The organism is Paenibacillus beijingensis (assembly GCF_000961095.1).
Classification (GTDB): domain Bacteria; phylum Bacillota; class Bacilli; order Paenibacillales; family Paenibacillaceae; genus Paenibacillus_O; species Paenibacillus_O beijingensis.
The window spans coordinates 1,779,387-2,240,759 of sequence record NZ_CP011058.1; the positions used below are offsets into that span (position 1 = coordinate 1,779,387).

The 461,373-nt window shown below is 53.1% G+C and carries 392 protein-coding genes, 9 pseudogenes, 4 riboswitches and 1 other annotated feature (2 of these 406 running past the window's edge); of the genes and pseudogenes, 136 read left to right on the top strand and 265 right to left on the bottom strand.

What is annotated here, in order from left to right; all coding sequences use genetic code 11:
- The 10 genes from VN24_RS08015 to VN24_RS08060 all read right to left on the bottom strand — a co-directional run.
- On the bottom strand, positions 1-1,756 hold the 5' portion of the coding sequence (locus VN24_RS08015; RefSeq protein ID WP_045669959.1) for a hypothetical protein. The gene continues 791 nt to the left of window position 1, outside the view; the window shows 1,756 of its 2,547 coding nt (coding positions 1-1,756); its start codon is at positions 1,754-1,756; its stop codon lies beyond the left edge, outside the window.
- Between the two features lie 248 nt (positions 1,757-2,004).
- Positions 2,005-4,848, bottom strand: a complete 2,844-nt coding sequence (locus tag VN24_RS08020; RefSeq protein ID WP_045669960.1) for an S-layer homology domain-containing protein — start codon at positions 4,846-4,848, stop codon at positions 2,005-2,007.
- Positions 4,849-5,297: 449 nt separating this feature from the next.
- Positions 5,298-5,603 carry an S-layer homology domain-containing protein gene (locus VN24_RS08025; RefSeq protein WP_045669961.1) on the bottom strand — a complete coding sequence of 102 codons (306 nt, stop codon included), beginning with the start codon at positions 5,601-5,603 and terminating at the stop codon, positions 5,298-5,300.
- On the bottom strand, positions 5,600-9,346 hold the full coding sequence (locus VN24_RS08030) for an S-layer homology domain-containing protein (RefSeq protein WP_045669962.1): 3,747 nt from the start codon (positions 9,344-9,346) through the stop codon (positions 5,600-5,602). Before VN24_RS08030 ends, VN24_RS08025 begins: the two co-directional genes overlap by 4 nt.
- A gap of 536 nt (positions 9,347-9,882) precedes the next feature.
- Positions 9,883-10,707 carry an alpha/beta hydrolase gene (locus VN24_RS08035; protein ID WP_045669963.1) on the bottom strand — a complete coding sequence of 275 codons (825 nt, stop codon included), beginning with the start codon at positions 10,705-10,707 and terminating at the stop codon, positions 9,883-9,885.
- A gap of 106 nt (positions 10,708-10,813) precedes the next feature.
- A complete protein-coding gene (locus VN24_RS08040) occupies positions 10,814-12,088 on the bottom strand; it encodes an ABC transporter substrate-binding protein (protein WP_052702851.1) in 1,275 nt (424 codons plus the stop codon).
- 103 nt (positions 12,089-12,191) lie between these two features.
- Positions 12,192-13,022, bottom strand: coding sequence for a carbohydrate ABC transporter permease (locus tag VN24_RS08045; RefSeq protein ID WP_045669964.1), 831 nt, complete (start codon positions 13,020-13,022; stop codon positions 12,192-12,194).
- Positions 13,022-13,903 (bottom strand): carbohydrate ABC transporter permease, encoded by an 882-nt coding sequence (locus VN24_RS08050; RefSeq protein ID WP_045669965.1) that lies wholly within the window; start codon positions 13,901-13,903, stop codon positions 13,022-13,024. Before VN24_RS08050 ends, VN24_RS08045 begins: the two co-directional genes overlap by 1 nt.
- Positions 13,904-13,982: 79 nt before the next feature.
- Positions 13,983-14,327, bottom strand: a complete 345-nt coding sequence (locus tag VN24_RS08055; protein ID WP_045669966.1) for a cupin domain-containing protein — start codon at positions 14,325-14,327, stop codon at positions 13,983-13,985.
- 3 nt (positions 14,328-14,330) lie between these two features.
- Positions 14,331-15,002: a DUF2848 family protein gene (locus tag VN24_RS08060; RefSeq protein WP_052702852.1), complete on the bottom strand. Its 672-nt coding sequence runs from the start codon at positions 15,000-15,002 to the stop codon at positions 14,331-14,333.
- Between the two features lie 270 nt (positions 15,003-15,272).
- Between VN24_RS08060 and VN24_RS08065 the strand changes: the two genes are divergently transcribed.
- On the top strand, positions 15,273-16,496 hold the full coding sequence (locus VN24_RS08065) for an IS110 family RNA-guided transposase (RefSeq protein WP_045669882.1): 1,224 nt from the start codon (positions 15,273-15,275) through the stop codon (positions 16,494-16,496).
- Between the two features lie 113 nt (positions 16,497-16,609).
- Here VN24_RS08065 and VN24_RS08070 read toward each other — a convergent pair whose 3' ends face one another.
- The 20 genes from VN24_RS08070 to VN24_RS08165 all read right to left on the bottom strand — a co-directional run bounded on the left by VN24_RS08070 (position 16,610) and on the right by VN24_RS08165 (position 37,550).
- Positions 16,610-17,383 (bottom strand): carbon-nitrogen family hydrolase, encoded by a 774-nt coding sequence (locus tag VN24_RS08070; protein ID WP_045669968.1) that lies wholly within the window; start codon positions 17,381-17,383, stop codon positions 16,610-16,612.
- Between the two features lie 39 nt (positions 17,384-17,422).
- Positions 17,423-17,878: a PNPOx family protein gene (locus VN24_RS08075; RefSeq protein WP_045669969.1), complete on the bottom strand. Its 456-nt coding sequence runs from the start codon at positions 17,876-17,878 to the stop codon at positions 17,423-17,425.
- A 3-nt stretch (positions 17,879-17,881) separates the two neighbouring features.
- A complete protein-coding gene (locus tag VN24_RS08080) occupies positions 17,882-19,336 on the bottom strand; it encodes a 4-hydroxyphenylacetate 3-hydroxylase family protein (RefSeq protein ID WP_045669970.1) in 1,455 nt (484 codons plus the stop codon).
- 252 nt (positions 19,337-19,588) lie between these two features.
- Positions 19,589-20,251 (bottom strand): GntR family transcriptional regulator, encoded by a 663-nt coding sequence (locus VN24_RS08085; RefSeq protein ID WP_045669971.1) that lies wholly within the window; start codon positions 20,249-20,251, stop codon positions 19,589-19,591.
- A 588-nt stretch (positions 20,252-20,839) separates the two neighbouring features.
- Positions 20,840-21,916, bottom strand: a complete 1,077-nt coding sequence (locus VN24_RS08090; protein ID WP_045673109.1) for an MraY family glycosyltransferase — start codon at positions 21,914-21,916, stop codon at positions 20,840-20,842.
- Between the two features lie 161 nt (positions 21,917-22,077).
- The gene (locus VN24_RS08095; RefSeq protein ID WP_045669972.1) at positions 22,078-22,878 is read right to left on the bottom strand and encodes a WecB/TagA/CpsF family glycosyltransferase; all 801 of its coding nucleotides are present in this window, start codon (positions 22,876-22,878) and stop codon (positions 22,078-22,080) included.
- 11 nt (positions 22,879-22,889) lie between these two features.
- Positions 22,890-24,152: a polysaccharide pyruvyl transferase CsaB gene (gene csaB / locus VN24_RS08100; RefSeq protein WP_045669973.1), complete on the bottom strand. Its 1,263-nt coding sequence runs from the start codon at positions 24,150-24,152 to the stop codon at positions 22,890-22,892.
- The gene (locus VN24_RS08105; RefSeq protein ID WP_045669974.1) at positions 24,122-26,275 is read right to left on the bottom strand and encodes a DUF5693 family protein; all 2,154 of its coding nucleotides are present in this window, start codon (positions 26,273-26,275) and stop codon (positions 24,122-24,124) included. Before VN24_RS08105 ends, csaB begins: the two co-directional genes overlap by 31 nt.
- 12 nt (positions 26,276-26,287) lie before the next feature.
- A complete protein-coding gene (locus tag VN24_RS08110; protein ID WP_045669975.1) occupies positions 26,288-27,994 on the bottom strand; it encodes a phospho-sugar mutase in 1,707 nt (568 codons plus the stop codon).
- A 158-nt stretch (positions 27,995-28,152) separates the two neighbouring features.
- Positions 28,153-28,590 (bottom strand): 3-hydroxyacyl-ACP dehydratase FabZ, encoded by a 438-nt coding sequence (gene fabZ, locus VN24_RS08115; RefSeq protein ID WP_045669976.1) that lies wholly within the window; start codon positions 28,588-28,590, stop codon positions 28,153-28,155.
- A gap of 204 nt (positions 28,591-28,794) precedes the next feature.
- Positions 28,795-29,313 carry a CDP-alcohol phosphatidyltransferase family protein gene (locus VN24_RS08120; protein WP_045669977.1) on the bottom strand — a complete coding sequence of 173 codons (519 nt, stop codon included), beginning with the start codon at positions 29,311-29,313 and terminating at the stop codon, positions 28,795-28,797.
- 131 nt (positions 29,314-29,444) lie between these two features.
- The gene (locus VN24_RS08125; RefSeq protein WP_045669978.1) at positions 29,445-29,687 is read right to left on the bottom strand and encodes a hypothetical protein; all 243 of its coding nucleotides are present in this window, start codon (positions 29,685-29,687) and stop codon (positions 29,445-29,447) included.
- 792 nt (positions 29,688-30,479) lie between these two features.
- A complete protein-coding gene (locus VN24_RS08130; RefSeq protein WP_045669979.1) occupies positions 30,480-30,830 on the bottom strand; it encodes a DNA-directed RNA polymerase subunit beta in 351 nt (116 codons plus the stop codon).
- A 17-nt stretch (positions 30,831-30,847) separates the two neighbouring features.
- Positions 30,848-31,699, bottom strand: coding sequence for a flagellar hook-basal body protein (locus VN24_RS08135; RefSeq protein ID WP_045669980.1), 852 nt, complete (start codon positions 31,697-31,699; stop codon positions 30,848-30,850).
- 46 nt (positions 31,700-31,745) lie between these two features.
- Complete coding sequence (locus VN24_RS08140) at positions 31,746-32,603, bottom strand: flagellar hook-basal body protein (protein ID WP_045669981.1); 858 nt, start codon at positions 32,601-32,603, stop codon at positions 31,746-31,748.
- A gap of 186 nt (positions 32,604-32,789) precedes the next feature.
- The gene (gene mreB / locus VN24_RS08145; RefSeq protein WP_045669982.1) at positions 32,790-33,794 is read right to left on the bottom strand and encodes a rod shape-determining protein MreB; all 1,005 of its coding nucleotides are present in this window, start codon (positions 33,792-33,794) and stop codon (positions 32,790-32,792) included.
- Positions 33,795-33,893: 99 nt separating this feature from the next.
- Complete coding sequence (gene spoIIID, locus VN24_RS08150; protein ID WP_045669983.1) at positions 33,894-34,178, bottom strand: sporulation transcriptional regulator SpoIIID; 285 nt, start codon at positions 34,176-34,178, stop codon at positions 33,894-33,896.
- Between the two features lie 181 nt (positions 34,179-34,359).
- Positions 34,360-35,091: a M23 family metallopeptidase gene (locus tag VN24_RS08155; protein ID WP_045669984.1), complete on the bottom strand. Its 732-nt coding sequence runs from the start codon at positions 35,089-35,091 to the stop codon at positions 34,360-34,362.
- Between the two features lie 114 nt (positions 35,092-35,205).
- Positions 35,206-36,630 (bottom strand): stage II sporulation protein D, encoded by a 1,425-nt coding sequence (gene spoIID, locus VN24_RS26245; protein ID WP_052702853.1) that lies wholly within the window; start codon positions 36,628-36,630, stop codon positions 35,206-35,208.
- A 479-nt stretch (positions 36,631-37,109) separates the two neighbouring features.
- Positions 37,110-37,550 (bottom strand): Lrp/AsnC family transcriptional regulator, encoded by a 441-nt coding sequence (locus VN24_RS08165; protein WP_045669985.1) that lies wholly within the window; start codon positions 37,548-37,550, stop codon positions 37,110-37,112.
- A 184-nt stretch (positions 37,551-37,734) separates the two neighbouring features.
- Between VN24_RS08165 and VN24_RS08170 the strand changes: the two are divergent.
- A pseudogene (locus VN24_RS08170) lies at positions 37,735-38,296 on the top strand (SDR family oxidoreductase).
- 140 nt (positions 38,297-38,436) lie between these two features.
- On the opposite strand, the gene murA reads toward VN24_RS08170, so the two are convergent.
- The 11 genes from murA to VN24_RS08220 all read right to left on the bottom strand — a co-directional run bounded on the left by murA (position 38,437) and on the right by VN24_RS08220 (position 60,746).
- The gene (murA, locus tag VN24_RS08175; RefSeq protein WP_045669986.1) at positions 38,437-39,870 is read right to left on the bottom strand and encodes a UDP-N-acetylglucosamine 1-carboxyvinyltransferase; all 1,434 of its coding nucleotides are present in this window, start codon (positions 39,868-39,870) and stop codon (positions 38,437-38,439) included.
- A gap of 307 nt (positions 39,871-40,177) precedes the next feature.
- Positions 40,178-40,429, bottom strand: a complete 252-nt coding sequence (locus tag VN24_RS08180; RefSeq protein WP_045669987.1) for a DUF1146 domain-containing protein — start codon at positions 40,427-40,429, stop codon at positions 40,178-40,180.
- A 52-nt stretch (positions 40,430-40,481) separates the two neighbouring features.
- On the bottom strand, positions 40,482-43,748 hold the full coding sequence (locus VN24_RS08185; protein WP_052702854.1) for a S8 family serine peptidase: 3,267 nt from the start codon (positions 43,746-43,748) through the stop codon (positions 40,482-40,484).
- A gap of 436 nt (positions 43,749-44,184) precedes the next feature.
- Entirely contained in the window at positions 44,185-44,877 is a 693-nt protein-coding gene (locus VN24_RS08190; protein WP_052702855.1) for a proton-conducting transporter transmembrane domain-containing protein, read from the bottom strand.
- Between the two features lie 3 nt (positions 44,878-44,880).
- On the bottom strand, positions 44,881-46,503 hold the full coding sequence (locus VN24_RS08195; protein WP_045669988.1) for a complex I subunit 4 family protein: 1,623 nt from the start codon (positions 46,501-46,503) through the stop codon (positions 44,881-44,883).
- The gene (locus tag VN24_RS08200) at positions 46,503-48,074 is read right to left on the bottom strand and encodes an NADH-quinone oxidoreductase subunit 5 family protein (protein ID WP_052702856.1); all 1,572 of its coding nucleotides are present in this window, start codon (positions 48,072-48,074) and stop codon (positions 46,503-46,505) included. Before VN24_RS08200 ends, VN24_RS08195 begins: the two co-directional genes overlap by 1 nt.
- Positions 48,075-48,091: 17 nt before the next feature.
- Positions 48,092-48,532, bottom strand: a complete 441-nt coding sequence (locus VN24_RS26250; protein ID WP_052702857.1) for a NuoL/Nad5 family protein — start codon at positions 48,530-48,532, stop codon at positions 48,092-48,094.
- 417 nt (positions 48,533-48,949) lie between these two features.
- Positions 48,950-50,149 (bottom strand): HupE/UreJ family protein, encoded by a 1,200-nt coding sequence (locus tag VN24_RS08205; RefSeq protein WP_045669989.1) that lies wholly within the window; start codon positions 50,147-50,149, stop codon positions 48,950-48,952.
- A gap of 108 nt (positions 50,150-50,257) precedes the next feature.
- On the bottom strand, positions 50,258-57,064 hold the full coding sequence (locus tag VN24_RS08210; RefSeq protein WP_052702858.1) for an S-layer homology domain-containing protein: 6,807 nt from the start codon (positions 57,062-57,064) through the stop codon (positions 50,258-50,260).
- Positions 57,065-57,645: 581 nt separating this feature from the next.
- Complete coding sequence (locus VN24_RS08215; RefSeq protein ID WP_045669990.1) at positions 57,646-58,443, bottom strand: tyrosine-protein phosphatase; 798 nt, start codon at positions 58,441-58,443, stop codon at positions 57,646-57,648.
- A 200-nt stretch (positions 58,444-58,643) separates the two neighbouring features.
- A complete protein-coding gene (locus VN24_RS08220; RefSeq protein ID WP_052702859.1) occupies positions 58,644-60,746 on the bottom strand; it encodes a copper amine oxidase in 2,103 nt (700 codons plus the stop codon).
- 298 nt (positions 60,747-61,044) lie between these two features.
- On the opposite strand from VN24_RS08220, the gene VN24_RS08225 reads away from it, so the two are divergent.
- Together VN24_RS08225 and VN24_RS28700 are read left to right on the top strand one after the other, a co-directional pair.
- Positions 61,045-61,758, top strand: a complete 714-nt coding sequence (locus VN24_RS08225; RefSeq protein WP_045669991.1) for a response regulator transcription factor — start codon at positions 61,045-61,047, stop codon at positions 61,756-61,758.
- A gap of 478 nt (positions 61,759-62,236) precedes the next feature.
- Positions 62,237-63,817: pseudogene (locus tag VN24_RS28700) on the top strand (sensor histidine kinase); the annotation flags it as partial.
- Positions 63,818-63,937: 120 nt separating this feature from the next.
- Here the strand turns inward: VN24_RS28700 and VN24_RS28120 are convergent.
- From VN24_RS28120 to VN24_RS08290, 13 genes are all read right to left on the bottom strand, one after another.
- Positions 63,938-64,339 (bottom strand): F0F1 ATP synthase subunit epsilon, encoded by a 402-nt coding sequence (locus VN24_RS28120; RefSeq protein ID WP_238590864.1) that lies wholly within the window; start codon positions 64,337-64,339, stop codon positions 63,938-63,940.
- A 24-nt stretch (positions 64,340-64,363) separates the two neighbouring features.
- A complete protein-coding gene (gene atpD, locus VN24_RS08235; RefSeq protein ID WP_045669993.1) occupies positions 64,364-65,767 on the bottom strand; it encodes a F0F1 ATP synthase subunit beta in 1,404 nt (467 codons plus the stop codon).
- Between the two features lie 26 nt (positions 65,768-65,793).
- Complete coding sequence (gene atpG / locus VN24_RS08240; protein ID WP_045669994.1) at positions 65,794-66,681, bottom strand: ATP synthase F1 subunit gamma; 888 nt, start codon at positions 66,679-66,681, stop codon at positions 65,794-65,796.
- A gap of 91 nt (positions 66,682-66,772) precedes the next feature.
- Positions 66,773-68,287, bottom strand: a complete 1,515-nt coding sequence (gene atpA / locus VN24_RS08245) for a F0F1 ATP synthase subunit alpha (protein ID WP_045669995.1) — start codon at positions 68,285-68,287, stop codon at positions 66,773-66,775.
- 24 nt (positions 68,288-68,311) lie between these two features.
- Positions 68,312-68,851, bottom strand: coding sequence for a F0F1 ATP synthase subunit delta (locus VN24_RS08250; protein ID WP_045669996.1), 540 nt, complete (start codon positions 68,849-68,851; stop codon positions 68,312-68,314).
- A complete protein-coding gene (atpF, locus tag VN24_RS08255) occupies positions 68,848-69,330 on the bottom strand; it encodes a F0F1 ATP synthase subunit B (protein WP_045669997.1) in 483 nt (160 codons plus the stop codon). The genes VN24_RS08250 and atpF overlap by 4 nt, the downstream gene beginning before the upstream one ends.
- A gap of 84 nt (positions 69,331-69,414) precedes the next feature.
- Positions 69,415-69,627 (bottom strand): F0F1 ATP synthase subunit C, encoded by a 213-nt coding sequence (atpE, locus tag VN24_RS08260; protein ID WP_045669998.1) that lies wholly within the window; start codon positions 69,625-69,627, stop codon positions 69,415-69,417.
- A 112-nt stretch (positions 69,628-69,739) separates the two neighbouring features.
- Positions 69,740-70,495: a F0F1 ATP synthase subunit A gene (gene atpB, locus VN24_RS08265; protein WP_045669999.1), complete on the bottom strand. Its 756-nt coding sequence runs from the start codon at positions 70,493-70,495 to the stop codon at positions 69,740-69,742.
- A gap of 8 nt (positions 70,496-70,503) precedes the next feature.
- Positions 70,504-70,884, bottom strand: coding sequence for an ATP synthase subunit I (locus tag VN24_RS08270; protein WP_045670000.1), 381 nt, complete (start codon positions 70,882-70,884; stop codon positions 70,504-70,506).
- Positions 70,877-71,086, bottom strand: coding sequence for a hypothetical protein (locus VN24_RS08275; RefSeq protein ID WP_045670001.1), 210 nt, complete (start codon positions 71,084-71,086; stop codon positions 70,877-70,879). The genes VN24_RS08270 and VN24_RS08275 overlap by 8 nt, the downstream gene beginning before the upstream one ends.
- 191 nt (positions 71,087-71,277) lie before the next feature.
- Complete coding sequence (gene wecB / locus VN24_RS08280; protein ID WP_045670002.1) at positions 71,278-72,426, bottom strand: non-hydrolyzing UDP-N-acetylglucosamine 2-epimerase; 1,149 nt, start codon at positions 72,424-72,426, stop codon at positions 71,278-71,280.
- 73 nt (positions 72,427-72,499) lie between these two features.
- Positions 72,500-73,129 (bottom strand): uracil phosphoribosyltransferase, encoded by a 630-nt coding sequence (upp, locus tag VN24_RS08285; RefSeq protein ID WP_045670003.1) that lies wholly within the window; start codon positions 73,127-73,129, stop codon positions 72,500-72,502.
- Positions 73,130-73,249: 120 nt separating this feature from the next.
- Positions 73,250-73,471, bottom strand: coding sequence for a YczF family membrane protein (locus tag VN24_RS08290; protein ID WP_045670004.1), 222 nt, complete (start codon positions 73,469-73,471; stop codon positions 73,250-73,252).
- 87 nt (positions 73,472-73,558) lie between these two features.
- Here VN24_RS08290 and VN24_RS08295 point away from each other — a divergent pair, with 87 nt between their 5' ends.
- The 3 genes from VN24_RS08295 to VN24_RS08305 are packed head-to-tail and all read left to right on the top strand — an operon-like array spanning position 73,559 to position 77,677.
- Complete coding sequence (locus tag VN24_RS08295) at positions 73,559-75,136, top strand: spore germination protein (RefSeq protein WP_045670005.1); 1,578 nt, start codon at positions 73,559-73,561, stop codon at positions 75,134-75,136.
- Complete coding sequence (locus tag VN24_RS08300; RefSeq protein ID WP_052702860.1) at positions 75,123-76,349, top strand: Ger(x)C family spore germination protein; 1,227 nt, start codon at positions 75,123-75,125, stop codon at positions 76,347-76,349. Before VN24_RS08295 ends, VN24_RS08300 begins: the two co-directional genes overlap by 14 nt.
- 20 nt (positions 76,350-76,369) lie before the next feature.
- Complete coding sequence (locus VN24_RS08305; RefSeq protein WP_052702861.1) at positions 76,370-77,677, top strand: GerAB/ArcD/ProY family transporter; 1,308 nt, start codon at positions 76,370-76,372, stop codon at positions 77,675-77,677.
- A 906-nt stretch (positions 77,678-78,583) separates the two neighbouring features.
- Here VN24_RS08305 and VN24_RS08310 read toward each other — a convergent pair.
- From VN24_RS08310 to spoIIR, 7 genes are all read right to left on the bottom strand, one after another.
- Complete coding sequence (locus VN24_RS08310) at positions 78,584-79,831, bottom strand: serine hydroxymethyltransferase (protein ID WP_045670007.1); 1,248 nt, start codon at positions 79,829-79,831, stop codon at positions 78,584-78,586.
- Positions 79,832-79,886: 55 nt separating this feature from the next.
- Positions 79,887-80,507, bottom strand: a complete 621-nt coding sequence (locus VN24_RS08315; RefSeq protein WP_045670008.1) for a TIGR01440 family protein — start codon at positions 80,505-80,507, stop codon at positions 79,887-79,889.
- Between the two features lie 42 nt (positions 80,508-80,549).
- Positions 80,550-81,008 carry a ribose 5-phosphate isomerase B gene (gene rpiB / locus VN24_RS08320; RefSeq protein ID WP_045670009.1) on the bottom strand — a complete coding sequence of 153 codons (459 nt, stop codon included), beginning with the start codon at positions 81,006-81,008 and terminating at the stop codon, positions 80,550-80,552.
- Between the two features lie 114 nt (positions 81,009-81,122).
- Positions 81,123-81,204, bottom strand: a riboswitch (ZMP/ZTP riboswitch).
- A gap of 145 nt (positions 81,205-81,349) precedes the next feature.
- A complete protein-coding gene (locus tag VN24_RS08330) occupies positions 81,350-81,949 on the bottom strand; it encodes an arsenate reductase/protein-tyrosine-phosphatase family protein (protein ID WP_148505213.1) in 600 nt (199 codons plus the stop codon).
- A gap of 58 nt (positions 81,950-82,007) precedes the next feature.
- Positions 82,008-82,568 (bottom strand): manganese efflux pump MntP, encoded by a 561-nt coding sequence (locus VN24_RS08335; RefSeq protein WP_045670012.1) that lies wholly within the window; start codon positions 82,566-82,568, stop codon positions 82,008-82,010.
- 73 nt (positions 82,569-82,641) lie between these two features.
- Positions 82,642-83,925 (bottom strand): L-threonylcarbamoyladenylate synthase, encoded by a 1,284-nt coding sequence (locus VN24_RS08340; protein ID WP_045670013.1) that lies wholly within the window; start codon positions 83,923-83,925, stop codon positions 82,642-82,644.
- A gap of 171 nt (positions 83,926-84,096) precedes the next feature.
- Positions 84,097-84,960, bottom strand: coding sequence for a stage II sporulation protein R (gene spoIIR, locus VN24_RS08345; RefSeq protein ID WP_052702862.1), 864 nt, complete (start codon positions 84,958-84,960; stop codon positions 84,097-84,099).
- Between the two features lie 217 nt (positions 84,961-85,177).
- Between spoIIR and VN24_RS08350 the strand changes: the two genes are divergently transcribed.
- Positions 85,178-86,401, top strand: a complete 1,224-nt coding sequence (locus VN24_RS08350) for a chromate transporter (protein WP_045670014.1) — start codon at positions 85,178-85,180, stop codon at positions 86,399-86,401.
- A 78-nt stretch (positions 86,402-86,479) separates the two neighbouring features.
- Here VN24_RS08350 and prmC read toward each other — a convergent pair whose 3' ends face one another.
- From prmC to VN24_RS08370, 4 genes are all read right to left on the bottom strand, one after another.
- A complete protein-coding gene (prmC, locus tag VN24_RS08355; RefSeq protein WP_045670015.1) occupies positions 86,480-87,502 on the bottom strand; it encodes a peptide chain release factor N(5)-glutamine methyltransferase in 1,023 nt (340 codons plus the stop codon).
- A gap of 76 nt (positions 87,503-87,578) precedes the next feature.
- Positions 87,579-88,658, bottom strand: a complete 1,080-nt coding sequence (prfA, locus tag VN24_RS08360) for a peptide chain release factor 1 (protein WP_045670016.1) — start codon at positions 88,656-88,658, stop codon at positions 87,579-87,581.
- A gap of 1,250 nt (positions 88,659-89,908) precedes the next feature.
- Positions 89,909-91,009 (bottom strand): redox-regulated ATPase YchF, encoded by a 1,101-nt coding sequence (ychF, locus tag VN24_RS08365; protein ID WP_045670017.1) that lies wholly within the window; start codon positions 91,007-91,009, stop codon positions 89,909-89,911.
- 177 nt (positions 91,010-91,186) lie between these two features.
- The gene (locus VN24_RS08370) at positions 91,187-92,245 is read right to left on the bottom strand and encodes a DUF6612 family protein (RefSeq protein WP_045670018.1); all 1,059 of its coding nucleotides are present in this window, start codon (positions 92,243-92,245) and stop codon (positions 91,187-91,189) included.
- Positions 92,246-92,351: 106 nt separating this feature from the next.
- Between VN24_RS08370 and VN24_RS27810 the strand changes: the two genes are divergently transcribed.
- Positions 92,352-92,528, top strand: coding sequence for a hypothetical protein (locus VN24_RS27810; protein WP_169751043.1), 177 nt, complete (start codon positions 92,352-92,354; stop codon positions 92,526-92,528).
- A 157-nt stretch (positions 92,529-92,685) separates the two neighbouring features.
- Positions 92,686-92,785: riboswitch (purine riboswitch) on the top strand.
- Positions 92,786-92,874: 89 nt separating this feature from the next.
- Positions 92,875-94,212 carry a 5'-deoxyadenosine deaminase gene (locus tag VN24_RS08375; protein ID WP_045670019.1) on the top strand — a complete coding sequence of 446 codons (1,338 nt, stop codon included), beginning with the start codon at positions 92,875-92,877 and terminating at the stop codon, positions 94,210-94,212.
- A gap of 112 nt (positions 94,213-94,324) precedes the next feature.
- On the opposite strand, the gene trxA is transcribed toward VN24_RS08375, so the two are convergent.
- The 4 genes from trxA to VN24_RS08395 form a co-directional block, all read right to left on the bottom strand.
- Positions 94,325-94,636, bottom strand: coding sequence for a thioredoxin (gene trxA, locus VN24_RS08380; protein ID WP_045670020.1), 312 nt, complete (start codon positions 94,634-94,636; stop codon positions 94,325-94,327).
- Positions 94,637-94,694: 58 nt separating this feature from the next.
- On the bottom strand, positions 94,695-95,120 hold the full coding sequence (locus VN24_RS08385) for an RrF2 family transcriptional regulator (RefSeq protein ID WP_045670021.1): 426 nt from the start codon (positions 95,118-95,120) through the stop codon (positions 94,695-94,697).
- A 157-nt stretch (positions 95,121-95,277) separates the two neighbouring features.
- On the bottom strand, positions 95,278-96,057 hold the full coding sequence (locus VN24_RS08390) for an aldo/keto reductase (protein WP_082084199.1): 780 nt from the start codon (positions 96,055-96,057) through the stop codon (positions 95,278-95,280).
- A 170-nt stretch (positions 96,058-96,227) separates the two neighbouring features.
- A complete protein-coding gene (locus VN24_RS08395) occupies positions 96,228-97,103 on the bottom strand; it encodes a DUF72 domain-containing protein (protein WP_045670022.1) in 876 nt (291 codons plus the stop codon).
- Positions 97,104-97,227: 124 nt separating this feature from the next.
- Here VN24_RS08395 and VN24_RS08400 point away from each other — a divergent pair, with 124 nt between their 5' ends.
- Complete coding sequence (locus VN24_RS08400) at positions 97,228-97,863, top strand: DsbA family oxidoreductase (RefSeq protein ID WP_045670023.1); 636 nt, start codon at positions 97,228-97,230, stop codon at positions 97,861-97,863.
- Between the two features lie 125 nt (positions 97,864-97,988).
- Here the strand turns inward: VN24_RS08400 and VN24_RS08405 are convergent, their stop codons facing one another.
- From VN24_RS08405 to VN24_RS08480, 16 genes are all read right to left on the bottom strand, one after another.
- Positions 97,989-98,708 (bottom strand): serine/threonine-protein kinase, encoded by a 720-nt coding sequence (locus VN24_RS08405; protein ID WP_045670024.1) that lies wholly within the window; start codon positions 98,706-98,708, stop codon positions 97,989-97,991.
- Positions 98,709-99,096: 388 nt separating this feature from the next.
- Positions 99,097-100,023 carry a glycosyltransferase family 2 protein gene (locus VN24_RS08410; RefSeq protein ID WP_045670025.1) on the bottom strand — a complete coding sequence of 309 codons (927 nt, stop codon included), beginning with the start codon at positions 100,021-100,023 and terminating at the stop codon, positions 99,097-99,099.
- Positions 100,013-101,422 (bottom strand): undecaprenyl-phosphate glucose phosphotransferase, encoded by a 1,410-nt coding sequence (locus VN24_RS08415; RefSeq protein ID WP_045670026.1) that lies wholly within the window; start codon positions 101,420-101,422, stop codon positions 100,013-100,015. The genes VN24_RS08410 and VN24_RS08415 overlap by 11 nt, the downstream gene beginning before the upstream one ends.
- Positions 101,423-102,075: 653 nt before the next feature.
- Entirely contained in the window at positions 102,076-103,083 is a 1,008-nt protein-coding gene (locus VN24_RS08420; RefSeq protein ID WP_045670027.1) for a glycosyltransferase family 2 protein, read from the bottom strand.
- Positions 103,084-103,328: 245 nt separating this feature from the next.
- Positions 103,329-104,186 carry a dTDP-4-dehydrorhamnose reductase gene (gene rfbD, locus VN24_RS08425; protein ID WP_045670028.1) on the bottom strand — a complete coding sequence of 286 codons (858 nt, stop codon included), beginning with the start codon at positions 104,184-104,186 and terminating at the stop codon, positions 103,329-103,331.
- Complete coding sequence (rfbB, locus tag VN24_RS08430) at positions 104,186-105,226, bottom strand: dTDP-glucose 4,6-dehydratase (protein ID WP_045670029.1); 1,041 nt, start codon at positions 105,224-105,226, stop codon at positions 104,186-104,188. Before rfbB ends, rfbD begins: the two co-directional genes overlap by 1 nt.
- A 235-nt stretch (positions 105,227-105,461) precedes the next feature.
- The gene (gene rfbC, locus VN24_RS08435) at positions 105,462-106,019 is read right to left on the bottom strand and encodes a dTDP-4-dehydrorhamnose 3,5-epimerase (protein WP_045670030.1); all 558 of its coding nucleotides are present in this window, start codon (positions 106,017-106,019) and stop codon (positions 105,462-105,464) included.
- 57 nt (positions 106,020-106,076) lie between these two features.
- A complete protein-coding gene (locus tag VN24_RS08440) occupies positions 106,077-106,820 on the bottom strand; it encodes a sugar phosphate nucleotidyltransferase (RefSeq protein ID WP_045670031.1) in 744 nt (247 codons plus the stop codon).
- Positions 106,821-106,824: 4 nt separating this feature from the next.
- Positions 106,825-107,811: a glycosyltransferase family 2 protein gene (locus VN24_RS08445; RefSeq protein WP_052702863.1), complete on the bottom strand. Its 987-nt coding sequence runs from the start codon at positions 107,809-107,811 to the stop codon at positions 106,825-106,827.
- Positions 107,784-109,166: a sugar phosphate nucleotidyltransferase gene (locus tag VN24_RS08450; RefSeq protein WP_045670032.1), complete on the bottom strand. Its 1,383-nt coding sequence runs from the start codon at positions 109,164-109,166 to the stop codon at positions 107,784-107,786. Before VN24_RS08450 ends, VN24_RS08445 begins: the two co-directional genes overlap by 28 nt.
- A gap of 14 nt (positions 109,167-109,180) precedes the next feature.
- Positions 109,181-110,401 (bottom strand): glycosyltransferase family 2 protein, encoded by a 1,221-nt coding sequence (locus VN24_RS08455; protein WP_045670033.1) that lies wholly within the window; start codon positions 110,399-110,401, stop codon positions 109,181-109,183.
- Positions 110,385-111,569 (bottom strand): glycosyltransferase family 4 protein, encoded by a 1,185-nt coding sequence (locus VN24_RS08460; protein ID WP_045670034.1) that lies wholly within the window; start codon positions 111,567-111,569, stop codon positions 110,385-110,387. Before VN24_RS08460 ends, VN24_RS08455 begins: the two co-directional genes overlap by 17 nt.
- An 8-nt stretch (positions 111,570-111,577) precedes the next feature.
- The gene (locus VN24_RS08465) at positions 111,578-113,128 is read right to left on the bottom strand and encodes a coiled-coil domain-containing protein (RefSeq protein WP_045670035.1); all 1,551 of its coding nucleotides are present in this window, start codon (positions 113,126-113,128) and stop codon (positions 111,578-111,580) included.
- Positions 113,125-114,063: a class I SAM-dependent methyltransferase gene (locus VN24_RS08470; protein ID WP_045670036.1), complete on the bottom strand. Its 939-nt coding sequence runs from the start codon at positions 114,061-114,063 to the stop codon at positions 113,125-113,127. The genes VN24_RS08465 and VN24_RS08470 overlap by 4 nt, the downstream gene beginning before the upstream one ends.
- 19 nt (positions 114,064-114,082) lie before the next feature.
- Positions 114,083-115,357 (bottom strand): ABC transporter ATP-binding protein, encoded by a 1,275-nt coding sequence (locus VN24_RS08475; RefSeq protein ID WP_045670037.1) that lies wholly within the window; start codon positions 115,355-115,357, stop codon positions 114,083-114,085.
- A 15-nt stretch (positions 115,358-115,372) separates the two neighbouring features.
- On the bottom strand, positions 115,373-116,164 hold the full coding sequence (locus VN24_RS08480) for an ABC transporter permease (protein WP_045670038.1): 792 nt from the start codon (positions 116,162-116,164) through the stop codon (positions 115,373-115,375).
- A 280-nt stretch (positions 116,165-116,444) separates the two neighbouring features.
- Between VN24_RS08480 and VN24_RS08485 the strand changes: the two genes are divergently transcribed.
- The 4 genes from VN24_RS08485 to VN24_RS08500 all read left to right on the top strand — a co-directional run bounded on the left by VN24_RS08485 (position 116,445) and on the right by VN24_RS08500 (position 124,148).
- Entirely contained in the window at positions 116,445-117,599 is a 1,155-nt protein-coding gene (locus VN24_RS08485; RefSeq protein ID WP_045670039.1) for a glycosyltransferase, read from the top strand.
- A 31-nt stretch (positions 117,600-117,630) separates the two neighbouring features.
- On the top strand, positions 117,631-119,688 hold the full coding sequence (locus tag VN24_RS08490) for a hypothetical protein (RefSeq protein WP_045670040.1): 2,058 nt from the start codon (positions 117,631-117,633) through the stop codon (positions 119,686-119,688).
- Positions 119,689-120,071: 383 nt separating this feature from the next.
- Positions 120,072-122,435, top strand: a complete 2,364-nt coding sequence (locus VN24_RS08495; protein WP_045670041.1) for an O-antigen ligase family protein — start codon at positions 120,072-120,074, stop codon at positions 122,433-122,435.
- Between the two features lie 147 nt (positions 122,436-122,582).
- Complete coding sequence (locus VN24_RS08500; protein ID WP_045670042.1) at positions 122,583-124,148, top strand: S-layer homology domain-containing protein; 1,566 nt, start codon at positions 122,583-122,585, stop codon at positions 124,146-124,148.
- Positions 124,149-124,491: 343 nt separating this feature from the next.
- On the opposite strand, the gene VN24_RS08510 is transcribed toward VN24_RS08500, so the two are convergent.
- The 6 genes from VN24_RS08510 to VN24_RS08540 form a co-directional block, all read right to left on the bottom strand.
- The gene (locus VN24_RS08510; protein WP_045670044.1) at positions 124,492-126,153 is read right to left on the bottom strand and encodes a glutamine--tRNA ligase/YqeY domain fusion protein; all 1,662 of its coding nucleotides are present in this window, start codon (positions 126,151-126,153) and stop codon (positions 124,492-124,494) included.
- A gap of 319 nt (positions 126,154-126,472) precedes the next feature.
- Positions 126,473-126,982, bottom strand: coding sequence for a glutathione peroxidase (locus tag VN24_RS08520; protein WP_045670046.1), 510 nt, complete (start codon positions 126,980-126,982; stop codon positions 126,473-126,475).
- 32 nt (positions 126,983-127,014) lie between these two features.
- Complete coding sequence (locus VN24_RS08525; RefSeq protein WP_045670047.1) at positions 127,015-127,521, bottom strand: CcdC family protein; 507 nt, start codon at positions 127,519-127,521, stop codon at positions 127,015-127,017.
- A 285-nt stretch (positions 127,522-127,806) separates the two neighbouring features.
- On the bottom strand, positions 127,807-128,337 hold the full coding sequence (locus tag VN24_RS08530; protein ID WP_045670048.1) for a type 1 glutamine amidotransferase domain-containing protein: 531 nt from the start codon (positions 128,335-128,337) through the stop codon (positions 127,807-127,809).
- A 91-nt stretch (positions 128,338-128,428) separates the two neighbouring features.
- Positions 128,429-129,748 (bottom strand): MFS transporter, encoded by a 1,320-nt coding sequence (locus tag VN24_RS08535; RefSeq protein WP_238590865.1) that lies wholly within the window; start codon positions 129,746-129,748, stop codon positions 128,429-128,431.
- Positions 129,749-129,760: 12 nt separating this feature from the next.
- The gene (locus tag VN24_RS08540) at positions 129,761-130,207 is read right to left on the bottom strand and encodes a MarR family winged helix-turn-helix transcriptional regulator (protein WP_045670049.1); all 447 of its coding nucleotides are present in this window, start codon (positions 130,205-130,207) and stop codon (positions 129,761-129,763) included.
- Between the two features lie 214 nt (positions 130,208-130,421).
- Here VN24_RS08540 and VN24_RS08545 point away from each other — a divergent pair, with 214 nt between their 5' ends.
- Complete coding sequence (locus VN24_RS08545; RefSeq protein WP_045670050.1) at positions 130,422-131,606, top strand: stalk domain-containing protein; 1,185 nt, start codon at positions 130,422-130,424, stop codon at positions 131,604-131,606.
- 84 nt (positions 131,607-131,690) lie between these two features.
- On the opposite strand, the gene VN24_RS08550 is transcribed toward VN24_RS08545, so the two are convergent.
- The 3 genes from VN24_RS08550 to cls (VN24_RS08560) form a co-directional block, all read right to left on the bottom strand.
- Positions 131,691-131,879: a DUF2188 domain-containing protein gene (locus tag VN24_RS08550; protein WP_045670051.1), complete on the bottom strand. Its 189-nt coding sequence runs from the start codon at positions 131,877-131,879 to the stop codon at positions 131,691-131,693.
- 69 nt (positions 131,880-131,948) lie between these two features.
- On the bottom strand, positions 131,949-132,482 hold the full coding sequence (locus tag VN24_RS08555) for a general stress protein (protein WP_045670052.1): 534 nt from the start codon (positions 132,480-132,482) through the stop codon (positions 131,949-131,951).
- 156 nt (positions 132,483-132,638) lie between these two features.
- The gene (cls, locus tag VN24_RS08560; protein ID WP_045670053.1) at positions 132,639-134,087 is read right to left on the bottom strand and encodes a cardiolipin synthase; all 1,449 of its coding nucleotides are present in this window, start codon (positions 134,085-134,087) and stop codon (positions 132,639-132,641) included.
- Positions 134,088-134,297: 210 nt separating this feature from the next.
- Here cls (VN24_RS08560) and rpiA point away from each other — a divergent pair, with 210 nt between their 5' ends.
- The 4 genes from rpiA (at position 134,298) to VN24_RS08580 (ending at position 139,254) form a co-directional block, all read left to right on the top strand.
- Entirely contained in the window at positions 134,298-135,008 is a 711-nt protein-coding gene (gene rpiA / locus VN24_RS08565; protein WP_045670054.1) for a ribose-5-phosphate isomerase RpiA, read from the top strand.
- A 702-nt stretch (positions 135,009-135,710) separates the two neighbouring features.
- Complete coding sequence (locus tag VN24_RS08570; protein WP_045670055.1) at positions 135,711-136,664, top strand: L-lactate dehydrogenase; 954 nt, start codon at positions 135,711-135,713, stop codon at positions 136,662-136,664.
- Positions 136,665-136,946: 282 nt separating this feature from the next.
- Positions 136,947-138,263: a deoxyguanosinetriphosphate triphosphohydrolase family protein gene (locus VN24_RS08575; protein ID WP_045670056.1), complete on the top strand. Its 1,317-nt coding sequence runs from the start codon at positions 136,947-136,949 to the stop codon at positions 138,261-138,263.
- Positions 138,264-138,339: 76 nt separating this feature from the next.
- Complete coding sequence (locus VN24_RS08580) at positions 138,340-139,254, top strand: DMT family transporter (RefSeq protein ID WP_045670057.1); 915 nt, start codon at positions 138,340-138,342, stop codon at positions 139,252-139,254.
- 48 nt (positions 139,255-139,302) lie between these two features.
- On the opposite strand, the gene VN24_RS08585 is transcribed toward VN24_RS08580, so the two are convergent.
- Positions 139,303-139,728 (bottom strand): DUF4158 domain-containing protein, encoded by a 426-nt coding sequence (locus VN24_RS08585; protein ID WP_082083681.1) that lies wholly within the window; start codon positions 139,726-139,728, stop codon positions 139,303-139,305.
- Positions 139,729-140,003: 275 nt separating this feature from the next.
- Between VN24_RS08585 and VN24_RS08595 the strand changes: the two genes are divergently transcribed.
- From VN24_RS08595 to VN24_RS08605, 3 genes are read left to right on the top strand one after another with little or no spacing between them, the layout of a single operon-like run.
- Complete coding sequence (locus VN24_RS08595; protein ID WP_045670060.1) at positions 140,004-140,471, top strand: MarR family winged helix-turn-helix transcriptional regulator; 468 nt, start codon at positions 140,004-140,006, stop codon at positions 140,469-140,471.
- Positions 140,468-140,779 carry a luciferase domain-containing protein gene (locus VN24_RS08600; RefSeq protein ID WP_045670061.1) on the top strand — a complete coding sequence of 104 codons (312 nt, stop codon included), beginning with the start codon at positions 140,468-140,470 and terminating at the stop codon, positions 140,777-140,779. The genes VN24_RS08595 and VN24_RS08600 overlap by 4 nt, the downstream gene beginning before the upstream one ends.
- Positions 140,780-140,805: 26 nt before the next feature.
- Positions 140,806-141,684 (top strand): haloalkane dehalogenase, encoded by an 879-nt coding sequence (locus VN24_RS08605; RefSeq protein ID WP_045670062.1) that lies wholly within the window; start codon positions 140,806-140,808, stop codon positions 141,682-141,684.
- 42 nt (positions 141,685-141,726) lie between these two features.
- On the opposite strand, the pseudogene VN24_RS26840 reads toward VN24_RS08605, so the two are convergent.
- The 3 genes and pseudogenes from VN24_RS26840 to VN24_RS08615 all read right to left on the bottom strand — a co-directional run.
- Positions 141,727-141,804, bottom strand: a pseudogene (locus VN24_RS26840) (NAD(P)H-dependent oxidoreductase); the annotation flags it as partial.
- A gap of 183 nt (positions 141,805-141,987) precedes the next feature.
- Entirely contained in the window at positions 141,988-143,400 is a 1,413-nt protein-coding gene (locus tag VN24_RS08610; protein ID WP_045670063.1) for an 8-oxoguanine deaminase, read from the bottom strand.
- A gap of 58 nt (positions 143,401-143,458) precedes the next feature.
- Positions 143,459-143,557, bottom strand: a riboswitch (purine riboswitch).
- A gap of 56 nt (positions 143,558-143,613) precedes the next feature.
- The gene (locus VN24_RS08615; protein WP_045670064.1) at positions 143,614-144,855 is read right to left on the bottom strand and encodes an MFS transporter; all 1,242 of its coding nucleotides are present in this window, start codon (positions 144,853-144,855) and stop codon (positions 143,614-143,616) included.
- A gap of 363 nt (positions 144,856-145,218) precedes the next feature.
- Between VN24_RS08615 and VN24_RS08620 the strand changes: the two genes are divergently transcribed.
- The 3 genes from VN24_RS08620 (at position 145,219) to VN24_RS08630 (ending at position 149,236) form a co-directional block, all read left to right on the top strand.
- Positions 145,219-147,072 carry an ABC transporter ATP-binding protein gene (locus tag VN24_RS08620; RefSeq protein WP_082083682.1) on the top strand — a complete coding sequence of 618 codons (1,854 nt, stop codon included), beginning with the start codon at positions 145,219-145,221 and terminating at the stop codon, positions 147,070-147,072.
- A 68-nt stretch (positions 147,073-147,140) separates the two neighbouring features.
- Positions 147,141-148,394 (top strand): MFS transporter, encoded by a 1,254-nt coding sequence (locus VN24_RS08625; protein ID WP_420798611.1) that lies wholly within the window; start codon positions 147,141-147,143, stop codon positions 148,392-148,394.
- A gap of 149 nt (positions 148,395-148,543) precedes the next feature.
- Entirely contained in the window at positions 148,544-149,236 is a 693-nt protein-coding gene (locus tag VN24_RS08630; RefSeq protein ID WP_045673122.1) for an aspartate/glutamate racemase family protein, read from the top strand.
- A 105-nt stretch (positions 149,237-149,341) separates the two neighbouring features.
- Here VN24_RS08630 and fur read toward each other — a convergent pair whose 3' ends face one another.
- The 10 genes from fur to VN24_RS08685 form a co-directional block, all read right to left on the bottom strand.
- Positions 149,342-149,809 (bottom strand): ferric iron uptake transcriptional regulator, encoded by a 468-nt coding sequence (fur, locus tag VN24_RS08635; protein ID WP_045673123.1) that lies wholly within the window; start codon positions 149,807-149,809, stop codon positions 149,342-149,344.
- 674 nt (positions 149,810-150,483) lie between these two features.
- Positions 150,484-151,539, bottom strand: coding sequence for an oxidoreductase (locus VN24_RS08645; RefSeq protein ID WP_045670066.1), 1,056 nt, complete (start codon positions 151,537-151,539; stop codon positions 150,484-150,486).
- 244 nt (positions 151,540-151,783) lie between these two features.
- On the bottom strand, positions 151,784-152,596 hold the full coding sequence (locus VN24_RS08650) for a winged helix-turn-helix domain-containing protein (RefSeq protein WP_045670067.1): 813 nt from the start codon (positions 152,594-152,596) through the stop codon (positions 151,784-151,786).
- A gap of 214 nt (positions 152,597-152,810) precedes the next feature.
- Complete coding sequence (locus VN24_RS08655) at positions 152,811-153,743, bottom strand: FTR1 family iron permease (RefSeq protein ID WP_045673124.1); 933 nt, start codon at positions 153,741-153,743, stop codon at positions 152,811-152,813.
- A gap of 119 nt (positions 153,744-153,862) precedes the next feature.
- Positions 153,863-154,633 (bottom strand): hypothetical protein, encoded by a 771-nt coding sequence (locus VN24_RS27915; protein ID WP_045670068.1) that lies wholly within the window; start codon positions 154,631-154,633, stop codon positions 153,863-153,865.
- Positions 154,634-154,672: 39 nt separating this feature from the next.
- Positions 154,673-154,921, bottom strand: a complete 249-nt coding sequence (locus tag VN24_RS08665) for a hypothetical protein (RefSeq protein WP_045670069.1) — start codon at positions 154,919-154,921, stop codon at positions 154,673-154,675.
- Positions 154,909-156,615, bottom strand: coding sequence for a glycosyltransferase family 39 protein (locus tag VN24_RS26255; protein WP_052702864.1), 1,707 nt, complete (start codon positions 156,613-156,615; stop codon positions 154,909-154,911). Before VN24_RS26255 ends, VN24_RS08665 begins: the two co-directional genes overlap by 13 nt.
- A 258-nt stretch (positions 156,616-156,873) precedes the next feature.
- Complete coding sequence (locus tag VN24_RS08675) at positions 156,874-157,638, bottom strand: glycosyltransferase family 2 protein (protein WP_045673126.1); 765 nt, start codon at positions 157,636-157,638, stop codon at positions 156,874-156,876.
- A 243-nt stretch (positions 157,639-157,881) separates the two neighbouring features.
- Entirely contained in the window at positions 157,882-159,435 is a 1,554-nt protein-coding gene (locus VN24_RS08680) for an alkaline phosphatase family protein (RefSeq protein ID WP_082083684.1), read from the bottom strand.
- Positions 159,436-159,770: 335 nt separating this feature from the next.
- On the bottom strand, positions 159,771-161,687 hold the full coding sequence (locus tag VN24_RS08685; protein ID WP_082083685.1) for an ABC transporter ATP-binding protein: 1,917 nt from the start codon (positions 161,685-161,687) through the stop codon (positions 159,771-159,773).
- Between the two features lie 216 nt (positions 161,688-161,903).
- Here VN24_RS08685 and VN24_RS08690 point away from each other — a divergent pair, with 216 nt between their 5' ends.
- The 3 genes from VN24_RS08690 to VN24_RS08700 all read left to right on the top strand — a co-directional run bounded on the left by VN24_RS08690 (position 161,904) and on the right by VN24_RS08700 (position 167,780).
- Positions 161,904-166,670, top strand: coding sequence for a DEAD/DEAH box helicase (locus VN24_RS08690; protein WP_045670070.1), 4,767 nt, complete (start codon positions 161,904-161,906; stop codon positions 166,668-166,670).
- 25 nt (positions 166,671-166,695) lie between these two features.
- Positions 166,696-166,911 carry a hypothetical protein gene (locus tag VN24_RS08695; RefSeq protein ID WP_045670071.1) on the top strand — a complete coding sequence of 72 codons (216 nt, stop codon included), beginning with the start codon at positions 166,696-166,698 and terminating at the stop codon, positions 166,909-166,911.
- A gap of 92 nt (positions 166,912-167,003) precedes the next feature.
- Positions 167,004-167,780 (top strand): hypothetical protein, encoded by a 777-nt coding sequence (locus VN24_RS08700; protein WP_045670072.1) that lies wholly within the window; start codon positions 167,004-167,006, stop codon positions 167,778-167,780.
- An 83-nt stretch (positions 167,781-167,863) separates the two neighbouring features.
- On the opposite strand, the pseudogene VN24_RS08705 reads toward VN24_RS08700, so the two are convergent.
- The 3 genes and pseudogenes from VN24_RS08705 to VN24_RS08715 form a co-directional block, all read right to left on the bottom strand.
- Positions 167,864-169,481, bottom strand: a pseudogene (locus VN24_RS08705) (alkaline phosphatase family protein).
- Positions 169,482-169,626: 145 nt separating this feature from the next.
- A complete protein-coding gene (locus VN24_RS08710) occupies positions 169,627-171,240 on the bottom strand; it encodes a 2-hydroxyglutaryl-CoA dehydratase (protein ID WP_045670073.1) in 1,614 nt (537 codons plus the stop codon).
- 94 nt (positions 171,241-171,334) lie between these two features.
- Positions 171,335-174,778: a BadF/BadG/BcrA/BcrD ATPase family protein gene (locus VN24_RS08715; RefSeq protein ID WP_045670074.1), complete on the bottom strand. Its 3,444-nt coding sequence runs from the start codon at positions 174,776-174,778 to the stop codon at positions 171,335-171,337.
- A gap of 117 nt (positions 174,779-174,895) precedes the next feature.
- On the opposite strand from VN24_RS08715, the gene cls (VN24_RS08720) reads away from it, so the two are divergent.
- The gene (gene cls, locus VN24_RS08720) at positions 174,896-176,308 is read left to right on the top strand and encodes a cardiolipin synthase (protein WP_045670075.1); all 1,413 of its coding nucleotides are present in this window, start codon (positions 174,896-174,898) and stop codon (positions 176,306-176,308) included.
- A 485-nt stretch (positions 176,309-176,793) separates the two neighbouring features.
- On the opposite strand, the gene VN24_RS08725 is transcribed toward cls (VN24_RS08720), so the two are convergent.
- Together VN24_RS08725 and VN24_RS08730 are read right to left on the bottom strand one after the other, a co-directional pair.
- Positions 176,794-178,743, bottom strand: a complete 1,950-nt coding sequence (locus VN24_RS08725) for an ABC transporter ATP-binding protein (RefSeq protein WP_045670076.1) — start codon at positions 178,741-178,743, stop codon at positions 176,794-176,796.
- Complete coding sequence (locus VN24_RS08730; RefSeq protein ID WP_045670077.1) at positions 178,740-180,497, bottom strand: ABC transporter ATP-binding protein; 1,758 nt, start codon at positions 180,495-180,497, stop codon at positions 178,740-178,742. Before VN24_RS08730 ends, VN24_RS08725 begins: the two co-directional genes overlap by 4 nt.
- Before the next feature lie 340 nt (positions 180,498-180,837).
- Here VN24_RS08730 and VN24_RS08735 point away from each other — a divergent pair, with 340 nt between their 5' ends.
- A complete protein-coding gene (locus VN24_RS08735) occupies positions 180,838-181,524 on the top strand; it encodes a GntR family transcriptional regulator (protein WP_045670078.1) in 687 nt (228 codons plus the stop codon).
- A 222-nt stretch (positions 181,525-181,746) separates the two neighbouring features.
- The gene (locus tag VN24_RS08740) at positions 181,747-183,207 is read left to right on the top strand and encodes an NCS1 family nucleobase:cation symporter-1 (protein ID WP_045670079.1); all 1,461 of its coding nucleotides are present in this window, start codon (positions 181,747-181,749) and stop codon (positions 183,205-183,207) included.
- A gap of 109 nt (positions 183,208-183,316) precedes the next feature.
- Here the strand turns inward: VN24_RS08740 and VN24_RS08745 are convergent, their stop codons facing one another.
- Both VN24_RS08745 and VN24_RS08750 read right to left on the bottom strand, forming a co-directional pair.
- The gene (locus tag VN24_RS08745) at positions 183,317-183,775 is read right to left on the bottom strand and encodes a hypothetical protein (protein WP_045670080.1); all 459 of its coding nucleotides are present in this window, start codon (positions 183,773-183,775) and stop codon (positions 183,317-183,319) included.
- Positions 183,776-184,377: 602 nt separating this feature from the next.
- Positions 184,378-185,412 carry a Leu/Phe/Val dehydrogenase gene (locus VN24_RS08750; RefSeq protein WP_045670081.1) on the bottom strand — a complete coding sequence of 345 codons (1,035 nt, stop codon included), beginning with the start codon at positions 185,410-185,412 and terminating at the stop codon, positions 184,378-184,380.
- A gap of 386 nt (positions 185,413-185,798) precedes the next feature.
- On the opposite strand from VN24_RS08750, the gene VN24_RS28125 reads away from it, so the two are divergent.
- Complete coding sequence (locus VN24_RS28125) at positions 185,799-185,927, top strand: sporulation protein YjcZ (protein ID WP_082083687.1); 129 nt, start codon at positions 185,799-185,801, stop codon at positions 185,925-185,927.
- A gap of 509 nt (positions 185,928-186,436) precedes the next feature.
- On the opposite strand, the gene VN24_RS08755 is transcribed toward VN24_RS28125, so the two are convergent.
- From VN24_RS08755 to VN24_RS08790, 8 genes are all read right to left on the bottom strand, one after another.
- Positions 186,437-187,288 carry an MFS transporter gene (locus tag VN24_RS08755; protein WP_045670082.1) on the bottom strand — a complete coding sequence of 284 codons (852 nt, stop codon included), beginning with the start codon at positions 187,286-187,288 and terminating at the stop codon, positions 186,437-186,439.
- Positions 187,289-187,444: 156 nt separating this feature from the next.
- Positions 187,445-188,626 (bottom strand): NAD(P)/FAD-dependent oxidoreductase, encoded by a 1,182-nt coding sequence (locus VN24_RS08760; RefSeq protein ID WP_045670083.1) that lies wholly within the window; start codon positions 188,624-188,626, stop codon positions 187,445-187,447.
- 15 nt (positions 188,627-188,641) lie between these two features.
- The gene (locus VN24_RS08765) at positions 188,642-189,070 is read right to left on the bottom strand and encodes a DUF1641 domain-containing protein (RefSeq protein ID WP_045670084.1); all 429 of its coding nucleotides are present in this window, start codon (positions 189,068-189,070) and stop codon (positions 188,642-188,644) included.
- 413 nt (positions 189,071-189,483) lie between these two features.
- Positions 189,484-189,930, bottom strand: a complete 447-nt coding sequence (locus tag VN24_RS08770) for a hypothetical protein (RefSeq protein WP_045670085.1) — start codon at positions 189,928-189,930, stop codon at positions 189,484-189,486.
- Positions 189,931-189,985: 55 nt separating this feature from the next.
- Entirely contained in the window at positions 189,986-191,182 is a 1,197-nt protein-coding gene (locus VN24_RS08775) for a ParM/StbA family protein (protein WP_045670086.1), read from the bottom strand.
- Between the two features lie 364 nt (positions 191,183-191,546).
- Positions 191,547-192,743 (bottom strand): MFS transporter, encoded by a 1,197-nt coding sequence (locus tag VN24_RS08780; RefSeq protein ID WP_045670087.1) that lies wholly within the window; start codon positions 192,741-192,743, stop codon positions 191,547-191,549.
- A gap of 86 nt (positions 192,744-192,829) precedes the next feature.
- Positions 192,830-193,120 (bottom strand): ArsR/SmtB family transcription factor, encoded by a 291-nt coding sequence (locus VN24_RS08785; RefSeq protein WP_045670088.1) that lies wholly within the window; start codon positions 193,118-193,120, stop codon positions 192,830-192,832.
- A gap of 92 nt (positions 193,121-193,212) precedes the next feature.
- On the bottom strand, positions 193,213-194,664 hold the full coding sequence (locus VN24_RS08790; RefSeq protein WP_045670089.1) for a phytoene desaturase family protein: 1,452 nt from the start codon (positions 194,662-194,664) through the stop codon (positions 193,213-193,215).
- Positions 194,665-194,939: 275 nt separating this feature from the next.
- Between VN24_RS08790 and VN24_RS08795 the strand changes: the two genes are divergently transcribed.
- A complete protein-coding gene (locus VN24_RS08795; RefSeq protein ID WP_045670090.1) occupies positions 194,940-195,659 on the top strand; it encodes a 3-ketoacyl-ACP reductase in 720 nt (239 codons plus the stop codon).
- A 443-nt stretch (positions 195,660-196,102) separates the two neighbouring features.
- Here the strand turns inward: VN24_RS08795 and VN24_RS08800 are convergent, their stop codons facing one another.
- The 5 genes from VN24_RS08800 to VN24_RS08820 form a co-directional block, all read right to left on the bottom strand.
- The gene (locus tag VN24_RS08800; protein ID WP_045670091.1) at positions 196,103-198,496 is read right to left on the bottom strand and encodes an ATP-dependent DNA helicase; all 2,394 of its coding nucleotides are present in this window, start codon (positions 198,494-198,496) and stop codon (positions 196,103-196,105) included.
- 90 nt (positions 198,497-198,586) lie between these two features.
- Entirely contained in the window at positions 198,587-200,290 is a 1,704-nt protein-coding gene (locus VN24_RS08805; RefSeq protein WP_045670092.1) for a glycerol-3-phosphate dehydrogenase/oxidase, read from the bottom strand.
- Between the two features lie 278 nt (positions 200,291-200,568).
- Entirely contained in the window at positions 200,569-202,059 is a 1,491-nt protein-coding gene (glpK, locus tag VN24_RS08810) for a glycerol kinase GlpK (RefSeq protein ID WP_045670093.1), read from the bottom strand.
- Between the two features lie 218 nt (positions 202,060-202,277).
- Positions 202,278-202,862, bottom strand: a complete 585-nt coding sequence (locus VN24_RS08815) for a glycerol-3-phosphate responsive antiterminator (RefSeq protein ID WP_045670094.1) — start codon at positions 202,860-202,862, stop codon at positions 202,278-202,280.
- Positions 202,863-203,061: 199 nt separating this feature from the next.
- Positions 203,062-203,985, bottom strand: coding sequence for a hypothetical protein (locus tag VN24_RS08820; RefSeq protein WP_052702866.1), 924 nt, complete (start codon positions 203,983-203,985; stop codon positions 203,062-203,064).
- 542 nt (positions 203,986-204,527) lie between these two features.
- On the opposite strand from VN24_RS08820, the gene VN24_RS08825 reads away from it, so the two are divergent.
- Together VN24_RS08825 and VN24_RS08830 are read left to right on the top strand one after the other, a co-directional pair.
- Positions 204,528-205,037, top strand: coding sequence for a cupin domain-containing protein (locus VN24_RS08825; protein ID WP_045670095.1), 510 nt, complete (start codon positions 204,528-204,530; stop codon positions 205,035-205,037).
- Between the two features lie 262 nt (positions 205,038-205,299).
- On the top strand, positions 205,300-206,769 hold the full coding sequence (locus VN24_RS08830; protein ID WP_045670096.1) for an alpha-amylase: 1,470 nt from the start codon (positions 205,300-205,302) through the stop codon (positions 206,767-206,769).
- 76 nt (positions 206,770-206,845) lie between these two features.
- On the opposite strand, the gene VN24_RS08835 is transcribed toward VN24_RS08830, so the two are convergent.
- The 3 genes from VN24_RS08835 to VN24_RS08850 form a co-directional block, all read right to left on the bottom strand.
- Positions 206,846-208,612, bottom strand: a complete 1,767-nt coding sequence (locus tag VN24_RS08835; protein ID WP_045670097.1) for a sensor histidine kinase — start codon at positions 208,610-208,612, stop codon at positions 206,846-206,848.
- Between the two features lie 250 nt (positions 208,613-208,862).
- Positions 208,863-209,684, bottom strand: a complete 822-nt coding sequence (locus VN24_RS08845) for a hypothetical protein (protein WP_045670099.1) — start codon at positions 209,682-209,684, stop codon at positions 208,863-208,865.
- 361 nt (positions 209,685-210,045) lie between these two features.
- Positions 210,046-212,598: a tetratricopeptide repeat protein gene (locus VN24_RS08850; RefSeq protein ID WP_045670100.1), complete on the bottom strand. Its 2,553-nt coding sequence runs from the start codon at positions 212,596-212,598 to the stop codon at positions 210,046-210,048.
- A 336-nt stretch (positions 212,599-212,934) separates the two neighbouring features.
- On the opposite strand from VN24_RS08850, the gene VN24_RS08855 reads away from it, so the two are divergent.
- A complete protein-coding gene (locus tag VN24_RS08855) occupies positions 212,935-214,053 on the top strand; it encodes an NAD(P)-dependent alcohol dehydrogenase (RefSeq protein ID WP_045670101.1) in 1,119 nt (372 codons plus the stop codon).
- A 67-nt stretch (positions 214,054-214,120) separates the two neighbouring features.
- Here VN24_RS08855 and VN24_RS08860 read toward each other — a convergent pair whose 3' ends face one another.
- The 3 genes from VN24_RS08860 to VN24_RS08870 all read right to left on the bottom strand — a co-directional run bounded on the left by VN24_RS08860 (position 214,121) and on the right by VN24_RS08870 (position 216,144).
- Positions 214,121-214,522, bottom strand: a complete 402-nt coding sequence (locus VN24_RS08860) for a DoxX family protein (protein ID WP_045670102.1) — start codon at positions 214,520-214,522, stop codon at positions 214,121-214,123.
- A 357-nt stretch (positions 214,523-214,879) separates the two neighbouring features.
- On the bottom strand, positions 214,880-215,728 hold the full coding sequence (locus VN24_RS08865) for a M56 family metallopeptidase (protein WP_045670103.1): 849 nt from the start codon (positions 215,726-215,728) through the stop codon (positions 214,880-214,882).
- A gap of 2 nt (positions 215,729-215,730) precedes the next feature.
- Entirely contained in the window at positions 215,731-216,144 is a 414-nt protein-coding gene (locus tag VN24_RS08870; RefSeq protein ID WP_045670104.1) for a BlaI/MecI/CopY family transcriptional regulator, read from the bottom strand.
- A gap of 156 nt (positions 216,145-216,300) precedes the next feature.
- Here VN24_RS08870 and VN24_RS08875 point away from each other — a divergent pair, with 156 nt between their 5' ends.
- Positions 216,301-217,020: a M50 family metallopeptidase gene (locus tag VN24_RS08875; protein ID WP_045670105.1), complete on the top strand. Its 720-nt coding sequence runs from the start codon at positions 216,301-216,303 to the stop codon at positions 217,018-217,020.
- Here the strand turns inward: VN24_RS08875 and VN24_RS08880 are convergent.
- Positions 217,017-218,093 carry a DNA alkylation repair protein gene (locus tag VN24_RS08880; protein WP_045670106.1) on the bottom strand — a complete coding sequence of 359 codons (1,077 nt, stop codon included), beginning with the start codon at positions 218,091-218,093 and terminating at the stop codon, positions 217,017-217,019. The two genes, VN24_RS08875 and VN24_RS08880, sit on opposite strands and share 4 nt — an antisense overlap.
- 200 nt (positions 218,094-218,293) lie before the next feature.
- Between VN24_RS08880 and VN24_RS08885 the strand changes: the two genes are divergently transcribed.
- Positions 218,294-219,448, top strand: a complete 1,155-nt coding sequence (locus tag VN24_RS08885) for an aminotransferase A (protein ID WP_045670107.1) — start codon at positions 218,294-218,296, stop codon at positions 219,446-219,448.
- Between the two features lie 271 nt (positions 219,449-219,719).
- Here VN24_RS08885 and VN24_RS08890 read toward each other — a convergent pair whose 3' ends face one another.
- Positions 219,720-220,859: an N-acetyldiaminopimelate deacetylase gene (locus VN24_RS08890; protein ID WP_045670108.1), complete on the bottom strand. Its 1,140-nt coding sequence runs from the start codon at positions 220,857-220,859 to the stop codon at positions 219,720-219,722.
- Positions 220,860-220,968: 109 nt separating this feature from the next.
- The gene (dapD, locus tag VN24_RS08895; RefSeq protein WP_045670109.1) at positions 220,969-221,682 is read right to left on the bottom strand and encodes a 2,3,4,5-tetrahydropyridine-2,6-dicarboxylate N-acetyltransferase; all 714 of its coding nucleotides are present in this window, start codon (positions 221,680-221,682) and stop codon (positions 220,969-220,971) included.
- Between the two features lie 344 nt (positions 221,683-222,026).
- Between dapD and VN24_RS08900 the strand changes: the two genes are divergently transcribed.
- The 3 genes from VN24_RS08900 (at position 222,027) to VN24_RS08910 (ending at position 224,077) form a co-directional block, all read left to right on the top strand.
- The gene (locus tag VN24_RS08900) at positions 222,027-222,425 is read left to right on the top strand and encodes a DoxX family protein (protein WP_045670110.1); all 399 of its coding nucleotides are present in this window, start codon (positions 222,027-222,029) and stop codon (positions 222,423-222,425) included.
- 26 nt (positions 222,426-222,451) lie between these two features.
- Positions 222,452-223,399 carry a ring-cleaving dioxygenase gene (locus tag VN24_RS08905; RefSeq protein WP_045670111.1) on the top strand — a complete coding sequence of 316 codons (948 nt, stop codon included), beginning with the start codon at positions 222,452-222,454 and terminating at the stop codon, positions 223,397-223,399.
- Between the two features lie 117 nt (positions 223,400-223,516).
- Positions 223,517-224,077, top strand: a complete 561-nt coding sequence (locus tag VN24_RS08910; RefSeq protein ID WP_045670112.1) for an NADPH-dependent FMN reductase — start codon at positions 223,517-223,519, stop codon at positions 224,075-224,077.
- A 1-nt stretch (position 224,078) separates the two neighbouring features.
- Here VN24_RS08910 and VN24_RS08915 read toward each other — a convergent pair whose 3' ends face one another.
- On the bottom strand, positions 224,079-225,287 hold the full coding sequence (locus VN24_RS08915) for a low temperature requirement protein A (RefSeq protein ID WP_045670113.1): 1,209 nt from the start codon (positions 225,285-225,287) through the stop codon (positions 224,079-224,081).
- A 237-nt stretch (positions 225,288-225,524) separates the two neighbouring features.
- Between VN24_RS08915 and thrC the strand changes: the two genes are divergently transcribed.
- Complete coding sequence (thrC, locus tag VN24_RS08920) at positions 225,525-226,913, top strand: threonine synthase (protein WP_045670114.1); 1,389 nt, start codon at positions 225,525-225,527, stop codon at positions 226,911-226,913.
- A gap of 39 nt (positions 226,914-226,952) precedes the next feature.
- Here thrC and VN24_RS28430 read toward each other — a convergent pair whose 3' ends face one another.
- The 3 genes from VN24_RS28430 to VN24_RS08935 form a co-directional block, all read right to left on the bottom strand.
- A complete protein-coding gene (locus tag VN24_RS28430; RefSeq protein WP_274520429.1) occupies positions 226,953-227,087 on the bottom strand; it encodes a hypothetical protein in 135 nt (44 codons plus the stop codon).
- A 445-nt stretch (positions 227,088-227,532) separates the two neighbouring features.
- Entirely contained in the window at positions 227,533-229,593 is a 2,061-nt protein-coding gene (locus VN24_RS08930; protein WP_045670116.1) for an AAA family ATPase, read from the bottom strand.
- Between the two features lie 180 nt (positions 229,594-229,773).
- Positions 229,774-230,070, bottom strand: a complete 297-nt coding sequence (locus VN24_RS08935; RefSeq protein WP_045670117.1) for an MGMT family protein — start codon at positions 230,068-230,070, stop codon at positions 229,774-229,776.
- Positions 230,071-230,794: 724 nt separating this feature from the next.
- Between VN24_RS08935 and VN24_RS08940 the strand changes: the two genes are divergently transcribed.
- The 4 genes from VN24_RS08940 (at position 230,795) to VN24_RS08955 (ending at position 236,905) form a co-directional block, all read left to right on the top strand.
- Entirely contained in the window at positions 230,795-232,540 is a 1,746-nt protein-coding gene (locus tag VN24_RS08940) for an ABC transporter ATP-binding protein (protein ID WP_045670118.1), read from the top strand.
- Positions 232,541-232,783: 243 nt separating this feature from the next.
- A complete protein-coding gene (locus VN24_RS08945) occupies positions 232,784-234,853 on the top strand; it encodes an ABC transporter ATP-binding protein (protein ID WP_045670119.1) in 2,070 nt (689 codons plus the stop codon).
- Between the two features lie 72 nt (positions 234,854-234,925).
- Positions 234,926-235,351 (top strand): GNAT family N-acetyltransferase, encoded by a 426-nt coding sequence (locus tag VN24_RS08950; RefSeq protein ID WP_045670120.1) that lies wholly within the window; start codon positions 234,926-234,928, stop codon positions 235,349-235,351.
- Between the two features lie 351 nt (positions 235,352-235,702).
- On the top strand, positions 235,703-236,905 hold the full coding sequence (locus VN24_RS08955) for an MFS transporter (protein WP_045670121.1): 1,203 nt from the start codon (positions 235,703-235,705) through the stop codon (positions 236,903-236,905).
- Positions 236,906-236,967: 62 nt separating this feature from the next.
- On the opposite strand, the gene VN24_RS08960 is transcribed toward VN24_RS08955, so the two are convergent.
- The gene (locus VN24_RS08960) at positions 236,968-237,396 is read right to left on the bottom strand and encodes an SRPBCC domain-containing protein (RefSeq protein WP_045670122.1); all 429 of its coding nucleotides are present in this window, start codon (positions 237,394-237,396) and stop codon (positions 236,968-236,970) included.
- A gap of 307 nt (positions 237,397-237,703) precedes the next feature.
- Here VN24_RS08960 and VN24_RS08965 point away from each other — a divergent pair, with 307 nt between their 5' ends.
- The 3 genes from VN24_RS08965 (at position 237,704) to VN24_RS27670 (ending at position 239,197) form a co-directional block, all read left to right on the top strand.
- Positions 237,704-238,168 carry a 2-thiouracil desulfurase family protein gene (locus tag VN24_RS08965; protein WP_045670123.1) on the top strand — a complete coding sequence of 155 codons (465 nt, stop codon included), beginning with the start codon at positions 237,704-237,706 and terminating at the stop codon, positions 238,166-238,168.
- Positions 238,169-238,293: 125 nt separating this feature from the next.
- Positions 238,294-238,950: a phosphatase PAP2 family protein gene (locus VN24_RS08970; RefSeq protein ID WP_045670124.1), complete on the top strand. Its 657-nt coding sequence runs from the start codon at positions 238,294-238,296 to the stop codon at positions 238,948-238,950.
- A gap of 82 nt (positions 238,951-239,032) precedes the next feature.
- Entirely contained in the window at positions 239,033-239,197 is a 165-nt protein-coding gene (locus tag VN24_RS27670) for a hypothetical protein (RefSeq protein WP_158453663.1), read from the top strand.
- Positions 239,198-239,542: 345 nt separating this feature from the next.
- Here VN24_RS27670 and VN24_RS08975 read toward each other — a convergent pair whose 3' ends face one another.
- Positions 239,543-240,451 (bottom strand): DMT family transporter, encoded by a 909-nt coding sequence (locus tag VN24_RS08975; RefSeq protein ID WP_045670125.1) that lies wholly within the window; start codon positions 240,449-240,451, stop codon positions 239,543-239,545.
- Between the two features lie 132 nt (positions 240,452-240,583).
- Between VN24_RS08975 and VN24_RS08980 the strand changes: the two genes are divergently transcribed.
- Complete coding sequence (locus tag VN24_RS08980; RefSeq protein ID WP_045670126.1) at positions 240,584-241,960, top strand: aminotransferase-like domain-containing protein; 1,377 nt, start codon at positions 240,584-240,586, stop codon at positions 241,958-241,960.
- A gap of 202 nt (positions 241,961-242,162) precedes the next feature.
- Here VN24_RS08980 and VN24_RS08985 read toward each other — a convergent pair whose 3' ends face one another.
- The 3 genes from VN24_RS08985 to VN24_RS08995 are packed head-to-tail and all read right to left on the bottom strand — an operon-like array spanning position 242,163 to position 246,412.
- Positions 242,163-244,169 carry an ABC transporter ATP-binding protein gene (locus tag VN24_RS08985; protein WP_045670127.1) on the bottom strand — a complete coding sequence of 669 codons (2,007 nt, stop codon included), beginning with the start codon at positions 244,167-244,169 and terminating at the stop codon, positions 242,163-242,165.
- On the bottom strand, positions 244,166-245,890 hold the full coding sequence (locus VN24_RS08990) for an ABC transporter ATP-binding protein (protein ID WP_045670128.1): 1,725 nt from the start codon (positions 245,888-245,890) through the stop codon (positions 244,166-244,168). The genes VN24_RS08985 and VN24_RS08990 overlap by 4 nt, the downstream gene beginning before the upstream one ends.
- Before the next feature lie 15 nt (positions 245,891-245,905).
- Positions 245,906-246,412 (bottom strand): MarR family winged helix-turn-helix transcriptional regulator, encoded by a 507-nt coding sequence (locus VN24_RS08995; RefSeq protein ID WP_052702868.1) that lies wholly within the window; start codon positions 246,410-246,412, stop codon positions 245,906-245,908.
- 431 nt (positions 246,413-246,843) lie between these two features.
- Here VN24_RS08995 and serS point away from each other — a divergent pair, with 431 nt between their 5' ends.
- A complete protein-coding gene (gene serS / locus VN24_RS09000; protein WP_045670129.1) occupies positions 246,844-248,121 on the top strand; it encodes a serine--tRNA ligase in 1,278 nt (425 codons plus the stop codon).
- An 85-nt stretch (positions 248,122-248,206) separates the two neighbouring features.
- On the top strand, positions 248,207-249,445 hold the full coding sequence (gene pepT, locus VN24_RS09005) for a peptidase T (protein WP_045670130.1): 1,239 nt from the start codon (positions 248,207-248,209) through the stop codon (positions 249,443-249,445).
- A gap of 119 nt (positions 249,446-249,564) precedes the next feature.
- On the opposite strand, the gene VN24_RS09010 is transcribed toward pepT, so the two are convergent.
- The 5 genes from VN24_RS09010 to VN24_RS09030 form a co-directional block, all read right to left on the bottom strand.
- Positions 249,565-250,251: a hypothetical protein gene (locus VN24_RS09010; RefSeq protein WP_045670131.1), complete on the bottom strand. Its 687-nt coding sequence runs from the start codon at positions 250,249-250,251 to the stop codon at positions 249,565-249,567.
- A gap of 23 nt (positions 250,252-250,274) precedes the next feature.
- Entirely contained in the window at positions 250,275-251,225 is a 951-nt protein-coding gene (locus tag VN24_RS09015) for an FAD:protein FMN transferase (protein ID WP_052702869.1), read from the bottom strand.
- A gap of 2 nt (positions 251,226-251,227) precedes the next feature.
- Positions 251,228-251,941: a DUF2271 domain-containing protein gene (locus tag VN24_RS09020; protein WP_045670132.1), complete on the bottom strand. Its 714-nt coding sequence runs from the start codon at positions 251,939-251,941 to the stop codon at positions 251,228-251,230.
- 192 nt (positions 251,942-252,133) lie between these two features.
- Entirely contained in the window at positions 252,134-253,258 is a 1,125-nt protein-coding gene (locus tag VN24_RS09025) for a glycosyltransferase (protein WP_045670133.1), read from the bottom strand.
- Positions 253,255-254,079 (bottom strand): DUF6492 family protein, encoded by an 825-nt coding sequence (locus VN24_RS09030; protein ID WP_045670134.1) that lies wholly within the window; start codon positions 254,077-254,079, stop codon positions 253,255-253,257. Before VN24_RS09030 ends, VN24_RS09025 begins: the two co-directional genes overlap by 4 nt.
- A gap of 194 nt (positions 254,080-254,273) precedes the next feature.
- Here VN24_RS09030 and VN24_RS09035 point away from each other — a divergent pair, with 194 nt between their 5' ends.
- Positions 254,274-255,326: a 2,3-butanediol dehydrogenase gene (locus VN24_RS09035; protein WP_045670135.1), complete on the top strand. Its 1,053-nt coding sequence runs from the start codon at positions 254,274-254,276 to the stop codon at positions 255,324-255,326.
- Positions 255,327-255,523: 197 nt separating this feature from the next.
- Here the strand turns inward: VN24_RS09035 and VN24_RS09040 are convergent, their stop codons facing one another.
- A complete protein-coding gene (locus VN24_RS09040; RefSeq protein ID WP_045670136.1) occupies positions 255,524-256,183 on the bottom strand; it encodes a TetR/AcrR family transcriptional regulator in 660 nt (219 codons plus the stop codon).
- Between the two features lie 293 nt (positions 256,184-256,476).
- On the opposite strand from VN24_RS09040, the gene VN24_RS09045 reads away from it, so the two are divergent.
- Genes VN24_RS09045 through VN24_RS09055 form a run of 3 tightly spaced genes read left to right on the top strand, consistent with a single transcriptional unit; the run spans position 256,477 to position 259,508 of the window.
- Complete coding sequence (locus VN24_RS09045; protein WP_045670137.1) at positions 256,477-257,319, top strand: SDR family NAD(P)-dependent oxidoreductase; 843 nt, start codon at positions 256,477-256,479, stop codon at positions 257,317-257,319.
- Positions 257,316-258,332: a zinc-dependent alcohol dehydrogenase family protein gene (locus VN24_RS09050; protein ID WP_045670138.1), complete on the top strand. Its 1,017-nt coding sequence runs from the start codon at positions 257,316-257,318 to the stop codon at positions 258,330-258,332. The genes VN24_RS09045 and VN24_RS09050 overlap by 4 nt, the downstream gene beginning before the upstream one ends.
- A 33-nt stretch (positions 258,333-258,365) precedes the next feature.
- The gene (locus tag VN24_RS09055; RefSeq protein ID WP_052702870.1) at positions 258,366-259,508 is read left to right on the top strand and encodes an SMP-30/gluconolactonase/LRE family protein; all 1,143 of its coding nucleotides are present in this window, start codon (positions 258,366-258,368) and stop codon (positions 259,506-259,508) included.
- A 76-nt stretch (positions 259,509-259,584) separates the two neighbouring features.
- On the opposite strand, the gene VN24_RS27675 is transcribed toward VN24_RS09055, so the two are convergent.
- From VN24_RS27675 to VN24_RS09065, 3 genes are read right to left on the bottom strand one after another with little or no spacing between them, the layout of a single operon-like run.
- Complete coding sequence (locus VN24_RS27675; RefSeq protein WP_158453664.1) at positions 259,585-259,731, bottom strand: hypothetical protein; 147 nt, start codon at positions 259,729-259,731, stop codon at positions 259,585-259,587.
- A gap of 24 nt (positions 259,732-259,755) precedes the next feature.
- Positions 259,756-260,154 (bottom strand): carboxymuconolactone decarboxylase family protein, encoded by a 399-nt coding sequence (locus VN24_RS09060; RefSeq protein WP_045670139.1) that lies wholly within the window; start codon positions 260,152-260,154, stop codon positions 259,756-259,758.
- A gap of 3 nt (positions 260,155-260,157) precedes the next feature.
- On the bottom strand, positions 260,158-261,324 hold the full coding sequence (locus tag VN24_RS09065; RefSeq protein WP_045673133.1) for an MFS transporter: 1,167 nt from the start codon (positions 261,322-261,324) through the stop codon (positions 260,158-260,160).
- 244 nt (positions 261,325-261,568) lie between these two features.
- Between VN24_RS09065 and VN24_RS09070 the strand changes: the two genes are divergently transcribed.
- Positions 261,569-262,408, top strand: coding sequence for a helix-turn-helix transcriptional regulator (locus VN24_RS09070; RefSeq protein ID WP_045670140.1), 840 nt, complete (start codon positions 261,569-261,571; stop codon positions 262,406-262,408).
- Between the two features lie 120 nt (positions 262,409-262,528).
- Here VN24_RS09070 and VN24_RS09075 read toward each other — a convergent pair whose 3' ends face one another.
- The 17 genes from VN24_RS09075 to bioA form a co-directional block, all read right to left on the bottom strand.
- Positions 262,529-263,086, bottom strand: a complete 558-nt coding sequence (locus VN24_RS09075; protein ID WP_045670141.1) for a DinB family protein — start codon at positions 263,084-263,086, stop codon at positions 262,529-262,531.
- A gap of 65 nt (positions 263,087-263,151) precedes the next feature.
- Positions 263,152-264,096, bottom strand: coding sequence for a helix-turn-helix transcriptional regulator (locus VN24_RS09080; RefSeq protein WP_045670142.1), 945 nt, complete (start codon positions 264,094-264,096; stop codon positions 263,152-263,154).
- A 1-nt stretch (position 264,097) separates the two neighbouring features.
- Positions 264,098-264,391, bottom strand: a complete 294-nt coding sequence (locus tag VN24_RS09085; RefSeq protein WP_045670143.1) for a YciI family protein — start codon at positions 264,389-264,391, stop codon at positions 264,098-264,100.
- Between the two features lie 22 nt (positions 264,392-264,413).
- Positions 264,414-265,514 (bottom strand): alpha/beta fold hydrolase, encoded by a 1,101-nt coding sequence (locus tag VN24_RS09090; protein ID WP_052702871.1) that lies wholly within the window; start codon positions 265,512-265,514, stop codon positions 264,414-264,416.
- The gene (locus VN24_RS26260) at positions 265,515-266,144 is read right to left on the bottom strand and encodes a TetR/AcrR family transcriptional regulator (protein WP_052702872.1); all 630 of its coding nucleotides are present in this window, start codon (positions 266,142-266,144) and stop codon (positions 265,515-265,517) included.
- Between the two features lie 109 nt (positions 266,145-266,253).
- A complete protein-coding gene (locus VN24_RS09100) occupies positions 266,254-267,588 on the bottom strand; it encodes an MATE family efflux transporter (RefSeq protein WP_045670144.1) in 1,335 nt (444 codons plus the stop codon).
- Positions 267,589-267,646: 58 nt separating this feature from the next.
- Complete coding sequence (locus VN24_RS09105; protein ID WP_045670145.1) at positions 267,647-268,411, bottom strand: ABC transporter ATP-binding protein; 765 nt, start codon at positions 268,409-268,411, stop codon at positions 267,647-267,649.
- Positions 268,408-269,205, bottom strand: a complete 798-nt coding sequence (locus tag VN24_RS09110) for an ABC transporter ATP-binding protein (protein WP_045670146.1) — start codon at positions 269,203-269,205, stop codon at positions 268,408-268,410. The genes VN24_RS09105 and VN24_RS09110 overlap by 4 nt, the downstream gene beginning before the upstream one ends.
- Positions 269,202-269,981 (bottom strand): nickel transporter permease, encoded by a 780-nt coding sequence (gene nikC, locus VN24_RS09115; RefSeq protein ID WP_420798627.1) that lies wholly within the window; start codon positions 269,979-269,981, stop codon positions 269,202-269,204. Before nikC ends, VN24_RS09110 begins: the two co-directional genes overlap by 4 nt.
- Positions 269,982-270,037: 56 nt before the next feature.
- Positions 270,038-270,991, bottom strand: coding sequence for a nickel ABC transporter permease (gene nikB, locus VN24_RS09120; protein WP_045670148.1), 954 nt, complete (start codon positions 270,989-270,991; stop codon positions 270,038-270,040).
- Entirely contained in the window at positions 270,992-272,524 is a 1,533-nt protein-coding gene (gene nikA, locus VN24_RS09125) for a nickel ABC transporter substrate-binding protein (RefSeq protein ID WP_045670149.1), read from the bottom strand.
- Between the two features lie 424 nt (positions 272,525-272,948).
- The gene (locus tag VN24_RS09130) at positions 272,949-273,935 is read right to left on the bottom strand and encodes a malonyl-ACP O-methyltransferase (RefSeq protein ID WP_045670150.1); all 987 of its coding nucleotides are present in this window, start codon (positions 273,933-273,935) and stop codon (positions 272,949-272,951) included.
- Positions 273,936-273,964: 29 nt separating this feature from the next.
- Positions 273,965-274,834: an alpha/beta hydrolase gene (locus tag VN24_RS09135; protein WP_045670151.1), complete on the bottom strand. Its 870-nt coding sequence runs from the start codon at positions 274,832-274,834 to the stop codon at positions 273,965-273,967.
- Complete coding sequence (gene bioF / locus VN24_RS09140) at positions 274,831-276,018, bottom strand: 8-amino-7-oxononanoate synthase (RefSeq protein WP_045670152.1); 1,188 nt, start codon at positions 276,016-276,018, stop codon at positions 274,831-274,833. Before bioF ends, VN24_RS09135 begins: the two co-directional genes overlap by 4 nt.
- A gap of 6 nt (positions 276,019-276,024) precedes the next feature.
- Positions 276,025-277,023: a biotin synthase BioB gene (gene bioB, locus VN24_RS09145; protein ID WP_045670153.1), complete on the bottom strand. Its 999-nt coding sequence runs from the start codon at positions 277,021-277,023 to the stop codon at positions 276,025-276,027.
- A gap of 134 nt (positions 277,024-277,157) precedes the next feature.
- Complete coding sequence (gene bioD, locus VN24_RS09150; protein WP_082083691.1) at positions 277,158-278,084, bottom strand: dethiobiotin synthase; 927 nt, start codon at positions 278,082-278,084, stop codon at positions 277,158-277,160.
- A complete protein-coding gene (gene bioA / locus VN24_RS09155) occupies positions 278,084-279,415 on the bottom strand; it encodes an adenosylmethionine--8-amino-7-oxononanoate transaminase (RefSeq protein ID WP_045673137.1) in 1,332 nt (443 codons plus the stop codon). The genes bioD and bioA overlap by 1 nt, the downstream gene beginning before the upstream one ends.
- A gap of 432 nt (positions 279,416-279,847) precedes the next feature.
- Between bioA and VN24_RS09160 the strand changes: the two genes are divergently transcribed.
- Positions 279,848-280,231 carry a hypothetical protein gene (locus tag VN24_RS09160; RefSeq protein WP_052702873.1) on the top strand — a complete coding sequence of 128 codons (384 nt, stop codon included), beginning with the start codon at positions 279,848-279,850 and terminating at the stop codon, positions 280,229-280,231.
- Positions 280,232-280,237: 6 nt separating this feature from the next.
- Here VN24_RS09160 and VN24_RS26855 read toward each other — a convergent pair.
- Positions 280,238-280,391 (bottom strand): annotated as a pseudogene (locus VN24_RS26855) (AAA family ATPase); the annotation flags it as partial.
- Positions 280,392-280,555: 164 nt separating this feature from the next.
- Positions 280,556-281,331 (bottom strand): annotated as a pseudogene (locus VN24_RS09170) (PhzF family phenazine biosynthesis protein).
- Between the two features lie 168 nt (positions 281,332-281,499).
- On the opposite strand from VN24_RS09170, the gene pdxR reads away from it, so the two are divergent.
- The gene (gene pdxR, locus VN24_RS09175) at positions 281,500-282,978 is read left to right on the top strand and encodes a MocR-like pyridoxine biosynthesis transcription factor PdxR (protein WP_045670155.1); all 1,479 of its coding nucleotides are present in this window, start codon (positions 281,500-281,502) and stop codon (positions 282,976-282,978) included.
- Positions 282,979-283,093: 115 nt separating this feature from the next.
- Here pdxR and VN24_RS09180 read toward each other — a convergent pair whose 3' ends face one another.
- From VN24_RS09180 to VN24_RS09190, 3 genes are read right to left on the bottom strand one after another with little or no spacing between them, the layout of a single operon-like run.
- Positions 283,094-283,942 carry a MetQ/NlpA family ABC transporter substrate-binding protein gene (locus VN24_RS09180; RefSeq protein ID WP_045670156.1) on the bottom strand — a complete coding sequence of 283 codons (849 nt, stop codon included), beginning with the start codon at positions 283,940-283,942 and terminating at the stop codon, positions 283,094-283,096.
- A 46-nt stretch (positions 283,943-283,988) separates the two neighbouring features.
- Complete coding sequence (locus VN24_RS09185) at positions 283,989-284,618, bottom strand: methionine ABC transporter permease (RefSeq protein WP_045673139.1); 630 nt, start codon at positions 284,616-284,618, stop codon at positions 283,989-283,991.
- Positions 284,619-284,640: 22 nt separating this feature from the next.
- Complete coding sequence (locus tag VN24_RS09190; protein WP_045670157.1) at positions 284,641-285,657, bottom strand: methionine ABC transporter ATP-binding protein; 1,017 nt, start codon at positions 285,655-285,657, stop codon at positions 284,641-284,643.
- 305 nt (positions 285,658-285,962) lie between these two features.
- Between VN24_RS09190 and VN24_RS09195 the strand changes: the two genes are divergently transcribed.
- Together VN24_RS09195 and VN24_RS09200 are read left to right on the top strand one after the other, a co-directional pair.
- Positions 285,963-286,586, top strand: coding sequence for an acetate uptake transporter (locus tag VN24_RS09195; protein ID WP_045670158.1), 624 nt, complete (start codon positions 285,963-285,965; stop codon positions 286,584-286,586).
- Positions 286,587-286,920: 334 nt separating this feature from the next.
- A complete protein-coding gene (locus tag VN24_RS09200) occupies positions 286,921-287,949 on the top strand; it encodes a zinc-binding alcohol dehydrogenase family protein (RefSeq protein ID WP_148505216.1) in 1,029 nt (342 codons plus the stop codon).
- A 59-nt stretch (positions 287,950-288,008) separates the two neighbouring features.
- On the opposite strand, the gene VN24_RS09205 is transcribed toward VN24_RS09200, so the two are convergent.
- Positions 288,009-289,151, bottom strand: a complete 1,143-nt coding sequence (locus VN24_RS09205; RefSeq protein WP_045670160.1) for a sensor histidine kinase — start codon at positions 289,149-289,151, stop codon at positions 288,009-288,011.
- Between the two features lie 208 nt (positions 289,152-289,359).
- Positions 289,360-290,529 (bottom strand): MBL fold metallo-hydrolase, encoded by a 1,170-nt coding sequence (locus tag VN24_RS09210; protein ID WP_338012229.1) that lies wholly within the window; start codon positions 290,527-290,529, stop codon positions 289,360-289,362.
- A 165-nt stretch (positions 290,530-290,694) separates the two neighbouring features.
- Between VN24_RS09210 and VN24_RS09215 the strand changes: the two genes are divergently transcribed.
- A complete protein-coding gene (locus VN24_RS09215; RefSeq protein WP_045670161.1) occupies positions 290,695-291,567 on the top strand; it encodes a MurR/RpiR family transcriptional regulator in 873 nt (290 codons plus the stop codon).
- A 185-nt stretch (positions 291,568-291,752) separates the two neighbouring features.
- On the top strand, positions 291,753-292,694 hold the full coding sequence (locus VN24_RS09220; RefSeq protein ID WP_045670162.1) for an ROK family protein: 942 nt from the start codon (positions 291,753-291,755) through the stop codon (positions 292,692-292,694).
- Positions 292,695-292,892: 198 nt separating this feature from the next.
- Here VN24_RS09220 and VN24_RS09225 read toward each other — a convergent pair whose 3' ends face one another.
- The 5 genes from VN24_RS09225 to VN24_RS09245 form a co-directional block, all read right to left on the bottom strand.
- On the bottom strand, positions 292,893-293,651 hold the full coding sequence (locus tag VN24_RS09225) for a GNAT family N-acetyltransferase (protein WP_238590866.1): 759 nt from the start codon (positions 293,649-293,651) through the stop codon (positions 292,893-292,895).
- 557 nt (positions 293,652-294,208) lie between these two features.
- Positions 294,209-294,448, bottom strand: a binding site (T-box leader).
- A 101-nt stretch (positions 294,449-294,549) separates the two neighbouring features.
- Positions 294,550-295,572: a formylglycine-generating enzyme family protein gene (locus VN24_RS09230; protein ID WP_045670164.1), complete on the bottom strand. Its 1,023-nt coding sequence runs from the start codon at positions 295,570-295,572 to the stop codon at positions 294,550-294,552.
- A 45-nt stretch (positions 295,573-295,617) separates the two neighbouring features.
- Entirely contained in the window at positions 295,618-295,827 is a 210-nt protein-coding gene (locus VN24_RS09235) for a hypothetical protein (protein WP_045670165.1), read from the bottom strand.
- 17 nt (positions 295,828-295,844) lie between these two features.
- The gene (locus VN24_RS09240) at positions 295,845-296,597 is read right to left on the bottom strand and encodes an ABC transporter permease (RefSeq protein WP_045670166.1); all 753 of its coding nucleotides are present in this window, start codon (positions 296,595-296,597) and stop codon (positions 295,845-295,847) included.
- Positions 296,594-297,340: an ABC transporter ATP-binding protein gene (locus VN24_RS09245; protein WP_045670167.1), complete on the bottom strand. Its 747-nt coding sequence runs from the start codon at positions 297,338-297,340 to the stop codon at positions 296,594-296,596. The genes VN24_RS09240 and VN24_RS09245 overlap by 4 nt, the downstream gene beginning before the upstream one ends.
- A gap of 282 nt (positions 297,341-297,622) precedes the next feature.
- On the opposite strand from VN24_RS09245, the gene VN24_RS09250 reads away from it, so the two are divergent.
- Both VN24_RS09250 and VN24_RS09255 read left to right on the top strand, forming a co-directional pair.
- Positions 297,623-298,456 carry a MerR family transcriptional regulator gene (locus VN24_RS09250; protein ID WP_045670168.1) on the top strand — a complete coding sequence of 278 codons (834 nt, stop codon included), beginning with the start codon at positions 297,623-297,625 and terminating at the stop codon, positions 298,454-298,456.
- 190 nt (positions 298,457-298,646) lie between these two features.
- Positions 298,647-299,411, top strand: coding sequence for an SDR family oxidoreductase (locus VN24_RS09255; RefSeq protein WP_045670169.1), 765 nt, complete (start codon positions 298,647-298,649; stop codon positions 299,409-299,411).
- 179 nt (positions 299,412-299,590) lie between these two features.
- Here VN24_RS09255 and VN24_RS09260 read toward each other — a convergent pair whose 3' ends face one another.
- Entirely contained in the window at positions 299,591-301,138 is a 1,548-nt protein-coding gene (locus tag VN24_RS09260) for a DUF5050 domain-containing protein (protein WP_045670170.1), read from the bottom strand.
- A gap of 954 nt (positions 301,139-302,092) precedes the next feature.
- Complete coding sequence (locus tag VN24_RS09270; protein ID WP_045670172.1) at positions 302,093-303,604, bottom strand: MDR family MFS transporter; 1,512 nt, start codon at positions 303,602-303,604, stop codon at positions 302,093-302,095.
- A gap of 202 nt (positions 303,605-303,806) precedes the next feature.
- Between VN24_RS09270 and VN24_RS09275 the strand changes: the two genes are divergently transcribed.
- Complete coding sequence (locus tag VN24_RS09275; RefSeq protein WP_202967416.1) at positions 303,807-304,490, top strand: TetR/AcrR family transcriptional regulator; 684 nt, start codon at positions 303,807-303,809, stop codon at positions 304,488-304,490.
- 69 nt (positions 304,491-304,559) lie between these two features.
- On the opposite strand, the gene VN24_RS09280 is transcribed toward VN24_RS09275, so the two are convergent.
- Positions 304,560-305,513, bottom strand: coding sequence for an aldo/keto reductase (locus VN24_RS09280; protein ID WP_045670174.1), 954 nt, complete (start codon positions 305,511-305,513; stop codon positions 304,560-304,562).
- 98 nt (positions 305,514-305,611) lie between these two features.
- Positions 305,612-307,948, bottom strand: coding sequence for a helix-turn-helix domain-containing protein (locus tag VN24_RS09285; RefSeq protein ID WP_045670175.1), 2,337 nt, complete (start codon positions 307,946-307,948; stop codon positions 305,612-305,614).
- 254 nt (positions 307,949-308,202) lie between these two features.
- Here VN24_RS09285 and VN24_RS09290 point away from each other — a divergent pair, with 254 nt between their 5' ends.
- The 7 genes from VN24_RS09290 to VN24_RS09320 all read left to right on the top strand — a co-directional run bounded on the left by VN24_RS09290 (position 308,203) and on the right by VN24_RS09320 (position 316,350).
- Entirely contained in the window at positions 308,203-309,171 is a 969-nt protein-coding gene (locus VN24_RS09290; protein WP_238590868.1) for an ABC transporter permease, read from the top strand.
- 23 nt (positions 309,172-309,194) lie between these two features.
- A complete protein-coding gene (locus VN24_RS09295) occupies positions 309,195-310,067 on the top strand; it encodes a carbohydrate ABC transporter permease (protein ID WP_045670176.1) in 873 nt (290 codons plus the stop codon).
- 103 nt (positions 310,068-310,170) lie between these two features.
- Complete coding sequence (locus VN24_RS09300) at positions 310,171-311,733, top strand: extracellular solute-binding protein (RefSeq protein WP_045670177.1); 1,563 nt, start codon at positions 310,171-310,173, stop codon at positions 311,731-311,733.
- A gap of 208 nt (positions 311,734-311,941) precedes the next feature.
- Entirely contained in the window at positions 311,942-313,177 is a 1,236-nt protein-coding gene (locus VN24_RS09305; protein WP_045670178.1) for a M24 family metallopeptidase, read from the top strand.
- 112 nt (positions 313,178-313,289) lie between these two features.
- Positions 313,290-314,375: a sugar phosphate isomerase/epimerase family protein gene (locus tag VN24_RS09310; protein WP_045670179.1), complete on the top strand. Its 1,086-nt coding sequence runs from the start codon at positions 313,290-313,292 to the stop codon at positions 314,373-314,375.
- A complete protein-coding gene (locus VN24_RS09315) occupies positions 314,368-315,330 on the top strand; it encodes a sugar phosphate isomerase/epimerase family protein (RefSeq protein ID WP_045670180.1) in 963 nt (320 codons plus the stop codon). The genes VN24_RS09310 and VN24_RS09315 overlap by 8 nt, the downstream gene beginning before the upstream one ends.
- 171 nt (positions 315,331-315,501) lie before the next feature.
- Positions 315,502-316,350, top strand: coding sequence for a PIG-L deacetylase family protein (locus VN24_RS09320; protein ID WP_045670181.1), 849 nt, complete (start codon positions 315,502-315,504; stop codon positions 316,348-316,350).
- Positions 316,351-316,454: 104 nt separating this feature from the next.
- Here VN24_RS09320 and VN24_RS09325 read toward each other — a convergent pair whose 3' ends face one another.
- Both VN24_RS09325 and VN24_RS09330 read right to left on the bottom strand, forming a co-directional pair.
- Positions 316,455-317,411, bottom strand: a complete 957-nt coding sequence (locus VN24_RS09325; protein WP_052702874.1) for a phosphotransferase family protein — start codon at positions 317,409-317,411, stop codon at positions 316,455-316,457.
- A gap of 103 nt (positions 317,412-317,514) precedes the next feature.
- Positions 317,515-318,441, bottom strand: coding sequence for an MFS transporter (locus VN24_RS09330; RefSeq protein ID WP_045670182.1), 927 nt, complete (start codon positions 318,439-318,441; stop codon positions 317,515-317,517).
- Positions 318,442-318,799: 358 nt separating this feature from the next.
- Here VN24_RS09330 and VN24_RS09335 point away from each other — a divergent pair, with 358 nt between their 5' ends.
- Complete coding sequence (locus VN24_RS09335) at positions 318,800-319,309, top strand: Crp/Fnr family transcriptional regulator (protein WP_045670183.1); 510 nt, start codon at positions 318,800-318,802, stop codon at positions 319,307-319,309.
- A 44-nt stretch (positions 319,310-319,353) separates the two neighbouring features.
- Here the strand turns inward: VN24_RS09335 and hmpA are convergent, their stop codons facing one another.
- The 6 genes from hmpA to VN24_RS09365 form a co-directional block, all read right to left on the bottom strand.
- Positions 319,354-320,583, bottom strand: coding sequence for an NO-inducible flavohemoprotein (hmpA, locus tag VN24_RS09340; RefSeq protein WP_045670184.1), 1,230 nt, complete (start codon positions 320,581-320,583; stop codon positions 319,354-319,356).
- Between the two features lie 143 nt (positions 320,584-320,726).
- Positions 320,727-321,689: a GNAT family N-acetyltransferase gene (locus VN24_RS09345; protein WP_045670185.1), complete on the bottom strand. Its 963-nt coding sequence runs from the start codon at positions 321,687-321,689 to the stop codon at positions 320,727-320,729.
- A gap of 143 nt (positions 321,690-321,832) precedes the next feature.
- Positions 321,833-322,672, bottom strand: coding sequence for a MurR/RpiR family transcriptional regulator (locus tag VN24_RS09350; protein WP_045670186.1), 840 nt, complete (start codon positions 322,670-322,672; stop codon positions 321,833-321,835).
- A 247-nt stretch (positions 322,673-322,919) separates the two neighbouring features.
- Positions 322,920-323,774 carry a transporter substrate-binding domain-containing protein gene (locus VN24_RS09355; protein ID WP_045670187.1) on the bottom strand — a complete coding sequence of 285 codons (855 nt, stop codon included), beginning with the start codon at positions 323,772-323,774 and terminating at the stop codon, positions 322,920-322,922.
- A 115-nt stretch (positions 323,775-323,889) separates the two neighbouring features.
- Positions 323,890-325,863, bottom strand: a complete 1,974-nt coding sequence (locus VN24_RS09360) for a methyl-accepting chemotaxis protein (protein ID WP_045670188.1) — start codon at positions 325,861-325,863, stop codon at positions 323,890-323,892.
- 280 nt (positions 325,864-326,143) lie between these two features.
- A complete protein-coding gene (locus tag VN24_RS09365; RefSeq protein ID WP_045670189.1) occupies positions 326,144-327,844 on the bottom strand; it encodes a DUF4091 domain-containing protein in 1,701 nt (566 codons plus the stop codon).
- A gap of 142 nt (positions 327,845-327,986) precedes the next feature.
- Between VN24_RS09365 and VN24_RS09370 the strand changes: the two genes are divergently transcribed.
- Positions 327,987-328,892, top strand: coding sequence for a helix-turn-helix domain-containing protein (locus tag VN24_RS09370; RefSeq protein ID WP_045670190.1), 906 nt, complete (start codon positions 327,987-327,989; stop codon positions 328,890-328,892).
- 315 nt (positions 328,893-329,207) lie between these two features.
- On the opposite strand, the gene VN24_RS09375 is transcribed toward VN24_RS09370, so the two are convergent.
- The 9 genes from VN24_RS09375 to VN24_RS09415 all read right to left on the bottom strand — a co-directional run bounded on the left by VN24_RS09375 (position 329,208) and on the right by VN24_RS09415 (position 337,285).
- Complete coding sequence (locus VN24_RS09375) at positions 329,208-329,933, bottom strand: MgtC/SapB family protein (RefSeq protein WP_045670191.1); 726 nt, start codon at positions 329,931-329,933, stop codon at positions 329,208-329,210.
- Positions 329,934-329,939: 6 nt separating this feature from the next.
- Positions 329,940-330,941, bottom strand: a complete 1,002-nt coding sequence (locus tag VN24_RS09380; protein ID WP_045670192.1) for a PHP domain-containing protein — start codon at positions 330,939-330,941, stop codon at positions 329,940-329,942.
- Positions 330,938-331,723, bottom strand: a complete 786-nt coding sequence (locus VN24_RS09385; RefSeq protein ID WP_045670193.1) for a DeoR/GlpR family DNA-binding transcription regulator — start codon at positions 331,721-331,723, stop codon at positions 330,938-330,940. The genes VN24_RS09380 and VN24_RS09385 overlap by 4 nt, the downstream gene beginning before the upstream one ends.
- A gap of 13 nt (positions 331,724-331,736) precedes the next feature.
- Positions 331,737-332,771, bottom strand: coding sequence for an ABC transporter ATP-binding protein (locus VN24_RS09390; RefSeq protein ID WP_045670194.1), 1,035 nt, complete (start codon positions 332,769-332,771; stop codon positions 331,737-331,739).
- Positions 332,768-333,607: an ABC transporter permease gene (locus tag VN24_RS09395; RefSeq protein WP_052702875.1), complete on the bottom strand. Its 840-nt coding sequence runs from the start codon at positions 333,605-333,607 to the stop codon at positions 332,768-332,770. The genes VN24_RS09390 and VN24_RS09395 overlap by 4 nt, the downstream gene beginning before the upstream one ends.
- On the bottom strand, positions 333,604-334,461 hold the full coding sequence (locus VN24_RS09400) for an ABC transporter permease (protein ID WP_238590869.1): 858 nt from the start codon (positions 334,459-334,461) through the stop codon (positions 333,604-333,606). The genes VN24_RS09395 and VN24_RS09400 overlap by 4 nt, the downstream gene beginning before the upstream one ends.
- Positions 334,428-335,567 carry an ABC transporter substrate-binding protein gene (locus tag VN24_RS09405; RefSeq protein ID WP_045670195.1) on the bottom strand — a complete coding sequence of 380 codons (1,140 nt, stop codon included), beginning with the start codon at positions 335,565-335,567 and terminating at the stop codon, positions 334,428-334,430. The genes VN24_RS09400 and VN24_RS09405 overlap by 34 nt, the downstream gene beginning before the upstream one ends.
- A 29-nt stretch (positions 335,568-335,596) precedes the next feature.
- A complete protein-coding gene (locus VN24_RS09410; protein ID WP_193790105.1) occupies positions 335,597-336,436 on the bottom strand; it encodes an alkaline phosphatase family protein in 840 nt (279 codons plus the stop codon).
- 297 nt (positions 336,437-336,733) lie between these two features.
- Positions 336,734-337,285 (bottom strand): NAD(P)H-dependent oxidoreductase, encoded by a 552-nt coding sequence (locus VN24_RS09415; protein WP_045670197.1) that lies wholly within the window; start codon positions 337,283-337,285, stop codon positions 336,734-336,736.
- 273 nt (positions 337,286-337,558) lie between these two features.
- On the opposite strand from VN24_RS09415, the gene VN24_RS09420 reads away from it, so the two are divergent.
- The 13 genes from VN24_RS09420 to VN24_RS09480 all read left to right on the top strand — a co-directional run bounded on the left by VN24_RS09420 (position 337,559) and on the right by VN24_RS09480 (position 351,363).
- Positions 337,559-337,900: a winged helix-turn-helix transcriptional regulator gene (locus tag VN24_RS09420; RefSeq protein ID WP_045670198.1), complete on the top strand. Its 342-nt coding sequence runs from the start codon at positions 337,559-337,561 to the stop codon at positions 337,898-337,900.
- A gap of 201 nt (positions 337,901-338,101) precedes the next feature.
- The gene (locus tag VN24_RS09425; RefSeq protein ID WP_045670199.1) at positions 338,102-338,815 is read left to right on the top strand and encodes an SDR family oxidoreductase; all 714 of its coding nucleotides are present in this window, start codon (positions 338,102-338,104) and stop codon (positions 338,813-338,815) included.
- Between the two features lie 109 nt (positions 338,816-338,924).
- Positions 338,925-339,518, top strand: a complete 594-nt coding sequence (locus VN24_RS09430) for a glycerol-3-phosphate responsive antiterminator (protein WP_052702876.1) — start codon at positions 338,925-338,927, stop codon at positions 339,516-339,518.
- A 139-nt stretch (positions 339,519-339,657) separates the two neighbouring features.
- Complete coding sequence (locus VN24_RS09435) at positions 339,658-341,025, top strand: alkaline phosphatase family protein (RefSeq protein ID WP_045670201.1); 1,368 nt, start codon at positions 339,658-339,660, stop codon at positions 341,023-341,025.
- On the top strand, positions 340,997-341,926 hold the full coding sequence (locus tag VN24_RS09440) for a carbohydrate ABC transporter permease (RefSeq protein WP_238590870.1): 930 nt from the start codon (positions 340,997-340,999) through the stop codon (positions 341,924-341,926). The genes VN24_RS09435 and VN24_RS09440 overlap by 29 nt, the downstream gene beginning before the upstream one ends.
- 16 nt (positions 341,927-341,942) lie before the next feature.
- The gene (locus tag VN24_RS09445; protein WP_238590871.1) at positions 341,943-342,779 is read left to right on the top strand and encodes a carbohydrate ABC transporter permease; all 837 of its coding nucleotides are present in this window, start codon (positions 341,943-341,945) and stop codon (positions 342,777-342,779) included.
- A 34-nt stretch (positions 342,780-342,813) separates the two neighbouring features.
- The gene (locus tag VN24_RS09450; RefSeq protein ID WP_045670203.1) at positions 342,814-344,118 is read left to right on the top strand and encodes an ABC transporter substrate-binding protein; all 1,305 of its coding nucleotides are present in this window, start codon (positions 342,814-342,816) and stop codon (positions 344,116-344,118) included.
- 17 nt (positions 344,119-344,135) lie between these two features.
- A complete protein-coding gene (locus VN24_RS09455) occupies positions 344,136-344,978 on the top strand; it encodes an HAD-IIA family hydrolase (RefSeq protein ID WP_045670204.1) in 843 nt (280 codons plus the stop codon).
- A gap of 256 nt (positions 344,979-345,234) precedes the next feature.
- Positions 345,235-346,305, top strand: a complete 1,071-nt coding sequence (locus VN24_RS09460; protein WP_045670205.1) for an LLM class flavin-dependent oxidoreductase — start codon at positions 345,235-345,237, stop codon at positions 346,303-346,305.
- A 14-nt stretch (positions 346,306-346,319) separates the two neighbouring features.
- Positions 346,320-347,825 carry a 4-hydroxyphenylacetate 3-hydroxylase family protein gene (locus tag VN24_RS09465; RefSeq protein ID WP_045670206.1) on the top strand — a complete coding sequence of 502 codons (1,506 nt, stop codon included), beginning with the start codon at positions 346,320-346,322 and terminating at the stop codon, positions 347,823-347,825.
- Positions 347,779-349,239: a 4-hydroxyphenylacetate 3-hydroxylase family protein gene (locus VN24_RS09470; protein ID WP_045670207.1), complete on the top strand. Its 1,461-nt coding sequence runs from the start codon at positions 347,779-347,781 to the stop codon at positions 349,237-349,239. Before VN24_RS09465 ends, VN24_RS09470 begins: the two co-directional genes overlap by 47 nt.
- Entirely contained in the window at positions 349,236-350,336 is a 1,101-nt protein-coding gene (locus tag VN24_RS09475) for an LLM class flavin-dependent oxidoreductase (RefSeq protein ID WP_045670208.1), read from the top strand. Before VN24_RS09470 ends, VN24_RS09475 begins: the two co-directional genes overlap by 4 nt.
- 34 nt (positions 350,337-350,370) lie before the next feature.
- The gene (locus VN24_RS09480; RefSeq protein ID WP_238590872.1) at positions 350,371-351,363 is read left to right on the top strand and encodes a MetQ/NlpA family ABC transporter substrate-binding protein; all 993 of its coding nucleotides are present in this window, start codon (positions 350,371-350,373) and stop codon (positions 351,361-351,363) included.
- A gap of 294 nt (positions 351,364-351,657) precedes the next feature.
- On the opposite strand, the gene VN24_RS09485 is transcribed toward VN24_RS09480, so the two are convergent.
- From VN24_RS09485 to gabT, 3 genes are all read right to left on the bottom strand, one after another.
- Positions 351,658-351,975, bottom strand: coding sequence for a hypothetical protein (locus VN24_RS09485; protein ID WP_045670209.1), 318 nt, complete (start codon positions 351,973-351,975; stop codon positions 351,658-351,660).
- A 167-nt stretch (positions 351,976-352,142) separates the two neighbouring features.
- Entirely contained in the window at positions 352,143-353,570 is a 1,428-nt protein-coding gene (locus VN24_RS09490) for an aldehyde dehydrogenase family protein (protein ID WP_045670210.1), read from the bottom strand.
- A gap of 10 nt (positions 353,571-353,580) precedes the next feature.
- Positions 353,581-354,936, bottom strand: coding sequence for a 4-aminobutyrate--2-oxoglutarate transaminase (gene gabT, locus VN24_RS09495; RefSeq protein ID WP_045670211.1), 1,356 nt, complete (start codon positions 354,934-354,936; stop codon positions 353,581-353,583).
- Between the two features lie 199 nt (positions 354,937-355,135).
- Between gabT and VN24_RS09500 the strand changes: the two genes are divergently transcribed.
- Together VN24_RS09500 and VN24_RS09505 are read left to right on the top strand one after the other, a co-directional pair.
- Entirely contained in the window at positions 355,136-356,749 is a 1,614-nt protein-coding gene (locus VN24_RS09500) for a PucR family transcriptional regulator (protein WP_045670212.1), read from the top strand.
- Between the two features lie 262 nt (positions 356,750-357,011).
- Positions 357,012-357,728 carry a maleate cis-trans isomerase family protein gene (locus tag VN24_RS09505; protein WP_045670213.1) on the top strand — a complete coding sequence of 239 codons (717 nt, stop codon included), beginning with the start codon at positions 357,012-357,014 and terminating at the stop codon, positions 357,726-357,728.
- A 27-nt stretch (positions 357,729-357,755) separates the two neighbouring features.
- Here VN24_RS09505 and VN24_RS09510 read toward each other — a convergent pair whose 3' ends face one another.
- Entirely contained in the window at positions 357,756-358,763 is a 1,008-nt protein-coding gene (locus VN24_RS09510) for a LysR family transcriptional regulator (protein ID WP_045670214.1), read from the bottom strand.
- Between the two features lie 273 nt (positions 358,764-359,036).
- Between VN24_RS09510 and VN24_RS09515 the strand changes: the two genes are divergently transcribed.
- From VN24_RS09515 to VN24_RS09560, 10 genes are all read left to right on the top strand, one after another.
- Positions 359,037-360,473, top strand: coding sequence for an amidase (locus tag VN24_RS09515; protein WP_045670215.1), 1,437 nt, complete (start codon positions 359,037-359,039; stop codon positions 360,471-360,473).
- A 57-nt stretch (positions 360,474-360,530) separates the two neighbouring features.
- Complete coding sequence (locus VN24_RS09520; RefSeq protein ID WP_148505355.1) at positions 360,531-361,541, top strand: ABC transporter permease; 1,011 nt, start codon at positions 360,531-360,533, stop codon at positions 361,539-361,541.
- A 54-nt stretch (positions 361,542-361,595) separates the two neighbouring features.
- Positions 361,596-362,480 (top strand): ABC transporter permease, encoded by an 885-nt coding sequence (locus VN24_RS09525; protein ID WP_045673147.1) that lies wholly within the window; start codon positions 361,596-361,598, stop codon positions 362,478-362,480.
- Between the two features lie 39 nt (positions 362,481-362,519).
- Complete coding sequence (locus VN24_RS09530) at positions 362,520-364,115, top strand: ABC transporter substrate-binding protein (protein ID WP_045670217.1); 1,596 nt, start codon at positions 362,520-362,522, stop codon at positions 364,113-364,115.
- Positions 364,116-364,159: 44 nt separating this feature from the next.
- Positions 364,160-365,137, top strand: a complete 978-nt coding sequence (locus VN24_RS09535; protein ID WP_045670218.1) for an ABC transporter ATP-binding protein — start codon at positions 364,160-364,162, stop codon at positions 365,135-365,137.
- On the top strand, positions 365,134-366,096 hold the full coding sequence (locus tag VN24_RS09540) for an ABC transporter ATP-binding protein (protein WP_045670219.1): 963 nt from the start codon (positions 365,134-365,136) through the stop codon (positions 366,094-366,096). Before VN24_RS09535 ends, VN24_RS09540 begins: the two co-directional genes overlap by 4 nt.
- Before the next feature lie 26 nt (positions 366,097-366,122).
- Complete coding sequence (locus tag VN24_RS09545; protein ID WP_045670220.1) at positions 366,123-367,487, top strand: dihydroorotase; 1,365 nt, start codon at positions 366,123-366,125, stop codon at positions 367,485-367,487.
- Positions 367,488-367,543: 56 nt separating this feature from the next.
- Positions 367,544-368,428, top strand: a complete 885-nt coding sequence (locus VN24_RS09550; protein WP_045670221.1) for a dihydrodipicolinate synthase family protein — start codon at positions 367,544-367,546, stop codon at positions 368,426-368,428.
- 64 nt (positions 368,429-368,492) lie between these two features.
- Positions 368,493-369,281, top strand: coding sequence for an SDR family oxidoreductase (locus VN24_RS09555; protein ID WP_045670222.1), 789 nt, complete (start codon positions 368,493-368,495; stop codon positions 369,279-369,281).
- A 15-nt stretch (positions 369,282-369,296) separates the two neighbouring features.
- A complete protein-coding gene (locus tag VN24_RS09560) occupies positions 369,297-369,686 on the top strand; it encodes a VOC family protein (protein WP_045670223.1) in 390 nt (129 codons plus the stop codon).
- A 184-nt stretch (positions 369,687-369,870) separates the two neighbouring features.
- Here VN24_RS09560 and VN24_RS09565 read toward each other — a convergent pair whose 3' ends face one another.
- The gene (locus VN24_RS09565) at positions 369,871-370,254 is read right to left on the bottom strand and encodes a winged helix-turn-helix transcriptional regulator (RefSeq protein ID WP_045670224.1); all 384 of its coding nucleotides are present in this window, start codon (positions 370,252-370,254) and stop codon (positions 369,871-369,873) included.
- 142 nt (positions 370,255-370,396) lie between these two features.
- Between VN24_RS09565 and VN24_RS09570 the strand changes: the two genes are divergently transcribed.
- Positions 370,397-370,918 (top strand): DJ-1/PfpI family protein, encoded by a 522-nt coding sequence (locus VN24_RS09570; RefSeq protein ID WP_045670225.1) that lies wholly within the window; start codon positions 370,397-370,399, stop codon positions 370,916-370,918.
- Between the two features lie 215 nt (positions 370,919-371,133).
- Here VN24_RS09570 and VN24_RS09575 read toward each other — a convergent pair whose 3' ends face one another.
- The 8 genes from VN24_RS09575 to VN24_RS09610 all read right to left on the bottom strand — a co-directional run bounded on the left by VN24_RS09575 (position 371,134) and on the right by VN24_RS09610 (position 379,913).
- Positions 371,134-371,763 carry a glycoside hydrolase family 125 protein gene (locus VN24_RS09575; RefSeq protein WP_045670226.1) on the bottom strand — a complete coding sequence of 210 codons (630 nt, stop codon included), beginning with the start codon at positions 371,761-371,763 and terminating at the stop codon, positions 371,134-371,136.
- Positions 371,760-373,109, bottom strand: a complete 1,350-nt coding sequence (locus tag VN24_RS09580; RefSeq protein WP_045670227.1) for a hypothetical protein — start codon at positions 373,107-373,109, stop codon at positions 371,760-371,762. The genes VN24_RS09575 and VN24_RS09580 overlap by 4 nt, the downstream gene beginning before the upstream one ends.
- Positions 373,110-373,137: 28 nt before the next feature.
- Positions 373,138-373,950 (bottom strand): carbon-nitrogen hydrolase family protein, encoded by an 813-nt coding sequence (locus VN24_RS09585; RefSeq protein WP_045673148.1) that lies wholly within the window; start codon positions 373,948-373,950, stop codon positions 373,138-373,140.
- A gap of 29 nt (positions 373,951-373,979) precedes the next feature.
- Entirely contained in the window at positions 373,980-374,813 is an 834-nt protein-coding gene (locus VN24_RS09590; RefSeq protein ID WP_045670228.1) for a carbohydrate ABC transporter permease, read from the bottom strand.
- Positions 374,814-374,819: 6 nt separating this feature from the next.
- On the bottom strand, positions 374,820-375,749 hold the full coding sequence (locus VN24_RS09595) for a carbohydrate ABC transporter permease (protein ID WP_045670229.1): 930 nt from the start codon (positions 375,747-375,749) through the stop codon (positions 374,820-374,822).
- 54 nt (positions 375,750-375,803) lie between these two features.
- Positions 375,804-377,162: an extracellular solute-binding protein gene (locus tag VN24_RS09600; protein WP_045670230.1), complete on the bottom strand. Its 1,359-nt coding sequence runs from the start codon at positions 377,160-377,162 to the stop codon at positions 375,804-375,806.
- A 246-nt stretch (positions 377,163-377,408) separates the two neighbouring features.
- On the bottom strand, positions 377,409-378,431 hold the full coding sequence (locus VN24_RS09605; RefSeq protein WP_052702879.1) for a LacI family DNA-binding transcriptional regulator: 1,023 nt from the start codon (positions 378,429-378,431) through the stop codon (positions 377,409-377,411).
- A gap of 222 nt (positions 378,432-378,653) precedes the next feature.
- Complete coding sequence (locus tag VN24_RS09610) at positions 378,654-379,913, bottom strand: M20/M25/M40 family metallo-hydrolase (protein WP_045670231.1); 1,260 nt, start codon at positions 379,911-379,913, stop codon at positions 378,654-378,656.
- A gap of 171 nt (positions 379,914-380,084) precedes the next feature.
- Here VN24_RS09610 and VN24_RS09615 point away from each other — a divergent pair, with 171 nt between their 5' ends.
- Positions 380,085-380,993, top strand: a complete 909-nt coding sequence (locus tag VN24_RS09615; protein WP_045670232.1) for a DMT family transporter — start codon at positions 380,085-380,087, stop codon at positions 380,991-380,993.
- A 191-nt stretch (positions 380,994-381,184) separates the two neighbouring features.
- Here the strand turns inward: VN24_RS09615 and VN24_RS09620 are convergent, their stop codons facing one another.
- From VN24_RS09620 to VN24_RS09655, 8 genes are all read right to left on the bottom strand, one after another.
- A complete protein-coding gene (locus tag VN24_RS09620) occupies positions 381,185-381,889 on the bottom strand; it encodes an ABC transporter ATP-binding protein (RefSeq protein WP_045670233.1) in 705 nt (234 codons plus the stop codon).
- Positions 381,886-382,668, bottom strand: a complete 783-nt coding sequence (locus tag VN24_RS09625) for an ABC transporter ATP-binding protein (RefSeq protein ID WP_045670234.1) — start codon at positions 382,666-382,668, stop codon at positions 381,886-381,888. The genes VN24_RS09620 and VN24_RS09625 overlap by 4 nt, the downstream gene beginning before the upstream one ends.
- Complete coding sequence (locus VN24_RS09630) at positions 382,665-383,957, bottom strand: branched-chain amino acid ABC transporter permease (protein WP_045670235.1); 1,293 nt, start codon at positions 383,955-383,957, stop codon at positions 382,665-382,667. Before VN24_RS09630 ends, VN24_RS09625 begins: the two co-directional genes overlap by 4 nt.
- 10 nt (positions 383,958-383,967) lie before the next feature.
- On the bottom strand, positions 383,968-384,954 hold the full coding sequence (locus tag VN24_RS09635; RefSeq protein ID WP_045670236.1) for a branched-chain amino acid ABC transporter permease: 987 nt from the start codon (positions 384,952-384,954) through the stop codon (positions 383,968-383,970).
- An 89-nt stretch (positions 384,955-385,043) separates the two neighbouring features.
- Positions 385,044-386,255, bottom strand: coding sequence for a branched-chain amino acid ABC transporter substrate-binding protein (locus VN24_RS09640; RefSeq protein ID WP_045673150.1), 1,212 nt, complete (start codon positions 386,253-386,255; stop codon positions 385,044-385,046).
- A gap of 316 nt (positions 386,256-386,571) precedes the next feature.
- A riboswitch (glycine riboswitch) is annotated at positions 386,572-386,669 on the bottom strand.
- 292 nt (positions 386,670-386,961) lie between these two features.
- Positions 386,962-387,222 carry an HPr family phosphocarrier protein gene (locus VN24_RS09645; protein WP_045670237.1) on the bottom strand — a complete coding sequence of 87 codons (261 nt, stop codon included), beginning with the start codon at positions 387,220-387,222 and terminating at the stop codon, positions 386,962-386,964.
- Between the two features lie 20 nt (positions 387,223-387,242).
- Complete coding sequence (locus VN24_RS09650) at positions 387,243-388,670, bottom strand: MFS transporter (RefSeq protein ID WP_082083699.1); 1,428 nt, start codon at positions 388,668-388,670, stop codon at positions 387,243-387,245.
- Positions 388,667-388,894, bottom strand: coding sequence for a hypothetical protein (locus VN24_RS09655; protein ID WP_045670238.1), 228 nt, complete (start codon positions 388,892-388,894; stop codon positions 388,667-388,669). Before VN24_RS09655 ends, VN24_RS09650 begins: the two co-directional genes overlap by 4 nt.
- A 256-nt stretch (positions 388,895-389,150) precedes the next feature.
- Between VN24_RS09655 and VN24_RS09660 the strand changes: the two genes are divergently transcribed.
- Positions 389,151-390,149, top strand: coding sequence for a LacI family DNA-binding transcriptional regulator (locus VN24_RS09660; protein ID WP_082084206.1), 999 nt, complete (start codon positions 389,151-389,153; stop codon positions 390,147-390,149).
- A gap of 12 nt (positions 390,150-390,161) precedes the next feature.
- Here VN24_RS09660 and VN24_RS09665 read toward each other — a convergent pair whose 3' ends face one another.
- Positions 390,162-390,713 carry a PadR family transcriptional regulator gene (locus VN24_RS09665; RefSeq protein WP_045670239.1) on the bottom strand — a complete coding sequence of 184 codons (552 nt, stop codon included), beginning with the start codon at positions 390,711-390,713 and terminating at the stop codon, positions 390,162-390,164.
- 212 nt (positions 390,714-390,925) lie between these two features.
- On the opposite strand from VN24_RS09665, the gene VN24_RS09670 reads away from it, so the two are divergent.
- The 4 genes from VN24_RS09670 to VN24_RS09685 all read left to right on the top strand — a co-directional run bounded on the left by VN24_RS09670 (position 390,926) and on the right by VN24_RS09685 (position 393,968).
- A complete protein-coding gene (locus VN24_RS09670) occupies positions 390,926-391,669 on the top strand; it encodes a sulfite exporter TauE/SafE family protein (protein WP_045670240.1) in 744 nt (247 codons plus the stop codon).
- 95 nt (positions 391,670-391,764) lie between these two features.
- Positions 391,765-392,310 (top strand): phosphoribosyltransferase family protein, encoded by a 546-nt coding sequence (locus tag VN24_RS09675; protein ID WP_045670241.1) that lies wholly within the window; start codon positions 391,765-391,767, stop codon positions 392,308-392,310.
- Positions 392,311-392,604: 294 nt separating this feature from the next.
- Positions 392,605-393,342, top strand: coding sequence for an MBL fold metallo-hydrolase (locus tag VN24_RS09680; protein ID WP_045670242.1), 738 nt, complete (start codon positions 392,605-392,607; stop codon positions 393,340-393,342).
- A gap of 44 nt (positions 393,343-393,386) precedes the next feature.
- A complete protein-coding gene (locus tag VN24_RS09685) occupies positions 393,387-393,968 on the top strand; it encodes a CGNR zinc finger domain-containing protein (RefSeq protein ID WP_045670243.1) in 582 nt (193 codons plus the stop codon).
- Between the two features lie 284 nt (positions 393,969-394,252).
- On the opposite strand, the gene VN24_RS09690 is transcribed toward VN24_RS09685, so the two are convergent.
- Together VN24_RS09690 and VN24_RS09695 are read right to left on the bottom strand one after the other, a co-directional pair.
- Positions 394,253-395,233, bottom strand: coding sequence for an aldo/keto reductase (locus VN24_RS09690; protein WP_045670244.1), 981 nt, complete (start codon positions 395,231-395,233; stop codon positions 394,253-394,255).
- 77 nt (positions 395,234-395,310) lie between these two features.
- Positions 395,311-396,360 (bottom strand): NAD(P)/FAD-dependent oxidoreductase, encoded by a 1,050-nt coding sequence (locus VN24_RS09695; protein ID WP_045670245.1) that lies wholly within the window; start codon positions 396,358-396,360, stop codon positions 395,311-395,313.
- A gap of 172 nt (positions 396,361-396,532) precedes the next feature.
- Here VN24_RS09695 and VN24_RS09700 point away from each other — a divergent pair, with 172 nt between their 5' ends.
- From VN24_RS09700 to VN24_RS09710, 3 genes are all read left to right on the top strand, one after another.
- A complete protein-coding gene (locus VN24_RS09700) occupies positions 396,533-396,919 on the top strand; it encodes a MerR family transcriptional regulator (protein WP_045670246.1) in 387 nt (128 codons plus the stop codon).
- 78 nt (positions 396,920-396,997) lie between these two features.
- Entirely contained in the window at positions 396,998-398,209 is a 1,212-nt protein-coding gene (locus VN24_RS09705) for an MFS transporter (protein WP_052702880.1), read from the top strand.
- A 16-nt stretch (positions 398,210-398,225) separates the two neighbouring features.
- Complete coding sequence (locus VN24_RS09710; protein ID WP_045670247.1) at positions 398,226-398,960, top strand: SDR family oxidoreductase; 735 nt, start codon at positions 398,226-398,228, stop codon at positions 398,958-398,960.
- A gap of 217 nt (positions 398,961-399,177) precedes the next feature.
- Here VN24_RS09710 and VN24_RS09715 read toward each other — a convergent pair whose 3' ends face one another.
- Positions 399,178-400,305, bottom strand: coding sequence for a PepSY-associated TM helix domain-containing protein (locus tag VN24_RS09715; protein WP_045670248.1), 1,128 nt, complete (start codon positions 400,303-400,305; stop codon positions 399,178-399,180).
- Between the two features lie 336 nt (positions 400,306-400,641).
- Positions 400,642-400,962 (bottom strand): annotated as a pseudogene (locus VN24_RS09720) (carbohydrate ABC transporter permease); the annotation flags it as partial.
- A gap of 179 nt (positions 400,963-401,141) precedes the next feature.
- Here VN24_RS09720 and VN24_RS28130 point away from each other — a divergent pair.
- The 4 genes and pseudogenes from VN24_RS28130 (at position 401,142) to VN24_RS09740 (ending at position 403,751) form a co-directional block, all read left to right on the top strand.
- Positions 401,142-401,312, top strand: coding sequence for a hypothetical protein (locus VN24_RS28130; RefSeq protein ID WP_238590874.1), 171 nt, complete (start codon positions 401,142-401,144; stop codon positions 401,310-401,312).
- Between the two features lie 10 nt (positions 401,313-401,322).
- Positions 401,323-402,081, top strand: a pseudogene (locus VN24_RS09730) (GntR family transcriptional regulator).
- Between the two features lie 211 nt (positions 402,082-402,292).
- Entirely contained in the window at positions 402,293-403,225 is a 933-nt protein-coding gene (locus VN24_RS09735) for a sigma-70 family RNA polymerase sigma factor (protein WP_238590875.1), read from the top strand.
- A gap of 82 nt (positions 403,226-403,307) precedes the next feature.
- The gene (locus VN24_RS09740; RefSeq protein WP_045670249.1) at positions 403,308-403,751 is read left to right on the top strand and encodes a VOC family protein; all 444 of its coding nucleotides are present in this window, start codon (positions 403,308-403,310) and stop codon (positions 403,749-403,751) included.
- 84 nt (positions 403,752-403,835) lie between these two features.
- Here the strand turns inward: VN24_RS09740 and VN24_RS26265 are convergent, their stop codons facing one another.
- Positions 403,836-404,477, bottom strand: a complete 642-nt coding sequence (locus tag VN24_RS26265; protein WP_052702881.1) for a TetR/AcrR family transcriptional regulator — start codon at positions 404,475-404,477, stop codon at positions 403,836-403,838.
- Positions 404,478-404,635: 158 nt separating this feature from the next.
- On the opposite strand from VN24_RS26265, the gene VN24_RS09750 reads away from it, so the two are divergent.
- The gene (locus VN24_RS09750; protein ID WP_045670250.1) at positions 404,636-405,355 is read left to right on the top strand and encodes an MBL fold metallo-hydrolase; all 720 of its coding nucleotides are present in this window, start codon (positions 404,636-404,638) and stop codon (positions 405,353-405,355) included.
- 12 nt (positions 405,356-405,367) lie between these two features.
- On the opposite strand, the gene VN24_RS09755 is transcribed toward VN24_RS09750, so the two are convergent.
- A complete protein-coding gene (locus VN24_RS09755; RefSeq protein WP_045670251.1) occupies positions 405,368-406,315 on the bottom strand; it encodes an SDR family NAD(P)-dependent oxidoreductase in 948 nt (315 codons plus the stop codon).
- 123 nt (positions 406,316-406,438) lie between these two features.
- On the opposite strand from VN24_RS09755, the gene VN24_RS09760 reads away from it, so the two are divergent.
- Positions 406,439-407,056 (top strand): TetR/AcrR family transcriptional regulator, encoded by a 618-nt coding sequence (locus VN24_RS09760; RefSeq protein ID WP_045670252.1) that lies wholly within the window; start codon positions 406,439-406,441, stop codon positions 407,054-407,056.
- A gap of 526 nt (positions 407,057-407,582) precedes the next feature.
- On the opposite strand, the gene VN24_RS09765 is transcribed toward VN24_RS09760, so the two are convergent.
- Positions 407,583-408,578, bottom strand: coding sequence for an HD-GYP domain-containing protein (locus VN24_RS09765; RefSeq protein WP_045670253.1), 996 nt, complete (start codon positions 408,576-408,578; stop codon positions 407,583-407,585).
- Positions 408,579-408,800: 222 nt separating this feature from the next.
- Between VN24_RS09765 and VN24_RS09770 the strand changes: the two genes are divergently transcribed.
- Together VN24_RS09770 and VN24_RS09775 are read left to right on the top strand one after the other, a co-directional pair.
- Positions 408,801-410,012, top strand: coding sequence for a DUF4872 domain-containing protein (locus VN24_RS09770; protein WP_045670254.1), 1,212 nt, complete (start codon positions 408,801-408,803; stop codon positions 410,010-410,012).
- A 58-nt stretch (positions 410,013-410,070) separates the two neighbouring features.
- A complete protein-coding gene (locus VN24_RS09775) occupies positions 410,071-410,496 on the top strand; it encodes a DUF1801 domain-containing protein (RefSeq protein ID WP_045670255.1) in 426 nt (141 codons plus the stop codon).
- A 195-nt stretch (positions 410,497-410,691) separates the two neighbouring features.
- On the opposite strand, the gene VN24_RS09780 is transcribed toward VN24_RS09775, so the two are convergent.
- Both VN24_RS09780 and VN24_RS09785 read right to left on the bottom strand, forming a co-directional pair.
- A complete protein-coding gene (locus tag VN24_RS09780) occupies positions 410,692-412,362 on the bottom strand; it encodes an L-lactate permease (protein ID WP_045670256.1) in 1,671 nt (556 codons plus the stop codon).
- Between the two features lie 60 nt (positions 412,363-412,422).
- Positions 412,423-413,376, bottom strand: a complete 954-nt coding sequence (locus tag VN24_RS09785) for an L-lactate dehydrogenase (protein WP_045670257.1) — start codon at positions 413,374-413,376, stop codon at positions 412,423-412,425.
- Between the two features lie 195 nt (positions 413,377-413,571).
- Between VN24_RS09785 and VN24_RS09790 the strand changes: the two genes are divergently transcribed.
- The 6 genes from VN24_RS09790 to rsgA all read left to right on the top strand — a co-directional run bounded on the left by VN24_RS09790 (position 413,572) and on the right by rsgA (position 419,195).
- Positions 413,572-413,853: a DUF2277 domain-containing protein gene (locus VN24_RS09790; protein ID WP_045670258.1), complete on the top strand. Its 282-nt coding sequence runs from the start codon at positions 413,572-413,574 to the stop codon at positions 413,851-413,853.
- 20 nt (positions 413,854-413,873) lie between these two features.
- The gene (locus VN24_RS09795; protein ID WP_045670259.1) at positions 413,874-414,680 is read left to right on the top strand and encodes a helix-turn-helix transcriptional regulator; all 807 of its coding nucleotides are present in this window, start codon (positions 413,874-413,876) and stop codon (positions 414,678-414,680) included.
- A 95-nt stretch (positions 414,681-414,775) separates the two neighbouring features.
- On the top strand, positions 414,776-415,750 hold the full coding sequence (locus VN24_RS09800) for an ABC transporter substrate-binding protein (RefSeq protein ID WP_045670260.1): 975 nt from the start codon (positions 414,776-414,778) through the stop codon (positions 415,748-415,750).
- Between the two features lie 5 nt (positions 415,751-415,755).
- The gene (locus tag VN24_RS09805) at positions 415,756-416,781 is read left to right on the top strand and encodes a FecCD family ABC transporter permease (protein ID WP_045670261.1); all 1,026 of its coding nucleotides are present in this window, start codon (positions 415,756-415,758) and stop codon (positions 416,779-416,781) included.
- Entirely contained in the window at positions 416,778-417,755 is a 978-nt protein-coding gene (locus VN24_RS09810; RefSeq protein ID WP_045670262.1) for a FecCD family ABC transporter permease, read from the top strand. Before VN24_RS09805 ends, VN24_RS09810 begins: the two co-directional genes overlap by 4 nt.
- 372 nt (positions 417,756-418,127) lie before the next feature.
- Positions 418,128-419,195 carry a ribosome small subunit-dependent GTPase A gene (rsgA, locus tag VN24_RS09820; RefSeq protein ID WP_045670264.1) on the top strand — a complete coding sequence of 356 codons (1,068 nt, stop codon included), beginning with the start codon at positions 418,128-418,130 and terminating at the stop codon, positions 419,193-419,195.
- Positions 419,196-419,253: 58 nt separating this feature from the next.
- Here the strand turns inward: rsgA and VN24_RS09825 are convergent, their stop codons facing one another.
- On the bottom strand, positions 419,254-419,592 hold the full coding sequence (locus VN24_RS09825; protein WP_045670265.1) for a zinc ribbon domain-containing protein YjdM: 339 nt from the start codon (positions 419,590-419,592) through the stop codon (positions 419,254-419,256).
- Between the two features lie 219 nt (positions 419,593-419,811).
- A complete protein-coding gene (locus VN24_RS09830; RefSeq protein ID WP_045670266.1) occupies positions 419,812-420,141 on the bottom strand; it encodes a DHCW motif cupin fold protein in 330 nt (109 codons plus the stop codon).
- A gap of 265 nt (positions 420,142-420,406) precedes the next feature.
- Between VN24_RS09830 and VN24_RS09835 the strand changes: the two genes are divergently transcribed.
- The 4 genes from VN24_RS09835 to VN24_RS09855 all read left to right on the top strand — a co-directional run bounded on the left by VN24_RS09835 (position 420,407) and on the right by VN24_RS09855 (position 426,044).
- Positions 420,407-421,996, top strand: coding sequence for a PucR family transcriptional regulator (locus tag VN24_RS09835; RefSeq protein ID WP_045670267.1), 1,590 nt, complete (start codon positions 420,407-420,409; stop codon positions 421,994-421,996).
- Between the two features lie 175 nt (positions 421,997-422,171).
- Entirely contained in the window at positions 422,172-423,242 is a 1,071-nt protein-coding gene (locus VN24_RS09840; protein ID WP_045670268.1) for an ABC transporter substrate-binding protein, read from the top strand.
- Between the two features lie 3 nt (positions 423,243-423,245).
- Complete coding sequence (gene codA, locus VN24_RS09845; RefSeq protein WP_045670269.1) at positions 423,246-424,574, top strand: cytosine deaminase; 1,329 nt, start codon at positions 423,246-423,248, stop codon at positions 424,572-424,574.
- A 489-nt stretch (positions 424,575-425,063) separates the two neighbouring features.
- Positions 425,064-426,044: a right-handed parallel beta-helix repeat-containing protein gene (locus VN24_RS09855; RefSeq protein ID WP_045670271.1), complete on the top strand. Its 981-nt coding sequence runs from the start codon at positions 425,064-425,066 to the stop codon at positions 426,042-426,044.
- A gap of 157 nt (positions 426,045-426,201) precedes the next feature.
- On the opposite strand, the gene VN24_RS09860 is transcribed toward VN24_RS09855, so the two are convergent.
- The 3 genes from VN24_RS09860 to VN24_RS09870 form a co-directional block, all read right to left on the bottom strand.
- Positions 426,202-427,437 (bottom strand): DUF418 domain-containing protein, encoded by a 1,236-nt coding sequence (locus tag VN24_RS09860; RefSeq protein ID WP_045670272.1) that lies wholly within the window; start codon positions 427,435-427,437, stop codon positions 426,202-426,204.
- A gap of 136 nt (positions 427,438-427,573) precedes the next feature.
- The gene (locus VN24_RS09865; protein ID WP_045670273.1) at positions 427,574-429,562 is read right to left on the bottom strand and encodes a helix-turn-helix domain-containing protein; all 1,989 of its coding nucleotides are present in this window, start codon (positions 429,560-429,562) and stop codon (positions 427,574-427,576) included.
- 90 nt (positions 429,563-429,652) lie between these two features.
- Entirely contained in the window at positions 429,653-430,555 is a 903-nt protein-coding gene (locus VN24_RS09870; RefSeq protein WP_045670274.1) for an aldo/keto reductase, read from the bottom strand.
- Between the two features lie 281 nt (positions 430,556-430,836).
- Between VN24_RS09870 and VN24_RS09875 the strand changes: the two genes are divergently transcribed.
- The gene (locus VN24_RS09875) at positions 430,837-432,039 is read left to right on the top strand and encodes an MFS transporter (RefSeq protein ID WP_045670275.1); all 1,203 of its coding nucleotides are present in this window, start codon (positions 430,837-430,839) and stop codon (positions 432,037-432,039) included.
- Between the two features lie 182 nt (positions 432,040-432,221).
- On the opposite strand, the gene VN24_RS09880 is transcribed toward VN24_RS09875, so the two are convergent.
- Together VN24_RS09880 and VN24_RS09885 are read right to left on the bottom strand one after the other, a co-directional pair.
- Entirely contained in the window at positions 432,222-432,686 is a 465-nt protein-coding gene (locus tag VN24_RS09880; protein WP_045670276.1) for a hypothetical protein, read from the bottom strand.
- A 20-nt stretch (positions 432,687-432,706) separates the two neighbouring features.
- Positions 432,707-433,192 carry a GyrI-like domain-containing protein gene (locus VN24_RS09885; protein WP_045670277.1) on the bottom strand — a complete coding sequence of 162 codons (486 nt, stop codon included), beginning with the start codon at positions 433,190-433,192 and terminating at the stop codon, positions 432,707-432,709.
- Between the two features lie 103 nt (positions 433,193-433,295).
- On the opposite strand from VN24_RS09885, the gene VN24_RS09890 reads away from it, so the two are divergent.
- Complete coding sequence (locus tag VN24_RS09890; RefSeq protein WP_045670278.1) at positions 433,296-434,258, top strand: helix-turn-helix transcriptional regulator; 963 nt, start codon at positions 433,296-433,298, stop codon at positions 434,256-434,258.
- A gap of 56 nt (positions 434,259-434,314) precedes the next feature.
- A pseudogene (locus VN24_RS09895) lies at positions 434,315-434,545 on the top strand (DUF4386 family protein); the annotation flags it as partial.
- Between the two features lie 74 nt (positions 434,546-434,619).
- On the opposite strand, the gene VN24_RS09900 reads toward VN24_RS09895, so the two are convergent.
- The 4 genes from VN24_RS09900 to VN24_RS09915 all read right to left on the bottom strand — a co-directional run bounded on the left by VN24_RS09900 (position 434,620) and on the right by VN24_RS09915 (position 438,496).
- Positions 434,620-434,844, bottom strand: coding sequence for an SDR family oxidoreductase (locus VN24_RS09900; RefSeq protein WP_052702883.1), 225 nt, complete (start codon positions 434,842-434,844; stop codon positions 434,620-434,622).
- 31 nt (positions 434,845-434,875) lie between these two features.
- The gene (locus tag VN24_RS09905) at positions 434,876-435,754 is read right to left on the bottom strand and encodes a choline/ethanolamine kinase family protein (RefSeq protein ID WP_238590922.1); all 879 of its coding nucleotides are present in this window, start codon (positions 435,752-435,754) and stop codon (positions 434,876-434,878) included.
- Positions 435,755-436,023: 269 nt separating this feature from the next.
- A complete protein-coding gene (locus VN24_RS09910) occupies positions 436,024-437,106 on the bottom strand; it encodes an alanine/ornithine racemase family PLP-dependent enzyme (RefSeq protein WP_045670280.1) in 1,083 nt (360 codons plus the stop codon).
- Positions 437,090-438,496 (bottom strand): UDP-N-acetylmuramoyl-tripeptide--D-alanyl-D-alanine ligase, encoded by a 1,407-nt coding sequence (locus tag VN24_RS09915; protein ID WP_238590876.1) that lies wholly within the window; start codon positions 438,494-438,496, stop codon positions 437,090-437,092. Before VN24_RS09915 ends, VN24_RS09910 begins: the two co-directional genes overlap by 17 nt.
- Before the next feature lie 155 nt (positions 438,497-438,651).
- On the opposite strand from VN24_RS09915, the gene VN24_RS09920 reads away from it, so the two are divergent.
- Positions 438,652-440,895, top strand: a complete 2,244-nt coding sequence (locus tag VN24_RS09920) for a YheC/YheD family endospore coat-associated protein (protein ID WP_045670282.1) — start codon at positions 438,652-438,654, stop codon at positions 440,893-440,895.
- 16 nt (positions 440,896-440,911) lie between these two features.
- A complete protein-coding gene (locus tag VN24_RS09925) occupies positions 440,912-442,240 on the top strand; it encodes a YheC/YheD family endospore coat-associated protein (RefSeq protein WP_045670283.1) in 1,329 nt (442 codons plus the stop codon).
- Positions 442,241-442,286: 46 nt separating this feature from the next.
- On the opposite strand, the gene VN24_RS09930 is transcribed toward VN24_RS09925, so the two are convergent.
- The 6 genes from VN24_RS09930 to VN24_RS09955 all read right to left on the bottom strand — a co-directional run bounded on the left by VN24_RS09930 (position 442,287) and on the right by VN24_RS09955 (position 448,283).
- Complete coding sequence (locus VN24_RS09930) at positions 442,287-442,913, bottom strand: response regulator transcription factor (RefSeq protein WP_238590877.1); 627 nt, start codon at positions 442,911-442,913, stop codon at positions 442,287-442,289.
- Complete coding sequence (locus VN24_RS09935) at positions 442,891-445,104, bottom strand: sensor histidine kinase (protein ID WP_045670285.1); 2,214 nt, start codon at positions 445,102-445,104, stop codon at positions 442,891-442,893. Before VN24_RS09935 ends, VN24_RS09930 begins: the two co-directional genes overlap by 23 nt.
- A 25-nt stretch (positions 445,105-445,129) precedes the next feature.
- Positions 445,130-445,939, bottom strand: coding sequence for a hypothetical protein (locus VN24_RS09940; RefSeq protein ID WP_045670286.1), 810 nt, complete (start codon positions 445,937-445,939; stop codon positions 445,130-445,132).
- 121 nt (positions 445,940-446,060) lie between these two features.
- Positions 446,061-447,047, bottom strand: coding sequence for a hypothetical protein (locus tag VN24_RS09945; RefSeq protein ID WP_045670287.1), 987 nt, complete (start codon positions 447,045-447,047; stop codon positions 446,061-446,063).
- A 10-nt stretch (positions 447,048-447,057) separates the two neighbouring features.
- Positions 447,058-447,810: an RNA polymerase sigma factor gene (locus VN24_RS09950; protein ID WP_052702885.1), complete on the bottom strand. Its 753-nt coding sequence runs from the start codon at positions 447,808-447,810 to the stop codon at positions 447,058-447,060.
- 23 nt (positions 447,811-447,833) lie between these two features.
- The gene (locus tag VN24_RS09955; protein WP_045670288.1) at positions 447,834-448,283 is read right to left on the bottom strand and encodes a VOC family protein; all 450 of its coding nucleotides are present in this window, start codon (positions 448,281-448,283) and stop codon (positions 447,834-447,836) included.
- Positions 448,284-448,437: 154 nt separating this feature from the next.
- Here VN24_RS09955 and VN24_RS09960 point away from each other — a divergent pair, with 154 nt between their 5' ends.
- On the top strand, positions 448,438-449,142 hold the full coding sequence (locus tag VN24_RS09960; RefSeq protein WP_045670289.1) for a DUF4386 domain-containing protein: 705 nt from the start codon (positions 448,438-448,440) through the stop codon (positions 449,140-449,142).
- A gap of 30 nt (positions 449,143-449,172) precedes the next feature.
- On the opposite strand, the gene VN24_RS09965 is transcribed toward VN24_RS09960, so the two are convergent.
- From VN24_RS09965 to VN24_RS09980, 6 genes are all read right to left on the bottom strand, one after another.
- Complete coding sequence (locus VN24_RS09965; protein ID WP_045670290.1) at positions 449,173-449,745, bottom strand: Crp/Fnr family transcriptional regulator; 573 nt, start codon at positions 449,743-449,745, stop codon at positions 449,173-449,175.
- A 195-nt stretch (positions 449,746-449,940) separates the two neighbouring features.
- On the bottom strand, positions 449,941-450,840 hold the full coding sequence (locus VN24_RS28135) for a TIR domain-containing protein (RefSeq protein ID WP_238590878.1): 900 nt from the start codon (positions 450,838-450,840) through the stop codon (positions 449,941-449,943).
- 149 nt (positions 450,841-450,989) lie between these two features.
- A complete protein-coding gene (locus VN24_RS28140) occupies positions 450,990-451,421 on the bottom strand; it encodes an AAA family ATPase (protein ID WP_238590879.1) in 432 nt (143 codons plus the stop codon).
- A gap of 80 nt (positions 451,422-451,501) precedes the next feature.
- The gene (rlmH, locus tag VN24_RS09975; protein WP_045670291.1) at positions 451,502-451,981 is read right to left on the bottom strand and encodes a 23S rRNA (pseudouridine(1915)-N(3))-methyltransferase RlmH; all 480 of its coding nucleotides are present in this window, start codon (positions 451,979-451,981) and stop codon (positions 451,502-451,504) included.
- Positions 451,982-451,996: 15 nt separating this feature from the next.
- Positions 451,997-452,164: a CxxH/CxxC protein gene (locus tag VN24_RS26865; protein WP_082083705.1), complete on the bottom strand. Its 168-nt coding sequence runs from the start codon at positions 452,162-452,164 to the stop codon at positions 451,997-451,999.
- 398 nt (positions 452,165-452,562) lie between these two features.
- Positions 452,563-454,164 (bottom strand): S1C family serine protease, encoded by a 1,602-nt coding sequence (locus VN24_RS09980; RefSeq protein ID WP_045670292.1) that lies wholly within the window; start codon positions 454,162-454,164, stop codon positions 452,563-452,565.
- A 294-nt stretch (positions 454,165-454,458) separates the two neighbouring features.
- Here VN24_RS09980 and VN24_RS09985 point away from each other — a divergent pair, with 294 nt between their 5' ends.
- Positions 454,459-454,749, top strand: a complete 291-nt coding sequence (locus VN24_RS09985; RefSeq protein WP_045670293.1) for a hypothetical protein — start codon at positions 454,459-454,461, stop codon at positions 454,747-454,749.
- Here the strand turns inward: VN24_RS09985 and VN24_RS09990 are convergent.
- The 6 genes from VN24_RS09990 to VN24_RS10015 form a co-directional block, all read right to left on the bottom strand.
- Positions 454,673-455,479 (bottom strand): MBL fold metallo-hydrolase, encoded by an 807-nt coding sequence (locus VN24_RS09990; RefSeq protein ID WP_045670294.1) that lies wholly within the window; start codon positions 455,477-455,479, stop codon positions 454,673-454,675. The genes VN24_RS09985 and VN24_RS09990 overlap by 77 nt on opposite strands.
- Positions 455,480-455,559: 80 nt before the next feature.
- Positions 455,560-456,318: a two-component system regulatory protein YycI gene (gene yycI, locus VN24_RS09995; RefSeq protein WP_045670295.1), complete on the bottom strand. Its 759-nt coding sequence runs from the start codon at positions 456,316-456,318 to the stop codon at positions 455,560-455,562.
- Positions 456,319-456,584: 266 nt separating this feature from the next.
- Entirely contained in the window at positions 456,585-458,135 is a 1,551-nt protein-coding gene (locus VN24_RS10000; protein ID WP_052702886.1) for a YycH family regulatory protein, read from the bottom strand.
- On the bottom strand, positions 458,135-459,982 hold the full coding sequence (gene walK / locus VN24_RS10005; protein WP_045670296.1) for a cell wall metabolism sensor histidine kinase WalK: 1,848 nt from the start codon (positions 459,980-459,982) through the stop codon (positions 458,135-458,137). The genes VN24_RS10000 and walK overlap by 1 nt, the downstream gene beginning before the upstream one ends.
- Positions 459,979-460,725: a response regulator YycF gene (gene yycF, locus VN24_RS10010; RefSeq protein WP_045673161.1), complete on the bottom strand. Its 747-nt coding sequence runs from the start codon at positions 460,723-460,725 to the stop codon at positions 459,979-459,981. The genes walK and yycF overlap by 4 nt, the downstream gene beginning before the upstream one ends.
- 145 nt (positions 460,726-460,870) lie before the next feature.
- Positions 460,871-461,373, bottom strand: the final stretch of a protein-coding gene (locus VN24_RS10015) for a M23 family metallopeptidase (RefSeq protein ID WP_052702887.1). It continues 1,018 nt past the right edge of the window; only the last 503 of its 1,521 coding nucleotides appear in the window; its start codon lies off the right edge, out of view — the gene reads right to left on this strand; the stop codon is at positions 460,871-460,873.

Below are 461,373 nucleotides of genomic sequence, written 5' to 3' on the forward strand. Positions count from 1 at the left end.
AAAAATTGTTGAACGTCTCCCCTTGAAAAACAGCCGTCCGATGAATGGTGATGGCCGCCCGTTTCCCGATGCCGTTTATGATGTATGGCGAATCAACCGGTTTTACAGGAATACTGCTCAGCTGTTGCGCGGAGAATTGATACAGCTGCTTGCCTGCTTTGTCCTGAACCGGTTCCGTGCTGACAAACGTGATCCGGTCAACGGACGTCGTAAACGGAATTGACGTATAAACAACCGCATTGTAAGAAGCCCCTGGTGCGATCGTAATCGAGTCATCCAAAGCGGCCGCTTTTTGCTCCGTGCCGATTTTCACGCCGTTCACCATAAAATATCCGCCGAGTGACGGCACCTGCTTCGTCATGTTGCTGTTGTTCGTAATGGTCAGGTTCGCGACAAGCATGTCACTGTCGCCAAGCGGAGAGCGCTGGACCGAATCAAGCTTAATGCTGTAATCATTATAAGAGAATGCGCCGCCTACGCTTCCCTGCTGGGATGAGGTCTGGAGCATATAATTCGCAACGATATAAGAGGGTTCTTTATCGGTTGCGGCTGTTTTCACGACGAGCTGGGCAGATTCGAGCTGAACGGATGACGGAATATTACCCGTCAGCGATACCGGTTTTTCAATGTTCGGGAGCAGCGTCGCATTCTCTTCTTTCGTAAAGGTGAGAGGATAACTGATCCCCGATTTGGTCATTAGATAGTATTCCAGAACCGGATTCGCGATGGATGCCGTGCCGGTATTGGTCAGACTAAAATCCAATGAGACTTGATTGCTGCCGCTTCCTTGCGTGACAAAAGCTTGGCCGGCTTCTGTCGCTACCGGACTGCCGGTCATATATACCGTTCTCGCTTGTCCGGCCGCTACCGGCGGAGCCGGTGTCGTAGAAGGCAAAGCAAATACACCGGAAGGCAGCATCACTTTAGATGCTTCATCGTTTAAAGCGACGATAAAAGAGAGCGGTTTGCCCGCTACGGCTGCCGGCAGCGCGGCATGCGCCGTCACGATTTTCCGTTCTTTTGGCTGCAAAATCGTTTGGTCGAAGCTTGGTGCCGTTACGGTATATACGGATAAACTGTCCGTTTGAATGAACAGCTTCATTTTGGACAAATCGCTTGCCTGCAGGCCGACATTCTCAAGCAAAAAGTTCACCGTTAAATATGCGCTGTTCGCATCTTTCGTGACAAAAGCCTGTTTCACGGCGCCTTTAAGCTTGTTATTGTTATACAGCATGACAGATCCGTTGTAAGCGGCTATCTTGTCAGAGACGCCCGCCGGATATGAAACGGTGCCCAATTTACGCTCGTAGTTGGCAGCTGAAAAATCCCACTTCACTACCTCAAACATTAAATCGTTGATGCGGGTACCGTTATCGACAACGGCATAATAAGTTATGTATTGCGTTGATTTTGGAGCAATCGTCTTTTTCGTCTTATCGGCTTCGATCACACTTGTTTGAAACGTTTTGCCCGACTTTGTTTTCACTCTCAGCCAATAATCGATCATATCCAGCTGGGAGGCGCCGTTATTCGTAATTGCAACGGAGAAGGCAAGCACTTTCCCGCTGCCCTGCATCAGAAAGTGCGCATCGCGGATATTCAAATAGCTGCTGGCGTTAAGCTTCACGATCTGCCCGGACAAGCTGATCTTGCTGACGGCGGCTGCAGCGTGCGGAGCAGGAAGAATACCGCCCTGCAAAAGAAAGGAAGATGCTACTATCGTTGCAGCTCCTAGTTTAAACCACTTATAACCCACATTCATTCCTCCTGATTATCTATGTAATCTATTAGACGTTTAATGGAAGAACTTTGTTTCGTTTTCCATAAACAAATATGAATTCTGGTGAAAAAGTAATAGAACCAAATTACCACATTTGTTTAGCTAGAACTAGAATAACGGAGGAAATGAATGGAGGATGAACGGGATGAGAAAAAGAAGTAGAAAAAAGCCTGCCGGATTTCCGGCAGGCTTTTAGTAAAGCTGTAATTCAGATATTAGTGCAATTACTCAACAACGATGGTAGTCGTAGCAGTTACACCGTTAGTCGTTACATAAGTCAGCGTTGCAGTTCCTTTAGCTACGCCAGTAACTTCCAGGCTGCCAAGGGTCGTGCTTGCAACTTTAGTATCGCTGGAAGTCAGAAGACCGTTGTTGGAAATTACAACTCCATATTGGTCTTTTACTTCAACGGATACCGTTACTTTGCCATTCGGAGCAACCGTGTACTCTTCTTTACCGAAGGTAACAGTTTTAGCAACCGGTGCATCCGTGGATACCGTTACTTCTTGCTCAGCAACTTTGCTGGATCCGACATAAGCGGATACCGTAGCTTTACCAGCTTTAACGCCGGCAACGCTGGTTGCGGAAGCCGTTTTGATGATCGACTCGTCGGAGCTGGTTACGAAGTCAGGCGCGGATTTAGCCAGAGCCACTTCAGTTCCAGTGGACGTTTTGCCAACCAGTTCAACACCTTTGATGTAGCCGCCAGTTGCGCCGCCGTCTTTACCATAGATCGTTCCGATCGATTTAATACCGTACGATTTAACATCAGCGGAGTCAACAACCGTTACCGTGAACTCGTAAGAGGAGTTGGCAACACCATTCAGCGAAACCGTTACTTTCGAAGATCCGGCTTTACCTTGGGCAACCAGTTTGCCACCTTCGTAAGTCACGATGGACGTATCCGCAGGTACTACAGAGTAAGTAACGTCAGTTACGGAAGATACGGCTTTCGTACGGCCATAGGTGTCAACAAAAGTGATGTTGTCCCCATCGAACGCATTGGATGCGCCATCTTCATACGTTGTTGCAACGTCTTTAATGCCGTTAACCATTTTAGGATCTGCTTTCGGGTTAACCGTCAGCGTCAGGCTACCAACTTGCGCACCGTTCACATAAGCGTAGATGTAAGCGGTCGTTGCAGCTGTAACCGAAGCTTTATCGAAAGTAAATACCAGTTGACCTTTTGCATTAACTTTCTTTGTAAAAGGAACGCTGGAGGTGATGTTGAGTTCATCCGTTCCAGTTCCGAGTTTCAGGTCTTTGCCTGCAAGCGGAGCGTTGAAGTTGTCAACTGCTGCGAAAGGAATTACTACTTCCTCACCAGCTGCAACCAGAACACCCGGGTTGCTCAGTTGAAGCTTGCTTACAATAGACGGACCGGCGATTTGAACCGTCGTCGAAGCAGTTGCGCCTGTAGCAAGGTTCAGAGCGTTGATAACCAGAGTAGCGGATTTAGCCACATCAATAGTGAGTACGCCGTCTTTATCAACGGCATAGTTGCTGACTACGCCTTGTTGGCTCAGCATGAATGTGATGCCGCCGATCACGAAACTGTTTGCACCAGCAGCAACAGCTGTTTTCGAAGTTTCAGGCAGTTTGATTTTCGTGCCGTATTGGTCGGTCAGTTCAATCGGAAGAATCAAACCGGTTTCTCCAGCGGAGATGCGGGTTTTGTCTTTCAACGGAGCAACCGTACCCAGTTTGATGGAAGTTGCCGCGCTGCCGGACACCACTTTGAACGATTTGGAAGCTGTCAGTCCGCTGGTATGCGATGCCGTTACAACGATCGTATCGTCGACTTTAGCTACACTGTCGGAAGACAGATCGTACGTGCCGTAAGTGTCTTTCGTAACCGTTTTGCTTTGAGTAGCGTTGTAAACCGTTACGTCCAGGCTCGGGTTTGCGATTTCTTTACCGAACTGGTTGTAAAGTTTAACGGCCGGATCTTGTTTGATTGCTTTTTGCAGAGAAGTAGTCGTAATTTCGACTTTAGCTGCTTTCTCGTCGGCAACGGTAACTTTAACGGCTGCAAAGCCTTTAACCGTTACGTCATACTCGCCTGCAGGCAGGAAGTTGGTGCTCAGAGCAACCGACTTGCTGTCGTCAGCCCATTTCGCAGTCAGCGTGTAAGGAACGAGACCGTTCTTCACGTCGAAAGTCAGAGCGGATTTCTCGCCGGCGCTCAGAGCGCGGTTGAACGAAATCGTGATTTCGCCTTTGTTTGTTTGCTCTGCTTTGGAAATTGATGCAGCTGCGAGAGTTGCCTCAACTTCGTAAGTTTTACCGTTGTAGTCAACGGAAACTTTCGTTGCTTGACCTGCTACGAGAGCCGTATCGAGCGTTTTCTTAACAACTTGGTTGTCAGAGAACGTAACTTCGATGTTTTTCTCGTCAACAACGTTTACGGATTTAACCGTTACAGCTTGGCTAGCGTTTGCGATTTCGTAAGCTGCGTTAACAACCAGCTCGCGAGTTGCGCCTACTTTGTAGGAAGCAGCCGGAGCGATGAAACCAGCTTCGATAGCTGCTGCTACGTAGCCTTTCGCCCAAGGAGCAACCGTACCGGAAACCGTAGCGTTTTCGTCTACTTCCAGACCTGCAGTCAGAACGAGCGTTTTAGCAACTTGCTCGATCGTAACGTTTTGGGAAGGTCCGAACAGGTTGTTGCCAAGGCCGTTCACGAGACCGGCTTTGGTAGCTGCGCCTATGTAACCTTTTGCCCAGTGGTTAGCCGAAACGTCTTTGTAGTTTGCGGCAGAAGGATCTTCAGCCAGACCGCTCAGCAGATCCAGAACTTTCGTGAATTCTGCGCGAGTGATGTTTTTGTTAAGGCCGGAAGTTCCGTCCGGATATCCGGATACGATGCCCGCTGCTTTCAGAGCATCAAATTTTTGTTGGGAAGTAAGGTCGCTAGCTGCAAATGCTGCACTTGCGAACATGGAAGTTACAAGCGCGCCTGTTACGACCAGAGATAAACTTTTCTTCATAACCTTTTTTTCTCCTCCTTGGAATTGCATCGGTTCTTGAGAGTGTTTGTGGGAAAATTCATTGCTCGTTTTCCTCATATGATGTGTCACCCCCTTCCCAGAGTTGAGCGTTTATTTGTATAAAATGATGTCTGCATCCATGCTTAGCTCTTTTGTAAGAACATGTCGCAGAAACTCGTAAATAAAGGTAGAAAAAAATGGTAGAAGGTCAAACCACTATAACATTATACAATGGCATACCATCACCGTAAAGAGGGATTTGAGAATATGTTCCAAACCGGCAGGGAGACCTTAAACCGGTCTGTTCTTCCCGTCTCTTTGCGACTCCATGTATATAAACGCAGGCGCCGCGAAAAAGTTGCGATTCGCTCAAAAAATTTTTTTAGTTTTTTTTATTGCCCGAAACAGCATGTATTCCTTGAAGATTCTATTATATTGGAACACATTAAATATAGCTTGTTTAACCGAATTCCGTCGACGCGAAACTTTTTCAATTTGCGGAACGTGTCGAAATGTGCTGTGAGATTCTAGTTGATGTTCGGCAGCCGTTTCATGCTTACAAGCACTTTTCCGAGAATGATCGAAGCGTCCGAGCGAAGCAGATTCGCCTGCGGCTCGAAGACGTTGCCTTTTTTCGGATCGTTCACGTCGACCGGAGACCCCTTGATAAAACCTTTTTGGGCGATCGCCAGCACCGATGCCTTGGCATAGTAACTGATCTTGTCATAGTCCTTGAATTGCTTCTGCAGTTGGGCGTCGATCTTGACCGGATCGGTTTGCAGCTTAAGCTCCATCGCCCGCGCGAGAATGACCGCCGCTTCTTCGCGGGTCAAATTTTTGTCCGGTTCGAAGACGCGGGGCGAAGTCCCCGGATAAACCCGTCGCGCGCCGCAGTTTCAATATATTTGAAATCCCAAAACGGCGTCGAGACGTTGCTCGTCACATCGTCAAACTGCGGCGTGCCGGTATTGTAATTGAGCGGCGTCTGCAGCGCCTTCACGATCATCGTTGCAAATTCGCCGCGGTTAATATACAGATTGGCGCCGAACTCATCTGCCCCCGCTGCGTTCATAATGCCTTTGGCGTACAAAGCTTCCAAATAATTACGGGCATAAGGGTGCGACGTAATGTCCGTATACGAATATTTAAGCTGGCCGACGACGTAATACCCGAATTCGGAGAACGGCACGGTCACCGTATTTTTCTTCGTGTCGACGATGCCGCCGGCATTCACCCATTCCGGTTTCTTCGGATCGAAACGGAATACGGTAATGATCGTCCCGTTGCCGTCTACGATTTTCGGATCGTAGGAAAGCGTCAGCGTCCCCCGTTTCGATACGATCATTTCCCTGTCTTCGGGCCGGTCGGCATAAGACGGAACGCCCGACGCCGGGAACTGGTACGGATCGATGCCGTACTTCAGCGGATCGTTCACCGTTCCCGTTGCCGGGTTGTCGGCAAGGCCCGCGTCGATCCAAAACACATTGCTTGCTTTCGAAAAATGGTCGGAGAACGTTCCGCTGAACATGTTTCCGAGGCTGGCCAAGATGAGATCGAAGTTGGCCGGCTGCGCTTCGAACTCATGCCTGTCGACGACGCCGTCCTCGGGATTGGCGATGCCGAACAACAGCTGATGTCCCGTAAACACTTGGTTCTTAAGCTCTTGCGGGACATTATAATCTTTGCGAATCAGGGTCGTCCCTTTCGGGAACGAAAGCTGAACCGAGCTGTCAAACACTTTATGCGCGTTTTTCATCGGTTCCATATACGCCGCACCTGGAATATTGGTTGGCGCATAGGTGACGGTTATCGTATCCGATGTGCTGTCGTTCGCATTCTGGATCGTAAATTTAAGCTTGTTTTCGCCGGCCTTCAGCCCCGAAACGACCGCTTTATACGCCGTCCGGTAGTCGATGACGCCGTCGTTGTCGGCATCAAAATCCGTTTTTTCCGCGACTACCTTATTGACGACGACGGATGTGGCATTCGGCGCATCGATAACGATTTCCGCATAGTTCTGATTGACAATCCGCTTGGACGTCAGCGGCCGAAGCACTTTGTATGGCAGCGCGGTTGGATCCACTTCAAGCCGGTAGCCGGCGCGGGCGCCCGCTTCGCCGTTGTTATAAACATAGAAGTTGTAGACGCTGGAGCTGCCGTCCGTGCTCAAATCCTGATTGTCCAAAATAAACGAGAACGTCTGCGTTTTAACGTCATACATCACCGTCAGCTTCTCCACTTTTTTCACCGGCTCAGGATTTACAAGCGCGATATCCGGAGCGGCCGGATTGGAGCTGTCGATAATTTTCAGCTGATTGTTCAGCGTCCACACGATCGGCGTTTTAAGCGTTGTGCCCTCGATTTTCAAGATATAGTCGGCGGGGTTCGTAATTTTACCCCATTCCGCATCGGCCGAGCTTTGATCGGTAATTGTGCCGAAGTCCAGAAAATCGAAGGTTCCGTAAATGTTCATCTTCGGTTCTTTGGTTGTGAACACGCTGCCCGATTTCGGGAAGTTCGGATCGTTAGCCAGCGGCTTGCTGCCGAAATCGGTGCTGTACGGATAGACCGTATCCGATTGCGCCGGGATGACCGGAATGTTGAGCTGGTTCAAATAAATGCTGATCGTGTTTTCATAAGTGTTTTTCGAGCCTTTATAAACGAAACGCAGCTTGTATTCTCCGCCGCCTGCTTTGAGAAAGTCAATCGCATCCTTAACGGCGCCCGTATTGATATCTCCCGTCAGCTTGAAACGCGTCGGATCTGACGGATAGGCTGTGTCCTGCTCGATCGCAAACTGGGTGTTGTTAATATAAAAGAACATCGTCTGCGGCTGGCCTGACGCCGCTGCATAGCGGATTTCGGACGTGTCGTTCAAATTGCTCAGCTTCGCCTTGAAGCTGCTTAGCGTCCCCGTAACGATGTCGCTCATCGCCGAGGCGTTGGTCGAATCAAAATTAATCGACATGCCGTCGTACACGGAGGTGTACTGCAGGAAAGGGCCGAACAGCATATTAAAGGTGACCGACCCGGTGCTGCCGCCGGAGCCGTTCAGCTGAAAGGTCACCGTTTGCGTCCCTTCGAACGGCAGTTTGGTGAACACATAAATTTTGCGTTCAAAAATCCGGTTGACGCCGTCAACCGACTTCGTAATGAACTCGGATTTTGCTTCCGTCCCCGTATATCCGGTCGTTACGGTCGTTCCGGACGCGTTTTTGATTCCCGTTACCGCAATCGTAGATGGAGAACCCGAGGAGTTGCCGATCAGCACTTCCATCGCCAGCGGGGAATCGTAAATATTTTGACCTTCGAGCGGCTGGCTCGCAATTGTTGCATCGCTTAGCGTCTTATAGCCGGGCAAATAATTGATTTGATCGATATACGGCTGGTTCGAATCTTTAAGCGTAAACGCCAGTCCGTTCACGCCTTCCGTATTTTTGGTCACTTCGTTGAAAGCTTTCAAATCCAGCGAGTAGCGATGATCATAAGTAAGCGCGCTGGTGATATTGTTTACAGTCCTGGTGAAATCGTAAATGAAAAAAGCATCCGTATCAGCCGGGCTTCCATTAGCCGCACTGTTCGTCTGGAACGTACCGCTCAACGCATCCAGCTGATAGGTTACCGTAATAGGAGTACCAGGGTCCGGATGCGGCTTCATGGAACCGCCGTCCATCTGATAGTTGTTCGGCACGATGACGGTACCGGTGAAAGACAGATTGGAAGTGCTGCCGGCATTCCCGGTCGAAAAATTGGGTGATTTCTCCAGCGCGGCACTCGTGTTATTTTGCGTATCGTTAATGTTTACATCATAAAACGTGACCTCACCGTTATAAAAGGCAATGTCGCGCGTCGTCACGATCGACTGGTTGTTGTTCGTCACCGTAATTTCAACCTGGTTTTTGCCTTTCTTCACCGTGAGCGGCGACAGCGTAAACTGGTAATTGTTCGTGCTGCTGACGCTGTAGGAACGGCTGCTTCCGTTCACGCTGACCGTTACTTTGCTCGCATTGGGCGCGTTGCCGGTAATGGCGATATCGGCGCTCGTTCTTCCGTTGGTAGCGCTCGAATGAACGACGGTCGTTACATTTTCATTCATGTCGAACGATTGTCCGTTCAGCTTGGCGGCGAGGTTGTAAAAAACCGGACCGTCATGATAGGTAATATAAATGGAATTGGTTACTTCCGCCCCGTTGTACAATCCTTTGAACGTAATGCGGTTAAGACCGGAAAAAAGCTCCAAGTTGCTGACTGTAAGCGTATATCCGTTCAGGTAGATCCCGCCGGTAACGCCTTCCTTCTTGGACCCGATCTGATCATCTGTTGGAGATGACGTCCCCCCATTGTTGACGATCTGATAAATGCTGTACGAAATCGATGAAGCGCCGATGTTGCTGACCGAACCGGTCAACGTCACGCGCCCGTCCGTCGTGACGCGGGGCTGCGTCGAATCGCTGCTTTCACTTGGAAATGTAAAGTAACCCGCAGCAGCCGCTTCGACGGAAGAGCTGTTATAGGCCGGCAGGAACTGAATGACTAACGTCAAGAGCAGAAACAAAATACCATATCGTTTTAACACGGTTAGCCCCCTCCAAAATGTTAACTGAACATTTTATCGGCTTGGAGCTGGAAAAAGTTTAGGAGCGGAGGGAAAAAGGAGCGCTGCACGGGACTGTTTGCCCGCAACAGAAAGCTTAACAACGCTAAAATATTAAAGCGCATGGACTTTCTGTTCGGCATGAAAAGCTACCTCTTACGTAGGGTCATTCATCGTGGAAATGGCTTCGAATAGGAGCTTTTCTTATCTTCCGATCGCCACCGTCCCCGGATTCTGGGATTCAGTAAACCCTTAGCAGGGTTAGAATCCGGGGCAAAAGCAAGCCTATGCTTCCGAAGCAGCTTTCTGGCGAAAGCTTGTAGCTTACGCTTCTCCAGATTCAAACAGTCCCGCTCCGCTATCCTTTTTCAATGTGGAAGGGCAGATAGGGCTGGGCGAGAAAATTGCTAACGGGCAAATGTTAGATTAACATTTTTTCACCTGCATCAGTAAGTGCTAAGCCATTCTGTTTGTCTCGAATAAACAACTTAACCTGTAAAGACTGAAAATTTGCTCTATTATCGTTTGACTGGAAGCCAATCTAGTACTCTTTGAATTTGGGTGTCCCAATATTTCCAATCATGATCTCCAGGACCTTCTTCGTAAGTTATATCAAGCCCAATATTTTGTGTGAAATCTTTAAAATCTTTATTAACCTCATAAACATAATCTTCTGTTCCACTGCATTGATAGAGTTTAGGAATCTCTGTATTGGATTCTTTGACTCTTTGTGCAAGGTATTTCAGATCGTGCTCCGTTCCGCTCAAGTCTCCCCTATCTCCAAATGCATTCATAGCAACTTGATGCAAAGGCAGCAGAGTAGGACTTCCTTTGTGCGTTTTTTGAGCTAAGCTGTTAGCGACCTTATATAAATTAAGTGCCCCGGATAGGCTTGCAGCAGCAGCGTATTTTTCCGGGTTGCTGAGGGCAAGCTTGAATGCTCCGTATCCCCCCATTGATAATCCGGCAACAAAATTTTCTTCTCGCTTGCTGGAAAGAGGAAACAACATTCTCGCTAACTGTGGCAGCTCTTCGCTAATATAACTATAATAAGGTTTACCATAAGCCATATTCGTATAAAAACTGTGATCTGCTGCCGGCATCACAATCGCGATTTTTTTTGCCTCAGCATATCTTTCAATCGAGGTATTTCTCAACCAGGCACTATGGTCATCCGACAAGCCATGGAGCAAATATAAAGTAGGATACTTCTTCCCTTCTTCAAAATATTGCTCAAGTCTCCCAAAATTTTCATCATCCATTGTCGGAGTAGGAATATAGACGAACATAGAAGTTTGCAACATTAATTTTCTAGAAAAAAACTTACATTCCATTAAAGCCAAAAAAACCACACTCCATTCGTATTAATAACTTTTTATGCTTTAACAGAAATAGGATAAAAATATTAAGGGAGAGCATCTCTCCCCTTAACAATATTATTGTTATGATTTATCTCCAGTTTTTAAACAATGTTTCAATTTCCTCTAAAGTTTGAGTAGAGTTAGATTTGTTTGCAACAAACTTCTGTAATACATGGCCGATATCGGTTGCTATAGGAAAGTAGTCCCAAAATGCCACTGGCACCACTTTTCCTTGTTCAAGATAAGATAATAAATCCATATTGATGGGACCAACGAATTGCTCTACCGGCTTGATCGTTTTCATGGCTGGAACTTGATGAAAACCTTCAACGAGAGTTTTCTTCCCTATATCTGAGGTCACAAGGAAATTCAAGAACTTTTTGGCAATTTCTTTATTCGGAGATTTGTTGTATACCGCTAGTGAATAAATTTGCATATTTAATTTATCATTTACTTTAATGTCATCCATAAATGGGTATGGCATTATTCCCATTTTTAATCCAGGATTTGATTTATTAACACTGTCTTGAATCCAATTCCCTTGTAAAGCCATCGCAGCCTTTCCATTTACCAGATCATTTGCCTGCGTAGTTCCATCAGTTGTTAAATCTTTATGGTTTCCATGTTCAACTGAAAAACGTAAAACATCAAGCATCCCTTCAAATAAGGGGTTACCAACAAGATGTGCCTTGCCATTCCTAAGGTCTTCAATAAACTGAACGGGATTATCTACTCTAGCTATAGCATTATTAAAAAAATGTGCTCCTAACTGAAATAATGGTTCTCCATAAGAGTTAACAAACGGCTGGGTTCCAGTATCCTCGAGCTTTTGTGTAACAGCTTTTAGCTCTGTGAACGTCTTCGGTGTTGCTGTGATGCCTGCTTTTTCAAAGAGTTCTTTATTATAAACGAGCCCAGCCCCTTCAATAATATAGGGCATCCCTAACAGCTTGCCGTCCCTCGTGACAAATCCTTTCGTACCTTCATATAAATCACCTACCCACGGTTGGTCGGACAAATCCTCATAAAAGTCCTTCCAGACATCTACATTCCAGTTATTGAAAATATCAGGCATATCACCGGCAGCGTATCTTGCTTTCAAAGTTGGATCAAAGTCGATTGAATTAACATACGAGAACTCAACTTTAACTCCAGGGTTCTGTTTCTCAAATTCCCTGGCTATATCTTTGTATCCTTCAAGGTTCTTATACTCAACCACTCTAATTGTTACTTCTTTTTGTTTATTGGATCCATCACCATTCGATGCTTGATCTGTTTTTGATTGATTTCCACTAGAAGAACATGCCGACAGTAATGTTCCCAGTATTATTACCGTACAACCAACCGACCAAATCTGTTTCATCCTTAACCCTCCAGTAATTTTTTGGGATTGTGATTGCTTATGAGAACAAACCCCTAATACGGAACGATTTGGCATTTATTAGGTGATTGTTTGTTCAACTCGTTTACCCTTTTACAGAGCCGGCTGTAATACCCTCAATGATATAACGTTGTAGGAACAAGAAGAATAATAACAGGGGGGCAGAGGTCATGACTAATGCAGCCAATGCTGTATTCCAAGCTTGTTCATGGTCACCGAAAAAGGTGCTAACAGCAAGTTGTACAGTACCGTAACCCGGTTTTTGCAGCATAATGTTTGGAAGCAGAAAATCGTTCCATATCGTAAACGAATTAATCAAAATAACTGTAACGACCATTGGCTTCAGTAAAGGAAATACAATTTTCCAAAATACTCGGTACGGACCGCAACCGTCTATTCGTGCCGATTCCTCAAGCTCAATTGGAATGGATTTAAGAAATCCATGAAATAATATTACAGCAAAAGAAACTCCGAGCCCCCAATATACAACAATGATTCCTTGAATATTGTTCATTAAATGAAACCATTTCGCGACCTTGATCAAAGGGATCATGACCGCTTGAAACGGAACTGCCATTGAAGCTATAGACAATCCAAAAAAGAAATTATTCGTCCGAGTTCCATGTCGCGCGATTCGGTAGGAGCCCATTGCTGAAATCAAAGCAATCCCAATTGACCCTAGCAATGTGATAACAATCGTATTTCGAAATGCAAGCGGAAGATCGATAGATTTCCAAGCAGCAGAAAAGTTTCCCCATTCGAAAATAGTTGGAAGGCTTGCCGCGTTCCGGGTAATTTCGGCAAAAGTTTTGAGTGAATTGCTTAATACTAGATAAAAGGGAGAAAGAAATACGACAAGCAATAGCAATAGAATTAGTTCAATGAGGAACAGCTTGCGGAAATAAGTGGCATGCATCACACTTGCACCTCCCGCTTCTTCGTCAAATACACTTGGATGATTGAAATAATCATGACAATAAAGAAGAAAACGATTGCTTTTGCAGCCCCCAAGCCCATGTTATTTTTTGCAAATGCTTCAGTATATATGTTCATTGCGATTGATTCAGTAGAAAGAAAAGGCCCTCCTTTTGTAAGGGCATAGTTTAAATCAAATGATTTGAAAGCAGCGACTGTAGATATAAAAATACAAACTGTAATAGATGGCATGATCATCGGAAAAATTACATCGCGAAGAATCTGTGGGGTTTTAGCTCCGTCAATCGTAGCTGCCTCGATCAAATCTCGCGGTACATTTGCCAAACCGGAAATATAATAAACCATAATATAACCGACTGCCTGCCAGACAAACACAATAACTAGCGCCCAAAAAGCGGTTGTTTCATTGCCCAGCCATGGTAGATTAAAAAAAGCAATGCCACTATATTCACCTATAGTAGAGAACCCCTGAGAATATATGAAAAGCCAAATGAAACCAAGTATTATTCCGCCAATTACGTTAGGCATAAAAAATAATGTGCGCAGTACATTTCTGCTCTTTAAAGGTTTAGATACAAAATATGCTATTATGAACCCAATGACGTTGCATAGAATAACCGACACAAATGTAAAACGAATCGTAAACCAGAGTGAATGTAAGAACTGTGTATCATTAGTGAATATAAATTTATAGTTATCTATGCCAACCCAAGGCATTTTATCTGACAAACCATTCCAATTCGTAAATGAATAATAAATACCAAAAGTAAAAGGAATGGCTGTGATCAAAGTGAATAAAATAACAAAAGGACCCATAAATACAATTTGTTGCATAATACTTGTTGACCAAACTCTATTCATCACAATACACCTCACCTTACCCATGATCGCCGTCTGTACATTGGCGGAACCGCTATCGCTGACAGAAACATGTTGGTGATTATTTGGAATAATAGCGAACTTCAAACGTTTTGCAGCCATTTGGCGCCACCCAAGGACCATGCTTCATGCCGGGCGGACGGCAAGCCACCATACCCGCAGTAAACTCCTGATTCAGTGTCAGGTCGATGATTGAGCCTTCAATGATGTACAGTTCCTCCCAAAAATCATGAATCTGTACCCCGTTAGGAGTCGTATCGGTTCCTGGCGCAAAGATGAGGATACGTGTCGCGACACCCGATTCCGGATCTTTGGCGATTACTCTTTCAGATAAACCTTCCACCTTGCTGAAAGGTACCTCCGCAAATTGACGATAATCGGTAAATTCCAGTTCCTGTTTTCCCATTTCTTATTCCTCCTCAGCGTTTTTTAAAAGTTTCATTTGATATTTAAGCTCGAGCTTGCGGCCTGCCTTACGATCTATCAGTTCAGCCCGGAAAGAGCCTCCAAACACAAATCCTCCGTGAAGCGGCAGTGTTCCGCAATAAAGCGCCATGTCGGAATCTGCATAGCCTCTGTCTTTTACAATTCGCATCAACTGTTCCGGATGCAGAAACTCGCCTAACTTTCCGGATTGATATAATTGCTCACCGCCATCGATCTGTACCCAGCTTTTTATTTCAATTTCATCCCAGCGGTCAATAAACGAATCAAGCAGCCAGAGCTCTTTAGTAACCGTTTTGGCGCAAACTTGTTTTGATTTTTGGATCGATACCGCCTCCAGCACCCGATCCGTATGGTCGCTGCCAAGCCCTGCGTACCAACTTCCATCCATGTGGAGCAATACGACTTCAGCTTCACCGCTGCTGTCGTTTTGAACAACCGTGATTTCACTCGAGGTAAGAAGCAGTTCCGGGGAAAGATCATACAGCATTGGAACCTGTGGCGGGGCGGGAATACCCAATTCTTTTAATTCCGCAATATGTTTCTTGACAGAATCTTGATCTTTGCCTGTATAACCGGCAATAACTAACCGTTTTGGCGTCCAGTTCATCACGGTCTCATCGCATATAAATTCCATATTTATGTACATCCTTTCTCGTTAGCCATCCATGCCCCTCTCGGGGCACCACAGAGTAATGAAAATTTTGGTGCGGCGTTCTATACTATTCTTACGGCTGGTGAGGAAGGTCGTTAAGCTATGGTGTCGCGAACCCATCCGTTAGTCTGACTACGACGATCACGGTGCACCACGGTATGTCGCTCCTTTTGGGAAGCACGCGGGGTAGAGTAATCCTTTCTGGTTGTTGCACCAGTCCTCAATTTCAATTGCCGTAGAAAGGTGAATGTTATGGATGTCCTCATCGAGCGCGCTTGCGGTTTGGATGTTCACAAGAAGTCCATTACCGCTTGCGTCATGACTCCCGAAGGAAAGGAGATTAAGACCTTTCGTACGCATACGGTGTTCCTGCTGGATTTAATCGACTGGATCAAGCAGCATCGCTGTACGCACGTGGCCATGGAGAGTACCGGTGTTTACTGGAAACCAATCGTCAACCTGCTTGAAGCCGAGGAGATTCAATTCCTCGTCGTAAACGCACAGCACATTAAAGCTGTTCCCGGCAGGAAGACGGATGTGAAAGATGCCGAGTGGATCTGTAACCTTCTGCGTCATGGACTGCTCAAACCCAGCTACATTCCGGACCGTAACCAACGCGAACTCCGCGAATTAGTCCGTTACCGTCGCAGCCTGATTCAGGAACGCTCTCGTGAACATAACCGGGTTCAGAAGGTCCTTGAAGGCGCCAACATTAAGCTCGCTGCTGTTGTCTCCGACATTATGGGCGTGAGCAGCCGCGATATGATGGGGGCCATGATCGAGGGAGAAGAAGATCCCGAAAAGCTGGCAGCTTTCGCGCGACGAACTCTGAAGAAAAAGAAGGAAGAGTTGGAATTGGCCTTACGCGGCAACATGAGTGCCCACCAACGGATCATGCTGAAAACGATGCTCACACACGTCGATTTTCTGAATGAGCAGATTCTCGAACTGGATACGGAGGTAGCCAAACGGCTCGACCCTTTTCAGCAAGACATTGAACGTCTAGATACCATTCCAGGGATCGGCCGACGAACCGCAGAACAAATCCTTGCCGAAGTTGGGACTGATGTCGGTTCGCGCTTCCCATCCGCCCCTAATCTCTGTTCATGGGCGGGCCTAGTTCCAGGGCAGAATGAAAGTGCCGGAAAACGAAAATCCTCAAAAACTCGCAAAGGCAACAAATATCTCCGAGCGGCACTGATTGAAGTCGCCCATTCCGTATGCAGATCCGACAACTACCTAGGAGCACAGTACAGACGCATTGCCGCCCGAAAAGGCAGACACCGAGCAGCCGTAGCCGTCGCGCACTCCATCATGACCATTGTTTATTACGTTCTTACACGAAAAGAAGATTACAAAGATTTAGGAAGTCATTATTTTGAACAGCGACAACAAGAAGCGATCGTGAGACAAGCCGTACGAAAGCTTGAGAATCTTGGTTTTCAGGTAGCCCTCTTTAATTCGGAGGCCTCTTAGCGTTTCAATGTCTCAAAATTGCGAAGAAGCACAGTTTTTAAAAACCATAAAAGCTGGGCTTAGTTTCGTGCTGCCATTTTTGGGTCTGAGCTAATAGTAATTTTCGGGGTAGCCTATAACACACGATGTTTCAAGCTCGGGAACGTTTCTCTTATTCGGGATACCTCGGACGGATCGATTTCCGATTTTACGATGGTTTCTTGTTCTCCGCCTGACGCCAACGTAATGCCCCACGGATCAACTATGGAACTGTGTCCGCCGAGTAGAACATTCCGGGTTGTTCCTACACAATTACATGAAATAAGAAAGCTTTGATTTTCCAAAGCGCGCGTAGCATTAAACAGCTTCCAATGCTCAAGACGCTGATGCGGCCAAGCCGAGGTAACAAGGAACATCTCCGCTCCCAAGTCAACCTGCTGACGGTAAAGTTCAGGAAACCGAAGATCATAACACGTTGTCAATCCGACCTTCCCGAATTCAGTATCGATTACTTTCGCGCCATCCCCCCTTGTCAGAAGTTCACCTTCTTTTGAACCGTAGCGGAATAAATGCGTTTTATGATAAGTGCCTGCCAGCTTGCCTTGACGATCAAACAGAATGCTTGTGTTGTAATAGTTTCCGTCCTTCTCTTCGACAAAGCTTCCCGCAAATAAATAGACCCCGTGGCGTCTCGCAGTTTCAGAAAATAAGGTAACGAAGGGACCTGTGATCGGCTCCGCCTCTTCTGTATACTTATCAAACGAAAAGTAACCGGTCGCCCATATTTCCGGCAGCAGGATCAGATCCGCGTCTTGAGCAGCCTGATCCACCAGCCCGGCAGCACGTTCAATTCGCTGTTCTTTACTCTCCTGATCCTTAATTTCCAATTGAATGGATGCAATCTTCATAACTCTCTGTCCCCCCCTTTTTGAGATCATGGATAAGCGTTAAGCAAGATTAATCAGTGCGTTCTTCATTTCGTCATCCAGCTTCTTAATCAATTCAGCTTTGTATGTTTTGACAAATGCCGGCTGGGCAACAATTTTGCCGCCGTAGAAGATGATGTCTCGAATCTCCTTTACGTCCACTTCCAACAGCGCCATTTTTAACGTAAGATCTTCTGTTTTAGCGACCTTCACAACTGCATTCCCTTTAATGGAATACACCGTCTCATGGGAAATAAAATTCAAAACCAATTTGGGATCCTCTTTCAATATCCGTACAAAGTCGGATTTGGCGTCGATTGCAAAACGAACCGTTTTCGGACCTACTGCATAGACCCATGAAAGAGCCGTCGAAAATAGATCCCCGTTTTCTTTATTCACTACATTTAGGAGCACAATATTCTGGCCTTGTAACTCGGATCTCATTCCGGCTGTAAGCTCGGTCGTCAATTTGGACATGTCCTATACCTCCTTTAATAATGCTTTCGGCACGGTATAGCTCCCCAAAAAACGATCGACCATCTCAAGAGGTTCATGATAACCATAATTACGGTATGCGTGCCCCCTTACGACAAATGGAGCTCCGTTGTAAAACATTTCATATTGTTGGTGACGTCCAGCGAACTCTGAACCGATGATGTCCCATGCCAATCGGTACAATTGAATTCTTGCCTCTGAATCGACGCCGGAAGCACGTATATATTGGCGGATGTCATCTTTGGTTTCTGGATTGACCATCTCATGATAGGAGGAAGGCAACTGCAGCACGCCTCCACCGACAAGCTCGCGCAGAATTTTAATTACACCTGCATAAATTTGATCTTGCATGCCAACTATGCCATACAAAAAACGCGCATTAGGACGTGCTGTACCATTCTTATCCACTGTACACTCATACTCACTTGCAAGCAGCATGCCCTCAACCGTCGCAGCCAATGAAGCCAGTTCACCTAACCGTTCCTGTACCTGCGGGAACTTGTCAGTCCCCCCCATTGCGGTAATCTTTCGGGCTACTCCGATCGTAAATTTCAATTTTGTACTCAGTCGAATTTGCGCCTGATTGTTCCCCAGCACATGAGCCGGTGTCTCATGGAACTGCGCCCTCGTTGCTTCAATGTTTTTATATGTGAATACATGCTTCCACGGTATGAATACATCGTCGAATACAACAAGCGAATCACTTTCGTCAAATTGAGTGGAAAGAGGATAATCAAATATACTTTCCTTGCCTGTTGCATAGGTAGGACGCGGGTATAGCTTTAAACCGGGCGTATCTATCGGCAGGACAAAGGATATAGCATAATCCTCATCGCCCGGTCTGAGCGGCGTAATACAGCTAACAAATAAATAGTTTGAAACTGCAGCGCTCGTCCCGAGCATTTGCGATCCACGTACGACAATGCCGTCTTTCCTCTCTTCAAGAACACCTACCGGTAAATATTTTTCTTCCTGTTCATGTGCGGCCTTGCTGCGATCCACCTGCGGAGGAATGATGACATAGGTTACAAACAAGTCTTCATCGCGAGCGTACTGATAAAAGTCCAATACGTTCTGCCGGTATTCACCGAATACATCAGGATAACTTGCGAATCCGGCCAAAAAAGCGGCGACATGATCCGGGCTGCGTCCTGCGAACCCGCAAGTCGCATCCGCCCACTTGGCAATCGCTCGGCGGCGAACTGCCAAATCTTCGCGGCTACGGGGAATCATGAACACTTTATTGGCGGTTGTCCCGTCCTCTGTCGTATAAATCATGTCATTGGAAGGATCAGCAGCCAAATCGTACAATCTCGCAAAAGACTCTGAAATGCCTCTGAAAGCGGGATGTGACGTGACATCCTGGACTTTTTCACCATTCACATAGATACATCTGTTATCTTTCAAAGAGTTCAAATATTGTTTGCCATTACGAACCATCGCTGATCATCCCTTCATTTCATTTGCACTTAGTATGTTGTGTTGTGTATACATAAAACTTCAAAAAAAATGTTTGAATGATTTATGTTAGATTAGCTAACTCGATTCTATGCGTTAGGTTCTTATTAGTCAATAGTTTTTTTAATTTTGAATAAATATCGCAGTTTTCCTGACATGAAAGAAAAAATACTATAAATATAAAAATTGTAATCGCTTTCTTTTTTTGGTTATTATCATTTATCATCCTAATATTTAAATTATTAAAGATTGTTTTGTCTTATTTAAATGTAAAATCATCGCTTCACCGGATTTTTCTTCGTCTCTGCTCTCCATACAAGAAATAATAGTCAAATGCTCCTCTAACACCTCGTTCATCCGGTTACTTTTTTTAATCGCCCTCAGCCCTATAAGCTGTGACAAATTGTGAAGATTCAGCAGCACTTGCTCAATTAATTCGAAATCGACAAATTTAACAAAGGAAATATGAAATAATTGGTCAAGTTTAATAAACGCGATGTCATCGTTGGCTAACATAGCTTCTTTTTGCTGCTTACAAATATTTTTCAGTATCTTCAATTGTTCCGATGTAATGATTTCGGCCAGTTTACGGATCATTTTCGTTTCAATTGAAGTACGAAGCAAAAATATTTGCTCGATTTCGCTTTCCGTCACTTTGCGAACTGTCATTCCTTTGCGCGGAATTGAAACGATCAAGCCTTCTTTAATTAAATCCTGCAAAGCTTCCCTAACAGGTGTTCTCGATGTGTTCAGTAGTTCCGCCAACTTCACCTCAGTAAATATTTCTTCCGACGAAATATAGCCGCTCAAAATAACGTGCTTAATTTCATTGTAAGCCATTTCCTTTGTTGTGGAAGGTTTATCGATAGGTTTTAAATTAAACTTGGTTGAAGCCATATCAATCCATACCTTTCTAGTTTATGATTTATGTATACATAATACGCAACTTATCAAATAACGTCAACACAATATAAAGGAGTTTTTTTACAATAGAGCGGGCTTCAACTTTCGGCTATCTAAAGGTTTTTGACAAACCACATATCCCTCACCTCATTTAAAAAGATTAAACGAAATGTTGAACATATTACTTACATCTTCTCCTAGCCGAGGGATGCCGGGTTATTTCTTTCCTAACGGCTGCCACAGCCTCTAAGTTTAATGAAAATGACCCTTTTTAAGTTCTAACGGAGATGAGCGCAGCTATTGGTTGCAGGAATAGCCCTATTTGGGCGGGAACGATCAGATAAGGTCTCTCATAACCGTTACATTTTGCAAAAGGGTATTTTGAGCACAATAACGTCTTTGCCAGCCGTTACCTCCCGAAGGTCATTCATCCATTCCGTACGCGCAGGCTGAACCTGCGACCCCATCGTTGCCAACGATCCGCTCTATCCACAATTGTTAGATTCGCATAACTTCCTACTACAACGAAAAAAGCTCCATTCCCCCTCGGAAGGAGAAACAGAGCCTGTATGAATAGATATTTTATTTGGAACGGGACTGCGCCACCATCTTCACCTTGATCCGTGCGAAGAAATTCAGCAGCGGGCGGCGGGTCTTGTCCACAATCCCGATCAGCTCCGCGCCGATCTGCAGCGCGAACATGAGCAGGCTGATGACGACGAACGTTACCCAGCTGGCCGCATGGAATTGGACGAAGATCGACTGCACGATCGCGCAGCCTCCGAAGAAAGCGGCAACGCCGTAAATGATCAGAACGGTGCGTCTGTGGCTGAAGCCGAGCTCGCGCAGACAATGATGCAGATGGCCTTTGTCCGGCGCAAAGATCGGGCGTTTGTTAATCCAGCGGCGCACAATCGCGAAGAACGTGTCCGACAGCGGAACGCCGATAATAAGCAGCGGTGTCACGAACGATACGATCGTAACCTGCTTGAAGCCGATCATGGACAGCGTCGCCAAACTGAACCCGAGAAACAGCGAGCCGGAGTCCCCCATGAAAATTTTGGCCGGGTGAAAGTTGAACACCAGGAAGCCCAATATGCCGCCGAGCAGAAGGCTGCTCATCAGTATAATCGGTTCAAAGCCCATAAAGCTTGCCATGACGAGAATCGTACCGATCGCAATGCCGGATACGCCTGCGGCCAAGCCGTCGAGGCCGTCGATCAAGTTAATGGCGTTCGTTACGCCGACAATCCAGAATATCGTGAGCGGAATACTGACCCAATCGGCAACGGGCTGCATCGATTGACCGAAAGGAATGTTGAGCAGATCGATCTTGACGCCGAAGACGAAGACGACGACGCACGCAGCGGCGATTTGTCCGAGCAGCTTCACTTTGGCCGACAGCTCAAAGCGGTCATCCAATGCCCCGATCAGCACGATAATCGTGCCGCCGACGAGCACGCTTTTGATCAAATTCATATCGTAATGACTCAACAAACCGCTGGGAATGAACGGAAGAACCAGCAAAAATGAGCCGATAAAAGCGATATAAATGGCCAATCCACCGAGACGCGGCATAATTCGGGTATGAACTTTCCGGGCATTCGGCTTGTCGATTGCCCCAATACGGAATGCAAATTTTTTCACTAGCGGCGTCATCGTAATCGCCAAACCAAGGGCTACTGCGAATCCTATGACGTAAATGAAAATCGAGCTCACTGGTCTCCATCTCCCCTTTTCTCTACCGGAATGAATTATACTCCGATTGAAAAAGAAACTCCAACGTCGTTTTCCGGCGATTTCAACGGTTTTTGGGCATATTACGGTTTCGGAGTGCGTTTTGTAACGTTTTCTTTCTCGCGCATCACTTTCACGGCGAATTTCGGCAAAACAAGCATTCTTTTATAACGCGACGGCTGCTGCAGCAGCCGGTAAAACCACTCCAGCCGCAGCTTTTGGAATACGACCGGCGCCCGCTTCAGCTTGCCGGCGATAATGTCGAAGCTGCCGCCCACGCCCATCAGCAGTGGAACGCCAAGCTCGTGCTTGTAACGCGCCAGCCACGGCTCCTGTTTGTCGGCCGAGCGGGCCACAAACAGCATGTCGGGCGCTGCCGCGCGGATTGCGGCGACGACTTCTTCGTCCTCGGAGGCGCCGAAGAAGCCGTCGCGGACACCCGCGATCCGGATGCCCGGAAATTTGGCCTGTAAATTTCGCGCCGCCTCTTCAATGACTTCCTGCGTCGTGCCGAGCAAATACGCCGACCAGCCGCGGCTCTCGCCTTCCCGTAGAAGACGGTGCATCAGGTCGAAGCCGGGCACCCGCTCGGCTACCGGCTCGCCGACATAACCGGCGGCCCAGACAACGCCCGCGCCGTCCGGCACGATGAGATCGGCCTGCTGCATCATGTTCATATAGGCCGGATTTTCAAGCGCCGACATCACCATGATCGGATTGGCCGTAATCACTTGCGTCGGCTGCCGACGTTCAATGACGTCCGTCAAATAGCGGACCGTTTCATTCATTCCCATTTTGGAAAATTCGACGCCGAAGATCGGCACGGTCGAAAAGGGCTCAGCCGCAGCAGCTGAACTGCGGACTGTAGATACATTTGTTTCCATATAAGGCTAAGTCACCTCGTTGTTCTATGACGCAAATACTGTACGATTTGTTGCGCGGGTCTGCGCGCTTCCCGCTTCAGCTCCGCAATGGCCGGTGCGTGCACCGCCCGCCACTCTTCGCCGGAATCGAGCAGCCGCTCGGCCGCATCCGCGAACGGCTCGGCCGCGAGCGACTCCGTTGTGCCGGCCGGCCGCTCGCCAAGCCGCTGCAGAAAGGCATCGATCTTCGGATCGTACGATAAACCGATCATCGGAACGGATTGATTGGCCGCGTAGATGAGGGCATGCAGCCGCATGCCGAACAGCAAATCGCAGCGGCTGACCTCCGCCAGCATTTGGCGGGGGTCGTGTCCCGGCGCGGCGAGCTCGGAGCAGCCGCCGGCGCCGAGGGCTTCAAGCCGTTCCATCACTTGGCGCGATGCTTCCGCATCGCCCGGGCTGTGGAACGGCAGGAACCGCAGGCGCACCGCGCGGCGGCGTGCCAGCGCGGCGAGCGCCTCCGCGGCGCGGGCCAGGTCGGCCCCGTCCTTGCGCCAATGGCGCAGGGACACGCCGACCAGCGGCACCGCCGCCGGCCGCGCATCCGGCGCAGCCGCGCCCGCGGCCCGCGCGCCGGGGCCGCCCGGCTGCGCGCCGCCGCCCGCCGCCGGAGCTTCGCTCCCGGCGGCTGCGCCGCTTTCCGCCGCGCCGGCATCGCCGCGCGGCGCGGCTCCTGCCGCTGCCGCCTCATCCGGCAGCGGCAGCCCCATGACCGGATCGGGAACGATCTCGATCCGGTCCGCCGGGACGCCGATCCGCCCAAGCAGCTGGGCGGACTCGGCGTCCCGCACCGAAACATACGCGCTGCGCCGCATCACATGGCGGATCAGCGGATCCATCCGGCGGCTGTTCACCGGGCCGACGCCCTGCGAGTACACAAACGTCGGCTTGCCGAGCAGCTGCGCCAGCTTCATGACGCCGGTATAATACGGGATCGTCATGCCGCCCGTCGCATCCTGCAGCAGGCTGCCCCCGCCGCTGATGAGCCCGTCGCAGCTGCGGATTGCCCCCAGCAGCTCGGCCGGACGCATCCGGTGGGCGGCCTCCACCCCGTACATCCGGCTCGTCCAGTCCGGGTCCGATGAGAGCACGACCGGCTCAATCCGGATGCCCTGCTCCCGGCCTTCCTCTTCCAGCGCCAGCAAAATCGACTTCAACACCGCTTCGTCGCCGCTGTTGCGGAATCCGTAATAACCGGAGATCGCTATGCGCCGGACTTCGGAACGTGCTTCCATAACGATCGCCTCCATACCGCCTCCGCAAGCTGCCAAATTCCGATCAGCACGATGCCGATGACGGCACCGAATCCAAGTCCGAGCAGAATGCGGATGAGCGAAATGTGCAGCGGCGTATGAATATGGGCAAACGTATCAACCATCGACAGCTGCCCGATCGAACCTACGATAAGCAATACCCAGGCCGCCCGATATCGAAGCGCAAGGAACAATCCGAGCAGAAATACTGGATGCGCGAGCAAAAATTCTTTCGTCCGCGGCCGTACGCCGAACGTCTGCTCAAGCGCGTTCCGGAACATCAGCTCCAGTGCGGAAGCGGTGCCCGCGTTGCCCGTACGCGACAAATAGTACAAGCCCGCCACGCCGAGAATGCCGGCGGCCGCAACCCAGAGCACCGTAATGTTCATCGCAAGCAGCTTGCGCAGATTGACCCAGGCGGACTGCCCGGTGAACAAAATAATATAAAGCGCAACCAGCGCAATCGGCGCCAGATGCAGCAGGCTTACGCCGCGGAACTGCTGAAGGACAAGACTGTACGTAATGTTGTTCAGCAGACCGAACACAAACGGAATCCCGATCATCGAAATAAGGGCTGTGACGATGAACAGCATGATCGCCATCAGCATTCTGCGGCCGGGGGAAAGCCCCGGGAAAATCCATTTCAGCCCGATTTGCTTGCGCATGGAAGGCGCATTTGCCGCGGCGGCGTCCGCTTCTGCCGCGCCGCCTTCGCCGCGCGCCGCCCAGTCTCCGGCGCCCACATAACGGCGCGGGCCGTCGGTATGGGCGCGCACCCGGTTCATCGCCCAAATAAGGCCGAGCGTCGGCGCGCTGATGCCTGCCCCAAGCGCCAATCCCTGCTCCAGGATCGACGTCGACAGCACATACAGGGCGGCGCTGCCGAGCAGCCCGAGCGCAAATGCGGCGAGCAGCAGGTTCTCGAAGAAGGCGCCGACGAGCAGAGCAATGAGACTGACCGCCCCCAGGCACACAACCATTTTCGCATATTTGTTCCAGCCCGGCGCAGACCGTTCAAACGGCTCCGCCTGACCGGCCGGGAAGCCGAACGAGCTGAGCTTCTGGACGGCCCCGTCCGGCCCGCCGATCGCCTTGTACAAATTATCAAGCGGATCGACAATCCCGCCCTTATCCAAACTGGCGGATGGAGCGCCGTTTAAATAAAACATCCGGATGCTGCGGTCTTTCGCGGCCAGCAGGAAACGGTCGACAATCGCATCCGGCTTCATCGCGGCGGCGTCTCTGTCCGAAAGCGAATACAGCCTCGTAACGTTATAATGCGTCAGATAAGCGAGCGTATTCAAACCTTGCTGAGGTTTTTTCAAGCCTTCGATCGCCGTGATGCCGATTCCGTATTTATTGAGAAGCTCTCCGAATCCATAAAGGCTTCTGAGGTCCGCGTTGTCGTTAAATCCTTTCACCGCATCCCCGTCGAACAGAATACGGCTGACGCCGAGCGATTTGAACTCCGCCAGCATCGCATCCGTGTCCGCCTGGTTATAAGGGCGGATCCGGTCGGATAGGCGCGGCAAAATGCGGAACCCCTGCTCATGCAGCGTCTGCAAAGCCAGCGGATCCGGCGGCATCGTTTTGAGGACGGCATTCTGAAAAGGCGTTTCCAGCACAAGCCCTTTTTGTCCGGCGTACGTCCATGCGCGATAAGCGATTCCGCTTGCACTGAACGTCCGCTCGATAAGCGGCTGCAGCGCGGCTTGCTCGGCATCGCCCGCGAACAGCAGGTAAGTAAACTGCTGACCGGCCGGGAGCGGGCGGTTCTGCATCAGCGCCGCTTCGCGCTCGTCGTAAAGCGTCAGGCGCCCCGCGGTTTCCAGTTCGTCGAGCCGGCTCTCATACACCGACATCGTCCCGATGCCGGCCTGCTTCATCCGCTCCAGCTGCTTGGCCATAAACTCGGCGGGCTGCGCCTGATACGATGCGATTTGCACCAGATCTGAATAATCGAACACATACTCGATTTGCTTCGATGTTTTTTCCATCTGCCACCGCGTCGCTCCCAGCGGGATCGCGGCGATGACGCCGATCAGCGTCAACGCCCACAACCACCGTTTCGCAGCGCGGTTCCATTGCTGCCATGAATGAAGCACTTACACCTCTCCTTATGCTAGGTTGTCCACCTGTTCCATTACCGTATTGGTCAAGCTCGCAAGCGATGTCTTCGCTTCTTCCGGCGAACCCCCGCGTACCGCAAAATACACTTTAATTTTCGGTTCCGTCCCCGATGGGCGCAGGCAGAACCAGGAACCGTCCTCCAGCATAAATTTCAGCACGTTTTCTTTCGGCAGTCCGTCCAGCCCGAGGCTGTAATCGAGCACTTTCTCCACTTTCACGCCGGATATGTCGGCAGGAGGCTGGGAGCGGAAATGCTCCATAATGGCGCCGATCTTCTGAACGCCGTCGAATCCTTTCAGCGTGCGCGATTCCAATCCTTCCAGATACGTGCCGAACTTCTCGTACAGCTCCAGCAGCACATCGTACAGCGTTTTTCCTTGATTTTTATAATAAGCGGCCGCTTCGCAAATGAGCAGCGAGGCCACAACCGCATCTTTGTCGCGGGCGTACGTGCCGGTCAAATAACCGTAGCTCTCCTCGTAGCCGAACAGGAAGGAGTGCGAGCCCGTACGCTCGAATTCCGTCATTTTTTCCCCGATATATTTAAAGCCCGTCAACGTATTAAACACGGTTGCCCCGTAGGAAAGGGCAATGTCGGCTCCCATCTCGCTGGTGACGATCGTCTTGATGACGGCGCCGTTCGCCGGCAGTTCCCCGCGCTCCTTCAGCTGGCTCAGCACATAGTTGACCATTAAAGCGCCGGACTGGTTGCCCGACAGCACGACATATTTTCCTTCGTTGTCTTTCACGACGGCTCCCATACGGTCGCAGTCGGGATCGGTGCCGATAATAATGTCCGCTCCGGTCTCCTGGCCCAGCTTGATCGCCAGCGTGAACGCTTCGCGCTCCTCGGGATTCGGCGATTTGACGGTGGAAAAATATCCGTCCGGCTGTTCCTGCTCCGCCACGATTTGAACGTTGTCGAATCCGACATGCGCGAGCACGTTGCGGACGGGGAGGTTGCCTGCTCCGTGCAGCGGCGTATAGATGACGTTGACGCGTTTGCCGAGCCCTTCCTTCAGCAGCTTGCTGTTCTGGCTCTGGGCCGCCACCGTTTCCACGAACTTCCGGTCTTCCTCCTCCCCGAGCCAGCGCAGCAAACCTTGCGCCTCCGCTTCCTCGCGCGTCATGCGCTTTACCTCTCCGAAGCTGCTTACATTTTGAATCGACGCAATGACCTGCTCGGCTTCGTGCGGCACCAGCTGGCATCCGTCCGCTCCGTAAACTTTGTAGCCGTTATATTCCGGCGGATTGTGGCTGGCCGTAATGACGATGCCGCCGGTAGCGTTCACCAGCCGTACCGAATACGAAAGCTGTGGAGTCGGGCGCAGCGAAGGGAACAGATAGGTTGTCACTCCGTTTGCAGCGAGCACCAGCGCCGCATCGAGCGCAAATTCCGGGGAATTGTTGCGGGAATCATGCGCGATGACAACCGAAGGAGTGCCGGATTGGGTGAGCAGCCAGGCGGCAAGCCCTTGCGTCGCCTTTCCGACCGTATATGCGTTCATCCGGTTCGTGCCCGCGCCCATTACGCCGCGAAGCCCGCCGGTTCCGAATTCCAGATCACGGTAAAAACGGTCTTCGATTTCCTTATCCTGTCCCGCGATGCCGCGAAGCTCCTCCTTCGTCTCATTATCGATCAGCGCATCTGACAGCCAAGCCTCGTAACGTTCTTTAGCGTTTGTTTGCGACATGGTCTAATTCCTCGCCTTCATTATGATGGGGTAGGTGCTGAATATAGAATTATCAGAGCTGCTCCGCCCGGAGCCTGCAAAAGCTTTCGGGCGCTGCACTTGGTTGTGCACATCATCGCTTGCTTGTTATGTACTTGAAATTGGACACGAATCGGGCTTTAAGACTGCGCCGGGTTCGTGAGCGCAAACATAATCTCGCCTTCGGCCACCACTTTTTCGCCTACACGAGCCGTAGCCCGGCCTTTGCCGACGATGCCTTTCAGACGCGTAATCTCCACTTCCAGCAGAAGCGTATCGCCCGGCAGTACCTGACCCCGGAAGCGGAAGTTGTCGATGCCGGCGAACATGGCCAGCTTGCCCCGGTTTTCCTCCACTTTCAGAATCGCGACGGCACCCACCTGTGCGAGCGCTTCCGTAATGAGAACGCCGGGCATGACCGGGAACTCCGGAAAATGTCCTTGAAAAAAAGGTTCGTTCATCGTCACGTTTTTCAGACCGACCGCTCTTTTTCCGTCCTCCACCTCTAAAATACGATCGATGAGCAAAAAAGGCTGCCGGTGTGGAATAATCTTCATAATCTCTTGAATATCGAGCATGTCACAACTCCTTAAATTGGACGGCATTCGCCATCTTCATTTATATGGTTCACCGGAATTCCGCCGTATAAATTAACGGAATCCAAGTTAAACTATAACTGTCCTTCGCGAACCTGCAGGTCGCGAAGGTTAAGATAAGGGACAGCGCCAGCCGGACCGAAAGCGCCGGCGGACTGTCCTTTTTTCCATTTCGTTCGCTCATGGTTATGCCTTGTCGCTCTGTTCGTTGCCTTTCCGGTGCGCCAGCAAATAGACGAATGACGAAACATACGAGCTTGCGACAGCCGCCCACAAAAGCGCCGTTCCGTAAGGCGCCCGGAAAAAGATGAGCATGATCGCAGCATAATACAGCGCCGTCGTCGCTTTGCCGAGCCGGTTGGCGGGAGTCGGCATTCTTCCCCGAAAGTGAAAAAAGGCGGCGATCGCAATCATCGTCAGATCCCGGACAAACATGAGAACAGCCGCGCTCCAAGGGATCATCTCCGTCCACATTAAGGACAAGACGACTGTAATCAGCATCAGTTTATCGGCAAGCGGATCCAGCAAAATGCCGATTCGGGTGATCTGTCCTCTCTTACGGGCAATATAGCCGTCAAGAATATCGGTCAGCCCCGCAGCAGTCATAATGAGGAAAGAAGAAATCAACTGCCCGTTCATAAATACGACAACGTAAACGGGTATTAAAAGAAACCGAATCGAAGTAAGCAAGTTCGGCAGATTCATTCGTTCTTCCTCTCTCCCCCTTATCCTGCTGCTGCAAAGTTTCTCACGTTATTATACCTCTACCCTATGAAAAAAAAAACTCCGCCCTCTTTCGGGATCCCCCAAATCAGGAAGCATTTAGGCGATATGTTTTAAAAAAAATTTTTCGGCTTCTCTTCATTATTTCCTTTTTGGAGCCGTGACAGCTCATCCGCCGCTGCGCCGCCTAAGCTGAACGTCACGCTTGGTGAGGAGCTGGAGCTCGGACTGCTCGGCATGAACGGCAGCTCCGGCACGGATTTGAGCGAAGACGCGGCATGAACCAGCTCCGACGCTGCGGTTGCCTCCGCCGATAAAGGAACCGTCACGCTGGCCGGTGCCGGGACCGCCGTCATTAAAGGAACTTACCGGGGACAGTCCGCTACGATTACCTTAACCGTACAATCCCCGTATGAATCGCTCATCCAGCTCGCTCCCCGCTCCAGCCTAACGCTGAAGCTGAAAGAGCAACCGCCGTCATCAAAGCCGTATTCAACGGCAAGACGGTCAGCATGCGCGTCACAGTGAAAGGTTAATCGACCATCAAAAGGGACTTTCCCAGAAGTAGGTTTTTATCGTATCAATGAAGTCCTTCAGCTTCAAAAAGTAAAACGAACCGATCAAGGGGCGATCCTTGGCCGGTTCGTTTTTTGGTCTACTTCCTGTTTTTTGTAACGCGCTTCGTCCAAACCCGAATTTCCTTCGTATAAATAGCTTTCAGTGGATAGCCATTGCAATTTATCGCTCTTTGACGCCGCCCCCCATCTCTCGTTCACCTCCGACTCCGCTTTGTCAGCGAAAACTATTCAGGAATTGTTTCTTTGCCCGAAAACTTTCTGCAAGAAAGCTCAGCTGAAGTAAGTGCTTGATCCGCGCTTTTATTGACGAGGAGATGCTGCTTCAGGCGGCAAGCGCTCCTCTCGCGCAGCCGCGTCTGTTCCACCCCTATGAAAAAGGAGAGCGGAGTGAGCGGTCGTTCTGGAGAAGCGGCAGCGTTCGCCTTTGTCCGTGGATTTCTACCTTTAGATCGGTTCTAAAATTAAGAAATCCAACGGACAACAGCGATCGGAAGCCTAACCAGCCGCGCAGCGGCGATCTTTTCACCGGTATCTAAAAAAGCCGACACCCCATGGCGGGTATCAGCTTTTTTAGGAATCGGAAAAAATCAGATCGAACATATGCTTCCAAGTCGAAACCTCGAACACTTCGGACGGATTACCTTTACCGAGATAGATATAGCCGACGTACATTCCGGCAAACAAGCCCAAAATCCATAGAAGCGGAACAATGCTTTTCTTGACGAACCAGAGCACCGTAAACCTGCGCCGTTTCTTTGCGGACTGCCTTTCTTTCGACCGGACGCCGCCCGTCTGCGGGGCAGTATCAGGCTCCTTATTCCCGGACCGGGCGCGGGATGCGCTCCTGCCGTAATCCCGCTCTTCCTCCGCTCTTAACACGTCACGGCCGGAGAGCCGGACTCCTTCCGATTTATTGCTCATTATTCATCATCCTATCTTTAGGAACCGCGCATATTGTTGGCAAGCGACTGCATCGTATCGCTTGACGAGATCGCCCGGGCGACCAATTGATAAGCGCGCTGTACATTCATTAAATCCGTCATCTCTTGCGTCAGATCGACGTTGGACTGCTCCAAAAATCCTTGCCGGACCGTGATGCCGTCCGCAGCGTCCGGACCGAAATCCCGCAAAATATCGCCGCGATTCACACCGGCGGGAACGTTGAACAAATTGTTCGCGGTCGGAGACAGTTCCTCCGGCCGGACTGGTTCCACCAGCTTCAAACGTCCAAGCGGCAGCCTATCTCCCGCAGCGTTCACGCCTGTTATGACCCCTTCGGAATCGATCGCAAGCCGATAGCCGTCCGGGATTGCAACCGGACCTTCAACGGGCTGTCCCGTTGCGGCATCCGTACCCGTTACCGCCATTACCGGATAACCTTCCTGGGTTCCCAGTATCGTAACACCGTTTTCGTTCTTCGTCAATTCAAAAGCGCCGTTTCTAGTGTACGCTCTGCCGCCTGCAAGGTCCGTTGCGACCTCGAACAGCGCTCTCCCGCCGATCGCCACATCGGTAGCCATGCCGGTCTCCTTGAACGTTCCCTGCGTCATATCGGGGCCTGTCTGCACAAAACGGGAACCCCATCCCCTCCCGTACCCGAGCGGAGACATCCGGCCGTCCTGCCGGAATTCTTCGGGCTGCTGTTTGAAGCTGGTTAGCAGATCTTCAAAGGTGGAGTCTTTGCGTTTATAACCGACCGTATTCACATTGGCAATATTGTCGGCAATAAGGTCAAGCTTCTTCTGCAAACCGCCCATCGATACCGATGCCGTAATGATCGAGCTGTTCAAATCCGTTCCTCTCCCCGCTTGTTCCGTTTCGATATGTCAACAACCGCTACACTCTGCCGACGGAATTGACCGCTTTGTCTAGGCTCTGGTCGTAGTATTGAACCACTTTCTGATTCGCTTCGTATGCACGGAGCGCCGTCATCAAATCGACCATCGACTGTGCGGCATCGACATTCGACCGTTCAATATACCCTTGCTGCACGTCGGCCCCTTCGCCGGCCGTTACCGGTCTTGCCGGGGCGTCGCCTTCCAGCCGGAATTTGCCGTCTCCTTCGCGAACGAGATCGTTCGGATTATCGATGCGGCTGATGAGCAAAGCTTGGCCGGTATCGACCGTTCCGTTATAGAACCGGTTTCCCGGTCCGAGCTTCAGATCGGCGGCATTCGTTCCGACGGCAAATCGGAGCGGCTGACCGCCGCCTCCAATAACCTCCGCTCCGTCCGCGGTAACGAGGTAACCGTCCTCGTTCAGCGAGAACTGCCCTCCGCGCGTATAGCGGGCTTCGCCGTCCGCATTCCGCAACGTGAAATAAGCCTGCGGCTCGAATGTCACCGTTCCGTCCTGCGCAACCGATTTGCCCGAACCGTCGAACGTAACGCCGGGCACCTGAATATGGGATACGATCGCAAAATCGAGCGGCTTATCCGTCTTCATCAGATCGCCCTGGCGCTGAATCGGAACGCTTTCCTCGGCCATGACGCCGCTGGCCAAACGCCCGACCGCTGCGGGCGGCTCGTTCTCCACTCCCGTTAACGAAAGCAGCATTTCCGGAAAGGACCGGGTGAGTGCAGCGGACTGCTTGTACCCCGGCGTATTGATGTTGGCGATGTTGTTCGTCACGGTGTCGTGAACGCGCTGCTGGGCGACCATGCCCGCCGCCGCCGTATATAGGCCTCTAAGCATATGAAGTACCTCCGGTTAACCGTCATTGTACTTTTAATTATCGGCAAATGGACGGCCGGCTTGAAGATGTCCACCCTAAGCCGAAAGACCTAAGTTACGCCTCGGCACGCTCCCCCAAGCGCCCTACCCGCGTAATTTCTGTTTGTTGTCGGTCTTTCGGCCTGTTAAGGCTTGTCCGCAAGAAAGCTAAAAGCGGATCTTGCTGTGGGCCCTTTTATCCAGGTTGTCCAGCATGACGCCTGTCCCTTTCACAACGCAGTGCATCGCATCTTCCGCCACCAGCACCGGAACTTTAAGCTGTTCCGCCAGCAGCAGGTCCAGACCGTCGAGCAGCGCGCCCCCGCCCGTTAAAATAACGCCGCGGTCGACGATGTCCGCCGACAGCTCCGGCGGCGTCTGTTCCAGCACCGATTTGGCGGCGGCGATAATGGACTCCACCGAATCCGACAGCGCTTCGCGGATTTCATCGGAGTGAATGGAGATCGTCTGCGGAAGTCCCGTCACCATATCCCGACCGCGAATGTCGACCGATTCCTTGCGTCCGCCGTCGTATACCGTTCCGATCCGGATTTTGATTTCCTCGCTTGTCCGCTCTCCGATCAGCAGCTTGTACTTGCTCTTGATATATTTCATAATATCGGAATCGAACTTGTCCCCCGCGATCTTAATGGAAGAGGAGGTTACGACATCGCCCATAGACAGGACGGCCACATCCGTCGTTCCCCCGCCGATATCCACCACCATATTTCCGCTCGGTTGGTAAATGTCCATTCCGGCTCCGATCGCGGCCGCTTTCGGCTCCTCTTCCATATACACTTCCCGCGCACCGCTTCGCTCCGCCGCTTCCCGAATCGCCTTCTGTTCGACAGAGGTGATGTTTGTCGGAGCGCAGATCAAAATGCGCGGCCGGCTGTACCAGCTGCGTCCCCCGATCCGGTCAATGAACGCTTTAAGCATAATTTCCGTAATTTCAAAATCCGCTATGACCCCATCGCGAAGAGGCCGGATGGCAACAATATTGCCTGGTGTCCGTCCGACCATCCGGTAGGCCTCATTTCCTACTGCCAATACACGCTTCGTGTCACTTTCAATGGCGACTACCGAAGGCTCATCCAGTACGACGCCCCTCCCTTTCACGTGAATGGAGACATTAGCCGTTCCCAAGTCGATCCCGATATCCTTGCTTAACATTAGACTTCAAGTCCCCCAAGCGAGTAATGTAGGCAAACCCCTAACCCCTATTATTCGCCAACAATCTTCATATCCCTCTCGTTCAATGGAAAATTATTTTTACCTTTTTCCGGCCGCGATCACTTCACGTTTTTTCGTACTTTTCTTATATTTGATTTTGGTTGCCTCTCCTCCCCTTAAATGGCGAATCGACTTATGGTACTCGAGAATGTGCTTGACCTGATCCGCCAGATCGGGGTTGATTTCCGGCAGCCGCTCGGTTAAATCTTTATGCACCGTACTTTTGGAAACGCCGAACTCTTTGGCGATCGTCCGGACCGTATGCTTCGTTTCTACAATGCAACGGCCGATCTTAATGGTCCGCTCTTTGATGTAATCGTGCACGTTCCCGCCTCCCTGCTCGAGATAGTTTGGTACATTATATGAGGGGAGCAGGTATATATTCTTTATGGCCAAGCGTGACGAGCCCGAATGTTGCAATAATTTTCAAAAATAGCCGTTTGCTTAACCGGCGCAGCGCAAAAAGGGAAGGCCTTTGGCCCTCCCTTTCGTTGTTTACCTCATGTTATTCTTTGATCAGATCGCTCGGATTGACCGGTACTCCGTTTTGCAGCGTCGTATAGCGCAAATGGTTGCCGAGATCTTTGCCCGCTTCGCTGCGGCCGGATTTGGCGATGACCGTACCCTGCGCCACCTCGTCGCCTACTTTAACCTGAACATCGCTCAAGCTTTGGTATACGGTGACAAGACCGTCCGCGCTCGTAATTTCAACTTCGTTGCCGCTTGTCGGATGGTTGTCCACCAGCGTAACTTTGCCTGCAGCCGATGCCAGAACATCGAACGGAAGTCCGTCCGGGCTGGTAATATCGATGCCGGTGCTCGCTACAAACGTGTTGCCTTCCTGTACCATTGCAGCCTGACGTTCTTCTTCAGATGCACTCGCGTCATAAAACGGAGTGAGCACCTTCATGTCCTTGAAGCTCGCGACCGGCCATTGCAGCGATTCTGTAATCGTTGCCGCCGGTTCGGCCGCTTTCTCTCCGCCCGTCTTCGTATCGCTTCCTTGGCTGACCTCAGCAGGGCTCGCGCTCTCGGTTGTCGAAGTCTTCTGATCCGCTCCCTGGTAGATCCACATTAAGGTTACGATAATTGCTGCCGCGGCGATGAACACTGCTGGAGATACCCATTTTTTCGACAGCGTCCTTTTCAATCCGCTAGACTTGACGGCAGCCCTTCCTCCCAGAACTGTTTTGGGAGTTTCTTCTTTGCCTTGCTTCGATTGATTCGTTTCATTCATTTGCTATCACCTCACTAGCCATTGTTGCCAGATTCGCTAGGTTTATACGTGAGGTGAAAACTGCTATCGTAAAATTTGCAAGAGTCGCATCGCGGCTCTCCGCATGCTCGCTTTTCAGCTTTTGAACGCAGGCAGCTTGAGCGCCTTCTCAACCCGCGTTCCGCTGTAATAATGAGCTAGAATTTGAGAGGCTGCGCTGCCCTCCCGCGCCATGCCGTCCGCCCCCCATTGGCTCATGCCGACGCCGTGCCCGTAGCCGTAGGTCGTAATATGAATCGAGGACCTGTCAATCTTCCAGGTGAACTGAGAGGAAGCAAGACCAAGCTTCTCGCGAACCTCGCGGCCGGACAGTCTCTCGTCGCCGACTGCAATCTCTTTAATCCGGTGCCCTGCCGTCGTTTCCAGCACACGGATGGCCGGCCGGGCGGCGACGCTTGCTCCCAGCTTCCGGTAAAATTCGGAGAGGCTGAGCGTAACCGTCTCTTTATATGACGGCGAAATTTCGGGGTCCCAAGGGCTGGCGACGCTGCGCAGATAGGGTACTTTATGGTTCCAATAGTCTTCCGAATTTTCCGTATACCCGTTGCTGGTGGAGAAAAAAAGCGCCTGGATCGGCTGTCCGCCGTAAGTGATAATCTGCCCTCTCGTCTGCCGGACTGCATCGTTCAGCTTCTTCAAATTCGTCCGGCGTGTCTCTGCGGGCCACCGCTTCATTAAGGCGGCAACCGGCACATATACCTGATGAATCGTCGTATCGGTCACATCCGCATTGTCTACCGGCATGTCGCTCGTTTCGTGCAATGCCAGCCGTCTGACAATATACGTCCGCGCCGCGATGGCCTGCGCCTTCAGCGCCTCAAGCTCGAATGTAACCGGCATCTCTCCTGCAACGACTCCCCGTACGTACAGCTCCAGCGGCACTTTCTCGATCCGCTTCTCTTTGGTCAGATAGATGCGGATTTGCGTCTTGTCCAGCTCGCTTATTGTCGTTTTGGCGTCGGCACGTGCTGCCGCAGCCGGGTTGCTTGAGGCTGCGGGTACGGAGCTGCCGGGAGCTTGCGGGGCCGGGTTGCCTGAGGCTGCCGCAGCGGACCCCGTCCGGCCGGCGCTTCGTGCCTCCGCCTTGCCGGCATTCCCCGAAGACGCCGATCCCGGTCCGGCGCTTTGCATTGCGCCCTCTTGGCTCCCCGCAGCCGGTGGACCGCCGTCCGATTCGTTTGCAGCGCCGCCATTCCCGGCGTTTCCGCCCATTACGGCGGAAGGGGCAAGCGTCCCGGCCTGCAAATAAGGATGGTCCGCGACCGGAGGATCGTGCCGATGCCATTTATTGACGATCAGGCCGGGCAGCAGTATCGCCGTCAAGGTCAAGGCACTGATTAAAGCGAGGGACGTGCGAACGGAGGGTTCGGGCTTTCGCTGCGGTTTTGTGTCCGCCGGAATCGTATGGGAGGCGCGGACTGTGCGGGTCAAGCGGGCGGTGCGGTTTGTGCGGGCAGCCCGGGAGCGCAGCGCTCTAACTGCAGGCAGCATTCGTTTCATCGCTCGTCTATCCTTCCTTTCCGGGTAAGAATCTCTCAGGGACGGGACAAGTTTCTTTATAGTCTATGAGGGAGATTCGCTAGGATAGAACGCGGCCGATAAAAAGAAGGGGCTGTCCCATAAGCAGGATTTTAGTCGTATCAATCAGGCTCTTCAGCTTAAAAGCGAAAAACGAACCGATCAAGGGGATATCCTTGGCCGGTTCGTTCGTTTTTACCACATAGGAAAGTTTAATTTCGATAAAGCATGAAGTCGAAATGAACTTTCCTATTGGCGAATAAACCTACCTTTAATCGCGGTCGCACATCTTCGAAAGACCTCGATAAAGGTTTATCTCATCGCTCTGAACGAAGGGTGATTTTTGAGAAACAAGCGTTCGTACATCTTTTTTCTTTTTATTTTTCAACTCCGTTAAAATTCCTGCGAAACTACTTTTTTTGTCGACCTCATTCTATCGCAGCCCTCAAATGTCAAGAAGATCAAAACGTCATTTTATCTTCAAAAGCGGTTTTGAGAACGATGAGCGGAGTAGCAAGACCAAACTGCATTAATGAATCAAGAAAGCTGCCCAGCGATTCCATGGAGTCGAGCATCACTTTCATCAAATAATTGGAATCCCCGCTTACCCGGTAAAGATCCGTAACCTCCGGAGACATTTCGCAAAAACGTATGAAATCGTCACACTGCGTTGTTTTAAACAGCACAAAAGACTGGATCCCTTTATTTAATTTGGCAGGGTCGAATTTGGCTCTGTACGCGGCGATTACACCTTGATCCTCGAGCTTGTGAATCCGCTCCTTTACGGCCGGCTGTGTCATTGCAATGCTCCGCCCTATTTCGGAAACCGAAATACGGGCATTCTCAAACAGCATGCTCATAATTTTCTGATCGATTTCGTCTACCTTCAAGGTTGGCTTCAAGAAAGACTCCTCCAAACTTTATTTTTATAATAAAATATCTATTTTTATCTATAAATTATAAGCATAATCGACATTTTGTTTTTAATTATACCTTCGTTTTTCGCCAAAATTCAATATAATGGATGTCAAGCCATTCATGACGCGGCTGCGAACCCAAATCCGGCAGAAAGAAAGGTTGAGGAACATGGGGAATCTGGAAGGAAAAATTGCATTCGTGACAGGCGCAAGCAGGGGAATCGGACGTGCGATTGCAAGCCGGTTGGCTCAACAACGCGGGTATAGGTACGCAAGGTACCATCGAAGATACGACGGAGGCGATGTTCGACGAAATTGTCGCGGTCAATATGAAAGCTCCCTTTTTTATTATTCAGCAAGCTTTGCCGCGTATTCGGGATGAAGGACGCATTATTAACATCTCGTCAGCCGAAACGCGAATCGCACTTCCCGGTTCCATTGCTTACGGAATGACCAAAGGGGCGCTTAATACGCTGACTCTTCCTTTGGCCAAGCATTTGGGGACTCGGGGCATTACCCTAAATACAATCCTCCCGGGCTATACGGAAACCGATCTCAACGCTGAGCTGCTGAAAAAGCCGGAAATCCGAAATTTCGCCATCGGCTTGACCTCCTTAAACCGTTTGGGGCATGTAAGCGATATTGCCGATGCAGCCGTATTCTTCGCTTCGCCCGACAGCCGCTGGGTCACCGCCCAAGTCATTGACGTGTCCGGAGGCTTGAGGCTTTAAGGCAGCCAACATATTTTTCAGAGAAGCGCTGATTCCACAAAAAAAGAGCCTCGTTCACGTGACGGGACTCCTCTCATCTTATACACGGCGGATGCACCCGAGCCGGATGCATCCTTTGTCATGTTATGCGGTTGCTTCGCTTAAACCCAGGTGGCCTGGATCTTCGCTACGGGCACTTCTTTCTCCCGCTTGTAGTTGTGGTCCGATTCCGATGCCGCAGCAGCCGCTCCTACCGGAACGTCCTCGGAAGCATGCTCCTCGGCGGGAGACATGGTGGCCAGCGTTACGGTTTCCACCGGCGCTTCCTCGATATCTTCCTCTTCCACCCGTACGATATCGGCTCCGAGGGCGGCCAGCTTGCCGGCAATGTCGACGTAACCGCGGTCCACATGGTGCAGGCCGGTAACTTCCGTTTCGCCTTCGGCCGCTAAGCCCGCGCAGATCAGGGCGGCGCCCGCGCGCAAATCCGTCGCGCATACTTTGGCGCCGAGCAGCTTGGATGAGCCGCTCACAACGGCGGTACGCCCTTCCACTTTAATGTGGGCGTTCATTTTCTTGAACTCCTCCACATGCATGAAACGATTTTCGAACACCGTTTCGGTCACCACGCTCGTTCCTTCGGACACTAGCTGCAGCGCCATCATTTGCGATTGCATATCGGTCGGAAATCCGGGATACGGGAGCGTCTTGACATCGACGCTGCGCATCGATGCGGCGGCTTGCACGCGCAGTCCGTTATCCTCTTCCGTAATCCGGACGCCCATCTCCTGCAGCTTCGCGATAACCGGGCCCAGATGGTCGCCGATCGCGCCTTCGACAAATACGTCCCCGCCCGTGATCGCCGCCGCAATCATAAACGTTCCCGCTTCGACGCGGTCCGGAATGACCGAGTGCGTCACGCCGGTGAGCTTATCGACGCCTTCAATCCGGATCACGCCGGTTCCGGCTCCGCGGATTTTGGCGCCCATCGCGTTCAAGTAATTCGCCAAATCGACGATTTCCGGCTCTTTAGCCGCATTGTCGATCGTCGTTGTGCCTTCCGCCATCGAAGCGGCCATCATAATGTTCTCCGTTGCGCCTACGCTCGCCACGTCCAAATAAATTTTGGCGCCTCTCAATTTGCCCGGAGCTTTTGCTTCGATAAATCCGTTGCCGAGCGTAATGTCCGCGCCCATCGCTTCAAAGCCCTTCAAGTGCTGGTCGATCGGACGCGTGCCGATTGCGCAGCCCCCCGGCAGTGAAATACGAACCCGGCCTAGGCGGGCGAGCAGCGGTCCCATTACGAGGAACGATGCGCGCATTTTGCGCACCCATTCGTACGGCGCTTCGCAAGAAATCAGCTCTGAAGCCGACACGGTCATTTTCTCGCCTTCATAAGAAGCTTTGGCACCCAGTGTTTCGATCACTTGTTTAATGGTAAGTACATCGTCGAGGAGGGGAACGTCGCAGATGACGCTTTCTCCTTCCGTTGCAAGTAAAGAGGCTGCCAATATGGGAAGCACGGCATTTTTGGCTCCATGCACGCGCACCGTTCCCTTCAGCTTTCTGCCTCCGCGGACGATTATTTTGCTCATCTTTAGAATTCCCTCCGCACGCTGCAAATTCAATCGCGCTTTATTATCGGAAAATTGGTTGTCGTAATGAAGTTGAAATTGCCTGTTTGTTGTCGAATAAAGGCATGCCTGCCGCATTTCCAAAGTTCATCTTAACACTCGTCTACAGGAATCGACAAGAACTAATTTTGCGGCCATTTCATCAAAAATGAGTGAAGAATAAGTAAAGATCATCCAGCACCTGTGCGAACACGCTTATACTTATTCGCCCGCCGCCGCCGTTTTCGTTCCGTTCTTTTGAACTTATTGTTATCATTCGGGCGGAAGCTTATTCGGCAAGCAATTTGAGCGTACTCGTCCAGCCCCAGTAGTCAAGAATAAACCCGGCAAACAGGTGACCGAGAACGACAGCCACGAGCAGCAGCAGAATGCGTGCCTTGGGGCTTTTCGGATTGCGCACAAAGGTTTCAAGCTTCACTTCCTGCAGAACGTACCAGGCGAGCAAAATGCTTATAATTACGATAATAATCGAAAAAAGCCCGTTTAAGCCTGCAGCAGTCCATATTCGATCGGTATTCATTAATAACCTCGTTCTCCCTCTTGCAAACGCTAATTATCTCAGCATTTCTCATTTATGTTAAAGCCCTGTACAGCAGTGCGGCGAACTCCGCACGCGTCGCATTCCTCTCCGGCGCAAACATGCCGTCCGCATCGCCTTTGACCCAACCCCGGCGCTGCAGCGCCGTCAATGCGGGCGCCGCCCAGTGCGAAGACGGCAAATCGCGGTACACCGTTTTAGCCTCCCCGGAATTATCCGGCCGCAACGCTCCGTTCATCATCACGACCATCTCAGCTCGGGAAAGCGGCTGATCCGGAGCGAAGCTTCCGTCCGGATAGCCTTTGATCCAACCGGCACCCGCGGCTCTGCCGATCGCCTCGTAAGCCCAATACCCGTTATCCACATCTTTAAATCGGGAAAATCCGACGGAAGCGTTCGTCACCGCCTTCATCAGCATCGCCGCCGCCTCAGCCCGAGTAATGGAGCGGCCAGGCTCAAAGCGGTAATTCCCCGTTCCTCCCATCCAACCTTTTGCCGTCATGCTTGCAATCGCATCCTGGGCCCAATGGCCGGCAATATCGCGGTAACCGGCAACAGTCGTTTCCGCCGTTACCGACAGATGATACAAACTGGAAGTGAAAGGATGAACCGATGTTAATTTCACATAGTACAATCCTTCCGGCAGCAGCTTGTCGAACGACAACCCGTTCCCGGCGGCCGATGTCTGTACGGCAAGAAGACGCTGCTGCTGTTTGTCGTACAGCTCCAATCTGACTTGTCTTTCCTTGGGCACGCCTGTCAGCGCCAGATGAGCCAAATTCGTTCCGTTCAACTGAATTTGGAACCAATCCGCATCGTCAGCCCGCTCGAATGAGCCGGCATAGTCCGCTCCGGCCTGCATCACTGTCGCTTCGGACGCTTTGTCGTTCGGCTCGCCAGGGTCTTCCGGCGCCAACTGGAGTCCGAGCGTATACATGCCGGCAACAGGACTCGCGCTGAGTGAAGAAGCGTCATGAACCCTTATGTAGTACGTACCGGCGGTAACATGCATGAGCGGCGTCTGTTCCGTTTCACCTTCTCCGTTCTTGTCGTATTCGGTCATATCCGCTCCCTCCTTACGGATGGCAAGAGCGGGATCGATTCGCATCGTATCGGAGGACAGCGTCAGCTTTACGGCGGCGCTGCCGCTGAAACGGACCGCATACCAGTCGCGGTCGCCGGTCTTATGGAACGTGCCTGTAATCGTTCCCGATTGAGGCAGCAGCGGGAATGCCTCCGGCTGCTGATCGTTCGTCTCGTAAGCGTCCGCTTCCATACGGAATAAAGGCGTCAGCAAATAAGGCAGATCATCTTTGCCGCTGTCTCCCGCCAGCTGCAGCCCGAACCGGTTTATTCCTTTTTTAACGTTCCATTCCAGATTCTGGCTGCTTTGCTTTAAGGAGTGCGTGACCGCTTTGCCGCTTCCGTCATCCATCGTTACCGTTACGGCTGGAGTTGCTGCCGCTGCTGAAGAAAGCTTTTGCAAGCGGATCGTGACGATGCCGTCATAAGGCGCATTTACGGCATACCAGTCCCGATCCTGCATTCCTCCGAGCGTCCCGGAGAGCGTCTTGCCCAGCGGCATTGCCGCCGCTGTTTGCCTGCTTTCACTGGGCTCATGGGGGTCTGCCCGGTAAGGCTCGGTCAGCGCCCGGTCCGCCTGCAGCAGCCCGAAGCCGCTTGCGTCATCAACTCCCGGTTCCCCGATATCCTTGGCCGTTTGCTTCAGCAGCGCCCGCACCTCGTAAGGCTTCAGATCCGGATATTGGGCCCAGACAAGCGCCGCCGCTGCCGCTGCCTGCGGCGCCGCCATCGAGGTGCCTTCCTCGTGATGGTATCCTCCGCCCAGAGCGGTCGTGTAAACATCCCAGGATGCCGACAGATCGATTTCCGGCCCTTTGTTGGTACGGGGGTCGGGCTTTCCTGACGGAGTCGCGCCGCCGACGGCAAGCACGGTCGGATACGCTGCCGGATATTCGACGGCCGCTTTCGCTCCGTACAGCCCGCCGTCGTTGCCGCTTGCGGCAATCAGCAGCGCACCGGAGCTTTCGGCGTACTGCGCGATGTCCCGCATATACGGGGAATAACGGTACAGCCCGACCGACAGCACGATGATCCGGGCGCCTTTGTTGACCGCCTGCACAATGCCTTCGCCGAGCGAGCTCTCATCGCCGTAACCGCTCTTATCGAGCGCTTTGACCGGCATCAGCTTCGCTTTCCACAGCATGCCGCTTACGCCGAAGCCGTTGTTTCCTGCCGCCGCGATAATGCCCGCCACACTTGTACCGTGCCCGTTGTCGTCCTCCGGCGGCCGGCCCGGGGCAATCACGTTGACGCCGGGAACGAGATTCGGCTTCAAATCGGGATGTTCGAGATCCGCACCCGTATCGACAACGGCAATCGTCAAGTTTGTCTGCTCGCGGACCGTCCGCCAAGCGGCGGCGGCTCCAATCTGCTCCAGATAGCGCTGCTGCGGATAGCCGGGATCGTTCGGCCCGACAGGGGCCGTCTCGCCGGCAGCGTTCGTATTAGCCGGAGCCGCTTTCGCTCCGGCGGCAGAGCTGTTTGCAGGCATCGCGGAGCTGCCGCCTGACGGAAGAGCCGCAGGGGCGGCCGCTCCCGGCATGCCGGCCTTAGAATCGGCTGCAGGCTCCAAAGTCGAGGCGCCCGACGGGGCCGCTTCAGCGGTGGCACCTCCTGCGGAGTCTCCCTTAGGGGCGACCGCGGACACGTCTGCAGAATTCGAGGCGATGCCGCCCGGCGGGACAGCCGGTTGGCTCGCCGCTTCAGCTGCTTCTGATTCGCCAGCCGCAAGCGCCGACGCAGAACGGCTTCCCGCAGCAGCGGCAGAGAAAGCCGCTCCGGCCGGCGGGCCCGACTCGGCGCCGGCAGCGACCGCAAGCACCCGTACCGGTTCGTTCGGGTGCACATATTCGACGCCGGGCGTCGCGCGCAGCCGCTTCAGCCACGCGGCTGTGTCCGTGCCCGCGGCCGCGGGCACGACAACGTCCACCGCCGCTTCGCTCTGGCGGCGGAGCACGGCCGTCCCCCGCAGCGGCTTCGCCAGCGCGGGGTCGCGCCATTTCAGGAGCCAGCTGCGCGGCTCCTGAAACCGGCCGCCGGCAGCGCCGGCGGCAGCCGCGGGCGCATATGCCCCGTCCGCGGCAGCATCGCGCGCAGCCGGAGCGAGCGCGCCGCCAAGCGTCAGCGCCGCCAGCAGCAGCGCCGCCAAGCAGCGGTATGTTGGCAGCCGGAACAGGCGGCGCGTTTTTCTTCTATATAAACATATCCATAATTTCAATATTCATGATACCCCTTAACAGTCTATTTAAAAAAGGTTCGACCTAAAGGTGCCTCGGCATTTTTCGCGATCCGAATCCGAATCTCCATTCTGACTCGTTCCCATTGTTCGCGGATCTCATTGTTTTGTTACCCGCTCCTATACAAATTCGCCCGTAAAGGGGCGGTTTCCTTTATTAACATTCAATAAGGGACTTACGTCCTAGTAGGTCAAATCGAGCAAAATAAGCTGAATAACGTCAACTGCTTCCGTTAGCATCCAGAACAACCCGTAATGGTGACGGTTTTTCAGGTTCGTTCGACTAGTCAAACGCCGGGAGCCGACGATGTTCGCCGGCAGCGCAAAAAAGCACTCGAATATGCTTCATTCAAGTGCTTTCCTGCAGGCTATGAGATCGCATCCGGCACAAATGACAACCGCTCTGCAGCGGCTGCTTTCAGAAGATCAAAGTGTCCGCCCGGCTTCCGAACAGGACGCTCAGCCATCCGATGATGCGATGGGGGATAATGCCGAGCACGACGGTGCCCGCCGCGCACAGCCAGATGACCAAGCCGGTGAACAACGGAATCCGCACCGGGGCTTCCTCATCGGCGGCATGCATATACATCTCGGTTACGATGCCAAAATACGACCTGCACGCGATTACTCCGCTGACGGCCGCGACCGCAGCGAGCCAGTACGCGCCCGCCGCGGCCGCATCCATCATGACGAGCCATCTTGCGGCGAACCCTGCCGTTAGCGGCATCCCCGCAAGCGACAGCAGAAACAGCAGCAGCGCCGCAGCCGTCCACGGGGCGCGGTGGTACATTCCCGCCAGCGACTTCACCGTGACGACCGTTCGTTCATCCCGTCCGGCGGCGGAAATGGCGGCAACCATTCCGCCCGCTGCCAGCAAGTAAGCGGCGAGAACAATCGGCCACTCCCCGAAGTGGCCCGCCTTCGCAGGCTGCAAAGCGTGACCGACCGGGATCAGCAAGTAACCGGCGTGGATCAGCGCCCCAAGCAGCAGCAGCATGTGCAGCCGCTGTTCGCGCAGCGCCGCCAGCGTTCCGGCCCCCATTGCGGCGGCTGCGGCCGCAAAGACGGCAGGATGCCAGTTGACGGCGGATATCGACTCTAATGCGGCCATCGTTTACCCCTCCACCTTCGCATTTACCTGATCCAGCAGCCCGTCGAACGCGTGCTGCATCACATCCGTTACCGTTGACGGATATAGGCCGAGCAGCACGACGAGCGCCAGCAGCGCAATCATCGGGACGGCTTCAATGAACCGTGCGTCCTTTAGGGCCGCATTTTTTTCAGCTACCGCACCGTAGCTTACGCTCGTCACTCCGCGCAGCATGCAGACGGCGCAGACAATAATACCTGCAACAGCTGCAGCCGCCGCACCCTTCATGACGCCGAACAGTCCGAGCAGCGGCAGCAGCTTTCCGGGAAAGCCCGCCAATCCCGGTACGCCGGCATATGCCAGCGCGGCCGCGAGCAAAATGCCGCACATGAACGGCAGCGGACGGGCCAGACCGCCAAGCTCGGACAGCTGCACGGTTCCGGTTCTCTCCTGCAAGCCGGCGGCAATGAGAAACAGAAGCGTCATAATAAGCCCTTGCGACACGAGCTGAAATACCGCCCCCTGCAGGCCGATTTCATCCATCGAGGCGATGCCGAGCAGCACCAATCCGGTCTGGCTGAAAGAGGCGTATGCAAGCAGCCTTCGCAAATCGCGCTGGATGAGCGCGAGCAGCCCGCCGTAGAACAGCTGCACGATGCCGGCGAAGGCAACCCATGTCCCTGCCTGTCCCAACTGCTCCGGAAACAGCGCCACTCCGTAGCGAAGCAAGCCGTAACCGCCAACCTGCAGCAGCGCGCCCGACAGCAGCATCGCAGCCGGAGACGCGGCTTCCTCATGCGCCTTTATCATCCAGGAATGAAATGGAAAAACAGGCATGCTTAGCCCGAATCCAGCCAGCACGAGCAAAAAAATCGTCCATCGGAGCGGCTCCGTCAGCTGCAACGGCTGGGGCACACCGGACATTCCGTCCGAAAAATTGGCATACGGGCCGGAAGCGGACAGATGCCCGGCGATGACATCATAACTGCCGCTGTAGGTCAGCTGGGTACCTTGTTCCGTTTGTTCGATTGACAAACCCGCGGCCGCAACCATTAACGTAAACGCCAGCAGCAGCAGCGCCGATCCCGCGCCGTTTGCCAGCAAATAGCGGCGTGCCGACCTCTCGCGGTTCGCGGAGCCCCAAATTCCGATCAGAAAAAACATCGCTGCCGCCGTAATTTCCAGAAAAACGATAAACAAAATGACATCCCGCGCCAGCAGCGCGCCGAACAGTCCGCTTTCTACGATAAGAAACGAGCTGTAAAACGTTTTAACCCGTTTTTTGATATAAATCGAACCGAGCGCGGCGGACGCTGCAACGACCGCAGTGAGCAGGACGAGCGGCAGCGACAGGCCGTCTATCGCAAGATGATACTGAAGATCGAGCGCAAAAGAGGCCGCCGAAGTAAACGTGTCATAAGGAAGCGGAATGCGGATCCATACCGCCTGCTCCCTGAAAGGGGCGCTGCCGGGAAGCAGGCTGTAGTTTCCATATATCCACGCGGCGAGCAGAAGCGGCGGAAAAGCGGCGGCAATTCCAACAAGCTGCACATAGCGGCTTAAGGCACGCGGCATAAGCAGCACGGCAGCGGCTCCAAGCAGCGGCAGGACGACAATTAGCGTTAAAAAGGGCCACTCGGGGGACATTACCAGAACCTCCTTCCGGCAAGAGCGGCCGCAATCATAATGAACGCGATAACCGCCAGAAATCCGTAAACGGGACCTCTGCGCCCGAGCAGGCGGTGAAGCAGCCCTCCAGCAGCGAAAGCACTTTCCGCCGTCAAAGCGCCCGCGCCTTCGACTGCCATGGAGTCGAACCGGTGCAGCAGCCGTCCAAGCCCCAGCAGCGGGCGCACGATAACGATTCTGATCGCTGCATCGATATAAAACCCTTGCTCCAGCATTGGAACAACCCAAGCCGCGCGTGATGGTATCTCATCCCTGCGCAGCCGCACAGTGCCCTTCATATAGATGAGCCATCCTAAATAAATGCCGAGCGCCGATGCCGCAACCGAGACGATCATCGCGTTTACGCCGCCGTGAGGCGCTTCGTATACTCCGCTCAGCCAAGTGCCGAGCCTGCCGCTCCACGGCGTTTCCAGCAGGCCGACCGGTAGGATCAGCAGCGCCAGCGCCGCCAGCGGCAGCTTCATCGCGGCCGGAAAGCCCGGCTTACCCGGAGCGGAACCGGCGGCGGAGGCCGCTGACGGCAGCGCCGGAGTTTTGACCGAATGTGCCGGCGGCTTGGCCGGCTGCGCCGGAGACTTGATTGGCTGTACCGGCGGCTTGGCCGTGGCGGGAGCCTGCGGAACCGCCGGTACGGAACCCTGCAGAGCCGCTGATTCCCGCATCGGGCCGGCAAACACAACAAAATACAAGCGCGTCAAATAGAGCGCCGTGCAAAATGCGGCGCCGGTTCCGGCCAAAAACAAAGGCGTGCTCGCATCCATCGCCACAGACGCAATCGCGTCCCTCGACCAAAAGCCGGCAAGCGGCGGAATCCCCGCCATTGCCAGCCCCCCGATTCCGAATGTCCAGGCGGTCACCGGCATGCGCCGCCCGAGGCCGCCCATTTCATAAATATCGGCGGTCTTCGCGGCGCTGATCACATTGCCTGCCGCGAGCAGCAGCAGCGGCTTGAACAAGGCATGGGTCAGCAAATAGAAGATGGCCCCCGTCTGTGCGCCCAGCCCAAGCGCCATCAACATATGCCCCATTTGGCTAATTGTCGAATAAGCCAGAACGCGCCGGATATCCCGCTGAACCGCTGCAACGATTGCGGCAAGCAGCGCCGATATTCCGCCTACCCATGAGAGCGTAACCATAGCCCCATGAGAGTCTTCCAGCAGCGGCATCATACGGACAAGCAGGTATACGCCGAGTGCCGGCATGCCCACTCCTTGAATGAGCGCAATAGCCGCCAGCGGCGTCCGCGCCGCATCAGGAAGCCATCCGTGAAAGGGAAACTGCGCCGTTATCCCGGCGGCCGCCAATATAAGGAGCAGCCCAATCGCGGTCGTTATGGCCGGTGCCGCAGCTTCTCCGCCGTTCTGGAACACATTTTGAATATTCACAAAGTCGAGCGTCCGGTCGGGCATATAAAGGAACAGCAGCGCTAATGCGGCAAGCAGTGCCGAGTCTCCGACACGGGCGATAATAAACGCTTTTAACGCCGCCTTTTTCGACTCCTCACTTGCATACCAAAATCCGATCAGCAAAAACGTCCCGATTCCCGCTACTGCCCAAAAAAATAAAATGTCAGCGCATTATCCGCGATTGCCAGACCCGTCGTCGCGAATTGAAGCAGCGCCATATAGCCGTAAAAAACGGTAATCCGCTCATCCTGCTGCATCGATCCGGCCGCATAAATGCTGACGAGAAGTCCGACGGCCGTAATAATGACCAGCATAAGCGACGTCAGATTGGTCACCTCATACCCCACACGGAGCGGTTCATTGCCGATGCGCATCCATTCAAAGCGTCCGTTATAATTCTCCGCAGTACCGTTCAACCGGCCGCCCAGTACGGCAAGCGCCATTATAAAAGAAGCAAGCGAAAACAAACCGCCTATCCACGCGCTTCCGCGTCTGAGGCTTCTGCCAAGTGCAGTCAGCAGCGCGAAAGCCGCCAGGTGGAATGCGGGAACGAGCCAGGCCGCCTGCGGCAGGATTTCCATCCGATACGTCTCCTCCTTGAATGTTAACTGTCAAGTCAATTATGCCCGCTGCGGGGTGCGCCAAACCGGTTCATCCATGCAAAAAAGCCGAGCTTGCGGCAAGCGGCGGCCAACAAATTTCCGTATGTAGAGGGCTTATCCGATTCCGGACCGCAAAGTTCATGCTTATCATGACGCAGTCAACCTCGCTTTCGGATGGATTGGGGTGCGCAGCCAAAGCCCGCGCGCATTGCCCGAAATTCTTTCCAATTATAGCAAAAGGGTCCCGCTTCGTCTATGACGCTTATCGCGAAAGGCAGCACAAACGGCCCGCCCCTCTGCCATGCAGAGAGACGGGCCGCCCGAGGCGTGCTTACCCGGCAGGCTGCCGTACCAAACAAGCCCATTCTAAAGTATCCCCAAACCGTGCGGACGGTCTTATCTGAACAAACCGATCCGCTCGATAAACCAAATCAATCCGAAGCAGCCGATAATGCCGGAACCGTAGTTGACCCAGTTCATTTTTACCGGTATCCGGCTTAAAGCCCAGAGCAGCGGCAGGCACACCGCCACGACGGCCAACTGGCCGATTTCGACGCCAAGGTTGAACGAGAACAGAGGAAGCGCCATATTTCCGGACAGCGTGCCTCTTAACACCTCGGCGAATCCGAAGCCGTGCACGAGACCGAACAATAAGGTGACGATCCAGCGCCGGCTCTCCTTTTTTCGCCAAATATTTTCAACCGCGACGTAAACAATGCTGAGCGCAATGAGCGGCTCGACGATTTTCGGAGAAAGGTAGGCGACTTCCAGCGAAGACAATACGAGCGTAATGCAATGGCCGACGGTAAATGCCGAAATCAGCTTGACGATTTCCCATGATTTGCGATTGGAAGCGAGCAGCAGACCGAGCATAAACAGCATATGGTCGATTCCGGCCCAAATGTGCTCCATTCCCATCACGGTGTAGTCGAGCAGCGTTTGCAAAGGTACGGAAGACGCCGTTTGCAACGGTGAAGCCGTCTGTCCCGACGAGGAAAAAGACGACGGCCGCTCCGCACGATCGTTTTGATTTTCAGCCGCCGAAGCGGACGGTCCTTGGATTTGCACAATATAGTTCTGGCTTCCGAGCATTTGCTGGATCGTCTGTCCGCCGACATCAATCGTCGCGTAGTTGATGTGATTCGGGTCGGCGCCGCTGTACCAAAGAAAGTTATACTGGACAAGATACATTTTCACAGGCGACGGAAATTGATAGAAGATGTCGATCCCGATCATCTCCATGCTGGCCCTTTTCTCATGTTTGGCTCCATTGACGACGCCTGCGGCAAGCTTCCCGTTCCCGGTCACGATCAAATTGTCGTCCACCAGGTAGGCAATTTCTTTCAGTGAGGCGGACAGCTCGCTGTCGCTTAACTTTCCGTCTCCATCCTTATCGGCCGGTAAAATTTTCATCAGGTCATGTTCCGCAAAAGAAAGATGATACTGAAGCGTATCCGTTCCCACCTCGATGTCGGAGTAAGCATAAGGAGTCGCATGCGCCCCTGCTGCGCCCGGCAAAGTGAACAACAGTACGGCTGCAGCAGCCGCTAATGTAAAAATAAGATGAACGCCTTTTTTCAAAAATCCAATCCGCATAGGGAAGTTTCACTCTTCTTTCTCATCAGACATTTCATATGCAGGTCCTTCACGGCAGTAAAGAACCTCCAGAACCGTCGTATAACCCGGAACTGGAGGTTTCTTTATTTAAGCTTTCGTGTTCAACAGCCCGTAAATCATTTTGGCAATTTCGGCGCGCGTCACTTGATCTTTCGGATCGAAACGATTGCCTTCCTTGCCGCTCACAAGTCCGAGCGATTGTCCCGCTCCGATCGCTTGTAGCGCCCAGGAGGAAGCGTCCTTCATGTCCGCGAACGGTACGGAACCGGTTGTATGTGGAGCTTTCGCTCCGGTCTTCGCCTCATATGCGCGGATCAGAATGACCATCGCTTCTTCCCGTGTTATGTTGCTTTGCGGACGGTAGCTGCCGCCTTCACCTTTGATCAGGCCGAGCTCAGCCGCTTTGGCCACATAACCAGCGAAATAGGCGCCCGCTGGTACATCCTTGAAGTTCGATGCGCCCTGCGGCTTGTCGTAACCGAGCGCCCTGACGGCCAATATCGCGAAGTCGGCGCGGGTTACCGCCTGATTCGGCGCATACCTCGTGTCGTCCAGCCCGGTCACAATATGCTTGGCCGCAAGCTTCTGCACGTAGCTGTTCGCCCAGTTTCCTTTCATGTCGGCAAAATTTTTCCGGTATTCCAGCAGCGTGAAGGTGGAGAAATGGCCCGTCGTAAACACAAGCTCATTGCCCTCGAACGATCCTCCGACATATTCGAGCTTCCCGTTGTTCAAATAGTAGACTCCCGCGTATTCCTTATCGATTCCGGAAAGCTGATCGGCGGAAAGCGTCTGGCGGATCGTAACCGGTTTGGCTAACGTATGAATTGCCGTTTCTTTATTGCCTTGAATCAGCGTTAGGTTCAAATTGTAGATACGTCCGGTTGAACGATAGCCGCTGTCATTTGCGATTAATCCCGAAATCTCGTTCTGTCCGGTTCCGTTTGGTCTCGTATCAATGCTTAGCACGATCGAGTCGGAACTGCTGAGGCCGTTCGGCAAAGCGCCGGCCGGCATTTCGATCGTAGCCTGCGGCGTAACGATTTTGAGCGTAACGCCGCTTTGCTGCGCCTGGCTGATTCCTTCTCCGTTCAGCTGCAAAGTAGCGTTCGCTCCGCCGCCTGCTGCAGCGTTCAGCTTGATTTCAACCTGACCCGACACAGCTTGCGCAACAGCCGCCTTCAAGTCGGCGCCACCGAGCGCGAACGTTCCGTCTGTCCGGGACGTGACCGTTAATGCATTGCCTGTACGAACCGTTCCGGAACTGTCTCCCGAAGCGGAAGAGCTCGGATTGCTCGGGCTCGGATTCCCCGGGCTCGGATTCCCCGGGCTCGGATTCCCCGGATTGGGATTCTCCGGATTCGGGTTCTCCGGATTCGGATTCCCTGGATTCGGATTCCCTGGATTCGGATTCTCCGGATTCGGATTCCCTGGATTCGGATTCCCTGGATTCGGGTTCCCCGGGCTCGGATTCCCCGGATTCGGATTCTCCGGACCCGGATTCCCCGGATTCGGGTTCCCCGGATTGATCTCGCCCGTCGCAAAGCCCCAAATATCGGACAACGTGATGCCGCTGTAATCGTCATGAGCGAGAGCGAACCACTCATAATATTTGTTTGATTCGAGACCGCTCCACATTGCCGATGCCTGCTGTCCGCTCGGCACGTTTTCGGCCTGGCCGATAAACTGGTCGGTGTATACTCTAGCGCCGAAATAGTCCGTTTCCACCCGTTTGAGCATCGGATTCAAGTCCACATTCATATCGTACTCGTCTTTGTCCGGAAATTCCTTCGGATCGTAAAAGTTATAATCGTTCAAATAAGGCGAATACGACTTCATATGAATCTTGTTCGTCTGCGGATCGAATTGCATCAGGCGGATATAACCCAGACCGCCTTCCGGCGCGCCTTGATAATCGGCCAGCATCTGGTACACTTCGCGGTCCGGCACGCCGTCTCCATCGTCATCGATTTTGTCGATCAGCGTCTCGGCGTCGTGGTAATGTCCGCTCAGCGCCGCAATGACGTTTTTATTCGGCTTCACAACGCGCTCAAAAACCTTTTCCGCAATCGGAGCCCGATTGTTGGACACCAGCATATATTCATGGAAGCACAAGATCGCTTTGCGGTCCGGGTGCTCGGAAACGACTTTCTGCATCCAATCGATATCTTCATTGTTGATGCCCCAGCCCATATAAACAATGATGAAATCGGTACCTCCTGCAGAGATCAAGTCGTAGTGGCCCCGGTTATTTTTGTACGAGCCTCCAAAAGTCGGCTGATCCTTAAAGCGGTGGTCGCCGTAGTGCTTGTAATAGTTCGTGTAATCGCCGGTTTGATGGCTCACATCGTGGTTGCCCGCCAGCACGCCGTAAGGAATTTTGGCGTCTTCCAGCGTTTTCATCGCTTTATTGGCATTGTCCCATTGATATTCCTCTTCGGCGTTGTCGACAATATCGCCGGTATGAATGACATATTTAATATTCAGCTCCTGCTGATGGTCGGCAATCCACTGCGTGTTCCCTTCATAAATCCACGGGTAGCTCGCAGAATAATATTGGGTGTCGGACATCCATACAAATGTATATTCGTATGGGTCCTCCTTCGCAGGAGGGTCGCCCTGGTTCGAAGCAATTTGATCCTGAACCATGACATGAATGGTGCCGTTTGAATTAAAGTCTCCGGCATTAACCATTGCCTTCAGCGTGAAATCCGAAACTCCCGCCACAATCGTGTCGAGCATTTGCCATTGCCCGCTTGCAGGCTGCCACGCGTATAGGCTGACCTGACGCTCATTGAGCGATTTTCCTTGCCAGGTGATGTCCACAATGTCCGTCTCCTTCACCGAGCTGTCCAGCTTGATGTCGAAGCGGTGGTATGGGAACTTCGTCGTTGAATCATTCTTTAGATATTGGCCGTCGGCAGCGCTAATTTGTTGATAATCACTTGCATTCATCTCCGTCTCGCCGTCCGTCTGAATCTGCTTCGGAGGCTCAATGTCCGATTGACCCTGGAAGCCGGTAAAACCGGTCTTGCTGTTCGCATCATATTTAAATCCTTTGAAAAACGAGACATCCAGCGCATCATTCGTCGGATCTTTTACTTTTACCGAAAGGTTGACGCTGGAATCCGTCACGGCAGCGCCGTTCCACGGACTTACCAGCTCGGGGCTGTCCGGATTCTCGTTCGGCACGTTAAACTTGATCGTTTTCTCCGCCGTATTGCCGACCTTATCCTTTGCCGTAATAACGAGAGTGTGCTCGCCGCCGGCAAGCGCGCCTGAAGAAGTCGCATATGGAAGCGTGATCTCCGCGCCGTCAAGCGTAACGGTAGTCGAAGCAACACCGGCCAAGGCGTCGGTAATCGCCGCATCGATCGTGAATTCTCCGCGATAGGTCTCGCCTTCCGTCACAGTTGCATTAACAGTAGGAGCGGTGTTGTCGACGATTACTTTCGCCGTTACTTTGCTGTTGTCAGCTGCTGTAAGCTCAACCGTATGTTCCCCGTCCGCAGCCTCATTCGTGCTCCAGTTGTAAGCTTTGGAATGGAGCCGATCGGCCGGAATGTTGAAATTAAACTCGAAATACCGGTTCGTGTCTCCCGAATCGCCGATTTTCAGCACTTTCAGCTGCTCTGCGTAAAGCGGGTCGTAAATAACGGTTCCGTCGGTAAGGACAAGCCGCACGTTGCGGACTTTGAAATCGTCCTTGTTTTCCTCCGGACGTTCATCGAACGGTCCGGTTTTGGTGCCGGCGCGGATGGCGATCAGGTTCGAGCCTTCTTTCAGGCGGTCGGCCTCGATCGGATAGGAAAGCGTCGTATACGTGGTGATCGGATCCATGAACGTATACAAAATCTCTTGACCCATCGTAACCGCGTTTTTGAAGTAATAATTGACGTCATTGGCCTCGAAAGCGAAGTAAGCTTCGTTTTCGAGCGCGTGATACGTATCATCGATCAACATGCCGTCGATCTTCAGCTGCAGCGTATCCGGTCCGGCATTTTCCGCCGTTCCTTTAAGGACGCTGGTGCCCGACAGAACGTCGCCGTCCTTCACGTTTAAGCGAAGCGGAGCGCGGCTGCCGCCTTCCTTAATGGAGACGCGCGTCACCGGAGACGTGACCGTATGCGTGCCGTCGGACGCTTCGAAATAATAGTCGATATATTTCTTGCCGAGCAGATCCGGTATTGTCAGCAGCTGATGGTACATCGTATCGTTGAAATCCGGAGTCAAATTCCGTTTCGTATATACGGTATTCAGATCCGATTTGTAATAGGCGGACACCGATAAAATCCGCTTGTCGTCCTTTACGTCCGCAAGCAATTCAAGCTTGTCGGACTGGCTTACTTCCGTTTTGCCCGTATGGTCGGCGATTGTAGGCTCCACGCTGTCTTCCGGCAAATGGATCGGCTGCGAAGGCAGCTGTTCCGCCTCCACCGTTCCCGGAGTGGCATTTTTCGTGCCGACGCTGTATTTCAGCATCGTCGCGATTCCGTCGGACGGATACTTGTAATAGATGCCTTTGCCGGCTGCTACCTCTTTAATGACCTTTCCGTCAAGGGAAACCGATTGAACCGATCCGTCATAGTAAGCGGACACGATGTCCTCGTGCGTATTCGTTCCGACGGCGACGCCGCGCTTGGATCCGTTCGCCATGCCGTCCGCGTAAACTTTAACGATATCTTTATTTTCGACAAGATTCGTATTGTAGGCCGCATTGAAATCGGCAACGCTTTGACCGGAGTTGCCGCTGTTGATGACCCAGAACACCATCGTTTTTCCGGCTTCGATTTGCAAATCCTCGCGGTCGGACGCCCAAATCACGTCGGCAGCCGTACCAGAATCCGGATAACGGTAGTAAATTTTATAGTCTTTGAATTGAATCGTTTGATCGGTATTGTTATAAACCTCGATAAACTCCCCGTCGTCCGAAGTTATCACGTTATTGCTGTCGGGAACAAGCTCGGTAATGAGCATCGGCGGAGCTTTCGTTTCGTCCGGCGTTACGTCGAGCGCAACGTTATACAAGTCGGTCTTTACGTTATTGTTCTTGTCTTTGGCAGCAATGTAGTACTGCAGCCCCGGCTCGCGGAATGCGCTTTTCGGCACGACCCCTTGATAAGAATTGCCGTCTGTCGTCATAGGCACAAAGCTGAAAAACTGCTGGGAGCTTGTTTTGTAATAGACCGACGCCGTCACGGTATCGTCCGCCGCCATTTCAGGATCGGTGATCGCAGCCGTTAACGTGAGGTCCGCATTTTTCGATGCCTGCGGAACCGGCGTGTGGTTGATGACAAGTGTTGGGTTCGGTACCTTTGGCACAACTTGCGCTTCATCCACGGAGCCTGGAGTCGCTGGAATCGTACCCGGGTTGTCCATCATCGTCATATCATGACCCGTTCCGGCCGGATATTGATAAAAGATGCCCTTATTCGGTTCGGTTTGGCTATCGTTCTGATAAGAAGCTTTCACGATCTCTTTGCCGCTGCTGCTCTTAATGAGCAAGTCGCGCGGACCGCCATTTGCCATGCCTCCGCCGCTCACGCGGAAAAGATTCGTATTCTCGACAAGTGAAGTGTTGAAATTGTTGTTGAAATCCTGTTCCGTTGCACCTAGATTTGCGTTGTTAATAACCCAAAGTACGATCGGTTCATGAGCCGGAATCGTTACGTCTCCCGTATACTGAACCGGCCATAACGTGTCGGTGCTGCCGTTACGGTAATAAAGCGAGAAGTCTTTGAAGTTCACCGGATCGTTCGTGTTATTGTAAACTTCAATAAACTCGTAACCGTCTGTTGCAGGGGAATAGTTCGGTACGTTCGAACTGTCGGGCACAAGCTCGGTAATGAGCAGCGAAAGCTCTGCCGGTTCAACGGCTGTTTTCCGGATTGGTACGGTATATATATTCGTATTGACCGTTGAATAGCTGCCGTCAAGCGCCTGAATATAATATTGCAGCGAATTCCCTGCGGCAAGCGCCAGGTGTGGGATCGATCCAATGAACGTGCTGCCGTCCGCTGGATTCATCGCTGTAAAAGCATAGTCCATTTGGATGTCCGTTTTGTAATATACGGAGGCCGTGACCGTATAAGTGCTGCCCGTGACCGTAGCGGCAATCGCAACATCCTGATTGTCGGGCGCCTCTGCGGCAGGCGTATGCCCAATCTGCAGATCGGATTGCTGAGGCGGCGCGATGTAATCCGAAGGATGCAACGGGATCTGCGAAGCATCCAACGTTCCCGGCGTAGCTGCCGAAAGGCCGGCCGCCATCGCTCCCGTCGTGATCATCGACATGGCCGTGCTTCCATCAACCGAATAGGAGTAAAAAATTCCTTTATCCTTCTGCGTCTGTTCGTCGGTTTGGTAAGAAGCCGAAACGACAATATTCCCCGAGCTGTCTTTAAAGATTAGGTCTCTCGCACTGCCGTTGGCCATACCGCCGCCGCCGCTCACGCGGAACAGGTCGACATTTTCCTGAAGGCTCGTGCCGTAGTTGGCGTTGAATGCCTCAGCCGTTTGGCTCGTATTGTTGCTGTTCATGACCCACAGGACGATCGATTGCTGCGGCGCAACAAAAACTTCCCCTCCTGAGACAGCAGTCCAAACGTTATCGGTCGTACCGTAATGGTAGACTAATTGATAGTCTTTCAGGTTTACAGGCTGGCTGGAATTGTTGTACACTTCGATAAACTCGAAGGCGTCTGTTGCGGGGGAAAAGTTCGGCACGTTCGAGCTGTCGGGAACAAGCTCGGTAATGAGAAGCTCCGGTACTTTCGTGTAATCAATTTGTGGAGCATCCGCGTTGGCTACCTTTAAGCCAGGTACGAGCAAGCTGAATAACAAGCAGCTTACCGTGCACATCAGCACCCAACGTTTCCAAATTTTCAATTTCAACTCGTTGCACACCCCTCTATTATTCTTCCAATTGTGCAAACCATTACAAATTGGCACTTCAAACATAGTAGTTAAAAAATGTAATTGGTATGTTAACCCATTATTAAGAAATTGTTGAGATGTGGGGAATATTGGATAACTTATGAAAAATGAGAAAACCACTCGTATGGCTTACGAACCGAGTCATCGTTATTTGTGCATATTGAACCTCTTCCAAGCTCTAACGAATCGTAGAGCCACTATTCGATTCATATCGACTCGTTTGGGTTGTTTTTTGATGAAATAATGTTTTTAGGGTTCGTTATCGCTCAAGAAGTCGAATGATTCCTGAAATAACGGTTTTACGATTCTTTAGGTCCGTTTCAGAAGTCGCTCGCTGACGTTCACTGCTCGAAGACTCACCCAACGTCAGAGGTTGACCAAACCCCGTGGCCATAACAAAAATGAGGCGGGAGACCCGCTCTCGCCCGAAAATTTTTAAATTCTATGATCTAAAAAAAAGAGTCTTGCTGAAACGAAACCGTTTCGGCAAGACTCTTTTTCATTTAATCGCATAGACTATGACGGTTTAAATCACTTTTTTACCCGCCGCCCCGCTGCAGCCAGCCGCGCAGACGGCCCCAGCCGCTCTGGCCTGCTGCCGTATCGGCTGCAGGCTGCGCGGGAAGCAGTTCCTCGTCGCGCAGCAGCCGGGCCGCATTGCCTCTATAATAAGCGGCCTGATTGTCCCCCATTCGTTCCGAGATTTGCTCATACGCTTCCTTTAAGCGGAAACCGCGCCATTTCAATTGGTGGGCGTCCGATGACACCAAATGAATGAGACCGTTACGGCATAGCGACCAGGCCGCCTTCTCGATGCCGCGCCCGAATCCGCCCAGCAGCGAATGCGTCGTCACTTGCCCGTAAGCTCCGATGTCGATCAGTTCCTGAAGTTTGTCAGGCGAACGAACGACCTCCGCATTCCGCTCGGGGTGCGCGATGACCGGCCGCAGGTTCATCAGATTGAGCTCATAAATGAGGTCGCCCATCTGCTTCGGTATTTCGCCGCTTGGCATTTCCAGCAGCAGGTATGAAGTGCCCGCCAGCGTCGCCAGCTCCCGTTTCTCCAAATTAGCCAGCAGCTCCTTGTGAACCCGGATTTCCTGTCCCTTATGAATCCGAATCGCGATACCGGCTTCCTGCAGCCGCGCATTAAGCTGCTGCACATGCCCCAGTACCTCTTCGTGCGGATTCCAGAACTTGCCGTCCTCATGATGCGGCGTGGCGATGATATCCGTAATTCCTTCGGCCGCCGCCGCTCGCGCCAGCGCTTCCGCCTGCTCCCAATCCTCCGCCCCGTCATCCACGCCGGGCAAAATATGCGTATGCATGTCGATCATAACGAGCACCTGCTTTCTGCTGCGTTGTGATATTTCTTTCCATCATCATACCATATGGAGCGTGCGGCGGTGTAGCGGTTCGTTCAGGTTAAGGCTAAGGCAATATATACAATTTCCGGATTCATCCAATGCAACAAGGGCACCCCTGCAACATGAGGGGGCGCCCTGGATCGGAATCGAATTATGCCACTGATTTCGTTTTACTTATCGTTCTTATCGTACGGCGATTTCGGCAAATCGAGCGTAGGGGTTTCGTTGAAGAAATTGAACGGTTTGAGCATAGTCGATACCCACTCCGTCGACATCATCGGCCACTCTTCGGCACGCGGAATATGGGTTGTTCCTGTCGTCACCCACACGACGTCGTCGGCCTGATAAATGCTGCGGTTTTGTTCCGTCCATGCTCCAAGACCGGTATCGACCGGATTCTGGTTCACATACTTGCCTTCCGGATAGATTTCCTGCTGACTGAAAGGCGTTACCCACAGGTGGTTTTTCGCAAAACCGACACGCTTAGAGATGTAGTCGTCATCTGCGGCCAGCAAGTCTTCCGCAAACGGATGCGTTCCGCCGGCGTTCGCAATAATTTGGTAGCCTGTCCAGTATCCTTGGCTGTTTTCTTTCGTTTGGTTCGTAATGAGCACAATTTTGTCCGCTTTGAATTTCTGTTTGGCATCCTGCTCGGTTTTGTATACTTTTTCATCCAGTACAATTTCGCTCGTGCGGCGTTTGTTTTCGACCGGTACGGTTTTCGGCTGAAGCTCGAGCACGGAGTTTTTGATGCCGTCAATGTCCATATCCAGACGGAAATTGTAAATGTGCTGGTGATAAGTACCGATTATATGCTCATCCAGAAGTGTTCCGTTGCGCGTATCCACGCTCTTGCTGTCGTGGTAGTGGTCTTTGCCGGTGTCATGAATGTTCGTCCGTTTCGTCGCCTTGACCGCTTCCAGACCCGCTGCGCCGGCATTAATTTTAATATTGCCGTTCTGCTGGAATACCCAATCTATAATATAGTCATAGTTGCCGATGGTCGAAATATAGCGAAGGACAAGCTCCATGCGCGCTCTGCTCTCCACTTTATCGCCTGAAGCATGCGTCCAGTCCATATCGGCATACCGCTCGAACATGCCCATCACTTTCGGAGACGTGTACGGCTTGCCTAAATCGTCATTCAGAATAGCGTCAATAAACGTCACATTGTCCGGCGTATCTGCACCTTTCACGAGCGGCCGGCCCAGTTTGCCCATTCCGTAGGAGCCCGAGTCCATATACGCCCGGAAGTACCAGCTGTCCGATGGATCGCCGTACGGAACCGTCATACCGCCGAATGATCCGCTGTACATTATTTTGCGGACCTTGCCATGATCGTTATAGGTCAAAGTCGAGATAATCGGGCCGACCCGCGGATCGAAGCGAAGATGAAACTTGAAGTTCTGCCAACTGATTTCGTTTCCGTTAATGCTGTAATTGACGCCTTTCGGCTGCGAAATGTAAATCGGCTTGGCCGGCTGCCGCATATTGCCCGGATCACCCTTGACATAGCCGTGATCTTCCATCGGAACCGGGATAACGCCTGACTCATCGACTTTGTCCACTTTTTTGGCTCCGAGATCGACGGTCACGATCAAACCTTCAATCGGGTGGGCATAATGGTTGTTATCCTTCGTCATCAAGTAAAAGCTCAGCTTCATCAGCCGCTTGCTGGGATGCGTGTCTTCGTCCCCGTAATATCCGGCTTCTAATTGGTCGACCTTCACCTTGCTTAAGTCGGTAATTCCCCGTTTAATCAGAGCGGCCCGAAATTCCTTGCTTTCCATCGTAAGCTTCTCGGCCAGTTCGTACTCCTCGTCCGTATACATCGGCTGGCCTTGCTTGACTTCCTTCCACGCCAGCAGTTTTTTGCTGTTGAGATCGACACTACCTTCAAATACTTGGCGCCCCTGGACAACAACAAATTCCGCTTGACGGGACAGCCGGTTTTTCTTGTTTTTCTTCTGTTCCGCACTCAAATCGTTCCAGGCCCAGACTTTAGACTTCTCCGGCTCCTTGACTTTAATTTCGGTAAAACGCATATCTGCTTTCAGCTTGCCGGAGCCTTTCACTATCCATGCTGCGGAATTCAATTCATCTGCAGTCAGCGGGTTAAGCGGATGATAAGGGACGGTATTAACCTGGGCGAAGCTGGCTGCGGCTACGCCTCCGAATAGTGTTTCAGAGGAACCGGCGTTCCATCCGATACCGGTCGTAGTAAGCAATACGGCAGCGGCAAACAAAGTTTTTACCGCTTTTTTTCTTTTCATATCGATTCCTCCAATGTATAAAATAGATTGAGGGCTGCGTCAGCTATGTTCACCCAAGCGCAAGCCTCGCAACAACCATGTAACTCATTGTAGTTGTCAAAGGTAAAGATTCCGCTCAGATCAGGTAAAAATAGAGCAAAAATCAAATAAACTCGGCCATTGTTTTGATCTTCCCAAACTTCAATACCATATGCGTTATATTTTTATGACATATTTCTTGTCATTTCGATTGGGCACTTATATATTAGATAACAGTACATAGAACTGAATTTATTAGTGGAAATGAGGTGACCAATGAATGGCCGGTGAAATGATCCTCATCGTAGATGACGAAATGGAAATTGGCGGATTATTGGGGATGTATTTGCAAAAGGAAGGTTACCGCTACCATGTCAGCATGAACGGCGCCCAGGCGCTTCAATTCGTGGAAGAGCTTGAACCGGATTTAATCGTGCTGGATGTCTTTCTTCCCGATTTGGATGGTTATGAACTGTGCCGGCAGCTGCGGACGATGACAACGGCACCGATTATGTTTCTCTCCTGCAGGGATACCGAGCTCGACAAAGTGGTCGGCTTAAGTGTCGGCGGAGACGATTATCTCAGCAAACCGTTCAGTCCGCCTGAGCTTGTCGCACGAATCAAAGCCCATTTAAGACGCAGTCAAATGCAGTTGCATCGACTGACTGTCAAATCCAAGTCGATTCTCTCTTCGAAATCGCTACAAGTCCATTTGGACTCGCATGAGGTTTATGTGGATGGGGAAAAAATCGAGCTCTCCGCCAAGGAATATCAGCTGCTGTCATATTTCATGCTTAACTCGAAACAGGTATTGTCCTTCGATCAGCTGCTGCTCAACATTTGGGGTATGGAGAACGAAGTGGAGACGAAGACGCTCCAGGTTCATGTCGGCAATCTGCGTAAAAAAATCGAAAAGGATCCCGCCAAACCGCAACGACTCGTTACTGTAAGGGGGACGGGGTACAAGTTCAATGAAGCAGCCCGTACGATTTAAGCTGCCGCGGCCGAAAACGTTTGCCATGCAGCTGCTGCTGCTGATTCTGATGGCATCCATCATTCCGCTGCTCGGCATCGGTGTCATGGTATGGCATACGACCCGCCTTCAGTTCAACGCCTTTTCGGTAAACGAAACGCAGATGCTGGAATCCAATTTCACCCATGTGTACAGCACCTATCTCGAAGAACAGGTCAATTCCATCGATTTGGAAATGCAAAAGGTCGAAATTGTCGTCCAGCTGGCCCGATCATTAGCGGAACACGTTTTCTCCGCTTCCGGTTCCATAACCCCGCTGACTATGGTGTACGACCGGAGCAAAAACGTTTACCGTGAAGCCGAGAACGATAACCAAGGTTCGGTTGTCATACCAGGAGCGGATAAACCCGATCTCGGGCAGTTGGAGGACCTCGCCAGGAGCAAGGCACTGTTCCCGATCTTCAAGCAAGAAGTGGACCGCAATCGCAATATTGCTGTCATGTACTACATTCATCCGAAATCGGGGAGCTATGATTACCCTTTGTACAGCGCACTCAACGCGGTACAGCAAAACCCGCGGCCGCTGACCTCCTACTCCTTTTATACCGATGCATTATCAATCGGGGTTCATGATAACCGGGTTGCCTGGACGGAACCTTATTACGATATGACTACGCCTCTTGGATGGATGTTTACGGCAACCGCACCCGTCTTTGACAACGAAGACCGGCTAAGAGGAATTGTCGCCGCTGATGTGACGATCGACAAGTTCGTCCAGAATATGATGGATACGCGCTTCAAAAGCAAAAAAGCGTATGCTTTTCTGCTCGACCGGAAAGGCGGTCTGATCGCTGTTCAATCCCAGGGCCGCAACGAGATTGGCGTCGTTCTGCAGGATGGTTTTCAGCCGCCTGCGCGAAACGGCAGGACGGTTACGGTTGGCGGCGTGGACAAGCTTCTGTTCGGCAAAACGATTCCGTCCACCGGTTGGCTGCTCGGCTATGTCATTCCAAGGGATGAGCTGCTGCAGCCGGTAACGGCTTCTTCCGAAAAGCTGATGGCCGCCACCAGTTCCGATCTGCTGCAGCAGATTTCGCTGTTATCGGTTGTCGCGATTTTGATCAGTGTCGTGATTTCGATTTTTCTGTGGTCCCGCATTTCATTGCCGTTAAAGAAGCTCAGCCACGCATTCGCGGATATCGGCAAAGGCAATTTTGCGGAGCTGCAAAATGACGGGGCGCAGGAATTTACGTCTCTGCTCCAGGCTTTTAACCGGATGTCTGCCAAAATAAAGGAACTGATCGAGGAGCAGACTCTTCTCAACGGGGAGCTCGAACGGAAAGTCGAGCACCGGACCGTGCAATTGAAAGAAATTAACGAGGAGCTTCAATTACGGGTCAATGAGCTGCTGCGAATGGAGAAATGGCGCAATAATCTGTATATGAATATATCACACGATATTAAAACGCCCTTAACGCTCGTGAATGGATATATCGATGCGATACTAGACGGCACCATCGCCGCCTCTCATGCTACGGATTATTTGCGGAGAGTGCAGGACCGGATACTTGCGATCAACCGGCTCGTCAAAAACTTGAATGACTTGGGACAGCTTGAAACGGGTCAAATCCAGCCAAAGCTCCGACCTATCAATGCCGATGAATTTTTTGTCCGCTATTTACATGAATGGCAATCATCGCTGGGGCTGGAGAACCGGAGGCTGATGGTTACGATCTGCGATCGGCTTGGCCCCCTTTATGCCGATCCGGATATGCTGATGCGGGTGATCGATAATTTATTGGACAACGCACGCAAATATTCCCCGGAAGGTTCGGAAATCCGCACTGACGTACGACGAGTCGCAAATGATGTCGTATTCAGCGTCGCGAACAGCGGGATCGGAATTCCAACCACATCGCTGCCCTATGTATTCGATTCCTTCTATCGCGTCGACAAATCGCGCAACAGCAAAATATCCGGCAGCGGGCTCGGCCTGTCGATAGCGCGCGAAATCGTCACTCTTCATAGAGGAAAAATATGGATTGACCCTAGTCCGCACGGGGGCTCTATGTTCTCGGTTTCTATTCCGGTCTCGCATGAAATAAAGAATTACAAGCGTCAACGCGTTAATGAAAAAAAGAAGCTTCCAATCCCGCTTCAAAAGCGGTCGATCGGAAGCTTCTTTTCCTTAAGCGCTACCTTATTGCTGCTCCTTGACGTAAATACGGTTATTCGCGCGCTGCAGCGCAAGCTCGGCGCGGCGAACATCGATGTCATGCTGCTTGCCTTCCAGGCGCTGCTCGGCGCGCTGCTTGGCAAGCACAGCACGGTCAAGATCGATATCTGCCGCCAGCTCCGCGCTTTCGGCCAAGATAACGACCTTATCCTTGCGCACTTCAACGAAACCGCCGCTAACGGCGATGATGTCTTCCTTGCCGCTCTTCTTGACACGGACAGGAGCGATCTTCAGCGGCGTAACGAGCGGGATATGGTTTGGCAGTATGCCAAGCTCCCCCTCTGAACCTTTGACGATCACCATGTTCACATCTTCGGCGTACACTTTACGCTCCGGCGTCACAACTTCCAGTAAAAGAGTGCTCATGTGGATACCTCCCGCCTTTCGCTATTACAGCGTTTTGGCTTTCTCCACCGCTTCTTCAATCGTACCGACGTACATGAACGCCGCTTCCGGCAGCTCATCGTGCTTGCCGTCCAGGATTTCTTTGAAGCTGCGGACCGTTTCTTTAACCGGCACGTACTTGCCTTTGATGCCCGTAAACTGTTCCGCAACGTGGAACGGCTGGGACAGGAAACGTTCGATTTTCCGTGCGCGGGCAACGGTCAGTTTGTCGTCCTCGGTCAGCTCGTCCATACCGAGAATCGCAATAATATCTTGAAGCTCTTTGTAGCGCTGCAAAATTTTCTTTACGCTTTGAGCGACATTGTAGTGCTCTTCGCCGAGAATTTCCGGAGCCAAAATCCGCGAGGACGAAGCCAGCGGGTCAACGGCAGGGAAAATGCCTTTCTCGGAAATTTTACGCTCCAGGTTTGTCGTTGCGTCCAAGTGGGCGAACGTCGTAGCCGGAGCCGGGTCGGTGTAGTCATCCGCAGGCACGTAGATCGCCTGAATGGACGTAACGGAACCTTTTTTCGTCGATGTGATGCGCTCTTGAAGCTGACCCATCTCGGTTGCCAGCGTCGGCTGGTAACCTACCGCCGAAGGCATACGGCCGAGAAGAGCCGATACTTCGGAGCCCGCTTGCGTGAAGCGGAAGATGTTGTCGATGAACAGAAGCACATCGCGGCCTTCTTCATCGCGGAAATATTCCGCCATCGTCAGACCGGTCAGGGCAACGCGCTGGCGCGCACCCGGCGGCTCGTTCATCTGTCCGAACACCATCGCGGTTTTCGGCAGTACGCCGGAATCTTTCATCTCGTGGTACAGGTCGTTCCCTTCACGGGTACGCTCGCCAACGCCGGCGAATACGGAAATACCGCCGTGCTCTTGGGCGATGTTGTTGATCAGTTCCTGAATCGTTACCGTTTTGCCTACGCCGGCGCCGCCGAACAGGCCGATTTTACCGCCTTTGGCATAAGGAGCAAGCAGGTCGATAACTTTAATGCCCGTTTCGAGAATTTCCGCCTGCGTCGACAATTCGTCGAATTGAGGCGCTTGACGGTGAATCGGCAGGTTCACTTCCGAAACCGCGATTCCCGCATTGTCGATCGGTTCGCCCAGCACGTTGAATACCCGTCCCAGCGTCGGCGCGCCGACCGGAATCGTAATCGGAGCTCCGGTATCGAGAGCTTCCGCGCCGCGAACAAGACCGTCGGTGGAGCTCATTGCTACGGCACGCACCGTATTGTCGCCGAGATGGACCGCAACTTCGAGCGTCAGGTTGACATCAAATCCGCCCTCTTGCCCTTTGTAGTCGATCTTGATCGCGTTCAAAATGTCCGGCAGTTGGCCGCGTTCGAATTCAACATCGACAACGGGGCCCATGACGGAAATAACGCGTCCTTTATTCATGGTTTTCCCTCCTGGTTCCTTCATGTTTAGCTTTGAGCGTTCGCGCCTGCGACAATTTCCGATATTTCCTGGGTAATCGCCGCCTGACGGGCGCGGTTATACGTAAGCGTAAGCTGAGAAATCATTTTGGTGGCATTTTTTGTCGCATTGCCCATCGCTGTCATCCGGGCGCCGAATTCGCTCGCCTTTCCGTCCAGCAGCGCGCTGTAAATGAGCGTTTCGGCATATTTCGGCAGCAAAATTTCGAGTACGCCTTCCGCCGAAGGCTCATATTCGTATTCGGCAATTGCAGATGCGCCGGTTGGCGAGGCAGCCTCATTCAGGCCGGCCGTTTCATCCAGCGGAAGCAGACGCTTTTCGACAGGAATCTGCGTAATTGCATTGACAAATTCGTTATAGTAAAGGTAAAGCTCGTCGTACGCTTCGTTCTCAAACATCTGCACGGCCGTTTTCGCGATCGACTTAATATCCGCGAAAGTAGGCGAATCCGGCAGACCCGTAACTTCTTCTGCAATCGGCATGCTGCGGCGCTGGAAATAATCCCGCCCTTTGCGGCCGATAACAAACAGCACGTACTCGTCGCTTGACTTATGCTTCTCGCGAATCGTCTGCGTCACTTTGCGGAGCACGTTGGCGTTGTAGCCGCCGGCCAATCCGCGGTCCGAGGTGATGACCAGATAGCCGGTTTTGCGGATCGGACGCGATTCCAGCATCGGATGCTTGACGCCCTTGGTGCCGGCCGCGATGTTCGCCACGACTTCTTTCAGCTTGTCGGCATACGGACGGGCCGCTTCGGCAGCCTGCTGAGCCCGGCGGAGACGGGATGCCGCCACCATTTCCATCGCCTTCGTGATCTGCTTCGTATTCTGCTTGCTCTTGATTTCACGCTTAATATCGCGCATGTTTGTTGCCATTCTTGTTCACCCGCCTTTGTTGCCCGGTTCGGACCTGGTAATTGTAGCAGGACCGCCGGCCTCTAAACGAGAGACCGGACGGCATTATATGTTACACCGATGCGGAAAAACTTTTCTTGAATTGGCCGATAGCCGCTACAAGAGCGTTCTCATTGTCAGCCGTAATGTCTTTCGTGTCGCGGATCGACTGCCCGATTTCCGGATGGTTGGAATCGAGGAAAGTGAGCAGTTCTTTCTCGAAGCGGGTGACGTCGGCAACCGGAATGTCGTCCAGATGGCCTTTGACCGCCGAGTAAATGCTGATAACCTGCTTCTCGACCGGCAGCGGCTGGTTGACGCCCTGCTTCAAAATTTCCATCGTGCGCGCGCCGCGGTTCAGGCGGACAAGCGTCGATTTGTCAAGGTCGGAGCCGAACTGCGAGAATGCCTGCAGTTCGCGGTAAGCGGCGAGGTCGAGGCGGAGCGTGCCCGCAACTTTCTTCATCGCTTTAATTTGAGCGGAGCCCCCTACGCGGGAGACGGAAATACCGACGTTGATTGCCGGACGTTGACCCGCATTGAACAGGTCTGCTTCCAGGAAGATCTGTCCGTCCGTAATCGAAATGACGTTTGTCGGAATGTAAGCGGAGACGTCGGAAGCCTGCGTTTCAATGAACGGCAGCGCGGTCAGAGATCCGCCGCCATTCTCGTCGCTCAGCTTTGCCGCGCGTTCCAGCAAACGGGAGTGCAGATAGAATACGTCGCCCGGATAAGCTTCCCGGCCCGGAGGACGGCGGAGCAGCAGCGACAATTCGCGGTAAGCGGCAGCCTGTTTGGACAGGTCGTCGTAAATGATCAGGACGTGCTCGCCTTTGTACATAAAGTATTCGCCCATCGCGCAGCCTGCATAAGGAGCCAGGAACAGGAGGGGAGCCGGCTCGGAAGCCGAAGCGGTGACGACGATCGTGTAGTCCAGCGCGCCGTTGCGGCGCAGCGTTTCCACAACGTTGGCAACCGTCGACTGCTTTTGGCCGATCGCAACGTAAATACATTTTACGCCGTTGCCTTTTTGGTTGATGATCGTGTCGATCGCAATCGCCGTTTTACCCGTTTGGCGGTCGCCGATGATGAGCTCGCGCTGGCCGCGGCCGATCGGAACCATTGCGTCGATCGCTTTAATGCCCGTTTGCATCGGCTCATGAACCGATTTACGGTCGATAACGCCCGGCGCCGGGGATTCTACCGGACGGGATTGGGTCGTGTTGATCGGGCCTTTGCCGTCGAGCGGCTGACCGAGGGAGTTGACGACGCGGCCAAGAAGTTCTTCGCCGACCGGAACTTCCATAATGCGGCCGGTCCGTTTCACTTGGTCGCCTTCGCGGATGTCCGTGTAAGGGCCGAGGATAACGACACCGACGTTGCTTTCTTCGAGGTTGAGGGCCATGCCCACTACGCCGTTTTGGAATTCCAGCAGTTCGCCCTGCATGGCGTTCTCAAGGCCGTGGACGCGCGCGATACCGTCGCTAACTTGAATAACCGTACCGACTTCAACCACTTGAATTTCGGATTTATATTGTTCAATCTGCTGCTTAATCAGCGTGCTGATTTCATCAGGTCTGATACTCAACTTCTTCACCCCTGTCTACAGTGCTTAAGAATTCATCGTTTTGCGCAGACGTTCCAGCTTGCCTGCAAGACTGCCGTCATACAGACGGTCGCCGATCCGAACCTGAATGCCGCCGAGAAGCGACGGATCCACCACTTGCTCCGCAGCAATCTGCTTGCCGCTTGCGCTGCCGAACCGCGCCTCGATCTTCGCCAGCTCTTCCGCCGTGAGCGGCTGAGCCGTAAACACCGTGGCATGCGAACGGCCGGTCGCTTCTCCGGCCACTTTCCGGAATGCTTCGTATACGTCGTGAATGATATCCGAGCGGCCTCTCGAAATGAGAAGCGCGATCGTGTTGGAGACGATTGAGGACACCCGGTCGGCAAAAGCTCCTTTGATCAGCTCGATTTTCTTGGAGACGTCGATATTCGGGAATGTCAGGAACCGTTCAATTTCCTGATCCTGCTTCAATGTATCTACGACCAGCTTCAGCTGCTCCTCAACTTCCGCAACGAGGTTGTGCTGGAGCGCGATTTCAAACAGCGCTTTTGCATAGCGTTTCGCTACGACCGCATCCCGGCTCATTTGCTTCCAACCTCGTTCAGGTATTTATCAACCAGCTGCTCCTGGGATTTTTCGTCGATTTGCTTTTCGATGATTTTGGAGGCAATCATAACGGACATGCCGCTGACCTGTCCCCGCAGCGATGCGATCGCTTTGTTTTTCTCGCTTTCGATATCCTTCAGAGCGTCTTCCTTCAGACGGCTTGCTTCGGCTTTCGCGGTTTGAACGATGTCCTCCGCTTGCTTCGAACTCGTCTTCTTCGACTGCTCGATAATATCGTAAGCTTCCTTGCGGGCCTGCTCCATCGCTTTGCGCTGCTCCTCGAGCTGCACCTCCGCTTGTTGACGGGCCGTTTCCGCCGCATTCATTTGCTCCAGAACAAGCTCGCGGCGTTTTTCCATAATGCCGAACAACGGACCAAATGCATATTTATTCAACAGCCAATACAGAATCAAGAACGCCAAGATAGCGTACACAAACGATTCCCAATGCCAAGACATACGCGCACTCCTTTCTGACCGCAGTATCCATAATTAAAACGAAGGCGTGGAGGGCTAAAGGCCTTCCCCGCCGCATCAAGCCTATTAACTAAAGAACGCCAGAAAACCGATAACAACGCCGATAATCGGAACAACCTCGACGATACCAACACCGATAAACATCGTCGTTTGCAGTCTGCCTTGAAGCTCCGGTTGACGGGAGATGCCTTCAACCGTTTTGCTTACGATCAAACCGTTACCGATACCTGCGCCAAGTGCGCCCAAACCGACTGCCAAAGCTGCTGCCAATATTTCCATTGATAAAATCCTCCTCGAATTTTGAATTCTGATCTGATTTTTGTATAGCTTAACCTCAATTGTTGCGGCCTTATTTATTCGGCTATTCGCACATCGAGTCTAAAACGAAAGATTAATGTTCCTCGTGTATGGTCGCTTGCGAAATGTACACCATCGTGAGGATCGTAAACAGGAATGCCTGAATGGCACCGACAAAAATACTGAAGCCCTGCCATGCAATCATGAACGGAGTTCCAGCTATACCCAGCATCAAGATGGTCGCGATAAGCACCTCGCCCGCAAAGATGTTTGCGAACAGACGCAAAGCAAGCGTCAGCGGTTTGGAAAGCTCCTTGATGAGGTTAAGAGGGAAGAAGAACCAGAACGGTTCGAAATAGTGTTTCAGGTAATGCTTGCGGTTCAGCTTCAGTCCCAGGAAATGAATGAGCACGAAGACGATTACCGCCAGTCCGGACGTTACGGAAAGATCGGCCGTCGGCGATTTCCACCAGGCGAGCTCCGCATGCCCTCCGTGTTCCTCCAACATTTCCTTCGTAATGCCGAGCGCCTCGTTGGCGTGATGGGTTTCCGTCACGATACCGAACGGCAGCCCCAGCAAGTTAGAGATGAAGATGAACATAATGAGCGTCATCCCGAGAGCGACGTATGGCCTGACCTTGTTAAGCGGCATTGTGCTCGCAATGGTCGTTTGCACAAATTCCACGACCCATTCCATGAAATTTTGCAGTTTGGACGGATTATCGACCGATAGGTTGCGAACCGCCAGTTTCGCCAACACAAACGTGATGATCACCGAGATCGTGATGGCCGTGAAAGTCGAGATGTCGATCTGCAATCCGCCGATGTGCAGCACCGGAAATTCATGCATTGAATGTATCACCCCTTTCCGTTGGAATGTCGTTTGTTCACTACAAAGCCGGATGCCAAAATAACAAAGGGCATAATGAAGCAGGCGGACAACGTAAACGGCAGGCTAAAATATTCCGGATTCTTGTAAGCGATCATCACTGCAAGCAGTACGGTCGCCAGTCGTCCGGCCATGCCAAGCCCCATCTTCCGCGCGCCTTGTCCGGCTGCAACCTGTCCGACCCACTCCACTCTCCTGCGCAGCAAAAGCGCATTCAAAGAGCCAGCCGCCATGCCAAGAACAAGACCGGCAGCGATGGTGCGACCTTCAGGAATAACAGCCCATGCAAGCAGGCATGCGGATACAATAAACAATGCGATCCGCAAGGCCGTCTTCATGATGTCATTCATCGGCTTCCTCCAAAAATTTCTTGATAATCAGGATAGCAGAAAGAATGCCGACAGCCAGACCGATGAGAACGCCGCCGAATCGGCTGCCGGCATATGAACCGATCCAGTAGCCGATAACGGTACAAACGCCAACGTCAACGCCAAGTGCCCCTACAAGAGCCGCAGCGATCCAAGGATTGTCCTTTTTTCCATTTCGACTCATGGCATGTACCCCTTGTCAATCCTTATCTAGTTTATCGAAGCCGGACAAGGTTTGTCAATTCAAAATCCCCCAAACATTATGTGAACAAACAGCCGAAAACCCTTGATAATTCAAGCATTCCGCCTTTTCAAAACCGTACAGTACAACTGTATGCTGTAAGCTTCCTGCATTTGCGCGAAAGCGTTAGCAAACTATGAACGTTGTGTGAACGGATCCGGCCTTTCGTCGGCTCTTCCAAAATGATGCAAAATCGCCTGTACAATCCGCTTGGAAGCTTGTCCGTCCCCGTACGGGTTGGCCGCCTTGCTCATCCGGTCATACGTTTCCCGGTCCGTCAGCAGCTTGCGCGCGCTGTCGTACACGCGCTGCTCGTCCGTTCCGACCAGCTCCAGCGTTCCCGCATCGATGCCTTCGGGACGTTCCGTCGTATCCCGCAGCACGAGCGTCGGCACGCCGAACGAAGGCGCTTCCTCCTGCAGCCCGCCCGAATCCGTCATAATCATATGCGCATGCGGGTAAAAATTGTGGAATTCGAACACGTCGAGCGGCTCGATCAGCTTGATGCGCGGATGGTCCCCGAGTATTTCATTCGCAGGTTCCCGCACGGCCGGATTGGGGTGTACCGCATAGACGAATGCGACATCCTCGAACTCGTCGGCAATCCGCTTGACCGCGCGGAAGATGTTCCGGTGCGGCTCCCCGAGCGCTTCGCGCCGGTGGGCGGTCATCAGAATCATCCGCTTGCCCTTCGCCCAATCGATGACCGGGTGCGAGAACGACGGGTCCACCGTATACTGGAACACGTCGGTGGCGGTGTTGCCGGTTACATAAATCGCCGTCTCCGGCTTGTTCTCCTTGCGCAGGTTGCCCGCCGACCATTCCGTCGGGGCGAAATGCGCATCGGACAGCACGCCCGCAAGCTGCCGGTTCATCTCTTCGGGATAAGGCGACATTTTGTTCCATGTCCGCAGGCCCGCTTCCACATGCCCGACCTGGATCTGCTGCAGAAAAGCGGCATAGCTGGCAAGAAACGTCGTCTGCGTGTCGCCATGGACAAGCACGATGTCCGGCTTCGCCTCGCGCAGCACCGGGTCAAGCCCTTCCAACACGCGCACGGTCGTTTCCGTCAGCGTCTGCCTCTCTTTCATGACATTCAAATCGTAATGAGGCTGAATATGGAAAAAATCGAGCACCTGGTCCAGCATCTGGCGGTGCTGGGCGGTTACGCATACGATCGATTCGATCTGCTCGGGATGCTTCTGCAGCTCCAGCACGAGCGGAGCCATCTTGACCGCTTCCGGACGGGTGCCGAAAATTGTCATCACTTTTATTTTATTCATACGGATCACTCCTAATCAGTCCAAAAAATCATTGCATCGTTTGCGCCGGCTCTGTCGCCGGCACGCGCCTATCCTACTTCGTGCCGAACATCCGGTCGCCGGCGTCTCCCAGCCCGGGCACGATGTAGCCATGGTCGTTCAGCTTCTCGTCAAGCGCCGCCACATAGATGTCCACGTCCGGGTGCGCAGCCTGCACCGCTGCGACCCCTTCCGGCGCGGCAATGAGGCACATCAGCTTGACCTGGGTGCAGTCCCTGTTCTTCAAAGCGGCGATCGCCGCGTTGGCGGACCCCCCGGTTGCGAGCATCGGATCGACGACGATCAGCAGCCGGTCCGGCGCATCGGTAGGCAGATTTATGTAATATTCGACAGGCTGCAGCGTTTCGGGATCGCGGAAGAGGCCGATGTGGCCGACTTTGGCCGCCGGAATCAGCTTCAAAATTCCGTCCACCATGCCCAGACCCGCACGCAGCACGGGGATAATGCCCAGCATCCGGCCGGACAGCACTTTCGCTTCCGTTTCGGCTACCGGCGTATGAACCGTTATCGTGTCAAGCGGCATATCGCGTGTAATTTCAAATGCCATCAATGTGGAGACTTCGTCGACCAGCTCGCGGAAGTCTTTCGTGTTCGTTTCTTTGTCGCGAATAAAAGTCAGCTTATGTTGAATAAGCGGATGGTCGCAAATGACCAGTTTGCCCATAAAGATATTGCCCTCCCTGAAGTGACCTTTTGTTTACAATGCGGCCACAATCCAATCTATTATAGCACTCCCCAACCCGGTGTGCACGAGGCATCTCTTAAAGCGCCGCACCGTCTGCAGCTAACCGCCTCCGTTTTCCTTTTTGTACGCATTCCATGACCTTAGGATCCACAAAAAAATGAGCGTAAGCACGGCCGCCGTTTGCGACGCGGGCGCGATCCGAAAAGGTTCGCTGATATGAAAAGGCTCGCTGCCAAGCGATAATCCGAGCATCATGTCGATGACGACGATCATTCCGGCAACAAGCAGGCACAGAAGGGCGGAGCATGCTGCGATTTTCATCCCGAAATCCCCTTTCGAATTGGGCTTTGGTACGTATAATACCCTAATCGGTTACAAATGATAAGCAAAAATTGGATGAGGCGGAACATGATGACATCGAATTCGAAACGAGCCCTCCCCACCTTTCAACACGATTTGCATATGAACCTGGCGGAAGTGAAGAAGAAGCTTGGCGAAAGCCCCGATCTGGTCATCCGCGAATTTGTGATCGGAACCGATACGCCTCTTCCGGCGGCGGTCATTTATTTGGACGGCATGGCGGATAAAAAGCTGATCAGCGACAGTGTGATGCGCCCGCTGATGACCGGTACCAGGGAGAGCCTTCCGGATCGCGACGCGTCGCCCGAACAATGGTTCCGCTACATCAAATGCCGCATGCTCTGGACAGGGGATGTGGAGATGATCCGGGATTGGAACGAGCTGATCCGCGCCGTCTTGTCCGGGAATGCCGCAGTGCTTGTCGACGGCTGGAACGCGGCCTTCGGCTGCGGCACCGGCGGCGGGAAAAACCGCTCCATCTCCGAACCGACAACCGAAGTCGTCGTCCGCGGACCGAAGGACAGCTTCACAGAGTCTTTGGAAATCAACCTGACGCTTGTACGCCGGCGGGTCAGAAGCCCGGATCTGCAAATCGAGCCGGCGACCGTCGGCAAATTGACGCAAACGAATGTCGCGATCATGTATATCAAGGGGATCGTGAAGGAAGACGTGGTGCGGGAAGTGAGGCGGCGGATCGGTGCCATCGACATCGATGCCGTTCTCGAGTCCGGATATATTGAAGAATTGATTCAGGATCATACGATGACGCCGTTTCCGACCCTTTACAACACGGAACGGCCGGATGCGGTAGCGGGAAATATACTGGAAGGGCGCGTCGCCATATTTGTGGACGGAACGCCGTTCGTCTTAATCGCTCCGACGATCATCGCCCAGTTTTTCCAATCGCCCGAGGACTACTTCAGCCGCTTTGACATCGGCTCCGCGGTGAGGCTGCTCCGGTACGCGGCATTCATCGTCGCATTGATCGGGCCTTCGATTTACATCGCGTTAATGACGTTTCATCAGGAAATGATTCCGACGCCGCTGCTCATCAGCATCGCGGCCCAGCGGGAAGGCGTTCCTTTCCCCTCATTTATCGAAATCCTTTTGATGGAAGTGAGCTTTGAGGTGATCCGCGAAGCCGGGGTGCGCATGCCGCGGGCCGTCGGCCAGGCCGTTTCAATCGTCGGCGCGCTTATTTTGGGACAGGCGGCCGTTCAGGCAGGCATGATTTCCGCGATGACCGTCATCGTCGTCGCCACCACAGGCATCGCCAGCTTCGCGTTTCCGAAATACAGCTTTTCCAACGCCGCCCGGCTGCTGCGGTTTATCTTTATCGTGCTCGCCGCGGTGTTCGGCTTCCTCGGCATAACGCTCGGCATGATTATGCTTATCGCCCATCTGGCCAGCCTGCGCTCTTTCGGCGTCCCTTATTTGGCTCCCTTTGCGCCGTTCGTTCCGGGAGATCAGAAAGATACGGTGCTGCGGCTTCCACTGCTGAAGATGATCACGCGCCCGAAGCTGATCAGTTCAACCAATAAAACCCGGATCGGGCCGGATTCTGTACCTTCGCCGCAAACGTCAGGGAGCAGCGGAGGGAGGAGGGATGCGGATGAAACGGAATAAAATGCTGCTTATCGTGGTGTGCCTCGGCCTGATGCAGCTGTCAGGCTGCTGGAACAGTAGGGAGCTGAACACCCTCGCCATCGTCTCGGCGCTCGGGATTGATCAAGGAGCGGGCGATAACCAGTACCGCCTTTCGTTTCAAGTGATCAACCCTTCCACCGTTTCCAGCGGACAGACCGGCGGCACAGGCGGAAACAGGGCGCCCGTGACGATTGTCACGGAGACGGGAAACAGCCTGTTTGAAATTATCCGCAAAGCGTCGGTGAAAGCGCCGCGGCGGCTGTTCTTTGCCCATACGCGGATTATCGTATTCGGCGAAGCTGCGGCAAGACGGGGCGTCAAACAGCAGCTGGATTATTTGACCCGGAACAACGAAATGCGGCTGACGCCGCAATTGTTCATTGCCCGGGGCACAAGCGCCGAGAGCATCCTCCGCACGGTCACCCCGATCGAGAAAATTCCCGCAAATACGGTCCGAGGCGAAATCAAGATGGCGGAAAGAACATGGTCCGAAGTCGCAAAAACAGATATCGACGACGCCATAGAATCGTTTCAGGGCGAAGGATCGGAGCCGACAATACCCGGGATTGAAACAATTGGCGATTCAAAGAACAGCGATAAAATCGACTCCGCCCAGCAAACCGATCCGAAAAGCAATACGGCGCTGAAAGGGCTGGCCATGTTCAAAGAAGGAAAGATGGTTAGGTGGCTGGACGGTCCGGATGCGCGCGGCACGTTATGGCTCAAAAACAAAATAAGAGCGACGGCTGTCGCTTTGGATTGCGAAAGGATCAAAAACGGCCTGGCGGTTGAGATCATCCGTTCCAAAACAAAATTGAAAGCGGACATCAAGCACGGTCAGCCAAGTTTTCAAATTGATGTGGAGGTAATGAGTCACGTGAGAGAGGTCCAGTGTCAGCTCGATATCAGCGATCCGAAGGTGCTTGAACAGCTGAATACCCGGCTGGAGGACAAAATCAAAGCGGAGCTGCATGCGGCGTTGAACGCGGCACTCGAACAAAAAAGCGATATTTTCGGTTTCGGCGAACTGATCGGCCGGAAGTACCCGAAGCAATGGGCGACGATGAAAAACGATTGGGACGACCGATTTGCCAAAAGCGAATTCAACATTCATGTCACAGTTTCCACTCGGGAATCGGGAATGCAGATCCAGCCGTTTTTGCTGCCCGAAAAAAACAACTCGCGTTCTTAACGAAAGGAGCGGTGCGATTGATGAAGGAAAAAGCAAAAATCGGCGCCTACCAGCTGTTTTGTCTGCTTGTCACCTTCGAGCTCGGCACAGCGCTTGTCGTTCCGCTGGGGGTGGAAGCGAAGCAGGGCGCATGGCTTGCGATTTTGCTCGGAATGGCCGGCGGGCTGTTGCTTTTTGCGCTGTACGTTTATTTATTCCGGCAACATCCGGATATGCCGCTGACGGCCATGATCCAGCTTCTTCTCGGCAAATTCATCGGTTGGCCGGTCGCTTTGCTGTACGTCGTCTTTTTTATTTACGCCGGATCGCGGGATCTTCGCGATGTCGCGAGCCTGCTGATCTCGGCCAACTACAGCATGACCCCGATGATGGTCATCAGCACGCTCATTTTGTTTGCCGTGGCGTATGTCATCGATAAAGGAATCGAGGTGCTGGCAAGAACGGCAGAGATTATGTTCGCCTCGCTGGCCGCCTTTGGCGTTCTGGAGCTGCTGCTCGTTCTATTTTCCGATATTATCGATCTTCATGCGCTGCAGCCGGTTCTCGGCGAAGGCTGGATGCCGGTGCTGAAGCAAGTTGTATCGCAAACGGTGATGTTCCCTTACGGCGAAGCGGTATGCTTTTTGATGATATTCCCCTATTTGAATAAAAGCGGCCAAGCTTTGAAAACGACGATGACGGCCGCATTATTCGGCGGACTCGTATTTACGCTGACCGCTCTCATCGAGCTTGCTGTTCTTGGCGTTAATCTTACGTCCCGCTCCACCTTCCCCCTGCTTACCGCGATCAGCAAAGTCAGCATCGGCGAATTTATTCAGCGTACGGACGCGATTGCGGTGTTTTCGCTGATTGTGACTGATTTTATGAAACTCGCCGTCTTTTATTATGCCGCCGCGCTCGGGGCTGCTCAGTTGTTCAGCGTCCGCAGCTACCGCGTCATGACGCTGCCGATCGGCCTGATCATCATGCTCGCATCGCTTGCCATTGCCAGCACGTTTTCCGAGCATTTTAAAGAGGGCGGGCTCGTGCTCAAGACGGTTTACCCCGTTTACGCACTTTTCATTCCGCTGCTGCTGGCGCTTATCGCCTCGATACGCAGCCTCCGGAATCCGGCGCGGAAATCTCCGGAGCCGCAGCAGCGGCGGCAGACGCAGGCCGCCCAACAGGGGCAGCCGGCACCCCCATCTCCGCAGGCTCAACAGGCGCAGCAAGATCCCCCATCTTCGCAGACTCAACAGGAGCAGCAGGCCCAACAGGGGCAGCAAGCCCCCCTATCTTCGCAGACTCAACAGGCGCAGCTGTACATGCAGTCTCCGCACGCGGAGTAAGCGCGGTTAGCTTACTGACTCTCTATGCGGAGCAGCCATTGCTTGCCCTACCGTCACCTACTCGGAGTAGACTCAGCCAGCACTTCTGTCTCCCCTCATGCGGGGAAGCTCTGCCATTAGCGCTAGCCTAACGATTTCCCACGCGGGAAAGGTTCGGCCATCCCCACATCTTTACACACGGCAAAAGGCAAGGCTGACCGTAAGTAGGTTTAGTCGTATTTCAAGCCTTCTGCTTCAAGCGTAACGAACCGATCAAGGGGCTGTCGATTAATTGTGGACAATATTAATGTGAACGGACACATGCAGACAATGTATATGATTTTTCGGATACATATACAAAATCAGGGCTCAAATCACGTTTTGTATATGAAATTTCGAATATAATCTACTGATTCCGGTGTGTGTGCCGCTCATTATGTATGATTTTTTGCATACATTTTGTGGTCTCCCGTAGATTTCCGAAGTTATGAACAGTTAATCGACAGACTCCGATCAAGGGGCTAATCTTGGTCGGTTCGTTCGTTATTATCGCTCTGCACGAAGGTGATTTTTGAAAAAGATGCGTTCGTACATCAATTTTCTTTTTAATTTTCGACTGCGTTAAAATTCCTGCAAATATACTTCTTTTGTCGCCCCCGTCTCCCGTTCAGGCGATAAAAGCCGGGAATTCCTGCACCATCGCAGGTTTTCCCTCCAGACATGCGATTTCGACCGATCATACCTGCACATTCGCAGGTTTTGAAAGCTTATCCCGTGAAGCGAGGAAAGGACCTCCGACTCCGCTGAAGCCAGCGAAACTGGAGGTCCTCTTGTGTCCTATTTAGGACTCGCTCATTTATGTGATTCCTTTTGAGACTGCCACGCTCTTATATGACTTTATATGACAGCCGTTTTATTCGTTACAGCTTAGTATTGAAGTGCCGGGTAAAGCGGGAACTGCGCCGTCAAATCGCGCACTTTGCCGCGTGCTGCCGCAAGTACGGCTTCGTCCTGCGGATTTTTGAGCGTCATCGCAATCACTTCCGCGATCGTCTTCATCGCCGCTTCGTCCATGCCGCGCGACGTGATCGCCGGAGTACCGATCCGGATGCCGCTTGTTACAAACGGGCTCGTCGGATCAAACGGGATCGCGTTTTTGTTCACTGTGATGGCGACTTGATCGAGTACGTGCTCCGCGTCTTTGCCTGTAATATTCAGGTTGCGCGTATCGATCAGCATCAGATGGTTGTCCGTTCCGCCGGAGACGAGGTTCAGCCCTTGCGCGATCAGCGCTTCGGACAGCACCTTCGCATTATTGACAATCTTTTGCGCGTACTCCTTGAACGAAGGCTGCAGCGCTTCGCCGAGCGCCACCGCTTTGGACGCGATTACATGCATCAGCGGTCCGCCCTGGGAGCCCGGGAAAACAGCCTTGTCGATCGCTGCCGCCCACGGCTTCGTACACAAAATCATGCCGCCGCGCGGACCGCGCAGCGTTTTGTGCGTTGTCGTCGTCACAAAATGCGCGTGCGGAACCGGGCTTGGATGCAGTCCGGCCGCGACTAGACCCGCGATATGCGCCATATCGACCATGAACAGCGCGCCTACGTCTTTGGCGATTTGGCCGAGCTTTTCGAAATCGATGATGCGCGGATAAGCGCTCGCTCCGGCGACGATCAGACGGGGACGATGCTTGAACGCCGCTTTGCGCACTTCTTCGTAATCGATCGTGAACGTATCTTCGTTAACGCCGTATGCGACAAAGTTGTAAAGCAGACCGGAAGCGTTCACCGGGCTGCCGTGCGTCAAGTGTCCGCCGTGAGCCAAATTCATGCCGAGCACGGTATCGCCCGGCTTCAGCGCCGCGAGATAAACGGCCATATTCGCCTGCGCGCCGGAGTGCGGCTGCACGTTGGCGTGCTCGGCGCCGAACAGCTCCTTCGCGCGGTCGCGGGCGATATTTTCGGCGATGTCCACATACTCGCAGCCGCCGTAGTAACGCTTGCCCGGATAACCTTCCGCATATTTGTTTGTCAGCACCGTACCCATCGCTTCGATGACCGCTTCGCTGACGATATTTTCCGACGCGATCAGTTCGATGTTGTCGCGCTGCCGCTGCAGCTCAAGGCCGAGCGCCTTTACCAGTTCGGGGTCCTGTTTACGCAAATTTTCCATATTGTTGAATCCTCCTCTATGTTTTAAATCCTTGTTCATGTGGTCATTCCGGCTTTCAATCGCAGCTTCCGCCATCCGATTCCACAGCAGCGGCTTTCGGACGCTGCGGCAGCTCCGCGCCGCTTTCTTCCTCCAGCTTGTAGACGGCACGCGCGCCGCCGATCAGCTTCGGCCGCGTCATCGCCATCGTAACGTGCGCTTCGCCGACGGTTCGCACCGATGGTCTTACCGGCACCGCCACGGGGCGCAGCTGCATGCCGATCAGCGTATCGCCGATATCGATGCCGGCATGAGCTTTAACGGTCTCGACCAGACACGCATCCTGCAAATGCCGGTAAGCGTAGGCGGCCATCGACCCTCCCGCTCCCGGAACCGGCACGGCGGATACGATTTCCAGACCGTACTGGCGGGCGGCGCTGCGTTCCAGCACGAGCGCCCGGTTCAAATGCTCGCAGCACTGGAACACGGGGATAAACCCGAGATCCCGCCTCGCCGCTTCCATCCCGGCGAAGATGCCCTCGGCCGCCTCCAGCGTGCCGGAGGTGCCGATCCGCCTGCCGAGCACTTCGCTCGTGCTGACGCCGAATACGAGCAGCTCGCCTGCGGCCAGATTTCCCGCAGCCGCCAGCTCGCGTACAATCGTCTCTACCTGGGCAGCCAACGTTTGCCGCTCCATTTGGACCACCTTCCCGCTAATAAGTATGGTGAAGAGGCACGATTAAGGATGCAGCGCATAACGCTCTTCCAGACGCTGCACTTTGCCGAGGCGGCTCCGGTGGCGCTCGCCGTCCGAGAACGGCGTTTCAAGCCAGACGCGGATAATTTCCTGGGCAAGCCCGGGACCGACAACGCGTTCCCCGAGGGCCAGTACGTTCGTATCGTTATGCTCGCGGGTCGCTTTCGCCGAGAACAGATCGTGCGTCAGCGCACAGCGGATGCCGGGCATCTTATTGGCGGCAATCGACATGCCGATGCCCGTACCGCAAATCAAAATTCCCCGGTCGGCTTTCCCCTGCGTCACAAGGTCGCACACCGGCAGCGCATAATCGGGATAATCCACCGACTGGCCGCAGCTGCATCCGACGTCGTGCACCTGGTGGCCGAGCGACTCAATAAACGGAATCAATTCGTCTTTTAACCGGTAGCCGGCATGGTCGGCGCCGATCGCAATATTCACCGCGATAACCTCCTAGGCGTCTTATCGAAAGAAGTTTTGTGCACATGGTTGTATTATACCTAATTCGGGCGAAAAAGACGAAAAAAGAGCAACACGCGCGATTGCGCGAATGCTGCTCTTTGCCCAGGCGACCGGCCGTATGTTCCGATGCTCCACCGTGGTTAACCCCACTTCGTCGCCAGTTACACCGGAATCCGTAATGTTGCTTTTATGATAGCCGATCCCTTCTTGAAAATCAATCCTTTTCGGCGATTCCGCACCTATTTCGAACTTCGTAAGGAATTGTTTCCGCCACTGAAAAATGCCGCGGCGCAGCAGCATCTTTCTCCGCCGTTACCGCTCTAGTCCTTCCCGCTCTCCCGCTCCAGCGTTTCCAGCAGCTTGTCCACCGCTTTCGTAATTTCGTCCGCGCAGCTGGCATAGATTTGCAGCGTGCCGCCGAACGGATCCCCGATATCAAGTGCCGGAAGCTGCCGCTCCAGCTCCATTATTCTGGCCCGTTCCTCAGCGCTGATATCTTGCCCGAGCGCCCGCGCCATCTGCCACTGCGCATACAGCCGCTCCAGCTCCTCGACTCCTTCCTGCACGGAGGTGCCGAAAGCCGTATACTCCTTCAGCGTGAAGGTTTTATCCACCGCTGAAGGGAACCGGTGGAGCAGCGCGTTTTTATGCCCGGCGGTCATCGTAAGCACCAGATCCGCCCAGCCGATCATCTCTTCCCGGGCCGCCCGGGAAGAACCGTTATGGCTGATTCCGCGCGCGGACAGCGTCTTCGCGGCGTTTCCGGAAACGGGCAGGCCGTCCATCGTCGACACTCCGGCCGAACGCACCTCTACAGACAGTCCGCGGCGCTTCGCCTTGTCACGCAAAATAGCTTCCGCCATCGGCGAGCGGCACGTATTGCCGGTGCAAACAAACAAGATCCGTTTCAATGCGCTCACATTCCTTTCCCGGCTTCTGCCGTATTCGTTGCGGCTGCAAACTTGTTTTTTTCAATCGTCAAAGGATAAACAGCATCCCGAAAGTGAATAAAATGACGCCGCCTACCGCTTCCCCGTACCCGCCCAGCGTGCGGCCGACGCCTTTTCCGAGCATCAGTCCAAGCACGGACATAACGGTTCCGGCAGCGCCGAACAGCAGCACGGTCAGCACCTGATCCACGGCAAACATCCCGAGCGAGATGCCGACGGAAAACGAATCCACGCTTACGCTGAGCGCAAACAGCAGCAGTCCGCTTACGCTCCCGTGGTCGATCGACCGAACTTCTTCCCCGCGGACCGCGCTGTAAATCATATGCCCGCCCAGCACCAGCAGCAGTCCGCCCGCCACGGCCGTCGCAATATGGCCGAGCAGAAAGCTGACGTAATGTCCCGCAAACATCCCGGCTAGCGGCATCATGACGTGAAAAATGCCGATAACCAGACTCAGCTTCAACATGTCCAGCAGCCGGATTCCTTTCATCCCGATGCCGATTCCCAGCGAAAAAGCATCCATGCCCAGCGCCAGCGCCATAATGAGCAGGGTCAGAATTTGTCCCGCATACAGGCTTGCCTCAACCATTGTCACAATTCCCCCCTACAGTCCGCAGGCTTGTTCTCTTCCAAACATATGCGGACAAGGGAGTAATGAGACCTTACACGTAGACGACCCTGCGTCCGGCCGCTTTGACGAGCCGGTTCAACAGCGCAAGCCCGATGCCGTCCCCCGGCGGAACTTCGGCCCAAATGACGGCTGCGCCCTGCGCATCAAATTCGCGAAGGGCGGCGTACAGCTGCTGCGCAGCCGTTTCCGGCCGGGAGAGGGAGCCGCAGGCTACCACCACGTCGGCCCGATATTGGGCAGCCGTCTCTTCAAAGGCGAGTACGCCGGTGCGCTCACCCCGCAGTCTAGCCTTATCCGCTTCGGCTTGAATGTACGCCCGTACGTTCTCGCCCCCCCCGGCGACAAGCTGCATCACGCCACGCGGCGCATAATGCGTATATTTCATCCCCGGCGAGCGCGGAGCCGCCGGTGCGGCGGACGCTTCATCCCCGGAGACGAGAGCCGGAGCGGCGCCGGTCGCATCGGCTCCGGGCGGAGCGGCAATGTCCGGAGCGATACTTGCGCCCTGTGCAATACCGGCATCCGCTGCGCCGATAGCGGCATTCGCTGCGCCGATAGCGGCATCCGGTGCAATACCGGCGTCCGGTCCGGCTCCCTCTGTGCCATCCTGGCTGCCGTCTCGGCCGGCTTGCGGCAGCATGCCGTCCTCATCCACGAGCACGGTGGCGCACACCTCGCGCAGCTGCTCCGGCGTCACGCCGCCGGGACGCAAAATGCGGACCGCGCCCGGTCCGCACAGCTCCACTACCGTAGACTCCAGCCCGACGCCTGCCGGGCCGGCGTCCACGATGCCGCCGATGCGGCCGTACAAATCTTCGCGCACATGGGCGGCCGTCGTCGGGCTCGGCCGGCCGGAGCGGTTGGCGCTCGGCGCAGCGACCGGGCAGCCGGCGGCGGCGATCAGCTGCAGCGCCGTTTCGTGCGCCGGCATGCGCACCGCCACCGTATCCAGCCCTGCGGTAACGCGCGGCGATACGGCTCCCGGCAGCACGGGCAGCACGATCGTCAGCGGCCCCGGCCAAAAGCGCCGCATCAGGGCGGCAGCCGTTTCGTCCAAAGGAAGGACGAGACCGTTTAATTGGGTCCTGTCCGATATATGAACGATGAGCGGATTGTCCGAAGGACGTCCTTTTGCCGCAAAAATCTGCTCGACCGCCGCCGTATTCCGCGCGTCCGCGCCCAGTCCGTACACGGTCTCCGTCGGAAATGCGACTGTCTGTCCGTCCCGCAGCAGCTGCGCCGCTTCGCGGATCGCGCGATCCTGCCGCTCCCCTCCGGCGCTGGGCTCCAGCTTCCATTCATTCGTTTTTATCATCAATTGTTTCCGTCCTCATGTTCTTCTCCGCGGAGGCTTCAATGATCCTCCACTCTTTTATTATAGCGATACCCGACTCCAATACCAAGTTAGAACGACGGCTGTAAGCCGCAGCAAACATGCAACTCGCAGCAAAAAAGCGAAGCCCGAAAGGACCTCGCCGCTTTAAGCTCATGCAAACAAATGCTTGAAGAACGAAACAATCGACTGAATCAGTTCCACGATGAAAAATTTCGCTTCCGGAGCGGCCGCTTTGCCTTTCGCAGCTGCCGAGCCGCCTTCGGCCTGCACGGACGATTGTTGCACGCCGGAGCCGGCATCTGCCTTCGCCGTCTTCCCCGCCGTCACGGGCTCGCTTGCCTGTTTGTCCGCTTTCCCGTTATTCACGGCCGCGGACGCTTGTTTGACCGCATTCCCGTCTTTCACGACCTCTTGCACCTGAACCGCCTTGCCGTCCGCGCCTTTCTTGGCTGCGGCCGCTTCCGTCTGCGTCGCTTCCCCGCTTGCCGAATCGATGAAGCAAAGCGGCGGAAACAGGACGCACCACCAGTTTTGTCCTTCGCCCTTTCCGAGCGTAATAAGCAGCGCTTCGTAGTTGCCTGCCGGGTATACACGCTCACCGTACAGCTTCGTCGGAAAAGCGACCTCGCCAAGCTCGGCTTTGAACCCGTATTGAACTCCGCGGCTTTGCAGCTGCTCGCCAACGATACGCTCAATGTCACCCATATGGCCGCGCAGCGCCGCCCGCGCTTCTTCAATCGTTTGCGGCCCGTCCGCCCAGCCGTTCATGGCGCTGACGACCGCGTCGCGGACGCGGCGCTTCATCGCCTGATCGACGGCGGCATCCGAATTGGCCAAGATGCGCAGCCGGATCGCCTGCTGCGGAATCGAGCCGGCGTCCTCGGAAAGCGCCCCGTCAACACGCTGGCCTTCCCAGCTCATGACGAGAAGCGCAAGAGCAACGATCAAGTAACCGTATGACAAACGGAACGGAAAACGATAGGAATAAGGACGGTTTACGGAATGAGAATGCATCACACAAGCCCCTCTCGGGCACCCGTCGGCGCCTTAAGCTTGCGTTCCGGAACGTTTCTATCCCTTAGTATGTCCGCCCGCGGCTCTTTTAAACTTCCAATCTTGCAATCTATTAGTTTGCGCCGGATTTACAAATCGTTAAAGATCCTCGCCTTCTATCAATCCGATTAACGAGCTATAATTTGAGGATGGACGTTTGGAAAGGGGTCACTTACTTATGAATTCAGTGAATGTACAGCAAACGAAAGCACAGCGGCCCGGCAGCGGACGTCTTCGCCGTCTGGCGGAAGTCGCGCTCGTATCGGCCAAGCTCGGTCTCACTTCGTTCGGGGGACCGATTGCCCACATCGGTTATTTTCATAATGAATACATTCGCCGCCGGAAATGGATGGATGAAAAAAGCTACGCCGATTTAGTGGCGCTTTGCCAATTCCTTCCCGGTCCCGCCAGCAGCCAGGTCGGAATCGGAATCGGCGTTGTCCGGGCCGGGCTGCTCGGCGGACTTATGGCTTGGATCGGTTTTACGCTGCCTTCCGTCATCGCGCTTGTAGCGTTTGCTTTTCTGCTTAAAGGCTTTGACATTGACGGCTCCGGCTGGATCCACGGCCTCAAAATCGTTGCCGTCGCGATCGTCGCCCAAGCCATTCTCGGAATAGGCCGGAATTTGACGCCTGACCGCAATCGGGTCACAATCGCAGTCATAACCGCATCAGCCGCCTTATTATGGCCGAGCGCCTTCACTCAAGTGGCGTTAATTGCCGCAGCCGGCATCGCCGGCCTTTGGTTATACCGGTCAGCGGCGGTTGCCGAATCTCCCGAGCTGCCGGTACGGATCAGCCGCACATTGGGCGCTTTTTGTTTAATTCTCTTTTTCGCTCTTCTAGTCGGGCTGCCTTTCGTTCGGCAGTTTACATCCGGGGCCGGCTGGCTGCCGTTATTCGACAGCTTCTACCGTTCCGGCTCGCTCGTTTTCGGTGGAGGCCACGTCGTGCTTCCGTTATTGGAGAGGGAGGTCGTCCCTTCCGGATGGGTCAGCCGGGAAGATTTCTTAACCGGGTACGGCGCGGCTCAGGCGGTTCCGGGGCCGCTGTTCACCTTTGCCGCCTATTTGGGCGCCATTGCAAGCGGCGTTTCCGGGGCGCTAATTGCGACAACGGCCATCTTTTTGCCCGCTTTCCTGCTTATTATCGGGACGCTGCCATTCTGGAACGCATTACGAAAAAATCCCCGTGTCCAAGGCGCTCTGACCGGCATCAATGCAGCCGTTGTCGGGCTGCTGCTTGCTGCGCTGTATGATCCGCTCTGGACGACCGCCATTCTGGCTCCAGCCGATTTTGCGCTTGCTTCCATCCTGCTGATCATGCTTGTTTTTTGGAAGCTGCCTCCGTGGGTCGTTGTGCTTGCCGGTGCGGCGGGCGGGATGCTCATCAGCCTGATCTAACGGCATTTCGAAAAAAAAAGCCAAGCGTCCGTATGTACCGGATGCTTGGCTTTTTGCGTTATCGCTTTACCCCGGTCTTCAGCCGGAGGCAATGACGTGGCGCTCGATACCACCGTAATCGGTGACGATGCGAATATCTTCCCAGGCGCCGTAGCTGCGCAGCATCTCCGCCACCTCGCGCGCCTGGCCCATGCCAAGCTCAAACGCGACGATGCGCGGCACGGCTGCAAGAAGAGGCAGCTGCTCCAGCATCTTGCGGTAAGGGGCGAGGCCGTCCTCCCCGCCGTCCAGCGCCAAATGCGGCTCGAATTCGCGCACTTCCCGCTGCAGGCCCGCCAAATCCGACTGCGGAATATAAGGCGGATTCGAAACAAGCACATCGATATGCGCGCCCCTCCAGCCGTCCGCATACGGAGCCGGGCCGTGCGAGAATCCGCTCTCTCCCTCCCCCTGCAGGAACGGTTCCAGCAGATCGCCCTGCACGAACGAAACCCGGCCGTCGACGCCGAGCCGATCTGCATTGCCGCCGGACACCGCAAGCGCGTCCGGGGAAATATCGGACGCCACCACGCGCCAGCGCGGCCTCTCGGCGGCCAGCGTCAGCGCGATGGCACCGCTGCCCGTGCCGACATCGAGCACGGTCGGCCTCCCCGACTCGAGCGGGCGGCCTACTAGCGAGCCGCCCGGCTCAGTCTGCAACCCTGAAGCTTGCGGCCACAGCCGGTCGGCCGTCTCCAGCACGGCCTCTACGAGCAGTTCCGTTTCCGGCCGCGGAATGAGCACGGCGGGCGTCACCGTAAACGGCCGCCCAAAAAACCACTGCTCGCCGATAATATACTGCGCAGGCTCGCCGGCCGCCTTGCGCTCTACCGCTGTCTCCCAGGCGTCGATCCGCTGCTGCGGCACCGGCTCCCGCCAATCGCGCAGCAGCGCCGCCCGGTTTAGGCCAAGCGCATGCAGCAGCAGCAGTTCGGCATTGGAACGCGCTTCCTCAACGCCATGCGCCGCCAAAAACGAAGAAGCCTGCACGCAGGCTTCTCCAATCGTCCAATCCGGCCGCACCTTAAAACGGTGCGCCGGTATACCGTTATCATGCTTCATCGGTCAAGCTCCCTTTATTCCGGAAATCATAGCACGGCAAAAGGCGGTATCCGGACAATAAAACCTTACGATCCGCTTAACTTAAAGCGAGGTTTTCCTTCTCCAGCAGCTCCGCTTGCTCAGCCAGCGTCAAGGAATTGATAATTTCCACCATATCGCCGTTCATAACAGCGTCCAGCTTGTGCAGCGTAAGGCCGATCCGGTGATCCGTTACCCGGCTTTGCGGGAAATTGTAAGTCCGGATCCGCTCGCTGCGGTCGCCGGTTCCGACTTTGCTTTTGCGTTCGCCGGCTATTTTCGCTTCCTCTTCCTGACGGTGAATGTCGTAGATGCGGGCGCGCAACACCTGCAGCGCCTTCGCTTTGTTATCGTTCTGCGACTTGCCGTCCTGACAGGTGGCGACAATGCCGGTCGGAACGTGCGTTACGCGCACGGCGGATTTGGTCGTATTGACCGACTGACCGCCCGCGCCGCTGGAACAAAACGTATCGATCCGAATATCCTTATCGAGAATTTCGATCTCGATATCTTCCACTTCCGGCATAACCGCCACCGTCGATGTCGACGTATGAATGCGTCCGCCAGATTCCGTAACCGGAATGCGCTGCACGCGATGCGCGCCGCTCTCGTATTTCAGCTTGCTGTAGGCTCCCTTGCCGGACACCATGAACACGACCTCTTTGAACCCGCCGAGATCATTCTCGCTCGCGTCCATCAGTTCCACCCGCCAGCCTTGGCCGTCGGCAAACTTCGTATACATCCGGTACAAATCCGAAGCGAACAGCGCAGCCTCGTCACCGCCGGCGGCGCCGCGGATTTCGACAATGACGTTCTTATCGTCATTGGGATCCTTCGGCAGCAGCAGCACGCGCACCAGTTCCTCAAGCTCATCCTTACGGCCGCTCAGCTCTTCGATTTCCATTTTTACCATTTCGCGCATCTCGTCATCGAGCTTCTCGCCCTGCATCGCTTTCGCGTCATCGAGCTGCACCAGTACTTCCTTATATTCTGTATAGGCCCCGTAAGCCTCTTGCAAATCCGACTGCTCCTTGGAATATTCCCGCAGCCGCTTCGGATCGCCGGCCACATCCGGGTCGCACAACAGCTCGCTCAGCTTCTCATAACGGTCGGCTAGCGCCTGTAAACGGTCCAACACCGCACTTCACCCCTGTAAATTAATCCATATTCGTCTTTATATTATATCATAAAACGACCGCGCCCGATAAACCGATTTTTATGGAAAAACAGCGCAGGGCACCTGCCGGTATCTATAACCGTATCTGTAGCCACTTATCCTATAACCGTTATCTATGCCCGCTATCCATGAACTCTAGCCATGACACTATCCCATGGCCTCTAGCCACAACCTCCAGCCATGACTATTAACCATGATCACTATCCATGATCACTATCCATAACCCCACTATCCATGACCACTTTCCCTAATCACTACCTATGGCCTCTATAACCCTTTTGGGTATTATCCCATTCGCTCAGAAAAATAGGACCTGTCAGGACCGACGCCGCTTCAGTAGCCGTTTTGACATCGTTTCTATCGCCCGATGGACTTCCGTGCTATCGGCGCATGGAAACATACCGTTATATAAGGTTAGTGCCGCTAGTTTGATTATCCAAGCCCTGGAGCGCTTCTCTACTAAAAGGGATTCTATCTATCTTTTGACCATACTTCAAATCAATGAGCACCGACTGCCGGCACTGTTTCAACATGCGTTACGATGATCTGCATCTTCTCACCAATTTGTACTGCATTTTGTCACCATTCAGCACCGTGCACCGTTTATACCGCATCCCCGATCTCCGTTCGATCGCCGGTTATTTGTCTTTTATCCCCGATTTCCGTTCGATCCTCAGTTTTTTGTCTTTTATCCCCGTTCTTCGTTCCGTCGTCCGTTGCTTGCCTTTCATCATCGTTCTTCGTTCCGTCGTCCGTTGCTTGCCTTTCATCATCGTTCTTCGTTCCGTCGTCCGTTATGTGAGAATCACGCGTTTACCCCATTAACGTTTACGACAAAAAAACCGTTCTTATCCTGAGGAGTCCTAATCTGATCTTGGGAGTCCTTTTCTGATCTTGAGGGGCACTTTTTTCTGCTCCTGAGGAGTCCTTTCCGATCTTGAAGGGCACTTTTCTGTTCCTAAGGAGGCCTTATCTGATCTTGAGGCCCTTTTCTGATCTTGGGAGTCCTTATCTGGTCCTGAGGAGTCCTTTTCTGAGCTAAGGGGATAATACCCAAAAGGAACCGAAACGACACGGTACCCCGTCGGACCCGTCTTCCCGAAAAGGGCCAACATGTTCAACAGTTCGACCGCCTGCAATACAAGGCATATGGCAAAAAGGCCGACCGGAGCAACCCGATCGACCAATCCAATCCTTGCGTTTATACCCGTTTACACGTTAAAGCGGAAATGCATGACGTCGCCGTCCTGCACGACATACTCTTTGCCTTCCAGACGCAGCTGGCCTCTCTCGCGCGCCGCGTTCATGGAGCCTGCGGCAACCAGATCGTCGTAAGAAACCACTTCCGCACGGATAAAGCCGCGTTCGAAGTCGGTGTGGATGACACCGGCCGCCTGCGGGGCTTTCATGCCTTTGCGGATCGTCCACGCGCGCACTTCCTGTACGCCGGCCGTAAAATAGGTGAACAGTCCGAGCAGCTTGTAAGCGCCTTTGATGAGACGGTTCAGCCCGGATTCCTGTAGCCCAAGCTCTTCGAGGAACATCGCCTTGTCTTCGCCTTCCAGCTCGGCGATTTCCGATTCCACCTTCGCGCTGATCGGCACCACTTCCGCGCCTTCGGCGGCAGCGAACTCGCGCACCTTTTGCACGTAAGGGTTATTGTCAGCATCGGCCACTTCCGACTCGCTCACGTTTGCCGCATACAGCACCGGCTTGATCGTCAGCAGATGCAAATCCCGCACAAGCAGCTTCTCGTCGTCGCTCAGCTCCACGCTGCGCGCGGGCTGGTCGTTGTAGAGCGCTTCTTTGACCCGCTCCAGCACTTCGACTTCCTGGGCGTACTTTTTGTCGCCGCCCTTCATGTTTTTGCGGGAACGGTCAATCCGTTTCTCCACGGAATCCAGATCGGCCAAAATCAGCTCCAAATTAATCGTCTGGATGTCGCTGATCGGGTCCACTTTTCCGGAGACATGGGTAATGTTCTCGTCCTGGAAACAGCGCACAACGTGCACAATGGCGTCGACCTCGCGGATATGCGCCAGAAACTTGTTGCCAAGCCCTTCGCCCTTGCTCGCACCCGCAACAAGGCCGGCAATATCGACAAACTCGAATGCGGTCGGGACGGTGCGGTTCGGCGTTACGAGCTCTGTCAGCTTGTCAAGGCGCTCGTCCGGCACTTCAACGACGCCCACGTTCGGGTCAATCGTACAAAAAGGATAGTTCGCGGACTCTGCGCCCGCCTGTGTAATCGCATTAAACAACGTCGATTTGCCCACGTTCGGCAGTCCGACAATTCCCGCTTTCAAAGCCATCTATTCAAACACTCCCCGTTAATTTCCGTTAGTTACAGTCCTTCGTCATTATACCCGAAGGGGCATGACATGGAAAGCCCGCACCTCTTAAAAATACGGCTTCATCCCATCCTAAACCGGTAATGGTGCGAGCTCCCAGCGCGCGGTGAGGCGTCGCATGACAATGGATGCCGCTCCCTAAGACGCCGGCAGCCCTTCGGTCAATTCATCAAGCAGCTCCTCGCTGGGAGGGATTACCGATGGCGCATCCCGGCCTTCTTTCGGGACCGTGACGGCAGCCTTCTCATTCCAACCGCTGTACGTCAGCACGAAGGTTTGATGCAGCTTGGACGGTTTTCCCGGCTCATATTCCACGGTCACGTCTCCTTCCGCCTTGAGCTGCAGCGGATACCCGGTTGCGCGGTCAAAGGTCAGCGAATAGGCGAGCGATTTGACGTTGATGCTGTCTTTTACTTGCTGCTCCATCTGATCGGTCCCGAGCGTACTGCGCAGCAGCTCCATCGTTAGCGCCTTGGCGTCGCTGTCGATGCCGTCGCCGTCATAAACGACCGTCGTCTTGCCGTCATCTTCATTTTCTTTTACGGAAAAATGATCGGCGTATTTCGCGATTTTCGCAAGCTCGGCGGACGGAGCCGTCTGAAAATCCGACAGCGTCTCTTTAATCTTCGGAATCTCGGAAGGATCCATCTGCGACCACTCTTTATTCGTGAGATCATGCATATAATAGCCATCCGGTGTCAGGTAGCTGACGATAGTCGATGCTTCCCCGTCCAAATCCGTCTTCGTCGTTTGCTTCATTGCGAGCGGCTTCAGCTCCATATGACCGGTGTTCGTCATGCTGAGCTTGGATGTGTCCTCTCCGGTTACCAGCACCTGCTGCAAGCTCATCGCCAAGTTAAATCCGCTGACGGCCGCGGTTGCCTGCTGCGCCCGCGCTAAAATCCGCGCCGCTTCCTCTGCGCCGTCCGCCGTCGCTGAACCGCCGTCCTTTTTGTCCGCCGGATTTGTTTTATCTACTGGCTTCGTTGAATCCGATGTATTCGGGTTATTCATAGGTGCCGTGTTTTCTTCGCCCGGCGCTTGACCTTCACTTGCCGGGGAGCATCCCGCCACGATTAGGAAGACCATCAATGCCGCAAAGACGAATAAGACAGCTGAGCCTCTTGCATTTGTGCTTCCGTTGGTACGGGGACAATCGGAAGCGGCCTTCCGCCGGTACGTCCGGTTGCCAATCATGCTGTTCCCCCCTTTTGTTCAAAAAACGTTCTTTTTCATTCCCGTATTCCGAATGCCTTCTTCTAAAGCGGTTCATACTAACGGGCGTACGGGAGGTGACAAACGGATGGAAAACAAGTCCCATCAACGTAACTATAAGGGAACGACCCACATGAATGCAAAGAACCAAGATATGGCTTTCGTTAACGATACGCTCGAAGACACCAAATCCGTCACCAATTTTACCGACGCGGATAAAAATAAAAAAACGGATGCCTCGACCCCCGGTGTTCAGCGGGAATAAACCCGCACAAAAAACGGCCGTCGTCCGCAAGCTTGCGGCGAGGCCGTTGCTCGTTCTCCAGCATGCTTGCGGACAAGGCCGTTGCTCGTTCTCCCAAAATTCAGCGCATGTCATTTATCTTGACATCCGTGCTTACATTTTTTAAGATAAAAGCAATTGCATAACATTTTGCCTTTTTCGTATATCCTTAATAATCGGGTTAAGGGTCTCTACACAGAAACCGTAAATTTCTGGCTACGAAGAATAGGCCCCTTGGGGTTTATTTTTTCGTAGCTTTTTTATGTCTCAAGAGGGCCGCGGCGAAAAATCTAATTTAGCGGCGGTGCCGCCAAGGAGGAACTTTTCGATGACGAAGCTGCTTATCCGCAATGCGCAAATCGTTACGATGAATGCGCTGGAGGACATTATTCAAGGGGATATCCGGATCGAGGACGACCGCATTGTCGAAATCGGACCGGAGCTTGAGCCTGCCGGGGACGAACAAATATTGGACGCAACCGGCCGCACCGTTATTCCCGGTTTCGTGCAGACCCACATTCATCTGTGCCAGACGCTGTTCCGGGGAAAAGGCGACGACCTGGAGCTGCTCGACTGGCTGCGTAAACGGATTTGGCCGCTGGAAGCGGCGCACGACGAGGAATCGATCTACTATTCGGCGATGCTCGGCATCGGCGAACTCATCCAAAGCGGCACGACGACGATCGTCGACATGGAGACGGTTCACCATACCGAATCGGCGTTCCGCGCCATCGAGCAGAGCGGCATCCGCGCCGTTTCCGGCAAAGTGATGATGGACCGCAAAGGCAGCGATGTGCCGCTTCCGCTGCAGGAAGAAACTGCCTCTTCCATCCAGCAAAGCGTCGATTTGCTGGAGAAGTGGCACGGCCATGACAACGGGCGCATCCAGTATGCGTTCTCGCCGCGTTTTGTCATCTCCTGTACCGAGGATCTGCTGAAGGAAGTCGCTCATTTGTCGGGCAAATACAACGTCAAGGTCCATACCCACGCTTCGGAAAACACCGGCGAAATCGAGCTGGTAGAAGCAATGACCGGCATGCGCAACATCGTCTACTTGGATCATATCGGCCTCGCCAACGAGCGGCTTATTTTGGCCCACTGCATCTGGCTGAGTGACGAGGAGAAGCGGATTATCCGGGAACGCGGCGTTCACGTCAGCCACTGTCCGGGCTCGAACCTCAAGCTCGCTTCCGGCATCGCGGACGTTCCGGAAATGCTCGATACAAGCATTTCGGTCAGCCTTGGCGCCGACGGCGCCCCGTGCAACAACAATCTCGACATGTTTAACGAAATGCGGCTGGCGGCCATCATCCAAAAGCCCGCACACGGACCGACGTGCATGGATGCCCGCAGCGTATTCCGGATGGCCACGATCGGCGGCGCAAAAGCGGTCGGCATGGCGGACGAGATCGGCAGCATCGAAACCGGCAAAAAGGCGGACCTGGCCATTCTCAACTTGAACCAGTTCCACACGTTCCCCTCCTTCGACGTCGATCCGATCTCCCGCATTGTCTACTCGGCGACAAGGGCGGATGTGGAGACGACGATTGTCGGCGGACGCATTCTGATGGACAAAGGCATCGTCCGCACCGTCGACAAAGACACCGTGCTGCGCGAAGCCGACCTCTCCATCAAACGGCTGCTGAAGCGCAGCCCGCTGCAGTAAACGAGTGACTGCGCAGCGGAAATGCGAATCAGCAAAAAAAGCAGCTTCCACTGCCGTTTGACGGCTCATCGGAAGCTGCTTTTTCATGCGCAACGTGTATGCCTTGAACGGCTTACAGTTGGTTTTGGATTTTCGTTTTCAGCGCGTCTTTGCTTTGCACGCCGACCATTTTGTCGACCGGTTGGCCGTCCTTGAACAGGATCAGCGTCGGGATGCTCATGACGCCGAATTGGGAAGCCAGTTCCGGCTCTTCGTCGACGTTGATTTTTGCGATTGTCGCTTGGCCTTCGAGCTCGGTCGAGAGCTCTTCTACGATCGGAAGCTGCATTTTGCAAGGTCCGCACCACGGAGCCCAGAAGTCTACCAGAGAAACGCCGCTTTCAACGCTTTGCGTAAAGTTGTCTTTCGTCAATGCTACTGCCATTTGAATCATCCTCTCCAAAATATAGGTTGAGCCAGGGATACCCGTCAAAGTTCCCGCTTCAGCACTGCTCACAACCGTGGATTTGCCCCAGCACGCCTGCTATTGTGATATCGGCAAAATAATTTTCCAAATGCTGCTCGGCCGAACAAAAAATATGGTTCATAACCTCCTGCATATTGGAACCGACCACACAATCGCATCCGGGATCGCCCGAGCACCAATTAGGCATCAGCGAACCCTGCGCGATAACGCGGTAAATGTCCTTCAGCGTTACGGTCGACGGATCGATCGTCAGCTTGTAGCCGCCGCCGCTCCCTTCCCGCGTCGCCACGTACCCGCTTCGTTTCAAATAGCCCATCACTTTGCGGACACGCGCCGGATTGGTACAGACATTCTCCGCAATCGCTTCGCTGGTCGCGCTGCGTTCCGGAAGATTAGCGAGCAGAACGAGACTGTGGACGGCTATCGTGAATTCACTGTTCATAACGAACGGCCACCCCGCTTCGTACTGTAATATTATCAGTTACAGTTGATTTTGTCAACAGGGCGTAAGCCATATCACAGTCATAGTTTGCGGCAAAGGCGGCAGCGTTATCCCAGCCCGTTCTTTTCGGCTTTCCTTCCTCTTTCGGAGCGGAGATTTAAAAATCGAAATTGTCCGGATCCGGACCGAAGCGCTTGTTCTGGTTCAGTCCGTCGAGCCTTGCCATATCTTCTTCGGACAAAACGAAATCGAACACATCGGCATTTTCCCGAATGCGGCTTTCCGTGACCGACTTCGGAATCGTCACAATCCCGTGCTGCAAATCCCAGCGAAGGACGATTTGGGCCGGCGATTTTTTGTATTTGGCGGCCAGCTCGGCGATTTCCGGCAAATCGAGATTGCCCTGCATGAGCGGGCTCCAAGCTTCGAACACGATGCCGTTATTTTGGCAAAACGCGACCAGCTCCGGCTGTGTCAACAGCGGGTGGTACTCCACCTGGTTCACCATCGGCTTCATTTCCGCGTCCGTGAGCAGCTCCATCATGTGGTGCGTATGGAAGTTGCAAACGCCGATCGCCCGCACGGCTCCGTCTTTGTAGAGCTTTTCCAGCGCGCGCCATGTGTCTTTGAATTTGCCGGCAACCGGCCAGTGAATCAGATATAAATCGATAATGTCGGTTTCAAGCCGCCGGCAGCTGTCCTCGTAAGCCCGAAGAGTGTTGTCGTACCCTTGGTCGTTATTCCAAACCTTCGTGGCAATAAAAATTTCATCGCGGGCAACGCCGCTTTCCGCGATCCCTTTGGCCACGCCCTCTTCGTTACCATAAGCTGCGGCTGTATCGATGCTGCGGTAGCCTGCCTTCAAAGCGAGCCTGACCGCCGTTTCAACTTCGCCGCCCGTTTTCGCTTTCCATACGCCAAGACCGAGCCACGGCATGCGCACTCCGTTGTGAAGCACCGCCGCATCATTCAAACCTTGCAGTTGAACTGTCAAAACGATCGCCTCCAGCACTTATTTTTTGCCGCTGCAGCGCCATCCAACAATTGCTTCTCCCCTATTTTACCACCGCCCGGCTTTGTCAAACCGTTTCGAAGCCAAATCCCGCGCTAGGTCCAATCGAATAGATCGAGCTGCTGCGCATCCGGCTCTTTCTTCGCTTGCGGCAAAGGAGGGACCGTCTGACCGAGCATCTCCATCATTTGACGCGCATTGAAGGCCGCGTCGCCGCCGGAGTTATTGTTGAAAATCACGTGCACCTGCTCCGACTGCTTCTCCAGCCGCCGCAGCCGCTCCACCCACTGAGCAAGCTCGTCCGCATTGTAGCGGTATAAATACCGCACCTCGCGCCAGTTCGGGCTGCCCGCGGCGTTCCACCCGCGCGCGTTGCGCCCGTGCATCCGCACGAGCGTCAGCGAGCTGTCCGTCGCCTCTTCCACAATCGGAACCGACCCTTCGCCTGCCTGCGGTTCATCGCAAACGCTGTGAATCCAGCCTTCCCGCCGCATGAAGCTCAAGGTGCGCTCCTGCATCCCATCTGCGAACCAGCTCTGATGCCGGAATTCAAGGGCGCAAGGTATTCCCTCCATTCGCTCCTTCGTTTTTCGCAACAGGTCGACATGTTCCTTGCGGCAGTCGAACCAAGGCGGATATTGAAACAAGGCGCACGCCAGCTTGCCCGCCTCCAACATTGGACCGATCGACAGCCGGAACGCCTTGTACATCTCCGCCTCATCCGCAAACGGTATGCGGCCTCTGGAATGGCCGGTCATCCCTTGGAAAGCCTTGACGACAAAACGGAACGACGGCGGTGTGTCCCCCGTCCATTTCACCATGTTGCGCTCCGGCTGGATGGCGTAGAAAGAACTGTCCACCTCTACGGTTCCGAACAGCTGGCCGTAGACGGACAGCTTGTTTTTCGCCGCCTCGCGGGTCGGATACAAATCGTCATGATCGCCCCATCCCGCCAGTCCGATCGTAATCATCGCCTCACCTCCTGCATCAATCCGGTTTCGATTTCATTGCCCGCAACCGTTGTCGGAAACGCCAAAATGCGGCATACTTGACCTATAGACGAAAACCCTCCGGGCGAAAGGAAGAGCGCACGCTATGCTTATCGAAATCTATCAGGATGTCGTCTGTCCATGGTGCCGGATCGGGAAAAAGAATCTGTTTGACGCCCTTTCCGACTGGAAAGCACGCACCGGCACAGAACCGACGATACAATACCGCGCGTATCAGCTCGATCCCAATCTCCCTCCCGAAGGTATGCCGTTCATGAAATCGATGACCCATAAGTCCGGAAGCTCCGAATCGGTGCGCCGGATGATGGAGCACGTCACGGGCGCGGGCGCCGACGTAGGGCTGACCTTCCGGTTCGACCAGGTGAGCTGGATGCCCAATACCCGGATGGCCCACCGGCTGATCGCCTTGACGCCGGAAGCGCAGCGGACGGAGCTGATCGACTCGCTGTTCCGCGCTTACTTTGAAGAAGGCGTAACGCTCTCCCGGCAGGAAGAGCTGCTCGCCATCGGCGAAGCTGCCGGCTGGCAGCGGGAGCAGTTAGCCGCACGACTAAATAACGGCGAAGGCTCCGCCGAGGTCGACGACGATCTGGAGCGGGGCAAACGGCTTGGCATCAGCGGCGTTCCGTTGTTTATTTTTAACCGCAAATACGCGCTTTCAGGCGCTTATCCCAAATCCGAGATGCTGCTCCTGCTCGACCGTTTCCATACCGATGCGTAATGATTTGTCAGCTGGGGGCGCGCTTCGCGCCCCGTCTTTGTACCCCGTTATTCATTTTCAAGGATTCGCGCAACCGTCTTCATCCTCGCATTGTTCACCAGCCTGAGTGAAAAGCCGGCTGATTATTAATGCTCGTGTCCACTGTTCCCCGTCCGGTCCGCCGGCTCGTCTTCTTTTCCGCTAAGCTCCGACGTTTTTCTTATCCAGCGGTAACCGGAACGGACGCCTTCCATGACCCAGACGGGAATGGGAAAAGGGCGTTTGGACAAAAAAGGCGTATAAATCCGTTCATAGGCCGCCTTCAGGTCATCCCACATCGTACACGGGCCTTCCTCCAAAAAATCCGACACATCGACGACGAGCCCTCTCCCTTTCGACAGCATCACATTTTTGCCGTGCACATCACGGGGGTTGAGGCCGCGCAGACGGGCATACTCGAGCGCTTCATCGATATCGGCGATAACCTGTTCGGGAATTGGGGTTCCTTCCAGCAAACAATTATAAAGCGTCTTGCCGCTTAATTTTTTCAGCAGCAGGTAATGTTTCTCCGCCGCAAAGCCTGCATGATAACAGACCGCATAAGCAGGATGATTGCCCAATTTGCCATACACTTCGCACTCCCGCTCCCAGCCCGGCCGTCCCGGCGCGTAGACCTTCACGGCGATGCCTTCCGCTTCCGGATGCTCAAACACAGCCGCGTAATTGCCCGCGCCAAGCAGCTTCCAGCCGGACGGAATATACGGCACCTCAACCGGATGACGCGGGTCGGCGCTGATCATTTCAACTTCCGGCAGAAGCGTCTGCTCCGTAAGCTTGACCGCTTCCGCCACTTTTGCTTCGTTCATCCTAACGCTCCTTTGCACATCTCGCATGCCGCTTTTTCGGCTTCAGCCGTGCTCCGCTTCTGTCTGCACCTTCATATAACGAATAATGCCCTTCCGGCCGGGAGGGCATTATCATTTTGATTTTGCAGCGGTCATCTGTAAAGAGACGTCCCGCTTGTCACCTGTTTCGGTCTCGAATTTTCGGTTTCGAAATATCCCTCTTTATACCCTATACAAGCGAGGCCAACGCTGCCACATTATTCCATTCCTGTACCGACATACGATTCAAACGGCACCGCATAACTGCAGCCGCTTCTTCAAGCGTTCCCTTTATGAAAGCGTCCGAAACCGCCCTCGCCCGTTTTGCCGGTATAACTTTCCGGTTGATCCGGATTTCGACCTTCCGGTCTTATCCTTTCGGCTTGTACATGCTGAACCGCCGTTGCAGCAGCGCCGGCAGCTTGCGGTAATTCATGCCGAGCTTGTATCCGATCAGCTTGGCCGCATTTTCAGCGACAAGTCCCGGGATTCGCAGCCATTTGCCCGTTCTTAACAGCGCCTGCGCCTGGGCGCGCACAAGCCGCGACCCTTCCTTGCCGACCGACGTATACGGCAAAATCCACTCCTGCTCGCTCATCGACGCCCCGTTGTCGAAAAACCGCTTAAACTGCTGCGCGGCCGAATAATTATGGGAATGGAGCACTTTCGCCTCCGCGTTGTAGGCGATCGCATACCCTTTCAGCACGCACCGCGCCGCCAGAAACAGGTCTTCGTTGAACCTTGTCGGCTGGACGAACCCGCCCATCTTGCGGAACATGTCCGTCCGGATCGCGGCGCACACATTGGAGCAAAAAAACGTCTTGATCCCCATCCGCTCCAGATCGGCCCGCGTCTTGCGCAGCGACCGCTCCGGATAGTTGAACTCCCGCGACATCCGCTCCAGCACATCCGCCTCCGGCCGCGCGACCTGGCGGGCGTACGCATACGCCACTTCCGGGTCTGCAAGCGAGCCGGCCAGCTCTTCCAGCAGCCGCTCGTCGCACGGGAGCGCGTCCTGCGTCATAAACAGCAGCGCATCGCCCGCCGCCTGACGCGCCGCGAAGTTGCGCGTGCCGCCGTGATCGAACGTCTCCCGCATCACCATCAGCACCTTGCAGCCGGCTGCGCGCGCCAGCTCTGCCGTTCCGTCGTCCGACGACGTATCGGCCACAATAATTTCGAAGGGCGGCAGCGATTGCGCCTTCAGCTTCTCCAGCAACAGCCCGAATTCCGGGCCCGCGTTCAAGGTTGGGATAATGACCGATAGGTTAAGCGGCTTAGCCTCGTCAATAAGCATTTTTATGAATAAGTCCTTTCACGACCGTTTTGCAAATGATTTTCAGATCAAGGAAAAAACTCCAGTTTTCGATATAAAATAAATCGTGTCTGATGCGTTCCTGAATCGATGTGTCGCCCCGCAGCCCGTTCGTCTGCGCCCAGCCCGTAATGCCCGGCCGGATATGGTGCTTGATCATATACTTCGGCACTTCCTCTTTGAACCGGTCCACGAAAAAAGGCCGCTCCGGGCGCGGTCCGACCACGCTCATCTGTCCCATCAGCACGTTGAAAAACTGCGGCAGCTCATCCAGGCTCGTGCGGCGCAGGAAAGTGCCGAACGCCGTACGGCGCGGATCGTTTTTCACCGTCCACCTCGTGTCCGCCGAATCGTCGGGCGCCACGCGCATGGAGCGGAATTTATACATCTGGAACGTTCTGCGGCCGAAACCGACGCGCTCCTGCCGGAACAGCACCGGTCCCGGGGACGTCAGCTTAATGCCGATCGCCACGAGCAGCATGATCGGCGAGAGCAGCACAATCGCCACCGCCGAGAACGCGATATCAAACGTCCGCTTCGCCAGACGGTTGCTGAGCTCATCGAGCGGCACGTCCCGGATATTAATAAGCGGCATACCCGCGAAATTATCAAAAAACGGCTTGGCCGGCAGCAAATCAAAGTAGTCGGGGATAATGAGCGTTTTGACGCCGGCTTTTTCACAGGTGGCGATAATATCCGCGTACTTCGAATACGCCTCCAGCGGCAGCGCGATAATGACCTCGTCGATCGTGCGGTTCTCGCTCAGCACCTCTTCCAAATCTTCCAGTTTGCCGACAATCGGCCGCAAATGCGTCTGTTCTTCGACGTGTTCGCTCTGATAGTCATCGAGGAACCCATAGACTTCATACCCCAAATCCGGATAGTTAAGGAGCTTGTCGTGAAAATTCCGCCCGACTTTTCCCGCGCCCAAAATAAGGACGAACCGTTTGTTGAAGCCTTTGCGCCGGAACCAGACGAGCGTCTGCTTGACCGCAAACCGGTATACGGTGAGCCCGATCAAATTCATGCCGAGGAAGAGGGCCAGAAATTCCCGTGAAATATGTACTTCCTTGCCGAAAAACAGCAGGCTGAGCAGCAGCAGGAAACTCAGACTGTGAACCTGGCATATTTTCAGAATGTCATAGGAAAACCGCTTGCGGCGCTTCGGCGTGTAAAAGCCGACATAGAACCCGATCAGCACCGCCGCAAAGGCGTACACCGTGCTCCATACGAGATAGGTAACGAATGGAACCGTGTAGTAGTGAACGAGAAGGCCGCTGTAAAACTTGATCCAGTAGGCCGCGCCGAATACGAGCAGCATGCACAGCATATCCGCCAGCACGTACAATTGCGTCAAGAAACGCTGACTTTGTCGAATCATAATGGAATCACCGCAACCCCTGTCAATTTGTTGAATCTCTCTATAATTGTAACAAATAGGCGATGCAGAACCAATAGATTTAACGTTATTTGAGAGAAAAGAATCAAAAGAAAGAACGATCGTTCAAGAGAAAAGACTCAACAGAAATTACGACCGTTCGAGAGAAAAGTTCTGCTCTTTTAAAAATAAAAGCCGACTTCGGTGAGACTTAAGCGCGAGCCTCCCCAAAATCCAAGGCCCGTTCTTTCACAAAATATGCTCGACTTTTCCAATCGATTCCTCTCCCCGATGCTAACGCAATTCTTTAAAAGCAACAAGGTTCTCCAACCAAACAAGCTTACATAAACAAAAGCGAAATCTTCGACAAACTTCTCTCTTCCGAAATCAAAAACCGATCTCTCGCAACTAAATCATGAATCTCGCAAAAAAGCCAACTCAAAGTCTCTCCTTGCAGCACCCGGTCAGTTCCTCGCGCAAGATGCGAATCCGTTGACGATTCTACTTACGGTCACAACCAGTCCATTACGATACCCGCTCAGTTTCTCGCGCGAGGTGCGACTCCGTTGACGATCTCCTACCACGGCCACGATCAGTCCATTATGGCACCCGCCCAGTTCTTCGCGCGAGATGCGACGAAGCTTGATGGCTGAATGCTACTTGTTGCCTGCCACAGCCGATAAAGCGCCACTCGTATCTTCCATCTTGCGCCGGATTTCGCGGCGTTTGCGCAGCATGTCCGGGGCCAAACACGCGATCGTAAGCCAGCATCCCAGCAGTGCGGGTTCCTTTACTAGAATATAACCCAGCTTCAGCGTTTCCGTAACCGCTATGATCGGCAGCGTCTTCCATAGATGGCGCCCCCAGCGTTCGTTTTTCAGCAGCGTAAACCAGCGGTTTTGATAGGAATGGCGGCGCACGAACAGCGGGATCGAACGGCGCCCTCCCTCTTTCCAGCCGCGGGCGTGGGAAGCGAGCGCGTCAGGCACGTAATAAGCCTTCCAGCCGAGGAGCTGCGCCCTCCAGGCGGCATCCACATCCTCCTTATAGGCAAAAAACTGCTCATCGAAAAATTGTCCGCCTACCGAGATATGCCCGATCATCGCCCTCCGGTACACCGCCGCCGCTCCGGACACGCCAAACACCTCGCCGCCCGTCATCCATCCCGCCGCCGGCTCGCCGGCTCCCGCGTCCCGCACCTGCCTTCCCGCGTCCATCACAAGCCCTGCGCTGTCCAGCAGCGCATGCTCCGGAAGCGCGGCCGGGCAGCGCTTCGCTTTCGCATCGGAGCGGATCAGCATGCCGCACGCGCTGCCCGTCTCCGGATGCCGCTCCAGAAATTCGACGAGCACGCGCACATAGTCGGGGTGCAGCCGCACATCGGGATTCAGCACGAGCGCATAGTCCGATTCCGCCGCCGCAAGCGCGCGGTTCTGCCCGCCTGCAAAACCCGTATTTTCAGCGCTGGCGATAATTTTCACCTTATCACGATCCCGGAATCGCTCCAGCTCCTGCAGCGTATCGTCCGCCGACGCGTTATCCAGCACGACGATACACTCGATCGGATAAGACTGGCGCATCACCGCTTCCAGGCAATCCACGATATCTCCCGCACTGTTATAAGTAACGATATGTACACTGACTGTCGGTGTTGAAGGGTTCATTTCCTGTTTCCTCTCCCATGCAAAAAAACACTGTTCTCAATATCTCATGATAGCTCCATTCTTCGCCTTTCGGCAACCGAATCATGATAGGCGCTCGTTAAGCCTTCAGCAGCAGATGGATCTTTCAGTCCGGCCAAAACCCGCAAAAAAAAGGCTGACGAGAACCTCTCGTTCTCACCAGCCTGCTTATCAACCTCTTTTTTCGAAACCGCTTCAAAAATTCAGCGCATCCGTCATGTGCTTTTTCACATCATACCCGAACTCGTTAAAAAATCCCGCAGCGCTTCGCGCCAGCCGCGCAAATCTTCAAAGCCATTCGCCCGGATCGCGCTGTGATCCATAACGGAATAGCGCGGTCTCGGCGCGGGTCTTGGAAACTGCTCCGTCGTGCACGGCTCCACTGTAACACTCATGCCGCTCTCTTCAAAAATCGCCTTTGCAAACTCGTACCAGGAGCAAGTGCCGCTATTAGAAGCGTGGTATATCCCATACGCCTCGCTTCCGGCCAACTCCAGCACAAACGCCGCCAAATCAGCCACATACGTCGGCGAACCGACCTGGTCGGCCACGACGCTTAGACGATCCCGCTCCTTGCCCAGCTTTAGCATCGTTTTCACGAAATTGTTGCCGTAACGGCCATACACCCACGATGTCCTGACGATAAAATAACGTTCGTGCAGCGTCTGCACCAGCTGTTCGCCCGCCAGCTTCGATTTTCCGTACACCGATAACGGATTCGTCCGGTCGTACTCGTTGTACGGCCTTGTCCCCGTGCCGTCAAAAACGTAATCCGTGCTGATAAAAATCAGCTTGGCCCCAACAGCTCGTGCGGCTACCGCCACATTGCGCGTCCCGGCGGCGTTCACCCGGTAAGCCGCATCCGGCTCCGCCTCCGCCTGATCCACCGCCGTATAAGCGGCGCAGTGAATGACCACGTCCGGCTTAAATTCCGCAAAGCACATCTTACATTGCGACAGATCGGTAATATCCAGCGTTTCCCGCACGTAGCCGCGAATGTCCAGCCCTTCGGCCTTCCATTCCGCCAGTTCCGTGCCAAGCTGTCCATTGGCTCCGGTAACCGCGATTTTTAATTTTTTTTCCATTAGGTTGCATCACGGTCTGCCGAAGCGGTATCCAGACGTTCCCCGTACTGTTTCTCAAAATAATCTTTGTAGCCGCCGCTCAGCACGCCTTCCATCCATTCGCGGTTGTCGAGATACCACTGAATTGTCTTGCGGATGCCGGATTCATAATCGTGCTGCGGGCTCCACCCGAGCTCATTGCGGATTTTATCGGCGTCAATCGCGTAGCGGCGGTCATGTCCAAGCCGGTCCTTCACGTAGGTGATCAGCGACTCCGGTTTGCCCAGCTCCGCCAATATCGTCTTCACCACATGAATATTCGTCCGCTCATTGCGGCCGCCGACATTATATACCTCACCGTTCACGCCTTTATGAATGACAAGATCAATCGCACTGCAGTGGTCCTCCACATACAGCCAATCGCGAACATTAAGTCCGTCGCCGTACACCGGCAGCGGCTTATCCTGAAGCGCGTTGTCGATCATAAGCGGAATCAGCTTTTCCGGGAACTGATACGGTCCGTAGTTGTTGGAGCAGCGCGTAATATTAACCGGCAGGCCGAACGTCTCATGATAAGCACGCACGAGCAGATCCGCGCCCGCTTTGCTTGCCGAATAAGGACTGTTCGCCGCAAGCGGCGTTTCCTCCGTGAACAGCCCCGTCTCGCCGAGTGTGCCGTACACCTCATCGGTGGACACCTGCACAAACTTCGTCACTCCATACTGCTTCGCCAGCTCCAGCAGCGTCTGGGTCCCGAGCACATTCGTTTTCACGAACACATCCGGTTCCAAAATGCTCCGGTCCACATGCGACTCCGCCGCAAAATTCGCCACCACATCGACACCCTCGGCAAAAAGCGCCTCCAGCGACGAACGGTCCGTAATATCCGCTTTCACGAAACGGTAATTGGGATGCTGCTCTACCGACTTCAAATTTTCCAGGTTGCCCGCGTATGTCAGCGCATCGATGTTAATGATCTCATAATGCGGATATTTTTCCGCCATATACAGCACAAAATTGCTGCCAATAAACCCGGCGCCGCCGGTAACAAGCAGTTTCACGATTTGCAGCTCCCCTTCTGTGAAAAATCTCCCTTAGGTGCTCGACTATTGTATCCGTTGCAGCTAATGCCTCCATTGTAATCATAGCCCTATAGCGTCGATTAGCAATTATATCCCTGCAGCGTCGATTAGCTTGTCACACCCATTGCTTTTGCAATCGTTGCCCAAGTACCATCCGCTTAGCCCCTGAAAGGTACTGTATATCCCTCTAGCTCTGCTCAGCGCTCAAGCCCCTTCAACCTTCAAACACAAAATTGATGTCCGCATCAGCCAGCACGGGATGTTTGCCGTCCTTATCCGACAGCACCGGCTTCGATACCGGCCAGTCGATTGCCAGCGCAGGATCGTCCCAAGCGATGCCGCGATCGTTCTCAGCCGAATAAAACTCATCCACCTTGTACTGCACCTCGCAGTTCGGCACAAGCGTGCAAAATCCGTGCGCAAAACCTTTCGGCACCAGCAGCTGCCGATGATTCGCCGCACTCAAAATAAACCCCTGCCACTGCCCGAACGTAGGTGATCCCCGGCGGATGTCCACCACCACGTCATAAATCGCCCCGGCTGTGCAGCGCACCAGCTTCGTTTGCGCCTTCGGATTTAATTGGTAATGCATCCCCCGCAGCACGCCCGCCTCCACCGAGAGGGAATGATTATCCTGCATGAACTTGGTTGTAATCCCATGCTCATGAAACCGCTGTTCATTATAACTTTCCGTAAAAAAACCCCGGTGATCCCCGAACACCGCCGGTTCAATCAGCTTCAGACCCGGGAGCTTTGTTTCTCTCACGTTCATTGGACCCGAACACCCGCTTTCCGCATACTTCTTTCCTGACTCATTCCGAACCGCTGCTTACAGCTTCAACTTCCCGAACTCTTCTCCGAACAAGACATTTTTAGCCAGCTCGTTCGCAAGGGTCAACGAAGCATGCGTACCTGCGTCGGTCCACCAGCCTTTCAATATATCATATGATAATTCTTTCGATGAGATATAGGCGTTGTTCACATCGGTGATTTCCAATTCCCCGCGCGCCGAAGGCTTCAGCGTCCGAACAATCTCAAATACCCGGCTGTCGTACATATAAATGCCGGTCACAGCATAGCTGCTCTTCGGCTGCTTCGGCTTTTCTTCAATGGATACAATCCGCTCTCCATCGAGTTCCGGGACACCATAACGCTGCGGATCGTGGACTTCCTGAATGAGTATTTTCGCGCCATTCCGCTGCTCGCGGAAGTTATGTACATAAGGAGCGATACTGTCAGCGAACACATTGTCCCCAAGAATGACGACCATTTGATCCCCGCATACAAACTGCTCGGCCAGGCCAAGTGCCTGCGCAATGCCTCCTGCTTCGTCCTGCACCTTGTAGGTGAACGTAACGCCGAAATCCTTCCCGCTTCCGAGCAGGCTGACTACATCGCCCATATGCTCTTTACCGGTGACAATGAGAATATCGGTAATGTCACATTCCTTCAATTTAGCGATAGAGTGAAAAATCATGGGGTATTTGCCTACTGGGAGTAGATGTTTGTTTGTCACTTTTGTTAGGGGGTAGAGACGCGAACCTGTACCTCCTGCGAGAATAATCCCTTTCATAATACTACCTCTCTCTTTTTAAGATAAGTAAATGAAATGCAGTAGAGACTTTTGGCCAAAAACCTATTTTAAAAAATTCGTATCGGAAAGCAATCTTCATTCTAAGAAACCAGTTCTGCTTACTAATATTTACATAGTCATAAAGAATTTGTTTATGGGCTGAGCTTAGTTTTTTATGATAATTTTTCAACAAAGCATTCGCCTGTTTAATTGTGCGTTGAAATATTTGATTCCTGTCCTTTAGACTGGCAAGCTTCAACAATAACGATAAGTTCGTATATTTCTTGGCCCCGATATGATTTTTCGAATGCTGTCTATATAAAATGCTGCTCTCTGAAATACCTTCAATTTTCCCAAAAACTCCGGCAATCAGCGCAATCCACCAATCATGCATCATTGCATCCACAGGTATCGGTAAACAATGATTCTTTAACGCCTTGTTAATCAATACCGTACAACCGGTGACGTGGTTCTGAACGAGCATTTGTTCTAGTCTGACAGAATTAATATTTAGTCTCTGATAATCCCAATAGGAGTCCGATATAAGTTCTAGATTCTCATTAACTACTGTCAAATCAGTATGAATAAGGACAGGTTGGTCTTGGTTACTTTCAGTTTGTTTCATCTTCTGATATGCTTGCTCAACCTTTTTGGGTAACCAGACATCGTCCTGGTCGCAAAACATAATATAATCTGAATCAGAATACTCCATTAATCCGGCGAAACTTTGGCTTGCTCCTAACCGAACGCTCCCAGTATCCACAAACTTGAACTTTTTTGGGTACGTACTGCTATACGATTCTATTATTCTTAACGTTTCATCAGTAGATCCGTCGTCTCTGATTAGCACCTTCCAATTGTCGTATGTTTGGTTCAAAATCGAATCAAGCTGCTGTTGTAAGTATTCTCCACCATTATAAGTAGAAAGTAAAATATCGATGGTAGGATTTATATGGTTCGAATTCATGGTTTCTTTGACGATAGGAAGCAATGTTTTTCAATTTCTTCCCATAAGTATAGATCCCGTTCAATATCATTCTCAGTAAGTTCGCTTCCCGATTGGATTTCAATAATTTCCAGGTCAGTTAGAGCTTTTATACTATGTTTTTTTCCAGCTGGAATTTGAATGAAGAAATCCTCTTCGACAAAAGAAGATACACCGTCTACTACTAAAACTCCTTTTCCACATGTAACTGTCCAAACTTCATTTCTGTTTTGATGAGAATGGTAGCTTAAATTCATTCCCTCTTTAATCTGAATTTTTTTTGTCAATATTTCTTTTCCATTCAACTGCTTGGAATAATCTAAAATTTTATAATGCCCCCATCTTCTCTCTTCATACATTGGCCGGCTATAATGGTTTTTCATAACTTCTTTAATTCTCGGACTTGCTTCCTTATCCGTAACCAATAAACCATCCGGACTTGCCGCAACAACCATATTCGATACTCCAATTACAGCAATCGGGATGTCCAATTCATTTATAACATGGGTATTCGTGCACTCTTCTGAAAGAATGACATTACCAATTTTTTGAGTGTCCATTTCTTCCGTCAATGTATTCCAAGTACCTAAGTCTTTCCAATTCCCATCAAATTCAGTAACTACAATTTTTTCCGCTTTCTCTACCACTTGATAATCAAAACTAATTTTAGGTAAATCCGAGTAATGATTTTTTAAATGCCCATATTTTAGTGGAAGATCTAACCGATCCAAAGCATTTATTATGTATTCCAATCTAAATGCAAATACACCGCAGTTCCATAGAGCGCCTTGGGAGATTAGTTCGCTAGCTACCCTTTCAGAGGGTTTTTCTACAAAACGGTCTACTAAACTATAGTTCTCTTCGGAACAAGATCTTAGAGGTACAATATAGCCGTATTTTTCCGAAGGAAGTACCGGTTTGACACCGATAAGAGCAAGCTCGGCCTTAGATAGATCTAAAATATGCTCTAATTCCGAAACTTTGGAAAAAAACTCACTTTCAACATAAGGATCAACCGGCATAACAATAACCGTTTCATCTAACGATACCTGCTCTTTTTCATATAAAAAAAGGGCTGACAAAGCAATAGCCGGAAAGGTATCCCGTGTTTCCGGTTCAACGATAATCGAAATGTCGTTTCCCAGTTGGCTTTGAATCGTTTCGTATTGCCCTTTGCTAGTTGTGACATAGGAATCTTTAGCGAGACCATTTTGCTTCAACTGCCTCAGCACCCGCTGAACCATAGATTCATAATTCCCAGAATCGGACTTCAAAATTTTCAGAAATTGTTTGGAACGAGAGTCATTTGATAGAGGCCACAAACGTTTACCGGACCCACCGGATAATAATATTATTTTCATTATTCACTACCTTCTTAACGTTTAGACTTGATATATCGAGGCAATTGTAGCAGAGCATGAATGAAAGCTTTTGCTTTGGCAACCTTAAGTTCTTTTGTTTCAGATGTAAGCAGGACTGACTTACCAACATGCAAAATATATTTTATCCACTGTTTTAAATAGATTTGCGTAGAAAAATGTTTAAATATAAATAATAAACGATTACGGTAAACGTGATACACAAAAAATGGAGACCATTCTTTACTACTTCCTGTATGTATATGCCGGACAATGGAATCCGGAATATAAACGATCGTTTTCCCTTTTTCTCTGATTTTATAAGATAAGTCGGTATCTTCATAATACATAAAAAAGTATTCGTCAAAACCTTGTACATCATCAAAATCTGTTTTTAACATCATCATTGCAGCACCGCAAGCATTATTAATAAGAGTACGTTCAGAAAATTGTCCCTGGTCTTCTTGACAAAAACCGATATCATAGCCGTTATAGTTTTCATCGATACCGGATCCTGCATTTTGAACTAGCGTTCTTTTTAAGGTCTGAATAGTATTCTTGTTAAAAATAAATGTACTCCCTAGTTCTTCTGAAACTTCTTTTTCAACATCACCGATAACTAAACGATCATTCTCTGTGTGCTGAATTACATCAAATACAACAGTCTGCCCTTGTTCTAAATCGATAACCGGAATATAAAAAACCGTATGTCCAAAACAAACGAGCCGATCCTTCTCATAAAGAAGATTTGTGCAAAATTTAGGATCTACCCGATATGGTTCTCCGTTAATTGTAATATTAGTTGAAAGCATGAGTTTATCGGTTGTTTTGACTTGGACCTTCAAATAATCATAAAAGAAAACAAGTTTTGAGGAGACGATCCCTGCTCCGGAAGTTTTAATCCCGTGATACAGATTATAAAGCCAGTCCGGTTCAACTCTTGTATCATTGTTTAAAAATACGATATATTCTCCGTTAGCGTGCTTAACCCCGTAATTATTTCCGCCGGCAAAGCCCAAATTTTGACCCGGATTTAAAATTTTTAAGTTTTTGATTCTTGCTTCATAGTTATTTTTCAAATATGTAATCGAATCATCAATAGAATTGTTATCAACAACTATAATTTCATAGGAGATATCGGACGCCTTCAAAGTCAAAAACGAATCAAAAAGGTCTTTAAAGTACTTTTTTCCATTATAATTGACGATAATAATCGAAACATCAAAATGAGATACCATCAAAAATCTCCTTATTTTTTTGGTAAAATTTCTCGATCGAGAAATGGTCCGCTCTTTTATAACAATTTTTCGAAACGATCTCCCATTGTTTATTATTTTCCATCAATTCAAGAGTCAGTTCTAATAATTGTTGTTCATCATCCCACAGATAGCCATTAACCTCATTTTCCACAATTTCCGGTTGCCCCCCCTTATTAATAACGACCGGAACAACACCATAACTCATTGCTTCTACTGTCGTGATCCCAAAATGCTCCATTTTCTCTGGGAATTCAGCGTCGTTTTCCATATAGCCGGTTGCATGCCAAAAGATTTTTGCTTCCCTATATAAGGACTCAAGCTCTTCCAGGGAACAATTAAGATGAAGATAAATAGGATAGCCCTTTATTTTTTCTTGGATGCCCTGAATATATTTTAAATCCTCCTCCATGGAAGAAACGGCTCCGACCAAATGGTATTCCCACCCCTTAAACCGTTCAATGTTACGAATGAAAAAATCAATCATCCAATCCTGCTTTTTATTATGTGCTCCAACAAAAAAACGACCTACAGATAAAAGGATATCCTTTCTTTCCTCATTAACGGAGGCTCTTTTCTCCAGTAGCTCTTCTGAAAAAACCGGAGGATAAACGATCCGATTTTTCTTGCCGGTTTTCCATATGTATTCAAGCCAATGGTTGGTGAATAACGAATTCGATAGATAGTAGTCGTAACTTCTTCTAAACTGGAAATCCAAAAAACGCCATACCGCTCTAGTTGCTAACGAACCGCTATGAAACGACCGCTGAGGCGGAAACATGCAAGAATAAATATTTCTCTTTGCCCTTCCAATATGTTTGCTAAGATACATAAAGTTTATAAATAGATCATAGCCGGATGATAACTTCTCAATCCGTTTTTTATTTTGATAATGCTCCATCAAACTTCCCGGCTTAGGCAGATCCAACTTTTTTAACTTTGTATGACAGAGTTTAATGCCAAATCTGTCGCTAAAGGTTTCAATGGTCGGATAATCGTCTGCATTAATGTCTATATTGTTGTAGTTATGAACCAAAATATCAATTTCAACCGAATCATAATTGTTTTCAATGAATTTGCACAAATAACCCATATGCTTTTCCCCGCCCCCTAAAGTAGGGAAATACGGGTTTAACACAAGAACTTTCATCTACCCAGTCACCTTTCTCTATCTATAAGCTGTTTCTTTAACGCATCCAGTTCATAACTTTTAGCGTGATGCATTGACTCCAGACGATTTATTTCGTCCGTTTTGCTTTGAAGTTCTTGTTTAGTTTGTTCAATATATTGATGATGTTTCTTTTTTAAGTATTCCCATTCCACTGTCAGCGCTTTTAAAATTTCTTCTAACCCTTGATTGTCTATATGACATTGATGATGAATTTTTTTTAGATCCTCGTGATCAAATCTAAGGTTTTGATATTCCTCTTGAAGCAATTGATAGTTTTGAAGTTCATTTAGTATTTCTTGTTTTTCTTCATTTGAAGCCTCAATCTTCTGACGATTAACTTCCAACTCATACATTAGACTTGAAATTTTCGCTTTTAACTCCTCAATATGACCTTTTAGGCCCGGATACTTTAAATATACAACTTTCCCTTTACTAAACGGAGTTTGATGTTGGTTGCTTACTTGTTTTAACAACACATTAAATTTGGTAATATTATGCGAGAACCTATCCATAATCTCGATTTTTTGAACTTGTTCTTTAATGACATGTTTAAATTCTTTAATCACTAAATCATTTTGGAGAATTGTTTTCTCAGCCTTTTTAAGCTCATCCTTAAGCTGCTCTTTTGCGCTTACGTTTGCATCTAACTTTAACTTCAACCTATTGTTATCATATTCAAAGGCCAGCTTATCTTTTTTCAATTGTTCAATAACCATTTGGGAAGCTTCGCATTCTTTCTTCAATTGCTCGAGTTGAACATTTTTATGATTGATTTCATTTATCAATTCATCAAGGGTCTTTTGGTTCTTCCTATATTGCGGAGCAATTGAAAAAGCTTTTGTTTTACCCATTACATAAGCTTGAAAAGCCTCTTCCATTTCATTAAATAATTGAATATCCTCTTCATTAATATTATACTTCGGATAAATTTCTTCTATCTTTAAGAAACCTGTTGTATAGTCCCGGTATTTCCAGAAAAAAAGGTGTAAAGAGCGATATAAAAGATATTGTATCGGAACTGCCTGTTGAAAAACCCATTCATAGTCGATTACAGTATGATCACCGGCCTGATTTATAATTACATTCTCAAAGGTCAGGTCAACGTTGCTTACATCTAAACATTCATAGGGGCGCTTAATTTCCATGTTCAAATCGGATAAATAGTCTTTATGCTCAGGAAATCTTTTTGCTGATACCCCTAAACTGCGCAAAAAATTATAAAATCGCTCCAAATGGGATAAAAAAAGCGACTGGTCTCTGTTAAAAACCGCCTCAAACATCAGGCTATCGAATGAATTCCCTTCAATAAAAGGGAATTGGATTTCCGTCCCTAGCATCGTGGATGGTACAATTGAACAATTGAAGTAACTTCTTTTCAATGTTTTATAGCTTTCACTCATAGCCTGAATATGATGTACCGCTTCTTCTGTTAGAGGTTTTTTTACGACTTTTTTTGTATTTCCTTCTTTATAAATGGCTGTGCTGATTTGAAATTGAGGTAAACGGTCACGATTAAATTTAACAAAAAGCAGTCTCACTCTGCTTCCCCCTTTTTGCAAAAGACAAGAAACGAGTTGGCAAAAAAGCCAAACTGCCCGGTTTCTGTGATCCCTTTCGCCGTCCGTTCTTCGTTAAAAAGTAAGAACCGATCTTGATCGTAGCTATCGGTGTTTGGAGCAAAGCTTCCCGGAGACGGGGAAAAATCATCCGTATAGATTGCCACCGGCATTTTATAATCTGGCATCGGATAATAGAATTCAATGTCTTTAAACCCGGTCTCGGTTAACAAGTTTCGAAGTTCATGATTCGAAAAAGTCGCCACTCCGAGATCTTGTTCATGAGAACGGTAATTCTCTAAACTGTCAAAAATCCGTCCCGTATGATCCTCTCTCGCTCCTGCCCAATATTTAAGCCCATATTTATTTTCAATGGCAATAATCAACGTTCCATCATCTTCAATAAATTCTTTTATTTTCAATAAAAATTGATGAAAAGGAGAAGATGAAGTTGTAAATTTCCCTGCATATTCCAATACACCAATAAGAGTTACATAATCAAATTGCTGTTGAAGCTGAATGTCATTCAAATTCCCTACAACTACTTCTAGATTTTTTTGGTTACGATGACGATTCCCAATTATTTCAGCTCTGCGTTTAGAAAGCTCGACTGCAATGACTTGCTGTGTTTTTTCACAAAGAAGACCCGTCAGCGCTCCGCAGCCTGCTCCAATTTCCAGCACACGTCCATTCGGGTCAAAGGAATACCAATCCAGCAAGTTTAATCTTTGAGAGGACAAGTGATAAAGCACTGGCCATCGCGAATCCTGCGCTAAAACTTTTGCAATTTCCAGCGGGTTGTTAGCCGTAGTTTTGACCAATTGAAGAATTTCATCTTCAATATCACCATCATTGTATGAATCTTCGCCTGTATAGAATTGCAGGTTCATTTTTACGTTTCCGATTATATCAGTCATCGAATAAGGCCTCTTTATTCTAGTTTTTAACGATATGAATCGTTGAGTCGATATCGTAAACGCCAACAATTTTTTTGAACATCGTTGTCTCAAATGCAATCACATCATATAGTCGATGGTACACGACCAAATCTTCATTTGTGCCTGTAAAACCGGTACAGCCTAAGGACAACGTATAATATCCGCTTTGTAGATTTACTTTTTGCGAGAATGTTACCGTTAATGAATCCCCTGCCTTAAACGAGCCTGTATCCAGATTTTGAAACCAAGTATTTGTTCCCGACAGTTCATTCCCCTTCAAGTCTTTAATCGTAAACGCGAATATAGGATCTTGAACGAGCTCATTAAAACGTACTTTCATTTTAATATAAATCAATTCATCACTAATGATTTTTGAAATGAGCTGATTATTTTCATCAAAGATCCCATAATCGACAATTTCCACTTCTTTATTTCCGTATTCAAGCCTTGCCTGATTTTCTTGATAAAAAACTCTCCACTCGCCTTCTTCCGAAGGGGAGTAGGATTTGTTGATTTTAAAATCCTCGCTTACATCGTAAAGATTCACCAAAATTTTTTTATAGAGATCGACCATTTCCTTGGGGGTTCCTTCGGCCACTTTGCGTCCATCGTTTATGACAACGGCATGTGTGCAGTACCGAAGAACCGTTTCCAAGGAATGTGTGACAAAAAGGATTGTTTTTCCCTTTTCTTTAAATTCATTGAACTTCCTAAAGCACTTTGTCTGGAATGCAACGTCACCAACAGACAGTGCTTCATCAACAATCAATATATCCGGTTCTACATTGATCGCTACAGCAAAGGCAAGACGGGCAAACATCCCGCTTGAGTAAGTTTTTACAGGCCGGTGGATAAAATCGCCGATATCAGCAAACTGCAATATCGCGGGAATCTTTTCGGTTATTTCTTCCTTCGTGAATCCCATAAACATACCGTTAAGATATATGTTTTCAATACCGCTGTATTCCGGGTTAAATCCCGCTCCTAATTCCAATAATGCCGCGATTTTACCGTTTACTTTGATCGTTCCGCTTGTAGGCTTCAAAACGCCGGTAATCATCTTCAGCAAAGTCGATTTTCCTGCTCCGTTTTTACCCAGTATCCCGACCGTTTCTCCCTCTGGTATCATAAGGTCTAATTCTGAAGTAGCATTAAAATCGGTATGATATTTTTTACCTAAAGGATTTATCGACTCCTTAAGTCGATCAGCAGGTTTAGGATATAATTTATAAATCTTGGATAATTGCTTTACTTCTATCGCATATTTCTTCATTAAATTTTCCCCTTCTTACAGTACATCCGCAAAATGAGGACGCAATCTTTTAAAAACGATAACCCCAATACCAAATGCAACCAGTGTAAAGCTCCAATAATAAAGCGTCAGATTTGGAAATTCCCAGAACCATCGCTTATATATAAATGTATTTCGGTAACCTTCTACAATATAATATACAGGATTTAGTTTAATCCAGTTCTTATATTTGTCGGGCAAAATCGATAAAGACCAAAAAATTGGCGTAAGCCAAAATATTAATTGAACTGTCATTCCGACAAATTGTCCAACGTCTTTCAAAAAAACAACTACGGAGGAAGTAATCCAACCAATTGCCACGACTAAACAAACGGAGCATATTACATAATAAATAATTTGCAATGTATATAAATCGGGAAAATGTTTATAAACGGAAAACATGATTATTAAGAAACATATGAAAAACAGATGAATAAATAAAGAAGATACTACTTTCACAACCGGAAGAAGAGAGACTCGAAATACAACCTTCTTTACTAGGTAGCTGCTTTCTACAATTGAGTTAGTCGTGTTCAAAAAGCAATCTGAAATAAAAAACCATGGGACCATTGCAGCCATCAACCACAAAATGAAAGGGAAGTTATCAACAGGCGCTGATTTGAAGCCTACTTGAAAAACAAACCAGAAAATTAAGACTTGAACTGTTGGCTGTACAAAAGCCCATGCAAAGCCCAAAAATGACCCTAAATAGCGGGTTTGCACATCTTTAATTGCTAAATTGGAAATAAATATCAATTCACGAAATAATGGCTTTAATTTGAATTCCACTTAACTCGATCCTCCACTCAGATGCTTCAGAACTGATCTTACTCGAAACAATATTACCAAAAATTCAGTTGGGATGCACATACTTCTAAAATATAAATCAAAACTTGACGATAAAAGTGTGACAAAGTAGTCTTGCCTCCTTTCTTACTTATCCAATTTATAGTATCATTGAGCTAGCCGTGTCTTTTTTATCGTAAGTCATGAAGTAATTCTCACTGCACTTTTGTCAAATACAAATAATGACGAATGGCTTTATTGACATTTTCAGGAGGAAATATCTATGGAATTAAGTATAATCATTCCAAGTTTTAATGAACGTGAGAATGTTAAAATTATCTCTGGTCGAATAATTGAATCTCTAAAAAATCAGGATTGTGCTTATGAAATCTTATTTGTAGATGACAGCAAGGATGATACGCCTATCATTCTTGAACAGTTGTCTAAAGAACACTCACAAGTTAGATATATACACCGGGAAAATGGTAGGGGGTTAGGGACGGCTGTTGTCGAAGGTTTTAACAAATCAATTGGAAAGAAAATTATAGTTATGGATTCTGATCTCCAACATCCCCCTGAACTTATACCTTTGATTTTTCAACGATTAAAAGAAGGTACTGATTTGATAATCCCCAGCAGGTTTGTTCCAGGAGGATCCGACGGAGGCTTAAATACTTTTCGCAAGTTTGTATCTTGGACAGCTCGGACAATCGGTCGCATCTCTTTGAAAAGAATGCGGAACATTACTGATTGCACAGGGGGTTATTTTGGGTTAAATCGTAGTATATTACACAATGCTCAACTCGATCCTATTGGATGGAAGATTTTAATGGAAATATTAGTTAAATGTGAATACAAAACCGTTCATGAAATTCCTTATTCATTTGTCTCCCGTCATGCAGGGGAATCTAAGATGAGCATGAAAGAACAATGGAATTATTTAAAACATATTGCGAAGCTAATATGGAATAGCGATGAAGATAGAAGGTTCTATTTATTTTGTGCAATAGGCGCTTTGGGTGTTGGCGTGAATTTAATTAGCTTATATATTTTGGTTAACTTTCTTGGTTTGGGAGACTTGCGTTCTTCGATTATCGCTTCTTTTATTGCTATGGTAAACAACTACCTGTGGAATGATAACCTTACTTGGAAAAAATATAAGAAAAAGTCTTTGAAAAGACGATTCTTCCAATTCCCGAAATTTTTAATTGTAAGTGTGGTTGGTATAGGTATAACCGCTTTATTAGCCCAAACTGCATCTTGGTTAGATCTCAATATTTTCTTTGGTCAATTTGCAGGTATCGTAGCAGCTACACTTTGGAACTTCAAAGCTAACAGTCTGTGGACTTGGTCTAACAAAGACACAAATGAATCTCGAGAAAAGACAAAAGTAATCGTTAGTCAAGAGCCTGTACAACTTTCGAAACAAGCTGTTTAACGTATAAATTTAAATTATCAAGGAGAAAAAAATGAACTTGTCTTTTATTAAGAAGGGTTATGTGATTTCATTACTTTTCTATTTAACTGTAGCATTAATATATTTAGGCGATGTTGCTTTTCACCCGTTAACTAAACATATTGGAGGAAATGGAGATCCTGAACAATTCATGTGGTACCTGGGATGGTTCTGGCATTCCATTTTAAATGGTCAAAGTCCTTTTACGACAACTTATCTTAACTATCCAAGCGGACTAAATTTAATGGCTAATACTTCTTTACTTGCTGAAGGTTTATTGTTTGGTCCATTAATTTATCTAACTAGTACATATTTTGTTTACAATTTGATATTTTTTCTTAATTTAATGATTTCTGCCTTGTTATTTGAATCGATTCTCCGAATGCTAGGTATTCGCAAATGGCTTTCTATTTTTGGTGGCGTCTTAGTCTCCATGATGCCCTATACGACCGCTCACTTGTCTGGTCATATTAATCTAACATCAACAGTTGTCGTCTTTGCTATTATCCATATGATTATTTCAGCAGCAGTAAAAGGTGTAAAAAAGCCCTATCTGTACAGTGTCCTTTTTGGTCTGCTGCTTGCCTTTCAGTTTTATACTTCCAGTGAAATATTTGCGACAGCTTTTTTATCGTTTGCCATCGTGTTTGTTCTTTTTTTACTATTTTATCGTACGGCTTTATTTCAGTTTTTAAAGCTATTTTCATGGAAATGCTATATTATTTTAGTAGTTTCTTTCGTCATTTTAGTTTCACCTGGCTTGTACTATCTCTTCTTTGGCCCTTACTTTAATATTTCTGGGCAAGTGTACCAGCTAAAGAACGTTTATGTGAATGATTTACTGAATTTTATTTTACCTACACCTGTTCATGAGCTTACAGGAAACACCGTTAATCAAGTCACGGCTTTCTTCACAGGGAATTTTGCAGAGAGCAATGGATATTTAGGAATTCCGCTAATTATTTTAATAATATTTTTTGTGCAGCATCAATGGAATAACCAAATAATAAAAATATTATCGGTATTTTTCTTTATTATTAGTATTTTATCAATGGGATCTTATTTGCATATTCTCGGCTTAACATCAACGAAGATTGTTCTCCCATGGATGATTTTTGAGCATCTGCCTTTGATTGAACACGCCCTCCCGTCACGGCTTATGTTGTATGGAGATATTGCTGCTCTATTAATTATTTTAATAGGGTTTGAAAAAGTACTAAAGAAAAAAAAACGCGCCAAGCTTTACTCCGCCGTTCCTTTTGTTCTTTTAGGAATTGTCGCTGCTACATGGTTTCCCTCAGTACCGTTTATGTCTACTTCACAGCCAGCAATTTTAAAGGATATTTCAGCTGGAACGGAGATTTATAACGAACTAAAGGATCGTCCTACTGCAATATACACTGACCATTTTCCAACTGTAATGCATTTACTGGCTGAGACGGGTTATTATTTCCCGACTTCTGACGTCTATGGTTTTACTAAAAAAGATTCGGCATTAGATGCTTACAGGGATTCCTTAAATTACTTTTCAAATGACCCTAACAAAATTTCAGCAGAGTTTATCTCAAGTTTAATTGGAAGAATGAAGGTAGAAAAAATTTTATATATTCCTATTAAAACTCAGATGTCTAACGATTTTTTGAATAATCTTAATTCGCTGCTAGGAAAACCAATAGAAGGCCCGAATGGCGCTGTTTTATGGAATGTACCTTCAGATTTAGCGAATGTTTCATTCGAAGGAGATATTTATAATATTGAAAAAATTCTTGGCAAAGGCCCAGATAATAGACATTGGGCAGGAAAACAATGGAGTATACGTGCAAAGAATAAAAACATCTCGGTTACTTTAACTGCACCTCCTGCTTCTGACATGCCTAATGGTGTCTCCATTAATATTCAGTCCGATAATAGTTCTGATTTTAAAACTATTCATCTTAATCCAAATGAAACCGTTGAAATAACGATTGTTAATGAATCTATCAAGTTTGAGGCACAGGAAATTTTTGTTCCTAACAACACAAGTCATAACGGAGATACTAGGGAGTTAAGTGTCATGGTAAATATTAATTAGACTACACCGTATCAATTTAGATCAGATTTAACATCCCTTAAAAGCTAAAATTAATGGCAGGAGGTGCGATAAGCTTTAAAACAGCTAGCATCTACTGCTCTCTATTTTTAGTAAAATTTATCCATCTGCTATATAAATTACGTATCTCAATTTGACAATTATCATTTATAGACTTTAAATGAAGTACAACCAAGCTAAACTAGGGTTTATTATTTTATTATTAGATAGTCAAGTACTTCAAACTAATATTATAATATTTTATAAAATCCTAGCAGGATAAATAATGGGTTAAGGAGTTTACCATGAATCGACAACCTTCACCACCCAGGTATCAAAAAAAGGTAGAATCTGACGTCTCTCTCATCAAATGGGCGGGCATCATAATGGCTGCCATCTTCTTTCTTGCCTTTCCGTTTCAAACCGCGCTGTTTAACGGGTTCGACTTCTCCTTTGAAAAGAAAATTACGGGCGCGATGCTGTACGGCTTCTTCTTTTTCATTGTGATGTCGTTGCATATCTTCAAGGTTTGGCGGGAAAATAATTGGCAGGCCGTCCTTTCCGTCTCCGTCTGGCTGCTGCCGATCTTTTACTTCATATCGTCTTTCAACGCCGTGTCCGTTAATGACGCTCAAATCTTGACTGTCATCAGCTTCGGCCTCGCGGGATTTTTTGTTTTTGGCGTCTATTTCAATGATACTCCTTCCTCCAGAAAAACGCTCGAGGGAATTCTTGTACTTTCCGGCTACATATTGGTCATTTTCGGTTTGATCAATCTGTTCGGCCAAATCTACACCCCCGACGCACTCTGGTTTACGATGGGCAATTACCGGTTGACGTCTGTGTTTCAGTATCCGAATACATATGCTGCAGTTTTAATTGCCGTTCTCCTGGTGGCTCTTTACTATACCGCTCACGCGGTCCGCTATCCGTGGCGGTTTATTCACGCTTTTATGCTCGTTCCGGTTCTTGTGTCCTTTATGCTGACTTTTTCACGAGCCGCGATCGTAATCGTTCCGGTCGTCATTCTTATATTGCTTCCGTTCTTTAAGCTGGCCAAACAGCTATCCTATCTGGTTTACCTTATGCTCTCGACTCTGGTTACTTTTATCATTTTGAATCAAATGGAATCCATCTCAACGACCATCGCCCAGCAGGTGCAGCCGGTTGAAGGAGTAAAAGCCGCACAGTCAATATCGCTCTGGAGCGCGCTGCCGCTGAAAGGATGGGGCGTGCTTCTGGCAGCATCGCTCGTAACGGCGCTCCTGTCGTTAGCTGTAGCGAAGTGGATCGAGCCGTGGCTAGAGCGTAAGCTTCAAAAAGTCAGTGCAATGAAAAGCTCCGCTTTTCTTGCTCCTGCGGCTCTGCTTATTATTGTTATTGTTGGAGCTGCAATTGTCCTTTCGAGCAGTGCTGTCCGCGGACTGCTGCCTGCCAATATTGCCGATCGGCTGGAGAATCTTAATTTTAGGCAGCACAGTGTTCTGGAACGGGAAACCTTTTACCGGAACGGGTTGAAAATCGCCGCCGATCACCCGCTCGTCGGTGCCGGGGGCGGAGCCTGGAAGGCGCTCTACCAGCAGTATCAAACAAATCCGTATACAAGTAATCAGGCCCATAGTTATCCGATTCAAATGCTTGTGGAAGTGGGCTGGCTTGGCCTGCTTGTGCATGCCGCATTCTTCGCTGCCGTTTTCTTCTTCTACATCCGCAGCTACTTCCGGTATCCAGAAAAAAGAGGCAGCCATATTATCTTTTTTATTTTTTCGATATCGATCCTGCTTCACAGTTTCATCGATTTTGATATGAGTTATATAAGTATATCTTCGCTTGTGTTTTTTTGTCTTGGCTGCATGATCGGCGTCTACGGTCGGGAATTGAAGATCGAAGGTCTTCAGTTCAAACGAAATGCTCTGAGACTGATTTTTCCTTCGGCTCTGACGCTTCTCTCCATCCTCATGATGGTGGTCAGCTACCGGCAATATGCCTCGCATGTGCAATTTGACAAGGCGCTTGCTTACGCTGCGGAAAAGAGACCGCTTCAGGAGCTGCTCGTTCCACTGGAGAAAGCGATCTCGTTTGCGCCGGCGAATCCTCATTATTCGCTTGTAGAAGCCGATTGGATGTCGCAGGCTTTCGCACAGACGGGGAATGCCGCCTATCTGGACAATGGAAAAAAAATCTTGGACAAAGCGAAACTTATGTCCCCCTATGAGCGTCAAATAATATTAGCAGAGTACAGATATTACAAGGACACCCAGAATTACGAAAATGCGATAGCTTCGCTAGAAGAAGGCATCTCTAAATTCCCTTGGGACATTGATTTCTATGAAACAACGATTCAGGAATATTATGATGCCGGCAATCGCGAGAAACCGAGTAATCCGGACCAATCTGCTGCCAAATGGAACCGTGCGACCGAGTTGTACAACATCATCGTGGAGCGGACGGAACAACTGAAGGCCTTGCCGCCCGAGCAGCTTCAAGGACGGCGCTTTGATGTGTCACCCGCTGTTCGTCTTATTATCGCCCAAATTCAATATGCCAACAAAGATTTTTCGTCGGCGATTGAAACGTTAAATCCGGCAATCAGCGACAATCTTCAAGAACAAAGCAATAGAGTCATTGTTCGCTATTACCTCGCCGCTTTGCATGCAACCGGAAAAAATGATGAAGATCTACAAACCAAGTTGATCGCCGCCGATATACAAGAGAAGGGGCTTCTTGAAGCGTTGGAAAAAGAGAATTAGATTATTTTAATTTACCAATTTTTGTTCTTCTATTCTGTGAGAAAGTAGGATATAATTCCTTCTGGTCTCTATCTTTTTTCTTCTATTTTTACCTTTCCTTTGAAAACGATGGAATTTATATACAACTTGAAAGGAGGTGAAAATATAATGAAAAAGCTTGTAACGAAAAAAACAGCTGCAGTCCTCGTCTTCATGATGCTGGTTTCTGCCTTGTCTCCGATTTTGGCCTTTGCTGCTACCGGCTTTTCGGATCTGTCCTACAATTCAGCTTCGGGTACGGTAACAGGTAAAGTATACATTACGGGCGACACCTATGTGAACAAAGATGTATATCTTGATTCGCAAGGACGGGTCGTAATCAGCGTTTATGATGACGCGGGTAAAGTAGTCAACACGGTTTATGCTACATATGATCAAGCCGGTTACTACAACTTCACGGGAACCGTTACTTCGTCGACGTATTTGACACTCAAATACTTCTACAAAAACGGAACACCGGTAACTCAAGCTGTATACAACAGCTCCTCCCCGATTTTCATCGGTGGTGGCGGTGTCGTTACCCCTGGAACAGTCGTCAACCCTGACGGCTCGATCAACGGTGACGCGCTGAAAGCACTTCTGACGGCTGACAAAAACGCTCGTGTTGAAGTGAAAACAGATGTTGTTAACCTGCCTGCGAGCGCATTGACTGCAGGTGAGACGCTGACGCTTTACAAAGCGGACGGTACGTCTTACACGCTTCCTCTGAAAGCGCTGAAGCTTGAAGATCTGGCGAAAAGCCTCGGAGTTTCTCTGAACGATCTCATCATTCGCGTAGAATTGACGAAGCTGTCCGGTGCGGCTGAAAAAGCTGTAGCGGATGCGGTTTATGCAATCGGCGCTACTCCAGTGGCTGGAGCATTCGACTTCAAAGTCACTGCAGTTGGCGGCGGTAAAGAGCTTCCGATCGAGAAATTCGGGCAACTGGTTTCCCGTACGTTCGCTCTGAACCCTGGTGCTGTTGCGGCTACTGTAACGGGCGTTGTGTACAATCCGGTGACGAAAGAGTTGACATTCGTGCCTTCCACTTTCGCAACGGTTGACGGCAAAACGATCGCTACACTGAAACGCGACGGTAACTCCATCTACACGGTCATTCAAGCGCCTTCCGTGAAATTCACGGATTTGCTCGTCCACTGGGCGAAAGCTGATGTGACCGCTCTGTCCGAGAAGTTGATCGTTGAAGGAACGGGCAAAAACTTGTTCGAACCGAAACGCAACATCACTCGTGCAGAATTCGCGGCTCTGATCGTTCGCTCGCTTGGTATCGAAGCAACCGGTACTTCGGAATTCAAAGACGTTGCATCCGGCAAATGGTACTCCGGTGCTGTAGCCGCTGCTGCTGAAGCAGGCATCGTCAATGGTTACGAAGACGGTTCTTTCAAACCGAACGCGAACATCAGCCGTAAAGAGCTGGCAGCCATGGTCGTACGCGCCCTGGAATATGCCGGTGTGGAAAGCAAGCTGACGGATGCGGAAGCTTCCGCTGCGCTCGCTAACTTTACCGACACTGCTACTCTTGGTTGGGCAAAAGGTGAAGTAGCCGCTGCTGTGAAAGCTGGTGTTGTTCAAGGTCAAACTGCAACGAAAGTTGCCGGCAACCTGAGCGCAAACCGTGCTGAAGCTGCAACGATGGTTTACCGTTTCCTGACAAAAGCTGATCTCATCGATTAATCCTACTTATATCAGCAGAGAAAGCGACCTTCGGGTCGCTTTTTTTTTTGTCTTTAGCATTTTGCTTTTATCCTTTAGCCTTTTGCTTTTATCCTTTAGCCTTTTGCTTTTATCCTTTAGCCGTTTGCTTTTATCCTTTAATAGAGTGACGAAACGATGGGCATCGGAGGAGAGAGGAGATAGTGACAAAAGGCGCCCCTTGCGTTTATCTTTTGCAATGATCAAAAACAAAGCTCCGACGTAGCGGCTTTAACCGTTTGGCGTCGGAGTTTTGAATTAAGGCTCGGTCTTAATACGATTTTGGTGTAATACTTTAATTCGTCCGTCTAACGCGATTCTACAATTACCCCTTTGCCGGATCAAAGGAGCTTTTCAGCGACACAATCCGATTGAAGACCAGCTTGTCGTCCGCGGAAAGCTTCGGGTCGACGTTGAAGTAGCCGTGGCGGAAAAATTGGAACTTCTCCTGGCCTTGCGCACCGGACATATTTCGTTCCACATAGCCGTCCAAAATTTCGAGCGAGCCGGGGTTGATGCACTCCAGGAACGGTTTGCCGGTCTCTTCGGCTTCGCTTGTAATTAACGGTTCGTAGAGACGGAACTCGGCAGGAACGGCTTGCGACGCTTCCACCCAATGCAGCGTTCCTTTTACTTTACGGCCGGTAAAGCCGGAACCGCTCTTCGTTTCCGGGTCGTACGTGCAGCGAAGCTCGATCACATTGCCGCTTGCGTCCTTAATGACTTCCTCGCATTTGATAAAGTAAGCGTGCTTTAAACGTACTTCATTGCCCGGGAACAAGCGGAAATATTTGGCCGGCGGATTTTCCATGAAGTCGTCTTGCTCAATGTAAATCTCCCGCGAAAACGGAATTTGACGCGTCCCCAGCTCTTCGTTCTCGGCGTTGTTTTCCGCTTCCAGCATCTCGACCTGCCCTTCCGGGTAATTGGTAATAACCACTTTAAGCGGACGGATAATGCCCATCGTGCGCAGCGCCTTCAGCTTCAAATCTTCCCGGATAAAATGCTCCAGCATCCGTTCGTCGACAAGGCCGTAACCTTTGGAAACGCCGATTGCACGGCAGAAGGCACGAATCGATTCCGGGGTGTAACCCTTTCGGCGCAAGCCGCTGATGGTAGGCATCCGCGGATCGTCCCAGCCGTCCACCACCTTCTCGTCTACGAGCTGCTTCAGCTTCCGTTTGCTCATGACGGTGTTCGTAAGATTCAAACGGCCGAATTCGTATTGATGCGGTTCGGACTCCATTTCGCATTCGGCGATCGTCCAGTCGTAGAGCGGACGGTGATCTTCGAATTCGAGCGTACAGATCGAATGCGTGACGCCTTCGATGGCATCGCTGAGCGGATGCGCGTAATCGTACATCGGGTAGATGCACCACGCATCGCCGGTACGGTGATGGTGGGCATGGGCAATGCGGTACAACACCGGATCGCGCATGTTGATGTTCGGCGAGCTCATGTCGATTTTTGCCCGCAGCACCCGCTCTCCATCGCGAAACTCCCCAGCCCGCATGCGGCGGAACAGATCGAGATTTTCCTCTACGGAACGGTCCCTGTAGGGGCTGTTTGTACCCGGCTCGGTAAGGGTGCCGCGCAGCTCGCGGATTTGGTCGGCGCTCAAATCGCAAACGTACGCTTTTCCTTTGCGGATCAACAGCTCGGCACGCTCGTACAGCTCTTCGAAATAGTCGGAAGCAAAATGCAGCTCTTCCCACTCGAAGCCGAGCCACTTTACATCGTCTTGGATCGATTCTACATATTCCGTATCTTCTTTCACCGGATTCGTGTCGTCAAAACGGAGATTCGTCCGTCCCCCCACATCGTCCGCCAGCTCAAAGTTCAGGCAAATCGATTTGGCATGACCAATATGAAGATAACCGTTCGGTTCGGGCGGAAAGCGGGTGATGACTTGACGGGTTCGTCCGCTTTTCAGATCCTCGGCCACAATTTGACGAATAAAGTTCGAGGATGATGTGTTGTTTTCCATTGCGACCAACCTTTCCCACGAGGAATGAGTATCCTCTTATTTTACACAAAAACGCTATGAAATATAAGGGGAAGGGTGAATATAACGGCAAGAAGGCTGCTTTTGCTGCGGGCGGCAGGGGATGCGGATTCATACGAGAAAGCGGCCGGAAGGAAAGAGTGTTTCTCTTCTCCTGCGGCCGCCGGCTTAGGCGTACTTTGCAGCGCAGCCTGACGGCTGTCAGTCCACATGCAGATAAGCTTCCATAAAAACGATGCGATCGGGCGGCTGTATACGTACGGGTTCATCTGCAAAACAGCTGCCTGTCTTTATGCGCGTCTTATAGCTGTTTCTCGATATCCGCAGCCATTGCGGCCGGCTCCACTTTCGGTTCGAAACGTTTGACGACATGGCCATCGCGGTCGATGAGAAATTTCGTAAAATTCCATTTAATGTCGTTGTTATCCGGCTCCTCGCCGCCTGTCGCTGCCGTGTCGGCCCCTTGGAAGGGCGCTGCTTCAATTAAATGCTTGAACAGCGGATGGGCATCCGGACCGTTGACATCGGTTTTGGAAAACAAGGGAAACGTCACCCCATAATTCAACTGGCAAAAGCTTTCCACTTCGGCATTGCTGCCCGGCTCCTGCCCTGCAAACTGATTGCTCGGGAAGCCCAAAATTTCGAGCCCCTGCTCATGATATTGTTCGTAGAGCTTTTGCAGTCCTTCGTACTGAGGCGTAAGCCCGCACTTGCTGGCCGTGTTGACGATGACGAGCACCTTGCCCTTGTAATCTGCGAGAGTTTGCTCTTCACCTTTGATCGTTTGCAGAGAAAAGTCGTAAATAGTCACCCTACATTCCTCCTCCGATTAATGGATAACGGTTATCGAACCGTCTTCGCTGACGTTCCGATCCGTTCATTCTGGAGCTTGCGGTACCGCTGCAGCATGGCAAGACGCCACGGGACGAGCATGCCGAACGCGAGCAAAAAAAACACGGATGCCGTCTGGTAAACCGACACATACCGTTCTACGATGTCATGCAGCAGCAGCCGGACGATCAGCAAACCGAGAATAATATAAATGAACGCTTTGGAGCGGCGCAAAAAAATATCGTCTCCGACCCATTCCATTTTGGAAGTCTGAATGAGCGGCAGCGAGAACAGCAGCACTCCGGCGGCAAAGGCGCCCAGCGCCCAGCTCCACGGGATGTGCGTCTCGGGAACGACGAACATCAGAAATCCGGTAGCCATGCCAAGCGGCGGAATGATAATTTTGCGGGCGGTCGTCGGTTTGTTCGTCGCCCTCACACGCAGCATTACGATTGCGAGCCCTGCCAGCAGCGACACGACGATAGACAAAAACTGCGGCACATGGATACTCTCGGGCATCCGGTGTTCACTCCTTTTTTACGATCCGGTTAAAGATAGAACCATGCTTTCTCTTCATCGTACTTGAATTTGGCCCGTTCTGCAAATAATGGGAAGCGTCTGTAACGGGGCACAAAAAAACGCCTACCCTGCTCGTTTGAGCCGGATAGGCATTCGGTCGGTGGACCGATATTGAGACCATTAAAGCGACTGCTGCCGCGCCTTAAGCGATTGTTGATTCGCCATAAGCAATTTTGGCATGACTTATGCCATTATCGGGCGCAATAAACTCGGCGCCTTAAAGCGTTAAGCCCGCTGGACCGCTTTGCTTGCCAAAGCTTTCAGCGTCTCCCGGATAAACGCGGGTTCGTCCTTCGGCGTGCGCGACGTGATGATGTTGCGGTCCACGATAACTTCCTTGTTTTCAAAGACCGCACCTGCATTTTTCAAATCATCCTGCAGCGGCGGATAGCTTGTGAGCGTGTGACCATTTGCCAGTCCTGCGCTGATCAATATTTGCGGGCCATGACAGATGGCTGCAATCGTTTTGCCCTTCTGGTCGATCTGACGGACAAAGTTTTGAATGTCCGGATCAAGCCGCAGCGACTCCGGCGAAGAACCGCCCGGAATGACAACAGCGTCGTAATCGTCCGCTTTTGCGTCTTTTATGGCGAGCTCCGTCGTATATTGCGCCTGCTTTTGCTTGCCTTCCAATTTTTCTCCGGCCTTCAGACCGATAATAACCGTTTCGTGCCCTTCCGACCGGATGGCGTTATACGGTTTTTGCATTTCACTGTCCTCAAACTGCGGTCCCAGCAAAAATGCGATTTTAGCCATATGGATCCACTCCTTTAACGGTTTTTTATGCACGCTCTATTATTACCCTGCCCGCCGGATTAGAATCGCCGACCGCACAATTTTGTTTCTTTTATATGAAAAATCTCTGCCTTCGCCCGGCGAATATGGAAGCCAAGTAGACAAGCAGGAAAAAGATCATCATCACCGCCGCGTACCGGTACATGCCGGCGTAGCCGGCGTAAGACGCGACGATACCGAGCAGCATCGAACCTGCGGCAATGCCGAAGTCGATCGAACTGTAAAAAAGGCTGTTGGCGGAGGCGTGCTTTTCCGGCGGTGTGACACGAAGCATCCATGCCTGAATCGTCGGCTGAATTGCCCCGAAGCCGAGGCCGTACATAAGCGCCGAAACGGTCAGCAGCGCCAAAGTGTCGGAATACGACAGCAGTGCGAGAGCGGCCGCCACAACAGCCGAACCCGGAATAAGAATCGGCGCATGGCCGTAGCGGTCGAATATGCGGCCCGATATCGGGCGGACGATCAATACCGTGACGGAGTTGAACAGAAAAAATAACCCGACCTGCGCCAAATGGACTTCCTTTCCGAACAGAGCGATGAAGCCGAGCAGTCCTCCGTACGTAATCGACAAAAGCGCATTAAGCAGCGCCGGCAAAAGCTGGCGCGTTATACTGCTGTACTCGCTCCCGGAACCGACTGCCGCTGCACGGGCCGCTCCCGTGCCGGCATCTCCGGTATTGCCCGGGATGACCGGCCCACGCCGATCTCCCGGACTAACCTCTGCGGCGGCGGCAATTCTCAGAACGGCCGGATGGGCAGGCTGCGGTGGAATGCTGCGCGTCAGCAGCAGAAGCGGCACGATCAGAATGGTTGAGGCAGCCCCGATAACGGTCAGCAGCCCGAATCCGTACGAGTCGAGCACGTAAAGGCCGATTGTCGGACCGATCGACATGGCCAAGCTTGTGGACAGGCCGAAATATCCGATTCCTTCGCCGAGGCGGCGGGGCGGAATGATCTGCGTCACAAGCGTGGGCATCACGGTGCTGGCCGCCCCGAAGCCGAAGCCAAACAGCACGCGAAGCAGCAGCAGCAAGCCGACCGACGAGGCATAAGGGTACGCGATCGTTGCTCCGGCCGCCAGCATAATGCCGCCAAACAAAATTGTACCGCGCTGCACCTTGCGCATGAGCGCCGCCGCGGCAAACCGCGCTGCGATAGCCGAAGCCGCGAACAGGCTGATCGCGAGACTGACCGTAAAGTCGCCGGGATGAAACGTTTCTTTTACATAACTGGGCAAAGGCGACATCAGCAGCTGCACACAAAAAAACAGCAAAAAATAACAAAGGGTGAGCGTAATAAAAGAAGTCGTCCACAGCTTTATTTGCAGGGGCTGCTCCATCCGCTCCCATTCTTGCTTCCGCTTCCCGTCCAAACCGCTTCCTCCTTACTCTTTCCCGCTCAGCCCGTCCACGTTGTCTCCGATGTGGCGCAGCAGACGGAGGAGCGTCTCGATTTCGCCGTCCGACAACCCGGCTGCCGCGTCCTGCACCGCTTTTTTCTCAATCGGCTCCGTTTGCCGGATCAGTTCCTTGCCTTTATCCGTTATCGTAATGCGGAAGGAGCGGCGGTCGTTTTCGCCAATTTTGCGCCTGACAAGCCCCTTCGCCTCCAGCGCATCCAGTATGCGTGTCGTCGTCGGCTTGTCTTTTCCGGAACGTTCCGCGATTTCTTTCTGGATACAGCCGTCCATCTCTTGAATGCGGTACAAAACGGACCACTGCTCGGGCGTAATATCGTAATCCTTCAGCCGTTGCAGCAGCAGATGGGAAAGCTTGCGGTACGTCACTCCCATCAAAAAACCGATCGATCCGTCCAGACCTTCCCGATTCATAGACCAAGCCCCTTTTTTAATATTAGTTTATACAACAACTATATTTATAACAATAAATCCCGTCAACTGCTCCCGTTCTTTGCAGGAATGATTTACCTTAACGATTTTGTAACTTTATCGCATTTTTAGTCGTTTAGGATATAATCACATTTGTTTATTCACGTGGTATGATCTATATTGACTGCAAATTCATTTTATCCGGAGGCTAGTGGCAATGACAACGAAACGTTTCCCGTTACCATTACGGCTCGCGGCTCTGGGCATAGCGGGAAGTCTGATCCTGACCGGAGCTTCCGCTTTCGCAGCAGACGCCGCTTCTTCATCCAACCCGGCAGCGGAAACCGGCGCCCCTTCTTCGCAGCCTGTGCAAAGCAAAATCACGGTGACAACGAAAACGGTGGAGCAAAGCACCGAGACGTACACGGCAAAGCTTAAAATTCCGGTCATAAGCGGAATGGCCGATACCGTCTATCAAAAGGAATTGAATTCGAAAATTTACAATACGGCGATGAACGATCTGGAGGCAATGAAACAGCCGGCGCAAGTCGATTACAACAGCTCGAAGGAAATCGAAGACTACACCTTCCACCCCTACGAGCTGGTGATGGACTATGAAATGACGGCCGGCGGCGGCACCGCGGACAATTATATTTTTTCGCTCGTTCAGACCCGCTATATCTATACCGGAGGAGCGCACGGCATGACCGTCAAAAACGGTTTCAATGTGACCAACAGCAAGACCGCAGCTGCCGTAACGCTCAAAAGCTTGTTCGGGAGCGACTACAAATCGATCATTAACAAAAAGATCGCCGCCGACATCGCCAAAAATTCAGATCAATCCGGCGTCGATTCTTTTACGACCATCGCAGACGACCAACCGTTTTATGTGAAAAATGGCGCCGTGCAAATCGTGTTCCAGCCCGGCGAGATCGGTCCTTACGCCGCAGGCATGCTGGAGTTCACCCTACCGATTCCGCAAAAGGATGACGGCGATTCCGCCGACGGCGACCTGAGCGGCATGGCGGTCAAAGCGGGGAGCACGACGATCCCGGCTTCGCAAGCCGGGCTTTACATGAGCAAGGACGGCGTCGCGATGGCTCCGCTGCGGCTGATTGCGTCCGCTCTCGGCTACACGCTCAAGTGGGACCAGCCCACGAGCTCGGCCGAGCTGACCAAGGGCAATCAATGGACGTCCGTTACAAAAAATAAAGACTATTATACGGTAAATAAAATGGCCCCGATTACACTCGGCACGGCGCCGATTATCGACAAAACCGGCAAAATGTACGTGCCGCTCTCGTTCTTTAACGTCATTTTGAATGCCAAAATCAGCTACGGCACCGATTCCGTAACCATTACGCTGGATGATGCGGCTAGCGGAACGGATATGGCAAAATAACGCTTCGAAAAAAACCCGCCGGGGAAACGTCCCCGGCGGGTTTCACATGTTTGCGCAGCTTATCAGCGGTAGTTGTGCGATTTCTCAACGGTGCCGACGATGCTCGGGATGATGCTCGTTCCATTCCTTCGCCTGGGCAGTCGCAATGGCAATCGCCCGTCCTTCCCCGTACCCGTCTTCCAGCAGCGCATTGGCAATTTCGACCGCTTTGCTTCGGACGCGCGGCTCAAGGTTTTTCATGGATACGGGGTAATCGCTTTTGGTCCATGGCATGTTGATGTCCTCCTTTCGGTTCGCATCGATGCTTGCGGCGGCAGAAGCGGCTCTATCGGCTCCGCGGCGTTACACCAGCTTGTTATCCTCATATGCGTCGTATTCCAGATAGCGGTCCCGGTTTAGCGACTCATGACGACGCAGTATGCCGCTCACGGCCGCAGCTTCCGACTCGTCAGCCTGCACCATGACCAGAATGCGGTCGTTCTTAATATGGCCTTCGTATTCCTCCGCTTCCTGCTGCGGAATGCCGAGGCCGACAAGTCCTCCTACCAGACCCAGGGCTCCCGCTCCGGCGACCGCGCCACTGAGCGCAGCGGCGATCGGACCGGCAGCCAAAATAGGGCCAATGCCCGGAATGGCCAATGCGCCGAGGCCTGCAAGCAGACCGAGCGCTCCGCCCGCAATGCCTCCGGTCGTCACTCCCGCTGCCATCCCTTCGGGCGCCATCGAGCCCGTTTCTTCCGACATGGCCGACAAGCGGTCGCGGTCCCGCGTCACAATCGATATATCGCTAGGCGAATACCCGTGCCTTTTCAAATCCTCTATCGCATCAACCGCCTGCTGCTCCTGCTCGAATACGCCAACTAGTCTTCTTGCCATCATGTATCCCTCCCGGTGATGATTTCAAGATTTCTAAGTTGTTCGTATGCCTCTTTACCCCTATCGGGCGGAAAGTAATCGGAGCAAGTCACAAGCCTTGGCGGCAGCAGCGCCAATAAATCGGAAATGATCAGCGCTCTTGGCTGCCCGTTTTCCTTATAAAATCGGCGAAAGCAGCCGGCTGACGGATTCCTTGAACTTCTGCCACACCGGGCGCTGGTGATAAAGCTCCAGCGACAGCTCGCGGCAGTGCCGCAGATCGCGGTTAAATATATCCTGCAGCCGCTTCGCCGTCTCCGAATCGTACAGAAACGCATTGACCTCAAAGTTGAGCTTGAAGCTGCGGATGTCGATATTCGCCGTCCCGACCGAAGCGATCGTGCCGTCCACCACCATCGTTTTGGCATGAAGGAATCCTTTGTGATACAAGTAACACTTAATCCCGGAAGCGAGCAATTCGCCGAAATAGGAATGGGACGCCCAGTAGACGAAGAAGTGGTCCGGACTTGCCGGCAGCATGACCTTTACATCGACGCCGGAGAGCGATGCCATCTTGAGCGCGTTCAGCAGACTCTCGTCCGGTACAAAATAGGGGGTTTGCAGCAGGATCGAATGCTTGGCGGAATTGATCATTTTGATCAACCCGTTCTTGATATGCTGCCACTCCGAGTCCGGACCGCTTGAGACGATCTGCATTCCGACTTCGCCATCCGATTCCGGCCGGGGAAAATAAAGTGCATCGGTAATAATCGGCTTCGAGGAAGCGAGCGTCCAGTCGAGCAAAAAGCGGTCCTGAAGCTGAAGCACGGCACTGCCTTCAATCCGCAGATGGGTGTCCCGCCAAAACCCGTAGTAAGGATCGTCGCCCACATACTCGTCGCCGATGTTGAACCCGCCGATATAACCGTATTTTCCGTCGATAATGACCAGCTTGCGGTGATTCCGGTAATTCAAACGCGGGTTAATAAAGAATATCTTGGATGGAAAAAAAGCGCCGACCTGCCCGCCGGCCTTCTCCAGCATGCGCAGAAACCGTTTCTTCAGCATGAGGCTGCCGATATCGTCGTAAATGAGGCGCACCTCGACGCCCTCGGAAGCTTTGCGCGCCAGCGCTTCCAGCACAAGCTTGCCCAGATTGTCGTTGCGGATGATGTAATACATCAGATGGATATGATGCTCGGCCTGCTCGATGTCCCGCAGCAGCGAAGCGAACTTGCTCTCGCCTTCGGTAAAGATTTCCACCCGGTTGTTCTGGGTAAACAGCGCGTCGCTGGATACCAGATTCATATAAATCATGTCCTGATAATGCATCATCAGCGGATCTTTATAGGAAAGCAGTCCCTGCTGCACGATGCGCTGCTGCGCCTGCAGCCGCTTGCGGGCCGCTTTGATCTGGCTCACTTTATATTTATAAATCCGGCGGCGGCTTAAGTTTTGCCCCAGCAGCAAATAGAGCACAAAACCGACGACCGGCAAAAAATAAAGCACCATCAGCCACGCCCACGTAGCCGCAATGTTTCGCCTTTCTAAAAAGATAACCGTGATCGCCAAAGCTAAATTCAACAAATAAAATACGGAGTATACTTGATCGAAAAAGAAGGCCATTGCATCACCTGTTTCTATAGGTCTACTGAAATATGCCAAATGCCAATATATTCATTTGCATTATATCAGAGATAGTTATTAGGTTGTGAATGATTGTTTGACCGGTGTGATTTTTTATACGGCGCGAGGGCGTTAGAGAGGCCATTGACAGAATGGCCGTGAAAGCGGTAATGTTCCGGGTAGAGAGTTCCAAAGGAGGCCCTAAAGGAAATGGATTTAAAGAAGCTGGCCGGCGAGCAAGCGGCCAATATGGTGGAATCTGGAATGAAAGTCGGTCTTGGAACGGGATCGACCGCATACTGGGCTGTGATGAGGCTCGGGGAGCGGATGCGGGAAGGGCTCGACATCGTCGGCGTGCCGACTTCCGAAGCGACGAAGCAGCTGGCGATCAAGCTCGGCATCCCGCTGGCGGAGCTGTCAACGCTTGAGCCGCTCGACCTGACGATCGACGGCGCGGACGAAATCAATCCGGATTTGAACCTGATCAAAGGCGGCGGCGGCGCGCTGTTCCGGGAAAAGATGGTCGCGGCCGCTTCCCGCAAACTGATCGTTGTCGCCGATGAGAGCAAGGTGGTTGAGCGGCTCGGCGCATTCACAGTGCCGGTCGAAGTCGTACCTTACGGGTGGGAATCGACGGCGAAACGTGTAGCGGCGGCCGGATGCGTTCCGAAGCTCCGCCTCGTGAAAGCGGCGGCAGGCAATGCGGATACGGGAGCAGGCGCTCCCGGCGCCGAATCCGCGTTTGTGACCGACAACGGCAATTACATCCTCGATTGCGATTTCGGACTGATCGAAGATCCCGAGCGGCTCGAAGCGCAGATTAACGCCATATTGGGCGTTGTCGAAACGGGCCTGTTCATCGGAATGGCCGAGCTTGCGGTCATCGCGGCGCAATCCGGGGTACGCACCTTAACGCGGTAGCGTTGATACGCCAAATTCTTAGCATCACCCGTCGTACCGCCGTTTGAACGCTGCAATCGCTCTGCACGAAGGGGTAGTTTTCTGCTTCAGCCGGAACGAAAGGCAAACATGTCGTGCAGTACGAGCTTCAGCGAAGCGCGATTCAGGGATTATTGAGAAGCACAAAATGATGGATTTTTGAAAAACCTGCGTTCGTACATCTTTTTCTTTTTATTTCTCCACCACGTTGGAATTCCTGCAAAACTACATTTTTTTTCGGTCAAATCGTGTATTCAGGCAATAAAGCCTCGGAATTCCTGTATTATTGCAGGTATTCCCTCTCGACATGCGATTTCGATTGATAATACCTGCACATTTGCAGGTTTGGAGAGATTTCAATTGTAAAGAAGGATCTCCAACTATCAAAAGGACCTCTAACTCCGCTGTGCCAGCGGTGACTGGAGGTCCTTTTGCGTCATAGTGGGGATTAGCTCATTTATGTGAACACTTATCCCTCTTCCTCCCGGATCAAATATAATGTAAGCTAAGCTGATCATGAGTTAACAACGGACAATCGTGCCCTCATATACTATAGCAGCCGAATTTTCCGCAAGCGGTAGGAACATACTGGGAATTGAGTCCGGATGAGGGCGGCGGCAACGTTGGCCCTGCCGGTTTGTTGTTCAAAAGTTTGTTTTTTAAAAAAAGGGGGGTACGTTGCCGATGGGCAGCAAAGTTCGCAAGGTGGCGATTGTCGGAGTCGGTCATGTCGGGTCAAGCTGCGCTTACGCTATGGTGAACCAGTCGGTATGCGACGAAATGATGCTGATCGGCCGCACGCCGCAGCGGGCGCGGGCGCATGCCTTGGACCTGTCGCATTGCGTCGATTTTACCCACTCCCGCACGAAAGTGTACGCCGGCACGTATGCGGATTGCAAAGATATGGATATCGTGATGCTGTGCGCGGGCGGCAATCCGGTGCCGGGAGGAACGCGGCTCGATCTGCTCGATTCGGCCTACGAAATTCACCGGGACATCATCGGACCGATTATGGACAGCGGCTTCGACGGCATTTTTATCGCCGCCTCGAACCCCGTCGATATCGTCACGTATATGGTGTGGAAGCTGTCCGGTCTTCCGCGCGGACGCGTCATCGGCAGCGGCACCTCCATCGACTCTTCGCGGCTGAAGACGCTGCTCTCGGAATATTTGCCGGTCGACCCGCGCAGCGTGCAAGGTTATGTGCTTGGAGAGCATGGCGAGTCCCAGTTTCCGGCCTGGTCTCACGTGACGATCGGCGGCAAGCCGATTCTCGATATCGTCAAGCAGCATCCCGTACGCTTCGCTCATATGAAGCTCGATGAGATCGCGCTGCGGACGAGGAATTCCGGCTGGGAAATTTTGCAGGGCAAAGGCTCCACCCACTTCGGCGTTGCAGGGGCGCTTACCGCCATCGCCCGCTCCATCCTCAATGACGATCACCGCATTATGGCCGTCTCCGCCATCCTCGACGGCGAATACGGCCAGCGCGAGATCGGAATCGGCGTGCCCGCGATTTTGTCGCGGGAAGGAATCGAGGAAGTGCTTGAGCTGAACCTGACCGAGGCGGAGAAAGAGCAGTTCGAATCTTCCTGCCGCGTCATCCGACAGGCGATGTCGAGGCTGCCGCAGCTTTGACGGCACTGCCTGCTGAAGGCTGCCGATTGCTTCTTTGACGGCGCCTTCCGGTCTAAGGCGCAATGGTGTCGCCCTCCCGACAAGCAAAGCGGCCGGGCAACCGCTTCCCCTTTTTGGCGGCGGCAAAGCTTTAATCGCCCTGAGGGCGGCCGTCCGCAGGCTTTCTGACGGGCGGCAAACTTCTCTTCCTTCCTACCCGCCGTTATGCTACAATTTGAAAAATATATTTTCCATGTGAGCCTAATTGACATACGATGCAGCATGAGCAAGGGAGGAAACGCCATGGATTTACGCAAAATGAGGCTCGACGAAACGACGTCCGGAACATTCAGCGAAGAACGCGAAGAATACGAACGGGACTACGCAAGGCTCATTCAATCGCCCGCCTTTCGTCGGCTGCAGGGCAAGTCGCAAGTATTCGGCGCCGGATCGGGCGACTATTACCGTACCCGCCTGACGCACTCGCTCGAAGTGTCGCAAATTGCGCGCGAAGCGGCGCGCAGGCTGGCAAAGCACTACCCTTTTTTGGAACGGAGAGAGCATCCGGGGCTTGTGATGGACCCGGCCGTCGTGGAAATCGCGGCGCTGGCGCACGACCTGGGCCATCCGCCGTTCGGCCATAAAGGCGAAGAAGTGCTGAACCGGCTTATGATGGACGAGTACGGAATGAAGTACGAGGGCAACGCCCAAAACTTCCGCATCTTGATGTTTTTGGAGAAACGAGCGGGAAGCGGCAGCGGACTCGATCTTACGGCGGCATCGCTGCTCGCCATCAACAAATATCCGTTCAATCTCGATGATCCCGCCCGCTTGAAAGGCGTGTACGGACCCGACTGGGAAGTGATCGGGGAGCTGCGCCACAAGTGGAACATGCCGCAGGGCGCCTGCACGCTGGAGACGCAGCTGATGGATCTGTGCGACGATATCGCTTACTCGACCCATGATATCGAAGACGGCATCCGCGCCGGCAAAATCCAGATGAACCGCACCTTTTTCGAGGACGCCCGGCTGCACGAGCATCTCGTGCAGGAAATTGTGAACGACGACGGGAACGCGGAGCTTCACTGGGAAGAGGTCGACATTAAAGCGATGGTGAAAAAGGTGCTCGCCTCCTATCTGCAGCAGTGGGAGGAGATCTACGCCGCCTGCGCCCAGGAATCGTCGCGTACCCGGCGGGAGATGAAAGCGCGCTGGGTCAGTATTTTCGCGGGCAAGATCGGCATTATCGACGACACGTCGAAAGGCTGGAAGCGGGTTACGTTCGCGGCGGGCGGAGAGCAGGATTTCGAGCTGCTGCGGACGATGGAAATTTTGAAAAAGCTGGCGTGGGTGACGCTGATCAAAGACTTCCGCGTGCAGCGGCTGCAGATGCGCAGCGAAATTATGATCAGCCGGCTGTGGGACAGCTTTATCGTGCCGGAATCGGGACGGCTTATCATTCCGCCCGACTGGATCGAAAACTATGAACGCCACCAAAGCAAATGGAGCTGGCCGCGGTTCGTCGCCGATTATATTTCCGGCATGACCGATGCCTACGCCGAGAAAGTGTATGCCGAGCTGTTCGCCAGCAAGTCGGGGTCGATCTATGAAATGGATTAAAATGGTTTTATAGTTTATTTCGAAAGTAAAGTGGTGTATGATGTTAGGGCACTAACTATTGAGGAGTGACCTAAATATGCAGCACCTGACCCGTCGTCAAACCGCTCTGTACTTGGCGTTTCTCGTTACCGTCTGGGGAGCAAACTGGCCGTTGTCCAAATTTGCCCTTCAATATTCGCCGCCTATTTTGTTCGCGGGATTCCGTACCTTCATCGCCGCGTTTCTGCTAATTATGATTTCCCTTCCGAATTACCGGAAATTGCAGCTGCGCAAAAACGGCATTTATTACTTGATCGCCGGCTTGCTGAATATTGCGTTATTTTACGGACTGCAAACGATCGGGCTGCAATATTTGCCGGCCGGCATTTTTTCGGCGATCGTATTTGTGCAGCCGGTGCTGCTCGGTATTGCTTCGTGGTTCTGGCTCGGCGAGAAAATGAACGCGCTGAAGATGACCGGGCTCATTCTCGGCTTCGGCGGCGTCGCCGTCATCAGCTCCGGCGGCCTGACGGGCGGGTTGTCGCCCGAAGGCATCTTGCTCGCGCTCGGCTCCGCGGTCAGCTGGTGTCTCGGCACCGTCTTTATGAAGAAGACAAGCCACCGCGTCGATATCGTCTGGATGACCGCCATGCAGCAGTTGATCGGCAGCCTCGTTCTGATCGCCTCGGGCCTTGCCGTCGAAGAGGTGTCCGCTATTGTTTGGAATGCGGCCTTTATTTCCGACATGCTGTTTATTTCCGTCTTTGTCATCGCCATCGGCTGGCTCGTCTTCTTTAGGCTCGTCGGTTCCGGGGAAGCGAGCAAAGTCGGCTCCTTCACGTTTCTGATCCCACTAATCGCCCTCATCTTCAGCGCCATTTTTCTGAAAGAGCCGATTACGCTCCGGCTTGTCGCCGGACTGCTGCTTGTACTGAGCAGCATTTTGCTCGTAAATGCAAAGGTCCGCGCCAAGCCCGCGGCTGACGGCGCAGCCCGGAAAACGGCGCTGTAGCTAATCGTTGCGGCTGTCACGCGGCCATCTTAAGTGACGTCAAAGGTGTTACAAATATCGTCTCGAACTCCTCTTGATGCCACGTACATACACACTGCTGCCGGTGAAGATGTGCTGATCGACGCGGGTAATCGCAGGCAACTTTTCCAGCGTAGCTTGAAAAAATTGTTCCTCGTATGTATGGATTGCGGTTCTGATAAGCCGCTCGATGCGTTCCGGCGTAGGAGGCATAATTTTCATCTCCCGGAATCGCCGGTACACGGTTTCGATCAAATGCTCGAAGTCGTGATCGCGAAAGAGCACGTTTTTGCAAAGCCATTCGATCACTTCTTCGGCATCTTGGTCGGTATCCTCACGAAAGCCAAAAAACTCTCTAATTTGCGTTCGGTGATAAGTGATAGAACGTCCAGTCCCATCGTATTGTGCGTACAGCTCCGCTCGTGTTTCGATCTGCTTTGCTATGTGTATTGAAATACTGCTTTATGCACTTCGAATTTATACGTGGGAAACCGTGCTTTAACAACCGCATCTCCCCCGATTTGTTCCCCACTTGCTGCATTTCGTTCGGAAGAAACGTAAAATGTTCGATTAACTCGTCCAGCTCCCAACTTCGCTTCATATGATCCCCACCGTGAAAAGTTCCTAAAATGGTCATAAGGAACGATTCCATAAAAATAGTTGCAATAACATCCTATATAGTGTACATTGAAATTAGTTGCAATACCATTCTATTTTGAGGAGGTGAAGTGTTGAGCGAAAATGAGCGGCAACATGACAAAGGCGGAGAGGAATCGCACGGCCAATTTATCTCGGCCATATATCGTCACATGCAAGTATTGATCTCGGCGGAAGTGGCGCCATTTCGAATCGGAAGCGGGCAGTATATTTTTCTGATGGCCACTGCGTTTCGGCAGCCCGTCACACAGAAAGAGCTAAGCGAGACGCTGCTCATCGACAAGACGACGACCGCCAAGGCGATTGCGAAGCTGGAAGCGGAAGGGTATGTGCGGAGGGAAGCCAATCCCGCCGACAATCGCTATCAGCTGCTCTATTTGACCGATGAAGGGCGAGAGGTCGTGCCGAAGGTTCAAGAAGCGTTGGCACGCGTGAAGAACAAGACACGGAAGGGCATTGGCGACGAGGAATATGACCTGTTGCTGCGCCTGCTGAAAATCGTGCTTCGCAATTTGACCGAGAAGGAGGAGATGGAAGGATGACAGGAAGTGGAGGAACGGCTCTTACGGAAGAGCTGTTGACGTGGGACGGTGTAACGAAGCATCCGCATCGGTACGGAGGGATAGAGTTTCAGTTAAACGGCAAAGAAATCGGCCATCTTCACGGCAACCGTTTGTTCGACCTGCTGTCTCCGAAATCCGAACGGGATCGATGGATCGAAGAAGGAAAGGCAAGGCCGCATCATATGTACCCCGATTCGAATTGGGTATCCGTTTATTTGAATTCCGAGCAGGATGTCACGCATGCCGTCGAGATCGCGCGTTATAAATTTGAACGTATGCAAGAATGACAAAAAAATGGAAGGTGAGATGTGAAATGATTAATGAAACATTTCCGTACGAGAAAAAGCGCATGCAAGTATTCGGTGTGGAGATGGCTTATGTGGAGGAGGGAAGCGGCGACCCGATCGTCTTCTTGCATGGTAATCCCGCATCCTCCTATCTTTGGCGCAACATCATGCCTTACGCACGGAAGTTTGGCCGCTGTATCGCGCCTGATCTCGTCGGCATGGGTGATTCCGACAAACTCCCGAACAGCGGGCCTAACGCGTACACCTTCGTCGAGCACCGCCGCTATCTCGACAAGCTCCTCGAACAGCTGGGCGTCAGCGAGCGTGTGACGTTCGTCGTGCACGACTGGGGATCGGCGCTGGGGTTTGATTGGGCGAAGCGTCATCCCGGTGCGGCCAAAGGCATTGCTTATATGGAGGCGATAATTATGCCGAGCAGCTGGAGCGATACGTCGGAGGAAGGACGCAAGGTGTTTCAAGCGCTTCGGTCGCCGGAAGGGGAACGAATGGTGCTGGAGCAAAATTCGTTCATCGAGTTCAACCTGCCAGTTAACATCCTGCGCAAGTTGACGGATGAAGAGATGGCCCAGTACCGCCGGCCGTTCCTGGAGCCGGGCGAAAGCCGCCGTCCTATGCTCAGTTGGGCGCGCCAGCTTCCGATCGGCGGTGATCCGGACGATGTAATAGCGATTGTCGCCGAATACGGCGAATTTCTGGCGCAGAGCGCCGTTCCTAAACTTTTTGTTCATTGCGAATCCGGCAGATTGCCGCAAGCCCACATCGATTTCTGCCGTACTTGGCCGTCGCAGACGGAAGTTACGGTACCGGGCCGCCACTACCCGCAAGAAGACGCGCCTGATGCAGTCGGCGAAGCGCTTGCTGTATGGTTGGAAAAATTGGCGTAATGGAGATTGAGTTTAAAGGCTTGCCACAAGACTTTCGTCATCTAGTAGATCATCCAACCACTTTTTGAGAAGTGGAGGTGAACTATACCAATAAAACGGAAATTGGAAAATGATCCGATCCGGGTACTTCTTTATTTATCCATGCGGCACTAACCTGCAATAAAAAAAGGAGTTCTCACGCGCCTGGACAGGCGGAGGAGAACTCCTTTTTGTTTGGAAAACAACCGGTGGTAAAAGAACGGAAAGCGTACATCCGCATGGAACGCGCATGATGCCGGCAGATGCAACGATGTTGTCCCCGCGTTAGGAGCGGCTGCGGTGCTTCATGTACGAGACGCCGGTATGCCGGGCCGCAACCTGCACCATGCGGGAAGCGGCGGCCTGGGCGGCTGCGGCGATCCGCTCTTCGTCGATGCCGACGAGCCGCCCGTCCCGCACGACGATTTTGCCGCCGACGACCGTCATGTCGACATTTTGGCTGATGCCGGTCACGACCGGCAGCGCCGTATCGTCGAACAGGGCGCCCGCATATTCCAGCTTCCGCGAATCGATCATAAACAAATCGGCTGCTTTGCCGGCTTCCAGCGATCCGATCGCATCGTCCCAGCCGAGCACCCGGCTCGATCCGACCGTGCCAAGCCATAAGCTTTCCGCCGCCGAAGGACCGCGACTGCCTGACATCAGCTTGTGAAGCAAATACGCCTGCCGCGCTTCGCCGAGCAGATTGGAAGCGTCGTTGGAAGCGGAGCCGTCCACGCCGAGACCGACTTTTACGCCGGCCTCCATCATGTCGCGCAGCGGGAATACGCCTGAGGACAGCTTCATGTTGCTGCTCGGACAATGCGCCACGCCGCAGCCGCAAGCTCCCATCCGGCTGATTTCGCCTTTGTTGAAATAGATGCCGTGTGCGAACCAGACGTCGCTGCCGACCCATCCCGTCTTCTCCATATACTCTAAAGGACGCATCCCCAGCTTTTCCAGGCAGAACTGTTCCTCGTCCTTCGTTTCGGCCAGATGGGTATGCAGCCGGACGCCATAGCTGCGCGCCAAATGCGCCGACTCCCGCAGCAAATCTTCCGACACGGAAAAAGGCGAGCACGGCGCCACGCCGACGCGCACCATCGCAAACCGCGAGTCGTCATGATACGTTTCGATGACCCGCTGCGTATCTTTCAAGATGACGTCGATGCTCTGCGTCACTTCATCCGGCGGCAGCCCGCCCTGGGAACGGCCGAGATTCATCGAGCCGCGGGTCGGAAAGAAGCGGATGCCGAGCTCGGCTGCAGCCCGGATTTCTTCGTCGATCAGCTCGCCGCTGATCCCGTCCGGAAAGCAGTAAAAATGGTCGGACGCCGTCGTGCAGCCCGTTTTCAGCAGCTCCCCGAGCCCTGTCAGCGCGCTTAAATAGACGTCTTCCGGCCGCATATGCCGCCAAATGTCGTATAACGTCAGCAGCCAGTCGAACAGCTCGCAATCCTGCGCCCACGGGATGTTGCGCGTAAACGTCTGATACAGATGATGGTGGGTGTTGATCAGCCCCGGGTAGACGATTTTGCCGCTTGCGTCAATGACCGTATCCGCCGTTTCATACGGGATGTGCACGCCGATCGCTTTAATTTCCTGCCCTTCGGCATACAGGCTGCCGCCGGGATACACGGTTTTGTCCGCATCCATCGTCACGATGCTTCTAGCGTTTTTGATTAATAACGAAGCCATAATCAGTACCCTCCTTAGGCCGGAACATAAAAAAAATCCTAACCGCGAGCGCAATATGCATGGCACATATCGCGTCCGTAGTTAGGATTTTTGCGGATCCTGGTAGAGCCCCCGAACCGATTATCGGGGTTATACGAACATCTAAATTGAATGGTTGAGTCCAGTATAGACCAGCTGTCTTAGAGCTGTCAATTTACATTTACGAGCGGCTGTTTACGCGTGCTGTTCCGAAGCTTCGAACTCATCCGCTGCCGAAGGGTCGGGACGGGTTTCCTTGCCGAGCACAAGAACACTTAGGGCCCCAATCGCAATAATAATACAGAAAGTGGCGAAAATGACATCGAACGATACGCCAGCCTTGACGAGATATCCGAGCACCAGCGGTCCCAAAATCCCTCCGATGCGGCCGAGAGCCGACGCCATTCCCGTACCGGTGGAACGAACTTCGGGTTCGTACTGCTCCGGCGTATAAGCCCAGATTGTGCCGATTGCCCCAACGTTAAAGAAGGAAAGAAGAATGCCGAACAGCATCAGCATGGCAAGCGAATCCGCATTGCCGAAGAGGTAGCCGCAAACGGCTGCCCCTGCCAAAAACGTTACAAGCACGAATTTGCGGCCGATTTTATCGATCAGCCAGGCGGCGGTCAGCAGCCCCGGAAGCTGGGCAAGCGTCATGACAAGAACGTATCCGAAGCTTTTGATAAGCGCGAATCCTTTCAGCACCATGACGGACGGAAGCCAAAGGAACATGCCGTAATAAGCGCAAAATACGCAGAATGACATCAGCCACAACATTAACGTTGTTTTCCTGTATTTGGGCGACCAGAGCGTTTTAATATTTTGCGCAATCGATGGCTTCTGTTTCTTAGGCTGCCTGAAAGAAGGTGAATCCGGGATTCCTTTCCGCAAAAACACGGTATAAAAAGCGGGAAGCGCGCAGATGACCAGCGCCCACTGCCAGCCGAATCTAGGAATGACGAAAAATGAAATGAGCGCCGAGATGACCCACCCGGCTACCCAGAAGGTATCCAGCAGGACGATGGTGCGGCCGGAATGCTTTTCCGGAACGCTCTCGGAGACGAGCGTACTTGAAACGGGAAGCTCCCCGCCAAGCCCGACGCCGATGATAAAGCGAAGAACCAGAAACGCCGCGAACGTGGTCGTTAATGCGGACAAGCCGCTCGCGACCGAGAATAGCAAAATCGTCGCGATCAAGATCGGCTTCCGTCCGACCCGATCCGCCAATATTCCGGCCAGAAGCGCGCCGACCATCATGCCGATCGAGTTGACGCTGCCGATCCAGCCAACCTGATGCGGAAGCAGGTTCCAGTCTTTCATGAGAGCCGCCCCGATAAAAGCGATAATACCGACATCCATGGCATCAAAGAGCCAGCCGAGCCCCGCAACGAATAACAGCTTCCTTCTGGGGATCGGTTTAATTGCCGTCGTACTCATGCCCATTCCTCCTCGTTTCACCTTAATTAGACTTTCCTTTACCTTTTAAACGTTTGCTCGTGCTGCACGTTAACTCCATTTCGAAACGAACATCAACTCCAAGCCTGTCTGTTTTCTGTTTGGTTGGTTTTGATTATAAATTGAATTATATATAATGTTAAATACAGAAAATCTATTAGCAGATAACTCTCCTGAATGTTAGGTACTGGACGGATCGTTCCTTTTTCACCGCATATTGCGTGAATGCTCCAACCGTCTAGGGGACTTCTAACGGTTTATGTTAAAATAACAAGCAGAAACACCTAACGCCGTCTTATTCAGCAATCCTATTATATAACGACAAAACGAAGTAGGGATTAACTTATGACGATTCTCAGCATGTTCCGGCGTCTGTTTGTTCACGTTCGGGGACAATGGCCGCTGCTGCTCGCCGCCTGGGCCAGCATGGGCGCGGTTGCGCTGCTCCAGTTCGCCATTCCGCAGGCGATTCAGTATACGATCGACGTCGTCATTCCCGGCAGACGGTACGATCTGCTGGTCTGGGTCGCGCTCGGCATTATGGGATCGGCCGCGCTGCTCGGGTTGTTCACCTATGCCAGCAGCTTCATTTTGTCGCAGATCGGTCAGCGCACTTTGTTCCGGCTTCGCAACGATATGTACCGGCACCTGTCCTCGATGGATATGCCCTTCTATGACCGGCACCGCACCGGGGATTTGATGGCGCGGATGACGAGCGACGTGAACATGCTGCAGCAGCTCGTGTCGTCCGGTTCGATCACCCTGCTGACCGATCTCATTACGTTTATTGCCATCGCAGGGTATATGCTGTACGCGGACTGGCAGCTGACCCTTATATTGCTCGCCATCTTCCCGGCCATGCTTTACACGACCCGGCGTTACGGCAAACGGATGCGCTTCTCCTTCAAGCGGGTGCAGGAAACGGTCGCCGATGTCAGCAACCAGCTGCAGGATTCCTTGTCGAGCATCCGGCTGATTAAGTCTTATGCGACGGAAGACTACGAGAACGGGCGCTTCGAAGAGCGCAGCCGCAGCAATATGGAGGCCAACCTGAAGGCGGTCCGTTTCTCCGCGCTGTTCGGGCCGCTGATCGACCTGCTGAACTATCTCGGACTCGCGCTCGTCGTCGCTTTCGGGGCGTGGCAGGTGATGCGGGGCGACCTGACGACCGGAGCGATCGTCGCTTACCTCTCGTACCTGCGCCTGCTGCAAAACCCGGTGCGCCGCTTCAGCCGGATGATGAGCACCGTGCAGCAGTCCGCCGCCGCTTACGAGCGGGTAACCGAAATTTTGGAAACGAAATCCGAAGTGGCCGAGCGTGAAGATGCGGTGGAGCTGCCTCCGGTACAGGGCCGCATTGAATTTCGCGACGTCGACTTTGCTTATGTGCCGGGCCAGCCCGTCCTGCACCGTTTCAGCCTTCATGTCGCCCCGGGCAAAATGACCGCGCTCGTCGGCTCGTCCGGAGCCGGCAAATCGACAATCGCCCATTTGATCGCCCGTTTTTACGATACGCAGCGGGGAAGCGTATCCGTCGACGGCCGCGATGTAAAAGAGGTGACGCTGAAATCGCTGCGGTCGCAAATCGGCATCGTCTCGCAGGATATTGTGCTGCTGAACGGGACGATCCGCGACAATATCGCGTACGGCCGCCCGGATGCGACGGATGAAGAAATAAAGGCCGCGGCGGAAGCGGCCAACGCGCATGGCTTTATTATGGACTTTCCATCCGGTTACCTATCCGAGGTGGGCGAACGCGGCGTTAAGCTGTCCGGCGGGCAAAAGCAGCGTTTGTCCATTGCCCGGGCGCTGCTGCGAAATCCGCGCGTGATCATATTGGACGAAGCGACGGCGGCGCTCGATACGGAATCGGAGCATCTCATTCAAGCCGCCCTGTTCCGTCTGCTCGAAGGCAGAACTTGCATCGTCATCGCGCACCGTCTGTCGACGATCCGCCGCGCCGACCGAATCGTCGTGCTGGAGAAAGGGCGGATCGCCGAGTCCGGCACGCACGAAGAGCTGCTGCAGCTCGGCGGACGGTACCGCGAGCTGCACGATTTGCAGTTTCCGCAGCAGCAGGCTGATCCGGGTTCCATGCTTGCAGCGGGCAGCGGCACGTCTTCCGAAAGCGCCGAAGCGGCAACACCACTTAAATCTCTAGACTTTGTCGAGTATGAAAAGCGGGGAAGCCGCGAATAGTAACGGTGTCGCTTGATGTACCTTTCAGAACGATTCGTTGTAAGCATTTCTGAAGCTGCGGAGGTGTAATGAACGTGCAAGCGAAAAAAAAAAGGGACCTGCTTGCGCTGGCCTCCATTCCTTTGATTATGACGCTCGGCAACTCCATGCTCATTCCCGTCCTGCCGGTCATTCAGAATAAGCTTGGAATCAGTCCGCTGCAGTCCAGCATGCTGATTACCGTTTACTCCGTCATGGCCATCGTTCTCATTCCGCTGGCAGGATACATGTCCGACCGCATCGGCCGCAAAGCCGTTATTATTCCAAGCCTCATTCTGGCCGGAATTGGCGGTGCGGTATGCGGTGCGGCTGCGGGGCTTTCATCGGATGCCTACAGCATCATCCTCTTCGGCAGAGTGCTGCAGGGCATCGGAGCCGCCGGCGCGATGCCGATTGTGATGCCGCTGGTCGGGGATATGTTCCGCAGCGAGGAACAGGTGAGCGCCGGACTCGGGCTCATCGAAACGTCCAACACATTCGGCAAAGTGCTCAGCCCGATCGCCGGTTCGGCGCTTGCCGCCCTGATCTGGTCCGTGCCGTTTTGGGCCATTCCGGTAATGTGCCTCATTTCGATTCTGCTTGTCATCTTTATGGTGAAAGCGCCGAAGAAAAAAGAGCGGAAGCCGCCTCCGGCAAGCTTGTTCCTCAAAACAACGCTCCAGCTGTACAAGGACAAATCCCGCTGGCTTACCGCCTTGTTCGCCATCGGCGGAATCGGCATGTTCATCCTGTTCGGGCTCCTGTTTTATTTGTCGGAAACACTCGAAGGGACGTACCGGATGAAGGGCGTGCTTAAAGGCTTCGTACTGGCCATTCCGCTGGCGGCGCTGTGTACCGCTTCCTTTGTGACGGGCAAAGTAATCGGCAGGCGCAAAAAGCTGATGAAATGGCTGACAACCGGGAGCTTTGTACTGTCCGCTGCGGCCATTCTCAGCTGCCTTCCGTTCGAAGCCGTCGCGGCGCGCATCGCCTTCTTGAGCGCAGCGGGACTCGGCATCGGCATCGCGCTCCCCTGCCTTGACGCTCTCCTTACCGAAGGCATCGACAAGAAGCAGCGCGGCACGATCAGTTCCCTTTACAGCAGCATGCGCTTCGCCGGGGTTGCGGCCGGACCGCCCGTCGCTTCGCTGCTGATGCGTCATGCGACGCCCGTCCTCTTCTGGTTTATGGCCTGCGCCAGCGCGGCCGCCGGCCTCATTGCGCTCTCTGCGATCCGTCCCGGCGAACGGAAGCAGCCCGTCCCGGGACGAAAGCTTGCCGGCGGCGGGGCGGCCAGTCCTTAGCACGGGTGCTGTCAATTAGGTGATACTTACTTCCGGTATCGCCTCTTTTTTTGCTGGCAAACGGTTCATTATTTCGACGAAGATATTGTACAATGTCTTGGAGTTGAATATAGTCAGGAATATATTCCAAATTGATAGGGGGGTTATTTCTGAAAACGATCGGTCTTATCGGAGGAATGAGCTGGGAGTCATCGTCAGAATATTATCGGATCATAAACGAAGAAGTGAAAAGCAAATTGGGAGGATTGCATTCCGCCAAGTGTCTATTATATAGCGTGGACTTTGCGGAAATTGAACGTTACCAGGCCGAAGGCGATTGGGAAAGGGCGGGCATATTGCTAGGCAATGCCGCTCGTTCTTTGGAATTGGCCGGCGCAGAGATGATCGTCCTTTGTACGAACACGATGCACAAGGTTATCGGACATATAGAAGAGAAAGTCAGCGTGCCGATCTTACATATTGCGGACGCAACAGCAAAGCATATTCAAAAGTCAAACCTGAGCCTGGTTGGATTGCTTGGCACGAAGTATACGATGGAGCAAGACTTTTATAAATCACGGATTGAAGCTCACGGGATTAAAGTTTTGATACCTGGCGATGAGGACAGAGATGTGATCAATAAAGTCATTTATGAAGAGTTGTGTTTAGGAAAAATTCTGCCATCATCAAAGGACTATTACAAACAGGTTATCCAAAAACTGGTTGCAGCCGGAGCCGAAGGAATCATCCTTGGCTGTACCGAACTCGGGTTATTAGTGAAACAAGCGGATTCGGAAGTTCCGCTGTTTGACACGACGCTCATCCATGCTGTGGAATTAGTTCAAAAGGCATTGGAAGAATAATGATTTCGGCGTATGATAGAGCATCCATAGTGCAAAACAAGGATAGACAAAGATGATGTTCCGCTTTGTCTATCCTTTAAATTTCCCGCGTATGGCCGTTGCCGGTTACGAAACGGCCCGGCCCGCTTTGGCAGCCGCGCTCCGGCAGGAGGCGCATATGCCCTGAAAATCGAGCCGGTGATCGATCACCGTAAAGCCGTATTCCCGCTCGACCCGGCTTTCCATCGCCAGCAGCCAATCCTCGTGAATTTCCTCCACCTGGCCGCATTCCCTGCAGATCATATGATGGTGGTGGTGGGCCCGGTCACTGCTCCGTAAATCGAAGCGGGCGGCGCCGTCGCCGAAATTGACTTTTTCCACGATTTGAATCTCGCTGAGCAGCTCCAGCGTCCGGTAAACGGTAGCCAGACCAATGTCCGGGCACGTTTGCTTCAGATGCATGTATACATCCTCCGCAGTCATATGAGCTTCCTCATGTTCGATCAGCACCCGCATCGTCGCTTCGCGCTGCATTGTCAGCTTATGTCCCGTCTCCGCCAGCTTCCGCTTCACTTCTTCAATCCGTTCTTGCATGACCATCGTCATTCGCTGCCTCCTTCTCGTACGATGATAAACGCAGCATTGATCAACTTATCCGATTTATCCGATACTTAATTATAATTATTATAATATAATAATAGATCAAAGCTTTCTAAAAATCAACTGCATTCGGCATATTGAAAAAAGTTTCCTGGTATCTTGATGAGGGTTTCAAAATGCGGTCAGCTTCGGCGCAGCCGCTTCAAAAAGCGAAAAACGAACCGATCAAAGGGCTATCCTTGGCCGGTTCGTTCGTTTTTATCGCTCTGCACGAAGAGGTGATTGTTGAAAAAGATGCGTTCGCACATCTATTTTCTTTTTATTTTTCGACTTCGTTAAAATTCCTGCGAATATGCTTTTTTTGTCGACCCCATCTCCCGTTCAGGCGATAAAAGCTGGGAATTCATGTACCATCGCAGGTTTTCCCTCCAGACAGGCGATTTCGATCGATAATACCTGCACAATCGCAGGTTTAGCGAGGAAAGGACCTCCGACTCCGCTGAAGTGCACCCCTCAGAATGGACATTGAGAAAAGACCTCTCCGCTTTGTCAGCGAAACTGGAGGTCCTCTTCTGTCCTATTTAGGACTAGCTCATTCACGTCAATACTTATGAGACAGCCTCCTCTTCAAAAGCGGAACCGGCCCGTAAGTATAAGCGAACGGCCAGCTAAACCGGCTGCTCGGTCAATAGGATCGTGCGTTTCTGTTCGGCGCTCCTTTCCGCCGCCTCTATAATTCGAATCGTCTCGAGCGCTTCTTCCGGCAGTACCGGAGCCGGTGCGCCGGATGAAATCGCCTCCACAACGCCGCGGTAAAACGACTCGTAGCTGCCGCGGACCGTCTCCACTTTGGACTGGGCCGTCAGCTCGCCAACGGACGTCGTCAGCTCACCGTAGCTTTCCGGCTTGTCGCAGCCCCAATCGGGGTCGGCCGGCCGAAGGCCTCTCTTGAGCTGCTCCTCCTGCGGATCGAGACCGCTCTTCATGAAGCTGCCCGTATCGCCGTGAATGACATATCGCGGTCCCCGCATCCGGACAAGCGAGCCTGCGCGAACGATGACGCGCGTTTGCCGGTAACCGAGAATGACATGGAAGCTGTCCACCGCCTGCGCTCCTTCCCGCTCCCGCCGCAGATCGGCCTGGACCGAGTCCGGGAGGCCAAACAGGACAAGCGCCTGATCGATCAGATGGGCGCCAAGATCGTACAAAATGCCCGAGCCCGGCAGCGCCCGCTCTCTCCAACGCTTTTCCGCATTGACCTCGGGCGAAAAGCGGTCGTAGTGGGCTTCATAAAGCGAGATGCGGCCCAAAGCGCCGGAGTCCAGCACCTGGCGGATCGTCAGAAAGTCGTTGTCCCAGCGCCGGTTTTGAAATACCGTCAGCATGACGCCGTTCTCCTTCGCCAGTGCAATAAGCCCTGCCCCTTCTTCCGACGTAATCGTAAAAGGCTTCTCCACGACAACGTGTTTTCCGGCCAAAATCGCTTTGCGCGCATGTTCTTCGTGCAGCGTATTCGGACTGGCTACCACAACGAGCTGCACCCCGCTCGCCAGCAGCGGCTCGACATCGTGAAATACCGGAACATCCGGATAATCGCGCCTCACTTCTTCCGTCCGGGAGGTGACGACTCCCGTAAGCGTTAACCCGTCCACCGCATCAATTAAAGGAGCATGAAAGACCGAGCCCGACAAACCGTACCCAATCAACCCGACGTTAATGCTCATCTTAACGCCTCCGTTCCTATAATTAGCCCTACATTTATATGCCATAAAAGGACGAAATTCAACTCATTTAACCTTTTACCCAAAAATATTTACGCTTGAATCTTGGAGAAGAAGAAAAATTAAGCGCTTTCAAAAAATGCCGGCCGGAAATCCATCTACCGTTGCGCCTGCTGGCAAACCGTCACAATCGCGTCCCGGCAGCAGCAAAAACTCCCGCAGCTGCCGGCCGTCTTTCAGCCGCGGGTTAGTCCGCCAACCGGTATCCGACGCCGCGCACGGTTTCGATGTACTTCGGCGAGACGGCGCTGTCGCCCAGCTTTTTGCGCAAGCTTTTGACATGCACATCGACAACGTTGCTTCCGCCGAGGAAGCTGCTGTCCCATAAATGCTCCATCATTTCCTCGCGCGTGCGGACCGCTCCCGCCGAGTCGAGAAATCCGCGCAGAAGTTCAAATTCCGTCTTGGTCAGATCAATGCGTCTTCCGTCCCGGGTAACGACCATTTTGCGGGTATCGACATATAAATCTTTGAAATGAAAGGCTCCGGAGGCCTCGGCAGCGGGAGCGTCCGGGAGGGATAACATCATCTCGCGAATGCGCGCAAGAGCGGCGCTTGCCGCAACAGTCTCAAGGCCCAGCAATTCGCCGCTTTCATCATCCGCCGCGGCGGGACCGATCCCATCATCCGGACAGACGAGCAGCGAGCGCTCCCGCTTGTCCGGAGACGCGGCAAACCGGCGGATTCCGGGATCCGCCTCCAGCAGGGCGGGATGCGTGCCGTCCACCACATAGATGTCCGACTGCAGATCATTCAGCACAAAATCGTCGACGCGGTGAAACACGAGCACGTCGTAACAATCCGCGGACAAATCCCGGATCAGCTCATGAAGATGAGTCGGAAACGGGCTGACGACCACGATTCTGCGCGTCTGGGCGCACAGGAAGGGAGATTGGAGGAAGGCCGCAGACGAATTTTTGTCCGCTTCAAGTTTTGAAGGAAGCCTCCGTTCATCGGTCGCGTCCTCCCTCTCTGCTGCCGGAAAATCTGTCTGCCGCACTTTCACCACACTCCTTTATCACGCTCACAGTTACTTAACAAAAATAAGTATAAATCCGGGCAGCCACAACGGTCAACCGGGAGCGATAACCAATGAAATGCAAAGCGGCGAACGGCGCCGTTGCCGATATGGCTCTGACGCAATTCACCGCCTTGGGCCCCTTCAGGCCATGATGGTAAGTCTGCACCTAATGCTGCCGCCTCAGGTGCTGAAGCTATGCCGTATGAATCGAAGTAGCCGGGGCCGCTTCCGTGTTCTGCGCGGCGAGCTTCCGCTTGCGGGCCAGTACCGCCAGTACGGTGAACAGGTACAGCCAGTAAATCAGGAACTCTTCGACCGAAGGCGATTGGCTGTATCCGAGAAAAGCTTTGAAGAACACGCCCATCTGTCCGGGAAGCAGCGGATGCTGTCCGGTATCGGCGATATAATGCGCTTCGTCGATCGGATGCTCGGGCAGCAGCCACGCCAAGTTGTACAAATGGCCGATCTCTCCGCCAGCCGTCGTATAGACCGATCCGATAATCCGCATATCCTGCAGCACGGCGACCGCCTGCACGATCAGACCGGCGGCTACAAGGAGGAGGAAGAAGCCGATCGCCCGAAAAAAGCTTCCGAGCGGTATTTTGCGCGTGCTGCGGAACACGACATGCCCAAGCGCAAACGCCGCGACGATGCCGAGCAGCGCCCCCCAGCTTTGCAGCGCTTTGCCGATATCCCCGCCGCTGATGGCGGCGAAGAAGAAGACGGTTTCGACCCCTTCGCGCAGCGTTACGAGAAACGAGTGGAACACCATGTTCAGCGCTCCGCCCGCCGTGAGCAGAAGCGCAAACTTGGATTCCAGGGCGCCGCGCATGTTTGCCGTCTGCTTGCTCATAAACAGGATCATATGGGTAAGCAGGCCGGCGGAAACGAACAAAATGCCGATGCGCAAATAATTCTGGCTGCCGATCGCCGCATAACCCGTCAGCACGATCTGGAAGATAAGCGCTACTGCGGCGCTGGCCAGTACGGCCAAGCCGGTGCCGGCCAGCACCCACTTGATCCAGCGCGTCTGGCCGATCCGTTTCAAGTAGGTGACGATAATGCCGACGATGAGAATCGCCTCGAACGCTTCCCGAAACGTGATCAGAAAAGCCTGTACATTCATAACCCGCTCTTCACTCCTTAACGATTTGAATCCGGCTCGGACTGCCCTGCCCGCTTGCTGCCGATTGCGGATAAGCCGGGCCCCTGGCATGGAGCTGTAACCGGAACCGCCTGCTGCCGTTAGAAAAAGCCTTTTCGCCGCGCCCACCAAACGGCGGCAATCCCGACGATAAGCACGCCTCCGATGACCGATACCGTCACGGCCGGATTGACCGTGCTTCCCGCATTGCCGCCCGCCGCGCCGGCGCCGCCGGCCGCTCCCTCTCCGGCTGCGGCATTCTGCCCTCCTGCTGCGCCCGCTTGGTCAAACGGGAACAGCGGTTTCAGCGTGGCCGTGATATCATCGAGGCTTTGCTTCAGCTTGGCGGGATCCGCTTCCGATTTGCCGACCCCGAACAATCCCGGGTTCCCGAGCGCCTTCAGCGCGGTATCGAAATCGCCGTCCAGACGCGCAATATCCGCGGCAGACAGCTGCTCGGACAGATACGGCTTCAACGTATCGCAAGTCGCTCTCGCCTTGGCGAGCAGTATTTTGACATTGGCATAGTCGGTAACGTCCTGCTCCGCATTTGTAAACCGCCGCTCCAGGTTCATGACAAGCATCGCTTTGTAGTTGGCGATCGTCTTGTCCGCGTCGGACGCTTTAATATTGCTTTCCAGCACGCGATCGACGTTAGCGCCAAAATGCTTCACGATCTCTTCCCGTCTCGTTTCGTAAGCCGCTTCCGCCGCCTTCCAATCCGCCGGGGAGCTGCTGAGCGCGGCGGTGATCAGCTTGAACGTTTCCGCCACGTCTTCTTTGTTGGCATCCCCGTAGGAGTACGCGAAAATGTTTCCCGGCGCCGCAACAAACATCACGAGCAGCAGGGCGAGCGTGTAAATGATACGCATAGATTCACCTTCCGAATGGTCGAAATATTGTAGGATGTATTACCGGAACGCCGCTTTCACCGGAAAGCCGCTTGAATGGCGCCGCGGCGGGGCCGCGTTTCGACGCCCGCTCGCGCGGTGTGAAAGACTGGCCTCGCGGCAAATCGGCGTCTCGACGTCCGACTTGTCGTTAATTACGTCCGGCTTGTCGTGCAAATAGTTAAGTAAATGATAATCATTTTCAATTGGAATGTCAACGGCCGGCAGCATATCCGGTGGGCAGCATATCGGGTCCGTCAACGTATCCATTCATACAGCGTAATCGTCCCGTATACGGGATCGGTGAGTGTGCTGCTTTCGAACCTGGCCCTAGCCTTGGCATGGCCCGCGAGCGTACCCGCCTGCTTCCGGAAGCCGTCCAGCACATGATCGGTCAAATAGACGGCGGCATGCGGCTGGGCGGCGAGCTGCGCCAAAAAGTACGGATACGTGTAAATTTCCCGGTATACCGGCGGCGTCCGGTTCCATTCCAGCACACGCGCTTCTTCCCACGTATAGACGACAACTTTGGAATCGTGCAAGGCCGACAACCGCTTCACTTCATCGGCCAGCTGATAGACGGCCGGCCGCTCCGCCGCCTGCTTCGACAGCAGCGCGATACCCACTCCCGTCTGCACCGCAAGCACAAGGGAAGCCAGTGCAATCCCGGACGCTTGCAGCCACCGCAAAGCGGCGGAAGGCGGCGGATCGGTGACATGCGTGGCGGACGGCCCGGAAAGGGCCTGACCGTGCGGCGGGATGGCCGCCGGCCCGGAGGCCGTGTGCGGCGCGGCGTGCCCGATGCTGCGAAAAGCCGACAGCACGAGCAGCCACAGAATGCCGACCAGCGGCGTAATATGCCGCGGCTTGTCGATGTTTTGCGCGAGCAGCGCCCACACGGCGTAGGCCGTGCCAAGCGCCGCGAGTGCCGCCGCCGGCGGCGGGCTGCGCAGCAGGTCCGCCGCGCGGCCGAGCGCGCGGGCTGCGGCACCGCGCACCGCCCGCGGCGCCGGCGCATCTGCGCGCGGCGGGCGCACCGCGCCGGCGCGCAGCACGGCGGCGAGCAGCAGCGCCGCCGCCGCAAGCATCAGTGCTGTGGACCGGGCGAACCACCCGGTCCACAGCACGTTGCCGCCGGCGAAGCGGAGCAGCCGCTCGGCGGGCGGCATCGGGGAGGCGGCGATTCCGCCTCCCCATTCGCTGAAGTGGCCGGCCACGAAAGCGCCGGCCAGCTGCACAAACCCGGCCGGGCCGCCTTCGGAGAAGACGAGCCCGGCCACCCACAGCAGCTGCGCTCCCGCGGCCGCGCCCGCGTAAGCGGCTGCCCGCGGGAGCAGCCGCTTGCCTTCGCGGCGCCAGCGCACAAGCTGCAGCAGTCCGAGCCATACGAGCCCAAGCCCGAACGGCGCGAAGGATAACCGGATGCCCATCACGACTCCGAACAGCGCCAGAGCGCCGAATATCCATCGCCGCCGCCCGCGGCGCATCGCCTCCAGCAAAAACCACAAATACCACCACAGCGCGGCGATGCCCGCCGCTTCCGACATCGGGCTTACCGTTTGCAGCCACAAATAAGGGGCGGTCAACACGATCAGCACGGTCAGCCCGGACATCGCGGGCGACAGACTGCGCCGGGCGACGAACCACAGCGGCACCGACGAAGATAACGTCAGCGCCACGTTCAGAATGTCGTACGCGAGTACCGGGTCGGAAATCCAGTAATGAACAAGCTTGGCCCCCAGCACAAAATAAGGATAGCCCGGAAAATGCGGCTGCATCGCCAGCAAATCGAACCGCTGAAGCGCGAGCGCAAAATCGACCTCGTCCCATGCTGCCGCATACGGATTCAGCCGGCTTAAGCTCAGCAGCGTCCAGCCGATCAGCAGCAGCGCCTGTACCCCCAGCGCTGCCGAAGCGATAATTCTCCGCCGCCCGCCGTCATATCCGGGCCGTTTGTTCTTCATCCCTGCTCTCCTTCCACGCTGCACCATGCCCCTTTTTCACACTACGCGAGCTCCAATCGCTCAATGTGGCGTCGCTTGACGGTGGTCAACCACAATCGCTTCTGTTCCCCGCGGTGCGACCCATGTATCGCCGCAACACTTTAAGCCATGAAATCGCCATTTACCAGGCAGCCTCATCTTCTCCAAAACTCCAACCCAGACTCAAGCGACTGCCATGCACGCGGCAACTGCTGCCGTTCAGCATCAACTCAGGCTGCGCTATCTTCCCTCTTCGCTTCCGAGCAGACCGTTCTGCCGCCGCAGCGAAGCATCCGCCTGCTGCCGCTTTGAAACGTTCCGTCTTGCCGGCGTGCGCATCTCTTTCCAGATCGCGGGTACAACCGCCTTCATATAGGCGCCGAAGCGGATGAACGACTGACCCTTAGTGCGAACCCGGTAACGGATCGGCACCTCGACCATCCGGAACCCCTGCCGGACCAAATTCAGCGTCAGCACCTGGGCGTAATTATAATCGTGCACAATGCGAGCCGCCTTCATCGCCTCTCTGGAAAAAGCGCGCATTCCCGACTGCCCGTCCCAAATGACCCGCCGCAGCAGCACGCACTGCAGCAGCGTAAACGCCACGTTGCCGAGGCGCCGGTGCAGCTTCATGCCCGCGATCGTTCCTTTGAACCGGGAGCCCATCGTATAGTCCGCCGTACCGTCCATAATGGGGGCAGCTACTTCGGGAATCTGCTCCGGCGGATATTCATTGTCCGCATCGATCATGAAGCCGATATCGGCGCCGCGCCGGACGCATTCGGCCATTCCCGCGCGCACCGCAGCTCCCAGCCCGCGGTTTCTTCCCAACTCCAGCACCGCATCCGCCCCGGCCGCAAGCGCCGCCTGAACGGTGCCGTCCGTCGAGCCGTCGTCGACGACGATCACTTCCACGACCCAGCCGCCGCCAATGCGGCGCGGCACGCGCGGAAGCACCTCCGCAACGTTCATTTCCTCATTGTAGGCCGGCAAAAATACGACCATTTTCCGGGTTCCCGCATGTTCGGCCTCCCCCTTTATCCGATCCCGGTTCCCTTCCGCAGTATAACCGGCCGCGACCGGCGCGCCGTATTCGTCCGTTAATTGATTCATCTTTTTCATCCCCATTGCTCCCTGCTCCATCTTCCTCTTTACGGCTTATCCGGGCTAATCCAGGCTAGTCCGGATAAGCCGACTAATCCGGGTTTAACCGGGTTTATCCGGGTCTATCCAAATTCACTTTGTCGTCTAGGCCATTTTGGCGGGAAGCTTTGCCGCTTCAACCCCGCCGTGAGCGGCGGAACGACCCGCTCCACCGTCCTTTAATCCGGCAATCGCCTCCGCCAGCACCGGTCCGCGGCTGTGGTCCGGATACGGCGCGCCCAGCAAATACGCAATCGTCGGCGCGACCGAAACGAGGGAATGCTTGTCCTCCACCTTGACGCCTTTGCGCACGCCATGGCCGTACATGAAAAACGGCACGTACCGCTCCCCTTCGTCCAAATGCCCGTGGCCGCCGATGCCGTCCGCCTGGCCGTGATCGGCGCAGACGATGAACGTGGCATCCTCGGCATAACCGCCGCGCTCCAGCCAGCCGACAAAATCCTCCAGCAGACGGTCCGCTTCCTCGATCTTTTGCCGGTATTCGTCATACAGCGCACCGCGGCTGTGACCCGTCTGATCGGTCGCGATCAGCTGCACGACGAGCAGATCGGGATTTTGCTCCGCTACGATCTTCTTCGCCCGTTCCACGATGTTGCGGTCGGCCTCGTCGTTATGCATCACCGCCGTCACGCTCTCCACGTCGTCGCCCATCGAGTCGATCAGATGCGCGATGCCGAGCAGCCGGCCTTTTCGCCCCACCTTGCGCAAGCTGTCGAAAATCGATTCCACCCGGATGCCCAGCTTCCAAACCATATTGGATGTGATGCCGTGCTCGCGCGGGTAGGTTCCCGTGAACATCGACGAGAAGCAGACGACCGTCCGGGCCGGATACACCGTCTCCATCGCCGTATATTCCGTCCCTTGAGCGCGCCATTTTTTCAGAAAAGGGGCGTCCGCCTCTTCGAACCGGTCCTTCCGCATGCCGTCGATGACGAGCACATATACTTTCCCGGATACCGGCCGCTCCGGCACGGGCACGTTGTTTGTATACTTCTTGATCTCAGCCGGCTTCCAGTCGAACAGATTGCGGTGCAGCACGAACGCCAGCAGCGCCGTCCCGGCCGCGAGCAGCGCATAGGACCAGCCCGCTCCGAGCCCGCCGCCGAGTTCGGCCACCCCCGGTACGCCCCCCTTATAAATTTGCGCCGCACCGTCGATCACGAGCAGCAGCAGCAAAAATTTCGGAAGCTGCTCCTGCGCGTTGCCGCTTGTCGAATCGCTGTTTTTGAGCACCAGCTTCCAGAAGCGAGTGAAATTCCACCATGACGTTCCGATTCGCAGATGGTAATAGAACGTGCCCCAGAAGTAGACGGTGAAAAAGAAATACAGCGCCAGCGCCGTCCCGTACAAGCCGTAAGCGAGCGGCAGCTCTCTCCACAGCAGCAGCGCGGCAACGAGCGGCATCCACAAATAATTGCGCAAAAAAAGCGGAAAATCGTACAGCCAGTACACGACAAAAAGCGGCAGCGCAGCGAGCGCTCCGATTCCGAAAGAAGCCCAGAAGGCGGCGTCGCCCCAATCGCGGATATGATAGAGCGCATAAACTAGGGTCGCGAAAATCGGCGTAAAAGGTTTCCCTTCATTGAGCAAATTCCAGCAGCGTGCCGCCACGATTTCGAAGCCCGATGCTTTTTTCATCCTTTTCAACCTCTCATCCGTTATTGAGAAAAATTATCAATTACTCGTTACTAAGTATAGTCTTGCCGTTGAAATCGAGTCAATAACAACTCATATCCAAATCAAATGAGGGCACTCCGGACGATTGAAAAAAAGAAACCGCCCCTCCAGGTAATGCCGGGTGTTCCCGTGTCATACCTGAAGAGACGGATCATTTGTCGGCGAGTCTTCCGCCCTGAGGCCGTATCCCTGCCGCTCTTATCGTTCTTTCGTTCTTATCGTTCTTTTCGTTCTTATCGTTCTTTTCGTCCTTTTCGTCCTTTTCGTCCTTATTGTCCTATATCGCCATCCCGCCCTTAACGTCCTTCTTGTCCTTCTTGTCCTTCTTGTCCGCCCATATCTTCATTCTCGTCCCTGCCGGCCGCCTGCTTCAATTGATGCTCCGCAAATTCGCGGTACAGGGCGTGCGAGCGCAGCAGCTCCGCGTGCGTGCCGCGACCGGTAATGCGGCCCTTCTCGATGAATAGAATCTGGTCCGCGTCGACGACGGTGGACAGGCGGTGCGCGATGACGACCGTCGTGCGGCCGGCCATCAGATTGCCGAGCGCTTCCTGCACGACCGCTTCGGACTTGCTGTCCAGGCTCGACGTCGCCTCGTCGAGCAGCAGCAGCTCGGGATCGCGCATGAGCGCGCGCGCAATGCCGATCCGCTGCCGCTGGCCGCCGGACAGCTTAATTCCCCGCTCTCCGACTTCGGTATCGTAGCCGTGCGGGAACTCCTCGATAAACCGGTCGGCGTAAGCCATCGCCGCCACCCGCTTCAATTCCTCGTCGCTCACCTCGCGTTCGACGCCGTATGTGATGTTTTCGCGGATCGTCCCGGCCATCAGCGGGCTTTCCTGCGAGACGTAGCCGATGCGGCTGCGCCACGATTTCAGTGAATAGGCGCCGATCGGCTCGCCGCCGATGCGGATGCTCCCGCCGCTCGGGCTGTAGTACCGTTCCAGCAGGGAGAAAAGCGTCGTTTTGCCGCCTCCGCTCGGTCCTACGACGGCCGTCACCTTGCCCGGCGGCAGCGTAAAATCGATGCCCTGAATGACCGGCTCGTCCTCGCCGTAACCGTAGACGAGATTTTCCGCCGTGATTGCTTGTTCCCCGATGCGCGCCAGCTCCTTGCCGGAGTTGAAATCCTCTTCTTCCGCACGCAGCGTCTCGTTAATCCGTTCCGTCGCGCCGACCGCCTTCTGCATCTGGGTGAAAAACGTGCCGAGCTGGCTGACCGGAAACATGATCTGGAACAAATAAAGAATGAACGCGACCAGCCCTCCCGCCGTCATCTCGCCGGAGGTGACGCGCACGCCGCCGTACCCGATGATGATGATGAGCAGCATCATCATCGTGAACGAAACAGCCGGTCCGATGAGCGCGCTCACCCCTCCTTCCTGCAGACCGAAACGAAAGAGCTTCCGGATCCCCTTGAACCCTTCTTCGTACTCGCGGCTTTCCGAACCCGACGCCTTCACAAGGCGCATTTCGGAGAGCACGCCGCTGAGCACACCGGCAAAATGCGCCGTCTCGTCCTGCAGCCCCTTGGATACCTTGTGCATCTTGCGGCCTAGCGGAACCATGAAGGACAGCAGCAAAGGCACCGCCGCAAGCAGGATCAGCGTCATTTTCCAGTCCATCGACAGCAGGATGATAAGCGACCCGATAATCGAGATGATACCCGTTGCAAAGCCGGTCAAATGCTCCGATATAAGCCCCTTTACGACGCCGGTGTCGTTCGTCATGCGGCTGACGGTTTCTCCGGTCGGATGGCGGTCAAAGTAAGATACCGGCAAAATGAGCAGCTTGCGCCACAGCCGGTCCCGCAGCTTCGCCACAACGCCCTGGCCGATGCGGGCGAGCAGATAGGTCGACAAGGCCGACGTCAGCGCCTGCGCCAGAAAGACGGCGACCAGCATCACAACTTGCATCGTTCCGATGCTTGTCAGCGAGAAGCCGTCGACGAGATTTTTCGTAAACATCGGCACGATCAGACCGACGATCGTCGAAACGATGCTCAAACTAAGCGCCGATGCGATCAACAGCTTCGACGGGCGGGTATCCCGGATGAGCGCAAAAAACGCCCTCCAGCTCCCTGAAGCTTTCACGGCGCCTCCTGCAGCCGAGCTTTCTTCCGGCGCCCTTTCTTTTCGTGCGTTCCTTTTCGCCGCAGTTGGTTTCACTTCGCTCTCTTTTGCCGCGGCGCGCGGCGCGAACTCTTGTGCCATTCCAGCCACTCCTTCCGTTACAGCTTTCTATATTTGGATAACAATAACATATACGATGTCTATAAACTCATTTTAAACAGCTTTCTCCGCTTGCGGCAAACAGCAGAAGCGCGACGATTCCAACTGCTGAAACGGGTACATTTTTTCGGATTGGCCCAACTGGTATAATGGAAAAAAGTCACAATCGCGATTCGCTAAATCAAGGAGCTGATCATCGTGCCCAGTCGCAATCCCGTCCCTTTTCACCCCGTGCTTGCCGGCTGGTTCACCGGCCGCTTCGGCGCGCCGACCGACGTGCAGTCCCGAGCCTGGCAGGCGATCGCGGCCGGATCGCATACCCTCATCGCCGCCCCCACCGGATCGGGCAAGACGCTGGCCGCGCTCCTGCCTTGTCTGGACAAGGTGCTGCGCGCCAAGCTGGAAGCGGCGCGGCAGCCCGGGCGCAAACGCGGCAGTGCAGCGTCCGCTTGGAAGCCCGGCGTGCGCGTGCTGTACATCACTCCGCTTAAAGCGCTGAACAACGATATTTATGAGCATATCATCGGCTTCGTGGAAGAGATCGCCCGGGCTGCCGAAGCAGAAGCGGCTGGCGCCGGCACTGCGGACGGAACGGACTGGCCGGGGCTCACCTGCGCCGTCCGCACGGGCGATACGCCGCAAAGCAGGCGCGCCGCCATGCTGAGGCGTCCTCCCGATGTGCTGGTGACGACGCCGGAATCGCTGTTTATTATGCTCACGTCGGTCAAAGGACGGGACATGCTGCAGACGGTAGAGCATGTCATTGTGGACGAAATCCATGACTTGGCCGCCGATAAGCGCGGCTCTCATCTGTCGCTGTCGCTCGAGCGGCTTGGCGTACGGTGCGAACGTCCGCCGCAGCGCATCGGCGTATCCGCGACGCAAAAGCCGCTGTCGCGGGTCGCGCGCTTTCTCGGCGGCTGGGAAGAGCCCGGTCCGAACGACGCCGCCCCAAATCCGGCCCGGAGCGATGCGGAATCGGAAGAACCCGTCCATCCGCTCGGGTACCGTGCGCGGCCGGTTTCGATCATTGAGAGCGCAATGTCCAAGACGATGGATATTTCCGTTACGATGCCGGACAACAGCCGTATCGCCCGCACCCGAGAATCGGTTTGGTATCCGGTGATGGACCGGCTGCTGCAGCTGATGAACGGCTGCCGGTCCGTGCTTGTGTTCGTGAACAGCCGGCGGCTGTGCGAGCGGCTGTGCCTGCGGCTCAACGATTACGTCGGCTACGAAATGGCCCGCGCCCATCACGGCAGCATGGACCGCGGACGCAGGCTCGAGGTCGAAGAAATGCTGAAGGCGGGCAAGCTGCGCTGCATTGTCGCGACCTCTTCGCTGGAGCTCGGCATCGACGTCGGCCACGTCGACCTTGTCGTACAGATCGATTCGCCGCAATCGGCGGCGGCAGGCATTCAGCGCATCGGGCGCGCAGGCCACGCGGTCGGCGACGCAAGCCGCGGCGTCATTTTGGCGCGGGAGCGCGGCGCGCTGGCGGAGATCGCCGTGCTGAGCCGGCTCATCGCTGCCCGCGACATCGAGCCGATCGCAGTGCCGCGCAACGCGCTGGATGTGCTGTCGCAGCAAACCGTCGCCATGGCGGCCATGGACGACTGGCATGTGAGCGGGCTGCACCGTCTTGTCGCCCGCAGCGACAGCTACCGCGACTTCCCGCTGCCGCGACTGGAGTCGATGCTGAATGTGCTGGCGGGATTCTATCCTTTCGCCCGCCCGCTCCTCGATTGGGACCGCGCAAGCGGCACGGTGCGGGCGCGGTCCAATACGGCGATGGCATCCATCGTCGGAGCGGGAACGATCCCGCAGAGCAGCGCCTACCCGGTTCATCACGCGGACAGCCGCGCCCATCTGGGTGAGCTGGACGAAGAATTCGTGCAGGAAAGCAGGGTCGGCGACGTTTTTCAGCTCGGCACGAACTCGTGGATCATTCGCGATATTCAAAAAGACCGGATCTATGTGTCGGAGACGGCGGACAATCTGAGCGAGATCCCTTTCTGGCGCAACGAGGCCGGCGGCCGCTCGTTTGGGCTGGGACAAGCGCTCGGCAAGTTCTGGAGCGAGCTGGAGGCAAAGCTGTCGATTCGTGCCGGTGAAGACACGACAGCCGCAGAAGCCGGCGGAGCAGCGGAGACGGCCGGGGACCGGTACGGCGGCGATGCACCGATCCGTGCAGACGGCGGATCTGTCACCGCACTGCGCAGCGGATATTCCGGCGGCGAATCTGCAGCGCCGCCCCGCGATTCCGTCGCCCAGCCGGCCAGCGGATCGGATAGCCCGTCCGGCACCGGAGATTCCGGCGGCAGCGCAGACGACGACGAGCTGGACGATCCCCGCGACGAAGCGGCGATCGCATGGCTTGGCGAGAACTATTGTCTCGACCGTCTCGCTGCCGGGCGGCTGGCGGCGATGGCGCGCGCCCAGAGCCGGGTCAGCGCGCTGCCGACGGATACCCGCATCGTCATCGAGCATTACAAGGATGTGACCAACCAGACGCATATCATCCTGCATAATACGTTCGGGCGGCGCGTCAACCGGACATGGCAGCTGGCGCTCGAGCGCCAGCTGAAGCAGATTTTGCCCTATAAGATTTACGGCAATGCGAAGGACAACGGCATTGAATTCGTCATGCCCGAGTGGGACGCTTCCTGGATGCAGGCTATTTGGCAAGTAACCTCCACCAATTTGGAGAAGCAGCTGCTGGAGGCGGTGCCCGGCTCGCCGCTGCTCGCCATCGCCTTCCGCCGCATCGCCGAGACGTCGCTGCAGCTCTCCCGCAGCTATACCCGCACGCCGATGTGGCAGAAGCGGCTGCGCAGCGAGGAGCTGCTGCGGGCGGCGCTTCCGTATGCGGACGATTTTCCGTATTTGCAGGAAGCGGTGCGGGAATGCCTGTACGACTATCTTGATTTGCCTCATTTGCGGAAGGTGCTGCAAGCGTTAGAAGACGGCTCGATTGCTGTTACGGTGCGCGAAACGGCCCGGCCGTCCCCGCTTGCCGCGCAGTTTGTCGCGGATTATGTCAATATGCGCCTTTACGAAGGCGACGGTCTCGACGAGTCGATGCAGAGGCAGCTGATGAGCCTCAGCAAGGATTTGGCGACGGATCTGTTCGGACGCGATGCGCTGCGCGGCGCGATTGCGCCGGAGGTGCTCGCAGCGGAAAACGAACGGCTTGGAGCCGTCAGACAAAAGCCGCAAAGCGAAGACGATCTGTACAGGGTGTTAAAGGAACGCGGCGACTTGTCGGCAGATGAGCTTGCCAAGCTGACGGAAGACGATGGAGGCGGCCGCACGCGCCGATGGCTGGAGGAGTTGGAGCTTCAAGGACGGGCCCTCGTCCTTCCTCCCGCTTACGGATCGCTGCGGCGGTGGATTTGCGCGGACGAGCGCGTAATGTACGAGGCGTTTCCGGATACGGCCGCTTCGGCCGCATTTGTAATGAGCAGGTTCATCGACAACCGGCTGTCGTTTACGGAAGACGATCTCATCCATCGCTACCCGCAGCTGACGCCGGATACGGCACGCCAATTGGTCGACGGGCTGCTGGATCAGGGAAGGATTCAGCAGGCTCCGTTCGCGGACAATGAGAGCGAGCGGATTTGGACGGGAAGCGGGATCGCCCGGCGCATCGTCCGCTTGTCCGTGCAGGCGGCGCGCAGCGGGGCGCACCCGGCCAGCGCCATCCGCTGGTGCGGCCAAATTGCGCTGCGGCAGCATGCGCTCGCCGGCACGCAGCTGCGCGGCACAGGCGGACTGCGCGCGGTCATCGGGACGCTGCAGGGCTTTTTCTTCCCGCTTAGCCACTGGGAATCGGTTCTCTTTCCTGCGCGCATTACCGACTACCGCAAGGAAGAACTCGACCTGCTGTGCGCCTCGGGCGAAGTGATCTGGATCGGGCGCAAAGCGGACGGCGACAAAGAAGGCCGCATCGCCTTTTTTCTCGCCGAGTCCAAGGCGCTGTATGCGCCCTACCTGCCGAATGAACCGTCCGGCCCGGGCGCTGCAGAGGTCACTAAGCATCCGCAGCTGCTTGCCCGGCTGCGTGAAAGCGGAGCGATCTTTCTGACCCGTCTGGCTCGGGAGGCGGGCCGGCTTCCGTCGGAAGTGCTGGCCGATCTGCTCGACCTCGTCTGGGAGGGACACGCTTCCAATGACCAGTTCGCCCCTCTACGCCTATGGGCGGCCGCGAAAGGCAAAAACCGCGCCAAAACCGGCTCCGGCCTCGGACGCTGGTATTGGACCGGTTCGCTCGCGGAAGGAGACGAGGATGGCTCCGGAAGCGCGAACGCAAGTGGAAGCGCGAACGGCAGGGCGGATGCCAGCGGCAGCGCCGAGCCGCCGGCCGTCCGGTGGGCGCGGCATCTGCTCGATACTTACGGTATCGTTACGAAAGAGCTGGTCGCTGCCGCGACGCCCTATTCATGGGATTCGATGCTTCCTGTGCTCAAAAGACTCGAGGAATGGGGCGTTCTCACCCGCGGGTTGTTTATGGAGGGAATGGCCTCGATGCAGTTCACGACCCGCGAGCTGGCCGACGCCGTCCGCAAGCCGCTGCCGGGCGGCGATTCGGGGCTGACCCTGCTGTCGGCCGTCGATCCCGCCAACCCTTTCGGGCTGCTGACCGACTGGCCGCAAATGCAGGGAGCGGCCTTCGCGCGCAAGCCCGGAAACTACATGGTGCTGCAGGACGGCCAGTGGCTTTATTGGATCGAAAACAATGGCAGACGCGTGCGGGTCATGAACGGGGCGGCGGCCGGCGCCTCCGCAGATGGGCTGAAGATCGCACTGAGAACCATTTTGCGCCAGCAGGGATTAACCAAAATTTCCGTCGAGCGGTGGAACGGCGACGATGTGACCGATTCGGAAGGCGCAGAAGTGCTGCGGGCGCTCGGAGCCGAACGGGACCGTTCATCGCTGGTGCTGTGGTCGAGCCAGCTCGGTTGACCGTCGGGTGTATGCTATAGGGAATATGATTAACGGCTACATCTGGCCCTCTCAAGGATCCGTTTCCGTACTGGGGCACCGCTTCGGCGAGGTCGTTCAGAGCGGCCGGACGGCAGATGTGATGACAACCCGGACGCTGAGCGGATTTTTTGAAGCCCCGGTAGCTGTCGACCGTCACGGGGACCGCTTTTATGTGCGTCCCGTAACTGCAGTGAACCAGCCATCCGCATCGGGCAGGTAGACGCATTCCAAAGGAATCTGCCGTCGTATTCCTTCCAAAGGATACGGTCCATCGCAAAAAATCGCTTAATTCACTGAAGGAGACGGACGAGCATGCACAAATGGAGCCTGTTTGAACAATTCGAATCCGCTGTCCGCGCGCTGCCGGATAAAGAGCGCTACGACCGGGCCGATCTGCTTGTGGAGCCGCTGCTCATCCACCGGGAAGGAAGCCTTGAAATGTACTATGCCCCTTATAACGATTGCGTTCAGACCGGCGCCTCCGTCTGCATCATCGGTCTTACTCCCGGATGGGCTCAGATGGAACTCGGCTACCGTGTTTTCAAACAAGCGCTGAGAGAGGGCCGGCCGGTTCCGGAAGCGTGTATGCGGGCGAAAACGGCTGCCCGCTTCGCCGGTCCGATGCGCACCAATTTGCTGCGCATGCTGCAGGAGCTGGAGCTGCACCAGGCTCTCGGTCTGCCGGACTGCGAATCGCTATTTGAGGGCGGTGCCACCGGCAAGCTTCTGCACACGACATCGGCGCTGCGGTATCCTGTTTTTGCAGGTGGACGCAATTACAGCGGAAGCAGCCCTGCGCTGCTGAAGACGCCCTGCCTCTGCCGCTTTGCCGAGGAATCGGTGAAGGCCGAGCTGCTTGAGCTGGAGCGGCGGCCGCTGATCGTGCCGCTCGGCCGGACCGTTGAAGCCGTGCTGCGCCGTCTTCTGCAGTCGGACGCGGCGGCTGTCGGCCCGTGTTTGTGGGGATTCCCCCACCCTTCCGGCGCGAACGGCCACCGCCATCGGCAGTTCGAGCAAGCGAAGGAAGAGATGATGCGGACGATCCGGATCTGGCGGCAAAAGTACAGCCCGGCAAAAGAAAAACCTTGAAAGGATCTTGGCATCGTTTAAGCTTGTTTCGGATTTACCCGCATACTCTATTTTTCCGTCCTTTTGAGCATTATCCCTTTCGCTCAGGATACGGATTGAGGTTCCGCCAGCTTAACAATCCAGTCTTTGATATCGACGATTCGCAGCGTTTTGGGCGCAGTATTCGTGCCGGATACGATTAACGGAACGAGGGAATCCAGTTCATGCAGCGACCCGTGGGCACCTCCGCCGTCGTGGGTAGGGGAACTTTCGCCGATGATTTCATAACCGGGTTTGACCGTAACGACAACGAATCTCCCTTGATGGGAATGCATCGCCCCGTACAATCTGGCCAGTATATCCGGATACTTTCCATATTTGATCCGATTGTTTGTTATCGAAATATCCGCGAGATCAGCGTCACCCGAGAATGTCCACGATTGTCCATATTCATCCGTATATTTCCCTCCGGGACGATAAGAAAACATGTTATTGCTTTTCCCTGCAGTGACACGAACGTTTTTACCGTCTTTCACAGCGATGATGTCGAACTTGTCCTCGTTCTTCAAAAGCTTTACGATGTCGGACAGCTTCACCTTGGAATCTACCGCATATACATAAGCCATCCGTTCGTTTGCGGAAATGACGATTTGGTCGTCTTCGGGCCTTACGGGTTTATTTATTTTTGCGATGCGGTACCGGTTCAACAGCGGCCTTAAATCGATAAGGGAAGCGCCCCGATCATCGTATACATAGCTTTGCGCACTATCTCCCATAACGATCCATACCGCGTTTTTCAAAGCTTGCTCCCATGAACCGTAAGCGTTGAATACGTCCTGCAGCGCTCGATCGGTTTTCTCGATTCCTCCCAGCTCGGCAGGCCCTTTTCGATGGAGAGTGCTGTCGTTTTCCGGAAAATAAGCATTGGTTACATTCGGAAGTTTATTTTGTTTAATCAAAAATGCGAGCTCTTGCGCAGAAAATTCGTTGTTCATGCCGAATTTTTTCCAGGCTCGGGCATTCCGGTCATTGTTCGGGTCCTGTTGCGCAAGCGTCCCATAGGATAACCATTTCGGTCCCGTTACTTTGGCTTGTTCCGGCAGACGCGTGCTGTACGCGATCCATCGCGGTACGTGTAAGGTATGCACCGTTTTCCCCCTGAAAATGGCGGCATTGATCGATGCGGAGCCTTTCCCTTTTTCAGCCAACTCTTCATGGATCGTTTTCGTTTTTTTATCCAATTGAACTTGATTCAACTGGTAAACGGCATCGATAAATACTTGCAGTTGATCGATTTTGAGCGATTCCTTGGCGCCATTGCCGTAGAAAATGATGCGATTTTCGTTGCTGTCGTACCAAACGTCCGGGCACATGGTGACGGTCCGCATATACTCCCGTTAATAATGTGCTGTCGATCGTCACGGACATTGTCGGAAACGAACTGACGACCCGCGGAAAATACCGCCCGTTCTCAAGCAGCAGCCGCATGGCGGGAGCCCGGCCCTCTTGAATCGCTTGTTGCAGAGACTTGTCCATTAGAGAATCAATGATGATCAAGACGACAGGTATGGAAGTTCGTTTCGTGGCAATATTTGACTCCGGGGCAATATTTGATTTGAAGTTCAGTCGATCGGCCCGTTCGCCGGACTCCGCCCTGCAGCCGGAAACAAGCAAAGTTAGACATAACACGAGCATAATGGCCTTTTGATGTCTTGCGGTCATTGGACTCCCCATTCGTTAAAGCTTTCGGCCCCCGCGCAGTTCCCCGAGCGAGGTGCGGCGGCGCGTGATAGCTTCACCCTCATTGAAGGGAAGAGGCACATCGAATGGCTGAACATGCCTCTTCCCTTTTTTGAGCGTATAAAAATTAAGCTTGATTGAGGTTTTCCATCTCTCTTTTCTTGAAGCGGAAGGACAACCGGTTGAAAAAACCTCCGGGCATGCCGTAGACCGCATTTGCGGCCGTACTGGCGACGACGTGCCGGCTTGCGAGAAGCGGATCGGTAAACTTTCGTCCTCTCGGCAGCGTCTGCTCCGTAAATCCTTTTTTCGCCAGCGCTTCGTCGAACTCTTTCTTGGCCGCCTGCTTCGCCTTGAACAGCATCATTTGTACCCTGCTGTAAACGTTGATCGCCCCGTCACCGGTCGTTTCGATCGGGAGAAAGATGGCGTCGGGATATTTCTCGGTGATCAGCGATTGGACTCCGTCCGATACGCCGGAAGACGGCATGCATCCGAAAGGCTTGACGGAGATTGTCATGTTCACTTTCCGTTTGACCACGTTCAAAATCAGCTTGCCCACTTCCATATGGCCTTCTCCGCCGCGCAGCTGGTTGTTGTAATGGTCATGCGCAACCTTGGCGATTTCCTCCATGTCCGGCAAATGATAGCCGCGCAGGCCGAACATTCGGGCATACGTTTGAAAAAGTACCCGAATCCCAACGTCGGCAACGGTTAACATGCGCAGCCTTAGAGCGGGATTTTTCCCTTTTAAGCCGTGACGACCGGAATCCGCCTCCCGCAGGCTCATCCGCTTCCGGGTATCATATTGTCCGGCCCAAATGAGGAACAGGATCCAAGCAGTAACCGATTGGACTTCAACTTCGGCTCCTTCATTTTCCAGAAACCGCTGCAGTTGATAGTTGCCGTCCCCCTCCGTCGTCATCGCCCAAAACTCGCCGATAATGCTTACCTTCGGCCTCACCTTCGTCCGGTCTACCCGGACGGCTTGCAGTTCTTTGCGGCAGCGGATGAGCGCGGGAAGGAGATTTTTTCTCCGGGTTAAGGCGTCATGCAACAACTGTTTGCAGCGCGTCAGAGCGGCATCGGTCGAGCCTTCCTCCACTTCATAGGGACGGATGCGGTAACCGAGCGCATTCAGAATATCCCCCAGCAGAACGGCCTTCAGGAAGCTGACAAAAAACGACGTATCCAATTTAAGCGCCGATTCGCCGCCGGTCGCCTGCTTCAAGCCGTCCGTCTGTTGAAACAACAGGACGCGAAAACCGTCGAAGCCCGCATCGCGCAGCGCTTTCCGGTACTCCGTGACATACGTGCCGAACCGGCACGGTCCGCAGGACCCGCTGGTCACGAACAAATAGTTGCCGATGATCTCTTCCTTCGATTTCCCTTCGACGTCGCGGAGATGATGCAGATACTTGATCAGGTTGCCAACCGTGAAATACGTTGGATTGCACTGTCCGCGGTTGCCGAACTCTTTGCCGAACCGCAGCGAATCGCTGTCCGGGCAGTCCATATGCTTCACCCGGTAGCCCAGCCCCGCCAAAGCTCCTTCTACCAAATAATCGTGAGCCATTGTAAGCCCGCCGAACAGAATGGTTGTGGACGCCTTGTCTTTGGCCAAAAACCGGCGGGGAACTGGATCGAACCACTGATGCTTCGCTGCCAAGCCGAGCGCCTTTTCCTGCTCTTCCTGAAACAAGCGGAGCTCGTCCTCAAGCTTCTTCTTCTCAGTTGCCATAACTTGTTTCACTCCTTGTTTGATAGGTTTTGGGGCTGCCTGCAAAGTAATCGGAATACGCTTCGAAGCTCTACGTCACTTTGTGGGGTTATCTCTAGATCGTTTTTTTCAAGAGCTCGGAACGCTTCTGCTCGAGAAGCTGCTGCAATTCCGCCTTTTTCTGGGCCAAATCGTGCAGCCGTTCTTCATGAAGCCCCAGGCTGTGGGCATACGTCTTGACCCGTATTTTGATCGAGCCGCTCGGTTTGTTCGCATCGATATCGTGCAAAGCCGAATACGGCGTGCCCGCGGTGGAGATGATCGAATCGATCAACCCGTAGGTGGGGGCATCATGCCCGCATTTGAAGCTGGACAGGTCCAGGACGGCCACATTCGGATGCCGCGCGGCAAATTTGGCCGCCCACACCTTCTGCACGCTGTTGGAGCTGAAGTTTTCGGGCCATACGTCGGTCACTTCGAGCGCATAGTCCACCCGCCCGCTCTGCAGGTCGGCCTGGAAGAAGCGGCGCAGCCAATCTTCGTCTTTGGGGATGGAGCGCATGGACAAGACGGGATAGCCAAGCACCTGAAACTCCTCCAGCACGCTGTGATTGAGGCCCGGATCGGAATGGTAAGGGCGTCCGATCAGCAGAATGGCGAGCCGGTTGTCCTGCTCCACCTGCTCCAGAATCGCCCGGCCCTTCTCCTGCATCTCCGTATCGAACAGCTCCATCGCCTTCCAGGCCTGATCGGCGGCAAAATCGCTCTCGTCCTCCGTGATCGCCAGCTCGCCCCCGAATGCCTCAAACAGCTGCTTTTTCAGCAGGTTCGGTTCCGTAAAGGTGACCGCCGGATCGAGATAAACAACCCCTTTCGTCTCAAAGAAGTTGACTTCTTTCGTAAACGCGGCCTTGATCACATTCGGAGCGCCGGCCACGATCGGACAGCTGGCCGAATCCATGACGTTGTGCAGATGGGTCGGGATGTGCGTGATACACGGAAAGAAAATATAGTCGAGCGATTTTTTCTCGTGATGCTTGAACAGCAAGTTGTGCACATGGGCCTGCGCGACCTTCGACGGGTAGCAAGGATCGATCGACCCGTATTTGCCGCCTTGCTGCCACATCTCCTCGCTCGTATTGTCGCTGAACACGATATTTTTCTGCTCGATGCCAAGCGTCTCGAAATAGGTCCGCCAAAACGGCGCCGTCGACCAAATGTTCAGCACCTTCGGAATTCCGATCCGGATCCGTTTCCGCCTTTCTGCCGCTTCAGCGGCGGAACGCTCGAAATTCCGCCGATACGACGTTTTCCGCAGTCCGATCCAGCTGCGCTGCAGCTGAATGTCATGGACGTGAGTATCGGATTCGGGCATAGGCTCCGGATCGTAAAAATGCTGGAACATCCGGCGGGCTTCGTATTCCACCAGGTTCGGGTAATGCTTCTTCAAATCCTGACGTTCCTTCGTCAGCTTAACGACAGCCGCCTCGTCTTCAACGGTCCCCTTCTCGCAGCTGAAACCGGAGATATAACGGGCGGTTTGTCCGTCCGGCGTCTTGGAATCGATAAAGGTCCGGCTGCAGTTGTTGGGACAAAAGTTGCAGCGGGTGGATTCGTCGTTTCGCGACACATAGCTTAGAAAAATCGCCGCATCCAAACCTAAAAACGTGGAATATCCCCGCCGCTTTACGACGCGCAGCGTTTCCATCGCCGCCCCGATCGCTCCGGCCTCGCCCGGGTGGGGGTGAACATATACTTCCGCGTCTGGTACCCGCTGTTTAATGTAATCAACCTGTGCCTTAACGGCGGCCAAGTTGTACTGCGTGCCTCCCTGCAGCACGAATTTGCGGCCGAGTTCCGCCATGCGGGGGATTTGCACGACATACTGCCATACGTTTTTCGGCAGGACGAGTGCAAGGCCGGCCAGCAGCTCCTCTTTGGAATACCCTTCCTTCTGGAAATTCACCCGATCCGCATCGAGAAATACGGCGCACCCATAGGAATATTTTGGACTAAGGTCTGCCGAGAACGCGGTATCCGCGTACTCTTGAATCGGGATGCCAAACTGATCCGCCATGGCCTGCAGCAGCATCCCGTTGCCGGCCGAGCATTGATTGGACAGCCTGAAATCGCGAAAATCGCCGTTTTTCAGAAAGAGCACTTTAATATCCTGGCCGCCGATATCGCATATGACGTCGATATCTCCGAATTGGTTAACGGCGCTCATCATATGGGCAACGGTCTCGACAATATTAACGTCGGCCTTTAATGTTTTTTCCAAGACGTCCGCCGCATATCCGGTGGCGCCGAAACCGATGATCGTAAGCTCGGCTCCCTGCTCTCTCACCGTATCGCGAATCCGTTTCAGCATTTCCCTCGTATCCTCGAGCGGATTGCCCTTGGAAAGCTGGTATTCCTTCAGCAAAATCTCTCCGCTTTCGTCGACGAGAACGGCTTTGGACGAAGTGGAACCGCCGTCGAGGCCGATCACCGCCCTTACCTGCTGTCCGGGTGCGAAGGTCGCCGGCTTAAAGCGGGGAATGCTGTATGTCCGGCGGAATTGTTCCAGCTCCGTTTCGCTGCTGACCAGCGGCGGGCCGGCGTTTTCGCCCAGCTTCGCTTTCCGCCCGTGCAGGATAAATTGCTTGAGCCCTTCCAAACCTTTGAAATTGCCCACGCCGGCCGGTTCATGCATGCCGTACATGACGGCTCCGAAGGCGGCGTAGTACTGGGCATTGTCGGGTACGAAAATGAGCTCGTCGATCGGCATGTCCCCGGGATAGTCGTATCCTCTGTCCCGCCAAGTTTGCGGAATGCGGAGCCGCCAACATTCCTGCAGGAACGGAAGGTAGGTATTGGGCCCACCGAGCAGCAAAACGCGGTGCCGCAGCGTATTTCCTCGGGTCAGCACGGAAAGGTTCTGCATGACGATCGCGTCCGCCAGGGAACACATGATTTCGGCGGAAGGGATGCCGCTTTTGACCAGATTGACGATATCCGTTTCGGCAAACACGCCGCATTTGGCGGCCACATGGTGCAATTTCGAATCGTCGAAGTGCAGCTTGCCGACTTCCTCCATCGGCAATCCCACTTTAATCATGCACTTGTCGATCGTGGCGCCGGTTCCGGATGCGCATTTGTCGTTCATGGACGTCAGCGCCTGCTTATTCCCGGTTTCCTCGTTCACCTTGAAGATGATAATTTTGGCATCTTGGCCGCCAAGCTCGATGACGCTCCCTACGTCGGGATGAAGATGCTCGACGGCCATCGTTACGGCGTTCACTTCCTGCACGAATTTCGCCCCGATATGCTCCACAATCGGTCCGCTGCCGGACCCGGTCATAAAGACGCGAATGTTTTCCTGCTTGACGAGCGGAAATTCATTTCCGATCGTAACCAGAAATTCCAGCACATTCTCCGCCTGTTTCGTGTGGTGGCGCTGATAATCCGACCACAAAATCTCATTGGTTGCCGGATCCACAACCGTTGCTTTGACCGTCGTCGAACCGACGTCAATGCCGATAATTAACGCTTCAGACCGCTGCGAATTCGTTCCCATCCATCTGCTCCTTTTTCCAGAAAATCATCATATGTATCCTGTGTATAAATTCATCCTTCTATACAAAGAACATTTAAGTAGCCGCAATCCCTTTGGCAAGGAGGTTAGACGGAACCGTTGCTCTGGATCACTTTAGCCCTCTTGTTGTTTATCGTTCAAATTGCATCCATCATCGTTGTGGAGTATCGCCGGTCGAACAAAGCGATCGCATGGGTGATCATCATGTTCATGTTTCCGCTGCTCGGGTTTCTCCCGTATTATTTTGTAGCCAAAGAATATTCTTGCTATCGCACTCTCCAGCGGAAAAAAAACAAGCAGTGGGAACAATTCAAGAACGAACTCATTCATCGGAGCAAACATCGGGTAACGAAACATATGCGCGGGGATTGGCCGCCGGAATTCAACCTGCATGCCTCGCTCAAAAATATACCGTCGCTACCCATTACGGCTTGTAATGAAACGACGGTCTATACTGAAGGGAAGCAGGCCTTTGAAGCGATGCTGGAATCGATTGCCGCGGCCGAGCACCATATCCATATTGAGTTTTATATTATCCGCGACGATCAGCTCGGCACCCGGTTTGAGCGGCTGTTGATCCGGAAAGCGCAGGAAGGGATTCAAGTGCGGCTTTTATATGACGGGATCGGCAGCCGGCTGTTGGGAAAGGCCTTTTTGAAACGGCTCCGGCAAGCCGGCGTGGAAACGGGATGTTTTTTCCCTCCGCTGGCCACCTTTTTCGACAAACGGCTCAACTACCGCAATCACCGAAAAATTGTCGTTGTGGACGGGAAAACCGCTTATTTCGGCGGCTTGAACATCGGGGACGAATACTTGGGCAAGGACCCGGAACTAGGCTACTGGCGGGATACTCATTTTCGCCTTACAGGGGATGCGGTGCTGTGGGTTCAATATACTTTTTTCACGGATTGGTATTTGGTCAAAGATCAACTGATCACCGATTCGGTTTATTATCCTGACCAAGAAAGTTATGGGAAAGAATGGGTGCAAATCGTAAAAAGCGGTCCCGACGAGACGATACTGGAGCTTATGTTCTCCCTGATTGTGTCGGCAAAAAAGCGGATCTATATCGAGACGCCTTATTTCGTCCCTGACCCCGGCATCTTGCTGGCTCTCAAAACAGCCGTCATCAGCGGAATCGACGTACGGATCATTATTCCGGGCGTTCCGGATAAAAAGCTTGTTTACAACGCTTCTTTGTCCTATGTCCAGGAATTGCTGCAGCTGGGAGTCAAGTTTTATTGCTATCAAAAAGGGTTTATCCATGCCAAAGTGATCATTTCCGACAATTTGGCATGCTCCGGCAGCGCAAATATGGATATGCGCAGCTTTTGCGGGCAATTTGAACTCAATGCGGTCTTTTTTGACGGGAAGGTCGTTGACCGCCTGCTGCAAGATTTTTACCGGGATCTTAGCGTGAGCAATGAACTTACGCTGCCGGAATTCAAAAAGCGGTCCACGATTCAAAAGCTGAAAGAAGTGTTTGCCCGCTTGCTCTCGCCGCTGTTCTAGAGCGGTGCAAAGTGGGGCTCGAAATTGGCCAATGAGGGAACGCTCCTATAAGTGACCACATGAATGAGCCAGTCTCACATAGGACGCAAAAGGACCTCCCGTTCCACTGGTTTCAGCATAATCGGAGGTCCTTCCTCGCTAAACCTGCAAATCTGCAGGTATTATCGGTCGAAATCGGTTGTCGAGAGGAATTCCTGCGATTGTGCAGGAATTCCGGGCTTTTATTGCCTAAACATGAGATTTGGCCGGCAAAAACAGCATTTTTGCAGGAATTCTAACGTAATTGAGAAATTACAAAGAAAAAAGATGTACGATTGCATCTTTTTTCAAAAATGACCCCTTCGTGCAGAGAGATAAAGACGTTCGAACGGATTTTCAAGGCCCGCTACCGACGGGACAAGCTGGACGGGACAAGCATCACCTTTGGCGCCGTCATAACTTTGCGCCTTAACGCTCCTGAGCCAGCCGGCCAGGCGGCTGCGACGTTAACGCTCGACGCTCTCTCTTTCGCCTTCGTCCCCGTACCATAACCGGCGGAAGCTGTCGCTTGCGGCCAGCAGCTGCGCCGCCGTTCCTTCCGCTTCGACGGCTCCGTCCTTCATGACGATAATCCGGTCGGCGTGCGCCAGCGCCGCCTTACGGTGAGAGACGACGAGGCACGTCGCGCTTCCGCGTTCCGCGAACATTCGCTCCCAAAGCTTGCGCTCCGTCTCGACATCGAGCGCGCTGGAAAGATCGTCAAACACGTACAGCTCCGCTTCGCGCACGAGCATGCGGGCGGCAGCCGTGCGCTGCGCCTGCCCTCCGGACAGCTTCACGCCGCGCGGACCGATCACGGTGTCGAGTCCATGCTCCAGGCGCTGGATGTCGTCTTCCATAACGGCCGAATAGATCGCCCGGTCCAAGTTCCCTCCGAGCTCGGGGTACCCGAGCAGGATGTTATCTCGCAGCTTGTCGCTGTACAATCTCGGGATTTGAGCCGTATAGGCGCTGTGCGGCGGGATGAAAAAATCGGCCGGGTCGTTGATGATACGGCCATTCCAGCGGATTTCGCCGCGGCTTGCGGGCAGCAGGCCGAGCAGCGTCCGTACCAGCGTCGTTTTGCCGGAGCCGATCATGCCGGTGATGACGGTAAAGCTCCCGCGCGGCAAACTGAGATTAACATCCCGAATGCCGCGTCCCGTTTCGGGATAGAGATACGTCAGACCGCGCGCCTCCAATTTTTGCAATCGCCGCTCCGGAGCGGCGGCAATCGCCGCTTCCGGCGTATGGGTTGCGCCAGCCCTTGAGGCTGCGCCGCCTATACGGGCTGTGCCCGATCCGGCGGACGGGGCAGCCGGGGCCAGCGCCGCTTGTCCGGCAATGGCGCCTGCGGCTGCGGCCTCCTCCGCTCCGCCCGGCTCAACCGAAGCGCCGGCAGCACCGGGCTTGCCGGATGCGCGGCCGCGCAAATGCAGCGGTTTCGGCCCGGTCAGCACCGATGCCGGCGCGCCCTGCAGCATGGCGGTCAAGCGCGAGAAACCGACCGTCATTTGCTTGTAATAGGTCATAAATTTGCCGACATTGGAGATAAGCTGCGTCACAAACGTTAAATAATAGACGAACAGCGACAAGTCGCCGACGGTGAACGAGCCGCCGCGCATTTTGTAGCCGGCCAGCAGCAGAATGAGACCGGTGCCCAGATTGACGGAGTTGGTGAATACCGAGGTGAGCGCTTCGCCCATCAGCCTGTCCTTCACCATCGTGCGGCGGCGCTCTTCGTTCAGCCGCTTGAACCGCTCGATGACCCGCTTCTCCGCTCCCGCAACCTGAATCGCCGTCACGTTCGCGAACATTTCGCTGATCGCGCCCGTTACTTTAGCCGTCGATTCGCGGCTAGCCGCCCGGTATTTCTGCAGCCGCGCCGTCGCGATTTGCGCCGAAGCGACGACAACGATCAGCGGCACGAACACGAGCAGCGTCATCTGCGCGTCGATCCGGATTAAAATATAGCTTGCCGCCGCCGCAAACCCGAGCATGCCGAGCACGTCGACCGACCAGCTAACCGCTTCTTCGGTCTGGTCCACATCGTCGCGGAACTGGCTGATCGCCTCCCCCGGCGAACACGGAATCGCCCGCGCTCCGGGCTCCTTCAGCACATGCTCCAGCATATTGCGCCGCAGCAGCATGCTGATCCGAAACCGAGCATGAACGTCCGTCATAAAGCCGACTACGATCAGCATGACCCGGCCGAGCGCGGCGCCGACAAGCAGCGCGATAATGCTCCACGTGCCGTATTTTACCGGAGCGCTGCCTTCCAGCTGGTCGAAAAAAGCTTTCGTCACGAGTCCGGGCACAAGCGGCGCCATATGAATCAATGTCCAGGCCAGCATATTCGCCGCATACAGCCCCGGCCGGTACATAATGAGCCGCTTCATAAACGAAAACGTACTCATGCCATCACCTCCTCCAGCCCGACGCTGAGCATCCGGCTGAATCGCGATTCGGGATTGCGCGCCAGTTCCTCGCGCCCGCCCTCTTCCGCCACCCGGCCGTCTTCCAATATTAAAATGCGGTCCGCCCGCTGCACCGTCGCCAGCCGGTGGGCGATCATAATGCAGGTGCGGCCCTTCAACAGCTTGCCGATCGCCTCTTCAATCCGCTGTTCGGTCAGCGGATCCAGGCGGGAGGAAGCTTCATCCAGGATGACAAGAGCGGGATCGGTCAAAAATACGCGCGCAAATGCAAGCAGCTGCGCTTCTCCGGCAGAGAGGCTGCCGCCCCCGGAGGCGAGGATCGTGTCCAGCCCTTCCGGCAGCGAAGCGTACCAGCCGGAAAGCCCCAAATCGTTCAGCACTTTAAGGATGCTTCGATCGGAAATCCCTTCCCCATACAGCGTCAAATTGTCGCGCACGGTTCCTTCGAGAATTTCGATGTTCTGCGTCACCAGCGCCACTTTGCTGCGCAGCTCGTGCAGCTTGCAGTCGCGGATATTGACGCCGCCGATGCGGATGCCCCCCTGCTGCGGATCGTAAAAGCGGAGCAGCAGCCTCGCCAGCGTCGTTTTGCCGCTGCCGGTCCTGCCGAGCAGACCCAGCGTCTGTCCCGCTTCCAGCCGGTAGCTTAAGTCTTGAACGATCGGCTTGTCATCGTAGCCGAAGGTCATCCCTTCAAACTCCACCGAGGCCGGGCCTTCCGGGATCGGTGCGCCCGGACCGTCCTTTATCGCCGATTGTACCGCAAACAGCTCGCGGATACGGGTTAAGCTGGCGTCCGCCTTCTGGAAATCTTCCAGCTGCGTGCGGATTTTTTCGATCGGCTGCGCGAGCAGTTCGGTATAATAGAAGATCAGATAGATGGTGCCCATCGTGAGCGAACCTTTTTTCCACAGGTAGGCGGTAATGGCGAACGCCGCCGCATTGCCCAGCGCAAAGACGATGATGGTTGTGATCCAGATCGATCCGAAGCCGAGAAAAGCTTTGATGCGGATCGGCAGCATGCGACGCAAGAAGCCGTAGAAGCGTTCCATCACATAACCGGCCGCGCCGTTCGCCCGCGTATCTTCCGTCCCTTCCAGATGTTCGCCGATAAAGCCGTAAAATTCGGCGTTCGACTGGCGCCACCGCCCCCATACGGGCACGCTGAACCGGCGTATGTACTGGATGATGAACATGGCAAACACAACAAACAGCGTCATCGCCGCGCCGACGAGCACATTTTCCCGGAACAACAGGATGAGGATTCCGAGCATCAGCAGCAGATTGCCCGCCATATTGAGCAGGAAGCCGGAAAAAAAGTTCGCCAGATTGTTTACGTCGCCATCCACCCGTTCGATAATGGAGCCGGATGTCTGCGTCTTATGAAAGCTCATGTCGAGCTTCAAACAGTGCTCCGCCAGCTCCCCGCGCAGCCGGTTCGTAACGGTCCAACCCAAATTTTCGCCGACGTAAGCCGCTGCGACCGATACCGCCTGCTGCAGCAGCGAAAAGCCGATAAATATTCCAGCCGCGTAATAGAGCGGCTCCAGAGCGCCTTCAGATTGCGCATGATCGATAAAAAACCGGATGATTTGCGGATTGACAAGCTGCAGCCCGATCAGGACGAACAGGAGTATGGCAAGCGTGATCAGCGAACCGCGCTGCGGCAGCAAGTAGCGGCCCAAAATGTCGCCGTATTGGCGGAACGAGTTTCGCTTCCGTTTTGGTTCCATTTCCTTTTTCTACCTCCTCATACTTTGTACTTTATCTGAAAGCAAAAGCTGCGGTCAACGGAGTTATCAGAAATCGTGTTGCCCGAAATTCCAAAGGCATGTAGGAATGATTCAATTCGACAGGATGTTATTTAATTTCTCACGAGCCTCTATTCTATAAATCTAAAAATATTTTTGTCAGCTTTATTGACATCCGAAGGGAATGTGTATTACCCTTAAAACAAGGTTGTATACAATGTGATGAACTTTTCAAAGGTTGTGTCATTAAGCCGGGCGTGCGCAACTTATCAGGTCACAATATGCGAATGAATCGAACGCAAAAGAGAGAAGGAACATCGCGATGTCACAAGCAAACGAAGCCGAAATTTATAGAGAAATCAAGCAGGCGATCATTGAGCAGAAGCTTCGCCCCAATATGCAGCTGGTTGAAGACGTTATTGCCGAATCGTTTGGAGTCAGCCGCACGCCGGTCCGCAATGTGCTGCGCAGACTGGCGCTTGAAAAATTGGTCAAGGTCATTCCTTACAAAGGAACGTTCGTTTCGTGCCCGACGGTTGAGGAAGCGAAGGAAGTATTCGAGATGCGCCGGGTGCTTGAGGCTTCCGCGATCCGCAAGCTGTGCCACCGCCTGACGGACGAGCAGTTTCAACAGCTGAAGCAGTTGCTGGAAGAAGAGCACAAGATTCACATTCAAGGGGATATGTTCGGATCATTGCGCATCACGGGCGACTTCCACTTGAAAATCGCCGAAATGGCCGGAAACTTCTATTATTACCGCTTTTTGGAGGAACTCGTTTCTCTGACGTATGTTATTATCGCTTTCTACGGCAAGAGACAGACGTCGTTCTGTCATGATCATGAACAAATTTTACTGGCCATTAAGCAGGGGGACGAGCATCTGGCCGAGCAGCTAATCGTTGAGCATCTGAAGCAGATTGAAACCGATCTGGATTTTGACGACGAGCATGCCAATCCGATGAACTTATCCGACATTTTCAAATCCCGAGTCGAATATGAAAGGAGCTGATTTTTTTATCCTAGATTGTATACAATCTAGTGCTTCACATATTATGCAATGTTGGTTTGTCTAGAGGAAAAACTGTTTTTTGTTCATCGTGTAAGATGTTTAAATTTATTTTTGTTACATTTTATAAATGAAAAAGAAATGCTTATTCTTTATACTAAGGCTATTCAAGGAAGTTTTCTTTACAAGAAATGTTAGTTTATTATGAGGGGTGGAGTATTTAAAATGGAGTCGACAAATCATGCTATATCTCTGACCAATGAAGATTTAGCTCCTGTCAAACCGCAAGAACGAAACTGGAAAGCGATGAACTTCGCTTCGATCTGGATGGGGTGCATTCATAACATCCCGACTTATGCGACGGTAGGCGGATTGATTGCGATCGGGATGTCTCCTTGGCAGGTGCTGGCGGTAATTCTGATTGCATCGCTCATTTTGTATGTCGCGCTTGCCTTGAACGGTCACGCGGGAGCAAAATACGGCATTCCGTTTCCGGTCTTTATCCGTTCTTCTTTCGGCGTCGTCGGCGCAAACGCTCCTGCGCTCCTGCGCGGTTTCGTCGCGATTATGTGGTTCGGCATTCAGACGTTTGCCGGCAGCACGGCGCTGAACATCTTGCTGATGAATTTGTGGGACGGCTGGGGAACGCTTGGAGGAGATTGGAACTTACTCGGTCTTCATTTGCCCGGACTGATTTCATTCCTGCTGTTTTGGGTTTTGAACATTCTGGTGCTGCATCATGGCATGGAATCGATCAAGAAGTTTGAAGTTTGGGCAGGGCCGCTCGTTTATCTGATCTTTGGCGGCATGGTTTGGTGGGCGATCGACATCGCCGGAGGTCTAGGACCGATCTATGCCCAATCGAGCAAAATTGCATCCGGCGACATTTTCTGGGTTTTCACGGGAGCGGTCACCGGCATTATCGGCATTTGGGCGACCTTGATTTTGAATATTCCCGATTTTACCCGTTTTGCAAAATCGCAGAAAGAACAGGTTAAAGGGCAATTTTGGGGCTTGCCGGGAACGTTTGCGCTGTTCGCATTCGCCAGCATTACCGTTACTTCCGGATCCCAGGTGGCGTTTGGCGAGCCGATCTGGGATGTGGTCGAAGTTTTGCAGCATTTTGATCATCCGTTTGTCATTGCCATTTCCGTCATTACGCTTTGTGTGGCGACGATTTCGGTCAACGTGGCGGCCAACATTGTTTCGCCGGCCTACGACTTGGCGAATCTGTTCCCGAAATGGATCACCTTTAAACGCGGGGCCTATATTTCCGCAATCCTGGCATTACTGACCGTACCGTGGAAGCTGATGGAGCAGGCGAGCAGCATTTTCGCTTTCCTGGGAACGATCGGCGGAGCGCTCGGACCGGTAGCCGGGGTTATGTTTGCCGATTATTTCATCATCCGCAAACGCACCCTGGTCGTCGAAGACCTGTATAAAATGAATGGTATTTATTCCTACTACAAAGGATATAACTACCGCGCTTTTGTGGCGACGATCATCGGGGCATTCATCTCGTTGATTGGACAATTCGTGCCGGAAGTCAAATTTTTATATGATATTTCCTGGTTTGTCGGAGTTATCGCGGCCTTTGTTATTTACACGGCCCTCATGAAATTGCATCCGCCGGCAGCGGAAGTGACAGAGGACAGCAAAGCCGTCTTCAGTGGAAAGGCGGGTTAAGGCGAACGGATTGGAAGGCTGCGATTTGGTTATATAAAGGGGGAGCGTCGTCCTGGAGGACGGCGCGAAACTCTTTGATATCGGCATTCGAAACGGGATCATCGCAGAGCTAGATATTTTTCAATTCAATTGCTTCTGTATTTCCATTCCATTGAACCTGCATCTTAACCACAGAGTTTTTGTCAGCCAATGCGCCATTACCTCCAGAATTTCCCAAATGATAAATCTCATCTTGTGAAGCTGGACTAGACAAAGTACCACTTCCATCTCCTCCACCTTCTGTATCGTAAGCATATCTTAAATCACCCGTCGGTTTTGATTGCTTGCCAATATACTTTAAAAACAATTTCGTAGTGTGATTTTCATCATTTTTGAATTTGTATACGATATAAGTTGCTGCCCAATGATCGGAATGCCCCTTATTTTCATAGATAAATTCTATATTTTCTGCTTTTGCTAAGCCTTCAATATCATTTTTCTCCATACCTGAATAAACATTGCTATTCGCTTTACACCCGCTAAGTACAAGAAAAAGACACAACAAAAGAGTTCCGATGATACGATTCATTTTCACCACTCCTCTCGTTAATTACAGTAGAACACAATTGAGCTATCGTTCCTATTACTTCTTAACAGCAACTTCTTTTTTTCTTCTCTTTGGTTTATCGTTTGATATGCTTGGAATTGTGAGTCCCTTCCTCTAGATCCAGTATATTCTATTTACCTTTAAATCGGGTATTTAAAAAAGATGAACACTGTCTGCGCTAACTCCGGAGGCAGTATGTTCTGTGCGTAGTCACCGAGAAAAATGATGAACATCAGCCTATGAAGCGGTTTGCCTGGATTTCGGATGAAAATCTCCGTGGGAATCCCCAGCACAATCCACATATTCATCTGCGATCAGTTCCAGTTACCGCAATAGTTAGGTCGGCAGCACAGCCTTTGAGTATACCAGCTTGTACAAATTTGCAGCAACTGCGGTCAGACAAGCTCATAAGCGCTTATAATTTATGATCATGTTGTCCGCCCTACAGCTGAACGCGGTGTGACTTGTTTGGACGAATCTATGAAAAATAACCATAACCATTATTCTTTACTACGCTGATAGAGTGCAGCAAAGTGATTTGTGTCGAATCATGAGACATTTTTGTCCCTCCCGCCAGTTTGCCATTACAGCGCTTGTTCAGCAAGCCGGTTGGCCGCCGTCAGCGCGGTGATGCCTTCGTCCTTCGCCATGCGGAATAAGTTCAGCAGCATCGGCTGGACGGCCTCCACGCTGCTTCGCAATTCCTCTTCCTTTCCGCCATCGAGTTCTCCCGCCGTTATGATGATCCCGCCGGCATTAATGACATAATCCGGGACGTACAAAATATTTCTTTCCTGCAGCAGGTCGGCATGACGCTCCAGGCCAAGCTGATTGTTGGCGGCGCCGGCCACGACCGCGCAGCACAGCTTCGGAATGGTCCGATCATTCAAAATGCCCCCAAGCGCGCACGGAGCAAATACATCGCAAGCTTGCATCCATATACGGTCCGGCGGCACCTGCTGCGCTCCGAATATGCGAACCGCTGCCGCCGCAGCTTCTTTGTTCAGATCGGAAATAAACAGCTTGGCCCCCGCTTCGTGCAAGTAACTGCACAGCCGCCAGCCCACTTTGCCGAGCCCCTGCACGGCGACCGTTAACCCGCCGACTCCGTCGCATCCAAGCCGATGTTTAACGGCTGCTTTAATGCCAAGATACACCCCGTAAGCGGTCATCTCCGCCGTAAAATCACCTTTAGCCATGATCGACCCGCTCGTATCCGTTACATGACGGGTTTCCAGCCGGATCACATCCATATCGCTCACGGTCGTTCCCATATCCAGTCCGGTGATATAGCGTCCGTTTAGTCCTTCGATAAAACGTCCCAGCGCATGAAATTTATCCGGATTTTTATCGGTTGCGGGGCTGCCCCAAATAACTGCTTTGCCCCCGCCGTACTTCAATCCGTATACCGCTGCTTTATAAGTCATGCCCCGGGCAAGCCGCAGCGCATCGGCGATCATTTCGTCTTCCGACATGTAAGCCCGCATCCGGCAGCCTCCCAGCGCCGGGCCGGCTTTCGTGCTGTGAATGGCTACCACCGCTTTCAGACCGCTTTCTCTGTCATGGCAAAAGACGACTTGCTCAAATCCGAGATCAATTATTTCCCGGAAAATATTCATGCCTTCCCCTCCTTAGCCTGCTGTCAGCCGCAGATCGTAAGCAGCGGCGGCACAAGCACAGACTATATTATATGCCGCAGGCAAGGGGCATATGTTTCTGCCGGGCAGCCGTCTATGCCGGAGGCAGGGTGCACCTGTCACTCCCGGTCAGAGGCCTGGAGCGTCTTGTTTCCGATTGCAGACGATTGCGTACGGTTCCCTTTCCAGCGCGCAGTCTTTATCGAGCAGGAGTTCTGGGGCTGATCTGCCTCGCTGCCGACGGTGCGGACACGACCAATCGGCGTATCCACTTACCGGGGGCATTCGCACATTTGCGGCATGCGCCCAAACATTGCCGTCTCCCTCCCCGTATGATATGGCATACCAAACGAAAGGGGCAATGAAACATGTCATACGTTGGCGGAGCCGGCACGGGTTGCGGAACACCTTGTTATGGCGGTTTTACAAGCATTGGAGCCATTTTGGTTCTGTTTATCCTGCTGGTTATCATTACCAAAGCGTTCCTGTTCTGTTAAGAACGCAAACGAAAGATTTTTCATATAGCACTTGAGAGATTGCAAATCCGAAATAACGGATCGGAAAAGAGCCTCACCCTTCCAGCGCTCCTTGGAAGGGTGAGGCTCCCGCTCACAAACGCAGATTCGTTACAAATATGCAAATTCTATTCGAATCAATCGCTCTATTCAAGCTTATTCTCCTTATCTGCGCCTATTAAACAGACAAAAAACAAAGAACCGTCATGTAAACTGGCCTTTGCTCCGCCTTTCATGCACATCTTGATTTTTTGTCTCTATTAAATCCACAAAAATCGCCTCTGTTTCCGACAAATAATAGCAGGCAGTTCCAGAGCTGATCCGTCATTTTAGGCTATTAGCCGTCATTTTACCGCTATATTTTAACAAATCGTCCCAAAGCCCGCACTGTTTCCGTCATCAGATTAATCTGTTTTTTGCACGAAATTAACCTTAATTCGACAAATCGAGATCGATAAATTGCTTTATGAATCGACTGAAGCAATTGTCTTTCATCGCAGCGCGGCGATATGCAGCTGCCGCCTCATCTGAATAGCGGCCAGAAAGCTGTAAATCATGCCAAGCGACAATATGGAGGGGAAGAAGAGCGTGATCATGCCGAGCATAAGCGTCTGGTAAAACATCATGACAGGATCGATCCAGGCGCTGACGCGTCCCATTTTGGACGACTCCACCAGCTGCGGCAGCCAGCCGCCGAGCGCCATATTGACCGGTGCCATAATAATACCGGCAAGCAGCACAACAGCCAAATACAGCCATGCATGATTTACGATTCCGAGCAAAGCGGTCAACAAGCCGCACAGCAGCATGCCGTACATAATGACATTGTGGAACTTAAACCGCTGTACAAGCGCGGACCCGATTACGCTGCCGAGCAGAAAGCCGATGCCAAGAAAGAGAGTAAACAGCGACACATAAGTCTCGTAATGGCCCTCCGCAAGCTTATATTTCATTGTAAAAAGAGGGAGGACCGCAAAGCCGCAGCCGTCGATGCCCACCGCCCCCGTAATACCGACCGCCGTATAGGTTAATGCGCCAAGACTGGTTCCGAACAGCGTAAATACGCCGAACAGCATTTGATTAATTCCCGATGCCTGCACATACTGCTCTTTGCTCAATACACCCTGTATCAGGGCGCTTTCCGCCGGTGCGAAAAACTTGGCCACAGCGCTGCGCAGAAACAAAATGAGGAAGACGAGCAATGTGGGAGCGGAATAAACCATCTCGGCCATCGAAGCATAACCGGGCTGGCCCGAGAACCGGTCCAGCAAATAGAACGCAAACACCATCGTGCCGATGGTCGAGCCAAGCTGGGAAAAAATGAATTTAGTTACTAAATGCAAAAAAAATCATCCGAAACCAAACTATAATTGGTTTTGGGTGATTTATATAGGTTTAATTTATGCAAACACTTTCACCTCCGCGGCATCAAAAAAGCCTGCCGGAGCGGCCTCGGAATGTTCCGGAGCGCCCTGACAGGCTTTGGTGCTGCGCGCTTCTTAATAAGCCAGCGCGAACAGACCGTTAATGTGCGAAAGATAACGCATGTTGCTCGCTTCTTTCATCAGCGTAGCCGGCAGACCTTTCAGGCGGGTTTGGTTGCCGCCGATCATGCCGATTGCGTCTTTGCGGCCGAGGCTGCCGAGCGTACCGGAGAATACCGGCGTAAACTCTTCCAGCTTCGTGCCGTTGAAGTACGCGAACAGATTGTAACCGATCGTCTCGCCCATTTGCCAAGCGAGCTGTGCCGTCGGCGGGAACGGACGTCCGGCTTCCTCATTCATAACAACGGCGCTGTCGCCGGCAATGAACACGTCGCTATGCGAGGTTGACTGCAGCACGTCGGTAACGGTCGCGCGGCCGCGGTTCACTTCGATGCCGCAGTTTGCAACAACGGAGTTACCTTGAACGCCGCCGGTCCAAACGAGCGTATTCGTTTCGATCGTGCTTCCGTCCTTGAGCGATACGGTTGCACCGTTCATTTCGGTAATCGGCAGTCCCGTTTTGAACTGAACGCCGCGTTTTTCCAGGGACGATTGGGCGCGCTCAACGAGCTCCGCCGGGAAGCCCGCCAGAATGCTTGGAGCCGCTTCGACACAGTAGATGGAAATGTCTTCGAAATCGACGCCGTATTTACGGCACAGACCCGGAAGCATGTCGGCAAATTCGCCGACGAGCTCGATGCCGGTCAGACCGCCGCCGCCCACGACAAACGTGGCGTCCGCTTTGTTTTTGGACTTCGCATATTTGACGACCGACTCTTCAACATGCGCGCGGATTTTGTTCGCATCGTCCACGGATTTGAGGGTAAAGCTGTACTCCTGCAGGCCCGGGATGCCGAAGAAAGCTGTTTCGCTGCCCAGTGCGATGACAAGCGCGTCGTACGTCAGCGTCGTGCCGCTTGCCAGCTTCACTTGCTTCGAATCCGGCGAGATTTCTTGAACCGTTCCGATTTTCAGATCGATATCTTTGCCTTTCAGCAGCTTGTCCAAAGGGAGCGCTACAGCCTTCTCGGACAAATTGCCGACAGCCAAACGGTGCAGCTCGGTAATAATTTGGTGCGATTGGTAACGGTTGACGACCGTAATCGTCGCATCTTGTGCCGACAAATGTTGGCGGGCCGTCAGCGCAGTCAGAAGACCGCCGTAGCCGCCGCCCAGAATCAGAATTTGCTTCGCCATGACTATTCCTCCGTTCTACTTATTTTGCTTTTCGCCGAGCGCTTCCAGGAAAGCCTGCGTAAAGCGCAACGATTTTTGTACATTCGGGTCTTTCAGAAGTTTGAGCAGTCCGAACAGACCGATGGTGTTCGTTTCCGTTTGAGCCTTGTCGCCCGCTTCAATCGCCGCTTGCGCGACGCCTTTCGTTTTTTCTACCAGCGGCTTGACGACTTCGCCGATACCACCCGCAAAATCGTTGATCAAAACTTTGTCCGTCGCCAGGGATTTCGCAACGTCGTAAGAGTTGGTGAGCAGCGTCACCATTTCAGCAAGCTTCGGCAGGTTATCGACCAGCACCGTCAGCGACTGCTGAACTTCCGGTTTCATCAGTTGATCGAGAATATCCTTCTGTACAGCCGGAGTTTCGGTAGCCACGGAAGTAGCCGTTTGTTGATTGTTAGACATAGTAAAAACTTCCTCCTTTGCTCTGGGATAATCTGTTCCGCCCCCTGAAAACTTGACCGCCGTTCAATCATTTGCAAATGATCTTCACGCGGTAGGGTAGAGGGCATCATTCCTTGTCGGCAAAGGATTGTTACAAATTTCACATAAACGGAAGAACAAGTTTGTATACCCGTAACTCCGCTTGATCTCATTTATAACGACCAAATGCGACAGGAGGGATGTCTTCAGTAACGATTACCCGGTACGAATTACGGCCAGGCACGGCACGGAACCTTCTATCGACCATTTTACAACTTGTCGCCGAGAACTGCAAAACAAAAATGTCGGAAAATCGACTTTTTTGTGCAAAAGAATACAGAAGCAAGCGGAAGCGGGCTCCGCCACAAGGCTTCATCCTCTTCCGCTCATTGTTATTATATCCAGCTTTCGATATCTTCTTCATCAATATCGTCTTCCGGAAGCGGCTTGCGCGATTCTTCCGGCGCCGCCGGCGGAGCCGTCTCTATCGCTGCTTCCGACCGGGCGACAGCCGGCTGAACGGCTTCTTCCGTCTCACCGGCAACCGTCCGGGCGGCCGCTTCCTCCTGTGCGGCAATCTGCAGTGCAGCTGCTGCCGCAGGCTGCGCGGCTGCCGCCGTCTCCAGCGGGGCCAGCACAGCGCCCGCCGCAAGCCCGCTCCGGTCGGCCGGAATCAACTGCTGCAGGTTGCGCACGCCGAACTGACGCACTTCATTTTCAATCAAATACCGGATCGAGTCCATCAGATTGGACTGGCTGTTAATCCAGTCCATCACCTCAGGCGCTTCATTCTTCTTCGTCTTCAGGCTGATGTTCTCGCCCGGCTGCTTGTTTCGTTTCATTTCGTTTCACCCCGATCGGACGGCGCGAGGGCGCCGTTATTTCGGCCGCCCGTCCTTACACGGCTTGCATGTTTTTGCTCTTCAGCTTTTCGAAAATTTTGCCGTGGACGAAAGCGTCCAGCCCTTCCGCATTCATCGTGACCGCATATTCGGCCGGAATGTACAGAAGCTTGATTTCGCGCTCGTCGCACAGCTCCTTCAGCATTGGGTAGAGCTGCGTGCGCATCAGAATACTGCCGCCGCCGTAGACGCAAATGATGTCGATTTCGTTGCGCGCCTTCGTCAGCTGCTTGCGGATGTTCTGCACGATATGCCGGGCTTGGCCCTCCAGCGGGCGGTTCAGCGTCTTAATGGCGCGTCCGTGGTATTTGTGGCCCGGGTTTTTGATGACGTCGCTGTAAAACTGGCGCGGGCTGTCCGGCAGATGGATGATCCGGTTAAAATCGTCCAGCGCTTCTTCGATCGCATAGCCTGCGCCGTGATGGCTGCCGTGCACGAACTGGCGCAGGAACTTGTTCCCTTCCGTGATCGGATATTCGGTCGATCCGTCGCCGATATCGGTATGCAGAATGCGCTTATCCTTGAAATAAGCGCCGGTAAAATCTTTTTCGAGCCCGTACGTTTCGACGAATTCGGCGAAAATATCCCCTTCGCGCCAATGCCCTTCGGAGTTTTTTTGCAGGGCGAACGTGACCGGCGTCGCTTCCGGGATGACTTTCACATATTCGAAGACGATGTTGACCGCAACGCGGGTTTTGTTCAGGTGAACCGTCACATGATGCGTGCCGGCCGTGAATTTGGACTCGAATTTGGCCGCCGACTCATCGGTATGCTGCGTCACCGGCAAGCACGTGGCCATATCCGCCCGAACTTCGACTTTCTCCGGAATTTGCTTGTTTTCCTCATACGACTTTTGCACCGCAACCGCCGCGATTTGCGCCAGCGTGTTGACGATCGGCAGGTCCAATTCACTCTTCTGATCGATGCCGATCTGCATATTGTCCAGCAGCTCGCCGCTCACCAGCGCGAACTTGCCGATATAATACATACCCGGCTTCGCCGAGGGCGAATCGATCGTTACGATCAGCTGCTCATGAAGGTTGCGGATGAAGCTCTCCGGAGACAAATCCTCGCTCCACGGCAGCTTGTCCACCTGGCAGTATACATTGGGCTGACGGATCAGCTTTCCATCCACGATGATATCGTGCTCGCTGTTTCCATTATCGTTCCCTATCAGAAAATGATACGACATAAACATGTTCCTCCCTTTTGGTTAACTTGGCATCGGTTCATTCAGTAACACCAGGCAGCACCAACGGTTAAAATTGGTATTACTTCGGAATACTTCAAGCGGCAGACACAAAATGGCCAATCGGCTTCTCTGCTTCCCATGCTGCATTCGTTGGCGAAGACGGCCTTAACCGGGTCTAATATGTACTGCGGCCGCATCATGACGCTTATCGTAGGCGGGAAACGGATCGATTGACAATCGTGTTACTCTATATGATTTCGCGCGGTTCTCTCTATTTCCTGCCTCTGCCAAAGAAAATCTTCCCCATTTGGGCTGGAAAATGATCCCGTCTCCGGTTCGGAACATGTAGAAAGCATTGTTACGGCTACGCCTTATTGTTGTTCAGCTTTGCGGCTTCTTTCGGTGCGCCTTGCACGGCAAGCACCCCGCTGGCCATAAAGACAAGCAGCGAAGCTCCCATACTAACCGCCGTCATCAGGCCAACGGCCGCGAACCCGTTAAACAACGCATACAAGAGGCCCGCCACCCAGGCTCCTGCGGTCGTCGCGCCGTACATGACGGAATTCGCGAGACTGGAAATCGTGCCCCGAACGGCCGGATTCAAGGAGATCAGCATCCCCATCATGAGCGGAAAGATCGTGCCGAGAACGGCAAAAATGATCAAGTAAACGGCTGCGACGGCCGCAAGCGCAGGAAGATGGGGCAGGACGAGAAAACATACGATCAGCAGCAGAATGGCACCGGCCATCGTATTGAAACGGTTGAATTTGTTGATTATTGCTGCGCTCCCAAAACTGCCGACCAAATTGCCGAGCCCCAAAAATACGATCACGCCGCCCACTGCGCCGACCGAGATGCCGAACCGGTCTGTCAGCCACTTCCCGATAAACGTGAAAGCGGCAAAATTGCCGAACTGAAATAAAAAATAAGCGAGAAAAGCCCCGCGAGCGGTTCCGCTCTTTATTAACGGCACGTATCTTCCGAACAAGGAAGATGGCGCACCCGCGTCTTGGGCCGGTTTCAATTCGGGCACGATAAAAGCGATCAGCAGCGCCAGCAAGAGCGAGCCGGCTCCAATCACAAAGAACGGATAGGACCAGTTCGTGACCGCCAGCCAGCTGCCGATCGGTACGCCGAGCGCCTGCGAGACGGCAAGCCCGGCCGTTGTTATGCCGAACGCCTTCGCGATTTTATTCGGAGGAAACAGCGCCGGAATGGCGGCCCACACTTGGGGAGAAGCGAACGCCGCGCTGACGCCCGCCAAAAAGCGAAACAGAAACATCGTCCAAAAGCTGGTCGCAAAGCCGCACAATATGGTGGCGGCCGAAAAGCAGACCATGCCGGCGATCATCACTTTTTTTCGGTCCCATCCGTCGGAAAGCGGTCCGGCAATAAGCGCAAACAGGGCATAGCCGAGTGCGTATGCGCCCATCATCCAGCCGGAAAGCTCCGTTGAAATGTGAAACTGCTTCTGCAGCGTTGGAATAAGCGGGGAAATCAAAAACGTGTCGGTGCCGACGACAAACATAATCAGAAAAAATAAAGCGAGCCTTTTATTCATTGCGTGTAACACTCCTCTTCTTAGATTTTAGTTTATAGTTTTGTAATTCAATAACTATTGAACTAAAGATCAAAAAAATCCGGACTTCACAGCGTATCGAGAAATCCGGGCAAATATTGATGAAAGGTCTCTTTGTTAATGCTCATATATTTCGTTTGCGCTTCCTTGCGTACATTGATTAACCGGGCCTCCCTTAATGTACGAAAATGATAGGAAGTGTTCGATTTCGAAGCTTCGCAAAGATGGCCTACTTCTCCGCAATTCATTTCCTTCGCATTGGAATGCAGCGTCCGGACGATTTCCAGTCGGGTCGGATCCGCCAGCGCTTTAAAAATTTTCACTCTTTGCTCCATATCGAGCACACTGTTAGTAGTCATACAACTATTGTACTATGAGTTCTCCGCAGCTGTAAACCGCCTGATGCCGGCTCGTTAGCAGCGGGATGTCCCGACGCTCCTTAAAGCTCTGATCAGGATCCAAGCTCTTTGCAAATCGTTTCGCTCAGCAAACGCGCCCCCTGCATTACAATCGGCACGCCGCCGCCGGGATGAACCGACGCTCCTACCGCGTACAGCCTTTCCACGCCAAGCGGCTTGACCTGCGGCCGGAATGCACCGATCTGCGTCAAAATAGGCGCGATGCCGAAGCTTCCTCCCAGGTACTGCCCTTGCCGCGCCGCATCGCGCGGCGTCCGCACCTTCTGCCACCGGATCGCCTGCTTCAGCCCGGGAAACAGGATGCGCTCGGCTTTGTCCAGCACCCGGCTGACGACCGCTTCGCCCGCCATATCCCAGTCGATCTCCTCCGACGCCGGTACGGGCACCCGCACATACAGCACGCTTTTGCCTTCAGGCGCCGCTGCGCTGTCAATCGCAGCCGGATTGAACACGTAAAATGTCGGATCAACGGATAAACGGCCCATCTGGAACAGATCCGCCATATGATAATCCATCGATTCGGGGAAAAAGAACTGATGAGCGCCCACGCCTTCCCACCGCTTGTCCACCCCCAGGTAGATGAGCAGAGTGCCCGACGACGGACGGAACTTTTTCTTTTTGCGGCCGCGCCATCCTTGCAAAATACCGTCCAGCATCGGATAATCGCCGTTAAAGACGACTGCATCGCATAAAGCGGCTTCGCCTGCGACCGTAACCCCTTTGCAAACTCCCTTCTCCACATGAATGGCGGTGACGGGAGCGGAACATCGGATTGTAACGCCGCTGTCGCGGCACGCTTGTTCCAGCACATCGGCGAGGTGGCGGAACCCGCCTTTGATATACCAGATGCCGTGCCGGTGCTCGCTGTATGGAATGAGTCCGTACAGAGCGGGAGCTTTGCGGGGGGCGCCGCCAATATATAGAGACTGCAGCGAATAAGCGTCCTGCAGGCGGGGGTCGCGGAAATAAGAGGCTGTAAACGGTTTAAGTGCGCGGTAAGCGCGTGAACGAGCCAGAAAGGCCAAATTACGGAGCGTGAGGAAAGCTCTCTTCTTCACAAACGTGCGGGATAAAAAAGCTTCGTACCCGTAATCGAAAATCCGTTCCATATCGGCCATATACCGTCGGAAGTCCGATCCGCCGCCGCGATAGCACCTTTCGATCTCGGTCGCCTGCTTATCGGGATCCCGCCATTTGGTCCATTTGGTTCCGTCGGATTCGTATATGTCGTAGAGCGGATCGCATGGAAGCAGTTCCACCGCCTCGTCCGGAATGCCGGCCTGCCGCAAAATCTCCCGCAGCAGGTGCGGCAGCAGCACGATCGTCGGTCCTTGGTCAATGCTAAATTCCCCGTTGCTTTCACGGGCGATACAGCCGCCGACCTGAGATTCCTTCTCGTATAGGGTCACTTCATGCCCTTGCCTTCTCAGCAAAAGCGCCGTTACCAAACCGCCCACACCGGCACCAACGATTGTAATCTTCATCGCTGCGCACCGTTCGGGCCGACTGCATTCGTATGCATGGCTTATCGTCCCCCGCTCTATGTATTCCATTTACTGTTTCATCTGTTTCATCTGTTTCATCTATTTCAACTATTTCAACGCGCCGGTCTTACGTCCCTCTTTTTTAAAATATTAAATTCATTCAATGACGATGATCAACCACATCCGGTTTGGATGAAAAGGGAGGTTTGTTATACTATATGGGGTGTATAAGCTATATAGAGAGAAGAAATCATTGGATAAGGAGCGGTAAGTTTATGACACTAAAAGGTAAATCAGCCATTATTACCGGCGCGGGAAAAGGAATCGGCAAAGCGGCCGCCATCGCGCTTGCGAAGGAAGGCGTCAATCTGGGGCTGCTGGCACGCAGCGAATCGGATCTGGCCGCGCTGCAGCAGGAGCTGCAAAGCAGCTACGGAATTAAAGCGTACTATGCGACAGCGGATGTAGCGGATGCCGAGCAAGTGGGACAAGCGATCGCCTCGCTGACCGGGCAGCTTGGCGCTGTCGACATTTTGATCAATAATGCGGGCATCGCAACTTTCGGCACGCTGCTCGAAATGGACCCGGCCGAATGGGAGCGGATTGTCCGCGTCAACCTGATGGGTACATACTATGTGACGCGCGCAACGCTTCCTCACTTGCTGGAGCGCGGCGAAGGAAGCATTATTAACGTCTCCTCCACGGCAGGCGAGCGCGGCTTCGCGACCGGCTCCGCCTATAACGCGTCCAAATTCGGCGTGATGGGCCTGACCGAAGCGCTCATGCAGGAAGTGCGCAAGTCCAACATCCGCGTCACCGCGCTGACGCCAAGCACGACCGCAACCGATCTGGCCGTCAACGCCGGCCTCAAGATCGGGGACGAGGACCGCATGATGCAGCCGGAAGACGTCGCCGAGCTCATCGTATTCACCTTGAAGCTGCCGCAGCGCGTCCAGCTGAAAACGGCAGGCATTTGGACGACGAATCCGCAGTAAGGAGCATGCGGCCGACCGCCGTCATGCAGCGCTGTACCGCAGCGTGAAGCGTTTGATGGATAATCGAAAAAAGCGGGACATTTCGGACATCAAGTTGCCGGCCTGTCCAGCAAAAAATAACAAGGATGTGCCGGAGGCCGCTGCTGCGGATGCGGCGCATCCTTGTTTTACGATTCACGCAAACGGTTCAGCCCCCGGGCTAATTCGCAGTTTCAGGCGACTTTACGGCACTATCCGATTTAAAAGCTCAGTCCGCAATGCGCTGAGATTTGACTGCGCACACCATCCAGCCGCTTCAGATCCAGTCGCTTCAGATTCAGTCGCTTTAGATTCAGTCGCTTTAGATTCAGTCGCTTCAGGTCATACCCTCCGCCGAAACCAGACCTCACAACACTAGGTAACACTTTATATTGTTTTATAATTCTTTGTCTTCAATCAAAGAGTTACCAAGTAACACCATCCGTGATTTTCCCTTCCACGACGCGAAAATCCCGCCATTCCTCCGGCAGCAGCTTCCGATATCGGGGCTGCAAATACCGGTCGTCGACGAGTACAAGCAGACCGGTATCGCGCTCCGAGCGGATGAGCCGTCCGCCCGCCTGCAGCACTTTGTTCATGCCGGGGTATACATACGCATATTCAAACCCGTTTCTTCCCGCGCGCTCTTCGTAGTCCTTGATCAGATCGCGTTCGGCATTTATTTGCGGCAGCCCCACTCCTACCACGACAACACCGTTCAATCGGTCGCCCACCAGATCGATTCCTTCCGAGAACGCCCCGCCCATCACGGCAAATCCGATGACCGAGTCAGCCTTTTCCTCCGTTGCCCGGGCACAAGCGTCTCCCGCCTTGAACGAAGCGAGAAACGCATCGCGCTCCTCCTCCGTCATATCGGCCCTCTGAACGAGGATGCTTCCATGCGCAGCATTCCCAGGCGATTCCTCCGTCAGCATCCGGAACGACTCCGCGATAATGTTCATATAGGCATACGAAGGAAAAAAGACGAGGTAATTGCCCTTCCGCCGCTCCGTTACCACGCGCAGCAGCCGCGTCAGCGATGCGCCAGTCCGTTCGCGGTCGCTGTATCGGGTGGATAAAGGGGCGACCCAAACGTGCAGCTGCTCCCGTCCATAAGGAGACGGCACCGTCAGCGAACGGTCCTCCTCGGCGGCCCCGAGCGCGTCCATATAAAACGAGAGCGGCGCCAGCGTAGCGGAAAACAAAATGCGCGACCGGTAGCTTTTGGCGCTCTGCCGGATAAATTCGGACGGATCCAGACAGCGCAGCTTCACGGAAACCGCCTGTCCGGCAACCTCCGTCAACGTTACGTACCGCTCGTCGTACATCGCGCCGACCGAGATGAAATGCTGCACCGCAAAATACGTCTCCAGCAGCAGCTCTTCGGCCACGCCTCCTCCGCGCGCCGCCAGCTCCCGCTCCGCTTCGGAGGCGAAAGCCTCCGCCAGCGCGAGCAGCTCAAGCGGCGCCTCGGACTCCGCCGAAACGCCGCCGGCGCTTTGTTTGCGCAGCGCGATAAAGCGGGCATTCACCGCCTTCGCCGCCGAGGCCAAAGCGGGATTGGCCGATTTGTACGCCCGCTGCAATTCGAGAAAAGCGGCTTTGTCCAGCCCCGCCGACACCATTTCCCTTGCCCGGTCGGGCAGGTTGTGAGCCTCATCGACGAGCAGAGCCGTCTTTTTCCGGTGCTCGTCCCGCATCCGTTTGAGCGAGACGCGCGGATCGAAGGCGTAATTATAGTCGCCGACAACGGCGTCGGCAGCGTAAGCGGCATCAATCGAATATTCAAACGGGCATACCCGATGCTTGCGGGCGTAGCGTTCCACGACGTCGCGGGACATTAACGTTTCATTCCCGAGCAAATCGAGCAGCGCTTCGTTGATCCGGTCGTAATATCCGTCCGCAAACTCGCAGTCCTCCTTGCGGCAGCTGACCGTTTCGCGGAAACAGATTTTTTCCTTGGCCGTAATCGTAACCGCATGCAGCTTCAGCCCGCGCGACGCCATCCGTCCGAGCGCATCCTCCGCAGCCGCCCGGGTCGTCGTGCGCGCAGTAGCATAAAAAATTCGCTCCAGCAGTCCGGCCCCGATCGCCTTGACGGCGGGGAACAGCGTCGACATCGTCTTGCCGATGCCGGTCGGCGCTTTGGCGAACAGCCCTTCTCCCCGTTCGATGGAACGGTAGACGGCGGCCGCCAGCTTTCGCTGCCCTTCGCGGTAGGCGTCGAACGGAAACGGCAGCTCGCGGATGCTCCGGTCCCTTTCCGCCTTATGCCGCAGCATCAACCGGGTGTACGGCGCATACCGCGCTAGCATGTCCGCAACGAGACATTCCAGTTCGCCGAACGCCATCTCCCTGCGAAACCGCTTCGCCTCTCCCGTGTTCACCTGTACATACGTCAGCTGAACGGTGATCATCAAGCCCGCATCGTTTAACTCGCAATGCCCCGGCGTGAGACGGGTCAACATATACATGTACGCGTAGCAGCATGCCTGCCCCCAATGAACGGGATACGTGTTCTCCTCGATTCGGCCGAGCTCAGATGCCGTCGACTTGATTTCGTCGATCACTGTCCGCCCATTTTCTGTGAGCAGACCGTCGCACCGTCCTTCAAGCGCAAACAGCAGATCACCGCCGAAAGGTATTTCCGCTTTGAGCAGGACCTCTTTTTCATCATGCTCGCCATAACTCTTCTGGATTTCCTGATGGGCTTTCGTACCCGCCGTAAGCGTGCCGGACGTCCGGAATCCGGACTCGATGCTGCCGCTGCGGTACGCATATTCCGCAAGCGTTCGAACGGCGATCTGTATCGTTTCCACGGCGCCGGCACCCCTTTCCTTTCTGTTCGGATCTGCTGCGGCCTTCCTCTTTTTGACGCAAGCCGTTATCGAACATTCGTTCCTTCTATTTTAATGGGATATTGCCTTCCCCGGCAAGCTGACGCGGTTAACCTCATCGGCAGGCACAATCGCGTACCGCAGCTCGTCTTCCAGCTCGATCAAATAGCGCTCCTGCTGTTCTTTCGTCCAGAACAAGCACGCCGCCATCGCCTCGGTAACCGGCTTTATCCATTGCTCCACCCACGCCCGGTCGAAAAACATCGCCCCTGTGCGCCGGATGAAGAAATCGACCGGCTTCACCGCCATTTCTTCCAAAATCGCATACTGGAGCGGCACACCCACTTCAGCCGGCAGCAGAGCCGCTTCGGGCGACTGGCCGAACGCTCGGTACAGCTCGAACAGCCGGTTCACGTTGGAACCGTACCTCAACACCCACGCGCGCGCAAGCTCAAGGGGCAGGCCGCGCTTCTCGCCTTCCGCCGTCTTCTCGGCCGCATACTGCGCGAAACCGGCGGAGCCGCCTACTTCGCCGCCGGAAATCGGCAGCGCTGCCGTCCGGCTTTGCCGGTACGTCCCGTACCCTTGACTTTGCAGCCTCTCGGCCACTTTGTCCACTACCAGCTCCGCCATTTTACGGTAGCCGGTCAGCTTCCCGCCCGCGATCGTGAGCAGCCCGGATTCGGACTGCCAAATTTCGTCCTTGCGCGATATTTCCGACGGGTCCTTGCCTTCCTCATAGATGAGCGGACGTACGCCCGCCCAGCTTGATTCCACATCGGATGCGGCAAGGTTCAGCCCGGGAAACATGCCGTTGACCGCATCCAGAATATAAGCGCGGTCCGCCTTCGTCATCCGGGGATGCTCCAGATTCTCCTTGTAGACGGTGTCGGTCGTGCCGACATACGTTTTGCCGTCGCGCGGAATCGCAAATACCATCCTTTTGTCGGGCGTATCGAAATAGACGGCCTGGCGCAGCGGAAACCGCCTGGCATCGAACACCAGATGCACGCCCTTCGTCAGCTGCAGCACTTTGCCCTGGCGGGAGCGGTCCATCTCCCGGACCGCGTCGACCCACGGACCGGCAGCATTGACGACACAGCGCGCGTACACCGCGTATTCCTTGCCGCTCAGCCGGTCGACGATGCGCGCGCCGGCCGCTTTTCCGTTTTTATAGATCAACTCAGAAACCATCGCGTAATTGACCGCTATTGCCCCCCGGCTCACCGCCGCCTTCATCACCTCGATCGTGAGACGCGCATCGTCGGTCCGGTATTCCACATAATAGCCGCCGCCCTTCAGTCCGGGACGCTTCAGCAGCGGTTCCTTATCCAGCGTCTGCTCCGCCGACAGCATGACGCGCCGCTCGGCGCGCTTCACTCCCGCCAAATAGTCATATACCTTCAATCCGAGCGATGTGGAAAATGTGCCGAACGTCCCGCCCGCGTGGATCGGCAGCAGCATCCGCTCCGGCGTCGTCACATGCGGGCCGTTCTCGTAGACGATCGCCCGCTCCTTGCCGACTTCGGCCACGACGCCGATTTGCAGCTGCTTCAAATAACGGAGGCCGCCGTGCACCAGCTTCGTCGAACGGCTCGATGTGCCCGCCGCAAAATCCTGCATCTCGACAGCCGCTACCTTCATCCCCCGCGCCGCCGCGTCCAGGGCGATGCCCGCGCCGGTAATGCCCCCGCCGATGACGAGCACGTCGAGCAGTTCCTCTTGCAGTTCCTTGATGCATTTTTCCCGCTCCATAGCGGAGAACCGTGATCTCATTTCCACTCCCCCTCAGACCGCAATCCGGCAACACGCAAGCAGAAACGGCTGTCGCCGTCTTAACGGGCGGCCATACGTTTCGCGGTGAAAGATAAGAAAGCATAGGCGTGAAACTTATACTTTCAGATCTTTTAAAAAAAGAGACCGCAAGCGGCGCGGCCTCCGCATGTTTCGTTGCGGCAGCCGTGCCCTCACAGTCTCTCGTCATCTCCGGACCGGGTTATGAACTTGTCATTAGTGTAGCATATTCATCACGGCCACAGAAGCCGTCTCTTCGCCTATTTAAATGCGATCGCCGCCCGAACCGCCTTTTGCCAGCCGCGGTAGAGCTCTTCCCGGCGCTCTTCCGGCATCGAAGGAAGGAATGTCCGCTCGGCCGGATTGAGCCCCGCAATCTCGTTCGTATCCTGCCAAAAGCCGACGGCCAGGCCCGCTAAATAGGCTGCTCCGAGCGCCGTCGTCTCGATGCTCGCCGGACGTTCGACCGGCAAGCCGGCGATGTCGGCCTGAAACGACAGCAGAAAGTTGTTGCGGGCCGCGCCTCCATCGACACGCAGCTTCGGAATGTTGAAACCGGCGTCCTGCGCCATCGCCTCCAGCACGTCGCGCGTCTGGTAGGCGAGCGACTCGAGCGTCGCCCGCACGACGTGCTCCTTGCTTGTGCCGCGCGTCAGCCCGAACATCGCGCCGCGCACCTCGCTGTCCCAATACGGGCTTCCGAGCCCGACGAAGGCGGGGACGACGTAGACGCCGTCCGTCGAATCGACCCGCGAGGCGTACGTCTCGCTGGACGCCGAATCGTGGAGCAGCCGCAGTCCGTCGCGGAGCCACTGGATCGCCGCTCCCGCCACGAACACGCTGCCTTCGAGCGCGTAAGACACGTTCCCTTGGAGGCCCCAGGCGATCGTCGTGATAAGACCGTGTCCCGATTGGACCGGCTTCATGCCTGTATTCATCAGCATGAAGCAGCCTGTTCCGTACGTGTTTTTGACCATGCCCCGCTCGCAGCAGTTCTGACCGAACAGTGCGGCTTGCTGGTCGCCCGCAGCCCCGGCGATCGGCACCCCGCAGCCGAAAAAGTGATAGTCTACCGTCCTGCCGTAAACGCCGGACGACGGGCGGACCTCGGGCAGCATCGTTTTCGGAACGCCGAGCAGGGCAAGCAGCTCGTCATCCCAACACAAATCGTAAATGTTGTACATGAGCGTCCGGGACGCGTTGGAATAATCGGTGACGTGCACGCTGCCGCCGGACAGCTTCCAGATGAGCCAGCTGTCGATCGTGCCGAACAGCAGGTCGCCGCGCTCCGCTTTTTCCCGCGCGCCGTCGACGTGATCGAGAATCCACTTCACTTTCGTGCCGGAAAAATAAGAATCGATCAGCAGCCCCGTTTTGGAGCGGAATAAATCGCCCAGCCCTTGAGACTTGAGCTCCTCGCATATATCGAACGTCTGCCGGGATTGCCATACGATCGCGTTGTAGACGGGACGGCCCGTCGTTTTGTCCCAGACGACCGTCGTTTCGCGCTGGTTCGTAATGCCGATGCCGGCGATTTGCTGCGGCTCCACACCCGATTCCGACAGGCATGAGGCGATGACACTCAGAATGGAGCTCCAAATTTCATCCGCATTTTGCTCGACCCATCCCGGCTGCGGAAAATATTGCGGAAATTCTTTTTGAGCGGTGAACACCGCCTCCGCCTGCCGGTTGAACAATACCGCCCGGGAGCTCGTCGTCCCCTGATCCAATGCCAATATATAGCGGTCCACCGTGACTTCTCCCCCTCGTTACGATATGGCGATGCCGCGAAGAAAGACAAAAGAGCCGCAGCAACACCCTCCGCGCAAGGCAGAGGAACATTGATGCAGCTCTCCATTCTCCGTCACAGGTATGAACTTTATTCCATCATAGAACAGCATGAAAGCGATGTCAACACGAGTGAAAAATGCGCCTGCGGACAGCGCAATCGGGTGCTTGGCTGCTGCCGCTACTGCTGCGTCCCGCGTCCGGCGCCGCCGGCGTAAATCTTGAACAGCTCTTCATTGGAGGTGGTGACAGCCGCAGCGCCCGCATTAATCGCATTGTCCACATCGCGGACCGTCCGGATCAAGCCTCCGGCAAATACCGGCAAACCCGACCGCGCCTTCACTTCGCCGATCATGTCCGGCAGAGCCCCTGGCAGCACCTCGATATAATCCGGCTTTGTTTTCTCGAGCAGCGCGTAGCTTTTTTCCAGCGCCATCGTATCAAGCAAAAAAATGCGCTGAATCGCCAGCACCCCTTTTTGCCGGGCTTTCTGGATGACGCCCGACTTGGTCGATATGATGCCGTAAGGCCTGATTTCCTGGCACAAATACTCGGTGCCGTATTCGTCCGATTTCAGCCCCTGCACAAGGTCGGCATGCAAAAACATTTTTTTGCCCTTCGCGGCTGCCATGGCGTACAGGTTCTTCAGTTGGGCAATGTGCGTATCGAGAAATACGCCGTATTCATACCGGCTGCCGAGCAGCTTTTCGAACTGCTTCACCGTCTTGACTGCAGGCAAAATCCGCTGCCCGCTGAATTCCGTCATCCTCCGCTCCCCTTTCCGCAAGTCTCATGCCCGGTGCATTCATCATCGCTTGCGGATGTGTTTGAAGTCAAGGCGCACAAAGGAATATTGCAGGAAGACAACCCGTCGAGCCGCTACCAAAAAGACACTTCCGCAGCGCGCCAATTGTGGACGCAGCGGAAGTGTCCCATCCTTTTTATTTACCGGTGGCAAACCTTGCCTAGCTCGAAACCGCAACCTGCTCTTTCAGCCACCCGTCCACTTCGGCTGTTCTCTTTCCGTTGTTTTTCTCGACAACATCGACGAACAGCTGCAGCTTTTGCTTAAGTCCGGTGTTCGGAATGTTCTTGTCGTCCAGGATTGCCTTGTAGGCCGTCAGCGCTTCGGCTTTGAATTTCAGCGTATCGTAGTCGAACAGCGGCGTATTGTTGGACCCGTAAAACACCGTCATCTTATAGTTTCTGTAAAGATTCAGCACGGCCGCCTTCCGGTTGGAGGAAGGGTAGCTGTACAGAAACGCTTCCTGCCTCAGCGCGCGCTTTGCGATCTCGTCCCAGCCGACCACGATTGCGGCATCGTTCAACGCGCGTTTATTGGATTCCGCCGTCATGATCGTAATATAAGCCTGAATATCTTTCGTAACATACGCTTTGAACGATTGGTAAACGGCATAGTTGATTTCCGGATAATACATGCCCTCGGACGTTTCAACCTTGAAGCCCGTATCCCGGGCATCGGTCAATACTTTGCGGGTCGCGGAATCTTTGACGGCGCTGAGCAGGCCAGAGTACGTACCCCCTTTGGCGCGGTAAGCGGCGTCGATGTTCATCTGAATCTTTCCTGCATAGAAGCGTTCGGCAAGCTTGTTAATATAGAGCTTCTGGGCATTCTCCAGGTGCAGCGTCATGACCGTTGCCTGGTAAGCGGTCACCTCGTCAATATGATTGATCAGGTAGCTGACCGCCCGGCCGAGCGTCGAAGGACTTTTCACCAATCGTTCGAATTCGTTATAGACCGATTGTGGCGATTGCGCCGTCACGGACGCCGCGGCAGCGGCCGCATGGGCGCTCTGGAAAGCGGCGCCTCCTTGCAGAGCGATAGTTAGTGCCAAAACCGCACCGGCGGTTTTTTTCCATATTTTCATGTCAAATCCCTCCTGTTTTCGTTTCCTGATAGTTGCTTTTTGTATTGTTCCAGACGAAAATTAACGTCGAAGGTTGCAGATTTAAACATTTTCCAACGGATGTGCCGCGCCGAATTTCTTAGGGACGCCCGTCCTTGCCGAATAATTTTTTTGCATATTTTCACACAAGAAATGCGAATGCCCCAAGAGTACCCAAACCATCTGACTGGCAGCAGCTCGGTATCTTCGTTTCGATTCCTACGCGGGCAGAACTCCCGAATTACACCATCAATCACCTTGTTCCCGTCGCTTCAATCCGTTATGTTCGCCTTACACTGAACCCTGGATCTCCTCCCGTCGATCAATTTTCCAGGTAAAGTTTCCAACTTTTCAAGTTGCAGCATTTTAACGTCTCACAGCCGCATTCTTTTAAGCGTCTTCAGGGCAGAGCTGCTGCAAGCTGCGTGGGGAAAGCGGCTTTCCGGGTAATAATGAATCGGCACGCTGCAATGCATGCCAATGCATGCCGGAAATGAATCAAATAAAGAAAGGAGCTATGCAAAATGGAAAAACCGATGCCTGAGATCCGCACATATCGATTCGAGGATGACGATGTCATACCTAATAATCCGCAGCTGCCGGTCGTCGTCTATATCGGAGCGATGGCGGAGAGACCGGGCGAAATGGAGTCTGTCTTTAACCGCAACAACTGGCGCAACAGCTGGATCAACGGCGTATTCGGCTACCACCATTATCACAGCAACGCGCACGAGGTGCTCGGCGTCGTCAGCGGATCGGCCGTTCTTCAGCTTGGCGGTGACGAGGGGGAGAAAATCGGGGTTCATGGAGGCGATGTCCTCGTGCTGCCTGCCGGAACGGGGCACAAGCGGCTCACCTCCAGCGTGGATTTCAGCGTTGCGGGCGCTTATCCGGACGGAATGGACTACAATCTGAACACGGGAGCAGCCGGCGAGCGTCCCCGCGCCCTTGAAGAAATCGCCCGCGTTCCGCTTCCGGAGACGGATCCTTTATATGGCGAGGACGGACCGCTACTTAACATTTGGAAGCGGTAAGCAGGCGCAAGATGCCCGGGTGTTCGGCAGCAATCTGTGCTTAAGGACCGAACAAATCTAGTAAATCGTTGCCGGCATTCTCGCTCCATACTTATTTTTTTCCGATAGAGTGGACAAGATAACCATAAACGGAGCGCCTGCTTTGAACCGGAATGAGATGCTTTCACTGCCTTTTAACCGCACTTTTTTCGCAAATTATACGCCCGTTTAGCCGCTCTCCCATTCCGGTTAAGGTAGTTAGTAAAAGGAGCGGATGCCAAGGATGGAAAGAAACCATACGATGATGCAATTTTTTGAATGGTATGTGGAAGCGGACGGCAACCACTGGAACCGTCTGAAAGAACGGGCACCTGAGCTGAAGCAGCGCGGCATCGATTCCGTATGGATCCCTCCCGTCACCAAGAGCCAATCGACAGACGACAACGGGTACGGCATTTATGACCTGTACGATTTGGGCGAATTCGATCAGAAAGGCGCGGTCCGTACCAAGTACGGCACCAAGCAGGAGCTGATCGAAGCGATCAACGTCTGTCACGAGCATGGCATCGCCGTTTATGTGGATCTGGTTATGAACCACAAAGCGGGCGCGGATGAAACGGAAACGTTCCATGTTATTGAAGTGAACGGGGAAAACCGGACCGAGGAAATATCGGAGCCGATCGAAATTGAAGGCTGGACCAAATTCACCTTTCCGGGTCGGGGAGACGCTTACTCGTCCTTTAAATGGAACTTCGAGCATTTCAACGGTACCGATTATGATGCCGGAAAAGAGCGGATGGGCATTTATCGCATTATTGGCGATAACAAACAGTGGAACGAAAATGTGGATGACCGGTTCGGCAATTACGATTACCTCATGTTTGCCAATATCGATTATAACCATCCCGAAGTCCGCGACGAAATGATCAAATGGGGAAAATGGATCGCCGAAACGTTAAGCTGCGACGGCTTCCGTCTTGACGCCATCAAACATATCGACTATAACTTCATCCGCTCGTTTGCGGATGAAGTGAAGAAAGAGCGCGGAGACGGGTTCTACATAGTCGGTGAATTCTGGAATTCCGAGCTGCCGGACTCGTTGAATTTCCTGGATGACATCGACAGCGTCATCGATATTTTCGACGTGCCGCTTCATTACAAGTTCCAGGCCGTTTCCCGGGCCGGAAGAGAATTTAACCTGTCGACGATCTTTGACGGTACGCTCGTGAAAGAGCGCCCCCTGCAGGCAGTAACCATTGTCGATAACCACGATACACAGCCGGGAGAGGCGCTGGAATCTTGGGTGGAGGACTGGTTTAAGCAGTCCGCTTACGCGCTTATTCTGCTCCGCAAGGACGGCTATCCGGTCGTGTTTTACGGCGATTATTACGGTATCGGCGGAAAAGAGCCAATCGAAGGCAAAAAAGCGGCGATCGACCCGCTCTTGTATGCTCGCTATTATAAGGCATACGGTGAGCAGGAAGATTACTTCGATCATGCCAATATCATCGGATGGGTGCGTCGCGGCGTTCCCGAATTCGAGCGTTCCGGCTGCGCGGTCGTCATCTCTAACGGCGACGACGGAGAGAAGCGGATGTTTGTCGGCAAGGAGCGGGCCGGAGAAGTTTGGGTCGACCTGACGCAAACAAGGAAAGAGCGGATCACGATCGGAGAAGACGGTTTCGCCTCTTTTCCGGTTCAAAGCGGCAGCGTATCGGTCTGGGCGCTTCCTGAGTTTGATGTGACGGGATAACCGGCTGCGCATGGGCCTCCTTGCGCTATTTCCTGCGCAGACCGCGCGCGATACGAATTCTGCTGTCCAAGCAAACCTACGCACCCGCTTGACCGGCCGGTACGGAAACATAAAACGTGCTGCCGTTTCCGGGCATGCTCTCAAACCAGATCTCCCCGTCGTTCAGACGCACAAATTCCCTGCACAGCAGCAGTCCAAGACCGACTCCTTTCTCGCCCTCCGTCCCGGAAGCCGAGACGGGCTTCGAAAACAGCGTCTCGGCTTTCTCGGCCGTCATCCCAACCCCGGTATCGCTGACCGCAAATATGACGCTGCTTGCCGTCGCATGAGCGCTGATCCGAATGCTTCCTCCGGCTTCCGTAAATTTGACCGCGTTGGAAAGCAAATTGCGCAGCGCCATACCGAGCATTTCCTTATCCGCCAAAATATAAGTGCCCTTCGCAATCGCATTGTCGATCACGACTCCTTTGGCGCCCAGCCGGATGCGGAACAGGGCGAGCGTATCCTCGACCTCCCGCGCCAATTCCAGGTTCGAAGGACTGACGATCATGCCGTCGCGCTGTGTGCGGACCCATTCCAGCAAGCTTTCCGCCAGCAGAAAGGTATTCCTTGCCTGCTCCCCGATTTCCCGGATCAGCTGTTCGCGGCTGCCGGCGAAGATGAATGAACCCTCCTCCAGAAACTCCGTCAAATTGATCAGCACCGCCAGCGGATCCCGGATATCGTGAGCCACTACACTGAACAGCCTGTCCTTGAAATCATTAAGCTCCTTCAGCTTTCTGGCACTTATAATCAGCTTGTCGCGGTTTTCGATCGTCTCGGTGACATCGCTCAAAATTAACATCCGTCCCAGCCGCTCCCCTCCTGCACCGCTAATGTCCGTCAAACGGACATCAAAGAAGCGCCGCTTGCCGCTGGCTTCAAGCTGAATGGGATGATCCGTGTTTTCTTGCTGCGACATCCGGGCCGTAAGCTCCGGATAGCGCGCAAACGTCCGGGCTGCCGGAATACCGATCGCCGTCCGCTCTTCCAGCCCTTCAATCACTCTGGCGGCGGCCTTGTTGAAGCTTAAAACGTGTTCGTAACGGTCGAGCAAAATGACGCCGTCCCGCATGGACTCCACCACCTTGGCCAGCTCAAGCGTCGTCAACCGGAGCATATTAAACCGGTAAATGCCCCATATGTAGAAAAATCCCGTCCATGTAAACCCGAGAGGGCCAAGATCGATGTTTGTGCCGAAGCTGCCGGTTGTCAAATATATCATGTTGAGAACATAGGGGGTTACCGCCCCGATCATGAGCAGCGCAATCTGCTTGCGGACGATAGGGCCGGACTTGACGTACATCCTAAGAAACAGCCCCATCCCCGCCAAAAACTCGGCGTATGCGAACGTAATATGGACGAAGTACCACGGTCCTTTCACGGTCACAAACGATGCGACCCCATTGTCCGCATCCAATTCAATGCTGCGGTAGAACAGATGATGCACATCGTTCGTATAGTGCAGAACCAGCGTCAACAGCGGCACCGTGAGCAGCGCCGCGATAACCCATCGCCGCAGCATCGCTCCCCGGCCGGTATAGTGAAGAACCATAATCAGCCACAACGTCGATCCGAACGTCAGACCTACATATTCCACACGCAGCCAGAAGTAAGCTTCGCGAAACGTCTCGCTCATAATGACAAAAGCGTATCCGAACGCGTACAAGGAAGCGGCCAACATCATCAGCGCGCAGCTTGCGGCCGCAGGGACCGCACGTTTTTTCCAGGATAAATATCCGATATACAGCATGACATAACCAGCCAGAAGCAGCAGTGCGAACAGATAGATGCGAAAATTCATGCCATCCGCCTCCTTTGAAGGCGGATCCAGACCGCCGCAGGAAAGGTTCGGATCCATCCAGCGGATTCAAGCCCGGAAAGCTGTTGATGTATCAATGGTGTTCGGTTCCATGCCATGTTTCTTCCTCCTGGATGACAACTCAAAGCAGCTCGCTTTTGAAACATGTCGCGGCCTTAACGTTATCATAACACAGGTCATGTTTGAGGAAGTGTAAAAAAAACCTAAATCTGAAATCGGACCGTTTCGGTATTCACGGTATTTGAGCTTTCGCTTGACGGATGATGCCGCCGATCTCGTTTTCCCGCCTGAGCAGCCTTTCTTTCTTTTCAACGATTTGCCCGGCGAGCGCAGCAAGGCTGGACAGCGTACCCACGGCCGTTTTGGCGTCACTTATTTTAAGGGTCCGGCTTAAGGAGGAGGAGACGGACGCGGCCGACTTCTTTAATGCGGCTGCCGCGCTTTTGTCCGCCCTGATCTTCACATTAATGGTATCGATCCCGGACAGCGTGCCGCGGATTTGCCGGACGGTCTTGTCCGTGTTCGCTTTAGCCGTTTTGAGGGCAGCTTCCTTGTTCCGGATATCCAGACGGGCGAGCTGCACGGCAGGTTTTACGCCTTCCGCCTCGGCGCGAAGCAAGGCGGCAATTTCTTTGCCACCGACCGAACGGGCGGCCGATATTTGCCGGTTAAGCGAGCTGTAAAGGTCCAGCAGCGGCTTGTACCGCTCCTTGACGCGCGCAACCTGCAGCTGCAGCGCTTCAAGTTTGGCGGCGTCGATCGCCTTGATTGCCGCACGCAGCGCAATCAGATCCTCTTCATTCTTGTAATGTGCGGCCTCGATCATCCTATCCAGATTTTCTTCCTGCTTCTGCATGGCGAGCAGATCGCCGTACTGCGCAGCCAGCTTGCTCTTTAACGGCTCGTCCGCTTCCGCGATCGTTTTGTCCAGCGCGTTTTTGGCGGAAACGCTCAACGTGACGGAAGCGGCCTCCGCCGCGGCAGGAGCTGCTGCCAGCATCATAAGGGTAAGCACGGAAAGCCGCAGGACCGCCTTTTTCATCCAATCGGACATCGTTTGTTCCTCCCTTTCGTATAATCCGCCTGCAGTCAGGCAGCGGCAAAAAACCGGCGTTCTAAAGCGACAAACAAAAAAAGCACCGGCAAGAAAGGCTGCAGCCAGCCTTATCTTACGGGTGCTTCCACGCAAGGATCGTATGTTCGATGTGTAAACTATACCTGAGCCGTTCCAAAGGTGTCAAGCTATTTTTGTTCGCATAACGTTCGCATTTTTTTGAGGCTGGAAGCCCCATTCGGACATGCTAAGTAACTTTAAGTAATACTAAGAAACACCAAGAATTACGTTTGGGTGCGGTTCTTAATCGGAAATTGGCCTTTTTCAGACATGCTGCGAGTAATGATGACAAGCCCCCCGATCAAGTCTCCGCTTTCTGTGCGGCAATCCGGTCATAAAATTGCTGCACTTCATGTTCGAGCCCGAACGTTCTTTCCCAAGAATAGATAATTGCAAGCGCCTCCCGCGTCAGCCGGAGCGCCGTCTCGTATTCGCCTTTGCACCAGGACAATTGAGCGTTCCCGTACCGGTAATAAATCAGCTCAATCTGATTGGCTTTCGATTTGTGATACAGCAAGTTCTCGAATGCCGCTTCCGCCTGCCTCAGCTCGCCAAGCCTTAAATAAGCGACTCCCAGGTTAAAGTACGCCTCAATCGTTTTCTCTCCGCCGTAGGAAGCGCTCAGCTCGTTTGCCTGCTCGTAATCGTCTACGGCCTCGCGGTAATTGCCCCGCAGCAAATGCAGATCTCCTTGAAGAAGCAGCACGCGGTGCTTAATGACCGGTGAGCAATGCTGGGAAGCGATTTGCTGCAGGATCGCGGCCGCTTCGTCCGGCTGATGGATTTTCAGATAATATTTCGACTTGAAGGACTTTCCCAATATGTTCAAATTACGGACGGTGGTATCTTCAGGATCAAGCCGCTTCAACAGTTGCAAACCCTCTTCGATTTCCCGGATACCCTCTTCCAGATTCCCGGTCTCCATCCGCGCCCAGCCAATCGTATCGATTCGAAACAAAGCTTCCAGATCGGACCGTCCGATATGGGCGGCGGCATCGGCGGCTTGATGGCCGTAGTCGATGCGCAGCTGCAGGTTGATCCGGCTTAAAAAATGGCTTACGCGCAGCATCAACGCAATCAGCAGCTCGGACTCCCCGTTGCCCGCCGCCCACCGCAGCAGTTTTAATAAATTGGGCCACTCATGCTTTACGTTGTCCAAATCTCGTCCAAGCAGATAGTTCCAGTACATTTCGTCCGGCTTGGACCGCTTGATTTGCGCATCCCAGAAATCGAGATAATAGCTGCTCCATCGCAAACGCGCTTCCGACTCCAGCCCGGGATTGTCAGTCAAATGATGCTCCCCGTAGGCCACGACGGTTTGGTGCGCCCGGTAGCCCACTCGATCTCCGCTCCGCTCCGCTTCGGCCAGTCCAAGCCCGATAAGCTGCTCGAGCGCCGAATAGAAGCGCTTTTCATCCAGTCCAGCCGCTGCCGCCCAGGCTTCCTCCCCCGGCGGTCTGCCGAATAGGCAAAGCGTCTGCCACAAGCGGCGCGCGTCTTCGGTGCAGCTTTCCCAGGCACGGCCAAACAGGTATTCAAACAAAGCTGAGAGTGAATGAGCCGCCTCCCTCAGCCCGCGAATAAGCTTCCCCACGGGAACTTCATGCACGGCGATATAACCGACGCTAAGCGTCAGCGCCTTCGGATTGCCTGCGGCTGCCGAAATCAACTGTTCAAGCGCTTCGTCCTGTTCCGCAAGCAACCTTGCCAATTGTTCCTTCTTCTGTGCAGCGTGGACACGGCGCATTTGATGCAGCGCTTCCTTTTTTAAATACTCCAGCGCCTCCAGTTGCTCCAGACCGTCAAGATGCAGCGTTTGGATCTCTCGAATAGCCAGCGCCGCGATCTGTTTCGGATTGTCCCGGGCAGTCAGCAGCGCTTTGACGCCCTGAGGCAGATTGACGACAAATTCATGAATCAGCGGTTCAGCGGTATCGATACTGTCAATGATGAGAAGCACTGGCGTCTCTGCCGAAAAAGCCGCGAGCGCGTTGCGGACGACAAAACGTTTTTCATGAACGGATTTGTCCAGCAGCTCCACACGTCCGAGCTGATATGCGATCGTATCGAGAAAATCGCCGAAGCTTACGCTTTTCAGCTCCGCGCTGACCCAAATGACGCATTCAAGCTCAGGCCAGCATAGGCCCGAAGATGCCGCCTCCCCTTGAGGCTGTCCCACACATGCGTAAGCGGCTTCAAGTGAAAGCGTCGTTTTCCCCATGCCTCCCCATCCAGTGATCAGGCAGACCGGCTGCGGCGACTGCAGCCACTGCAGAATCGCCTGCAAATCAAGCTTCCGTCCGATAAAAGCGTTCGTCCAGCGTGCGGGCAAATTATGATTGGATGTACGGGCCGGGTTCAGGTGTGCGGCTGCCTGAACACCGCTGTTTGCCGCAAATAACCGCCGGGTGACCCGCTCGATCGCCTCATCCGGCGGTGCCCCAAACAGGTCGTCCTGCCTTGAAATCTTTGCTTTGCGCAGACAGGATGCGACCCAGACGGGCAGCGGCGGCTCGAGAACCGGCATCGAAGTCGTCCGCAGCAGCTCGGTGAACCACTTCGCATCCATGCCGCTTTTTTCAATAATGAGCCACACGATTCCAAACAGCTTGCTGTCCTCGATCCTTCCCGGAATGTATTTGACGCCCATTTGTCCCATCCAGCTCTTGATGGTATTGGACGAGATGCCGAGCTGCATCGCGATTTTATCCAAATACGATTCCGAAAAGGAGCGTCCCGATGGAAGAGCTTCTCTCTTCTTCCGCTTCGTTATATAGTCGGGGTGCTGCTTCAAGGCCGTAACCCCCCGGGTTAACAGTTCGGCAAACGCTTCCTGGTCTTCCAGTTCAGCCAATATGTACACCTCCCGATCGCTGGGATATCTCTCATATTAATTCGACTAAGATGCCGAAAAGATACACTGCCGCTGTACTTTTGAACATTCCAAAAAGATATATAACGTCAGGTCCGCGAATTTATGATTGCGTTAAGAAAAACAGCCGCCGTACCTGAACATGGACCCCTATCTGGCGATCAATTTCTATGGTCAACCGTTATGACTTACATGTTATTCTTCTATACCGATGTTGTCAAAATCCCGCCCGCCGTAATCGGGACCATGTTTTTGATCGTGCCGGCAATCCGGACGAGCATCATGCCTATACGCCCTTAAAGAAGGAGACTGAGCGATATGTCAACTATTAATGTCCCGCAAACGATGAAAGCCGCCGTCATGCACGGCACCCGGGAAATCCGCATCGAGGAGCTTCCCGTTCCGCAAATTGCCCCAGACGAAGTGCTGATTAAAGTGATGGCGGTCGGCATTTGCGGTTCGGATTTGCATTATTACACCCACGGCCGGATCGGGAAATATGTGGTGGAGAAGCCGATCATTCTAGGCCATGAATGCGCGGGGGAAATCAGCGCCGTCGGCGCGAATGTCCGTCAATTTCAAGTCGGGGACCGCGTTGCCGTCGAGCCGGGCGTCACCTGCGGAACTTGCGAGGCCTGCAAGGAAGGAAGATACAACCTTTGTCCCGACGTTCAATTTCTCGCTACGCCGCCGGTCGACGGCGCATTTGTCCAGTACATCAAAATGCGCGCGGACTTCGTCTTTCCGATTCCGGACAGCCTCTCTTACGAAGAAGCCGCTCTGGTCGAGCCTTTCTCTGTCGGCATCCACGCCGCCGCCAGAACGAACCTGCAGCCGGGCTCCACAATCGCGATCATGGGCATGGGTCCGGTCGGCCTGATGGCCGTCGCCGCGGCCAAGGCGTACGGAGCAAGCCGGATTATCGTCACCGATCTGGAGCCGGTACGTCTGCAGGCGGCCAAGCAATTGGGTGCAAGCCATGTCATTAACGTGCGCGAACAAAACCCGGACGAGGTAATACACAGCATCACCGGCGGCAGAGGCGTCGATGTCGCTTGGGAAACCGCCGGCAATCCCAAGGCGCTCCAGTCGGCTCTCGCTTCGCTGCGGCGCGGCGGTAAACTCGCCGTCGTCGGCTTGCCCGCCCAGGACGAAATTCCGTTGAACGTCCCTTTTATCGCCGACAACGAGGTCGACATCTACGGCATTTTCCGCTACGCCAACACGTATCCGAAGGGCATCCGGTTTCTCGCCTCCGGCATTGTCGACGCAAGCAAACTTGTCACCGACAAATATCCGCTCGAACAAACGCAGGAAGCGATGGAGCGGGCGCTCAACCATAAGAGCGAATGCTTGAAAGTGATCGTCTACCCGAATGGAGCGCCCGAACAATCGGCAGCCGATGCGGAAACGGAGCGACAGCCCGCAGGGCGTTGAGACAATCGACAAAAACCCCGCCGCAGGCGCCAGGCCTTATGCAGCGGGGTTTCACGTTTGAAGAGCCTTAAGCGTTCGCAGTGCGGGCTTTGCCGCGGAAGAGCAGCTTGTCCGCTGCCAGCAGACCGCCGCCGGCCAGCATCAGATGCACCGAAATCGCCAGCAGTGCAAGGTCGAGTTCATACCCGCCGACCAGACCCGCCGAGCTTTTCACCTGGAAAATAGCGCCCAGCATAATAAGCGCAAACAGCGCTGCTATAATGCGCGTCCCAAATCCGATAATGAGCAGGATGCCCCCGATCAACTCAATCGTGCCGACCGCGTAGGCCATAAAGCCCGGCAGACCGATCTTCTGAAAAAACTGCGACGTGCCGGCAAAGTTTTGCGCCTTCTGCCAGCCATGCAGCATAAAAATAATACCAAGTACTACCCTCGCGATTAACGTTCCGATTTCCACATTTTTTCCCATGATCATTTCCTCCTGAACTTTTTTGACAGGCCTGCAAAAACAGCTTCGAAAACATCGCTTTAGCAATAAGCTTCACCGGTATTCGTCTTCGTTTCAAGAACGAAGACCCGCCCGGCCGTTGGCCGACTCGACTGTTCATGCACCATCGATCCTGCTCCCGGCTGTTTTCTTTTGCCTCCACCTCCTATCCGAATTTAACACTACAACATGTAGTGTTTTGAGTTGAGAAAACCTCTATCGAGGCCTCTTAAGGATGAGCGACCGCGTTTAAATGTAGGTTTTATCGCCAAGATAGAATTTGATTTTCGCAACTGCGAAATTTATAAATTCTATCTGTGGTAAAAAAAGCAGGGGCTTTCAGTTCAGCACCCCAAAAAACATCGCTCCTAGCGCGACGAGCGCCGGCAGTGAAATCATCGTCCGCTTGAGCGGCAGCTGCAGCGGAAGCTGCTCGTCCGGATTCAAAATAAGCCTGATTCGGCAATTGATGGACGTCTCCGCAAACGAGACGTGAGCAAAGGAAGGCGGCTCCGCCCCGCCCCGCTTCAGCATCTTGAGCAGCGCCCCGGCCAGATCGGCCGCCGTACCTTGCCGGCTCATCGCTTCGTTGTCGGCGAGCACCTCACGGACGATTTTGTATTGATGGCAAAGCCATCCGAGCAGCGGAATGTACCAGAACACAGATGCGAAAAGAGAGAGCAAAAACAGGTTGCGCGGATCGCCGTGCTTCTGATGATAGGTCTCGTGAAGGATGACCGCCTCAAGCTCCCGCGGCTCCAGCAGCGACATCAGCCCGGTCGATATGACGATGCGCGGCTTCAGCATGCCCATCGTGAACGCCGCGGGCTCCTCGCGGTCAATGACGAGAATGCCGCTGCGGCCGCTTCCGTACCGCCGGTTCATCTCCTCGGTCAGCGCCGGCTCGAGCATCGCCTGAAGCTTCCGGCCGGCGCGGCGCGCCAGCAACGGCTGCCGAGCCGACTGCCACAACAAAACGAGCAACGTCACAAACACAAGCAGATTGAGCGCCTTCACCAGCGCGGACAATCCGAGGTCCATGAGCGTCGCCGCGCACATATGGATCAGGTTGCGGTTCATCTTCCATCCCGTCAGCATATCCGCTGTATAGATCATCATCTCCAGCGCGATGAAGCCCGGCAAGGCGAGCCCCAGCACGAGCAGCAGTCTGGATTTTGATTCCCACATGGCTACCGTTCCTTTTTCAGCTCTTTAATTTTTTGCTCGAGCTGCTCGATCAGCTCCGCATCCGCTTCCTCCAGCTCGTCCAACATATGGCTGACGACAAGCGGACCGAATTCCTCCATCAGATCGTGCGTCAGCTCGCGCGACTGCGTGTCCAGAAACTGTTCTTTGCTCTGCGCGGGCCGGTACACCGACGCACGTCCGAGCGGACGCTTCTGCAGTACTTTTTTGTCGACCAGCCGGTTCATGACCGTCATCACGGTATTAAAATTGGCCGCTTTCTCCTGGCCCAGCTTCGCCTGAACGTCTTTGATCGTCATTTCGGGTCCGTCCCACAGAACCTTCATAATTTTGGATTCCAGCGGTCCGAAAAAACGGTTCAATCCGCTTTCGTTTGTTTTGAAATGGTGAATCTTCATCGATGCCGCACCCCTCGTCAACTTACACTACTCATTGTAATGTTGAATGGGAACCTTCGTCAACCGTCCGGCAGAATCCGGCCGCTGCCGCGTGCATGTGCAACCGGAACCGCTTGAAAACGTAAAATAAACAACTACCAAGCGGAGGTGCTCTCATTGAACAGGTGGCTGAAAACGGTGCTGTTTCTGGCCGTATCGATCGTGTTAACCCGGCTCATTCCGTTTTCTTCTTTCTTCCGCAATGTGAATACGATGGTGCACGAATTTTGCCATGCGCTGCTCACGCTGCTGATGTCAGGCCGTGTGAGCGGCATCCAGCTGCACGCCGACCACAGCGGCGTTACGTACTCCTACCTCTCCTCCTGGTGGAGTCTGACCGCCGTGTCGCTGGCCGGTTACATCGGCGCATCGCTCTTTTCGCTGCTGCTGTTTGCATTGTACTTCAAACGGCGGGAGCGGACGGGTCTGCTGCTGATTACGGCCATTGCCCTGCTTATGATCGTGTTTTGGGTGCATGAGGGGTTCGGGGTGTGGTGGCTCGCCGGTTTTATCGGTTTAAACGCAGCGATCTATTTTTTCGCGCCGGCGTTTGTTCATTGGTACTATGTGCTGCTCGCATTTATTATGCTGGAGGAATCGGTGCTGGGGCCGTTTTACCTGCTTCAGTACGCGCTGCTCAGCCCGGGGCAGGCCGGCGACGCCGCCAATATGCGGCAGCTGACCGGCATCCCCGCCCTCGTCTGGGCGCTGCTGTTCGTCGTCGTCTCGCTCTGGTGCGCGGTGAAGTCCGTTGCCTTTTTCGGCAAAATAAGAGCGCCCAAAACGGCCCGGACCGTGCACACGGAGACGAGGCAGCGGCCGTACAGCCGCGATTAGATTAGGCCAAACGTCTGTGCCGCCTTCTCTTCCCCATTCACGATAATCGCGAGCCGGTGGGTGCCGGGGTAATGGCGGCGCGTCGTCAGCGGCTTGAACGACTGCTTGCCGGTCACGACGCTCGTTCCCGGATCATAGATCCGTTCCGACAGTTTAAACCGTTTCGGGGCGAGGCGGCCGTTTGCCTTCCGATAGCCGATTTCATACTCCACCCGCAGCTTCCGCGGACCGCCCGACCCGTTATGGAGACGGACCGTGAAGGGGAGCTCCTCCCCGACGTTCACGCTTGTCCGGGTCAGCTCGACCGACAACACCTCGATTCCGCCGGAATCGCCGAGACCGAACAACCGCAGCGCATCGGGATGCGCCTGCTTGAGCAGCGTTCGGCAGCCGTGCCGGACGATCCAGTCGGTGTGCGGATGTTTGCCGTACCAGCCGGCGGCCAGCTTCAGCACGAGGGAAGGATGGTCTTTGGCCATGTCGTTCAGATTGTTGGCGACGCTTTTGCGGACATAAAGCGATTCGTCCTCCTTTAACGCCTCCAGAATCGGCACAATCGGAGCCGGGTCCGCCTTGAAGGCGTCCAGCGCCTGCGCCCACGGCAAGCGCGGCCTGCAGCCTTCGCTGGCCAGCCGGCGCACATGCTCGCTGTCGTGCCGTGCCCACTGCGCCATCTGCACCATCATGCGCTCCTGATCGCGCCGGATAAACGGCCGGACGTCAAATTCGGAGCTGGAGAACGGCGTCAGCCGCTCCAGCGCATCGATGGAGCGGTCCCATTCGTCCAGCCCGTTCACTTCGACAAAGTCGGGAAAAAACAAATATTCGACGCCCCTGCACTGCGGTGCCGCCGCGAGCAGCATATCGAGCGCTTCCCCGTAGGAAGCGGGCAGCGCCGCGGTTAACGCATGTGTAATATGGCGGATCCGCTGCTTGAACTCTTTCTGCTCCCAGCCCTCATCCAGCACGAGCGCGACAAACCGCCGCCCGTCAAACCGGGCGCTTATGCGCTCCATCCGTCCGGCGAATTGTTCGATAAACGTCTGCGAATACACATTTTTAAACGACTCCATTCAAGAGTCCCGCCTTTCTTTTGCTAAGTGCTTTCACTATAGCACATACGTTCGCGTCTGTCGCGCGTGGAACAACCACGGCTGTCCGCCTGCCTTTAGACTTCCAACACGGGAGCCTGTATTGTACACTGTTGCTAACAGGTTTGACAGGTTCGCGTTCGCGGCATAACTTTTATCGAAAAAAGGATGGAAGTCTAATCATGGAACATTTAGTCAACGCAAAGGTGAAAGATATTCAGATAAGCGGCATCCGCAAAATCGCCAATCTCGTTGCGGGTTATCCGGATGCGGTCTCCCTTACGATCGGCCAGCCCGACTTTCCGACCCCTGTGCACATTATGGAAGCGGCAAAACGGGCCATTGACGCCCAACGGACGGTGTACACGCCCAATCCGGGACTGCCGGAGCTGCGCGAAGCCGTATCCGCGTTCGTACGCGGAAAGTACGGTCTGCATTACCGCGGGACCGACGAAGTGATTGTGACTAACGGCGCCAGCCAGGCGCTCGATATCGCCCTGCGCACCGTGCTGACGGAAGGGGACGAGGTCATTCTTCCGGGCCCGATCTACCCCGGTTACGAGCCGCTTGTGAAGCTGTCGGGCGGCGTCCCCGTTTACGCCGACACGCGCGGCAGCGGCTTCAAGCTGACGGCCGAGCTGCTCGAGCCGCTGTTGACAGAGCGGACAAAAGCGATTATTTTATGCTACCCTTCGAACCCGACCGGCCGCGTCATGACGCAAGAGGAGCAGGAAGCGATGGCGCAGCTGCTGCGGGAGAAGGAAGTATTCGTAATATCCGACGAAATTTACAGCGAGCTCGTGTATGACATTCCTTACCGGTCGATCTCATCTCTGGCCGGCATGAGGGAGCGGACGATCGTTATCAACGGCTTGTCCAAGTCGCACTCCATGACCGGCTGGCGCATCGGCTTTACATTGGCTCCGGCTGAAATTACGAAGCATATGGTGAAGGTGCACCAATATAACGTCACCTGCGCCAGTTCCATCAGCCAATATGCGGCGCTGGAAGCTCTGACGGCGGGTTATGACGATGCGCTGCCGATGCGGGACGAGTACTGCAAGCGCCGCGATTATGTATATGAGCGGCTGACGGCGATGGGCATGACGCTGGAAAAACCGGAAGGCGCGTTCTACATCTTCCCTTCCATCGAGCGCTACGGCTTGTCCTCAATGGAGTTCACGATGAAGCTGCTGGAGGAGCAGCGGGTGGCCGTCGTTCCGGGCGACGCCTTCTCGGTGTATGGGGAAGGTTATATCCGCATCTCGTACGCTTACGGGCAGGAAGTTTTGGAGCGTGGCATGGACGGTCTGGAAGCGATGGTGAAAAAGCTGTAGCTTCGAACTTCTAGTGCGGTGCATATAGGTCCGCTGCGCGGACGAATCATTCTTCCGATCGCTGTTGCAGCCGGATCGTTCCGATTACATAACCCTTAACAGGGTTACGATCCGTCTACAAAGGCGAACGCTGTCGCTTCTCCAGAACGATTCGTCTGCTCCGCTCTTTTTTCACCGAAATTTCTTTTCTCCCGTTTCCGATTTTAAAAAAGAAAAAAAGCCCATTTTCGGTTCATTACGAAAATGGGCTTATTATTTCATTAACGAAGATCTACTCCCCACGCGACTTCCAGGTGAAATAATCGGTCATCACGGAAATCGCCAGGTCGATTGCCCCCTCGTTCGGCTCCAGCTTGGCGTGATGCAAGCCGTACGGCGTGTCCACCCCGAGCCAAAACATGAATCCGGGAATTTTCTCGAGCAAATACCCGAAGTCCTCGCCCGTCATCGCTTCGGTGCAATCCACCAGCTGCACATCTTCCCGGCGGCGCAGCCAAGCCATCAGCTCTTCGGTGACCGCTTCATCGTTATACACCTGCAAATAGTTCGATCCGTAATCGATCTCTGCGCGGCAGTCGAAGCCGGCCTCGACGCCCTTCACGAGCGCTTCGATTCTCGACTTTACCAGCTTCATCGTATCGGCGGACAGCGTGCGGATCGTGCCTTCCAGACGCGCCTTCTCGGCGATAATGTTCTGCTTCGTGCCGCCCTCGATTTTGCCGACGGTTATGACGGCCGCATCGAGCGGGTTGACGTTGCGTGCGACGATCGTCTGCAGCTGGCCGACAAGCTGGGCCGCGGCGACGACCATATCATTCGCTTTATGCGGGTAAGCCGCATGTCCGCCCTTGCCGGTCAAATCGATGAACAGCTCCGACGTATTGGCAAACAAAATGCCCGGCCGCGTCGCAATCGTGCCGACCGGGTACTCCGGCGCAATATGCAGCGCCGCGATCTGGTCGGGCATCCAATCGGCCAGTTCTTCGCTCTGCAGCATCGGAAGCGCGCCGCCGGGACCTTCCTCTGCCGGCTGGAACAGGACGATCAGGTCGTCGGCGATCGGCTGCTGCGTAAAATGCGTCACGATACCGAGCGCGATCGCCATATGAAGATCGTGGCCGCAGGCGTGCATGTAGCCCGGATGCATCGATTGGAAATCATAGCCGGTGTCCTCCGCGATCGGCAGCGCATCCATGTCGGCCCGGTACCCGAACCGGCGCTTCGGCGCGGTTCCGCGGATACGGACCAGAATGCCGGTCCGCCAGGTCCGCACCTCCAGCCGTTCCTGTGGCAGCGACGCGATATAATCGAGCAAATAGCGCTGCGTCTTGAACTCCGCGAAGCCGGGCTCCGGGATTTGGTGCAGGTCGCGGCGAATGCGGACGAACGGGCTTTGTGCAGTTAACGTCATAGCCTTTTGAAGCCTCCTTCTATAAAAATAACGCTGCTTACATTCAAAGAAAGCCCGGCGGTAGCCGCCGAGCTTGTCAGGTAAGGCGAAAACCGGCAAGGGGCCGGACCTACAAGGTCCGCAGCTCCTGCAAAATTTCGGTTTTCGATTTCGTTTTATCGTCGACTTGCTTGATCACGCGTGCCGGTGCGCCGGCTACAACCGTATATTCCGGTACATCCGCCGTTACAATCGCGCCAGCTGCGACAACGGATCCTTTGCCGATGCGAACGCCTTCCAACACAACCGCGTTGGCGCCGATCAGCACGTCGTCTTCCACAACAACCGGCTGCGCCGAAGGCGGCTCGATGACGCCCGCAAGCACGGCACCCGCGCCGATGTGGCACATTTTACCGACCTGTACGCGTCCGCCAAGAATGGCGCCCATATCGATCATCGTGCCGGAGCCGATGGAAACGCCGATGTTGATGACCGCGCCCATCATGATGACGGCGTTGTCGCCGATGGCGACCATTTCGCGGATGAACGCGCCCGGTTCGATGCGCGCGTTGATGTTTTTCAGATCAAGCAGCGGGATTGCCGAGTTGCGGCGGTCGTTTTCCACTACATAGTCTTCGATTTTGCCGCTGTTTGCTTCCAGCGCGGCTTGGATAACGGCCCAGTCGCCGAATACGACGCCGCTGTTGCCGGAGATGAACGATTGAACGCCTTCGCCGAACGAGACGGATTCAAGATCACCTTTAACATATACTTTAACGGGAGTTTTTTTCGTGCTTGTTTTGATCAAATTAATGACATCTTGCGTATTCATTTCAGTAGACATGAAATTTAACAGCTCCTTTTCCTTTCATCACCTACGCCAACCCGGACGGGACAAGCATAAACTACCTCATTTATAGCATAAAAACGGGGGCTCCCGCAATTTGATCCTGTCTAAACTTTTTTAAGCAGACCTATTGACACTTGGATGAAAATGATTTATCTTTAATTCAAGATAATTAAATTTGAAACGAATTGAAGGAGCGGATGCGATGAGGACATTGAACCGATGGAAACATGCAGGATGGGAAGAAGCAGAAGTTAAGAAATGAAAAAAGCGCATTTTTTTACTCTATTATCTTAAATTAAAGATTATTAAATTAAAATTAACTGAGGAGATGAATGAATATGATGGATTTAGGTTTGCTGTTAATTCGCGTTATTGTCGGTGTGTTGTTTATCGGTCACGGTGCTCAGAAGTTGTTCGGTATGTTTGGAGGCTACGGTCCCAAAGGCACCGGAGGCTGGATGGAATCGGTCGGGATTAGACCGGGTGTAGCGATGGCCGTATTTGCCGGGCTGCTGGAATTGATCGGCGGGGCCCTGTTCACAGTCGGATTGTTAACTCCGGTGGCGGCGCTCCTGATCGCGCTTACGATGCTGGGCGCCATTGTGAAAGTGCATGGGCCGAACGGGCTCTGGGCAACTGCTAACGGTTATGAGTACCCGCTGGTGCTGTTGGTCGTTGTGATCGGCGTTGCTTTAATCGGTGCGGGTGCATACTCGCTGGATGCTCTTTTCTTCTGAAAAAAATAAATAAGGAGTGATTTTCGATGACTTTACAAACGGCTGGAATTCACCATATCACGGCATTTGCAAGAAATCCGCAAGAAAACGTCGATTTTTACGCTGGCGTCCTTGGACTGCGGCTTGTGAAAAAAACGATTAACTTTGACGCTCCCGAGGTCTATCATCTTTATTTCGGCGACAAAGCGGGCAACCCCGGTACGATCATTACATTTTTCCCTTGGCCGGAATCAAGCGTCGGCCGGATTGGCGGCGGACAAGTGGGCGTCACCACTTACATCGTGCCTGTCGGAGCGCTTGCTTTCTGGGAAGAACGTCTCGCCGGCTTTGGCATCCCCGTCACCAAGACGACAAGATTTTCTGAGCAATATCTGCAATTCGATGACAATGAAGGACTGCACCTCGAGCTGGTCGAAAGAGAAGGCGGGCGGAACAGCGAATGGTCGTTTGACGGCATTTCGACCGATAAGGCCATTAAAGGGTTCGGCGGTGCGGTGCTGTTCAGTGTGGATTCGGCGAGAACCGTCTCCGTTCTGGAAAACATTCTCGGGCTGACAAAAGTCGGGGAAGACGCAGGTTATGCCCGCTTCCAAGCTTTCGGTGAAATCGGCAATATCATCGACGTGCCTTTAGCCAATATGAATAGGGGCATCGGAGGGGCTGGAACGGTTCATCATATTGCCTGGAGAGCCAAAGACTTCGATGAGCATGTACAGTGGCAGCAAGAAGTTTCCCGATCCGGTTATTATCCGACACCCGTTATTGACCGTCAGTATTTCAACGCGATTTACTTCCGGGAAGGCGGCGGCATATTATTCGAGATCGCCACAGATCCGCCGGGATTCGCAGTTGACGAGGATGCGGATGCCCTTGGCCAAAAAATTATGCTGCCTTCGTGGTTTGAGCCAAGCCGCGCACAAATCGAAGCGAATTTGCTGCCGATCCAAGTTAGAGAATTGGAAGCGAAGAAGTGATGAGGCCTAATTTCTCGAGGGTGGACGGGTCGATGCGCAGAAGTTAGCCGCGGTTCGTCGCCCGGCAGGGCAAAGAGTTGAATGTGCTATTTCAACAAACTTTAGGAGGACGGGACAATGACGAAGAAGATCGGAATTATTGTAGGAAGCTTAAGGGAAAACTCATTCAACCGGATGATTGCGGAGACGATTCCCGAGCTTGAGCCTTCTGTCGAATATGAGTTGATCTCTTTAGCGGAACTCCCTCTTTACAATGGCGATTTGGACCGTGGGGACGGTCCCGAGTCCGTCCGGCTCTTCCGTGAAGCGATTAAGAGGGCCGACGGCATCATCATTGTCAGCCCTGAATATAACTCGGGTATTCCCGGCGTACTGAAGAACGCTCTGGACTGGGCCTCGACACCGACCAAAACGGCGGTACTGCGCAGGAAGCCGGCCGGAATCGTTGGGGCTACTCCGGGGGTCAAAGGCACAATCTTGTCGCAGCAGCAGATCCGGCAGACGCTGGAGGCCACCCAAGCTTATGTACTGCCTTTTCAAAAAATGTATATTTCGCAAGTGATGGATAAGGTGGACGCGCAGCGCCGCATTTTGACGGACGAAACAACCCGCAGCTATTTGCAGCGCTATGTGCAGCAATTCATCCACTGGATTGATCAGGTTCCATCTTTGGATTGAATTACGCTTGTTTGTTCAGAGGAGCGGGCCGGAGCCGGCACAGCCGCTCCGAAAATACGGATCCCCATATGGAAACGGCGATAAGCACGACAGTCGAGATGACCGACAAGAGCAGTGCGGAAAACGCGCCGGCGAAAGGAAAAAGAATCGCAAACGCAAGCAATCCCGTCAGATAGGGTGCAGGAACAACGCCGGCTACGATTCGCATAAACAACAAGTTGCCGAGCAGGAAAAGCTCCGTTCCTCCGAGAATAACTGCGGCCGCCTTGACGTCGGAATGACCTGTGGGATGGGCCAGCACCAGTTCATCCCCCACGGCCGTCATAATAATGCCTGCGATCAGAAGAAGATGCGTATAGGTATACGCCGAGCGGGCGACTCTGCCCGGGTCCGCTGAGTGGGCAATGAAGTGATGTCCGGTTTTGGCGGCCACATCGAAATAAATCCACCACATCGCCACCGTGCCGGCGAAGGCGGCGCCAAAGGCTGCGAGCGTGACGGGATTCCACTCCAGCTTGGCAAATGTCGCCCCCGTCACCAGAATCGACTCCCCGAGGGCGATAATGATGAACAAGGCGCAGCGCTCCGCCATATGTGAGCCTTCGATGTCCCAGACTGCGGTTGGCGTTTTGCCGATCCGCGGCAGCCAGAAGCCGAGAGAAGGTGCGATGTATTCGATCAAGAGCGCAGCAATCCACAGTGCAAGCCGCCAAGATTCATGCGCAATTCCCCCTGCGATCCAGAACGCTCCCGACAAGGACAGCCAGCAGAGAATACGGATGAAATTGATTCTGAGCTCGACCAGGCCTTTGCGAAGCAGCCAGACGGTATACGCTGTCCGGCCTACCTGAAAGAGCGCATAAGCAAGTCCGAAGTAGAGCCCGGATGACTCGAAAGCCTCGGGAATCGATGTCGACATGATCAGCCCGAGGAGCATAAGGACAATCAGCATGACCCGAACATGCAGCGACTCTGGATTCAGCCAGTTGATAACCCAGGCCGTGAAGATCCAGACCCACCATACGGCCATTGTAATAAGCCCGAGCTGGACGGCTCCTTTCATCGTGAAGTTTTCCAAGAAGGAGTGCGACAGTTGGGTAACCGCGAAGACAAAGATCAAGTCGAAAAACAATTCAATGAAAGACACTTTACCCGAATCGCGATTTCCCCTATTGCGAAACAGTACCGCTTCTGAAGTCAATTTTCTCATATATCCGCTCCCTATCGACAATGGCGTATCGGAATACCGGTTTGCCATTTTTTTAGTTTGGATGCCGGTACGGCTGAATAGTCCGCATACATCATGATTGTATCATGCGCCGAACCTTGTGATCATCACTGTCGAGTTTGGAAAAATGTTAATTTCTTTTCCTGCCATTTGGGGTTAGGAATTCATGCATTTCTTTGTTATAATAACAACAACTTTCGCTTGCATGAGGAGATGACTATGAACTTCATAAGCACTCGGGGAAACGTTGGGGCAATCGGCTTTATCGACTCCATTCTGATGGGTCTGGCCGACGACGGCGGCCTGCTCGTACCCGCCCAAATACCGCAGCTTTCTCAAGATACATTAACGCAGTGGTCCAAACTGCCTTACGAGGAGCTGGCGGTTGAATTATTCGCACTCTATATGGGGGACGATATTCCGCGCGACGATCTGAAGGCGCTCGTGCATGACAGCTACTCGACGTTCCGCGATCCGGAAGTGACGCCGGTGCGCGCGATCGGCGATCGCGAGTACGTGCTCGAGCTGTTCCACGGCCCGACCTTCGCCTTCAAAGACATCGCCCTCCAGTTTCTGGGCAACCTGTACGGCTATGTTTCCCGCCAAAGGGGGACCGTCATCAATATTCTCGGAGCGACTTCGGGCGATACCGGAGCGTCGGCGATCGAGGGCGTGCGCGGCAAGGAAGGCATCCGCATCTGCATTCTGCATCCGAACGGCAAAGTGAGCAAGGTGCAGGAGCTGCAGATGACGACGGTTCACGACGAGAACGTGCTGAACTTGTCGGTGGAAGGCAACTTCGACGACTGCCAGCGGATCATCAAGGAACTGTTCGCCGATGTGGAATTCAAGCAGCGCCACCATCTGCGCGCCATCAATTCCATTAACATCGCGCGTATTTTGGCGCAGACGGTTTATTATTTCTACGCCTACTTCCAAATCGCCAAAGACGGCCGCGATGCGAAGATCAACTTCAGCGTGCCGACCGGCAACTTCGGCGATATTTTTGCAGGTTACTTGGCCAAAAAGATGGGACTGCCGATAGGCAAGCTGATCTTGGCCACGAACGAAAACAACATTCTGGAGCGGTTTGTGACGGAAGGCGTGTACGAGCCGGGCGAATTCCGCAGCACGCACAGCCCTTCGATGGACATTCAGATCGCGAGCAACTTCGAGCGGTATTTGTACTACTTGTACATGGAAGACCCGCAGGCCGTAACCGAGCTGATGAACCGGTTCAAGACGGAGGGCAGAATCGTCATTCCGGCAGACAAGCTGCAGACCGTTCAAGCCGATTTTGCCGCCTATGGCGTGGGGAACGACGAATGTCTGGACACGATCGGCAAGGTGAAGCGGGAATCCGATTACCTGCTCGATCCGCATACCGCCTGCGGCGTTGCGGCGTCCTCCAAGCGAAGCGAGAGCGGCGAGATTACGGTGACGCTGGCAACCGCGCATCCGGCAAAGTTCGACGAATCGATCCGTCTGACCGGCATCGAGCAGCAGTTCCCCGAGCAGATCGAGGCGCTGTTCGAGAAGCCGCAGTACCAGACGCTCGTCGGCGGCTCGAACGCCGAAATCGCGGAGCAGCTGGAGAAATTTTTTTAAGCGAAAATGAATGGAAAAAGCCGGCGCATGATGTCGAAATCATGCGCCGGCTTTTTGGCGTTGATCGGGCTTGTCCGTTTCCTTGACCGGACGGCCGATCGCCGGCCGGACTGCGAACGGAAGCGCGCCTCTTCCTTGGCGGATTCGTCGGCAGCCGGTATTCGCGAACGGCATCAAGCACCCGCCCAGCCTCGATATCGGGTTGTGAGAGTATTTTGACATTGAAAGTGAGAGTCTCTTTGTCTTACCGTTATTACAGGATCACGATAAGCCTGGCCAGAAGGCGATGTATCTCTCCAAACCCGCTCTTTAAAATCATGGTAGCCGAGGTAATATCCTTGTCTATAAACAACTTTAACTAAAAGGAGGTAAATCCATTGAAGTTTCTTCGCGGCCGTAAATTTATCGCAACGCTTGCCATTCTGTTCACTCTCAGCACCGTTTCAGCAGGGGCAGCAAGTGCACTGCCTCGAGAGCCTCAGACATCATCGGAATACTACCAGTGCTCGAGCTTTGGGGAGTGCTTGGAATTTGCTTACTGGGGTTATTTTCTAAGGTAAGAGCAATGCATGGGGGCTGCTCCAAAAGTAGATGCAATCTACTGAGGGGCAGCCCTCTCCTACTCGATAATAAAATAATGAGCTAAACGCTCAAAGCCTTTTTTCAGATACCGGTAATAAGTGCTTTGGGAAAGTCTGAGCCGGGAAGCAACCACTTCGTGCGTGCCGATTTTTTGGATATAGGCGAGCCGGATTGCCTGTGCCAGGAGCTGATCTTCTTCCGTCCCCCGGCCCATCTTCTCAAGGCATTCCAACACCACTTTTCGAACTGCGGAAGCAATCGAACCTTCAAGCAATACCATCTGTTTGATTTTGTCCAATCCCTGCAGCGATTTAAGAAGTTCAGCGTCGGATTCGAGAGCATGAGAGTTGTTCATAGCTTTCTTTAGTAGCGATGAGACTTCTTGCAGGGAAATGGAAACTTTCGAGTTGGCTGGAAGCAGCCGCTCGGTCAGCGGATCTGAAAGTTCCTTCTCCCGTAAATCGATTTGATAAGCGTGTACGGGTGTTCCGTTGGTATAATAGGAATCCGCCCATGGAAGCCGCTTAAAACCGATCGAAGTATAAATATCCGTAAAATATTGGATGGGTGTCAGAGTAATAATCAATTTACCGGCCAGTTCATAAAACAGGTATCTCAGTAGGTATCCGAATACGGAGGGTTCAAAATCAGGGAGAGTACATCCCAACCATATCAGATATTCTTTTACTTGGAGCGGCGATTCTGTAATATAGGTGCGAAAGACGGGATTGCCTTGAAAAATCAATCTGGTTTCCGGATTTAGTGGAACCAGAGCATAAAAAGCTACAAGCCTGTCATCAACCCCAAAAACCGTAAAGGAGGAAGGTTCCGCTTCCCAAACTGCACGAAAATAGGTTTCCTGATGCGTCTCATCAGGCAGATAAGGAGGAATTGTGGATGCCCAATCCTGATACATCTTCTCCAATACAGGAATGTCAACTTCCCTCGCCTGGCGTTTCTCCACCTGAAAGCTCTCACCCTGGCCGCGAAAGCCATAACTGCGAAGCAGTTCGTTTTCATGCAAATAAAGAAGCTCTACTATCAGCCGTCTCTTTTGATCTGTTGGTGCTTCAGCAAGCCGTCCTTGCAGGACGAGCAAAGCTTTTCGCCGATACAGGTCGTAGGTTTCCGGAGTGCGATTGTGCAAATCCGATTTTATCCATTCCCTGACAGCATCCACAACACTCCACCCCCCCTGGTCCGATAAGATGATAAACGGCAAACAACAAAACTTGTGGAAAGCTTCATCGGATATTTCTTGTCCCGAAACTTCTTCCAGCATCTCCTGATCGAAGCGCCAGAATATGGAAGATACATCAAGCAACTGCTTTTCAAAGGAGTCTTTAATATCTTGTAAGAGTATGCTGCATAGGGAGTGGATAATTTGTCTCTGCAAGGAACTTTCCCGAAGAACATCCGGCCCGTATTGCAGAACGGCGTCGCAGGCAAGTGTCAGAGCCAAAGGGATTCCCTTGGAAAATCGCTCAATTGAATCACGCGTATAATAATCAAGAATACCGCGTGATTTGGTATATCGATAGGTCGCGCTACGGTTTAACGGTCCAAGCCTGAGGTTGTAAACGAGATCGTTCCAGCCCGGAGCCCGCAGCCAATCACTTTCCAACGGGTACCTTCCTGCAGTGCAGACACGAACGTGAACGGAAAGCAGAGGAAGCCAATTGTCGCGCAGCCATTTTTCAATCGTCTTGCATTCCTCGAATGAATCAATAAATAAAATAAGGCCTTGCCGAGAAATGGCTTCCTGGTTCAGAAACTCCGCAAGAGCGGCGGCACCAACAGCCGCTTTTGATTCGGAAAGCTCCCATCCTTTTTCGTTCAGCCGTATACGCAATTGTTCCAGAAAGTTATTGGGAGTATGAAACTCTTCACCGGTGATCATCACGGTTTCCACACTGGTCTCACGGACAAAGCTTCGAAGCAGACTGGTTTTCCCAATGCCGCCCGGCCCATATAAATGTACAAGCCGCCAATTCTCATTGTCAGTGGCTAACTCTTTACGCATTATAGCCAGCTCGCGCGTGCGTCCCACAAACCATTCCTCTTCTTTCTTCTTCATCAGATCCTGAATGCGAACCATGATATGCCCCCTTATTAGCCATCCATGCCCCTCTCAGGGCACCACAGAATAATGAAAAAAGAAAAACACTCTTCATCGGGGCACTTTTCTAAGCGATTAATCAATATTATTCTTCTCCATCGAAATTCTGCAATCAACCGTCCAACGAATTCTGAAACAATTCTAACGAATGATGGAATTTCACAATTGGTACAGCTGCAGGTCGATACGGCCGCCCGCACCCGCTTCGACGCCTTCCGCCTGCAGAAACGCCCGTTGCAGCTCGCCCCCTTCGTTTCCGATGGCGATTTCGCCTTTGGCGTTGACGACGCGGTGCCAAGGCAGACCGTATTTGCCGCTCATCGCGTGCAAAATGCGCACTACCTGCCGCGCTCCGCGCGGACTGCCGGCCATCGCCGCAATTTGCCCGTAGGTCATCACCTTTCCCGCCGGAATCGATTGTATAATGGCCACTACCCTCTCCGTGAACGGCTGCATCGTCTTCCTCCTCTTTACAACACGAACAAATGTTTGCTATACTCAACCTAAATAAACATCAGGAACATGATAATCGGATATGTATTCCAATCTTCAAATGATGACAAAGCGATGAAACGAAAGTACCCGTCCATGGGAGGTGTTCACGCATATCCATCTTATCACAGATTCGGACCGGTTGATTTGCTCCTGTGCTGTATAACATTTTCTCGCTGCCGTCCGAAGGAAAGAACAATTTAAACCCAATTCTCCCATTGACGGCTCCCAGGGGATGATGGTAAATTGGCTAAAGAGATTTCCACATGATTCCAAACCCATTCCAATAACTGACGAGGAGGATTACGAAATGGATAACATGATTGTTTTTCCCGCTATTCATCGCCAACCATACCGACGTAATCCGAATGTGCGTTTCTAGAATGAAACGGCGCCCGGTTACGTCACTTCGTAATCGGACGCCTTTTTTGATTGCCTTTACGGCTGCTCTTTGACGGTTGGCCTGACCGATGGCCGCGGGAAGAGGACCGGATCGTAAAGGAAAGGCGTATCGCTTGCGAACCCGCATGCGGTACGTCTTTTTTGTGTCTTTCCACAAGGGAAGATACCGCTGAAGTTACCGGCTTTCTGCTGCGGGACGCTTTGCGTCCGTTCATAGGGACGAAGTTCTTCGAGTATGGGTCTTGATCACGCATGGTCTTACATAAAGAAAGGGAGTGGTATCGAAATGTTTGGCGTATTGCGCAAGCTCGGTTGGTTTTTCCGGTTGTATTGGCGCCGGTATACGATTGCGATTCTTTTGCTCGCCGGCGTCGGCGTGCTGGAAATTATCCCGCCGCGGCTGATTGGTTATGTCATCGACAGCATTCAGCAGGGGACGCTCGGCAGCACCGGTTTTTACCGGATCGCGGCGTTATGGGTCGGGCTGACCGCGGTATGTTATGCCGTTACTTATGTATGGATGTATCAGCTGTTCGGCGGCGCGAACGTCATGGAGAGGCTGATGCGTCACCGACTGATGGGCGTATTTCTGAGAATGACGCCCGCCTTCTATGAACGCAACCGGACGGGGGACCTGATGGCCCGCTCGACGAACGACCTGTGGGCCGTTTCGCTCACCGCAGGCTTCGGCATCTTGACGCTTGTGGACTCTTCCCTGTTCATGCTGACGATTCTGTTCGTCATGGCCGTCTTTATCAGTTGGAAGCTGACGCTTGTCGCGCTGCTGCCGCTGCCGGTAATGGCGGTGGCGATGATGCTGTTCGGCCGGATTATTCACGAGCGGTTCACCCGTTCCCAGGACGCCTTCGGCGAGCTGAACGACGGGGTGCTGGAGTCGGTTGCCGGCGTGCGGGTCATCCGCGCCTATACGCAGGAGGAGCAGGATCAGCAGCGCTTCTACGATAAAACGAACGACGTGATGCGCAAAAACATTGCCGTCGCCAGAATCGACGCGCTGTTCGAGCCGACGGCTAAAGTTCTTGTCGGTCTCAGCTACCTGATCGGCTTGTGCTACGGCGCCACGCTCGTCTTCCGCAGCGAAATTACGCTCGGCGAGCTCGTTTCGTTCAACGTTTACCTTGGGATGCTCATTTGGCCGATGTTTGCCGTCGGCGAGCTGATCAACATTATGCAGCGCGGCAACGCTTCGCTCGACCGTATTATGGAAACGCTCGCCACGAAGGCGGACGTTACGGACGGAGAGCAGCTGACCAAGGTAGAGCGGCCGACATCGATCGCTTTCGAGAACGTGACGTTCCGCTACCCTTCTTCCACGACGGATAATTTGCAGGATGTATCGTTCGAGCTGCTGGAAGGCCAAACGCTCGGCATTGTCGGGCGGACCGGAAGCGGCAAGACGACGCTGCTGAAGCAGCTGCTGCGGGAATACCCGCTGGGCACCGGCACGATTGCGGTCGCGGATGTACCGATCACGCAGCTCGCCATCGACGATGTTCTCGGCTGGATCGGTTATGTGCCGCAGCAGCCGATCTTGTTCTCAAGGACGATACGCGAAAATATTTTGTTCGGAAATCAAGACGCGAGCGAAGAGGATCTGCAGCGTGCTTTGGCTAGAGCTTCGTTCGCCAAAGATATCATCTTCCTGCCGGCCGGGCTGGAAACGCTCGTCGGCGAGAAAGGCGTTGCCCTCTCCGGCGGTCAGAAGCAGCGCGTCAGCATTGCCCGCGCACTGATTGCCGACCCGGACATTCTGCTGCTGGACGACGCGCTCTCGGCGGTGGACGCCAAGACGGAAGCGGAAATTATTGACGGCATCCGTACGGAACGGGCCGGCAAGACGACGTTTATTACGACGCACCGTCTGTCCGCCGTGCAGCATGCCGATCTCATTCTCGTGCTGGACGACGGACGCATTGCGGAGCACGGCACGCATGAGGAACTGCTGGCACGCGGCGGCTGGTACAAGGAGCAGTACGACCGGCAGCAGCTGGAGGCTCTCGTCGAGGCGTAGGTGAAAAAGGGGTCGCTGCGCAGGCGGGTTTGATCTTCCGATCGCCTCCGTCCCCGGATTCTTGGATTCGATAAACCCCTGTCAGGGTTAGAATCCGGGGACAAAAACGACCGCTTCGCTTCTACAGCTCCGCTCCCTTTTTTCATATGGAGGGGCAGCAAACGCGGCTGCGCGAATAACGCGCTAGCTGACTGAACCGAAAAAAACATCCTCAAAATAAACATAGAAGAAGGTGAGACGATAGTGGGACTGACAGGCAAAAAGCTGTTTCAATACGCGCTGATATTCAAAAGGCCGATCCTCTTCGCGCTCCTGCTGCTGGCGCTGGCCGTCAGCACGGAGCTGCTCGGGCCGTATATCGCCAAGACGATGATCGACCAAAATATCGAAGGCATCGAGAAAGGCTGGCGCGAAGTTCCGGCGAACGGTCCGAACGCCGTTTATTACGACGGCAAATGGTATAAGCGCGCCGACCGGATTGCCCCCGGCGACCGCCCGGGCGCCTCGGCCAGCGTGTTGCAGGTCGGCCGGAGCTATTACTGGCTCAGCGGCACACTGCCGCTGGACGGCAAGCGGGAAGTTGAAGGCGGCAAACTGACGATAACGGCCGCCGACGGACAAACGGCCGAATATACGGTAAAGCCGCTAAGCCGCAGCGAGGTGTACGGCTTCTACAAGCCGGAAATTCCGCGGCTGCTCATGATGGCCGGCGCCTATTTCGCCCTGCTGGCGCTCGCGGCCTGCTTCACCTACGGGCAGCGGCTGCTGCTGCAGACGAGCGCGAACCGGATCGTGCAGCGGATGCGGGAGGATGTGTTCGCCCATATCCAGCGGCTGCCCGTCGGCTACTTCGACAACCTGCCCGCCGGCAAAGTCGTCTCCCGCGTGACGAACGATACGGAGGCGGTGCGGGAGCTGTTCGTGGCGGTGCTGGCGAACTTTTTCGCCGGTATCATCTACATCGCGGCCACGATGGGGGCGCTGTTTCTGCTCGATACGAAGCTCGCGCTGATCGCACTGCCGCTGCTGCCGCTGCTTGTCGTCTGGATCGTTGTGTACCGCCGCTTCGCCGGCAAGTACAACACCGTCATCCGCTCCAAGCTGAGCGACATTAACGCCATGATTAACGAGTCGATTCAAGGCATGCCGATCATTCAGGCGTTCCGCCGCCAGAAAAGCACAGCCAAAGAATTCGATGAGCTGAACGAGGAGTTTTTCAGCTATCAGAGCAAGCTGCTGAGCCTGAATTCGCTCACGTCGCATAATCTGGTGAACGTGATCCGCAATATTATTTTTATCATCGTCTTATGGATGTTCTGGGGAGATTCCCTTGAGGCGGTCGTCTCGGTCGGCGTGCTGTACGCGTTTATCGAATATATGAACCGCATGTTCCAGCCGATTGTCGGCATTGTGAACCAGCTGGCCAATCTGGAGACGGCGCGCGTGTCCGCCGGACGCGTCTTTGAACTGCTGGATCAGCCGGGAACCGACGTGACGAGCGGGACGATGCCCCGTTACCGGGGCGAAGTGGCGTTTGAGAACGTGTCGTTTGCCTACAACAACAACGATTATGTGCTGCGCGACATTTCGTTCCACGCCCGTCAGGGAGAAACCGTCGCGCTCGTCGGGCATACGGGCTCGGGCAAAAGCTCCGTCCTTAACCTGCTGTTCCGGTTTTACGATATTGAAGAAGGACGGATTACGGTCGACGGCAAGGACATCCGCGATATACCGAAGCAGCTGCTGCGCCAGCATATGGGCATCGTGCTGCAGGACCCGTTCCTGTTCACGGGCACGATCGCTTCCAACATCAGCCTCGATACGCCGGGCATGACGCGTGAACGCATCGAGCAGGCGCTGCGCGATGTCGGCGCGTACGATATGTTTATGGCGCTGCCCGGCGGTCTCGATCATCCGGTCATCGAGAAAGGCAGCACGCTCTCCGCCGGACAGCGGCAGCTGATCTCGTTCGCGAGGGCGCTGGCGCATGATCCCGCCATTCTCATTCTCGACGAGGCGACCGCCAGCATCGACACGGAGACGGAAGCCGTTATTCAAGCAGCGCTCGACGTGCTCAAAAAAGGCCGTACCACGTTCGTCATCGCGCACCGGCTGTCGACGATCCGCGCGGCCGACCAGATTCTCGTGCTCGACCGCGGCCGGATCGTAGAAAGCGGCAACCACGATACGTTGATGCTGAGAGGCGGTAAATATTACGCGATGTACCAGCTGCAGTCGGGAGTCAGCCCCTCGCCGTCCGGGTCCGGATCCGGGTCCGCAACCGCGCCGATACCGGTTCCCTCGACGACGTAAGCGGCATCTTAAACCCGAGACGGGTTCAATGTTGAAACTTCTATCCATCCTTTTACTGAAAAGGCGGCAGACATGAACGATATTTCATACGAGATCATAGAGAGACTCCCGACAGTTAAGGAGCATAAAACGTTGTGGGAAGCGGTCGGATGGGGACCAATCGACACCGAGATGTCTGCGCAATCGATTGCCCATTCGATTTACGGCGTTGTGGCGGTTTCTAACGGTGAAGTCGTCGGAATGGGGCGGATCATTGGCGACGGAGCGATGTACTTTTATATCCAGGACGTAGCCGTGCTCCCCGAGTACCAAAGAAAAGGCATCGGCGGCAAGATCGTTGCCCGGCTGCTCGACCATATCAAAGCTAGAAGATTTACAAACGGAATTGCTTTTGTCGGGCTGTTTGCTTCCCATGGGAAAGAGCCATTTTACGAAACGTTCGGATTCAAAGATTACTCGCCGAAGATGACAGGAATGTTTACGGTTTTGGATCGATAATTTAGAAAAAGGCATACCTGGCATGACCCGGTGATGCCTTTTTTTGCATTTCCGCTCCAAAACAAGCCTGGATTGTTTTCCTCGTTCCGCAAAAAGTGGAATAACGTTCCTCTATACTCATATCACTTTGATTTGAAAAAAACAAACAATACCGAGATGCAAATGCAGCAGATATGATCGGATTTGAGTGAATTTGAGTGGATTTGAGTGGACATGAAAAATTTGTTGCCTACTTGCATTGCAAAACCTGATATACTTTTTATAAATAAGTATCATTACAATACAAGAGTTGTTACAAACAGAGAAAGCACGGGCAACTTTTGTTCAAGAAAGAAAAATTGGGAGGAGAACATGGAGCAGATTCAATCCTTAAGCAAAACGAAGGAGGCCGGCTCAAAGTTTCCGATCGCCCTCATATCATTAACGGTCGGTGCCTTTGCGATCGGCATGACGGAATTCGTCATTATGGGGCTGCTGCCTAATGTGGCGGATGATCTAAACGTGAGCATCCCGCAGGCGGGACAGCTTATCACGGGCTATGCGCTCGGCGTGGCGGTCGGAGCGCCCGTTCTGGCCATCCTGACGCACCGGCTGCCGCAAAAACTGCTGCTCTGCCTGCTGATGGTGTTGTTCATTCTCGGCAACGCTGCGGCCGCCCTGGCCCCGAACTATACGGTACTGATGCTGGCACGGCTGTTCACGGCGCTGGCGCACGGCACATTTTTCGGTGTCGGCTCGATCATCGCCGCCAATCTGGTCCGCCCGGACAAACAGGCGGGAGCCGTCTCCATTATGATGGCCGGACTGACCGTCGCGAACATTATCGGGGTTCCGTTCGGCACCTTTATCGGCCAGCATTTCGGATGGAGAGCCACCTTCGGCTCGATCGTCATTATGGGGATTCTGTCGTTCATCGGCATTGCGGCCCTCATTCCAAAAATCCGGCCCGACGCCTCCTCCAGCCTGCTCCGGCAGGTCAAAGCGCTCGCGCAGCCCAAGCTGCTGCTCGTCTATGCCGCCGGAGCGTTCGGCCTGTGCAGCCTGTTCACCGTGTTCACTTACATTGCGCCGCTGCTGCAGGATGTGACCGGCTTCGCCGAGCACAGCGTGACCTGGATTCTGATCCTGTTCGGCTGCGGCGTCACGCTCGGCAACATCGTCGGCGGCAAGCTGGCGGATTGGAAGCTGATGCCGGTGCTGATCGGCAACTTCGCGCTGCTCGTCGTCATCTTCGCGCTGCTGTCGTTTACGGACCGCTATCCGGTAGCGGCCGTCATCACAATCTTCGTGTGGGGAGCGTTGGCGTTCGGCCTGCTGCCCGGTCTGCAGGTCCGCATTATGACGCTTGCTAAAGATGCGCCCGCGCTTGCATCCACCACCAATCATTCCGTCCTGAATCTGGGCAATGCATGCGGTGCCTACCTCGGAGGACACGCCATCATTTTGTTCGGATTGTCGTCCCTCCCATGGTTCGGTGCGCTGCTCAGCCTGATCGGTCTGCTGATCGTCCTGATCATTTATGTAATGGACCGGAAAGGCGTACAATCGGCATAACGATCGGGCAAACAACATGGAAGGCATCGTCTTTAGCAGGACGATGGCCTTCCTCTTTTGTTTTATTTGCGATTACCGGCGTTCGAATTGTCGGCAATGCTTGCAAGTACCGCTTCCCACTTCAGCTTCATCTCTTCGCGGACGGCAGAATCGCTAAGATGCTCCTGGTGGAAACTGATCGTCGTTTTTGAATCGTCGCTGCCCAAGAAGCGAATTTGCAGCGTGGACGCTCGCGCCCACCCTTTCTTCCGCCAAGTCAACCGAAGCTGGCTAAGCGGCTTCACGATGCGAATCTCGCCTGTAATGCCTTCTTCGGATTCATACGTAAAGCCCGGTCGAAGTTCCGGCGGCGGCAAATGGCCAAGCCATAACGTCATCCCTTCCGTTGAAGTCACCTTATTCCAGGCCTGCTCCCTTGTGAGCGGCAGTGTTCGCCTGACCCCGATCTGGAATCCGGTTGCAGCCGTCTGTCCAACAGGTTTACCGTTCATCGTTCGCGCCTCCATTCGTCGTCTTCCATAATTTCATTATAATGGAATGATGTGGGCAGCGACAGATGACCGCTTATACCGCTGCTCCGGAACCACATTCAGTCATTTGCGCCGGTTGACTGCGGCAGCTGTCCGGAACCTCTCCGTTTCTTGCATCCAATCGCGAACCACCAAACGTTTCGGTTCGTCGGCGGGCTAAAGCATCTTTACAATGGAAGGAATTTCTGAATTAATATTGAAATTTCTACCATATTCGGCTACTCTGAATAAAATTATGAGTATTCGCAAATATGACGGGAGTGAGAGCATGAAGCGCAAAATACTGGTGAGTGCATGTCTGCTTGGACACAAAGTGAGATATGACAATGGCGACGTACCATGTCTTGATCCGCGGTTCCTGAAATGGTATGAAGAAGGTCGTTTGATCCATATTTGTCCGGAGGTTACGGGAGGTCTTCCAACTCCCAGGCCGGACGCTCAAATACAAGGCGATCGCGTCGTCACCGGCTCGGGAACCGACGTAACAGAAGCGTTCGAGAAGGGTGCCCGGGCCGCGCTTCAGCTTGCTGAGGAAAACGACGTTGCGCTCGTCATCCTGAAGCAGGACAGTCCGTCATGCGGAACTTTATTCGTTTATGACGGCACTTTTACCGATACGAAAATATCCGGCGAAGGGCGCACGACCTCATTGCTGCGCAAGAACGGCTTTCAAGTTTTCGGTGAAGACCAGCTGGATGAAGTGGAGAAGGCGCTCGCCATCATCGACGGGTAAGCATCATGCGCTCCTCGGCCTCGCCTCGCCTTGCCGGGGACGATTGGCTTTCCTCATGGTCAAGCCCTCGTGTTCCAGTTGTCATTGCTGCACTTTGATATCCAGTAAACAGGAGCGAACAATAAATGAATGAATTCAAGCGGGTACGGGGAGCATTTGGCCTGGCGGTCCTGCTCACCCTTGGATTTGCACTGATTGCAATGATGGTTCGTTACGAAAAAATTGCAGGATTCGATTCGGCGATCATTTCCGTTATAACCGGGCTGCGTTCAAGCGCGCTGACCCCGGTTATGCGATTCTTTTCGGCCATCGGAGGCGGAACCGTCTCAACTATTTTATCATTCGTAATGCTCGGGATTCTTTACCTTATTTTCCGTCAACGGAGAGAGCTGATTTTCTTTCTCTTTGTCTCGGTCGGATCGCTGCTTATAAATTCACTATTCAAAAATCTGTTCCAACGGGAGCGTCCGATCTCACAGTTCGTGGAGGAAGGAGGATTCAGCTTTCCGAGCGGTCAATCCATGGCGGCGATGGCTCTATATGGAACGGCAGCTTATTTGCTTGCCCGTCATGCAGCGAGTACAAAGGCCAAAATCGTCATTATCGCAATCAGTCTTTCCATGGTTGTCATCATCGGCGCGAGCCGCATTTATCTCGGCGCCCATTACCCGAGCGACATCATGGGCGGATATTCGGCAACCGCCGCCTGGCTGTGCCTGTCGGTTGTCTTGTTCAACGGCACAACCGGCACCAAAAAAAGGCGCATGACAGCGGACATGTGAGATAAACCTTTATCGAGGTCTTTCGAAGATGTTCGACCGCGTTTAAATGACCCTGCGAAAATCCATTATTGGAGGGATTGCAATGGATGAGAGAAACAACCCTCAACCGAATAAAGAAATCGGTACGATTGTGAAATTTTCGGTAGGCATATTAGCTGCGTACCTTACTTCTCAAATGATGATGAAATTGCTCGATCTTTCCATGTGGTTTTATGAGCTTGGTTACTCGTTAGGAAAGATAAACTAGTAGACGCTCCGAAAACCTTCCGATGATCTAACGGAACTCCCTGCACTTATTTTGCATTTATGAGCCCATTTGGATATTTAACGGAACTGACAGCTCTTAATCGATTTAAAATGGTATATTTTCGGTAGAAAAACAGAAATAAGGTCCGATACATCCGTTAGATTTTCAAATCGGACAATATGAGCTGAATAACGTCAACTGCTTCCGTTAGCACCCAAAAACAACCCGTAATGGTGACGGTTTTTCAGGATCGTTCTAATAGAGATCATTCCACAATAACAAGTAACCCTTCCAGGTTAAGCTTTGTTCAATGACGTTCCCCTGAAAACTTCAAACGGCGGCTCATCACTTTGTATAACTTTGCGGCATCGGTGATGCGGGCGATTCTTTTTTTCCTGCGAACCGCCGAGCGAGCGCCACACACAGGACGACGGCGATATTCACGGCGACGATCGGCCAGCCGACCGGCTCGTGCAGGACGACAGACGCAAGCAGCAGGCCGAAGAAAGGCTGGAGAAGCTGCAGCTGTCCGACCGCCGCAATGCCGCCCTGGGCAAGTCCGCGATACCAGAAAACAAAGCCGATGAGCATGCTGAACAAGGAGACATAAGCCATGCTGAAGAGAGCAGGACGACCGATACCCGTCCACGAATCCGGCATGTAATAAAACGAAAGCGGCAGCATAACGGGAAGCGACAGAACGAGCGCCCACGAGATCACCTGCCAGCCCCCCAACCGCCGCGAAAGCCGCGCCCCTTCCGCATAACCGAGACCGCACACGATAATCGCAGCCACCATGAGCGCGTCGCCAACCGGTGAGGATGAAAACCCCCGGGTTAGGGTGAAGCCTGCTACGAGGACACTGCCTGCCGCGGAGAAGATCCAGAATGCCGGCCGCGGGCGTTCCCCGCCGCGCAATACGCCGAACACCGCCGTCATGAGCGGCAGAATCCCAACGAATACGATCGCATGAGCCGATGTGACATACTGAAGCGCCAACGCGGTCAGCAGCGGAAAACCGACGACGACGCCGAGCGCGACAATGAATAGCGGAAAGATGTCGCCCCGGTCAGGCCGCTGCTGCCGGAAAACGAGCAGCAACGCTCCGGCAAGCATGCCGGCGATCGCGGCGCGGAACACCGTGAGGAACAGCGGATCGAAATCCGCCACAGCGAGGCGCGTTGCAGGCAGCGAGCCGCTGAAGATGAGTACGCCGAGGAAACCGTTGAACCAGCCGCTTGTTGTTTTTTTCATTCCCATCACTCCAAAATAGGATCTTCGATTGATTTGTATTATAATGGATACAATTCCCTATATGAATTATTCTTTTATCCATCTGTATGGATACAGAAAGGGTCAAAAATTCATCCGGGTGGAGGCTAATCGATGCCAAATAAGCAGGAAACCATTCTACAAGCCATTCGCTCGGACATCGCCGCAGGCCGCATCAAGCCCGGCCAGAAGCTGGCGTCTATCCGCAAGATGAGCGAAAGATTCGATTGCAGCCTCAATACGATCATTCGTGTCTATCAGGAGCTCGAACGGCAGTATCTTATTTATTCACGCCCAAAAAGCGGTTATTTTGTCGTAGCTGAAGAAGCGCTTTCCCCCCTGCTGCAAACCAAACGGATCGATTTTGCATCAGCGGCTCCCGATGCCGCGTCAATGCCGAAAGAAGACTTCCGCCAATGCTTGAACAAAGCGATGGAATTATATGAGTCGTCCATATTCACCTATCCCGATCCGCAGGGGTTGCTTTCTCTGCGCCAGGAGATCGTGAAGCTGTTTCAGCAGCAGCAGGTTTTTCCTTCCGCTCAGCAAATTTTTATGTTTTCCGGTGCCCAGCAAGCTCTCCATCTTTTGGCCGGGATGCCTTTTCCGAATGGAAAAACGAACATTCTGGTCGAGCAGCCGACGTACAGAGGAATGGTGGCCGCGCTTGAGACCCAAAGACAAACCGTCATCGGCATCGAAAGAACGCCTGAGGGAATCGATTGGGACACGTTAGAGCGCCATTTTCAACGCAATATGATCAAGTTTTTCTATACCATCCCGCGCTTCCACAATCCGCTGGGCACTTCTTACACCGCGGAAGAAAAGCAGCGGCTCTCCGAACTCGCCAAAGCGTATGACGTCTACATCGTCGAGGACGACTATCTTGCCGATTTGGAAACAAACCGTAAAGAGGACCCGATTCACGCTTATCATGGAGCCAGCCATGTCATTTATCTCCGAAGCTTCTCCAAAATCATGCTGCCCGGATTAAGGCTTGCCGCGGCCGCGGTGCCGGCTTCGCTCATTCCACTGCTGCAGTGGCACAAATATGCGGCGGATCTGAGCACCTCCGTGCTGTCTCAAGGTGTGCTGGAAATTTACATGAAGTCCGGGATGTATGCTCATCATGCGAAGCAGATGAAAGCGATGTACCACCGCCGCATCAAGCATCTGGCTGAAACCGCCCGGCGGTTGCTCCCCAAAGAGTGCTTGCATACGACCCAAAATTGCGGGGGGCTCTTTGCTTCCATCCGCCTTCCCGACTCCGTTCACACCGAAGATTTGGTCAAGCGGTTGGAGGATCGCGGCGTCGATGTACTGGCAGCCGATAATCATTTCCTTGCCTCTTTCCCCAAGCTTAACCTGCTGCGCCTCAGCATCATCAGGACCGATGAGCAAGCGATTGAGGAAGGCATCCGCATCATAGCCGAAGAGCTGGAGCTAGCAAGGGCAAACTGGCAGCGTCCCAAAGCCCCTTTTTCGATATGAATAGAAAAGATGCTTGAACGCATGTCCGCGCAGCATGAACGTACAAAGAAATCGCTCCTTTCCAATGGGTGCTCGACCCATTTGAAAGGAGCGATTTCTTTTTTGTTTGTCTATGAAAAAGGCGCTGCCCCCAGTCATCTTCGATGACTTATGGGACAGCGTCTTCCTTTTTTAAAATCCAATTCATCTATGAGTGCTGCAATCAAATCGCTTTCTGCGTTTTGCGGCCGCTGAACTGGCTTTGATACAAATCGGCGTAGAAGCCGCCTTTCGTGAGCAGTTCCTCGTGGGTTCCCTGCTCGATGATCGAGCCGTGGTTCATCACGAGGATAAGATCGGCGTCGCGGATCGTGGACAGCCGGTGCGCAATGACGAAGCTGGTCCGTCCCTGCATCAGCTCGCTCATGGCGCGCTGGATATGAATTTCCGTCCGCGTATCGACGCTGCTGGTCGCTTCGTCGAGAATCAGAATCGCAGGGTCGGCGAGAATGGCCCGGGCGATCGTGAGCAGCTGCTTCTGCCCTTGCGAAATGTTCGATGCTTCCTCGTTCAGCACCGTGTCGTAGCCGCCCGGCAACGTACGGATAAAGTGGTCGGCATTCGCCGCCCGGGCCGCCCGCACGACCTCCTCCTCCGTCGCCCCTGCGCGTCCATACGCAATGTTGTCGCGGATTGTCCCGTTGAACAGCCACGTATCCTGCAGCACCATGCCGAATATGCTTCGCAGCGAACCCCGCTTCAGGCGCGTAATGTCGGCTCCGTCGATCGTGATCCGGCCGCCGCTGAGCTCATAGAACCGCATGAGCAGGTTGATCAGCGTCGTTTTGCCGGCGCCGGTCGGTCCGACGATGGCGACCGTCTGCCCCGATTTGACGTCGATGTTCATGTCTTCGATCAGCGTTACGTCCTCTTTGTAGCCGAACTTGACATGCTCGAAGCGGACATTGCCTTTCGGCGGCGCGAGCGGGCCCGATATCGCTTTGGAGGCCGTTTCTTCCGTGTGACCGGCCTTGAAGGCCGCGGCGGTCTGCCCTCCGCGTGCAATCTCCCGCGCGCCCGCCGCTTCGGGTACTTCCTCCGTCTCGTCGAGCAGCTCGAAGATGCGCTCCGCCGAGGCTATCGTCGATTGAATGATGTTGGCGATCTGCGCCGTCTGCGTAATCGGCATCGTAAACTGGCGGGAATAGGAGATGAACGCCTGCACGTCGCCGATCGTTATGCTGCGGCCCAGGACAAAGAGGCCGCCGGCTACGCTGACCAGCACGTAGCCGATGTTGCCGATGAAGCCCATCAGGGGCATGATCATGCCGGAAACAAACTGCGCTCTCCAGCCCGATTCGTACAGGCGCCCGTTGACCTCGTCGAAGCGGCGGATCGATTTTTCCTCATGGCCGAACGCCTTGACGATACTGTGACCGGTGTACATTTCCTCGATGTGGCCGTTCAGCTCGCCGAGCGATTTCTGCTGTCCCTTGAAGTAAAGCTGCGAGCGCTTCGCGATCATCCGGATCGAAAGAAAGCTGAGCGGCAGCGTCACGATGGTGATGAGCGTCATGACCCAGCTGATCGACAGCATCATGACGACGACGCCAAGCAGCGTGACGATGGAAGTAATAAACTGGGTCAGGCTCTGCTGGAGCGTGCCGCTGATATTATCGACGTCGTTGACGGCGCGGCTCATAATTTCTCCGTGCGTGCGCGAGTCGAAATATTTCAGCGGCAGCCGCGCCAGCTTTTCATTGACGTCCCTGCGCAGGTCGCGGACCGTTTTCTGCGCAACACTCGCCATCACGTACTGCTGAACAAAGCCGAACAGCGAGCTGATGATGTAAAGTCCGGCAAGCACAAGCAGGATATCGGCGATATAGGCAAAATCGATTTTTGCGCCGGGAACGAACGTCCCTTCGAAAATTGCGGTCGTTGCATTGCCCAAAATCTTCGGACCGATGATCGAGAACACCGTGCTCAGCACAGCCGTCAAAAAGACGACGATCAGCGCGAAGCGGTGCGGCTGCAGGTAACCGACGAGCCGCCGGAACGTGTCCTTGAAGTTCTTGGCCTTCTCGACGGGCATGCCCATTCCGGCAGGGCCGCCGCGGCCGGGGCCGAAGCCGAAACTGGCGGGGGTAGGCCCCCCGGAACCGGGAGCGCCGGGGCGCTGGCCGCCGCTGCCTTGCGCGCTTTGCGGCCCGATCTGCTGCTGACTCATGCGATCTCCTCCTCCGAAAGCTGTGAAGCTACGATTTCGCGATAAATCGGATTCGACTCCAGCAGCTCGCGATGCGTGCCGATGCCTGCGATTTCGCCGTTATCGAGAACGATGATCCGGTCGGCGTCCATCACGGTGCTGACCCGCTGGGCGACGATAATGACCGTCGCCTCCGTCGTTTCGGACCGAAGCGCTTCGCGCAGCTTGGCGTCGGTCTTGAAGTCGAGCGCCGAGAAGCTGTCGTCAAACAGGTAGATTAGGGGCTTGCGGACAAGCGCTCGGGCGATGGAAAGCCGCTGCTTCTGGCCCCCCGAAACGTTCGAGCCTCCTTGGGCGATCGGCGAATCGAAGCCGTCCTGCATCTCCGAGACGAAATCGAACGCCTGCGCGGTTTTTGCCGCATGGTGCACATCCTCTTCCGCCGCGTCTTCCTTGCCGAAGCGGAGATTGTCGGCAACCGTCCCGGTGAAGAGGACCGCCTTTTGCGGAACGAGCCCGATCATCGAATGCAGCTGCTCCTGCGTCATCTCGCGCACGTCGACGCCGCCGATACGGATTTGACCGCCCGTCACGTCATAGAAGCGCGGGATCAGGCTGACCAGCGTCGATTTGCCTGAGCCGGTGCCGCCGATCACGGCCGTCACTTCGCCGGGCCCTGCCGTAAACGAAATGCCCGAAAGCGCCGGCATTTCCGCGCCCGGATAACGGAACGTGACGTTATCGAACTCGACGGTTCCTTGCGCCGCCGGTCGTTTGGGCGCTTCCGGGTCACGAATCTCCGGTTTCATATTCAGCACCTCGCGGATCCGGACGGCCGATGCGGAAGCGCGCGGAACCATAACGAACATCATCGACGCGAAGATAAGCGAGAACATGATCTGCCACGAGTATTGGACAACGGCGATCAGGTCGCCGACTTCCATCGCGCCGCTTTGGATGCGGAGGCCGCCAAACCAAACGATGGCGATGCCGGCGAAATTCATCATAAGCATCATGACCGGCATGAGCGCTCCCAAGATCCGGTTGACTCTGATCGACGTGTCGGTGAGGCTGCCGTTCGCTTCGTTGAAACGCGCCTGCTCGTGGGCGGTGCGGTTAAACGAACGGATGACGCGGATGCCGGTGAGGTTCTCGCGCAGGACCAGGTTCAGTTTGTCGAGCTTCGTCTGCATCGCTTTGAACAGCGGGACTCCTTTGGCCACGACAGCCAAAATGACGAGGCCCAGAACCGGCACGATGGCGACAATGATGAGCGACAGCGACGGGTCCTTGTAAATCGACATCGCGATACCGCCGATGCACATCATCGGCGCCATGACCATGACACGCATCATCATGGTAAGGACCTGCTGCACCTGCGTGATGTCGTTCGTCGTGCGGGTGATCAGCGAAGCGGTGCCGAATTGATCGAACTCGTTCAGCGAAAACTGCGTGACGTGTGAGAACAGACGGCTGCGCAGGTCTTTGCCGAAGCCCGCCGCCGCCTTGGCGGAGAAATAGCTTCCGCCGACCGAGCAGGCGGCGCCGCCAAGCGCGACGAGCAGCATCAAGCCGCCAATACGCCAAATGTACGGCGTATTGCCATCCACGACGCCATGATCGACAATGTCGGACATGAGCGTCGGCAGAAACAGCTCCGTCAGCGACTGCAGAAAGATGAACAGCAGCCCAAGCAGCACGAGTGCGCGGTAAGGCTTCAGAAATCGCAGAAGCTTAAGCATCGTTTCATTTTCACCTCATTCGGTTGGTTTGGTATCAGGTTGGCCAGAATGGCCAGGATTGCGGCAAAAGCCATGCACCAATCCTTTGTCGCTGTGAAAGCGGTACACTTCATCAAGCAGTTCAATGAGAATCGCGGCACGCTCTTCCCCCAAGTGCGCGATCAGGCTGCGGGTGTTTTCGTGGACCGCCTGTTCGGCGATTCCCGTCAGGCGCAGTCCTTCCTCTGTCAGCCTGATCCGGACGACTCTGCGGTCTGCGGGGTCGGCGGCGCGCTCCAGCAGGCCGCGGGCTTCCAGCACATTCACCTGCTGCGTGACGGTCGGCGAGGTCACGCGCAGATACTGGCTCAGGTCGGACGCTTTCATGCCTTCGGGAGCTTCCTTCGTGCATCTGCGGATAACATAAAGCATGATCGTCTCGCTTTGGGTACAGCCTTCGATCGGCTTCATGCCGCTGTTGAGACTCCGGAGCTGCCTGAAGGCGCGCAGTAATTCGTGGGTCATATTTCGTTCATCGGGCATGTTTGGCGCATCGCTCCTTCGTAAACCTAATATTTTATTTAGCTAACCTAAGTATATGCGCGAAAGGTTCCGGTAGTCAACATTTTTTACAAAAAATTCAAGGACGTCCCGCCCATACAAATGGAATTCTTTGAGCCGCCGTCTCCTTTGTCCCCATATATTGCAGAAAAAGGAAGACTGCGCTATACTTACTTTCAAATCAGCAAACCGATATTATGCCCGTGAAGAGCATCCAACTCGGAGGCGTTTTCGCCAAGAGGAGCCTCGCTTCCTCTAAGTTAACCGGCCCCGCCCGTTATCGCGGATCAAAGCGGACTACCGGCGGCCCTGCTGACCGGCAGTCAATTTGGGTGGCACCGCGAGAGAAGCGCTCCTCGTCCCATTGGGATGAAGAGCGCTTTTACTATTTTCCGTAAAAGGAGCGCGGTGACATGCTGGATATCCGGTGGATCAGGGAAAACGAAGAACAAGTGCAAAGGGCAGCCGATCAGAAAGGCATCGCCTTGTCGATTGCGGAGCTGCTTGCCTGGGATGACGAAAGACGCAGGCTGCTGCAGAAAGCCGAAGCGCTGCGGCAAACGCGCAACCGGCTGTCGCAGGAAATCGGCCGCTCTATGGCTGCGGGCAATACGCAGGAAGCCGAGCGGCTGAAGACGCAAGCCCAAGCGGCAGCCGACCGGCTGCCTCCTATCGAACATGAGCGGGCAGAGGCTGAGAATCGGTACACGGAACTGTTGATGCTCGTGCCCAATGTCGTATCGCCGGACACGCCGGCCGGCACATCGGACCGGGATAACGTGGAGATCAAGCGGGTGGGAGAAGCGCCTTCGTTTCCGTTCGAACCGAAGGATCACGCTGCTTTGGGCGAGCTTCACAGCCTGCTCGACCTGCCCCGCGGCGTGAAGACGGCCGGGACGCGAAATTACTATTTAACGGGGACGGGCGCCATGCTGCACCGGGCCGTGCAGCAGCTGGCCGTCGATCTGCTCGTGAAACGCGGCTTCCGGCTGCTGGAGGTGCCGCTCATGGTTCGCACCGAAGCGCTGCTCGGAACCGGCTTTTTCCCGCTTGGAGCGGATCAGACCTTTAAAATCGCGGGCGAAGACAAGTGGCTGGTCGGCACATCGGAAGTCCCGCTTGTGGCGTATTACAGCGGCCAATCGGTAGATGTGCGCGAGCCGATCCGACTGGCGGCCGCTTCGCTTTGCTTCCGCAGCGAGATCGGCTCGGCCGGCAGAGACGTCCACGGCCTGTACCGCGTGCATCAATTCGCCAAAGTGGAGCAGGTCGTCATTTGCAAGGCCGACCCGGAGCTGGCGGAGATGCTGCTGCAGGAAATAACCGCCAATGCGGAGGAGCTGCTGCAACTGCTCGAGCTTCCTTACCGTGTCGTAGCGGTCTGTATGGGCGACATGTCGCAAAAAACGTATAAACAGCTCGATATCGAAACGTGGATGCCGAGCCGTCAGGCGTACGGCGAAACCCATTCGTCGTCGAATCTGCTCGATTTTCAGGCCCGCCGAGCCGGGATCCGCTACCGGGATGAACAGGGCAAGCTGCGGTACTGCTACACCTTGAACAATACGGCGGTCGCGTCGCCCCGCATCCTGATTCCGCTGCTCGAGAACCATCAGCTCGAAGACGGCTCGATCCGCATTCCCGAGACGCTTCGCCCTTACATGAACGGGATGGAACGCCTTCTGCCCTAGTTTGCGGACCGGCCGAATGGCATTCCAACACCGATAATTGCTATAATATGGAACGATAGCCTATGACGAAGGGAGCCGATTCACGTTGAAACAAGAAATAATTACACGTTTCATTTCCTACGCAAAGGTGGATACGCAATCGAGCGACGAGAGCGACACTTGTCCGTCCACGCCGGGGCAGCTGCTGCTGGCCCATATGCTTGTTGAAGAGCTGAAAGCGATCGGCATGGAAGAGGTGACCGTGGACGACAACGGATACGTCATGGCCACCCTTCCGTCCAATACGGATCAAGCGGTGCCGACGATCGGCTTTCTGGCCCATCTGGATACGGCGACCGAAATGACCGGCGCGGGCGTCAATCCGCAAATCGTCGAGAGCTATGACGCCGGGGACATCGTGTTGAACGAAGAAATGAACGTAGTCCTTTCACCTAAAGACTTCCCGGACTTGAGCGGGTACCGCGGCCATACCCTCATTACGACCGACGGCACGACGCTGCTCGGGGCGGACAACAAAGCCGGCATTGCCGAAATTATGACGGCCATGGCTTATCTGATCGCGCATCCGGAAATTAAACACGGCAGGGTGAGAGTCGCGTTTACGCCTGATGAAGAAATCGGCAGAGGCCCGCACCGGTTCGACGTCGCCGCCTTTGACGCCAAATACGCCTATACCGTCGACGGAGGGCCGCTCGGCGAGCTGCAGTACGAAAGCTTCAATGCCGCGGCGGTTAAAATTACGATCCATGGCAAAAACGTCCACCCGGGCACGGCCAAAGGAAAAATGATCAACTCGGCTAAAATCGCGATGGAGCTGCACGCCAAGCTGCCGGCAGTGGAAGCGCCCGAATTTACGGAAGGGTACGAAGGATTCTACCATCTCCTTTCCTTCCAGGGCGATGTGGAGCAAACGAAGCTGCATTACATTATCCGCGATTTCGACGGCGAGAAGTTCCAGGCGCGCAAAAACACGGTAACGGACATCGTGAAGGAGATACAGGGCGTTTACGGGAAAGAGCGCATTACACTTGAGCTGAAGGACCAGTATTACAACATGGGCGAGAAGATCGAGCCTGTGAAACATATCGTCGATATTGCCCGCGAAGCGATGGAAAGTCTCGGCATCCGGCCGCTGATCATCCCGATCCGCGGCGGCACGGACGGCTCGCAGCTGTCGTATATGGGACTGCCGACGCCGAACATTTTCACCGGAGGAGAAAACTACCACGGCAAGTTCGAATTCGTGTCGGTCGACAATATGATCAAAGCGGTCCAGGTGATCGTGGAAATCGTGCAGCGGTTCGAGCAGCGGGGAGAAGCGTAGCCGCCCGTCCGAGAGCTTTCCATGGCGTTTCATGACTGAGATTGGCCGCATTCGGCAATAGTCGAGGCACCGAAGGAGTTGGCTTTCGGTGCCTCGTTCATTTTTCCATGGCAGCTGCCTTAATGATCCAGGCTGTTTCTTGCACGGAGTTGCTGCTTGCGCATTGCCTTCTTTTTCAGATTGCGGATCATGGCCGTCTGTACAATCATCAGCGCAAGCACCGCGCAGAACGTGACGACATACATCGAAAAGATCGCGATGTTTCTTGTGTCCGTTCCCCCCATCATGCCATGAGCAAGCGCAAGAATGAAGAGAACGTAAGCCGAAAGGTGAACGGTGCGCCACAGTTTGACGGACATTGATTTCTTCAGATCGGTTGTAATGACGACAAGCAGCAGGCCGTACAGCGTCAATGTGCCCAGCCCGTAGAGAAAGGGTTCTTTCGGTGCGGTGAACGGGACGATCAGTTGGACCCATGAAAAGGTAACGTAGGCATCAAGGACGAGCAGCATTGGATGCAGCATCGCCGCCAAAACGCCGCTTGTGTTGACCAGAAAATGAAGGTCTTTCACTTTGGACCGGATGTTTTGTTTTCCTTTCCAGATCGGCATGCCGTATAGGATGCCAAGGCAAATTCCTAGAAAAAGCAGCAGGTAGGCGGTAATCCCGAGTGTCCGTGTGATCAGCCATGTCGGTACGGTCGAAAGCGGCGTTCCGGACCGGCGGACCATCTCGATCCATACGGCAAATACCGCGATGATGACGATGATGATGACCCATTTTAATCGTTTGTGCTTCAGTTCCATGAACGAGAGCTCCCTTCTTGATCCTAAAGTGCGATTCGCTCCGAAAGTTCCGCGATGTCGCAATATTGATCAAGGTTCGATGAGGCCGACAGCCGGCCTTGATGGTCAACGACAATATAAGCAAGCTCCGGCCTGCGTGATCTAAGCCACACGGGGCCTAATTCGCTGCCGAGGATCAGCAGGCATTTGGCATAGATTTCACACGGAACAAGCGTCCGGCCGATCACCGTCGCTTGAATAAGATCCGATGCGGCCGGAAGGCCGGTGCGCGGGTCGATAATATGATGTTTGTTCCGCCCATTCAGCTTCCAGCTTCGTTTCACGACGCTGCTTGTCGCGATACCGGTTTGCCCCTTCAATTGCAGCCTGGCGATTGCTTGTTCATCGGAATAGGGATGCGCGAGGCCGATCAGCCATGGCTTTCCGCCGCTGCCGCTGTTCCAGGAGATGATATCGCCGCCTGCGTCAATTAATCCTTCCTTCCGTCCTCTTTCGATCAGCGTTGCAGCCATTTGCTGCGCACTCCACCCTTTGGCGATGCCGCCAAAATCGAGCAGACTTCCGGCGTTGATGGTTACGGTCCGGCGATCAAGATCGAATCGGATCGGCTCTTCCCTACTAACGGAGTAAGCGTCATGATCATCTGGTTCGGTTTGAGCTGTTTCCCGATCGATCTTTTCAAACGATTGCCGGTATCCCGAGCGTGCGAGAGCTTGTCCGAGAAAAGGCGTAAAAATGCCGCCGGTTTCGTCAAGGTATTGAAGCGATATATAGAGAAGATGGGCAAACCGCTCGGAGACGCCGGTTTCCTCTCCTGCCCTGCCGTTCAAAAGACTGAGCTCGCTTGCAGGCAGAAAACGCGAAAAGGTGCCTTCGACCAACCGGAACCATTGGAACGCTTCTTGTGCGTCCTGCGCACTCAGCCCCGATACCAGGATGTCGGTGTTCATCGTCCGCATGTTGAACGTCGCCACTGTTAAGACCCTCTTGTAACGGTGAGCGGCTCTTGGTCTACGGAAGCGATGCTTACCCCGGGCTTAAAGACCGAGCTTACATGTTCCAGCAGCGTCCCTTCGGATTCGGCACTTGCAGGAATATAGTCGGCATTGGCTGTCGACTCGCTCGGATCGGTGCCGACGGCGATTTCACCGGTATAAAGCACACGGTTTTCCCAGAAAATATTGCCTTCGACTTTATAAACGTAAGTACCGGGTTCGACCGCCCGGCCGGAGTCATCGGTGCAGTTCCAGTACAAGACGTGCTCTCCGGGTTCCTGCTGGGGGAGGCTCACGCGCTCGATTTCCGCTTCCGATGCCTGTTCCCAGTTTGCCGCTTTACGCCATTCCGGAAGGCTTTCCGGTCTCTTTCTGTAACCGCCGCCGGCCGTAAAACTCGATGCGCGCAGCGTCGTGACGTAGTTGCCGCTCTGATCTTCAATCCAAATGGCAATCTGATTGCTGGCAAGCTGATTCAGATGGTTGAGCTGGTAGCGGATGTCTACGAGTCCGAGGGTTTTAACTTCAGGGATGCCGGATGATGTCCCGGCCGTCTCATGAGCGGAAGCAGCAATGCCCGAAGGGGAGGGCGAGGCGGAGAAAGGATTGTCTGTATAAGCAAAATTGGACATGCCCGAGATGATGATAACACCGGCTCCAACGGTTCCGACAACGGGGATCAGCACTTTTTTCATCGGTGTTCACTCCAATCCAAAAAAGCTGTTTATCTATGAAAAACACTTTTGACATTATTATACCGCAAATTCCCAGCCGCCGCGCCTGGTCTCGATTCGCCTTGATATTTCGCTTCCTCCGTTCGTCGCCGAATCGTGCAAACGCAAACGGAAAGAAGCCCACGGACAACAGCAGTCCGTGAGCCTGATAGGTCATTTCGACTTCCGAATCACCTTTTCCACAGCTTGTTTCATGGTGCGCCCCGCACGATTCCAGGAATGGTGAAGCGCATCGCGCCTGCCCTGCCGCCCTTTCTTCTTGCACAGCGCCTTATCGCTGTAAGCGGCTCTCATCTGCTTCTTCAAGCTGCCGAGATCCGCCTCCGCCCAGCGCTGGTCTTTCTGCGCGAATATATCGCTGAAAGTGCGGGATATCGACGCTTTGCCCTTCATGCCGGAAGCCGGATTTCGTAATTTATACCGGACAAAAAAGGCGTTCTTCTTCGTCAAAAAGTCCATATGTCCGCCCCAGCCCGTCGCGATGACGGGAACACCGCTCGCCAGCGATTCGAGAAACGGCAGGCCGACGCCTTCCCCCCGGGTAGGCAGCACGAATACATCGCCGAGCGTATAAATTCCTTTCAGCTGCGACTTGCTCATGCGCCGGGCTCTGATGACGAGCGGGGCCGTTTTTTTACGGATGCCGAGTCTTTTTTTATAGGCCTTCACCTTTTTGCGGATCCAGCGCTCGTCTTCACGCTTCCCGTATCCGTCCGTTTTAATGACGAGCGCCGCCCGGTCGGCCGCGGAGAATTCTTCCCAATAAGCGCGCAGCAAAGTCTCCGGGTTTTTGCGGTGCTGAAAGCCGAATACGGATACAAAAACGAACCGCCTCTTTGCCTTCTTCACGCGCAGCTTACGGTTGCGGGGCGAGAACGTCCGCGTGTTCACACCGTGGGGAACGAGAAAGACCGGCACTTTGACGCCGCTGTTTCGCATCGCCCGCTTGTTCTGCTCCGAAGGAACAAATACGGCGTCGAAGCGGTTCATATAAGGGCGCCAAAGGTCCGGAATCCGGGTCGTTTCCCACACCGTGTTCAGGATAATGCGGTCGAACCGCTTTCGTTCTTTGCGGAAGTTAAGCGTATGGGGCGGGTAATGGTAGATCAGCACGGTCTTTTTTTTCCTTATGCCCGCTTTGGAAGAGCCCTTCCGGGATTTGCCGACCTCAACCTCCACCCCCTGCCTCCGCAGTGCCTTCACGTACTCCCGGCTCGCGATACCAAGACCGCTGCCCTTATGCACAGGCCCTCTCCATACGACTTTGTAAGCGCTCATCGGCTTCTCTTCACCGCTTTCCTGTAGTATCCTTTCCGCTGATGGAAGGAGATGGAGCGGTACCTGCCCGCCAGCCGGCTGATCCGCCCGGGTGTCAACTGCCTGACGCTTATCGGCAAGCTCTTGTTCAGCGCCTTCTTCAGCAGCAGTCCGCCCGGACTCTGGGTGTAAAGGAAATTGCCGTACGTTTCGAATTCGGAGAAACCGAACTGCTTCGATTTGTCGATGCTATGCAAAATTGCGGAATACCATTTGACCCGGTGGTTGGACTCAATCGCCTTTTTCAGCTGCGCCAGCTTCGACTTCTCAAACAGCATATAGTGGGTGACGAAAGAGGTCGGCTTTGGGGCTCTGCGCTTCAGCAGCCTCCGGTACGTGTTGAAATATTCCGGCTGGCTCCAGCTGCGGCAGTAAACGATCGTCTTCCCGTCTTTGCGGAAGCGGTGCGGGCGGATCAATACCGTGTCCGCATCGATAACAAGGAAATAATTGGATGAACAGATCGTATCGCCGCTCAGCTTGAGCAACTGCTGAAACAGCCAGCCGGACCGGTCCCATGTGCGGGAACGGTAATGAATATGCTTTTTCGTAATCGGAAGAACGCTGTTCTCATTTACAAACGTATAGCCCTTCCGCCGGCACAGCTCCGTGATCCGTTTGCGGTTCGGAGCGACAATCAGAATGTTGCCGATCGGATGCTTGACGTGTTTTTTAACCGCACTCACAACATAGGGAAGCGTCGTTAAATCTTTTTCGATCGCCGGGATCAAAACATCTATTTGGGCGCTGCTGCTCAGCTGACTCTTCATCGGAAGCGGCATCTCTTCATCTCCAGTTGGGAAGGTTTCGAATCATCATATGCCGCTTTAGGCGAAAATGAATGGGTGGGCGTCCAAGAGCGAGAAAGCGCCGTTCTAGGAGATATTTGTCAAATAACAAATTAAGGGACTATAATAAAATGGAAAATTGAGAGACGATCAACTTACTAGTGTTCGTTCATAGGAGGGCAACTGCGATGAAAGCACTGCGATGGCATGATGTAAAAGACCTGCGCGTCGAAACGGTCGAAGAACCTGTCGCGACAAAAGGCAAAGTGAAAATTAAGGTGGAATGGTGCGGCATCTGCGGAAGCGATCTGCATGAATATGTCGCCGGCCCGATTTTCATCCCGAAGGAGGCGCCCCATCCTCTGAGCGGGGAACAAGCGCCGATTGTGATGGGACACGAATTTTCCGGCCGCGTCGTCGAAGTCGGCGAAGGGGTGACGAAGGTCAAAGTGAACGACCGCGTCGTCGTGGAACCGATACTGGCATGCGGAGAATGCGCCGCCTGTCGCAAAGGAATGTACAATCTGTGTGAAAAAATGGGCTTCCACGGCCTTGCCGGCGGCGGCGGCGGCTTCTCGGAGTTTACGGTCGTGAGCGAGCGCATGGTGCACCTGCTGCCGGAGGAACTGTCCTACGAGCAGGGCGCGCTCGTCGAGCCTTCGGCCGTCGCCTTGTACGCCGTCCGCCAAAGCAAGCTGAAAGTCGGCGACAAGGCGGTCGTGTTCGGCGCCGGCCCGATCGGCCTGCTCGTCATTGAAGCGCTGCGGGCTGCCGGCGCTTCGGAGATCTATGCCGTGGAGCTGTCCGAAGAACGGAAAGCGAAGGCGGCGGAGCTCGGCGCCATCGTCCTTGATCCGACGAAGGTCGGCAATGTGGTGGATGAAATCCGGACGCTGACCGGCGGCGGAGCGGACGTCACGTTCGAGGTGACCGGCATCGGCCCGGTGCTGAAGCAAAGCATCGACGCCACCAGCCTCGAAGGCGAAACGATTATTGTGAGCATCTGGGAGAAGGAAGCTTCCCTGCAGCCGAACACGCTCGTACTGCCGCAAAAATCGGTGAAGGGCATCATTGCGTACCGCGACGTGTTCCCGGCCGTTATTTCGCTCATGAAGCAGGGCTACTTCTCGGCGGACAAGCTCGTTACGAAGCGCATTCACCTGGAAGAAGCCGTCTCGGAAGGCTTCGAAGCGCTGCTGAAAGAAAAAAATCAGGTGAAAATTCTCGTCAAAGCCGAATAACCCGCTCTTATTGTTTCTATGAGAACTGCCGCCGACAAAAGCTTTCGGCGGCCGTTTTTATTCTTTGCGAGCATAATTGTCCCGAGCCGGTTCAGCCCGTCCAAATGGCCGAAAAGGATCGGGCCTTCGGATAGCCCCCATCTTTGTGGAAGTTGGGAGCTTTTTGACGTTTATAGAGGAGCGCGGCATCTGAATCTTTAGGAGCTTTGATTTGGAAACAACGAGCCGACAACCAAAGTTAGCGTGTGCCTGTAGACGGTATGGGCGGATTGGACGTCTCCCAAGTGTCCGCCCATGTAAAGATGAATAACGCCATGGAGTGACCCCCAAAATATACGTATTACGGTTTCCGTGTCATACGGGCCGGGAATCAGTCCTTGCTCTTGCGCATGGCTGATCACAGTCATTAGTTGCCGCATGGCTGTAACGGTGCCGTGCATGCTTTCCTCGTCCGGTTTGAAATCCGCGAAGGCTCCCCCGAACATCAGCTTATAATAACTGGAGTATTGCTGCCCGAATTGCCAGAAGGTTTCGCCGAAATTCAGCAAATGCTGTGCCGGATCGTCAGCGTGCGGCGTTCCCTCGAATTCGTCAGCGAGAAGCTTGCAGCCATCGAGATACAACTGCTGAGCCAAGCCTTCTTTATTGACAAACAAGCTGTATATGATCTTTGTCGAGCAATCCATTTTCTGAGCCACTTTACGTACCGTAACGTTTTCCGGTCCTTCTTCTTGAAGGAGTGTTGCGGCGGCGTCCACAACGAGCTTGCGCAAATTTTCTATATTTTGCAAGCGCGCTTCTTGGTACGTCTTCAACTTTCGTGTGTTCTTTTTGGAGGAGCTGTCTTGGTCGTCCATATTCATCACCTTCGGTTAATGCGTTGTCGTTAGGAAACAAAGTTTCCGACCCTTATAACAAAAATTTTATATAGTTGTTGGACAGTTGTCAATGTGACGATGTCTGTCCCAGATCGTGTTCAAAAATCGATATTGACTTTCTGAAAAAGGATGGTTACAATGGGTTTCATCAGAAACAGTGTTACCAAAAAGCGCGACGATTCTTAACTCATGCTGGAGTTGAGAATTTTTTTGAGAATTCGGTAACAATGTTTCTTAAATAAAACATGGAATCCAAAAAGGAGAGTTGCACGATGAACATTCGAGGGAAATGGGCACTCGTCACGGGAGCTTCTTCCGGAATTGGGGAGCAATTCGCAAGACAATTGGCCGAGCAAGGGGGCAACTTGATACTCGTAGCCCGATCCAAGAACAAGATGGAGAACCTGGCGTCAGAACTCAAAAAGAAGCATGGCGTCAAAGTGGAGGTTATCGCAATCGATCTTGGGAAAGAGGGCGCGCCCAGCGAGGTGTATCAGCAATGCAAACTTCTGAAATTGGATGTGGAAGTGCTGGTCAACAATGCAGGCTTTGCTACGCACGGGTTGTTTGAACAATTATCGGGAGTGCGTCAGCATGATGAGGTCATGCTCAATGTGACCGCTGTTGTCGATATGACCCACTTGTTCCTGCCGGATATGGTGCTCAGAAGCTCGGGTACGGTTATCAATGTGGCTTCGACCGCCGGATTCCAGCCCCTTCCCTATATGGCCGTTTATGGGGCGACGAAAGCTTTCATCCTCTCGTTTACCCAAGCGTTATGGTGGGAAAACCACAAACGCGGCGTTCAATTCTTCACGTTGTGCCCCGGTGCGACGGACACCAGCTTCTTTAATGTCGTAGGCGCGGAAGAAGCCGCCGTCGGCAAGAAAGACACCCCTGAGAGAGTCGTGCAAGCTGCGCTTCGCGCGTTGAATGATGGGAAGCTGTACGTCGTTCCGGGTACGCAGAATTATTTGGGGACTCAGTTAGGACGATTCATCACCAAAAAACGCGGACTTCGGTTTGTCGGCGGCTTGCTTCGTCCGCGCGACGGATCCGCTTACAATAAGAAGACGGTCAATTCATCCGATCTTGCAGGGAGGACAGTTCAATGAAAGCTATACAACTGACCAACGGCTTCGGCTTTGAAGAATTGTCTTTGCAGGAACTCGAAATACCTGCGCCGGGCCCTAAAGAGGTGCTGGTTCGCATGAGGGCAGCTTCTCTGAATTTCCGGGATCTGGTGATCCTCAACGGTATCATGCCGGTCGACATCAAATTTCCGTTCATTCCGCTATCCGACGGAGCGGGAGAGATTGTGGCCGTCGGCGAAGGCGTAACCAGGTTCCAGGCTGGACAACGTGTGGCGACGAATTTACAGCAGCGTTTCTATGCCGGCAATCCAAGAGCGGAAGTCTTAAAGAATAGTCTGGGCGGTCCGTTGAACGGAGTAGCGGCAGAATATGTCGTTCTGCATGAAGACGGAATCGTCTCTATACCCGATCACCTCACGTATGAGGAGGCCTCTACCTTGCCGATCGCGGCATTGACCGCATGGAGCGGACTCATCGAATACGGGGGCATGCAGGCAGGTGACACGGTGCTGCTTCAAGGAACAGGCGGCGTCTCCATCTTCGCGCTTCAATTCGCGCAAATGACCGGAGCGCGAGCCATCATCACATCGAGCAGCGACGCCAAGCTGGAGAGGGCCAAAGCTCTCGGTGCATGGCAAACGATCAATTACACGGAGGTTCCCGATTGGGATAAGGCGGCGTTGGAACTGACCGGCGGCGGCGGCGTCGATTATGTTCTGGATGTGGGAGGAGCGGGAACGATGGTCAAATCCATCCATTCGCTTCGCGTCGGAGGGACCGTGAGTATGGTCGGGTTCTTGGCGGGCTTATCCATTCCGGAATTCGATGTCACCACCATCCTGCAGAAAGCCGCAACGGTTCGCGGCAGCCAAGTCGGCAATCGGGATCATTTTGAAAATATGAATCGGGCCATTGGCATTCATCGCCTGAAACCCGTCGTCGACCAAATATTCTCGCTGGACAGAATTGGAGAAGCATTCGCGCTTCTGGCCGAAGGAAAACAGTATTTCGGTAAAATCGTCATCCAAATTTAATCTTTCTTATAGGATTGTAGGAGGCTCTCTCTCATGGCTAATACGCCAGATTTAACAGCTAATGCAGCATCAGGCGTGAATCGTCCGCAACGTTCACGATTAAGAAGGATACGCACTATCTTGTTGATTGTGCTCACCGTGATCCTTCTCGGAATCATCATTTTCGTGCTTGTCCCTTCACCTGTCGATCCGGTTAAATGGAATGCGCCGACGGGCCCCTCGTTTAAGGATCCGGGTCCGTGGCAAGAGAACAACAAACTCAGCTCGGCCGAACTTGTATCGGATGCCCCGAAATATCCGGAGTTTCTTACCTTTGACAAGGACGGTACGCTATATACCGGAGATTCCGACGGTAAAATTTACAAGGTTCCTTTCGGCACAGACGGCAAACCGCAAGAGGCCCAAGTGTTTGCAGACACCGAAGGGACACCCAATGGGCTTATATTTCATGCCAATGGCAATCTGATTGTTGCTGATATCGAAAAGGGACTACTATCCATAGACCCATCCGGGAAAATAGAGGTATTGGCCGATCAAGTGGACGGCAAGCCGATCTATTTAGCCAACGAGCTTGATATTGCGCAGGATGGTTCCATCTATTTCTCGGACACCTCGACCTATGGCCGCGTGTTGTTCAAAGAAATGGCCGAGGGCAAGCCGCATGGACGTTTGCTGAAGTACGATCCGGCAATCAAGCGGACGACCGTCCTGTTAGAGGGTCTCTATTTCGCAAACGGAATTGCATTGTCCAGTGACGAAGATTATCGTTATCAGTTGACCAGATATTGGCTGAAGGGTCCGAAGCAAGGTACATCCGAAATTTTTACAGACAATCTCGCAGGCTTTCCCGACAACATTTCGCGTGATGAGCAAGGCAATTTCTGGGTTGGGATCTACACGACTCGCATTTCCTTTGTAGATCAGATGCATGGCAACCCGTGGTTGGCCGGTCTTATGGCCAAAGTGCCGCAGGCGCTGCTGAACGGCGCAAGCGCGCCGGTGAAGCATGGGCTTGCTGTGGAGATCAGTCCGGAAGGGAAAGTTGTCGAAAGCTGGCATGATCCGGAAGGCTCGCTGTATGGCGTCACGACGGCAGTAAGCCATAACGGATATTTATATATAGGAACCGCGCCGGGAGGCAGCCAGGGCGTCTACCGCGTACCATTGACACATTGATAAAATACGCCATCGCGTCCGCACTGCGTTTGGAGAATAGGCAAGTCCGCGATTCACGTCGCGGACTTGTTGCCATCTAATAATGGTTAAGGGAATCGCCGGTCCCGTTGATATAGCGGTGACGGACAAGTCCCGAAATCCGGGACGGGAGAGCGCTCTGTCCGCATTCGCGGATCAGATCAAGGAAGATTGTGCGGTTTGACCACCGGCTCCACCAGATCATGTTAGCGTTCCCCTGCTCGCTCTATTACGATTGCGATTTCCCTTTCCTCGCTTCAAACACTTCGGCCGCCACGGTAAAAATGGTATTTAACGCAGCCGGAAATCCGGCGTAAATGACCATCTGCATCATGCATTCGACAATCTCCTCTTCGGTCCAGCCGACGTTTAGCGCCCCGTTAATGTAAAATTTCAGCTGCTGCGTATTGCCCATGACGGTCAGGCCGGCTACGGTAGCAAGCAGGCGCGATTTCAGATCGAGACCGGGTCGGGAAAATATTTGCCCGTAATTGAATTCGACGGCCAACCGTCCCAAATCCGGTGCAACGGAATCTTTAAAGCTGTCCACGATCGCCTTGTAATTTTCGCTGTCCAGCTTCGCCAAAATTTCCAACCCTTTAATATAGTTCTCCTCAACAAACGCCATCTCTCATCCACCCTTTCGTTGTAAACGAATCGTTTGAGGCCGCTCTTGCAGCTTGTTTTTTCCCCGCGCCGTACTGAGGCCGACCGCAACCATCGCGATGCCGCAAATGCAAACGCCCATCCAATGCCAGCGGCTCCACGCCCATACGCCCAAGTACGAACCGAGCGCGCCGCCCAAAAAGGTGCACACCATATACAGCCCGTTCAAGCGGCTTCTTGCGGAAGCAGCAAGGCTGAAAATTTGCGCCTGACACGCCACCTGGTTCGCCTGTGTGCCGATCGTGAGCAAGAGTGCGCCCGCGATCAGCACCGGCAGCCACTGTCCCGCCGCCGCAATCAGGAAGGACACGAGCGCCGCCAGCATGCAGAGCACATTCGCGAAAGCCGCTCCCTTCCGGTCGATCACGCGGCCGATAACAGGTGTCGCGAACGCGCCGCCGATGCCGACCAGCCCGACCAGCCCTACAACCGCGCTGCCGTAACCGTACGAGGGCGACTGGAGCAGAAAGCCGGCCGTCGTGAAAAACAGGCTGAACGCTCCGAAAACCATGCCCTGGCTCAAACAGGCCCGCCGCAGCACGGCCTCCTGCCGGAACAGCGGTCCGAGCGACAGCAAGAGCCGCCCGTACGGCATTGCGGCCGAGCCTTTGCTTTGCGGGAGACGGAAACGAATCAGGGCACCAAGCGCGATCATGCATGCCAGCGCAATCCAGTACATCGCCCTCCATCCCCACACGCTGTCCACCAGGCCGCTCACAAAGCGGGCGCCCAGAATGCCGCACACGAGTCCGATCGCCACCGTCCCTAGCACTTTGCCGCGGCTACCGTCGTTCGCCATTCCCGCGGCCAGCGGCACGACAATTTGCGGAATGACCGTCGTAAAGCCGATGGCAAAGTTGCTGGCGATCAGCCATCCGATCGAGCCCGACAGTGCCGCCGACGCCAGCGAGAGGCAGACCATGCCCGACAAAATGAGAATAAGCCGGCGCCGCTCGATAATGTCTCCCAACGGCACGAGCAGCAGGTTGCCGAGCGCATAGCCGACCTGGGCCAGCGTCGTCACAGCCCCCGCTGCGGCTTCCGTCGAACCGAATGTGCGAGCCATATCTACCAGCAGCGTCTGATTCAAATACACGTTCGCGACCGCGAATCCGCAGGCGGCGGCCATCATCGCGATCAGACCTTTGGTGAGGCCGGGCCTGACGATGCTGTTCAATGCGAATCCCTCCTTTTCCCCTCGAGGTTTGGTGATCGCAGTTCCCCGAAGCTGGTGTTCACTCTTCCTCGAAATTTGGCGTTCGCTCTTCGATGCGATATCCTTACAGTAGCAAGTTTAATGGCTCTCTTTTGATGAAAATAGAATCGTGTTTATCATAGTATTCATAGTAATGGTTTTAGCGGAAGGAGATTCATCGATGAGCGGCGGGAGCGAGAAACGGAAAGAACTGGGCAATTTTTTGAAATCCAGACGTGCAAGATTGTCGCCGGACCAATTCGGACTGCCGAAAGGGACCCGGCGGAAAGTGCAGGGACTGCGCAGGGAAGAGCTGGCGCAGATCGCCGGCATCGGGCTGACCTGGTACACGTGGCTCGAACAGGGCAAAGACATTCAAGTGTCCGCGCAGGTGCTTGAAAGCCTGGTCTCCGTCATGCAGCTGAGCGCCGAGGAGCGGGATCACCTGTATAAGCTTGCGCTTGGACAGCTGCCGGTGGATCAGACCGCTTCGCTTCAGGCCGATCTTACGCCGATTTTGCAAAATTTTATGAACGACTTTGAGATGTGCCCGGCTTATGTGACGGATCAGCGGTGGGATGTGCTGCTGTGGAATAAAGCCGCCCGGCTTGTGTTCGGCGATTTCGAGAAAATGAGCGAGCGCGAACGCAACGCGCTGTGGCGCTGCTTCGCTTCGCCAGCTTACCGGCGGCTGATGGGGGATTGGGAAAGCCACGCCAAGCGGCTGATGGCGCAGTTCCGCTCCACGAGCACCCCTTTTGTCGGAGAAAGCTGGTTCAAAGAGCTCGTCGCCGACCTGATGGAAATCAGCCCCGAGTTCCGCGAGTGGTGGCCGCGTTACGATATTTTGGGCACGCCGATCGGCAAAAAGATGATCCGCCATCCGCGCGCCGGGGAGATGATGATGGAGCATATTACGTTTCGGGTATACGACGCCCCGGAGCTGAAGCTGACGGTGTACCGCCCGCTCGCGGAGAACGATTCTGCTTACAAAATGGAGCGGCTGATGGCGGAGGGCTGACGGGTGATGCATCAGCCACATGATCTTTGTGAAATCGTGGATAAGATAATAGAGGGAGATGGCCCGCCGGCCATCTCCCCATTGCTTTTACATGAAACGATTCCGTCGGTCTTTACCGGCTCAAGTTAGAATTTGCCGATTGCCGATTGCCAATTCCGACTTGAGCCGCTCTTTCTGCCGAAGATGATGGCGGTAGTGCATGTCGACAAGCTGAAACCATTCAACGGCGTTTAAGGCGCCGAAACCGGGATGAAGGACCGTATGCTGCGGAGAGATGGCTGCAAGCTGCGGCTCAAGCTCCTTCATGCGGGCGACGACGGCGCGCAGACCTAGGGCAAGCTGCTCTTTATCTTCCGGCTGCGGGGGCGTGTACTGCGGTGAAGGCGGGACTTGAATCCGGATCGGCGGAATCGCCCCTTGGGCAAACACCGCTTTCCCCGCTTCCGTTTTTTCTCCTCCGGCTGCGGTAAGCTCCCGATCCCCGCTCCTGCACAGTTCCACATTACGCAGCTGCATATACATGGCGGAATTGATCAGGTGCACGTATACCTGCCCAAGCGACCATTCGCTCTCGCTCGGCTTGCAGGTCAGCTGCTCCATGCTGAAATCCTCGAGCTCCTGCAAATAATGATCCGTAATTTCCTCAAACCGGGTTATCGTTTCGCCTGCGTTCGTCATTTTTATTCTAGCTCCTCTCGCGTTATCTGGTCTTATCATACAAAAACGCTACTGACAGCAGTATGTCAGTAGCGTTTTAACATTTTTTCGGCTTCCTCGCGGACCCGATTTCGCAGCGGTTCCGGCTCCAGCACGGCAACGTCCGCTCCCCAGCCAAGCACCCACTGCAGCACTTCTTCCGGCTGCCGGACGCGAAGCGTGACAAGCAGGCCGTCCGCGAGCTCTTCCATCTTCTCAATGAAAAAATAGTTCGACTCCTTCACTTTATCGGCGATGCCGGCGTCAACCCGGATGCGCACCAGCTGATTGCGGTCATCCGCAGGCCTGTATCGCTGCAGATCGAATCCGGAGGGGAACGTGAATCGGTCATCAAGCATCTTCAGCCCGCTCATGCGCGACAAGCGGAAATGGCGGATTTCCCGCCGCAAGTCGCAGTGCGCAATGAGCACCCATGCGCCGTAGAGAAAGATAAGCCCGTAAGGAGCGGCCGTCCGGTCGCTCTGGCGGCTGCCGTCCGCTTCCGGAATTTTTTTCGAGTAACGGAAGCTTACTTTCCGCTCCTCCAGTATCGCCCGCCGAAGCGTTTCGATGTGCGCCTTCTCCCGGCTGTCCTCGGCTTCACGGCCTTTGATCAGCCTTAAAGCGGCACGAACGCGGGATGCTTCCAGCCGTACCGTTTCGGGTAAAATTGCTTCGATCTTCGCTCTGGACGCCTTCGCCCCGTTCCCATATCCGGTATCAAAGTTGTGTTCGATAAAATCGGTGCCGATCAGAAGTGCTACCGCTTCTTCCACCGTGAAGCTGACCGGCGGTAAAAAATATCCCTCCATCAGCGAGTAGCCTTGTCCCGGGGCGCCGATCACCGGCACGCCCGCTTCGCTAAGCGCCTGCATGTCGCGGTAAATGGTCCGCACGCTTGTCTCGAATGCGGCCGCCAAATCTTCCGCGCGCCGCCTCCCGCTGCGCTGCAGCTCGAGCATAATCGCAAGCATCCGGTCGGATTTGTTCATCTTACAGGCCGGCAACAAAAGCGGCGAATTTCGGATCGTACTTGGTCGGCGTAAATTCGATCACTTCGTACTCGGCCACTTGATGCGCATAGAACGGGTCCTGCCGCAATATGGCGTCAAGCTCTTCTCTCGACTGCACGTTTGCGCCGATGACGCCGCCGGTGCGGGGATTTTTGCGTCCGGAAAAAATGAATTTTTCCTGCTTGTACTGTTCGTCCAGAAACGCGATATGAGCAGGCAAATGCACCTCAACTTCATCGAGCGGTTTCAAATACGTGAGCAAAACGATAAACATGGCTTATTTCCCCTTTTTAACATTATAATCCTATTATATATTCGATCATGTTCTTTTCCACCTGACGGGAATCGTCGGGAGAGAAAATATGGGCGGAGTTGTCCAGCCAGACCAGCTGCTTCCCTTTCGGGGCTTTCAGCCGCTCGTAAAATTGCTGCAGCAGCTCGCCCGATACCGACCGGTCATGCTTGCCGTGGAACAAACAAACCGGTACGTCGAGCCGAGCAATATCGCTCAGCGCATCATAATTGGCAAAATCCGCAAGCATCTGCGGCCCGTAAGAAAGCTTCATTCCTTTGGCGAACGAGTTGACGATGTCCTTCAGCTTGTAATCGGGGGATTTAAGCAGGGTTGAAAACAGGTAGGGCATGCCGGGATGTTTGGTTTGACCGTCCTTGTAAATAAAGCCGCCCATTATAAACAGCCATTTGCGCAGCAGGTTCCATCGTTTCACATCCAGGTACGGCGGTGAGCCGATCGCGGACAGCTCGGACAACGCTTTGCGGTTGTTCATCTCCTTGGCCCTCTCAAGCAGCCAATCATAAGCGAGCTTGTCGCTTTGCGCCCAATTGACGATTTGCGCGATGCCGATATACGCTTCGTATTTCTCCGGGTGGCGGTGTGCGAGCTGCAGGCCGAGAATCGTTCCCCAGGAAGCGGCTGCTAGGTAGATTTTATCGGTATGGAACTTCGCGCGCAGCCAATCCGTAAGCTCGACCGCATCCGACAGGAACTGCTCCACGTTCATCGAGGACGGCGGCGTATCCGGAGCGTATGTCTTGCCGGTGCCCCGCTGATCCCAGAACACGAGGGTGAACCGCTTGACCAGTTGCGCGCTGTTTAAGTTGAACAGCCAATCCACTCCGCGTGAGCTGACGCCCGGCAGCGGCATACCCGGCCCTCCGTGCAGCACGAGCATGACCGGGCTGCCTTTCTTTTCCGCCTGAATTAATATCGACTGCTTCAGTCCGCCCAGCGTGACCTGCCGGGCCAAGCTGATGCCTCCGGCTGCAGCTATGCGCCTGCTTTGGGCCATGATTTGCCTTTGCTTGTAAGCGCGGAACAGCAGCAGCACAACGATGATCCCGATCATGAAGCCAATAATGACGGTCAACACCAACATTCAACGATCTCCCCCATGAGCGGATAAAATTCCCGTGTACGTCAGACGCGACGCTTCCTGCACCATTTCCTCGAGCGATACGCCGAAGCGCTGCAAATCTCCGTTTTCATTCGCCATAAAAATGCCTTCGCCCAGCGTGTAAAGCACGAGCATGAACCGGGAAGGGTCGATGTTTTGCAGTTCCCCCTTCTCGATTCCTTCGCGGATGACTTCCTTCATCGTCAACATGTGCGCCTGCTTCTTCGCGAACAGCGCCTCGCGCTGGCGCTCGTTGAATTCGATTCCCGATAGCGGATTGAAGGAAACCCGGATTATCTGGGAATAGAGCGGCTCGCGGATATAGAAGTTTTGAAACGCTAGGAAGATTTCTCTAAGCCGCAAGGCGTGCGGAAGCTTCGCCGCGGCGGCGCGCGACACGTCGGCGTTCAACAGCTCCAGCCCTTCGCAGCAAATGGCGTAAAACACTTCCGGTTTGTTTTTAAAATGAAAATAGAGCGGTCCGGTTGAAATTCCGGCTTCCTTGGCCAGCATGCGCATGGAAACTTTATGATAGCCGGTGTTGAGAAACAGCCGTTTGGCCGTGTTCAAAATGTGCGCTCTGGTGTCCCGGTTTGTTTGCTCCGGGTGCATCTTCTATCGCCTCCCGTAATCTACGGATCGATTGATATAACGTTGTTATAGTATAGGTATAACATCGTTACATCCCGTTGTAAACAAAAATTTGCGGGCATTCCCGGCATTATTGCGTCCGTACCGGGATGCTCGATTTGCTATCAGCAAACAGCTTTCGGTTTAACCTTGGAATATAGAGCCCCAGAAACACCGAACGCCCTGCACTGAAACCGATGAACGCCAGCCATAAGCCGTCATTATTCAAGCGCGGTACCGCTATGAATTGAACGATCAAATAAACCGCTAACGCCATGATCATCGAGTTCCGGATGGGTGCCGCTTCGGTTGCGCCTGTAAAAACCCCGTACAGAATGATGCCGAAACTTGCCGCAAGCGGGAACAGAACGAGCCACATCCCGTAGCTGCCGGCCAAATCAATAATCGTGGGTAAACGCGTAAACAGCCCGATCATGGGCTCACGGCAAAGATAGTAGATACCTGCGATAAATAGCGATGAAATGACGGCCCACTGACACGATAACAAGAGGGTCTTCCGATATAACCGCTCATCCTTCGAGCCTACGGCTTTTCCCGTCAAGATGCTGGATGCATTGGAAAATCCATCGAAGAAGTACGCCATCAAGTAGTGGATTTGGATGAGAACCGCATTCGCGGCCAGCACTTCCGTGCCGAAGGAAGCACCCTTTGCCGTGAACAAATTAAACACCGTCAATAAACAGACGGTTCTGATAAACAAGTCCCGGTTAACGGTCATCATTTGTTTGAACGAGACGGGATCAAACAGAGCTTTTAAAGTAGGGCGTTTAAAATCAAAAGGAGATGCCTTCCTAATCATGAGGAGTCCGGCTATAAAAGCGGTGATTTCAGATATAAGCGTTGCGGTTGCGACGCCGGCTACTCCCCAAGAGAACACGCCCACAAACAACAGGGCAAGAGCGATGTTCATCAGGTTCATCCATACTTGCAGCATCAACGAAATTTTGATCCTTGACATCCCCATTAACCATCCGAGGATAACGTAATTCACCAACGTAAAAGGGGCGCCCCAAACCCGAATGCCGAAGTACTCGGCCGCAACCGTTCGAACGCCGGCTTCCGGGTTCATCAACGTTAAAGACAGCCGCACGATCGGCTCCTGAAAGAGAATAAAAATGATCCCCATCGCGGCTGCAATTACAAACGGTCTTGCTAGCGCCAATACCGCTTGAATTTCATTCTTCGCTCCTTCCGCCTGGGCGGCAAAACCCGATGTGCTGACCCGTAAAAACCCGAATAACCAGTACATCGTATTAAAAATGATCGTCCCGACGGCTACTCCCCCGATATAAGCGGGATCGGGCAGATGCCCGACAACCGCCGTATCGACGACGCCGAGCAAAGGCGTTGTAATCGTGGAAATGATAAGGGGAACCGCGAGCGCAAGATAAGTTCGATGATTCAACAATAGTCCCCCTACTGCTTATAAACATGAAGTCATTCATGCAGTTGCAGCATATTTTTCATTCAAACATGGAGATGAGCTCTTTCGTATACGGATGCCGTTCTTCGGCAAAAAGCTGTTCCTTCGCGAAGCGGTCCACAATCGTCCCTTCCCGCATCACCATCACTTGCTGGCTCATGGCATAAACAGCCGAGAGGTCGTGCGAGATGAACAGATATGAGGTGCCAAGCTGCTTCCGCAAACGGTCCAACAAACCCAAAACAGCCGCTTGCGACAGCACATCCAGACTCGAGGTCGGCTCGTCCAAAATAATAACGGCCGGTTCAATGCTGATCGCGCGGGCAATCGTCACCCGCTGCTTCTGCCCGCCGCTCAGCTCATGCGGATAACGATCGGCCAGGCTTGACGGCAGCTCGACAGCGCCCAGCAGCTGCGCGACGAAATCTTTTTCATTCGTATATTGAAAATGTTTCAGCTCGGCTTCGCGGCCGAATTGCAAGTAGGGATCGAGCAGGGAGTCTTTTATTTTCAGCTTCGGATTGAGCGCCGCGGCGGGGTTTTGCAGAACGGCCTGGATATGTTTGCGATACGGTTTTAAACGGCGTTCGTTTTTGTTATGCAGCGGTATTCCTTCAAACCGGATGCTGCCCGCATCGATCGGCTCGATGAGCAGCAGACAGCGTGCAAGCGTGCTTTTGCCGCAGCCGCTTTCGCCTGCAAGTCCTAAACATTGCCCTCTCTCCATCGTAAAGCTGACGTCCTTAAGCACAGCGGCTCCATGATCGTACCTTTTATGGACATGATTGACCTCCAGCAAGCTCATCGTGTCACTCCTTCCCTAAGCGGCAGTCCGGTTCCGAGCGATGGCGACGAGCGGATCAGCAATTCGGTATACGATTGCTGCGGATGATTCAGCACTTGATCTTTGTCCCCCGTTTCAATAATAACGCCGTCTTTCATGACCGCAATGCGGTCCGCATATTTCCGCACGTGACGCAAATCATGCGTAATAAACAAAATCGCGCAGCCGGTTTCCGCTTGCAGCCGGGACAATAATTCCAAAACCTTAAAAGAGCTCACGCTGTCGAGTGCCGTCGTCGGCTCGTCCGCGATCAACAGATCCGGCTTCAGGAGCAGCGCAATCGCGATCGATACCCGCTGCAGCTGGCCGCCGCTTAATTGAACCGGGTATCTCGCGTACATTTCTTCCGGCAGGCCGACGGAAGCAAGCGCTTGCCTCGCCTGCTCTTTTCGTTCGGATCTGGATAAGCGCACATGCCGCCGCAGATATTCCTCAAAGTGACGCCCGATCGTAAGAAACGGCGTAAACGAACCTTGGTAATCCTGAAAAATGTAAGCGAGATGCTTGCCGCGTAATTTACGCATTTCAGAAGGGGACAGCGCTAATAAATTGCGGCCTGCATAATGGATTTCCCCTGCCGCCTGCAGGTTCGGAGCGAGCAGTTGTCCGATTGCCGATGCCGTCATGCTCTTTCCGCTGCCGCTTTGCCCCACAAGCGCAAACCATTCTCCCTTCTGAATGTGAAACGAGATATCGTTCACGATTCTCGTTTGTTTACCGGTCACGGTCAGACGGTTTACGGATAACAGGCTCATCGTCCGACCTCCTTTTTCACATCAAATCGGTCGCGCAAATAATCTCCAAGCAAGTTGGACAGGAGAACGACCCACACAATCGCAAGTCCGGGATAAATCATCAACGCCGGATTGGATTGAAAGAACGGACGGGCGTCATTGAGCATCGCCCCCCATTCGGGTGCCGGAGGCTGAGCGCCGAGTCCGATGTAGGAAAGAGAAGAAATGACCAGAATGATTTTTCCTAAATCGAGGCTGGCAAGCACAAGCACGTTCCCGATCACATGCGGAAACAAATGCTTAATCATAATCCGCCCGGAGCCAAGACCGTTAATTTTCGCGATCGTAACATAATCTTTCTGCCGTTCTGTCAATACGGTGCTGCGGACCAGACGGGTATAACTGACCCATTTCACAAGTACAATCGCCAGCAGCAAATTTTCAATGCCCGCGCCAAGCAGACCGCTGAGCACGATCGCCACGATCGTATCCGGAAATGACAAAAAGGCGTCGGCGATCCGCATCAAAATCCGGTCCACCATGCCGCCTTTAAAGCCGGCCAGCAGACCGAACGGCAACCCGATGACAACCGCAATGAGCAGCGATAAGACACTGTATCCAACCGTCAGCTGCGCTCCCAGCAGCAGACGCGTCAAGACGTCTCGCCCCAGATGATCCGTTCCGAGCGGATGTTCCAAGCTCATCGGCAGCAATCGTCCGGTCAGGTTGACAAGCGACGGGTCGTGCTTCAGCACAAGGAAGGCGTATGCAGCGGCAGCAATCAACAACACGGCCATGGAGAGCAGAGCGGCATATATCCACCGCTTCTTGTTGGTACTTTTCTTTGTCAGTGCTACCTCCATGAGATGTTTTTCCTTTCTTTGATCCGCATTTCCGGGTTTAAATAGCGGTAAGATAAATCGACGGCGCTGTTTACAACAAATACAATAATCGCCATGATCAGCATATAACCTTGGATGACCGGGTAATCCCGCGACCTGATCGAGTCAACGACCATTTTGCCGATACCCGGATAAGCGAAAATCACTTCAATCACGACAACGCCGCCTATCAAGCTGCCGAGGCTCATCCCGAATACGGTCATAACAGGCGGAAGACTAGAGCGAAAGGCATGTGCGAAAAAAATCCGCATTTCCGACAATCCTCTCGATCTTGCCGCCCGTATAAATTCATTGCTGAGCGCGTCGAGCAGGCTCGAACGCAATAAACGAACGTAAACGCCGGTGATGGCAAGTCCTAACGTAAGAGAAGGAAGCAAAGCGGAAACGATGCTGTCCCTGCCCATCGGAGGAAGTACCCCCCACCGTACCGCAAACAAATCGATGAAAATAAGCGCCAGCCAGAAGCTCGGGACGGCAGCGCCGAGCAGCGATACGCCCCGGCTGATCTGGTCGATCCAGCTTCCCCGGTACAGAGCGCCGAGCGAGCCAAGCGGAATCGCCGCCAGAAGCATGACAATCAGGGCGCCGAATGACAGTTCAAGCGTTGCCGGCAGTCCGCCTGCAATCATTTCCATCACGGGCTGATTCGTAATATAGGAGTTGCCAAAATCAAGTCTTGCAAAGTCAAACAACCAGCGGCCATACTGCACGAGCAAAGGATCGTTAAACCCCAATTGCTCACGCAGCGCCTCCACTTGTTCCTGCGTCACCGATACGTCATCGACATTTAAAATGGTCAGCACCGGATCGCCGGGAGCGAGACGCACAAACAGAAAGCTGATGAAGGTGATGACCAGCAGAAAGACCGCAACCTCGATAAATCGCCGGCTTAAAATCCGGAACATTTACTTCACATCCAATTCATTCGTCAGCATGTAATATTCGCTCCGGGACGTCACCCAGTTCAGAACTTTGTCGGACTTGTAAGCGACGAGCGTGTTCGGATGCAGCACAAACGAGTTATACACTTGTTCATCGACATACTTCGCAATCTGTTCCGCAATGACCGACCGCTTTTCTTGTCCTACCGTTGCGTTCAGCTTGTCGATAAGAGCGGTTAAATGATCATTATCCGCACCGCTGAAATTCAAGGCGCCGTTCGGATGATACGTCGCGTTCAAATAGTAGCCCGCATCGCCGCGAGGCGCGGTTAAATTGCTGTACGTGGCCAGATCCCAATCCCGTTTGGCCGCCATATATTCTTCCGGAATTTCGATCAACTGAATTTGCACGTCGATTCCGAGCTTCTTCGCATCGGATTGAAACACTTGTGCAATTAAGGGCAAGTCGGCGCGCGCGCTGTACGTCAGCAGTTTTAAGGTGAGCGGTTCGCCGTTTTTTTGCATCACCCCGTTCACTTCCGTATAGCCTGCTTCTTCCAGATGAGCTCTTGCCGCGTCCAGTCCGCTCTTTTTGTCCGGGTAGTCCGGCGCAAACGAGAAGGTAGACGGGAAAGGCCCCGTCGCAGCTTCGGCATGTCCCCTCAAAATGGTGTCCACAATCGCTTGCCGGTTGATAAGCGCATCTATCGCTTTGCGGACATGAATGTCCTGCAGCGCCTTCCGTTCCAGGTTCATCGTCATTTGGTGCACGCGGAACGTCGAGGTGGACTCCACTTTCACGCCCGGAATCGCTTCTAAATTGGAAAGCGTTTCGACTTCAGGGCGGAACACGATATCGGCGGTTCCCGATTGAAGAGCCAAGGAGCGGGCATTGGCATCTTCGTTGAACGAAAATCTGGCGGAGTCCAGTTTTGCGGCTCCGTTCCAGTAACCGTCATACCGAACGAGATCGACTGCTGTCCGCGGCGTAAAGGAAGCGACGGCAAACGGCCCTGTTCCGACCGGTTTTTTCACATAATTCGCGTCCGTTACGTCAATAATGGAAGTGTTTGGATGAACCAATTCCGATGGAAATTCGGGAAACGGAACCTCGGTTTTGATCGTCAACGTATGGGCATTTGCCGCGATGGATTGAATGCGGAGGGCGTTCTTTACCGCAAGGCTGTCTTTCATGGCCCGCTCCAGAGACGCTTTAACAGCGGCCCCATCCATAGATTTGCCATTATGGAACGTAACGCCTTCTCTCAGCTTAATCGTCCACAGTTGGCCATCCCGGCTTTCCCAGCTTTCCGCCAGCCAAGGCTCGATCGTCAAGCTTGTATCATTAAGGTGTACCAATGTTTCCGTTATCCCTGCACGAAGCGACACATAACTGGTGTCCACATGAGGATCAAGCGAGCTCGCTGCAAAATTAAAGAGCAGGTTCACGGACTTCTTCTTCGTTTGTCCTTCGGAAGGTGCAGGCGTAGAAGAACAAGCTGCCAACAGAACCGCGGATAAGATGAACAGAATTAATATATGGTACCTCTTCGACATCGTTTGACCTCCATTTTTTCGTACACGTGACGATTGCGAGCAATAGACCGCTTTTTTTCGTATCCGATCTATATGTAATTATTACGATATATAATCAAAAGAAAAAACCGAACGAGTCCGGTTTAATAGTAATAATTACTCTCATGAGAGTATATCAGCCGATCGTGTAATCGTCAATATGATGATACCCGTAGCCATGAACATTACATTTATACTCCAATACAGCAAAAAATAGATTTATACGGTCACATTAAGAGAAACTTTGGAGCTTGTGTAGAAAAGAAAAAAACGATAGGCACTCTTGTAAAAACAAGATTCACCCATCGTCTTCCCGAATGACCGATTAAGCAAGTATGGCTCGGACATAGGTCACGACCTGTCGATAGAAAGATGATTCCGGATCAAAAAAAACTGCAGCTGATAGTCAAGGCAATACGGCGTGGATGAAAAGAAGATCGTTAGTGGCGGCGACGCCACCAGGGATGGAAAAATGACGTTCGTACTCTTTATACATGCCTGCGAACAGACGCCGTGCTCCCAGACCGCGCGGAGCTTGCGCTTCGGAAGCGCTCGCTCCGACCCCTTTGACCGAGTGCAGAAAATCGCCGACGGTCGGATAGCATTCCGTTTGCAGCGAGCGATCGCATTGCACGTTTGTGAATCCGGCTTGCTTGAGCATCTGCTTCCATTCCCCCACTGTTCGGAACGACAAGCCGTGCCGCTGCGGCTCCAGGCCGCAAGCGCAGTAAACGGCGGCAAACGCGGCGTGCAGCTCGCGGAACGTATCCGGCCCAAACGTCGTAAACGCCAGCAGGCCGCCGGGACGCAACAGCCGCCTTAAGTGCCCAAGCGTCTCTTCCGGACGGCGCAGCCATTGAAAGCACGCATTCGAGACGATGAGGTCGAATGAAGCGGCGGGGGCAGCGGCCGCCCACGTTTCGACGTCGGCTGCGAGAAAATGGATGGCGGGAGCGGTTCCGTCGTCGGCACGGCTGCGGAGAGTCAGGTCATCACCGCGGCCACGCCCCGGATCGGAAGCGCAACCGTGTGACAGACCTGAACCGCAGGAGCGCGCCGGATCGGCCCCGCCTCGGGTTTCCGCAGCCGACGTAGCCTCCGCAGCCGTCACTACGCGCTGTTTAGCCGCTTCGATCATTGCCGGCGCAAGATCAATCGCCGTAAGCGAAGCGCAGGGCAGATGGCGCAGCAGCTTTTCGGTCAGAATGCCGGTGCCGCAGCCGATCTCGAGCACGGCAGGCTCCCGCGCTGCGCCGCCCGCCGGCACCGGCCGCGCAGCAAGCAAGTGGACAAGCCTGTCCGCCATGCTTCGCTGTACGAGGGCGTGTGTATCATATGAGCCCGCCGCGCTGCGGTTAAACCGCCGCAGAATCGATTTTTTTTCGCCAGCCATACCGCACGCTCCTTCCGAATCCATTCTTGTCAGCCATGCTGGCGTCTTCGTTCGTTATGCCACCAGCGCCTAACCGCTTCAGCCGTTTGGGCTTCCCGCCCCAGAAACGGGACATGCCCGCATCCTTCTGCCGCGATCAGCTCCGCTTGCGGCAGCAGCTCGCCCATCTCCTGGGCGGCGCCAAACGGACAGACCTTATCGTCCGTGCCGTGAACGAGCAGAACCGGGCAATCGATTTCCGGCAGCCGGGTTAGCTGCTCCTCGCGGCGGAGCAGGTCCAGACCGGCCAGAAGCGCCGGCGTCGTCCAGCTGCCGGCTGCCGGAAGGCTCGCGTCAAGTCCGGATTCGCATTCCGCGTCCGTGAACAGAATGCTGCGGAACTGCGTTTCGACGGCCTGCCGGTCGCCGGCAAGCGCAGCGCTCATCCTGCGAACGTATCCGTCCGGCCAGCCGCGATCGGTTTCATGTTTCGGCCGGACGAAACGGGCGGTTGCCGCGAGCAGCACGAGGCCGTCCGCGAGCCCCTGCGCGGCGAGCCGCAGCGCCAGCAGGCCGCCGAGCGACCAGCCCGCGATCAGCAGCGGGCCGCGGAGAGCAGCCGGCTTATCCAGGGCGGGCGCTGCCGAATCGGCCGTTTCATCCGAAGCGAGAGCAATTCGGGAGGCAGCATCACTTAAGACATGCGCATGCCGGACGGTCGTTTCACCCAAAGCAGGCGCATGCCGGGCGGCCAGCGCCGCTTGCTCGGCTCGCGCCGTTATCTCCTCCGGAGATGTCGCGGAGCCCAAATCCGCCGACAAATGACGAAAGTCCGGCAGCATCATGCGCAGCCCGTCAAATACCGCATCCGGCATGCTCCATCCCGTCAGCCACAACATCGTTCCGCCGGAACTGCTCATCGCGGCACCACCCCCAAGCCGGACGCTATCGGGATAATCCTGTCGGCAGCATCAGCCAGCTGTTCATCGGTGTGGACCGCCGACAACGAAAAGCGGATGCGCGCGCTGCCGTCAGGCACCGTCGGAGGCCGGATCGCGACGGCGGCGATGCCTTCGGCTTCGAGCGTGCTGCTGAAGCGGAGCGCCGCCGCGTTGTCGCCGACGATTACCGGCACAATCGGGGAATCGCCGGCCCCGACGTTCAATCCGGCTGCAGCAAGCCTGGACCGGAACAGCCGGCTTCCCTCCCGCAGCCGCAGGCGGCGCCAATGCTCCGCCTGCACGATCTCCAGCGATGCCGAGATGCCGGCGACGAGCGAAGGGGGCAGCGCGGTCGAGTATATGAGCGGCCGCGCCTTGTTGGTCAGCCAGCGGATAAGCGTCCGGCTGCCGCTGACATAAGCGCCGTAGACGCCGAACGCTTTGCTGAACGTTCCGACATGGACGTCCACCTGTCTGTGCAGCCCGAGCTCGGCGCACAATCCTTCGCCGCGCGCGCCATATATGCCGCCGCTGTGCGCCTCGTCCACCATCAGCATCGCGCCGTATTCGTGCTTCAGCTCTGCAAGCTCGCGCAGCTGCGCCTGATCGCCGTCCATCGAGAAGATCGCGTCGGTGACGATTAATTTGCGCCGCTTGTCGCGGTGCTTGTGCAGCAGCGAGCGCAAATGGTCCATGTCGTTATGGCGGTACCGGGCATGCTCCGCGCGGCTCAGCGTCACGCCGTCCACGATGCTGGCATGGTTCAGCTTATCGCTGAATACAACATCGCCCCGCCCCGCAAGCGCCGCAATGACCCCGGTATTCGCCATATAGCCGTTTGCAATAACAAGCGCAGCTTCGCTTTGCTGCCAGACGGCAAGCGCTTGTTCGAGACGGGCGTAAGGCGGCCGGTTGCCCGTCACGAGGCGGGAGGCGCCGGAACCGGCCCCTTCGTCAAGCAGCGCCTGCCGCATCGCGTTTGCAATGTCGGGATGCCCGGCCAGCCCTAGGTAGTCATTGGAGGACAGATGGAGCAGCTTTCGCCCCCCGCTCTCGATATAACCTTGGCAATCCTTCGCAGCCGATACGGTACGCAGCGATCGTTCCAGTGATCGCTCCGCCAAAGCCTCAAGCTCTTGTTCCATCCAATTCAGCATGGTCATCCCGCCTTACAGGGCGCTAAGTTCAATCTCAAAGCCCAAATCTTCAATAATATGATGATCGGCCGTTACCTCTTGGCCCTCCGTCGTCAAATAATCGCCGACAAAAATCGAATTGGCTGCGTACAGCGACAGCGGCTGCAGCGTGCGCAGATTGACTTCGCGGCCGCCGGCGACGCGAATTTCTTTCGACGGGCAAATAAACCGGAACAAAGCGAGCACTTTCAGCGCTTTCATCGCCGGCGTGCGGCCCGCGTTTTCCAGCGGCGTTCCCGGGATGGCGTTCAGGAAATTGACCGGGATCGAATCCGCATCGAGCTCCCGCAGCGCATATGCCATTTCGACAATTTCCTCGTTCGTCTCGCCCATGCCGATAATGACGCCGGAGCAGGGGGACATGCCGTGCGTCTTAACCTTTTCCACCGTTTCAACGCGCTGGTCGTACGTATGGGTCGTCGTGATCGACGGGTAGTTCGCTTTGCTTGTGTTCAAGTTGTGGTTGTAGCGATGCACGCCCGCTTCCGCCAGCTGCTCCGCCTGTCCTTCCTTCAAAATGCCGAGACATGCGCAAATTTTGAGCGGCATCGTGGCGCGAATTTCTTTGACCGCTTCGACAACCTGGCCGAGCTCCTTGTCCGTCGGCCCTTTCCCGGCCGCCACAATGCAGTAGGTGCCCGCTTTGCGCGCCATCGCTTCGCGCGCCCCTGCCAGCAGCGTGTCTTTGTCGAGCAGCGTATATTTTTTTACGGGAGCGGTCGAAACGATCGACTGCGAGCAGTAACCGCAATCCTCGGGGCAAAGGCCGCTTTTGGCGTTAATAATCATGTTGAGCTTTACTTTTTTGCCGTAAAAGTGTTTGCGTACCGTAAAAGCAGCCTGCAAAATCGGCAGCACGTCGTCGTTGTCGGCCTCGAGCACGGCGAGCCCTTCTTCCATCGTTAAACGGTAGCCGCCGAGCGCTTTCTCGGCAAGCTGCTGCCAGTTTAGGCCGGCTTGAATTTTGGTCATCTCCATCATCCTCCTAAAGTTTTTCGTAAGAAAAACACTTCGTAAGCATAGGCTATGTTCGCATGCGAAGCGCGCTTCTCTCTCACCCGTTGCATCCAATCGTTCACAAATGGCAAACGTTTCTTCATCGGCTGTTAAATCCATTTGTCCGGAAAGGCAAGCGCTTCTTTTACCGCCGTTAAATCAATATGTTCGCAAACCGCCTGCACGAGCGCTTCCGTATTGGCAATATCGCGCACCCGGGGAAATCGCCCGAGCACTTTTAAGCCGCCGTACCTCTCAATCAGTTCCGCATTCGTAGCGACGCTCGGATCTTCCTGCGGATCGGTAGGCCCGCTGTCATTCAAAATAACGCCTGCTACCGGAACGCCGCGGCTTCGCAGCAGCGCCGCCGTCAACAGCGTATGGTTGATCGTGCCGAGCCCGGAGCGGGCCACGATCAGCGTTGGCAGCGCCAGCTGCGCGATGAGATCCGCCACGAGCGCTTCTTCGGTCAGCGGCACGGCTACACCGCCCGCGCCTTCGACGAGCAGCGCCTCGTAACGATCAGCCAGCGGCGCGCCCGCAGCGACAATCGCATCCAGCGTCAAGGTGACGCCTTCCTGCCGGGCGGCCAGCATCGGCGTCAGCGGCGCCGCGAACGTAAACGGCGCCACCGCCTCCGGCCGCTCGCCGATCCCTGCCGCCTGCAGCAGCCGCTCGGCATCGGTCTCGCCGCGGCCAAGCGGCGCGCCCGACTGCACCGGCTTCCAGACGCCGGCCTGCAGCCCTTCGGCGCGCAGCGCGGCGGCGAGCGCCGCCGTCACGACCGTCTTGCCGACGCCGGTGTCGGTCCCTGTTACGAAGATCCCGCGCAGCCGCCTTCCTCTTCCGCCGCAGCCTCGTTCGCGTTCCCCGTCACCGCTCCGTTCCTGTTCCCGTTCAAAGCTCGATTCGCGATCCCTCTCGCGGCTCCGTTCGAGCTGCCCGTCACCGCTCCATTCCTGTCTCGGTTCATCGCCTCGTTCGCGATTCCATTCCCGGCCCCATTCACTTCCGCTTTCTAAGCCGCCCGCCTTCATTATCCGTCCCAGCCTTCCTCGGTCACACTCACGATCGCTTCGGCCAAAATATCGGTCATGGCGTCAAGCTCGGCCTCGGTGCTCGCAAGCGGCGGAATGAAAACAATGACGTTGCCGAGCGGCCTCGTCAGCATGCCGAGCTCGCGGGCGCGCTTCGTCGTACGGACGCCGATCCGCTCCTCCCAATCGTAAGGCGCGCGCGACTCTTTATCGCGCACAAGCTCGATGCCGATCATCAGTCCCTGCTGGCGGATGTCGCCGACATGTCTGCGCGCAAGCAGCGGAGCCAGCTTCCGCTCCACAAACGATGCTTTCGTCCGGACGCCCTCGACCATGTTCCGCTCTTCCATAAGCCGCAGGCTTGCGAGCGCGACCGCACAGCCAAGCGGATTACCCGTAAAGGAATGGCCGTGGAAGAACGTTTTCCGCTCCTCATAATCGGCATAAAAAGCGCCGTATACTTCGTCCGTCGCCAGCGTCACCGCGACCGGCAAATATCCGCCGGTCAGCCCTTTGCCGACGACCATCAAATCGGGCGCTACCGCTTCGAGATCGCAGGCGAACATCGCTCCCGTGCGGCCGAAGCCGGTCGCCACTTCGTCGGCGATCAGCAGCACGCCGTACTCGCGGCACAGCGCCGCGATTTCGCGCAGGCAGCCCGGCGGCATCACAATAATGCCGCCGGCTCCTTGCACGATCGGCTCCACAATGAGCGCCGCAATCTCCTCCGCCCGCGTCTGCAGCAGCAGCCGCAGCGCGGACAGTGTCTCCTCCATCGCCGCAGCGGCGCCACCTTCATGGCGGTAGGCGTTCGGATACGGGATCAGGTGCGGCTTGAACAGCAGCGGACGGAACGTTTCGTGATAGAGCGGGATGGCGCCGACACTGACCGCGCCGATCGTATCGCCGTGGTACGCCTCATTCATCGAGACGAACGCCGTTTTGCCGCACACCCCTTTGTTCCGCCAATATTGAAACGCCATCTTGAGCGCTATTTCGACGCCGGTCGCTCCGGAATCGGAGTAGAATACTTTCCGCAATCCTTTCGGAGCGATCCGGACCAGCTGCTCCGCGAGCTCGATGGCCGGGACGTTAGCCATGCCGAGCAGCGTGGAATGAGCAACGCGCCCAAGCTGGTCCGTAATCGCCTCGTTCAGCTCCGGAACGTTGTGCCCGTGCACATTGAGCCACACGGACGAGAACCCGTCGTAATAGGCCCGGCCTTGAACATCGTAAAGGAAGACGCCTTCGCCGCGTTCGATTATGAGCGGATCGGCGTTATTGTAGTCCTTCATTTGCGTAAAAGGATGCCATAAGTGAGCCTTGTTCATGGCCGCAAGCCGTTCGTACTGCGCAGTCACGAATGGTACCTCCTCTTCTGCCTTATGTATTTGTTAACCAAATTAGAACCAAATAAGGTTAACAATTAATTGTGACCATTCTAGCAGAGCAAGGGCCGGCTGTAAATGAAATTTCGTAAGTAACGCTAAGCGCTAAGGGCGTGACCGGGATTTAATTCAAATTAACAAAGAAATACTTAGCATTGCTAAATATTACTCAGGGATACTCAGCCATCACGATGACCGGTTATGAACCGATTCCTTCCCGTTTTGTTTATCATTTTTGAAGAAAGACATAGGTTTTAAAAAGTGTCTAAAGTAATAGATGACGTGTCAATTATCGGGAGTTTAGTCGGATAGACAAAGAAGACTGGTTGGTATAATTTGTATATGTTACAAAAACTTGCAGAGGAGGATTTACAAATGAAATTGAAGTTCAAGCTGCTGTTTACGGTTCTTCTTACTTTTACGGTCCCATTCATGTTTCCTTTTTCAGCTTTCGCCGGAGCAGGAGCATGGGATTACAAAGGCAGTTACTGGATGACGTATCAGAGCCCGACGATAAAATCCGGTGGAGGATACTTTCAAGCATGTCTCTTAAGCAGCAGCGGCAGCGGCTACACGTTTACGCTTTATGAGGTTGACGAATCCGGAAATCCGCCTGAAACTGTGGGCACAGCTTTCATATCCAAAGGCAGCTGCAAAACCTTCTACGTGAACAACTATGTGGACGGTACTAACGATCAGGCGGAGCTTGTCTTATTTAAGGGAAACGATTCCTATGTAAAAGTAAGTTTCTATGATTGATTCAACTAACCGCTCGGCATCGGTCTCGCCGCGGCCAAGCGGCGCGCCCGACTGCACCGGCTTCCAGACGCCGGTGCAGTCCTTCGGCGCGCAGCGCGGCGGCGAGAGCCGCCGTCACAACCGTCTTGCCGACGCCGGTGTCGGTGCCGGCTACAAAAATGCGTCTGTTCCCATCAGGAGCGGGAAGCCGATGCGGAAACTCTTCCGCAAGGAAAACAGGTCATGCCGCTCATGATGGGACGGCTACTACCGGTACGATCCAAACGATCAACCGGAACGGGGCTGCAATGGTCAATCATGGATCCTGACCGTAATTTTCATCGCCTAAAGCTGAATATCAGCGATTGCATATAAAACTGCCGATCCGCTCATCTTTACTCGATCTCCGAAAGATTTGCAGTATAACGTTCCGCCGCGTCTGGAAAGCTGACTTGCCACCATTTCATCCTTTCCTAGACGTTTTGCCCAGTATGGGATGAAATTACAATGTGCAGAACCGGTGACAGGGTCTTCATTCACATTCAATTTCGGGAAAAAGCACCTGGAAACAAAATCGTATGTTTCGCTTTTGGCAGTAATTAAAACGCCCAAACCATCCTGTAATTGTGCCAGCTTAGGAAAATTGGGGGCAGCATTTTGGACATCGTCTTCCTTTTCCAGTACAAACAATAAATCTCTGCCCAGATAGGTTTCAATAGGCCTTACCCAAGGGCTTCGACCATTTGCTCTGTCAGCGTAAATTGTTCGGGCATGATGCTCGGGAAATCCATTTCATAAAGGTCCCCTTTTTTTACGACAACAAGTTCCCCGCTAATTGTTTGAAACTTGATTTGCTCTACATGAGGTTCATAATAGTTGGCAATAACATACGCTGTTGCCAAAGTAGCATGGCCGCAGAGGTCAATCTCTCCCCCGGGAGTAAACCATCTGAGACGATAGCCGTCCCCCTCTTTCACAGCAAATGCCGTTTCGGAAAGATTGTTTTCAATAGCAATGTTTTGCATCGTATCATCTGAATGCCATTTCTCCATGATGCAGACACCAGCAGGATTTCCTTCAAACAAGTTCTCGGCAAACGCGTCTACGACGTAATATTTCATTGGTATAACCTCCTTGTTTTTATCCAAACTTAACCATGTTGATTTTCTTCTCTCACACCGGAGTTGTCTCGTTTAAAATGTTATAATGTATTTGCTCGACAATGTTATTTTATATCGAAACCATATATAACACTCAACACCTTTATATAACACTTAAAGGAGATCAATATGTACTTTGAAATTCAACGCAATGCTGAAATTTCACTTTCCAAGCAAATATATCTCTCTATAGTTGACCAAATCCGATCAGGATTTCTGCAAGAAGGAATGCAATTACCTTCCGTACGCGATCTTTCGAAACAGCTTGAAGTGAGTTTGGTTACCGTCGTGAAGGCATACAACGAATTGGAACAAGACGGTTTTATTAACTCCGTTCAAGGAAAAGGAACATTCGTCAATGCGGAACGAAAAGCGGCAGCGGATACACAAACGGAGGCTCTTCCATTTAATTGGCAGCTATCTGTTCAAAATTATTTACCTCGATCCCAGTTTGCCCGTTTTCATCATGTCCCGGAAAAAATTCACCTCTCGTCCTCCATGGTTGATCCCGGACTTCTCCTTAATCGACCTCTGGAGCGGGAGATTCAGCAAATTCTTTCCGAAAACCCAAAAATTTTTTCTCAATATGGAGAGATTCAAGGGGATTCACAACTTAGAAATGCAATGTATGAGTATTTAAAAAAAGCTGAAGTTCCTGCTGAACCGGATAACCTATTAGTTACGAATGGTTCACAGCAAGGAATCGATCTTATTGCCCGTACCTTTATCGGACCAGGTGATGTAGTGGTGATGGAAGCCCCCACTTATCCGGGAGCGATTGATGTTTTTCGGGGGAGAGGGGCTACAATACTCACCGTGCCTGTTGATCATAGCGGGATGCGAGTAGATATTCTTCAACATTTATGCGACAAGCATAAACCAAAAATTATTTATACCATTCCTACTTTTCATAATCCGACAGGTGTTGTTATGACTTCCAAACGCCGCAGGCAGATTCTTGATCTGGCTCAAAGCATCCAAAGCATTATTATTGAGGACGATCCATGGAGTGAAGTTTATTTTAATAAAAAACCGCCGGCTGCCATTAAAAGTATGGATCATTACGGTCATGTCATCTACTTGAAGGGTTTAAGCAAAACACTTGCGCCAGGCTGCAGAATCGGAATATTAGCCGCTTCCGGTTCCATATTCAATCGTCTATTGGCAGCCAAGGCAAATGCTGATTTAGGAAGTCCTTTGCTTACACAAAAAATACTATTGCCGTTTATCCAATCTAAAAAAATGACCGATCATATGAAAAAACTAAGAACGGCTCTGAGGATAAGACGCGATTTGGTTCTTGATTTACTTTCACAACATTCGCCTGACGGCGTATCATGGGTAATCCCGGAGGGGGGATTAAACCTATGGATCAGTCTTCCTTCTTGGATCGATACTAATCTCCTCTTATTGGAAGCGAAAAAGCAGCATCTATCCTTTTTACCCGGGTCGGCATGTTATCCTGTCGAGCAAGAAAATCATCATTTACGATTGAGTTACTCTTACATGAGCGAGCAACAATTGCACCAAGGAGTTACAACATTATGCAGCATACTCCATTCCGAAATATCGTCAAAAAAATTGCATGACCACTCGCCCTATTTTTGATGTCAATCAGATGTAGAAAAATATAAATTTTTGGAGGCGGTGAGCGATTTTGCGGATGATAAAAAAACAGCGGTGGACCAGGACGTTATTTTGTCCCAGTCCACCGCTCTTTATTTTACTTCGTCATCCATTCCGGCTTCGAGAAGCCTTTGAATTGGTCGTCGATCGTGGCCACAAACTCCGGCGATTCGATCGCTGCCTTCAAATCTTTCGCGAACTGGCTGTCGATATCCTTCGTGTTGACCGCGACGATGTTGCGGTATTTTTCCTGCATGTTTTCCAGCTTCACGGCGGATGTCAAATCCATCTTGGCCGCAAGCGCGAAGTTGCCCGGCACAACCGCCAGATCGGTGCTGCCGACCGTCCGCGGTAGCTGTGCCGCCTCAAGCGGCTTCACGACGAGTTTCTTCGGGTTCTGGTCGATGTCCTGCTCGGAAATTTTGGACGGATCGGCGTCTTTTTTGAGCGTCACGATTCCAAAATCCTGCAGCATGAGCAGCGCGCGGTACAGGTTGGCCGGATCGTTCGGAACGGCCAGCTGACTGCCTTCCGCAATTTCGTCAATCGATTTGAACTTGTTTGAGTACAGCCCCATCGGTGCGGTCGGCACGCTGATGACGTCTTTCAGATCGAGCTTGTTGTCGGCCGAAAACTTTTGCAAATAAATGACGTGCTGGAACAGGTTCGCATCGATCGAGCCGTTCGCCAGCGCCTTGTTCGGCTGCACGTAGTCGTTGAATTCCACCACTTCAATCGTATATCCTTTTTTCTCCAAAATCGGGGCGATCGCTTTGCTGACCATGTCGCTGTATGGACCGGCCGTCGCGCCGATCTTCAGCGCTTTCTTCTCCGGGCTTCCGCCCTCGGAAGCTGCGCCGTTCTGGCTTGCGTCTTTGCCGCCGCAGCCTGCAAGCACCGTAAGTACGAGTGCCATCATCATCAAGAGTGTAATCGACTTTCTCATTTGCTTGTTGATCTCCTTTTTTCCATGCACAGTATGGTATTTCATCTCAACGTTTATCGACTTTGCGCGCCGCCCAGTCACCGATCAATTGAATGATTTGGACGAGTACGATGAGCACAACAACCGTTGTAAACAACACTAGATTATCGTAACGGTAATAGCCAAAGCGGATCGCCAGGTCGCCGATCCCGCCGCCGCCGACCGTACCGGCCATCGCCGAGTAGCCGAGCAGACTGATTGCCGTGATCGTCAGCCCGGAGATGATGCCGGACTTAGCTTCGGGCAGCAGCACCTCGCGGATGATAAGCCACGGCTTCGCGCCCGCCGCCACCGCCGCTTCAATGACGCCTTTGCTGACTTCCCGCAGCGAGGCCTCCACCAGCCGGGCGTAGAACGGAATCGCCGCCACCGACAACGGCACCGCCGCCGCCGTAGGACCGATCGTCGTGCCCAGAAGACCCTGTGTTACCGGCAGCAGCAGTACAAGCAGGATCAAAAACGGAATCGAACGGACCAGATTCGCCACAAAACCTAACAGCACATTGAAGGCACGGTTTTCAAAAAACAGCCCGCGGTCGCTGATAAACAGCAGGATGCCGATCGGAATGCCGGCCAAGATCGACAGGAACAGCGAGATGCCGACCATATACAACGTCTCATTGAAAGCTTTTACCATCTCCGGCAGCAGCCCGAGAATGTCATTCACGGTTCATCACCTCCACGCCGCAGTTCCGTCCGAGTAAATATTGAATCGCGTGATCGATCTCAACCGGACTTCCCGTTACTTCCATAATGAATGTGCCGAGCGGCTTGTCTCCGATATATTCGATCTTGCCGTGCAAAATATTCGCCTTGATTCCGCTCGCCTTCAGCAAGTCGTTTACGATCGCCTGCTCGGCTGCCTCATCGCGGAACAATACTTTCACGACTTTTCCGGCCGGATCGAGCTTGTCCCATAATTTCGGCGGCAGCTTGAATTCCAGCGTATTCTGAATAAATTCTTTCGTGAGCGGCTGCACCGGATTGGCAAAAATATCGTAGACTGCGCCTTCCTCGATGATTTGGCCGTTCTGCATAATGGCAACCTGATGGCACAAATCCTTCACCACTTCCATCTCGTGGGTGATGAGCACGATCGTCAGATCAAGCTTCCGGTTAATTTCCCGCAGCAGGGCGAGAATCGACTGCGTCGTAATCGGATCAAGCGCCGATGTCGGCTCGTCGCACAGCAGCACCTGCGGCTCGTTCGCGAGCGCCCGCGCGATCCCGACCCGCTGCTTCTGGCCGCCGCTCAGCTGCGCAGGATAGTGATCGGCATGCTCGTCCAGTCCCACCAGGTGAAGCAGCTCCGTCACCCGCTTGCGGATGTCGGCGGCCGGCTTGCCGGCGGCCTTGAGCGCAAATGCGACATTGTCGAACACCGTCTTGCTGCTGATGAGATTGAAATGCTGAAAGATCATGCCGATTTTTTGGCGGGCGATCCGCAGCTCCTCTTTCGAAAGGACGGTCAAATCGACGTTGTCCACCACGACCCGGCCCGACGTCGGCTTCTCCAGCAGATTGATGCAGCGCAGCACCGAGCTCTTGCCGGCCCCGCTGTACCCGACGATGCCGAATATTTGTCCTCTTGGAATGGTCAAATTAACGTTGTCGACACCGGTGACGGTTCCCTTTTTCGTTTTATATTCCTTATGCAGCTCAATAAGCTGAATCATGATTGTCCCCTCCAAGTAAAAACGCCCTTTCCATTTAGAAAAAGGCGTCACCATACGAGTACCTGTATCGATTATGACTGGGTTTCATCGGTTGACCTTATCTTGACCATAGGGTAAAAAAGATGAGTTTCACACAAACTAAATCATACTATTCTACTAGGTTATTGTCAATGATAGAATGGGAGCCGGGCGATCAAGTTTATTTTTCAAAGCGGCTTCTATAGCTTGTTCGATTTCGTTATAATATGGCAGTATGTATTCCGGTCCGGCGGATTCGTAACTTAAACTTTATTTGGAGGCTGTATATGCAGAAAGAATCCCCTGCCAACGTCAAAATTATCAATGCCGATCCGAGCGCGCTCGGCTTGTTTGGACTTGCCATCGTTACGCTGGTGGCCTCTTCCCAGAAGCTCGGCATTACGTCCGGCTACAGCTATGTGATCCCGTGGGCGATTTTCCTGGGCGCATTCGCCCAGCTGTTCGCCTGCATCCAGGATTCCAAGCGCAACAATACATTCGGCACAACGGCTTTCGGCGCCTACGCGTTCTTTTGGTTCGCAACGGCGGTGAACTGGTTGATTAAGATCGGCGCTCTTGGCGCCCCGCTTGCCGAAGGAGCCGACGGCAATCAGCTCGGTTTTGCGTTTGCCGGTTATTTCGTGTTTACGCTGTTTATGACTTTAGGTGCGCTTGAAACGAACAAAGTGTTGATCATCATCTTTGTTCTGATCGATTTTCTCTTTCTCGGCCTTACGCTCGACGCATTCGGCATCGCGCCGCACCTGTTCCACGCCGTAGCCGCTTATGCGGAGCTGGGCATCGGAATCGTCTCGCTGTACGGCGCGGGCGCTTCTGTGCTGAACATCCATTTCGGCCGCACGTTTCTGCCCGTCGGCGCGCCGCTCGGCATCTTTAAGCCGAGACGCTAGCCTTTTGCTGCCGTAATAGCGGCAGCTCCTCACCCCTTATATACGGAATGGGAACGGACAGAGAGTGCATATGCCGGACGAATGTACGCCATCCTCCGAACCACATCCTGACGAACAACCAAGGTATCGGCATCAACAACAGGTAACGCTTCACCGCCAGCTCATAAACAATGCCCGCAAATTCGCGAATGCCGAAATTGCGGGCATTGTTCCATTTTCACCCGCCTCATCAGTATATAAACAGATACTATATCACACGAATGTGCGTACTTCCGAAAAATGATTTATTCCCTATAATGGATCGTAGATTGCAAATGGGAAAGGATGTATGCACATGCCGCAAATGAAAGCTGTCGGTTTGCACCGGTATTTGCCGGTTAACGACCCCGAAAGTTTGATTGACGTCACGCTGGAGAAGCCCATCCCGCAGGGACGGGATTTGCTCGTACAAGTAAAAGCCGTTTCCGTTAATCCGGTCGATGTCAAAGTGCGCGCGCCAAAGCAAAAAACGGAAAGCTCGCCGCGCGTTCTCGGCTGGGATGCAGCCGGGATCGTGGAGGCCGTAGGACCGGATTGCACGCTGTTCCGGCCGGGAGACGAGGTCTATTATGCCGGCAGCATTACCCGTCCGGGCTGCAACAGCGAGTTTCATATCGTCGACGAACGGATTGTCGGAACGAAACCGCGCACGCTCGATTTTGCCCAGGCGGCGGCTTTGCCGTTAACGGCCATCACCGCATGGGAAGGATTGTTTGAGCGGCTCGGCATTTCGCAGCGCAAAGCCGACAATGAAGGCAAATCGGTACTCATCGTCGGTGCCGCCGGAGGCGTCGGCTCCATCGCGACCCAGCTTGCGGCAGATGCCGGATTGACGGTCATCGGTACCGCCTCCCGGCCGGAAACGTCCGAGTGGGCGCGGCAGCATGGAGCCGCATACACGATCAGTCATTACGAGCCTTTCACCGCCCAGCTGAAGCAGCACGGTTTGACATCGGTGGACTATATTTTTTGCTTGAACAACACGGATCAGCATTGGGAGCAAATGGCCGAGGCGATCGCCCCGCAGGGAAAAATATGCTCAATCGTCGAGACCGCCGCGCCGGTAAACCTGAAGCTGCTGAAAAACAAGAGCGCCGCGTTTGTTTGGGAGTTGATGTTTACGAGACCGATGTATGAAACGGAAGATATGATCGAGCAGCATCTGCTCTTAAACCGGGTTGCGGAAAAAATCGACGCCGGCGAGCTGCGGACAACGTTAAAGGAACGGCTCGCGCCGATCAATGCCGCCACCTTGCGCCAGGTCCATCAAATGGTCGAATCGGGCCGCACCATCGGCAAAATCGTTGTGGAGCATTTCGATTAAGAAACGAAGAGGAAGAGGCTGTTCCTTAAAGGGCGATCCTTGAGGGCGGCCTCTTGTTACTACTTCTCCGGAAGGGGGAGCGAACCATGGTCTGGCTTCATAAACGTTAAGATGAATTCGGTTTCATTTTCAGTGGACCGGAACGAAATTTTTCCGCCGTGGTTTTCCATGATTTGCTTGCAAATCGTTAAACCAAGACCCGTGCCATGCTCTCTTCCCGTTACAAACGGCTGGAACAATTTGTGCTGAATGTCGTCCGGAATTTTCGGTCCGTTGTTTGTAATTTTCAGATGGATCCATTGCTCGTCCTCTTCGCTTGCGATCCAGATCCGCTTCCCATCGCGCACGTTTCGAAGCGCATCGATACCGTTGTTGAGCAAATTGGAAACCACCTGCTGGATCGGCTTCTTTTGCACGTGAAGAGGCAGCAGCTCTTCGGGCAAGTCGATTGACAACTCGATATTTTCGCTGCTCAGAAGCGGGTTGACTAAAACAAGCACCGATTGAATGAGATCCCGGGCCTGCAGGCTGACGAACTTTTCTTCGACCGGTTTTTTGGAAAAGCTCAAAAATCCCGTTATTTGCATATGGATCATATCGAATTCCGTTTCGATAATTTGAATGTATTTCTCAACCGCCTGCAGCGATTGTTCCGGCAGCCGGGTGCGGATCAGCTTGATGAACCCTTTGATGGAGGTCAAAGGATTGCGGATTTCATGCGCCATACTGGCCGCCATTTTCCCGACCAGACTTAATTTATCCTCATGCAGCTCGTCTAATTCCCGGTCCTTTTCCTCCAGCAGCGAGCGGGCGTTGGTCCAATAGAAGTGGGAAACCTCTCTTTCAAAGGCGTCGATCCGTCTGTTTAAAACGGTAATCAACTTTATGACGGCAGCCGAATCGAATGGAGCATCGGATAAGGCTTCAAAAAACGCTTGGCGGAAAATGTGCGTGCTGTGTGCGATATGAACGAGGGGTACTTTTTTTTGAAATAATGCCTCGCACCACTGCGGCACCTGCTCAAAGGTCGGATGTTGATTGACGGGGATGTGGATGTCCATCATCAAATCAAAATAACGCGCTCCCTCTGTTCTTAATTTGTGTAAATCATAAAAATGGGGGTATTCGGTTTCAACTGCGTTCACCCAATTTTCGATGATGGCGTTTTTTTGAAGACGAACAAACTCAAGCGTTCGATCCATCCGGTAACCAGCTCCAGTAATTGCAATATTTTTCGTTTGCTTCCCGTAGGCAGCGGGTCGTATTGGTCATCTATTAATTTCTTGGTTTTTTTGAAAAAACCCTCCCATAACTAATGAAGCAGTTTTTTCCATTGCGCATGCCGGGATAAAAAAAACAAAATGGCCATCCATAACCGTAAAATGTTGTGGACAGCCATTTTGAGTTAATTCATACCGTGGAATCGGAATGCGTCGCCTTGGGTGAGAAGTAGCCGATCACGCCGTCATGCTGATGTCTCCACCAGGCGGAAGAAGGATAATGGCCCGAACCGACGACGACGGTCTCGCCGATTTTCGGCGTACATATGGCCGCGTTTTTCTCTTTCGCCGCTTTGACAGCACGCTCAACCGGGTCCGTCCAGGCATGCATCGCCAGCGAGAACGCACCCCAATGAATCGGAATCATCCGTTTCCCCTTTACATCAAGATGGGCCTGAACCGTCTCTTCCGGCACCATGTGAATGGCGGACCAGCGTCTGTCATATTGGCCGCATTCCATTAACGTCAGGTCGAACGGTCCGTATTTATCGCCGATTTGTTTGAAATGAGGACCGTACCCGCTGTCGCCGCTGAAGAAGAGACTGTTATACTCGCCTTTAATGACCCACGAGCACCATAATGTCGTATCGCGGCCCGTGAGCCTGCGTCCTGAAAAATGCCGTGCCGGCGTACTCGCGAGCGTAAGTCCTTCGAACTCCGCCTCTTCCCACCAGTCCAGCTCCGTAATGTTCTTGCGGTCGATACCCCAGCGTTCCAAGTGGGCGCCGACGCCGAGCGGAACAAAGAACCGCTTGACGTTATCTTTTAATTTCATAATCGTGCCGTAATCCAGATGATCGTAATGATCATGGGAGATCAGAACGGCATCGATCGGCGGAAGCTGATCCAATTGCAGCGAAAGCGTCGTCCGGTACCGCTTCCCTCCGATTTGCGGAAACGGTGACGGCGTTCTTCCAAGCATCGGATCGACGATCATCGTTTTCCCTTCCACTTCCAGCCACAGCGCAGAGTGGCCAAGCCACGTAACGCTCGCGCTCCGGTTGTCCTGCAGACGGAGCGGACGCCAGCGCTCTGCGGCGATCGGACGCACCGGCTTTCCTTCCGGCGTTCCTTTCATAAAGTCCAACAGGATGGAAATATTCGTTTTCAAGCTCGTATCCATCGCTGTCGGAATCAGATTGCGAAATTTTCCGCCCTCGAAATGGCGGGAGCGGGTAATGGTGCGCATCCGTTCTTCGGATAATTTCCCGCCAAAAGACGGAACGTAATTCATGACCAAATAAGCAGAAATAATGATTCCCGCAACGAATGCCAGCACAATGAGCAAAGTTGTCATCATCAATCACCTCTTCTCCGTTCTATCTATTATTTTGACGCATCCGGTGCCCTGATTGCAATATGAGTACCGCTGGATCCGTATGTAACTCTTGTAAAAAGGAAAGCTACCCAATATACTCACTAAAAGGAGAAGTATTTCACCAATTTATAATGGAGGCCGTCTTCCATGTCAAAATTCAAGAAAGATCCACTCGACAACACCAACACGCTCCTCACCCTTTCCAGCATATACAACTCCCTTACCCGCACGGAGAAAAAAATTGCCGACGCCATCCAGCAGGATCCGGAAACCGTCGTGTACGCCACCTTGACCGATCTGGCCGAGAAATCCGGCGTCGGGGAGACGTCCGTCCTGCGTCTCTGCCGCAAAATCGGCTTCGGAGGCTATCAGGAATTCAAGCTGGCGCTCGCCAAGGATCTGGTCGTTCCGATCAAAAACGTGCACAGCCAAATCGAAGAAACCGACGATCTCTCTACGATGGCAGCCAAAATCACCGCCGACAACATTCAGGCGCTGGAAAATACATTGTCGCTGATCGGCATCGGCGAATTGCAGAAAGCGATGGAGCTGATCGGGCGCGCGCGAAAAATTTATTTTTTCGGCGTCGGTTCCTCCGCTAATACGGCCGCCGACGGCAAATACCGGTTCATGCGCCTCGGCTTTAATGTGGAATTGGTCAGCGATCCGCATATTATGGCGATGGTCGCCACGTTAATGACGCCCGATGATGTCGTATTCGGCATCTCGACGTCCGGCAGCACGAAAGATTTGGTCGACGCGGTCCGTATCGCCAAGCAGAACGGAGCGTCGATCGTCTGCCTGACGAGCCATTCGCGTTCCCCGCTTACCCAGCAGGCGAATGTCGTGCTGCTGACCAAGTCGAGAGAAACGCCGCTGCAGGGAGGGGCTTTCTCTTCCAAAATCGCGCAAATTCACGTGCTGGATATTCTGTCCACGGCGACGGCGATCAACTACCGGGACAAAAGCTACGACGCGATCGAACGGACGGCCAAAGCGGTATTGGATAAAATCTATTAATACATCGGTCGGATAAATCCGCCATTTTTAATAAAGTAAAAGGAGTTATCATTTACAACTCTTTGATGTGCGGCGTATACTCAGTGTATACGCCATTTTCTGTTGGCTGCGGATTAATTGGCCGTGTGCGGCGCAGTGCGGTCTGCGGTCCCGCCGAACGGAGGATGAGAAGCGGAGGGAATGCTTTGTTGAACGAATGTGCGCTCGGGATCGATTTGGGCGGAACGAACATAAAGGCCGGATTGGTCGGCATGGACGGAACGCTGCTGCACCGGATGCTCGCGCCGACCGGAGCGGATGCCGGAGGGGAAGCGATCTACGCGAAGCTGCTGCAGACGGTGAGAAGCTTAAAGGCGGAAGCGGATAAGCAAGGATTGGCCATTCGTGGCATCGGCATCGGCACCGCCGGACAAGTGGACCAGCGGCGGCAAAAAGTCGCTTCGGCCACCTCCAATTTGCCGGGATGGGCGGATATTCCGCTGACGGAACGGATGGCGTGCGACACCGGCCTCCCGGTGAGGATCGATAACGACGTCAACGTACTGGCGGCGGGCGAAGCTTGGCTTGGCGCCGGCCGGCCGTGGGACTCGTTTCTGTGCGTGACGCTCGGCACCGGCATCGGCGGCTGCTTCGTGTCGGACAAGCGCCCTTATTACGGCAAGCACGGCTACGCGGGTGAATTCGGCCATCACGTCATTCAGGCGGGAGGGGCGCCCTGCAACTGCGGCAGGAGCGGCTGCTGGGAGCAGTATGCGTCGGTAACGGCCCTTCGCCGCACGTTGGACCGGGTTTTCGGCGTCGATTCAGGTATTACGCCGGAAGTGCTGTTCGAGCGTGCCCGGGCCGGCATCCCGGAAGCGCTGCGGATTGTGGACGACTATGCGGAGCATGTCGCCGCCGGACTTATTAATTTGATCCATCTGTTCGATCCGGACGGCATCGTGATCGGCGGGGCGATTACGGCGCAAGGAGAGTTTCTGCTTGGGCGCATCCGCCGCCTGACCGGCGCCGGCACGCTTGCCGCCTATGCGGAAGATCCGGTGCCGGTCGAGCCGGCATTGCTCGGCGACAATGCCGGCATCATCGGCGCCGCCCGGATCGCTGCGGAGGCAACGCAAGCTTTATAACCTGAAAGCGAACGCCAAGCGGGGGCTCGGCGTTCGCTTTTTTCAACCCGAACTTTTGGGGTCACCCTCCGCACTTTGGGCTCGCCCTTCGGACTTTTGGGGTCACCCTCCGCACTTTGGCGCACTCTCCGGACTTTTGGAGTCACCCCTAAAAGTGGAATTGACGACTGGCCGGATGCCGTACGGTGTCTTCCATTTTCATCCGAATTTGATGCTGGCAATCTTTCCTCTTTCCACAAAACCGATGTTTTGATAAACCTTGTTCGAATCCGGATTTTTCAAATCCGCATATAACATCGGGGTTAGGCGCTCTCCTTCCAGAACCGAACACAATTCGGACACGATCGCGCTTGCGAAGCCGTTCTTCCGCAATGCAGGAGGCGTATACACAGCGTTGATACGTGCGTGTCTTGGCGAACGATGGGCGATATTGGCCATCGAGACAGGTTTCCCCTCAACGATCCAGAGATAGAAGTTGCCGGTCTCGACCGCTCTCTCAGCAGCCGGGATTTGACTGGCCGGATCAACCGGAACGCCAAACGCCTCCGCCGAGAAGCCGGCCATATATTCCGCAATCAGCTCCACGTTCTGCCGCCCCGCTTGTCGGATCTCTCCCGTAACATTCCATGGTTTTATCACTTTCGGGCAATGGTACGATTCCATCATCATGGAAGTATGATACGCGGTTCCGCCGCTTTTTGAATAGACCTCTGCAAACATCTCTGCCGTTTCGGGAGCCGCCGATATGCCGGGCAAAGAAGCGCCGCTCAATTGATGCACCAGCTCCCGCACAATGCTCTTTCTGTCGTCGTCCGTCACCGTTTGAGAAATCCACAGCCACGCAGGGTGTCCCTGTGACTTTGCAAAAATCATGCTTCCGTCAGATGCCTTATACCCGATCGAGCTCTCGAACCCGTTAATAAAATGCAGCAAATTGTACGGAACTTCATCACGCATAAACGGACTCTCATTTAATAGGCTGTCGTTTGTAACGAGCTTTTCCAGCGTACAGTCCCCTCCTTCAATTGATTCGGAATACGGGCATTCCATGTCTCCTGCTTCGCTAAGCTTTCATCCCTCCCCCATTGATTTCGTCGTAAAGCGGAAATGAGTGATGCCGCACGTTTAGGCTCCGTTCGAGTCAGCACGATTCGATTCGTTCCGGATGAGGGAGTGATGGATGCCAGGTTATTATTTCGTAACGGCTGCCACAGTCGCTAATTTGATGAAAATGACCCCTTTGAAATTTTAACGGTGATGAGCGCAGCTATTGGTTGCAAGAATAGCTCGGTTTGAGCGTAAACCATCAGATAAGGTCTCTTACAGCCGTTAGATTGTGCAAAAGGGCATTTTGAGCACATTAACGTCGTTGCCAGCCGTTAGCTCTCGGAGGTCGCGGGGCGAAGTTCCTCGCGCGAGGTGCGACGGCCGAACCTACGACCCCATCGCTGCCAGCGATGCGCTCTATCCACTTAGATTCGCATAACTTCCTACACAACAAAAAACCCCGTCCCGCTAGGGACGGAGCTGCTCCGCGTTACCACCCTGATTGGTGTACAAACGATACACCCTCTCTGTCATCATCCATCAATGATGCTCCTTTGTAACGGCAGGATCCCGGGTCTGCCTACTGTAAGTTTCGTCAGACCTGCTCGGAGGCGATGTTTCGAATCCGGATACTGACTGCTTCGCACCGGCCAGCAGCTCTCTGTTCAGATTTCCCTGGATCTACTTGTCCTCTTCTTCGCATGTAATTACTTCAAGTTTATTCCAGTTTAAAGGCGCAGTCCCCTCCCGTCAAGGATTTTACGCCGTCTCTAAAGGATCCGACCGGTTTATTATAGAAATTAGATCCTTATTCCGCCCCGTTCCCGGGCGCATCGGCCGCGCAGCGGAACCCGATGTTCCCCGTTGAGCTGTCGTGGGTGTTGCGGCTGCGCGCCGCGACCCGGTACCGGTTGCAGTACGACTTGTGGCATAAATACGAGCCGCCTCGGAGCGACTTCTCGCTTCCCCGCGGCGGTCCCTTTGGATTCACCCGCGGACCGTTCACATGGTAATTCGGACTGAACCAGTCCGAGCACCATTCCCAGACGTTGCCCGAAACATTGTAGAGCCCGTAACCGTTCGGGGAAAACGACCTTACCGGCGCCGTTCCCGCATACCCGTCGCTTGCATTGTTTTTATCCGGGAATTTGCCCTGCCAAATGTTGCAGCGGTGCTCCCCGTCCGGCTTCAGCACGTCTCCCCACGGATACCGCTTCTGAACGAGTCCGCCGCGGGCGGCATACTCCCATTCCGCTTCGGTCGGCAGCCTTTTGCCGGCCCATTTGCAGTAAGCTTCCGCATCATTCCATGAAACATGCGTTACGGGATGATCGAGCCGGTCCTCGATTCCGCTGTCCGGTCCTTCCGGTCGGTTCCATGCAGCGCCTTCCACGACGAACCACCACGGCGTCTGCGCCGGCGTTTGGGTCACCTTCTTTGCCGTCTCGGGAGAGACGAACAAGTGAAACACAAAGGACCAGCCGAACTTCTCGGCCTCCGTCCGGTAGCCGGTTTCGTTCACAAACTGTTGAAACTGGGCATTGCTGACCGTGCACGGATCGATATAAAACGGATCGAGACGCACAGAACGCACCGGCCCTTCGCCGTCCGAAGGGAACCCTTCCGTGTCGTCCGTTCCCATCAAGAAATCGCCGCCCGCCAAATAGATCATTCCATCCGTAACCCGACTCTCCGGTACCGAAAGCGCATCCCCGGCAGCCGGTGGATGGTGTACGCCGGCTTGGTCAGGGCGGCCTGTTCCGGACGGGTCGCCCCCGGACCTGTCGATGCCGGACCTGCCGGCGGAACAGCAGCTTCGTTTCTCCATCATGTTCAATATCCTTTCTTAAGAGAGCCTGTCCGACTGCGCGGATGGTCAGGCAAATTCGCGTGGATGCAGGCGCCGCAGCAGCCCGGTCTGTTCCGCAATCAGCTCGGCCGTCAGGTTCGTTATGGTAGCCGATGTTAAATGCGTTACTTCAGCGATATGCTGTCTGGAAGTGCGCCCAAGCTTTAATAGAACCTGAAGAACCTGGGTACGGTTTGTTTGCTTCGTTCGAATATTGTTCTGACCTTTAAGGTTCATTCCGGCAAAACTCCTTTTCATTCCGATTGCCGCAAGCGCAAATCGTTTGTAAACCAAAGCCCGTAACTGAGCATGCTCAGCACAATGGACGTGATAGCCGCCGAGCAGGCGACGATCAACATAATGAGAATCTGATAGCGTACCGCCTCGATCGGATCGGCTCCGGCGACGATCATGCCCGTCATCATACCGGGAAGCTGCACAATCCCCACCGTCTTCAGACTGTCGATCGTCGGGATCATGCTCGTCTTCACCGATCGTTTCAGCGACGCTTGAATCGCCTGCCGCGCCGTCGCCCCTAGCGACAGCAGCGTTTCGATTTCGCCGCGCGAAGAGTCGATTTCCCGCTTCATGGCGTTCAGCAGCAGCCCCGATACGACCATCGCATTGCCCATCAATATTCCGGTTAACGGAATGATGTATTTCGGCGTCGCTTCGATCAGCCGAAGCCCGATTAGCAATGTCATCGTGACGATTTCAGTGGCCGTCACCGCCACGATAATCCGCCATAAGAGCCCCTTCAGCCCTTTTCCCCGCTTGGCCGCATTCCATGCCGCCACCACAATCATGACGGCGACGATCAGCAAAATAAGAAGCGGATGTTCCGTCTGAAACACATACTGCAGCACATAACCGACGGCCAGCAGCTGCACGACGCAGCGCACCGTTCCCCAGGCGATATCTTTCTCAAGCCCCAGCTTCCGCCACATCGAGATGCCGATTGTAATCGCGACAAACACAAGTGTGAGAATTAAAGCTAACGTCGTCATACGGGCTGCTCACCTGCCTCGGACCATTGTAAAAAGGTTCTCGCTTCAATCGAAGACGGGTGCTTGAAAAAACGTTCGGTCTCACAGTCTTCAAGCAGCGTCCCTTCGCCCATGAACCAAACCCGTCCGCTCTGATTGCGGGCCTGCTCCAAATCGTGCGTCACCCAGATCATCGCGGCACCTTCGTTTCGGGACCAAGCACTTAATACCTCTTCCACCGCATGCTTGCTGTGTACATCCAGCGAAGCCGTAATTTCATCGAGCAAAAACAGTTCCGGCCGCAGCAGCAGCGAGCGGATGAGCGCCAGCCGCTGCTTTTCCCCGCCGGACAGGCCGGACGCGCTTTTGTTCCAGTGAATATGCGCAAGACCGAGGCTGTCCATTAAACGCCGGGCAAGCGGCTTATCAAAGGCGGTGCGGTGAAGAACACTTACCGTCCGCAAGTTATCCTCAACGCTTCCGGGAAGCATGACCGCCTGCTGCGAGACGTAGCATACTTTCATTCGCCACTCTCTTGGCTGCCACTGGCCGGACGGTTTGCTATGCAATAAGAGAGTGCCTTCATCCTGACGGTCAAGCAGCGCAAGGATGCGCAGCAGGGTGCTTTTTCCTTGCCCGGATGCCCCTAGCAGGGCGATCGTTTCCCGCTCGTCGACCGTCGATGAAACGCCGGCGAACAAATACGGACGCCCTCCCTGCTCCACAACTTTCTTTAACCGTTCGATTTTCAGAAGATGGGACATCGGTTTCTACCCCTCCGTTTATCAATGACGCCCTGTTCAAGCGGCTGAAGGAGCGCCTCGAATGCCGTTCTTTCGCTGCCGCTTATCATACTACAACATGCAAAATATAACAATTTGTCAGCCTTTGCGACAACTTTGCCAGCACGGCCCGATAGCAGTTCCACCCCGTCCGGATAACGGTGTTTGTTAGGCTGCAATCAGTCGCCCTTTACACAGCGCCCGCGCCGTCATATCCTTTTGTCATAAGGATTGTGGATTTCGTTCGAAAGGAGCCGCTCCCCGATGCTGAAAATCAGCGCCTTTTCCAAGCTCAGCCGCGTATCCGTCAAAACGCTGCGCTATTACGACGAGCTTGGGCTGCTGAAGCCCGCCTTAGTCGATAAGCATAACGGCTACCGCTATTATACTGCGCAGCAGCTGCTGACGGTGAAACGCATCGTCGCGTTTAAAGAGCAGGGCTTTACATTAGAGCAGATTATGCCGCTCTTGCAGGAAGATGTGCCGCCCGCATTGGTGAAAACGTCCTTAATCGCCAAGCAAGCCGAGCTTCTGCAAACGATCGAAGAAGCGCAGCGTCAGCTGCATGAAATCGGGCAGCGGCTCAGCCATGTCCACGGAGCGGATGACCATGACGCCGAATTTACAGTATCGGTGAAAAAGGTGGAGCCGCAGCTTTCCGCCTCCATTCGCGACGTTGTCCCGCGTGCGAACTTGTGCCTGATGCTCGATGAATTGGCGCGGCATGTGCGTTCCCACGGGGAAAATGACAGTCGCTCGCTCACCGTTCTGTGGCACGATTGCAGCGGCGAGGAAGATCTCGTCGATCTTGAAGTCGCCATTCCGGTCTCGAAGGAAATACCCGGCAGCGGCAGAACGAGGATCGGACTGCTGCCGGAGCTGAAAATGGCCGCTTCGCTCGTGCACCGCTGCGACCCATACGGCAGTTCCTGCCCGGCCGCCGCCGAGCTGGCCGCGTGGATCGGCTCTAACGGCTACGTCCCGAGCGACGAGCAGCCGATCCGGGAAATTTATTTGACGTCCGATAAAGATCTATACGGAAATATGCGGCTTGCCGAAGTGCTCGTTCCCGTCGAGCACGCCGCCAGGCATGTTTAGCGGCCGCTTCCATTCCCCTTTTTTCTTTGCAGGCCTGCAGAGTAATTAAGGGGGAGTTTTTGTGCTTTTTTTGCGGTCCAGGGCCGGTTCGAATTCCTGCTCTCTCTCTTTGACTCTCCCTTGCTCCTTGACTCTCCCCTTGAGGGGAGGGTGTAGAGTAAGGTTGCACATACGAAAGGAGAGAAACGAGATGAAACGATTGGAAGGAAAAATAGCGCTCATTACAGGCGGCAGCAGAGGCATCGGAAGAGGAATTGCGCTGCGGCTTGCCGAAGACGGGGCGCTTGTCGCCGTTCATTACGGCAGCCGCAGCAATGCCGCGGATGAAGTCGTCAGCATGATCGAAGAGAGCGGCGGACGGGCGTTCACCGTCGGCGCAAACCTTGATTCCACAGCCGGCGTGGAGCAGCTGGTTCAGGCTTTATCAGACGAGCTTTCGCGTTTGACCGGCGGCAGTCAGTTCGATATTTTGGTCAATAATGCCGGGATCGGCACATCAAGCCCGTTTGAGCAGACGACGGAGCAGGAGTTCGATACCGTATTCTCCGTGAACGTCAAGGCGCCGTTCTTTCTCGTCCAGCAGGCGCTGCCAATGCTGCGCGACGGCGGGCGCATCATTAACATTTCCTCCGGCGTGACGAGAATCGCCTACCCGCATCTGATGGCTTACAATTTGACGAAGGGTGCGCTCAACACGTTCACGCTTCATCTCGCAAGCCTGCTCGGCCCGCGGGGTATTACCGTCAACGCCGTTCTTCCCGGCATCGTAGATACCGACGTCAACGCCTCCTGGCTGCATACGCCGGAAGGGACGAAGCAGGCAGAAGACGTCTCCGCGCTCGGCCGTATCGGCCAGCCTGCGGATATCGCGGACATCGTCGCGTTTGTCGCGTCCTCCGACGGCCGCTGGGTGACGGGGCAAATGCTGGACGCAACCGGCGGCTCGCATTTGTAACCGCTCCGCTGCCGCAACATCATGCTACCGCATCACCGTTGTCAAGCGCAGATACGCGCCAAAGAGGCTGTCGTATGTTTGCCACAAAGATAACAAAATGACCGCCTCGATGATTTGTGTCATTCATCGAGGCGGTCATTTTTCGGTTTGTCACAACCTGTCTTCCGGGTTTAATATTCCTACCAGAATAAGGTCTTGTACTCTTGACCGTTCGTCTTTACGCGGTGAGCATTCGTAACATTCCTGAAGTATACCCATTCGCCCGTCACATTCATATTAAAGGGATTGCCGACATCCGCCAGCTTCGTCATAGACGTGCCGTTCAACCTCATCTTATAGAGACCATCCCACTTGCCGAAGTAGATCCAATCCCCATGCACTTTAAATTCTTCAATAAAGTAAAGCTCCTCAGGATTCATGGCGCTCTTGCTGATATTCGTTACGCCCGTTCCATTCATCTCCATGGAATACAAATCGATAGGCATGGAATCCTTGCTGTCGTCTCGTGAATTCTCATGGAAACGGCCGTAGTAGATCTTGCCATTGGCCAGCTGCATATTGACCGCATATTCCTTTGTATTCACAGCGCTTAAAGAGGTTCCATCCGGCTTCATCCGGTAGATCAGGCTGCACTCTTTACCATAGCCGCAGAAGCTCTTTTTCAAGAAATAAAGTTTGCCTTGGCTCACATGCAAGTTCGTAATATAACCGTCATTTAGCTGCTGAAGCACCTTCTTGCCTGAACCGTCTGTCTTCACCCGGTTTAATATCGCCGTATTCGTGCTGTAATTGTTTGATACATAGTAAATCCAGTCCCCGCTGACGACAACCTCGCCAATATGGTAGTCCGTAGTAATCGTAACAGGCGTGGAGCCCGTTTTCTTCACTTTCTTAATGGGATTCTTGCTTCCATAGAAGCCGATCGTATTCGGAACGACATAATAAATCCAGTCCCCTTCAATATTCATGGACGATGTCGTATCTTGAGTGATGCGCTTCTTCTGCCCTTCCTGCCCGTATGTAAAAACAAATAAGCCATTGCTCTTGTTAAATCCATCGTTATAGTAAACCTTATTATCCTGAAGCAGCACAGTGCCCGGACCCGAAGTTTCCAGCATCACAGGGTACTTGTCCGGAAGAGGTGACGGCTTCGCCGGTTCAGGCTTCTTCTCCACCTTCATCATGCCCAGCAGACCTTGGATCAAATCCTCATTGCCTTCTCTTATTACCGGCCGATCGCTTATCATAATGAGTCCGCTCTCCCAATAGACTTGCTTGCCCAATGCTTCGGCAATCGCCCGGAACGGGATATAGGTTCTGCCTAAGATCATTTCCGGCGCCGCCCCCATCTCCTTGGCAAGACCGTTGATTCCCATCGTCGAATCGCCTAAGGCAAGCTGAATCGTCACTCCGTCCTGTAGGATCTCAATGCCGTTTCTAGCGGGATCCCATTGCACGGAGGCGCCAAGATTCTCTGATACAAACCGGACGGGCACTAAGATCTTGCCTTGCTTCGTAAGCGGAGCAATCCGGCTGTCTCCCGCATCTACAGGAATAAGCTGATGCTTTACATAAGACTTGGGATTATCCACGTATAGAACCATAACGTCATCCAGACGCGAATCATCTTTAACAGCTTCCGCCCGGACAACGGACTGTATTGGAAATTGTGTAAGCAGAACAACTGCGGCGAATAAAGGAATCCATAATAATCTGATGATTTTCATTCTTCTCTCCTCACCCATGAAGTTGATATATGAAAAAAAAGCCTGAACCAAGTTCAAGCTTTGAGCTGCTTGCTCAGCAGCTGCCCGCAGGCGGCGTCAATATCAAATCATAGATGATAGGCTTCTCATTCATCGCCGTAGTAAGGTTCATTAGAATATTGTCACAAATTTTTGCCAAAAAAACAAGGCCAAGGGATCGAATGAGCGTTTCCATTCGCCGGGCATTTGTTCATGAATATGTATCCAAGGTGGATTCTAGTAAGTCGCACTCTGCAAAAATTTGAAAGGCTCCCGTACGAGAACCACTCGTTCATATGCTCCGGCTGCAGCAGATCGATGCCCTGCATGAAGAAGAGAAGTGCATCCCTTAGAATGGACATTGAGAAAAGACCTCTGAGAAAGCGGAGTCGGAGGTCCTTCCTCGCTAAACCTGCGAATGCGCAGGTATTATCGATCGAAATCGCATGTCTGGACGGAAAACCTGCAATGGCGCAGGAATTTCCCAGCTTTTATCGCCTGAACGTGAGATGGGGTCGACAGTAGAAGGAAAAATAGATGCACGAACGCATCTTTTTCAAAAATATCCCTCATGCGGAGCGTTTAAAGCGTTCGATGGCGTTACGAGCCGTGAAATTGGATATGTGTGGACGATGTGCGTTACACAAAGCAGGCAGATGACTATAAAATCAAACGAACCGGCCAAGGATAGCCCCTTGATCGGTTCGTTTTACGCTTTTTAAGCTTCCGCTTTTGGTCGAGCGGTACAATCCGTCCGTTCACCTTCGCGCCGATCGTCCGGTTGCCGACCTGGAAGCCCTGATTGATACCGCTAAAAACCTGCTTATGGGACAGCCCCGTTAAAAGCCTTGCTTGCTTTCGCCACCTCGCACAGTTCCCCGCGCGAGATGCGACGGCGCGTGACGGCTGTCAACTGCGGTTGCCGCATCGCGGCGGTCAGCTCATATGCACACCTTCGACCGCCGCTTCCGGTTTGGCCGTCTGAGTTTCCCCCGAAGGCTTTTGACCGCGCCGCAAAAAGAATCCGAGCGCAATGCCGAACAAGGCAATGATGAGCATGATGCGAAACGTGTAATCGAAAGCCTTCGGGACCAGCGCGAGCATCGCCTTGGCCGCGTCCTCATTGCTGCCCGAGGCGGACTGTGCCCCGGCTGCAAGGGTGTTGATGCGCGAAGTCAGAATCGTCACCAGCGTCGCCACGGCGAGCGAGTTGATGACCTGCTGCATCGCGGCGGTCAGCGACGTCACGCGGCTGACCAGCTCTCGCGGCGCCTTGTTGATCAGATGCGAATTGAGCGGCATCATCATGAGCCCCATGCCGCTTCCGGCCATAATGAGCGGCAGCAGCAGATCTCTGCCCTCCGTCGTCATATCGACATGCGAATATTGGAATATCGCCCCGGATACAAGGCTGAGGCCGATGACGACGAGCCAGCGTACGCCGATCCGGTCGAACAGCATTCCGCCGATCGGCATGAAACACGCCGCCGCAAGCGCCTGCGGAAAGAGCGTCAGTCCGGTATCAAAGGCACCGAACCCTCTTGCCTGCTGCAAAAATTGCGGCAGCAGGAAAATCGCGCCGAACAGGGAAAATTGGACGATCCACTGCACGAAAATAGCGAACGAGAAGTCGACGGAGCGGAAAACGCGGAGCTCAAGCAGCGGAATTTTCGCTCTCAGCTCGACGAGGATAAACGCGATCAGCGCAACCCCGCCAACGATGAGTCCGGTCAGCGTCTTGCCGGAAGACCAGCTGCTGGCCCCTTCGGTTACCCCGTACGACAATGCCGCGAACGCGAGCGGCCCCAAAATCATGCCCGGGAGGTCGAAGCCGGACACCTTCTTCCGCTCGATCTTCGGCAATCTCCAGAAGCCGAACAGAACGCTGAAAATGCCGATCGGAATGTTGATTAAAAAAATCCAACGCCACGATTGATATTCCACCAAATAGCCGGAGATGATCGGCCCGATCGCCGGTGCGAACAAAATCGGTATGCCGAGCATGCCCATTACGCGCCCGATTTTATCCGGGGGGCTGAGTCTGTACACATAAGCCATCGATACGGGCATGACAAATCCTCCGCCAAGGCCCTGGATGATGCGGAATACGACCAGCCATTCCGCACTATTGGGAGTCGCGCATAGAGCGGAGCCCAAGGTAAAAAGAACGAGCGAGGTCAGAAAAATATTTTTGGCGCCAAACCGATCCGACAACCACCCTGCGAGCGGGATGACGGCCGCATTCGCCAGCATGTACCCGGTTACCGTCCATTGCAAAGAAGGAAGATCCGTATTAAAATCCTTCACCAATTTTGAAAGCGCCACATTCATGGCCGTCGTGTCCAGAATAACCATAAACAGACCCGAAACAATCGCGATAAGCGGTGCCAGTATGCTCCTCATACGAAATTCCTGTTTGGTTTGACCGGAAGCCGCAGCCTGGTCCATCTCCTTCACTCCTCCTTCGCTCAACCTCCTTACGGCGCTCGACATTCACAGATGTATACACGCGCGTTGAAGGGCACACATGAGCGGCTGAACATGTTATAATTGATTACCGGACAAATGTCCGCAATCAAAATAATACGGACATTTGTCCGCAATGTCAAATATTTCATCTACGATATTTTTCTAGGAGAGGGGTGTAGTCGTGAATACTCCCAGCAATCGTATGGAATTCCATCGTCCTGCCGAATCTGCCGCAGAAACAGGACGAAGGGAACAGAAGGATCAGGAATACCGCCTCCGCATTCTCGATGCCGTCCGCCGATTAATCGACCGGAACGGATTCGATACGGTCACGATGCACCATATCGCGAAGGAAGCCGCCATCGGCCAAGGAACGCTGTACCGACGTTACGAACATCTTGGTGAAATCTACTCGGATCTTCTCCGGACAAGCGGTGTACAATTTCTGGACGAGTTGGAAGCTTTTGCCGGGCGGAATGCCTCCTCGATGCTTGCTCTCGACCAAGTGTACGAAGTAATTGTCCGTATCACCGGCTTTATGGACGAAAATGCGGAGCTGCTCTCCGCCATAAGCTGCAGGTATGCCGGCAAAAAAAGCTTTCTGCCAAGCAAGCTCCCTCTTCTTGTGAGGATGCACAATATATTCGCTACTCTCTTAAGCCGCGCCAGCGCGCAAGGGGAAACCAATGAGATCGACGTGACGCTGATCAGCAACTGCCTGCTCGCCGCGCTCGCGCCGGAGCAATATTTCTACCACCGTAAAACGCTGGGCTACACGAAAGACCGTTTTTTGGCGGGTATTCGCGGCTTGTTTATCGAAGGACTCAAAAAGGAAACGCAAGCGAGCGGCGGCTCGCATTTGTAACCGCAATAAGCCCCTTCGATGCGAAGTCGAAGGGGCTTTGCTATGCCGGCGGCAATTGCCACCGCTTTATTAGCTTTCCGCGGCGATTCCGCGTATATCCGCCAATACGGCTTGATCCAGCATCACATCTGCTGCCGGGAGGACGCTTAAAATATGATCGGGCTTGCGCACGCCCATGATGGCGCTGGTCAGCGCCGGATGCGCCAGCACGTAGGCGACTGCAAGCTGCGGCAGTGTAAGGCCGAGGCCTGCGGCGATTTCGTTCAGCTTATTGGCTTTGTCGACGTTGCTGCGGAGCGCCTCGCCCGTGTGGGCCTTGTTGCGGGAACGCCAGTCGTTGTCATCGAATTTCGTGTCATACGTATAACGGCCGGAAAGAAGCCCCGAAGTGAGCGGACTGTATGCAACGACGCCGATTCCCTGCTCCAGACAAAACGGTAAAATTTCTTTCTCCACGGCCGGTCTTAGGATCGAGTACGGCGGCTGCAGCGAATCGACGTGCCTTACTGCGAGTGACTTTCCCAATAAAGGGACGTCATAGTTGCTCACCCCGACATAACGCACTTTACCGTCCTGAACGAGCTTGTCGAGCGCCCGCATCGTCTCTTCGGCCGGCGCTTTCGCACCGGTGTCCGGCCAATGCATTTGGTACAAATCGATATAATCGGTGCCGAGCCGACGCAGCGAGGCATCCGCTTCTCCGATGATGGAGTCGTAGGTGCCGTTATTCGTAATATGGTTGTTTTCGTCCCATACAAGCCCGCATTTGGTCGCCAGCACGACTTTATCCCGGTCGCCTTTCAACGCCTTGCCGATCACTTCCTCCGAATGTCCCAGCCCGTACACGGCAGCCGTATCGAAAAAGGTTACGCCCGCATCGAGCGCCGCGCGCACGCTCTCATGAGACAGCCGGTCATCCTGCGCTCCCCAGCCCATAACCCAGTTTCCTCCGCCAATCGCCCAGGAACCGAAGCCGATGACGGAGATGTCTGGACCGTTTTTGCCAAGTTTGCGGTATTTCATCTGTTGTCTCCCCTTTCGTATAACGGGTATGATTGATGCCTCTATAGGAAAAATAACCCAAATATGATTTTGCGTCAATTTTTTTCGATGTGCGGTTTTCATTCCCCCTGCACTTTCGCTTCCGAATTCGAAGAATGCTGCAGACGGTATTCCATCGGTGAAATCCCTTCGATTTTGCGGAAGGAACGAATGAAGGAGTTCCGGTTATTAAACCCGACCGAAGCCCAAATATCCTGAATGGTTCGATTGGAGTTTGCCAGCAGCTCCTTCGCTTTCTGAATCCGCACCTCTTGCAGATATTGATGAAACGGTTTGCCAAGCTCCTTCTTCAGCAGGCGGGACATATAGTTCGCGGTCGTATGAAACTTTTCCGCCAGAACCTCCAGATGAATATCCTCTTGATAATTGGCGTCAATGAACGGCTTGAATACCAAAGACTCCAGCTGGTTCGCTTTCGGTTCAACAGCATCCATAATTTGGTTGAAATATCCTGAAATGAATTCCGTCATGCCGTCGATTGAAATCGAATGCTCGGACAGGATCATGCGGATATATTCCCGATACGTTGCTTCAGGAAGGGTCTTGTCTTTATGCTTCAACACTTGCGAACCGATGACAAAGAGATGCATGTACAGCTCTTTAATCGTGAAGTCGTTGAGCCCCATGGCCACATGATTCCGAATCACCTTGCCGAGCAGCTCGTGCAGCTCGTCCCTTTTGACCGACGCGAGCAGATTGAATATTTTTTTATCGTCGCTGTTGTTCAGGAGAATCGTGACGGACTCCTCGTCCTCCTTCTCATAATAGTGAAGCCGCTTGTTCTCGAACGGCGACAGCCGCCACATCGCTTTCATCGCTTCCAGATACGACTGCTGCAGCCCGTCGAAGCCCTTATGAATGTCGCCTACGCCAACGAATACATCGTGCAAAATTTCGTCATGGCGGAAAAGACCGAGCATGCTTTCAAAGTAGTCCGCAAGCTCATGCCGATCCGCAGCCTGCGGGAAATTGACCAGCAGACAGAAAACATTCGCTTCGATTTCGACCAAATAGCTCTGATGGTTCGCCGGCGTATTCGATTTGAGCACGCTCACCATTTTATCGTAATACGTGTTTTGCTCCGCAGCGCTGTAATCCATATAGAAGGCTTTCCCTAATTTAGCCCGGATCAGGACGGCCGCAAAGTGATCGTGCCCGAACGAAAGACCGCATTTGTTCAAGAAAGAGCTGATCTCCTGTTCATCGGGAATCCGCCCCAATCGCAGCAGCCGCACGATCCACTGCTCCAGAGCGAGCGGAGACAGGGAAGACAAGCTGTTGCTCAGCGTATCCATATTATTCATCATCCGGTTAATTTCCCGGTCCAGCAGCTTGTATTCATCGGCCGCCGGCACCGCGGACGGCGATATTTTGACAATGAGCGAATGAATCGGCCCATACAGCTTACGGCTGAACAGGAAGGAAAGAAGAACGGAAAGCACAAGCGCCAGCAGAGACAGGAACGTCCCCCAATATTGCACGTTTTTCATGCTTGCGCGAATGTCCGAAACCGGCACCAAGGCGACCATGTGCAAGTTTTTAAACACAAAACGGGTGTTCATTTGAATCGCAAGCATGTCCTTCCCTTCCACCTTTGTTCTCAGGACGGACGTGCCGGATGCTTGAAATTGGTTAACGAAATTGAAAAATTGCCCCTTTGGCTCGTTCATGTCCGTTGAAGCGATCAGCTGCTGATTGTCGTCGACGATAAACAGCCTGCTGTTCGGAGTCAACTTGGAACTATTCAGCGACTGGATGATCGGGTCGACTTTCAAATTGATGACGTACAGATCGTTCGACCGGTATTCGGCAATAGACGTTTGTACGATCGGAAGGATATACGCGCCGTTGCGGGATACCGACCGTGAAGGCGTGAGAATCTGAAACGGCTGGCTCTGCCGCCCATAATTTTTCCAAAACGATTCGGGGTATTGCTCGAGCGCGCTGCTCCTGCCGAAAAAATCTTTGGCAGAAATGGTTCCATGATCGCTGATAATGAGATCGTCCTGCTTTTTGTAAATGAACACGCTGTCCACATAATCGCTCATGAGGCGGATCCGGTTCAGGGAACGAATCGTTTGGGAAACAACGGCGTATTTGCTGGGGCTGTCCACATCGAAGCTGGAGGAAAACAGCTGCATAGCCTCCCCATCGAGCGAAAGAAGATAATTGGAATTGTAAATTCCCGTAAACACATTATTCAGGCCGGCTGCTATATTGGAAAGGGATTTGTTGTAATTATGCTCCAGTTCGGTTTCAAAATACCACAAATTGACCCGGTACGTGATGAAGTTGATGAATTGAATCAACAGCGAAACGACAAGGAAAAAAAAGAAAAACCGGTACAGCAAGCTGCGGAAGGCGCCCCTCATCCATAAACCAGTAGTCTTCAGCATCTTGAAATCCCTACCCCCTGAAGATAAGTTAGGTTCATTATGGTTCGTCAAAGCCCCCCTGTCAATGAAAGATGTGACAATAAATGACGTAAAAAGGCTAAAAATGATACATCGTTCCGTTTTGTCCTATCGAAACGAATCGAATGAAGTCAATTTTTGTGACATGAAAACGAAAGTGTCTGTTTCGCAGCCGCATCCTTTTATCGTTTAATCGAGTTGCGGGCAATCAGCCGCGAAAGGAGATGATCGAAATATTGGATCAAACATTGGCAACGGAAAAGAAAAGTATGGGGACAATTAAACAGAAAGGAATGAGGCGTACAGGCCTGGGGGTCTATCTTAGAAAGAATTATTACTACTATATTCTTCTATTGCTTCCTATCGTCTATTTTGCCGTCTTTCGTTACGGCCCGATCATCGGAAATGTGCTTGCCTTCCGCAGGTATGTTCCCGGCGGGTCCATCTATGGTGAAAAATGGGTCGGACTCAAATACTTCAAACTGTTTCTACACGATCCCAATTTTTGGACAGCTTTCAAAAACACCTGGCTGCTCAGCTTTTATCATCTGCTGATCACGGTTCCGGTTGCGATTCTGTTTGCCCTGCTGGTCAATGAAATCAAGTCGGCCAAGCTGCGAAACGCGGTCCAGACGATCTCCTATTTTCCCAATTTCATCTCGATCGTCGTCGTCATCGGCATGATGAAGGAGCTGCTCTCGCCAACCTACGGACTCGTCAACAAGGCGCTCGGGATGATTGGCATCCATTCGATTTTCTTTATGAACGAACCCGGATGGTTCCGCACGTTGTACATCTCATCGGAAGTTTGGCAGTATACGGGTTGGAACTCGATCATTTTCTTCGCCGCGATCACGGCCATCGATCCGCAGCTGTACGAAGCCGCGGAGATGGATGGCGCAGGGCGTCTAAAGCAGATCATTCATATTACGATCCCGCAAATGATGCCTACGATCTCCATCGTGTACATCCTATCGCTCGGACAGCTGATGAACGTGGCGTTTGAAAAGGTGCTGCTCATGTACACCCCCAGCAATTCGCAGGTCAGCGACGTCGTCGAAACGTTCGTCTATCGGATGGGACTGGAAAGCAGCAATTACAGCTTTGCAACGGCGGTCGGCTTGTTCAGCGGAATATTGGGGCTGGCTATCGTCGTGATGGCGAACTACCTTTCCAAAAAGGTGACCCGCCATTCGCTGTATTAATCCGGCAGGAAAGGAGATCGCCCATGCTTTACCGAAAAACGTTTGAATATCGGTTGTTCAAAATCATCAACGTGCTGTTCATGGCTTTGGTCGTCTGCGGCGTCATGCTGCCTTTTCTTCATCTGCTCGCCGTATCGTTCAGCGATTCCGCTGCAAATACGAGCGGCAAGGTCCACTTTGTCCCGATCGGATGGAATCTGGAGGCCTACAAGCTCATTTTCCGGCATCCGAGCATCCTGAACGGCTTCTGGAACGCGATTGTGCAGACTACGGTCGGAACGCTCATCAGCCTGTTTATGATGACCATCTGCGCGTACCCGCTGTCCAAGCAGATTAAGGGGCGCAAAGTGTTCATCTGGCTGATCATGGTGACCATGTTTTTCAACGGAGGCCTCATCCCGACTTATATGCTGGTGAAAGGGCTTGGACTGCTCGACACGCTGTGGGCGATCGTGCTCCCTTCTTGTATCATGCCGTATTTTTTGATGATCATGATCAATTTCTTTCAAAGCTTTCCCGACAATATCGAGGAATCGGCGTTAATCGACGGTTTGAATCCGATTCAAATATTGTTTCTGATCGTCCTGCCGCTGTCGAAAGCGATCCTTGCCGCCATGAGTCTGTTTCTGGTCGTCATGTTCTGGAATAACTGGTTCAATTCTTTGATTTATTTAAACACTCCCGAAAAGTATCCGATCATGCTGATCGTCCGGAACATTCTGGAGGGCGCCAATATGGTGAACTCGCCTTTGCAGGGCGGGGCGATGAAAAATCTGTCCACGGCTTCGCTGCAAGCCGCAGCCATCATGGCGACAACGCTGCCGATTTTTTGCACCATTCCATTTGTTCAGAAGCATTTTGCCAAGGGCGTTCTGCTCGGAGCGGTTAAAGGATAATCCAATGCTTATGCTTACGAAGTGGTTTTGCCTCCGGCAAAACCTAGCCTATGCTTACGAAGTGGTTTTGCCTCCGGCAAAACCTTAAAGAGGAGAGATGTTTATGAAAACGACGGTTAGCAAATGGATGAAGGTTACAGCGCTCTCGCTGCTGGTGGCGGTTCCGCTTACCGCTTGCTCCGGTGGAACCAATAAATCGGGAAGCACTTCGGAAAGCGCGAATGGGGCCAAGGAGGGGGACGGTCCGGTCACGCTGACGATGCTTTATTCCGAAGGAGGGTCTCCGTTCAACAAGGAATGGCCCATTTACAAAGAATTGCAGGCAAGAACGAATGTGAAGCTGGACCTGCAGATCGTGCCGGAATCGGATTATCAAAGCAAAGCGAAAATCGTGCTCAGCTCGGATAAAGTTCCCGATATGGTCACCAACGTGAACCAGTCCAACGTATTGGAGCTCGGGGATACCGGCGTGCTGCTGCCGATCAGCGACTATATGGACAAGCTGCCAAACCTGAAGAAAAAGATCGAGGAATACAAAATCGAAGCGGAACTCGAAAATTGGAAGTCTTCGGACGGCAAGCTGTATGTGCTTCCTTTTATGAGAGAAATGGCGGACTATAACCGTTCCCCGATTATCCGGGCGGATCTGCTCCAGAAATACGGTCTCAAAGCGCCGACGAACACGGACGAACTGTACACCGTTCTTAAGAAAATGAAGGAAATGGACCCGGGCAGCTATCCGTTCACCGGTACAAGCGCGGAAGATTTGCGGAACATGTGGGGTGCCGCTTGGGGCATCGAACCGAACTATAAAGGCTTTATTTTCAAGCCGGAAACAGGCAAATACGAATACGTCTACACCAGCGAAAACTACAAGGAATATTTGACGTATTTGAACCGCTTGATCAAGGAAGGGCTGGCGGATCCGGAATTGTTCACGTCCAATGTCGATCAGCTTCATCAAAAGATTTCGACGGGCAAAAGCATGTTCTACTTCTTCTGGAACGGTCAGGAAATCAGTCAAATCAACATTCTCGGCAAGCAAAATAGCGGTCCGGAATTCAAGATGGCGATGCTGCCGCCGATCGCCGGTCCTGCCGGAGAGAAAGCTCTTTCGGGCAGCCGGATCAGTCACGGCACCGTCATTCCGGTCAGCGCCGCCAAGAAGCCGTATTTCGACCAGCTGCTGAAATTCGTCGATTACCTGTACAGCGATGAAGGAAATGATCTGCTCACGTGGGGCATCAAAGATGATACGTACGTCGAGAAAGACGGCCAGAAGGAATTTACGGATAAACTGAAAAACTCGGAAAACCTGAACAAAGCGCTGTGGGATATCGGCTCGGCTAACAGCTCGTTCACCCATCTGTGGCCGTTCAAATGGTTTGCAACCATCCTCGGCAACAAGGATTACGAAATGTATTCGCTCGAAGGCAACGAGAAGAACTGGTTCACTCCGGTTGCGAAAGTGCCAAAGCTCAGCTCGGATCAGCGGGAAGAGGAAAATCTTGTGATTGCCGGCATCAACGACTACTATGCCAAAATGCAGGAACAGTTCGTGTACGGCAAAGCCTCGATCGACCAGCAGTGGGACAGCTACGTCAAAGAAATCAATGCGAAGGGCGTAGACAAGCTGCTGAAAATTTACGACGAGTCCGAGAAATAATCCGACTGGGTGGAACGGGGCCGTCCTTTATTCCGGCCCCGGCCTATCGTTCGGAAAAGGATCCGAACCTGGATATGAAATGAGGCAAACCGCCTCTCAAATTCCCTGCATATTCATTTAACAAACCTAAGCAGCGGCGGAACGGTGGGCTGCTGCAATTTTATCTGGAGTTCATACCCTAATTTTGATTATAGAGGTGCTATGAGAGATGAGCGAAAGTAACAAATCGGGCATTTTTACGACGATTACGAATACGGGCATCAACGGCTCCCTTATGCCCGCAAACGAGACGGGCAGGAGGATCGCGATTCTGAAAGCCGCCCTTGCCGGCCAAGGCATTGCCGCTCTGGTCGCGTATGCGAACGGCGCCGGGGAAAGCGGCGGCACCGTAAGGTACTTGACCGGCTGGATGCCGCCGAACTCGGAAGCGGTTCTCGTTGTGCCGGCCGAAGGCTCGCCCATCCTCATTTCCAGCGACAAGAACAGAGCCCGGGCTTTCCACATGCGCTTCGGCAATGACGGGCAGGTTGTGAAGACGACCGATTTGACCAGGGCGCTCAAGGAAGTGCTCGCAGCATTGATACCTCCTGGCAGCGTCATCGCGCAAGCGGGAGAATTCGACTTCACAGTGGCTAGAGCCGCCCAGTTTCGTTCCGTGCTGGAGCCCTACGAGATCGCAAACGGCAACGAGATCGTCAACAAGCAGCGCCTGCAGCGCACAACGTTCGAGGCCGACAAGCACCGGAAAGCGACGGAGGTTGCGGACAAGCTCGTCGCTCACGCAATGAATATCGCATCGGTTAAAGGCGTGACCGGAGCGGACATTATGGCGGAAGTGGAATTCCTCGGGCGCCGGCTCGGCGCGGATACGGCCGGGTGCTGGCTGGCGATCGGCGAACGTCCGGCCGAAACGTATTTCGAGCTGTTCGAGCTGACGGAACCGCTCGGCCCGGATTCCCGTCTGCAGATCGGAGCGACGGTCTGTCTCGACGGCTACTTTTCGCAAGTGCTGCGGATAGGCATGTTTAAAGAGCCTTCGGCCCGGCTCAAAGAAACCGCGGACGCGATTATTGCAATGCAGGACGCCGCGCTCGCCAAGATGGTTCCGGGAACTCCGGTTCACGAGGTTAGCGACGTGCTGGAATCGATGATCGATGCCTGCTGCCCTTACACGCGCGCGGCAGACCCGTTCCGCTTCCAGGCATGCCATGCGATGAGCTGCAGCTACGTCGATCCCGGAATTGCGCCGTTTCTGTTCGCGGATCGCGACAAATCGCAGGACTCGGAATCCCCGCTCTTGATGGAGAACCAGGTCTATGAAGTGCATCCGAATTTCACCCTGCCCGACCTGGGCCATGTTGTGGCGGGCGATGTCGCGCTCGTCGGCAAGGGCGGCGCGGAGTGGATCTCGAAGTTCCCGCGCGGAATATACCGGCTCGCCTGAGAAGCGCTAAATGGCTCAAGCTTTACAACGAGTCCCCAAACGAAATGCAGGGAGAATCAACCCTATTCCGGTTGGCCTGAATACCGTTAAAAGAGAAAGGCAGGTTGTATCGATGCGTATTGGAATTGACGGCAGGAAAATACCGGAGGCGAAGTTAAGAGGGCCCGTGGGCACGCTCGAGCATGCCAAGAGCCTTGGCATGGAAGGCGTGTTCTTCCGCACCATTCTCGATGTAAGCCCGGGTCTAGACCGGGGGGTGATCCGTGAAGTAAGGCAGCACGCCGACGAGCTCGGGCTCTACCTTGAAGCCGGGCTCGGCAAAGTAAATCCGTATGCCCTGCCCGAGACGCCGGAGGTGCGGGCGGCTGGCGGCGGAGATACGCTGCTTGGATTCCGGCGGATGATGGAAGCCTGCGCGGAGTTCGGCATAAACGAGCTGTGGATTTCCACCGCAGGCGCTAAGCCGTTCCGGGGGCGGTTCGCCACCGACCGCTTCCGGACGGATGTTACGTGGGAAGACCAGTTGGAGGCTACGCGCCGCTTCATGCTGCAGCTGAAGCCGATAGCGCTGGAGCTAGGCATTCATCTGAACCTGGAAACCCACGAGGAGATTACAACGTTCGAAATCCTCCGCCTCATCGAGGCGGTCGGCGACGATGTCGTCGGCGTCGTCTTCGATACCGCTAACGTCCTCATCCGCGGCGAGCATCCGATCATGGCCGCGAAACGGATCGCTCCGTATGTGCGCCAGACGCACCTGAAGGACGCTTACGCCGAGCTCACAGACGGTGGCGTTTACCAGAAGGCGGTCATGTGCGGGGCCGGTCTTATCGATTTCCCGGCGGTACTTGCCGAACTGAACAAATTCAATCCCGGTCTTAATCTAACGTTCGAGTGCGATTCGCCCCGCTTGGAATGGGGCATCGTTCCGGGCGAGCCTCACTTTATCGAGCTCTACAACCCGCTTTGGATCGAGAAGCATCCCGATCTAACGCGCGAAGAGTTTGCCGCTTATTTTGAACTCGTGCGCGGCTACACGGAGCGCATCCGCGCCGGAGAAGTCAAGACGTGGCAGCAGTATAACGCGGAGCCGTTCGAGTACGCCGAATCGATTCAGTGGATTGAATCGTCGCGCCGGCACATCGACCGGATTTGCCGGGAGCTCGGCATCGCGCGGGAAGACAAAGCCTATGTCTGATGGGCTGATGAAGCGGGCTGGAATTTTTGCTAAGGATCTGTACGGTCCGACATTTGACGTGCGGGATGCGGTTCAGGCGATGGGCCGCCAAGGGTTCGCCGGGGCCTTTATCGGGACCCCTTTCATCGCCAGCCCGACACTCGACAAGCAGGAGCTGGAGGACGTGCGGCAGGCCGCCGATGAGTCGGGCGTCTCGCTCGGCCTCTCGCTCGGCATGCTGAACCCTTATCAGCCCGCGCGCTCGACCGAAGCGCTGGCCGCCGGCAGCGGCGACCTTGCGACCGGGCTGCTCAAGCTCGCGGAGGCCGCCCTTCTGCTCGGACAGCCGGATGTGATGCTCGTTGTCGGCACGGAAGACGACCGCTTCAATCGTTCCATCGCCTGGTCCGATCAATTGGCGGCCGTCCTTTCCTTCCTGAAGCGGCTCGAGCCCGCTCTTGGCTCGCTTGGCTCGCGGGTGCTCATCAAGACACATCAGGAAATGACGTCTTGGGAAGTCCGCCGGCTGCTCGAAGAGCTCGACCCCGGCCATTTCGGCGCCGCTTTCGATCCCGTGAACCTCATCGTGCGCATGGAAGATCCACTCGCAGCAGCAGACCGGCTCGCGGGGCTCATCGGACAGGTCCACGTGGACGACGCGCGCCTTCTGTGGAGCGGACGCGGCTACTCCCGGTCGCTCTGCCCGGTCGGTCAAGGGTGCATCGACTGGCCGGCGCTAATCGCCCGCATCGGCGCTACCGACCCGAACGCCTTTTATTGGGGAGAAATGCACCGGGCCGAGCTTGTTATGCCGTTCCTGAACGAAGGCTGGTTCGACGCGCATCCGGATATTGAAACGGCGGAAGTGGCGCAGTGGGCCTCGAAAGGAATGCCGCTGTCCCCGCCCCCGCCTTCTCTTGTCGGAGATGTCGATGAACGGGTGCGCGCGGTTACCGCATTCCTGACGCAGCCATGACGACGGGATACGCCCTTAACGCGCTCTTCCTTAGACGGCAATGACGGCGAAATGCGCGTCATTAACGCGATGCGCGTTTCTCCCGGCGCGTTCGGCGCTGTATGACCGATCGATCAGATGCGGCACGAAGCATAGATAACAGGCTTTTTCAGCCGGAAAGGAGAAACCGCGATGGAACTTAGGCAACCGATTCGGGTAATTGTCATCGCCGCCCATCCGGACGAAGCGGATATGTACGCCGGCGGCACGGCCGCTTTATTTGCGGAGGCAGGACATAAAGTCAAGTTTCTTTCGTTAACGAACGGCGATTGCGGCCATTACGAACTGCGCGGGGAAGAGCTTGCGCAGCGGCGTAAACAAGAGGCCCTGGCGGCCGCAAAGTGTCTGGGCATCGAGGAATATGAAGTAATGGATACGCCGGACGGAACAATCGAGCCGACATTGCCGTTCCGCAACGAAGTGATCCGGCAAATCCGCAGGTGGAAAGCGGACCTTGTGATTTCCTTCCACCCGGAAGGCGGGATCAGCCCCGATAACCGCTATACGGGCAAAATCGTCAGCGACGCGGTTCCGTTTACGACGGTTTCCAACTATTTGCCGGATGAACCGGGCTTGACCACCAGACCGCTCGTTCTGCTTATGCCCGACACGACGATGATCCACGACTACAGGCCGGATATCGTCATCGATGTCGGCCGTACGATCGAGAAGAAACTGCTTGCCTGCGACGCGCATGCCACCCAATTTTACGAATCCCCCGCATGGCACAGCGGCACTTTGGACCGGCTTCCTGCCTTGTGGGAAGACAAGAAAAAGCATTTATTGGAAGGCTGGTCGGAGACGTTCTACGTTTCCCTGAAAATGATGCCGGCGCTGGAACGATGGTATGGAGCCAGGCGCGCAGCCGAGGTCCGGTATGCCGAGCCGTTTGAGATCGCCCGGTACAGCCGCTCCGCAAGCTTGGAAGAATGGAAAGCTTATCTGCCGATGCTGGCGGACGAAGCTGATTTGAAGCAATAAAGCAAACGGACCATTAACAAAAAGAGTCCGATATCAAAAAGAGATCGCTCTATCGGTCAACGCGGGGCTCATGCGCCCCATTGCCGATGGCGGTCTCTTTCTTTTTACCGATTCAATGTTCGCAGCGTGCGATCGATCAGCCTTTTCAAATCCTTGAACTTTTCCGGCATATCCTCGTCCGGACCGATCATCTGCAGCAGGTTGATCAAATCCCGCATTTTTCCCATACGCGCCCAATCGTCCGGCAGCTTCCATTCCGCGCTTTCGTTGTACGCGCGGATCAGGATATCCTGCTGCTGCCTTGTGAATTGGCCGTCATAGCGGAACCACTGCCCGATGTCGGCGATTGGGTGTCCGGCATGCGCAAACTCCCAGTCCAGCACGCTGCTGGCTTTCCCTTCGTGGACGAGAAGATTGGTCGGACGGAAGTCCCCGTGAATGAGCGTAAATCGTTGATCGATCTCCCGCAGCATGTCGCTGTTTGCTCGAACGGCCTTCTCGACCTCGGCCGAAATGTGTTCGCCCAGCCTTGCCCGCGAGTTGTCCGATAGAAAAAAGCCGTACCATGTCGAAAGCGGCGGCAGTTCCTCGACAACCTCCAGTTTCTCATCCAAAAAACCTTGCCTGTCGTACCTTTTGCGATGAATGGCAGCCAGTATGCGTCCGATCTCATCCATCAGCTTCGCATCCGGCACAAAACCGTCCATCATCGATTCCAGCAGCGATTTGCCCTCGGCATATCCGTAAATGGCGTACGTACGGTTTTCAATCCATTCATCCTTGCTTAACCAATACAGCTGCTGCATGGGCACCGTTTCGCGCAGTGCGGCGCGCAGGCCCGTCTCTTTGCGCCAGCTTTCGTCTCCCGGCGGGAAAATGCGAAGCAGAAACGTCCGTCCGGGAAAAGAGGTGTCGATGCGATAATTTGTATTTCGCTTTCCCTCAGTCAGCGGAACCATTCGTTCGATCTTCAGCTTCGGGTCCAGCTGCCGCAGCAGATGCGCAGCCGTCGCTTCGGCGACCGGAAATAACGGAATGGAACGTTCCCATTTATGGTCCACCGCGTTCACTCCTTTACCAAATACTGCCGTTCTGCCGCACAATGATTCATATGTACGCTCCAGCCGGCGGTAGCGGCCTCACTTGGGCGCTTTCCGGGTAATCTTATTTTTCACCGCGATGCTTTGGTTCGGCTATTGAGGCGGCCGCGGCCGCTTGGACTCCCTCTTTCCGAAAGAAAGACATGAGCGTCACATCCGCGAAATAACGGACCTTCACGAGCGATCCGTTGAGCAGAAACAGCAGGGCCGCGCTCAAAATGATGCCTTTCATCGAGACGATCCCGCTAAAGAAGCCGCCGAACAACGGTCCCGTCAAGTTTCCGAGAAACAGGGCGCTGTGATAGTATCCGAACGTCAAGCTTTCCGCGCCTTTCGGGGCGTGCTTTCGGATCGTGCTGTTCACCGCAGGCAGCAGGCCGCCGACACACATCCCCGTACCGAACCGAAACAGCAGAAAGGACCAGATGGACGGAATAAGCGCCTGCGCGCCGTAACAGATGAAGGAGCCGAGCAGACAGACGAGCAAAATTCGTTCCGAGCCCCAGCGGTCCGACAATTTTCCTAAGATCGGGGAAAAAATCATGACGGAAACGCCGGAAATAGAAACGGCCAGTCCGGCCATAACCGCCAAATGGTCGGGGTCGTGCCACATCGAGGCCACATAAGTCGATAAGAACGGCGACGTGCTCATCATCGAAAACTGAATGAGAAATCCGGTGACGAACATCGCGGCGACCGGCGCAATATGTAAGATGCCTTGTGAAAAAACGGGTTCTCTTCCCGCCTGAAGCTGTCGCCGCACTTCCGCCAGCACTCCCCCGATCAAGGGGCCGAAAATATTGCCGGCAAAAGCGCCCGACTGAACGCCGCCAAGCGCGTAGCCGATTTTCTCCTTGGGCGTGTTCATCGTCATAAAAGGTGCGGAAGCCGGTATAAATCCCGCGAATATGCCAAGAAGGAAGCGCATCAGCACCAGATGCCAAGCGGAAGCGCTCCACGCCATCAAGCCCGTAACAACCGCGGTTTCCATGCTTATGCCGCCTTACCGCTCATTGACGCCTTGCCGTCAGACGCCCCTTTTACTATTTTAGTTCGATCGTTCATATCCGGCTTCCTCCACTACGTGAACTGTAACCTACAGTATATCGTTTGGAGCGCGCTCTAAAGCAAGCCTTTTTCGGAAAAAATAAGCAGGCATCTCGTTTCCATCACCAGGTGCGAATAGAGATTGTGCGGTTTCAGGGGTATAATTGAAGCGGTGAACGAGCCACAGATATCCGGTTAATGGCCTGCAAGTTTCCGCAACCCGACTCAGCCTCTTTGGCGGGCAAAAATAAAAAAGCGAAAAGCCGATTGACGGCCTTTCGCGATTAACTTCGGAGGTTATCATGATTGTTCATAAAGGAGAAACGCTGTTCCGCCAGGGTGATACGGGGCCGCTCTACCGCCTGAAGAGCGGTTTGCTCAAAATCATTCGCCTCCATCCTGACGGAACGCCGTTTCTCGTTAATATTATCGTGCCGGACGAAATTATTCCGCACCATTCTCTCATCAGCCCGAACCCGTATTTCGGGACGGCGGTGGCGCTCGTGAGAAGCGAGGTCGACATCCTGCCCGTTCCCGAATGGTACCGGGAGCTGGACCGCGATCCGGCGAAATGCCGCCAAATCGCCCTGCTGCTGCAGGATAAGCTGCGCATGATGCAGCAGCGGATCGATCAGCTGACCGAAGCCGCCCCTGCCGACAAACTGCGCAAGCTGCAAGCTTGGTTCCAATCCTATATTTCCCCGGAGACTCTAACGAATTTACTGACGCAGGACGAAATCGGCCAGTTGATCGGTCTTCGCCGCGAAACGGTCAACCGGCTCCTGCGGGCGCAGGCGCGTTCAGACCGCTGACCGCGCCTGCATAGCGCTGCGCCAACCGGTTCTCTTGCTCGCCGTTATTCCGCAGCCTGTTCCAATTGCGCCGCCGGACCGAAAAACTCGTAATGAAGATCCGCGTCCGCTGCTCCCCATGTCTTCAGCATCCGGTTTACAGCCTTCATAAATGGAACCGGTCCGCAGAAGTAGAAGCTCGCGTCGGCAGCCGGAATTGCGCTTTGCAGCCAAGGCAGATCGATGTACCCTTCCCGGTCGTAATCGCCGCGCTCCCGATCCGCGCCGTCCGGGCGAGTATAACACCAATGGACGGACAGCTGCGGATTTGCGCGTGCCAGCTCCTCCACTTCTCTCCTCAATGCATGAACCTTGCCATTCTGCGCTGCGTGGATAAACGTCACCTGGCGGTCCGGATCGGTCTGGGCCAGCGTATGCAGCATGCTGACCATCGGCGTCAATCCGACCCCTCCGCCGATGAGCACGACCGGCCGCTTATCTTCCCGGTCCAGAGTAAACGAACCGGCAGGCGCCGACAGCCGCAAAATTCCGCCTTCTTGGACCTGTTCGTGCAAATAAAGCGATACCTTTCCCGCCGGCCGGCCATCTGCTGCATCTTCTCTTTTTACCGAAATCCGGTAATACGGAAGCCCCGAAGCTGCTGAAAGGCTGTACTGGCGGATATGAGTATTGGACTCGCCCGGAATATCCACTTGCACGCTGACGTACTGTCCCGGCTCAAAGGCGGCAAGCGCCCGGCCGTCTTCCGGCACCAGGTAAAACGACGTAATCACGTCGCTTTCCTTGACCTTCCGTTCCACCCGAAAAGCTCGAAAGTCCGCCCAGCCGCCCTCTTGCTGTTCGCTTTGCACGTACATTTCAGCTTCGATGCCGATGAAAGCGTCCGCGATGACGCCGTACGCATCCGCCCAAGCCTGCAAAATCTCCTCGGTCGCCGCATCGCCGAGAACGTCCTTGATGGCGGCAAGCAGATGCTGCCCGACGATCGGGTAATGCTCGGCTTTCACGCCCAGACTCCGGTGCTTGTGCGCAATCTGCTTGACGGCCGGAAGGATTGCTTCCAGCTTGTCGATATTTACCGCTGCGGCATACACCGCGTTCGCAAGCGCCGTCTGCTGTCTTCCCTGCTTTTGATTGGCGTGGTTGAAGATATTCAGCAGCTCGGGATGACTGGAAAACATCATTTGATAGAACCGTTTTGTAATTGCCGTCCCGTGCACCTCAAGCACCGGTACGGTGGATTTAATGATCTGTATCGTTGTTTCATTTAACATCCTAATCGCCTCGCTTTCGTTGGCTTCTTCGTATGAACCCAGTATAAAAGAGGCGAAGCGATCGGACGTGTGATTGAAATCACAAGAAAAAACAACGATTTGTGACGCGAACGAAATCCGCTATAAGCCACAAGCTCCGTTCATCAAACGAGCGGCTTGGAATAGGACTCGTAGCTCTTCCATACCCGGTAATTCAGCTTTCCATAGAACGAAACGAGCGTCGTCCAGTCGATGACGATGCTGCGGATCCCCCGCTGGCGCAAAAAGTGAATGCCAGCCTGCACGACCGCCAGCCCGTACCCGGATCCGCGAAAGGCGGAATCGATGCCGAGCGGGCCGATGCCTCCGAGACCGTCTGCAAACAACGGCGCCCAATAAACGTTTTGCGCGATAAACGGAGAATGGGCATCGTTGATCCGGCAGAAGCCGATGATTTGCCCCTCTTTAACCGCAACGACAAACTCGCGTCCTTTGCCGCCGCGCTCAAAATATTGCACCGCTTCATACTCCCACCGCCCGGGAAAGCAGCGGCGCAAAAACGCCAGCAGCGCCCCGCTCTCGCCTTCCCGCAGCAGCCGGAATTCGGCATCCGCGAAAGCGGGCAGGTCCTCCCGCAAGTCGGGCCCGTACGTGTTCAGAAGATCGCTTTCGGTCCGCCGGTCGTTCCGGTATCCTTTTGCCTCGAACCATTCCCGGGTTACCGGGTATTCCTTCGGAATACCGGGGAAATAGTGCCATGGATCGCGGCCAAGCAAAATTTTCGTGACGCCATATTTGATGAGCGCCTGTTCGGCGCCGCGAAGCAGCTCGCTGCCGATTCCCCGGCCGCGGTAAGCGGAATCGACAAGCAGCACCTGAATCCATCCGGCTCCCGCCGGGGCGGGAGGTGCTGCTTTTTCCTGCCAAGCTTTCGCAACGATGAAGCCGACGACGCGATCGGTCGATTCATCGATTGCAAGCCGGGAGCCCATCTGCAGCACGTTGACGTCCCGGATGCTGTTTTGCAGCAGCAGCTCTTCCCGCATCGGAAAATGGCCGCCCAGCTCCTTGTTCCATAACTCGCAAATTTCGCGCAGACGGCCGCTCGACCAATTCTCGTATTTCATCGGAGCATCCCCTTCCTCAGGCTCTCGTTACTTTCGCGTCGTCCACAAGGCGGCAGCAAAATCGCGTCCACCGCCGGGAACACGGCCGAGGTTCCTTTTTCCCGACCAGGCAGCGGCTGCTATATCATAACGGAAAGGAAAAGTTACCTGCTGCCGCGGATCGCTCTTCTTGTCCGGTTGAGCAGCTCTACCGATTTCCCGTAATCTTTGCTGGCTACTGCCAAATAAAGAATATCGATTACGTTGAGCTGCGTAATCCGCGACGCAATCGCGCCGCTGCGAATATCGCTGTCCGTTGATGAAATGCGCAGCGGAACATCGGCAACCGCCGACAGGCTCGTATTCCCGAATTTCGAGATGCATATGGTCGGAACTCCGCTGCTGCGGGCATGTTTCATCGCGGTGATCACTTCCCGGGTTTCTCCGGAATACGAGATACCAACCGCAACGTCATTTTTCGTTATCGTGACGGAAGTCGTAATTTGCAGGCTGGAATCGGCGAAAGCGACCGCTGTTTTGTTAATCCGCAAAAATTTCTGCTGGGCGTCCTGGGCGATCAGGTTGGAAGCGCCCACCCCGAAAAAGAAAATGCGCTCGGCCCTGGAGAGCAGCTCGACTGCCCGGGCAACCAAGTGAGGCTCCAAAATTTTAACGGTATCGCGAATCGACTGGATGTTGTTGCTGGAAACATTTTGAATGATCGTCTCAAGCGAGTCGCTCGGGCGGATATCCTGATATCCCTGCTCCTCGACCTTTTGCAAATCGCCGATCACCCGGATTTTTAAATCCTGATAGCTTTTCATTTCGAGCGACTTGCACAGCCGGATAATCGCGGATTGACTTGCCCCGCTTAAATCGGCGAGTTGAGCGATGGACTGGTCGAAGATCCGCTCCGGATACTTCAAAATATACCGGGCAACCTTCTGTTCAGACGGATTTAATTGATCAAAAACTTCCTTAAGCTTCACGAGTCCGCCGTTCATACCCCGTTCACCTCGCTTGCCGCATTCGTTTTATTGCCAATCCGGTCTTTCGCGGCGAAAATGGTCGTCACAACTAATGGTACTTATTATATCATTTTTTTGAAATAAAATATCTAATTATATATTTTTATTTGATAATAAATTTCATTTTGAAATTTATTATCGCAATTCTTCGATCGCTTACAGAACGCAAATAGAACCGTCAAAGCTGACGGTTCTACGGTACTGCAGGTTTGAAGCAAATAATCTACTCGAGCCACTTTTTGTACAGCGCGTCGAACTTGCCCTGCAGCTTCATTTCATCGATCCACATTTCAAGATAGCTGGCATAGATAAAATCGCCGCGTGGAATCATGTATCCTTTTTCGCTTTTCGTAAACGGTTTTTCCGTCAAAGCGGCGAACAAGCGGGAATCGGCCTTGGCATAGGTCATTGCCTCCACCGTATCGGTAATCATCACGTCATACGTGCCGTCTGCCACCAGGTGCGGGATGTCCAGATTGTTTTGGACAACGGTCACGTTGGCATTTTTCAAATATTGGCGTACGAACACTTCATTGGTTCCGCCCGGATTGACGCCGATCCGTACAGTCGGCTTGTTGATATCTTCAAGGCTCGTATATTTATCTTTGTCTTCGGCGCGGATCAGAGGCGCTTTGCCGAATTGAATATAGCCTTCTGCAACGTACGCTTTTTTCTGCCGGTCCGTATTGCGGGTAACGCCGCCTACGGCGATATCGAATTTGTTGGCAAGCAGGTCGTTCATCATCGTCGGCCAGCTCGTTTGCACAAAACGGACTTCCACGCCCAGACTTTGCGCAAATTGTTTCATGGCATCGACATCGTAGCCTTCGTATTCATTCGTTGCCGGATTCAAATATGTAAACGGCTTGTAGTCCCCTGTCATTCCGACCCGGATATATCCTCTGTCGATAATTTGATCGAGCTGGGAATCATATTTTTTCAGCGCCGGACCATCCGGCTTAACCTTCGCTTCCGCATAAACGCTAGGTACTGTAAGCGTTTCTTTTACAACAAATCCGGTTCCGAGCAGCGAGACGCCAACCACGCCTGCTATCAATACTTTTTTCCAATTTTTCATCTCGTTTTCTCTCCTCCTGATTGTTCTTTTTTCTTGCGCAGTTTAAAGCCGATTTCCGTCTAACCGCAGCTTATCGCTTACAGGCATCCCCCCTTAAAATGACTGCGCCGCCCCGCTAAAGTTTGAACTTGGAAAGCTCTTTGCGGAGTTCAGCGACCACCGTTTCCAACTGGCGGACCGACCCGGAAATGTCTTGTATCGAGACGATTTGGTCTTCGGCGGCTTCGGCGACCTGCTGGGCATCGGCTGAAGTAAGATTTGCGATCGAGTTCATTTCCTCGACAGAAGAGGTGATCTGCTGCGACCCGGCAGACATTTCCTCAGATGCCGCGGACACTTCGAGAATATGATCGGCTACGTCGCGGGAAGCTTTCAGGATGTTGGCGAATTTTTCCCGAACGTCCTCGATCAGCGTAATGCCCAGCTGCACTTCACTGTGGCTGCTGCTCATCAACTGGACGGCATGAAGCGTATCTTCGCGTATTTCGCTCAACAGCTTGGCAATCTGCACGGTCGACTCATCCGATTGGCCGGCGAGCTTCTTCACCTCTTCCGCTACGACGGCAAAGCCGCGTCCATGTTCGCCCGCTCTCGCCGCTTCAATGGAGGCATTCAGCGACAGCAGCTTGATTTGACCCGTAATTTCGGTCATCAGATTCAAAATCGTAGCGATTTGCTGCGAGCGCCCGTCTAACCGTTCGACGGCCTCTCCCATTTTCGCCGCGCCTTCACCGATACCTACGATTTGCTTCACCGCCTGCTCAACGGCGGCGCTTCCGGTTTCCGCATGGTTTGCAGCTAACTGGGCGGCTTCGGATACAATCGATGATGTTTCGGCAATTCTCTCCACCCCGCTTGCCATATCATTCATCGATATCGAGATTTCCTGGGAGCTGGATGCATGCATCGTTGCACCCTCGGCAATTTGCTTAATAGACGAGCCGATCCGGTTCACACTGTTCATCGCGCTGTCGACGCCCGCCGATAAGGCTCCCGTCACCTTCAGCACTTGACCCGATGACTCCGTTACTCCCTCAACCAAATGTTTCAAATGGGACACGGTTTGATTGAAATCATTTGTAAGCACAGCCATTTCATCTTTTCCCTGCACGCTGATCGTTTTGGTCAAGTCGCCCTCGGCTACATCTTTGACGGCGCGATTAAGATTCTGGATCGGACGGCTGAGCCGCACGGTAAATCCATAAGCAATCCCGATGGCAGCCAACAATGCAATGACGGAAATCAGGATTAAGTTCACCGTCAGTTTGCCGATCGGGGCATGCAGTTCTTTGGTTGGAGCCAGAACAAAGACGCCCCAATTCAATGACGTCGGCGCGTACGCTGCGGTGTATTTGTCGCTGTCTAATTCGAATTCCAGCACCCCTGTCTTCCCCCGCTGAACTTGTTCGTATGCGCTTGTCACTTCGGGTATGTTCATATTCTGAACCGTTCCTTTTAACACGAGCTCGGGATCGGGATGCCAAATATATTTTCCCGACTTGCTGAGCAGAACAGCAACTCCCGAAGCGCCGAACTTTCGGGTCGAGACGCTCTTCTGGACACTATTGATCGGGAGGGTCGTTCCCATATAGCCGTATTGTTTGCCGTCCCTCATCAGCGGAACAATAATGGTGACAATGTTATTGCCTGTCCGTTTGGATACGACCGGTTCGGAAACGACGACCTTGCCTTCGCCTTTGCCCGCTTCCTGGAAATGCGCCCGGTCCGATACGTCCGTCACTTCACCCAAGTAGTTAACGACGTTTTTTCCGGTCAGATCATAAGAAAAGTAAAACGTTTCAAACTCCGGATTTAGCTGTTGGGCCTTTTTTATCAGTGCGATGTCCTGCTGCTTGTTGTTGTCCGCCGAAATCAGCTTTCCAATCGACTCCACAGTGGCGATCCTCGAATCGATAAACTGGTTGATCTCCAGCGCCAGATTCGTTGCGCTAAGCTGCGACTCGACATCCAAGCTGTCCTGCAGCAGCCGGGATGCGCTGGTATAACTTGCAATAAAGACGGAAGCGAGGCTGGCGAGCAAGAGCAGCGACATCATGAAAATCATTTTTTGCTTAAGGCTCTTTAACATGAGTTGAAATCCTCCCTAACCAAGTGACCATCGTTTCAATGGTTCTTTTTTCCTATCATTACTAGTTCAAAGTTCCGACTTTATTTGTTATCGGACACGTTTCCGTAATTCTAAAGGTTTATTTTGGAATTCATAGGAGTGAAAAAGGAGTTCGCTGCGCGGCGGGGTTGATCTTGCGGCACACCAAAAAAGCCTGATCGGCGTATCCTAACGCTGATCAGGCTTCGTTTATATAAATTAAGATCATCTTCTCCCAGATGATTCAGATGGAAGAGAAACGTTATACCGCTTGGCCTGCCGCTTCCCGAATGAGCGCGTTGACGCGCGCTCTTCGCCGAAGCAGCCATGACAGATCGGCAGGCGCCTCGGTAAAGGTCAGCGGAGCAAGCAGCTCTTCCTCCACCAGCGCGAGCGTCCGCTCGCGGCCGATAAGACGCTCCAGCAGCTGCAGCGCCCGCAAGTCTTGGAGCGCTTCGCGGAATACGCTTAGCCGCACGGATTCGACCGGATACCCGTCTTCGCCCGGGTACACGAGGAACGAATCGCCGGACGGGAACGCGCCACCGGCGTCGGTGACCCGGTACGGGTCAATCTGCTTCAGCGAATGCTGCGTATACCAGAAATTGTAGCCCCAATGGAGGAAGCCTTCGATGTTGTACTTGTACAGCTGCCAGCCCATCATGCGGTTGCGGACGGACGGCATGTTGAAAAAACGGTTTGATACCTGCTTGTACTGCAGACAGCAGTAATATGTCCATAAATCCGGCACGCCGTTCTCGATAAACGTTCCGATATGATCGTTCGAAGGAACGGGCTTGCGCACAAGACCCTTTTCGTAGAACGCATAATCGGACAGCGCGTCGATGACCGGGAAGTCGGCGAGAAGATCCCGGACAAGCGCGCTCGCCTTGCCGTACGATTCCAGATGGTCCAGATGAGGCTCGTCGGAAACGTGGAAATAACAGCTGCCTTCAAGTCCATGCTCGCGGATAAACCCGGTCAGCTCCGGCAGCAGCTGGCGCAGAAATGCGGCGTACGCTTCACCGGCCGCATCCGTCTCCCAGCCGAAAATTTGCTTTGCCTCGCCATCGACGGCCGCGATAATTTTCGGCGCATGCTTCGCCCCCCACTGCGTGAACAGATGGGAAAATTCGAAATATTTCACGCCGCTGCTCCGGCACAGCTCCACCCAGCGCAGCAGTCTGGCAAATCCGAACGTATAGGTATCGCCATCCTTCTGTACGTCCACAAGCTGCACGGTCGGCCGCTCGCCGCCGACTGCTGTGTCCAGAGGAGGGGTAAACAACGGCGTCAAAATCATATTGATTCCGTGGCGCACGGCCGTCTGCACATATCTCTCAATCAAGCTCCAGTGCTCCTCGTTGAACACATCGACCTTGTAATGCGTCGCCAGGCAGTCGGTATGAAACCATTCCGTATGAATGAGCCTCTGCTCCGGCAGCGCGGCGCCGATGACCGTAAGGTCGAACGTTTCTTCCGCCAGCTGCTCGCCCGTTTCCGCTTCCATCGTCAGACGGATCGGGTAGCTGCCTTGCGGCATGTCTTCCGTCACGTCGACCGAAATCCACAAGGAGCGCCACTGGGCGGGATAAACGTTCATCGCTTCGGATACGAACGATGCCGAGCCTTCTATGGCAGTGAAGCGGAGCGGAAGCAGCGGATCCGGGTAAAGCCCGGGCGAGCTGCGCAGCACGTTATCGTCATGATCGTGATAGCACGGCAGCTCGGAAGGAACTAGCCCCACCGTCCGAACCGAAATGTTAGGCAAAATATCCGAAACAAGCCGCACCGTTACCTGTTTGAGCAAACGTGCCGAACGGTAAGCGAGTTGAAAGGAAAATACCTCTTTCCGCAGCGCCGTGCCGCTTGTACATGGTTTGTCCTCCAGCTCTCCGTCCGCAAACACTTTCGATAACGAGCTGAGCAGCACGGTTTCGAAACCCGTATTGCTGTTCTGCATTCCGCGTCCCTCCTGAAAACTTGTTTATCAATTTTTGCATAAAACCGGTTGCTAACCGGAAACATGTTGTGATAAAAAATAATGTGATATTCTATTTTAACAGGCGGTTTCCGCAAAAGATTTAGCTAAAGGAGAGTTTTTTTTGCACAATACCGGCAACCTTGCTCCGCAGCGCAACGCGGCTCCTTACCGCGATTGGTCTCCAAGCGTTCACTATGCGCAGTTCCAAACGGTTCCGACAGGCAAGCTTCGCCGAAGACGCATCTATGACTTTGAACTGCTGTATGTTTGCGACGGCGAAGCCGCGACGGTGCTCGCGGGCAAACGTTATGCCGTAGCTGCCGGGCAAATGATCTTTATTCCCGCCGGCATCCCTTATTACAACGAGATTGTATCGGCGCCGAATGCCCGCTTTCTTGGCATTCACTTCGATTTTTTCGATGAGCTTGATTTCCAGACCGATGTCGATATGATTGTGAACGAAGCAACGGCGTCGGCGCACCGGTTCGGGACGGAGGCCGTAGCCGAATCTTTCGAGCCTTTGTCGGAGCGGCCGCTTTACACCCCTTCTCTGGGATGCGTGCAATTAATGGAGCAAGTCGTTCACGAATTCAGCGTGCGGGCCCCCGGCTATAAACTCGTGTGCAAAGCGCTGATGCTGCAAATATTGGGAATGCTGCTGCGCTCGCAGCAATCTTGCATTACCCCGCAGCTGCCCGTCCAGGATGAACGGGTGCTGGGTCTCATCGCCTCCATTGAAGCCGCGCCGGCTCGGCGCTGGAGCAACCAAATGCTGGCGGAGCGGCTGGCGATGAATAAAGACCATATGATCAAAGTGTTCAAAAAGGCGACGGGCGTGCCGCCGGGGGAATATGTGCAAATGCTGCGGCACCGCGAGGCGAGAATATTGCTGCAGGAAACGAACCTTGCCGTTGAAGAAATCGGCATTCGCGTCGGTTACCCGGACATCCATTACTTCAGCCGACTGTTCCGCAAGCGCGAAGGCGTCTCCCCGCGAGCGTACCGGAATCTTTCGCGGATGCTGTAATTCGTCCGCCTCATCCGAAGGGGCTTTCCCATAAGGATCGAATCTCACGGAGCCAGTCAGCGGCTATCCCTGCGGGCCTCATTTCCGTTATTTGCAGAAAAATGTCCGAACTCTCTAAAGAAACGGACTCCAGAATCGCTATTTGGCCGAAAAACAGCCTAACGACGCTCTTTTTCAGTGAATAGCGTCCCCTCAACAGCAGCCGAACCGGTTAAGGGCAGCCCCTTGACCGGTTCGGTTTCGTTTAAAGCTTTCAGGTCGGCCACTTTGACGTGCTGATGCTGCTTCGTGCGTTTTTTCGGCTCAACTGACGGATCATAAAACGTCTCCTGCCGTCTTCAGCCGGATCACCCCTTCGATGCCGGCCAGCTTCAGCAGCGCCTCATCGAACGCTTTCGTTTTCTTCAGTTTTACGTCCATCTTTATAATCAAAGGCTGGGCGGAGCCTTCCGCCGCCTCTTCGTTCTCAATCGTCAGCTTGTAAATCTTAATTCCGGATTTGTTCAGGCTCGTCACAATATGCTGTAAACTGCTTGTTTTGCGGTGCAAAACAAACGTGATTTGCCGGTCTTTTTTGGCATGGGAAAAATTTTTCTCCACTTTGTTCAGGAAGAACAAGCTCACCACCACCAGAAATGTAGAAATGGATGCGCCGTAATAGAAGCCCGCCCCGACCGACAGCCCGATGGCCGCTACAACCCAGAGCGACGCGGCCGTCGTCAAGCCCGATATGGTCAAGCCCGTGCGCACAATCGTACCGGCCCCGAGAAATCCGATCCCGCTAATCACCTGCGCGGCAAGGCGGGCGGGGTCCATCCGCACGTTCGGTTCGGCGGCATACTCCGAGAAACCGTACATCGACAACAGCATAATCGCGGCAGATCCGAGACAGACCAGAATATGCGTCCTAAACCCGGCGTGATGCCCGCCAAGCTCCCGCTCCAGACCGATCAGCCCGCCCAAAACAATCGCTAGGGTCAGCCTGACGGTCAGCTCCAGATGATTAATTTGCCATACCTCGGGATTAAACGTCAGTCCCATGCACCTTCAACCCTTTAGCGTCAATGTTTTGCGCTGCCGCCCTTCGAAGTAAACGACTTCTTCATAACCCGTGCGCTGCGCCAGCTGCGCCGCTTCCCCGAGCATCGTGCCGATATCATCCGGAAAATGCGAGTCGGAGCTTAACGTAATCGGTACGCCGTGCTTGTGGATAATGCTCAGGAAGGCCGGACTTGGGCACATCTCTTTCACGGGGTAACGGTATGCGAGGCCGGTGTTGATCTCGGTGGCGACATCCGCCGCTTTCATGGCCGCCGCGACTTCCTCGTACATCGGCAGCAGCAGCGATTCGTCCGGCCGGAAATTAAATACTTTCAGATTGTCCGGATGGGCGATAATGTCAAACAGGCCGCAGCGGATCGCCCCAAGCAAATGGTCGAACAGTCTGCGGTACAGCGCCTCCAGATTCTGCTCCTCGAACTTGTACTGCAGCTGCGGATTGTCGAATCCCCAACCGTCGACGAAATGGACGGACCCGATCACATAATCAAGCTCGTACTTTGAAAGCAGCGCACCGAGCTCCGCTTCTCCTCCCGGAAAATAATCGGCCTCGACGCCCAGCGAAATCGGATGCCCTTCTTCCCTAGCCCCGCGCACAACGTCCAGGAACGGTTCGATCGAACCGATGCATACCCGATCCAGCCAGTACCGCTGCATCCGGCCGAGCTCCGAATCGTCCAGCGTCATATGCTTCTCATAATAAGAGCGGAACTCTTCAAACCGGTACAAATGGTCGACGATGCCAAACCGCTTGATGCCGAGCTGTTTGCCGCGCTGCAAATAATAACCCAGCCACCGGCTGGAGAAGCACCCTTCATCCAGACGCTGCGCCAGCTTCTCTTTCATTTCATTGATCCACGCCAAAGAATGACCCGGCTCCGAAAAACCGCCGTTCTCCCTCTCCAGAACTTCTAACGCCAGTGCCGTTCGTTTCAGCCAGTCAACCGAATACGGACCTTCCTCCAGATGAAAATGGCAATCGACAATCAAAGTGTGTCCTCCTCTTCGGCGATCAATAGCTCGATGTTTTTATCCGTCAATGTCCGCTTCCATTCTTCGGGACAACGATGGTCGGAAATGAGGACGGATACGTCTTTTAGTGCGCAAATATGGGCAAACGTCGTTTTTCCCATTTTGGAATGGTCGGCCAGGACGATCACGTCGTCTGCGCGCTCCATCATTTTTTTCGATATATTCGATTCCTGCAAATCGTAATCGGTAATGCCGTCGACGGCGGATACGCCGCCGGCCGAAATGAACGTTTTGTTCACCTTCAGCTTCTCCAGCATCCATTCGGCGAGCGGGCCGTTGGCCGATTTCTGGGCCACGTTCACTTCGCCCCCGATAAAAATAATTTTTCCTTGAAACAGTTCCATCGCCAGCAGCATCGAGGGCGCGGAATGGGTGACGATCGTCACATTCTTCTTGCCGCCGAGAAAACGGATAATTTCCATCGGCGTCGTCCCGTTGCCGAGCATGATGCTGTCGCCGTCCTCCACAAGCGAGGCCGCGAGCTTTCCGATTGCCCGTTTCTCCGCTGCGTTCATGGACGTTTTCAGGTCGAACGGCGGCTCCCATGAATCGGACCCGGTTCTTACCGCCCCGCCGTATACTTTCTTTAACTTGCCTTCTTTATCGAGCCGCTCAAGATCGCGTCGAATCGTTTCTCCCGACACATTCAGCTGCTCCGCGAGCGCCGGCACCTGCACCTTCTCTTCCTTGGCAAGCAGCTCCAGTATGGTCTTCTTCCGTTCTTCATAAGAAAGGGACATCTGTCATAACCACCTATACGATCTTTTGTAGTGGCCGGCATTCGGAAACCGGAATATACAGCCGGACCGCCGTCTCATCCCGGAGCCGGTGAATATTGTAATCATGCAGCGCATCGACGTTAACCTGCATGCCGCGAATGTCGACGGTAAAGCGAATGACGTTCCCCAGAATGGAAGCTTGCTTTAATTTCCCTTCCGTGACCATATACCCTTCCGGAGCCCGCGCCGCCTCCTCCGCCGGTTCGATCCCGATCGCTTCGGGACGGACGGCAAACAGCTCCCCTTCCGGGACGCGGTTTAGTCCCGCTTCCGTCATTTCCCGTTTGCCCAGTACGTTATAATTGCCGATAAAACGCGCCACAAATTCGGATGCGGGCGACATGTAGATCTCCTCGGGCGTGCCCGCTTGTTCGATCCTGCCTTGATTCATGACGATGATCCGGTCCGATACGGTCAGCGCTTCTTCCTGATCGTGCGTGACAAAAATGGTCGTCATCTTCAGCCTTTTCTGGATTTGGCGGATTTCATTCCGCAGCGTCCGCCGGATTTGGGCGTCAAGGGCACTGAGCGGCTCGTCAAGCAAGAGCACCTTCGGCCGTTTGACCAAGGAGCGCGCCAGCGCCACCCTTTGCTGCTGCCCGCCGGACAATTGCGCGGGATAGCGGTTTTCCTTGCCTTTCAAATCGATCAGCTCGATCATTTCTTCCACCATCGGAACGTACTCCGACTTTTTCATTTTGTCGATTTTAAGGCCGAACGCGATATTTTCAAATACCGTCATATTCGGAAATAAAGCATACGATTGAAACACCATGCCGACTTCGCGCTTCTTCGGCGGAAGGGCGGTAATGTTCCGGCCGCCGACAACAAAGGTGCCGGAGTCGATGTCGTTCAATCCGGCGACTGCGCGCAGCAGCGTGCTCTTGCCGCATCCCGACGGCCCGAGCAGCGTAATGAATTCCCCTTCTTCAATGGTAAACGAGATGTTGTTCAGAACGGTTTGCTGCTGGTACTTTTTCGTAATGTTCTCAATCCGGACAAAAGTCATTGCTCCTCCTCCTCTTTCGCTTTATACCCTTTCGGTTTCCAATTGCCAAGCAAGAGAATGAGACCGGACAGGACCAAAATGAGCAGAAAATAGGTGATGACGACCGCACTGGCAGATTGTCCCGAAATGTCGATCTGTTGGATCAAATACGTTTGGATCGTTTCAAACTGGCCGCCGACAAGCATATTCGCCATGACAAAATCTCCGGTTACGCTTGAAAACGACAAGAGGCTGGCGATCAGCGTTCCCGGGAGAATGTTCGGCAGGATGATACGCAGAAAAGCACTCGCCTTCCCGGCTCCGAGCATTTCCGCCGCCTCGAGCAGATCTTTGGCGTTGATCGTGCGCAGGCTGTTGCGGACGCTTTGATAAATAAACGGCTGGATGCCGATAAAATAGACGCCGATCAAGATCCAGATCGTTCCGGTAATCGGAAACGGCCCGCTGGAGTACATTTTAATCAGTCCGATGGCCGAGACCACCCCCGGGAACGCGAACGGCAGCAGCACGGACATCTGTAAAACCCGGTCCCATTTCGGGAAATAGACGCCCAGGACGAAAATAACCGGCACCATCACCGCCAAAGAAGCGATGACGGTAATAACCCCGACCAGCACCGTTCTGCCGATCGCGCTCAGGAACCGGGGGTCGCTGAACAGCTGCGCGTACCACTGCAGCGTATAACTGTCCGGCAGAATATTCGTCTGCCACTCGTTGGCGATTGAAAACAGAAGCGTCGCCGCAAGCGGCAAAAACAAGTAGATCACCAGCAAGGTCAATGCGGTTTTATGCCACAGCATCCCGTTTTTCCTGGCACTTCCCGCGGATTGATTCATATCCCTCTCCTCCTGGACAAGCGCCCCATCCAATCGTTAAAGAAAAGCGACAGGAGCATAATAACGGCCAAAATGACGGCAAGCGCGCTGCCGAGCTGGAAATTCGGGAAAATGTCCCCGGATACGAGCGCGGCAATCCGGATCGGGAGCAAATTATAGTTGATTCCGGTCAAAGCGTACGCCGTTGCATAAGCGCCCATGGCGTTGGCAAGCAGAATGCTGAATGTCCCCAATATACCGGGGAGCATGACCGGAATGCCGATGCGCCGCCAAAATTGCCAGATCGACGCTCCGAGCAGCATCGAAGCTTCCCGCCATTCTTCGCGGATCCCGTAATATATCGGGTATACGAGCAGCAGGGCCAGCGGAATTTGGTAATAAACATAGAGCAGCATGAGCCCCTTCTCGGAATACAAGTCGAATGACGCGAGCGATTCGAATCCCAATTTGCGGAACAGCAGCGTGAACATCCCGTTCCCGCCCAGCATGATCATATACGAGAACGCGAGCGGAATGCCGACAAAGTTGGTGAACATATTGGAGATCATCAGCATCGTATCGCGCAATTTCGTCGTGAAGCGGGTAATGGAATAAGCGCAGACCAAGGCGATGATCAACGCCGCTACACTGGAAACGAACGAAATCTTCAAATCGTTTAAGATAGCTTGCACATAGAGCGGTTTCGTCAAGCTTTGGACGTACTGGTCAAGGGTAAACCCTTGACCGTCGTCGGTTTGAAAGCTCATGATAATCATTTGGACAATCGGGACCAGTTCGAATGCACAGATCCAGATGACGAGCGGGAGCAGCACAAGCAGCATTATTTTACTTTTGATTGAACCTGTTCCAGCCATAAATTCGGAAGCTCCTTGGTTGTTTTTTCCCAAGCCTTGTAATCGTTGACCGGTTTTGCATTTGCATATTCGCTGCTCGGAATCAGCTTGCTCTCCACTTCTGCCGGGAGCGTCACGCTCGAGCGGATCGGGCGGGCAAAGCCTTTCGCCAGGTTGATTTGTCCTTCATCGCTGAATATATAGGCGCGGGCAAGCTTCGCTGCATTGGGGCTCGCCGCGTTTTTATTGATGACCGAAGCATATCCGCTAATGACACTGCCTTCCGACGGAATGTGGGCTTCAAATTTGTCGGCGCCGATCTGCTCTTTATTCCCGACCGACAGGAAATCCCACATGATCGCCACCGCCACTTCGCCTTTTTGCAGATTCGGAATGGAGGCGTCCACTTTCGAAATCCGGCCTTGATCGGCGAGCCTTGCAAAATAGTCGAGTCCCGGCTGAATGTTCGTTTCATCCCCGCCGAATGCCATTGCAGCGGCAAGAACAGCCATTTGCGGACCGGCCGCTTTGGTCACGTCGCCAACGAAAACTTTATAAGAGCCGTTGTTGATGTCTTCCCAGCTTGCCGGGCATTTGTCGACGAGCGTCTTATTGCAGAGGAAGGATATCGTTCCGGTATAGGGCACCATCCAGTCGCCGTCGTCGTCTTTGCCCCAAGCGGGAATTTCATCCCAATACGGCGTTTTGTACTTGAGCGTCAAACCTTTCGTTTCGGCGAACGGTCCGAATGCGATTCCGACATCCCCGATGTCGGGCGGATTCTTTTTCTCGTTCTCGAACTTGGCCAGCTCTTCCGCACTGGACATATCCGTATCCGTATGCTCGATATTGTATTTCGATTTCAAATCTTCCCAAGTGCCCTTCCAGTTTGCCCACGAATCCGGCATGCCGACACTGGACAGCTTCCCTTCTTTCTGCGCCAGCGGCACGAGCTCCTCCAGCGTCGGGTTGTCTTCCGCCGCTGACGCTCCGGAAGCGCCGCCGGCGTTGCCGCCTTCCTTGTCATTACCGCCGGTTCCGGAGCCGCACGCGGACAACACGATCACGAGCGATAAAACCATTGCCATCAGGGACAAGCTCTTCTTCATTGTTCCAGCCGTTTTCATTTCTCTCCATCTCTCCTCGGTTTTCTAAATTAGGGTCGAACCGGATCCCGGAAACCCGGAACCGTTAGTTCGGCCATGTCCTCCGATGCCGGGATGTCCAGCAGCCCGCAAATGAGCGGGGCGACCGCCAGCTGCGGCAAATACTCGCCGGTATAGATTCCCGGCAGGAACCGCTCGCCGATCGCGATCAGCCCGACGTCCCTTTCCGCTTCGCCCGTGCCGCCGTGGTTGCCGTCCGCGTTCATCCCGTGATCGGCCGTAACGAGAATATGGTAGCCGGCGCGGATCCATTCGGGCAGGAGCATGGCGAGCAGGCTGTCCATCTTAAGCGCCTCCCCGCGGTATTCTGCGGAATCGGATGTGAATTTGTGCCCGGTGTCATCGATGTTCATCGGATGAATGTAAAGGAAATCGGGGTCGTACGTTCTCCTCAAGTGTTCCGCATCCGCGAGCAGGTGAGAATCCGGATAGCGGTCGTCGAAATAAAACATGCCGTGCTGGATTGGCCTCGTCTCATCGTGCTGAATCCGGTCCGCGAAATAATCGAACGGCGCCCGGTGGTAAAGCTCGCTGACCCAATAATACGCGGCAGCCGCCGTCTTCAGCCCGTTGTTCCTCGCCAGGTGGAATACGCTCTGGAACCGGGACAGCCTGACGACAGCGTTCGCCGTAATGCCGTTGATATAACTCGGCGTACCGGTCAGCAGCACTTCGTAGAGCGGGCGGGACAAGCTTGGCAGCTCGGATTTGACTTTGTACAGGGCAGCTTGGGATTTCTCGATAAGGTGATTCAAATAACCCATGGAAGATAACATAACATCATATCGCAAACCATCCAAAACAATAACAATCGTTTTGCTCAAATACACTTACCTCCCCATTGAAATCTGTTGATTGTTGTGTATTTTTGTTGATTTATCTTGATATTAATCATAAATTGGTTTGTTGTCAACGGATTTCCACGCCTTTACAAAAACATAACTTTACAAAAACATAACATTAATTTGATATATATTGTTCGAGATGACGATGCCGCTGATCACGTACCGAAGCGCGATTACCGCAAAACGTGTAATTTGGTATGGGTCAGACTGATATGCAATTGAATGCAAATGAATTCGCACAAAAAAACCGCGTTTCCGCGGTTTAAATGTTGCCTGTTCAACTTAAAGATCCAATACTTCCGCCAGGTGGGCCTCAAGCTGCGCTAAATATTGATCCACCTTTGGATTTTTGATGACATCGTAACAAGTGAAGCTCTTCAGCGGTTTCATGCCGATAAACTGCTGCACCCGGTGAAGATGAACGATCGCTTCCTCCACGCTTTCTCCAGCAAAAAACTGCTCCGGATCGTTAAACGCGTGTTCAGGAGCGTTCCAGGTCGTCGAGAACATATACGATTTGTCGGTGAACAGCCCTCCTCTTCCATACTCATCCGATCCTTTGAAAAAGATCCCGTAGGCGTACACTTCATCCATATACGTTTTGAACAGCCCCGGTACGCTGAACCAAAAGATCGGGGTCTGATAGATGACGACATCCGCCCATTGAAACTTGTCATGTTCTTCTTCGATGCGGTAACCGTCTTTAATGATCGTCGTTTTGACATTGTTCTTTTCACTTAATACGCTGACCATATGATCCATTAGCGTCCGGTTCAATTTCCCTTCGGCTGCAGCATATTGCTGGTGGCCGTTTATGATTAGAATATTTTTCATCGTTATCCTTCTCCTTTTGCTTCCCATTGGATTGATTCGCGCAAACTCCCTTTCCGCTATGGTGCTTATTATGGACCTTATAGTTCATTTTGGGAAGCAGTGGTATTTAATTCATATAGTTTCCGATAAGATATTTTTGTGATAGGATAAAGAAAACGCAATGTCATTTTTTCAGAGCTTATGCTTACGAAGTGGTTTTGCCTCCGGCAAAACCTTAGCTTATGCTTACGAAGTGGTTTTGCCTCCTGCAAAACCTTTAAGGAGGGGATTTCCATGCCTATTCAAGAGCCGGTCACACTGACCAAGGGATCGCCGGGCGAACTATGTCCTATTGCCAAGGCGCTTGATATCATCGGGACCAAGTGGACTTTTCTCATTATCCGGGAGCTGCTCATCGACGGCACGCTGCGCTTTAGCGATCTGTTGAAGGCGATGGACGGAATCAGCCCGAAAACGCTGTCGCTCCGCCTTAAGGAGCTGGAAACCCATCAGATCGTAGAGCGGACGGTATATCCCGAAGTGCCGCCGCGGGTGGAATATGCGCTAACCGACAAAGGAAGACGGCTCGAACGTATTTTCATCGAATTAAAGCGGTTCGGACTTACGCTGGAATAACAACTCAACCAATCGGGTATTTGAAAAAAAGACTGTCATTCGCCGCATCAGGCGGAAGGCAGTCTTTTTGCATGATTTTCGCTAATACTATCTTTATTGTAACTATATGAATTTTATATCACTACTTCCCATACGGAATTAATAAAACTATACTAGCCTCGAGAACGCAATCCAATGACATCTTAACGAGGAGGACGAAACATGTTGCAGCATCAAAAAATAGTCGTGATCGGCGGAAGCTCCGGAATCGGGTTGGAAACGGCGAAGCAAGCGGCGGCGCTTGGAGCGGAGGTCATCATAGCCAGCCGCTCCAAGGCCAAGCTGCAGAAAGCGAAAGCGGAGCTGGGACCAACAGCGTCGTCCTATACGCTCGATACGACGCAAGAGCAGGAAGTGAAATCTTTCTTCGAAACGGTCGGCCGCTTCGACCATCTGGTGGTGAGCGCGGCGGAAACTTCCGGCGGGCCGTTCCTCCAAACGGACACGGCCAAAGCGCGGCAGCTGTTCGATAATAAATTTTGGGGTCAATACTACGCCGCCAAGTACGGCGCGCCGAACATCGCCCCGAACGGTTCCATCACGTTATTTTCCGGGGTTGTCGCTTACAAATCGATGATTGGGTCGTCCGTACTCGGCGCCGTCAACGCGGCCGTTGCGAATCTGGGTCAAACGCTGGCGCTGGAGCTGGCTCCGCTTCGCGTCAATCTCGTATCGCCCGGTATTATCGATACCCCTTCCCGCAGCCAAATGCCGGAGGAGGCGCGCAATCAATTTTACGATACGATCGCAAGCAAGCTCCCCGTTAAGCGGGTCGGCAAAGCGGAAGACGTGGCGCAAAGCGTGCTGTACCTGATCCAAAACGGCTTCGTGACCGGTACCGTTCTCCATGTGGACGGCGGGCATATATTAACGTAAGCAGCCGGACGCCATTTTTACAAAACACTTCGTTTGATTTAATACGCCGCTAATAAATCGCCGTTACGATAAGGACAAGAACTCGGGAATGGAAAGGAACATATCCCTGATGTCCTTACTTTATCGGATTGGCAACAACCCCATCATTGCAGCGGTAAGAAGGCCCGAGGATGTCGATGCCGCTTTGGACAGCCGGGTGGAAAACCTGTTTTTCATGGGCGGGAACGTCAAGGAAATTATTCACGCCGTCGGCCGGACGAAGGAACGGAATAAAGGCGCCTTTGTCCATCTTGATTTGATTCGCGGGCTTTCCAGCACAGACAAGGAAAGCGTCGATTTCGTCGCCGATTACATCGGCGCGGACGGAATCGTCACCCCGAAGAGCCATTTGATCAAAGAAGCGAAGCGGGCCGGGCTTTACGGCATTCTTCATCTGTTCGTGCTCGATTCTTCGGCGCTGAAGAACGGGTTGAAAATGGCCGGGAACGTGCAGCCGGACGCCATCGAGCTGATGCCCGGAGTCATCACGAAGATCGTTCAGTCATTGTCCGACACGATTACCGATATCCCCATTATTGCCAGCGGCCTGATTCAAACGAAAGAAGAAGCGGCCAGCAGTCTGCATGCCGGCGCAACGAGCCTGTCCGTCAGCGACCAGACGCTCTGGAACCTTTCGTTTCAGGATTTGCAAGCAATCATGTAACTTATATTACAACTTCATATTTTGTCGTTTGGAGTGAGGAATGAGAGAAAGCTCTGGACAACGAACTTAGGGACCTGTGTCCTTAGTTTGTTGCCTGCGCTTTCTCTCTTCTTATTTTTATGACTATTGGAGGTAAAACATGGATTTCAACCGTAAGCAGCCGGTCGACCGTTATGTGCTCGTGATCAGCATTGACGGCATGGCAAACTATTACTTGCAGGACCCGAACGTGCGCATGCCGAACCTGCGCAAGCTTATCCGCAGCGGCGTCTGCGCCGAAGCGATGGAAAGCGTATTTCCGACCGCGACGTGGGCGATTCATTCCAGCATGGTAACCGGGACGTATCCCCGCAAGCATGGGGTGCTCGGCAACTGGGTCATTGACCGGCCGGGCCGCCGGGTCGGAGAACATTTCGGCGAGCGGCTGTGGAACAAAGCGGACGTGCTGCGCAGAGAAACGTGGTACGACGCCGCCAAGCGGATGGGCTGGACAACCGCCTCGATCTGCTGGCCGGTTACGCGGGGAGCGGATACGATCGATTTCAACATCCCCGAGTTTTACGAGCAGGAGCTGTTCGACACTTGTTGCACGCCTGACCTATGGAATGAGCTGAAAGCGGCAAGGCTGCCGGTGGACCGTTACGGCGAATGGAGCACGGACCATGCCCGCGCGCCGATGCAGGACTGGCTGACGACTGAAATCGCGAAATTTTTGATCGACCGCCACAGTCCAAACCTGATGCAGCTGCACTACCTGCTGCCGGACACCTATCAGCACGATTACGGCATCCGTTCCAAAGAAGCGTACTGGGCGCTCGAATATGTCGACGAACGGATCGGCGAGGTGCTGAATGCGCTTGAGCACAAAGGGCTGCTTGCGAAGACGAATGTGTTCGTCATGTCCGATCACGGCTTCATCAATACGAGCCGAACATTCTATCCGAACGTGCTGTTCAAACAGAAGGGCTGGCTGAAAGAGGGCAACATGGAAGAAACGCGCGTCATCGCCGTATCCAACGGCGGCTCGGGCTATGTGTACGTGCTTGAAGACGACCCGGCTGAAAAAGACCGCCTGATGCGCGAGGTACTCCGCGCGCTTGCCGAAAGCGAGGGGGTTGGGCGGTTGTTCGAGCCCGAGGAATTCCCGTCCCTTGGCCTTCCGGCCCCCGGCGAGCTTGATGAGCACCGTCCGGACTTCGCGTTTGAAGCCGAACTCGACTGCTTTGTCCACTTCGAGCAGAGCGGCGATGAAGTGATCGGACGCTCCGCCAAATTCAAAGGCATGCACGGGTATTTGCCGCAGCACGAAGAGCTGAAAGCGATCTTTGCGGCAGCCGGCCCTTCGATCCGCTCCGGCATGACGCTGCCGGAAATCCGCATCGTCGACGTGGCGCCGACGATCGCCCGCCTGCTCGGTACGGAGCTTGACGATCCGGACGGACACGCCTTGGATGACATTTGGAAGGAGGAACTCACGCTTGCAAAACTCAATCCCATTCACCGGTAAAAAGGTTCGAACGTCCCGCCGCTTCCGTAGCGGACTGCGGAAATCATGGATTCCGTTCGCTTTTCTGCTGCCGGCGCTCGGGCTGTATGCCGTCTTTTTCGTCTACCCGTTCATCTTTGCCTTGGGTCTGAGCTTTCAAAGCTGGAACATGATCAGCCCGGACAAAACGTTCGTCGGCCTCGCCAACTACCGCCACCTGCTGCATGACGAGGTGTTCTGGATTTCACTGAAAAATTCAGGGCTCTATGTGCTGCTGACCGTACCGCTCGCGATGGCGATCGGGCTTGTGCTGGCGCTGCTGGTGGAAAGCTTGTGGCGGGGAAAAAGGCTGTACCGGCTCATCTTTTTCCTGCCGGTCGTCTCCTCCATCGGCGTCATCAGCATCGTATGGAGCCTGATGTACAACCCGCAGGTCGGCGCCATCAACGTACTGCTCCGCATGTTCGGGATCGAAGGCCCCAACTGGCTGAACGACCCATCCATGGCGCTTTGGGCGCTGGCGATCGTCGGCATATGGAAAGGCTTCGGCTACAATATGGTGCTCTATATTTCCGGACTGAAGTCGATCGACCGCGGCCTGTACGAGGCGGCATCGATCGATGGGGCCGGCCGCTGGCGCCAGTTCCGGAATGTGACGCTGCCGCTCCTGTCGCCGGTTACCTTTTTCATCCTCGTTATGAGCATCATCTCTTCCTTTCAGGCGTTTGCGACGATCCAAATCATGACCAAAGGCGGACCTAACAATGCGACCAACGTGCTCGTTTACCAGATTTACCAGGAAGCCTTTCAATTTTTCAACATCGGCGTCGCTACCGCCTCGTCCGTCATCCTGCTGCTGATCGTCGGACTGCTGACCGTCATTCAGCTTCGTATGTCGAACAAAATGGTTCACTACCAATAATGACGCCGGAAAGGAGGTGTTTCGATTGTACCGCAAATTGCGCCTTGTTGAGGAAGGAAGCAAGCATATTCTGCTCATTGCGTTCGCCCTTCTCAGTCTGATCCCGATCTTCTGGATGCTTGCCACGTCGTTTAAAGACCCCCAGGAGGTATTCGCCGGCCATCTGTTCTGGTCGAACGCATTTAACCTGGACGGTTACCTGCAGGTATTCCGCGAGATTCCGTTCTCTGTGTGGGCATGGAACAGTACGGTGGTCGGCGTGCTGCAAACGCTGGGGCAGCTGATTGTCGGCGTGGCGGCCGCCTTCGCTTTCGCCCATTACCGTTTTCCCGGCCGGGACGCCCTGTTCTTCTTCGTCCTGATCACGATGATGATTCCGCCCCAAGTCACGATGGTGCCGACTTACATGATCGTGGGTGAGCTCGGATGGCTGAACTCGTTCACAGGCGTGATCGTGCCGCACCTCGCCAGCGGATATGCGATCTTCCTTCTCAGGCAATCGTTCATGACGGTTCCCCGCGAGCTTGGAGACGCCGCCGTCATAGACGGGTGCAGCCCGTTCGGCACGATGTGGCATGTTTATTTACGCTTGTCGATGAGCGCGATTAGTGCCCTGACGGTTATCCTCTTTGTCGGGAACTGGAACGATTTTCACTGGCCGCTGCTGGTGCTCTCCGACAAGAGCATGCAGACGCTGCCGGTCGCTTTCGTCCAATTCCGTGAGGAAGAATCGCTGGAGTGGGTGCCGACGATGGCGGTCGCCACGCTGTCCATGCTGCCGATTCTGCTATTGTACCTTGCGGCACAAAAGAATTTTATCGAGGGCTTTAAGAACAGCGGATTGAAAGGCTAATATTCTTCACACTACCAAGGAGGATGTTCAAAACATGAAAAAACAATGGGGTATCAGTCTGCTGGCGGTCATCATGATTCTGTCAGTCATCCTTACAGCCTGCGGCAATACGAATCAAACCGGGGTCAAAGCCGATGAAAAAGGCGCATCCGAAGAATCGAACGAGGTTGTGGAAATCGAATTCTTGCACCAGCATGGCGGTGACGCCGTTGATAAGCTGGTGGAGGAATACCACAAATCGCAGGACAAGGTCAGAGTCAAGCCGGTGTTTGCGCAGGGCTCTTATGAAGGTATCATCGAGAAAATCCAGACGCAAGCGGCGTCCAAGCAGCTTCCCGACGTGTTCACGAACGGATTCGTGTATACCCGCTTCGCTATCGATACGCTTCCGATCGTTCCGGCTTACGAGTTCATCGAGAAGGAAAACACTGATATGTCCGACTTCTTTCCCGAGATGCTGAATTTGGGTAAAGGCGATGACGGTAAACAGTACGCGATGCCTTTTGGCGTGAGCACGCCGATCGTTTATTATAATGCCGATCACTTCAGAGAAGCCGGGCTTGACCCCGAGAATCCGCCGCAGACATGGGAAGAAATCCGCGAGGCGGCGAAAAAGCTGACGGTGAATGGACGTTACGGCATGTTCTTCAACTACGAAGTTACGGGGAACTGGATGTATCAGGCCATGACGGAAACAGCGGGCGGACATATGATGTCCGAAGATTTGAAATCGGTCGCCTTTGATTCCGACGCGGGCCGCAAAGCGCTGCAGTTTTGGGTGGATCTAGTCAATACGGACAAGTCCATGCCGGTTATGGACGGCAAGCAGGCTTCACAAAGCTTCGCATCCGGCAATATTTCTATGTATGTGGAATCGCCAGCTTTGCTTACCAACTTCCGCAAGCAAACGCAATTTGACCTGCGTACTTCAGTCTTTCCGTCGCTTGACGGAAAACGGGTCGTGCCGGCGGGCGGCAACAACCTTGTTATCCTGGCGAAAGACCCGAAAAAACAGGCGGCAGCCTGGGATTTCGTCAAATTCGCCACTTCTGCCAAAGGAACTTCCTTGATCGCACAAGAAATCGGCTATATGGCGACTCGCAAAAGCGCTCTGGACGATCCGAAGCTGATGGGCGATTTCCTCAAGAAAATTCCACAGGCCAAAGTGCCTTACAACCAGTTGGAAAACATGGTTCCTTGGTATAACTTCCCTGGAACTGCCGGATCGAAGGTGTACAAAATCGTTCAGGACAATATCCAGGCCGCGCTTCTGCAGCAAAAATCAGTGGATCAAGCCGTAACGGATGCAGCTGCCCAGGCTAACGCCCTGCTGAAATAGAAGCGGAGGTTTAAGCTTTGGATTATGAGGAACGTTTGTCAAATATAAAAGTTTGCTTCTTCGATCTCGACGGTTGTGTTTATCATGGCAGCCGGTTATCGCCGGGTGTCATCCCGCTGCTCGCCGAACTGCGGCAGCGGGCGATCCGCTTCGCATTTCTGACCAACAATTCGCGGCTGAGAGCCCCGGACATCGGTGCGCGGCTGGCGGCGATGGGCCTGAATGTCGCTGCCCGTTCGATCGTATCGGTAACCGACATTGCCGGCGCGTACATCCGGGATAAGTTCGGCCGCGTCACGGTGAAAACGATTGGAAGCGACGGGCTGGCCCGCAGCATCGAGGAAGCGGGCCACACCGCGGTCGCGTGGGATGGTCCGTCGCCCGACGTCGTCATTGTCGGCCGCGATACGGAATTTCATTACGGAAAGCTGCAGCAGATCGCGGCCGATATCGGCCGGGGAGCGCGTCTTATCGCCGCCAATCCGGACCGTTACCATCCGGGTGCAAGCGGGGAGCGAATTCCGGAGACCGGCGCGCTGCTGGCGGCGATCGAAGCGATCACGGGCGGCACCGCCGAATGCATCGGCAAGCCGGAGCCTTATATTTTCGAGCACGGCATGAAGCTGTTCGGCGCCGCGCCCGAACATTGCGTCATGGTCGGCGACAATCCGGACACCGATATTGCCGGCAGCATCCGTGCCGGTCTCAAATCGGTATGGATTACGAATGAGACGGCAGACGGTCATCCCGACTCGATGCCGGAATGGTCCCCGGATTGGCCAAGGCCCGACATCGCGCTGAGCAGCATCGAGCAATTTTACCGTCTTGTCGCCTCCGGCGTGCTGCAATCCGCGAATTGAGCTGCATTCGAACCTGCCGATCATCGATAGAAAAAGTCTATCGTTTTTCAAATTACGTCTTGCAATCCGGTTAATTCCGATTATAATTGTAAGAATAATAGAAGTTTTTTACATTGTCGACTGGAACACCAGAGACACAACGTTGCCTGACTTACAGGCTGGTTGTGTCTTTTTTTGTGCTTACAGATCGGCGAAAGGTCCGAAACTGACGCGTCGGCCGCGTGTTCGGGCTTGATCACGAACGGAGGGGATTGTATTGAGCCTGCATTTCTCTTGGTTTACGCCAACGAATGGAGACGGCGCGCGGATCGGGCTGCCCAAACCGGAAAGGGAGCCGAGTCTGAACTATATTGTGAACGTGGCAAAGATGGCGGAGCACGTCGGATTCGACGGGATTTTAATTCCGGTCGGAACGCCGTTCCTCGATTCGTGGATGGTCGGATCGGCCGTCGTCCACCATACGTCGAGAATCCGTCCGTTAATTGCGATTCGCCCCGGATTTATCGCGCCTTCGCTGTCCGCCAAAATGGCCGCCACGCTGGATAGATTCAGCGGCGGACGAATCGACATCAATATCGTCACCGGCGGCTCGCCGCACGAGCTTGGGCAGGACGGGGACTTTTTGCCTCACGACGAGAGATACGAGCGAACGAAAGATTTTATGGGCGTATTGCAGACGCTGTGGAATGATCAGCATGTGGATTATGAGGGGCCTTATTTTTCGCTCAAGGACGCTCAGCTTGTGCCAAGCAGCATTCAACCGCGAATCCCTGCCTTTTTCGGCGGAGCGTCGGAGCAGGGCAAGGAGGCAGCCGCCCAGTACGGTGATGTGTACCTGCAGTGGGGAGAAGACGTGGAGGAAGTGGGCAAACAGATCGAAGATGTCCGCGCAAAGGCTGCAAAATATGGAAGAACGCTCGAGTACGGCATCCGCATTCATGTTATTGTCCGCGAGACCGAGCGGGAAGCGTGGGAAGCGGCGGAACGGCTCGTTGCGGACATCGATCCGGCGGTTGAGCAGCGGATGAGCAGCTATTACCGCGAGGCCGACTCCGTCGCCCAGCAGCGGATGAGCCGGCTGCTTCAAGGCGATTACCGGTTCGGCAAGCATAAATGGGCCGGCATCGGGCGCGTCCGCAAAGGAGCGGGAACAGCCGTTGTAGGAAATCCGGAACAAGTCCGGGAAGGACTGCAGGAATATATCGACATCGGCGTCACCCATTTCATTCTATCCGGCTTCCCCCATCTGGAGGAAGCGCAGCGGGTCGGTCAATTGCTGCTGCCGCAATTCAAAGACCGGCGGACAGGCAGCGTCAGCTACGCATGAAGGAGGAGGCAACCATGCCACTTACACGGGGTGAGAGATTTATCGAAAGCTTGCGCGACGGCCGCAGCGTTTGGTTTGAAGGGAAACGTCTGGACGATGTGACGGCGCACCCGGCGTTCCAAGGCACTTTGGACACAATCCGGAAGCTGTTCGATACGCTCGATGACAAACAGCTTCAAGAGCGGATCGGGTTTAAAAACGAGGCGACCGGCGTTTACGCCCACAACGCGTTTCTGGTGCCCTATGAGCGGGAGGATCTGATCCGGCGCAGAGCGGCGTTTGCGCACTGGGCGGACGAAACGAACGGCGTTATGAGCCGTCTGTCCGAATTCGCCCGGTCGCTCGTGACCGGCTGGTATGCGGCGCGCCATGAATTTACGCCGTATGACCCGCATTTCGCAGATAAAATAACGCGTTATTACGAACATGCGAGGGACAACGATTCCTTTCTGACGACGGCGCTGCTCGACCCGCAGATCGACCGCACGAAGAGCCCCGGCGAGCACCGCAATCCCGATTCGGTGCTTCGTATCGTCGGCGAAACGGAAGAGGGCGTCATCGTTCGGGGTGCAAAGATGATTGCTACCGCTGGGCCGTACGCCCACGATTTTCTCGTTTATCCGTACTACCGTCTGAAAGAAACCGAAAGCGAATACGCCCATTTCCTCATCGTTCCTGCCAATCTTCCCGGGCTGCATATCGTCTGCCGAGATTCTTTCGCCAAGTTTAGCGGCGATGATTATCCCTTAAGCTCCAAATACGATGAGATGGATGCCGTGCTGTTTTTCGACGATGTGCTCGTTCCGTGGGAACGCGTATTTTTGAAGGGTAGCACCGAGGGCGTCTGGAAGCTGCGTATGAATGAGACGGCCGGCGCGCTTGCATTCCATCAAACCGTTGTGAGGCTGTTGTCTAAGCTCGAATTTGTAACCGGGGTGTCCGTTGCGGTCGCCCAGTCGATCGGCGCCGATGGCTTCCAGCACGTGCAGGAAAAGCTCGGCGAGCTCATTATTCAGACGGAAAGCATCAAGGGACTGCTGCTCGCCTCCGAGCTCCAAAGCAGCCGCAGCGAAGCCGGAATCGAGCTGCCGGACCTCGTTCCGATCGAAACGGCGCGAAATTTGGGCACCCGGTATTATCCGCGGGCACTTGAAATTTTGCAGCTGATCGGCGCCGGCGGCTTCATGCAGGTCCCTTCCCGTCTTGAGGAGCTCAGCGGTCCGCTCAAGGATTTGATGCACACCTATTATGCCGGAAAACAAGTGGGCGCGGACGATAAAGTACGGCTGTTTAAACTGGCTTGGGATTTGGCAGGCAGCCAACTCGGCTCCCGTCATGAGCTGTACGAGCGTTTCTATGCGGGCGATCCGGTCCGGACCTACGCCAATCAATATGTGAACGCCGATAAATCCGATCTGGAAAGACGAATGCGGCAGTTCCGTCAAGCCCATTACGGAAAGGAGGCTGAAAGCGGTGAGCCAACTATCGGCAGGCAGCAACTATCGTTCACGCCTCAGTGACGGCCGGAAGGTGTGGTTGGAAGGTGAAGCGGTCGCCGACGTTGCAAGCCACCCTGCTTTCAAAGGCACGGTCGATACGGTCGCCTCGCTGATCGATTTGCAGGAGGCGCCTGAGACGCAGGATGCGCTGACATTCGTCAGTCCGACGAGCGGCAAGCGCGTGAATTCGGCATTCCTTGTTCCTTCAAGCAAAGAAGACATCCGCCGCAGGCATGAGGCGTTCAAGGTTTGGTCGGACGCCACCTTCGGCATGATGAGCCGTTTGTCCGAATATTCCCGCTCGCTGCTGACCGGATGGTATGCAAGCCGCAGCCGTTTGGGCGGTGCGTCGGACCATTTTGCGGATAAAATATCCCGATACTTCGAGCAAAGCCGTGACCTCGATCTGCTGTCGACGACGGCCTTTCACGATCCGCAAATCGACCGTTCCAAAGGCCCGTCCGAATCTTCCGATCCGGACGCTTACCTGCGCATAGTCAAAGAATCGGAGGACGGCATCTGGGTGAGCGGCGCCAAAATGATCGCCACCGCCGCCCCTTACGTGGACGAAGTGTTCATTTATCCTTTTCACCGCAGATCGGACAAAGACAAGCTGTATGCGACGATGTTCGCCGTTCCGGTGGGCACGCCCGGTCTTCACCTCGTCTGCCGGGAGCCGTTCGCTTCGGAACAAGCGGAGGAGCATCCGCTCAGCTCGCGCTATGACGAGATGGACGCCGTTCTTATCTTCGACGAAGTGTTCATCCCGTCGGAACGCGTGTTCATTAAAGACGACCCGGAAGCGATCTGGAACATGCGAATGGATCCCGCGGTCGTCGCCCTGAGCCAGCATCAGACGGTCGTCCGGCTCATCAGCAAGCTCGAATTCGTCGCGGCTTTGGGTCATGAAATCGCGACGACGATCGGCGTAGCGCACCATCTTCATGTGCAGGAAAAACTGGGTGAGCTGCTGATTCAGCTGAATACGGTCAAGGCGCTGCTTGCCGTTTCCGAAGAGCAGGCGGAGCCGGACGCCGGGACGGGCGTATGGCTTCCGGCCACCGAACCGCTCGCGACCGCCCGCAACTTAGGAAGCCGTTATTATCCGCGGGCGATCAGCATCCTCCAGCATATTAGCGCGGGCGGATTGATGCAGACGCCGTCCACGCTCGCCGAATTGAACGGGCCGATCGGGCATCTGGTGCAAAAATATTACCGCGGCGCTTCGGTTGACGCGAAAGAACGGACGCGGCTGTTCAAGCTGGCGTGGGATTTGATCGCGAGTCCGCTCGGGTCGCGCCACGAGCTGTACGAAATTTTTTACTCGGGCGATCCGGTAAGAACATACGCCGCCCAGTATACCGGGTATGACAAAGCATCACTGACCGACCCGGTGTGGAAGCTGATCGGCAACGGCGAGGCGGTTCTGCGATGAGCATCCAGGTTGCGCTTTGGGGTTCGAATATTGCAGGCGGATTTCTGCGCTCTGCCATCGAGCAGGACAGGGATGCAAGCTACGCGTACAACTTGAAACTCGCTCAGCTTGCGGACCGGCTCGGCTACGACGCGATGCTGCTGCCCGTCCGTTATATCGGCGGCATCGGCGGCGGCGATTCGGCGACCGGGCAGCTTGACCCGGTCACAACGGCCGCGGCGCTCGCGGCATCGACCGAGCGGATCCGGTTCATCAGCGCGGTGCTGCCGGGATTCATTCCGCCGGTTACGCTGGCCAAGATGGGTGCGACGATCGACCATATCAGCTCGGGCCGGTGGCACGTCAATCTGGTGACCGGCTGGTTTCAGGAGGAGCAGGAAATGTTCGGCCTGCCCTGGATCGCGCATGAGGAGCGATATGCACGGTCGGAGGAGTACCTCGAAATTTTGAAGGGGCTCTGGCAACAGGAAACGTTCTCCTTCGAAGGCCGGTATTACAGCATCAAGGAAGGACGCATCCGTCCTTTTCCGTATCAGCGTCCGTACCCGGCCATTTTTCAAGGGGGCAACTCACAAGCGGCGCGCAGCATGGCCGGCAGATTGTCGGATTGGTACTTTATGAACGGAGCGCCGCTCGATGAGATTAAGGAGCAGATCCGGGAGGTGAGCGGCATCGCCTCCTCGCACGGCCGGACGGTCCGGTTTGCGGTCAATGCGTTCGTTGTCGCGAGAGAAACGGAGCAGGAAGCACGGGCGGAGTATGACCGCATCCTTGAGCTGGCCGACCGCGCCGCGATCCGGCAATTTCAGGAAAGGGCGAAAGGCGCCAAAGGGATGTGGGGCAACGCCTCGTCCGTCAGCGATTTCGTCGCCAACAACGAAGGCTTCCGGACGGGGCTGATCGGCTCTTACGATCAGGTCGCCCGCAAAATCAAGGAGCTTGAAAGCGCCGGCGTTCAGATGCTGCTGACCGCCTACCGGTTCCCGCTGCAGGAAACGGTTCATTTTCACGATCATGTGCTGCCCCTTATCCGGGATAGCCGGCCGGCCTCCGGCCTGGATGCAAGCTCCACCGCTTCCATCCCAACGAATCGATAGGAGTTCATTTAACGAACAGATAGGAGTTCATTTTATGAAGAAACCATTGACGAAACCTTTGACCAGACCTTTGATGAAACCTTTGATGAAACCTTTGACCAATCCTTTGACCAATCCTTTGACCAATCCTTTGACGAGACCACTGTCCTTATTGATCGCCACCCTCCTGTTCGCGCTGCTCCTTACGGCATGCGGCGGACAGAAAACAAACACCCAAAATGAATCAGCAGCGAGTGCGGGTGCGGATGCGGGTCAAAATCAGTCCGCTTCCGAACAAAGCAGCGGCACGAACGAGAAGAAAACGATCACCTTCGGTGCGACCGCCGGTCCATACAGCGACCAAATTAAGCTGGGCATCAAGCCGATTCTTGAAAAGAAAGGCTACACCGTGAATATCGTCGAGTTCAACGATTACATTCAGCCCAATCTGGCGCTCGCGAACGGCGACCTGGATGCGAACGTGTTTCAGCACAGCATTTATCTGGAGCGGTTTGCTGCTGAACGGAACCTGGAATTGACCAATTTGCTGCAAGTGCCGACTGCTCCGATCGGCATCTATTCCAAGAAGCATCAGTCGCTTGATGAAGCCGGCGCGGGCACAGAAGTCGCACTTCCGAACGATCCGGCCAACCAGTCACGAGCGCTTGTCATGATGCAGCAGTTCGGCTGGCTCAAGTTAAAAGACGGCGTTGACCCGATTAAAGTTTCCGAGAAAGACGTCGCCGAAAACATCAAAAACATTAAGCTGCTGCCGCTGGAAGCCGCCCAGCTGCCGCGATCCTTGGAATCGGCCGACTTCTCGTTCATTAACGGCAACTTTGCGCTTGCTTCCGGGCTGACGCTGGATCAGTCGCTCGGTCTCGAACAAATCCCGGGTCATTACATGAATATCGTCGCAGTCAAGACAGCCGACAAAGACAAGCAGTTCGTGAAGGACATCGAGGACGCCTACAAATCCGCAGAGTTCAAGCAGTTGACGGAAACCAAGTTCAAAGGCTTTGTCCAGCCGGATTATATGAAAAGCTAATAACGACTAATAACGAAGCGTTCTCGAAGCCTTCTCGAAGCGTTCTCGAACAGGTATTCTTTGAACATAGCATCACACTGCAGCACATGGAACTAAGCAACCGCTGAACATGCTACTCAGCCGCTTGCTGCACATGATACTTAGCCGCTTCTGTACATGGAATTTAGCCGCTATCAGCCGAATTTTCCCTTGAAATGCAGACTTAGCCGCTATCAGCCAAATCTTCCTCTGAATTGCAGAAAGCGTCGAAGTAAATTTTGAAATACATGCGTTCGTACATCTTTTTTCTCGTTATTAATCCACCAAGTGAAAATTCCTGCGAAAATACATTTTTTCGCCGGCCCAGTCGCATTTCAGGCTATAAAAGCTTTGAATTCCTGCATATTTGCAGCTTTTCCCTTCCGACAAACGATTTTGATCGATAAAAACTGTACATTTGCAGGTTTGAAAGATTCGTCCGTGAGAGAAGCCGTAGGCAATCGCGGTTTTGCGAGGGCGTATGTGGGTGATGCCGTAGGCAACCGCGGTTTTGCGAGGTTCGACCGCGAGTGATGCCGTAGACAACGGCGGAGTAATCGCGGAGGTGACCGCGAGAAGGCGCGGACTGACCACGGGGTTCGCTCCTTATCGCGGGCTCTGCCAAGCACAAAGCAAACAGGATCTCCAGCTCCGCTTTGCCAGTGGAATTGGAGGTCCTTTTGCGTCACATTCGGGACTTGCACATTCATGCTAACACTTGCTCATTCATGCAACCACTTCCGGGAGAGCCCCCTAGCCCCTTATTTCAGCTTGATCGAAATGAGCTTCAGCTCCGTCATTTCTTCGACGGCGTATTTGATTCCTTCGCGTCCGAAGCCGCTTTCCTTCACTCCCCCGTAGGGCATGTTGTCGACACGGAACGTGGGAAAATCGTTGATCATGACCCCGCCCACCTCCAATTCTTCGGCGGCTTTCATCGCGGCATGGATATCGTTAGTATAAATGCCCGCCTGTAATCCGTAACGGGAGTTGTTCACTTCCGCGATCGCCTGCTCCAGCGAGGCAAAAGGAGCTACCGTTACAACGGGACCGAACACTTCCTGGCAGGAGACCGGCTCATCCGCTGCCACGCCACTCAGGATAGTCGGAGGAAACATCCGGGAATTCAGCGCCTTGCCGCCCGTGATGACCTGCGCCCCGCTTGCGGCTGCGCTGTCAACCCAATCCTGGATTCGGCGAACTTCCTTCTCGCTGATCAACGCCGAAACATCGGTCGCTTCATCCAGCGGATCGCCAACGGTCAATTTCTCCGTCTGCAATTTGAATTTGCGCACAAACTCGTCGAAATTGCTCTCGTGGACATAAATGCGTTGAATCGAAATGCAAACCTGGCCGCTGAAGGAAAAGGCGCCGAGTACGCATCGGCTGATTAATTCCTCTGTGATTTCGTACCCCTGGTCAATAATCAGCCCCGAATTGGAGCCAAGCTCCAATATGACGCGTTTCAGGCCGGCTTTGTTTTTCATCGCGATGCCGACAGCCGGGCTGCCTGTAAACGTAACGGCTTTGACGCGAGGATCGCTTACCAGCTTTTCCCCTACAACCGAACCTGGGCCGGGCACAACGTTCAGCGCCCCGTCCGGAAGCCCCGCCTCCTGAAAAATTTCAGCGAGCACAAGCGAGGAAAGCGGAGTTTGGCTCGCCGGCTTCAGCACGATCGTATTGCCGGCCGCAATGGCCGGACCCACTTTATGGGCAACCAGATTGAAAGGAAAATTGAACGGGGTAATGGCTCCGACGATACCGAGCGGCTTGCGCAGCGTAAACGCCATTCTCCCTTCTCCTCCCGGAGCCGCATCGAGAGGCACCGTCTCTCCATGGATACGGCTCGCTTCCATGACGGCGAATTTGTAGGTCTGAATGGTGCGGTCAATCTCGCCTCTTGCCGTCCGAACCGGCTTGGCCGCTTCCAGCGCCAAAATACGGACAAGCTCCTCTTTTCTGCGCTCCAGAATGGCAACCGTGTTGCTTAAGATGGCCGCGCGCTGGTGTGCGGGCATTTTGGCCATTGTTGCCGCAGCCGCCTCCGCAGCTTCAATGGCTAAAGAGGTTTCGAGTTCATCCGCTTGGGCCACTTCTGCAATCTTTTCTCCCGAATAAGGAGAGTATAATGGTTCATACCTGGCCGCTTCTTTCCGCTGCCCGTTAATAAACAAGTCCCATTTCACCGAACATCCCCTACTTTCCAACCTGCGCGTAAAGTTTGTGAAACACTTCGCCTATAATGCCGAGCCCTTCCTCCAGCTGCTCATCTGTAATGACAAGCGGTGTCAAGAAACGAATGACATTCCCGTGTACCCCCGCGTTCAAAATAATAACGCCGGCTTCGTAGCAACCGTGCTGCAGCGCCGCCACAAACGCCTTAGCCGGCTCCTTTGTCTCCGGAAAAACGAACTCGACGGCGCACATCGCCCCAAGTCCGCGTACATCCGCTATGATCGGAAATGATTGCTGCAGGTTGATAAAATAATTCGTAATCGTTTCTCCGATCTTGCGCGATCTGGCTACAAGCGACTCGCGTTCCATTTTCTCGATTACAGCCAGAGCGGCGGCACAACCGAGCGGACTGCCTCCGTACGTTCCCCCGATCTCCCCGGGACCCGGCGCATCCATAATCTCCGCGCGGCCGGTGACCGCGCTAATCGGCAAGCCCGCCGCAATCGATTTGGACATCGTCATCAGATCCGGCTCGATCTCAAAATGCGTGGACGCAAACATTTCGCCCGTACGTCCGAAGCCCGTCTGAATTTCGTCGGCAATAAAGAGAATGTCGTGTTTCTTGCAGATTTCATAAACGCCTTGCACAAACGTTTTGGGAGGAACGATAAAACCGCCCTCTCCCTGCACGGGCTCCATGATGACGGCCGCCAGTTCTTCCGGCGCCGCCTCCGTATAAAGAAAGTCTTCGAATTGCCGGACGCAATATAACGCGTACTCCTGCTCCGACATCCCTTCGGGACGGTTGGACGGATATGGATATTGGGCCTTGTAAATTGCCGGAGCAAAGGGGCCCATCTGAAATTTATAAGGCTTCACCTTGCTCGTTAACGACATGCCGAGCAGCGTGCGCCCGTGAAATCCGCGGGAAAACGAAACAATCCCCGGTTTCCCCGTATATTTCCGGGCGATTTTCACCGCGTTCTCGACCGCTTCCGCCCCGCTGTTCAGAAAGATCGTCTTTTTCGGAAATTGCCCCGGCGTGATCTGCGCGAGTTTCTCGGCCAGTGCGATATACGGTTCATACATGGCGACATGAAAACAAGTGTGAATGTACTGCTCTGCCTGCTTTTTCACTGCCTCCACGACCTCGGGCGGACAATGCCCGGCATTCAGCGTGCCAATCGCGCCGGCAAAATCCAGGAAGACATGACCGTCCACATCGTGCAGCAGAGCCCCTTCCGCCTTTTGGACAAAAACGGGAGCCGAGTTGCCGATACCTCTCGGCACGAATGACTTTCTTTTTTCCAACAGCTCCCGGGTACGGTCGCCGGGTAAATTCGAGGAAACGGATACGAATTTTCGCGTTAATTGCATGGCTATGAACTCCTTTACAATCATTTTGAAAGAATTTATAGTAGGTAAAAATAATGCCGTAACGCAAGATCACATTACCATTGTAGGATGAATACATATGGAATTCTATTGCTTATAGAGATAGTTTTTATTTTGCTATTCATCCCTCATGGATAATGTTCACGACTAATTATCCACCTATCAGATTGGAGAGCCCATCATGAAACTGGCCGACGCTTTACAGCTTCCGTCACTGAAACAAGCCCGAATCGTTGCCGGCGAGGAGGGGATCGAGCGGACCGTCCGCTGGGTCCATATTGTCGATTTGCCCGACCCTCTCCCCTGGGTCCGCTCGGGTGATTTCCTGCTCACCACCGGATACGCTTGGCCTCATGACCAGGAGCAGCAGAAAACGCTTATTACCGAGCTGTCCAAGCGCGGTTTGGCCGGGGTAGGCCTCGCCGTGCCTCATTATTTTAACGAAATGCCGGCAGCCGCTTGCGCCGCAGCGGAAGAGCTGCAGTTTCCGCTGATCGAAATCCCTTGGGAGGTTCAATTCAACTCCATTACGGAAGAAATTCTCAATTCGATCCTATCCTTTCATTACAAGCTGCAGGAGAAATCGGAGTTTATTCATCAGGAATTAATCCGGATCGCACTCGATGCGGCAAGTCTGCAGGATATCGCCGTTACGCTCGGCAGGCTGATTGAACGAAAGGTAATGATCCAGCATCCGGAGGGTCAGCTTCTGGCCCATTACGATAAGAAGGATGAAGCTTCGTCAGGTCACTGGAATCAAGAGGAGCAGGCATGGAATCCGCATGAGTTTCAGGCTCTGATGGAAGATCCGGAATCGCCCATCTCCCTGCGCTCACTCTCTCAGCCGAAACGAATTCCTGCCGCAGCGGAAACCGGATTGCCCGAACAGTTCGTATGTCCCATCTATATTAAGCGGGAACTTGTCGGCCTGCTGCGGATTATGGAAGAACAACAGCCGCTCAATGAATTGGACAGGCGCGCCGCCCAGTTCGCCGCCATCGTCATGGCGCTGCATATTTCACAGCAGCGGGCGCTCGCATCGCTGGAAGCGCAGCTCGGCTATTCCTTTCTCGATTCCTTGCTGGAAGGACAGTTCAGTCCGAGTCCCCAAGCGATGCGCCGGGCCGGACTGCTCGGCTTCGATCCGGAAGCCGTTTATTCCGTCGGCATGATCGTCATGGCGTCTCCGGTTCCGATGACGCGCGAAGGAATTGTAAAGCGTGAGCAGTTGGCGGAGAAACTAAAGCGGAGACTGCAGGAGCTTCGAATGCCGGCGGTACTTTCTTTGATCCAAAACCAAATTGTATTCCTGCTTCCGGAACGTTTACCGGCAGAGCAGATTTGGCAGACTTTTCAGGCTCCCGATCTCACCTTTGCCGTCAGTCTGCCGCACCGCGGGTTCGACAATGTCCGTCAGGGATATAAGGAAGCATGCTCGATCCTGCCTCATTTGAAATTCGGCCAGCTCCATCGCTATCAGGAGCTGCTCGTTCCCCGCATCCTGCTGGGCGATACGGAAGCGCGTTCGTCTTTTCTCGAAAAAATGCTCGGACCGCTGCAGAGCAGCAAAAACGGCGACGTGCTCGTCCAGACGCTGCTCAAGTTCGCGAGCCTTGGCTTTCATCTGAAAAAAACGGCCGATGAGTTAAACATCCACCCCAAAACATTGCGCTACCGGTTAGACCGCATCATTGCGCTCGGGGATTTCGACCTAAGCGATACGGAAACGCAATTTCATCTGCAGCTGGCCGTTCGCATCGCTTCGCTTACGAATCAGCGGGAAGCCAAAGCGTAAAAACAAAAAAGATCGTCCTTTCCTTGACCCGTTTGCTAGTGTGGGAAGAGATGGACGATCTTCTTTCTGCTATTTACATTTTCTATGACTGCGCTCGGCGGAATCGTGCTAATATTAGGCACAACAAAAGAGCATATGCTTACGAAGTGTTTTTCCTTCGGAAAAACTTAAGCTTATGCTTACGAAGTGTTTTTCCTTCGGAAAAACTTAAGCTTATGCTTACGAAGTGTTTTTCCTTCGGAAAAACTTAAGGAGGTCCATCATGAAAAAAATCGGAATGCTTACGCCGTCGTCGAACACGGTTGTTGAGCCTGTCACAGCGGCCATGGCGTCTTCCTTGAGCGAGGTTTCCGTCCATTTCACACGGTTTAAATTGACCCGGATCCTGATCGGGGAGAACAAGCGGGGCGAATCCGATACGGAGTCGCTGCTGGAGGCCGCTTCTCTGCTGGCGGATGCAGGCGTAGACGTGATCGCCTACAACGCAACGTCCGGCGGCTGGCTGGGCGAACAATCGGATCAGGCGTTATGCACGGCGATTACCGAGCTGACTTCCATTCCCGCGACGACTTCGATCCTGTCCCTGCTCCAAGCTCTGCGCTTGTACAAAATCGGAACTTACTGTCTCGTCACACCGCTGGTGGACGAAGTGACGGCGCAGGTGATCGAACAGTACAGGAAGCAAGGCTTCGAGTGCACGGGGCACCGCAACTTCAACGTGAAGATGAACAAGCTGAGCAGTTCCATTACGGACGAGCAGATCTTAACGGCTGTCAAAGAGTCGTTCGTACCCGGAACGGATGCGATCGTTTTGTCCGGGACGAATATGCGGGCTGCGCATCTGGCAGCATCGCTGGAAGATGAATACGGTGTTCCCGTTTTCGATACGGCTGCGGCGACCTTGTGGCAGACGCTTCGGTTGTCCGGACTGGACAATGCGGGCATACAAGGCTGGGGACGGCTGCTCGCGGGCAAATAAGAGGTACAACAATATACGGTAGAAGGCTTAATCCCTTCTACCGTATATTTGGCTTGTATCGGAACTGACTTGCAAGAGATGACGGTAAGGGAAAGAAGCAGGATAGATCATCTGGATCGTTCGGGACGGATAATCCTTGCCCAGACGATAAATTTGGAATGGAACCGTTTCATGCTGCAATAGGCTCGGTAAGTCATCCGGCCCATAGAGAGAGTGAAAGAATTCCATCGTATCGTACATGAATGAGCTCGGACAGATGGTGTAGCCCAGCCCGTCGGAAACCATTTTAAGAATGATGCCCGTATCGTTAATATTGCGAATATCCTTCGGAACATTCCCCATTAATTTCAACATCACTTCATTAATCATCAATCGCAGCGGCTGATTGGAATAGAAGACGAAGAATGTCTTGTCGAGCAATGCAGCCATGCCTTCAGAATTGTCGATATCCAGCCTGTCTTCGTTTTTGGGACCGAGCAGCAGCATCTCGTCGCGCATGATCGGGATGGATTCGAGCCCTTGCTTTGGCTCGAAGTAGGGAACGATACCCAAATCGATGTCTCCGAGCTGGAGCAATTGCAGGATCACTTCGTTCGAATCCGACAGCATGTGGTACTTCAGGTTCGGATCCAAGCTGCGCAGGCGGTTCGTAATCGGTTTGAACAACGTCCATCCGAGCGGGACCGCAATGCCGACCTTCAGGTTGTTGCCATTGTCGGCGAACGTTTCGCCGATGTCATCCAGCTCCGGATGAAGCAATTTGATCTGATTGATCAAGCTGGAGTTGTCTTCGAATTTCGACATTGCATTCATTTGTTGAATCGCCTTTGCGGCATTATGAATAATCGAAGCGCCTTGCTTGGTCAATTTGACCCCGCTTCGAGTTCGTTCCAATAAAACGAATCCAAGCTCTTGTTCCAGCTTTTTAATTCGGATGGTCAACGCGGGTTGAGATAAATGCAATACCTGTGATGCTTTGGATATACTTTTCTCTCGGACGACCGTAACCAAAGCATGCAAATCCATCAAGTCCATGGTCTCACCCCTCTTGCATTTTCTTTATCCATTATACATTTTTCTTGACTATTTTTGAACGTCAGGGACGGGCATTTCCGGCATAAGAGACGCTCATTTCGCCGAGTTTGGCAATCGCTGCGAAGCAGCCCTGCAGACGTTATATTTAATTTTTTTATTATTCAACCCTTTATGAAGTATGATAATGTGTTGTCAGAAATGATAACATACCTCCAGACGCTTACGCAGACTTCGGAAGCAGACAACTGGTTGGAGTGAGGAGAGCTATTGAGTATGGTAAGATTATATGCCCTGACAGGGGCGCAGCAAGCAAAACTGGTACGTGATCGCGAAGTGTCGCCGGTTGAAATCGTCGGGCAGGTGTTCGACCGAATTCATAGACTAAATCCGGTGCTGAACGCTTTCTGTCAGCTGGATGAAGAACATGCAATGGCAGCGGCGAAACAAGCGGAACAGCAAATTATGAACGGCGAAGAAGTCGGGCCGCTTCACGGCGTTCCCTTCCACGTCAAGGACTTGGTGCTGACGAAAGGAATTCGCACCGCTTTCGGTTCAAAGGCATTTGAGAATTACATTCCGGATGAAGATGACATCAGCGTGGAACGTTTGAAGAATGCCGGCGGCATTGTCGTCGGGAAGACAAACGTTCCGGAGTTCGGTTATCGGGGCATTAACAAGGTATTTGGCAATATCCGCAATCCATGGAACACCGAACTGACCCCGGGCGGTTCCAGCGGCGGTTCCGCTGTCGCAGTCGTAACGGGCATGGGCTCGCTGACGGTCGGCAGCGACGGCGGCGGTTCGATCCGCAATCCTGCAAGCTTGACGGGCGTTTACGGGTTTAAGCCATCCTTCGGCCGGGTGCCGCTGTATCCTGGCTGCCGTGATCCGAAATTTCCGGGCGGAAGCAGCTGGGAAACGCTTGAGGTTATCGGGCCGTTGACACGTACTGTGGAAGACAGCGCACTGATGCTGAGCATTATGAGCGGACCGAGCCACATGGACCGGCACAGCCTTCCGGGCACGCTCGACTACATGAAGATCATTCAGAATAAAGACATTAAAGATCTGCGAATCGCATGGAGCGTCGATGCCGGTTATGCGACGGTCGATCCGGAAGTGCGCCGCATTACATTAGAAGCGGTGAAAGTATTTGAACAACTGGGCTGCCATGTTGAAGAGACGCATCCCGGAATCTCCAACCCGTCTCAATACTTCGCCGGATTGATTGCCCGTGATACGGATTTCGCCGGACTGCGGAAGATGGCGCAAGAATATGGCGACTACATGGATCCGAATTTCGTGAATACCGTCAACCGGGTATGGACGGACGATCAGCTCACCTCAGCGGCAATGGACAGACAAGCGATCAACATTACGATGAGAAGATTTATGGAAAATTATGATTTGTTGATTGTTCCTGCACTGTTTGCCCCGGCATTCAAGGTTGGCACTTACGGCCCGACGGAAATCGACGGCAGGAGCGTGCCGGACAACCACTGGTCTTCCTTTAACTGCATCGCCAATATCACCGGCTTCCCGGCAGCTTCTCTTCCTGCAGGGTGGACGAATACCGGACTTCCGGTCGGCTTGCAATTGATCGGCGGACATTTGGCAGACGAAGTTGTCCTGCGTGCTTCCAGCGCCTTCGAAGAGGCTCGTCCGTGGCTGCCGCAATTGAACGCACTGGTTGAACGTTACGACGCTTAAGCAAAGCATCATGACGGTTAAACTGAAGCTCGAATATGTACAAGGAGGGTGAGGGAGATAGCTCTCTATATACTGCGCAGACTGCTCTATATGATTCCGGTCCTTATCGGAATTGTATTCATCACGTTCTTTCTTACCCGAATCCTTCCGGGGGATCCCGCCTTGATGATCGCCGGTACGGAAGCTCCCGATGATGTTCTGGAGAAGATCCGCAACGATATGGGTTTGAATGAGCCCCTGTATCTGCAATTTATCCATTATGTCGCCCGATTGTTTCAAGGGGACTTCGGTTTTGCCTGGCATACGGGCCACAGCGTGTTGTCCGACTTTGCGACCCGCCTGCCGGCAACCATTGAGCTGACGCTGGCCAGCTTCATCGTTGCGCTTGTTATTGCGCTTCCGGTCGGAATCATTGCGGCAACGAAGAAAGAATCGATCGTCGACCATATTTCTCGGGTGTTCTCTTTGATCGGATCTTGCGTTCCTTCGTTCTGGCTGGCTCTCATTCTGATTTATGTGTTTTACTCCAGATTGAACTGGTTCCCTGCACCTCTGGGGAGATTGGGGAACGGCATCAGTCCACCGACGTCTATAACCGGCTTGTATGTCGTCGACAGCCTGCTCACATGGAACATTCCGGTGCTCGGACAAGCACTCGCCCATCTCGCTCTGCCTGCGATTGTGCTCAGCACCGGGATGATGGCTATTATTTCCCGGATGGTGAGATCGAGCATGCTGGAGGTTATCAGCCAAGATTTCATCCGCACGGCAAGAGCCAAAGGAATTTATGAACGTACGGTTGTGATGAAGCATGCGCTCGTTAACGCACTGCTCCCGACGTTGACCGTTATCGGCGTGCAGTTCGGTCTCTTGCTGGGCGGCGCCGTCGTGACGGAGACGATCTTCTCCTGGCCGGGTGTGGGCAGCTATATTACCGAGTCCATTCTCGCGACGGATTATGCGCCCATCCAGGCATTTACCCTGATGAGCGCCTTGATCATCAGCTTTACGAATTTGGCGGTCGACGTGATTTACGGCTTGATTGACCCACGAGTCCGCTATGATTGACGAACTTCGGTTTAAGGAGGTGACACCATGGAGAAAACAATAGCTTCCGCCTCGATGGCCGAGTCATCCGGGGAACAGCGGCGCAAGCCGGCAGGCTTTACCCGATTGCTCCTCCGCAATCGCCTGTCCGTGATCGGACTGCTGCTCATTGTCGTTTGGATTGCCCTGGCTCTGCTGGCGCCGCTGATTACCCCCTACTCTCCTATCGAACCGGATGTGGCGAACAAGCTTATGCCTCCGAGCGCATCGCACTGGTTCGGAACGGACAACTTCGGCCGGGATATATTTACCCGTATTGCATACGGCGCCAAGTACACGATCTGGTCCGGCGTCGCGGCTGTCGCAATCTCTTTCTGCGTAGGAACCGTTCTCGGCGCGATCGCAGGCTACTACGGCGGCGTTCTCGGCAATGTCGTCATGCGTGTCATGGACATGTTCCTGGCCTTCCCTGCTCTGGTGCTCGCGATGGCGATCGCCGCTTCGATCGGGCCGGGATTGACGAGCGCCATGATCGCGGTAAGCGTCGTCGGCATTCCGGAATATGTCCGGCTCATGTACGGGCAGACGATGCTTCTGCGGGAAAAGGAGTTCGTTGAAGCGGGCCGGGCGATCGGTTTGAAAAATTCGGTTATTTTGTTCCGCCATATCCTTCCCAATGCGCTCGCTCCCCTTATCGTAAGAGCGACGCTGGGCATCGGTTTCGCCATTCTGATCTCCTCCAGCTTGAACTTCCTCGGGCTGGGCGTGAAGCCGCCTACTGCGGAGTGGGGGGCTATGATATCGGAAGGCCGGCGATACATCGTCTCGGGCGAATGGTGGATTGTTTCGTTCCCCGGGCTGGCCATTGCAACATCCATTTTGGGCTTCAATCTCATTGGCGACGGTCTGCGGGACGTACTTGATCCGCGGCTCAGAACCAGCAGCGGCGCGAAGCGATAGATTCGGGAAAATCCGACAACAGATGAGGAGAGAAAAACAATGAAGAAGTGGTGGGCAGGATTTTGGGCAGTCGTATTGGTTTTATCGCTGGTCGGTTGTTCCTCCGGCAAGAGCAATGATGCAGCAACTCCTTCAAGCAGTACCGGCAGTGCGAACAGCGGCAGCGGAGACAACAGCGCCGGTTCCAAAACGCTCACTGTCGCTTGGCAAGCCGTTGCAAGCACGCTTGACCCCGTTAACGCGACGTCCGACATTTTGGCCGTCAACGCTTATGACCGGCTGATCGGTTACGAAGTCAGTCCGGGGGACGGCGATGCAGCCAAAGCTTTCGGACTGAAGCCAATGCTGGCGAAGAGCTGGACGATCTCCGAAGACGGCTTGACCTACACGTTCCAATTGCAAGACAATGCGAGCTTCCAAAGCGGCAACCCGGTTACGGCCAATTCGGTCAAATTCTCTCTGGAGCGCATGAGAGATTCCGCAACGGGCGGTTTCACATACGGCTTGACGCAAATTGAGAGCATCACGGTTCAAGATGACAAGACTATCGTCCTGAAGCTGAAAAAAGCGAATCCGAAACTGCTGCAAATGCTCGCCATGTATTGGTTCTCCATCCTCGACGACAAGCTCGTTCAAGAAAAAGGCGATGCCTACGTCAACGACCATGCCGTCGGTTCCGGTCCGTACATCATCGAGAAATGGGATCCGTCGAGCGAAGTTATTTTCAAAGCGAACAAAAACTACTGGGCGGGCGCTCCTAAGATTGATCAAATTACGATGAAGTACATTAAAGAAGCATCCAACCGCCTCATGCTGCTGAAGAACGGCGACATCGACGTATCGATTGAACTGCCGCCGAAAGACTTGAAGGACCTTAAGTCCGCGACGAACCTGACGGTTCACTCCAACAGCAGCAACCGGATCTTGTTCCTGGCGATGAACATGAATAAAGAGCCTTTTACCAACCCGAAAGTACGTCAAGCGCTCTCTTACGCCGTACCTTACGATCAGCTGATTGAGGACGTGATGTTTAATGAAGCGCGTCCGATGAGAAGCTCCGTACCGAGCAACACGCCGGGCTCCACGGACGAGGGGTACGAATATCGCTACGATCTGGACAAAGCGAAGCAACTTCTGACCGAAGCCGGCTTTCCGAACGGATTCAACTTCGACCTAACTGTTGGTTCGGGCTACCCGGACTGGGATGACGATGCCATTCTGCTGCAAGCATCCTTCGCGAAAATCGGCGTCAATATGAACATCAAAAACGTTGCCCGTCCGCAATTCCTGGAAATGCAAAAACAAAGGACGATGGACGCTTATATCTCCAGATGGACTTCCATGGTGTACGATCCGAGCTGGCACTTGGGATTGCTGATGGACAGCAAGGGAACGGGCAACTACCACGGCTACAACAACCCGACAGTAGACCAGCTGCTGCAGCAGGCGAATGATGAAAGAGATGAAACGAAACGGATGGCGCTGTATCACCAAGCCCAGAAGATCATTACGGCGGATGCGCCTTGGCTGTACCTGTACCAATACAACCGGATCGTCGGCGTCAGCAACAACGTTACGGGCTACAAGTTCTATCCGGACGAATTCATTCGTTTCGCCGACCTGGACAAGGCGTAACAGCCGCCGTCAATCATCCGAGAATTCCACAGGGAGGTTAGCCGATGAGCGCCTTGCTTGAAGTAAAGGATTTAAAGACAGAATTTCTTACCGGCAACGGACCTGTACGCGTCGTTGACGGAGTCGATCTTGTGTTGAACAAGGGCGAAACATTGGGTGTCGTCGGTGAATCCGGGTGCGGCAAAAGCGTGACCTCCATGTCGATTATGGGATTGCTTCCGAAAGGGCAAAGCCGCATTGCAGGCGGAGATATCCGCTTCCGCGATCAAAGCCTGCTCTCTCTGTCCGCGAAGGAAATGCGGCAAGTCCGCGGCAACCGGATTGCGATGATTTTTCAGGAACCGATGACGTCCTTGAATCCGGTTTTCAAAATCGGGAACCAAATCAGCGAAGCGCTTCGCTTCCATAAGAACATCAGCAAAAAAGAAGCGTGGAGCCAAGCGGTCGGGATGCTGAAGAAAGTCGGCATCCCCCGCCCCGAGCAAATTGCGCAGGAATATCCCCATCAGCTGTCGGGCGGAATGCGGCAGCGCGTGATGATTTCGATGGCGATGGCCTGCAATCCCGAAGTGCTGATTGCCGACGAACCGACGACCGCGCTCGATGTCACGATCCAGGCGCAAATTCTTGAGCTCATGCGGGAACTGCAGCACGAGCAAGAAACGGCTATTATGCTGATTACTCATGATCTCGGCGTTGTGGCGGAAACGTGCCAGCGGGTTGTCGTCATGTATGCCGGACAAGTGGTGGAGGAGGCGGAGGTGGGGATGCTGTTCAAGCATCCTCTCCATCCTTACACGAAAGGACTTCTAGGTTCTCTGCCTCAATTGGCCGGGGAGAAGAAGCGCCTCGAGCCCATTGTCGGCAGCGTGCCGACCCCGGGGAATATGCCGTCCGGCTGCCGGTTTGCACCGCGCTGTGCCTATCGAACAGATGCGTGCCTTGAAGCTCAGCCTGCTCTGCTTGAGGTTGATAAAGGGCATAAATGCAGCTGCATCCTATATCGGGAGGGAGAGCAATGAGCGTCTTACTTGAAGTGCGCAACCTGAAGAAGCATTATCCCGTCCGCAAAGGATTTTTCGGCAGGACCGGTGCGGTTGTCAAAGCTGTTGACGGCGTTTCCCTGAGCATTGAAACCGGGGAAACGCTGGCAATTGTCGGAGAATCCGGCTGCGGGAAATCGACGATGGGCCGTTCGATCCTGCGGCTGATTGAACCGACCGACGGCGAGATTCTGTTCGAGCAGGAAGACATTCGCAAGCTGAATCCCGAGCAGATGCGCCGGTTCCGTACGAAAATGCAAATCGTATTCCAGGACCCGTACGCATCGCTTGATCCGCGGTGGACGATTCAAAAAATATTAGAAGAGCCCTTCCGGCTCTACGAGAAGCTTTCGGCTCCCGAATTGAAGGAACGGGTCGAACAATTGATGCAGGTGGTCGGCCTCTCCCCTTACCATGCCGACCGTTTCCCGCATGAGTTCTCGGGCGGCCAACGGCAGCGGATCGGCATTGCCCGCGCGCTGGCGCTCAAACCGCAATTCGTCGTATGCGACGAACCCGTATCCGCGCTGGACGTGTCCATACGGGCTCAGGTATTGAACCTGATGGAGGATTTGCAGGAGCAATATTCACTGACCTATATGTTCATCTCGCATGACCTCTCCGTCGTGAAATTCATCAGCGACCGCGTCGGCGTCATGTACTTGGGCCGGCTGGTCGAACTGGCTCCTACGGATGAATTGTTTGCCGAGCCGCTTCATCCTTATACGAAAGCACTGATCTCGGCACTGCCGCTGCCGGATCCGGAAGCCAAGCGGGAGAGAATTATTCTGAGCGGAGACGTACCGAATCCGCAAAATCCTCCTTCCGGCTGCGCCTTCCATTCGCGCTGCCCGTCGGCCCGGCCGGAGTGCAAATCGGTCACGCCCGAGTGGAAGGAAGTGTCTCCGGGTCGAGGCGTAGCTTGTCTATTATACTGAGTTTATCCCGAAGGAGAAAAGAAAAAGTGAGCACTTACCAGCTTGTCGTAAAAGGATGTTTGGTGCTTGAAAACGGCGCGGTAACGGGCGAGCTGGGCATCAATGACGGAGTCATCGAGACGATCTCTTCCGATCAGGGTACGCTGAAGGGTGCGCGCACGCTGGACTTTGGCGACGCCTATATTTTTCCCGGCTTAATCGATGCCCATGTGCATTGTTATACGAACCCCGAAGAAGGCTTCATCAACAATACGGCTTCGGCGGCCGCAGGCGGATTCACGACCATTCTCGATATGCCTTACGACTCGCCCGATCCGATCACCAGCGCAGAACGCTTCAAGGACAAAGTGGCGCTGCTCGAGAAGGAAGCCATTGTCGATGTCGGATTGTGGGCCACCGTGGCCAAAGGAGGCGCCCAGCAGATCGTCCCGCTGGCCGAAGCCGGCGCGATCGCGTTCAAGCTCTCCACCTTTGAAGCGGACCCTTACCGCTTTCCGCGCATTCCGGATCATGAAGTGCTTCAGGCGCTGCATCTGGCCGGCGGGACAGGACTTATGGTCGCGTTCCATGCCGAGAACGGCGAGATTATCGGGCATATGATCGAGGAATATACAAAGGAAGGCAAAGTGGCGCCCCGGGCGCACATGGAGACCCGGCCTCCGGTCAGCGAATCGATCGAGGTGCTCAAGCTGATGGAGATGGCCTACTGGACCCGGGCGAAGCTGCATATCGTCCACGTCAGCCATCCCCGGACGATCGAACTGATCGGCTCGTTCCAGCGGCAGGGCGTCCAGGTAACGGCGGAAACATGTTACCCGTACATTTTGAAGGATGTCAGCGATCTGGAGCAGCTAGGCACAAAGGCGAAGATGAATCCTCCGCTGCGTGATCCGGAAGATGCGAAGCGGATGTGGGAGTATGTCAAGGCAGGCGCGTTTAACATGATTACGTCCGACCATGTTCCATGGGACAAGAGCAAGAAGAATGCGGGCAAGGACAATATTTTCAAAGCGGCGCCGGGACTTCCCGGATTGGAAATTATGGCTTCCCTGATCTTTGACCGCGGTGTGGCGAAGGGAGAGATGACGCCGGTGCAATATGCGCAGCTGCTGTCGCAGCATCCGGCCGAACTGTTCGGGATCGAGGGCAAAGGCCGAATCGCTCCCGGTTACGATGCGGACTTTACGGTGATCGATCCCCGCGCGCATTGGGTGATTGACGAGCAGAAGTTCCGGACGAAAGCGAAAATTACGCCTTTCCACGGCCAGAAGGTGCAAGGGAAGGTTATTCATACGATGATACGCGGCTGTACCGTCTATGACGGCAGTGAAGTGGTTCAGAAGCCGGGCTTCGGGCAATTCGTAGCAGGCTCGGCCAGCACGAAAAAATGATCTTCGGTTTGCGTATCCTTTTATTCGATTTATTTTAATGCAATGGAGGTTTCCAAGTGAGCGACTTGTACGGTCTTTGCGTCATTACGCTGACTCCTTTCCACGACGACGGCCGTCTGGATGAAGAGAGCCTGCGCAAATTGACGGACTTTTATATTCATTCCGGTGTTCACGGGATGACAATTCTGGGCATTATGGGCGAGGCGCACAAGCTGTCGGAGAGCGAGCGTTACCGGGTTATGGATATCGTCTTGCGTCAGACGAACGGACGGGTGCCGGTTATTGTCGGCTGCTCGGCTCCGGGCAGCGATTTGGCGGGCGAACTTGCCAAGAAAGCGGAAGAAGCCGGAGCTGCAGCCGTCATGGTTGCGCCTCCCGCCAATCTGAAGAACGAAGATATGCTGCTTCGTTATTTTGCAAACGTGGCGGAGAAAATCTCGATTCCGATCGTGCTGCAGGACGAGCCGGTTACGACGGGCGTTCGTTTGAGCGCCCCGTTTATCGCGAGGCTGGCGGAGAACGTGCCGCAGATCAAGTACGTCAAGCTGGAAGAAGCGCCGACGACGATCAAAATCACGAGCATCCTGAAGCTGACGAACCTCCGCATCTTCGGCGGACTCGGCGGGATGTATTTCTACGAGGAGCTGGAACGGGGGGCGGTCGGCATTATGACGGGCTTCGCCTATCCGGAAATTCTCGTGAACACCTACGATCTGTTCCAAGCTGGCAAAAAGCAGGAAGCGAGAGCATACTTCTACCGCTACCTGCCGCTCGTTCGTTTCGAAGCGCAGCTTGGAATCGGCGGCGTGACGATTCGCAAAGAGACCTTCAAGCTGCGCAAAGCGATTGAAAGCTCCCATGTGCGGTTCCCCGGAACGCCCGTTGACCCGCAAACGATGCAGGAGCTGCAGGATATGATCGCTTTCCTTGGACTGGAATGACCTGCGGTAAGATTCGGATAACGATTGAGCTTGTACAACGACTGACATTTGTGGGAGAATAAACATGGACTTGAATTTGAAAGGCAAAGCGGTTTTTGTCGCTGCCTCGAGCAAAGGGCTGGGAAAGGCCAGCGCGCTGGAATTGGCCAAGGAAGGCGCGAACGTGATGCTTTCCGGCCGCGACGAGGAAGAATTGAAGCTGGCCAAAGCTGTACTGGAGCAAGCGGCAGCAGGCAAAGTGGAATACGTGCTGTGCGATATTACGAAGCCGGAGCAGCTGAAGGCAGCGATTCAAACAACGGTCAGACAGTTCGGAACGATCGATATTCTGGTTAACAATGCCGGCGGACCTCCGGCGGGTACGTTCGAGAAATTCACGGATGAAGACTGGGTTAAGGCATTCGAATTGACGCTGCTCAGCTATATCCGTCTCATTCGCGAAGCGCTGCCGTACATGAAAGAGCAGCGCAGCGGCAAGATCATCAACTTGACGTCTTCCTCCATCAAACAGCCGATCCCGGGCCTCTTGCTCTCCAATACGTTCCGCCTCGGAGTGCTGGGGATGGCCAAGACGCTGTCGATGGAGCTCGCTCCATACAACATTCTGGTGCATACGGTGGCGCCGGGACGGATTGCAACGGATCGCGTCAAGTCGCTCGACGAGATCAAGGCGCAGCAAGCAGGCGTGCCGGTCGAACAAGTGGAGGCCGACTCGAAGAAGACGATTCCACTCGGACGCTACGGCAACCCGGAGGAATTCGGCAAGGTGGTCGCTTTCCTGGCATCGGACGCCGCATCCTATATGACGGGCAGCGCCGTGCTGGTGGACGGCGGAATGATCAAAAGTTTGTAGGGGAGAAGGGTTCGAATGATCCGAAAAGTCGAGCATGTGGCCATTATCGTTCAAAACATGGAACAGTCCGTTCAATACTACACGGAAATGTTCGGATTTGTGGTACGGGCAACCGGCACCAACGCCAGAAGAGAGATGACGTTCCTGAAGCATCCCGGGCAGCCCGGGTTCGAAATTGAATTGATTCGCGATCTGATTCCTTTGGGCGATTATTCGGACAAAGGCATTGTCAATCATCTCGCCTTTACCGTAGATCGTATCGCGGAAGCGATTCCGTATTACGCGGCCAAAGGCGTCGTGTTCCACTCTGCCGAGCCGAACACGGCCATCGACGGAGCCAAAACGATCTTTTTCAGCGGCCCGAGCGGCGAACTGCTGCAGTTCGTGGAGCCTGCCAAAGCTTGATTCGTACGCATTGAGAGGCTGTTCCCGGAGAGCGGGACGGCCTCTTCCCTTATGTGCCAGTCCGAATGCCCCTTCCTCCTCGCCCCCACGATCGATGCCGGGAATTCAATTGGCGCAATTCCCCCGCCTGCAATCCGCTCCAGCCCTTTCGCCGTTTCGTCTCAGCAACACGTTCATCCCCGCTTCACAGCATGTTGTTCTTTTTCGCTTCCTTGAACGTCTCAATCCGCTGCTTGCCCCATTCATACATCATCTCAACAATCGGCAGCAGCGTCATCCCCACCTCGGTCATCGAATACTCCACCTTCGGCGGCACTTCAGGATAAACTTCACGGTGAACGATGCCGTCCTCCATCAGCTCGCGCAGCTGGTTCGTCAGCATCTTATGCGATATTTTTGGAAAAAGCCGCTGTAGATCGCTGAACCGGTGCGCGCCTTCGACGCCCAAATGCCACAAAATGACAACCTTCCACTTGCCGCTAATGACGGACAACGTCAATTCTTTTTCGCAGTTGTAATCGCCGTTCTTGATTTTTTCTTGAATCTCGCTCCTTAATATATCGGTCATTCGCCAAATCCTCCATTTGAAGTCCGTTACTTTTTCGTAACCTCCGCACAAAAAAGTGCATTCTTCACGGCATTCTTCCTCTTCAGTATAATTCGAATTGTTCCAAAAAATAAATGATTCGGTTCAAGGAGGCACATCTGCTATGGGCAAAAAAGTATTATTCATCGTCCCCCCAGATCGATTTAACGACGACGAATTGTTTATTCCGAAAGGGATTCTAGAAAATGCAGGCATTGAAGTTACCATCTCCAGCCTGAACAAAGGCGAAATTACAGGCGACAATAAAGGAACCGCTGTGGCAGAGGCACTGTTCTCCGAGGTTCCCGCCGCCGATTACGATGCCGTTTCAGTCATTGGCGGCTCCGGTACGCCGGATTATTTGTGGGGCAACGAGCAGCTGATCGACTACCTGAAGCAAGCCTACGAGCAAAAGGTTCTCGTTACCGGCATCTGCGCCGGCTCCGTTGCGGTCGCTCAGACTGGCCTTCTCTCCGGACGCCCGGCCGCTTGTTACCCGGTAGACTCCCAAATCAACGAGCTCCAGGCACGGAATGTGGAATATGCCGGCAGCCAGCACGTCGTGGCGCACGATGACATCATTACAGGCGACGGTCCCGACGGCGCGCAGCAGTTCGGAGAAAGCCTTGTAAAGGCGTTAAGCTGACGGCTTGGAGCGCTCTTTGCGGCAGCATCGACAAGCTGCGAGATAACATCAAACATGTCGCCCGGCCGGATACCGATCCGGTCTTTGGAAGCGAAGGTCCTTTGATGGATATTTGGAAAAATGATTGAGCTTCCCACCCGGCAAAAAAACCTTCCCGAATATCTTTCGATCCGAAGGATACGCGGGAAGGTTTTTTGGTTTAAGCCGATCTTTCGCTACTCAAGCGACTGCAATAACACCGAAGAGATAAACGCGCCCGGCCATGAAAACCAGTGCCGCGACTCGATCGCGCCCGTATGCTCATCAATCGCCTCGGAAAAAAGCCCGTCCCACTGAACGATTTCCTCCAGCTTGCGCCGGACCAGTTGCTCGCGGCCTTTGTCCCGAACGAGCAAGCTGTACAGCAGCTCCTGTCCGTCTCCGAGCGGCCACGGATGGGGCGTATGCACGGAACCAAGTCCGCCATAAATACCGCCGTAATAGCCGCCTTTATTGTCTTCCGTAAACGCAAACTCCATCGTTTGAATCCATGCCGGGTCGTCCGCACCGCAAAATCTCCAAACCGGGGCATAGACCGTCGGCAGATCGTTCGCATCGTGATAAAGCTGAAAATTCCCTTTCAAATCGGAAAGATACGCAAACAATTGCCGACCTTGATGCACCGTAACGAAACAATCCAGGGTGTCCTGTTTGACCCGCCGGGCCATTTCCGGCAAATTCAATGCCGTAAACGCAACCGATTTGTTCAGCTTCGCCAGCGATATGAGCGTATGCCAGACGAGTACGTTGCTTGAAAAATGGTACGGATATTCGACTTCATCGTCAGCCGGCGTCTCTCCTGTCAAGAAGAGCCATTTTTCCCCGTATTTTTGTGCTCAAGGATCATCGCCAAAATTTCATTCACTTTCGGCAGCAGCCGTTCCACCGTCTCCTGATCCCCGAACCGTTCATAATAATCGCAAAGCTCAAGCAGTGGATAACATTGCTGATCCAATTGGAACACGCTGTCCTTGCAGAAGCCGTTCGTCAAGTAAGCGCGGCCCCAATAGCGGTTCGGGCGGTCCGCCAGCTCGAACATCCAGCGCAAATGGCCTTTAATGATCCGCTGTACCCGATCTTTAAATAACGGGATGTACGATGGCTCATATAAGAGGTTCGCACGCTTCTCCGATTCGAACAGCAGCCGTATCATATAATAAGCGTCGCGGTTCCAGGATAGCGGCAGCAGCTGATGATCGGTAATGACGCATACGGCATCTTCACCCGCCGGAATAGAGCAGCATGACATTATGTAGTCGATGTTTCGCTGCACAATAAACGTGTCCCAATCGAAACCATCTTCACGCTTCATAACCGGCATTTCTTCTGAAGCTTTGTTGATCCACGAAGACAAATCAGCAGCGGTAAAGCCGGTACCCGCTTCCGCATCATCGACCGAGATCAGACAGACCATCGTCAGCTTTCGGGTTTCCCCGCTTCTCAATATCAATTCCGGCTCGTGCCGGTACGGGATCGGTTCGGACGCCGATTGTGTCGTCGGCTCCAATAACAGCGGTCCGTTCCCATCGAAGAACATGAGGCTCGCCTTGGCCGGCAAATTCCGGTTCTTCACTGTAATACAATTTCCGCTAACAATCAGTTCAAGTTCCGTGGGCGGAACGAGAATCGGACCGCCTTCCGTCAGTTGTCCGTAGCTGGACCGGTGCAAACTGAAGCTGCCGCCCACGACGAGTGGAATCGAAGCCGGCTTGCCGCTGTGATTCGTAATCTCCAGATGCTGAATGAAGCCGCTCTTCCCATCGTTGTTCACGGCCATGAATAAATTGCCCACTTCAATGCCTTCCTTTCGATAACGGAAGGAAGGATAACGGTTTTCGACGAAGGAGATCTCTTGCTCCGGATTGAAATCTTGCGGACCGATTCCAAACCCGTTGAATCCGTCCGAACTTTGCTGCTGCCCGGTCAGGCGTCTGCGATATTGACGAACATATCCGCTGTCATACCATTTATCGTTCGGAAATTGTTCGATTGTGGTCAATGTGATGAAACCATGGCGCGGATGGAAGTGATTGACGGAACGGATCAAGCCGTCGCGTCCGATGCTGGCGGATAACGTCCCGCACCCCGTATCCAGCGGTTTCTTGTTTTTTGCATCGCGTAGGCTTATAAACTGCTGTACTTGAACAGACAACCGAATGCCTCCAATCAACCGCTTTGGTTTAAGCTTTCATCAATTTCCCGTATAGTTCCGGTCTTCTGCTGCGCAGAATCATTTCCTGCTTACGCTCCTGCGTAATTTCGGACAGATCGATCGTGCCGATTAGCACTTCTTCCCCATCCCCCGCCTGATGAATCACCTCGCCGCGGGGATTGACGATTTTGCTGTTTCCACAGTAGACCACGTCATCTTCCGCGCCGACCCGGTTGACGGCAACCGTGAACAGTTGATTGTCCTGGGCGCGCGCCCTCGTGCGCAAATCGAGCAAGTATTCGAAATTTTTCGGAATGGCCGAAGGAATAAAGATTACCTGGGCTCCTTTCAAAGCCATGATCCGGAACATTTCCCCGAAGCCGTGATCGTAGCAGATCGCGACACCCGCTTTCACCCCGCAAATGTCAAACACCGGGAAATCCGAGCCGCTGCGAAAATATCGATGCTCGGTCGGGTACAGATGCGCTTTGCGGTACTTGCCCGAATACTCCCCTTTTTCGTTGATCACAAAGGTCGTATCGTACAACACGCCTTCCTGTTCCCCGTCTTTTTCCACGATCGTGCCGAGGACGGCAATTCCATATTGCTTGGCTTTAGCCGTGAGCCGTTCCACGGTCGGGCCCGGTATCGTTTCCGCCAGCTCGTAATAGGCATCGCCGATGATGTCGAAGTTATAGCCGGTCGTGAACAGCTCCGGAAAACAGACGACATCGGCTTCGCCGCCGATCCGGTCCAAAATTTGTTCCGCTTTTTGCACATTGTGCTCTTTGTCCATTATTTTGCTGTCGGTTTGCGCTATCGCGATTTTGAGCTCTGTCATTTTCGTTTCCTCCGTCATCTATTGCATCGTTAGCCTTTCACGCCGCCTGCGGTCAGCCCCTGTACAAAGAAGCGCTGCAGAAGAATAAAGATCATCAAGGTCGGTATCGTTCCGATGGAAGCCGCGGCAAACAGGACGCCGTAGTTCGTTCCCATAATCGGATCGCCGACGAATTTATACAGCATGACGCTGAACGGGAACTTCTCTTCGTTAAACAGCATTGTTAACGGCAGAATAAAATCGGTCCAAGTTTGGATGAACGTAAACATGGCGGCCGCGCCGATGCCCGGCAAAGCGAGCGGAAGAGCGACCCGGTACAAGGATACGAGCTTGGAGCTTCCGTCCACCATCGCCGATTCGATCAAATCGTTCGGAACCGATTGAAAGAAGCCTTTCAAAATCCAGATGTTGAGCGGCAGCGTTCGTGCCGTATAAATAAGGACTAAGCCGCTGAACGTGTTGACCAAATGCAACCGCTGCAAAATATCGAACAAAGGAACGATCGCCGCCATGCCGGGAATGAGCTGCGTCGCCAGGATGGCAAGCAGGAGAATCGTTTTTCCTTTAAAATCGTATTTCGCGAGCGCATAAGCGGCGGGTATGCTGAATGCGACGCTGACAAGCACCGTTCCGGCCGCAAGAACGAGGCTGTTGAACAAGCCTTTATCGATGCCGGCTTCGATCAATGCTTTCGTATAGTTGCCGATTTCCAGATTCTCCGGCCATATCGTAGGCGGAAACTGGTACAGCTCATCGGCCGACTTGATCGACATGATGAACATCCAAATGACGGGAAATGCGACCGCCACAACGACGACGCTCATGACCGCATAGATGCCAAGCAATTTTTTCCGGTTCGCCATCGCCCTCTACGCTCCTTCCTTCAACGTGTTCAAGCCGAACAGGCGGATATAAATGAGCGTTATGATAATATTCACTGCGAAGATCAGCGTTGAGATCGTCGAACCCATCCCGAGGTCCATGTTCTGGAACGCATCCCGCCACATATACATCCCGATCACATCCGTGCTGCCTACCGGCCCTCCCGCCGTCAATACAAAAATAATGCCGAACGAGTTGATCGTATACAGCGTAATCATGATCAAGTTCAACAGCGACACGTACCGGATGGAAGGCAGTGTAATATGAATGAATTTGCCGATGGAGGTGGCGCCGTCCACTTCAGCCGCTTCATAAAGCTCTTTCGGGATACCCTGCATCGCCGCTTCCAGCATCAAGAGCGAGAACGTGCTTCCCCACCAGACGTTCGCCACGATGACGGCGGGTAGCGCCCAGTCAAAGAGCCAGTTTTGCGGATCGGCTCCGAACAAGGTAACGAAATAATTGATGATCCCGAATTCGGAGTCCAGCATTTGCAGCCAGATTAACGAAACAACGAGTTCGGAAAGCGTGTAAGGAATAATAAACGCCGTTCTAAAAAATCGCTTTCCTTTAATTCCATGAACGGACAGCAGCGTGGCGAGCGCAAGCCCGACGATAAATTGCAGCAGCACTGAACCGCCTACATACAGAATCGATACGCGTATGGCATTCCTAAATTCATCGCTGGAAAGCAGCTGCGAATAATGCTTTAATCCGATAAACGTCTCACCCGGGACAAGCAGCTGCTTATCGAATAAACTAAGACGAAACGCATTGATAACCGGAAACAATGCGAACAGTCCCATTACCGCGAGTGCCGGAAGCATCAATAAAAAAGGAACTGATTTGGCCCATTTCTTGCTCCGCTTGCGGGTACCGGCCGCATGACGGGTCTTGATCGCCAATGTTCGTTCCATCGTCCCACCGCCTTTGAAAAAGAATCGGGGATGACCGAGCATCCCCACGTCAACCTATTGCTGTGGCAGTCCGGTAACGTCGCTGATCGCTTTGGCCGCTTCGGCAACCGCTTCATCGACAGGCGTTTTTCCCGCTACCGTACTCTCAATCATCTTCTGGATTTGTTCCGACACTTGCGCATATTGCGGCGTAATCGGACGGACTTGAGCGTTGTACAAAATGTCTCCCGTCTCGCTGAGGAACCAGTCCTTCTGTTTATCCAGCCCTTTCGTTACCGAAATGCGCGGCGAGTTCTGGGCGGTGTCCACTACGAATTCCTTCATCAGCTCGGGGCCCGTAACGATTTTCAAAATTTCCAAGGCGAGATCCGGATGCTTGGATTGGCTGTAAACGACATAGTCCATACCGCCTGCGGATGTCGCCACTTTGCCGCTGCCGCCTGCAGGAATCGGCACGAAACCGAGCTTCTCTTTCATTTCGTCGTCGCTCCAGCCGGAAGTGTTTTTAATAATCGCGTATTCATAGCTGCCCCCGACGGTGAGCGCCACTTTCCCCGTAGCCAGCAATTTCGGTGCACGGTCCCATTCGTAAGAGATGACTTCCTTCGTCGACGCCTTCTCATTGACCGTATCCACGAGAAATTGAACCGCAGCTTTCGATTCCGGACTGTTTAATACGACCTTGTTGTCTTTGAACACATCGGCGCCGCTCGACCAGAAGAAAGGTATCAGTAGTGCCGTCGTCGTTTCTCCCGCCTTCGATCCGGCCGGAAACGCGATTCCTTGCGTGTTCCCGTATTTGCCCTGGGCGTCTTTCTGTGCAAAATGTTTCGCTGCCGCCATCAACTCATCATACGTTTTCGGCGGCTGAATGCCTTCCTGCTGGAACCAGTCTTTGCGGTACCAGATCAGTGCCATATCGGTTTGCGAACGGATGGCGTAAGGTTTTCCCTCATAGGAATCGCCGGTAACGAATACCGGATAAAAATCTTTCTTGAAGTCGTTCTCGACCCAATCCGGATCAATGGAATCCAGCGATTTCAGGTAGCCCGCGTTCGCGAATTCCGCCACCCATACGGAATCGATCAAGGAGAAGTCCGGCGCTTGTCCCGCTGCCGCCGCCGTTGTTATTTTTTGACGCAGCTGCGGGTAGCCGAGGACGAGCTGGTTGAGCTTCACCGGCCGGTCGGGATTTTTTTCGTTCCAGATTTTCACCGCTTTTTCAACATAAGGAGCCCAGCGGTCCTGGTTAATGACTGAGATTTCCGTCGGTTCGGCGTTTCCCGCGCTGTTTTCCCCTTGCGCTTCTTGCGCTTCGGAAGCGCCGGAACTGGAGTTTTTGCCGCCGCAGCCCGCCAGAATCGTCAGAATCGCCATTACAGCTACAAGCATCAACAGTTGAAACTTTTTCATCGTCGTCTCTCCTCCTATTTTTTAACGGGGATTCCTCTTTTTCTCTAAAACGTTTTTGTAATTTTGCAAAAAATAAACCAATTTTGCGCCATCCCCCCCTACGGTTTCTCTCGCAATTGACTTATTTTTCCCTATTTCTTCTATATTGAACGAACAAGGAAGCGGCGAATATCGGGCAGGAAGCTTCTTATTCGGATCAATTATTTCTAAAACGTTTTAGAAAATATTCCGAAAAAAAGGAAGGCATTAATTCCTTCGTTTCATTCCGCAGCTTTCCCGGATGATCAGGCTGGCTGGAATTCTGGCATTTTGCGTTATTCCGTTTTCATTGTCGATCAGTTGGAGCAATATCTTTGCAGCGGTTTCTCCCATCTTATAACGCTGTTGGTGTACGGTAGTAAGCGGAGGGTCGAATAGGCGGGACTGGTCGAGATCATCGAAGCCTACGACCGCGATATCTTCGGGAACGCGCAGCCCCAAATCTCGGAGCGCTTCGATCGCGCCGAAGGCCATCATATCGCTGGAGGAAAATACGGCCGTAATTCCGTTATGCTTGGAGAACGCCCGCTTGGTCAACTGGTAGGCCTTTTCCTTCGAAAACTCGCCGTACACAATCAAATCGTTGTTGACTTCAAGCCCGTGCTTTTGCAGAGCTTTCTTGTAGCCTTCCACCCGGTCGTACGACGCCTTGGCGACATCGTCGCCGGCCAGCTTCAAAATTTTCGTATGACCAAGCTGAATCAGATGTTCGACCGCTTCGGCCGCGGCTGTCAAATTATCGGACTCGACAAAATTGACGTTGTTGAATTTGTGCGAAACGCTGTCGATGTAGACGGTCGGGAGACTTTCGTGCAGCTCGCGGATATTTTCATCCGCGCGCTGATCGCCGGTGAGGATCAGAATAACGCCGTCCACACCCTTTTCGTAGCAGATCGTCTTGTAGCTGGATGTGCTCCGCTTCTGGTTGGCAAAGATTAAAATATCGTAACCCGCCGCGCCCGCCGTATCTTTGATGGAACGGATCAAGTCGCTGAAAAAAGGGTAGTCGAAGCCCGAGTTTTGCTGATCGCCGAAAAAGATGCCGATCGTGTTCGATTTTTTCGTAATGAGCCCGCGCGCCATCACGTTCGGCAAATAATCCAATTCTTTCGCGACATTGAGAACCAGTTCCCGCGTCTTTTTCTTTACATCCGAATACCCGTTCAACGCTTTGGAAACGGTGGATACCGATACTCCAGCAGCTTTGGCGATATCCCTTATGTTAGCCATTGTGCGATCCCTCATTTTCGAAAACGTTTTCTGAATTTTGATTAACTTAATCATAGATAATTTACGAACCATTTGCAATAGTTTTTTTCTATTCGTGTTAAATAAACTGACATAAATGCGGATTCGGATCCAACAGCATGAGCAGACGAAACCGCAGACGATCAAGCTTCGACCAGCCAACAACGCTGAGATCGAAGCTTATTTGTCGTCCGCTGCCTTTTTCTATTTCTCGCTAATGGATGAGATCAGCTGCTGGTACACCTCGTACGATCGCTTGTACAGCTTGCTCTTGTCGATGCGCCCGTTCATCCTCTCCAGCACCTCGGAAAGGAAACGCGGGAACACTTCGTAGATATATTCCGGGTCGTCATCTTTGAAGTCGTTGCCGTGAATCGTGCCCGCAAAGCCGCTGTACCCGATTTGAATGCAGGGAATCATAAATGACAAGTCGCCGACATCTCCCGCCGCGCTGACGGACGATTCGTTGCGGATGGCGGTAATCTCCCCGTTCTCATGAAACGCCTCCATGACGAATTCGGACAAATAGCGGTTCTGGACGAAAGGCAAATAGCCCATTTGCGTTTGGACGGCTACCGTTCCCTGCAGCGCCAGCGCGCTGCCTTTGGCCGCATCGTCCATCTTCACGGCGACTTCTTTCATATAGTCGACCGTATGCGTCCGCAAGTCGGTGCCAACAGTTACGCGGCTTGGAATAACGTTGGTCGACATATCCGACTCCATCACGATCGGATTGATCCGCACCTTCTCCGAGTCTTTGAGCTGCTGACGGCTCAGTCCGAGCGCAACATTGAACAACGTGGATATGCTGTAGGCATTCACAGCGGAAAAAGGATCGAAGCCGGCGTGCGTCGTTTTTCCTTGAAACGTGTATCTTTTGTATAAAAAACCGGCCAAATCGCAATTGGTCTCAATCGTTCGCTCCGGGTACTGTCCGCCCATCGAGTGAACGCAAATGCCGATATCGATATCGTCGAACACTCCAAGCTTCATCGCTTCCGGCTTACCGCCGTAGTAGGAGATTTGCTTGTTTGCAAGCAGCTCATCTCGATACGCCAAGTCCAAATATTCTTCAGCCGGCACGAAAATAAACGTCAGCTTGTAATCGAACGCCCGGTACCGCTCCGTAACAACCAAATACCGATACAGCGCCAAGGCAATCGCAACCTGCGAATAATGGCCGCAATTGTGGGCGGCTCCCGTCTCGCTGTCGGCGCACCAGTGCGAAGGCGCATAAACCGCGTCCAGCTCGGCGATGAAGGCGATATTCAGCCCCGACCCGCTTCCAAGAGACGCTTTGAGCCCGGTCGTGCTGAACGTCTCCAGCTCGATGTCCGGATTCGTTTTGGTCAGAAAATCGATGACGGTCTGCCGTGTCTTCACTTCTTTATAGCCCAGTTCCGGGTTTTCAAAGATCGTGCGCGCAATCGCGGCAATTTCTTCATATTGCTCTTTGAATAGCATGGCGACCTCCAAGTCCGAATAAGTTTCCGCATCTTTTATCGTACTGAAATTACGGATGAAAGAACATCTATTTTTTGTTTACGATTTTACGAGTTATTTTTATTTACAAAACAATCCAGAACGGTTATGATTTAGCTATTTTTAGTTTCGTTCATTGAAAGGAGCTCCACCATGAGCGTTCAGCCAAATTCCGCGCCATCAACCGCCCGGTCCCAATGGCTCGCCGATGCAGCCGTCTTATTGGTTGCGGTATTTTGGGGATCAAGCTTTATTACCGCCCAAAAAGTCATCCTGATTTATCCGTTGTTCCTGTTCCTGTTCTTCCGCTTTACATTAAGCATGCTGCTCCTGCTTCCGGCCGTATGGGGGAAGCTAAAGTCTTTTACGCCCGAGACGCTCAAGACGGGAGCAATCTTCGGCCTCTTTCTATCCCTTATCTTCTCGCTTGAGACGCTCGGCATCGCTTATACGACCGCTACCAATGCCGGGTTTCTCATCAGCCTGTGCATCGTGTTCGTGCCCGTCATCGAAGCATTGCTAAGCCGCCGGCTTCCGAATATGCTGGTGCTCGGAGCGGTTCTTTTATCTTTCGTCGGAACGGGGATGCTGACGTTAAAAACGGGTTATTCGTTCAATATCGGAGATCTGTTCATTTTGTCGGCCGCAGTTGTCAGAGCCCTCTTTATGATTTTCTCCAAGAAGCTGACCGATGGAAAAAAAACGGACAACGCGCTGCTCACGTTCGTTCAACTTGGCATTGTCGCCTTATGTACCGGAATCGTATCGTTCCTGAAATATCCGCCGACCCAGATGAAGCTGCCCTCGCCGGAAGTTTGGGCATCCCTTCTCTACTTGGCCGTATTTTGCACCATTTACGCTTTCTACGTCCAGCTAACCTTTATCCGGCGCTCTTCGCCCGCGCGGGTCGGCCTCCTGCTTGGAACGGAGCCGTTATTCGCCGCCTTGTTCGGCATTACGCTCGGCCAGGAAACGGTAACCGCAGTCGGATGGGTCGGCGGCATCTGTATCTTGGTGGCGACATGGATGGGACGGCGTGCCGAGGAAGCATCAAGAGCATAGGCCGTGAACACCCCCGTCCCATCCGAGAATCCATTCGCGTACGAACCGGAAAGATTCTTTTGAGCCTATACCGAAAAGAGCGCGCTATCCCCTTAATGGGCAATAAGCACGCTCTTAATCAATTCGGCTTCATGAAAGCTGCGGAAAAGAATAGAGAAGCCATGATCCCATACAAACGTTCAGGCGCACGATTAAGCCAAATAAGCCTCCTTGACCTGATCGTTGGCAAGCAGCGAACGCGCTTCGTCCTCCATCAAAATGTCTCCGGTCTGAATGACATAGCCGCGGTGCGCGATTTGCAGCGCCTGGTACGCATTTTGCTCCACGAGCAGAATGGTCATTCCTCCGCGGTTCAGCTCTTGAATAATATCGAAAATTTGGTCGACCAGAATCGGAGCCAGTCCCATCGACGGCTCGTCGAGCAGCAAAATCTTCGGCTGCATCATGAGCGCCCGCGCAATAGCCAGCATCTGCTGCTCCCCGCCGCTCATCGTTCCCCCGGGCTGATGATACCGTTCCTTAAGACGCGGAAAATATGAAAACGCCCGTTCCGTTCTTTCCTTCACCTTTTTTTTATCTTTGACGGAGAAAGCGCCCATCTCCAGATTTTCCTTGACGGTCAGCCGCGGAAAGATGCGCCTGCCCTCGGGAACGTGCGCAATCCCCTCTAACGCCGTCCGGTGGGGAGGCTGGGCCGATATATCTTTTCCGCCGAAGATGACGGAGCCTTGAATTTTCACTTGCCCGCAGATCGCTTTCAACGTGGTGGACTTACCCGCTCCGTTCGAGCCGATGAGCGAGACGATCTCCCCTTCGTTAACCGTTAGCGATACCCCCTTGAGCGCTTCAATCCGGCCGTAATATGCGTGAACCTGACGCAGCTGCAGCAAGCTCATGAAATCACCTCTTTTGCGGCGCTTTTGCCCAAATAAGCTTCAATAACGCGCGGGTTGTTGCGGATTTCGTCCGGATTGCCTTCCGCGATCTTCGTGCCGTAATCGAGCACCAAAATATGCTCCGACAGCTCCATAACCAGCTTCATATCATGCTCGATCAGTATGACCGTAATGTCGAGCTCCCGCTGAATCCGTTTAATGAGCGTGGTCAGCTCCACCGTTTCGCGCGGATTCATGCCTGCGGCAGGCTCGTCCAGCAGCAGCACCTTCGGTCTCGTTGCAAGCGCCCGGGCGATTTCCAGCCGCCTTTGAGCGCCGTAAGGAAGACTGCCCGCCTGTTCATTGAGCATTTTTTCGAGCCCTACATATTCCAATAAGCGGTAAGCTTCCTCCATTGCCGTATTCTCCTCATGACGGATTCGCGGCAGGTGAAGCAGCGAGCCTAATACTCCGGCTTTCAAATGAATATGCATGCCGACCATCACGTTTTCCAGAACGGTCATCGTTGCGAACAGCCGGATATTTTGAAACGTGCGCGCGATGCCCATACCCGTAATGCGGTCCGGCTTTACGTTCACGATCGATTTGCCATCCAGCTCGATTTGGCCGTCATCGGGCGTATAGATTCCCGTAATCATATTGAAAAAGGTCGTTTTGCCGGCGCCGTTCGGTCCGATGACCGCGGAGATCGTTCCTTTCGGAAACGCAAAGTCAACGCCGTTTACGGCGATCAGTCCACCGAAACGTTTCGTTAATTTCGTTACTGTCAGCATGCTCATTTGACCGTACCCCCGCTGTGCACCTTCGCCTCCTGCAATGGAATCGCGTCCGCAGAACGATGCGCTTTGATCTCACCGATGTTCACACGGCGGTTTTTGGCGGCTATCAAGCCGTTCGGCCTGAAGATCGTCATCAGAATCAGCACGGCGCCGAATATAAACCGCTGCATTTTCGACGGAGACAGCGCGTTCGGAATTTGGATGACGCCCTGCTGCGTCAATTGATTGAGCCAGCTCGTAATTTCGGTCAGAACCTGCAGGTTGAGGATCGTAATAACGCTTGCCCCGAGAATAACCCCCGGCACGCTGCCCATCCCGCCGAGAATAACCATAACGAGAATCGTGACCGATTCGAGATACGTGAAGCTCGTCGGATCGACAAACGTTTGTTTGGCGGCAAAGACGGCTCCCATCATCCCGGAAAAAGACGCCCCTACCGCAAAAGCGGTCAATTTGGTGCGGATCAGCGGGATGCCCATCGCCTGCGCCGCAATTTCGTTATCCCGGATCGCCTTCCAGGAGCGTCCCATCCGGGAATGCTCCACCCTCTTCACGCCAAAAAGCACGATGGCCAGGATCGCGAGCACGATAAAATAAAATTGGTGCGGAAACGTAAACTGATAACCGAACAGATCGGGAGGCTTAATGGACGCTATTCCCATCGCCCCGTTCGTAATGTTAACCGGTTTGTCCAGGTTGTTGAAAATAATGCGGATGATCTCCCCGAAACCGAGCGTCACGATCGCCAGGTAATCCCCTTTGACCCGAAGCACCGGAAGGCCGAGCAGAATGCCGAACAACGCGGCCATAAATCCCCCGAGAAATATAAACAGCCAAAAGTACGATCCGGAAAGCGGCAGCCAGCCGGCTTTAAAAATATTCGTTGCCTGCGGCGTGGAAAAAATCGCATACGTATACGCCCCTACGGCAAAAAAGGCGACGAACCCCAGATCGAGAAGCCCGGCAAATCCGACCACGATGTTAAGCCCAAGCGCCATCGCAATATAAATGCCGCATTGGGTTGCGACCTCCATATACGATTCGTGGGAGCTGCCGCCCGACGTGGCAAACGGAATGACGACCAAAAGCAGGACCGCGGCAATCGCCCACTTTATCCGAATGGGAAACGACGTATAATAAAGAAGCAGCAACGAACTGAGGAGTAGCAAAAACGCAACGACCGACCGGTTCATCAAATAAACGCCCAGAGCGGTAATAATGACAAATAAAGCCAAAACCGCCGCTTGGGTGAACCGGCTTTGCTTCAGCGCTGTTTTCATCTTATTCATCAATGTTCACCTACACTTTCTCTTTGACCGCTTTGCCGAACATTCCTTCGGGTTTAAAGATCAAGACGAGAATCAAAATCGCAAACGCGAACACGTCTTTATACTCCCCGCCGAAACTGCCGCCCGAAATGATCCCGAGATTAGCGGAGGCGAACATTTCCAGCACTCCGAGCACGAGCCCGCCGAACATGGCTCCGCGGATATTTCCGATGCCCCCCAGAACGGCCGCCGTAAACGCTTTAATGCCGAGGACGTAGCCGATGAAGGGATCGATCGTTCCGTACTGCTGGGCGAACAGGACGCCTGTCGCGCCGCCGAGCGCGGACCCGATAAAAAACGTGAGCGCAATGACCTTGTTGACATTAATGGACATCAGCGATGCCGTTTCCCGGTCCTGCGCAACGGCCCGCATCGCAACGCCCCATTTGGAGCGCTTGATGAACAGATCCAAGCCGACCATCAGAAGAATGGCGACCGCAATTACAATGATCGTGTTCATTTTCAGAAACCCGTCGCCAAAGCTCCCCCAAACGGAAGAGGTTCCCAGTTTTAGATTCTGATTGTACAGCGTCGGGGCGCTGACAATGTAATTGCCCGTTTTCAATTCGGCGATAAACCGGACCAGGTCCTGCAGCAGGAACGATACCCCGATCGCAGATATGAGCGAAATCAATTTAGGCGCTCTTCTTAGCGGCCGGTACGCGATCCGTTCGATTCCGACGCCCAGTATCCCCGTGATCAGCATCGCCGAAACGAGCAGAAAGATATAAACGATCCAGCCCGGCATACTGCCCAGCCAACCCGCGGACTTAAAGAGAAGCAGCGTGGAGGTGCCGACAAACGCGCCCGTCATAAATATTTCGCCATGAGCGAAGTTGATCAGCTCCAGTATTCCGTAGACCATCGTGTAGCCGATTGCGATGACGGCATAGACGGCGCCTAGCGTAATGCCGTCGATCAATACCTGAGGCAGCGTCTGGATAATGCTGGAGAACATGGCATAACCCCTTCATTGATAAAAATGGCAAAAGAGGTACATTAAGCACATACCTCTTTTGCATATGATCAAATATTGACGTTACGACGTTACTTGGCTACTTCGGAGATAAGGGAACCCGGGTAAGTGGCCTCTTTGTATTCGTACACGAACACTTTGGCGAAATCGTTGTCGCCCTTGCCGTCAAACGTTACTTTGGTCGCAAGGCCTTCGTAATCTTTCGTTGCGCGCACCGCGTCGCGAACTTGTTCACGCGAAGGAAGCTTGCCGCCGTTTGCGTCTACGGCGCTTTTTAACCCGCTCAGAATGAGGCTCATGCAATCGTAAGCGTAAGCGGAATAAGCGTCGACGCTTTTTCCGAATTTCGCTTTGTAATCGTCGGCCCATTTCTTACCGTTATCGGATTTCGTAATATCGGTCGCAACCGAAGTGTACAGAACGCCTTTCGAGCTGTCGCCCGCGATGTCAATCATACCCGACGAGTCAATCGCGTCCCCGCCCATAAACGGAGCGGTGATGCCTTTCTCTCGCGCTTGCTTGACGATCAAGCCGCCTTCCGCATATACGCCGCCGAAGAAGATGAAGTCCGGCTTTTTGCTGAGCACCTGGTTGAGCACGCCGTTGAAGTCCTTCTCGCCGACCGTAATCCCTTCGTAGCCGGCAACGGCTGCGCCCAGCTTCTCGACCTCGCCTCTGAACGCATCCGCGAGCCCTTGGCCGTATGCCGTCTTGTCCTGGATAATAAACACGTTTTTGGCGCCGACCGTATTAACCGCATATTGAGCCGCGGCCGGGCCTTGGAAGTCATCACGGGCGACAATCCGGTTGACGGCTTTCAAATTGCGGTCCGTCACTTCGGTCGCCGTATTGGAGGGGGAAACCATGGGAATATTATACTTTTCGTAGACAACGGAGGATGGAATCGCGACCCCGGAGTTCATATGGCCGACGACGGCGAGGATGCTGGTGTCAGCGCCGATCAATTCCGCGTTCGCCACTCCTTTTTTCGGATCCCCTTGATCGTCGTAAGGCGCCAGCTGCAGATCGAAGCCAAGCTTTTCAAACTCCGCTTTATGCTCTTCAAGCGCAAATTGCGCGCCCAGCTTGATGGCCTCGCCTTGAACGGCGCTGCCTCCGGACAGAGGAGATTGGGTCGCAATCTTAATCACGGTTTTTTTATCGGACGAGCCGCCGGATGCCGAGGTGTTTTCGGTCGAGCCGGACGAACCGGACGAGCCGCATGCCACCAACAGCGCGATCATCATGGTAGAGATTAACATCACCGCAAAACTTTTTTTCATGTTCATAAAAACCCTCCTCGATTGTTCTCATTTGTCGGGACAAGCTTTTCGGATTGAATCATGATGATATGCGTTTGTTACGTTTCTAATCTCCATCTTCACCTTCTGATCGCGTAAGATCCGCCCTCTTAAAATCACCCCGGTTATGTATCAAATTTGTGTAAAAAGTAAAAAAACAACGAATAAAGAAACGGATATGAGGGGTGCCCGCCGTTTCTTTACCCCCTGTCCTTTGTACCTGAGAGTTACCTTCGGAAGATTGTCCTCCATCCAAAGTTTCTCCTTCGGCGACCCTGACGGGTTCTCTCCAGAGGTGTGTCCGGTATTGGTCCTTTTGCCTGAGATCTTCACCCTGACCGGGCTTATTCCTTCGGCGTTACTTTAATGTAAAGTAATCTCTCCCAAAACCTTCATCCACATATCAAATTGTCCTTTTTTTTACATTATTACATGAATGAAAAGAGGTTTGTCAACGTTTATTTTTTTGGTGTTACATTCGTGTTTGGTTTGATAACACGAAACAAATACGCGATACAGCTAAAATAAAGGTATGTAAGCGCATTCTCAAATTGAAGCGCCCTGCCATTCGTTCAGCGGGCGTTCAAAATCGACAAAAACCCCTCCGGGCCGGCGGACGTTTTGACGTCCGGCACAAGCCGGGAGGGGTCTGCCTTGATTGCTGATTATTCCGCAGGACGGGCAGCCTCTACTCATAATGGTCAAACAAGACCGCCAGTTCCTCGACGGCTCGTTCTTCGTCCGGACCTTCCGCCGTCAGGGTGACCGGCGTCCCTTTCGTGACATCGAGCGCCATGACGCCCAGGATGCTTTTCGCATCCGAAATAACGTTCTTGGCCTGCCACACAATCCGGATTTCCGATTCGAACGATGCAGCCGCCGTCGTCAGCTTTTTGGCGAAAAGGACGTGGAAGCCGTTTTGGCGCATTATTATTTCTTTTGTGGTCATCGTGCGCTGCACTCCTTTACTTAGATATCGGATCTTACGGTTTGCAGATCTTTCACGATTTGATTATACTGCTTGTCCAGCCGGTAAAACCACAGGATGACAAGCTGAAGCACGGACAAGAGGATCGGCACATATATGAAGAGCATTTGAATCGACGCAAGCGCCGAGGCGCTTAAGCTCGCTTGCCCCCCGACGTAACCGCCGAGAGCCAGACCCCATCCGACGAGCGCCGCACCGAAGCCGCTGCCCGCTTTCGTCCCGAAGCTGCCCGCGCTGTAGACGAGGCCTTCAGTCCGCATCCCGGTTTTCCACTCGCCGTATTCCACCGTATCGGCCAGCATCGCAAAGAAGGTGCCCATGATTGGCGCCGTACCCATGGATTTGATTACCAGGCCGGCAATAACAAACGTAAGGTCGTCCGGTTTGAAAGCCGTAACCAGAGAGCCCGCAATCAAAATCACGCTGCCGGCCATAGCCGCATTCCGCTTTCCAAAGCGCTTGATGACGGGAGCAAGCAGAAAATAGGCGACCAATAACGGGATGAGGTTCGCCAATCCCAAGATGCCGACCAAATCCACGTTATCCAGCATATACTGCGCGTAATAAACAATCATCGTGCTGCCCATGGCGTTGTTGGCAAAAAACACAATCGCGAATACCAGGAGCAGCGCCCAGTACTTGTTTCTAAAAAGCGCTTTCAGACCGCGCCTGAACGGAATCTCCTTTTGCACGACGGACGGCTTGACCCGCTCCTTCGTCGTGGCGAACGTAAACAGGAAGACCAGCATGCCCAGCACGCCAAAGATGGCAAAGGTCCAAATCCAGCCGATCTTGCCGCCGCCGAACACGTTTACAAGCGGCTTAGTGAAATAGGTGACCAGAATCGCGCCGCAAACGGCCAGGACCATCCGGAAAATGTTCAGGACCGAACGCTGGTAGCCGTCCTGCGTCATCAAGGAGTTCAGAACGCCGTACGGAACGTTGATGGCCGAATAGATAAAGTTCATCAACAAATAAGTGACGTAGATATAGATCATCGTCACGACAGGTCCCGCATCAGGCACCGTAAACAGCAGCAAGCCGGAAGCGGCGAACGGTGCGGCCATCCACAGCAGCCAAGGCCGCGCTTTGCCGTGTCTGCTTTTCGTCTTGTCGATCATTGCTCCGATTCCGATATCCGCGAAGGCGTCAAGCACGCGGGCGATGAACAGCAGCGTGCCCACAGCAGCGGCCGCAATCCCGATCACATCGGTATAAAAAAAAGACAAAAACGTGGACGCTGCCGCAAACAGCAGCTGGCTCGCAAAATCGCCAAGCCCGTATCCGATTTTTTCTTTCAATGAGATATCTTGAACGAGCGAATTGTCCACCGCCCTGCCGGGCGCTCCATCCGCAGCTCCGCTTGATCCAACGCCAGTCACTTTGTAGGCTGATTTGTTAGCGCTCATGTTTCATCATTCTCCTTTAACGGTATTTTTCCCCAACGATTCTGTTTCATTCTGGTTGCGCTTTCATGATTTCGAAAGGTCCAGAAGAACAGGCGTTCGCTCTTCTTGGAAAATTGATTCGGTTTCTTGATACCAATTCGGGAAAGCGGTTTCACAATTAAGGCGGGATTTCGTTTGTTCATAGCAAAAAAAGTGGCTTTTCTTTGTTTTTTCGGCACTTTCAATTCGCTTTTTGCTCCATAATGCATCAAACCGGAGGCTTTTTGTATTCGCTATCAGAAAGCGTTTTCCTGTTTTCCATTATACTTCGATTTATTCTCCCGTCAAGCCCAATTTAAAAATATGGGCAATCGCTGCGATAGTCGCAAAATGATTGACGGAATCAGGGTCTTTGCATATAATACACTCAAAAGCGCGGGAAAATATTTTCCTATGTAAGCGTTGTCAAGGAAAACAGGAAAGTGGGCGAAACCTTTGAAGATGACGATTAAAGACATTGCCCGGATGGCAGGCGTTTCGATCTCCACCGTTTCCAGAGTGATCAATAACAGCAAACCGGTTCAAGACGACCTCCGCAAGCGGGTGCTGGACGTCATGGAACAAACGAAATTCCGACCGAACACCATCGCCCAGAATCTTGCAAAAAATGAATCCAATCTGATCGGCGTCATGCTTCCCGAAGTGAAAAACACCGTTCTCGACGAGCTGATCCACGGCATCAATCACGTCTCCCGGATATACGGGTACAACACGATGCTCAGCTTAACCGGAGGAACGCTTGAGAACGAGCTGCATTATTTCAATTTGTTTCGGGGAATTCAGGCGGACGGCATTATTTTGGCCAGCGACAATTTAAAAGGCGAGCTGATCGAGCTGATCGAGCTGTCCGGCATCCCGTGCATTTTGGTCGGCCGCGACGCGCATTCGGCCTCGATTCCTTCCGTTCACGTGGACAATATTACGGCTGCCTATGAAGCGGTCACTTATCTGATCCAGCAGGGGCATCGCCGGATTGCGATGATTCGCGCGCGGAGCGGCGATGTTGCATCGGGAGACCACCGGTTCGAAGGGTACCGGATGGCACTGGCGGAAGCCGGCATTCCATTGGCCCGCGATTGGATTGTTGAAAGCGGTATCACTGTTGAGGACGGGATCGAGGCGATGCGCAAAATACGCGAAAGCCGCTCCATGCCGACCGCCTTATTCTGCGCGACGGATCGGATCGCGATCGGGGCTATGCATGACTTGATGGAAAACGGCCTGCGCATTCCGGACGACGTATCCGTGGTCGGCTTTGACGGCATCGACATGTCCGCTATGATTCGGCCGAAGCTGTCCACCGTGAAGTACTCCGCTTCGGAAATCGGAATGACCGCGGCGCGGAACTTAATCAAACGGATCAGAGGGGGAGAAGTTTCCCCCCGCCACTGGTGCGTATCGCATTATTTGGAAACCCGCGACAGCGTCCGTTCGATTTAACGGTTAGCTGCCTTAGATCCGATTCTCTTTCACCCAGCGGATCATGTTGTCGCACCATTCGATCGACATGCGCTCGAAGCCGACTCCCATCTCGATGACGACAACGGTCGAAAATAAAGGATTATCGCTCGTTAACGGCCCGTTCTGCTCTCGTAACATGGCTGCTCTTGCCGTATATTCCGCCAAAATCTCCTCATGCTGCCGCTTGTTTTCTTCCAGCAGCGGAATCAGGACCTCCGGTTCAATCAGCCACGAGCTGTACTGCTTGAGCAAAAATTCCTCCCAATCCCCCGGCTTGCCCGGTTGGGCGACCCAGGCTTTTAAGCTTTCGATACCCGCTTCCGTAATTTTATACACTTTGCGCGCCGGCCGGTACGATTCCCGCTCATGGGATAGAAGCTCGATGAGCCCTTCCCCCTCCATTTTGGCGAGGGACGGATACAGCTGGTTGTTGTTTATTTTATAAAACGCCGTGAACCTGCCGTTCATCTGCTGCTTCATGTCGTATCCGCTCAGCGGTTCCCGCGCCAATAGACTAAGCAATGCATATTGGATCGAACTCATGATCTGCCCACCTCAATCGATTTTTATATCGTTCAATATCACGTATTCATTCAAACATTATAAGTTAATATTAACCTAATGATGAGTGAGAAGCAACCGGTACCAATTTTCTTTTGCTCGCTTCAGGACATCATTTACAACGCTTGGAACGTTGATAGATGAACAAAAATTCATGATATACTGGTAAAAAAAACCGAAGCAAAGGAGTCATCATGGACATTACACCGTTACAGCTGGCGGTTACGATCATCTGTGCCGTCCTGATCGGGTTTACGAAAACCGGCCTGCCCACGCTCGGGATATTTGTGGCTGCCATAATGGCGACGATATTTCCCGCGCGCGAATCTGTCGGTCTTGTGACCCCTATCCTGATCACCGGGGATATTATCGCGATTCTTTATTACCGGAAAGCGGTTGTCTGGAAGCACCTTCTCGTGCTGCTGCCTTGGGTGCTCGCCGGCATCGGCGCTGGTTATATCGTGCTGGGCCAAATCGGCAACCGCTCGCTCTCCGTACTGATCGGCATCCTCGTATTGCTGCTCATCGCGCTTCATCTGGTCAAGGATCGGCTGGAGCGCGCGCTCGAGTTCGCCTTCACCAAATCGCGGGCCTTTAACGGCGGGCTCGGCATCCTTGCCGGCTTCACGACGATGATCGGCAATGCGGCAGGCAGCATCATGTCGATCTATTTGTTCTCCAAAGGAATGAACAAAACCGCTTTCGTCGGCACGAACGCCTTTTTCTTTTTTATCGTCAACGTCATCAAAGTTCCGTTCACCTCTCATCTCGGGCTCATTACGCCGCAGTCGCTCGTGCTCACCGCTTGGATGATTCCGGCCGTTGCGGCCGGCGCAATTGCCGGCTTCAAGCTGCTTCCGCTTATTCCGCAAAAATATTTTCAGGCTATCATCCTCATCCTGGCGGCGCTCGGCGGCATTCATTTGATCCTGTTCTGATCCGGATCGTTACATCCTTTTTCGCATCTGATATATTAATAGTGTTGTCCGGCCCATCGTTTCGTTTCAAACTGTCGGCATAAGGAGGAATCGTTATGAATACATATACGCTGCAAATCGGGGAATTAACGAGGGTGCTTCCGATCGTTCCGATATCGGACGAACTGAGCATTGCCAGCTTTGTTATTTTGGGAGATACCGAACTGGTGGATGCTGCCGCGCAGCTCGTAGCTGACAGGCTGCCGCCTGTCGATGTGCTCGTTACAGCCGAAGCGAAAGGAATCCCGTTCATTTACGAGCTGTCAAAAAAACTCGGAATGGCACGTTACGTCGTCGCGAGAAAAAGCATAAAACCTTATATGGAAGAGCCTTTGATCAATAAAGTCGTCTCCATTACGACCCAGAAGGAACAGGTGCTCGTTTTGGATAAATCCGATACCGAGTTTATAAAAGGCAAGCGGGTCGCGGTCGTCGATGACGTCATCAGCACAGGAGAGTCGCTGCGCGTCCTCGAAGAGCTCGTTGAATTAGCCGGAGGCATCGTGACGGCAAAAGCGGCGATTTTAGCCGAAGGCGATGCGGCGAAACGGGACGATATTATCTTTTTGGAGGCACTGCCGTTGTTTAGAAGGAATCGCTAATTACTTGGGGTTACTTTGTAATTCTTGGTGATACTTAATAATTCCGATCCCGTACGGCTCCATATTTAACAGCTGGCCCGCATTAGGTACAATGCGGGTTTTCATTTGTGCATCAACGATTCCGATCTGGACAGCCTCGCCCGGTCCGTAACGGTATCCGTTCACCCCGTTCATTTATAACCTTTAAAATATATATTTACAAGTTATAAGTGATCCATTATGATAAAGCCATATAACCGCCAAATAATTTTTTAACGGTTATAAGTATTCGGACAATGAAAGGAATGACGTTGAATGAAGGTCCAAAAGCTTCCGTGGGCGGGCATTCGAATGCAATTCGAAACGACGAGCATCGCGATCGATCCGCTATTTCATTTCCCGGCCCATTTCGGCCAGCCTCACGATCCGCTTTATCCACTGGATGAATTCGGACCGGTCGATGCTGTCCTCGTTACGCATCACCATACCGACCACTTTGATCCGGAAGCGATCGCGGCTTTTTACGGCGAAACGGTCCCGGTCTATGTTCCGTCTCTGCCGCATGCGCTTGCCCGCGGCGGCCGGCTGACTGACATTCGGGAGATCAAGCCCGGGGAGTCGTTCCAAGTGGGCGCATTATCGGTGACGGCAACGGACTCCGTCGACGGGTTCGGTGATCCTCAGGTCGCTTGGGTTGTGCAGGGCGGGGAGAAAAAAGTCATTCACTGCGGGGATACGCTGTGGCACGGTTACTGGTGGAACATTGCCAAAACGCACGGTCCATTCGATGCGGCCTTCTTGCCCGTTAACGGAGCCGTCCTCGAACTTCCCGGCTTCACGCCGAGCCATCAGCCCATTTCCCTGACACCGGAACAGGCCGTCTCGGCGGCGGTTGTTTTGGGAGCAGGTGCGCTCGTGCCAATCCATTACGGAACGGTTCATCACCCGCCGGTCTATCACCAGACGCCAAACCTGCTTGACCGCCTGACAGCAACCGCGAAAGATACGGTAAACTTGACAATATTAAGCACGAAAGAAACAATGGTCGTATAGATTCGGACTCACGTCCTCGGGCAACAACTAGGAGATGATCGATCGTGGACAGCTCACATTTTTTACTTGGCGGAAGCCCGTGGTTAAACCTGGTCAATACGCGCCATATGCACAATAAGCGGATCCGGGATGTGTTGGCGGAACCGGCAGCGGCACAGCAATGGCTGAATGCCAACCAACTGTACATGGCGCCCGGCGCTTCCGCGGAATCGGAGCCGCTGCGAAAGATGATTGCCGAGCTAATCCCTCTGCGCGAGCTGTGTCAGGAGATTGTGTCCGACTTGCAGATGCGAGGCAAACTTTCCGAAGACGTGCTCGCGTCGCTCGAAAAACGGACGGAAAGCTTATCGATCCGTGCCGCCCTGCTGCAAACGGGGGAGAAAATTTCCCTCACCTATGCTGGAAATACGGACGTCGATCATGTGCAGTATCTCATCATCCGATCCATCGCCGATACGCTGGAAGGTTATGCCCCGCAGCGGATCCGGAAATGCGAGCATGACGAATGCATTCTCCATTTCGTGGACACATCAAAGAGCGGCAAAAGGCGCTGGTGCAGTATGGAGATGTGCGGAAACCGCCATAAAGCGGCCGAATTTTATGCCAAGAAAAAAGCGAAGAACTAGCGCAGCTGGAAAGAGGTTTATTATGAAGCGGGCTCACTTAAGGGGAACTACTGTTACAGGGAGCCGGTTCCCCGATGAGTCTTGTCAGCGGCTATCCCTAGCGCATCTTATTAGCGTTATTTGCAGAAAAATGTCCATTTTTCTTAGGTTACGGACTCCAGAGTCGTTACACAAAACCGGGCTGTTCCATAAGCAGGTTTTTAGTCGTATCAATCAATTTCTCCAGCTTCATTAGCGAAAAAGAACCGATCAAGGGGCTATCCTTGGCCGGTTCGTTCGTATTCTTACCAAGCGTATACTTCGGGCGTCTCGCCGCCCGGTCCGGGAAAGATGTCGTCCAGCTCGCGGAGCACATCCTCTTCAAGATGGATTTCAACCGCGCGGATGGCGTCCCGCAGCTGTTCCACCGTTCGCGGACCGATGATCGGGGCGGTCATGACCGGATTCGTTAGCGTCCAGGCCAGCGCAACATTCGCTTCCTGCTCTCCCAGTTCCGCGCACAAGGCGGAAAACCGTTCGAGCTGCGGGCGGTGCTTCTCAATCCGTTCCGCCTGCTGGGCCGTACGGGTCCCGATCCCCGGCTTCAATGAGTAGCCTCCGAGCAGACCTCCCGCCAATGGACTCCATGCCACAACGCCGAGACCGAGATCCTTCGCGGCCGGCAATACTTCCATTTCGGCTGTCCGCTCCAGCAGGCTGATCTTATGCTGCTCGCACACCAGCCCCATGAAATGCCGCTCCTTGGCCGCCGCCTGTGCCTTCACCAGATGCCAGCCAGCAAAATTGCTGGAGCCGATGTAATCCACTTTTCCGGACCTGACCTGCGTCTCGAACGCTTCCCACAATTCCTCCCAAGTCGTTCGCCGGTCGATGTGGTGCATCTGGTACAGCTCAACGTGATCCGTCTGCAGCCGGCGCAGCGACCCTTCGAGGTGGCGCCTGATTTTATAAAGAGACAAGCCCCTTGCATCGTTCGGCCCATCGACTGGGCTCGAGATCGGCTCGTACACTTTGGTCGCCAGAACCACCTTCTCCCGGCGCTGCCCTCCTTGCGCGAACCACCGCCCGATCACCGTCTCCGTCAAGCCGGAATTTGCTCCCCATCCGTAATTGTTGGCCGTATCAAAAAAGGTAATGCCCGCATCGAGCGCTTCGTCCATAATGCGAAACGCGGTCCTCTCATCCGTATCGACGCCGAAATTCATCGTTCCCAAGCACAGCCGGCTGACTCTCATCCCTGTTCGGCCCAAGAAGGTGTACTCCACCCGTTTTCCTCCTCCAATTTTTTTCTGTTACATGATAGGAGACGAGGAAAAATCGAAACGGACGCAAAAATGGAATATTAGTTCATCATTTGCTTCACGATTTCCCGGTTGCGCTGTTTGAAAACCTCGTTGTGTGAAGAGACCATGGCGGTTTTGCCCGCATCGGGCTGGATAAATTGCTTCGCTTTGTTGACCGCGTTAGCCGCATCCTGGAAGGCGCCGGCGATCAAATGCAATTTCCCTTCATGCATCAAGATGTCTCCGGCCGCGTAAAGTCCGGGAACCGACGATTCGCTGTTCGCATTGCCTGCAATATAATGATCTTCCTCCATTGCAATGTTTAGATCGCTGTTTTTCAATAATGTCGTGTCGCGCTCATACCCGTGGTTAATAATCACTTCATCAACCGGCAAATACGAAACCTCGCCGGTTTCATGATGGGTCAGTTCAACGCGTTCAATCGCTTCATGGCTCTCGCCGGCGATCAGCTTCGTAATTGACGTCCGGAACAGGCAAACGGCCGAACTGTTCATCAGTTGGGCTATCTTCGCTTCATGAGCGCCCGGAACGTCCTTGCGATATGTTACATACACTTGTTTGGCGATCGGTTCCAATTCAGTCGCCCAGTCGATGGCCGAGTTTCCCCCGCCTGAAATGACAACCGTTTTCTCTTTGAACCGCTTTAATGACTTTACGGTGTAGCTCAAATTGGATATTTCAAATCGTTCCGCACCTTCGATTTCAAGCTTATGCGGCTTTAATATTCCGCTTCCGACCGCAACGATAACGGTTTTTGACAAATGCCGCCTGCCCGAGGCGGTGCGGAGTACAAAAATCCCTTCTTCATCACGGGTAATCGACTCTACCTTTTCATTCAACACGACTTCCGGGTGGAAGGTCAGCCCCTGCTTGACCAGCTGCTCAATTAATGCCGCTCCGGTTATGGGCGTCAGCCCGCCGACGTCCCAAATCATTTTTTCCGGATACACATGCACTTTCCCGCCTAATTGCGGCTGATATTCGATCAGCTTTGTTTTCATTTCCCTCAGCCCGCTATAAAAAGCGGAGTAGAGCCCGGCCGGCCCTCCGCCAATAACCGTTACATCGAATAACTCTTCCTGCTCCATACCCGCTCACTCCTCGGCAATCAAATAAAATTGATTATCATTCTCAATTAAATATACCCGATTTCCTTTTTTTGTACAAGAAGCGGTGGACAACCCATCGAAAACAAGATTGACATCCGGCGCTTCGTTTCCTATAATCACATTAACGTTAACGTCATGGTTGGGGGTACGCATGGAATCGAAAATGCTGATCGGAGAGCTGGCAAGCAGAGCCGGAGTTACGCCCCGGACCGTTCGCCACTACCAACAGCTGGGATTGTTGGGGAAAGTCGAGCAAGAGAGCAACGGATATCACTATTACACGGATATTTCTTTACAGCGTTTGCTCAAAATCGGTGTATTGAAAAATGTAGGTCTCAGTCTGGAAGAAATTCAGTCCGTAATCGACCTGTATTTCGAAGAGCCGACGATGATCAAAGGGAAACAAAAAGTGCTTGAGATTTTGGCGAAGCACCTGGAAGAAATCGATGACAAGATGGATTCGCTCGCTCGTTTCAGACAAGAGATTCAATTCAACATGGCCCGGATTCAGCTTATGATCGACGAAATGTCGACATAAGCGGTTCCGAACCGTTTATGCACGCCCAAACCATTACGTTTACGTTAACGTTATCCATTTTGATCCAAGGAGGTTATTTTGATTGATTTAAAAAAGGGGCCTCTCACTTATACCGCGACCGTGCTGACCGTAACGGGCATTGCCGTCGTATCGCTGCTCTATGTCCTGATCCCGCTCGTTCCGTATATCAGCTCCGCATTCGCTGTCAATGCGAGCCAAACGGCATGGGCGAGCAGCGCCTTTAGTCTCGCTTTTGCCGTAGGCAATGTGTTTTTCGGTACATTGTCCGACAGGGTGTCGAAAAAGCGCCTGATCATCGCAGGCCTGGTCCTGCTCACGCTCTGCACCGTTTTCGTAGAATCCGCAACTTCGTTCGCGGCATTCATTTCGCTCCGGGCGGTGCAAGGCTTTCTGGCCGCCTCGTTCCCGCCTGTGGCGCTTGCTTATGTGAGCGACGTAATTCCGCCCTCCCATCGGCCGACCGTCATCTCTTATATGAGCAGCGGTTTTTTGCTTGCCGGTGTAGTTGGTCAGATCTTTGCGGCCGAAGTGGCCGCAGCATGGGGATGGGAAACGGTATTTGCGCTGTTAAGCGCCGTTTACGTCGTGCTGATCGTGATCTCGTTCTGGCTGCCGAAAGGCCGGGAACGATCCGCACCCGTCCAGTCCGAAACCCGCGCTGCCGTCTCGGATCATTTCCGTGTCTTGGTTAAAATTCCGGCGCTGCTGGTCGCTTATGCCGCCGCGATGAGCATCTTAATGAGCTTTGTCGCCATGTACACGGGCTTGAATGAATTTGCGGTCCAGCGGTTACACTTATCCGCCGATCGAATTTTGTTGATTAGGCTCGCCGGCATGCTAGGCATCATGTGCACGTTGTTTTGCGGATCATGGATCCGCCGGTTTGGAGCTCCCCGCGTTCTAGTCGCAGGCTTTTTCGTCGCGGCGGCCGGTTTGGCGGGCGAAGCGGTGCTGTCAAACGCACCAATGCCCGTATTCGTCGCGGCGACGGTGGTCTTTGTGGCGGGAATCGCCACCGCCGTCCCTTCGATCGTTTTCCGGATCGGAATGTTGGGCGCCAGCGCCCGCGGTATGGCCATCGCACTTTACGGATTTTTCGTTTTTGTCGGAGCCAGTCTCGGTCCCATCATCGCCAACATGCTGATGCCGCTCGGGTTTGCGGCTTTATGCTGGACGCTCTCGGCCATTTTGCTCGCTGCGGCGGCAGGTACGGCTTGGAGCGCCAAGCGCGCGTCAAGAAACGAAGGTACGGCTGCCGTACACACTTGAGAGGAGAAGATCAACGATGAGTATAAAAAATTCATTGCAAGGTCAGCACGTGATTGTGATCGGCGGAGGCTCGGGGATTGGACTCGCGGCCGCCCAAAGGGCTTCCGCGCTCGGAGCGGAGGTGACGATCGTCGGACGCTCTGCAGACCGGCTGGAAAAAGCGGCTGAGGGCTTCGAAGGGGAGATCCGGACGGCCGTCCTCGATTTGCGGATTGAGGAAGACGTCCAGGCGTTTTTTATCGAAACGGGGGCGTTCGACCATCTTGTCATTACCGCAGGGGAAATGAAGCACGGCTTGGGCAAAGTTGTCGAGCTCGACACGTTCAGCGCCAAAGAGCAATTCGAGAGCCGGTTCTGGGGACCGTATCTGGCGGTCCGCTACGGGGCGGCAGCCATTCGGGAAGGTGGCTCCATCACGCTTACGACCGGATTTTTCGGCGATAAGACGGTTCCGGGGGCGGCAGTGCCTTCGGCTGTGCACGGAGCTTTGGAAACGCTAGGCCGGACGCTGGCCGTCGAGCTTGCTCCGGTGCGGGTGAACGTCGTGTCGCCGGGATATACCGATACGCCGCTGCACGACGGAATGCCGGCCGAACAGAAGCGGGCCTGGTTTGAACAAACGGCCCCCACCCTGCCGGTTCGGCGCATCGGTTCTGCCGATGACATCGCCGGCGCGATCTTGTTTTTGGTCGAGAACGGCAATACGACAGGGATCACGTTGACCGTGGACGGAGGCGCCCGACTCGTCTAAGAGCGGGAGTGCCGCACCGGCGGAATTGTGCACGCAAGGGGGAAGGCTTCCTTCCCCGGGAAAGCGTCAGGAAAAGCGCCTGCGGCGGCCATGCTTTACGCATACCGCCGCAGGCGATCACCGGTCGCAGAGCGTTGTCTCCGCAACGAGCGGCTCGATTGCCTCTATGGGACTCATACATAGGGGCAATCATCTGCTTCGGCTGTACCGGAAGGCCTTAAGCACTTTCCGCGACTTCAGGGTTCGCACTCACTTGCGTTTTTTTCTTTTTTCTTTTTTTATACAACCAGATATAAATCCCGGTAAACATCAAGACGGGAGGAAGCATTCCGACGATGGAATACAACACTTTGGTGAAAATGCCTCCGTAAGCCCCGATGTGCAGCGGAAAGACCCATGTTTGGTAAAGAAGATTGTTTTCTCTCGGATCCCATTTCTCCAGCACTTTGCCATTGTACGGATCCATCCATACCTTCACATTTCCGGTATGCCCCGCTCCGGGATCGTAAGACCGGGTAAGCCGGATATCGATGTTCTTCTCCGGTTTAGTAGGCAGAATAATCAAGGTTGCTTTACTGTTCGGCGTGGTCTGCTCGGCAAGCTTGACAAGCTCGTCCACCGGCATCCTGCCTTCCGCTCTCTGCTGAACGGCCAGCCTTTCAGCCGGCGGGGTCCATCCTGTGCCGAACCAGCCCAATATACTGTTGCTAAAAGGGTATACGGCGCCGGTGAAGGCGATGATTAAAAGGACGGGAATCGAATAAATGCCGATTAACCGGTGCAGATCGTTCTTTTTAATATAAGGATTCGAAGCTTTTCTTCGTTTGAAAGCTTGCGCCCATCCTTTGATTCCCGCTTTGATTCCCGGCCACCATAAATAAAGACCGGATAACAGAATGAACGTGAACATGAATCCGACAATACCGACGATCTCAAAGCCTTTATACTTTTCAATCAATAAATTCCGGTGAAATACGGCCAACTTGTTCGGAAACGCACTCTCATCCAGCGTTCCGAGAATGTTGCCGGTAGGGGGATCTACATAAACATATACCCTCTCTCCGCCTGAATTGATCCAGAATTGGAACGCGCCTCCGGTTACCGGTTCATCGGGCGTGTAAATTCGCAGAAATTGCGCATCCGGATATTGTTCCAGAATCGATTTTTGGGCGTCCTGGTAAGAGATCGGCTCCCCTTCGGTCACCTTGAACAGCTCCGGATACATGAACCGGGTAAGCTCATTTTTAAACACAAGGACACTGCCTGTTAAGGAAAGAACGACAATGAATATTCCGGCCAACAAACTTAAAATCAGATGAATTTTCAAGATTACTTTTTTGACCAACTGATATCCCTTCTTTCTTCAAAGAATTTGATTTCGTTGTTACCGGTTCATCATTTTTCACAGCGCCAACAAGAATCCCAATTTGAATATAGATTTGAATCCTAACTTGTATACAGGTTTAATATAAAGGATTAATTCGCATTTTTCAACGGTATTTTTCAGAATATTCATTGCTAGCACCCATTCGCAAAGTCATGTTACCGTCGGAGATATTTATTAATTGGTAATTAATTCCTAGAATAACAAAACACCCCTGACAATTACGTCAGGAGCGTTTGTCCCCGAAAGCGGGCTTGCGGACTGTAGATCATTTTGTCCTCGGCTGGCTGCAGCGGTTTATCCTTTTACGGCGCCGGCCACCATGCCCTTCATGATTTGTTCCTGGAAAATCAAATAGATGATAATGGTCGGTATGACCGCGATCGCCATGGCTGCCATCGTCAGGCTGTAATCCGTGCCGTAGCCGTCGGAGAAAATCGACAAGCTGAGCGGCAGCGTCTTCAGCGCCTGATCGTTAATAAACACGAGCGCAAAGGCGAAATCGTTCCAGAACCTCAGGAAGGCAAGAATGGACACGGTAGCCATTGCCGGGACCGCGAGCGGCACGATGACCCGGAAGAAAATGCCCCAGTATCCGTTGCCGTCGATCATCGCAGCCGGTACGCTGCACTATTCCTTTTCCGGGACCGGCGTGAACGTCGTCTCGGCGCTCACACAGTTCGGTCATACCGGGTATCACGTTACAACACTTCCCGCGAATGCGGTCGGCGATGCCGCTCTCGCCCAGCTTCGCAAGCTGGGCGTGACGCCGGCGTTCATCCGGAGGGACGGAAAATATGTCGGCATGTATCGGAATAATGCACGGAGAGCTGGAAGGCTTCCCTCCCGGGAAAACCGTCGCCTTCGCGGCTGCGGCGGCTATGCTCGCGCATACCGTCGTCGGCGATACTCCTCTGTCGTCGGAGAATGACATTGACCGCGCCATGACGGAGCGGCAGGCGACGTAGAAAGGTAGAGATGGCAACCGTGAATTTGTCCCGCAACAAGCGGCCCTTGTACCTGCAAATCAAAAATATAATCAAGGATCGGATCCTGCACGGACTTTATCCGCTCGAATCGAACATTCCTCCCGAGCCGCGTCTCGAGGAAGAATTCGGCGTCAGCAAAATAACGGTCCGCAACGCGATCAAAGAGCTTGTTTAGGAAGGATACCTGGAGACGAGCAGCGGCAAAGGGACAAAGGTCATCCGCAACACGTCGACGTCCAAGCGGTCCACCTTGAAGCGGTTCACGGAGCTGCTGGTCGAAGAAGGGCACCGCATTGAAAAACAGCTGCTGAGCGCGGAAAAGGCGGCAAACGAAGAGGGAACGATGCCTTACAAGCTGTTCGGGGAGCGTTGTATCCGCATCGAACGGCTCTACTTGCTTAACGACGCCCCTTATATCCATTACACCCATTACTTGCCCTCGCGGGTCGGGAACGTCAAACGGTCGGAATTAAACGCGCAGTCTTTGTACGGCTGGCTGGAGGAGCGCAGCGTGACGATTGCCAAATTTCGCGACGAGTTTGCCGTGGCGGCGGCGCCATCGGACATCGAAGCGCTGCTGCTTGCGGAGAAGAGCGCTCCGATGCTGAAACGGTTTCGTTATGCCTATGACGAAGCGGGCGATGTGGTCGAATACAGCGAAGGGTACTATCGCTCCGGACTGCACCCTTATGTCGTCGACTACGACGTCTGTCTAGACCACTTTGCGTCGTTTGCTCTCACGCTGTGACTCTTTCTCCAACAAACCGCAAACGGTTGAAGTCGGCATTCCGGCTTCTTTTTTTGCCATTTTTCTGCTTCTCCCGGTCGATTCGCCGCCCTCTTTTACTAGTGATCCCTTTCTCCTCTACCGTTTTGATAAGCGCTTCAATGCGTGTCATGACAGGCAGGAAATTTCACCCCTTTGGAAGAATAAACTAAGCAGGGGATGGTGATAAGCCGTGATTGAAGATCCAGTTTCATCCGATCATCAGCTGATCATTGATGCACAGAGCGGCGACTTCGAGGCGTTTCGCATGATCGTGCTTCACTATTCAAACGCCATGCTTTCGGTCGCATACAGCGTGTTAGGAGACTTCTATGAGGCTCAAGACGTTGCACAAGAGGTTTTTGTGAAGTGTTACAAAAGCCTGCCTACCTTAAAGGACCCGTCCCGGCTCGGCAGCTGGCTCTACTCGATTGCGCATCGAACGAGTCTTGATTTTGTAAAAAAGAAAAAAGCATCCGTCCATTATGATGAAACGAATGCCCCTCAAACGGACAATGTCAATGAATGGCTCGATCGGCATGTCATTCAAGAAGCGGTTTGGAAAGCGCTTCAAACGTTGGAGGGAAAAAGCAAGTCCGCCATTGTGCTGTACTATTTAAGCGACTGGTCCATGAAAGAAATCGCCCACTTTCTGGATTTATCGCTGTCCGCCGTTGAAAGCCGCATTCGCCGTGCGCGGGAAACGCTTAAGGTTTATCTGGCCGACGATTTCGAATCCTTTTTCCGCTCGCAGCGGCTGGGCCGCGATTTTGAACAAATGGTGTGTGAACAACTACTGAAACGAATGGGACACTTTTATATCCCCGTTATCAATAAGAAGCAGACGACAGAATGGTTCGTCCGTCATTTTCATTTGGGAATAAGCATTCATGGGAATCTGCTGCTCGAATCAGGCCATGAATTGTATTTGCTCGAAAGCGAAACACGCTCTCCGAAGGGAATGCCCGTGCTCACGTTTTCCGTCGAGGATGCGGATGAATTATGGCTGCAGCTGACAAGCGGTCGCGTTGATTCCGGGCCAATCGAAACTCACGAATTGTTCGGTAAGCAGTTTGTCTTTTACGATCCGGACGGCAACAAATATCAAGTCGTCGAAAATAAATAAAAAGTTCATCGCCTGCGACGGGTTTGATGAAGTTGAATCGTCTATATATCGAAACCAAATGAAACGAGAGGTGCTACGAGTGATGACGGAAAAAAAATCGATCGACGTCCAGCAGCAGCAGGCGGTGCGCAAGCCTATGTTAAAAAGGGTTCTCTGCAACTATTTGCCTGTCTCCAATTGGCAGCAAGCTGCCGATTGGTTCGAGGAGATGTTCGGCTTGACGGTTCGGAAACGTGAGCCTGACGGCGTCATTCTTGTCTTAGGAGACGGGCAGTGGCTGTTCCTGCTGGAAACGACGGAGAAGAGAACGGCCAACTTTTCGACCCATCAATGGGACGGGGAAAACTATGAAATGTTCTCCTTAACCTTTGAAGTCGAAGACATTGTCGAGCTTCATAAGAGGCTTCGTGAAAAAGGAGTCGAAGTTGAACCGCTGACCGACCTTGGAAGCTGCGGGCTGCAGTTTAAATTCAAGGACCCCGACGGCAACAAGTTTAACGTGTGGCAAGACCCGGCATCGGCATAACGCATTACGGCAGGCTCTTCCCGCGTTCGGGGAAGAGCTTCTCTTTTGCATCGGCATCGGCATCGGCATCGTCACTGCATCCTGTCACGGTTCGAAGTGCTGCGGTTCACCACGCTTTTTTCCGAACGCGGCAAACTCTGCCCGGGAAAAAACCGATATGCCGGAAAGCGTCAGTTTGTGAAACACCCGGTCCATTTCTTCTGCCGAACATGGCGTATTCTGCCCCATCCACCACTGTAACAACGTTAAAAATGTGTTCACGATATGTTCAACCGCAATCTCATGCGGCAATTCTCCGAATTTCGGATCTAGCCCTAAACCGGCAGCTTCGTCGCGCACTAAATCGGACAGCATACACTTCATATGATGCAGCACCGCTGCTCCGCTTTGTTTGCCGACCGTAGCCGTATACAACCGTTTGTTGCCTTGAACATGCTGCAGCATCGGCAGGCTGAAACCAAATGTGATCCCGCTTAACGGATCCGGCACGACACGAACGGCTCTTTGCTGCTTCAGAAATAGTTCCAGTTGATCGATGCTGCCTAACAGAAGTTGTTCTTTATCCGAAAAATGGGAGTAGAACGTTGACCGGCCTACATTCGCCCGATCAATGATGTCTTGAACGGTTATCGCTTCATACCCCTTCTCGATCATCAGGTCCAGCAAAGCATCAACAAGCAGCGCGCGCGTACGCTGCACGCGCCGATCTTCTTTTATTTCCGACATTCGCATTCCTCCTTTCCGAACAATCAGTGCCCAACTGTCCGTTACCGTACATTTAGAGGCAATCTGGTTATTGTCCCGCTTTATGATGAACATTATAATCGTTACTGAACATGATGTTCAATAACGGATTGTATCACTCATCGATTGAGGGTGTTGTTATGCGAATAATTCAAGAGGGTTCATTGTACCAATTAACTTATTTCAAGAGCGCGTCTTTATCGGTCAATTGTTATTTTATCGAGGAAGACAATGACCTGACTCTGATTGACACCGCCATCCCCGAATGTGCCGGCGACATTTTGCAGGCTGCGGCAGCGATTAACAAACCGATCGCAAGAATTGTACTAACCCATGCCCATCATGACCATATTGGAGGACTCGACCCGCTCAAACAGGCACTTCCCCACGCCCCGGTTTATATCTCTGCCCGGGAGGCCCGGCTGCTTGCGGGAGATTTCGCGTTGCATGCAGACGAACCCGATACGCCGATCCGGGGGATCATCCCGCAAAACATCATGACGCAGCCGGACAGGCTGTTGCATGAGGGAGACCGGATTGGGTCCCTTCTTGTACTGGCAACACCTGGTCACACTCCCGGTTCCATATCATTGCTCGACACCCGCAGCCATGCTTTGTTCGCCGGCGACTCCTTCCAGACCGAGGGCGGTGTCGCAGTAGCCGGTCAGCTTTGTCCGTCCTTCCCCTTCCCCGCTCTGGGGACCTGGAACAAACAGGCCGCTCTGGCAAGCGCTAATAGATTGCATGGCTTCCGACCTTCCTTACTCGCAACAGGTCACGGGCCAATGCTCAAGGAACCTTGTTCGGAAATGATGCGTGCCATTCACGAAGCCGAACAGAACATGGTATCGGAACAATAATCGGACGCGTCGTTACCACATCTCGTCTGGCTTCAATGAAGTCAGCCTGATGCTGCCCTCCCATAAGTCTTGGGCTTTGTTCACATTGTACGAATCGGCCGAGGAGCGGATCGGCTTCGTTCCATCAAAGTATTTTCCCGAAACTTCGGACAGGGATGGATCCAGAAACAACTTCGCCAGCGCGTTACCGGATTGCTTGGTCGTGCGCATGTTTCGATTAAATACCGCTGCGATCGGCAGGATATAATTCCACCCAAAACGCATCAGCGGGTTGTAGTCCCTGGCCAGACCGGATCCGGGCATCATGCCGGGATTAAACGCATTGACGCGGATCGGGATGTTTTTGCGCTTCAGCAAGCGGTCCATTTCGTATGCGGTATAGATGTTGCATAATTTCGAGGCGGTATAACGGACGCGTCCTTCGTGCTGCAGATCGGCATTTTTCCCATAGGGCTGCGGGAAGGCCAATGTTTGCGGATCCGTATAAACCGGACCGGGCATCCCCGTTTTTTTCGTCGTGTCATGCGTATCGCTGCTTACCCATACGATTTGACCGGCCGGAGACATAAGCAGAATGAGCAAATTCGCGAGCAAAAAATGTCCGAGGTGATTGACGCCGAACGTCGTTTCGAAGCCGTCTTGCGTATACGTTGTTTCCGAAACGACCTGCAAGCCCGCATTGCAAATAAGCCCCTTTAACCGCGGATGGTCCGACTTCTTCCAAGCGGCCGCGAATTCGCGAACGGAAGCCAAGGATGCCAAATCGAGCAGCAGGCCGTAGATCCGTTCGTTACCCGTACTCCTTCTCAATCGGGCGACCGCTTCCTGAACCTTGCCTTCATGACGACCGGCGATGACGACTGTCCAGCCTTCCTTCGCCTGCCCGAGAGCCTTCGCGGTCTGGTACCCTAAGCCGGCATTGCCCCCTGTAATGATCACGGATTTATTGGACGCAGTCACGTTTCATAACCTCCCCGGGCTGGTGTACCCTACTCACTTGTAGTATGATGACGTTGTAAACATTGTATTGGATTTATGTTTACGACGTCAACATCTCGTGATCACACCAAAAGGGTGAATTTCATGGACAAACCGGATAAAAAAAGCTATCATCACGGCGATCTTCGCAATACGCTGATCCGTGCAGGAATCGAATTCATTTCCGAGAGCGGGGCATCCGGCATCGATCTGCGTAAAGTCGCCCGCCGGGCGGGAGTAAGTCATGCGGCCCCTTACCGGCATTTTGCCGATAAGAAGGCGTTAATTGCCGCAATTTGCGAAGAGGGCTTCAACCTGCTGTCGGCTGAAATAGAGCAAGCCATCCTGATGACGGATCGCAGCCCCTTCGAACAATTAAGAAGCATGGGCCACGCCTATGTTCAATTCGCCGTCCACAATCCATGGCTGGTCAGAGAAATGTTCAGCGGCTTAACGATCGAGCGCGAAGCCTACCCCGCTCTTTATCAGGTATCGAAAAAGCTGTTTCAGTTGATCGAAAACATCGTCGCCGCCGGACAAAGGACGGGTCAAATGAAAGAAGGCAGCAGCGAGGAGCTTACTTGCGTCATCTGGTCCATGATGCATGGGGCGGCAATATTAATTATCGAAAATCAAATGAAACCGATTACGATGCAAATGGGCGGGATTGAACATATCTCCCGGGTTTGCATCGATTCCTTACTTCTTGGGCTGCGCGGATGAAACAACTCATTTGATCCGACAATCCCCATCCCTCCATCATTTATTTCGGCGAAAGCGAAAATCAGCGATACCGCACGTTTAGGCTCCGTTCGACTCCGCTCGGTTCGATTCGTTCCGGCTGAGGGAGTCGATGGATGCCGGGTTATTTCCTAACGGCTGCCATTGCCGCTAATTAAACGAAAATGACCTCTTTGGAGTTCTAACGGAGATGAGCGCAGCTATTGGATGCAAGAATAGCCCTTTTTCAACGAAAATCATCAGATAAGGTCTCTTACAACCGTTAAATTTTGCATAAGGGCATTTTGAGCAAAATAATGTCTTACACAGCCGTTAGATCTCAAAGGTCATTCATCCATCCCGTCCGCGCAGGCTGAACCTACGACCCCATCGCTGCCAGCGATGCGCTCAATCCACAATTCTTAGATTCGCATAACTTCCTAAACAACAAAAAACCTTTACCGTAAGCGGTAAAGGCGGTAAAGGAAAAATATCGATGAAGTTCGTTATGGCCGGTCCATAACTCCCGTTAATTCACTAACGATGCCTTGGCCTGGGATGCACTGAACGCCGGTTTCTCGGGCTGGAGCTTGCCTTCGCGGGTCAAAACCGCGAGAAATGCACTGGCCGCAGCGGGATCGAATTGCGTGCCGCTGTTTCTCCTCAGCTCCTCGGCAGCCGTCTCGACCGTCAGCTTCTGTCTATAGGACCGATTGGTCGTCATCGCATCGAAGGCGTCGGCTACGCCGAGAATGCGCGCGCCAAGCGGGATCCCGGCTCCTTTCAAACCGGCGGGATAACCGTTGCCGTCCGGACGTTCATGATGGTAGCGAACCATGTCCGTAATGCCCAGCTCACGCAGCCGCTTCATATTTTTCACGATTTGATAGCCTTCTTCCGGATGTTTCTTCATAATGGCGTATTCACCCTCGGTTAACCGGCTCTCTTTTTGCAAAATCGCATCCGGCGTGCCGATTTTCCCGATATCATGAATGAGTCCGCCTAAAAAGATCGCATCCTGCTCTTTATGGGAAAGCCCCATCTCCTTGGCGATGCTGCGGGCATATTCAGCTACATTGTGCGAATGAAACGCCGTATAGGGATCGCGCGCATCGATCGTTTTGCCCAACGATAAGATCGTGTTCATCAATAAATCTTCCTGCTCTTTTTTCCCTTTGTAGTGGCGTGCCGATATCCAAACGACCCTTCTTACGATCAGCAGCAGAACGGCATAGGACGCGGCAACGACGATCAGTACGGGATCAGGCGCATTTACGGCAAATACGGTGCCCAGCAAAGCAGCGCCGATTAGCGCGAGCAGCGGCCCTGATAAATCAAGCGTGGCCAATAAAACGACCGGGTACACATACAAACCGAGCAGCAGCTCGGAGTCAAACAACACATTCAGCACAATTGCGACCGCAGAGGCCATGAAAAAGAGGCTCCAAAAAATAACGCCATATTTCCGTAACGCGATTGGGCAGAATTCATCATCCTGTGTCCAGCGGGCCCATTCGTCTTTCATACTGCGATTCTCCCTCCATAAAAAAGTAACGTTCCTATCAAATAACCCCCACGATTCTCCGTGAATGTTTGGACTTGTTTCTATCTATATCGGAACAATACGACGATTTTTCGAGCTATCCATTATTGTAACCATTATTTGTTTGCAATCGCAAACCGCTCTTGATATGGTCATCTTATAACAAGCCGTTTGTTTGCCAGAACAAAAGCGCGGGAGGGTTCCATGAATCGGTCTTTTCAAACAAGCCCCGGTTTCCACGGCGATACGAATGCGGTGAAACAGCTGCTGCACCACTACGCTTCAGAGGAAACAGCAGCTTTGTTGACTGAAGAGATGCTGCTTGGCATCGGCGGGGGCATCGGCTACGGTTACTTCACTTTTTTCTATGAAAAAGAAGACTTCATCAACTTCCACCTCGGTACGCGGGCGTCCTGGGAGAGCAGCGGGCAATTCATGACGGACATCCTCGGATCGCTCGGCTGCACCGTCAGCGCCAAACAGACGAAGAACAAGCGGACGGCTTTCGACCAATTAGCCGATCACACGGAACGAGGCATTCCGGCCATCATTGCCATCCACCAAGGAATATTCGATAGCGGCGGCATCGAACAGAAGAGATATCCGTTCTATTGCGTTGCCTACAGCATCAATCAAGAGAACGGAACGGCCAAGCTGGCTTACCGTTACAAGGACCCGGTTGAAGTGACAGTGGAGCAGCTGATCGAAGGCCGAAGCAATCTGGCCACGGCCAAGCTCGTCAATCATGCGCTGTGGCTAACCGAGGAGAAGCCGCTCGCCGTAACTCCGGAATCCCTTGTGGCTGCCGCTCGGCAAGGAATCCGGCGATGCCTGTCGCATGCGCACAATCCGCGGATGTCCAATTTTGGCGTCACCGCACTTGAGAAATGGGAAAGCCGCCTCTCGTCGAAAGGCAAAGACAGCTGGATTCAGTTGTTCGCGAAGCCGAAGCACTGGATCGGCGCTCTTTACTCTACCTTCACTCATATTACCGTAAACACCGACGGCAGCGCATTCCGGGGAACCTACGCCCGTTTCCTTGAGATGACGGGGAACCAGATCGATGAGCCGTTGCTGCTGGAAAGCGGCAGGCTGTTCCAAGAAAGCGCAGCGTTATGGAAGCAGCTGTCCGAGACCGCTTTGCCGGATGAGAATTTTGCCGACTTGAAAGCTCTTGTGCTGGAACGCGAGCGGCGCATCCTCGAAGGAACGTTAAGTCACACCGGGCTTCCGCCTTACTGGGATCAAATCCGGGCGTTAAAAGCGGGTCTAATCGAAAACACGGAATGGCCCTTTGAACGGTTGACGGAACATTACTCGGAGATGAGAGCGATTGTGCTGGCTATCTTGAAGAAAGAACGGGAAGCTTTGGAACTGCTGGAGAGGTCGCTTCACTCTTCCAGATGGGAAGCCTGAACGAATGATGCACGACCCTGTAGTTCTGTGCACTTCACCTTTAAGAGGAGAGATTCGAATGGCGTACGAATTAAAAACAAAAGAAACCGACAACAGCGTCCTTGAGTTTATTGAACATGTCGACAGCGATAAAAAACGCGAAGACGCTTATCAGCTGTTGGATATTTTTGCGGAAACGACGGGTTATGAAGCGAAGATGTGGGGACCGAGCATTATCGGGTTCGGCTCTTATCACTATAAATATGCGTCGGGTCACGAAGGCGACGCGCCTCTGGTCGGCTTTTCACCGCGCAAAGCCAAAATCAGCTTGTATTTTGCGCCTGGCGACACAAAGCGGGACCAATTATTATCGAAATTCGGAAAACATACGACCGGAAAAGCGTGCGTGTACATCATTGAATTGGCCGATATCGATGTCGATGTTTTAAAAGCGTTGATTGCCGAATCGGTCAAGTTTTTGCAAGAGACGTATCCGGATCAATAAGCTTTTTTCCGCCGCTTTGATTTCATCAAGGAGAAAAATGTTCTGCCCCTTGTTGATCCGGCGCCATTCCCTTTATTCAAACAAAACGCTCCTGACCGTTCATGTCAGGAGCGTTTTGTGCCGAGAGAGCCTGGGCTTCGCATATTCCCTAATCGGATTGTAATATCTATCTAATCGCAAATCCTTCGCTGCCGGCTATATGCCGATCCGGGACAGCACAAAGGTCCAGACGCATACGAGAAGCAGGAAAATGAGGCTGTAGCGGATCGTCATACTGAAGAGCGCGGATTCTTGTCCGGTCTTTTTGACGGCGGCTGCAGCGATCGCAATCGACTGCGGTGATATCAGCTTGGCCATGACGCCGCCAGTTGTGTTGGCACTGAGCAGCAGCGAAGCGCTTGTGCCGATCTGGGCGCCGGTGACGGTCTGCAAATAGCCGAACAGAGCGTTGTTGTTGACGACCGAGCCGGTGATGAATACGCCGATCCAGCCAAGCACAGGACTGAACAGTGGGAAAATGTCTCCGGTTCGGGCCAGCGCGAGCCCGATCGTCGAGCTGAGCCCCGCGAAGTTCGCCACATTGGCAAAGCCCATGACGAAGCATATCGTGACGATCGGCAGCCACAGCTCGCGCATCGTTTCACCCAGCGTGCCGAACCCTTGGCGCAGGTTGATGTTTCGGCTGAACATGCCGGTTATGAGCACCGCCACCAGAATGGCCGTCCCCGTCGCCGAGATGAAATCGAGCTTCAACATGGCGTCAAGCGGCGTTTCTGCGGCCGCGATCGGCGGCATTTTGACCACCTGCTTATGCAGCAGCGGAATTTGCAGCAGCTGGGTTGTCGCTTGCAGAGCGCCTCCTTTGGCAAACAGCGCCTTGAAGGCCGGCAGGCTCCACACCGTAATGACGGCAGTCAGAATATAAAACGGCGACCATGCGGATACGATAGCCTTGAATCCGTAGCGCGGTTCTTCCGCAGCGGCTGCTACGGCGGCAACTGCGGCATCCGCTGGGTTATCCGCAGCCTCACCGTTCCCCCGCTCGACGAAAATTCGTTTCGGCTGCCATTTGCGCAGGAATAAAGCAAGCGATCCCATCGCGCCCAAGGCGGCCATAATGTCCGCCAGTTCCGGCCCCAGCACCAGCATCGCGAATGTCTGCAGTGCCGTGTACACGCCGCCCACCACGAGCAGGGCGGGCAGCGTTTCGCGGATCCCGCGCAGTCCGTCCAGAATAAACACGAGCAGGAAGGGGATCAGAAAGCCGAAGGCCGGCAGCGTCCAGACAAGCGTGCGCGTAAGCTCCAGCGGCGTAATGCTGCCCATCTGGGCGCCGACGATAACCGGGATGCCGATGGCGCCGAACGCCCCCGAGGCGGCGTTGGCAATGAGGCAGAGGGCCGCCGCCTTCAGCGGCCGGAAGCCGAGCTCGATCAGCAGCGCGGCGCTGATGGCGATCGGTACGCCGAAGCCGGCTGCGCCTTCGAGGAATGCATTGAAGCAAAAGCCGATGAGCAGCAGCTGCAGCCGCGAATCCGGCGAGATGCCGGCGATGCTGGCGCGAATGACGTTGAACTTGCCGGTTTTGACCGCAATTTTATACAGCCATACCGCCATAATGACAATATATCCGATCGGCCACAGTCCGGTGCCGATGCCGAGCACCGCAGCCATCACCGCTTTGGAGAGCGGCATGCCGAAGCCGATGACCGCCACCAGAAAGCTGATCAGCAGCGCGGACAGCGCCGCATAAACGCCTTTCATTTTGAAGACGGTTAGCGCCAGCAGGAAGAACAGGATCGGCAGCGCCGCGACAAGCGCACTGACGATATCGTTGTGAAAGGGGTCGTATTGCTGCAACCACATGGAAAGTCATCCTTTCCCATCATAGTGGGATCTTTATGTTTTGATGAAAGAAACGGTCATTCAGTTCGAAAAATGAGGGGCAAGAATGCCTTTCAGCACATCGGCGCTGTGGCGGAATTGCCCGCGCTCCTTCTCGCTCAGCTCAAGCTCCAAAATATTGCTGATCCCGCCGCGGTTCACGATCGCCGGCACGCCGATATACACATCGTCCGTTTCGTATTGGCCGTCCAGCTTGGCGCTGACCGTAAGCAGTGCATTCTCGTTGCGCAATATCGCGCGGGTGATGCGGGCGAGGCTCATGGCGATTCCGTAGTAAGTGGCCCCTTTTTTCTCAATAATTTGGTAAGCCGCATCCCGGACATTCACAAACAGATGATCGAGGTCTTCATAGCTGTATTCTTCACGCTGCTCGACCAGCGTATGGACCGGCACACCGCCGATATGGGCGTGGCTCCAGACCGGAAGCTCGGTATCCCCATGCTCGCCGATAATGTGCGCATGCACATTACCCGGTGCGACTTTGAAATACTCCCCGAGCAAGAAGCGGAAACGGGCCGTATCGAGCGTCGTGCCGCTGCCGATTACGCGCTGCTGCGGCAATCCGCTGTATTTCCAGGTCGCATAGGTCAGAATATCGACCGGATTCGTCGCGATCAGGAAGATGCCGTCAAAGCCGCTCTCCATCACTTGGGTGACCATGCTTTTGAAAATGGCCAAATTTTTCTCTACAAGCTGCAGACGGGTTTCGCCAGGCTTCTGGTTGGCGCCTGCACAGATGCATACGATATCCGCATCCTTGCAATCCGCATACGTGCCGTGCCACGTTTTTGTCGCATGCGGGGCAAACGCTTTGCCGTGATTGAGGTCCATCGCATCGCCCGCCGCCTTGTTCTCATTCAGATCGACAATGACAAATTCATCGGCGATGCCTTGATTGAGCATGGCAAACGCATAGCTGCTTCCTACAAATCCGGCTCCAATCAATACAACGCGCGTCACTTTTTCTTTTCCCATGGTAACTCTCCTCTTTCTGTCTATATATTGGTGAACAATAACATGTAACCGCCAAGATTAATGTCGTACATCTTCTTCACATCACCTATGCTATCAGCTCCGCACTTTCTTCGATGTGATATTTTGCACTCCGTGGAAACTATACTAAAATGAAAGTGAACTTGCCTTGATAACGGAAATGAAAAGGAGAGCGCCATGTGCCGAAACATCAAAACACTATTCAACTTCGACCCTCCGGCAACCGAAGATGAAATTCAGGCTGCCTCACTCCAATTCGTGAGGAAGCTTTCGGGCTTCAACAAGCCTTCCAAGGAGAATGAGGCGGCATTCCATCGCGCAGTCGAAGAGGTGGCCGCAGTGGCCCGCAACCTGCTGGACGAGCTGGTAACGAAAGCCGGACCCCGCAATCGCGAGGTCGAAATGGAACGTGCCCGCGCCAGATCTGCGAAGCGGTTCGGGGCTGAAGACCGTACTTGAGGAGAAAGGACTGTACCGTCATGAGTTTTCAACAACTCGTTTCCCTAATTCCATCATTCGAACGAGTCGAATTCAGCCAGACCACTCAAACCATTGCCAGCCCCGCAGGCTGCCATCTGATGATTATTGTTCTGCACGGACATCTCTCGGTCTCAGGGGACAATGAGGAGGCGGTGATGGTTTCCCAAGGTTTCGCGTGCCATCCCCGTTACAGTCCTTTCACCATCCAAGTGCCCAAAACAAAAAAAGCCGAGTACGCCGTCATCTCGTACCGTATGTTCCCGGAGAACAGTCCTTGGACCCTGCAGGGTCCGCTTCGGACCGTTAGTGAAGTGAAAATCAAGTATATGCTGGACGAGCTGTTCCAGATGTCTCAAGATCCCGGCAACCTCTCTGAAGAAGAGCAGCTGGTGCAGCAAATCCGGAAGCGGCTTATCCTTGAACGGATCTTGTTCATTTACATGTATGAGACCGGGTGGAAACAAGAGACCCCCTCTTCCTCCGGCAAAATAGAAGAATCTCTCTCGTACATCAATAAGCATTACATGCTGAAGCTCACGCTCCCGATGCTTGCGGAACGTGCCGGAATCAGCGTCGGGCACTATACCACGCTATTCAAAAATGTCACCGGAACGACCATGAGCCGCTATTTGCGCACTCTTCGGATCGATAAAGCGAAGCAGATTTTCCGCCAGACCCGACTGCCCGCCAAAGAAGTCGCACAGCTTGTCGGATTCGCGGACTATTTTCACTTTAGCCGAACCTTTAAACAAGAAGTCGGTTGTGCCCCTGCTGCATTTCTTAAAACGCTGGACGAAATCGAATAATATAACATGTTCAATCTTAAAATTAGATATGTCCTAACCGTTTCGATCCGGCTAAAATTAATTGAGAATAATTATTATTATCAGGAGGAGTCATCATGCATCATCGTTTTAGCCGCATCCTCACCCTTGCTCTGTTACTTGTTATCGTCATAAGCGTCCTGGCCGCTTGCGGTCAATCGGCCGGCAACACCGCCCAGGGAGGTCAGGCCGGTACAAGCAGCCCGTCCGCCTCGGCGCCAAGTGGCGGGGAAATTACAGTCGAAGATGCGCAGGGTACCGTTACGCTGCCTAAGAAACCGGGACGGGTCGTCACGATGGACTTCAGCTTCACGGATATGCTTGTGACGCTTGGCGTTCAACCGGTCGGCATTGCCGACGACAGCGACCCGGACTTGTTTATGGATCGTGTCAAGGACCAGCTCCAAGACTATACGTCCGTCGGCTCCCGCTATGAGCCCAGCATCGAACTGATCAGCTCGCTCGCGCCGGATCTCATTATCGTCGACATCAACAAACACAAGAACGCCTTGGAACAGCTGAAAGCCATCGCCCCCATTCTTGTATTGAATGATTTCCAGGCCGATTACGGGCAGATGCTGAAAAATTATATGATCGTCGCCAAAGCCGTCGGCAAGGAAGAGGAAGGGAAGAAACGTCTGCAAGAGCATGAAGCGAAGATGGAAGAAGCCAAGCAGAAAATCAAGAACGCCGGCATGACCATTCTTCCGGCAGTGGTCAATCCTACCGGATTTTTCGGCCATTCCGATCACTCGTATACCGGCTCGATGTTGAAGATGCTGGGATTCACCGACCCGCTGCAAAGCGATAAGGCTTACCCGCAGCTGACGTTAGAGCAGCTGGTGGAAACGAATCCGCAGGCGCTGTTCCTCATGCCGACGGATAAAGTTACGATCGTGAATCAGTGGGAAACGAATCCATTGTGGACGAAGATCGATGCGGTGTCCGGGAATAAAGTGTTTACGGTCGAGCGCCGAAACTGGTCGCTGTCCCGCGGCATGCTAGGCTCGGAGAAAATTGCCGAGGATATCGTAAGTATGCTGGGAGAATAGCCGAAATGGATAATTCGATTCGACAGGAGAAGCAGAGCCGCTCATGGCATCTGCTCTTCCTTTTTTGCATTGGCTTGCTCGTATTAGCCGCCGGTATGCTCTTTAGCTTGAAATGGGGCCCGGCTGAGCTGTCATGGGGAACGTTGTTCGAAGCGCTAACTTATCAAGGCCGCGATAAGCTGCATCTGTACATCCAGACGTTGCGGCTGCCCCGTACTTTAACGGCCTGTATCGTCGGCATTCAGCTGGCGCTGGCCGGCCTGCTGACCCAGCTAACGACCAAAAACCCGCTTGCATCCCCTCACATATTCGGCATTAATGCGGGGGCTTCCTTGGCCGTTGTGCTCGGATTGGTTCTATCCTCGGGGCTAGGACTATTCCCGTCGATGCTGCTTGCTTTCGCCGGGGCTGCGGCAGGTGCCGTGCTCGTCTGGTCTCTAACCGGCGGCGGCCACAAACAATATGTCCGCCTGGCGCTTGCGGGCATTACCGTTCACTTCCTGTTGTCTTCGTTGACGGAAGGCGCGATGATCCTGAATCAGTACTCCACCGAGAGCATGATTTTCTGGCTGGTCGGTTCCGTAAATCGGGCGGGATGGCAAGAGGTGGGCATGCTCCTGCCGTTCTTCACCGGCGGCCTGCTGTTGCTGATCTCGATGATCCCTTCGTTCCGCTTGCTGCCGCTTGACGATGAGCTTGCGGCCGGATTGGGCCAGCGGGTAAACATTGTCCGCGCTGCCGGGATGCTGCTCGTCATTATATTTGCCGGTTCGGCCGTTGCCGTATGCGGCCCGATCGGCTTCATCTGCCTTATCGTCCCTCATATCGCGCGAGCGCTGGCCGGTTCTGCCAATCTGGCCGTTCTCGTTCCATTGACAGGCCTGCTCGGCGGGATGCTGCTTGTGTATGCCGACTTGTTCAGCCGCGTCATCGCGTTTCCGTTCGAATCGCCTGTTGGAATTGTAACATCGGCGATCGGCGCGCCATTCTTTATTTATTTGTCCCGTCGGCAAGGAGGTGGCGCGAAATGAGAAAGACGATCACGCTCGTCATCGCTTCGCTGGTGATGCTCGCTCTAATCGTTGTCTCGCTCAGCGTCGGAGCGGTATCCATTCCGCTTCGCGAAGCAGGCGCCGGCTTGCTGGATGACTCCAGCCGCTTCTATTTCATCGTTCACGAGATTCGTCTGCCCAGAGTGATCGTCGGCGTTCTCTCCGGCTGCGGATTAGCTGTCGCCGGGAGCATCCTGCAAAGCCTGGTCCGCAATCCGCTGGCCAGTCCCGATGTCATCGGCATTACGCAGGGAGCCGGATTCGCCGCCGCAGCCGTCATCTTCCTGTTCCCGGCATCGCCCGTTTATCTGCTTCCGCTTGCCGCATTTGCCGGCGCCGTTGCCGCCTTCCTGATCTTGCTCGCTTTAAGCCGCAGACTGACGCTGGCTCCGTCCTCGCTGGCTTTGTCCGGCGTTGCTGTCGGCGCCGCATTTCAAGCGGGAACGCAATACTTGATCGTGACGAATCCGACCAATATCAACATGGCGCTGCTGTGGATGTCCGGCAGCTTATGGAGCCGCGGTTGGAGTCAGGTGAGCTACCTCCTGCCCGCTGTGGCGGTGCTGCTTTTCCTTGCTTGGGGAAGCTCCGCAAAGCTGAATGTGCTCCGGCTCGGCCGCGAGACAAGCATATCCCTCGGCTTGCATATGGTGCGCGAGCGCTTCGGGCTGTTTCTACTCGCGGTCGCCTTAGCCGGCGTCTCCGTATCAGCGGTCGGGTCGATCGGGTTCATCGGCCTCCTTGCTCCGCACATTGCCCGGAGACTCATCGGTAACGGCAACCGCTGGCTTCTGCCGCTGGCTGCGATCATCGGAGCAAATATTATGCTGCTGGGCGATTGTCTCGGGCGGATGATCGTCATTCCGCGGGAGGTGCCCGCCGGCATCATGACGGCCCTAATCGGGGCCCCTTATTTCCTCTATTTGCTGCGCAGGGAGCGCAAGCGGGGATAGGGGCCCGAGTATTAACAGCGCCCTCATCTTATGAGGCCACGTCTCTTCAGGTAATCTTCAATCCTGTAGTTCATTTCCGCAGCCCTTTTATGGAGAGTTGAAAAAATGTTCGTCACTCGTCCAAGAACTCCAGATACCTTTATGATTACATGTTTGTACCTCCTATGGTAAAATAAAACTGAACGCACCTTACTTTTTTCTTCGATAAAGGAGAGATGTTGTATGAAAATGGCTGGAATTGTTTCGAATCGCAGCGTCGTTGAGGTCACGGAGATCCTCCTTTCAAACTAAGCGGCTGCCAGGCGCAGGAATAGCGGGGATACTTCCGTGATCGTTCATGTGAAATGATCGAACATACGGGAGGAATCCGAATTGAAATTAGAAAACTTAGGTTGGAGTTCTTTTTTTCAGGAGCATTTTGCGGCATACGCCGAACAAGGATATATCGCGGGCAGAATTGCCTTGGAGCATAAACATCTTTACCGGATCTTCACGGAACACGGAGAGCTGCTTGGGGAAGTGACGGGCAAGCTGCGCTATACGGCGACAGGTCGTGAGGACTATCCGGCAGTGGGCGATTGGGTCGTTATTCAACCCCGGATGGAGGAAAAGAAAGCGGCCATCCATGCCATCCTTCCGCGCAAAAGCAAATTTTCCCGCAAAGCGGCAGGTTCTGTGCCGGAAGAACAGATCGTTGCCGCCAACGTGGACACGGTTTTTCTGGTCAACGCCTTAAACAACGATTTTAACGTGCGGCGAATCGAGCGTTATTTGATTTTGGCTTGGGAAAGCGGAGCTACCCCGGTAATCATCCTGAGCAAAGCGGATCTCTGCCAAGATGTTGAGCAAAAGCTGGCAGAAGTGGAGTCCGTTGCATTCGGCGTCCCCATCCACGTGATCAGCTCCGAGCGGCGGGAAGGCTTTGACCCGATCCTCGCCTATCTCGCCAATGGAACCACGATTGCCCTGCTCGGATCGTCCGGTGTCGGAAAATCGACGCTGATCAACCGTTTGGCGGGCGATCAGAAGCAGCGTGTTAACGAGGTCCGTCAAGGCGACGACCGGGGGAAGCATACGACGACGCACCGCGAGCTGGTTCTGCTTCCGCAAGGCGGGATCATTATTGACACGCCCGGAATGCGGGAGCTGCACATGTGGGAGGCGGACGAAGGCTTCCGCGACGCGTTTGAAGACATCGAGGAGCTGGCGGCCGCCTGCCATTACCGGGATTGCCGGCATCAGAAGGAACCCGGCTGCGCGGTCCAGCAGGCACTGCGCGATGGCACGCTGGATGCCGGCCGCTACCGGAACTACCAGAAGCTGCAGCGAGAGCTTGCTTTCCAGGCCCGCAAAGACGACGCCAGCCTGCAGCTGGCGGAGAAGCAGAAGTGGAAGAAGATCCAAATGGAAGCCAAGCAGCGGGTTCATAAGAAGAGATAATTGGAACAAGAGACAAGTGACAAGGAACATCAGGGATCCGGGATCAGCCATCGCGTATTTATATCTTTTTGACGAACTCCGACTTTAATTTCATTGCTCCAAACCCGTCAATTTTGCAATCAATATCATGGTCACCATCAATCAAACGAATATTTTTTACTTTTGTGCCTATTTTTACGACCAATGAAGTCCCTTTTACTTTAAGGTCTTTGATTACAGTGACAGAGTCGCCGTCGGTTAAGACATTCCCGTTTGCATCTTTAATTATTTTTATATCTTCACTTTCGGTTTCCGATTCCAAGCTCCATTCATGCGCACATTCTGGGCAAACAAAAAGACGCCCATCTTCGTAAGTGTATTCGGAATTACATTTTGGGCAATTTGGCAAATTAGACATCGTTTCATTTTCTCCATTCGTTATTTTGTTCCTAACTATACTTTAGACCAATCTAATTGGCAAATCATCTTCCAGATATCATCGTAAAGGCGAAAATAAAGGACACCTGCACATAAGGTGTCCTTTATGACCTCTTCACTTGTTAACAGGTTCTTGTATTTCTCTCATTCCCAGCGGAATCGTCGGCATGCTCGGCATGACAAAAATTAATTCCTCTTATTAGTCTACGATAAATAATTTTGCTCCAGTGTTCGTATAAGACCGGTGTGGATTGGCATCATCTGCCACCTGATAACTGACTCCTGGCGTGAGTTTAAATTCTCTTCCATCTGAAAGTTCGGTATACAATTCTCCTTCCAGTACTAACAAAACGTGACCTCTGTTACACCAATGGTCTGCAATATAACCAGGAGTATATTCTACCATTCGCACTCTGATGTTCCCCATCTCAAATGTCCGCCAATACGCATGTCCTTCAATTCCTGGATGTTGAGTAGCGCTTATTTCACTCCAGTCAATTGTACAAAATGGAACATCTGCGATCTTCATAATAGTATGGTCCCCCTTATTTACAAATGCCAGTATTTACAAATAATAACACATCCATTTGAAATATAATATCCCTGGTTATTTCTAATATTTTTGATGCAGTGAGTTCATCTTATATTCTTCCATAGTCTTCGCATGCTGACAAATGCTTGGTTTGAATCGCACATACCGTTACAATAATAATTACCGAGTACTTCCATAATCCGAATTCTTATGATCGTGGAAGGCAAGTACTCTACCTCTCTTCACTTAAGGAGTGCATGGTATGGTCAATTCCCTTACGGTTCGAGATATTCTTGAGCGTTCCTATTTTCAAGGATCCACCGTATATGCCAGCGAAAAAGCGCTAAATCGTACGGTCGAGTGGGTCCATATATTGGAGGTCACTCATGTCGGACATTTGCTGAATGGAAATGAGTTAATCTTAACGACAGGACTGATCTGGAAAGACAACGAGGAATTAAGCATCTCCTTTTTACAACAAATTATGGATAGCAGAGCTGCCGGTTTATGCATCGAGCTTGGAAGAGTTGTTTCTCAAATCCCCGAACCGATGATCCAACTTGCCGTTCAATCCGAATTCCCCTTAGTTCTCATTCATCACAGTATCCGGTACATTGATATTACACACGATATTCACAGCTGGATTATTAATCAGCAACGGAAGAAAGTTACGGAGCTAGAGGAATTGTCCATGCGTTTCAATGAGCTGCTTTTGACAGCCAGCGGTCTATCCCCTTTGCTTCACCTCTATCACCAAGCAACCCATAAGCCGATTGCTTATGTTCCGCTGGAAGGCAAACCGCTGTTTCTCCCTGCCATCTCCAATCGCGAGCAGCAAACCATCATTCAGAATATTTCTGCGGAAAAAGAACAAAGCCACCGGCTCGTATCCAAATCCATCGTTGTTCTTCAACATTGTTTAGGGGAACTGCTCAGTTGGTCGGAAGAACCCCTCGATCCCTTTGACCTTCTTGCGCTGGACCGGTGTGCCACAGCAGTCGCACAGGAACTCATGCGGACGTTCTATTGGGAAGAGAAGCGCATGTACAAACAGAATCAATGGGTTCACGATTGGCTGAATGGTCACTACGAGGAAAGAGAAATTAAACCATACATACTGTCTTTAAAACCAACCTACTCATCCGGACTTCATTCGGTCATCGTTATTGAACCGAACCGGGACCTGCTCCATTCCCCCGAATTCGAAAGGGTGTATATTCAAAAAAACATGATGGCTCGCACTATTTTTGAGCAGGAAGGATTTTATTTAATACCGACCCTTCTAAACCAGCAAATGGTCTATATTCTACTTGATTTGCAGAAGCGCAAAGAGACCCATTCCGCTTTGGTCAGAGCCCTCTCCCGATTGAAGGAAGCGGATCATCAATACCTTCCTCTCTTTTCGCAGCTTCTCGGTGTAGGGCGCCCCTTTTACGAGCTCTCCTCGGTAAAGAAAAGCCTGAAGTCCGCCTTGGACACCATTTCCATCCAAAAGGAAATCGGACCGCTGCAAATGCCGTTTTATACTCTGCTTCACTTTTACCGGATCATTTTCAACTTAAGCAAAAGCGAACAGCTCACTGAACTGATTGAAGATTATATCGGCCCGATTGTCGCTTTGGAGCAAGAGAAAAGAGAACCGCTTTTGAGTACGTTGAAAATGTATTTGGTGTTAAACGGGGCAAAAAGAGAAGCTGCCAAAGCCCTTTTTATTTCACGACAGTCACTCTACTCCAGATTGGACAAGATTTCCGAGCTGCTCGGAGATGATTTCATGTCCGCAGACAAGCGATTTTGCATTGAACTTGCCGTTTATGCTCATGAGTATGTAATGTTAATGCAGAAACGTTAGGAGCTTAATGGAAATGTTTGGACACACTGTCAACCTATTGGCCCCATAACCGAATCAATTTGTCAATCCAAAAGCGCCTCCTCATCTTCTATATTATTACTAAAGCCGTTAAGTTATCTGACAACGGTAAATAGAGAGAGAAAAATATTCCAATAGGATATAAGGAGGCAGAGCAATGAAACAAAGGTATGGATTTAGAAAAGGAATAATCGGTTTAGGTGCTATCAGTCTTCTCTTGTTATTGCTGGCAGGCTGTGGCGGGGCATCCGGCGATAAGGAAACGAATAATGCCGCAACACCATCCGCTTCTGCCGAACCGGTCCCGATCAAAATCCAGTTAAGCTGGGTGCCGCAAGCGGAGTTTGCCGGTTTTTACGTCGCCAAAGAGAAAGGTTATTACAAAGAAGAGGGTCTGGACGTAGAGGTTGTCGCCGGCGGGCCGGATATTGTGCCGGAGCAGCAAGTGGCCAATGGTACGGCCCAATTCGGAGTCAACCTGGTTGGCAGCCTCTTATCTCATATTGAACAAGGGGTGCCTCTGGTCCAGATCGGGCAAATTTTTCAGGACAGCAGCATGGTTCTCGTTTCCAAAAAAGATTCAGGAATCGACAGCCCGGAAAAATTTGCCGGCAAGAAGGTCGGAAACTGGATGGGCGGAAACGAATACGAGGTGCTGGCGTTATTTTCCAAATACGGCTTTGATCCCCTGAAGGATGTGAAGTTTACCAAACAAGGTTTTACGATGGATCAGTTTATGAACGGCGACCTGGACGTGGCCACCGCCATGATCTATAACGAATACCATGTTTTGCTGGAAAATGGTTATAAGCCGGAAGACCTGAACGTGTTCAATTTGGATCAATTGGGAGTCGGCATGCTTCACGACAACCTGTTCGTCAATAAGGAGTGGCTGGCGAGCAACGAAGAGACGGCCGTCAAATTCGTTCGCGCGACTTTGAAGGGATGGAAGGACGCTATCGCCGATCAGGAGGGGGCCGTGGACATCGTTATGAAGGCGGTGGAAGAAGGAAGCTCTACGCGTGATCACCAGTTGACGATGATGAAGGAAGTGGCGAAGCTCGTTCAACCCGAAGGGCTGTCCGCCGATAAGATCGGCTTCACCAATCAGGAGCGGTTCCAGCTGACGGCCGATATTGCTTTGAAATTCGGTGTCATCAAGAACCAGGCCGACGTACCCGCAGCGTTTACAAACGATATTGTTGAAAAAGCTTTGAAGGGGATGTAATGGATGGAGCTTCTTGTCAAACATGCGCGTTTGTTAAACCGGAAAGGGTTGTATCAAATAGCTGTACATGAGGGGAAAATCGCATCCATTCAAGAGGAAGAAGCAGGCTCGATCACGGACGTTGGCGACAGGGTCTATTCACCCGAACACCTTGAACAGGTGATTGATGCAGAAGGGCTGCTGCTTCTTCCCCCATATGTGGAATCCCATATTCATTTGGATGCTGTTTTGACAGCAGGAGAACCGCGTTGGAACGAAAGCGGGACATTATTTGAGGGCATCCAAATTTGGTCGGAGCGTAAACCGTTCTTAACGGAGGAAGATATAAGGCAGCGGGCTTTGCTGGCTCTTCAATGGCTGGCCGGTCAAGGCGTGCTTCATGTCAGAACCCACGTAGACATTTGCGATCCTCAATTGACGGCCCTAAAGTCCTTGCTGGCGTTAAAGAATGAAGTGAGCTCCTGGGTGAATGTGCAGATCGTCGCTTTTCCCCAAATGGGCATTTGTTCTTATCCGAACGGTGCCGAACTGTTGGAGGAGGCCTTAAAGCTGGGAGCCGATGCAGCCGGAGCCATTCCTCATTATGAATTTACACGGGAGGATGGCGTACAATCGTTGCACATCCTCTTCGAATTGGCCCAGAAGTATGACAAATTAATCGATGTGCATTGTGACGAAATTGATGATGAGCAGTCCCGCTTTGTGGAAGTGCTGGCCGCTTTGGCTTATCGAACCGGGCTGAAGGAACGGGTTACGGCCAGCCATACAACAGCCATGCATTCCTATAGCAACGCTTATGTCTCCAAGTTGATGAATCTGCTGAAATTATCTGAAATCAACTTTGTCGCCAACCCGCTCGTCAACACCCATTTGCAGGGGAGATTCGACCCTTATCCGAAACGGCGGGGAATGACGCGAATTAAGGAACTGCTGGGAGCGGGACTGAATGTAAGCCTTGGGACAGACTGTATTATCGATCCGTGGTATCCTCTGGGAAACGGCAACATGCTGCAAGTCGCCAATATGGCTTTGCATGTGGGACATATGACAGGAAACCAGGAAATTCCGCTTGGCGTTCATATGGTTACGGAAGGCGGAGCCAGATCGTTAAATATCATGGAAGGATACGGTATCGAGGTAGGAAAACCGGCCAATTTTATTATAGCCGACGGTCAAGACCCGTGGGAGCTGATACGCCGGATGCCCGTAACGAGGCATGTCGTGTACCGCGGAAAACGGATCGCATCTACAAATCCATCTGAAACGGCATTATATATTGGGGAAACCTCTCAGTCGATCGACCTTCGAAATCCATTCATTCGATCATCTTGAACTCAATGTTCGGTGTAGACGATATGAACGATTAGCCCTCATCCCTGAGGGCTAATCTTTATCCTCTAAATGTTTGCCTGAATCGTATAACATAGCCGTCAAGCGTCTCCCTCTTCTTTATCAAAATCTCGGCATAACGACGGAACAAACTTTCCACGCTTCCTTGATGACTCCCATTTGCTCGATGCCTAAAGGTATATAAGATCAACATATGAAAGTTTTCCTTCGCTTCGGGTTGTACAAGGCCCTTATGTACTTGCTTCTCCATCATATTTTCTTGTTACAACCGAAAAAAACTGGAGACATATGTAAAAAAACCTGATATTATAGATTGCGGTAAAAGGAAAGAAATGTTTTCTAATGAAATTATTAGACCCACAAAATCAGTACAATCTTTCATGCAAAGAAAAAGGGGTTGATCAGTCAACAATTAAGTGAGGGCATTACAAATTCAATCTCAATACATAATCTATCAGGAGGTAAGATTTGATGAAAAGAAATTTGTACTTTCGTTTGGTGTCCGTTATCATGCTTTGCTCGGTATTCATCTCGTTTCCTGCTTCGTTGATGAAGGCCTCCGTTACTTGCAGCACGGCATCTTGCTTGCAGGACCAACTCGATAATGCGCAGCCAGGGGACGTTATTACTTTACCGGCGGGCATTTCACTCAACGGTAATTTCGTGGCGGCTGCTAACGGCACTTCCGAAAATAAAATTACGTTGCAATCCGCCAGCTCTTCTGACAAAGCTACACTGGACGGCGGCGGTACGGGGAGCGGTTATACGTTGCATGTGACAGGCGATTATTGGGTGATCAAAAACTTGAAAATTACGAACGCCAAAAAGGGTATCGTGCTCGATCATGCCAATTACACGTTGATTGACAGAGTGGAGGTATTCAATATCGGCGAGGAGGGCGTTCATTACCGGGACGGAAGCTCCTACAACAAGATTGCAAACTCATATATTCACGATCTCGGCCAAATAAACGCTTCGTATGGCGAAGGGATTTATGTCGGGTCTGACATAGGGAAGTGGAGTACCTTCAACCCCGCCACCAACTATAACAGGATCGTAAACAATACGATTGGGCCCGGTGTACCTGCTGAGCATATCGATATTAAGGAAGGCTCTAAGGGAACGGTTATCGAATACAACACATTTAATGGAACCGGAATAAGCGGCGCCAACTATGCGGACAGCTTTATAGATGTGAAAGGGAACAACGACAAGATCCGCTACAATACCGCTTATCGCAATGGCAACAACATAATTGTAGATGCGTTTCAGGTTCATGTAAGGGCGTCCGGTTGGGGACAAAACGCCACTTTCACGAACAATACCGTATATCTGGACAACACATCCGCTTATATCGTCAACGCAGATAGCGGAACGAAAGCCTACGCCTCTGGAAATACGCGCAGTCCGGCAGGTAACATGTATACCGGGAACGTGACCGTCCTGGACTGAGAAGGCTGAACACGAGAAGCGCTGTACACTGGCCTCCGACAATTCGAGTTGGATGACTGTGTGCAGCGCTTCTTCCACGAAGCTGGATTTGTCCGACATCACAGCAAAAAAGCGCGATGCACGGTTAGATGCATCACGCTTAGTAAGAAGAACGATCTTAATGTCCTATTTTTAATCCGCTTATCGACGCTTTGGCCGCTTGCTCTAGTTTCCCGTACGTCAACCGTCGCCACACCCATTCCATCGGACCGAACGGGAACCGGGACATCCACCACCTGCTAAACCCGATCTCTGCGAGAATGACCACGAAACAATAACCGACCACCATTACAAGATTGAGCTTTAAATATAACCCGAAGCCTGCAAAAACCACAATGGAGATGACGGACTGCAGCAAATAGTTGGTCAGCGTCATCCGCCCTGCATATTGGAATGGATGCAGCAATTTCTTCACAAACGGTTTCTGCAGCGCAAGAAGGATGGTCGACATATAATACAAACTAAGAAAAATGCCGAAGCCATAAATCAAATATTGAGCGGCGGTCGTTTCGTATACGCCAAAGTCGATGGCTTTAAGCCGTGCCATGGCAAGCAAGGCCGTAACCAGCAAGCTTATTAAGCCGCTTATGATCCTTATCTTGCGAAGCAATGGGATAAACTCTGCAATCCGTTGAAACAGCCGGATTCGCCCGCCGTAAAATCCGAGCAGCATCATGCCGAACGTACTTGGATACGTGATCGGTTCCATCGCTAGTGCCGGAAGCACGTCTTCGTTGAGATGAAAGGCCAACCATTCCCTATAATTTCCGCTCTGATAAGCTACTATAGCCGCGGCTGAGTCCTGCTGCGCAGCCGTGTAATTCTTACTTTGGCTCTCTTTCAAATCGGCTGCCGGTTGAAGAAACGAGAGGGAAAACATCAGTAAAAAAACAATCAAAATGGAGATGGCCCATCTCAGCACCGTCCGCTCTTTCCTGCGGTAAAACAACAGCAGCAAACAACCCAATAAACCATACGTACGGAGAATGTCCCCACCATAGAAAAACAGCATATGAGCTGCGCCAATCAGATACAAAATCAGCATCCGCTTCAAAAAGAAACTGTAAATGCGCATTCCCTTCTGCTCTGCACGGCTTAACAAGATGAAGAAACCGACACCGAACAGGAACGCCAGAATGGGATAACATTTTCCGGATAAAAATAATTCAATGACAAGCTTCACCCCTTGATTGACGGCCGATTCCCCCGCCGGAACAACGCCGCTCCGTTCAAAGTAGACCGAGGTTGTACTCATGTATAAAATATTGACAAAGAAAATTCCAAAAACCGCCAATCCCCTTAAAATATCAATCGTCGAAATCCTTTCGGCAGATGACGCAGGCAGCAACTTCATTTCATAAAACTCCTTTTCGTCCATTGATTGGGCCCTAGTCAAACTATATTCTAACTACGGCCGGCTCGGAATTATCCCTGGGGATACTTTTGCAAAACAAAAAGACACCTTTGCAGGTGTCTCGTACAATGATGATCTAGAGAAGAATTCGTAACAGATCGGCCCGGTTGCGTACTTGAAGCTTCTGGTAAACGGACCGCAGATGCTTTTTTACGGTGATCTCTGCAACGTATAAGGTTTTTGCAATATCCGCATTCGAGAGTCCTTCAATGACAAGCTTGACGACCTCCTGCTCCCGCTCCGTCAGATTGTTCATCAACTCATCCAGCTTGTTTGTTTCACTGCCCGGCGGTAAACTGTGTCCCGTTTGCTGCAGATGACCTTCGAATAAATGCCGAAGCTTATCCCCTCGCGTATCCAGTATAAAAATAGGCGTAGCCGTTTTTCCGTCGTAATACGTATGGTAAACGCCCTCTATCTCTTGAAAGCCCAAGCTGCGATGAGAGTCGAACATGATCGGATCCGGCGGCGGCGAAGTAATAATGAATCCATTTGACACCATCATCGAAAAAATTAGCTCCAACGCTTTAATGGACATAAGAGGATTTGCAGGCTCGGCAACATCGATGATGCGGATAAACCAGCTGACCTGCCGGTTTGCCGGATCCATCAGATCTTCATAGGCTTCGGCAGAGAGGCTCCGAATGTATTCAGCAGCAAGCGGTTCCTTCTCCAGATACGGAATCGTTGCCGCATTCACCGGATAGATGACGGACAGTCCAACGATGTCTCCTTCTTGATTTCTCAACAATTTGACGAACCGATGATCGGTCCTCATCATTTCCTGAAGCGATACATCTTTCATTTTCACGATATCCAAAGTCGTCAATTGTCCGGTTGCGGCGGGAGACTGCGCCTGATCTGACCGCCATTGCAAATAACGCTCCCCTTCGGGCAAATTGTGATTGCTTAGCGGTTCCCATACATATCTTTCATTTTCCGCCGGAGAAACAATCCAACGAATGGAAGCGTCCCCGATGTAATAAAAGCATTCGCGGATTTCCCAAACCGCGCTTCCATCCCGGGGGGATTGCAAAATACGGTTCATATATAAGTGCGCACAGCTTGCCACAAGTTTCTTGTATCGGTCCGGGGTTCGCTCCATCATGACCCTGCTTGCAGCTTCACGCATGACATCATGAAGCGTCCACCCTTTGGGCGTTTTCCTTACGAACGAAAACCCGCAGAGACGGTCAAATTCGGCAACCGTTATCTTACTGCCTCCATTTACCGCGCTTAACGCCTCGCTGTCAAAGTATCGGAGCACGGAAGCAACCTCGATCCATTCACGAAGGTGCTGGTCAGCAACTTCACTTAACCACATCTCCACAAGCAGCGGCCACCATTCCTCACCGTCTTCCGCAGCTGCCGCATGGTGCAGCCAATTCGAAGCCGCTGCCAGGGAGAGTGCAAGAGGATGACCCCGTGTCTTTTCCCATATCATGGTCTGGTTATCGATGTCGGTAACACCGCATCTGGCTAAGTATGCCTTAGCCTGTTCCATGTTTAGACCGCTGAGCCGAATCGGCTTCACGCGTTCTCTCCAAGCGGGGGATAATACCCAGCCGCCTCCAAGCGGTTTCCTGCTGACGACGATCGTAAGCACGTTGGACGGCAGCCATTGGAGCAAATGTTCCCGCAGCCATCCATCCAAATCATTCATTTCATCATAGGTATCGAGTGCAAGCGTAACAGGCCCATTTTCAGCCCATTCGCTTATGCGCTGCAGGCAGCGCTTCGCTCCCTCCGGAGCATCGAAATGGTGATCCGTCGCATTCGTAGAATCATCAAGCTGGCGGAACAAACTTAGGCAAAAATCTTCCGGCGTATGTACAAATTCACGACTGTCGATTGCAGCAAAAAAAGCCCCGTTCCGATAGGATATTCGCCTGAAAGCGTCAAGAAGCGTTGTTTTTCCCATTCCCCCGGTTCCGTACAAGGACCATATTAGCTGTTTGGGCGGGGATTGTCCGGTCAGGAACTCGATATAGGACTGAATTTCTTGCTCCCTTCCAAACAAAAAGTCCTCTTCCCTTTGTTCAATATCGCTTAAACGGTTATCCATCGCTCTCCCTGCCCTATTGTCATGATCTAAAGAAAAGCACCAACCCCCGGGAGGCTGGCGCTCTGCTTTTTAGATGCCATTGTGTTTAGATTACCACAACGTATACCCTGCTTCGATCAGGATTTTATACCATTGTTCCCGGGTCATCTGCGGACCTTCTAACGAAGTGAGCGCCCGCTCAATCCGCTCCTTGTTTCCGGTGCCCAGTACGATTGCGGGATTGGACGCATGCTTGAAGATCCATTTGTAGACGACTTCATCGAGATGTTCCAGGTTAAGCTCCTGCCGGATGTTTTGCAGTACGTTTTTCATTTTTTCGTCAGCCGGATTGGCAGCCTTGAATAGCCTTCCTCCCGCCAGTGGCGACCAAATCATCGGGGAGATGCCTTCTTTCAGGCAATGAGTCATGGTGCCGTTTTGATAATTCTGGATGCCCAGCGGATTCAGCATGAATTGGTGCGTGACGAATTTGATGTCCGTATATTTTTGCAACGTGTCAAACTCAAGCGGGCTATGGTTGGATAGGCCAAAATAGTTGACTTTACCCTCACTCTTAAGCTGCTGAAGCGTCTCATTAAGCTCGCCCGGATCAATCAGCAGGTCAAACATATGAATCAACAGGAGATCGACGTAACCGCAATTTAGCTTGTCCAAGGAGTCGTTAACCTGCTCGAGGACGTATTGTTTATCCGTATTGAAAAATCGGGTCTTTATGTTGGGGTTTTTGGCATTCGGGACCGCGATGGCGCATTTCGTGACGATTTGTATGTTCTCCCGCAAGGACGGCTGCATTTGCAAAGCTTCACCGAAAAGCGCTTCGTTTCGATGATCGCCTCCGTAAATATCGGCATGGTCAAACGTTGTAATTCCCCGCTCAATACACCATTCGATAAACTCAACCGTTTGCTTCACGCTCAAATTCCAATCGTTCATCCTCATGCATCCGATGACCAGTTTGGAAATGGAAAGCTTCTCGTTTAATTGAATTTTCATCCCTGTCACCCACCTTGTATAGGGTATGTAACCATGTACAATCGTCTTCATTATATGCTCTCAACCAAGCGATTACTTTCAATGTTTTTCAGATAATGATTTTAAATTTTTCAGTTGTGCAGAAAGAACAATATTCTTGGCTTTGAATGCGAAAGGTTCAGAATTTTTGCTTAAAGTTATTGCTTATTTGCTCCGAAAGCAAAATAATAGGATACAGTGACCGATGCGAAACAGACCACTAAAAGCCTCATTAAACACAGTTGAAAGGTGACCAGGACATTATGGCGTTATCCCAACCCAATCTTAGGAAGCAATCTGCCAGAAAATCGTTTCCCCTCTCTTTATTCTCTTTAACCGTTGGAGCGTTTGCGATCGGAATGACTGAATTTGTCATTATGGGCCTTTTGCCTAATGTCGCCGAAGATTTGAATGTCAGCATTTCAGCCGCAGGACAGCTCATTACGATGTATGCTCTGGCGGTCGCGGTAGGGGCTCCTATCCTCACGATGCTCACCCATAAAATTCCTCAAAAGAAACTGTTATGTTTGTTGATGGTCTTATTTATTCTCGGCAACGTAATCTCTGTATTTGCCCCCAGCTATGCCGTTCTGATGGGCGCTCGTATGATCACGGCGTTAACGCATGGGACATTCTTCGGGGTTGGGGCTGTTATTGCCTCCGGCCTTGTCTCTCCGGACAAACGAGCCGGAGCGGTATCCATCATGATGGCCGGTCTTACCATTGCGAATATTATCGGTGTTCCGATGGGAACATTTATCGGTCAACAGATGGGATGGCGGGCCACTTTCGGTTCGATTGCAATTATTGGCGCCGTGACCTTGATCGGCATCCTTATTTTCATCCCGCATATCCGGCAAGATAAACCCGCAAGTATCGTTCAGCAGATTTCCGACCTTTTCAATCGCAAGCTCCTTCTATTTCTGCTAATCGCAGTACTGGGTAATGCCGGTTTGTTTGCCGTTTTTACCTACATAACCCCGCTGCTTGTGCAAGTGACCGGTTTTGCCGAACATAGCGTAACATGGATTCTCGTGCTATTTGGCTTTGGCGTGACGATCGGCAATATTGTCGGCGGGAAGCTCGCGGACTGGAAGCTGATGCCCTCCATACTTGGCATTTACTTTACGATATGCGTCATCCTGACTCTATTTACCTTTACCGTTCATAGTCCAATTGTCTCCGTGGCAACGATTTTTCTTTGGGGAGCGGCTTCCTTTGCCGTATTTCCAGGGTTGCAGGTGCGGATTATGAGCTTGGCACAGTCGGCACCCGCCTTAGCTTCTACCACCAGTCATTCAGCCGGCAATCTGGGAAATGCAACCGGCGCTTTCATTGGGGGATCGGTCATCACTCATCTGTCTCTAACCTCCCTCCCTTGGGTCGGTGCCGTTCTTGTCGGACTTGCCCTCATTTTAGGAATTGCCTGCTATATCGCGGAACGGAAGACAGCTGCTGCAGCATAATTCGCGCTGTCTGTAACGGCAAATTTTTAGGCCATCCTTTGCGGGATGGCCTCTTCTTTGAAATATAGAACAAAATAAAGCCTAACGATACATTTGCACATACCACGTTTGAATCCCTACGTCGATGGCCCCGACTTTTTCATCGCCGTATGGCTGGATTCCTCTACTTGCATTTGCATACATTAATATTCACCTTTAATTACAAAAAACGAACCCCGAATTGTTCCAGCTAGTTTAGAATTCTGCCTGGCAAACTTAAACTTCCCTTCTAACTCCTTTGGTACCTCCATCCCCTCAGAAAGCTTAAAACCAACGGCCCGCTTCTTAGGGTCATCAACCGTATACATGACGTTGACCACAAGACCATCCTCATAAAAGACGTAGGCAAATTTGATATTTTCCACTTGAAAACGCGAAGTTTCTAATGGTTTGGCCGCAAACTCAATATCACGTTCTTCTTTCAAAATTCGGTTCACATAATCAAGGGTCTCCTGGCTTTCGCTAGCTGGTACAACCGTAAATTCATGCTTGTATTTGGTCATAAAGTAACGGGCTTCATTCGCACGTAAACCAGAAAGCGCTTCTACTACAAGTGAAGACTCTAAACCAACCGTAGAGACATTTTTAAAATCAACGATATTGGACATTTCCATCCCTCCCCGTATCTTTATTTCCTAACAACAGGAATCCACATTTCACCAAAAACTAAGCCGTTTCGCTGCCCCATTTCAACCGTTGTATTTGGCCCGCCAACATAGGCAAAATTCTTTGCTTCTGGCAAGACTTGACCAAAGGCAAGGCCAGCAAGCTTATTATTCAATTCATTAGCCGTCTTCCCTTCCCCTTTAACAACTAGGTATTCCCCCTTTGGGAATTGGATAACCCTAGATTCGACTTCTTCTGGTGCCGATGCCTTTGTCATGACGCCAGCATAATGCATCAACTTGTTATTCACCGCTTCGTTCACGGCAAAAATGTAGTCATTTGTGGCTAAGGCTTTTAAAGTGTCAAGCCTTCCATCTTGGCTGACGGCCTGCCAAAAGTCTGACTTTTCCTTGTTTAAGCCGGCAAAGTCTGTGTATTCGCTCTGAAGCTCAGTTCCAAAACCTAAAACGGTAAAGCTGTCTTTTTCTTCTAGGGTATAATCTGCCATATTCAAAACCTCTCTTTTTTAAATTAATGACTTATTTTCCTCACTTGATGGTTATATAATAACCTTAAATCATGTCAAAAAATGATACTGTTTAGGGGGCCTTATGAAAAAAGTTGAACGGATTAATATCATCATGCGGTATATCAACAACCGCGCCCACTTTACAATTTCTGAAATCATGCGAGAATTTAACATTTCCCGTTCGACAGCTATTAGAGATATCAGAGAAATTGAGGCCATGGGAATGCCACTTGTTGCTGAAGTTGGAAGGGATGGCGGTTATTTTGTCATGCAAAACTCTGTCCTGCCCGTTGTTCGCTTTACCGATAATGAGGTCAAAGCTCTTTTTATTGCCTTCATGGCCACAAGAAATCAACAACTCCCCTATCTAAAAAGTCGTCAGTCTTTAGCTGAAAAATTACTAGGCCTCATCTCAGAATACCAACAAGAAGATCTTGTACTTTTAAATCAAATCTTGCTTTTTGAAGGGACCAACCCCAATAATCCCGACCTGCTTGAGCTTTCAGACCTCCCCCATCCCATGTTAGAAAAACTCATCCAAATCCTTCTTTTGGATATCTATTTATTGATTACCATCAAAGAAGGGAAGGTAATAAAGTCTTACCCCATTTATCTCTTGAACCTTTATCATGAAAAAGGCCTTTGGCTGATTGAAGGCTTTGACTTAAAGGAAGAAAAGAAACAGATTTTCCCTGTCGACCATCTCAGTGATGTCAAACCCTACCCGACGAAAAAAAGATTAAGTAAGAAAAAAATGTTAGAAAAACTAAGTAAGCAGGAAGAAGTAATCAACCTTGTTCTTGAACTTGGTCCAAAAGCGATTGCCCAGTTCAAAAAATACCATCCTTTAAAAGTATCTATTTCCTATACGAATCCTTACCAAACCACAGCCATTCTAAAGACCTTTATCAATGTTAATAAGCCCGAAGAATTGACCGAAATTATAAATTGGCTACTTTTCCTAGGCGGGGATATCAAGGTCAGGGAAGTGCCAGAAGAAGTCTTAGAAGGTTTACAAGAGAGATTATGCTTATACTGCCCATAAGTAGGCCTACCCCATCATATACAATGGTATCACTACTGAAAACTAGGGGCTTTTAGATGGTTACATCAGGAAAAGTATTATTGGATCACCGGAAGTCTGCTCTAACTGCTGGCACATCACTTATTATCATGACGCTTGCAGCATTTTTTTCGTATGGCTTTGTCCATGAAAGCCTTCTGGTACAAGGGGATGCCAGCACCATACTTGAAAACGTCATTTCACAAAATATGCTTTTCAAAGCTGAAATCTTTGGCTGGATCGTCATCACCGCTTTACCACTTTTTGTGATACGGTTCTCCGCACTGTCCGTAACGGCAAGTTTGCTGAGAAAAGAGGCGCCGAATCCGGCGCCCCTTTGAGCTTAAATAGACATTCCGCCCGAGACCTCGATGCGCTGGGCATTCACCCAGCGATTCTCCCCGGACAGGAGCGACGCGATCATCGGACCGATGTCGTCGGGTTGGCCGACGCGGCCAAGTGCCGTCATCTCCGCGACGTGCTTATTGACCTCGGGATCGTCACGAACCATGCCGCCGCTGAAATCGGTCGCGATCGCCCCGGGGGGCACGGTATTGACCGCGATCATGGCCCTCGCCACGGCATTCAGTTGCGGCCGTTTATAATTGATAAATCCCTTGTTCGATTCGCTGGAGGCAATCTTCGGCAAACTTGTAGTAATCAAAGTCATGGTGGCTTTCGCCCTTACTAAGGCCGCTGTAAAACATTCCCCAAGCGACCTCACGAACCATCGCCACGAATTTCATGTCCTGCAGAATGTGGAATGTTTCCTCCTCAAAATATCCGAAATATAACTTTAACCACTCGCGCTCTTCGGCTTCACTGAACTGGTTCGTAAACGGAATAAGCGTCAAATCGAAAAACACATCTCCGATTGCCGACAACTCCCAATCAATGATTTGCAGCTCTTGACCGGTATAGATCATATTGACCAAGAAGGAATCATTATGACAGAATTTGTTGTTATATTGTTTGTCGCTGCTCCGCTTATGCGTGATTTCCTCTACCCGATGCAAAATCCGGTTTAATCCGTCCGGATGCTTGACTTGAAACTGATCGGCGCCTTGCAAATAGCCATGAATAAGATCGTAAGGCGCCAATGTTCTGCCTTGACCTTCCATACGGTGGATTCGTTTGAAGCGATCCATAATCATGGCTTTGATATGATCGTCTTGCAGATCCTCTTTCTCAAGCATTCGACCTTCAATAAATTCCGTGACGACAAACTGTTCCGGATATTGACTCGAAACCACAGCAGGAGTAAATCCTTCTCGGTTCGCTTTCTTCATCACTTCGACTTCAGATTGGCGTGTCAGGTTCAAATACTCATTTTGCCTGCTGTTGACGCGCAGTACGTAATTGCTCTGTTTCGTATGTACCTTATACGTTTGGTTGCAAAGCCCCCCACTAAGCCTTTCAACACTTACGAATTCATCGTATAGCTCCGGTACCCCGCGAATAATTTCTTCCACTTTCATGTTCAACAGGACCCACTCCTAATTTGATCTTTAGCAGCTAAAAATAGAAGCACACGAGAGACAGCGGCAACTTCGGATATGAATAAAGCCTATTACTAAATCTCCCCATTTAAACGTTTACGTAAGCGTTTACATTTATAAGTATAAGGCAATTATACATCTCCTTGCTTTGGAGTCAAGTTAAACATTATTAGAGGGTACTTTTTCAAAGTATCCCTCTACTGGTAACGTTTCATATACATGCGGCTTTGTCTGCATGGAACAAAAGCTCAAAAAGGCAAAAAATCCTTGATGACATATGGGGAAGTCATGAGTGCCAACAGGCCCCCGTAATCCGGCAAAAAGGAGACCGAATCGCCCACATGCAAAGGGATCGAAACATCCGTTATATCCACAATCATATGATCGCTGCTTGCTCCCAATATTTCCATTCCTTGCAGACGAGGGGCAAGGGCATAAGGGGATACATCCTGTCGGCCAATCGCAAGAATGGCCCTTTTTCGGATCCCTTTATTGACAAAATGCGGCTTTCTGCCAAAAGAATCCACATCTATTTCACCTGTCGGCACAGACGGTTTTTCACGAATCTCTATAATTTCCGCCAGCAGTTCAAAAGCATCTCGATAACCTCCTGCTAGACACACTCCAGATGAAACGCCTGCCAAAAAAATAGCTTCCCCTATCCGCAATTCGTTAATCTCGGGAGGAAGTTTTCCTTCTTCAAGCAGCTGCAATGTGGATGAAGATCCCCCCGACAGGATCGGCAGATCAAGCTGATATTTGCTTTCAATATATTCCTTCCACCCGACCAGTAAAGAAGTATTTTGATAAGAAGGACGCACTCCGCCGTAACAGCCTACATTTATGGCCAACCCTTGAAGCCGAATATGGGAGTAAGAAAGAATTTGTTCCATGAAAGAATCCAATTCGCGGGGCAAGATCCCTTCTCTCAAATCCCCTGCCTCCATCATGAGGATGACGTTATGAATCTTGTTGCATTTTTTCGCAGCCCAATGAAATTGATCCATGACTTCAAGCTCCGATTGATAACTGCAGTCAGCATAATGAACCGCTTCAACTGCCTCCGATTTCATCGGAACGCGAAGCAGGGCGATTTCATTTTCAAAACCGGCTGTTCGAAGATGAATAATATTTTTCAAACGTGAATCCGCGAACTTCCGTATACCGCTATTCTCCAATACATGTACAATTTTCGGATGGGCACATACCACTTTCGTTACGCCAACTACGTTAATACCGTAACGGCTGCATAATTCGACAATCGTTTTGGCATTATGCCCTATTTTCTTTAGGTCGATGACGAGTCTGAGGCCGCTACAATGCAACGTCATCTTCCGGAGCTTTCAAGAGAACAATCGTGTTTTTATTTAAGAATGGGCTGAGCTTTGCGGCAGCTTCCCCTTGTGAAATAAAATAAACGTTGCTTTTATCCATTCCGCATTCAATCGCTTTGTTTCCAATTGCTTTTGGCTTGTCGCCGATAATGACAAGAATATCCACACCCACTTCTGCGGCAACCTTTCCCATCTTGGCATACTGCACCTGCGCATAGCTGCTCGTTCCTAAATTGTACATAAATCCCAGGACAGCCACCTTCAGCTTATTACCGGCAATCTCTTTCAGGACGCGAAGCGCCGCTTCCATGGAAGGAGGGGTATTGTTCCAGTTATCATCGAGGATGGTGCAGCCGCCCGGCCCCTCACGCAGCTCCAAGCGCCTTCTCAAATGCTTGAACGTTTTCAGCCTGTCAATCGCCTCTTCCACATCGACTCCCGCGTACCTAACGGCCGCCAAAGCAGCCAGAGCATTATAGACATTGTGTTGTCCAAGTCCAGGCACAACGACTTCATAATCGCGATTTTCGTAGGTTAAAGTAAATGATATCCCTTCCTTGACGGTTTTCACTTCTTTTGCTTTCCAGTGGCAACCGTCTTGAAAGCCAAAATAAACGATTTTTTCACAATGGCTTACGTCAATTTTTCTGATGTTCTCGTCATCCGCATTCAGGATAATGACGTCATTTGCCGGATCCATTCCGTCTAGGATTTCGGATTTGGCTTTGATGTAGTTTTCCGGAGTTTTGCAGCCTACTAAATGGTAAACGCCAATATTTAACAGGATTCTGATTTGAGGCTTGAAATATCGGCAGCTTTCCGATAGATCTCCCGGCCAGTCTACCCCCATCTCGAATACGGCTGCCTGGGTGCTTTCATCAATGCGCAGCAAATAGCCGAGGTTCGCCCTTGAAGCATTCCAGCTTTTATAGGTGGCTTGAACTTTATACTGTTCCGATAAAATATGTTTTATCATTTCTTTTGTGGTCGTCTTGCCGCAAGTTCCTGTAACACCGATAATCGGGATATTAAACAGACTGCGATAATACTCGACAAATTTCCAATAGGCTTCGTCGATATCCTTCACCTGGATGATCGCCACATCGTCCAGCAGTGTCATAAAATAGTCGGCATCTTCTGTAACCAGCACCGTAGCTTTATATTTCTTGAATTCTTCCAAACTAATATCTCTTTTTTTATAGAGATGGAAATACACCGTGCTGTCATTCAGATCCCGTACACGTTTCACTGCGTCTTTCACAAGAAAGGTACGGTCCTTTGTTTTCAGTTTACCGCCTGTTACATTTACAATTTCATGTAAATATAAACCCTTCATTCGTTCACCCGCCTCTTCCTTTTGTTCCACCTTATGATTGGAGAGCGTCATCGGTATGGACTACCGAGCCTATGGGAGAAAGCCCTATTTTCCCCCCTTAAGTCAAGTACCCAAGCTTAACGAAAGATTTTGAATATGCATGATCACGTAGCGAACTGTAGGGATCGGTCTAGAATCATCTCTTCAATAGGGGGTCTTGAAGGGTCATGCACCTGAATTCGTTAGGTATTCTTCTTCCGCATAAGCAGTGGAACAGGCTGTTAAAAAGGAATATCGGCCCTCAAATTGAGGAATATATCCGTAAGGGAGAGGAGGAGCAGCTGCCCGTTATATTTTTTTCTCTCGAATCGGTTCATTTAAAATCATTGACCTGTAATGCCATCCGAATGGTCGATGGAAGAATGGAAAAACAAGACCAGATTAAACTTCCGGCTATTCTTTACAATCCGCAAAAAATCTCTTTGAAAAAAAATGTATTATTGTGGCGAGCGCTGTGCAATCTGAATAAGTTCCATATCATCAATGAACATAACGTGATCAATAACGATTTGTTGTTCGACATGCTGAAAGCTTATCCGGTATTTCAAGGCAGGGTCGATCATAAGACAACACCGGAATCTCCTTTGTACTGCAGCCTTAACCAACGCACGGACAAAAATGAGTGGCAACTAACGGCTGCCTATGCCCGGGGAATGAACGCTGCCGCATATGGATGGGATAAAGCGGTCGACAAGCATTATTCCGGCACCAGCCATGAGGATAAAAAAAAGATTACATCTTCTCTGCAAGAGCTAAATCGATCTATCCTCCACTACCTAAGCAGATATTTCACGGGTATAGATGAAATTGGACTGACATTTCTATTAGACGCATCGGGACAACCGCATTTTTGCGGTGTGAAAAACAAACATAAAATGCTATATGAATTGTATCTTTGGAACCGCCGATTGTGGCAGCAAGCGCTCCATCTTCCGATCAAAAGGGCTGCCAGCTATTCGCATCAACTAACCGAAGAGAAGAATCTGAAAGATATCGTTTGGATGAATGGGATTAGAAGCGATGCCGACGGTTTGCATCAACAAGACAATGTGAATTATTCGAAGGATATCGTTTGGGTCAAATTAATGGAGTTTGAAAACAATGACCCGCTTATTCGGCTGCCTTCCCCCCTCTTTGCTAATTTTCCTCAAGAAGAGCTATGGATCCAATTCGGTATCAAGAAACGAAGAGTCAAACTGGAAGAGAGCGAATGGATTGCTGTCAGAAATAGCTTCTACACACCGATGGAAATCTATATTTCCTCGAACGTGGCGGGGCAATTAAGATTTCCGAGCGACTTCACTTACCAATTGAAATATGAGGACGATACCATTGTCATCGGACCGACCATCGGCCTCCTGCTGGGAGAGAGAACCCAGGTTTACAACCCGGAATATATGCAGAAGTATAGCGACCGTTTCGGAATTTACAACCGCATCGGCGGGCTAACCATTGCCTTTTCTCCCCGCTCCATTGATTGGGAGGCAGAGCTTGTTTACGGGTTCATCTATTACCCTGACCGAAAGAAATGGGATTACGGTTTCGCCCCGATCCCTGCTGCTGTCTATCGGCGGAACTTCCACCAAGAAGAAACCGGTATCAATCGCTTGATTGCCAGAACCGCCAACGGCCTATTCAATTCCCAGCGGTTCACCAAGCTCGATCTATACTACCTTCACAACGAACCAACCATCAAGGATCATCTGCCGGAAACCCACTTGCTGACGGAGTTTGATCCATTGCTCGCTGTACTCCGGGAAAAGCAGAAAATTATTCTCAAGCCCCTTGAATTGTCACGCGGACGGGGCATTTTGATCCTTGAACAAAGCAAAGAAGCGGAAAAGGGATATATCCTTCACGACTATCGATCCAATCATGTAATGCATCATCGCCTTAATAACGCTAGAACTCTGCAGGCTATACTGAAAAAAATGGATCTGATGAACAGCCATTATTTATATCAAGACTATATCCGGCTAAAAAAGTTCGGTGACAGCCCGTTTGATGTCCGTGTCGTCATGCAAAAAAACCAAACACTTCAATGGCAATGTACCGGAATCGAATGCAGGGTAGCGAAACAAGGCGATCAAATTACGAACGTATCCAGGGGCGGCATGGCGATCACACTGGAACATGCCCTTAACCAGTCCGGCAAATTTCTTTCCGTTCAGGAGATTAAACAGCAGATCCTTACGCTCAGCGAACAGTTTTGTCTGCTGATGGACAAAAAAGGACATTTCAGCGAATTTGGCCTTGACATCGGTATAGATGAAAATGGATATCCTTGGCTAATCGAAGCCAATATATTTCCCAGCTTTAAAGGATTTAAACAAATGGATTTCAGCATGTACCTGGACATTCGGCGCAAGCCTCTCCTCTACGCGACCGCCTTGCAGGGCTTTAAAACATAAAAGGAGGAAGTCATCCATGCTCTTTCACATTCGAATAAATCCGGACAGCACAGGAATGATCTTCTTTCATCATGATGTCATCGAACAATATTCGTTGCTCCCATCTTCCTCTATAAGATTAAAAATTGGCGCTTGGGAAAAGCAGGCGGAGATCGCTGCTCATTCCGCTGAAGACCCCTCCCTTTTTTTCCTGTCCGCAGATATTGCCGCAGATGTCGGATTACCTGAACACCTGCCTTACGAATTAACGCTGGACCAGCAGGAGATTCAAATCGGGCCTGTGATCGGTATCCTCATCCGTGGGAAAATAACGGAGTTAAAGCCGAATAGATTGAATATCTATTTAAAATATGTCGTCAATTATAAGCAGCTGCGCGGCCTGATTCTCTTATTTACGGTTGATGGAATCGATGACACACAGAAAAAAGTGAACGGCTTTGCCTTCAATCCGGATTCAAACCGCTGGGAAAAAGGATCTTACGTATTTCCCTCCGCTGTATTTTGTCGAAGAAGCGCAACCCCCAAGCTCCGAAGTTGCTTTACCCGCTTATGCGGGAACCGATTTTTCAATTCCCAGGTTTTCAACAAATGGGAGATGTGGGAGCGTTTAAGCGGGTACGAAAGCATGCGGGCCCACCTGCCGGATACCAGCTTGGCCGTTCACAAGAATGAACTGAAACGATTCATTGATCAGCACCAAATCGTGTTCCTGAAGCCGAAGGCCGGGATGCAAGGTTCAGGAATCTTCCGATTGGAACAGCAAGGATCAAGCTATATTTTCCAATATGAACTAAACGGACAAAGCTTGACCTCTACCGCCTACAGTTGGGAAGATGCTTATTCCTTTTTGAAGATGGAGCTGAACCTGGAGAAATATCTGGTACAGCAGGGAATCCCGCTTATCAAGATGGGGCAGCGGGTCATCGACTTCAGGGTGCTTGTACAGAAAAACAGGCATGGAAGTTGGTGCGTGCAAGGGATCGTTTCCCGCCTCGGAAAGAAAAACAGCATTGTAAGCAATATTTCCAGCGGCGGCAGCGCAGAAAAAGCATGGTTCACCCTGCTGAAAATTTATGGCCAGGATGAACGTACCGCCATAAAAAAGCAGAACGAAATGGAGCACTTGGCCATTGAAGCATGCGAGACGCTGGAAATGACGGGATTGCATTTGGGGAATGTAGGAATGGATATGGCGCTGGACCAGAGCGGACATTGTTGGATTATTGAAATCAACAACCGGGACCCCGATGCGACTATTGCTCTTGATGCAGGCGATCAGGAACTGTATTACCGGCTCAAATCCGCTCCGCTGGACTATGCCAAATGGCTGACCGGCTTTGGATGAAAATGAGGATAGGGTGAAGTCTCGGCATTGATCAAATTGAAAGCCATTATGACCTACCCTTCGCCTTGCTGATGGCTTGTTCTCGGCTGGTGACTTGCAGCTTATTCAGGATATATCCGACGTAATTGGATACTGTCTTTGTACTGAGTTCCAAAGCTCGGGAAATTTCGGAGTTGGAGAGTCCTTCCGCCATTAAGCTCAATACTTCTTTCTCGCGGTAGGTTAGGTCCGGGAAGTGGTCGAACCGGCTGATCGGTCTCGTTGCGAATTCAATCATTCGGCTGGCGACATCCCCACTAAAGATCGCTTTCCCGGAAGCGACGGAGCGGATCGCATCTACAATATCTTTACTGTCCGCATCCTTCAGGATATAGCCCCGAGCCCCCGCTTTCATGGCTGTAATGACGGAGGCGTCATCCTTAAACATGGTCAGGACCAAGATCTGAATGTCGCTGTATTGCGACTTGATCCTGGCCGTGGCTTCAATTCCGTTCAGCCCGGGCATTCGAATATCCATCAAAACCACGTTCGGTCGCAGCTCCAGCGCCAGCCGTACAGCTTCTTCTCCTGAAACCGCCTCTCCAACAACTTCGATACCCTCTGCCGACTCCAGAACGCTTAGGACACCTTGCCTGAACATCGGATGATCGTCAGCTACTAATACTCTTAACATGTACATGACCCTCCCCGTGATCGAGTAGCGGTTTGATCGGAAGCCGCGCCGTAATTTTTGTCCCTCGGCCATTCTCGAAACTTTCGATGACGCAGGATCCGCCCAGTTCAAGCGCTCTTTCTCGGATCGACGTTAACCCGATGCCCTGTTTTCCGGCACGATTTGCGTAGAATCCTGACAGCCCGATGCCATTATCCGTTGTCTCAATCACCAGATCACATTCGTCCAGCGCAATTCGTATAACGCATGAACTCGCATCGGCGTGCTTCACAACGTTGACCAACGCCTCCGAGGCGATTCGATACGCCCCCACCTCGACGGCAGCAGGTAAATTAGGCAGTTGATCGGGAGCATCCAATCGAATGTCTAACAGGTCGACATCCGTAATTCCGTTTACGGCCTGCATGTCCCTCAGTTGCTCCACCCGTTGCCGAACGGCGCCGACAAGCCCGAGCTCATCCAGCGCATGCGGCCGCAAGTCGTACACGATCCCCCTAATTTCATCGACCGTCTCGCTAATATCCGCTTTGAACTTCGTTAATATCTCCATCGCTTTCTCCGGATCTTTCCGTATCCAGTCCGACGCGACGGATGCGGTAAGGCGCATGGCAGCTAGCCGTGGAGCGATATCGTCATGCAGATTTCTGCGCATTTCCCGCCGCTCTTCCTCTCTTGCAAAAATTAATGCTTCTTTGGACTCCCGCAAGTTTTCCAGCAGCAATTGAATATCCATCGCTTGCTTTACGCTGCGCACGACGATCCCCGCCTGACGGGCGATGGCGTCGATCAGTTTCCGGTCCGCCTCCGTAAACGATTCTCCCGGCGAACGCGCTCCCATATACAGCCATCCCAATGCCGTGCCCCCTGAGGATAATTCTATAGAGAATTCCCCCTGGTCGTTCTCCTTCCTTTCGCCTGCGACCAATACGGTTTCTCCATTCTGGATCAACCCGATACCGGCGTAAGGAATGCGCAAGGAGTCAATGACCGTTTGGACGACAATATCCAGCGATTCCACTGGATTCAGCGTTTCTTTCAACCGGATGCCGAGCTGAAGCAAGGCGGTGTACGGATCTTCCTTTTTTCCGTACAGCATCTGATTGACCATTCGTTGCAGCTTTTCCTTAAGCGGAGCGAATACAACGGCCACGACGCCCGCGGCAAATAAGGAATAGAATCGGTAGTGCTCGGAATGAAACAGAACGGACAAGTACCATACAATCAGGGTGTACAAAGCAATAATCAAGGTGCTTAGCAGAAAATAGACAAGGGTTCGATTTACGATCGGGTCGATATCCCATAATCTCTTTCTCATCACCGATATGCCTAACGTAACGGGGATTGGAAGCGTGCACAACATTACGCCCAGATCAAGCAAGAACATCCATACCGGATCCCTTATTTCATAGAAATCCGACTGAAAGAACACCGGTAGAAAGGATAGCAGAAATACGCCCGTCAGCGACAGCATGATCCCGTAGAAGACCCACTTGGTCTGTTGTTTCTCGACCGCCACTGCCGCATAACGAAACCGGTAATATTGGTTATAAAGCAAGATGCCGTATTGCAAGGCAAACCAAAGGAAATTGCACCACATCGGCCATTGCTCGATTCCCCAGGGTTGGTTCGGGAAGCAGCTGGATATCAACCGAATCGCCAGAAGTCCGATTGTCGGGTACGTAACCCAAGGCCGTACGAATTTTCCGTTAGGAAACCATAGCAGAAATAAAATGAAAGATACCATCGTCAAGCCGTCGATAACGGCAACGAGCCCTTCGTACCAGCGCCACTGCATCCCGATAAAGGTAGGAGTAACGAGAGACATCAATGCTAACGAGGCGATGATAGAGATCGGTTCCCTTGGACGTTTCGCGAGAATCAGTGCCGCCACCGCGAAATAGATCAGAAAGAACCCGAGGGTAATCCCCGTATACAGAAGGGCGAACCCGGTTTCAGTCAAGCCCGCTTTTTCTACGACTTGACGCGGGAGAGGCGTAATCGCAGCATATTCGCATGCGGTCATTAGGCAGGTTTCTTTTAAATAAACGTAGTAGGAAGGAATCTTGCTTACAAATAAAACCGCAATCAGGCCGAACATAAACATTCCGGTCAAGCGAAAGACGAAGAGCCATCCGTTCGGATGGCCTTGGCCCCTTTGTTTGCCCAGCGTTGTGATTCTCTTTGCCCCCATGCAGGCAATCTCCTTCTAAGTCTAATTATGAAGCATTCACCGCAGAGACAGAATGTGAAGTCTTGGAACGAAGTGCGAGCCCTATATAGATGAGCCCGTAGAGAATCGAAGCCGTTCCTCCCCAGAGCCCCCAGCTGCCCGGGTGGTTTGGAATGGTAATGGAAGCAGCCCCCAAGAAGATATAAGTTAAGGAGAGAATCACACCAAGCGTTCGCGATCCGCTCCGGCCAGTTGCCGCCAAATATCCACCATACACCATGACGATACTAAGCGCAGCACCTTCGCCCCAACGGAACTGCTGCTCCGGATCCTGAAACTGCCCGATGACACCGTTTATGGAGAACGGCAGCAGTCCCAACAGGGCCACACCGGCCATTATAAGTAGCGCTCGATTTTTAACGGACGGTTCGGTAGGTCGGAATATTTCCTTCCGCTTACCGTACGCAGCGAACAAAATCAAGAGCACTAAAGCGAACAGGATGAAGACGAAAAAGGTTTGCAGTGCCAACTGAAAGTCGGTCAAAAGCAAGGTTGCCAGAAACATAAGATGACCTACAAAGTAGAATTGCAACAAAAGCGGTTTGCCCAGCGGGTTCCATAGCATCGCAATTAGGCTGCCGCTGAACAAAAGCCCGATCAACGCGCCGTGCACCGCCCCATGAAACCGCAATTCGTCAGGCAGCGGCGAGGAAGCCATGACGCCTTGCACCCAAGGCTCCAGCCCCTCCGACAAGCCTTGCAACATGAGCAGACCGCTCACTGCAAAAATGACCGCAAACACCCGAAATATTAGACCCAACCAAAACCCTTTTTTCCCAGCCTCTTTCCACTCCATTATAACGCTCCTCCTTCAATTAACAACCATAAGTTCATGTCGGTCTGTAAACAGATTAAGACATGACCTTTCCCGGTCGACAGAGGAGACTTCCCGGTATTTGGGGAAATGGGGCTGGGAATTACAAATCATAATACATTCGAGCCAGATACCGAAGCCCCTGCTCCTCCGACGCCTTGGCCCGTTGCAGCAATCGAACAGCTGTCTCCGCGACCCCGGACTCAGATGGGTCGCCACCATGCGGAAAAGGAAAGCGCTCATGCAACTCCCCAAGCGCAGAGGCAACCTCCGCATAGTGCCTCGCTGCCTCCTCCGCCGAAGCGGCCATATAGCCCGAGTCGAAGCCGTAGCCGCCATGACGCTTTGGCTCCGCTAGCACTCCATTGCGAAATCGATCCCGCACTTCATTCAGGAATTGCACCGCGAACCGCCTCGCGTCATAGACATAGAGTGCGTTGTAGCTGTTTCCGAGCGGGTCTGCTGACCGCGTTTCGAAAGCCCGTATCCAGGCATCATAGGCAGCAAGCCCCGGCCTGAATTCGGTTATCCCGTCCTCTGGATATCGTCCGTGGGTCAAGGCCATCGCGAGCGCTCGACTTAAAGAGTCTACATAGTCGAATTCCTTCTCCTTGACAATTGTAAGTGTCATAATGTGACCGCGAGAGAGCTTCTCGTAAGGAACCGTTCCTTCATGCTCCCGATCTTTGGCATGGAACAACTGCCGTTCGTCGTCGTAGCCGTAGACAACAGCAAAATCCCCGCCAAACAGATCCCAAACGACCGCAGGAACGTCTCGGTCAAGGGTTCGATGAATATGTCCGAGAGCAATCTCTACATGCTCTGGAGGGATTGGATCTATAATCGGGTCGAAGCACACCGCTTCGAATCCCAAATTTTCGACCGCCCTTCTATAGAAGGAGCCCCACACATGAGACGTCGGCCCGTAAAGCCCCGCCTTATCGTCTACACGAATGCGGAATGCGTGCGAGGTCAGACCCATAACATCAATGAGTGAGAGGTCCTTCCGCACCGTGTATTGCAGCATGGCATGAATACATTGTGCGATCGAGGACCGTGTGCTCTTCAGGTCCGGACTTACTGTTTCCATATCCACGTCATCACCCTTTCAAAACGATCTTTCCCGGGTCCAGCAGAACCCGCGCAGGCTTCGCCTCTTGTCTTCTACGTTCGACGTACCCACGGATGCAGATGCGAATGCGCTCCTGGCGTACTTTCACACGCGCTCGCGATAGGTGGTTGTACACGCTGCTCGCTGTCGTTCCGAAGAGAACGGCAATCTCGTTCGGCGACAACTCCCGGAAAAAGTGGGCCTCAAAAATTCCTCTCTCCCTCTCGGTCAAGCAGCTCAGCAGTTCGCGGAATGTCTCAAACACTTCACGCCTGGCGATAACCTCGGCCGGGTCGAGACTGATGTCCCCATTGTAGTCAATCTTTTTACTCAGCCTCGCCAAGAGCTCATCAATATGCCCGCCCGGTTCCCTCTCCTCCTCGGCGGTAACAAATCCCGAGAACGGCCGTTCCTTGCCGTAGGGACCGCCTCTTCTTAGCTTCATGTGCACTTGATTGCGCACAATGGTTTTCAGCCATGGCTGGAATCTGCGGCTATCTAATAGTTGGCCAAGCTGCAGGAAAGCGCGAATCAGTGCTTCCTGCACAATGTCTTCGGCGAGATGGCCGTCGCGTGTCAATCTTGCCGCCCATCCGTACGCCCTCGCCCGATGCCGACGGACGAGCTCGCCGAACGCTTCGTTGCTTCCTTCGCGTGCCGCCTCGACAAGTTCCCGGTCGGGCCGTTCCCCCTCCTCTTGCATAACTTCCCGGTCCGCTGGAACTCCCGCCGCATCCCACATGGCCAAATTCTCCTTTCCTCCAACTACTTGCCGCTCCGCAAAAACTCCTTCTTATAATCGTCCTTCGGGTCCCATTGTGACCAAGCCGCTTCGAGCATATTGCCATCAGGATCACGGAAATAGAAATACTTCGCCTCTCCTTTGCCAAGCGTCATCAGCGGTCCTGGATTGATCCCGTCCTCGGAAAGCAGGTGGTGAGTGTACTCTATGTCCGGGCAGTTCAAAGCCATAATAGGGAATGGGGCTCCGTTCCTTGTGATTGCCAGCGGTTTCCGATCCTCAGTTTCGATTAACAGCAGCGCGATTGAGTGCTGATGTGGATGATGCAATACCGCGAGGAACGAGCCTCTGTCCTGAAACTTGTTAATCAGCCGAAAATCTAAATGGCGAGTATACCACTCAATCGATTCATCAATTCGCGTAGTCGGAATATAGACATATCCGATACGGCTAAACTTGAACGCTTCTTCCATTTCGCCACACTCCTTGATAATCTATTCGTTATCTAGATGCCAAAGCCCCTGCGGTTTCTATCCTCACATCGAAAGTTGTAATTGACTTAAGTCAATGAACATAACAATCCCCCTTGCTACAATGGAGTCATTACGTAACTAGGGGGATTTTTCGATGGGTATTCCAGGAGGAAAGTTATCGAATCAGCGAAAATCGGCTCTAACTGCCGGCACAGCACTCATGATCATGGCGGTTGCCGCCTTTTTTTCGTATGGGTTTGTGCATGTAAGCCTTTTGGTACAAGGGGATGCAAACGCCACGTTTCAGAACATCATTTCCCAAAATCATCTTTTCAAAGCGGAAATCTTCGGCTGGATTATCATCCTGATCTGTGACATTGTGGCCGCCTGGTCGTGCTATGTATACCTGAAGCCCATAAATCAACATTTGTCTTTGCTCGGCGCATGGCTCCGTCTTGCTTATGCGGCTATTTTGGGAGCTGCAATCATGAATTTACTATTGGTGCTGCTGCTTTCAAACGGCACGGATGATTTATCAAGTTTCACCTTCAATCAACTTGGAGAACAAGTGATGCTGCATTTGAAGGCCTTTGATTCGATTTGGTCTCTTGGCTTAATTGTCTTTGGCGGGCATCTGCTAATTCTAGGTATATTGGCTCTCAGATCAGACAACATTCCGAAATGGATCGGGAGCTTATTGTTGTTAGCCGCGATTGGCTATAGTCTCATTCACTTCTGTAAACTTTTCTTTGAGGATTACGAGGAAATCAGAAAGATTCTTGAATATGTTTTTACCGTGCCCATGATAGCGGGCGAAACAGGCTTTGGATTATGGCTGCTGTTCAAGGGAGGGAAGTAACTGCATAAGCCTTCATCCCAATTTATTTTCTTAATGAATTCTCTTCTTAATTCTACTTAATGACTCCGGGGTAATTCCGAGATAACTCGCCAATTGATGTTGAGGTACCCGGTCGAGCAGAGAGGGCCGTTTCATTAGCAGCGCTTTGACGCGTTCTTCAGGGGAAGAAGCAATAAAAGCAGCAAATTCCTCTTGCAGCTGACTAAAGCTCTCCTCGATCATCTTGCGAGTCATCGACTCCAATTGAGTGTATTTTTTATACATGTCCTGTTCTGTATTTAGGTCGCCAACGACCATCGTACAATCTTCGACGCACATGAAGGTGTAATCGGACGACTTGTCTGGTTTGTGATGATTGAAAATGGCGATCGCTTGCTCTTCGGTGTAGAAATTCGATGTAGCCTCTCTTCCTTCTTCATCGATTGAATACTGCCTGACACATCCCTTCAAAATGAAATAACATTTTGTAGGGACATCTCCTTGTCTGATGAGTACGGTTCCCTTGTTATATTCTACGATATGGAGCTCGTTCACGATGGCTTGTTGTTCTTCTTCGCTTAGGGATGTAAGTCTAACCATATATTTAAATAAAATGTCTTTCATTTTTACTTCCCCTCATCTCCTTCTCACTTGCTTGCTTAATATCCATTTTCAAATGTTAGGGAATCTTTGTAAAGGGCTTTTGCGGTTAATCAGAAAAAACTTGCTCTCACTTATGATACGGCTCGCCGCGCTGTCTGTAACGGCAAGTTATATGCAAGAAGGCTGCCTATGCGGCAGCCCCCTAGTTACTCATTTTTATGACCTTTCCTCAGCAATCTTTTTGACTAATGTACTGACAATTTCATTGATTTGTGATTCGAAATCACCAGATCTATAGAAATGAAAACCACCGATTTTTGTCGTATCATCGAAAAGACCTGTGGGGGCTGTATCAAACCAGACAGGTATCACACTAGCGTCTCCAAATCTATCTCTAAACTGTTCCGACTCAAATCGAGTCCATACTCTTTTGGGATAGTCAGGTCCTAACAAAACTACAACAAACTGTGCTTCACTTCGATAAATTGGACCTAGATACTCCTCAACATTTTCCGCAAGTATTCTGTGCTGTTCATTTTTATCATAAAAGACTGACACTTCTTCTTCTTCGAGCTTATTGAAAAGTGCCTCAGCAACATCTCTATCACAACCAGCAAACGAAAGCGCATAGTCGTAGCTCGATTTAAAATTAAACGACTTATATCCGACTTGTAAAACAAATTTTTTCCACTGAATATTCCGTATATAATACACGAACTTAGGATCTTCTACGCTAATAACATGAGTATTCGGCTCATAGTGTATACATTCTGCGAAAAGTTCTGAGCGCTCACCATTTAAAAATCCCTCTAGATACCCTTTTTCCATTATAGTATTAACACTGCTTCTATGCTTAGGGAATTTTCTTACCGCCTCAATTAGATCCAGGGCCCATTCGTTACTAGTGCCAAGCCAATACAAAATGTGCAGGTAAGGGGCTCTTCCGTCCTTTCTCAACTTTGGCCCTGTCGCAAAGGCTCTTGCTGTGTCATAAAATGCTCGTCCCAAGTCATCAAAAACTTTTTCTTTGATTACTTCAAGACTCGTTGTAACAACAGTAGTTTTTTCTTTTGCTTCAAGAATATCTCCATGAATACAAATTTCTTTTGAGAGCATTTGCGCAATATGGAAGCTTCCTTGCGCTTCTTTTGCAATATCGTGCTTTGTATTAATATTGATATTAAGAGCATGTTCCCCGTTTGTAATAAGCTCGAGAACCTTTTCTTCCGGGTTTGATTCAAATCTGATCGTGTCAATTCGATTATTTAAATCACAAATTTTACAAGCGAATCTCCGGCTTTATTTATCCCAACAATTACGATCTTCGTCTCGGTTGATTCTTCATCAGCTAGAGTTTTCATGTAATCAGCAATCGCGTTCTTTGTTTCAGCATCCAAACGATGAAAATCATCTATAATGATTACGCCCTTAGGTTCTGCTGAGGGAATACAACGGATAGTCTCAACATCCTTTATTTTACGGGCTGATAACTTGCTAATTTGCAAATCAATACCGGACTCTTCGAGCGCCTTTGTAATACTCGATGTTTTCCCAATTCCGGAAGGCCCTTCTATAACAAGTCCCTTCCCTAACGTACGTAGAGAAACAAGGAGCTTTTTATATTCGGGAGGTTTAACAAATGTAAAGGTCGGAACCCCCGAATCTTTGAATACATCTTGTAAATAAGGTACGGGCATCTTTTCATTCCACTATAAGTCAGTTTCCTAGCAGTATACCACATTTCCCCAAGATTCTACATCAAGTGGAAAACTTGCCCCTACTTGTGGTAGGGTTCCCCCCGATTAATCTTCACCGCGCGGTACACCTGCTCCATCAGCACCAGCCGCATCAGCTGGTGCGGCAGCGTCATGCGCCCGAAGCACAGCTTCGCCTGGGCGCGGCGCAGCACGGCGGGAGCAAGGCCCGTGCTCCCGCCAATGACAAAAGCCACGTGGCTGTGCCCATACGTGGCTAAATGGTCGAGCTTGGCCGCGAGTTCCTCGCTGGACCAGAGCTCGCCGTCAAGCGCCAGCGCGATCACATACGCGTCCGGCTTAATTTGCGCCAGCAGGCGCTCGCCCTCGCGGTCGCGCACCTGCGCTTCCTCCGCCGGACTCATCGTCTCCGGCGCCTTCTCATCGGGCACTTCCGTGAGCTGAAGCTTCACGTAAGGCCCGAGACGCTTGGCATACTCCGCGATGCCCTGCAGCAAATATTTTTCCTTCAGCTTTCCGACGGCCGCAATCTGAATCTGCATCGTTCCCGCTCCCGCCTACACGATCAGCAGGACGGCCGGCTGCTCGCACATGTCGCATTTGACCGGCGGGTCCCAATTGGCGAAATGGGTCGTGCTCAAGTCGACCATATCCGGCGCATCCTCGTTCTCGTCCACAAATTTATCAATCGCAAGCTCCGCATGCTCTTTACATACACAATACATGATTTAATAACTCCCTTGTCTTCGATAAAATTCGATCATTCTCTCTATGTTTTCCGTTCTCTCTATGCTTTTCGTTCTTTATATGCTTTCTCGTTCTCGCTGCACGAATCATCCGTCAAACATACCTTCTCTATCATACAGCTTCACCCGAACAATCGCCACTTAATCCGCCCCATCCAAAAAATGCCCGCCAAAACCGCTTCCGCGGACTCGACAAGCATTTCCCGTATTACATCCAAGTACAACAGTACAGATAATATCGTGTTAATTCGTACACCTTCTGACAAGACCGAACAATGAACTTGCAACTGGATCCTTGTGAAAAAGCACCTTAAGTTTCAAGACGGGCACGGACCTTTCTAGTGTTACCGAACCCGACCCGCACACTTCCCCGACTTCTACTGATCCTCGTCTCCCTTTTCATCGAGCGTAATCGTTGCGGTATGCTTTTGGCCGTCGCGGTAAAAGGTGACCACAACTTTGTCGCCGATTTTTTTGCTGTCGTATAAATATTTGCGCAGAGCCATCGTGCTGCCGATGTCTTGTTTATCGAGCTTCACGATGACGTCGTTGAACTCAAGTCCCGCTTCTTTAGCCGGACCGACCGCCTCCAGCACGATGACGCCTTCTTTCACTTTAGCCGGCAGGTTCAATCCGCCCGGGCCGGAGCTGTCTGATTCGGAGCTATTCGGGTCGGTGCCGTCCGGGCTGCCGTTTTCAGTTTCTGTATCAGCTCCCGGTCCGCCCTTATCGCCTGAGCCCCCGTCTTTATCCGTTCCGCCTGAACCCGATCCTTCGCCTTCCTCATCCGGGCCCGTACCGTCCGTGCCGCCCTGGATGCCAAAGCTCATCTGCGCGTAATACTGCGCCAAATCCAATGTGTAGACGCCCAAGTAGGGACGCGGCACTTTGCCGTACTCGATCAAATCTTCGATGACCGGCATCACATTGTTGATCGGCAGCGCAAAACCTAGGCCTTCCACACCCAAATCCGATACTTTCATGCTGTTAATGCCGATGACGTTGCCGTGCAGATCGATGAGCGGGCCGCCGCTGTTGCCCTCGTTGATGGAAGCGTCCGTCTGGATCACTTCCTGCTCCCAGTCGAAGTTGCCGTCCTGATTGAGCGATACCGGAATGATCTGCTGCGTCTTGCTGACGACGCCCATCGTGAGCGATTCGCCCAGACCGAGCGGGTTGCCGATCGCCATGACCATCTCGCCCGATTGCAGCTTGCTGGAATCGCCGATTTTCGCCACCGTGTCGATTCCTTTGTCGTCGATGGCAAGCACCGCGAGGTCGGTAACCGGGTCTACGCCGACGATGGTCGCAGGCCGCTCCTCCCCATCTTGCAGCACCGCCTTCACGGCCACGGCGTCCGCCACGACATGATTGTTCGTGATGATGTAGGCTTTACCGTCTTTTTTGCTGAAAATAACACCCGAACCGACGCTCGCCTCCTCCAGCGTGCCCGCCTCTCCGTCACCGGAACCGCTCCCCGCCGATCCTTCCGGTTGATCCGATCCACCGGCACCGGCATCGCCTTCGCCGCCAGAGCCAGAGCCAGAGCCAGAGCCATTGTCCGGCGCTTGATCCAAGCCGTTCCCGTTCTGCTGCCGGCCATTGCCGCCGCGGGCATCTCCGCTTGCGCCATCTTCCGGTTCGGGGCCATCGAACATGCCGTCCCCAACCATCAACTGCTCATTAATGATGCTCACGACGGCCGGCCGCACCTTGGCCGATGCCGTTACCGTCTGCTGCAGCGGGTCGGCCGTCTGCAATTTTGCGTCCGCTTCACGGGCTGAGCCGCCCCGGTCCACGCCAAAAATAAGCGCGAACAGCAGCACCGCGACCGCGGCCCCGCTAATTGACGATATCGCCATAAGGCGAACAAGTCCCCACTCTTTGCTCCGCCTCGGAAAACGATTCTGCTCCCTATGGTTAACGCGCGCGCGCCGGGAAACTTTAGTGGAATAAAAATCGTCGTCGAATAATCCCATGAATACCGCTCCTCCCGATGCCGGGTCCTCAAGTCTGTCGTGAAAGCCGGTTGCCGGCCCTCATCTGTCAGCAGCGCAATTAAAGCTCTAGTATGTATTACCCGCGGAAGAAGCCCGTTTACCCGCACCACAAGCATACGAGCCGCAGCCCCTTTTCCGCTACAGGAATCTTTTTACTCTATCAGGAATGATATCGGAAGTTTTGATTACAATAGTAATAGAGACATGGTCCGCCCGGTTATCCCGCTGCATCAAGACGCCCGCCCAAACCATATGTTAAAAAGGAGAATCCCGATGAAAAAGAAAGCCAGCACGCATTCGGCCCCGCCCGCATGGGAGCAAGTGTCGCTTATCGCCAAATTCGCCGATCTGCAGGAGCAGCAATACCGCACCCTGCTGACGCTCAGCGCCATGCTGGAGCTGCTCGTCGACAAGGGACTGCTCACCCGCGCCGAAATCGAGAGCAAAGCGGACGCGCTCAAAGCGGCGGACAGCGGAATGCTCGCGCTTATTTCCGCTTTATCTCATCCCATGGCGTCGGACGGTCATGATGGGTCTCTCGCAATGGATACTCGGCTTGTTTGAAAAAGTACCCTTTGTTTTCCAGTACGCTATTCACGGTCAGCTTCGCCAGATCCATCTGGTTATGATCGAGACTGAGGTGCGCCAAGTACACTCGCTTCGTCCGGTCGGTCATCAGATCGCACAGCGCTTCGCCGGCGGCTTCGTTGGACAAGTGGCCGACGTCGCTTAAGATGCGCCGCTTAATGTTCCACGGGTAACGCCCCATGCGCAGCATGTCCGGATCGTGGTTCGACTCCAGCACCAGTACATCGGAATCGATAATTTGCCGCATCACTTTGTCGCTCACGTAACCGAGATCGGTTGCGAGACTCAGCTTATAGCCGTCCTCATAGAAACAGTAGCCGACCGGCTCCGCAGCGTCGTGCGAAATGGCGTACGACTGCACCGTCATGCTGCCGAACGAGAACGACTCGCCCGTCCCGACCTTGACCCGCTTCTCCTCGGCAATGGCGCCGACATGCCGCTCCATCGCCGCCCACGTCGCTTCGTTGGCGTATACGGGAACATCGTATTTGCGGGCGAACGCGCCCAGCCCTTTTATATGATCGGAGTGCTCATGCGTAACGAGCAGCGCGTCCACCTCGTGGCCCGCGACGCCGCGCTCCCGCATCAGCTCCTCCAGTTTTTTCGCGCTTAATCCGGCATCGACAAGCACCGTCGTTTCCTTGTTCTGCACAATGGTCGCGTTGCCCGTAGAGCCGCTTGCCAGCACCGTAAACCGAAATTCCATCCTTAAGCCCAGCCTTTCTCCCGCTCCCCAGCGTGTTTCCCAGTATTACATCTTTGCATCGAAAATGACAACATAAAACGTCACGTCGGATTATTCGACTCGTTTTGCGTCTCGTCGTCCGTCACCACATCGCCGCTGATCGCCTGCACATAGAAGACTTTCCCGTCTTCAAGCATGACCCGCCACGATGGAGCCGCAACCTGCGTCTCCGAATCGAATGGCTGGCCATGGTAGCCAAGCCGGATCTCCTTGACGACGGAGCCTTCCGGCAAGTAGCTTTCAATGAGGCTGCTGACCGCCTTTGAAGCCGGCAGCACGGTCTGCTTCTTGGCCTGCTCCGAAGGGACGAGCTCGATCTGGTCTTGACTGTACGCGACGATTTTTTGATTGCTGTTGTAGTACAGCTCCAGACTGACATCGAACAACGGGCGCGAATCGACCATCCGGTACAGCACGAATACGCCGTTGCTGCGGTTGGCCGAAGGATCGAACGCATATTGGTCCAGGTCCTGTATGACGCTGCCAAGCGCTTTATCGAGCTCATCCCGCGAAAAAATCACCTTGCTGTCAACCGGCGTCTCCAGCTTCACTTGAAGCTTTTCTTGAGGCGGCAGCAGCAGATACGTCAGATCGCGAAGCTGCGGCGTTTCCGTCGGAATGCCCTCCGTAAGCTCGATGTTCTTTTGCTGCATGGCGGCCAGCGTTTCGGGCTTCAGCTCGGTCAGATCGATATTGGCGTTGAGCCGCTCCTGAATGTCCGACCACAGCTGATAGCCGAGCAGTACGTTCAGCAGCAGAAACGCAATAATAAGCACGCTCTTCGCCCGTCCCCAATCCATCTGACCTTACTCCCTTCTTCAGTTTTTGCGTGCGCAAAAACAGTTCGTAAGCCTAAGCTTAGCCGATTTACCGATCCGCTTGCCTGTTGTTTCATTCGCCGCAGCAGCCAAACGCGTTGAATCCGGTTGTTTTCGTACGCAAAAGCAGCAGACGAACAGTGTTTCATCGTCCTTGACGAGCCGCCTGTACGCTTTTCCTCATCCCTGCGTCCCGGCCGAGCTCCAGCCGGCACCGCTGGCGGGCGCCTCACCCGTACCGCGCCGCTCTACTGCGCCCCGTCCGGGCTTCCGCCGGATTCGCTGGCGGGCGCTTCACCCGCACCGCTGCCCTGCTGCGTTCCGGCCGGGTTCCCTCCGGAGGCGCTTCCCCCTTGGGTCGTCGCGCCGGATGCGCCGCCGTTATCAGCCGATAGCGGGCCGGTGCCTTCCAGCAGGCCGCGGCCGCTCAGCTTCTTCTTATAGGCCGATCCGTCGAAGCCTGCCGGCAGCGCGCCGGTCAGCGTCTGGCGGGTTCCGTCCGACAGCCGGACGACCCATACCGGATCGAAACGGAGTTTGCCGTGTTCCAGCGGCTCCGCCTTCACTGCCGGGAACAGAGCTTGTACCTCCGCACGCCGGCTGAAGCCGCCCAGCGCTTTCTGCAGCTCGGTCCCGCCGGGGAGCCAACGTACCACTTTCGCTTCCGGCGTTTCCGATAACGTAATGAGCGACCGCTCGTAACCGGTCACAACACTTTGCTGAGCCGTAAGCTTCATGTACCCGAAGCGGAAACCTCCGCCCGGCAGAATCGGGAATGACCGGTTGGCGTCGAGGCGGAAATATTGCCCGAACAAGAGCGACTTTCCGATGCCCGTACTGGCATCGGCCGTGCTTTGCAGCTGGTGCCGCCCGTCCCATCCGCCGTGCTGGTTAATGAACACGACCGCCGCCACCACGCCGCTGCTGACATTGCTGCCCGCGCTGCCGCTCTGTTCGTTGTTTTGCGGCGCGGCCGGATCGGTGTAGCGGATCCACTCGCCATCCTGTTCGACCTGAAGCGCATGCTTGCCGTCCGTGTAAACCTGGGAGCCGCTTCTGTCCTTCAGCGTCCGCGTCGTGCCGGGATCGAAGAACAAATTGCGCTGCATCAAATCCGGCGGATAAGCATCATAGCCGACGATCGCCTCCGCCGCTTCAACCGGCTCCTGCGGCACATAGAGGCCGTCTTCCGTAACCGCGTACGGCGTCAAATAAGCGCCGAGACCGACATCGTCCTCCACGTCCTGAACGGACAAGTCCGCTCGTTTGGACTCGTAAACCGCCTGGCCGCCGCTGCTGAAGAAAAATGTGCGCACTTCATCGCCGCTGCCGCTGATGCTGCGGAAAATCCAAATCCGGTCCACGCTGTCGGCCATGAACTCCTGGTTGCCCTGCAGCTTCATCACCTTGCGCAGCAGCTCCACCGGGATGCCGCTGCCGAAGCTCAGCTCCAGCCCAAGGTTCGCCGAGCGGATTTCCTTCCAATCGACAACATAAGGCGACATCTTCTGAAAGCTTGTAAATTCGCGGTTCTTCAGCTTATCGTAAACCGAAGAATAATACGGCAAATCGCCGGCATTCATCACCGTGTGCTTTCCGTTGCCGAAATGCAGCACAATCTGCTCGGGAAAAATAACGTCCTCTACCGTTTGCTCCGCGCCCATCGGCTCGGTGTTCACGTAATCCTGCTCCGTCCGCACCGTCGTGCTTATACCGGGGATGCTGTACGCCAGCAAAAAACTTTGCACGAGGCTCAGCGCAACGAGGAAAGCAAGCAGCCAGCTTTTGACCCGTTCCATTATGCCGGCTCACTTCCTTCCTGGACGTAAGGCAATGCAAAAGTCACCGTCGTGCCGGCATGCAGCTCGGATTCCAGCGTCATGGACCCGCCGTGCGCTTTGACCATTTCCCGGGCAATGGACAAGCCGAGGCCGGTTCCGCCCATTTCGCGCGACCTTGCCTTATCGACCCGGTAGAACCGTTCGAATATGCGGCTCAAATCCTTCTTCGGAATGCCGATTCCGTTATCTTTCACGCTAATCGCCAAATAACCGTTCTCCTGCCTGCGCGCCGCCAGCTCCACGCGGCCGCCGTCCGGCGTATATTTGATCGCGTTGGACATCAGATTATCCAGCACCTGGTCGATCTGGTCGCGGTCGAGCACGGCGGTCGTCACATCCTCTTCAATCCGGACCGTCGCCCGGATCGCTTTATGGCGCATCTGGACCGAGAAGCGGTCGGCGACTTCTTCCAGCATGTCTCTAACCTTGATTTCCTGACGGCGCAGCTTCGACTGGCTCGAATCGAGCCTGGAGAGATGAAGCAGATCGCTGACGAGCCGGATCATCCGTTCCGTCTCGTTGCGGATGACGCCCACGAACCGCTCCGCCAGCTGGCGTTCGCCCAGGGCACCGTCATCAAGCGCTTCCGCGTAACTGCGGATCGTCGTCAGCGGCGTGCGCAGCTCGTGCGACACGTTGGCGACGAATTCGCGCCGGGACTGGTCCAGCTTCTCCTGCTCGGTAACGTCCTGCAGCACGGCGATCGTGCCGGTAATGCCGCGGTCGCGGCGGTGAATCGGGCTGAACGTGATGCGCAGCATCCAGCTGTCCCCCGGCTCCCCGTCTTCCTCCGGCGATTCCTTGAACACGACCGTAGAATGCTCTGCGCTCTGCCTCAGCTCCGCTTCCTTCTCCGGCGTCAGGCCGAGCAGCTCCGACAGCGAACAGCCTTCGCAGACCGGTACGCCAAGCAGCTCCAGCGCGCGCCGGTTCGATATAATCACGATGCCGCGTTCATCGGCGGCGATAACCCCGTCGCTCATATTCGATAATATGGAAGCGAGCTTCTCCTTTTCTTCCTCGTTGACCGACAGCGCTTCCTGCAGCCGCAGCGTCATATCGTTGAACGCCTCGGACAGTCGCCCGATTTCGTCATCGCCGTACACCGGCACCGGGTCGCCGAAGCGCCCTTCCGCCAGCGTCGACGCCTGGCGCGTCAATCCTTTGATCGGACCCGTTATCGTATGGGCAAGCAATATGCCCAGCACCGCAGTCAGCCCGAGCGCAAACAGCGTGCCCGTGACGAAGATCCGGTTCACCCGGTCAACCGTGTCGTACAGCTCATTCATGGACGCCACGATGTAGACCGCTCCGATCACTTTGCCGCCGGAGGCGACGACCGGCTGGGCGATCACTTTTTTGCGCACATTGTCCTCGTCCAGAATGTCTTCCTCGTTGTCCCGAATGCCCTGCAGCGCGCGGCTGACCGCCAGCGACGTGTTTTTTTTGCCGACATAGTCCTGGTGCGCTTCCTGGGAGGTCGTCAGCACGCGGCCGCTGCCGTCCAGCACTTGAATTTCCGCTTCATTGATGTTGAACAGGTTGCGGACATACAGCGTCAAATCTTCCGGCGTCGTCTCCCCAACGCTGCCATCCGCAGCGCCGCCGGCTGTCAGCACGCTTGCGGACAGGTTGGAGAGCGCATTGGCCTGTTCCTTCAAATTGGTCGTAAAGCTCTCGGTGAGCGAATTTTTGACCGTGCTGATGAAATAAATGCCGATCAGCTGCATCGCGATCAAGATGAGCAGCACGTATATAATGATCAGCTTGGCCTGTATCGTGCGGAAAAATTTCCGGCCGTTCATCCCAGTCCATAGCCTCCGGATTTCGGATTTCGCATCAGATAGCCCAGTCCGCGGCGGGTCAAAATATATTCCGGCCGGCTCGGGTCGTCCTCGATCTTCTCCCGCAGCCGCCGGATCGTCACATCGACCGTGCGCACATCGCCGAAATATTCGAATCCCCATACCGCCTGCAGCAGATGCTCCCGCGTCATCACCTTGCCGCTGTTGCGGGCGAGATAATAAACGAGCTCATACTCGCGGTGCGTCAGATCGAGCGGCTGGCCGTCCTTATAGACGACATACATATCCGTATCGATAAAAAGATTGAAAATGCGCAGTCCCTGCTGCCCGTCGGCCTCCTCGCCGGCCGGGTACCCGGACCCGCCCGCTTCCGAGCCCCGCTGGTGGCGGCGCAGCTGCGCCTTCACCCGTGCAAGCAGCTCGCGCGTGCCGAACGGCTTGGTCACATAGTCGTCCGCGCCAAGCTCCAGGCCAAGCACCTTGTCCAGCTCCGTATCTTTGGCCGTCAGCATAATGATCGGCATCTGCAGCCGGCGCCGCACTTCGCGGCAGACGTCCATGCCGTCCTTGACGGGCAGCATCAGGTCAAGCAGCATCAGATCCGGCTGCTCCTCGAACGCAATCCGCACCGCCTCATCGCCGTCGAAAGCGCAGATGACCTGGTAGCCTTCTTTTTCCAAATTGAACTTTAGTATATCGGCAATCGGCCGCTCGTCGTCAACGACCAAAATTTTTCCGTGCACGCTCATCACCTGCCTGTTCATAGCTTCTTCCATTTTATCATAGGTGCAGTGACTTGTTCACGTTTTCTGTTGGAAAAGCTTGGTGAAAGTCCGAAGGGCACCGCCTCGGCCTTATAGCTGAGTCGATGCCCTTCTCGCGCTTGCGTTAATAATATTTAAGCGGGTTTTGTTCGTTGCCGTTTCGATGAATTTCAAAATGAAGATGAGTGCCGAAAGAATGTCCCGTATTGCCCATTACGCCGATGGAATCGCCTTTCTCGACGACCTCGCCATCGCTGACCGATATTTTGCTCAAATGGGCGTACAGCGTCTTATATCCGTTTTTATGATTGATGATGATCACATTGCCGTAACCGCTTTTCTGCCCGGCAAATTCGACGACGCCTTCGTCGGCCGCCTTAATGCTGCTTCCGCCCACGAGGTCGATCCCTTTGTGCAACCGTCCCCACCGCGCTCCGAAACCGCTTGTTATGCGGTGGCCGCTTACCGGCCAGATGAAATCGCCGGATCCTTCGCCGACGACGACTTTCGTGCCCGAAAGGACGATCTTCGGCACCGACTTCTTGATCACTTCCATCCCGACCAGCTCTTCGCTCATCATAAGGCCGTTCTGCTTCACCAGCTTGTACGTGAGCCGCTTGATGCCGG

Excerpts from the sequence above, each read along its gene's own strand:
- VN24_RS08020 (WP_045669960.1), bottom strand. The coding sequence starts at position 4,848 with ATGAGGAAAACGAGCAATGAATTTTCCCACAAACACTCTCAAGAACCG.
- VN24_RS08040 (WP_052702851.1), bottom strand. The coding sequence starts at position 12,088 with ATGAAACAGATTTGGTCGGTTGGTTGTACGGTAATAATACTGGGAACA.
- VN24_RS08045 (WP_045669964.1), bottom strand. The coding sequence starts at position 13,022 with ATGCATGCCACTTATTTCCGCAAGCTGTTCCTCATTGAACTAATTCTA.
- VN24_RS08050 (WP_045669965.1), bottom strand. The coding sequence starts at position 13,903 with ATGAATAGAGTTTGGTCAACAAGTATTATGCAACAAATTGTATTTATG.
- VN24_RS08055 (WP_045669966.1), bottom strand. The coding sequence starts at position 14,327 with ATGGGAAAACAGGAACTGGAATTTACCGATTATCGTCAATTTGCGGAG.
- VN24_RS08060 (WP_052702852.1), bottom strand. The coding sequence starts at position 15,002 with ATGGAATTTATATGCGATGAGACCGTGATGAACTGGACGCCAAAACGG.
- VN24_RS08065 (WP_045669882.1), top strand. The coding sequence starts at position 15,273 with ATGGATGTCCTCATCGAGCGCGCTTGCGGTTTGGATGTTCACAAGAAG.
- VN24_RS08070 (WP_045669968.1), bottom strand. The coding sequence starts at position 17,383 with ATGAAGATTGCATCCATTCAATTGGAAATTAAGGATCAGGAGAGTAAA.
- VN24_RS08075 (WP_045669969.1), bottom strand. The coding sequence starts at position 17,878 with ATGTCCAAATTGACGACCGAGCTTACAGCCGGAATGAGATCCGAGTTA.
- VN24_RS08080 (WP_045669970.1), bottom strand. The coding sequence starts at position 19,336 with ATGGTTCGTAATGGCAAACAATATTTGAACTCTTTGAAAGATAACAGA.
- VN24_RS08085 (WP_045669971.1), bottom strand. The coding sequence starts at position 20,251 with ATGGCTTCAACCAAGTTTAATTTAAAACCTATCGATAAACCTTCCACA.
- VN24_RS08090 (WP_045673109.1), bottom strand. The coding sequence starts at position 21,916 with ATGACGCCGCTAGTGAAAAAATTTGCATTCCGTATTGGGGCAATCGAC.
- VN24_RS08095 (WP_045669972.1), bottom strand. The coding sequence starts at position 22,878 with ATGGAAACAAATGTATCTACAGTCCGCAGTTCAGCTGCTGCGGCTGAG.
- csaB (WP_045669973.1), bottom strand. The coding sequence starts at position 24,152 with ATGGAAGCACGTTCCGAAGTCCGGCGCATAGCGATCTCCGGTTATTAC.
- VN24_RS08110 (WP_045669975.1), bottom strand. The coding sequence starts at position 27,994 with ATGTCGCAAACAAACGCTAAAGAACGTTACGAGGCTTGGCTGTCAGAT.
- fabZ (WP_045669976.1), bottom strand. The coding sequence starts at position 28,590 with ATGCTCGATATTCAAGAGATTATGAAGATTATTCCACACCGGCAGCCT.
- VN24_RS08120 (WP_045669977.1), bottom strand. The coding sequence starts at position 29,313 with ATGAATCTGCCGAACTTGCTTACTTCGATTCGGTTTCTTTTAATACCC.
- VN24_RS08125 (WP_045669978.1), bottom strand. The coding sequence starts at position 29,687 with ATGACGGCGGTCCCGGCACCGGCCAGCGTGACGGTTCCTTTATCGGCG.
- VN24_RS08130 (WP_045669979.1), bottom strand. The coding sequence starts at position 30,830 with ATGAGCAATAAATCGGAAGGAGTCCGGCTCTCCGGCCGTGACGTGTTA.
- VN24_RS08140 (WP_045669981.1), bottom strand. The coding sequence starts at position 32,603 with ATGCTTAGAGGCCTATATACGGCGGCGGCGGGCATGGTCGCCCAGCAG.
- mreB (WP_045669982.1), bottom strand. The coding sequence starts at position 33,794 with ATGTTAAGCAAGGATATCGGGATCGACTTGGGAACGGCTAATGTCTCC.
- VN24_RS08155 (WP_045669984.1), bottom strand. The coding sequence starts at position 35,091 with ATGAATGAAACGAATCAATCGAAGCAAGGCAAAGAAGAAACTCCCAAA.
- spoIID (WP_052702853.1), bottom strand. The coding sequence starts at position 36,630 with ATGAAACGAATGCTGCCTGCAGTTAGAGCGCTGCGCTCCCGGGCTGCC.
- murA (WP_045669986.1), bottom strand. The coding sequence starts at position 39,870 with ATGAGCAAAATAATCGTCCGCGGAGGCAGAAAGCTGAAGGGAACGGTG.
- VN24_RS08180 (WP_045669987.1), bottom strand. The coding sequence starts at position 40,429 with ATGAATACCGATCGAATATGGACTGCTGCAGGCTTAAACGGGCTTTTT.
- VN24_RS08190 (WP_052702855.1), bottom strand. The coding sequence starts at position 44,877 with ATGGCCGCATTAGAGTCGATATCCGCCGTCAACTGGCATCCTGCCGTC.
- VN24_RS08195 (WP_045669988.1), bottom strand. The coding sequence starts at position 46,503 with ATGTCCCCCGAGTGGCCCTTTTTAACGCTAATTGTCGTCCTGCCGCTG.
- VN24_RS26250 (WP_052702857.1), bottom strand. The coding sequence starts at position 48,532 with ATGGAAATCCTGCCGCAGGCGGCCTGGCTCGTTCCCGCATTCCACCTG.
- VN24_RS08205 (WP_045669989.1), bottom strand. The coding sequence starts at position 50,149 with ATGCGGATTGGATTTTTGAAAAAAGGCGTTCATCTTATTTTTACATTA.
- VN24_RS08215 (WP_045669990.1), bottom strand. The coding sequence starts at position 58,443 with ATGATCGACATGCATACGCATATTTTGCCCGGCGTGGATGACGGGGCG.
- VN24_RS08220 (WP_052702859.1), bottom strand. The coding sequence starts at position 60,746 with ATGAAAAGAAAAAAAGCGGTAAAAACTTTGTTTGCCGCTGCCGTATTG.
- VN24_RS08225 (WP_045669991.1), top strand. The coding sequence starts at position 61,045 with ATGGCCGGTGAAATGATCCTCATCGTAGATGACGAAATGGAAATTGGC.
- VN24_RS28120 (WP_238590864.1), bottom strand. The coding sequence starts at position 64,339 with ATGAGCACTCTTTTACTGGAAGTTGTGACGCCGGAGCGTAAAGTGTAC.
- atpD (WP_045669993.1), bottom strand. The coding sequence starts at position 65,767 with ATGAATAAAGGACGCGTTATTTCCGTCATGGGCCCCGTTGTCGATGTT.
- atpG (WP_045669994.1), bottom strand. The coding sequence starts at position 66,681 with ATGGCAACAAACATGCGCGATATTAAGCGTGAAATCAAGAGCAAGCAG.
- VN24_RS08250 (WP_045669996.1), bottom strand. The coding sequence starts at position 68,851 with ATGAGCCGGGATGCGGTCGTAGCGAAACGCTATGCAAAAGCGCTGTTT.
- atpF (WP_045669997.1), bottom strand. The coding sequence starts at position 69,330 with ATGTCTTGGCATTGGGAATCGTTTGTGTACGCTATCTTGGCGTTCTTG.
- atpE (WP_045669998.1), bottom strand. The coding sequence starts at position 69,627 with ATGGAAATATTGGCAGCAGCTTTGGCAGTCGGTTTGGGCGCACTTGGC.
- atpB (WP_045669999.1), bottom strand. The coding sequence starts at position 70,495 with ATGCATGAATTTCCGGTGCTGCACATCGGCGGATTGCAGATCGACATC.
- VN24_RS08270 (WP_045670000.1), bottom strand. The coding sequence starts at position 70,884 with ATGAATGACATCATGAAGACGGCCTTGCGGATCGCATTGTTTATTGTA.
- VN24_RS08275 (WP_045670001.1), bottom strand. The coding sequence starts at position 71,086 with ATGAGTCGAAATGGAAAAAAGGACAATCCTTGGATCGCTGCGGCTCTT.
- wecB (WP_045670002.1), bottom strand. The coding sequence starts at position 72,426 with ATGAATAAAATAAAAGTGATGACAATTTTCGGCACCCGTCCGGAAGCG.
- upp (WP_045670003.1), bottom strand. The coding sequence starts at position 73,129 with ATGGGCAAACTGGTCATTTGCGACCATCCGCTTATTCAACATAAGCTG.
- VN24_RS08290 (WP_045670004.1), bottom strand. The coding sequence starts at position 73,471 with ATGAAAATCGCAGCATGCTCCGCCCTTCTGTGCCTGCTTGTTGCCGGA.
- VN24_RS08295 (WP_045670005.1), top strand. The coding sequence starts at position 73,559 with ATGATGACATCGAATTCGAAACGAGCCCTCCCCACCTTTCAACACGAT.
- VN24_RS08300 (WP_052702860.1), top strand. The coding sequence starts at position 75,123 with ATGAAACGGAATAAAATGCTGCTTATCGTGGTGTGCCTCGGCCTGATG.
- VN24_RS08305 (WP_052702861.1), top strand. The coding sequence starts at position 76,370 with ATGAAGGAAAAAGCAAAAATCGGCGCCTACCAGCTGTTTTGTCTGCTT.
- VN24_RS08310 (WP_045670007.1), bottom strand. The coding sequence starts at position 79,831 with ATGGAAAATTTGCGTAAACAGGACCCCGAACTGGTAAAGGCGCTCGGC.
- VN24_RS08315 (WP_045670008.1), bottom strand. The coding sequence starts at position 80,507 with ATGGAGCGGCAAACGTTGGCTGCCCAGGTAGAGACGATTGTACGCGAG.
- VN24_RS08335 (WP_045670012.1), bottom strand. The coding sequence starts at position 82,568 with ATGGTTGAGGCAAGCCTGTATGCGGGACAAATTCTGACCCTGCTCATT.
- VN24_RS08340 (WP_045670013.1), bottom strand. The coding sequence starts at position 83,925 with ATGATAAAAACGAATGAATGGAAGCTGGAGCCCAGCGCCGGAGGGGAG.
- spoIIR (WP_052702862.1), bottom strand. The coding sequence starts at position 84,960 with ATGCATTCTCATTCCGTAAACCGTCCTTATTCCTATCGTTTTCCGTTC.
- VN24_RS08350 (WP_045670014.1), top strand. The coding sequence starts at position 85,178 with ATGAATTCAGTGAATGTACAGCAAACGAAAGCACAGCGGCCCGGCAGC.
- prmC (WP_045670015.1), bottom strand. The coding sequence starts at position 87,502 with ATGAAGCATGATAACGGTATACCGGCGCACCGTTTTAAGGTGCGGCCG.
- ychF (WP_045670017.1), bottom strand. The coding sequence starts at position 91,009 with ATGGCTTTGAAAGCGGGAATTGTCGGACTGCCGAACGTGGGCAAATCG.
- VN24_RS08370 (WP_045670018.1), bottom strand. The coding sequence starts at position 92,245 with ATGATTGGCAACCGGACGTACCGGCGGAAGGCCGCTTCCGATTGTCCC.
- VN24_RS27810 (WP_169751043.1), top strand. The coding sequence starts at position 92,352 with ATGGAAAACAAGTCCCATCAACGTAACTATAAGGGAACGACCCACATG.
- VN24_RS08375 (WP_045670019.1), top strand. The coding sequence starts at position 92,875 with ATGACGAAGCTGCTTATCCGCAATGCGCAAATCGTTACGATGAATGCG.
- trxA (WP_045670020.1), bottom strand. The coding sequence starts at position 94,636 with ATGGCAGTAGCATTGACGAAAGACAACTTTACGCAAAGCGTTGAAAGC.
- VN24_RS08385 (WP_045670021.1), bottom strand. The coding sequence starts at position 95,120 with ATGAACAGTGAATTCACGATAGCCGTCCACAGTCTCGTTCTGCTCGCT.
- VN24_RS08390 (WP_082084199.1), bottom strand. The coding sequence starts at position 96,057 with ATGCCGTGGCTCGGTCTTGGCGTATGGAAAGCGAAAACGGGCGGCGAA.
- VN24_RS08395 (WP_045670022.1), bottom strand. The coding sequence starts at position 97,103 with ATGATTACGATCGGACTGGCGGGATGGGGCGATCATGACGATTTGTAT.
- VN24_RS08400 (WP_045670023.1), top strand. The coding sequence starts at position 97,228 with ATGCTTATCGAAATCTATCAGGATGTCGTCTGTCCATGGTGCCGGATC.
- VN24_RS08405 (WP_045670024.1), bottom strand. The coding sequence starts at position 98,708 with ATGAACGAAGCAAAAGTGGCGGAAGCGGTCAAGCTTACGGAGCAGACG.
- VN24_RS08410 (WP_045670025.1), bottom strand. The coding sequence starts at position 100,023 with ATGCTTATTGACGAGGCTAAGCCGCTTAACCTATCGGTCATTATCCCA.
- VN24_RS08415 (WP_045670026.1), bottom strand. The coding sequence starts at position 101,422 with ATGATTCGACAAAGTCAGCGTTTCTTGACGCAATTGTACGTGCTGGCG.
- VN24_RS08420 (WP_045670027.1), bottom strand. The coding sequence starts at position 103,083 with ATGAACCCTTCAACACCGACAGTCAGTGTACATATCGTTACTTATAAC.
- rfbD (WP_045670028.1), bottom strand. The coding sequence starts at position 104,186 with ATGGAAAAAAAATTAAAAATCGCGGTTACCGGAGCCAATGGACAGCTT.
- rfbC (WP_045670030.1), bottom strand. The coding sequence starts at position 106,019 with ATGAACGTGAGAGAAACAAAGCTCCCGGGTCTGAAGCTGATTGAACCG.
- VN24_RS08440 (WP_045670031.1), bottom strand. The coding sequence starts at position 106,820 with ATGAAAGGGATTATTCTCGCAGGAGGTACAGGTTCGCGTCTCTACCCC.
- VN24_RS08450 (WP_045670032.1), bottom strand. The coding sequence starts at position 109,166 with ATGAAAATAATATTATTATCCGGTGGGTCCGGTAAACGTTTGTGGCCT.
- VN24_RS08455 (WP_045670033.1), bottom strand. The coding sequence starts at position 110,401 with ATGGTATCTCATTTTGATGTTTCGATTATTATCGTCAATTATAATGGA.
- VN24_RS08460 (WP_045670034.1), bottom strand. The coding sequence starts at position 111,569 with ATGAAAGTTCTTGTGTTAAACCCGTATTTCCCTACTTTAGGGGGCGGG.
- VN24_RS08470 (WP_045670036.1), bottom strand. The coding sequence starts at position 114,063 with ATGACTGATATAATCGGAAACGTAAAAATGAACCTGCAATTCTATACA.
- VN24_RS08475 (WP_045670037.1), bottom strand. The coding sequence starts at position 115,357 with ATGAAGAAATATGCGATAGAAGTAAAGCAATTATCCAAGATTTATAAA.
- VN24_RS08485 (WP_045670039.1), top strand. The coding sequence starts at position 116,445 with ATGGAATTAAGTATAATCATTCCAAGTTTTAATGAACGTGAGAATGTT.
- VN24_RS08490 (WP_045670040.1), top strand. The coding sequence starts at position 117,631 with ATGAACTTGTCTTTTATTAAGAAGGGTTATGTGATTTCATTACTTTTC.
- VN24_RS08495 (WP_045670041.1), top strand. The coding sequence starts at position 120,072 with ATGGCTGCCATCTTCTTTCTTGCCTTTCCGTTTCAAACCGCGCTGTTT.
- VN24_RS08500 (WP_045670042.1), top strand. The coding sequence starts at position 122,583 with ATGAAAAAGCTTGTAACGAAAAAAACAGCTGCAGTCCTCGTCTTCATG.
- VN24_RS08510 (WP_045670044.1), bottom strand. The coding sequence starts at position 126,153 with ATGGAAAACAACACATCATCCTCGAACTTTATTCGTCAAATTGTGGCC.
- VN24_RS08525 (WP_045670047.1), bottom strand. The coding sequence starts at position 127,521 with ATGCCCGAGAGTATCCATGTGCCGCAGTTTTTGTCTATCGTCGTGTCG.
- VN24_RS08530 (WP_045670048.1), bottom strand. The coding sequence starts at position 128,337 with ATGGCTAAAATCGCATTTTTGCTGGGACCGCAGTTTGAGGACAGTGAA.
- VN24_RS08540 (WP_045670049.1), bottom strand. The coding sequence starts at position 130,207 with ATGAATCGGGAAGGTCTGGACGGATCGATCGGTTTTTTGATGGGAGTG.
- VN24_RS08545 (WP_045670050.1), top strand. The coding sequence starts at position 130,422 with ATGACAACGAAACGTTTCCCGTTACCATTACGGCTCGCGGCTCTGGGC.
- VN24_RS08550 (WP_045670051.1), bottom strand. The coding sequence starts at position 131,879 with ATGCCATGGACCAAAAGCGATTACCCCGTATCCATGAAAAACCTTGAG.
- VN24_RS08555 (WP_045670052.1), bottom strand. The coding sequence starts at position 132,482 with ATGGCAAGAAGACTAGTTGGCGTATTCGAGCAGGAGCAGCAGGCGGTT.
- cls (WP_045670053.1), bottom strand. The coding sequence starts at position 134,087 with ATGGCCTTCTTTTTCGATCAAGTATACTCCGTATTTTATTTGTTGAAT.
- rpiA (WP_045670054.1), top strand. The coding sequence starts at position 134,298 with ATGGATTTAAAGAAGCTGGCCGGCGAGCAAGCGGCCAATATGGTGGAA.
- VN24_RS08570 (WP_045670055.1), top strand. The coding sequence starts at position 135,711 with ATGGGCAGCAAAGTTCGCAAGGTGGCGATTGTCGGAGTCGGTCATGTC.
- VN24_RS08575 (WP_045670056.1), top strand. The coding sequence starts at position 136,947 with ATGGATTTACGCAAAATGAGGCTCGACGAAACGACGTCCGGAACATTC.
- VN24_RS08580 (WP_045670057.1), top strand. The coding sequence starts at position 138,340 with ATGCAGCACCTGACCCGTCGTCAAACCGCTCTGTACTTGGCGTTTCTC.
- VN24_RS08600 (WP_045670061.1), top strand. The coding sequence starts at position 140,468 with ATGACAGGAAGTGGAGGAACGGCTCTTACGGAAGAGCTGTTGACGTGG.
- VN24_RS08605 (WP_045670062.1), top strand. The coding sequence starts at position 140,806 with ATGATTAATGAAACATTTCCGTACGAGAAAAAGCGCATGCAAGTATTC.
- VN24_RS08610 (WP_045670063.1), bottom strand. The coding sequence starts at position 143,400 with ATGGCTTCGTTATTAATCAAAAACGCTAGAAGCATCGTGACGATGGAT.
- VN24_RS08615 (WP_045670064.1), bottom strand. The coding sequence starts at position 144,855 with ATGAGTACGACGGCAATTAAACCGATCCCCAGAAGGAAGCTGTTATTC.
- VN24_RS08620 (WP_082083682.1), top strand. The coding sequence starts at position 145,219 with ATGACGATTCTCAGCATGTTCCGGCGTCTGTTTGTTCACGTTCGGGGA.
- VN24_RS08625 (WP_420798611.1), top strand. The coding sequence starts at position 147,141 with ATGAACGTGCAAGCGAAAAAAAAAAGGGACCTGCTTGCGCTGGCCTCC.
- fur (WP_045673123.1), bottom strand. The coding sequence starts at position 149,809 with ATGCAAGAACGGATTGAAGAAGTGAAGCGGAAGCTGGCGGAGACGGGA.
- VN24_RS08645 (WP_045670066.1), bottom strand. The coding sequence starts at position 151,539 with ATGAGCATTAACGTCGGGTTGATTGGGTACGGTTTGTCGGGCTCGGTC.
- VN24_RS08655 (WP_045673124.1), bottom strand. The coding sequence starts at position 153,743 with ATGAATGTACAGGCTTTTCTGATCACGTTTCGGGAAGCGTTCGAGGCG.
- VN24_RS27915 (WP_045670068.1), bottom strand. The coding sequence starts at position 154,633 with ATGCGTATCATTTACACGCTCGCCCTGCTGCTCGTGATGTTTGTTGCG.
- VN24_RS08665 (WP_045670069.1), bottom strand. The coding sequence starts at position 154,921 with ATGGATACGTTGACGGACCCGATATGCTGCCCACCGGATATGCTGCCG.
- VN24_RS26255 (WP_052702864.1), bottom strand. The coding sequence starts at position 156,615 with ATGAAGAACAAACGGCCCGGATATGACGGCGGGCGGCGGAGAATTATC.
- VN24_RS08675 (WP_045673126.1), bottom strand. The coding sequence starts at position 157,638 with ATGGTCGTATTTTTGCCGGCCTACAATGAGGAAATGAACGTTGCGGAG.
- VN24_RS08680 (WP_082083684.1), bottom strand. The coding sequence starts at position 159,435 with ATGAAAAAAGCATCGGGCTTCGAAATCGTGGCGGCACGCTGCTGGAAT.
- VN24_RS08685 (WP_082083685.1), bottom strand. The coding sequence starts at position 161,687 with ATGGCACAAGAGTTCGCGCCGCGCGCCGCGGCAAAAGAGAGCGAAGTG.
- VN24_RS08695 (WP_045670071.1), top strand. The coding sequence starts at position 166,696 with ATGATTAACGGCTACATCTGGCCCTCTCAAGGATCCGTTTCCGTACTG.
- VN24_RS08700 (WP_045670072.1), top strand. The coding sequence starts at position 167,004 with ATGCACAAATGGAGCCTGTTTGAACAATTCGAATCCGCTGTCCGCGCG.
- VN24_RS08710 (WP_045670073.1), bottom strand. The coding sequence starts at position 171,240 with ATGGCAACTGAGAAGAAGAAGCTTGAGGACGAGCTCCGCTTGTTTCAG.
- VN24_RS08715 (WP_045670074.1), bottom strand. The coding sequence starts at position 174,778 with ATGGGAACGAATTCGCAGCGGTCTGAAGCGTTAATTATCGGCATTGAC.
- VN24_RS08725 (WP_045670076.1), bottom strand. The coding sequence starts at position 178,743 with ATGAGTACGTTTTCGTTTATGAAGCGGCTCATTATGTACCGGCCGGGG.
- VN24_RS08730 (WP_045670077.1), bottom strand. The coding sequence starts at position 180,497 with ATGGAACCAAAACGGAAGCGAAACTCGTTCCGCCAATACGGCGACATT.
- VN24_RS08735 (WP_045670078.1), top strand. The coding sequence starts at position 180,838 with ATGTCACAAGCAAACGAAGCCGAAATTTATAGAGAAATCAAGCAGGCG.
- VN24_RS08740 (WP_045670079.1), top strand. The coding sequence starts at position 181,747 with ATGGAGTCGACAAATCATGCTATATCTCTGACCAATGAAGATTTAGCT.
- VN24_RS08745 (WP_045670080.1), bottom strand. The coding sequence starts at position 183,775 with ATGAATCGTATCATCGGAACTCTTTTGTTGTGTCTTTTTCTTGTACTT.
- VN24_RS08750 (WP_045670081.1), bottom strand. The coding sequence starts at position 185,412 with ATGAATATTTTCCGGGAAATAATTGATCTCGGATTTGAGCAAGTCGTC.
- VN24_RS28125 (WP_082083687.1), top strand. The coding sequence starts at position 185,799 with ATGTCATACGTTGGCGGAGCCGGCACGGGTTGCGGAACACCTTGTTAT.
- VN24_RS08760 (WP_045670083.1), bottom strand. The coding sequence starts at position 188,626 with ATGGCGAAGCAAATTCTGATTCTGGGCGGCGGCTACGGCGGTCTTCTG.
- VN24_RS08765 (WP_045670084.1), bottom strand. The coding sequence starts at position 189,070 with ATGTCTAACAATCAACAAACGGCTACTTCCGTGGCTACCGAAACTCCG.
- VN24_RS08770 (WP_045670085.1), bottom strand. The coding sequence starts at position 189,930 with ATGAAACGAAACAAGCAGCCGGGCGAGAACATCAGCCTGAAGACGAAG.
- VN24_RS08775 (WP_045670086.1), bottom strand. The coding sequence starts at position 191,182 with ATGTCGTATCATTTTCTGATAGGGAACGATAATGGAAACAGCGAGCAC.
- VN24_RS08780 (WP_045670087.1), bottom strand. The coding sequence starts at position 192,743 with ATGAATAAAAGGCTCGCTTTATTTTTTCTGATTATGTTTGTCGTCGGC.
- VN24_RS08785 (WP_045670088.1), bottom strand. The coding sequence starts at position 193,120 with ATGACTACTAACAGTGTGCTCGATATGGAGCAAAGAGTGAAAATTTTT.
- VN24_RS08790 (WP_045670089.1), bottom strand. The coding sequence starts at position 194,664 with ATGAAGATTACAATCGTTGGTGCCGGTGTGGGCGGTTTGGTAACGGCG.
- VN24_RS08795 (WP_045670090.1), top strand. The coding sequence starts at position 194,940 with ATGACACTAAAAGGTAAATCAGCCATTATTACCGGCGCGGGAAAAGGA.
- VN24_RS08805 (WP_045670092.1), bottom strand. The coding sequence starts at position 200,290 with ATGAGATCACGGTTCTCCGCTATGGAGCGGGAAAAATGCATCAAGGAA.
- VN24_RS08815 (WP_045670094.1), bottom strand. The coding sequence starts at position 202,862 with ATGACGGAATTCAGCGGGCAGCGGATTTTGCCTGCAGTCAAGACGGTG.
- VN24_RS08820 (WP_052702866.1), bottom strand. The coding sequence starts at position 203,985 with ATGAAAATATGGAAAAAAACCGCCGGTGCGGTTTTGGCACTAACTATC.
- VN24_RS08825 (WP_045670095.1), top strand. The coding sequence starts at position 204,528 with ATGGAAAAACCGATGCCTGAGATCCGCACATATCGATTCGAGGATGAC.
- VN24_RS08830 (WP_045670096.1), top strand. The coding sequence starts at position 205,300 with ATGGAAAGAAACCATACGATGATGCAATTTTTTGAATGGTATGTGGAA.
- VN24_RS08835 (WP_045670097.1), bottom strand. The coding sequence starts at position 208,612 with ATGAATTTTCGCATCTATCTGTTCGCACTGCTGCTTCTGGCTGGTTAT.
- VN24_RS08845 (WP_045670099.1), bottom strand. The coding sequence starts at position 209,684 with ATGTCCGATTGGATGAAAAAGGCGGTCCTGCGGCTTTCCGTGCTTACC.
- VN24_RS08855 (WP_045670101.1), top strand. The coding sequence starts at position 212,935 with ATGTCAACTATTAATGTCCCGCAAACGATGAAAGCCGCCGTCATGCAC.
- VN24_RS08860 (WP_045670102.1), bottom strand. The coding sequence starts at position 214,522 with ATGGGAAAAAATGTGGAAATCGGAACGTTAATCGCGAGGGTAGTACTT.
- VN24_RS08865 (WP_045670103.1), bottom strand. The coding sequence starts at position 215,728 with ATGTGGGAATCAAAATCCAGACTGCTGCTCGTGCTGGGGCTCGCCTTG.
- VN24_RS08870 (WP_045670104.1), bottom strand. The coding sequence starts at position 216,144 with ATGAAGATTCACCATTTCAAAACAAACGAAAGCGGATTGAACCGTTTT.
- VN24_RS08880 (WP_045670106.1), bottom strand. The coding sequence starts at position 218,093 with ATGGAGTCGTTTAAAAATGTGTATTCGCAGACGTTTATCGAACAATTC.
- VN24_RS08885 (WP_045670107.1), top strand. The coding sequence starts at position 218,294 with ATGGAACATTTAGTCAACGCAAAGGTGAAAGATATTCAGATAAGCGGC.
- VN24_RS08890 (WP_045670108.1), bottom strand. The coding sequence starts at position 220,859 with ATGACGTTAACTGCACAAAGCCCGTTCGTCCGCATTCGCCGCGACCTG.
- dapD (WP_045670109.1), bottom strand. The coding sequence starts at position 221,682 with ATGTCTACTGAAATGAATACGCAAGATGTCATTAATTTGATCAAAACA.
- VN24_RS08900 (WP_045670110.1), top strand. The coding sequence starts at position 222,027 with ATGATGGATTTAGGTTTGCTGTTAATTCGCGTTATTGTCGGTGTGTTG.
- VN24_RS08905 (WP_045670111.1), top strand. The coding sequence starts at position 222,452 with ATGACTTTACAAACGGCTGGAATTCACCATATCACGGCATTTGCAAGA.
- VN24_RS08910 (WP_045670112.1), top strand. The coding sequence starts at position 223,517 with ATGACGAAGAAGATCGGAATTATTGTAGGAAGCTTAAGGGAAAACTCA.
- VN24_RS08915 (WP_045670113.1), bottom strand. The coding sequence starts at position 225,287 with ATGAGAAAATTGACTTCAGAAGCGGTACTGTTTCGCAATAGGGGAAAT.
- thrC (WP_045670114.1), top strand. The coding sequence starts at position 225,525 with ATGAACTTCATAAGCACTCGGGGAAACGTTGGGGCAATCGGCTTTATC.
- VN24_RS28430 (WP_274520429.1), bottom strand. The coding sequence starts at position 227,087 with ATGCCGTTCGCGAATACCGGCTGCCGACGAATCCGCCAAGGAAGAGGC.
- VN24_RS08930 (WP_045670116.1), bottom strand. The coding sequence starts at position 229,593 with ATGGTTCGCATTCAGGATCTGATGAAGAAGAAAGAAGAGGAATGGTTT.
- VN24_RS08935 (WP_045670117.1), bottom strand. The coding sequence starts at position 230,070 with ATGCAGCCGTTCACGGAGAGGGTAGTGGCCATTATACAATCGATTCCG.
- VN24_RS08940 (WP_045670118.1), top strand. The coding sequence starts at position 230,795 with ATGTTTGGCGTATTGCGCAAGCTCGGTTGGTTTTTCCGGTTGTATTGG.
- VN24_RS08950 (WP_045670120.1), top strand. The coding sequence starts at position 234,926 with ATGAACGATATTTCATACGAGATCATAGAGAGACTCCCGACAGTTAAG.
- VN24_RS08955 (WP_045670121.1), top strand. The coding sequence starts at position 235,703 with ATGGAGCAGATTCAATCCTTAAGCAAAACGAAGGAGGCCGGCTCAAAG.
- VN24_RS08960 (WP_045670122.1), bottom strand. The coding sequence starts at position 237,396 with ATGAACGGTAAACCTGTTGGACAGACGGCTGCAACCGGATTCCAGATC.
- VN24_RS08965 (WP_045670123.1), top strand. The coding sequence starts at position 237,704 with ATGAAGCGCAAAATACTGGTGAGTGCATGTCTGCTTGGACACAAAGTG.
- VN24_RS08970 (WP_045670124.1), top strand. The coding sequence starts at position 238,294 with ATGAATGAATTCAAGCGGGTACGGGGAGCATTTGGCCTGGCGGTCCTG.
- VN24_RS27670 (WP_158453663.1), top strand. The coding sequence starts at position 239,033 with ATGGATGAGAGAAACAACCCTCAACCGAATAAAGAAATCGGTACGATT.
- VN24_RS08975 (WP_045670125.1), bottom strand. The coding sequence starts at position 240,451 with ATGAAAAAAACAACAAGCGGCTGGTTCAACGGTTTCCTCGGCGTACTC.
- VN24_RS08980 (WP_045670126.1), top strand. The coding sequence starts at position 240,584 with ATGCCAAATAAGCAGGAAACCATTCTACAAGCCATTCGCTCGGACATC.
- VN24_RS08985 (WP_045670127.1), bottom strand. The coding sequence starts at position 244,169 with ATGAGTCAGCAGCAGATCGGGCCGCAAAGCGCGCAAGGCAGCGGCGGC.
- VN24_RS08990 (WP_045670128.1), bottom strand. The coding sequence starts at position 245,890 with ATGCTTAAGCTTCTGCGATTTCTGAAGCCTTACCGCGCACTCGTGCTG.
- VN24_RS08995 (WP_052702868.1), bottom strand. The coding sequence starts at position 246,412 with ATGCCCGATGAACGAAATATGACCCACGAATTACTGCGCGCCTTCAGG.
- serS (WP_045670129.1), top strand. The coding sequence starts at position 246,844 with ATGCTGGATATCCGGTGGATCAGGGAAAACGAAGAACAAGTGCAAAGG.
- VN24_RS09010 (WP_045670131.1), bottom strand. The coding sequence starts at position 250,251 with ATGGAACTGAAGCACAAACGATTAAAATGGGTCATCATCATCGTCATC.
- VN24_RS09020 (WP_045670132.1), bottom strand. The coding sequence starts at position 251,941 with ATGAAAAAAGTGCTGATCCCCGTTGTCGGAACCGTTGGAGCCGGTGTT.
- VN24_RS09025 (WP_045670133.1), bottom strand. The coding sequence starts at position 253,258 with ATGAGCGCTTACAAAGTCGTATGGAGAGGGCCTGTGCATAAGGGCAGC.
- VN24_RS09030 (WP_045670134.1), bottom strand. The coding sequence starts at position 254,079 with ATGCCGCTTCCGATGAAGAGTCAGCTGAGCAGCAGCGCCCAAATAGAT.
- VN24_RS09035 (WP_045670135.1), top strand. The coding sequence starts at position 254,274 with ATGAAAGCACTGCGATGGCATGATGTAAAAGACCTGCGCGTCGAAACG.
- VN24_RS09040 (WP_045670136.1), bottom strand. The coding sequence starts at position 256,183 with ATGGACGACCAAGACAGCTCCTCCAAAAAGAACACACGAAAGTTGAAG.
- VN24_RS09045 (WP_045670137.1), top strand. The coding sequence starts at position 256,477 with ATGAACATTCGAGGGAAATGGGCACTCGTCACGGGAGCTTCTTCCGGA.
- VN24_RS09050 (WP_045670138.1), top strand. The coding sequence starts at position 257,316 with ATGAAAGCTATACAACTGACCAACGGCTTCGGCTTTGAAGAATTGTCT.
- VN24_RS09055 (WP_052702870.1), top strand. The coding sequence starts at position 258,366 with ATGGCTAATACGCCAGATTTAACAGCTAATGCAGCATCAGGCGTGAAT.
- VN24_RS27675 (WP_158453664.1), bottom strand. The coding sequence starts at position 259,731 with ATGATCTGGTGGAGCCGGTGGTCAAACCGCACAATCTTCCTTGATCTG.
- VN24_RS09060 (WP_045670139.1), bottom strand. The coding sequence starts at position 260,154 with ATGGCGTTTGTTGAGGAGAACTATATTAAAGGGTTGGAAATTTTGGCG.
- VN24_RS09065 (WP_045673133.1), bottom strand. The coding sequence starts at position 261,324 with ATGATGGCCGCCGCCTGCGGATTCGCGGTCGCGAACGTGTATTTGAAT.
- VN24_RS09070 (WP_045670140.1), top strand. The coding sequence starts at position 261,569 with ATGAGCGGCGGGAGCGAGAAACGGAAAGAACTGGGCAATTTTTTGAAA.
- VN24_RS09075 (WP_045670141.1), bottom strand. The coding sequence starts at position 263,086 with ATGACGAACGCAGGCGAAACGATAACCCGGTTTGAGGAAATTACGGAT.
- VN24_RS09080 (WP_045670142.1), bottom strand. The coding sequence starts at position 264,096 with ATGAACAAATCCGACCGGATGCTTGCGATTATGCTCGAGCTGCAGCGC.
- VN24_RS09085 (WP_045670143.1), bottom strand. The coding sequence starts at position 264,391 with ATGTTTATCGTTTTGCTCACGTATTTGAAACCGCTCGATGAAGTTGAG.
- VN24_RS09090 (WP_052702871.1), bottom strand. The coding sequence starts at position 265,514 with ATGTTGGTGTTGACCGTCATTATTGGCTTCATGATCGGGATCATCGTT.
- VN24_RS26260 (WP_052702872.1), bottom strand. The coding sequence starts at position 266,144 with ATGCACCCGGAGCAAACAAACCGGGACACCAGAGCGCACATTTTGAAC.
- VN24_RS09105 (WP_045670145.1), bottom strand. The coding sequence starts at position 268,411 with ATGAGCTTGCTGGAGGTCAATCATGTCCATAAAAGGTACGATCATGGA.
- VN24_RS09110 (WP_045670146.1), bottom strand. The coding sequence starts at position 269,205 with ATGAGCCTGTTATCCGTAAACCGTCTGACCGTGACCGGTAAACAAACG.
- nikC (WP_420798627.1), bottom strand. The coding sequence starts at position 269,981 with ATGGCCGTGTTGTTGATTGCTGCCGCTGCATACGCCTTCCTTGTGCTG.
- nikB (WP_045670148.1), bottom strand. The coding sequence starts at position 270,991 with ATGTTCCGGATTTTAAGCCGGCGATTTATCGAGGTTGCGGTCTTTCTG.
- nikA (WP_045670149.1), bottom strand. The coding sequence starts at position 272,524 with ATGTCGAAGAGGTACCATATATTAATTCTGTTCATCTTATCCGCGGTT.
- VN24_RS09130 (WP_045670150.1), bottom strand. The coding sequence starts at position 273,935 with ATGGCTGGCGAAAAAAAATCGATTCTGCGGCGGTTTAACCGCAGCGCG.
- VN24_RS09135 (WP_045670151.1), bottom strand. The coding sequence starts at position 274,834 with ATGAGCAGTTCCGGCGGAACGATGTTGTGGCTGACGGGATGGAGCATG.
- bioF (WP_045670152.1), bottom strand. The coding sequence starts at position 276,018 with ATGACCATGCTGAATTGGATGGAACAAGAGCTTGAGGCTTTGGCGGAG.
- bioB (WP_045670153.1), bottom strand. The coding sequence starts at position 277,023 with ATGACCAAAATTCAAGCCGGCCTAAACTGGCAGCAGCTTGCCGAGAAA.
- bioD (WP_082083691.1), bottom strand. The coding sequence starts at position 278,084 with ATGAAGGCGGGCGGCTTAGAAAGCGGAAGTGAATGGGGCCGGGAATGG.
- bioA (WP_045673137.1), bottom strand. The coding sequence starts at position 279,415 with ATGAACAAGGCTCACTTATGGCATCCTTTTACGCAAATGAAGGACTAC.
- VN24_RS09160 (WP_052702873.1), top strand. The coding sequence starts at position 279,848 with ATGAAATTGAAGTTCAAGCTGCTGTTTACGGTTCTTCTTACTTTTACG.
- pdxR (WP_045670155.1), top strand. The coding sequence starts at position 281,500 with ATGTACTTTGAAATTCAACGCAATGCTGAAATTTCACTTTCCAAGCAA.
- VN24_RS09180 (WP_045670156.1), bottom strand. The coding sequence starts at position 283,942 with ATGAGAAAGTCGATTACACTCTTGATGATGATGGCACTCGTACTTACG.
- VN24_RS09185 (WP_045673139.1), bottom strand. The coding sequence starts at position 284,618 with ATGGTAAAAGCTTTCAATGAGACGTTGTATATGGTCGGCATCTCGCTG.
- VN24_RS09190 (WP_045670157.1), bottom strand. The coding sequence starts at position 285,657 with ATGATTCAGCTTATTGAGCTGCATAAGGAATATAAAACGAAAAAGGGA.
- VN24_RS09195 (WP_045670158.1), top strand. The coding sequence starts at position 285,963 with ATGCAGAAAGAATCCCCTGCCAACGTCAAAATTATCAATGCCGATCCG.
- VN24_RS09200 (WP_148505216.1), top strand. The coding sequence starts at position 286,921 with ATGCCGCAAATGAAAGCTGTCGGTTTGCACCGGTATTTGCCGGTTAAC.
- VN24_RS09205 (WP_045670160.1), bottom strand. The coding sequence starts at position 289,151 with ATGGATCGAACGCTTGAGTTTGTTCGTCTTCAAAAAAACGCCATCATC.
- VN24_RS09210 (WP_338012229.1), bottom strand. The coding sequence starts at position 290,529 with ATGATGACAACTTTGCTCATTGTGCTGGCATTCGTTGCGGGAATCATT.
- VN24_RS09215 (WP_045670161.1), top strand. The coding sequence starts at position 290,695 with ATGTCAAAATTCAAGAAAGATCCACTCGACAACACCAACACGCTCCTC.
- VN24_RS09225 (WP_238590866.1), bottom strand. The coding sequence starts at position 293,651 with ATGCGTGATGAAGTTCCGTACAATTTGCTGCATTTTATTAACGGGTTC.
- VN24_RS09230 (WP_045670164.1), bottom strand. The coding sequence starts at position 295,572 with ATGATGGAGAAACGAAGCTGCTGTTCCGCCGGCAGGTCCGGCATCGAC.
- VN24_RS09235 (WP_045670165.1), bottom strand. The coding sequence starts at position 295,827 with ATGAACCTTAAAGGTCAGAACAATATTCGAACGAAGCAAACAAACCGT.
- VN24_RS09240 (WP_045670166.1), bottom strand. The coding sequence starts at position 296,597 with ATGACGACGTTAGCTTTAATTCTCACACTTGTGTTTGTCGCGATTACA.
- VN24_RS09245 (WP_045670167.1), bottom strand. The coding sequence starts at position 297,340 with ATGTCCCATCTTCTGAAAATCGAACGGTTAAAGAAAGTTGTGGAGCAG.
- VN24_RS09250 (WP_045670168.1), top strand. The coding sequence starts at position 297,623 with ATGCTGAAAATCAGCGCCTTTTCCAAGCTCAGCCGCGTATCCGTCAAA.
- VN24_RS09255 (WP_045670169.1), top strand. The coding sequence starts at position 298,647 with ATGAAACGATTGGAAGGAAAAATAGCGCTCATTACAGGCGGCAGCAGA.
- VN24_RS09260 (WP_045670170.1), bottom strand. The coding sequence starts at position 301,138 with ATGAAAATCATCAGATTATTATGGATTCCTTTATTCGCCGCAGTTGTT.
- VN24_RS09270 (WP_045670172.1), bottom strand. The coding sequence starts at position 303,604 with ATGGACCAGGCTGCGGCTTCCGGTCAAACCAAACAGGAATTTCGTATG.
- VN24_RS09280 (WP_045670174.1), bottom strand. The coding sequence starts at position 305,513 with ATGAAATACCGCAAACTTGGCAAAAACGGTCCAGACATCTCCGTCATC.
- VN24_RS09285 (WP_045670175.1), bottom strand. The coding sequence starts at position 307,948 with ATGCTGAAGACTACTGGTTTATGGATGAGGGGCGCCTTCCGCAGCTTG.
- VN24_RS09295 (WP_045670176.1), top strand. The coding sequence starts at position 309,195 with ATGCTTTACCGAAAAACGTTTGAATATCGGTTGTTCAAAATCATCAAC.
- VN24_RS09300 (WP_045670177.1), top strand. The coding sequence starts at position 310,171 with ATGAAAACGACGGTTAGCAAATGGATGAAGGTTACAGCGCTCTCGCTG.
- VN24_RS09305 (WP_045670178.1), top strand. The coding sequence starts at position 311,942 with ATGAGCGAAAGTAACAAATCGGGCATTTTTACGACGATTACGAATACG.
- VN24_RS09310 (WP_045670179.1), top strand. The coding sequence starts at position 313,290 with ATGCGTATTGGAATTGACGGCAGGAAAATACCGGAGGCGAAGTTAAGA.
- VN24_RS09315 (WP_045670180.1), top strand. The coding sequence starts at position 314,368 with ATGTCTGATGGGCTGATGAAGCGGGCTGGAATTTTTGCTAAGGATCTG.
- VN24_RS09320 (WP_045670181.1), top strand. The coding sequence starts at position 315,502 with ATGGAACTTAGGCAACCGATTCGGGTAATTGTCATCGCCGCCCATCCG.
- VN24_RS09330 (WP_045670182.1), bottom strand. The coding sequence starts at position 318,441 with ATGGAAACCGCGGTTGTTACGGGCTTGATGGCGTGGAGCGCTTCCGCT.
- VN24_RS09335 (WP_045670183.1), top strand. The coding sequence starts at position 318,800 with ATGATTGTTCATAAAGGAGAAACGCTGTTCCGCCAGGGTGATACGGGG.
- hmpA (WP_045670184.1), bottom strand. The coding sequence starts at position 320,583 with ATGTTAAATGAAACAACGATACAGATCATTAAATCCACCGTACCGGTG.
- VN24_RS09345 (WP_045670185.1), bottom strand. The coding sequence starts at position 321,689 with ATGAAATACGAGAATTGGTCGAGCGGCCGTCTGCGCGAAATTTGCGAG.
- VN24_RS09350 (WP_045670186.1), bottom strand. The coding sequence starts at position 322,672 with ATGAACGGCGGACTCGTGAAGCTTAAGGAAGTTTTTGATCAATTAAAT.
- VN24_RS09355 (WP_045670187.1), bottom strand. The coding sequence starts at position 323,774 with ATGAAAAATTGGAAAAAAGTATTGATAGCAGGCGTGGTTGGCGTCTCG.
- VN24_RS09360 (WP_045670188.1), bottom strand. The coding sequence starts at position 325,863 with ATGTTAAAGAGCCTTAAGCAAAAAATGATTTTCATGATGTCGCTGCTC.
- VN24_RS09365 (WP_045670189.1), bottom strand. The coding sequence starts at position 327,844 with ATGCAGAACAGCAATACGGGTTTCGAAACCGTGCTGCTCAGCTCGTTA.
- VN24_RS09375 (WP_045670191.1), bottom strand. The coding sequence starts at position 329,933 with ATGGGACTGACGTTTAATCCCGAGGTATGGCAAATTAATCATCTGGAG.
- VN24_RS09385 (WP_045670193.1), bottom strand. The coding sequence starts at position 331,723 with ATGTCCCTTTCTTATGAAGAACGGAAGAAGACCATACTGGAGCTGCTT.
- VN24_RS09390 (WP_045670194.1), bottom strand. The coding sequence starts at position 332,771 with ATGACTTTTGTCCGGATTGAGAACATTACGAAAAAGTACCAGCAGCAA.
- VN24_RS09395 (WP_052702875.1), bottom strand. The coding sequence starts at position 333,607 with ATGAATCAATCCGCGGGAAGTGCCAGGAAAAACGGGATGCTGTGGCAT.
- VN24_RS09400 (WP_238590869.1), bottom strand. The coding sequence starts at position 334,461 with ATGGCTGGAACAGGTTCAATCAAAAGTAAAATAATGCTGCTTGTGCTG.
- VN24_RS09405 (WP_045670195.1), bottom strand. The coding sequence starts at position 335,567 with ATGAAAACGGCTGGAACAATGAAGAAGAGCTTGTCCCTGATGGCAATG.
- VN24_RS09415 (WP_045670197.1), bottom strand. The coding sequence starts at position 337,285 with ATGAAAAATATTCTAATCATAAACGGCCACCAGCAATATGCTGCAGCC.
- VN24_RS09420 (WP_045670198.1), top strand. The coding sequence starts at position 337,559 with ATGCCTATTCAAGAGCCGGTCACACTGACCAAGGGATCGCCGGGCGAA.
- VN24_RS09425 (WP_045670199.1), top strand. The coding sequence starts at position 338,102 with ATGTTGCAGCATCAAAAAATAGTCGTGATCGGCGGAAGCTCCGGAATC.
- VN24_RS09430 (WP_052702876.1), top strand. The coding sequence starts at position 338,925 with ATGTCCTTACTTTATCGGATTGGCAACAACCCCATCATTGCAGCGGTA.
- VN24_RS09435 (WP_045670201.1), top strand. The coding sequence starts at position 339,658 with ATGGATTTCAACCGTAAGCAGCCGGTCGACCGTTATGTGCTCGTGATC.
- VN24_RS09450 (WP_045670203.1), top strand. The coding sequence starts at position 342,814 with ATGAAAAAACAATGGGGTATCAGTCTGCTGGCGGTCATCATGATTCTG.
- VN24_RS09465 (WP_045670206.1), top strand. The coding sequence starts at position 346,320 with ATGCCACTTACACGGGGTGAGAGATTTATCGAAAGCTTGCGCGACGGC.
- VN24_RS09475 (WP_045670208.1), top strand. The coding sequence starts at position 349,236 with ATGAGCATCCAGGTTGCGCTTTGGGGTTCGAATATTGCAGGCGGATTT.
- VN24_RS09480 (WP_238590872.1), top strand. The coding sequence starts at position 350,371 with ATGAAGAAACCATTGACGAAACCTTTGACCAGACCTTTGATGAAACCT.
- gabT (WP_045670211.1), bottom strand. The coding sequence starts at position 354,936 with ATGCAATTAACGCGAAAATTCGTATCCGTTTCCTCGAATTTACCCGGC.
- VN24_RS09500 (WP_045670212.1), top strand. The coding sequence starts at position 355,136 with ATGAAACTGGCCGACGCTTTACAGCTTCCGTCACTGAAACAAGCCCGA.
- VN24_RS09505 (WP_045670213.1), top strand. The coding sequence starts at position 357,012 with ATGAAAAAAATCGGAATGCTTACGCCGTCGTCGAACACGGTTGTTGAG.
- VN24_RS09510 (WP_045670214.1), bottom strand. The coding sequence starts at position 358,763 with ATGGACTTGATGGATTTGCATGCTTTGGTTACGGTCGTCCGAGAGAAA.
- VN24_RS09515 (WP_045670215.1), top strand. The coding sequence starts at position 359,037 with ATGGTAAGATTATATGCCCTGACAGGGGCGCAGCAAGCAAAACTGGTA.
- VN24_RS09525 (WP_045673147.1), top strand. The coding sequence starts at position 361,596 with ATGGCCGAGTCATCCGGGGAACAGCGGCGCAAGCCGGCAGGCTTTACC.
- VN24_RS09530 (WP_045670217.1), top strand. The coding sequence starts at position 362,520 with ATGAAGAAGTGGTGGGCAGGATTTTGGGCAGTCGTATTGGTTTTATCG.
- VN24_RS09535 (WP_045670218.1), top strand. The coding sequence starts at position 364,160 with ATGAGCGCCTTGCTTGAAGTAAAGGATTTAAAGACAGAATTTCTTACC.
- VN24_RS09540 (WP_045670219.1), top strand. The coding sequence starts at position 365,134 with ATGAGCGTCTTACTTGAAGTGCGCAACCTGAAGAAGCATTATCCCGTC.
- VN24_RS09555 (WP_045670222.1), top strand. The coding sequence starts at position 368,493 with ATGGACTTGAATTTGAAAGGCAAAGCGGTTTTTGTCGCTGCCTCGAGC.
- VN24_RS09560 (WP_045670223.1), top strand. The coding sequence starts at position 369,297 with ATGATCCGAAAAGTCGAGCATGTGGCCATTATCGTTCAAAACATGGAA.
- VN24_RS09565 (WP_045670224.1), bottom strand. The coding sequence starts at position 370,254 with ATGACCGATATATTAAGGAGCGAGATTCAAGAAAAAATCAAGAACGGC.
- VN24_RS09570 (WP_045670225.1), top strand. The coding sequence starts at position 370,397 with ATGGGCAAAAAAGTATTATTCATCGTCCCCCCAGATCGATTTAACGAC.
- VN24_RS09585 (WP_045673148.1), bottom strand. The coding sequence starts at position 373,950 with ATGACAGAGCTCAAAATCGCGATAGCGCAAACCGACAGCAAAATAATG.
- VN24_RS09590 (WP_045670228.1), bottom strand. The coding sequence starts at position 374,813 with ATGGCGAACCGGAAAAAATTGCTTGGCATCTATGCGGTCATGAGCGTC.
- VN24_RS09595 (WP_045670229.1), bottom strand. The coding sequence starts at position 375,749 with ATGGAACGAACATTGGCGATCAAGACCCGTCATGCGGCCGGTACCCGC.
- VN24_RS09600 (WP_045670230.1), bottom strand. The coding sequence starts at position 377,162 with ATGAAAAAGTTTCAACTGTTGATGCTTGTAGCTGTAATGGCGATTCTG.
- VN24_RS09605 (WP_052702879.1), bottom strand. The coding sequence starts at position 378,431 with ATGGCTAACATAAGGGATATCGCCAAAGCTGCTGGAGTATCGGTATCC.
- VN24_RS09610 (WP_045670231.1), bottom strand. The coding sequence starts at position 379,913 with ATGCTATTCAAAGAGCAATATGAAGAAATTGCCGCGATTGCGCGCACG.
- VN24_RS09615 (WP_045670232.1), top strand. The coding sequence starts at position 380,085 with ATGAGCGTTCAGCCAAATTCCGCGCCATCAACCGCCCGGTCCCAATGG.
- VN24_RS09620 (WP_045670233.1), bottom strand. The coding sequence starts at position 381,889 with ATGAGCTTGCTGCAGCTGCGTCAGGTTCACGCATATTACGGCCGGATT.
- VN24_RS09625 (WP_045670234.1), bottom strand. The coding sequence starts at position 382,668 with ATGAGCATGCTGACAGTAACGAAATTAACGAAACGTTTCGGTGGACTG.
- VN24_RS09630 (WP_045670235.1), bottom strand. The coding sequence starts at position 383,957 with ATGAATAAGATGAAAACAGCGCTGAAGCAAAGCCGGTTCACCCAAGCG.
- VN24_RS09635 (WP_045670236.1), bottom strand. The coding sequence starts at position 384,954 with ATGTTCTCCAGCATTATCCAGACGCTGCCTCAGGTATTGATCGACGGC.
- VN24_RS09640 (WP_045673150.1), bottom strand. The coding sequence starts at position 386,255 with ATGAAAAAAAGTTTTGCGGTGATGTTAATCTCTACCATGATGATCGCG.
- VN24_RS09645 (WP_045670237.1), bottom strand. The coding sequence starts at position 387,222 with ATGACCACAAAAGAAATAATAATGCGCCAAAACGGCTTCCACGTCCTT.
- VN24_RS09650 (WP_082083699.1), bottom strand. The coding sequence starts at position 388,670 with ATGAGCGCTAACAAATCAGCCTACAAAGTGACTGGCGTTGGATCAAGC.
- VN24_RS09660 (WP_082084206.1), top strand. The coding sequence starts at position 389,151 with ATGACGATTAAAGACATTGCCCGGATGGCAGGCGTTTCGATCTCCACC.
- VN24_RS09665 (WP_045670239.1), bottom strand. The coding sequence starts at position 390,713 with ATGAGTTCGATCCAATATGCATTGCTTAGTCTATTGGCGCGGGAACCG.
- VN24_RS09670 (WP_045670240.1), top strand. The coding sequence starts at position 390,926 with ATGGACATTACACCGTTACAGCTGGCGGTTACGATCATCTGTGCCGTC.
- VN24_RS09675 (WP_045670241.1), top strand. The coding sequence starts at position 391,765 with ATGAATACATATACGCTGCAAATCGGGGAATTAACGAGGGTGCTTCCG.
- VN24_RS09680 (WP_045670242.1), top strand. The coding sequence starts at position 392,605 with ATGAAGGTCCAAAAGCTTCCGTGGGCGGGCATTCGAATGCAATTCGAA.
- VN24_RS09695 (WP_045670245.1), bottom strand. The coding sequence starts at position 396,360 with ATGGAGCAGGAAGAGTTATTCGATGTAACGGTTATTGGCGGAGGGCCG.
- VN24_RS09700 (WP_045670246.1), top strand. The coding sequence starts at position 396,533 with ATGGAATCGAAAATGCTGATCGGAGAGCTGGCAAGCAGAGCCGGAGTT.
- VN24_RS09710 (WP_045670247.1), top strand. The coding sequence starts at position 398,226 with ATGAGTATAAAAAATTCATTGCAAGGTCAGCACGTGATTGTGATCGGC.
- VN24_RS28130 (WP_238590874.1), top strand. The coding sequence starts at position 401,142 with ATGTCGGCATGTATCGGAATAATGCACGGAGAGCTGGAAGGCTTCCCT.
- VN24_RS09740 (WP_045670249.1), top strand. The coding sequence starts at position 403,308 with ATGACGGAAAAAAAATCGATCGACGTCCAGCAGCAGCAGGCGGTGCGC.
- VN24_RS26265 (WP_052702881.1), bottom strand. The coding sequence starts at position 404,477 with ATGTCGGAAATAAAAGAAGATCGGCGCGTGCAGCGTACGCGCGCGCTG.
- VN24_RS09750 (WP_045670250.1), top strand. The coding sequence starts at position 404,636 with ATGCGAATAATTCAAGAGGGTTCATTGTACCAATTAACTTATTTCAAG.
- VN24_RS09760 (WP_045670252.1), top strand. The coding sequence starts at position 406,439 with ATGGACAAACCGGATAAAAAAAGCTATCATCACGGCGATCTTCGCAAT.
- VN24_RS09765 (WP_045670253.1), bottom strand. The coding sequence starts at position 408,578 with ATGAAAGACGAATGGGCCCGCTGGACACAGGATGATGAATTCTGCCCA.
- VN24_RS09770 (WP_045670254.1), top strand. The coding sequence starts at position 408,801 with ATGAATCGGTCTTTTCAAACAAGCCCCGGTTTCCACGGCGATACGAAT.
- VN24_RS09775 (WP_045670255.1), top strand. The coding sequence starts at position 410,071 with ATGGCGTACGAATTAAAAACAAAAGAAACCGACAACAGCGTCCTTGAG.
- VN24_RS09780 (WP_045670256.1), bottom strand. The coding sequence starts at position 412,362 with ATGTGGTTGCAGCAATACGACCCCTTTCACAACGATATCGTCAGTGCG.
- VN24_RS09785 (WP_045670257.1), bottom strand. The coding sequence starts at position 413,376 with ATGGGAAAAGAAAAAGTGACGCGCGTTGTATTGATTGGAGCCGGATTT.
- VN24_RS09790 (WP_045670258.1), top strand. The coding sequence starts at position 413,572 with ATGTGCCGAAACATCAAAACACTATTCAACTTCGACCCTCCGGCAACC.
- VN24_RS09795 (WP_045670259.1), top strand. The coding sequence starts at position 413,874 with ATGAGTTTTCAACAACTCGTTTCCCTAATTCCATCATTCGAACGAGTC.
- VN24_RS09800 (WP_045670260.1), top strand. The coding sequence starts at position 414,776 with ATGCATCATCGTTTTAGCCGCATCCTCACCCTTGCTCTGTTACTTGTT.
- VN24_RS09805 (WP_045670261.1), top strand. The coding sequence starts at position 415,756 with ATGGATAATTCGATTCGACAGGAGAAGCAGAGCCGCTCATGGCATCTG.
- VN24_RS09810 (WP_045670262.1), top strand. The coding sequence starts at position 416,778 with ATGAGAAAGACGATCACGCTCGTCATCGCTTCGCTGGTGATGCTCGCT.
- VN24_RS09825 (WP_045670265.1), bottom strand. The coding sequence starts at position 419,592 with ATGTCTAATTTGCCAAATTGCCCAAAATGTAATTCCGAATACACTTAC.
- VN24_RS09830 (WP_045670266.1), bottom strand. The coding sequence starts at position 420,141 with ATGAAGATCGCAGATGTTCCATTTTGTACAATTGACTGGAGTGAAATA.
- VN24_RS09835 (WP_045670267.1), top strand. The coding sequence starts at position 420,407 with ATGGTCAATTCCCTTACGGTTCGAGATATTCTTGAGCGTTCCTATTTT.
- VN24_RS09840 (WP_045670268.1), top strand. The coding sequence starts at position 422,172 with ATGAAACAAAGGTATGGATTTAGAAAAGGAATAATCGGTTTAGGTGCT.
- codA (WP_045670269.1), top strand. The coding sequence starts at position 423,246 with ATGGAGCTTCTTGTCAAACATGCGCGTTTGTTAAACCGGAAAGGGTTG.
- VN24_RS09855 (WP_045670271.1), top strand. The coding sequence starts at position 425,064 with ATGAAAAGAAATTTGTACTTTCGTTTGGTGTCCGTTATCATGCTTTGC.
- VN24_RS09860 (WP_045670272.1), bottom strand. The coding sequence starts at position 427,437 with ATGAAGTTGCTGCCTGCGTCATCTGCCGAAAGGATTTCGACGATTGAT.
- VN24_RS09865 (WP_045670273.1), bottom strand. The coding sequence starts at position 429,562 with ATGGATAACCGTTTAAGCGATATTGAACAAAGGGAAGAGGACTTTTTG.
- VN24_RS09870 (WP_045670274.1), bottom strand. The coding sequence starts at position 430,555 with ATGAAAATTCAATTAAACGAGAAGCTTTCCATTTCCAAACTGGTCATC.
- VN24_RS09875 (WP_045670275.1), top strand. The coding sequence starts at position 430,837 with ATGGCGTTATCCCAACCCAATCTTAGGAAGCAATCTGCCAGAAAATCG.
- VN24_RS09880 (WP_045670276.1), bottom strand. The coding sequence starts at position 432,686 with ATGTCCAATATCGTTGATTTTAAAAATGTCTCTACGGTTGGTTTAGAG.
- VN24_RS09885 (WP_045670277.1), bottom strand. The coding sequence starts at position 433,192 with ATGGCAGATTATACCCTAGAAGAAAAAGACAGCTTTACCGTTTTAGGT.
- VN24_RS09890 (WP_045670278.1), top strand. The coding sequence starts at position 433,296 with ATGAAAAAAGTTGAACGGATTAATATCATCATGCGGTATATCAACAAC.
- VN24_RS09900 (WP_052702883.1), bottom strand. The coding sequence starts at position 434,844 with ATGATCGCGGTCAATACCGTGCCCCCCGGGGCGATCGCGACCGATTTC.
- VN24_RS09905 (WP_238590922.1), bottom strand. The coding sequence starts at position 435,754 with ATGAAAGTGGAAGAAATTATTCGCGGGGTACCGGAGCTATACGATGAA.
- VN24_RS09910 (WP_045670280.1), bottom strand. The coding sequence starts at position 437,106 with ATGACGTTGCATTGTAGCGGCCTCAGACTCGTCATCGACCTAAAGAAA.
- VN24_RS09915 (WP_238590876.1), bottom strand. The coding sequence starts at position 438,496 with ATGACGCTCTCCAATCATAAGGTGGAACAAAAGGAAGAGGCGGGTGAA.
- VN24_RS09920 (WP_045670282.1), top strand. The coding sequence starts at position 438,652 with ATGCACCTGAATTCGTTAGGTATTCTTCTTCCGCATAAGCAGTGGAAC.
- VN24_RS09925 (WP_045670283.1), top strand. The coding sequence starts at position 440,912 with ATGCTCTTTCACATTCGAATAAATCCGGACAGCACAGGAATGATCTTC.
- VN24_RS09930 (WP_238590877.1), bottom strand. The coding sequence starts at position 442,913 with ATGTTAAGAGTATTAGTAGCTGACGATCATCCGATGTTCAGGCAAGGT.
- VN24_RS09935 (WP_045670285.1), bottom strand. The coding sequence starts at position 445,104 with ATGGGGGCAAAGAGAATCACAACGCTGGGCAAACAAAGGGGCCAAGGC.
- VN24_RS09940 (WP_045670286.1), bottom strand. The coding sequence starts at position 445,939 with ATGGAGTGGAAAGAGGCTGGGAAAAAAGGGTTTTGGTTGGGTCTAATA.
- VN24_RS09945 (WP_045670287.1), bottom strand. The coding sequence starts at position 447,047 with ATGGAAACAGTAAGTCCGGACCTGAAGAGCACACGGTCCTCGATCGCA.
- VN24_RS09950 (WP_052702885.1), bottom strand. The coding sequence starts at position 447,810 with ATGTGGGATGCGGCGGGAGTTCCAGCGGACCGGGAAGTTATGCAAGAG.
- VN24_RS09955 (WP_045670288.1), bottom strand. The coding sequence starts at position 448,283 with ATGGAAGAAGCGTTCAAGTTTAGCCGTATCGGATATGTCTATATTCCG.
- VN24_RS09960 (WP_045670289.1), top strand. The coding sequence starts at position 448,438 with ATGGGTATTCCAGGAGGAAAGTTATCGAATCAGCGAAAATCGGCTCTA.
- VN24_RS09965 (WP_045670290.1), bottom strand. The coding sequence starts at position 449,745 with ATGAAAGACATTTTATTTAAATATATGGTTAGACTTACATCCCTAAGC.
- VN24_RS28135 (WP_238590878.1), bottom strand. The coding sequence starts at position 450,840 with ATGCTCTCAAAAGAAATTTGTATTCATGGAGATATTCTTGAAGCAAAA.
- VN24_RS28140 (WP_238590879.1), bottom strand. The coding sequence starts at position 451,421 with ATGCCCGTACCTTATTTACAAGATGTATTCAAAGATTCGGGGGTTCCG.
- rlmH (WP_045670291.1), bottom strand. The coding sequence starts at position 451,981 with ATGCAGATTCAGATTGCGGCCGTCGGAAAGCTGAAGGAAAAATATTTG.
- VN24_RS26865 (WP_082083705.1), bottom strand. The coding sequence starts at position 452,164 with ATGTATTGTGTATGTAAAGAGCATGCGGAGCTTGCGATTGATAAATTT.
- VN24_RS09980 (WP_045670292.1), bottom strand. The coding sequence starts at position 454,164 with ATGGGATTATTCGACGACGATTTTTATTCCACTAAAGTTTCCCGGCGC.
- VN24_RS09985 (WP_045670293.1), top strand. The coding sequence starts at position 454,459 with ATGAAAAAGAAAGCCAGCACGCATTCGGCCCCGCCCGCATGGGAGCAA.
- VN24_RS09990 (WP_045670294.1), bottom strand. The coding sequence starts at position 455,479 with ATGGAATTTCGGTTTACGGTGCTGGCAAGCGGCTCTACGGGCAACGCG.
- yycI (WP_045670295.1), bottom strand. The coding sequence starts at position 456,318 with ATGGATTGGGGACGGGCGAAGAGCGTGCTTATTATTGCGTTTCTGCTG.
- VN24_RS10000 (WP_052702886.1), bottom strand. The coding sequence starts at position 458,135 with ATGGAACGGGTCAAAAGCTGGCTGCTTGCTTTCCTCGTTGCGCTGAGC.
- walK (WP_045670296.1), bottom strand. The coding sequence starts at position 459,982 with ATGAACGGCCGGAAATTTTTCCGCACGATACAGGCCAAGCTGATCATT.